Below are 461,373 nucleotides of genomic sequence, written 5' to 3'. Positions count from 1 at the left end.
TACGCATGGTCACCATCTAACAAACGTGCCCATAAATTAATTTTATTCGCTTTACTCCAACCTGTCCCCTCGTCACCACGATGGTTTAAAGTAACTTTAGCAGCCTCAAGCCATTCCGGTGTATTGTGATTAATCATACTTCCTGGATATAGCGCAACTAACTGGGATATATGCCTATGCGTTTCGCCAGGGTCATCTATATCATCCTTCCACTCTTGCACCTGACCGTATCTACCAATTTGAATTGGCGGGAATAATTTATCCCTTTTCGCCTTTAACTCATCCCGAAATACATTATCAACCTGTAAAACTTCACTCGCTTCAATTACATTAGAGAACAGCTCATATACTAACTGTTGGTCAAAGGCACATCCATTAGAAATTCCACCAAGCTCTGGAGACCAGCACGGAGAAACAACTAACTTCTTATTTTGATCTTCGACTAAAAACTTATTATGAAACTCTGCCGCTTCTTTCAGTATCGGATAAATCTTTTCTTGTAAGTATTGTTTATCATCCGTAAACTTGTAATGCTCCCAAAGGTTTTGACCAATAAAGGCATTCGCACTAGGTGCCCAGCCCCAGCCTAATCCCCATCCAGGCGCAGTAAATCCAAATGGATTATTCATCGTGTTAACGGTCCACCCGCCGCCTGTAACACCAAAATGTTTTTCTGCTGAAACCCTTCCCAGTTCTCTCAATGAATCAACATAATCCATTAATGGCTCAGCTGTTTCAGACAGATTTGTCACTTCTGCAGGCCAATAATTCATTTGCAAATTAATATTAAAATGATAATCACTTTCCCACGGTGGTGTGTTCGAATTATTCCATACTCCCTGCAGATTTGCAGGAAGCGTTCCTGGTCTTGAAGAAGAAATAAGCAAATATCTTCCATATTGGAAGAATAGTTCTTCTAAATACTTACTGTTTTCTTTACTGTAGGATGCTAGTAGTTCATTTGTTGGAACGGATGGTTGTTCCCCTCCTAAATTTAAAGAAACACGATTAAATAAAGAGTAATAGTCTTTTATATGTGTATATTTTAAAACCTCATAACTCTTGTTAGAAATAGCAGACATGATTTTTTCAACTTTTTGATGTGGATCTTCCCCTTTATAAGTAGGATATTTATTTTCATAATCAGTAGCTGCAGTCATAATAATTGTTAAGCTATCTGCATTTGCTACTTTAATTTTTCCATTCTCTGCTGTTAATGTCCCGCCCTCATTTAGTACTTTAAATTCCGATTCATATTTCATTCCATTATTCGCTATTTGTCCTTTTATCGTAATTTTGTTATCTTTGGACGTTACTTGCCCTCCTTGTGCACTCGTTGGTCTAACATCTAATGAAAGCTGTTTCGCTTCACTAGCAGTTAAACGCATGACCATAACGCGATCAGGATAACTTGCAAAATATTCCCTATTATATTGAACACCTTTATAGTTATAGGACACCGTAGAAATTCCCTCATTTAAATTTAATTCCCTGCGATAATTAGAAAATGAAGACGCATCTGGCATATTAAAATCTAAATATATGTCCCCAAAATTTTGATAGGAACCAAAGCCTTTTTGAAGTCCTGTGAGAAATTGCGTAGATTCCCTTTCTGCTCCTGATTTATCACCTTTTGATAACTTTTCTCTAATGCTACCTAAGTGACTCGCTGCCCCATCACGATTCCCGTACGTATACTCACTCGTACTGCTTGGTCCACCAGTCCAAAGCGTTTTTTCATTAAACTGAATACGTTCTTGCTGGACTCCGCCAAAGACCATTCCACCCATATAGCCATTACCGATTGGCAATGCTTGTTTTTCCCAATCTTTTGCTGGCTCGTTGTACCAAAGTGATAGTTTCTTTCCCTCTGGCTTTGGAGTTTCAATCGTAATAGGTGATGTTGCCTTTGCTTTACTAAACTCTCCAGTGCCTCCTAAAGAAAATAATAAAGTACTAAAAAGCAATCCCCCTGTTAATACGTTTCTCAGTTTCAAATTTCCATCCCCTTTTGAAAAGCGAATGTAAAATGTCCCCTTCTGCACATTGACTTCTTCTATTCTCTCTTTGAAATTCGCTATTCTTTTATATGGAAGTATAAGAGGCAAAAAACATTTTCCACTTATACTTCTTTTGAAATACCTTTTCACAAACGTAATAGTTATCTCGTAAATGCTGCTGTTACACCACCATCAACTGTAATCATACATCCCGTTGTTTTATCTGCCTTTGAGGAGGCAAAGAAAGCAATCGATTCAGCAATATCCCTCGAATAAATATTAACTAATAATGTTGTACGTTTACGGTAATGCTCCTCTAATTGATCCGGTTCGATACCATATGCTGCGGCACGTTCTTCGCGCCACTTTGAACCCCAAATAGCTGACCCTTGCAACACCGCATCGGGAAGAACTGAATTTACGCGAATACCATACTCACCACCTTCAGCTGCAATACATCTCGCTAAATGCGTTTCGAGTGCTTTTACAGAACTGTATGCCGAAGCATTTTTTCCGGCATACACAGAATTTTTCGAGCCGACAAATACCATATTCCCACCAATGCCTTGCTGTTTCATTTGCTTGAACGCTTCACGCGCCACTAAAAAGTAGCCTGTTCCAAGTACGTTCATATTTAAATTCCATTCTTGAAGCGTTGTTTCATCGAATGGACTAGACGTCGCAAGTCCTGCATTATTCACGATACTATCAACGCCTCCGTAAGTAAGAGCTGCCTGCTCAAATGCCGCCTTCACTTCTTCTTCTTTTGTTACATCCATTTTCACAGCAGTGGCACGACCTTCGCCATACTTCTCATTCATTTCAGCCGCAACTTTTTCTGCTCCTTCAAAGTTCAAATCAGCAAGCACGACATGCGCACCTTCTGAAACGAGGCAGCGTCCTGTTTCACTTCCAATTCCGCCAGCACCACCTGTAATAAAAACAACTTTGCGAGAAAATTCCGCTTCAGCCGGTGCTAACGATAATTTATATAACTCTAACGGCCAATACTCAACATTGTAAGATTCATTTTCGTTTAAAGAAACGAAACGTCCAAGTGTTGTAGCACCCTTCATTACCGAAATTGCCCTATGATACAGCGCACCACTTACTTTTGACATCGCCACATTTTTACCGGTATTCACCATACCGATACCAGGAATTAAAATAACGCGAGGTGCAGATTCAAACATTTTGTCGCCTTCATATTTGTTACGTTCAAAGTAAGCTTTATACTCATCTTTAAAGTTTTCAACACCAGATTTAATACTCTCTATTAATCCGTCCACGTTTTTTGTTTGCGGATCCCAATCAATATAAAGAGGACTGCGCTTTGTATGAACTAAATGATCAGGACAAGCTGCTCCAACTTGCGAAAGCTCTCTTGCATTGTAGCTGTTCACAAATTGAAGTACTTCATCTGTATCGTCATAGGATAATAACATTTTCTTTTCGTCGCTAACTGCTCCGCGAATAATCGGCATTACTTTTGCAAGAATGCTTCTACGCTCTTCTACTGAAAGGGCATCGTATTTTTGACCTCCAAATATAGTACTTTCATTCACTCGCGCATTCATATATTGTTCTGCCTCATTAATAACTGCAATTGTTCTTTCATAACTTTCCTTCGCCGTATCTCCCCAAACGACTAGGCCATGTTTTTCCATTAACACAAGTTCAGCATTTGGATTATTTTTCACACCTTCTGCAATCATTTTAGATAACGTAAATCCAGGACGCACATACGGAACCCAAACGAAACGATTGCCGTAAATCTCCTCCGCAATTTGTCTTCCATTATGTGCGCAGCAAAGACTAATAATGGCATCTGGATGTGTATGATCCACATGTTTAAAAGGTAAGAAAGCATGTAATAATGTTTCGATAGATGCACGTGGATGCTTACTGTCAATCATACAATGAGCTAAATACTCTACCATTTCTTCATCTGACATTTCTTCCCGCTCCATTAATAAACGAATGTCTTCCATTCTTAAACCCGTAAAATTTTGTGCTTTCATCGTTGCTAAATCTGATCCACTTCCCTTAACCCACATCACCTCTATATCACGGCCGCGGAAATCTTTTTCAAATGTCTTTACCGATGTGTTTCCGCCTCCCCAATTACATACAGCACGGTCTGTTCCAATTAAATTTGAACGATACACTAATTCGTCTACTCCTTGTGATAATTGTGATGCCTTTGTTTCATTCCATAAACTGTTAACCATCTTTTTACCCCCATTGTTTTTTATTGTTCTATTATTTCGGACACGAAAATAGTGTGTATCCGTATGTTTAAGAGTTTCCTATTACTTATGATTCTTGTAAGCACTACAAATCTTACACTTTCATTCCAATGCGAAAAAATATGCTCTATAGTAACCCCCCGACATATGATCAGGGGGACTTTTTACATTAATGATATAATGGACCAAAGTTTTGGCAGGCACGGTAATCTGCTGCTTCTGGATCTTTTGTACCGAACATACCCCATGCACTCGGTCTGAATATGTTCTCCTCCTTGACGTTATGCATATTAACAGGGATTCGGAGCATGGAAGCAAGAGTAATTAAATCACTGCCAATATGACCGTAACTTATTACACAGTGGTTGGCACCCCAATTGTTCATTACTGTGTAAACATCTTGAAAGGCACCTTCTCCTGTTATATTTGGCACAAACCAAGTTGTTGGCCAAGTTGGATCGGTTCTCCCATCCAATATGTCGTGAATCTCTTCTGGTATTTCAACCGTATAGCCTTCTGCAATTTGTAAAACAGGTCCTAATCCTTTAACAAGGTTGAGACGAGCTGCTGTTACAGGCATATTTCCTTTTGTTAAGAAATCGCTCGAGAATCCACCCCCGCGGAAATATCCTGTTGAAGCTGGTCGCCAGGAAGTAGCTGCCAAACATTTTTGAGCTTCTTCCTCTGTAATGTCCCAAAATGGTTTTATAGCAGGCTTTCCATCTTTCGTTTGTTGTCCTGTCCCGTCAAGTGCAGCCGAACCGGAGTTAATCATATGAATAAATCCATTTGCCGCCAATCCTTCAGGTTTATGTCCTGTCACGCGTTCTACTGCCTCTGGGCTCCAATACGTTCTTACATCTGCAAAAACTTGAGCTGTATTTGTTAATAAATGACCAAATAGCATCGTAACTCCATTTAAACTATCATTTTCAGTCGCCATAATGTATGGCGGGCGAATTCCGTTCCAATCAAAGGAAGAATTTAAAATCGTCTCCATAAAATCTCCATTCGGGAAATGATCCGTCCATTGACGCTGGCCTTGAAAACCAGCAGAAATCGCGTTATGTCCTAGCGCTTCTTCACCAGAGCCAAGTTCCTCTAGTTTCGGATTTCCAACCATGAGATCTCTTGCAATTAACGTCATTTTAACGCTAGTTTCCCAGTCTTTATTCTTTTGCTCCCTCGATCGTTGCATTTCTTCCGAATTATTATCTGGACCTTCTGGGCAATACTCTTTCACCCAATTTAAAGCCTTTTCATATTCTTCCTTATCATAAATTTCCTCATCTATCCTTCTAACAAATTCAGACATGTCAATATATTCATTTCTCATTCCTAAATAATCTTGGAAAAACTCAGGGTTAACGGTACTACCGGCAATCCCCATAGATACAGATCCCATCGAAAGATACGATTTTCCTTTTAAAGTAGCAACGACAAGACCAGACTTTGCAAATTGAAGTAATTTTTCCTGCACATCTTCAGGAATAGATGTATCACTTAAATCTTGCACATCTTTCCCGTATATGCCGAAAGCTGGAATACCCTTTTGATTATGGGCAGCTAGGACAGCTGCAAGATACACTGCCCCTGGACGTTCTGTTCCATTAAATCCCCATACTGCTTTTGGAATGTCTGGATTCATATCCATCGTTTCAGAACCATAACACCAGCATGGTGTAACAGTAATAGAAACACCAACTCCCTCTACCGCAAATTTTTCAGCCGCTTTGGCCGCTTCCGCCACACCGCCAATACATGTATCAGCGATGACACATTCTACTGCCTCGCCATTGTAATGACGCAAGTTTTCAGTTATTAAGTTTGCTACCGATTTTGCAAGATTCATCGTCATATCTTCAAGGGATTCACGTACACCATTTCTTCTGCCATCAATCGTTGGTCTAATTCCGATTTTCGGTAATGTATTGTAAAATCTATTATGAACTGTTTTCATTTTAAAGCTCCCTTCTTACTACACTATTATCGATTATTTCAATAAAACGGCCGTATGCTTCCTGCCATTCTAATTGGTTTTGAGGTTGATAATGTTTAACAGGAAACGAGTTTTCAACAATCTCTCTACCTTCCTTTAAATCCTTTATTTTCCCTAGCGCAATCCATTGCGATAATGAATTTCCAATCGCACTCGCTTCAACTGGTCCCGCTACAACTGGGCGGTTAGTCGCATTTGCGGTAAATTGACAAAAAAGATCATTTTGAATGCCACCGCCGCCCATATGGATGACTTCTATTGACTTACCAGTTAACACTTCCAGCTTCTCTAACACCCATCTGTACTTGAATGAAAGACTCTCCAAAATACAGCGGAGGAAACTCCCTTCCGTTTCAGGCGACTGTTGACCACTCTTTATACAGAAATCTCGGATTTGTTTTAGCATATTTTCCGGATTGAAGAAAGAAGGATCGTCTGGGTCTATAAAATGTGCAAATGGCTTTGTATTTCGAATCAACGTTGCTTCTTCTTCGTAAGTAAAAAGCTTGCCTTCTTTTGCCCAAGTCCCCCTACATTCTTGAATGAGCCATAACCCCATAATATTTTTAAGTAGCCGAAACTCGCCATCTGCCGTTCCTTCATTTGTAAAGCCCCATTCCAAAGCCTGTTCATTAATGACTGGATCCTTCACTTGAACTCCCATTAAGATCCATGTACCACAACTCATAAACACAGAATATTCTGACTTAATAGGCAGTGCGGCAAGAGCACAGGCTGTATCATGTCCTGCACCAGCAATAACTTTAACAGGCTTCATGCCAAATTCGTTATGAATGGAAGAAAGTGTCGGACCGAGAGTTGTTCCTGGCATCACAATATTTCCCATGATTTCTTTAGGTAGCTTTAACTTAGTCATAAGGGCGGTATCCCAATTACGCTCATGAATGTGAAATAATGATGTCGTTGTACTAATCGTATATTCATTCGCCTTTTCGCCGGAAAATAAATAACTCAATAAGTTTGGTGTTAATAATAGAGTTTTTGCCTTTTCTATCAAATCTGGGTTATTCTTTTTTATCGTATAAAGCTGGCAAATCGTATTAATTGCTGCTGGCGTGACCCCCGTTCGAGAGAACAAAACATCCCTCGGAATGACTTCCGTGATTTCTTTTAAACTATCATTTGTATGCGGATCTCTATAAGAATAAGGATTGCTAAGCAATTCCCCTGTTGCAGAAAGAAGTCCGAAATCAACGCCCCACGTATCAATAGATAAACTTTCGATCGACTTATGACCGTTTTGAATACTTTTCCCTATTCCATTCTTCATTTCTTGGAAGATCCTTAAAATATCCCAATAATAATGACCAGTTGCGTAAATAGGGCGATTGGAGAACCGGTGAACTTCTTCAAGATAAAGGCGTTTCCCATCAAATCCACTTACCATTAAACGCCCATTAGATGCACCTAAATCAAAAGCCCAAACTTTTTCCATTCCTTCACACCCCTCGGAAACACTTCAATTACTCCGCATCTTTTAGTAGTTGTAATCTATATTTCTCAGAAGATAGATTTCTTAATTCGTGACATTCTTCCTCTGTCAAAATTCTTGGCACGCCCACAGTCGATGCAATTGTATATACTTTGGCCGCTTCTTCTAGAATTTGCATGAGAAAATATGCTTCTTTCATTGTTTTACCAACCGTAAGTACCCCGTGATTCCTCATTACGACTACATCATTTTCTTCAATCACATTTGATACAGCGTTAGCCAATACTTCTGTAGTCGGTATCATATATTCAAGATAAGATACGCTTTTGATCATTGCTGGAAAATCTGGGAATAGACTTGGAATGGTATGACCCGTACATGATACACCTACCGAATAACTTGGATGAGCATGTAAAACAGCTGTTATATCAGGACGTTTACGAAAACATTCCAGATGCATTAATATTTCAGAAGATGGTTTTAAATCATCCAATATCTCACCAGTTTCAATATTGACACGTACCCACTCGTGGTCTTCTATCTCTTGCAAATCAAAACCGCTAGGAGAGATATACATCATATTCTCGTCTCTCATACTTAAATTTCCACCTGCTCCTACTACAAGACCCGTTTGGACAATCTTATTTGCATATAATTTCAAATCATTTATTACACTCGGCAATGGTATGCACCTCAATTTCTCTTTTATTTGCACCGCTAGTTTCGATTTAAATTTTATTGATATAGAACTTCCTTAATTTTGGGATCATCAATGTTCTTTTTATCGTACCAATAGAAACCAGTGTCAATTGTTTTGGATACTTGTTTCCCATCTAGGTTCTCAACAGCTGCTTTAACAGTTTCATAACCAATTCCAATTGGATTTTGCGTAATCGCACCTGCCATTACTCCGCTCTTAATCGCATCAATTTGTAGTTTTCCAGAGTCAAAACCAACTACTACTACACTCTTTTTGTTCAATTCTTTAACAGCATTTACTACCCCAATCGCAGACCCTTCATTTGTACCGAAAATACCTTTTACATTTGGGTGTGCTTGCATAATTGCCTTAGCAGCGTCAGTCGATTTTAATTGATCGCCGCTACCATACTGGATATCAACAAGTTTGATGTTTGGATACTTTGATTTGATTGTATTTACAAAACCATCTCGGCGTTCAACACCTGTTTTACTTGTCTGGTCGTGAGCAACTACTGCTACTTCTCCTTTTTCACCAATTAATCCAGCCATTTTCTCAGCTGCAAGAGCTGCCGCTGCTTTATTATCTGTTGCCGCTGTTGCTACGGGTATATCTCCCTCAACACCTGAGTCAAACGCAACAACAGGAATTTTTTTGTTTTTTGCTTGTTCTAACAAAGGAAGAGCTGCCTTAGAGTCTAATGCCGCAAAACCAATCGCATCTGGTTTTTTATCAAGTGTGCTACGGAGCATTTCAACTTGTTTATCAACTTGCGCTTCCGTTTCAGGACCTACAAATGTAATAGTCACCTTATATTCATCTGCTGCTTGCTCAGCCCCTTTTTTAACTGCCTGCCAAAACTGATGTTGGAAACCTTTTGAAATAATCGCAACATAGCGCTTGCCGTCATCCCTTGCAGGAGCATTACTATCCTTACTTCCCGTGCTTGCATTGTTTGAAGAACACGCTCCCATAAACATTGAGATTGCGAGAATTGACGATAAAACGATGCCCTTTTTTGCTTTCTTCATCCAAAACTCCCCCTATATATTGTTTTATTTTAAAAACAGTATCGTAGTTAATTCTTTGCTTTTTTGTTTCGTAGCACATCTGCGTAAACTGCTAATAAGATAACCGCCCCAACAACTACTGTTTGCCACTCTTGCGGTACGGAAAGGATTTGAAGACCATTTGTTAACACACTCATAATCAATGCACCGATAACCGTACCAAGAATTGTTCCTTTACCACCACTTAAAGAAGTTCCTCCGATAACGACTGCTGCAATTGCTTCCAATTCATATCCCGCTCCTAAAGCTGGCTGGGCAGAATTTAGACGAGATGCCATTATAATCCCTGCAACACCAGTAAAAACACCTGCAAGCATATAGATAATGATTTTCCACTTATCAACATTCACTCCAGAAAGCCTAGTTGCTTCTTCATTGCTTCCTAGTGCAAATGTATACCTTCCGATGATCGTTTTATTTAAAATTAAACTTGCAAAAATAGCCATTCCAAAAAAGATGAAAACAGCATTCGGAATAGCAAAGCCGGGGATAATAGAACCCATCGCAATTTTGTTAAAGCTTGGTATAGAAGTGAAATAAATTGGAGTGGCTTTCGAAATAACAAGTGCCAATCCTTTCGCGATCATCATCATCGCTAACGTTGCAATAAATGGGGGAATCTTCAACTTTGCAATTGCAGCTCCAGAAATTAACCCTACTACGGCACCTATTAAAATACCTCCGAGTACAGCTACCCAAACTGGTAAACCTAAGTTGACAGCAAATACACCTGTCATAACCGAAGACAAGGTTAGTACGGTTCCACAGGATAAATCAATTCCACTTGTAACGATAATCATCGTTGCCCCTAAAGCAAGGATGCCTGTAACAGCTGTCGATAGAAAGATTCCGATAATGTTATCAAATTGTAGAAAATTAGCTGAAGCAATTGAAAAAATGACAACAAGTACAATTAAACTTGCAAATGCTAGAAGCTGCTGAAGCGCATTTGAATTTATCCTTTTCCTCATCTTCCCTTCAACTGGAAGTTCGACTACCTTTTGTATTTCCATTTTTGTTCACTCCTTTATCATCCGTTACTATTCATTACATCATTCGTTTTGTTGCAAGAGTCATAATCGCTTCTTGCGATGCTTTTTCATCATTTTTCAATTCTCCTGTTATTTTGCCTTCACACATGACAATGACACGATGACTGATTCTTAAAATTTCAGGAAGTTCCGAAGAAATCAGAATAATAGATTTTCCTTGCTGTGCTAAATCATGTAGTAACTTATAAATTTCATCTTTTGCGCCGATATCAATACCACGAGTAGGCTCATCAAAAATTAAGATATCTGAATCTCTAGTCAACCACTTGCCTATAACTACTTTTTGTTGATTCCCTCCTGAAAGATTTTTTACTAATTGATTACCGGATGGTGTTTTTATTCGTAATCTTTGAATGAGTTCTTCAGATTGTTGTTCCACCTTAGATACACGCATCCAGCCAAAAGGATTTACATAATCTTTCATCGATGCCATTGCAATATTTGTTTTTACATCCATCCCAACTAGAAGTCCAAACTGTTTTCGATCTTCAGACAAATAGCCAATTCCATGTTGTACTGCATCATAAGGATTTTTAATATTCTGTCTTTTTTCTCTAATAAAAATCTCCCCTGAATCTAATGGGTCTGCCCCAAATATGGCACGGGCTACCTCTGTTCTTCCAGCTCCCATCAATCCAGCAAAGCCAACGATTTCCCCTTTATACAGTTCAAAGCTTACATCCTTTATCACGTTCCCTCTCTTTAAATTTTTCACTTCAAACACTTTTTCTCTCGTTCTCTCTTTCATTTCTGGTTTTTGATTGTTATCAATTTTTCTTCCAACCATCATGGAGATAATTTGTTCAATCGTTGCATCCTTCGTGTTCATCGTTCCTACGTATGTACCGTCTCGCATAATCGATACGCGATCTGTAATTTTCTTTAGCTCTTCCATCCGGTGCGATATATATACAATTCCCACACCATCTTGTCGTAATTTCCGAATCATAACAAATAATGCATCGATTTCAGTATCCGTTAAAGCTGCGGTTGGCTCATCCATAATCAATACTTTTGAATCAAAAGAAAGAGCTTTAGCGATTTCCACCATTTGTTGTTTCGCAACTGTTAAATTGCCTACCAATTCTCTTGGGTCTAGATGAATGTTTAACCTTTCAAATAGTTTTTTTGCCTTGTTATTGAGTTCTTTTTCATCCAAAAAAAGATTAAATAGCCCTTTAGGTTCTCTTCCAATAAAAATATTTTGGGCAACTGTTAAATGCGGAGCCAAATTAAGTTCCTGATGAATAATGCTGATTCCAAGTCTTTGTGCTACTTTTGTATCCGGAACCTCTATTTCTTTTCCTTCGTACGCAATCGTTCCAGCATCTCTTTGATAGATCCCTGTTAAAATTTTCATTAATGTAGATTTTCCAGCTCCATTCTCACCCAACAGTGCGTGAACTTCGCCTTTTTCTAATTCAAATCGCACATTAGAAAGCGCTTGCACTCCAGGGAATGATTTACTAATTCCCTCCATCTTCAGTAGCAATTCACTCATCCTATCACCTACTACCCTATCAAATTTTTAATGAAATAATATATTAGTTTCATCATGCGTTAATCCGTAACCACGCCCTTTTTCAAAATCATATTGGCATAGAGAGCACTTTCACTCGTTGCAACAATTGCATACGCCTTCTTTGCCCTCTCATAAAATGCAAAGCGGTCAATCATCTCAAAACCATCAAAATGAGTATCATATTTTTTAATTGCTGCATCATACGTTTCCCAAATGGAGGGGGATACATGATCCCCCTTTACAACCTTCATTAATGAAACGGAATGATCGCTATACGTATCGAGTGGAAAAAATTTTAAAATCGCCTGTAATACTTCAAGAACCCCATGACCTTCACATCGAATGAGCTTCGTCCCGCAAGAGGCAGCAGGGAAATTGCCATCCGCTAAAACAATCTCATCCCCATGCCCCATTTCTAAAAGAACTTTCATTAAATCCGGACTAATTATTTTCGGTATTCCTTTTAGCATTTCTATCTCCCTTCCGATTTTTAACTTAACGAAAATACGTATCAACTACTTACACTTTGTGCATCTATTAATAACTTCGGTGTAAATATTTCATGAAAGGGACCTTCTTCATTATTTAAACGTTTCAGTAATATATCACCTACCCTTTCTCCCATTTCATATGGTTTGTGAGCGACTGATATAATCCCAGGCGCTCGTAATAATTGTGCTGCTTCCACATCACCAAAAGAAGCAATCACGATGTCCTCTGGTACAGAGTAACCCCTCCTCGTTAATTCAAGAAGAACACCAAATGCCATTTCATTGTTCAAAGATAGAATAGCTGACGGTTTCTCAGTGAAATTCAGAAAATAATCAACTGCTTTCATACCACCTTCTCTTGTGAAAGTGCTATTAAACGTATAGTTTTCATCTTCTTGAATCCCAAACTCTTCCAAAGCTTTCTGAAATCCTTCATAGCGCTCTTTACCTGTACTAACGTTTAACAGTCCATTTACAAGACCAATCGATCGATGCCCCTGTTGTAAAAGATAGCTCGTTAATGTATAAGCACTTTCAAAATTACTTTCTACAACCGAATCTAATTTTGAATCTCCAATTTCAACAGTCCGATCAACTAAAACGATTGGTACACCAGCCTGATGAATACTTCTTACTCTTTCTTCACAACCTCCAGCAGTCGCCAACACAATCGCATCTACCCGTTGTTCCACTAGTAGCTGCAACAATTTATCCTCTTTTTTAGGATTTTCATGACTGCTACAAAAAATAAGGTTATAGCCCTTTTGCTGCACAATATCTTCAATCGCCTTTGAAATTGTCATGTAATAATGATTTGTGATATCCGGAATCACAACACCAATCGTGTATGTTTTATCTTGCTTTAAACTTCTAGCAATCGCATTTGGTTGATAATTAAGCTTTTTCACAGCTAAAAAAACACGATCTTTAATGTCGTCACTTACAAATCCACTTTCGTTTAACACTCGAGATACTGTAGCTGTAGACACATTCGCTTCCATTGCAACATCTTTAATTGTAGACTTTGCCATTTCATCACTCTTTCTTAGTTTTCAAGAAATCGTTTACTTCAGTTTTGTTTAAACCCTTATTTCATCCATGTAAACGATTACTTAGTAGTTTACATGGATAATAATAATTTAATTTTCAGAATATTTCAAGGCTTTTTATAAACATTTTTTTCTCAAAAAATTCACCTATACATCAGATAACCTGAAAAACGTGAATGGAGTCGTTTTTTTCGTGATTAAATCCACGTTTATTACACATTCTACTGCCGTCATACCGTTCTATTTTGAAGTTTCATAGTACATAAAAAAGAGCCTACTCGATTGAGTTGACTCTTTCCTTTATTTACTCCCCTGTTTCAGAGAATCGCTTTATACGTTCACCAATTTCATCACGAACCCGCTGAAACTCAGACCATTCTTTTCCTGCTGGATCATCAAATCCCCAATGAACACGATTCACATCCGGCGGAGTAGATGGACAAACAGAATCCGCATGACTACAAAGCGTAACGACTAAATCAGCACGATTTAAAATGTTTGCATCAATTATATCTGATGTTTGATTTGTTATGTCGATATTTACTTCGTTCATTGCTTTAATGGCATTTGGATTCACTCCATGTGCTTCGATTCCCGCAGAATACACATTCCACTTATCCCCTAAATATTGTTTCCCCCATGCTTCTGCCATTTGGCTTCTGCATGAATTTCCTGTACATAAGAAATAGATTGTCTTTTTATTTTCCATGTTGTTTTCCGCCTTTGTTTTTAAATTATACTGGTTGATCATTAAAATATTTACGCTTAAACCAAAAAGCGACGTTTACAAGTGCAATCATGACAGGGACTTCAACTAACGGTCCGATCACAGCTGCGAACGCTGCGCCTGAATGAATACCAAACACACCAACTGCTACAGCAATCGCTAACTCAAAGTTATTACTACCTGCTGTAAATGCTAACGTTGTAGTCACCGGATAGTTTGCACCAATTTTTTTTCCCATAAAGAAAGAAACGAAAAACATTACAATAAAATAGATTAATAACGGAACCGCTATTCTTACTACATCTAGTGGCACGCTAACAATCATCTCTCCTTTTAAAGAGAACATAACGATGATTGTAAATAGCAATGCAAGTAGTGTAAGTGGACTAATCTTCGGTATAAACACCTTTTCATACCACTCTCTTCCTTTTAACTTAACGAGTACAAAGCGTGTCAACATACCTGCTATAAAAGGAATTCCTAAATAGATACATACTGATTTCGCTACTTCTATCATTGTAATATCGACAATAGCCCCTTCAATCCCTAACCATTCTGGAATGACTGTTACAAATACGTATGCATAAACCGAGAAAAAGAGCATTTGGAATACCGAATTAAAAGCGACTAAACCTGCCGCATACTCTTTATCTCCATCGGCAAGATCGTTCCAAACAATTACCATTGCAATGCAACGTGCTAATCCAATCATAATGAGACCGACCATGTATTCTGGTTTATCAGGAAGAAAAATAATTGCTAACACAAACATAAGTACCGGACCAATAATCCAGTTTTGTACTAAAGATAAAACTAACACTTTAACATCTTTAAATACTCGGCCCATTTCCTCATAGCGAACTTTCGCTAATGGTGGATACATCATGACAATTAAACCAACAGCAAGTGGAATAGACGTCGTTCCAACTTGTAATGTATTCAGTCCGTCTACTACACTAGGGAATACAAACCCTAAACCAATCCCAACAGCCATCGCTAGAAAAATCCATAGTGTTAAATATCGGTCTAGAAAAGATAAGCGTTTCATTTTATTTTCCATCTCCTATTAACAACAAGAATTTTTAGCTACCTCATTTGCAGTCGTGCAACATGATGACTCTTCAATTTTGTGAACATCACTATGTGCTTTCGTATAAAAGAATTCCCACTCATTCCCATCAGGGTCTGTTACCCAAAACTTATCTTGTACTGCATAGCAACAAGTCGTATCCATCTCATCACGCGCAAAGAAACCTTCTTTTTCTAATCTTTCTTTATGTAATGTAATTTCTTCAGCTGTATCCACTTGGAAACCGAAATGATTTACCTGATTTCCCTTCACTTCATCTCGTACGTTCAGCGTAAAATTAAGTCCTGGCGTCTCTAATAAAAATTTTGCATAATCCGTTTTCACCTTAACTGGCGATACACCAAATACCATTTCGTAAAACTCAATAGACTTCTCTAAATTCGTAACATTTATACCAACGTGAACATATCTCATACCTTATTCCTCCTCTTTACATATCATTAATCAATTTTTTTTGATTAATAGCGCAAAATTTTAACAGCAGCTACCTTTTCCTGTTTTTCTAAAGATACAGCACAATTCTTCTGATAATAAATTATTCACTTCCGCATCATTTAAATCATAATAACTCCACGTACCTTTTGTTTCTTTTACAATCAAACCTGCATCTAATAAAATCTTTAAATGATAGGACAACTTAGATTGTGTCATTTCAAAAATCTCTGTTAAATCACATACACACGTTTGGCCTCTCTGACAAAGTTCATACATGATTTCTAAACGCTTTTGATCCGCTAATGCTTTGAATTTTTTCTCATAGAGCTGGAAATTTTGTGCCACTGTAGTTCACTCTCCCTTCATCAATTTTTTTTGATATTTATAGTATATAGGCTGGTGAGTTCTTTATGCAACTAATATATCAATTTTTTTCGATTAATATAACCTCCTCTTCTTTCACATCTTATAGAGAATACATCTGTAGTCTCTTCCAAATACATCATTATATTTCAATATAATTACATAACAGAAAAAATAGTACCTTATCCTTACTATGGTTCTCGTAAATAGGATAACGTACTATTTTTATACGAAATAAGAAGTATCAACTCTAACCGAAGACTCTTTGAAACACCTTCTCATTTCTCTATTGCTTTAACATAAGACACTGTTATGGAACTACATTTAGATTTTCAAACAACCATAATACTACTTCTTCATCTGGTGAAGTAGTATTTATCATCAATCTTAATATCATACTTTCCAATTGTAAGGCTTTCCTCTCAAACATTATCCTTCCTTCATATCTGTAAGGAGGTCATTTTTCCATGCAATTGTATGCACATAAGAATCTTTAACTCTAAACATACCTAGTGTGTAAAAAATATTGTATTTATCTTTGCTTATGAACTCTATGTCCAATTTATTAAAGTGACTACCGATATGAAAAGCAAGAAAGTACTCATGCCAATCTGAATAGGAGCTTTGAGCAAGTTTTGCCGCTTGTATCATATAATGTTCCGCTTCTTTTTTAGATAAATAACCTAATCTTTTACCAATTCGACTTAAACAAATACACCATGCATAATCAAATGCAGCAATCCCAGCATCAGGTAACATGTGCAATGAGTAATTCACAACGTACATTTTTTCATCATTTGATTGTCTTGGAAGTAATAGTTTTCGCTGTGCTTCTGAAAGAGGGGTTAATTGATTGTACATCGTTTGAAATTCTTGGCGTGATCCTTCTGTTAATAACCACTCAATCATTTCTTTCAATTGTGCTGGTTCGTTACAATCAAATTTTTGTAATTGTTTCTTCAAAAACTTTTTCCCAAGTATACGGTCTCTTATAAATGTAAATTCATATTTTGTAAAATAATGAATAAGAAAATAAGTACCCATACATATAGTAGACATGCTTCGTAAATATTGTTTTACCTGTTTTTTCTTTCTTGAAACGAACACCTAAGCTCCTCCTTACATTTTGATTTTCAGTCTATAAAACTTCCACGCTTCCCAAACAACCGGAAGAAGAAGGATATATTTGAAAGGTAATCGCGTAATAATAGCAAGAATAAAAAATAAAATATACACCCAAGTACGTCTTAAAAACATGCCACTATACATCAATATCCAACCAAATACATAAGCCATTGTAACCTCTGGTTTATTTGGTTTCTTTCCGCTTTGTGCCAAAAACGAATTGAAATATGATAGAAACTCAACATGGTTCCTATCTATTTGAAAAGCATCCTGCACTATTTTTTCAGCTTTCTCTATTTCTCCCGCTTTTTCTAAGCATTTTGTCATCATGAACATCGCATCCATATGCTCTGGGTAGACAGAAAGAAGATGTTCACAATCTTTGATAGCATCGTGAAATTGCCCAAGATTATGCTGAATACGGGCACGATATAATAATGCATCTGGGTCGTCTTTATCAATCAACAGAATATTGCTAAATGCTTGTAATGCCTTCTCCTTATTGTCTATACGTAAATAATAAATACCTTGCATACGTAATAATTCAGGGTCCCTTTGATACATTGCAAACGCACGATCCAGTTCTTCTTTTACATCTTCTAATTCATTCGCTATCAGTTTCCTTTGTATTTCTTCTCGTATATAGAAATACAACTCAAAATCTAAATCAGCAGTTTTTTCAAAAATATCATAACGCATTTCTTTTTCGCCGCTAATTCTTTCTAATAAAAATTGAATTGTATTTTCTCCATATTCATTTACTAAATCATTTCTTTGCTCGCTGAATCGAAATACTTGATCGATTAATTCCCAAATCGAATGTGGGAAGTGATAATGATATAAGAAAAATTCAATTAACTGATCTTGTAGTGCTGCTGCATATTGAACGTCCCATATCACATCTGAACGCAATATTTCCTCCCAATTCCCCTGCTCTATCCGTGCAAAGAAATTATCATAAAGCGTCTCAACACTTTCCATGAATGTATAGACTGGATGCTCAGTAATTGTAGTAGTAGCAATTTCCGCATCACTGTCAGTCCATGGAGAAAATACATGTTCCCTATCAAGAGCATTCATATCATCTATTTGAATCGACGGCTTATCTTTCATATTTTTCGCACTTTTCACTGCCTCGTCAAACGCTTCTCTTAATTTTTGATATCCTTCTGGATCATCTTCTGGATGATGTATTTTCAGGAGTTTTGCATAAGCTTTTTTAATGACTGAAATATTGTCAGTAGGTTCAATCTCCAATGTATTCCAAATACTCATTAGCGATTTGCCCACCTTTCCATACTTTCAATATGTTCTTTTAATATACTGGAAGCTTCTTTAATCTTTTTATCATTTTGCGTTGTAAGCACGCTCTCAAATTGTTGCAGTAATATAGAAATCTTTTTGCGTTCATCACCAAGTAACTCTTCATAAAGCCTTTCGCACTTTGCAAGAAGAAGTCGATTTTCTTCTCTATCTCTCGGATGAATTTTAATATGTCTTAACTCTAAAAGTCTCTTTTCTATTTCTGCATCTGTAAGATTTCCAGCGTTTTGCTGTATGATCGTTCTTTTCTTTTCTCCAGTTGATGTACTTATTACCTCAACTTCAAGAATGCCATTAATGTCGTATGTATAACGAATATCAACCGACTCATTTCCAGCAGGAGCAGGAGGAATCTTAATTTTGAGCTCACCCAGTTTTAAATTATTTACTACCTTACGGTTTTCTCCTTGATATACATCAATAGTTATAAATTGTTGTTTATCCTTTACTGTATAGAGTCGCTCCACCTTACTTACAGGAATTGGTGTATTTCTCTCTATAATAGGGAAGAAGTACCCAGACTCTGACTTACCATCTCCAAATTCTTGAACAACACTTGTTCCTAAAGAATATGGACAGACATCGGTTAAAATCACTTCTTCTAAAGCCTTATTTCGTTCTTTTAAGGCAACTTGAATTGCAGCACCTAAAGCAACTGTTTCATCTGGATTTATATTTGCATAAGGCATACGCCCAAACATTTTAGAAATAACAGATTTCACAAGAGGCATACGAGTCGCTCCACCAATTAAAATGACAGCGTCTAAATCATTCGGGTTTAACGAAGCATCACGAAGAGCACGTTCAATCGGATAACGAAGACGTAACAGTAGCGGCGTTACAATCTTTTCGAATTCACCCCTATTTATACTTGTTTCATATGTTTGATTATGAATCACAACATTCATAGTTGCAGTTGACTCATTACACAAAGCAAGCTTACAGCGTTCTGCTTGTGTATAAATTAATGATAATGTTTTTGAATCAAGCGACTCTGGATCCAGTTGATGGGATTCTAAGAAGAAGGTCATTAAACTTTTCGTGAAATCTTCACCACCAAGATAATTATCACCCGCAATAGATTTTACATCCATTATCCCTTCAAACAATTCCAAAATGGAAACATCAAAAGTTCCTCCACCTAAATCAAATACGAGAAATTTTGTTTCTGATTGTTCTTGGTATAAGCCATAAGCAATTGCCGCAGCTGTCGGTTCACTAATGAGGCGTTCTACTGTTAATCCTGCTATTTCCGCTGCACGTTTCGTTGACTTTCTCTGCGTATCATTGAAATAGGCAGGGACACTAATTACAGCACCGGTAACCTCTTCATTTAAATACGCTTCTGCGTCTTGTTTTAAAGATTTAATAACAAAAGATGATAACTCTTCAGATGAAAAAGTATATGTACCCAGCTCATATTTTTTCTCTGTTCCTATAAAACGTTTAAAAGTTGCTGCTGTTAGTTGTGGATGAGTAATTAGTCGCTCTTTCGCAATACGCCCAACTAAAATTTCCCCCGTTTCATCAACGCTAACTACCGATGGTGTGAGAAATTCACCTAAAACATTTGGAATAAGTGTTGCACCATCTTCCGACCATGTTGCTACTAAACTATTAGTTGTCCCTAAATCAATTCCAATTATCGCCATACTAATCCCCTCTCTTTTTACTATATTTTACTATACCATTATAAATAGGAAAAGTATGTAATAAACTAATAATATCAAACATTCAGAATATAGAAACTCTATTTCAATCTAGTTAAATGAAATACTTCGTTAAGTTATAATAAGTATGCTCCAATCTTATCCCATTCTTTTTTGAAGAGAATTTTTCGTTCTCATATTGGTTGCCCGCTAATAGTGAAAATCTCTCCTTCGTAAGGGCACTAAAAAAGAACATTGAAAAGTCAATGTTCTTTTTTAGTATGCTTCTGTTTATTAACTACACTATTCTTCAAATAAAGTGAAACTTTAATCAGTGGGGGGGCTTCATCCCCCACTGATTATCAGCCTCACCAATCGGGCTTTTATGGGAAGAACAATTCTTGTTATGTTAAATGGCTTACGATTATAAAAAATTATTAAATTAATTAAACATACTAGTTTTACTGGAAAACACATAGCTATTGTTAAGAGAAAAAGGAGTGGAACATCCACTCCTTTCAATCACCTACCCCTGATTCCTCTGGGCCTCTCTAAACTCCTCCTTCACCTTCTCTAACAGCCCTTCTTCCGTAATTAATCGATACGCCGTATTTGCTAATGCTTTTGCGGATGTAATTAATGCTTTGTCTCCTAATTCTGAACGTGCTGCTTCTCTAAATTCATTCGTATGTGCAATTAAGTCATCTGGGCCGATTTTAATGTACGGATGAATGGTCGGTACGACTTGGCTTACGTTTCCTGCATCTGTTGAGCCGATGCCAAATCTTTCTTTCCGATTTACGTCTTCACCTTGTAATTCTAGTTCTTCGGCTACGACTTCATTAAATGTTTTTGTTACGAGTAGTTCATCGATTTCATTTTGGAATTGATGGATTTTCACTTTTGCGCCTGTTGCTAACGCTGCTCCCTGAGCAATATTTTTTACTTTTTCTGTTACTTCCGCACATCTTTTTCGCGTCGCTGCACGGATGAAGAATCTTGCTGCGGCGTAGTCAGGAATAATGTTAGGTGCTTTTCCGCCCTCTGTAATAACACCATGAATCTTCACATCTGACGGAAGTTGTTGGCGAAGTGCGTTAATACTGTTGTACAGCTGAATCACCGCATCTAATGCGTTAATTCCTTCTTCAGGTGAAGCTGCAGCATGAGCTGTTTTTCCGTAAAAATGAAAATCAAGTGGATCGACTGCTAGTGAAGGACTCGTTGTCGCTGTTTTCCCACTCGGATGAATCATAAGCGCCGCATCAATGTTTTTAAATAAACCCGCCTTTACATAACTCGATTTTGCGCTACCGTTCGGTCCTCCTTCTTCAGCTGGTGTTCCAAACACGACAACTTCTCCCCCAATTTCTTCAAGCGTTTCTGATAATGCAATTGCTGCCGCAACGCTAATTGTGCCGATTAAGTTGTGACCACACGCATGGCCTAGTCCTGGCAAAGCGTCATACTCCGCTAAAAATGCGATTGCTGGTCCTTGTTTTCCAGAGCTTTTTCGCGCGATAAATCCCGTTTCATGTCCAGCTATATTGTGCTGCAGCTGAAATCCTGCACTCCCTAGCAATAAACTCAACGTTCTTGATGCGTAAAACTCTTGGTTACCAATCTCCGGATTCGCATGAATATCGTGACTTGTTTCTATGTACTTTTCCTTATTTCTTTCAATACTCTCTTCAATTGTTTTTCTTTGTGACGTTACTCCTGTCGCTCCCATTTTTCTTCCCCCTTATATTTTCACATAAAAAAGCCTCTTTCTAAAAGATAGAAAGAGGCTTCTGCATATACAGTCAAAATGAGCTTCTTTCTTATCTTTCAAGTTACCTTGCTGGAATTGGCACAGTATTCATAACGAATCCGCTGCCGAGGTATCATAGGGCCAGTCCCTCCACCTCTCGTGATAAGAATTTTCATAAAATTATATTAAATTACATTCATTCTAAGTTCATTTTAAATAAAAGTCAAGGAATTCCTATCCGAATTTACCGGATATCTAAAAATCCTTTTAATACACCAATTGTCTCAGGTGCTTGCAGTCTCGCACATACGTACGGGAATTCCGTACTACCTTCAAACATCATTTGAGATGTGAGTGGTGCGCCTGCCCAAAAGATTTCATCATCGATTACGATAAACGGGAATGCTTTATTTTGCCTTTGTAACTTTACATTTTTCAGTGGAACTGGTCCATCACTATACACTGTTATTTGCGCATTTGTACGCATTAATGCTTGCCATACTCGCTTATCCACTTGCTTTGTGCTTGGAAGTGAAATAATAATCTTTCGTTTTGCAGCTAAAATATCTTTCAATAAACCTTTTGGCTCTTCAAGATTCATTTCCATAAACCAGCGTAAACGTTTCGAAATTTTCCGCTCCCATAATTGTCTTGATGTCGTACGATCATACACATCTCCGTGACGTTCTATATGAGCTGTTAATTGTGATAACGCTTGTTTTCTCGAAAGGTTTTTACGCATATAATGACAATCTGATAGTTGAATGAACTTCCGATACGATAAACTTAACTAAATCTATACAATTCAATCAAATTTACACAAGTTAGTGCTTCATCGTGTTCTCGCAACCCCAAAGGGACGAGGGGTATAACACTCCACACGAGGCAGTATCGTTACCTCCTATTATCAAGCATTTATTTTACCCATCTTGATAAATTTATCGCAGCATTTACATCCCTATCATGATGGCTATTGCATGAAGCACAACACCACTCACGTATTTTTAAACTCCACTGTCCTTCTGGTTGAACTGAATGGTCGTATTTTACGCCGCAACATGAGCAAATCTTGCTTGAGGCGAACCATTTATCAGCTTTTTCATACGCAATGCCGTACTTCTCGCACTTGTATGACAAACATTGAAAAAAGAAGTTTAATTTTTGAAAGGAAAGTGCCTTCGATAGTTTTTTGTTTTTTAACAGGTTTGAGATAGGTAAGTCTTCCACAACAATCCTCATTGGTTTGGTTTTCACCAATTTAGCTGTTGCTTGATGGATATGGTTATTTCGGATATTCGTAATTTTCCTAGATAACCGCAGGTGTTCAGCTTTCGCTTTTTCATATCCGGCAGATTGAATTTTTACACCTTTTTTAAATCTCCTAGACATATCTCTTTGTGCTGACTTTTTCCTTTTCAAAAGCTTTTTAACCTTGGCATCTTTGTTTATATTTCGTTCTTTCATACCATTAGAAGCCACAAACAGCTCTTTTAAACCAACATCCACACCAATCGACTCATTGGTTAGTTCTTGGGATTCAAAATCTTCTTGGAATCCTACACTAATCCACCAGTGACGACCATCAAATGTAACTCTTGGATTGGATGGTTTTTTATTTCTTGGTAGTTGTTGGCTTGTTTTCACTTCCCCAATGGACTGAATATGAACGACTTTCTTTCCTATAACCAGTCTTTCATAATTGGCATAAAATCCTTGGATTACATCTTTTTTGGATTTATAAGAAGTGTGATAACCATTTTTGTACTTTTTGAACGAATTTTTTCTCGCCATATCAAAATCTTTTGAAGCCTGTTTGGGCACTTGTGCATTAATGCCTTTTAACCACTCATATCTCTTTCGCTTCTTGATCTTTGTAAATCGTTTCTGTAAAGCTAACTGTGAAACAGATTTTCCAAATAGCTTATAGTATCTATCACTCATTCTTTTACAATAGTTATAAGCAAACCTTGCAGCATCAGCATGGTTTCTCAGCACTTTTTCTTGTTCAGGCGTTGGAATCAGTCTAACTTTCTTCGCCAATATCATCAGAATGTAACTCCTTTAATGAAAGATTTGTTCTTCTGAATCGTAGCGTGTTCCACCAGTATTCTTCTAAGACTACTGGGATACAAACCTGTTAATTCCGATACTTGACTAACTCGTAAAAATTCCATTATTATTCTTACCTCATTGAATCTAACATAGCACGTATGTTCTGTATTTTCAAGGAAGTTTGATAGATTTAATTAAGTTTATCTCGTTCAACTAAGGGCGCAATTCCTTAGCCAGTTCTCTTATGAACTTCTCATGTTTTCACATGAGCGCAGACTATATGTTTATCTCTTTAGAGATAGAGGATTTTTCCATCACCATAGGCTTGTGATGTACTCTCGCCAGTTATACGAGATAGTCGTTGAACGTTCATCTTATCACTTTTGACTTAGATGATTCGAGGCGGAAGACCCATTGTTCTAGTGTTTAGGATTTAACCTTGCACCATCTGATTGATTTTTTCTGCTTTCGCGACATTCACGCTCGCTATTTCTAGCCACGTTGTAGTTCAATCAGCTTTAGGGATTGCCCGCAGTTAACCCTCACTACTAGCCAATCACTTGACTAGCAGGGCTTACTGATATATTTAATTAACTTTCGTTATAATTGGTTAAATAAATCGTAACAGTTAGTTACCCTCTCGCTCTCGTCACTGCTACATTGACGAGGCGATGGTTTTTATGGTCAAAGAATAACACGCCTGGTCGTTCTTGCGGATAACTATCCACTGTATCAAAAATCATCATATCTCTTTCAGAACCTTGGAACTTATGAACCGTTGCTGCTAAAACAGGTATGTGACGATACTTCGTTTTTTGCAACATTTCTCTCATACACGTTGATAAAAAGCGGGATTGTGCCCTGTAAGGTGTAACAACACCGATCGATTGAACACCGTCTAACAGTCCGATTAACATCATTTGCATCGCTACTAAACCAGACATAATATTAAAACGAGAACCTGAAGCAGCGTCTTTTAACGAAAAGGCGCCCATTAGACTCGTATCAAATAAAACACTCGCCTCATTTGCGAATGGTTGCAATTGCGCAAGTTCTTTACGGTCTGAAACAGACGGATGATCGTATACTCTATTTTTATAAATAAACGAGTTTGTAAACTTAGATATATCCGCATGCATACGTCTTTGTTCCTGCAGCATAAACAGGTTCGGGTGTGCTTCTGATTTATTAACAGACTCAACAATCCCGGCATGGTAAAACATATCTTCCCCAAGCCATTTTCGAACGAGTTCATGGTTCGCCATCGCAATTGGAGGTAACTGTAAAAAATCACCACATACGACGATGCGTTTTCCAAGTGAAGCAGCTAATGCAATTTGCGGAACATATGCCATACTTACTTCATCTACAACAACTAAATCAAATGTACGCTCATAAATCAATGAATCAATGGCACATTTCGATAAAGTTGCGCCGATTACTTTCGCATTTTCAATGTATTCTTTTTCTACTTCTTTAATTTTCGCTTTTTGCTTTCGAAGATCACTTTCAATCTCTTGTATACGCTTCTTATCAGCAGACGTCGCTTTATATGATAAAATCTTTTCACGAAGCTCTTGGCGTGTTTCTTCTAAATAGAGTCTTTCTTCTCCCCAAGATCCATTCGTCGTTTCAACTAACTTCGATGCAAGTAACGTTTCATGATTTCGTATATGTTCATGCTGGCTATAACCGTAACGAACAATTTCGCCAGGGGTCCATTTCTTTTTCTTTTCAATTTGCTTCGTTACTTCGCTCATTAATACGTCTACTGCCGCATTACTATGAGCTAATACAAGTACCGATTTTCCTTTTTGATAATGCGCCGAAATAATACGTGATAAGTTGTAAGACTTTCCTGTTCCCGGTGGTCCCCATACGTACGTTGTTGGATTGTAAAACGAACGATACGCCAATTCATTTTTCGGATTTTTCATCTTCTCAATATGTTTCGGACTACTCGTCCCGTCAACAAGACGCTTTATACGATTACGTTTTAACTTATCTTTACGTGCCTCTTTTAATCGCTCTTGCAGCTGCTCTAACAATTGCCACGGTTCACTATATAAAACCGCTTCTCTTATTTCGCCTTGTATATAATCATTTAATTTCAATTCTATTTCTAATCCATGTACAGATAATACTTCCCCTGTCGCTTCCTCACCATCGAACTCAATTCGAATCGGTGAACCTTCAGGTAAGCTTACTTCCGAAATAAGCTGAAATACGTATACTGTACTTTCATAATCTGTATATAAAAAACGACCGTTTATGATAGAAATTTTACTACCACCTATCGTTTTCCAATGTTTAATTTCATACGCTAATGCATAATGCCACTCTTTCATCGTTTCCGATAATGAAGGAGTTTGAGTATGTGTATTCATCGTATAATCTCCTTCCTTCTCCCCAAACATACTTTCTCACTATACCATATAACACGCTAAAATTTGTAAGGTTTTTATCTTGCTTATTTTCTTAATTTTCAATAACATATTGTATATAATTTTCAGAAAGAAGGAATCTACATGCCAGTTAGAAGAATTGAACACGTCGGACTTATGGTTGCAAACCTAGAAACATCTATCGCATTTTATGAAGAAGTAGTTGGCTTACAACTCATTAAACGTATGGGACACCCGAATCCAGACTTAAAACTCGCTTTTTTAGGTGTAGAAGAATCAAAGGAAACGATACTGGAACTCATTGAAGGCTACAACTCTTCTCTTCCGGCAGAAGGAAAAGTACATCACATTTGCTTTAAAGTGGATTCATTAGAGGATGAAATTGAAAGAATACAAAAACACGGCGTAACCTTCCTACTAGGAGAGGAAATTGAAACATTACCAGATGGAACACGTTACATATTCTTCGCTGGTCCTGATGGAGAGTGGATTGAGTTTTTTGAGACGGAGAGATAAAGTGAAACTTTAATCAGCCCACAAATAGCAGGATAAATAACTTTATGATCAACATGAGGGGTAGAAACTAATGAATACAGTTTTTATTATCGTTTTTTGGATACTTATACTATTTCCACTTCTTTATATAATCCTGATAAAGAAGTGGAATATAAAAGTAGTTGCTTTATTTGTGGGAAGGATTCTATTAAGCATTCTCTATTTCATAAATGGAATGGTGTTAGAACTGCAACGAAATTGGGTAGATCCCCCTATGAAACAGAATGGGATTTCTTTGTAAAGTTTTTACTAAATGGGAAAACTGATACACTTATACACTTGTTACTTCTAATTATTATCATTACTTTGGATCTATTCATTACATTTTATTATATTAATAAAAAGAAATAGGATATTCTCTCCTATTTCTTTTTTTATGAGTAGCGCCATATCGCTATCAAACTAAGGTTTATGCTGCCCCTAAACAATAATTTTTTACAGTTTTACTCTGGGGATGTCAATTTTACTATTTTTTAGGTATTTATTTTTACTAGCTTGATGGACATGGGGTTGATTTATTTTCTTAAGTTGATAGGCATGTGGTGCTATCCCATTGCTATTAAGCTAAGAATTTAAGTGTACTATCATTTAAGGGAATACTTAAGATACAAATAAAATATCTTTTCCATATCGTACTGTTTTATTGAAGTCTATTCCGAGTTATAGCTAGTTCAATGCGACTGTAAATTCGGAGTTCGGTGCGCCAGCAAATACAACCGTTCCGTTCTCTGGTAGTTTCACTTTGTTATTATTACTAACAACGCTAAAATTGACGCATACTCCATTCTCATCATACACCGCGAATGAACTTCCTGATGGCAACTCCACATTCATCGTTTTCCCTGCTGCCTCTTGCGGAATCGTAAACCATTTCGCATGCCCGTTTTTTTGCAGTGTAACTTTCGATAATTGACCTGCATCAAGGGATTTTACGTTAGATTCACTGACGTATAAAAAGCTGGCCATCTCCATATATTCATTATCATTCTCTGTATAGAAATGAGCTTCCGTCGTATCCCGCCCATACATCACAGGAATCTGAATTTGATGCGTCGCCGTATTCGGACCTGTAATTTTTTTGCCGTCCCAATACCCATCCTTGGTTGTAATTTGTGTGTTAAGAGGTATTAGTTGTCCTAGATAATTTATAGAGTTAAATTTTTCGTTAACAAGGTAGAACTTTCCGCCCTCGCGCTTCGCCCATGCAGCAGCTGTTTTCTTCGGCAACACATTGTTTTCTAATTTTTGGGCTAAATATTGAGTCAGCACAGTTTGCCCCAATCCCGGCGATAATTCATATGTGCTCTCTCTCAAATAAACTTTTCCATTCTTCTCAGTAACGAAGTTAAGCTTGGAAGTACCCTTCTCATTTATAAAGCTTCCATCCGCCGTATATACATATTTTTCTTCCGGTTTAGTTGGTAAAAACAGTTCTCCCTTCTTCGTAATTTCTATTTTGAAATGGCTGCGGCTATTTCCATAAAAACCCGCTTTTTTTACCACGTCTTGAGGCACTTTAGCCTTGACTGGTTTGCCGAAGGATTTATCTGGTTTTATATCCTTAATTGTCCCTTTCTCTTTAAGCCTGGCTAGCAGTAATTTGTTTGCTAACAGTTGATTTGTCATGCTGGTGCCGCCGGAGGACAATACAGCTGCTGCCATCTTCTGTTCCGGAAGCACGACCAATGTAGCATGTTGTAGTATCGTATCCCCACCCTTAGTCAACGCTTTTATCCCATATTCACTGAATGGGTATAGTTTCACACTATCCCAGCCAAGACCATAGTTGAACATATTTCCGCTATCTCCCGGCCATATTCCTTTTTTATATTCTTCTTGTTCCATCGCCTTGACCGCTTTATTAGAGAGAATTTCTTTTCCCTGTCCCATAAATATTTGTGAGAATCGCACCACATCTTCTGCAGTAGAAGAGATTCCTCCCGTACCAATCACATTCACCATTTCACTTGGAAGCTGTCCCTGGTATGTCGGAGAATACAGTCCAGCCCGCTTTTCGTCTTCCCATTTGTCTTGCGATGTTATCGTATGATTCAATTCTAATGGCTCTGTAAACTTTTGATGTAAAAATTTAGTAAAACTCATACCACTAACTCTTTCTACCAAGATCTCAGCCAGTGTAAAACCGTCATTACAGTATACTGAGAACTCACCTGGGTCTGCCTTCAAGTTTTGGTTGGACAATTGTTGCAACAAGATATCATGGGCATAAGCATCATTATCTTTAAATGAAAATGCATTATTGAACGTCGAACCTTGCAAACCCGAGGAGTGATTCAACAGCATACGCGGTGTAATACGCTTATATCGTTTATCTTTCATTTTGAAATCAGGAATATAGCGGGCAACAGGAGCATCCAAATCAACTTTTCCTTCGTCTACTAGTTTCATAACAGCAGCAGCCGTATATACTTTACTGGTTGAACCAATTCCGTATAGAGTATCTTTGGTTAGTGGTTCTTTCCCTTCTATGTCGTTCTTACCTGTCTGCCCTGACAAAATAAGTTTACCATTATCAATCAGCGCATACTGTACGCTAGTCGTCTCATAGGACTTCGTGAGCAGTGCAGCATTCTCTGCAGCAATCTTCTCCAAATCTTTGCTAGCAACTTCTTGGCTAGATACAACCGGAGTCTTACTGCTAGAAGACGCTATCGCTCCTGTTGGTAGGCTCATCATTAGAGCTAAGGTAGCGGCTAACACCCCAGATAATTTATTTTCCATAAAAAATGCCTCCTTAGATAAATGATCAATTTCATCTTTTATTTGTTCAATTACAAACATCACATAAACTACTATTCTGGTTTTATCCATACTGTCGTAACAAACGGTAAACCTCTCTTTTTCACATGTACGTTAGTACCATAAATGATTTTTTATTTAGAATGCGCTTATTACTAGTTTGGTTTTCGTATAAATAAATCCTATTTATCCTCCCTCTTTTGTGCTTCTCTATATTTGTATCCTACACAATAAAAATTTCTTTTTTCTTATGCATTTCTTACAATTTCCTTACGTTCAAATCACTTCTATAATTAGGTAGGTTTTATTTTAAAATCTCCAGGATAATAAATGCTTATATAATCCCACGATTTCATAGAAGATGGATTCATAACCCTGCGCCAAATCATCATGCGCATCTCTGCTATTTCCTTGGATTCCCCCTTCAACCTTTACAACAGTTCTAGCCGGCATCAACACTTCTTCACGTTCTTATAAGATAGTAATAACTAATCAACTCCTTACCTGAAAATAAATGAATATAGAAAAAGAGAGATAAGGTTAAAATACCTTTATCTCTCTTTTTCTCTCGCAAATTTTGCGAAGGATTTTTTTGTGTGAGTCCCCTCACCATCAATTTAAGAGTAAAAAAGAAGGGGATTATCCCCTCCTTTTTAAGCTTGCTCCGACTGTCGGAATTATTTAATATACCCACGATTCAGTTCCGTTAACTTTTCATTAATGTTAAAAATTCTTACTCTAATATCTTTAACACCAGCTGCTTCAAGTCTGTTCTTGTGCATTTCAGCGTATGTTTCAGCATCTTGTTTTTCTTCAAATACATAAATGCCTCCAGCTTCTTTTGTTTCTTCATTCTCTGTCCATATTTTCCAGTGGAATCCTTCTTCTTCATTAATACTTTTTGCTAAATCCAAAAATGCTTTTTCCATTTCTTCACCAAAAGGACCTTCAAACGGAAAATCAGCCTGTAATAAATATGCCATTTTCACTCACCCCTATTTTCAATATTTTTCAATTCGAATGCAGGTAATATCTTAAATGAGTACGGTTGTTATTCCTGCACTCAATTGAAATTTCACCTGTATTTTCACAATCCCTGCCAAAGTTGATTGTGGTTCAATTATTTTATCCAGGGAAAGCCTGTGTTCAATTAAAGTATTTATTAATGTGGCAACAGTTCTATGATAAATAACCACACTATCGTCAACAAACCAGTTGTGTACTCTGATTCCTTCTTCTTGATAATTATCTAATGCCCCCTGTGATTTATTACCATCCTCAGTTGTTATCCAATGGTTGCTTCCTTTGCGAGGTGTTGCTATTGTGTGTTCGGTTGAAAAGATAGCACAATTTTAATTATGATTTTGTTTTAAACAATCCGTTCTGAGACACTACTCTTCTGCTAAAATAGCGTAATAATATTCATCCCACCATTCATTTCCATGGGGTATACACTTCCTGAAATATCCTTCTCTTCTCATTCCAATTTTCTCCATCAATCGGTATGATGGGGTATTTTGTGGCTGGCATGTAGCTATAATTCTATGTAATTTCATTTCCTTAAACCCATATTTTAATGTAGCTTGTGCTGCTTCAGAAGCATATCCTTTATTGAAATATTTAGGATTGAATACCCACCCAATCTCATAAGTATGCTCACCAAAATATTTATGAAAAACAATATGACCAATCAAAATATTTTCATCTACCAGTATTACAGGAAAGTTCTCTGCATTTTCACCCATATTTCTATTTACAAAGTTTCTCGTGTCTTCTTCAGTAAAAACCCCTTCAGGTATGTATTTCATAACATTGCTATCTGATGTATACTCATGGACAGCTTGCCAATCTTTGAACTCAAAATTTCGTATTAATAATCTTTCTGCTCTTATAAACATTTACTGTTCTCCTCTCAAAAAATCGTTTCTTTATTTCAAATCCACATTCAACCCTTAAACTAAAAAGAACTTGTAGGAATCCCTGCAAGTTCTTTGTTGTGTATATAAAGCATAAAGATTATTGCATTTTGAATCAACATGTACGTCCCTTTTATTTAAAAGTAAGAAAACCCTATATTCAATAAAAAATACAGGGTATTTATAAATCAGTTTATTTTGTTCAAAGTTATACTTAGTCGAAAGAAATTCGTGAATGAAATATTACTTATCTAATTAAGAAGAATTTAGATTCCGGCCCAAACATCTTTTCCATATCGCCCTTCATCTTGCACACGATCCAACCAATTCCTTGCTTCTTGTTCACTGACTTCATGAATTTCTTGATATGCTTGACAAAGGGTGTCTTCTACATCAGGAGCCATTTTACTTCCATCACCACATATATAAAGATGAGCTCCATTATCTAATAACGAAATTAAATTGATTCTATCTTGTTTTATTACATGCTGTACATATGTTTTAGGATATCCTTCTAGGCGAGAAAAAGCTGTATGTAAAGAGATTAATCCATCTCTTTCATCATTTTCTAGTTCTGTACGATAAAGATAATCCTTTTCAGGATGACGACAACCAAAGTATAGATGCGCTTCTCCTAAGTTCATACCTTTTTGCTTTTGAACACGACGTGCTTGTAAGAATCCACGGAATGGTGCAATTCCAGTACCTGGTCCAACCATGATAATTGGTGTTTCTGGATTTTCAGGTAATTGAAAGTTTGATTGTGGCGTTCGAATGAAACAAATAATCTCATCTTTATTATGACGCTGAGCTAAATAATTAGAAGCGACTCCTTCATATGTCCCTTCCCCGCTCCATGCAGGCGCATTTACAACACCAACCGTAATGCTGATACGATCCTGTGCAATGAGTGGAGAGCTTGAAATTGAATAGTAACGCGGTTTGAGCGCCGGAAGAAGTTCTAAAAAACGTTCAAATCGGATTTCACAAGCCTCATACTTTTCAAGAAGATCCAACATTGAAATACGTTTCTTTAATATTTGTTCTTGATAAACTCCGTCTTCCAATAATGATTCCAATTCCTTTTTATGAGGAGGGCATACTGTGAATGTCACCATTTCTCGTATTTGTGCTCGAGTGGCTGCTTCTTGAACTTCGACACTATAACTAAGAAGGTCATATAAACGAACAGGACTGTCTAAAGGTATGTGATTTACACTGCGCCCACTTGCGCTTAATATGACTTGATCCTTCCCGTTTAATCCAAAGCGTTCTAAAATTCGGTTGACATTTTTCTCACTATTAATTGGTAGCACCCCAAGGTGATCTCCTTCTTTATACGTTGCACCTTCTGGCAAGGATATCTCAATATGTCGCGTGCTTCTTTCACTGCTAGATGATTGAAGTTCACGATTTTCCAATATAGATGCATAAACTGCTTCATATGTTCGCGCAAGAGGAGATCCTCCAAGACGGCTGACAAATTGCAGACTCAAAGTACTGCGTTCTTTCTCCATGTTTTTGTTAAGTTCCAATCCAAATGCCTTCATTGCATCAGACCACATACTCTGTTTCCATTGCTCGAGCTGTTCCTCGAAATCACCACTTGCATCCGCTTCTCCGCGTGTAGAAAATCTTGTTGCTCCTTTTTGAGCCATTTGCTCATCAATGTATCTTGGTATTCGCTGATAGGTACTAGCCCAATTATGGTCTCCACAACCAAAAACTGCGTATTGAACACCTTTTAGCTCATCCGGTTTTAATTCTTCCAACCATTGCACAAACTGTCCTGCATTACTTGGCGGTTTTCCATTATAAGAAGAAGTTACAATAAGAACCGCTCCTTCTTTTGGCAAACTTCCAATTCGATCGTTAAGAGCTGCCACTTCCGTTTGAACACCTTCTAAACTAGCTGTATCTGCTAGCTCTCTTGCAATACCTTCTGCTACCCCTGTATCCGAGCCATACAGAACAAGAAGCGAAAGATTATCGGCTCCAATAATAGAAGGAGTCTTCTGAACTTGCTGCTTGATTTCATGGTTTTTCAGTTTCTCCTCTACAGGCGCAAGAACAGTAGTATGGCTAATATTTTGATTTCGAGGTACAATCCTAATTTTAAAATCACCAGGCTTTAGCGTTAATGTTTGTTTTACGTCCAGCTGATAGTCTTCATAATCGATGAATTCAAAATGTTGAAGAAGCATTCCCATTACGAGTGTCGCTTCATGAAGTGCAAACTGCATACCGATACATGCTCGTTGACCATTTCCAAATGGCTTATAAGCATGATGAGGAACCTTATCCAGATCTTCAAATCGTTCGGGTTGGAATTCTTCCACATTGTCTCCCCACGCGTCTTTATCCCTATGTAGCTGTGGAATAAGGACAGAAATACGATCTTCTCCTTTCTTAATTGGATATTTCCCACCAATCACTGTATCTTCTTTTGCATAGAGACTGAATGCTGGAGCAGTAGGCCATAGACGTAGCGATTCATTTAAAATCATCCGGATATACTTAAGTTTCATAACTTGTTGATATGTTGGAGTAGGATCTGTCAAAACACGGTCTACTTCTTCATAGGCTTTTTTCAATTTATCTGGATTCTTTAATAAAAAATAGATTGCAAAAGATAACAATCCACTTGTTGTCTCATGTCCAGCTATTAAGAAGGTAATAATTTGGAAACGAATATTTTCATCATCTAATTTTTCACCAGTTTCCGGATCTTGCACATGTAACATACGGGAAAGTAAATCATTTTCTTCCTGATTCCCACTACTTTTACGTTCAGCAATAATATTATCTACTAAAGAAAACATGGATTGAATATCATGTTGAAATTGACGTTTCGTTCTCCACATGAGTTTATCTTCTATATCCAGCCGCTGCAATTGGTGCATTGCCTCATCTAGAGCACGGGTCATGCTAGTAATAAAAGGATGAGGGATCTCGCGATAAAAGCTATTAAATCGGTAATTAAAACCACATAGACCAATTGTATCTAATGTAAGGCGAGTCATATCCTCTGGAACATCTACGTTTTCATTCGGATTCAGTCTTGCCCATTTTTGAACGAGTTGTACGGCAATATCGACCATCATGGCATGGTAATCTTTCATTGCCCGTTGGCTGAATGTAGGCATCAAAATATTATGAGCTTTTTTCCAGTTAGGCTCTTGAGTCTCACTTGTAAATAATCCGTCTCCAGCAAAGGCACGAACTTTCGCTAAAGCACCGTCTATACTTTTATCAAATCTTGTTTCGTCACAGACTTCTGCTACCAGTTCATGTCCAGAAATGACAATGATCGTATCACTTAAAGTTTGAATTTGAAAAATGGGACCATACTCTTCCGCTATCTTGATAAAGGATAAGGTCGGTTTATCTTTATCGATTAATGGGAGGTTCCCCAGCGGTCCATATGTTTTCGGCTGAGGAATGGCAGATACTTTTTTATCCATTATAAAAACACCCTTTCAAAAAAACATGAAATAAAATATCCCAGTCAATAAAAAGAACATAGCAATGAATCGCCTGGGATAAAGATATGTAATTGATTACCTTATTTTATCTTTTCCCTAACTATTCACGATTATGATATTGCTTATAAGGTTGGTAATCTAAGTTGTTTGTTGCTATTAGATTTATAACTTGCAGAAAAAATACGAAATTAAAATGAAACGTATTATTATAATGTTTATCAGAAATTGAAAACTAAAGATTGTAGTATTTGGAAAGCCAATAATTTCTAATGAAAAAAGATCTGATATGAAGATCAGATCCTTTTTTCACTATGTGTAATTATTTCACTGTTTCTTTCAATTCTTTTCCCATTTTAATTATCAGCTTCTGAGCAGCAAAAAACTCGTAGAAATCATTATGTAGAGTTTATTTCACTCTACCGATTTAACCTCTCGACTGCTTCCGGGCTTGTATCTACACGTTTAACGAAAAAAACTAATAGTAGTGCAACAACATTCATGCCAAGCGCTACATAGAATGAATATTGAATTCCGGATAATAAAGCCTTCTGAGTTACTATTACCTTCGTAGCTTCTGTGAAGGTTGTTGGATCTAATTCAGACATTAGACTTTCAGCTTTTGTTTTTGTTACAGAATTCATAATTGTAACAAGAATAGCAGTACCAATTGAACCGGACACTTGTTGAGCTGTATTATTAACAGCTGTACCGTGCGGATTTAAGCGAGTTGGCAATTGATTAAGACCATTTGTCATAAGTGGCATCATCACCATCGCCATCCCAAACATCCGTAGCGTATAAATAAGAATAATATGTGTGTGGCTAGAGTCGATTTGCAGGTTTGCCAGCATATAAGTTGAAACGGCTGTAATGGAAAGTCCCACTATACCAAGAATCCGAGGGCCATATTTATCGAATAGTTTACCTGTAATTGGTGACATAACTCCCATTATTACCGCACCTGGAAGCATCATCAGCCCAGAGCTCAGCGGTGAAATACCGCGGACATTTTGTACATAAGCTGGTGTTAAAATCATACCCGAAAACATGGCTACTGCGTTGACAATTGCAATTACAGACGCAAGTGCAAACATTGGGTACTTGTAAACACGTAAATCCAATAACGGTTCATTCATTTTTAATTGACGGATAATGAAAGCAATTAGGGCAATAGCGCCTACGATTAAGGTTGTTAAGACAACTTTATTCGTCCAACCATTGGAGCTTGCAGAACTGAATCCATATAACAGACCGCCAAAACCGACAGAAGATAATAGTAATGAGAGATAATCCAGTTTTGCATTTTTGTTTTGTCTCATGACATTCTCCGATTTCCAAATCCCTAACAGTAAGCTTATGATTGCTAACGGTAAAATCATTTCAAAAAGCAAGCGCCAGTCATAATACTCTACAATATAACCCGATAGTGTCGGTCCAATTGCTGGGGCTGTAATCATAACTAATCCAAAAATCCCCATTGCTGTTCCCCTTTTTTCTCTTGGAAAGCTTACTAGCATAATATTCATTAACAAAGGTCCCATGACTGAAGAACCTGCTGCTTGAATCATCCGGCCAGTAAGTAATAAACCGAAGTTCGGTGCTACAGCCGCTAAGGCCGTACCAAGAATAAAAATCAACATGGATGTAATAAATAAACTCCTATTGGAGAAGCGGGTTATTAAAAATGCTGATGCCGGAATTAATATCCCACTTACAAGCATATATCCTGTAGAAAGCCACTGAATCGTTGAATAATCTTTAATGTCTAAATCCTTCATTATTGATGGCAAAGCTACATTTAAAAGCGAGTTATTTAGAAATGAAACAAATGCCCCAATAAAAAGGATTACAAGCATTACATATGGTGGTTTTCTTTTATGTAATGTTTCACTCATATATTTATTTGCCCCTTCATTATAAATTCCATTGATTAATTTCAATCATTTACATATCTGCACAAGAATACATTACCCTTGCAGTATTTTGCCATACTCTTCGAATGGATATTCTCTTTTTCGCAATTCTACTTGCCCAACTTAACATTTTAAAATTTTTTTTATTGATTAAACCTTTATAAGCGCGTTTGTTAACCGAAATTAAATTAGCCTGAATTTTGAGGTGAAGTTATCTTATTGCCCACAAATAGCAGGATAACTCAACAAGACAAGACCACAGCTATTCCTTTAAATACAGGCTTGTAAATCTAGTTATGTAACCATCCATAAAAAGGAATATTACATAGGCTAAGTCTAACATTACATTTTTACAGTAAGGGGAATAAGCTTATGCACCAATATCGGTATTTGAATTCAAAAGGAAATCAGGAGTATTATAATCACCAAAATTCAATGTCATCATTATATGTACAGCCCCAAATAGCTACAGCTGAGGGAATGAATGATTTGAAGATTCCTGAGAATTGGAGTTATCGCTTCTATCCAGTTGGTTCGGATTCACCAGCCAATTATACAGCTTTCCATCCTCAGTCCCCTCCCTTCTCTTTGGATCAGCCAATCCATTATGCAGAGATGATGCCCCAAGGACATCCCGCTAATTGGCCTCCATTCCCAGGCCATGCAGGTAATTTTCAAAAACCTCCCTTACCCTGGGCTCAACCATTCAACCATACAGGGATGTTCGCACAAGGTCATCTTGCCGCCTTACTCTCACCGCCAGCTAAGGCTTTTAAATTTAATAGCAATAACTGGGGTATTTTCGGAAACTCTCCAGGATGGGGAGGGCAGATAAGTCCCATGGGATGGGGGAATAACGGCGGTTACGGTCAGCCAGGAATGCTTGGAAACTTACTTACAGTAGGAAAAGGCACTATGAATGGAATTGGAATGCTTAGTAGTCTAATGGGTATGGGGAAGTTCTTTTTTTAGTGGATTAGAACGAGAGGATAGGTCCATATCTCAAACATGCCCATCAGTGTATTGATTATATGGTTCCAGTACTCCCTCCAAGTTCGGTTCCTCTTATGTCAAATTATAAAAACATCTATTGCCTTGTATGTGATAACTTGATACAGGTATGGTGGCATCAACAAAACACTACAAAAAACCGGTTCCTTTACGAAAGAACCGGTTTTTGTAGTTCTTATTTCTTTGAAAAGTAGTCAAATCTTTTTTTCATTATTTAACACTTTGAACACGGCCAATTTGTCCATCTTGTAGTCGAACTTTAATGCCGTATGTATGTGTTTCACTATGTGTCAAAATGTCTTTTACAACGCCACTTACAGTTTTACTATAATCATTATCCAATTGAATAACTACATGCGAACCAACTGAAATTTGTGATCTTGTTGGTTTCCCACCTGTTGCTTGTGTTGGTTTTTCTTGTTTTTGTGTTCTCTCCTGTTGTGTAGACTGCTGTTGCTGAGCTTTCTTTTCTTCTTGCTTACGTTTTTCTTCTTCTACTTTTTGCTGCTCTTCTTGTTTACGTTTTTCTTCTTCTACTCTTTGCTGCTCTTCTTGTTTACGTTTTTCTTCTTCTACTCTTTGTTGCTCTTCTTGTTTACGTTTTTCTTCTTCTGCTCTTTGTTGCTCTTCTTGTTTACGCTTCTCTTCTTCTACTCTTTGTTGCTCTTCTTGTTTACCTTTTTCTTCCTCTACTACTTTTTTGTCTTCATCCACTTTTTGCTCATCTGGTGCGCCCTTTAATTTTTCTTCATTACCTTTACAAGCCCTTAAAGCAATTACACATAAACTCATAAGTGCAAATAATAATAATTTCTTTGACATTTAAAAATCCTCCTATATATACATTACAAATTAATAACTTTCATAGCATAACAAAAACACAATCCTTTCTTTGTCAAAATTTGTCGTATATATTTATTTTCTACTAAGACACTGACACTACAATAAAAATGGAGATTATTATATCGATTCGTGCAAAAAATACGCTCGCCTGCTAGTCAAGTAAACTTAATTCATGAAAACCTTCATCTATTTAGTGAAACCATTGAAAAAACATTAATAATCCCAAATATTTTAATTAACATAATCTATCACTTACAAGCAATAGAAAAGGATCTTTCAATTGAAGATCCTTTTCTATTGCTCATTTAACTAAAAAAATTGGTTAACTACATAACGCTCTTCTAACTTTCCTTGCGAAGCTTAGCGGATCATCAACGTCTTCAATATTAACGTAAATTAAATTTGGATCATCACATAACCACTCATTGTGTATAGACGAAACAATTATCCCTTGTTTAATAATAGTAGCAACAAATCCATTGACTTCTTTTTGTAAGAGCGCTACCCGGCCTAGACATAATGCCCGTCCAGTTTTATTATCTCTTGATTCGAATGAGAAGGAACTTGTTACTCTAAAACGTTTTCCTAAGATTGTTGCTCTTATTTCATCCCGATTTATTGTTGCTACACATTTTCCACCGGCAAACCCTTCTTGGCCACCGATAATTCTTGCAAACTGTTGACAAATTAATTCATCATTACACGCCATACCTTTCATCATCCCCCCTTTTACTGTTAAGTTATGAATGAATACAAAGGTCTGAAACGGTAATGAATCTATTCTATTACAAAAAAGATTTTCAGAACCTAACGAAGTCTATTATATAGTGAGACATTTTTAGAAAGCATAAAAAATACACCCTAAGGTGCCATCCTACGACTTGAAAATCCTATCTATGTATGAAAAAAATTTAGAAAAGGCCAATACAAAAGAGAAAGTTCTAACTGTAATGTATAGAGTGCTTACGATATTAAGAATCCCCGTTATATTACTTTCTGATCAGTCTCGTTAAAGCCATCCCAAGAAATCCAACACCCATTCCTATGAGCCATCCAGTTTGGGCATTACCTAACATAGATCCCACTCCTCCGCCAAGAAACATGCAACCAACGAATACTAATCCTCCAATTCCCCAATTCGGCCGTTCCATAGTTCATTCACATCCTTTCAGTAAAATATATGCTATTTGCTACCTCAACTTTCTTGCATAGGATGGTTATTTATTTTGCGTAGTTTTAGTACTTTCAGGGAATTCATAAGATGTAGAGAATGAGCCATTTAAATAAATGGCAGAAGGATGATTTGATTATTTATATTACAATACCTTAAGAGCTATGGAACAAATTCTTCAACTAATCAACTAATAGAAGCCTGGAGATTTTCCACAATCAGTAGCTCGTCGCTATCAAACTAAAATTTCATTTGAGGGAAGAATATATTTGTTTACATGATAGCAATGGGATTCCTCCAGTATTTCGAACAAAAACCACACTAAGCACATTTTCATACAAAAAAGCCGATTTTTGTCCCACTAAGGATAAACCGGCTCATTGTAATTGACCTTGAAGGATTCGTTATATAAATTCGTCATTTTCATCAAAAAACATAGCTCTAGCTAATACACTTTTATCCGGTTTTTGGTTAATAGACACATGTGATTTAAATTATCCTTTGTTATATAGACCAGTCATCTGCCACATTTCTTTTTACATATATTTTTTAAAAGAAGGTTTCCATTCTGATAAATCCTTATAAACAAACGTTATGTTGTTACATATTTCCTCTGCAACTTCGTACATATGTTTTATATCATTAGCCGTAAATAATATAGACCCTTTGCGTTGCGTGCTATCTACAATAGTTGGTATGGTGTCGCCCTCTTTTACTACTACATCAATTAATACGACCTCGGATATGTTAGTTAATCCTTTATACTTGATTTCTTTTAAGCAACCTGGTTTTGGAATCAAGCTTAAAGACATAGCTTGACATTTTGAAGGTAGACATCTAAATTCATCTATAGTCTCAGTAGCTAGCGTATCATAATAGTATCCAAATTGAGATATGCCAGTTGTTAGTTCCACCATATTCCAGATGTTGCCACCACCTATTCTAACTTGAGACTCTATAATTATTGGTTTATTGTGTTTGTCTATCTTTATTTCTGTATGAGTAATGCCATTTTCCATTTGCATATCGTCCAAAAATAACATTACTTTCTCCATAATGAATTGTTTTTGAGATTCATCTATAGGTGCCGGCATAATCGTATAGTTTATTATAAATGTATCTTCTTTACATACTTCAGCTGATATAGCAAGTATAGAATGTTTTTTGTTATAAGAAACGGTTTCAACCGTATAAACTACATCCCCTTCAATATACTCTTCCACTAAAACAGGTAGTTGAATACCATTTTCTTTAATAAACACCCCTACGTCATCTCTCGAGTCTAGCTTATATACTCCTTTACCCCCTGCCCCAATCGGCAGCTTTATTATAACACTATCTTTTTTATTCAAAAATTCATTAATGTCTTCAGTGTTATTACAAACTATCGAATCTATTGAAAAGTCTTTACCTGCTAGCATTTCACGCATCATGTCTTTATTGCGAGTTATCATATTAGCATTGTAAGAAGGCCCTTGAACATTAAAAATCTTTGCAATTACGCAAGCTGTATCTAATGCTATTTCGTTAAAAGATACGACCACCTGAAAGGGTTTCTCTTTAAATAATTCTTCAGCATAGTATATAGATAAGGGTATGTTTGTTATATCTAATTCTTTTTTATAGAAACATTTTTCTAAGATAACTCCATCAAAATATATGTGTTTAGCGTAAGATCCTATATACGAAACAGTATACCCACTATCTAATGCATCTTGTATAGGTTTTGTCCATCCCCCTATAAATAAAATGTGTGGTTTATTTTCTATGTCATTTCCTTTTAATACCTTATACATCATAATCATCCCCTCTCAAATGAACTCGTATATTCAATGTCAGTTCCTTTTGATACGCCTCGTCTTAACAACGCCACTAAACACAATGTTGTTCCGAAACCTCCTATAAATAACGTAGTTTGAAGCCCGAATATAGAAATTAAAAATGCACTAGTAAAACTTCCCAATGCCCAGGCTCCCCAATTAAGCGTGCGCTGTACAGCATTTACTCGACCCAGCATGTGATTTGGTGAGGCAAGTTGTCGTATAGTTGCAGCGTAAGGGCCAAATACACCTTCTCCCATACCATGTATGATACTTGCGGCTACTATACCGTAAACTGTTCCCGTATATCCCATTATTGGTATAAAAGCCAAACCGGTAACTGATACAGTAGCGCTATAAATAAGCATTTTTGTATTATTAATTTGTTGACTTTTTTTCATGAGAACCGTATTACCTATTAAAAATCCGACCGCTGCTGAACCTACAACAAACCCTATTTCAATTTCAGATAGACCCATTACCTTATAAAGGAATATTACTAAAATACTATTTAATATGTATTTAAAAAAACCGTAAACAGCACCACATGTCACAATTGGCTCTAATACAGGGTGTTTTTTGAAATATATCAAACCCTCATATATGTTTTCGTATATGGATTTTATATTTACGTCTTTTAAAGAACCCTCTGTATGCGGTTTAAACTTTGAAATATATAATACAAACATAAAACAAACAAAATACGTTACTGCGTCAACAGTAAACGATCCTGTTAATCCGACTAGAGTAATGACGATTCCAGCTAGCATAGGACCAATTACTATAGAAAGAGACTCCGAAAGTGCTAGTTGAGCATTTGCTTTTTTTAAGTTGTCTTTATCTGTTACTATTTCCGGTAAGAAAGAAGGAATGGCAATGTTGTAAAACGTGGTGAATATTCCATTTAAAAACATGATAAATACCAGTAAAGGGAACGTTATTATATTTGTTACAGTCAGTATGAATACTGATAAAAACAATATTCCTTGACATATACTACAAATTAGCAAGACATTTTTCCTATGGAAAATGTCTATTAAAGCACCGGCTACTAACCCGAAAATTAGATAAGGGACGAATATAACCCCACGAAGTATAGCAGCATTTGCTTCACTTGTTTGTAACACCTCTAATGCAAAAAGTGGCAAAGCTACTATTGTAAACTGAGTACCTAATAAACTTATAGACTGTCCTAGCCAAAGCTTGTGAAAATTAAAATGTTTGCTATCTTTCATAATATCCCCCCGTTAAATCCATCTTTTTAAATGATCAACTTTACGATATAAGTCAGAGCCGGCAACTCCTATCTTTCAACTAATATCTGTACCACATAAAAATTCGAAACCTAATATAAAATCGATTCTAGTTTCAAAATGAAGACTAGATGTTTAAAAATCTTCTAGCTAATGAAAAGCTCATCTTCCGAAAGATACTTCCGCATTTGTTTATAAACCAATTGGTATACTGATGGAATTCACTTGTAAGAATCTAATTGTTAATTAGTTTGTTTCGAATTCATTTCCCAATCGTATGTCACTTTGCATCACCTCCAGCATCAGTATAACCTTGAAGGCACGCTATTGTACGCATTTTGGAATGTAACCGCAAGATAACGAAGCTACGATGACGAAATAAATGGATTTAACCTTGTCATTGGAGGACATATTTACATGACAATTGATTAAAATAGATCATGCACTATGAAATAAATTTTTAGATAAACCAAAATAACATGCAAAAAGCCCCTTCAAAATTTGAAGGAGCTTTTTAATATATAGAAATTAGCTTAAATCAAAGATAACATCTCTTGAAGGGGGCATTTTTTATTATTCATGTTTATTGGGGAGCCTTCGTTTGAAGCAACTTTAACCCCATACCAATAAAAATCAGTCCTGTTACTTTATTTAGAATCATTCCTACCTTTTGATTTCCTCTTAATTTTTTTGTGACATAGGAAGAGAAATAAGCAACAAATAAACACCACAATAGTCCCGTTACTGTAAAAGTAATTCCTAAAATGATAAAAGGTATAGGACCTGAAGCCTTTGTATCTATAAACTGCGGCAGAAATGCAATAAAGAATAAAGAGACTTTTGGGTTCGTAAGACTTGTTAAGAGTCCTTGTAAATATATCTTTCTTTTGATTTACAACCGATAAAACTGATGTGGTATACCATTCGTATCACGGAGCCAAAACTCACTATTGAATAAGTAAAGCCCCAGAAATCCAAAGATCTCTGGGGCTTCCTTATATATTTAGCTCTTTTTGCTTTTTGTTTTGTTTATGTCTATACAGCAATTTTCGACTTATTAGTGAAATCACTAATAAGATTAGTATCAATCCGAACAATTGCATAAATGATAAATCAAAATATTTAGCACCTGTAACGATTAAAAGTGTAGAAATCGTGCCTTTTACAACGAAAAAAATAATAACCCATAATCCGCCTTTTTTCCAATTCATTTTCTTTTACCCTTTCCTACTTTTAAATTCTTGAAAAAATTAGTGATAGTTTTTGAATGTGACACCTTAATAAAAATCTATTATATTAGTAAACTTTTTCACGAAAATCATATCTATTTACATACGACGATTCCATAATAAATGAAAATGATATTCAGTGTCAATTTTATTGACTATTTAAATACCTATCATCTCCATCTCTTTTCAATTTGTTTCTTATAGGCAATGAACTCTTGTCTTCAAATAAAAACACCTCCATTACATTTGCACACTTAGTATGCGAATGCAAGAGGTGTTTTTTCCATGTACCATCAGATGCTTTATTTATTCGTTTAAGTTCTTAATACGTAGCTATTTTCTAGTACACAATAACTGGATCATATGTGTTCAAACTATCATATACAGTTTTTGCAACGTTAGGGAGAAGATTTACACACCCGCCTGATCCTCCTGTTAAATAAGCATTACTTCCCCAGTCTTTTCGCCAGCCGGCATCGTGGAATCCTTGACCGCTATTTGTGAATGGAACCCAGTAATCTACTTTCACTGCATAATCAGCTTTCCCTACTGCGCTACCTCTTAGCGTATATGGTGTTCGTTTGTATAGAACGTACCACACACCTGGTGATGTATCTTCACCTGTGCTATGTTTACCCGTTACTACATTTGTTGTGAGGACTAATTTACCCTCTTTGTAAATCCAAATTTGTTGATCTGCAATTGAAACTTCTGCATATGTGTCTCCGATGCCATTATTCAATGTTGTTTTATAACCGATTCCTTCCTTCTCCCAACCATTTCCGTGAATATTAGAAGCAGAAAGTGATTTTTCGCCTTTCTCAAAGGCTTGTTGAACTTGTTTTGTCTCTTTTTCAACATCTAGTGCCCAGCCGTATCCTTGACCTTTTACTGAAATGACCGAACCAGAATGTGTTTTAAAAGCGAAGTCTTTATGTAATGTAGATTTAGCCTTATTAATTTCAGCAACCTTATTCTTAATTTCGCTCGCATCGATTGTCACCTTCATATCTTTTGACATAGAGGCATTTTGAATTAAATCTTTCGCTTTTAACGAATACACTTCATCCTGCACTTTATAATCAACAGACTGCGTAAGAAGATTTTGTAATGCTTTCTCTTCTTTTTTAATAATCGGATCGTCTTCTTTAATAGGCTGTATGTATGCAGACTTTAGATGAATTTCACTTTTATGCTTCTGTTTATCATAATCTTTTAGTAAACTCTCAACGTTATACTGTTTTCCATCAACACTCTTCGAAATTACAATTTTTCCTTGTTCAAGCTTCGCCATAGCATCTTGAGGTGCTTTTAATTTTTCATTCATGGAAACAAGCTTTTCTTCTACAAGTTTTTTCATCGTTTCACTACGATACTGATCCGCTTCTTTCGATAACAATGAATACTCTTTTTCCTTTGAAGAAGGGAAAAATGTCCACTGGCTTTTTAATAGTTTCTTAACTTGCGGCAAATCTTTTTCCGTCAGTTCCGTCTTTGTCTCTTTTTCATCTAAAATTTGTTGTTGATCAATATAAACATTGTTTGCTAATCCAGATGTTTTTAATTTCTGTATTGCCTGATCAGCGCTTAAACCACCGACTTTTGTATCATTAATCGTAACATTAGAATTGAAGTGAGTTGCCTGATAATAGCTCATTCCCCCAAGGAGAAGTGCAAGTACTCCGCCACCTGCTGCGATAAGCTTCCAATTTGTAAAACGTTTTTTGGATCTTACCCGTTTTTTCTCAACTTCTTCAACAGATTCATTTACTGTATTGTTGTTCATCAATCTTTCCCCCGTATACATTAACGTCAATTGATTTTAAACCAAAACCATTGAATAGTGTACCTTATTTTCCCTGAAATTTCATTGTTTTAACCAGATTTTATCTCATTTAATCTATTAAAGTTAGATTTTTTAATAAAAAGATATATAAAGATGGTAAATAACGCGAAAAAGGACCACATCAATCAAGTTATTATGGGACCCATCGCATTTTGAAGAATGAAACTCTATAAACATTTTAACCTAGTAAAGTAATTTTTAGAAGGTCCAAGTTAGAGACAGGCAGCATAGAATATCTCTTATTTATGAAAAATATCCACAAAAAATGACCTACATGTAGACTCTTTTTTGTGAATATTTTAATGCCGCATATTTTATTAATTTAAATGCAAACCATGCTTCCTGCTTGTCACCAGGTTTCACAACGTTTACTATCAGCCTAACTAATTTCACCTTATAATCTTTATCATCAACAATTTCAAGATCCTTTAAACTATTATATATGTTTGTACCACGCTTTATTGATACGTTTAATCTTTACAGGTGTTGAATTTTTAGACTCATCCTTTGTTGTAACCTTATTATTAGAACATCCTGCAATAGCGAGACAGCATGTAGCCAATAAAACTAATACTATTAATTTCTTCAAATAGCCACTCCTATATAAGGGAAATATTATATTAAGAAAATTAAACATAACATCGAATCTCTATAAAAACAATATATTTCCTAGTTTTATTATCCGTTGGTAGATTAAAGCACACCTCAAGGAGCATGAATCCAATGTCTAATTTCCATTTTATCCGATTCTCAATGTTTATTCCAACATAAAAAGATAGCTATTATTGTTGAAAACTAATTATCTCTCAAAATGAAAAATATGAACTGAATTCCTATAACCCAATATACGTTTATTCAGCTAACTTTTCCCCTGTAACAATCCGAAACAAAGTAGCTGCATTTTTTTCTTCTAATTGAGCGTACCGATTACCACCCGAGATGATTTCTACTTTATCCTTATTAGGGCTTATCCAAATTTGATACAACACAGCTTTCGCCTCTATTTTCGGATTTTTAAATTGAAAAACAAAATGATAATCAGCTGGACGAGACATTTCCACTTTTTTATTTTCAAAAGTAGTATCCTTTAATATTTTCTTTACTTGCATCACTTCATTATTATCTGTCACTACCTTAAAATCTTCATATTCATTATCACCAATATTTTTTTGCACTTCGATTCTTTGCTCTTCATTTTCTAGTCCAGTTGAACATCCGGTTATTATGAATATACAGATACTAATCATAACTAGAGGCCAATTTCTAACTTTCATATTAATACCCTCTTTTCAATACAAAATATTTTAATTTGTAAAATAAAGGTAATTAATTTAAACTTAAAAATATAAATAATAAAGAGAAAGGAGTATCGTTCCATGCAGTTAAAAACATAAACTTGGAAAAGTTATACGTTTCTTCTTGTAAGTATATTCATTACTATTAATCTCTTTCTCTTCACACCTATTTTAGACCGAGTTGGAGTAGAATATATCGTGCCTTTCGCCTACTTCATATTATCTTCCGCTGTCATAGCGATCCTATTAGCGGTGATCTCTTTTTGTAGCCGAGCTGAGAAAAAAAATTTTAGCCATTATCGGGTTATGTTTTACTCTATTTAACACAGCGATCATTTTATTTTTCCTTTGGTTTGGTTACCATTTCACTTAAGTGAAATAAAAATAAATCCCATAAGCCACAAATAAAATTAGTAAAATAGAAATGCTGAGTACCGTGTATATAATCCATTTTAAGCTTGAACTCATATACGCCCTCCTCTCACCTTCTAATAATTCCATTATATAACAAAAAAGCATTGGATACCCAATGCTTTTTACACTTACGCAAATAAAGACGTATTCGCATATAAAGCTGGTGAACCACCTGAATGTACGAATAAAATGTTGTCTTCTTTTTTAAATGTACCTTTTCTAATTAAGTCGATTAGTCCCGCTACTGCTTTACCTGTATACACTGGATCCAGTAAAATACCTTCTGTTTTCGCAAGTAATTGCACTGCTTCCACCATTTTCGGCGTTGGTAACGCATAACCTGGTCCTACATATTCATCAAAGCATGTAACAGCTTCGCGCGGGATAAAGTTTGGAATACCAACGTGAGCTGACGTTTCATCTACAAGTTTTGCTACTTTCTCTTCTTGCTCTGCTTTTCCTCTACTTACGTTAATTCCGATTACTGGAATGTTACTTTGTGTTCCAGCAAAACCAGTAATTAAACCAGCATGCATACCGCCGCTACCACTTACGCAAACGACTGAACTGAAATCAATTCCTTGGTCAAATGATTGCGCCATAATTTCTTGCGCACAAGCAACGTACCCCATTGCGCCAGTAGGATTTGATCCACCGACCGGAATTACATATGGTGTACTACCTTTTTCACTAACTTCTTTCGCGACTTTATGCATCTCTTCCATAAGATCTGCTCCGTTCGGTACAACAATGACATTTTCAGCACCTAGTAAATGATATAAGAAATAGTTTCCGTTAAAATCTGGCTTCTCTTCTGGCTCAAGCCCTTCTTCTAATACAAGAATACATTTCATTTTTTCTTTTACCGCAGCTGCAAGTGTTAGGCGGCAATGATTTGATTGAATGCCGCCAGCTGTAATTAACGTATCTGCACCCTTTGCCTGCGCATCCGCAACTAGAAACTCTAACTTTCTCGTCTTATTACCACCAGCGGTTAAACCAAGTAAATCATCTCGTTTAAAATAAATAGTCGGCCCGCCAAGTGCCTCAGAAAAATTGTTTAATTTCTCAATTGGTGTATATGATTCTGTATATTTTTTTCTCGGGAATTTAGCTAAATTCATGAATAACGCTCCTTTGTACTTCTTTCACAATATATGTAACGATACTATTATTACATGTAAAAATGATGAAGTCATCTTTCTGGGATAAAAATGTGTTGGAATTCGGCTTTGGCAAATGGAATTGCATTAAAGGTTTTATCTTCAATACGGTACATGAAATTATAATAATGATTTTAACCATATTACGGTACATGAAATTTATATCGACGATTTTTCAAATATATCGTTCATAACTTGAAATATATCAACGATTTTTTCAATATATCGACGATTCGACATAAGATATCGATTTATCGACAAAAACTGACAACGAAAAAGGACCCACTCGATAAAAAGTAGGCCCTCTTCCAATCATTTATTTGCCGAAAAACGAAGTAGCTGTGTTAATCCTGGTTCTAAATTCATTTCGCCTTTATGGCGTACGTATACGATTTTGTCCCCGTCAAATTTGGGTGGGTTTCCTGGATTATAAGTATGCCACTCGTCCGTTCCTTCTATAGCGTACTCCATGTATTCTGTTGCACCGACGATTACGTTTTTACTATCATCTGCCGTTACATTTGGTGCCATTTGTGCAATTTTCGAATCACTAATTAATAATTTCTTTATTTCCTTATCACGTTTGTAATCGTAAGCTGTCACCATTACATCGCTGCCATATGCTTTCACTTGCAACCCTTGTTTGAATGAATAACCATCAGGAGCAGTCTTCTCTCCTCCATTTGGTCCAGCCGACATCCAGCCCGTTTCAATACCACCCGTATTTACAACTGTAAATCCTTTTTTATCTCCGCCTGCAATTTTCTTTTTACCAGCCCAATCCGGTAAATTTAAATCCCAGTGCGTGTGGCTCGTGAAGAAAACAACTTGCGGGTAATCTTTTAATATATCGTACAATTTATCCACGTTTAAATAGTCATTTAAATATGGTGACTGTCTTGATCCAGACACAGTATCAGGTAAAACGTGATGAGAAAAAATGAAAATCGGCTTGTTTTTATCTTTTTGACTATATTCTTCTAAATTTTGTTTTAACCAACCTAATTGTTCATCACTCATAAATACTTCATCCCACATTTTTGAATCGTGGTATTTCATATATTTTTCAGTTCCTAAAAATAGAAGCGGATAACCGTCTAATTCTTTTTTATGATATACCTTTTCTTGTCCACTAAATTTCAGATAGCGGTTAAATAGCGTTTCTTCTGTTACACCATTTGGCCATGTACTTTGAGATAACTTCCCATCAGCTGTCCATTTTCCAGCGTAAAACTCATGATTCCCAACAGTTGACCATACATTCTCTGGATGCTTATTTTTGTTTAGCACACGCTTTACATCATCATATTGTGACTGCTGTCCAGTTGGTGTTATATCCCCATTCATAATAAGCGCTCTAGAAAGTGGCGTCACTTTGTTCATATCTTTTAATACATGATCAAAATCTCCTAAATCCCCTTGAATGTCACTAATAACGTTAAAAGTTGTAGCCGATTTTCGAACTTGCTCTTTCCCTTCCGCATATGCTGAAAATGTCGGTAATAATGCCGTCATAACCACTAACGAAGCAACTGTCTTTTTCATACAAATTCTCCCCCTAATAATAAAATGTACAAACTGACATGTTCTGCTTTCTCTTAGGTGCTTGTCCAATTCACATTATAGGGAGGCATTGTAAAGATAGATGGAGTTAAAAGTTAAGTGTTTTTTAAGAGATTTTGTCGTTTTTTGCAAACCACAATTAGCGATTCACGCCAATCTAGCTTTCTAGCCTTAAACATTACATACATGTAAATTTTGATATTAAATTTTTTCGTTTCATCCGTTGTTTTTTATTACTTTTAATTTTCGGGAAAAATCCACTAATTAATAATGTTATAATCCATACCATTATTAGAATAAAATTTATTGTATTACCGGAATTCAAGCTGAAAACTCTCCACAAATCGGCAGCACAAAAAACGAGAATAGCAGTAATAATAAGTATAAATGTCCTAACTACTAATCCGATGTAGGATTTCTTCACTTGCTTAAAAATGAAACTTCTTCTACCTTTGTACAATCTAACTATAAATAGCAGCAAATATAAACCAAGTGTGGCTCCAATAACAATTGATATAATGGAATTACTTTTTCTCTGCTCAGCTAGAGCGACGTAACTTTCAGGTAATTTTCCCGTTTCATATTCAATCCATGCGTGGTAAATATCCTGTCGTAAGTCTATACCACCATCACCATTTGTAAGTATTACCAATCCATCCTTTGTATTAGGAATGAAACCATAAAAAGAATGCCAGCCTCGATTGTCACCAGAATGATAAAGTAATTTCCATTGATTAGATAGTTTTTTTTCAAATATACCTAAACCATTCTCCCCTAATACCGGCTTTTGCATTTCTTCAACACGTTCACTTTTGATGACACCATTCCCTTTATTATGTGCACCCATGCTTGCAAGTATCAATGTCATCATATCCGTAACATTTGTCTTAAGACCTGCAGCAGCCTGTTCGGTAAATTGGTAACTAGCGAGCTCCTCTCCAAAATATCCATAGACTTTCGAAAGATTAGGATTTTCAGGACGTTGTAAGAATGAGCTTGATTTCATTCCTAAAGGATTCATAATTTGTTCTTCCATATAACGAGTAAACGGTATTCCGGTAACCTCTTCAATTACAAGTTGTAAAATTGTATATCCGCCACCAGAGTAAATTGTTTCTGAACCTGGTTTATTGGTAACCTCCACTGATTCATTAAGCCATCCTTTTCCAGATAGAGACTCCTGGATAGAATCAAGATGTTTCCCTGGTGCAACCCCAAGGTATCCTTTATGTGCAGACAGCCCTGCTGTATGACTTAATAATCTTCTGATCGTGACTTCATTATTATTAAACTCTGAATTAGGTAATTTCCATTTTGTCAGATATTTTCCAACGGGATCATCTAGTGATAAACGACCTTCATCTACAAGATGCAAGATTCCCCAAGCTGTAAGACTTTTAGATATGGAACCAGCCTGAAACAAAGTATCATCACTCACCGCTTTTTTTGTCTTTTTATCTACATAACCGTAGTTAAGTGTATAAGCAATACGCCCCTCATGTACAATTCCTATTGCAACCCCTGGTACATTATAATTCCCCTGCCATTTTGGTACCTGTTCATCTAGCTTTTTTTTGAAATCCTCTATACTCCTATCAGTCAACGTGCCCGATTCTGCCCTCACCACATTTGTAAACCATGCTTCATTCGTAATCAATATGCAAATGATTAAACATAAAATGCTTTTGCATATTATCGATGCTTGTTGTCTATTCTTCATTTGTCCTACCCCTTTTTCAGAATATTCTATCCATCAATCAGAGTATCCCATTCCAATATCCCGTTCTATCGATTTTTATTACTTAACCTTACAAAATTGTAATAAAAACCAAAGTAATACATACTTAAAGGGTTTACTGATTTTTTATCCGAGGACAATGAAATTCATCAACAAGATAGACATGAGGTTATATTTATGGTTTCAGTTAATGCCCCTAAAATACTAGTTCGGTTAATCAATTGGATATATTCTACACTACAAATATTCATTTTATAAAAAGAAGAACCCACACATTTTGATTAAAATGTGTGGGTTCTTTTGGCTTCCTTAAATTTTCATGAAAAAGATTGATTATTTTATGTAGCTTACTAAAAAAATTTTGTTCAATTAACTAACAGAACAAGATTAAACACTTAACTCGTATTAGTAATTTTTACTGTTTCTGTTGATAAATATAAAAATACTGCCTAACACACTTAATGAAAGTGCAAAATATAACAACAAATCAGGTAGAAATTGCAAAGGAATAATATCAATTAATTGTAAAACAATAATGGCAAGGATACCTAAATATAAAATATTGTACAAAGCATTATTTGTTTTATATAGAATTTCTCTTCCTCTTTCGTCATTTGCTTCATCACTTGATTGAAATTTTATTACATACATCTTACTTATCACTATTAAACCAAATAACAAAATTTTTAACAACAACATATGTATCACTCCTCTAGATAATCAAATACGTCGGTTAACGGCTTTTCAAATGCATTTGCGATTTTAAAGGCAAGAATTAGAGAAGGGTTATATTTATTCTTTTCAAGAGTAGCGATAGTTTGACGACTAACTCCCACTCTTGTTGCCAGTTCTTCTTGGGTCCAACCTTTTTCTGCTCGATAAACTACAATTTTATTATGCAACAATAGCAACACCTCTTTAGATAATTGTAATTTATTTTTTACAAATTGTAAATTATTTCTTACAATGTATTTTAAAAATTAAAAATCCTCATAAAAAAAGACATAAAGATTTCTCCCCATGCCTACTAATCTTTTACTTCTTTACTGTATGTACATAATGCGCTGTTTCAAAAACTTAATAAAGTGAGACTTTAATCAGTGGGGGTTTTCTTCATCCCCACTGATTATTAGTCGAACCAATCGGACTTTTATGGGCAGTTGATCCCCCACCTAACTTCTTTGCTTTCGCTGCATTTTGAGGTGGGGGTCTTACTGCCCATTAAAGCGGGATAAAAAAGAGAACTACCCTTCAAGCACTTCTCTCTTTTATCCAAACGATACATATAAAATAAATTATTAAAAATATACTATATAAACTCCACAACGTAGGTATTGCAGCTACACTTAAATAAAAAGTTTCAGGTAACAAGCAATCATAAAAGTCTTTTTGCTTAAAAGCGATGTTTTTTTGCCATCGGTTCTATATATGTATTTAATATCCACATTAATACTTTCCATACCTTTTGTTGGCTAGGTGGGAGATGAGCGTTATATACATAACTGTATTCAATTTGCTGTGTTGCACCACGATTTCGTTTGAACTCTCCAGCCCCAGCACTACAATGACAAATTAAATCTTTTTCGATAGAATCCCTTGTAATAAGTAGGGAAAGTATACGGTATAAACCTTGTTGCTGGTCAGAGTTTGTATGATAACCAAGGATCGGTGTTGTCATAACTCCATCCCTAATAAAATAAGCAATGACACCATCAATTGTATTCCCTTTTTTTATGGCCTTTATCTCAAATAAACGATGCTGAAGAGCATTCCATAAATAAGCGGGTGTAAACATTGGGTTATGGGCGGAATATTTTTCAATATATAGTTGGTTGTATAGCAGGGAAATTTGTAAAATATCATCTTTTGTTAATTCTTCATTCGTAATGATTTCATAATTGCTTTTCTCTAATAAACTTTTATCATTTAATAAGTCTTTTCGTTTTTTTCGATTCATTTTTTTATAATGTTTCGGATCAAATAAGTATATAGAACGAGACATGATTTTATTGTAACCTACTGTAGAAAGTGCTTCTGTCATTGCAGGATATAATTTGTTATTTAAAGAGCGAAATAGAATGGTATGCTCCGGAAATTTCTCAACTAATAATTTCGTTATTTGTTCGATTTGTTGTTCGTTGATAGAGTGATAAAGATTTGTTGAAAGCATCCAATTATTTACGACAATTACTTTATTTATATTCGTTCGTCTTAGCCAATTTCCCATAAGATGAATCGGATAGGTTAATAACTTCTCTAGCCATGGTTTTTTCAACTCCCATAGCTCTTCTAACGCATACGATATGTAATGTGTATAAGGAGAACATACATATGAATTTTCGAACTCTGCGTTATTAAGAGTGACTGGTAAGATGAGATCATCAATTTCTAATAGAAAGAGCTGCGTGTTCACATTTTCAATAAATGCTGTAACGCCCTTTTGAAAAAGAGGCAAGAAACTATCTCGTACATACGCTCCATCTTTTTTAGATTCCCAATCAATGCTATGCAAAGAATGAACATCATGTAACTGAATCATTTATGTTCACCACGCCTTACAAAACTTTCTATTCTTTTTAATTTTTTATCATATACTTGAATATCGTAATGTGAAAAGAAAAAATGTGGTATCGCACACTTTTTAGTAGACCACAGTGCATGTAACTCTTGCATTACCTTTGATTGACATAATTCGAGATTTTCAGGTAGTGCTTTAAGTTTCATTTCAATTTTGTCTACGCTATGTTGTATTACTTTAAATTCTTGAATGTCACTAGATGCAAACAAAATTGCTCTTCTAATGAAATCTGGAAAAATAAATATTTCGCTATGATCCACTTCACTTATTCCAATAAATATATCGTCACATCGACCGTCAATTCGTTCTAATGCTAAGAAAGGTGAGCCACAGCTGCACGGCGTTTTTTTCTCAATTAATATGTCATTGAGACGATAGCGTATAATCGGCTGTGTTTTCCTCATGAAATCAGTAATAATGGGAACGAATATCCCTTTCTCTTGATCTAAGTATTCTTTTTCAATATGAACGAGGTCTTCATTCATGTGTAATGTCCCCTGCTTACAGGTGGTAGCAAGAAAACCTTCTGTACATTGGTAAACTTGGTGTACTGTCTGCTTGAAAGTTGCAGAAATAAAGTCTCTATCAATATCTTCAAGCACTTCTGCTACAGAGATAATTTTCTTAGGACAAATTGTAATTAGTCCTTCTTGCTGCCAGTAAGCAATTTTCCGTAACATAGACGGAGGTGCAATTAAAATAGATGGCTTTACTTCATTTAATCGCGTGATATGCTGTTGAAACGAATCTAGTAAATCAAAAAAATAAAATGAGATTCGCTTATTTTTTGTCGCTTCGTATAAATTGCTATTTGCACGTAAGAAAAAAGCAATCGTGTGTTTATGTAGAATGCTAGAAGGAAGCACCTTTCCAATAATCGAGCCAGCCCACAACGTTTGTTCTTGCTCGGAAACGAGAAAAACCCCACGATTCCCGCTCGTGCCTGATGATAAACCGACAGTTATATTCCGAATGGTTGGTGAGAAATTCCGGGTCTTCTCTGCTTCAAATGCTATATGAAACGCTTCTTCCTTTGAAATATGGACTGTATTTAATGTATCAAAATGGTCCATCATTACTTCTTTATCAATAATCGGGAGTGCAGACAAATTTCCCTTTTGAATTTCATGTAAAAACGGCTTATATAACTGGCGATAAAAAGGCGACGCCTCTATCGTGAACAAAAGTTGTTTTTCTATTTGTTGTTTATGAAACTGTTCCAATTGTTTGCGATTTGAAAATCTCAAGCCATATTTTGTTTTCAAGTATTGCTTGAGAATCCGTAGTTTATTCATAGTACACCCCTGCTTTAATTTTATCCCATGTATGTTCACAATGAGTCGGTACAATTTCAATCTCAGGTGATGTTTTTGATAAATGGTGTAACTTCTCAATATTCTTTCGGTAAGACTTTGGATGGCTCGTTAAAAGGTTTGCAACCTTACTAGGAAAGACAAGGTTTTGATACGTTTTACTTAGCCACACTGCGTCTGCACAAAGAAAGACAATTTTATTACTCTGCAAATGGACAAATATACCAAATTGACCAGTTGCATGTCCTGTTAAGTCAACAGCAAATAATGAGCCATCATCAAATACATCATACCCCTCTTTAAACTTTCCATATGTAGAAGGTAAGTTAAGGGATGGAGTTTGATCAATGAATGACATCCTCTGCTCTAAATCCATCGGCAGTGTATCTTTTAGACACCCTTTTAATAGAGCACCAAATTTACTTCTCTTTTTAATATCCTCATAAGCTTTTGCGAAGGTTAATATTTTCGCTTTTGGAAAATCGGGTAAACCAGCTGTATGATCGCCATGAAAATGAGAAAGAATAATATATTTAATTTCTTCTGGCTGAATACCATCAAGAAGAAGTTGCTGTTTAATAGATTGCTCTTCCGTAAAATGAACAGGCGTCAGTTTTGCATATACAGAGTAAGGGAATTTTTTTGTCGCTTCTTTAAAGTGTCCTGCATATCCAGTATCAAATAAAATATATCCTAATTCTGGATGCTGGAGTAATCCTACTGTTGCCGGAAAACAAATTTGTTTCCAACTGCCCTTGGAGTATGCGATTTTTTCTGGATGTGTGCAATATCCTGTATCATATAGCTTTAAAGATTTGATTTTCATTGTATTTTCCACCAGTCTACAAATTTTGTAATTCCTTCTTCTATACTGACCTTTGGAGCATATCCTAGTTCTTCCTTAGCTTTATCAATACTTAACGTCTGGCTTTTTGAAAGGACGCTAACAGTATATTTTGTGAGAATAGGTTCTTTTCCGAATAAAATAGTTTTTGAGATCCCTTCTAATATAGCCGCTAGTGTAAAAGCAGTTTTGTAGGAAATTTTTTTATATCGTACTTCCTTATCAAGGCGCTTCATTACATTTTCTATGACCTCATATAAATTGATACGTTCGTCATTTGTTATATTGTACTTTTGCCCTAATGTATGTTTTGGCGAATGCATACAAAGAAGTAAAGCATCTACAACATTCTCAACATACGTAATATCAACAAGAACATTTTCTGTACCAATTCTCGGTAAAGCCCCTTTTTCACATACTTTAATAAGACGTGGAAGAATCGCGTTATCTCCTGGTCCGAATAAAGCGCGCGGGCGTATTGTGATAACTGGTAAACCATGCGCGAAAGCGTGATCAATAGCTTGTTCAGCCATGTACTTCGTTTTTGCATAATGATTTACAAACGTATCAGGAAGTTTCGCATTTTCTACTACATTTTGTCGCTCATCATAATAGAAATAAATACTTGGTGTTGATACGTGGATAAGGCGTTTTATACCGTACTTTTGACTTCCCTCGATAATATGTTTCGTTCCTAACACATTCGCATTATAAAAATCTTCATATTTGCCCCAAGGGGAAGAAAGTGCGCCACTATGAAAGATATAATCTTTATCTTTACAAACTTGTAGCACACGATCCCTGTCTTCAAGAGGACAATGAACAAACTCAATTCCATTTTGTTCTAATACCTTACCAATTGTTTTATTTCTCCCTGTTGCCGTTACTTCATAGCCCATATTTTTCAGTCGAAAGGCGAGTTTTTGTCCTAGAAAGCCCGTTCCACCAGTTACTAGCATTTTCATAAATCTTCACCATCCCACGATATGTCATATGTTGTTTGCTCTAAAATAGTCCGTTCATATTTATAACTTTCACGCCATAATTTGTATATGCTAAAAAACTGATAAAAAAATGGTTTCCAATCATTGTGACGATAAACGATATCTGGATAAGAGCATAGAACTTTTAACCATCGTTTACGTTTTTGTTTACTTTTTAAATAAGGAAATCCATATAGAAGCATCGCTAACCGAATTGCACACTCTGAATTTTGTTTTGGAATGAATGAATTGTTTACTTTTTCATTAAAAAAAGCGGGCAATATTTCCTCATCGAATAAATGTAATCCACTTGTAGTACGTGGATTACATTCAATTGGAATCGCATCTCCATTCTCTGTAACGATAAAATCAAAGGCAATTTGTCCTGAGAAATTTAACTCTTTTACAATATGCGTAACAAACTGATCAATTTTAGGATGATTCATATGCTGAAACGCAATGGTAGCACCTAAGCCTGCCGTGAATTCCGTTTTATACGTAGAGTGAGCTAACACTTCCCCAGATTGTGCAATACTATAGGAACAATGCTGCGTCCCTTGTATAAACTCTTGCATAATATAATTTGGCTTACGTATCATGCTTTCTTTTAGAGCAGCCTCTTTTGTAATAAATTCCACTTTATCAGAAAACCGGGAGTAAATCGGCTTTAATACAAATGGAGTATGAGCTGGTGTTTTGTGCATCATTGACCTTATCGCTTCTTCATTACTTATTCTGCATGTCGCAGGTACTTGCCACCCTAAATTTGCTACGAACTGAATAAATTCCCACTTATTATGCAGTAATGAAAGTTTTTGAAAATCATCTACTAATACATGACAAAATACACTTAACTCCTCTCTATATTTAGATATATAAAATACTTCTTCACAAGTAGGAATAAGCAAATCTACATTGTGACGTTGAATAATGGACAGTAGCGCACGAATACTTTCATTTGTTTTCCACTTTGGAGATGGGATTTCATAAAAGTAATCCGTACTTTTTGAAACTTTACTTAACGGATAAGGAATACTATCTGCAATAATAACGGTATGTCCAGCGTTATGAAACAGTCTGCATAAATGCAAAGTTGCTGGTGCACGTGCCCCTGTAAGTAATACTGTTTTCTTAGTATTCAAGAAGGATGCCCCCGATAGAAAGTCCAGCAGAAGTACCTAATAATAATATTTTATTTCCGCGTTGCACTTTCTTTTGCTTAATCGCTTCGAAAAGAGCGACTGGAATAGATGCGGAAATCATATTACCGTAGTCTTCAAAAATGGTCATAAAACGTTCTTCATCTACCCCTAATTTTTTACGAATAAGTCTCATAGCTGGTCCACTTGCTTGATGAGGAACAATTAAATCAATATCGGCTAGAGAATAACCAGTATCCATAAGGAGCTTGTCGATAAACTTCATTAAATACTTAGAAGATAGTTTAAAAATGGCTCTTCCATTCATATCGAACAAGAAGTCTTCTTTTCGTTCCTCACTATACTCCCTAGGATGAATCATCGTTCCACCGCCACGGATTTCTGATAAATGCGCACCAGAGCTATATGTTTCCATATGGGAAGCAATAATAGAAGATGCATGATCGCCTTTTGTTATGACAACAGCTGCCGCACCGTCACCGAATAAAATACTACTTTCATTTTGTCCCCAATTTAATCCAACAGAAGAAATTTCAGAAGAAATAATAACAACATTTTTGTATCTCCCACATGCCATTGCGTACGAAATTGTATCAAGTGCTGTTATGAAACTTAGACATGTTGAATTGATATCAAAACATGGAATACCAGAATGCTGTAGCCCGAGCTGTTCTTGAATAAGTGATGCAGTAGAAGGAATCGCCTGTTGAATCGTTCCGCTTCCGCAAATAATACAATCGATATCATCCCATGTTAACTTCGCATCTTCTACAGCTTTTTTTGCAGCTTCCGCCCCCATATAAGAAGACGTTTCTCCATCAACAAAATATCTTGTTTTCACCCCAGCTTTTTTTAACGTCCAGCCTTCTGGTACGTCTAGCACGCGATCTATTTCAGAAGAATCTACTTTTCGTTTTGGAAGATATGTACCAATTCCTTTTATACTAATATATCTTTTCATTTTCTATCGCCTCTTAATCTTTTTATAAGTTCAAAAATTCCGTCATATATAACTACTGTTGTGGATACATACAGATTCTTTTGTGGAATTCTGCTATCCCATTATGTACATCTAACTCTATTTTTCTTCAACAAAGAGCCAGTTCTCTACTTGAGAACTGGCTCTTTTTGCATGAGAATTCTTCAAATACATAATCTAGAAAAAACTTTTATATCAATTTAATTATATTATAACAATTATCCGAAAATAATTAATAGTATTTTTTGTAAATAAAAGTGAATATGTGGTATAAACTTATGTGTGATACTAGTTTATTGAGCAGCAAATATAAATATATGGAGCGCATATACATGTCATTTTAACATCTTCTATTTTCTCTTTTGTTTCCAAAAAAGTTATTGAATTTACCTAAAATGCCTAAATCAACAGTTTTACTCCAGTAGCCTTCACCATCTTTATCGATTAGTATCATAATATCCTCCATTCAGCTTTGTTCGTTGCATAAGAAAAAGTGACTCTTTCTTAATAAGAATCACTTCCATTATTATATAACTTGTCCCTCATTAATCCTCAATTTCAATTCCAGCTTGTTTAAATGGTTCTAATACTTTTGGGTAACACATTGAAATATATTCCACTGTTTTTAGATTTTTTAAATTTTGAAATCCTTCAACAGATATTACATCAAATAAACTGTCTTCACCATCCCAATCTGGCTTTAAAATATGATAAATTTCATTTCCTCCATCAAAGCAAAGGGATTCAATCTTTTCCAAATCACTTGTTTCCAAAATTAATTCTTCTAAAAAATCTCTAATTTCAACAATTGGTCCAGCTCCTGAATGCCATTCGAAATTATTCGTATACTTATCTATTAAGTCTTTCAATTCTTTTAGAAATAGTGGCTCTTTATCTAATAAAGCTTCAATTACTACTAATTTAAAATTAAAATCTTGAAACATTTCAGTCTTTCCCATTTTAAATTCCTCCAATGCTATAACATCCTTATCCAAATTATTACAAGTAAAACATATCCAATTGCAACTTCTTTATTTCTTTCAATATCACATTAAAAAGGGATATGCTTAATTGCATGTCCACAATCGAGAAAAGATACATTATACATATTTTCTTACTACTTATATTCTTTATATACTTACCTTCGCTTCTCTAGCATCCTGTTTCTTAATTAAGTCTAAGTAAAAATGCGAGACAGTTGTGTTGTAATAAGGGGAAATGAATATGAATGATAGATTAAATGTAAACAGGCCTATAAATGCAGTTAATAAAAACCAACCAATAAAAGATAACCAAAGAACAAATAACTTGAACTTATGTCCTTTCATTATTCTTTTACTCTCCCTTAATGCTTCACTTGCTGTATAATCCGGATTCTCTATTAAAATATAATATGCCATTGAATAAGAAAAATATTTAATAATACCTGGAACAATTAATAACAGACTCCATAAAAATAGAAAAATAGCCTGCAATACTCCTAATTTCATTGATCTAAACAAATTGTTCTTTCTAAACCCTACAAATACATCGTCCACCTTAGCATCTTCATTTTTACCTAAGCGTAAGGTGAAAACAGAATACCCATAATTAAAGATACCTTGTATGACACTGTAAATAAAAAAACAAATCAGTCCTATAAAAAAATAACTTAGAATAAGTAAAACTAGTGCTGTTGGATCTACTTGCAGCTGCCCACCAATTGAATAAATAAAGAAAACATCCAAACCAATTACCCCAATAAACAGGCCAAATATTAAATATATAAAACTAGCGATTGCTGATGCACTTAAAGTTGGTACAAAATAGTATAACGCCGATCCCCCTATACTTACTCCCCATTTCCCATCTAACGAATTAAGTGCTGCTTTCTTTAAATTTCTTATCAAACTTACATCCTCCCTTTTTCCATATTTTATCCAATAGAAATTTTACAATTAAAAGAACTTGTAGCAAGCCCCACTACAAGTTCTTTTAGCTAAACATTTTAGTTTATCCAAACAGAATATAATTTCTAAAATATGGTTTATTAAAATCATTATATAACATAATTGTGAATTTTTGTTGAATATTCTGTTTCTTTATATAATTACCCCCCACATTCTTCCTGATATTCATTTAGATGTAGTAACTCATGTAGCAATATACCTATCATTATCTTTTTCAATAAATCCCATCCTTTTGTTTTCCACAAAAAAAGACACAGAGATTTCTCCCCATGCCTACTAATTCCTTACCTCTTCACCGTATGCACATAATGCACCGTCTCAAAAGCTTTTAAATAATCGTTTCGTCCTTCAAAATAGAATGCATTTATATCTTCTGGTGATAAATGCTCATAAATAAGTAAACCCGCCTTCTCTAACAGTGCTTCCATTTCGGCGTAAGAATAACATGATTTCATCGGTTCTCCGCCTACTGCAGCCATTTTCACCATGTTTTCAACTCGGTTAGACAACCCTTTTTCCGTAAATAAGTTTTCATCTGGATAATCGAAAACGATAGAGCTCCCTTCTGGAACCATCGCAAATAGACATTCTATTAAACTAGAAAGTTCCTCTTTCGTTAAATAATACGACACACCTAAAAGGCTAAAGAAAGTCTTTTTATTTTCAAATCCTTCACTCCGTAACTGTTCATAGGAAAATCCTTTCGTAAAATCCATGGAAACAAAATGAAGGTGATTTGGAACTTCAAGTCCCGCTTCTTCTATTCTTTCCTTCTTAAACTGCTGCGTAGAAGGATGATCCACTTCAAATACTTCTATTTTATTTTCTAATTCTCGGTGTCTAAAACTGAATGTATCTAATCCCGCACCGAGTATAACGTATTGTTTCGCTCCCAGCGTAATCTCGTGTAGTAATACTCTTTCACAATATGCCGCACGCGCTAAAGGTGTTGGTGATAATTGAACTTGCGTAATCCACTTTAATATTTCTTTCGGATTATCTTGAAACTGCTCTGCAATGTCTGTATTGAAAAAATGTATTCCTTGAACCATGTTCGTTTCAATGTCGTTACGTTCTTTTGGAGAAATGAACTCTTTAGCTACATAATCATCAAAGATTTTCGGACTATCAAATTCACTATGATATGCCCTGCTGAAAGCTGATACTAACGACGTTACACTTGCTTCACCTTGTTTCACGCACATACACTCTCCTTCATTTTCACAACAAAAATAGGGTTCCCCTGGCCAGGAGAACCCTATTATACACTTTATTTTCACATTGGTAAATTATAGCATAAATAAGTTTTTTTGTCAAGTTTCCAGCCTACTATCACTTCGGCACTTTGTATATTCTCTGGCAGGAAAATATTCAATCTACATTGAATATTCCAGACTATAACAACACACATGGAGGCCAATATGAAACGATTCGTCATTATTACAGTAGGAAAAACGCACAGCGGAAAAACTACATTTGCAGAAGCTTTAGAAAAAGAGTTACCCCACTCTTTCGTTATGGATCAAGATAACCAAGCTGAATTTATTAATAAACATTATGAAAAATTACAACCAGCTGAAGGCGCTAATACATTTAAGCACGGTCTTTCTAAATTCATTGTTGATTATGCGAAAGAACATACAAATTTACACCTTATTATTAGTAACTCCAATCGCAGTAAAAATGGAAGGTTATATTTACTAAACGAATTATTTCCACAAAATGAATATGTACGCATACTCGTTCACTTTGAAATTCCAGATGATGTACTTTACGAAAGAGTGGCTCGAAGCACACGAAGTACGAATATTTTTAGAGGTAGTTATTCTAGTTTCAAAGAAGTACTCGATCGGCAACAAACTGAATCACTTCACGAAGATGTTGTAGATCCTATAGAAAACGAGGCTGATTATTTGTTTGTTATCCGCAATAATAAAGATGTAAACTTTACTATTGAAGAAATTGTTCATCTAGCTAAAGATTTGTTCCCTACTCCAAAATAAGAGACTATAAGAATTACATAATCATAGATTATTATGCAAATCCTTCCTCTAAGCACCTAACATAGTATATAATGATAAGATAATCTACTTCTATATGCTCATTTTTACACAAAACAGTTCATGCATATGAAAGAAAAGAGGTACAAAATATGAAAACAAAACAAACAATCGCTGCGTCTACACTAGCTTTAGCAATGATTGCTGGCGCAAACTCTGCTCATGCGGAAGTAACTGATTCTACTCCTCAGCAAAGTACGGGAGATCGATTAGCTGAAATTAAGCAACATAAACAAGAGTTAGATGCGAAATTGCAGCAACACAAAGAAAACGTGGATCAAACATTAAATGAACTTAACAAAGTTAAGGAAAATGTTGATACAAAAGTGAATGAATTACATGAACGCAAACAAGTTGCTGATGAAAAAATTAATGAGATTAAACAACATAAACAAGAATTAGATGCAAAACTTCAGCAAGACAAACAAATCGCCGAAGATAAAATCGCTGAAATAAAAGAGCATAAAAAACAAGTAGAAGATAAAGTTGCTGAAGTGAAAGAGCATAAGCAAAATATCGATAATAAGGTTAATGAGATTAAAGAACATAAACAAACTGTCGATGAAAAAGTGAATGAAATGAAGCAACATAAAGAGAACATCGATCAAAAGGTTAATGAACTTAAGGAAGTTAAAAAACAAGTAGATGAAAAATTAGCTGAGTTAAAGAAAGCAAAACAAACTGCTGAGGACAAACTTGCTGAGCTAAAAGAAAACAAGCCGAATACTGGTAAAACGTTAGAGGAACTTAAGAAAATTAAAGGCAATTTAGATAGCCTTTCTGCTAACTTAGAACTAGCGAAACAAGATGTAAAAAATAAACTAGCTGAATTACAAAAAGCTAGAGAAGATTTACTAAATAAAATTAACGAAATTAAACAAACGAAACAAACTGTTTCAGACGATTTAACAAAGAAAAAACAAGACTTAGATATTAAAATCAACGACTTTAAACATACTGAGAAAAAAATTGAGGACAAATTAGCTGAGGTACATACTACGAAGCAAAATGTAGATAACAAAATTAATGAAGTATCTCAATCAAAACAAACAGAAACAAAGACTGGTACTACAAATGTAAACAATAACGCTAGAGAACTTCCTAACGCTGGTAGTGAGCAATCAAACAATATGGCTTTAGGTATGTTATCTGTATTAGGCGGCGTTTTATTAGTCACACGCAATAAAATTAAAACGTTATTCTCAAAATAAAGCCATTATACTTATTAGAAACAATTATACAAAGGCCAACCGCATGTACGGTTGGCCCTTTTTCTTTATATTAATTTTCCATCTCTTAGCGTCAATATACGATCACATACATCAAGCATTCTTTCATCATGTGTAATCATAATGGCTGCTTTTTGGCTCTCTTTCACTTCACGTTTCATCATTTCAACAACTTCACGTGCACGTTTTGAGTCTAAGCTTGCCGTTGGCTCATCTGCTAATATTAAATCTGGGTTGTTCATGAATGCACGAGCGATTGCTACCCTTTGTTTTTCCCCACCAGATAATTGATTTGGATAGTGATTTTTTCTTTCGCCTAACCCAAATGCCGCTAATAAATGATCCGCGCGCTTCTCTGAGTCTTGTTTGTTTTCTTTTTTAAGCTTTGCAATGTAAAGTAATTGTTCTTTTACATTTAAATATGGAACGAGATTTGCGAACTGGAAAATGAAGCCGATTTTTTTCAAACGAATATCTGTCATTTCCTTTTCCGATAACTTCGTAATATTTTGCTCACGAATGTAAATATCTCCTTTTGACGGTGATAATAAAGCACCCGCGATTGATAATAATGTACTTTTCCCTGATCCAGAAGGGCCAACAATTCCGATAAACTCTCCAGCTTTCACATCAAGCGACATCGGATGAAGGGCTGTTACTTCCGTATTCCCTTCTCCGTACACTTTACTTACTTTGTCTAATTTTAATAATGAAGTCATTACATCCCGCCTCCAATTGCTTCTAATGCATCAACTTTTAATACTTGGTATAACGAAATAAGTGTTCCTAAAATACTAATAACGATAAAGATTGCTGCATATTGTACAATCATCGGCGTTGTTAATAAGAATGGCATTCCCGCTGGTAAAATCTGTTCTAATCCTTGTACAAGAACAATACTGATTACCATCGCAACGACTGATAAGAATAACGCCTGTACGACTAAACTATTTGCTAAATACGAGTTCTTCGTACCAATTGCTTTTAATACGCCTAATTGCTGTGTTTTTTGTAGTGTAATAACGTAGAAGAATACACCGATTAATAACGCAGCGATAACAAGTAAGAACGCAATGATCATCGTTAATGTTCCTTGCTCTTCTTTAAATCCTGGAATGCTTTGCAGTACTTCTTTTTTGTCGATAACATGTGCATTTTTAATTTCTTTATCTGTATTCAGCGCAATTGCACTATAATCTTTTTGGTTTGGTTGTGAAATAGCGCCCCATACGTCTTCATTTACATAAACGACTGGTGTATGGCTAAACATTTGATCTTTCGTAAATCCAACGATTGTAAATTCTTTCTTTGAAACAGGGTCGATAATTGTATCTCCAATATCGATTCCTTTTTCTTTAATTGATTCATCAGCAACCATTTCATTGTTTGCTGTACCTAATTTCTCACCTTTTACAATGTTCGGTTCTAAAAATGAATCACGTTCACTTGAGAAAATCGCAACATCCACTTTTTTCGAACTATCTTTCTTTTCATACGTTGAAACTTTCACGCGAAACGGAACTGCCTCTTTCTCGCCTACTTGATTTACTACGTTATCTACATCGTCTTTCTTAATTTGTGAACGAAGTAATTTATTTTCCGCATCATCTGCTAAAACGAACTTATTTGCCTCCATATTTTGAATCGATGAAGCATTATCATATGATAATCCATTTGCTAATCCTGAAATCACAAGGACTAAAAATGATAATAACACCATAATCAATCCGATTAATCCGTATCTTAATTTTGATTGTTTTAATTCACGCAGAGCTAAAAACATTTCGCTCGCTCCTTCCTCTTTCTTTCTATGCACTTATCATAAAAAAGAAATATGAACGGAATATGAACAGAAGATTACAGAGAGCAAAACTTAATTTTCAGAAAGTATTGAAAATAATCAAAATCCTTGATACAATTCAGTCAAATAATATTGACCGAGTAATTTTATTCAAGGAGTTGATCATTTTGAAGCCCATGTTCACACTAACTACTTATAGCCAACTAAAAGCAATGAGCGATCCACTACGTGTCGAAATGATGATGCGTCTATGTGAACGTCCTTATACAGGACAACTACTATCTGAAAAATTCGGCATTTCAAGGGCGAAAATTCATTATCATTTAAAAGAATTAGAGAAAAATGGCTTTATAGAAATCGTATATACAGAAGAAAAAAATGGCATCGTTCAAAAATTTTATCAATCTGTCGCTAGAGGCTTTACCCCTGCTGCCGAACTATTACCTCATTTAGAAATAGTAAGTGAATCAGGTCGCCAAATCTTTTTACAAATGACGGAAAGAACGAAAAGTCATATTCTTGCTGCACCCGAAGAAGCTTTTACATTAAGAAAAGAAAGTGAAGACCCGGCTGAGTGGAATTACGTTTCATCTTGCTGGGAGTTTGATGCTACGCCAGAACAATTTCAAGTGTGGGTGAAAAAATTTCATCAATTGATGGCTGAATTAAATGAAATCGCAAAAGACGCGGATAAAGATCCAAATAGTAAATCTTATTACATTTCTACTACTGCACTTCAAATCGCAGAGAGAACAATGCAGCAATTTGTTAAAGAAGAAGAAAAATCGTAATACGATTTTTTTTTACATAAACGGTCAAATTTATTTTACCGAATAAATTTCTTATAAAGGAGTAGATTAAATGGACATATTGAAAAACCGGAATTTCCTCTTATTATTTTTAGGGAGAATTTTTACAAACATAGGAGATAGCTTGTACTACGTAGCAGCAATGTGGCTCGTATATAAGCTAAGTGGTAATCCTTTTTATTCTGGATTGGCTGGTTTCCTTACGTTACTACCTTCTGCATTACAATTTCTTACCGGCCCATTCGTTGATAGATGGCCAATTAAAAACACCCTCGTCATCACACAAGTTTTGCAATGCATTCTTATATTAATCATTCCTATTACACACTACTTCGACCTATTAACAGTCCAACTACTACTCATCATCATGCCCATCGTAGCCTTTATCGAACAATTCGCCTATCCTGCACAGTCAAAAGCTTTACCACTTCTACTGCATAAAACACAATTATTAAAAGGAAACTCTCTCTTCTCATTTGCGTATCAAGGCATTGATTTAATTTGTACGACGCTTTCTGGAATATTAGTAGCACTATTTGGCGCAATCACTTTATATGTAATTGACTCTTTCACATTCGCGATTACTGCCCTTTTGTTCTTTTCATTGAAAATACCAAAGCAAACCGAAACAGGTACAACACTTTCAACTAAACAATATTTCTCTGATTTAAAAGAAGGTTTTTCAATCGTCTTCCGTTCCTTAATGGGCGTATTCTTAATCGGTTCCGTTGTCGCTAATTTTTCAATTGGTATGACGATGGCCATACTCCCTTCTTTCGCTGATTCTTTAGGGGGCGTGAAATCATATGGCTTCTTCTTAGCTGCTATATCATCTGGTAGTCTCATCGGTGCATTATTCAGTTCATGGGTTGGTAAACGTAATGTTGGCCGCACTTCTATTATTGGCTTTGCGACTGGCGCTACCTTTTGGTTTCTCTCTACAATCGTACCGTTTCAATGGCTATCTATTCTCTTATTCGGCCTAGCTTGGATTCCAATTGGTGCAACCAACATATTATTTGCGACAATTAGCCAAATTGTAATTCCAAATCAATATATTGGCCGCATCAATTCAGTCATGCGAAGTATGAGCACAATTGCTATGCCGATCGGTTCTTTAATTGGCGGATACACTGCAAATGTATTTAGTAGCCAACTCATTTTCGCGCTCGCTAGCATCGGGATTTTATTTATTTCTCTCGTATGGCTACTTCATCCGAAATTACGAGCATTGCCGAAAGCTGATGAGATTACAGCGGATACTTTTGGGGTGCAGTTTAAGGAAGAGCACGGGAAAGGTGCGGCTTTATAGCAAGCAAACATAACCCCGTTCTAAATTTGGGACGGGGTTAAAAATATAATAATAAAGTGGTTTGAATATCTAAATTTTATTCAACAAAAGCACCAACCTAAAACGGCAGTTAACGCTTTGATGGCCAAGCCCCCTGCATTTTCCTTAATTGAATAATTTGTCCTGTATGATAAGCATCATGAAGCATGATATCCAATAAATTCCCCTCTAGTGAATTTTGCTCAAGTTCTCTTTCGGAAATTGCACTTAATACCTGTCTTAAATTATGTTGAGCATCTTCAGAACGTTCAACGACTTTCTTCCATTCCATATCATCATTAGATTGCTTAGTAAGATAAAAGGTGTCATTTCCGTCAAGATTATGTATCCATTCACGGCCTTCCAAGTTTGCAGCAAGCCTCTCTTTGTAATAAATGAGATGATTAACGTTCTCCCAAATGGTATTCGTTTCCTCCCCAGATGGTTTCCACATAGCCTGTTCGGCTGTAAGTCCTTCTATAGCATGTTTAAACGGTGCATACCAACTCTCTTTATCGAATGTTGAATCTAGTGTGTTTAATAACAAGTCAATTCGTTTCAAAGTAATTTCCTCCCTAAATAGCTAAAGTTTCAATAAAATCCTTATAACTCTGTAGAGATTCTACATTTTCAAATAAACTTCCTCCTAATCTTATTCTACAAACAAGTCCAATTATGGATTAGGATTACTCACATCTTTAAAACAACTCTTTTCACTTTACACATAGACTAACGAACAAAAAAGAGGCCGTTCCGAAACAGCCTCTTTCATCTATTTAGGAAGCTCCACCCGAACAGTCGTCCCTTCCCCTTTCGTGCTATATACCGAAACGGTCCCTTTATGCAGTTCAACAATCTTCTGCACAATCGACAATCCTAAACCGCTACCTTCTACGTTTCTTGCCCTTGCTGTATCCACCTTGTAAAAACGATCAAAAATACGATCCATTTCTTCTTTTTCCATACCGATTCCGTTGTCTGATATAGAAATTATAACGCTAGACTCTAACTCTTCCACGAAAAACTCAATCGTTCCACCATCGTTTGAAAACTTAATACTATTCGTGAAAATGTTACTCCATACTTGATGAAGTAAGTTTTCATCGCCTTTTATGACGATATCCGGCACATCAAATTCAACGGCGATATCTTTTTCACGCCATTTCCATTCAAGCATAAAAATGACGTCTTTAATTTGCTTTTGTAAATTGAATTCTTTTATTTGTAACACTTTCTCTTCTTTATCTAATGAAGCTAGTGTAAGTAACTGTTTACATAAACTAGACATTCGCTTACTTTCGCCCTCAATAATTTCTAAGTAATGGTTTCTTTCTTCCACGCTCATCTTTTCTGTTTGTAATGTCTTCGAAAAACCTTGTATGGAAGAAAGTGGCGACTGGAATTCATGTGAAACGTTCGAAACGAATTCTTGTCTCATTTCATCTAGTTCTTTAATACTTTTCGTCATCTTTTGGAAGCTTGTAGATAACGTTCCTATTTCATCTTTTCGTTTTACGTCTAATTCAATTTTATATTCCCCACTCGCAATTTTTTGCGTAGCCTTCGTAAATTTACGAATCGGACGAACGATGTAACCTGCTGCAATCGCTATAAAGATAATGCTTAATAGTACGATAAACCCAAGTAATACCGCTAAGAAAATTCGCATCTCGCCAAATTGGTTCTGAATATCGGGACGAATAAATAAAGCGTACTGTTTATCACCGTGCTTTACCGGTACACCGACACTATTTATTAATTCATTATCGAAAAAACCGGTAATAAATAGGCGAGTCGGATAAGTGGAAACACCATTAAACGTTTCGCCATTCAATACTTTACGGACGGTATCATCACTTATTGTCGTCTTACGAAACGCATTACCGATACGCTTTCCATTCTTTTGATCATCGACAATATAAATTTCATATCCTAATTTTGCGATAGAATGTAAATATGCCTCTTGATTTCCTTCACTTTGCTTTTCATATAATGACTTAACTTCTTCCGCATACGTTAAAATCTTCTCACTGTTATACGGTTTTAACTTCACTTGATAATATACGTTCGTCAATAAAAAGCCGATAATACTACTAAGTAGCATAATACCGACTGTCATAAATACAAATCTAGAATATAGTGATTTCATCTTATTTCAGCTCCAACTTATAACCGAGTCCGCGCACTGTCGTAATTTGAAAATCATCCGTTCGTTTTGAGAAACGATCTCGGAGCCTTTTCACATGAACATCAACTGTTCGTTCATCCCCTTCAAAATCCATTCCCCATACTAACTCAATTAACTCTTCTCTTGAAAATGTTCTTCCAGGATAACTAGCAAGCTGTGATAATAATTCAAATTCCTTCAGCGGTAGTAAAATCGTTTGACCGTTACATTTTACTTCAACACCTTTACGATCAATTGTCGTTCCGTGAAGTGTAATCATGTCAGCACTCAGCATTTGATAACGGCGTAATAAAGCTTTCATACGGAAAATGACTTCAGCTGGTTCAAATGGTTTTACAATATAATCGTCCGTACCAGAAATGAATCCTTTTTCTTTATCAACTAACTGATCTTTCGCCGTTAATAAAATAACAGGAATATCATGATACCTACGAATTTCTTCACATAACGTATAGCCATCAACGAACGGCATCATAATGTCTACGATCGCAAGATGAATATTTTCCTTCTCTAATACTTCTTGCGCTACCTTTCCATCTTCTGCCTCAAAAACTTTAAACCCCTCTTTTTGTAAATGGTAATGCAATAACTCTCTAATATGCTTATCATCATCAGCTAATAAAATATGTATCATCTTCATTAAACCCTCTCTCGTTCATCCTTCTACATCACTACATTAAGAAACAATTGGTTTTTTTGCAAGAAAAAGAAAAGGATTCCTTAGAAGATACGTTTCTTATCATTGTGGTCAGCTGCTTTATTTTTCTTATAATTTAATGATGTACTCTGGTGTACGAATAAGTGATCTATTACTTTTTTAGTAAGTGGCATAAATAAATTCAGTAATAGCCCACCTAAACAAACAGTTAATATAGTTCCAACACCAATTGGTCCATGTAAAATCGTTGCCATTATTAAGAATATAAGGTAAATAAATGTTCGTGATATAAAGATATTCGTTCTCGTTAATTCTTGTATGATTAATGTTAATCGGTCAATTGGAATGGGAGCAAAATTTGTCTGTAAATATATTGCAGTTCCTAATCCTGTAATAACTAATCCGATTCCAAAATAAATCATTTTACTGTACCATATTTCAGGTGTAATTAAATTGCGTAATAAAAATAGCCACACATCAATACCAATGCCCGTTATGAATGCTGTTAACAACCCTAGTACCTCTGGTCTTTGTCTTTTTAATATCGAATTACAACATATTAATAATAAAGCTATTATTATTTCCCAGCTTCCCACAGTAAGCCCCACATTTAAAGAAAGTCCTACTAAAAGTGCATCAAAAGGTGAAGTGCCAAGATCTGATTGTATTGTGAAAGAAATACCAAGGGTTAATATTAAAATTCCTAATACATAAAAAACATACTTCATTTTAATCAGCCTCTTTATCGTCATTTTTGTTGCATTTACAATAAAAATATTTTATATTAAATGTAACTTCAAATTGTTGCATTTGCAATAAAAATAATAAGATAAGGAGTTCATTATGAAAGACATTCTTCGTGAAATTGGCATGATTGCAAGGGCATTAGATTCTATTAGTAATATAGAATTCAAAGAATATGAGCTTACAAAAGGTCAGTATTTGTACCTTGTGCGAATATGTGAAAACTCAGGAATCATTCAAGAAAAGCTATCTGAGATGATAAAAGTAGATCGTACAACCGCAGCCCGTGCCATCAAAAAGCTTGAAATCAATGGATTTATCGAAAAGAAAGAAGATGTATCTAACAAAAAAATCAAAAAACTTTTCCCAACAGAAAAAGGAAAAAATGTCTATCCTTTTATTAAGAGAGAAAATGATTATTCCAATACTGTTGCATTAGAAGGATTTTCGGAAACAGAAGCGGAAACTATTTCTAACCTTCTTCAAAGAGTAAGAAAAAATATAGAAAAAGATTGGGAATTTGTAAAAAAGGGAAATAAGAGAAATTATTGATTATATAAAGGAGCTAACTATTCAAATGACTACACATATAGAAAAGTGCACCCTTGAAGATATACACAGACTTCAAGAAATTAGTTATGAAACATTTAATGAGACTTTTAAACATCAGAATTCACCCGAAAATATGCATCATTATTTGGAAAAGGCATTTAACTTAAAACAATTAGAAAAAGAATTATCCAATATCTCTTCTCAATTCTTTTTTGTCTACTTCAACGATGCAATTGCTGGGTATCTGAAGATCAATACTGATGATGCTCAGTCTGAAGAAATGGGCGATGAATCACTTGAAGTCGAGAGAATTTATATAAAGAGCTCCTTTCAAAAACATGGTCTTGGCAAATATCTACTAAATAACGCTATGGAAATTGCAATAGCAAATAATAAAAAGAATATTTGGCTAGGCGTATGGGAAAAAAATGAAAATGCTATTGCTTTTTATAAAAAATTAGGGTTTGTACAAGCTGGCTCTCACTCCTTTTATATGGGAGATGACGAACAAGTTGACCTTATAATGATTAAAACACTCATATAACTTTTTTGAGAGGTGGGCTACTATGTATATTCCAAAATATTTTAAAGTCACAAATGTTGATGAAATTTGGGAGTTTGTTCAAAAAAACTCTTTTGGAACAATCGTCACAACAAAAAAAGAGAAACCAATCGCAACTCATTTACCTTTTGGGTTAACTAAACAAGGTGATGATTATTTTATTACTGGACATATGGCTTATGGGAACCCCCAGTGGAGAACATTTGAAACCTGTGAGGATGTTCTTGTAATGTTTCAGGGACCGCACTCTTATATCTCTTCTTCTTGGTATGAAAATGAAGAAGTTCCAACATGGAATTATCAAGCTGTCCATATATATGGTAAAGCAAGTATTTTAAATAAAGAGGAATTAATAGATGAATTAACAACAATGCTGCAAAAATATGAAGAGCATCGTGAAAATCCAGTATTATGGGATAAACTTTCCCCTACTCTCTTAGAAAATGAACTGAAAGGTATAGTTGGATTTAAGATTAAGGTGGGAGACATCCAGGCTGCATATAAATTAAGCCAAAATCGAAATGAGACGGATTATATTAACATTATTGAGAAATTGTACGATGAAGAAAATCCAGATGCAAAACAAATGGCGGAACTCATGGGGAGTAGATTAAAAAATCACATATAATCCATTGTTATTCAACTCTCACATTTCAAAATTAAAGAACAGACTGGAACGTTCTATAGGCAGTTTTCTTTAAAATGTAAAAGTTCGAACTGAAAGTGAATGGTGTTTAATAAAAAAGAATCTATTTTGAAAAAAGACTATTCAAAATAGATTCTCACGTTTCAGTATTAAGATTATTTTAACCAAAAACAACTTTTAAGCCTTCGAAATATCAACAAATCCTTCTCCGAATACGTCACGAACATCATGTATAGCAATGAACGCAGCCGGATCTGTAGTTTGAACAATTCGCTTTAGCTTCACTACTTCTTGCTTATTAATAACAACATAAAGAATGTCCTTCGGCGTTTTCGTGTAATAACCATGACCTGAATACACAGTAACCCCTCTGCCCATTAACGAAGTCACCTTCCCGGCAATTTCATCCGGATTATCGGAAATAATCGTAATGGCCTTTTTCGGATTTAATCCTTCAATTACAAATTCCATTACTTTCGTTCCTACATATAACATAATAATTGTCAGCATCAGTTTTTCTGCACCAATGATGAAATAAGATGAAAACGCAACGATTAAATCGAAGAACAGTAGACCATAGCTAATGCTCCATCCTAAATATTTATGCGTCATCCGTGCTAAGATGGTAGTACCTGCTGTCGTTCCACCAACGCGAATAATAAGACCAATCCCGCACCCGATAAATATTCCACCAAAAATAGCATTTACGAGCATTTCATCAGAAGCAATCGTCCATCCTTCTGTTAAATGAAGAAATAGCGAGTTCGTAACTACAGCGATAATCGTATAAATCGTTGTGATTTTATTTAAAAATTTATAACCGACTATTAACAAAATCGCATTTAAAATTAAATTGACTAAACCTGGTGACCACTCAAATAAGTAGTACGTAATAATCGTGATACCTGTTACTCCGCCCTCACCAAACTCATTCGGAATAACAAATAAATTGACACCTAAAGCAAAAAGGAATGCACCAATAATAATAAAAATAATGTCTGTCGTTCTTTTTTTCATATAGTACCTCACTTCTTATGCAAATATTTCTTCAGATATAAACTCTCACCATTATATCGTGGAATATTCAAATCGAACAGTGGTTTATTTTTATTTTCATATAGGATGATAAATCAACTTTATCCTATATCTACATGTAATTTAAAAAGGGTAACAACTGTATTTATTATGTACTACAAGTAAAGTTTTGATTTCATATGCTATTTACGCTGAAAAGTGAATAGGAACACTCTCAATCGCACAAACTTCGAATACAAAACAAATAGGCGAAGCTATAGGATAGGCTTCGCATCAAGCGTGTGCTCACAGAGGTTTATATTCATAAATTTACTTATCTTTCTCCATATATTCTTTAATCTTTCGTTCTTCCCACTCTTTTCCGAATATCCCAAATGGAAAAGTTGTTAGACCATGTATAACGATACCGATCCCCCAACCTCCAAGTGGATATAAAAACCATAATTTACTTGAATCAGAGCTTATATTTATGAAAAAAAGCATTAAGTTCACTAGTATATAGACCGTTAAATGAATGTAAAACGCTTTTAAGTTCTCCACCCTTTTTTTAGCTCGTAAATAATTCTCATCTCGCTCCATATGTAAACACCTCTTTCATCATTGTATTTTTTAAATTCGCTCCGATTTAAACATCATATTCTAGTCAGGAATCCCTTATTCTCAAAAAATACAAAACAAAAAAGTACCTAGCAAATAGTCATGTGTATGACCATTTGCTAGGTACTGCATAATCCGTTTATTATTTACAGGAGTCTAATTAAGACCAAATCCAAACATCATCATTATTCACAGCGTTGTTCTTTACCTCATAAACCTTTTCGATATGATCCGTTGTGTTCCAATTAATAGAACTGCCACCCCAGCCTACATACCTCATATCAATTTTCACTTTCTCACCCGCTTTAAACACTTGCCCCTTTGTCAAGAAAACATCAATAATAACTTTCTTCCCGTTTAGCGATGGATACTCAACTACGACATATTTAGTAGCACCGTCTCCCTCATCTTTCATCGTTCCTACTTTTGATACTTCTCCAATTACATAATCAGGTGAGCCATCTTCTTTCATGTGCATGCCTAACTTGTTTGTTGTATTTTCAATTGCAGTTGCAACCATATATTCTGTAAAATTACGCATCATAGATCCAGTAGCTTTTACTTCATCTCCTACTTTCACATTTGAAAATGAATCTATATATACACTAACAGGTTCTTCGTATTGCTTAGATTTAACAACAATTACACCGTTATCTACTTCTACTACTCGTCCTTCTAATGTTGAGAAATTAGATTCTATAGAAGCTGCACTCGCTTTTGTTACTTCTAGTCCTGGTACATTCGTTCCTGATAATGCTGCGATTCCTAAAGCACCTGCTAAAATTATTTTTTTCATACCCATTATGAAACATCTCCATTCATGATGATTTTATTTTTGATTGGATACGACCAACATGTAACTATTATAGTTACAGGTCGTGTGAAATAGCAACCCTCTTTCTTATGCAATGTTGCATACTGTAATTTTTAAATATACAGCAAGAGGAATAAATTCTCGAATTATAATAGTTAATTCAAAGCTAAAATAACCTTATGGGCACGGTATAAAGAAATTAAGAACTACTTTCGATCCTAAGGTTAACCAATAGCTTTATAAAAACTCAATCAAATTCTATTCAACTAGTTGAAAACTGAACCATGTCGAATTTTATTTTCATAAAATTCAAATTCTAAGGAGGTTTTACAAAATATTACACAGAATTATTCGTATATCGTAATATAATTGGTAATTTTTTACGATTCATTTCATTTTATCTACCACGTTTAGACAAAATGAAAAAACATAACAAAAGGAGAGATATAGATTGAAAAGAAAAATTAGTACAGCTGTTGTAGGGTTATCAGTGTTTAGCTTTGGTCTTTTTGGTGTAAATATTGGGGATGGCGGCGTTGTAAAAGCTGAGCACGGTGAAACTTTTGCTCCGAAATTAGAAAGCCATGGAGACCACGGCGGGGCTCCTGCTTATGATCATGGAAGACCTCCTATTTCATCATATAATAAAGGGGATACCTGGGCTCCGAAACAAGAGACACATGCTGATTTAAGCTCGAAATTGGATTCACATGCTGATACTTGGGCTCCTGCTTTCAATATTGGCGATACTCCTGCTCCGAAACTTGAGGGGCACGAACATTTCCCTGCTCCAAAACTAGAAGCTCACGGTGAAACTATTTAACACACCCCCCTAGCTATATAACTAGGGGGTTATCTTTTCATCCTATTGACATCCCATGCATACTTTCTCAACTTTTATTTTAGCACTGTGCATGTGACGTCATTTTCTTAAGATTCTATAGTCACTTGTGTTCCCTTTCCCCCAAAAAACATAGAAAACACTATAAAAACACAAGGATTGACAGGTTTTACAAGCTCTAAAAAATTCAGAATATTATTTATCAATAAAAATTCCATATAATTACTTTTTATTGTGTTACCATTATAGTTACAATTATATAGAAAAATATACAAGGGGGCTAATATGAACATTTCATTAAAGGGACATACATATACAACAAAACATTTAGAAGCTTGGTACCATGCAATCTTAACGCATAACGTTAAGGAAGCACAAATTCAGTTTCAAGAAGCTAAAAAAGAACATGAAGAAATGTTTTTGAAAGAAACAGAAACATTTCCACTTTATCATTTATATTACGCATTACTTCAGTTCCGACATACAGCTCTGACAGATGGACTATCAATCACGAAAAATAGTTTTCAAATCATAGAAGACCAAGAAAAACCAGAAGATAAACATTTATCTTATCTATATCATTATTATAAAGCGATGCATTTAACAGCTATCAATAAGTATCAGGAAGCAGGCGAATATTTCTTAAAAGCACAGGCACTCTTATCCGGACACACTCAAATTGAACATGCTGATTTCTATTACCGATTTGCAACTTATCATTACCATCAACAACAACCAAGTTTTGCGATTGTAAATGCTTCTAAAGCATTAGAAATTTTCGAATCGCAACACGGATGTGAAAGAAATATTTCTTCCTGTTTAAGTGTACTTGGTGCTTCTTATGTAGACGTAGGACATTTTGAACAAGCTGAAGAAAGTTATAACAAAGCATTAGATATTCTTCAAAAATTAAATGAGGAATCATTACAACTTTTTGTGCGTGGTAATTTAGGACTATTATACGCAAGTCAAAATCTATCTGAAGAAGCAATCCGTCACTTGACGCAAGTCGTCGAAAAAATCCCATCTCACTACAAAGCTATATTCTTACTTGCACAAGAACATGAAAAATTAGGACTTATAGACAAAGCAAACCACTACATTAAGATAGGGAAACAACTTATTTCTGAACTTGGTAATGAAGAGTATAAACATCATTTTGCTATATTAGAAGTTTTCACGAACCAGAATGAATTAGATCAAATTGAACCGATTGTTTTAAAAGGAATTGAATACTTCAATAGAGAATCCTTATATAGTTACGTTTCTGAATATCTTGAAAAACTAGCTCTTGCGTTTTATAACAAACAACAACATGAGAAAGCAAGTTTATACTTCTTTAATAGTACAGTAGCAAAAAAATCAAATGAAAGAGGGTTAAAGAAATGAAAAAAACAATTGGTAAAATCGCTATAGGTATTGCTTTTACGGGTATTGCTGCATTTGGCTTAAACGCAGGTTTCACAAATCAAGCTGGACATGCTCACTTCCCTTCTCCACCTGCTCCTTCTTTTTCTGAGGGACATACTGGCGGCGCTCCTGCATTAAACATCGGCGACACTGGTGGCGCCCCTGCTAATTCTGAGCATGGTACAGGTATTTAAGTTACCAAAATTGAGATTTATTTAGTTTTCAATTTCCATATCTATTCGGAAACCATTTAATATAGCAAATATTATGTATACGCATGATTTCTATTGTGATACACTCTACCCGAGAGAAATCTCCAATACATATGTGGTTTTCAAGTCTAAAAAATACACCTAGTAATTAGGTGTATTTTTATTTTACCTCTCTATCTAATAATTAAAGAATACTCCCCTAAAAATCCCAACAAAAAAACCGAAGAAACTACCTATACTTCGGACACTTAAAGTACCACGAACATTGCGATTTTTAGTGACACTCCGTATCCAACCTCACTTTCATCCCATGCCTAAAGGCGATAGCTCTCTTGCTCAGGAAAAGCTGTAACCTCTCCATTCATGATGATTTTATTTTTCGGATTGAATACGACCAACTTATAATCATTACAGTTACAGATTGTAGAAAATAGCAACCATCGTTCTTATGCAATCTTGCATACTGTAACTTTTAAATATATTCAACACGAATGCTAAATTCTTGAATCACAGCAGGTAAACAGATTGATGATGAAGAAAATAATGTGATGCATCATATTTTTCAAAGCTACATGTATAGTCGTAGTCTATTACATTATGTAGGAGCGGAGTTAATATGTTAAAGAAACCAAACAGATTACAGCCAGGTGATATCGTGGCAACAGTAAGTCCTTCATGGGGAGGCGCAGGCGATTCTGAGATAAGATGGCGTTATGAACAAGGAGTAAAGAGATTAGAAGAAGTTTTCGGTCTTACGGTTGTTCCCATGCCGAATAGTTTAAAAGGTAGCGAATTCATTTATAACAACCCACAAGCTCGTGCGGAAGATTTAATGACAGCATTTCAAGATACGCGCGTGAAAGCAATTATTGCGAATATTGGCGGTCAAGATAGCATTCGCCTACTTCCCTATATAGATTTTAATGCAATACGTGAAAATCCGAAAATTTTTATGGGATACTCTGACGTTACCATTTCACATTTATTTTGTCATAAAGCAGGAATTTCCTCCTTTTACGGTCCAGCAATTTTGACCGACTTTGCCGAAAATGTAGAGATGGATCCATATACGGTTGAAATGGTAAATCGAACTCTCTTTTCCAATGAAATGATTGGCGAAATTCAACCAGCGCCTGAATGGACGAGTGAGCGTTTAGAATGGATAGAGGTAAATAAAGATACAAGGCGTACGATGCAGCAAAACAATGGATATGAGTTACTTCAAGGCTCTACTACTGTACAAGGACGTTTAATTGGTGGCTGTATAGAAGTATTAGAATTTACAAAAGGAACGGAGCTTTGGCCTGAGAGCAAACATTGGGAGGATAGTATTCTCTTCTTTGAAACTTCTGAAGATCATCCAGAACCAAGTTATATAAAGTATTGGTTACGAAATTATGCAGCGCAAGGCATTCTCCAAAAAGCAAAAGGCATCATTTTTGGTAAACCAAAAGACGAAATGTATTATGAAGAATATAAACACGAAATACTGCAAGTAATGAAAGAACATAACTTAGAAGATTTGCCGATTCTTTATAATTTAAATTTCGGCCATACTGAACCGAAGTTTATTTTACCTTACGGTGCGATGGCAGAAATTGATTGTGAAAATGTATCTTTTTCTATTTTAGAGAGTGGCGTGGAATGAAGTGTAACTTTAATCAGGGGGTCCATTCACATCGCTATCAAGCTAACATTTTGAAGTACTCCCAAAACAAAAATTTATTCTTTTCATAGGTAACCAAGGACATTTAGTTTATTTTTTTCGTTTTAGGGAACAATTAATTTCTTAAGTTGATAGCGATGTGGCGCTATCTCAAAATATAAAAATCTCCTTCAAAAAAGAAAGGCGCCTATACACCTTTCTTTTTTAACTCACTTGTACTCTCTTCAGCATCCAAAATCCCTTCGGAATCACTTTAATACATCATTGTACGGACCTAATTGCTTTTTAGAAAAGTAATGGATTGTCTCCTTACTTTTCAGTAACATATTTCCTTTTATAATTTTAAAAAATGATATTATAGTTTTTCAATTCTCATATAAAGTCTATTGACTGTATATATCTTTCTCTATATTCTTTAACAACATTTCCAACCTATCCCTAGTAACTTGATTAAAATGTGGATTTAATTCCTTTATTATGAATTCAAGTAACTCATAGCTTATGTATTCACCCAATTCCAGTGAATATTGTTCAGCCAAAAAAGACTTTAATTTTTTAGAGATATCAATCTTATCCTTTTTACTAATTTTTATCTCCATTCGATAACAAACCCCTCTTAGATTAATCTGAAAAGCTAATTAAAATAACTTTTTATTACCTGCGAACTGGTCACTGTTGCATATCATTTTTATATTTGAAGTATCTCTGTTTTATATATTACACAGCACAATATATAAAACAAAGCCCAAATACAGAATTTTTAACTTTATCAACTTTTTTAGGAATTCCAAATAAAATTAACTTTTTCATATTATTAAATTTTTTCTATAAATTTTTCATACCTTCTACCTTTTTGGCACTTTCGTTACCGTAAGTTGCAATTTTCCTCATTTTTAAAATAATACAACCTAGACTCAATGCAAAAAGTGAAATGAATAATATAACTGTAATCTTTTCACTTTTAAATTTTAGAGTAAATGAGGAAAGGGATGCTCCTCCCTTTTCATTATTTTGAAGAGAAAAATTTAGAAATTTTGTACGTCCAAACATGTACCAAACAAATAGTGTAAAAATAAAGAATAGTAATATCCCATAAAGAATAAAATACCATTCATAAAATTTTATAATATAATTAACTAGTAACGGAAACCCTAGCGCCCCAACCCCAAACCATACTTCGAGAATGCTAAATTTAGCAGCACTATTCCTTTCTGCTGAAATAATAAAGGAACCCATCGTAGTTTCTAACAAACCTGCTCCATAGCCTAATACAAAGCAAATAACAGTTAAATATGCCCATTCTTTAATATATATAAAACCTCCTAGAACGATGGATATTACTAAAATACCTAATGTTATTGTTTTAAAATAATGATACTTTCTTACTAGTATGGGTGAACTTAGAACACCAAATAAAAACCCGTAAATTGAAAAAATATTAAAACACCTAATTGATCAGGGGTTCTTCCATAATATTGTATGAATGAAGGAATTAAACTACCTATGCAAACATGTATTATTCCTACAATAAAATAAAACAAGCAACCATATCTAGTCCTTTATCCGGACAAAAAAATCGATCCAGTCAAAACTTTAAAATTGATAGTTTACCTGTAGGTACCAAAGAATTGAAATGGGTTATTGTACCTTCAGAAAAAGATCATCCTTCTACTATCTCTTTCAATGTAATGATTGATGTTCCCCTAGGTACTGATTCTATTCGTTGGAAAAATATTTCACATGAATTTAGGACTGAAGCTTACACAAATACCAAATATTATATCGCAAGTCCAATTGGTGCCACTAACAAATTCACTGTGCAAATTTATGCTATTACAAATTAGAAAATAAAGAATCCCAATGGAGTACCATTGGGATTCTTTTTCGATTTCATTTCGTAAACAATAGATGGAGATTAAATTTATTTGCAAATCATTTAAACCATTTGAGAATTTATATTTTGAACGGCCGTTTATTTCCAAAGAAAAATTCAAAAATATTAACTACATTTTCCTGCTTATCATTTACTCAAAACTGGCTTCCAAAGCGATAGGGCAAAAATCCAATTTGTGTCACCATTGCCTTGATAACCTTGAACTGCTTCATACACTTTCCCCTCATATACTACTCTATCACCTTTAGTATATGCTTTTCTCGCATCCCATTTTTCATATGTGGAATCCTCTGCCTTTGTTGTTACATCCAATACATCACTTCTACTAGATTCATTTCCAGCTAAATCAACCGCTGTTACTACATATTTATACGATGTATTAGCCTTCAATTCCTTATCCATAAAGTTAGACTCTTTATTTTAATACTAGTAGAATCATTTCGTTCATAGAGACTATCTTCAATTAATATTAAAAGCTACTTTCTGGTTGCTGTTGTCCATCTTCACCTATACAGTTAGTTTGTAAGAACCCTCCTCTTAAGGAAGGCCCTATCTTTTATCAGAAGTAGAATTCAATTTAATGCTTAGGGCAAACATTTTATCGCAGACACTATCAAAGGTACATTGCATCATTTAACAAATATTTTAATCCTACCGCTAGACTTACAATAAGTATAGACAAATATCAATTTCCGCACCAATACTATTGATAAAACCAATAGTATGTTGATCAAAACATAAAGAAGGGACTTCATTATTTTCTATTTTTACAACAACAGATAATTTGCATTTTAGATTATGTTTACTTTGCATATTAATTATTTCATTTTTTTTATGTTCCAATATGGAAATTAACTTTTTTACAACCTCTTCTGCATTAAGAGATTCTTCATACCCTGTTTCAATACTCCAGTTTGTTTCTTCCCGAATAAATAACGAATTACCTCTAATAAAGTCACCTTTTTTATAAGTCATCGTTGGTTCTAAATTAAATTGTTTAGTTAGCTCTTCTGGATTAAATATTTCTCCGAAAATGGCTAGTTCTACATTTATTAATGTACTCAAATTATTTAACACATCCCTATTAATATTTGAAGTAAAGGATAATAAATTTTATCCTTTACTTCATACTTATAATTCATTATAACTAAAAATCTAAAGTCATTTTTTCACAAATGACTTTAGATTTTTTTATTTTATAAATGAATCAGTTGGTATCGGAGTTCCTTTTCCACCTTTTAGGTAAATCCAAAGTCTTCCTGTTTTCTTATCCACATAGATATCATATTTTGAAATACTAACACTTCTACCCAAGTAGTCTCTTTTTAATTCGTGAGCATCAATACCTTTTCTTTTAAGGAATTTATCATCAACCTTATTTATACTCTTGGGAACCTGTTTCATTGCTGAAGTTACTGCTTGTTTTCCATACTTTTTTATTGCATATTGTATACCATATCTAGCCACAGCCGCTACTACTACAGGCCAAATAGAAGCACTTGCTTTTAGGGTATTAACTTCATATTCTTTTCCTGTTTCTTGATCAACGAATGTAGCTATAAAGTCATTTCCTTCAACTTCTTGTACATAAACATCAAAGTTTTGTTGGGTTTCTTCACCATTTTCATCAACCGTCTTACCGAATACAGTAATTCCCCCTGTTTCAAGGTTCATGTCGATATCTGTTGAAACTGATAAATCTGTTGTGTCTAAAGTTGTATTAACTACGACCTTTTCGTCTGTTTCTTTTTCTATATTAATCTTTAATTCATTTGAAACTTCAATTCCTAATTCTTTATTTACTTCAGATTCCACTTTACTTACATCAACGGAAGTTACTTTATCTTGTATTCCTGTATCTGCTTTTACATATTGTATATTAGGAAGTAAAGTAAGTAACATAGAAAACACTAATATTTTAACAATTACGTTTTTCATTAATCGATCTCCTCTTTCAATCTATCATTATTAATCCAGAACCATATTCAGAATCATATCCTTTTTCACCTAGATCTTTAGTTTTATCATTTAAATAAGATTTAATATTCTGACTATTGAAAATTATATCTTTTTGTGCTAATAGGACTGCTACAGTACCCGTAACATACGCAGTAGCAAAAGAGGTACCACTATAATATGAATAGTCACCTTTATTATCAGTAGTTAAGATATTTATTCCGGGAGCTGCATAATCTATTTTCCCTTTTGCAGATACACCAGATCGTTTTAAATTTTCTTTTATTGCTGAAACAGATATTACATTTTCATATTTAGCTGGATAATCAACTGATAATCCTAATGTATTTCCTGAAGCTGCAACAATTATGATTCCCTTGTCTAATGCTTCATCTATAGCTTCTTTTAATTTCGGATTATCTGATTGTACACCGAAACTAATATTCATTATTTGCACATTTTCTTGAATGCACCATTGTATACCTTTAATTAATGTATCAATATCTGCTAAACCTTTGTCATCGAGAACTTTAACGTCATAAATCTCTGCATTAGGGGATATTCCAGTGAGACCTAAATCATCATCATGGGCGGCTATGATTCCAGCAACTGCAGTCCCATGTCCATAATTATCAACATTTTCGTTTCCTGGATTAATAGCATTATAATCTTTTACAATTTTTCCTTTTAAATCTTGATGATTTTTATTAATCCCACTATCCAATATTGCTACTTTGACTTTAGGTAATGACTTATAGTCATTAATCTTAGTCTCATCAGAATATATTGCTTTAAATCCCCAATTCTTTTGTTTAGTAATCTTTGCTTCGTCGCTCTTCTCTTTTTTAGATGCGGGTTTGCTGTTTGAGCTAAAACAAGAACATAAAAAAAAGAGACAAATTATACTGATGGAACAAACTTTTTTTATAAACATCACTCCTTTATCTTGTATGTCCCAAAATATTTTTTCTCCTAAAATGAAAGGGCATACATTTTGTAGTAAAGTTAAAGTTCTTATGACCCTTTAAATACTAAGGTCAATAGAAATTAATAACAAGCCTATTATTCTCCTTCTTTTTTTTGTATAATCAATATGAATAATCGGAATATTACACCTCGTTTAATATCGTTTAATTTAAATATAAAGTTTTTAATTATTTGTAAATGTACTATTTTCATATAGTCTTTAACATCAGAATTAATGAGAAATTTGCAACTATATATTATGCAACCTTTATTTTCCGACCATTTATGATGTGCTAAAAACCGAGTTTAATTTAACCTATTCCCCGAAAGAATTCTCCTTCCTCAAGGAACGCGAAATGAGTAAGTGGGAGATACAATGGCTTCGGACATGTGATGAAATAAAGCCATTTTAGTTGTCCGCCATACATGGAGTACCGGCCCATTCCCATCAACCTAAGAAAACAAATGTGGGATACTTCAAAATATTAGCTTGATGCACATGGATCAGCACCCTAATAGGCTTGGATTAAAATCATAACAACCAGCTAAAAAAAGATTGCTGTAATAGAAGTTATGCATATAATCAAAAAAGGACAAACTATCCCAGATGAATAGTTTGTCCAAAACCAGAATCTCTTTGGTTTAAAACTATATAATTTAGTTCCGCTAGGAATCTTTCATTCTCATTTCATATCCTATCATTTTTGCATCAGAACTAACTACAGTAAATTAGAATAATGACTTAATACTTGCTAGAACAGTAAGTATCCCTATAACAATTACAAATACATTACTCATTTTCCCTCTGTATTTTGCTAGTACTGGTACTTTACGAATCGCATACATCGGTAATAGACATAAGATAGCAGCGACTAACGGACCGCTAAGAGCATCAATGATTCCAAGAATACTTGGATTTGTATAAGCGACATACCAGCATGTTAGTACAACAAAAGTAAGAATCATTGTCTTAACTGTTTTTTCTCCTATATCTTTCCCACGTTTTTTACCAGACTTGATAATCATGTCACGCATTACCTCATACGCTCCTATATAATGGCCAAGGAAAGATTTTGTAATAGCCACAAACGCAATGATAGGAGCTGCAATCGTGATTACTGGCGAATTAAGCTCATTAGCAAGATATGATAGGATTGACAAGTTCTGTTCTTTTGCTACCTTAAGATCATCTGGAGTCAAACTTAAAGTACTGCTCCAAACAAAAAACATAACAACAGCGAATGTCATAATATAACAAACTTTTTGTATTTGAGCACACTTGGCATCAGTAGCGTCTATTCCATACGTAGCTCTCTGTTTCATAACAAATGACGAAATCATAGGAGAATGATTAAACGAGAATACTATGATTGGTAGTATCATCCAAATCGTTCCAAAATACCCTGTTCCAGTTGAAGCAGTAGAAACACTTGAAAAACTTAACATTGAAGTATTCCATTGTGGAATTAAAGATATTGCAATAAAAAGTAGAGAAGCAATGAAAGGATATACTAGCATGCTCATTATCTTTACAGTAATATCCTGACCAAAATTTAGTATAGTGATAAGACCGAGTACTAATACAAGTGATAAAATAGCCCTTGGAGGCTCCGGCATGTGCAATTGGTGTACAATAAAACTACTTGCCGTATTTGTAAGTGCGACCGAGTACATCAGCACGATCGTATAAATGGAGACGAAATATACGATGTTAAAAATGATACTTGCTTTATTTCCGAAATATTCTCTTATTGTACCTGTAATCCCCTCATCGGCAGAATTCGAAGCGTAAATCATTTTAGCAAGCGCCCTATGTGAGTAGTACATAACTGGATATGCAAGTATAGTAATTAACAGCAATGATAATAAACCACCTGAACCTGCATTAATCGGTAAAAAGAGTACCCCTGCTCCAATTGCTGTTCCAAAAAGGCTCAATGCCCAGGTAGTATCCTGTTTATGCCATTTTTTAGGGTCTAGGTATTTTTCATTTTTTACTGCCGTATTATCAGCTTGAAATTCTATGTTTTTTGCAGTATTCCCATTCATATATTAATTCCTCCTTGTTTCCTATTCTTACGTCTTTATTTAAGGTATAGGAATATAGATCGTTCTTTTTGTTTATAAAGTGCGCCACATCGTATATCCTTCTTTTAAGTTGATCAGACTCAAAAAATTAACGAAGCATCAACCTGACGAGTTTGTTACCACTTACAAAATGTTTCAATTATATAGTAGGATATTTTATTGATAATTCCCCCAATATCCAGAAATCCTTAAGCGAACAATAGAGAATAGATTGTTAACCTTTTCACAATATAGACATTAACTGTTCATTGATTTGATTGTTTCTCCCCAAATATTTTATTTTTAATGGCAATCCCTGTAGGTGTAGCCGCAATTCCACCTAAACCTGTCTCTCTTAATTCGCGAGGAATCTGTCTTCCAACTCTATACATCGCTTCAATAACTTCGTCAGCATTGATGATATTGTTTACGCCGGCTAATGCGATGTCCGCTGCTGCTAAAGCATTTGTCGCTCCAATGGCGTTTCTCTTTACACAAGGAATTTCTACCAAACCAGCGACCGGATCACAAACTAAACCGAGTAAATTTTGTAATGCAATCGAAAAAGCTTCAGAAGATTGCTGTGGCGTTCCACCTGCAGCTTCTACCGCAGCTGCAGCCGCCATTGCTGAGGCACTGCCTACTTCAGCTTGACATCCTCCATACGCTCCTGAAATACAAGCGTTGTTTGCTACTATCGTTCCAAATAACGCTGATGTGAATAGAAAATGTATCATATCTTCATGACTTAACTGCAACGTATCCTTAATACTAAATAGGACTCCCGGAATCGTCCCACTCGCACCCGCTGTTGGAGTTGCACAAATAGCTCCTAATGCAGCATTTACTTCATTAACACCGATAGCACTTTGAATCCCTAACACCATCAAATCTCCAGAAAGAGTTTTCCTATTTTCTCGATAGTTTTTAATTTTAACTGCATCACCTCCGGTTAAACCGGTTGGAGAAAATACACCGTCGCCCTCGATACTTTTATTTATAGCATTTTGCATAGTCGCTAAATTTTGTTCCATTTTACTCCAAACTTCTTCATAAGAAGTTTTAGTTTGTTCGATTTCCTGTTCAATTGCTAATTCATAAATTGTCTTTTGACTTTTATTAGCTGCATCCACAATTTCTTTTATGGCCATATACATATTTTTTCTCTCCTTAATGTAACTAAAGAATAATAAGATTAGCTATATTGCTTAAATTCCCTAACTCCTTCTGAGCATTACCAGGCAATAGCGAATCCAAAGCGAATGCATATAAATATTTTGTTTTATCTTTCAAACTATGAAAGTTGTTAATTTCAACATCATATTGTTTAAAGATCCTGCGTAAGACAAATTCAAAGTCAGCTCTTTCTGAAATTGCAATAACAACTGGCAATGGCCCCTGCAGTTCTAAGCTAAATCCGTCAATTTCAACATGTTTGACTTCGATCAATCCACCACCGACTGAAATACCCATCGTTCTAATACTTCGACTGTCATCCTCTACATATACATCTGCCGTATTTGGATGACCGGCAGGACTATCACCTGATTTTTCAATAAAAGTAATGTCAATCCCTTTAGATTCTGCTATTTTAATAGCATCTGGCACTTTGCTGTCGTCGGCAGCAAAGCCTAATATACCAGCAATTATTGCAAAATCAGTTCCGTGACCTTTATGGGTTTCAGCAAATGATTCATAATACGTTACCACAACTTTTTTTGGAAGACCTTGAAATAATTTATTAGCAACTGTTCCAATAGACAAAGCACCTGCAGTATGTGAACTTGAAGGACCTATCATTATGGGCCCAATCACATCAAAACAACTTTTGTATTTAACAACCTTTTTTTCTTTAATAGATGCTACATTTATGTTCATATAAGCACCCCCATGGTTTATTATTTTTAATTGCTGTTGAATCTAAGTTATTAGCATAATCAATTCAAAATAAGACCCTTTTTGATAGCGCTTTCTTTCTTGAGTTGAATAAACTTTCCTTTTGTTCCACAACCCTCCATATAGTAATCATATCAGTATGTAAAATTTTAGAAACTTACTGGCAAGTTCTTTAGAATTTTCGAACCAAAACGAGGTTTGATATTTTCGCTAAAGGTCATATATTATCTCTCGACGCCCTCATTATAACTTGTATATTTATGAGTTCAATCTTTTTTTATTTTTAGAAAGATTGAATAGGCAGAATTTTGAATGGGTAATAAATTTCACTTAGTATGTAGCAATTATGTTCTTTGTTTGAAGCTGTATTAGTTAATAGCAAAGTAAAAATAACACAGAATTACTTTCATTAACACATTGATTATATTGAAAAATCATTATAAAGATACTTATATTGTCCTATGTTGGAACATCTTATTTTGGACGTTAAAGCTGTTGTAATAAATGATTATTGAAGATGGAAAGTAATAAGTTAATAAAATATAAAACCATTTTGTTTAATAATAAAATATCACGAATTTATATGCATTATTCAGAAAAAAAGAACTTTTCTTGATGAATCCTAAAGTACTAATTTATAACTATCCACTACTATAAAATAGGATGTTAACTCTTCTATATAGGTTATATATTATTTATCCCAAACCCCTAATGAAATTGGATATTTAGAAGTGTTATCTTCATAAATAGAAATTTCACTTGCTGTTTTAATAGTTGAATAGATCATTACAATTCAACTACCTTATATATTATTCCCTCATTTATTAATTCTCTCCCCACCTATCGATTTGAGGTAAAATAAGGGGATTATATATAAATAATATCATCATCAACGTGCAATTTATAAAAGCAATAAAAAAAAACAAATTCAAAACACCTTTCTTTAATGGTGAATGAAAGGTGTTTTGAATTTTAAAATATCATATATTATTTAGAATGATATACTAGCGAAAGAGATGCACTTACTTCTTCTGTGCCGGCAGATATCTCTTCTGTTAATGCAGAAACTTCTTGAATTTGACTTATTATTTTATCTAAATCTCTCATAATAGATGAGAATGTTAGATCCACTTTGTAGGCCGCTTCTTTTCCTTCTTCTACCGCAACTACTGCAAACGGTTCGCAAGGTTATTAAGTGCGAGTCGTTCAAACTTAGTGAGTTACCTCTTTTAAAATAGTAGAAATACTATCCTCTAACATTTCCAATCCTTTACTTAATCCTTCTAAGTCTATTGTTAAAGAAGGTAACAACTTAATAACTTCATCATTAGGTCCAGATGTTTCAATAATTAGACCATTTTCAAATGCAAATGAGCAAATCTTTTTAGCTATTCCAAAAGTATTACACGCTATGCCCTGCATAAAGCCTCTCCCTCGTACTTCTCCTTGAAGTTGGGGGTATTTCAAACAAATCTCATTAAGAAAGCTAGTGATTTTTTCACTTTTCCATTTTAAAGCATTAATAAACTCTATATCTTTCCAATAACTCAATGCTTCTGTAGCTGCTAAAAATGCTAGATTATTCCCTCGAAACGTTCCATTATGTTCTCCTGGTTCCCACTTATCATATTCCGGTTTAATTAGTGTAATAGCCATCGGAAGGCCAATGCCACTTATAGATTTTGACAAACAAATTATGTCTGGTTTAATGCTCGCAGGTTCAAAGCTAAAAAATGTCCCCGTACGTCCGCACCCTGCTTGAATATCATCGACAATCAATAATATATTATATTTTTTACACAGTCTGTCAATTCCCTTTAACCATTGGGAACTAGCCGTATTTAAACCACCCTCACCTTGAACTGTTTCTAGAATAATTGCAGCAGGTAAATCCACTCCACTTCCACTATCGCCTAATACTTTTTCTAAATAGGATAAAGAATTAAGGGAATCTAAATAATTTTCATACGGCATGATAATACTATTATTTAGTGGTACTCCAGCACCCCTTCTCTTAAAATGATTACTCGTTATCGAAAGTGATCCTAAACTCATTCCATGAAAAGCATTTGAAAAACTTATGATATTTGTTCGTCCAGTCACTTTTCGAGCAATTTTCAGTGCACTTTCAACAGAATTTGTACCTGTTGGACCAGGAAACATAATTTTATAGTTTAAATCACGTGGTTCCAAAATAATTTTGTTAAAGTGCTTTAAAAAATTCACTTTAGCACTTGTTCCCATATCAAGACTATGAATAATACCATCTTCTAAAAGATAATCTATTAATACCTGTTTCATTTTATCATCATTATGTCCATAATTAAGAGCACCAGCACCTGAGAAAAAGTCAATATACTCTTTTCCATCTACATCCCATAATTTATATCCTTTAGACTTAGTGAAGATCGTTGGAAAGCTTCTGCTATAACTTCGAACTTGGGATTCTAGTTCATTAAATATATCCATTTTTGAACTAACTACCATAAAAGAGCACCTCCTAATTTTTCGTTTTTACTATACTCACAAAGAATAATGAAAAGTTATATAATTGCTATTGTAAATTTATACCGAATGCATATCTTTATAGCGATGAGCTGCTATTGCTGCTTGACCAAGAGAGATTCCCCCATCATTGGTAGGTACTTGTTTGTGCATGTAAACCTCGAATTTACAAGCCTTAAGTGACTTATAGGTTTCTACAAGTAAAAACTTATTTAAAAATACTCCCCCACTAAGAACTAGTTTATTAATCCCTGTTTCTTGACGAATTTGTTTACAGGTTTCTGTAATCATTTGAACCATTGTATAATGAAAACGATAGCTCAATTCACCCTTGGTATACTTATCTTTAAGTATCAAAGATACCAACTCTTTAAACATAGGTTTTATATCGATTTTTCTAATTCCATTCGAAGCAACTATTTCATATGATAATAAAGGATTGGAAGAATTATTGATATCAATCGCTTGCTCCAACTCAATAGCAGCCTGTCCTTCATATTGGACTGTTTCACGGACACCCAATAGTGCTGAAACAGCATCGAAAAGCCTTCCCATACTTGAAGTAAGAGGAGAATTAATTCCTTTTTGAATCATTTTTATAAGTACATCTAGTTCAAAACTATTTCGCTCTGAAATTATCTTTATTGGTAATTCTTTGACTTGTTCACCATATATTTGCGTCAATATTCCTAAAGCAATTCTATACGGTTCTTTAACAGCTTTATCACCGCCTGGCAGCTGAAAGTAATCGATATATGCCGCTCTTTGATAATTAAGAAAATCACCGATTAAAAACTCTCCACCCCAAATATTCCCATCATCACCATAACCCGTACCATCTAAAATAACTCCTAAAACAGGACCATCTAATTGATTATCAACCATACAAGAAGCCATGTGGGCATGATGATGCTGAACCTGTACAACTGGTAAAACTTTTTGATCAAATGCATATTTTGTACTATAAAAATCAGGATGAAGATCACTTGCAATTACAGAAGGACTAATTTCAAAGATTTTTTGTAAGTGAGCTATAGTATTTTTAAACGATTCATAAATTTTATAGTTTTTTAAATCACCAATATGATGACTAATAAAAGCTTTTTCGTCTTTAGTTAGGCAAATCGTATTCTTTAATTCTGCTCCTAAAGCAAGTACATTAGTTGATCCTTCTTTAAAATCAATTGGGTTTGGTACATAACCTCTAGCGCGACGAATTATTTGTAGTTTTATTACTTCATCATCTAAATCAATCCCCCTAACAATAGAGTCATCTACTCTAGTGAATATCTCCCTATTGTGTACTAAATAATAATCTGCAATTCCCTTTAGCTGCTCAATTGCATCTCCATCTTTATATACAATAGGTTCATCAGAAACATTGGCGCTCGTAGCTATTAATGCAATAAAATTCCCTCTTAATATAAGATGATGAAGTGGTGTATAGGCTAACATTACCCCATAATTATTATTATTTGGTGCAACATCTAAAGAAATAAACTCATTATCCTTTTTGTTCAATAACACAATTGGTCGTTCTTTAGAAACTAATAAAGTTTCTTCATTTTTTGTTATTTCAGCAAAATTTTTCACATCATCTAATTGAGATGACATTAAAGCAAAAGGTTTTTCATCCCGTTTTTTTCTTTTTCTTAATTCTTTTACAGCTTCATGATTCATTGGATCTACAACTAAGTGGTATCCACCTAACCCTTTAATAGCTAGGATTTTCCCCTTTTTCAACAAATCAATTGTTTTTTCTATTGGATTATCAGTGGAGACATTTGTACCATCTGTTGTTTTCAATTGAACTTGTGGTCCACATTTCCAGCAAGCATTTGGTTGGGCATGGAATCTCCGATCCAATATGTCTTTGTATTCTTTATCACACTCTTTGCACATAGGAAATTTGGCCATTGTAGTATATGGTCTATCATAAGGAATATCTTTTATTATTGAATATCTAGGTCCACAATTTGTACAATTAATAAATGGATAACGAAACCTTCTATTCGTTGGATCAAATAATTCGTCTAAACATTCATTACATACATAAGTATCAGGAGATATTAAAGTTTGCCTACTACTATGTTTTTGGCTACTCAAAATATCAAAAGAGCTATAACGATTGTTGGATTCTTGTTCCTCTATTAATTTAACCTCTTGCACATAAGCCAATTCTGGGGAATTAAATTCAATATCATGAATAAAATGCGTAATATTATTTTGTTCCCCTTCTACTTCTATAAGCACTCCATTTGAATCATTTAACACCCATCCGTTTAGATGATACTTTTTTGCTATCCTATATACGAAAGGTCTAAAACCAACACCTTGCACAATGCCTTTAACTTGATACTTTTTTATAAACATATTTATTACTTTTTTCATAAATTGTCTCCTAACATAATCGAGGTAATTCTGCCCCATATAATAACTCAATGAGTTTCAATTCACCTGATTTTGCTTCCATGAGCACTTGTCTTTCTTTTGTTTGATTAACTTTACCAATTACCGCAGCTTCTTTACCATATTTAGTATTTTTTAATACCCTCACGACTTCCTCACTTACCTCTGGAGACACAAACATACAAACATTGCCCTCATTAGCTAGATACATTGGATTAACACCTAACATGTCGGCAGCCATAATAGTTTCTGCTAACATAGGAATATCTCTTTCTTGTATTTTTATTCCAGTATTAATTGTTTCTGAGACTTCATTTAAAACTGTACCTAGCCCGCCTCTTGTAATATCTCGCATACAATGTATAGAATCACCAAAAAGATTTTTCAACTCTGATATCATATGATTTAATGGTGCACAATCACTATTTATTCTCTGTTCAAACCCTAATCCTTCTCTGATAGAAAGGATATGTATACTATGGTTTCCTAGTTGTCCTGTTATAATGATATCGTCACCTTCTTGAATAGAGTTTACCGAAAACGGTGATACATCTCCTTCAAAAACTCCTATTCCAGTTGTATTAATAAAGATTTTGTCTACTTCACCTTTTTTAACAACTTTTGTATCACCAGCAACAATATACACTCCAGCTTCTTTCGCGGTCTCTCTTATAGAATCTAATATTTCTTCCAAATCTTTAATTGGAAAACCCTCTTCTAGTACTAATGCCAATGATAGATAAAGTGGTTTTGCACCACTAACCGCTAAATCATTAACCGTTCCACAAACTGCTACTTTACCTATATTCCCTTCACCAAAAAAGATAGGATCAATAACAAAAGAGTCTGTTGTCATCGCCAATCTTCTACTACTTACCTCAAGAATGGCACTATCCTCCATTTTTCCAAGGTGAACATCTTCTAGTTTTGCAGTAATAATTGAACTAATTAAATCCTGACTCAATAGTCCTCCTGTTCCATGGTCTAAAATTATATTTTCTAAATCTTTAGTTAATTTCATTTATTAAAACTCCTTTTCATTTTTATTTTTATTTTTGAAAAATAATATCACTTGCTACATAGAACAAGTGATATTACAACGTATTTACTTACGGAATTGCAACTCCATCAAAAGAAATATCTTCATTTTTAGAAATTGAATTGCAGATTTCCTCGATACTCATAATCTTTGCACAATATGAACCTAACCATTTTAAAGCTCGTTCCTTATCTTCAGCCTTTGCTGAAACAACTGCATCTTCTGGTACGATTACATTATAACCACGGAAAAATCCATCCGCTGCAGTTGTTTGGACACAAATTTGAGTTTGCATACCCGTAATAATAATTGTATCTACTCCTAATTTTTTTAAGGTTTCATCAAGATTTGTCTCAAAAAAGCCACTATCCTTATTTTTCTCCATAATAATATCTTTTTCATGAAGAAACTCAGGTAAGATTTCTGCACCTTTAGATCCCTTTGTGACTGGTAAAAAATCACCATATCGTTCAGCTTTCGGATCATCTTCTAAGTTAATTAACTGCAGGTGAATAATAGAAACATCATTTTCTCTCATAGTATCTAAGAAAGACACCATTTTAGGCGTAAACGCCTCCACAGCTGCAATTCTATCCTCATTTTTATTAACCAAATCGTACTGTAAATCATTTGTGAGCACTGCATATTTCATAATAATCCTACCTCCAATTAACTAAGAATTTAATTTTTCTAAAATACAATGTTCATTATTCCACCAGTAGTAAGAATATGTCAAATATTATTTTTTATCTAAATTTTCTAAATAATTTTCTGAAAATTAATACCTAATAGGACTCTATTTCCTATTAGGTATTAATTTAACGCTTTTTATTTTGAATAATCACTCATATGTAATTAAAGTTTTTCACTCTCTGTAAAAAATGATTTATGTTCTACTGGAGAAGAAAGCACTATTAAGGTTGTAGGCTTTCCATACTCTAAGCACAAATTAATATAGTCTTCGAGTGTATGTACAGATTCCGTGACTACCTTTGTTAGATAACTATACATACCGGCAATCCGGTGACATTCAACCACATCTGAATGTTCCATTGCAAACTTTTTATATTTATTGCAATCCCTTGGTTCCATCAAAACAAACGCAGTAATATGTTTTTTTAATTCTTTCGGATTAACAATCGTGCGATAACTTATAATTACCTCTTGTTCTTCTAGTCTTCTAACTCGCTCTGTAACAGAAGGAGAACTCAAACCTACCAGTTTTCCTATTTCAACCATACTTAAACGTGCATTTTCCTGAAGATGAGAAAGAATCTTTAAATCTGTATCATCCATTGCTTGGCCTCCCCTTGATTAATTAAGAAAACATTTAATAATTCTTAAATTCTTTAAGAAAATTATAATTAATACATAAATTATAGCATGTTATCTTTTTTTTAAACTTTATATAATTAATATCAATTAACGAAAGAGAGGCTGAGAATCTTGACACAACAATCATTGAAACGTTCAATTACTTGGGTACAGGGGACCGCATTAACCATCGGAGCTGTGTTAGGTTGTGGAATCCTTATTTTACCTTCAATTACTGCAAATAGCGCTGGACCAGCTTCAATTTTATCTTGGGTTATCATGTCTATATTAGCTTTTCCTATTGTAGCGACTCTAGCGCGTCTTGCTAAAATGATTCCCAGTGCTGGAGGAATTACAGCTTATGTTCAAATGGCATTTAATGCAAATACAAGTGCCATCCTAGGCTGGATTATGTTAGGTTCTATTCCTATTGGAGTACCTATTATTGCTTTAACAGGTGCCCATTATATTGGATATGTTTTTCCAATAAGCAATCTTAGTGTTATAGGAATTGCAGCATTAATTTTAATTACCTCTTTACTCTTACATATAAAAGGGATCGAGCTATCATCAAAAGTTAGTGTGTTTGTAATTTGTATTATTTCACTTTTAATAGTTGTCGCTGTTATCGTTTCTATACCATATGTAAAATTAAGTTCTTTTACACCATTTGTACCAAACGGGTGGTCTTCTGTTGGCGCTTCTTCTGTAATTATCTTTTTCTCATTTGTAGGGTGGGAAATGATAACCCCATTAGCTGAAGAATTTAAAAGGCCCGCTAAGGATATTTCGATTAGTTTATTTTTAGGAGCAATTTGTATCTCCATTATGTACATTGCAATATCTTTTGTAACAATAGGGACCCACTCATATGGTGATAAGGATCAGATAGCTTCCCTTAGTATTCTAATATCAAAAGGATTAGGACCGATAGGTACATATATAACAACTATTTTAGCAATTTTCATTTCGTTTAGTGCTGTACATGCTAACATTGCAGGTTTTTCAAGAATGATTTACGCTCAAGCTAGAGAAGGACATTTCCCTTCCTTCTTTGCTAAGTTACACTCTCAATTTCAAACTCCAACTAGGGTATTACTAGTTCTAGGAGGCATTTTTAGTTGTATTTTAATTTTTTATGGTATGGCACGACCAAATTTAGAAATGCTTCTTAAAGGTCCTAGTGTAATATTTATTACTTCATATATTTTTACAATGCTAGCTGCTCTTAAATTATTAAAAGTGCGTGATATAGGTTGGTGGATGGCCTTCCTATCTCTAATTATATGTATTATTGTATACTCATTTAGTGGTTGGGCTATTTTCTATCCAGTTATCTTATCAGTTATTGGTTGGATTTATATAGTTATGAATAAGAAGTATAGTACTATAACCAATCATTCAATAAATACATCAAATGAAAATTAGGTTCTACTCCTATAAACTAATACCACAACTTATATACTGTTATTAACACTATCCAAGTTGGAAGAAGTACAGTTTCAGCTGACTTATAACTAGGTCAAAGTAATTTAATAAAATATGAATGATTAATAGAATTTATTTTTCAACTTTCAAATAACAACCCTTTTTTATAACGTATCTCTGCAAAGAAATGTTATAAAAAAGGGTGATTGATTATGTGCAGACCCTCTTTCACCTTACTTCACATATACATAAGCTTCATTTGCAATTACAAAGTAGGTTTTATCCTTATTGTTGTGTATTTTAACAGTATAAATATAGGTTCTCGTGCAGCTTTTTTAAACTATAATAAACTCCGAAAAACCAACTAAGGAGCATAATAGATAAGATATGTTAAAGAAAAGTAGTTTGAAAAAGATAATATGTCTGAAATTCTAAAGGAACGTGGTATTCCAATTTATCCAACAATCATTATGCACTAAGTTCGTAAATATGAAAATTTTATCCGTTATTTTTGAAAAACAACAAAGCAAAAATACCTTTTTATCTTTATACTCAACATATTCTTTCCCCTCCACTACCGCTACCACTGCAAATTCATCATTTAAAACCAATGAACCCACATGTTTGCATTAACCACTCCACCTATAGTGATATATTTTATGCTACCTAGCCTTATCTCCCCTTCATAACTTCTTTTTCAAGTTGATTCCTACATGTAAACATCGCAATAATCTTTGTGCGATTTTTTTCATCAGGCTCAAATTGTTCGATGGTCACGTCACAACGAATGGTTACTATTAATTGGTGACTTTCTATTAAATGAAAATCGCCTCTTATAGAGCGCAGTTTTACTTATATTCATTCTTATGCAAATTCTGAAGCATATTCTTCGTATGTCTTTAATGTATTAAGCAATCGAGCTGATTCAATCATGATTTCGTTCGATGAATCAGTTACACAAATGACAATAAATCGATTATCATTTCTGTCTCCAAACAATCCTTCTAATTCAAGTTCCATTAACACATTTAACGTTTCTTTCAACAGTGTATGTACTCGTATGTTAAAGTCATCTTCGACGATATTATGATATTTCTTAATAATTTTGTTCACTTCATCAAACATTCCAAAATCGTCCCATTCGCTCCACTCAATAGCTCCGTATCTATAATAATTGTATAAAGGGTCCGATTTATTAACTTTGATTAGTCTTTCTTCATTAGCCACTGGTCCAATGCTATTGACACAATCGTTTGTTAATATGGAGTACCCATATATTGTGTCAACACCGCATCTTGTTAAAAGTTCGTTATAATGACAACGAATTGCATTTTTCAATTCAACATAAAAACTTTTTTGCAGCTGTATTTTCATCGTATTTGCTCCGTTTTTTTGTAGCGACCTGTTGTTACATATTTCAATCTTAACATTAAAATCAACATTAAACGTTTACTGAGCCAAAATAAGAAAAACCGAAACTAAAAATCATTTCGGTTTTCCAAACTAAAGAAGTCTATTTACTTTAACGAATGTACAAACAACCCACTGCGTAGCTTCGGTTCAAACCACGTTGATTTTGGCGGCATAACTTCTCCGGCGTCTGCGATTGCTAATAAAGATTCCATTGATGTCGGATATAGTGAGAACGCCGCTTTATACTCGCCGTTATTTACAAGACGTTCTAGTTCTTCTAATCCGCGGATTCCTCCGACAAAATCAATGCGTGAATCAGATCGCGGATCATGTATTTCAAGTACTTGGCTTAATAAATGATCTTGCAGAATAGATACATCTAAACCTTTCACAAGATCATTCGCATCAAACGTTTCCTCTTTCACTGTGAGCTTATACCACTTCTCGTTTACATACATGCCAAATGTTTTTGGTTCATTTGGTTTATACGGAGAAATAGATGCTTCTTCTACATAGAAGTATTGCTTGATTTGCTTTAAAAGCTGTTCTTCTGATAAACCATTTAAGTCTTTCACAACTCGGTTATAATCCCAAATAGATAATTCATCATGAGGGAATAAAACTGATAGGAAGAAATTAAACTCTTCTTCTCCTGTATAATTCGGATATTGTTCTCTTCGCATGAGCCCTACTTTTGCGGCTGACGCGGAGCGGTGGTGTCCGTCTGCAATGTACAAGTTAGGGATATCTTCAAATAAGTTTACTAAACTTGTAATTACTTCTTCATCAGCTATTTTCCAAGCAACATGCCTAACGCCGTCTTCTGCTGTAAATATATAGATTGGTGCATGTTCTTCTTTCCAGCTTGCGATGAAACGTTTCACTTCTTCTTTTGTACGATACGTTAAAAAGATAGGACCTGTATTTGCGTCACACACATCTACGTGACGAATACGATCTAGTTCTTTTTCATGACGCGTTCTTTCATGTTTTTTAATTGTATCATCTTCATACTCATCAATAGACGTACAAACGACAAGGCCTGACTGCGTTCTTCCTTGCATCGTCAGTTCATAAATGTATAGTGCTGGCTCTTCGTCTTGTATGAACACTTCTTCTCGTATAAAACGATTTAAATTTTCACCCGCTTTTTCATATACGCGATCATCGTACGGTGAAAGCGCTGGGTCTAAATCAATTTCTGCTTTATCAACGTGTAAGAAAGAAAATGGATTTCCTTTTACAACTTCTCTTGCCTCTTCACTATTTAAAACATCATACGGTAAAGCCGCAACTTGTGCTGCTTTTTCTTCTACTGGACGAATGGCCCGAAACGGTCGGATTTTTGCCAATTCCCTCTCTCCTTTACACAATCATTCGAACGGCTACAACACCTGTAATTTTGCTTATATTTTCCACAATGTTCTCTTTTATTATATCATCAATTCCGTTATCAATATCAATCATTGTGTACGCCCAAGAATGTTTACTACGATTAATCATATCGGCAATATTAATATGATGTTCTGCTAAACATCCTGTAATTTGTCCTACCATGTTCGGAACGTTTTGATGCATGATTGTAATACGTTTCTTTCCGATATACGGCAATTCTACGTTTGGATAGTTGACTGAATTACGAATATTTCCTGTCTCTAAATATTCACGTAATTGACGCGCTGCCATGATCGCACAATTTTCTTCTGATTCAGATGTAGATGCACCAAGGTGTGGCGTCGCAGTTACATTTTTCATCTTTATTACATTTTCATTCGGAAAGTCCGTTACGTAATGTGCAATAACATCTTCTTCTAACGCTTTTTGAAGAACCTTTTCATCTACAAGTTCTCCTCTAGAAAAATTGAATAAACGCATTCCTTTTTTCATTTTCTCTATAGCGTGTTCACCAATAATCCCCTTCGTTTGATTCGTAAGAGGAATATGAAGGGTAATATAATCACACGTTGCAAAAATTTCATCTAAACTAAATGCTCTTTGCACATGTGTAGAAAGGCGCCATGCTGTTTCAACTGAAATGTAAGGATCGTATCCGACAACATCCATCCCTAAAGCTAACGCATCGTTCGCAACTAAAGCACCGATTGCGCCAAGGCCGATAACCCCTAGACGTTTCCCTGCAATTTCAGATCCAACAAATTGTTTCTTTCCAGATTCAACAAGCTGCGGTACTTCTTCCCCTTCTAAATTTTTCGTCCAGCTTACTCCGTTAATAATGTTACGTGAAGACATAATAAGACTTGCGATAATGAGTTCCTTTACTGCATTAGCATTCGCTCCTGGTGTATTAAATACTACAATCCCTTTTTCTGTACATCGCTCGACAGGAATATTATTTACACCTGCACCAGCTCTTGCAATTGCCTTTAAGTCTTTTGAAAAATCTTCTTGATGTAAAGAATAACTGCGAAGTAAAATGCCGTCTGGGTGGTCCATTCTCTCCCCTACTTCATAGCGCTCTCCGCTAAGCACTTGCAAACCTTTTTCTGCAATTTGATTTAACGTTTGAACACGAAACATATCCCCATCTCCCTATCTATTCTCAAGCTCAAATTCCTTCATATAATTTACTAATTGCTGTACGCCTTCTGCTGGCATCGCATTATAAATACTAGCGCGCATACCACCGACTGATCGATGCCCTTTTAGCGTAACAAGGCCGCGCTCTTTCGCTTTTTGTAAAAACTCATTGTTCAGCTCTTCTGACGGCGTTGTAAACGGAATGTTCATAAGTGATCGATACGTAGGATCAACTGGTGAAGTAAACAATTTTGATTCATCTAAGAAATTATAAAGAAGTGAAGATTTCATTTTATTTTGTTCTTCAATCGCAGATACCCCGCCTTGCTCTTTCAGCCACTCTAGTACAAGTTTCGTTACGTAAATACTAAAGGACGGCGGTGTATTATATAAGGAGTTATTTTTACTGTAAGTTTCATAGTTTAACATCGTAGGACAAGAGCAATCTGCTCCCCCAATTAAATCTCTTTTTATAATTGCAATCGTTAAGCCTGCTGGCCCTAAATTCTTTTGCGCTCCCGCATATATAAGACCAAACTTCGAAACATCATATCGTTCTGATAAAATATTTGAGGACATATCCGCAACGAGCGGTACTTTATCTACATGTGGAATGTCCACATACTTCGTTCCCTCAATTGTATTGTTCGTTGTAATATGTACATAATCTAGTTTTTCATCGCCTAGTAAACCATCCAGTTTAGGAATTGTAGTAAACTTCTCATTTTCAGAAGAAGCAATCACTTGCACTTCTCCTACTTTTTCAGCTTCTTGCATCGCCTTTTTAGACCATGAGCCAGTCAATATATATCCTGCTTTTTTATACGTATTCATTACATTCAACGGTATCATAGAAAATTGTAATGACGCACCGCCTTGTAAAAACAATACTTCATACTCATCAGGAATGTTCATTAATTCACGAAGCAAGCTACTCGCTTCCTCTATAATACTTTGAAAATAAGAAGATCGATGACTCATTTCCATAATAGACATGCCTGTCCCGTTATAATTTACAAGCTCCTTTTGCACTTTCTCTAAAACTGGCAAAGGGAGTATAGATGGTCCTGCTGAAAAATTATACACTCTTTCCATCACCCAGATGACCTCCCTATTTCTCATTTTGATATTTTTTAAACTTTCTGAATTATAACCTACAATACAAGACACGGTCAATTTCTTTTCTAGTATTACGGCGCAAGAAGCAATGGAATCGCTTGCAAGTACCAATATATTTTTTATAAAGTGAACAAAAAACACAACAACATTCAAAACGTATACTGCTCTCCTTTCAAATTTGATAAGTTCTTCTCTTATTTATTTTACTTTTTACACATAAAAAAGAGCGAATCTACATTCGCTCTTTCCCACATATTTACGGTCCAAAGCTTATCATCCAACCTAACATATATCCAAATACAGTAAAAAGTAGCATAAAAACAAATAAACTACATGCCCACAATGCATATTTTCGACTTTTTCTTTTTGTGATCATGCCTACGACTGAACATAACAATCCAACTCCAACTATTTCCCGAAAACCTTCGCCTATAAATGTTTCTTGACTAAGCAATGTAATGTTCAAATACAATAACGCTAGAAAGGCAATCATTAATGAAATAGTCCCCATCCATGTTTCCTGTTTATAACTATGATTCTTTCTTTTTTTTAAGAATGCCAATTCCATAATCTCGCTTCACCTACTTTCAAGTTTCTAACTTTTTCATGACTCATCAATTTTTCAACTTCACCTTTAGGGCCAGTTACAACTGCCCCGTATATTTTTATCCCATTTTTTTCAAGAAAAGAAATACGCTTTGACAACTCTAATGTTTTCGCTCTAGATAGCTTCACCGCTAAATTTTCATGCTTCTGTAATGACTTTAGCACACCAATAAATTGTTCCTCATGAGGTGAATCACTTACAAAAGGACCACCTATACTTGAAATCATATCTGCTGGAAAACCAATCGGAGCAACATACATACCCTCATCATTCTTTTGCTTCTCCTCTAATCCTGTATTAACGGCATACCAGACGATATCAATAGTAGGAAACATATTCGTTACCTCTTGTACACTTAATAATTCTCTAAAAGATACAAATGCTTCTACAACAGATTCTTGCGGAAGACCTTTTAATACCTGCGCTTCATCGCTACTATTATAAGACGTATTATAATTATTAGGATGAGACAACACCTCATTATCTATATATGGGACTTCTGGAATTTTTTCATCTGTTGTATATTCGCGGCTTACTTTCGCCACTTTACTTAATAAATAATATGTTTTCTCTTCGCCTATTCGAATATCTTTCTTTCCTACCCTTTTATACAAATCAAAATTCAATTGTAAACTAAGCGGTAACAATGTTTGCTCCATGTCTCTTTCTTTCATAAATACATTTGGTTCCGTTACACTTATCGTTTGTTGTACTACATTCCGCATCTCCATTGCGTTTGTAGGTGCAAATACATAGTATAAGAGCGTAGATATATATATAATAGGTTGAATCAGTAATAAAAAAGTAAATACAATCAAAACGTTCGTAATACGCGCTCTTTTTTTTCCTATTTTCAACACTTGCTCCTGTTTTCCATCAGGAAGAGATGCAGGCCTTTGATGAAGAGCTTCTTGCAACAAGTCTTGATAATCTTCTTGTTCAGAATGAGGTTTATCATTTGTCATTTTGACTCTTTTCCTCCTTTAACAATTGTTTTAATTTCTTTCTCCCGCGAAATATGTGACTTTTATACGTGTTTAACTTTAAATCTAATACAGAAGCACCCTCTTCGTACGTTAATTGATGTACATCACATAATAAAACAGCTTGTGCCTCTACCACAGGTAAAGTATGAATAATCTGAATTAATTTTCCATAACTATTTTTTGCGACTACATACTCTTCTGTAGATTCAACTGCTTGTATTGTCTCTAATTCCTCCGTTCCTACAAAAGACACTTTTCTCTCTTTCCTAACAAAATCAATAAACGTATGATACGCCACTTTAAAAAGCCATGATTTTACCTTTTGGTTTTCATAGTCTTCTAGATAAAGATACGCCCGATAAAAAGTCTCCTGCATCAAGTCCTCCGCTACATGATGGCTACGAGAAAGGGAAAATAAATACCTGTACACATCGTTTATATAAACCTTATATATTTCTTCAATTTCCATCCCCCTCCTCCTTTCATATATAACACGAATAAGCGCGTTAAAAAGTTGCATTATTTTTCCTTTTTATTTATAAAAAAGAAATAACATTTGAATAACTATTTACAATTATAAACAAAATACAAGATGTTATAACTATAAATTCCCAAAAAACTCCACATGTAGTATGTATGGAGATTATTTACAAATTGTAGGTAGGGAATATTTGATGCTTACTTTATAAACACACAAAAAAAGTGCTAAGTACATAATCGTACTTAACACTCTAGTAATAAAAGAATAATAGCTAATTGTTCGTAAAGAACCGATCAAAAATTTGATAAATAGCCGAAAGACCAATGAGCCAATAAATAGTGTCCACAAGCGCCGGCATAGAACCAAACCATTTCTCAACTACATTGTAATCTAACGCTACAAATAACCAATTCAAACCGCCAAGAATCACCAAAATTACTGTAAGGTAAGACAAAAATTTCATGATGATTGCCCCCTAGGTGATAAGATGGTGAAAGGCCTTTCACTAGAAATATATGTAGTGAACCTCAAAACTTGCCTATTTTATAAAAATTATTTTCGGTACCAGTCATTAATAACTGCTGCCGTTTCTTGACTATGTATTTGATATGCATGCGTACTATTATGAGAACCAATAAACCAAATTGAAAAACCTTTAAAATACGGTTTCGGTTCTAATACATCACGGTAAGCGCGCCATCCGTTTAATTGTATGTCTTTTGAAAATACATTAGAAACATCTGGATTCCACGGATTTTGTAAGCCCAATTCACGCGCTGGAACGTTAAATCCACCAAAGTAAACTGGCTTTCCTGTTGCTTTATGTAATTGTTCTAGTTGTTGAACGACATTTTGTCCACGATTATATACTGTAGTCGCAAATAAATTTTGTCTTACCTCTTCATACGATGGATTTCTTTTCCCTGAAACTTCAAACCAACTATCGATACTAACAATATCCACCTTTTTTAAATACGGACGATTGATTTTCTCTACAAACTTCGCTTCATAAGAAAGATCCCAGCTTGCTGTTAACCACCAATTCATTTGATACAAAACATTTCCTTTATACTGCTGGCGAACAAAATCAATCGTATCGCTCCAGTATCCTTCTGCATATTCCATATTTACAAAATTAGAAGCAATCTTAAGCCCATACACATTGTATTTACTTGTAATCGAGTTAAAGATGTCTTGCAAAATAACCGTTTTCCAATTCCAGAAGAAATCATTAATATTACTCGGATTCCATTCCGTTTCCCCAATATTTCCTTGCTGCATATATGGGAACGGTTCCACAATAACTTGAATATTACGCTTTGATAATTCTCGAATTAAAAGAATAGCCTGTTGCTTTTGCGCTTGATTAATTACCATGTTCGTAGAAGTCACGTTCGGAATATCTACTTGAATTGGTACATTTACTGTATTTAAATTTAAACGCTCTACATCAGCTAACACTTTTGCCACATTTCCAACTTCCCATACCGTTACATTTCCTGATTTGATTTTCCCAGATTGAACAGTATTTACATCGGCCTGTACATTTCCTTGAAAATAAAAAGAAAACAGCATAATAAACACTCCTAAAAAACTTATTAAACTCTTATTTTTCTTCACAACTTCCCCCCTATAATTTTTGGCATTCTTGCTTATTCTATACAATGTTTCACATATATTCCACAAGAATATTTAATGAAATTTCAACAATAAAAATGCTATTCACCCTTTATCCATATCTTATTCAGACTAACCTCCTAAAAATAGTAAGGTAGATAAAAAAGGAGCGTATTTCCGCTCCTTTTTTATCTTTTTACAATTGAAGTTATTTAATTTTTTCTGATACCCTAACCGAATCTATTTTTTCGTATAATTAAATTTTTATACTTAGAAATGTATCAAAAATTTTTTATCTATATTCGCTTTTTGTTTGTATTACTATTACATTTACTTCATTATTCGAGACATAATTATTGCAGTTATCAAGATAATAATAGCGGTTATCAAGCCAGATTCTCCAATCCAAATCTCAGTTTGATATCCTGTACTTGCACGTGCGAAAGGTCCTTGAATAATGGCATTCCAAGTAGTATGGATGATAACCGAAGGCCAAACGCTACCTGTGATAAGTCGTAAATAAGCCGTAATATAACTGAATGGTACAATACAAAAATAGATGCCAAGTACTGAAAAAACGACAGATGGTCCCTCTACATATAAACCAGCCATAACAATTGGAACATGCCACGTTGCCCAAATCAATCCACTAATAAGGATAGGCCGTGAAAACTCTGCATCAACGAGCCTTGTGAGCATATAACCTCGCCAACCCATTTCTTCTCCCAAAACTGGGATTAAGTTAAGCAAACTTCCGAAAATACCGCTCAATACTACTAGATAAATGAAACTGAATGGTGCCGTTACATACTGAAGCCCAAGTAAATTGTAGATCGGTTCTAACATACCACCTTCGGGATGCTGAAACCCTGCAATTCCGCTCAACCAGGCGATAGAATAAGTAATTCCACAAATAATCATAGGTATTAGCAGAGCAAGACCAATCCCCTTCCATATCTTTAAGTTACCGAGACTAAAAGATACATCTTTAAATCCTTCTTTCAGTATTATGCGAGTCAAAATAGAAGAAAATGCTGGAGTAAACATATATACCACAATAAGCGGCATACTTTTCGTAATTATTACTACTACATTTAGAATAATAGAAGTAATGATTAAGATACTCAAAAAGAGTTGAAGTCCTATTTTAGCACGTTGGATTTTATCTTTATTATAGAACGATTTTGCGTGTAATATCATTGTAATCCGCCCTTTCCCTTTCATTCACTTGTTTATCGAATGTACTTTTTTCATTTCAAAAGACACAACTTAGAATAAAAATATTTTGGTATACAGATCATTCATCGTTAAAATCCCTCCCAAACTTATAATCTAGTCTTACTTGCGACTCATCAATGGAATTATTATTTATAAGTTGTCATAGCCGGTAGTACAAAAGTGTAATGATTATTCTATGACTTGTGTCAATTAACCTTATGACAATATGTAACTAGAAAATATGATATGAGCTAGCTAACAATTGAATTAAGGCAATTGATTCGTGCAAGTACATGAATCAATCTTGCTTTTACAAATAATTCAATTGAGGTGGAGAAAATGAATAAGAAAAGAATCATTGCAATGGTTAGTACAGCTTTATTAGTCACAGGATGTGTGGAAGTAGGAAACGCTCAAACAGTAGCAGTCGAAAATTCAGGTCAATCAATCCAAAAAAATATAGTTAAATCAATACAATCACAGGCTTACCCGTTAAAAACGATAGACCCATCAAAATCATTTGAGGATTTAAAACCACTTAAGAAAATGATTGGGAACGCACAATATGTAGGATTAGGAGAGAATACTCATGGAAGCTCTGAAATTTTCACTATGAAGTTTCGCCTTGTGAAATATTTGGTTACTGAGATGGGTTTTACAAATTTCACAATGGAAGAAGATTGGGGAAATGGCTTAAAGCTAAATGAATATATCCAAACAGGAAAAGGAAACCCTAGGGATTTTTTAAACTTGTTATATCCTACTGATGAAATTTTAGCCATGATTGAGTGGATGAAAGATTATAATGCTAATCCATCCAATACAAAAAAGATCCAATTTATCGGGCTCGACTTAAAGGAGTTGGACCAAGGTTGTTTTAATAAAGTAATTGATTATGTAAAACTGCATCGACCAGATTTGTTGGCAGAAGTAGAAGAAAATTATAAAGAATTGTCGGCTTTTCATGGAAGTACAAAGGAATATATGGACCTTGCTCCTGAAATAAAAGAAAAGTTCAAAGCAAACGCTGAGAGAGTAGCTCGATTACTAAAAGATGAGAATGGGCAAGCCAACACAGAAATAGTTTCATCCGAGTACATCTGGGCGAAAGCAACGGCAATTGCAATAGAGAAATTTACCACAATGCTAATTCCTAACGACTATCCAAGTATGTTAAAGCTGCATGAGCAATACTTGACCGATCATGCAATGTGGGCACAAGAGACATTAGGTGGTAAAACGATGGTATGGGGACACAATATTCATATAGCTAAAGGAATTATCGATGAGGAATTATACCCTTATGTTGCGGGGCAATTTTTGAAGGAACGTTTAGACAATAATTATGTCACAATTGGTAGTACAACTACGGAGGGAAATTTCACCTTATACAATGACACCGGAGATAAGATTATAACGAATCCGATTCCACAAGATATAAATAGTTTCAATTATACCCTAGGAAAAGTACCATATAAAATGTTTTTATTGGATAACCGTCACCTTAAAGGACCAGCAGATAAATGGGTTAAAGCAAAACGACCATTACTAAGTATAGGGGCACGACTCTTACCGAACGACTCGGCATACTTTAATAAGTCATTGCTTGAGCAATTTGATATTATTTTTCACATTCGAAAAACAAGTCCATCTCATATTAAATAAAAGTATAAAACAATCCCGTTCTTGCAGATGTAAGAACGGGATTGTTTTATGGAGATTCATATAAGCACCTTTTTTAACTAGAAGTAGGTTACTCTCCCCTTTTTTGCATCATTTAAAAATATCATATGACATTTTTACACTAGTGAGAATGACAAAAAAAGCAGTACAATTCGGTTATTACATAGATAGGAGCGAGAACTTTATGAAATCAAGATTCATCCAGAATGGTTATTTTTTATTGCTAACTTTCGTTACAGGATTGTTTTATTTTTGTTTTTATCTAATAGCTCTGCTATTTAGCTTCACCCTTTCATTTACGGTAGTTGGGATTCCACTAGTTATACGCGTACTACAGACTACCACACCCTTTGTCCAATTCGAGCGCATACAGACAAAAATTTATACAGATATTTCAACAGACTCTTACGATAGAAGTATAACAATGGATACATCGAACTGGGCTCAAGTGAAATTAGTGCTTACAGATCGTCACACTTGGTCTGCTGTCTTTTGGTTAATGCAGAAATTAGTGATTGGCATTTTCAGTCTCATTAGTGCAATCATTTTTTATGTAATGCCACTTATGTTGCTGTTGGCACCACTACTGTATCAATACATCGAAATGAATATTATATTCATACAAATAGATACTTTTGCTAAGTCACTCTTTGTAATGTTTATGGGTATAGTATTTACCGCCATAAGTATTAGAATAGTAGATTGTTTAACAAAGAGAATTGGAGGCTATACACGTAGCATGATTCGGCAACTAAATCGATAGAAGTTTGTCCTCTGTGAGAGGATTGCAGCGTAAAATTAAAAAGTATAACAATGTATGAAGGATTAATTTATAATATAGGAAGTAAAAAGGTAGGCTACTTAGGGGGTAAATAACTTGTTAGATATGGTTAAGTATTGGTTTTGGTACGATTGGATTATGTTAGGAGTCCGTATACTTGTTAGTGTCTCTATCGCCATAACCACATTAGATTTTCAGGATAGTTTAACATTGCCACTTTGGATTATTATTCTTTGGGAAATTATTGCTTTCTCTGTTCCATGGGTAGCCTTACTATTCAATTATAAATATTATTTGTTCACAGACATACTGCTATATGGTGGACTATGTATATATTTAACCTCATTATTTCCGGAAGCTTACAACACATTTCTTATATCGGTGTTTCTAATTGCTGCGAATAGTAAACATTTATCCTATTATTGGACAGCTCCAATAACAGTTTTTATAACAACTGGAATTTTCTATGCGGTTGCGCCAAGTAATAACTATTGGATTATGGTTACCTACTATGGACTTGCTTACGTAATGGGCTTTGCTTTCCATTTATTAATCGTCAATCATAAGCAAAATGAAGCGATTCGTAAACAAAACGCGGTACTTGAGCAATATATGTCTCAGATTGAACGTATTACACTGGCCGAGGAACGGAACAGACTGTCGAGCGAGCTTCATGATACAGTTGGTCACGCTTATACTTCTATTATTATGGGGATGGAAACGTTGCGTACCGAACTTGCTACTGAAATGGGGATACAGAGGCTAGATTCTCTGCTTGAAATGGGACGGAAAAGCATCGAGGACGTGAGAGGTTACCTACATCAAATGGATTCTCCGTGTCAATCGCCTTCCTTAATTCAATCTCTCCAAAATCTTGGAGCCGAATTTCAAGAGCACGCTCAGGTTAATGTAAGTTTTAGGACATTCGGAGAGGAATATCAACTATCTCGGCAAGCGAAGATCGCATTCATTCGTTGCTTACAAGAGTCCCTTACGAATGCAGTACGTCATGGTCAGGGGACTGAAATTATAGTTTCATTGCAATTTGACGAACAATATACGAGGTTAGAAGTTCAAGATAATGGAAAAGGAAATGTAGAATGGCAAGAAGGCTTCGGTATGAATGCGATGAAAGAACGGGCAATGAACTTGCAAGGTCATTTGTCCGTATATACAAAACCAGAGGAAGGAATGCTTGTTACTTGTACCATACCGCGACAAACTGAAATAAAAGATGGACTTATTCGTTTATTAATTGTAGACGATCAGCCATTTGTCCGGGAAAGTTTGAAGACACTACTCGATAGATATGAAGATTTAAATGTAGTCGGTTTGGCTGAGGATGGCAATCAAGCCATCGATTTGTGTGGACGCCTTCAACCTCATGTTATACTTATGGATTTAGATATGCAGCACATGGATGGAGTCGAAGCAACCAAAAAGATTAAGCAACAATGGCCACATATCCGCGTATTGATTTTCACAACGTTTCAGGATACCAAACAGGCGTTGGAATCACTTCGCAACGGTGCGGATGGTTTTTTACTCAAATCTATTGAAACGTTGGAGCTAGCTAATACGATCCGACTTATTCACAAAGGTGGGACACTGATTGATCAGGGGATGTCTCACAAAATATTTGAGAAGTTTGATGAGCCAAAAGAGACATCACAATCAAAAGCAATCGCTTATGAGCTAACAGCTAGGGAGATAGAAATATTGAAACTAGTAGCAAAAGGACTTCGATACACTACCATAGCATCCAGATTATATTTATCGAGTGGTACGGTCAGAAATTATGCTTCCACTGCTTATACAAAGCTGGGAGTCCGTAACAAAGAAGAAGCTGTTCAAAAGGCTCTAGAAATTGGAATTATTGAATAACAAAATGTTTTGCGGTGTATAAAAATGAGCAACAAAGAAAAAGAATGCTTTGTGTGGTTTGCTTTGTAACAGAGTAAATAAAGCTCCTTATCGTATAAGTAAATGTTAAAACACTTACTGTTTTGGAATAATAAAATTATTTAATCTTATTCTCTAAAATACAAAAGCCTACTATCAATTTAACTGATAGTAGGCTTTTAAAATTATTTAAGGACTGGGTTATGTTCTAATTTAACATTTTTCATCAGTGGAAATATGATCACTTCGGCTCTAAATTTAACACTTTTCCCTCTATCCCCTCCGTATTCAATGTAGTCGTATGATACGTGCCATTTACCCAATCATCTATTTGATCATGATACCAATCACTTCTAAAATGTCCTGATTGTCCTGGCCCTACAATATGATAACCGTTTGACATATCTTTCGTATCAATGACGAATCGCCAAGAAGCTCCGTGATTGACGATACCGTTATCGCCGTAGCTCGCTGCTTGAACAGTAACTTGGCTTCCACCAATTGGAACTGGTTTTTCGCGATTAAATGCAAGTAATGCTAACATACTAGATGATTTGGAGATTGGATGTGTAAAAGCAAGTTGATGGTAATCGCCCCACTTCCACTCCGTAACATCTGGTCCATATTCCTTCTGTAATTTCTTCATTACATTCTCGTACGATGTATGCACAACTTTTGTGAAGCCTCCGTACTTCATAAACCAAGCGCTCTTCTCTCCTGCTACTTCTTTTCGAATTAATTCATCAACAACTTGTGCCTTTCCTTCAAATAACTCCATCACATCTTTCGGTATTTCTTTTGAAAATAACGTATTTGAAATCTCTTTCATTAATAGATGGAATATTAACGGTGCCGATTCATCTTTACTATCGTAAAAATTCCACTTCGTTAATTGTTTTACGCCCTCTTTCTCTACTTCATTTAAAGATGCTTTATTTAACTCTTTTAAAAATATAGGAGCAAACTCTTTCCCATATAAATTTTTTTGATCCATCTGTAACTCTTCTAAATCTTTCACCGTATACTTTTCCTTCTCTTGTAAAAACTCTTGAATACGCATTTGCCTATATGGCTGTGCCCACGTATTACTAATATGGTACGGATAATGATCATCAACAATTTTATTATTCGCAGTAGAAATAAACCCTTGTTTTGGATTGATTACTTTTGGAAGTTGATCATATGGGATATACCCTTCCCATTCATATTCATCTGTCCATCCTGGCACTGGTAGACTACCATCACCTTTTTTACGCACTGGTATATTTCCATTTGCTTTATAAGCAATTGTGCCATCATTTGATGCAAATACAAAGTTTTGAGTTGGTGTATGAAAATCTTGAAGAGCCGTTTCAAACTCATTCCAGTCTTTCGCCTGATTCATATTTAATACAGCCTTTAATTCAGCGGAAGGCTCCAAAGCAGTCCACTTTAAAGCAAATACTGTTTTCGTTTTCTCTTTCCCTTTATCCGCAAACTCTGAAATGACTGGACCGTGCCTCGTAACCGTAACATTATACGGTATTGTCTTTCCGCCTTTTACTTTAATAGATTCATCCAGAACAGTCGCTTTTTCCCATTTATCGTTATATAGAAATTCGTTTTCATTATTAGGATTTCGCTTTTCAATATATAAATCTTGTACATCAGGACCGGTATTCGTAACGCCCCATGCTATTTTGTCATTGTGCCCTAATATAACACCTGGTACTCCAGCGAAAATAACGCCACTCACATTCAAATCTTTCATTTCAAGTTTTGATTGATACCAAATAGAAGGCGTGGCAAGAGATAAATGAGGATCATCCGCTAACATCGGCTTACCAGACGCACTCTTCTCACCGCTTATGACCCAGTTATTACTACCATTAAACTCTGGCGGAATAATCGTTTTTGCAAAACTTTGTGCTACGTCTACATTTGTATTTTTTAGTTCAGCTAGCAATCTAGGCGCATCTTTCGGATATGTAGGAAATAACTCATTTGCTTGCTCTTTCGGCAGATTTTTCAGCGCCCAATATCGAAATGCCTGTCCGTGCCAATGTCCCCCTAAATCAAACGCCATATACTTTCCAATCGTTAACGTATCCACAATGGACCATTCAGCAGGTTCATAGCCTAATATAGTAAACTCAACTGGCAATTTCTTTTCCTCTTTTGCCTCGCGTATAAAGGCATTCACCCCATCAGCAAATGACTGCAGAGCATATTTCGCTTCTCCATCATATTGATTAACAGACGCTTCGGCTGCTCGCCGTAAACCGAGCGTTCGAAACAACTTATCTCGATCAATAGCTGCTTCCCCAACAACTTCGCTTAACATCCCAGAAGCTTGCCTTCTACTTAAATCCATTTGAAATAACCGATCTTGTGCTTGTACATACCCTTGCGAAAAATATAAATCATGTGCGTTTTCCGCTTTAATATGCGGTACACCTTTACTATCTCGCTTTATCGTAACAGCACGTTGTAAATCCTCTAGCTTTATCGTTCCATCTATCTTTGGCACAGATCTAAGCGTATATATGTTCAAAAAAATCGCTGTACATATAACTAACAAAAGGACGATACTACTAGACCAAATAAAAATTCTCTTACCACGAGTTCGTTTCTTTTTTATAACAACTTCCATATAACCCCCTCCTTCCTCAAACTATTCGCTTTTATTTACGGAAGAACCTTTTAGAAAAGCTGAAAAACCCCTTCATTTTCCTACAAATGAAGGGGAATTTTTATCGTTTGTTACGCCAGCTTTCATTATGACCAAGATTTGAATCGGTCGCTAATTGTACATCATATAATATTTCACTAAAGAAATACTTATCTACTTCTTTTGGCACAATGCGTCTTTCATCATCAATTTCATCGTATTCATATGAACCACGATTCACTGTACCTGCTTTATAAAATTCAATGTCATACACACATATATCTTCTTCGTCTTCATAGCCAACTGGTGCTCCGCTAAATGACAGTTGTGCCCCTAATCCAGTGCGAGTATCTTCTTTATAAAACGTATAATACACACCGCCATCTTGAACTGATCCGCGAATCCATCCAAGTTTCGTCATCTTACCGAATAACGAGCGACCATTCAATAAAATACCACCAAATCTCTCAACAGTAACCTTATCATCTTCCTCTACTACAAACACAGGACGTTCAATTTGTAGAAATGGCTGGACAATTTTCGAATGTTCCAGTTGCTCTTTCCACATTTCCTTTTCCGTTTCGGATAATTCTAACGGATGAATGAAACCAATCACGGTTCCAGACGAAAATTCATGATTCTCTCCTATCATTGAATAAAACGTACCATCCTCCGCATAACGGAACATTTTCAGTAACTTCCCTTCTGTATATTCACCCCAAATAAGTGAAGTTACAAATTGCTTCATAATTGGATTCTCTAGAAATACCGACTTCCAGGAGTAATATGACCAATAGCGCTTTCTTGATAGAGCAGCTTCCAAACGTTGTTTCTGCATGGAAAGAGCACTTCGAAGCTCTTTCTTTAAAGTGGATACCTCTCTCTTAGCTAATTCAGCTTTTTCTATATCATCTTTTGCATTCGGCTTTGGAAGTGACTTCATACGTTTCCCTTCTTCTGTCTCTAATTCAATTTTTGACTCTGCAGTTAATATGGCCGTAAAACATCTATTCCCAAAATCAATCTCTTTCTCACCACGTATATTGAAACCAAGATTTGGTACCAGTTGATCTTCCAGCTCCTCTTCCGTTATACCACGTGTTTTTGCAGCGAGACTTAGTGCTTCTTTTGCCGCATTACGCACTTGTTTATGTTTATATTTAAAGGCCATTGCATGAATAGACATAAGTGCAAGCTTAGATGAGGACAAGCCTAAAGCCCGAACAGCATCAGCTGCAATTTTCCCTCGCATATCGAGCACCCATTCATCAATTTGCTTTTTCAGTATACCGACCATTTTGTCATCACTATATATTCCATATAACGAAAGAATACCGCGTTTCTTCACATCTGCATCTTGAGAAATCCATGTTTGATATATTTCTTGCACACATTCTTTCAAGTCCTGTTCATTTAAAGTACTCCCAATCGCTTCAGCTGCCTCTTTCTTCTCGATAACAGAATCTGAAATGTACTGCTGCAAATAAGCTAATGGAATTGTAGCATCGGCAATTTCATTAGAATGACGAAGACGGATTTGTGGTTCATCCCCAATCAATTGCATAAGTGAATTTCTTTTTTGTTCCGTTACGATACGTCCACAAAGTTCTTCTATACTTTCTGAGTTTCTCTCCGTTTCAAGTAACGGAGCAAACTTCTCAACAAAAGAGGCATTCTTCTTATCTTGCAAAGCTTCCTGTACAAGTTCTGTATATTTTTCAATCTTATACTCTATAAGCAGTTTCATCACATTTTCACGAACAATTTTCTTTTTATTATGAAGTTCCAGCGCTACATCCTCTGCAGCTTCTACATCTCTTGAAAGAAGTTTAACTACAGACTCACGCATTTTTTTAGATGAATCCCCTAAAGTTTTAATTAAAATGGGACGCATTTTAATCATATTATCCTTTGCTAACACTTCTAAAATATATGCTTTGGCAACAGCAGAATACTCATCAAACCGTTCAATTATGTACGCTTGTTCTTTTACAATGACATGAACAAGCGCTTCCTTCGCCTCATTTCTCTCTTCACTGTAGCATGCAGCTTGTTCAACTGCATAGGCAATCAACTTTTCCTTACTTAACCCATACGAAAGAAGTTCTTCTAATACTTGTTTCGGTTCTATCCCTCTGACAGAGCATTCGTAAAGAAGTTCGTATAAATTAACACTATATTCATCTCCGAATTGTAGTGTAAGTACAGCTTCCCTTTTTGCTACATCATCTATATCCCAAAGGAGTGCAACCTCTAACACCGGCATACCCCAATACATACTTCTATATTTCGGACTTTTAAGTATGTGCTTCATATCCTCAAGTGACACTTTCCCTAGTAAATAATTACAATATGTATCACGTATTGTAGACAATTTAATTTGCAAAGCAGCAACAAAAAATTCTTCTCGCATTTTTCCTCTATTTAGCTCATGTCCTTTTTCAGCTAACGTTCGCGCGATAATAAGATAATTCATTTTACTTACATATTGCAAAGTGCGTTGAACAAATTCCGGATTTTCTTCCAACATGAAGCAAAGCAATTCATATTCATACGTCTTACAAAAGTCTTCACTATTCAAATTATGTTGCCTTAGGCGGTGCGCAAAAAACCTTTCCTCAGCTATCCAAAACTGTTTACAAAAACTTTGAATTTCTTCATACGTTTTCTTATTTACACTACCTGTTCTTTTGTAGTTTTGAGGCTGGCCAAGAGCATGACACATATAGCGCGTAGCATAATTCATAAACCCCCACACGTTTTTCTTTGCTAATATTTCCACATATCGCCTCGCAACGTTTGAATACTTATGAACATGAAATAACAGTCGCCAAATATAGTCCGGTAAATTTCCACCTAAAAATAATTCCCTATCACTTTCACCTTTTATATATCTTTCAGTTGCTTCAATCTTTTCTTTTTCCCCATTCAAATTCAAAATAAATTCAGCATGTTCTTTTAATCTCTCTTCCAATAAAGAGCTATACGTATGGAACCTCTCATAATCTACTTCAAACATTACGAGAAGTAGTGATAGTTGTTGCTTATTGAGTAAAGTATGTAATTGTCTCTCTATATAGTTCGGATCCTCTTTTGTCAACTCTTTTAGAAAACTATACGCCTCATTCACATAACTAGAGATATTAGTTAAATATTTACATGCAATTACTACAAGTTGATCCAATGGAAGTGTACTTTTTTCTAAATAAACCTTCATATTAGAAAAATCCACATATTTAAACCTTATTATAAGAACATTTAACAACTGCTCCCCTAATAAATAATAGAATAATCGTAAGAAAGCTGGATCTTGCTTATGCACTTTTCTAAAATCATTTATAAATCGCTCAGCAAAATCGCCTCTTCTTTGATCTCGAAGTGTCGTTAATTGAATATCTTTCAAAATCTCTTCTTCTTTTGTTTGTAAATATAGCAGTGATAATTGTTCCTGTTCTTCTGTCATATGAATATATTGAAACAGCTGAGCTGTATTTGTAGTCAAACTTTGTTCCCCCGCATCTTTTTATCTATTATGAAAACACCCTTATTTAATGGTAGTATAGCATAAAACTCACCAAAACGAACATACATTCTATATTAAATTAATGTAAATTAAAACACACTACTCAAAACACTTCTCCTTCTCTCTAAACTACCCATTACACACTTCTCTCCAACATATTCGCTACACCAATTCCTCAAAATCCCCTTCACATAAGCAAACGTTCGCTTATTCTGTTCAAATGCAATTTTAAGTGCCTCTAATACTCTTTCTCCTGAAACTTTTCGTATCCACTTCTTCAATTCCTTCACGACATATGGGGATAAACTACTTATATTTTGTTCGTAAAATTTGTAAACTTCACTATGTTGAGTATCCTCTTCCACTTCCATATCTTCTATTTCTTCAACAACTTCTTGTAAACTACTAGTATCCTCTTCCTCTGGCATACCAAAATACTGCAATAACAATGGAATCTTCCATTCTTCTTCCAGACATGTACGTAAAAACATATGTATAAATTCTTTATTTTTAACAGCCTTTAACTCACGTAACACACATTTTTCTACATTCGTATTTAAAATAGGATTATAGTGTAGCCAATTTATTATATATAACTCTTTCGTTTCCGCATCGTATAAAATCTTTCCGTATTCAACAAACCTATTTAATAACTTCTCAACAGTCTCCATATTGTAGCCTGTTTCAAGTTCTGCCACACGCTTCGGTAATACGTAAATTCCACATTGCTTCGTTTTCGTACTAGTTAACAAATATATGTAAAAATAACGCTCCTCTGGCGTTAAATCTAATATGAATTCATCTTGCCAAAAGTTCACCTGCACATTACGGTACACAGCCATATGTTTTCCTCCTCCTTTTATTTTTAAAAAGGCAGAATTCAATCCTTCAATATACATATAGGAATAAAGGGTTTGTTTTGGCATTTGAATTCCAAATTTTTTTAACTACTACAACGCCGGTTTTATTTTTTCGCGCTTTTTTGTTCTTGTAGTTGTTTTTGTTTTGTTTTGTTTTTTCTTAGTGATTTATTACTTGGTAGGTGCTTATAAGGGGCATGGAAGGGGCTTGGAAGGGGCTTCATAGGAGCTAAAAAAAAGAGCTGTTCCAATTTTTCATGTTGGATAGCTCCTTTACCATTCTTTCTATTTTTGACTTGCATCTAACATCTTCACTAAAAAGGCAGCTGCTTCACCACGATTTGCTGTCCCTTTAGGATTAAACTCATTATTTCCAACACCAGTAACTACTTTTAAGCTATATAATCGTTGAACAGGCTGTTTATATGTGATCAAATGTTTATCCCTAAATGGCAATGCAACTAATTCACCTGTAACACCGTTATACTGTAATGCGTTGTCAATCATGATCGATGCTTCTTCACGTGTGATAGATGCATTAGGATCAAAAATCCCGCCGCCACGACCGTTAATAATTCCCGCACTTGCACTACGTTTAATACCGCTATGAAGTGATGGATGCGCTTTGTTAATATCTACAAATGACTTATTTCCTTCCGGTAGCTTGAGAGCATTTGAGATTAATGTTGCAAACTCAGCTCTCGTAACATTACGATAAGGCGCAAATACACCATTTCCTTCACCGTTCATAATTCCTAGGCTGTTCAGCTTACGAATGTTCCCTTCAAACCATCCACCTGTAATATCATCTTTTGGTTTTTGTACTTCTTTATGTGGCACATTATAGTTTATCTTAATCCAACTTGGGTTATAGAAAATCCACTCATCGTTACCTACTTTATACCAACCATTTTTAACTGCTAACACTTTGTAACGATCTCCGTTTGAAGCTTTACGAACGATATGATGCTCAAGTCCCGAACCACTACGTACGTTTATACCATCACCATTCACTACAAGCTCCATATTAGGTTCAGCTGGATTATATTCATTTGAATCAAATAGCTCATTTCTTTCTTGTAAAGGCGAATCAATTTGTGCGTTAACATTTGCATACCATTGAATACCTTGTACGAAGCCAGTCCAATTCCCACGAGAAATTAAAATATCAGGACAGTTTTTCCCGCTCCATTGTTGATGCCTATAAATGTGGTCCGCACTAATACCTTCTTTGTTCATTAAATAACCTGCAAGTCGTTTTGCATTCTCTAGCGCTTTATTGTAATCTCCATCTTGGTTAACCGCAATCTCGATACCGATTGATTCTCTATTTCCGGAACCATCGCCATCACCTGCATGCCAACCGTTTTCGTTTGTTGGTAAGTGTTGATAAATTTGTTTATCATCTACAGTAAAATGCCAAGAAGCTGTTCGGAACGTACCTTCCGTTGCTTGTTTATACAAATATTTCGCATGATTTTCAGCATTTGCACCACGAGCTGTGTTTGCAGTCTCATGAATTGTAATGTACCGTGCTTTCATCGGATTTGCAGGGCGAATATCAGGATTTCCAGCTGGAACAATCCACTCTACAAACGGGACACCTGCAAGTGTTCCATATTTCTTTGTAGTCACCGATGCACTATACTGAATAGCTTTTGGCTTTTCAACTGGCTTCATTTCACGAGTAGAGCCATCATTTCGTCCGTCTACATGTTCAAATGCCTTTTCAATGTTTGAAATAGCTTCATCTTCTGCTACTTGACCTTTTTTCGCTTCTTTCATTTTATGTAACTCTTCTGTTTCATCATGTTTATGTTTATATTCTTCTAGAAGAATTTCCTCGTTCTCTGATACTTCTGCTTCATTAATTTGCATGTGATCTGGAGTTTCTAGATTGAAATTAGAATAACGTAATACGTTCGTTCTACGCTCTCCTTGTGCAATACTAAGCTGGTCAGTATGAGATTTATTTATCTCTTCTGCTGATATTGATAAAGGTGCACTCCCTAAAATTACTAGACTTGTTGATAGTGCGATTACTCGTTTTTTCATATTCATTGCTGTAATCGATACCTACACTGTTCGTGTAAATATCTCAACCTCCCTTTATTTTCTCATTCGTGAAAGACTATGAATCTACTATGTATAAAAATATGGTTATTCCGCCTTTTCATTTTATCCCCAGCAGGCGAATGATAGTTTCTAGAAAATCCCTTAACAGACATTATTTTATAACCAATTGCAATCGCCGTCAAAAGCACTTCTTCCCTTACACACCACTACTTCTCAAAAATAGATTCGGATACCTTTTACTGATTTTCTTCAACAAGAAGGATCTTTATAATTTTTCATAACTATCAAGTATCTATTAAATAAATCCTGTTTCTTTGTACTTGTTCTCTTTAAAAATATTAACATTTTTACATTCTTACGATTTTATAGACGAAGAAACTCTCTACCACGTAAAAGATACTTGGGAAAACTATTTCAAATTAAAAGAAGTTATTGATAATAGCTATAATTTTTGGAAAGGCAACTTACAAAAAAGATAATTAATAAAGTCGATTTCTTATCTCCATAAGGAATCGACTTTATTAATAGTAAATTTAAATATTTTTTCATTTTAGCTTCTATTACAAATTCCCTTTAACGTTTTCGACAATCTCGTTTATCGTATTTCGATCAAACTTATCACTAATTTCGTATGGCTCACGATCTCCTACTAATTGTACGCCTACGATATCATTACGGTCCTTACCATATTGTACTTCAATAATCGATCCACGCTCTATTTGTTTCCAAACAAGACCTGCTTCATCCTTGTTATCTAAAACGATACAGTCCTCAATATTTTCATCAATCCCAATTAACTTATTATCATCCATATATCCAACCTCGTATTGTTGACGTTCTTTCGCTTTTCCGCTTACTACTATATCTTTGCTTCCATACGAGTAATCCGTATAGTCCTTTTTCTCTGATTGTATCGCTTTCGGTTCTTTTTCTTCAGTTTTTTCAGTATTTCCACACCCCACAATCATACTAATTGGCATAACTACAGTTAATACTACTCTAGTAAATTTCTTTATCATTTATAACCAACCTCACATGTTTCACTTTACATTTATCCTCTTACCAAATAATAACATAATAATACCGAGAAAGAGCCAAAGATACAGTGAAACTTTAATCAGTAGTTTTTCATCCTAAAAATCTAGACTTTCAAAATCACTATCTGTACTATCGACAAATTATAGAAAGTAGACATCCTGCTCACATAAGATTTAAAATTAGAAAGTATGGAAAACATGATAAAAAATATAGGCTAGTTGTTCGCAATTAAAATGGTTTTTACATGAAGAAAGGAAGTGCACAACTTTGGATTTTAAAACAGTTATGCAAGAGCTTGAGTCCCTAGGCAAAGAAAGAACGAAAAAAATATACATATCTAACGGTGCGCACGAGCCAGTTTTCGGCGTAGCTACAGGTGCTATGAAACCAATCGCAAAAAAAATAAAAATAAACCAAGAGTTAGCAGAAGAACTTTATGCCACAGGCAACTACGATGCTATGTATTTTGCAGGCATTATTGCGGACCCGAAAGCTATGAGTGAGTCTGATTTTGATCGATGGATAGACGGAGCGTATTTTTATATGTTGTCTGATTATGTGGTCGCAGTCACTTTATCAGAATCAAATATTGCACAAGATGTTGCTGATAAATGGATTGCAAGTGGGGACGAGCTACAAATGTCTGCAGGCTGGAGTTGCTACTGCTGGCTTTTAGGAAATCGCAAAGACGATGAGTTTTCTGAAAGCAAAATTTCCGATATGCTTGAAATGGTGAAAAAGACAATCCATGATTCGCCAGAACGAACTAAATCCGCTATGAATAATTTTCTAAACACGGTAGCAATTTCATACGTGCCACTACATGAAAAGGCAGTCGAGATTGCAAAAGAAGTTGGTATAGTTGAAGTAAAACGTGATAATAAAAAAAGCAGTTTGCTAAATGCTGCAGAAAGTATTCAGAAAGAACTTGATAGAGGAAGACTTGGTTTCAAGCGTAAATATGTAAGGTGTTAGATGATTAAAAGGGTGTCAATCTAAGTAAGATTGACACCCTTTTTTAATGAGAAAAATGAATGAATTCCCCCTGCACACCTTATCCTTTAAACATTTCTTCATTCAATTTATAAACCCTATCTCTTTTCTCATCACTTTTGACAAAAATAAGCTTTCCTTCTTTAACAAATCCTTCTAATAGTAAGCATACTTCTCCATATGCTTTCGGCTTATTCGTTGTGAATCTTTCATCTGATATTTTTCCAGCTCGTATTAATTGTTCACACAGCTCAAGTGCACTTATTTCTTCAGAATCCATTAATTCCAATATATCTCTTTGCAATGGTGATAAAGGTACTGGTATTTCAGCTACCTCCACCTTTTCTTTCACGTTTTCTTCTTCAAATAAATCTTCAAATGAAATTTGATTCATTACTTCTTTTCCTTTCTAACGATTGATTTGTATAAAGCGTAGTTATTGTTATGTAGTACGTACCTTAATACATACATGTCAAACTCATGTACATCGTTTCATATAGTATATTTCGATTATACCAAATATACGTTCTGTTTTCTATCGTAGAATGGAAAACAGAACATTTTAACTGTATGTATCATCATTAAATAACGCTGAATATCAATTATCCACATTTTTGGTTATATTATCAAAATTCCATCCACATTACGGAAATAAATGACAAATAATTATAACTTACATGTTACAATTACGATGCATGCATTTAGTTGTATTAAATGCATGCATCGTAATGAGTATATTTAATAAAGTTAAATGAAACTGGGGAGGCTTGCGCAAATGGGCAAGAAAACAAGCAAAGCTAAAAAATTTTTCGGATTCGTAATCACCGCAGCACTAGCAACTACAACGGTGGTAGGCACAGCTAATGCACAAACAACTACGAATAGCTATAAGATAGCTGCCAATGAGAACATTGTATTTACAGATGTACCGAAAGACCACTGGTCAAAAGATGCTATTGATTACTTAGCGGCAGCAGGGATTTATAAGGGATATGGAAATGGCAAATTTGGTTTTGGGGACAACATCACTAGAGGACAGGTAGCTTCTTTAGTCAATCGACATTTAGGTTTAAAAGTAGACGATAAACAAGGAAATATGTTTAGTGATATTGCAAATCATATGTTTGAAAAAGATATTAAAGCCATTGCGCAAGCTGGAATTATGACAGGTGATGGAACAGGTACATTCCGTCCAGATGATGTATTAACTCGATATGAGATGGCAGTAATATTACAAAAAGCATTTCATTTAGAATCAAAAGAACAAGGGAAATTTAAAGACGTACCAAAAGGTCATTGGGCTTATGAAGCTGTAAATACACTGCGTAGTAACCGTATAGCACAAGGTGACGAAGCAGGTAATTTTAACGGAAATACATTTGTGAAGCGTGAGCAGTATGCACAATTTTTCTATAATGCAATAGCAAAAAACAGAGATTATAATTTCAACATCAATTCAAAAGAAGAACTGAAACAAATGTTAACAACAGCTTTAGAGAATGGGACGTTTGGTCCATTTACATTAAATTCATTGGGTAAAGATCTATCTGATGTAAAAAAAGAATATGGAGTGCCTGATGTTTTGAAAAAAGCACCATGTACAGAATGTGATGCACCTAATATAGCGGTATACGGCGATTATAATATTGATATGTACCCTTGGGACGCTAGATATATATGGGTGAAAATGGATATTTCTATCGATGAATTAAAAGAGTGGTTTGGTGAGCCCGATTTAATCGGAGAGGATATGACTAGCGAAGGCTTTATATATAATCGAGGAAGCTATTCTCTTTATTTCAGCTTCTCTGATGGTTATATTCAACGCGCTGAAATATCTAAACGTGAAGATCGTTAATAAGTTACAAACAATAAAAAAATCCTTCAAGAACATGTCTTTTCTTGAGGGATTTTTTTGTCTCTATCTATTTAACATAATACAAAGCTATAAAACTCCTACTGATTAAAGTTTCACTTTATTCTTCTTGGTGCTCCGCTTCCCATTCACTTAAATACGTTGCATATTCTAATTCATCTGGATTATCATGTAACATAGAAATAAACTCTAATTTATTTCCATCACAATCTAGAAAATATACGCTTGCAGCTGGCATCCACCTTTGGACAATTGGCTCTTCATTTCCTTTCCCCTGACTCCCTACTACCTCTATTCCACGATTTTCTAACCATAATTTAGAAATCTTTAAAAACGCTACATCTACACGAAAGGCGAAGTGTTTCGTCTCAAAATCTTCATTACTATGTACTTCCCATAATCCAAGCATTTGTTCTTTATTTTCTCCTACCCATAAGAAAGCACCCCGCCTTTTCGATAGTTTTTTTGCTAATGTTAAACCTAACTTATTTTGATAGAAATCTATCGCCTTTTCTAAATTTCTTACATGTAAATGCGTTTCATATATGCTTTGTATCATTATGATTCCTCTCCCCTACATTCCAATTTTTTGAAAACATTTTGTTTTTATCATACAAATAAATACATTTGAAATCATCCTACTTTTGTATAATTCCCCCTTACTACAAAGGTATATATCTAGCATTATCATTTATATCCCAACACCAAATTTCAATCAAAAACACATTTACCTTCTAGCAAATACATTCTTAAATTTTTATAATGTAATAAGAGTGACATCTTAACAATAGAGGAGGAACCATTCTGGATAAAACCAAAGTTATGGCTTATTTTAGTATAACGGGTGATATATTCCCTGTTGAAGCAATTACCGACGCCCTAAATATCGAACCTACAAGAACTTATAAAAAAGGTGATATTGTCGCAAGACGTGATAATCCGAATCTTGTATCCACCAAAACCCTATATAGAAAAGAAACTAATTGGGCTTTAAGCACTGGCTATCAAGAATCATACGATATAAATAATCAGTTGTATGTTATTCTAAAATCACTTGAAGAGAAAACAGAACCATTAAAACAGCTTAAGAAAAAATATGATTTAGAATTTCTATTTATGGTAGTCATTCAAATTGAGAATAACGAATCACCCGCAATGTATTTACAAAAAGATATACTTGATTTCACTAGTTCGATTCAAGCAGAAATTCATTTTGATCTAAATATTTATTAAAAACAAAAATGCTATTGATATTGGAATCAATAGCGTTTTTTTATATGACTAGATGTGTGAATTATTTTGTGAGAACAAAACAGATTCATTTTTCATTTCATTCTCAAAAACTGCATAGAGAATTCGCTCATTTTGATTCGCTTCCATTTTTGAACTCCACCTCGTTTGCACACTGAATTTTGAATTAACAAAAATCCAAAGCTAGTGTAACTGCTCTTCCAGGAAGATTTAACGTTACGATTACGCATTTTCTATACAAAAAAATATAACTATTTATAGTATGCTTTATGATATTATTATTTTCTTCCAAATGACAAAATTGATGACGTACGGATTAACCAGCACTCGGCGTATTTACCTATTTCCCTTTGCAAAATTTTAGCTTCTTATAGTTTTAGCTCTATAATCCATACCCGAACAACTAACTTCATCCTCTCTAGAAAATATCCATTCATTCTATTCAATTCCTAATCTACCTATTCCTTCATTACTCAGTAACAAAACAAGCCACCCAATTCATTTGAATTGGGTGGCTCTATACTATAAAGAGAATTTGCTATTTGTATTACTTCAATTTCCCTTCAAAAACAATCTTCCTACCGCACGGTTCCACTACTGTTTTGCCGTCTTTCTTCACTTCATGAAAGATTGGCTCTTCCATGCGGCGAGACGGTGCGTAACCTTCTTGTTCCATACGTGCTAAGCAGTCTGTAATTGTTTCATTTTCGAGTACTTCAAATTTCTTTTTATTAGGTTGTTTTGTCATGCCCTAACCTACTTTCTATTTTTCTTGATGCGAATTGATTCTTCATGTAGATCATATATAACATTGCGAGAATTCCTATTATAATCATAACCGCAATAAAAAAGCTTGTATACTGTATTTTTTCTATAAATACGCCTCCTAATACAGGTCCCAGTATACTTCCTAAACTAAAGGCGATTCCAGATAATATATTACCTGCTGGCAATAAGTGTCTCGGTAATAAATCTGTCATAAATCCAAGTCCTAACGAAAAGCACGATCCAATGACCATACCCGCTAACAACATGCAGGCAAAGACGATCCAGTAATATTGATCAAATACGGCTGCAAGTAAGAAAATACCCGTACTTATGCTGAACGTCCACGTTAAAATACGGTCCCTTCCGTATTTGTCACTTAATATACCGAGCGGAATTTGTGTAATAATGCCCCCAACTGCAAATGCTGGTAATAAGAAGGATACTTCTGAAACGGACCATCCTTTTCGAAGCGCGTATACTGGTAAATTACTGTTTAACATTGCTTCCAGTACACCATATGCAAGTGGTCCCAGCAGTGCAATCCATCCTAATCCAACAACTTGTTTATAACGAGAAAATGATGATTCACTCTTCACTTCTCTTTCATCTTGCGCCGGGAATGCATTTTTTGTTGGTAATAATAACAGCCAACCTATTAAACAAAGTATAGTAGATATAATAAATGGCGTTGCAAGACCGTACTGCACAGTGCTTGCTAAATACGGACCGACGGCAAAACCAATTCCGAAGAACACACCATATATCGATACTTGTCTACCTATTTTACTCGGATCCGATGTTGTCGTAATCCATGTTTGTGTTCCGACATGAAGCATATGATCTCCGACTCCAACTAGAAATCTAAGGATAAACCATACCCAAAACGAAAATGTTTGTGTAAAAAAGAATAATGAAATAATAACGAGAAACCCACCAATCACAATAATTGGCTTCATTCCAAATTTTTGCATCGGTTTTTCAAGAAACGGCGAGATCACTAATATCCCAATATATAGTGCCGTCGCATGAATACCGTTAATACTTGAACTAACCCCTTCTTGTTCAAAAATCATTGCAATGGCCGGTAAAAGCATACCTTGTGATAAGCCCGAGATTGCTACAATCCCAACCATAATCCAAAAAGTAAAACGCATTGACATTCCCTTTCCCTCTCCTTCTCACGCTTTCCACTTTTCATTATAAACTGTTTCTGCAAATGCGTGTACGAATATTCGCAATAAAAAAGAAGCTAAAAGAATGAATCTTTTAGCTTCTTATCCTTCCCAAACTTGTGCTTTCACATTGTTATGGAATTGCTTGAAATACGGATTTTTATAAAATGCAGTTCCATATACGTGTTGCTGTGCGCTAACGATTGGTTGTTGCGGATATTGCACTTGTAACGGAACTACAGCTGGTGAAATCTGCATATACAGCGGAGCTATCATCAATTTTGTATATACATGATGATTATATGGTGAATGCGCAATTAAGAGCGGATGATGCATAGATAATCTCCCCTTTTACATACAATGTTATAGCATATGCAATACCTTTCATTTCGGGGATTATTTCTGTTCTAACCAATCCTCTACATGCTTTATAAATACGTCTAAACAATCAATAAACGGTGAATGACCGCAATCTTCTAATAATTGCAATTCAGCATTCGGCAAATGTTTTGCTAACTCCTCACCCACTACTTGCGGTACGACATAATCTCTGTCACCTTGTATGACAAGCGTCGGAGCTTTAATACGATGAATTTGCTTATTTCCCTCTACAACCCCGTTATGTTCATCCGAAATATTAAATGTAATGAGCGCATAATTCACATCTACAAAATTACGTTGCGTTAACATATCGTCTAAATACTTTTCATAACGATCTGGTTCAGGTTGATTATGTGTATATATTAATAGATTCCATACTGTTCGGTAATATAATTTATTCATATTTTTTATCGCATCTAGCACTGGAGCAATTTGTACAGGATCTTGTGCAACCTCTTCCTTCGTCTTTACTAAACTTGATACGATTGGCTGCCCGTTTATATCTTTTTTAAAAATCGGATATCCCTTCATGCCCACCGATTCTACTAAAATTAACTTTTCGACAAACGTTGGATGATTCGCTGTAAATTGCATCGCAACACCACCGCCCATTGACCAGCCCATTAATGAAAATTTCTCTAGTTTTAATTGATCAATAAATAGTTTTACATCTTCTGCAAAATCTTGTATTGAATCTATCGCTTTATTATATGTTGATTGACCAAATCCTCTTAAATCAAGAGCGTAAATATGGTATTGATCTTGCAGCTTTTCAATGACTAAATCCCAATGTTGTGACGATGTCATGTTTCCGTGAATGAGTACAAGAATTTCTGCATTTTGCCTTCCAACTTCCTGATACGCAATCGTTTCTCCGTTCGATAGTGAAACAAACTCCATTGTTGCAGGCTTAATCATCACAAGTTCCCCCATTCTTTTTAATAGAAAGAAAATTCTTTACTTAATTAAAGAATAACATGCAGAATGTATGTTCTCAACAAAAAAGCGATACGAAATTTTTACATAAATCAACATGTCTATTACTAGACAATTATAATAAAAAAGTATATAGTTAGCTAGGTAACTAATTTGAAAGGATCAACATACATGGACGAAAAACAACATTTTTTTCACATTGTCAGCCAGACTTCTCGCAAGTTTACGAAAAAATTTAATGAACGCGTATCTCCCACTGGGTTATTTAGTGCGCAATGGGCTGTAATTTTCCGTATTAATCAAACTGGTTCTTGTACGCAAACAGAATTATGTCAGTATTTAAATGTTGAATCACCAACGATGACTCGTACGTTAACACGTATGGAAACGATGGGATGGATTATTCGTACTGAAGGAAAAGATCGCCGTGAGAAGCTCATTTCTTTATCAGAAACAGCGATAAAAATGATTCCGGTATGGCAAGAAGAAGTTGATACTTTCGAAGAAAAGACGCTAGAAGGTATTAACGAAGATGATTTACATCAAGCATTTCAAGTGTTACAACAAATTATTAAAAACTTAGATTAAATTGGAGGGATGACGATGCAAAGTGAAAAACTTTGGACGAAGGATTTCCTCGGAACTTGTTTTAGTAGTCTATTTCTCTTCTTAACATTTTATATGCTTATGACTACTTTACCCGTCTATGTAATAGACGGCCTAAAAGGAAAACCTGAGGAAATTGGTTTAGTTGCAACTGTTTTTCTTATTTCATCTGTTTTATGTAGACCATTTACAGGAAAATGGCTTGATGAATTAGGGAGAAAGAAAATTTTATTTATTTCACTTTCATTATTTTTAGCTGCTACCGTTATGTATTTCGGTGCACAAAGTTTATTTTTATTACTTGCCCTTCGCTTCTTACATGGTATTGGGTTCGGTATGGCAACAACTGCAACTGGTACGATTGTCACAGATGTTGCGCCAGCTCATAGAAGAGGCGAAGCGCTTGCCTATTTCGGCGTATTTATGAGTCTGCCAATGGTAATTGGTCCTTTTTTAGGTTTAACAATTATTTCTCATTTTTCATTCACTGTACTATTTATCGTTTGTTCCGTATTTTCATTGCTTGCATTTTTATTAGGACTACTTGTAAATATTCCGCATGAAGTACCAGTGAGCAAACAAAAACGAGAAAAAATGAAATGGAAAGACTTACTTGAACCTGCTTCTATTCCGATTGCTCTGACAGGATTTGTTTTAGCCTTTTCTTATAGTGGTATTTTATCCTTTATTCCTATTTATGCGAAAGAGCTCGGTTTAGGAGAAGTTGCTAGTTACTTCTTTGTTTTATACGCACTTGTTGTTGTCATTTCTCGTCCATTTACAGGAAAGATTTTTGATCGCTTCGGTGAAAATGTACTTGTTTACCCAGCTATCATTATTTTCACAATTGGTATGTTCATTTTAAGCCAAGCGCAAACTTCATTTTGGTTCCTTGGCGCAGGTATGTTAATCGGTTTAGGTTATGGAACATTAATTCCAAGTTTCCAAACGATTGCGATTTCTGCTGCAGCAAACCATCGCCGTGGTTCTGCGACAGCTACGTACTTCTCATTCTTTGATAGTGGTCTCGGTTTTGGATCATTCATTTTAGGTATCGTCGCAGCGCAATCAAGTTACCATAATATGTATTTCATCGCAGCTATTATCGTTGCGTTCACTTTACTTCTTTATTATGGATTACACGGACGAAAACAAAAATTCAAGAAACAACATACAGACGGAAAAGTTTCCGCTTAACATGAATAAGGAAAGTAAACTTCCCCGTTTACTTTCCTTATTTTGTATTTCTTTCAATTGAAGCGTATACTTATAATAGAAAAAACAAGGAGGGACCGATATGAAACTTAAAAAATCTCCCCTACTCTTACTCATAATCACATTCATATTTGTAATTACAGGGCTCGGTTTTACATACTTCAAACATAATAAAACAATCCCATCGAAAAATAACGTGACGAAAAAAAATTGGCTAGATGATCCGTACTTACGCTGGTCGTACACGCATATGAAAGAATTCACTTTAATTAACGAGGTAAATAATAACCCTAATCAAATTTCCCACTTCCCTACTGCATTGCAAAACTTAGACGATTTTGCTGTGGAGCGTAGATTTGGAAATACAACTCCTCTAAAAAAACTTTTAGACGATAACAAAACGGATGCTTTCGTCGTTGTACATAATGGACAACTTGTATATGAACGTTATTTCAATGGATATAAAGAAAGTGAGCCTCATGGTATGGCATCGTTAGCAAAAGTATTTACCGGGGCAATTATACAATCTCTCGCTGAAGAAAACCGTATTGACTTAGAAAAAACAGCTGACACATATATAAAAGAATTAAAAAATACACCGTTTGGTAAAGCCTCGCTTCAGCAATTATTGGATATGCAAGTTTCTGTAGAATATCCTACTCACGGATATGAACATCCAGCGTTAGAAAATCAAGATGCACAATTATACTTAGCGAGCAATATTTTACCTCGAGATAAAAATTACGACGGCCCGATGAAAATTTATGATATGTTACGAGAAGCAGAAGAAACTGCACCGCCTGGTTCCGATTTTTCTTACGATAACGGATCAGCAGAAACACTCGCTTGGGTGATTCGAACGATCACAGGTAAATCATTAGCTAAAAATGTTAGCGAGCGCATATGGTCTCAAATTGGTATGGAAGAAAACGCGTATTACGTAACAGATGAAACAAAAGTTGAACAAGCTAGTGCTGGTTTAAATGCAACTGCTAGAGATATGGCTAGATTCGGGCAATTACTATTAAACAACGGGGAATATAACGCAAAACAAATTCTCCCTTCTTCTATTACTGAAGATATAAAAAATGTCCAAGAAGGTGAACTTGCAGTTGGCCCTGGCGCTTCCATTTCTTATCATAATCAATGGTGGATTCCGCACAATGAACAAGGTGCTTTCGAAGTGTTAGGTAGTTACGGACAAACACTTTACATCGATCCGAAAGCGAATATGGTAATTGTCCACTTCTCTTCTAACGCTACGCCAAGTAATGAAATCCATTCCGTTTACTCCAATATGTATATTGATATTGCACATCATTTAGAGAAGCTTCCACAGTAGTGGAAGCTTTTTCTTATTGCTTTTTTATTTTATTCTAGTAACGTACTAACCTTCATATCGAAAATTATTTTGAATTCTGCTGTATGATTAGCGAAAAAACTAATTTTGAATCTGAAATGCTGTAGCATCTAGAATTCGAATGTGCTTAAAGATCCTGTCTTTCCATGAATTCTTTTCTCATGTTAGTCTCATACGATCCACACTCTCTCCACACACTTTTTAAAAATAAGCATGGGTAAACTAATAAATATAAATTAGGTATCCACCAAGACATATCAAAATCTAAACGGATTGTCCAAAATGCTAGCGCTTGTAATCCTGAACAAAAAGTTAAAATTAATGATAAGAACGCAAAGTGACTCCAAATATGTTTTTGTTTAGAATGTAAATACAAACTTAGAAATCCCGTTAACGAGATTAACAAATCCAAGGGTAAAAAAGACCAGTTCCATGCTACTAAAATAGGATCTTGGTAATCTTTAAACAAATATTCTTGCGGAATCATATGAAAAATTGTTATGAGCCAATATACAACAAACCCAAAATCAGTAATAAGGAAAAAATACTTTAATCGATTCAATGTATACGTTCCTCCACCATTTCTTTTTTCTTCGCTTCATGTGCCGTACTATTAAAATTTAATATTACGACTCCAACTAAAATAAAAAGAATTGCTAGTATCTTAATTATATTGATACTTTCTCCAAAATAAATAAAACCAATTGTTGTAATCGTTACAATTCCCATACCTGACCATACCGCATATGCTACGGACATTTCCATCCCCTTTAATGCAAATGACAGAAATGCAAAACTTACTACATAAAATACAAAAATAAGAATGCTTGGTACAAGTTTCGTTAATCCATCAGATAGTTTCATTGCAGTTGTACCTGCTACCTCAAATAAAATTGCGAAGCATAAATAAATCCACTGCATTATTCTCCCACCTTCTATTTCGGATTAGAAATTCCGTATAGTAACATATCCATAATCGATTCAAGCATACTTCCCAATGTATAATCACTCTTTTCAATAAACATAGGATCATATATGCGATTCAGTGCCCCCAAGTAGACTTCAATAAAAAACGGAATTTGAATTTTTCTTATGCTTCCTTCTCTCATTCCCTCTTCTATTAAACTAATTACAGTAGACCACCCTTCACGTAAAAACTGATCTAATTTTAACCATTGGTAATAATGATGTTTTTTTAGTTCTACTAATAAACGTGCATCCATGAATGTAAATTGTTGTGGAATGCAAATTAAGATGAGTCTTATTTTTTCAACTATTTGTAACATATCATCTTCAGCGATATTTTTTTCCTTTTCTTGAATACTTTCTATTACATTACGAATAACTTCATCCACTATTTCATCTTTTGAAGAAAAGTGCTCATAGATTGTCCTCTTACTGACAGCTAATTGTTTTGCTAAATCATTAATTGTAAATGTAAACCCCTTCGTTTGAATTTGATGAATTGTTTCTGTTACTATTCTTTGCTTCATAATCCGCCCCCTGAACCTTTGGTACCAATTTGGTTTTTTTAGTACCATTTCATTTTACAATATTTAACACAATCTATCCAACTAATTTTTATAATTTTCTAACGTTTAACTTAAAATAAGTTAAACGTTAGAGAGATGAGGAGCATTCTTGCATATTCAACAATCCAGTGAATAATTAGATAACACTCATACATGAAGCTTTAAATAAAGTTAAATGCAGCTCTATAAGGCTATGTTGGTATATGTTCTTTTTTAGCTTGATGGGGAGAAACCCCGATCTACTTTCACCTAAGTAAAAAAGCACCCTATAAACAGGGCGCTTTTCTCCAACCTAATGACTAATAGTAGAAGTTGGATATAATGTTGTTCCTCCAATTGAAACCTTTATTTCATTTGTTAATGGAACATTTTGTTCATTAATAATTGTTCTCCACCATTCCCATGCAAGACCTGTACATTCTCTTGCTACAATTTTTATATTTTTTGAATTTGGCGGAAGAGGGATTACCGTAGAGTAATGAGCTGTTTTGTCTTTTCCACTACCTTCCCATATTTTATGTGTTAGTACTTCTTTCCCATTTTGATCAAATGTAAATTCATCCCAAGATACATCAAATTGAGCAACGTAAGCACCGTAATGATCAAGTGTCATTTTAGCACTTGAATACTCTGTCGTTGTCGTCTCGATATAATCTGTATTGTTATGAACAGCAGCAGTTGCATTATCTTTTAAGAAAGTGCTTGTATAAGAAATTGGGTATGCTGGATTTTTAAAACTTAATTCAGCATTATCTTTAATAATATTTCGAATTTCATTGAAATCTTTTGTAACAACCTTGTTATGCTCTTTCGCATCTCCGCCTAATACGACAGCAGTAAAGGTACTTTCTTCAAAAATATCTTTGTACTGTCCACTCGTTTCGACACTGTTATTCTTAAGTAAAGCTTTAAAAGCAGCTTGTACATCTTTACTCTTAGATGTTGTTTCTAATTTTACATAAACCGTTCTGCCATAAGCTACATTTGAGACCATAACAGGTGGAGCTGAATTACTTACTCCTTTACGAGTTAGCTCATCAAAAGTAACACTATTATCAAATAGATCGGATGGATTGTTAGGTAGTTCAGCACTTACGGTATAGAATATTTGCTTATATGCCGCCACCATCACTTTTTTCTCTCCATTTGCAACTGCATTAAAATCAATGTTCAGACTGTTATCAAGATATTTCGCATTAACATTAAGAGCACTTGCGATTTGCGATTTACTATAAACCATAGATTCTGTATACTGCATTCTTGCAGGTAACGTATGTGTTGTGGAATACTTTTCATTCCAAGTAGATACTAAATCATCTACTGCTCCAGCTACATTACCATATGTCGGATTTTGGACAGTGATGGTATTTTCTTTTCTCATACCAGGTAAGTCTATACTAATATTCAAAGGCTTTCTCTTAGCCACTAATAAACTCGGTTGATTGTCTGCAAAAGCTTTATTGGCAAGTTGTACAGCTCCTGGATACGTGCGATTTACTACAGAATCAATAATCGAAATATCGACTGGTGACGTTGTAAGTGATTTTTTCTCACGTTCCACTACTACAAATTTACCATTTGAATTGATACTTTCTTTCGGAACAAAACTCTCTACTTTATCACCATTTACAGCTAAAACCTCTTGATTATTATATGTAAGGTTTGCTATACCAGTATCAATGCTACTAGCATTTTTAGCTATATCAGTTGCACGACCGGCTTGTGTTTCTGCGAAAGAAATAGATGAATAATTAAGAGTGGATAGACTAACTAATAAACATGCAAGGAACTTTCTTCTTTTGGTATTTTTCTTAACATTCAGAAAAATCACCCCGTTCTTTTTTAGTAAGATATAATAATAATGATTGATACATGATAGCTAACGAATAAACTTACATAAACGCTTTTAAAAGTTCTTGAACTAACGGAATTACTCCACCTAAAAATTTTAAAACTGCCATTGCGATTTCCATATTACTTCCTCCTCTTTGCTGTATTAAAATGTGTTGTATATTTATGCTTTCATTATAATAAGCTTTTACATTTGCATCAATTCATTTTTATATGCAATATTTCATATTAGGGAAAAAGCAACTTTTTCTGTCAGGGTGATGATGCTACTACTCTTCTTGAACATATTTCAATCCCTCTAAAAATATCAGAATTTTCTATTTTTAAAAGGTTATGTACAAAACAACCTCGAATAATTGTAATACATATACATAAGGAGGTTGATCTATTTTGTTTCGTTCTTTTACAAATGGTTGCGTCGCCTTAGTGCAACGTTTCTTGCCAGAGCCGTTTATTTTATCATGTTTATTAACTGTTTTTGTTATTTTCTTCGGCATGTTTGCAACGCACCAAACACCTGTGGAAATGATTAATCACTGGGGGAATGGAATTTGGGGGCTTCTCGCCTTTTCTATGCAAATGGCACTTGTACTCGTGACAGGATCTGCTTTAGCAAACGCTCCTCTCATTAAAAAAGGATTAACGAAAGCTGCAAGACTACCGAAAACGAATGGACAAGGTATTATTGCCATTTCAATCGTAAGTTTACTAGGGGCGTACATAAACTGGGGCTTTGGTATTGTTGTATCTGTTTTATATGCAAAGGAAGTAGCAAGGCAACTTGAAGGATTAGATTATAGGTTAGCCATTGCCTCTTCTTACTCTGGATTTCTCATTTGGCATGCGGGGCTTTCTGCTTCTATTCCTCTTACGTTAGCAACCGGCGGTGAAACGTTAATGAAAACGACAGCAGGAAGTATAAAAGAAGCGATTCCAATAACAGAAACGTTATTCTCACCATACGCTCTCGTGCCAGTTATTATTTTTCTCGTTACGATGCCTCTCATTAATAAAGCGATGCATCCAGATGAAAAACATACGATAACGGTAGATCCTAGCGTATTCCATGAAGAAGCTGCCGCTCAAGAAGTAGGAAACAATACGTTCGCTGAGAAAATGGAAAATAGCATCATTATTACACTTTGCGTTGGATTGTTAGGTCTCATTTATATTTTCAATTACTTTTATACGAAAGGTTTTAACCTTACGCTAGACATCGTTATTTTTATGTTATTAATTGCTGGACTTATTTTCCACCGCACTCCGATTCAATATATTCGTGCTTTTTCAGACTCTACGAAAAGTGCTTCTGGTATTTTGCTTCAGTTTCCATTTTATGCAGGAATTATGGGCATGATGATTGGAGCAAATAGTGAAGGACTTTCACTTGGAGGAGCTATTTCAAATTTCTTTATTAGCATTTCAAACGAAACGACTTTCCCACTCTTTACTTTTTTAAGTGCTGGCATCGTTAATATTTTCGTTCCATCTGGTGGCGGTCAATGGGCTGTGCAAGCGCCCATTATGATTCCAGCTGGTGCTGAACTTGGTGTACCTGCTGCAAAAACAGCAATGGCCATTGCGTGGGGCGATGCTTGGACGAATTTAATTCAACCTTTCTGGGCATTACCGGCATTGGCAATAGCTGGTTTAGGCGCTCGTGATATTATGGGATTTTGCGTCGTGAACTTACTATATGCAGGATTTATCATAAGTCTATGTTTCTTATTTATTTAAACGAAAAGCTAGTTTTATACTAGCTTTTTTATATAATAAATCTCTTATTTCCCACGCAATTTATAATCGTTTCCCACCTATTCTCCGTAAGATGTAATGACTCAAATGCAAAAAAATCTTCGCAAATTTTTCCGATTAGGTGTGGATGTTCCCTCAAAAAATTCCACTGTAACACTTTAGGAAGAAAATATGTTTCATATTCTTTACTTCCCATTATTACCTCATCAACTTCTCTTTCACAAATTCCTCTTATTAAATAATCATTTCTTAATTGTTTTTGAATTTGTTCAAACGTTTCGCTACATTTTTTCAATTGAAGTAAACATGTAATATACGTTCGCAAAAGTTCGTTGTCATCCCCGCAACACTTTATAATACGTTCCATTTCATTCATAGTGTACGAGCCTTTTCTTCTATTTGTAATAACCACTTTTCCCGCTTCTCTCGTTTACTCGTTTTTACAGATTGAAATACTGACCGTTTTATATCGCGAATGCCGCAAAAACGTAAAACACCTCTCTTCATTATAATCCAATCTGCTGATCGATATAGTAATGCGACGTACCATAACGGTGAGTCTAACGTATTAATTACCCATGCCTTCTTACCTTTCAATAAGCCTTTCGGCAGGGCCCCTTCATATTTATAAGCAAATCCAGCTACGAAAATGCGATCAATAAATCCTTTTAAAATAGCAGGCATCCCCCACCACCATATTGGATATATAAAGAGTAGCGTATCCGCTTCTTCCACCAACGTTCTATACCGAGCTGTTTCTTCTTCATTTACTAAATCACGTCTTTTCTTCTCTTCATTAAAGACAAGGACGGGATCAAATTGCTCTTTATATAAATCAAGTACTGTAACCGAATGATTAGTTTCTTGCAATCCTTTTTGCACATGCTCTAAAATCGCCGCGTTAAAGCTTGAAGGACTAGGATGAGCGTATACAATTAGTACATTCACTACAAAACAACTCCCTCTATAAGTTAAATTTTCCCCTTCTTTAACATCTTCTCTACAATTTGTACGTTTTTTGAACTTTGTAACAAGCGATGTAGTACCGTTAGTAACTCTTCCTTTTCTAAACCTTTCAGTTTCTCTTTCACCTTACTCTCACCAGCATCTTGAATATCATAAACAACTGCCGCCATATGCTTGCAAAGATTCTCATACGGACACTCGCAGCTACTTTCTGTAAAATCTTCAAGATCAATAATCACTTCATAGTTTCCTGCATTTCCAGTAACGAAAGCAAATATTTTCTTGTCTTGTATTTCAACATCTTCTACATGTCCATCTTCATAATATTCATAACCTTTATCCATAATGTACTTAGGAATCCACTTCGTTATATCATGTAATAAGTAAGCGTACATCATAGCACCTCTTCCTTTAATTCCCTTTTGACTTCTAGAGCCACTGCATGTTATTCTAATAACTGTCAAATAGCAAGTCTATATGACAAAAACGACTGACACCTATTCGGCGAAGGTGTCTCTTTTCATTTGCAGCCGATATGAATTGCCTCTTTCAGGCACATTCAATTTTTGACACTACACACTCAACACCATTCCCTGTATCAGGCTGCTTAAGCAGTCTTTTACTCTACATACTTCAAAAAAAAGAGAGCTTAGCTCCCTTTTCTCGCCTTATAAAATACCCCTTTTTCAGCATAGAGATATTCATCAGCTAATGTAATTTTCCCATCCAGTTTCAGTTCATCTAATAATCTTGATAAATAAAATTGATGTAACATCTTTTTCGTGAATTTTCCTTCATGATGCGAAACGATATGTTCTTGAATATCTAACAATGATATTGGCTTATCTTGCTCTATCATATATTCATAAACTGTACTACGCAGTTTGACGTATTTTTCGAGTGTCACAGTACTTCGCAACCCCTTTCTTCTTAATATAAATTTTCGTAATCGGTTTTTTTGCAATAAAAAAACCTCTCCGATAAGAAGAAGTTACGTATATATCTTCGTCTTATCTCCCAGAACAAATTTGTTCTGCTGGAATTAGCACCTGCATCGCGGTTGCTGGGTTTCATCGGGCCAGTCCCTCCACCTCTCTGGATAAGAAAATATTCACTTAATTCTTACTATACGTAATTTCATTTTAATTGTCAAACAAATATAACGAATTATATTTTCTTCTTTACTGTTCATACTATACATATATGAGTATGCAAGGAGGATTATGAAATGCATCAAAATGCTCGCGGATATGTACAAGATTCTTTTCAATCGTTACAAGAAGCAAAACATTGTTTAGAAGAAGCACTACAGACTGTTGAAAAAGATTTTAATCGCGCTCGTATTGAGCAATCTCTTTATGCGATCGAACAAGCTATTCAACGCTGCGATTACACCGTTCACATTTTAGAACAAGAGTGAAAAAACTTCCCATCATAAGGTGGGAAGTTTTTTCAAATGGCATACGTCATAATTATTGCCGTTATGATAAAAAAATATACAGAAAAATGCTCCTTACAATATGTAAGAAGCATGAAAGAGGCAAACGAATATGTAAGTCGCGACCCTACCTTATATGAGTATGCCTTTCTATGCCGTGTTATGCTTATCTAATATGCCGTACTTCTTTTTAAATCTTGTAAGAATCGTAATCCAAGACGTACTAAATAGTAGTAAGAACACAACATTCGAAATCGCATGGCTCAAATCGAAATAAAAACTTGCGATATAATACGAAATGGCTGTTTCCCAGGTCGCCTCTCGTATAAAACCGAGAAGCCCCCAGAAATTCATAATCCAGCCAAATAAAAATCCAACAAACAATCCGTATAGCAGTCTTCCCCATAGCTTTTTCATTAAAAATGTATTACGTAATAATCCAGCTATAAAACCAATCATACCCCATGAAAACATTTGCCACGGCGTCCACGGACCTTGTCCTAAAAAAATGTTAGATACGATAGCCGCTGTTGCACCAATCATAAAACCAGTTTCACTTCCGAACACGATTGCAGAAACAATAATGACAAAAGAAGTCGGTTGTACACTTGGTAAAATAGAAAATGGTACACGGCTCACTGCTGCAATTGCTGCTAACACAGCAACGAGAACAATTTCACGTGAAACAAACGCCTTCCTTTCAAAACGGATATAGAAAGGTAACATAATAACAACTAATAAAAACAAACTACTTAACATGTAATAACCGTCCATGATAAGTGTAGTAAAAAGTAATGTGCCTATTATCACTGCAAAAATACATACTATGAATGCAACATATCGTTTGGACACGCTTCGTACACATCCTCCCACGTTAATGCATATGGCAATTCTTTTCGAATAAATCGATTGATAGAGGTTGTATAAAAGAAGTTGCCACTAAAAAATTCTTTCGGTGCATCATTCATAATGACTGCTCCATCAAATAACATCATGCATTGATCCACGTATTTCGCTGCAAACTCAATATCATGCGTTGCCATTACAATTGTTGTCCCTTCTTTTTGCAGTTTCCTAAATAACTCTCCTACTCTTTCTTTCTTCCACGGATCTAGTCCTTTTGTCGGTTCATCCAGTAATAATAAAGTCGGCTTTGACAATAACGTCGTACATAATGCAAGTAATTGTTGCTCTCCCCCGCTACAATCATGCGGATGGCGTTCTTTAAGTGCATATAGCCAAAACTTTTTAAGCTGCTGTTCTGCTATTTCTTTTCCTTGTTCTCCGTATAATTCACGCGCTCGTTCATACACCTCGTCCCACACTGTATCAAATGTAAAATGATAATATGGATGCTGCGATACATACCCGATCCTTTTAAATCGTTCTTTCGAATCAATTTTATGTATCACTTTCCCATTCCACTTTACTTTCCCTCTTCTCGCTTTTTGTAACCCTGCTAAAATCGTTAACAGTGTAGACTTACCTGTCCCATTCTTTCCAACGAGAGCTACCCATTTTCCTTTTTCAATCGATACTGTTAAATCTCGTAAAATGAGCGGACTACTCTTTTCATATTGGAACGAAATATGCTCTGCACTTAAAATGACTTCTTGTTTTTCCCTTTGTACTATTGGCTCATTTACATATGATATCGCTGAAAAATCATTCATTTTCATTTGTGCTTCTCGCACTGTAAATGGTATATCTTTCGCATTCCACTCTAAAAACAATCTTGGAATTTGTGGAATAAATGGACGAAATCCTTCTACTTCCCACATGTTCGCTATAACCCTTTTCGGACTACCATCATACACGATTCGGCCGTTATTCATACAAATAACGCGCGTAGCAAGTGGTATTACCTCATCTAAACGATGTTCACTTAAAACGATCGTAATGCCAAGTTCTTCATTAATACGCTTTAACAACCCTAAAAACTCTTTCGCAGCAATTGGATCTAACTGCGCAGTTGGTTCATCTAATAATAGTAACTTCGGTTGCATAACTAATACCGCAGCTAAATTGACAAGTTGCTTCTGCCCGCCAGATAACGTATGAACAGATTGGTGCAATAAATCTTGGAATCCTAAGAAGCTAATAAGCTCGGCTATTCGTTTTTGAATAATGTGAGATGGTAATCCGATATTTTCTAAAGAAAATGCTAATTCTTGAATGACCGTATCCATTACGAGCTGATTTTCTGGATTTTGAAATACCATGCCAATTTCTTGGGCAGATAACAAGTCCGGTACATTTTCTAATAAAGTACCATCATAATATGTATCCCCAGTACGCTTACCAATTGGAAGTAATTCTTTTTTAAAATGTTTTAATAAAGTCGTCTTCCCGGATCCTGATCCTCCAGCAAGTGCAATAAACTCTCCTTTTTGAACAGAAAGAGAAATATGCTGCAACGCTTTTTCGTGTTCATCAGCATATACAAATGATAAATTGTTTATTTCTGCATGCGCCACCATATCCATTCCCGTCCTTCCATTATAATTGGTAAACTAATAAACATCGTAGATACGACAAACATCATCCCATCGTATTGCTGAAATAGAATCGATTCAACTTTCGGATAAATGATTAACTTCCCTCCGCCATACGTACTACATATAATAGCAGCTATAAATAGAATACTTAAATAACTGAGCGTATACCAATCGCGTCTTTCCATTCTATACCGAATATAAGTCGTACGTTTCGTTACACCAAATCCACGAGCTTGCATAGAATCTGCCGTTTGTAATGCATCTTCTAATGAACAAATTAATAATACTTGCAATAATTGCATACCATTTTTCACGCGTTCCATAATGGAACCTGCATCTACTTGTACACCTTTCGTTTTTTGGGCGAGTGTTATTTTCTGTAATCTTCTCATAAACAAAGGAACAAATCTCACTGTAATCATCGTTAACAATGCTACTTTCGGTGAAATTCTAGAAAACAAATATAAAAATTTATGACTTGAAATAATATCATTGTACGAAGCAAACGTAAACATAATCGCAACTAGTAATAATCCCATTACTAGTCCAAACATAATTGCCTCAAGTTTAATACGACTATCACCTAACCAAAATAACGTAGTTCGACCTCTATGCGTGAATAACGAATTAAATAAAATGACCATAAAAAAGAATATAATTGTGCTTGGTAACATCTTTCTTATCTTTTCGCTATTCCCTTGCATCAAATTGATTATAACGATTAATAGTATTGCTCCAATTAAAAAAAGAGGATGAAGACACATCATACATAGTATCATCACCCCGATATAATAGAAAAAATTCACAAAAGGATGTAAAGAAGAAAAACTTATTTTCATAGTCCTTTACCGAATGCCTTTCTTATTTTAATACAAACACCCACTCGATTGTATCGCCTGGTTTTACTGTAACTACACCTGCACTATGGTTTGGAAACGCACCGTTCACACGATATTTCCATCCACTAGTAGCAGTAACATCTTTTTCATATAAATCATTAATCCCTTTTACGTAAACATCGCCTTTAGATCCACTTGCATCCACATCTAAACCTGTACGCTGCAATACTTTATAAACAGTATCTCCGTCTTGTACATCCATCTTTTTTGCACCTAATAAGTAACCTTCATTACCTTTTACTGAGATAGTGACTTGTTTTGCTTGTGGTTTAGGTGGTTCTGGTTTTATATCTACTTTTGGTGGTACTGGCTTTGGAACAGTCTGAGTCGGTATCGTTTTCTCCTCTTTATTCGGATCAACTTTTTGCTCCTGTTTCGGTGTTTCTTTCGGCTGATTTACAACCTTCGCTTCTTCTTTTACTTCTGGTGCTTTCGGTTGTTGCTCTTGTTGTTTCTCTTCTTGTGCTTTTTGCTGTTCTGGTTGCTTAGCAGCAGTCTGTTCCTGAGGTTTTTCTTCCTTCTTTACTTCCGGTTGTGCCTGCGGCTTTTCTTCTTTCGGTTTCGCTTCTACTTTTTGTTCTTGTTTCTCTTTCTGTTCTTCTTGCTTATTTTGTTCCTGTTCATCTTGTTTTTCCTCCGGTTTTTCTTCCGGTTTCGCTTCATCTTTTTTATCTTCTTGTTTTGCTACTTCTTCTTGCTTTGGTTCTACTTTCTTCTCAGGCTTTACAGCTGCCTCTTCACATCCGGCAAGTAGTCCGAGTGAAAGCAGTAAAGAAATAAACCATTTCATCTTACTCATGTTGTCTCTCACCTTTCATAATAAAATTAGGAGCAAATGATTGCTCCTAATTTTTGTTAAGCTGCTTTACGTCTCCATAATACATATGCAGAAGCAATACATAATACACCCATACCTACTTCTGTCGCTGCACTATGAGAAGATGCTCCTGTTTTTGGTAGTGTGCTACCATTTCCGGATTTTTTATTTTTAACCGGTTCGTTATCAACAACAACTTTTAAATTGTCATCTTTTGTTTCTTGTTGCACTTGTTTTTGTTCTTCTGGTTGTTCAGTAACTTCTTTTTCTACTACAACATTTTCTGAATCTACATTTGGTTTCTTATCGATTTCAATAACAGATTCCGTTGACCAGTCATAAATCGATTTTCCAAGATCTTTAAACTGAAGTAAAGCTAATAATGCTTGCTCTGTTGCCATTCCGCTACCGGTTTGATCGCCTGGTAACCATTTAAATTCACCATTTGGAAGTTGATATGACAATAGATTTTGCACTGCCTTATGAAGACGGTTTTGATCTACATCTTTCACAAGGGATAATCCAATAATAGCTTGCGCAGCACTATTAGAATTCTCTTGTCCATCAGCAGAGAAACCACCATTTTCTAGTTGCTGATTATATAAGTATGCAACAGCCTTTTGCACAGCTGGTTTCACATCTTCTCGCTCTTGATAAGGAGCTAATGCTGATAAAACCATACCTGTTACATCAACGCTACTAGCACTATCTTTACTGCTTGCGCTATCGTAAGTCCAGCCGCCATCTGTATGTTGCGCGTTTAAAAGTGCATCTACTAAAGCAACTCGATTCCATTTTGAATCTACTGGAATTTCATATTTTTTCGTATCAAATGCAAGTAAAGCAAATGTATAACCTGTAACAGAATTCACTTTATCTGATTCGTACAATTTTTGAACTAAATTATGTTCGCCTACCATTTTTGGGTCTGCATTCATTGCATTCATCATAATAATCGTTCTAGCTAAATCTGTCGCTAAAAAACGGTTAATGCGCTTTTCTACTTTTTCAGTTACAGCCTTAACATAATTTAATTTCGCCTCGATTGGAACATTCTTTCCAGAACGAGAAAGACCTAAAGCTACCCAATCGCTTTCAATTCCATCTTGTAACATCTTTTCAGATGTTTTAGAGATTGCGTCATTTACTTGTACTGCTGGAACTTGAATGTTTTCTTGCTTTGGTTGTTCTGGTTTTTCTTGTTTTGGATCATCCGTCTTCGGTTCTTCTGGCTTTTCTTGTTTTGGATCATCCGTTTTTGGTTCTTCTGGCTTTTCTTGTTTTGGATCATCCGTCTTTGGTTCTTCTGGCTTTTCTTGTTTCGGATCATCTGTTTTTGGTTCTTCTGGTTTTTCTTGTTTTGGATCATCTGTCTTTGGCTCTTCTACCGTTTTACAAGTACCAAATTTATCTAATGTTTGTTGTAATGTTTCTTGGCTCATATTGCTCCAGTCTGAAACAAAGCGGAAAACAACAACATCTCCAGATTTTAATTTATAACTATCCGCTCCAACTTCTGCAGATTTATCATTTACATCATACAGCCAGCCACTTGTAGCCCCGGCTATTAGCCCATCAATGCCTTTTACATACGTTCCAAACGACATCGTTTCAGCTTCTACTTTGTCCCCCATGACTTTTTGCAGCAAGCTTAACGCTGTTTCCCCATCTTTAATTTGCTCTTCTTTCGGACATAACATAATACCCTTTTGTGATTCACCAACAATTGCAAGTTTTGCTGTATTTCCTTCAGCAAACGTAATATGTACTGTATTTGCAAAAGAAACAAATACAAGTGTAACTGCCATTATCGACGTAAGCAGCCATTTTTTTAACATTGCCATCCCAAAATTTCCTCCCTTACTACTATTCACACAAAAAAAGGCCCTTCAAGGGCGTGCAATTGACACTCTTTTTTTGTAAGTGTCGAACAAACTGTGCAACACCTCCTACCCGCATCATTCGCGGCTATATTTGTATAGGAAAAATAATTTTGTTCATGAACGTATCATTGTGATAACATTCACTTTTCTAGGCACAACTTACTTCCATTTAAGTTATCGTAAAACGATAAACCTATACATTCTGTAAATTATAAATTTCTGTATTATTTTACTATTGACATAGAATTTTGTCCATGCTTTATCGGATTTATTTTCTAAGAATAGTAACTTACTAACCTTTAACGATGCAAACTTTTTTCACTAATAATGACGCCATCTTCATCCACATACACATAATCATTCGGCTTCCATTCTACTCCTCCAAATTGCAATGAAATATTTCGTTCTCCTTTCCCTTCTTTTACACTTCTATTCGGCATTGTTCCTAACGCTAAAATACCTATATTAACATTCTTTAGTTCACTAGAATCACGAACATATCCATTCACAATAATTCCTGCTAGCTTTCTTTCTTCTGCAATAGCTGCCAAATTATCACCGAGTAACGCACAATTCGTAGATGCGCCGCCATCAACAACTAATACCATTCCTTCTGGTAATGTTTGCAACCCTTCCTTCACTAGTACATTATCATCCTTCACTTTTACAGTTGCAATTTTCCCGTGAAATTGTTCTTTCTTCCCAAAAGACCGAAAAGATTGGCGACATATTTGCAATTCCTTTTCAAACTCATCACATAGATCCGTAGTTTTCCACATCTTTTTCCCTCTTTTCCTTCTACTTTCTATTTAACATATTCTTGGATTCTTTTCGTTTCCCTGTCTAATGTTGCAATAATTTGTATGTGCGGGAAAGGACAGAAAAACTATTGCCTTAAGAAGCCACCTTTATTATAATCTATTTCACAGATAAATTTCAGAATATTTAAAATTAACCAAGTGAAAAAGGAGGGATTTTATGCAATTACAAACTGAGGTGAAAAAACAACCTAGTAAACGAAAGTTTAAAATGCCTGACGCGTACGTACTACTATTTTTTATTGCTTTACTTTGTGCAATAGCTACTTATTTCGTTCCTGCTGGAGAATTTAAAAGAGTTACTAACGGGACTGTTACAACGACAATACCAGGAAGTTACCATTCTGTTCCGCAATCACCGGTAGGGTTTGTTTCTTTTTTTACCGCTATTGAAAAAGGAATGACACTTGCTGCTCCAATCATCTTTTTAATTTTATTTACAGGTGGCGCTATTGCCATTCTTGAAAAAACAGGTGCTCTAGACGGTTTAATCTATCATGTTATTAATAAATTTCGTAATCAGCAATTCCTTTTCATTTGTATAGTCGCCGCACTCTTTTCTATTCTCGGAACGACTGGCATTATCGTTAACTCAGTTATCGGCTTTATCCCCATCGGCATCATCGTTGCACGCACATTGAAATGGGACGCTATCGTTGGCGTAGCAATTATTTATTTAGGCACTTATGCTGGTTTTAATGCTACTATTTTATCTCCCTCACCTTTAGGTATTTCACAAAAAATCGCAGAACTTCCGATGTTTTCGGGAATTGGTTTACGTACAGCAATTTATATCTCTTTTTTACTTGCTACGATTATCTATATTAATTGGTACGTAAAACGCTTAAAAAAATCGAATAAAGGAAGCATACTCGGAGATAACTGGTTTCCAAGTAATGCTCTTTCAAGTGAGAAAGAAATAGAAAAAACTGAAGTTCCTTGGACAATACGTCACAAATTAATTTTACTCGTTTCAGCTTTATCATTAATTGTATTTTTAATAGGCGCTTTCCGCCTACATTGGACAGACGCAGAAATGACCGCTACCTTTATTTTCATCGCCATTACAGCGGGAATAATAGGTGGTATGAAAGCAAACGATATCGCTTCTACTTTTCTAACAGGCTGCCAAAATCTCATATACGGTGCTTTGATCGTCGGAATGGCTCGTTGTATTTCAGTCATTTTAGAACAAGGCAAATTGCTTGATACAATTGTTAATCAACTCGCACAGTCTCTCGAAGGACAAAGCCCTGTATTTGGCGTTATCGGTATGTATGTAAGTAGTGCTGCATTACATTTCCTCATTTCATCCGGTACAGGTGAATCTGTTATTTTCATTCCGATATTAGCTCCGTTAGCTGATTTCATGCACATTACACGCCAAGTTACAGTACAAGCTGTTATGCTCGGCGAAGGTGTAGTGAACTGCCTCAATCCAACTTCCGGTGTTTTAATGGGCGTTCTCGCAGCGAGCGGCATTTCTTACGGAAAATGGATTCGTTTTATGGCCCCTCTTGCATTTATTTGGTTTATCATTGGACTTATTTTTCTTATTGTTGGGGTTAATATTGAGTGGGGACCGTATTAAAAGATTCGTATTATACTTAACTTGATAAAATATCTATCCTATTTTCCTCTCCAATTCTATAAAAATCACTTATTCTAGTATAGATATAAAAAGGGATTAATCATAATGATCAATCCCTTTTCTCAAAGTAAAATATCTTTAATTATTTTAGTTCCAAATTTTATTTACCCATTCCGGATGATCAATGAAAGGATTACGATTATGTTGATATTTCGTAAAAATCACTTCATTACGCTTTCTCTCTAAATCATCGACCGGGTCTTGTTCATTCCATTTTAGTAAAACGGATAGTTTTCCCATGTATGGGTCTTTATTGTTATTCACCTTTTCATTTAGTTCTAAGTCTATTTCACCGTTGTCTCCCTCGTAACGAACTGCCATGTAAAATAGCATTCTAGCGATATCTCCTTTTACACTATCACGAGGTTCCCAAGAATCACTATCATATTTACATTCTGTCGCTTCCGAATGATTCACGCCACCATTATCAAAATCCAGATTTCCACGTGAACTATTTACAGATACATCCGTCGCTCTTAAATGATGCAAATCTGTTCCAGGTCCTGCAGTCGTTCCAAAATCACCATGTGATTTTGCCCAAACATGCTCTCGATTCCAGTTATCAACTCCTGAACCATTCGTAAGTTTCCCTTGCGAACGCCCCGTATATAAGAGTATCACATTATTTTTATTATTCGGATCTTCATCAGTATCTCTAAGCGCTTCCCAAACCGCACTGTATGATAACTTTGTATGATTATCAATAATATTATGAAGTTCCTTCTTTAATTCTAAACCAGTCTTTCCTATTGCATTATTATAATATGTATCGTCATAGCTTTTTACAGTAATCTCTTGTGGTGATGCAGAAGCTACTTCACCGTGTATAGTATCTGTGAATGATAGAGATGCAGAACCTAAAATAAAAAATGAAGATAGTGTAACCATAGCAATTTTTGTATTTCGAAACTTCATATACCCATTTCCCCTTTAAAATATAATTTGAAGCTATTAACTAAAACGTGCTTTTTAACCCCCGAAAGCTTTTAGAAGCCCATACCCCTTTTCTTTTTATTTAATACAAAACTTTATTGAGTCTGTATCATTTCCACACTTTTGACTTTTCTAATTTTCACAAGGAGTATTCCTCTTTAGCAAAGAACGTTAAAATATTCTTTACAATTTAAAAGTAGTTTAATGTTAACTTATAAACTTCCATTTATTTATGCAATAATGCATATTCGATAAATACTTCAAAAAACATTTTGAATAAAAAGCATTCAAAGAAAACCATGCAACAAAAAAGATAGAGTTTAGGACAGAAATAATAAAAATCAAGATGATAGCTCGACTTTTCCTTTTTCCATAACTGTCTTTATTTTTTGTGTAAAATCTTTCTTTCTCTGAATAATACGTACAAAAATAGATTGGGTACCATGTAGGCACCAATCTATTTTAATTAAAGAAACTGTGTCAATTCTGAGTTCACAACACGTTGTGCAGTAATGATAACACTTTCAGCTGTTAGCCCATAAACACTATATAGTCCACCAGGTTGATTAGGAACAATTTGAACTTCATATTCAAATGCTTGTCCAAAAGCAGGATGAACTAAACTTAGAGTTGCAAAAGTAGAAGCATTAGAATTCACATTGAAGTTTACCTGTTCAATCAACACTAATGAACCGTCAAGTCTAAAAACTCTAGCTACTCCAGTAAGCGGACCCGCAGTACGGTTAAGGATTTTCACCCTAACTCTATTTGCATTAGCAGGTTGATTTCCTACGTTTTCAATTGGTCCTGTAGTAAGAGCCAAATAACATCACCTCCATTATATTATTATGATATTCAACGATGCATATTGATGTTATAGTTTAATTACCCAATTTATTTTAAATAAAAAAGCTTGTTTCTTATATTTTTTATAAGAAACAAGCTTTTCTTTTTCAACTACCATGCCTAAGACAAGTTTATCCGTCTCGAAAAAATTTACAGTTACTTGACGTTTATGCTGGGACAGAACTACTACTATTTACTTTGCATTGAATCTATATATTTTTTAACTACTTCATATACATATTCTTGATTTGCCGCTGCTGTGTTTGGATTGTATTTTCCTCCGTTTGTTTTATTGTTAGATAACACTCGAATTCCTAAAAATGGTACGTCATACGCTTTTGCGATTTGCGCTGCAGCAGCGCCTTCCATTTCTTCTAGAGATGTACCGTATTTTGTATGGAACCACTTAATTCTATCCACTTCATTATTCCAAACATCTGCTGAACCAATCGTACCTTCAACTACTTTACCCTTTGTATATTTATCTTTTACTGCATGAGCTGCTGCAAGTAAATCCTTATCTCCTTCGTAGTATCGAATTTTCTCAGCATTTGGATCTTCCCCTGCACTTCCTTCAGAAGCCATTAAATCCATAGATATCCATTTTGTCGGCTCAATTCCTTGATTCTCATCCATATTTGTTGTTTTTAATGAACCTATATTTGCAACTTGTTTTCCTAAAACAATATCAAATACATTTAAATTTGGATCATGTCCACCTGATGTTCCTTGGTTAATAATCGCCTGAGGCTTATATTTTTCAATAGCTACTGCTGTAGCGGCTGCTGTATTTTCCATTCCTTTACCTGTTTTCGCTACGATTACAGGATAATTGTCGACAGTTCCTTTATAAAATACGAAAGTTCCAGACTTTTCTTCTTTGACATTTTTTAACCTTTTTGCAAACTTTTCAGCTTCTATCGGCATTGGGCCTTGAATTAAGATTGGTTTTTGATTGCTTTTTGCCTCAACTTGTTTCGGACTCGCATTACATCCCGCAAGTATCGAGAATGACAATGCAACAGTAGTTACTAGGACAGCACATTTTTTCAACGTATTCTTCTTCATAAATAATCTCCTTTTTCTCTTGTTGTTTTCTATACTCGATGCTTTTGGTCAAAACAAAAAAGTTCTAGAAATTGTAGAAGAATCTCTACTTTCTAGAACTACGGTAGTCAAAGTTAATTAAGCACATGCAAAATTATAAATCGGTAGCCCACATTACATAGAGCGACCGAATACTTTAACCCGTAGTCCAGTTCTTTCATTGGGAACTAGGTAGAAACGCTCGGACCATATTACCGAGTATATACGAGTGATGATGTGTAAAATTATTATATTGGTAATATATCAAACTTTTAGTGCACACGCAATCTAAATATGAACATTTTAAGAAAAAATAACAAAAACGTTCGTTTTTTATATACAAAAACGATGATAACATTCATTTTATAGCGGATAATACCACCAAAAAAACTTACATTCAAAAATACTAAACTAATGTGAAGATTCCCATGCCCCTCAAAGGTATCCCGCATTGGATTTTAAACCTGACTTTTTAGAGAAATGAATAGTCAAGATATGTATTTACTTTTGGTTTCAGATAATTGTTTTGTATTATTTATTATGAAATGAACAAATAAGGCGATTAAAGGAAAAGCTGCTCCAATGAGTAAAGTTACTTCACTATTAAATTTATAGTATGTATAACTTCCAATCCATGAACCAAAGGCTCCTCCCAAAAAGAAAATAGTCATATATAATCCATTCAGTCTATTTCTTATCTCGGGATTCAAACTAAAGATAACTTTTTGACCTAATAATAAATTTCCTGCTACACCAATATCGATGCAAATGCCTGAGATAAGTATTAATATCATACTAAATAGTGAATGATCTTGAACAAAAAATAATAGTATGATTGATAATAATACTAGCGCCATTGATACATTAGTCATTGTAAAAATATAACCTTTATCTGCTATTTTACCAATAATAGGAGTTAATAAAGCTCCAGCTATTGCAACAAATCCAAACAATGCAATTTCATTATTTGAGAAATGTAATGGCTCTGACCTTAATAAAATAGGAATAACTGTCCAATAAAGACTAAATGTTGCGAATAAGCATGCGTGATAAAAAGCTCTTTGTTGTAACGAAGAAGTATGTAGTAGTAGTTTTACCATAGAAGCTATTAAGTTTGGATATCGCATGTTACTAGTCGATATCACTTCATAGTTGGGTAAAAATTTTATAATTAACAGTAAGACAACAACTAAGATTATTAATGAAACAAGGAATACCATTCTCCAGCCGAACCAGTCAGCTATTCCGATAGATAATGGGCGAGCAATCATAATCCCAATCAATAAACCACTCATTACTTTCCCCACATATTTACCCGTCTCTTCAATAGGCACAATCCTCATTGTTAGCGGAACTAACATTTGAGCCGCACAGGCTCCAATGCCAATTATAGTTGTTAATAGTAAAAAAATAATTCCATTTGTCGAAATTAGCGTACCAATTAAAGAAAAAATAGTTATCCCGATAAGAATCCCTATTATCTTCTTACTTTTAAATAAATCTGCCATTGGTACGATAAAAAACAATCCCAATCCATACCCAATTTGCGTCAAAGTAGTAAGCAATCCAGATAAATCAGAAGAGATATCCAAATCCTTTGCAATGAATTGTACAATTGGTTGTGCATAATAAATATTTGCAGCAAGTGAGCCACAACTAATTGCTAAAATAAAAATTAGAAAATTTGTCTTGTTATTCAAATTTACCATTCCTCTCTGTTTTTCGGAACGTTCATTCCAAAAAAATTTAAAAAAGAAAGACTATAGGTCTGCAATAGTCTTATCCACTAGACGATAGGCTAAATTTTTCTCTTTTTTATATTTGGACATTATATTCAAGCTATGGTTTAAACTTAATAAAGAATATACAACTAGTTCCGTATCAGCCTCTTGTGAAATTTCCCCTCTCCTTTTTCCTTCTTCGATAACTTGCTTAAATACGTTTTCAAGTTCATTAAAATCATTTATGAGTATTTCTTCTATGGCAGGATCAATTTGTCCAATAAGCAGTGAAGAATTTGTTATCATACAACCTTTTGGAATATCATCTGAATAACATTTTTCAATATGTTGATAAAAAAAGGATGTAAGTGATGCTTTCGTGTTTATACCAGTAAAAAGTAAATTTCTCTTTTGAGAGCCATAGTTTTTATAATGTTCCAAAACCAGTTTAAATAGTGCATCCTTATCTCCAAAACTATCGTAGAGAGTAGAGCGACTTATACCCATCGTTTCAATAAGATCTGATATATATGTAGCATCATAACCTTTCTCCCAAAATAAATGCATAGCTTTATTTAAAACATGTTCTTTGTTAAAACTAATCTTTCTACCCATTTAAAAACACCCCCTATCATATAATTTAATATATTCTTTCTGGAACGATAAGTCCACAAAAATATTTCGAAATCAAGTCTTTCTAAAGAGTTATATAAATTTATTAATAAAAAATCAAAAGCACTTGAAGTTGACGTTGGGTCATTTTATATACTGTTAAGTAGCTACTATTTAGCAATTTCATTAAAGAAATTAGAAAAATAGGAGGTTTTTAGATGAAACAAAGCGATATTATTATTTATGGATGTGTCATTATAGGTGCAGGTATCGGACTAACATTGGATCATGCATTTCCTGGTGTATTAATTGGATTAGGATCAGGTTACTTACTTAAAAATCTTTTTAGTAAAGAAGAGTAAATATGGTATGAGGAAAATAATCGTTAACGATAAAATCTTAACGTTCAGAAAGGTAGGTTTATCAGTTGATACACATAAATAAAGTTGGAGAACTGACAGGCGTTACAGTACGGACACTACGTTATTACGATAAAATTGGATTATTAAAACCAGCATCAAAAACAGAAGGTGGCCATCGTTTATATACAAATGAAGAAATAAAAAAACTACAGCAAGTTCAATTTTTAAAAAAAGTTGGATTTCCGTTGCAAGAGATTAAAAATATGCTCGACTTCAATGAATGGGATTGGTCGGATAGTTTACAAAGTCAATTATCTTACGTAATAAAAGAGCAGGAACATTTAAAGAAAATAGAATTATCCTTACGGGAATTGATAAATGGAATTGCGCTAGAAGGAGAAGAAAGCTGGATTGCGATTCAGAAGATTATGCAATTATCCAGCAAAGATAAAGATATACAACAATATTATCGCGAATCTGTATTTAAAGAAAAAGAAATAAAGCTATTGGAAAAGGTTCCTAAAATGGCAAGTAACTGTTCTGATTCACTCGAATGGATTGCTCTCATCGGTCAGTTAAAGCATTATATGAAGGATGGCCCAAAAGCAACGAAAGTTCAAAATATCATAGGACGAATGGAGGAAAAACGCTTAGAAGAATTTGAAGGTGAGGATGAATTTCTAAATAAGCTTTGGGAGATAAGGATGTCTCCCGAACAATCAGAGAAACTTAGTTTATATCCAATCGATCAAGATGTGCTTCAGTTTATAAACGAGGCATATGCCATTTTTATGACTAAAAAAAATAATCCTGAGCCGAAATAAGGGGGAAAGCATAATGGGTACAGAGCAACTTCTCCTAATAGGCGGATTAGCTATATTAGACACGCTAAGCCCTACTACAATAGGAGTAACAATATATCTACTTTTAACAGATAAAGAGAATCTTACGAAACGTTTATTCGTTTATTTATTGACCGTAGCAGGATGTTATTTTGCTGTTGGCGTTTCACTCATGTTAGGATTAGATTTTTTGTTTAAATTTATTTCTGGCTTATTTCAAAATCGAATCGTAAGCTGGTTGTTATTTATTATTGGCGTCATATTATTCATCGCAAGCTTTTATATTCCACCTAAGAAAAATTCAGAGATCCCTTCACCAAAAACAAAAAGTATTTTTTCAATGATTGCACTAGGATTCACTACTACATTAATTGAAGCGGGTACTGCATTTCCTTATTTTGCGGCAATTGGTATACTGACTACTTCTAATCTATCATGGGTAGAATGGTCTTCTATTTTAGCCGGATACAACTTTATTATGGTATTGCCCTCTCTCTTGCTGTTTCTCTTCTATCTCCTGTTTGGTCAGTGGATGCAAAAACCTCTCGAGAGGCTCCGAATGAAAATCGCTAATCATTCAGGATCAGCTCTGTCATGGATTATGTGTATAGTTGGCTTCCTCTTAATATTAAATAGCCTGGATTATTTATAGAACCTACAATCAGGGGAATATGTTTGAAACTACAGAAGTACTTACACCTACCATTCCCCCACACCAGTCCGTCTTTTACAGGCAGTTACTCTCCCTTCCATCTTCCTCATATTCACCTAATTTTGATGTAAGAGTCCTACTACCGGGGATAAAATATGATTCCAGCCAATTCACAATTATTTCTTCCAACTCTGGATGAAGTGGCTTTCTTGCCCCTTCTTCATAATTCTTTTTAAACTCTAATGTTTTAAACTCACCTTCAAAAACTTTCAAACTATGATCCATATTTTTTATTACATGTACTTCAGAATCACCCTTTACATACTCACCAATTCGCTTCGCTTTTTCAGGATCAGCCTGAATATCTTTATCACCAGCAATCGCTAGCACTGGACATGTTACTTGCTGTAAATCTTTATAAATATCATGCTGAAAATGCTCTCTAAACCACTTTGCGTTCATCGGTTTAAACCCAACTTTAATCGTATCTTTTTCTGTGTTCATCATTTTCTCTTTTATTTTTCCCATCTGCTTTTCTCCACGTTTTTCCACTTTGAGAAGACGCATTAACTTTCCTTTTATTCCTTTCTGCTCTTTTAGTTCTTTATATGCAATTTCTCTTTGTCTTTTCGTAGCCTCTTCTAATGATTCCGCAGCTCCTGTAAGAAGGATAAGCCCATTAACTGGTGTTCTTGCGTTTACTACAGTTGCCAACATACATCCTTCACTATGACCAGCCAAAATGATATTTTCTGGATCAACAAATGGTTGTTCTTTTAAATACGTAATCGTAGACTCTATATCACTAACTAAATCCCACATTCCAGTCTTCAGAAATTCTCCGTCACTCTTTCCTACTCCGCGCTTATCAAAGCGGAGCGTCACTACACCCAGCCCCGCTATTACATGCGCTAAATCTTTATATATGTTCGCCTCAAGCTTTAGCGGTACGATCGTTCCATCACGATCAATCTCTCCAGATCCCGCGATAATGACAACAGCCGCATACTTCCCATCAGCTTTTGGCTTTGTAATCGTACCTTGCAACGTAAATTCACTATTTATCGCTACTTCATATTCATCGAAGGTCATTATATTAGTCCTCCTTCTATTCAGTTATATCTAATTTGAATTTCAAACTCGCTATTATATTTTTGTACTCTCTTTCATCTTTCATCGGAGTGAAAACTGGATTCTCTGCAATACTTTGTAACATGCTTCGCTTTATAATCTCTTCATTTCTAACTGTTTTAGCGCCGAGTGGAAATTCTGCAAACCATCCATCAATCGCATCAAAATAAGAATCTCCATGTAAGTGTAGACTATTTACTGTGAAGCTTGCCGCACAAACTGCTACATATTTACGTAACATTTCTAATGCCTTTTCAAAATTCCCTTGCATACAATATACTTGTGCAGCAGCATAGTATACTTTTAAAGTCATATTGGGATGTAATGTTTCTATTTCATATATATCTATTAACATAAAAGCTCTATTTAAAATTACCTCTACCTTTTCAGCGCTTGAGGCATTTACTACTACATAATTCGGTATTGTCGCAACAAGTTGTATTAAATGTTGATACATACTAATTTGCATTATTTCATTTGCTTTTTCATTATTTCCAAGCATTTGATACGCCTGTGCAATTAAATCCTCCTCTGGAACGTTAGGACGTATCGTTTCGCCAAGCAATTGCAATACTTCATTCGCTTTATTGAGTATAAGATAGCAAGTCGCTTGAAACGATACCGCCTCTTTCACAAGAGAAACATCGTTACTTTCTTCTTGCACTCTGCTAAAGAGATGCATTGCCTCTTCTAACATTTCAATTCTTTTATCCGTATCCTCTGTTAACATATGGTGATTAATAAAAAGTAGTCCCATTTGAAGTAATAACGGAAAACAAGAATAATATTTTTTGATGATTCCTCTGCACTCTATCATTACTTCATCAAACGGTCTTTCACTAAAAGCTTCCGCTAGTCTATGATATAAATTCCTAATACCTTCCGGTTCCATTTGCGGTGTATAACAGATTAGTTCATCTATACTTACATTAAAGTACGATGCTAACAGTGGTAAAAATGTAATATCCGGATAACTCTGCCCTGTCTCCCACTTAGAAACAGATGCCTTCGTAATACCGATATAAGCCGCTAACTCTTCCTGTGTAATTCCCTTTTCTTTTCTCTTATCCGCAATTATTTTATGAATGTTTATCTCCTTCACACCATCACCTCATACTTTTATTATATGTTCTTTTTTCACACAAAATATAGATTTAAAGTCGACTTTCGTTAACAAAATCAACTGTTAGGAAACATCTCTCTAAAATGAAAGGCAGGAACATATTTGATATGCTCCTGCCTTTTTATTGTGGGGTACTGATACTAGCCATCTAGTTAAGATTTTGAAGCGCTTCAAAATCAAAAATTTCATCTCACCACAGTTTTCTATGGGAATCCAGTGAACGGCTTATTTACATAATTATCGTTATTGGAAGTTATTTTAAACTTCTCCTGATTGGAGAGATTCAATTCTTTTCTAAAAAGGCATCCACTTATTCGTTATGTGTTTTATACTTGTTTTCCTTGCTCTTGTAAACTTCCAAAAAGCTAAAAATAGTATGAGGAACGGTATTCCTTGAATGAAGAGAAATCCTCCTAAAAAATAAAGTACACGACTAACTAGAGGAGGAGCTGTTGCCGAATCACCCGCAACATAAGCTCCATAATTAGCCACCACACCTGCATAATCAGCTATCCCGCCTATAAAAAAAGCCACTGGACTTATGAGTAGGTTTATCCCTAAACAGACTATTATCAATGATAGGTTTTTAGCCTTAATTTTTGATGAACTAGACAAGAAAAATAAGAATATTGCAGTGCCGAATATAAGAAACAGTAATACATAATAAATTCCCATAATATCCCTCCAAGACTTTAATTGTACCATCAATAAGGGCAATTTTGGATGAATATGATATTCGTATATAGTTAACATAACGTCCTATTATCAGTAGCAAGGATAAAGGAGAAATCCGACTCTCACAAGGGAACCTCCTTTTTTCGATCTATGGATCTATGCATTTTTTATACATTCCTATTGTGGCGCGGTTTTAGGTTTCTCGTTATTTACTGGATTAGCAAAAAAACTGTATAAAATCTTGCATGCTCTTAGCATAGTTTTTTTCAAACATACTGGCATTTCTTAAACTTTCATTAAAACACTCTCCCTTCCTTTGTCTATCTTTGTGAGTAACTCTTCTTGTTTATTTAAAGTCCTCCCCCCAAAGCCAAACAAATGATTCAGTTTATCCAGTATGTAAATAAAAAGGACAATTAGCCCCATAATGGACTAACTATCCTATAAATTATTATCTAAATTAAATAAAATTAGAACTTCTTTTCCTATGTATCATTATTTCGTTATCTCACCAAACTGCGCTCTCGTCACTTTCGCCAAGTCATCCACTTTAAGTTCAATTTGCATACCTATTTTCCCACCACTTACAATGATTGTTTCAAGTGATTGAGCACTCGCATCAATACATGTAGAAAATAACTTCTTCATTCCGACTGGTGAACAACCACCGCGAATGTATCCTGACACTTTCGTAATATCTTTTACAGGAATCATTTCAATTTTCTTTTCACTTACTGCTTTTGCGGCAGCTTTTAAATTTAGTTCCTCATCCACCGGAATAATAAACACATGATAATTTTTACTATTCCCTTGAGCGATTAACGTTTTATATACTTCTCTCACTTCTCGTCCAATTTTCTCGGCTACTGATACGCCATCAATTTTCCCATCGTCTGGATCATATGACATCATCGAATATTCAATTTTTTCTTTATCTAATATTCGCATCGCATTTGTTTTATCTTTTTTCATAACGTTCTCCTTAAAAGGTTATTTCATATTATTAAGTTTTATTATACACCCTTTTCCATTTCTCCTACATAACTTCACGTATTTTTCAAAACTAAAAATATTGATAATTCAAAAATCATCTGATATAATTTGGAAAAACTTATGTTAAGGAGAGATTTGTCATGCGAAATGTTAATACTTCTTTCCAACTTCATCATCATACGTAACGCCGTGTATCCGAAGAAAAATTTTTCTTCGTGGGTACAGGGCTTTTCCTGTTGACCCACGAAGCGTTCATAAAGCTATGTGGGTATTTTTATACCTGCATAGCTTTTTTTAATTTAAAAAAGGAGTGATTAAGATGGAAATGAGAAATGTAAAAGGAACGAAAGACTATTTACCAGAGGAACAAGTACTACGAAATAAAATTAAAAGAGCGTGCGAAGACACGTTTGAACGATACGGATGTAAACCGTTAGAAACACCAACGTTAAATATGTATGAGCTTATGTCTTACAAGTACGGCGGTGGTGAGGAAATATTAAAAGAAATGTATACACTTCAAGATCAAGGAAAACGCGATCTTGCCTTACGTTACGATTTGACAATTCCATTCGCAAAAGTCGTTGCAATGAATCCGAACATCCGCCTCCCTTTTAAACGGTATGAAATTGGAAAAGTATTTCGAGATGGGCCAATTAAACAAGGAAGATTTCGTGAGTTTATACAATGTGACGTTGATATAGTCGGTGTAGAATCTGTCATGGCAGAAGCGGAACTTATGAGCATGGCGTTTGAACTGTTCCGAACGTTAAACTTAGAAGTAACGATCCAATATAATAACCGAAAATTGTTAAACGGTATTCTCGAATCTATTAACATCCCTACTGAACGAACGAGTGACGTCATTTTATCATTAGACAAAATCGAAAAGATTGGGATAGATGGTGTACGAAAAGATGTATTAGAGCGCGGAATTTCTGAAGAAATGGCTGATACGATATGTAATACTGTTTTATCTTGTCTAAAGCTTACAATTGCTGACTTTAAAGAAACTTTCAATACTCCACTCGTTGCCGAAGGAGTAAACGAATTACAACAATTACAGCAATATTTAATCGCTCTCGGAATAAATGAAAATGCTATATTTAATCCGTTTTTAGCACGAGGACTTACAATGTACACAGGTACCGTGTATGAAATCTTTTTAAAAGATGGATCGATTACATCCAGCATCGGTAGCGGCGGTCGATACGATAATATTATCGGAGCATTCCGTGGTGATAACATGAGCTATCCAACAGTAGGCATTTCATTCGGTTTAGACGTTATTTATACAGCACTATCGCAGAAAGAAACACTATCATCTACAGCGGATGTTTTTATCATCCCACTCGGAACAGAGTTACAATGCTTGCAAATTGCTCAGCAATTACGTTCTACCACTTCCTTAAAAATCGAACTTGAACTAGCAGGACGCAAATTAAAACGTGCTCTGAATTATGCCAATAAAGAGAATATCCCTTATGTGCTTATTATTGGGGAAGAAGAACTTAGTACAGAAACCGCTATGCTACGGAATATGAAGGAAGGTAGTGAGGTGAAGGTTTCACTTTCTTCTTTAAGTAATTATTTGTAATACGAACCACCCTCGTTTGGGTGGTTTTTCTATTTTATAGATAACCAATAATTAGTTAACATAAAAAAATTATATTCTACTAAAATCTACAAATATATAATATCCAATCACCTATTATTTTTGGTAATATATAGATATTGATTATTTTAGGAGGATTCACTTTGAAAACCTACATCCAAGCACTAAAGTGGACTACAGGGATCTATCATCTTTTATTACTTCCTTGTTATTATTTATTTCTAAGTCACGTTAACCTATATGGGATACCTCTACTTCTATTGATTGTGTTACATATCACTACTATTTTATTAGCTAAAAAAGGAGACATGAATACGTACCCTCATTATATCGGCATTATCGTTACTCTAGTTGCCTTCTTTCCTTATATAGTAATCGTTCTACATATTATAGCAGCCATTTTCCTTTTATTAGATGCGGCTTCTATGAATGCAAAAGAAGTGTATGATTCATAACAGGATAAAATGAAACTTTAATCAGTAGAGTTTTGAAGTCAGTTAGCAAATTGCAAAATTTACATAATAACGTTATTGCTAACACCCAAAAAGGATTTACTTTTTAAGTAAATCCTTTTTCAAATTCCCCTCCTTACTCCAGACCAATAAAAGAATATTCTGTTTAATTTTATAAATTTCTAAATATTTATAAAATATTCAAGTTAACATACATTTTAGTTATGTAAAAAACTAAGTGTAAAGGAGATGAATTCATGCTAAAAAAATTGATAGTAGGTGCAGTAGTAGCCATTTCATCATTAACTGTAGGGTTAGGATTAGTATCAGCTAGTACCGAAAAGGATTATTCGATTCCCTCTTTTGAATATGTAACTGTAGATGAAAAAACTGTCGATGCGTTTAACAAATTTGGTGCTCCGTCAAAGGAAGACGTAAAAATAACGTTAGTTCTACCGAAACAAAATCAAAATGGAGAATGGTTATCTTATGGATTTTCGAGCAAAGAAAGTTTAGAGTCTTTTATTAAAAAAGATAAACAAAGGTTGAATCATACAATCACTCCCCTTGGGGTTGGCGGCAGCGGACCTAATAGTACAGACTTCTATGAACATGCAAATAAAGGTGGCGAGTATTTTTCTCTTAGTAGTGGTTTTAAAAATTTGCCTCCTAGTTGGCAAAATAGAATTTCTTCTGTAAGTACAGCGTCCCCTACTGCTAGCTATTCAACAACGCTATGGGAACGTACTTCAACTGAAGGATATGGAAAAGGTGTTGTTTTTAAACATGCTGATTGGTATGGTAAAACTGCAAACTTGGCTGCCATTCCAACTTCAGCAGTTGAAGTTAAAAAGTAAAAATACAGAAATAAAAGGTGTCTTCACATATGGAAAACACCTTTTATTTCTACAACTCTTACCTATTATTTTTTGTATTTCTACTCTCCAAAACTTTCTCCATATTATGAGTCGCCCACTCCATCATTAATAGAATCATTGGACGAAGCGATTCACCAAGCTCCGTTAGCGAATATTCTACTTTTGGAGGTACTTCACGGTACACTTCACGATGTATAATACCATCTGCTTCGAGTTCCCTCAGCTGCAGTGTTAACATTCTTTGCGTGATATTAGGTTTTAATCTTTTTAATTCATTAAACCTCTTTGTACCATCTAATAAATGATACAAAATAACCCCTTTCCATTTCCCACCAATAACCTCAACCATAGCTTCAACTGGACAAGAATATTTATTTAGAAATGGGTAATTCACATTATTTTCGTTTGAACAATCCATAATAAATCCCTTCCCTTAACATTAGTATCTTTTTTGATACTATACCACATAAATGTGCGTACTTGTGTCTATGTTACTTTAAAAATATAATTTACTTACAAAATAAATAAATGGAAAGAGGAACTTTTATGACAAATACAAACCAATTTACAAAAGAAAAAATTATGGAGGCTTTTCATTTCAGACATGCATGTAAAGAGTTCGATCCTATGCAAAAAATTTCAGAAGAGGATTTTAATTTCATTTTAGAAACAGGCAGATTATCTCCTTCTTCTTTCGGATATGAACCTTGGAAATTTGTTATCGTACAAAATAAAGAAGTAAGAGAAAAACTACAACCATATTCATGGGGTGCTGGTGGGCAACTTGCAACAGCTAGCCACTTTGTCATTGTTCTTTCAAGAAATATTAAAGATATGCATTATGATGCGGAGTATATTAAACATATGATGAACGATATTATTGAATTACCTGAAGACACACAAAAAATTAGATATGAATTCTTCAAAAAGTTCCAGGAATCAGATTTTAACTTATTACAATCCGACCGTGCTGTATTTGATTGGGCATCTAAGCAAACTTATATTGCTTTAGGTAATATGATGACGAGCGCAGCTCAAATCGGTATTGATTCTTGTCCAATAGAAGGATTTGATAAAGAGAAAGTAGATTCTTTACTTCGTCAAGAAGGCATTATCAATGGAGATAACTTTGAAGTATCTGTTATGGTTGCCTTTGGTTACCGTAAAGAAGAGCCAAAACGTGATAAAACAAGACAGACTATGGATGAAATTGTTGAATGGATTGAATAAGATAACATGCGCTCCTTATAGCTGTATACTCATACGAAAAAAGTAGAATTTCATTTCTCTTATGTATGAAATTGGTTTTTCATGGAAAGATATATTAGTATGTATGCAGTTGAAACACTCTATTTATTAGAGTTGGACAGGAGGAGAATGAATATGTCTGATATTGAAGTTGGCGAAGTGTTTACTCTTAGTGATGAGAATAACGAAGAGCAAGAAGTAGAAGTACTTGGAGCGATGGATGTCGAAGGCGCAGAATATATTGCCGTTGCCTTTGTGGAGGATATCCAAACAGAAACTGAGGAAGACATTGATATTTTCTTTTTAAAAGTAGAAGAAGATAATGAATTCTCATACATTGAGAATGATGAAGAGTTTGAAAAAGTATCTGCTGCGTTTGAAAAGATTTTGGATGAGCAAGAGCAAGAAGAATAGGAATGAAACAGACGAGGGCGGATGCATATCCGCCCTCGTCTGTTTCATCACTCATCCAAAGACTTATGTAGCAATTCCAGTACATCTTTCATCACAAAAGGAACGTCTTTTTTCACATGCTCAGCGAATTCAGAAACGAGACGTAATGTTTTTACACTTTCAATCGGATGCTCGCCTGACGCACTTTCGGCAGAAAGCATAACAGCATTCGTTCCGTCGAGCACAGCTTGAAACACATCGGTCACCTCAGCCCTTGTTGGAATAGAATGCTCTACCATGGATTGCAGCATTTGTGTCGCTGTAATAACATATGTATTCGTTCGATTACATTCCCGAATCATCATTTTCTGCAAAAGCGGGATAAACTGGAACGGCAACTCTACTCCTAAATCGCCCCTTGCAATCATAATTCCATCTGCTTCTTTACATATATCTTGAAAATTTTCAATCGCTTCCATCGTTTCTATTTTGGCAATTAAATTAGGTGATGTTTCTTTATACTGTTGTATGAAATCTCGTATTTCTTTTATATGGCTAGGTTTTCTTACGAAAGAACATGCGATAAAATCAACACCCTCTTCTAAAAGAAACTGAATGTCTTTTTTATCTTTCTCTGTAATAGCTGGTAAACGAACGATTGCGCCTGGTAAGTTCACCCCTTTATGAGATGAGATATTACCACCTGCTTTGACCTTTGTTTCTATTTTATCCGTACTTACCTTCTCAACGATTAACTCAACTTCACCATCATTCATTAAAATTCTACTTCCGACTTTCACATCATTCGCGATCCCTTCATAATCAACACTTGCTTCCGTACTACTCCCTGTAACTGGTTGCGTATGTAAAATAAAAGAACCTCCTGCCTGAAGCGTAATTTGTTCTCCTTTTATTTCACCTAACCTTATTTTAGGACCTTGTACATCGCCTAAAATTTTAATAGAATCGTCTAACGATTTGACTAAACGAATAATATCTTTATGACTTTCATGCGTGCCATGTGATAAATTTAGCCGAACAATTTTCATACCATTGCTTATTAACTGCGCTAACGTTTCTTTCTTATTGCTTGCTGGCCCAATTGTACAAATTCGATCGATTGTCATTTTTATCACCATCCTTTTTCGTTAGGATTCCCATAAACTTTCATTACACTCTCAACATAAAAAAGCCTACTCCCACAAGTAGGCTTTTGAAACTACGAAAGTTTCGTTAATAACTGATTTAAATCTTTTTTCGTTTTCGTCGTTAATGACTTCATTTTAGTAATATCTATCTTTTCTTTCTCCGCTCCTACAATTAACGGATACATACTTTGTCCAATTGTTTTAGATTCAGCTGGGTGTGATGTTTCTAACTCTTTCTCAATTACATCCCACTTTGCATTAATTTGTTTTCCAAGTTTATTTACTGTTTCTAATTTCGGATTAGCAGCTAATTGCTTGTCTAAGCTATCAATTAATGCAGCAACTTCTTTTACATTTGTTTTCACCGCTACGTTTTTCTTCGGATCTTTCGTTGTTTTTCCGTCTGAGTTTGTACTTGTACTTTGATCTGTTGTTTTCCCGCTAGTCGTTTGATCATTCGTCTTTCCTGTCGTCTCTTTTTCTTTTGTTTTTACATTCTCATTTTGAGTTGACGTTTTACCGTTACTTTCTGTTCCTGATGATTCTTTCGTATTTTTTGCATCTTTATCTGTTTTTTCATTTGAAGAAGTATTTGTTTCTTTTTCAGTATCTTTCGTTGTTTTTGACGCTTCATCTGCACTTGTCGTTTTTGATTCTCCTTCATTTTGCGCTGTTACTTGCTCTTTCTTTTCTGTTTCTTTATCTGCTGACGGACTACAAGCTGCCATAGTAAGCATTGTACCAATTGTTATCGATGCGATAGCGACCTTTTTCATTTTCATATAAATCCCCCTATGTTTACGTAATTTATCCTCCCCTTTACGATTCGATTTCCCCTTAAAAAATCCCTTTTCATACGAATTATCATTTTTCCGACAGTAATCTTCATAATAATACGTACAAAAACCGATAAAACAATTTAAATATTCGAGTTTCTTCTACTTCATTTTTCTTCTCTTTACTAAAAGAAAAAGAGTATATTGTCATATAAAGAATTACGATCCTCATATGACGATATACTCTTCTATCAAATTTTTCTCTTTCTTGACATTTTATTTATACAAAAAAATAAAATTTTCTTTCGTTTTTTTGTTTCTCAACAATTGTTAACATAATATATTTATGAGTAACCACCATTCGAATGAATAATTTGCCCTGTAATCCATTTTGCTTCTTCACTGACTAAAAAAGAAATTAAGCGTGCTGCATCCACCGGTTCTCCTACTTTACCTTGTGGAAACTTCCATACTAAATGATGATTCAGCTCCTCTGTAATCCATCCTGTATTCGTTGGTCCTGGATCAACAGCATTCACTGTAATCCCCTTCTCCATCGCAACTGGTGCTACTGATTTTGTAAATGCTTCAATTGCTCCTTTCGTCGCTACGTATGCTAGTTCATCAGGCATTGGCCCGAGTGACTGCCCTGAAGTAAGATTAATAATACTGCCACTCGCCTTGCTTGCATAATGTTTTATAAATAATGAACTTAATAACATAGTAGCGCGAACATTTACTGTATAATGTTTATCTAACTGCTCTACATTTAATTCTTCGATTCTCGTATGAGTAGCATACGCTGCATTATTAATTAAAATAGATGGATCACCTAACCGTTCTGATACCATATAAAACAAACGGTTTGGCGAATATGACTGCGATAAATTGATTTCTGCCATTTCACAGCGAACACCTAAACTTTCAATCTCCTCTTTCAACAAAAAGGGCTCTTTTTCATGCATTCCCCACGGCATCGCTTTATCATACTGAGACCAGTACGTGAAAAAAATGTCTATTCCTTTTTGAGCAAGCACCTTGCATACAGCTGCACCAATTCCATTCAGACGAGTTGCCCCTGTTACAATTGCTATTTTCTTCACCTTTTCTCCTCCACCTATGGATAAATCCTCTGCACGAATACAGAGGATCTATCTTTTTATTCAATATTTGACAATATACGTTCTGCACCTAATTTTAAAATTTTAATAAAGATATAATTTACAATTGTAAACATTACAAATAAAACGATAAACATAACCCACAGTCCCACTTGAAGGAAGAAGTATAATAGACTTACTCCCGCTACAATAACTAAAGCTATTAAAATATTAGCTAAAAAATTCCACAAAGTTGTATAGCGACTCTTAAATAATTTCTGCTCTGTATCCCAATGTATATCTGCAGTTTGTGCATCCCAGCGTGTGCCGATTAAATTAATTAACAATAAACCGTTCGCACTTAATAAGAACCAAAGAACCATAAATACTGGAGAAATTCCCGCTACAACTGCCATCGTAATACCGAACACTGCTAAAATAATTACATTAATTAACCAAGCAGTGATCGCTTTCGCAAAAAAGATATCCGAAGCTTTTACTGGTAAATAACGATTCACAAACCAAGAGCTTCCATCACGTGAGAATGAAGTTGTTGCGATGACGTTACTTCCCATTAAAAATAGAGAGGCACAAAGGCCAACACCAATTGCAAGTCCTGCTGATTTTGGATTATCAATATATCCCATGATCCATTTTAAATTCCCATCTTGCACGAATAAAATGAAGAACAACATAATCGGCATAACGAAAGTTTGTACGATACAATTTAAGAAAAATTGTGGTGTACGGAATAACGTTTTAAATTCTTTTTTCACATATGCTTTCAAATGTGAACTTTGTACCGTAGATTTCTGTAAGCCTTCTGCTGAAATGACTTCTTTTTTTGCTGTACTCGTTGAAAGTCCAATAACCCCTTTTAAATATGTACGCTCTGCAATGTAATAAAACAACACAAAAAATACAAATGAAATAACTGCAAAGATTATTACGTATAAAGGACCCTTCCAATTTGCATTTTCTACTAATGCTACTGCTCCAAAATATGTAGTTGGAAAATAGTTTGTCATTTGTACTAAAAGAGAAGATTGGTTGTTTGCAAGGTAATCCGCAATTGCATCTTCAGAAAACGAACTTTTATTTTTCCACTGCAAAAATACGTTAATTCCTACAATAAATAGTATACTTACGATTCCAATAAATATATTTCCTCGGTCTTTATTTTTCCCTATATTTGTATACCTCATAATAACTGTCATGAGTAATGAAGCTAATACTAACGGCACAATTGGGAAGAGTAAGTAAATGAAAATCATATATATGTAATATGTAATAAATGCGCCACTTTTTAAACCGTATGTAATGAAGATTGGTAATAAAATAAATGAACTCATTACATATTGTGTAATTAATACGGTTAAAAATTTGGCTGAAATAATTTGCGCTGGTTTTAACGGTAATGGTAATAACATTTCAATGTCATTGCTGTAGTAAAATACAGTTAAAATGTTCGTAATACTCATTAAAAATACCCATATACTCGCAATCGCAAGTCCCATTGCGATAATCATTCCTGGATCTTGCCCTAAATGTATCATTCCCTCATACATTGCATGCGTGATAGAACCAAACAGTAAAAATCCGACAAATAAAATAGCCGCAAATGAAAATACATACGCCCATCGCTTCTTCTTATCTGTTATAAAATCTGCATAATTTAATTTCAATAATACTTTCGTTAACGTCCAAATTTTACTCATTGCCCGTCATCTCCAAGAACATTTTTTCAAGTGATTCATTGGATTTAAAATGATCTCTCATTTCATCTAAATTCCCTTTGAACTGCAAATTCCCCTTATTAATAATCGCGACGCGGTCACATAATTTTTCTGCCACTTCTAATACGTGTGTAGAGAAGAATACAATCTTTCCTTTATCCGCATGTTCTCTCATCATTTCTTTTAAAATATATGCAGATTTCGGATCCAGCCCCGTTAACGGTTCATCTAAAATCCATACATCTGGCTCATGCACGAGCACACCAATAATAACAATCTTTTGTCTCATACCGTGCGAGTAACTTTGTATTTGATCCGATAACGCATTGTAAAGATCAAATTTCTTCGCTAAAGACTCGATTCGTTCTTGGCGTACTTCTTTCGGCACTTCATACATATCTGCCATAAAGTTTAAATATTCAATTCCCTTTAATCGTAAAAACATATCTGGACTATCTGGGACATAACCAAACGTCCTTTTCGCTTCCATCGGATTTTTCATAATATCTATACCATTAATCGTAATCGTCCCTTTGTCCACCCCATGGATACCAGTAATCATCTTAATTGTCGTTGATTTACCGGCACCATTCGGTCCTAAAAATCCAAAGATTTCTCCGCTAGGCACAGATAAACTTAAATCTTTTACTGCATAGGTAGAACCATTATAACTTTTTGACACATTCGTAATCTCAATCATTCCATCCAATCCTTTCCTTAATTACCAAATAACTATATCAACATTATAGCATACTTCTATTTTCAGATTTTTGTATTTTTCAGTTTTTTAACCTTTAAAATAAATATACAAACCTAATCCAACGATTAAAACGACAGCTAGTATAATATAAATCATCGTAAGCCTTCTAATATTCCCCTTTGTCGCTTTACTATAATTTGCATCACCATTTCGCCCAATTAACACCGTCGCGACTACAGTAATCACTACAAGTAATACAACGACCATGATCCAAGTTAGCATACCTTCCTCCCCCTCCTTACAACCATTTTACAATATTATCCTCTTTATTTCGCAGTATATTTCCTCTTTTTACTATTATTATGAAGTAAACTGGAAAACTATTATTACCATTTCTATCCATATGCGATATATTTATAACGTAACGTGATTTATTTCTAACATTGAAAGGAGAATCTATCATGAAAACAACTTGGATAAAATATTTAGGGTTTCTCGGTTTCTTCGGTTTCCTCGGCTTTTTTTATGAAAAAGGATTGTTTACTATGTTTTGTTTCTTCTCCTTTTTCACAACGTATAGAACGGTTCAACACGATGAACTATTTGAACAAATCGTCAATAAATCGTGCCGTAATGCTTTTATCGTTACATTACTAACTACTGCTATCATTCTGTTTATTGAAATGTTATTTCCAAACCCAGTACTACAAGAGATTGATATCGCCCTTATTTTCAGCACACTCATTCTTACGTTCGGGTTCTCTATGTTCTTTTACGATAAACCTGTTGACGAAATGGAAGATGCACCATGGCGTTCGTAACGAAAATAAAAGAATATCGCGCTAAATTGAACATGACACAAGAAGATTTAGCAAAGAGCGTTGGTGTACGTCGTGAAACAATTAGCCACCTTGAAAAAGGAAAATACAACCCTTCCTTGCAGCTTGCTCACGATATAGCGAAGGCACTTCAAAGTACGATTGATGAGATTTTTATTTTTGAGGATGAATAAAGTGAAACTTTAATCAGTGGGGGTTTTCTTCTCCCCACTGATTATTAGTTGAACCAATCGGACTTTTATTGGCAGCCCGACCCCCACCTAAATTCTTTGCTTTCGCTGCATTTTGAGGTGGGGGGCTTACTGCCCATTAAAGTGGGATAAAAAATACCGGCATTCTTTTCACAAAGAATACCGGTATTTTTCATTTATACAACTATCACCCATACAAAACCGCATGAAATACGCCCAACAGTAAATATTGGTCTTCTATATAATCTTCATCGTATACATTCATCTCGATGTGATACATATCTTCCTCAAGACGAATATTCCAATCTGCGATTACATAGCCCTTTCGTAATAACTTTCCCATCCCAAAAGTAGTTTTATGAACAACAAATTCTTCCGCCTTATATGTAAAGGTAAATAAGAAATTTGCATCTAATAACTTTCCGTCACATACAAGTATTTCATGCTCTACATCATGATTATCTTTGTACGTTACTAAAATCCTTCTTTGGCGCTGCCTACTTACATCCTTTGCAACAACGCGAATATTGTCCTTACTATCCTTTATTTCATAAATGATATTACTACCGACTTTCGGAATAAAGTCTAGCACTTTCATCAACGTATTTTTATAATAGCCCCGTACTGCGCCTACTCTTTCGCTTTCATTATAAACCTCTATTGACGTCGTATCCGCCTTACTATCACATAATCGTTTGTAAGAAAGCTGCATCATTCGCTCTCCTCTTAAGTACTGATCAAACGTCACAGGATATTCTATTGCACGCAGTTCTTTATTTAACTCATATAAATAGCGTTGAACACTCTCCACTAATGTTGTAGTAGAGATACTCTCCGGAAGCTCAAATTGTTGCCAGCTGGAAGAAACTCTCCACTGATTGTCCTCTTCATAAGAGAAACTAAGAATGATCTCTTCACGGTCAGGCGTTTCATAATTCATATGTACGTTCTGCCCGTGTTGCACTTGCTCCATCCACTGTCCTAAATAAATGCCGAGCTCTGCGACTTTCATGCATGACTTCTGAAAAAGTGTGCTGTCACCTACGCGAATCGTTACATCCCCTTCGATATAGCCCTTTGAATAGGCATCATACCGTGGTTCATCCTTTTGCGGGATATTCTTGTCTAACTCAAATAAAAACGTTAACATCCTTCACTCACCTCTAGTTGTTACACCGATCGTACCTATAAAATGAACGCAACTCAAATTATATCGACGATTTTTCCAATATATCTACCGTAACTTAAAATATATCAACGATTTTTTCGATATATCGACGATTCGACAAAGAATATCGACTTATCAACAAATATCGACACGATTAAAATGAAACTACCTTTTCTTCCGCCACTTCTACAAGTTCTAAAATTTGCAGCAGGCTCTCCACTTCATAAGTCGGCTTAACACTTGCCTTATTCTCTTTCAAACTCGGATTATACCAACACGTATCAATGCCGTAATCTTCTCCGCCTCTCATATCAGAAGTGAGCGAATCTCCAACCATTAGTACACTTGATTTATCTGTAATCCCAAACTTTTCAAAAGCATAATCAAAAATCTCACGTGCTGGTTTTTGATGACCAACCTCTTCTGAAATAATAATATGATCAAAGAAATTACATAAAGGCGAATTTCCGATTCTAGATTGTTGCACTTTCGTATATCCATTCGTAATAATACCTAACTTGCAATCTTGTAGATTCTCACATAATTGCACTGCACCTTCTATAAGATGTACTTCTTTCCCTAAGTTTTCAAGGTATACATCGCTAAATTGCTGCGCATCTACTTCTATATTATGAAGGGCAAATAATTGTCTAAATCGATCTACCGCTAATTCACTTAACGTAATCATTTTATTTTCTAAATCTCTCCATAATCCATTACTAATCTCTTTATAACTTGCAAGATAATCAGTATACCCTGTAGGCATACCGAACTGTACAAACGCATTATGTAATGCGTGTTTTTCCGTTTCAGGAAAATCTAATAATGTATCGTCTACGTCGAATAATATAACTTTGTATTTCATGATGTTCTCCTCAATTCCTATATTCTCATAGCCTAATTATAACAACAATAGTAAAAGGAGGCTAATCCAATTAGCCTCCTCACTTCTTATTTATCCTCTAGCAATAACTCTTTCATTTCTTCTAACGACTCTTTCGTAAAGCCAAGTGCTTTTTCAGCATACGCTTCAACTGAACCGTATTGCTTTTTTAATTCATCAATCGCAGCTTGTAAATACTCAGTGCGTGCTTCAAACATCGCACCCAATATCGCTCTACTCTCATCGTTTTGTAATTTCGCACCTAAAAAGGCCATCATTTTTTCATTTAACTTTTCACGGAAACCATTACTTAATAAATAATCTTCCATTACTGTTTTCTCTGGTACACCTAGTAAAAGTAATAATAATGCTGATCCAAATCCAGTACGGTCTTTTCCAGCTGTACAATGGTTTACTAACGGTAAGTTTTCCGGGTTTTGCGCTAAGTTTAAGAAGCTCACGAATGCTTCATTACCACTTACGAAATCTTGATTCATTTTCACAAGGTACTCACCTGGTTTCCCTAACATAGAAAGGTCACCAACTTGGAAAAATTCATTTATATTTAAGTCTTTCGCCAAGTCTTGCATAACTGGTAAGCACACTTGACGAGCTCCTGTAATCTCAGGGTTTGGCTTATGCTTCACTTCAAAGTCTGTACGGTAATCGCAAATTAACTTTAAGCCAGACTTTTGTAAATAGTCGATATCCCCCTCTGTTAATCCTGCTAATTCTTCAGATCGGTACAATTTGCCCCATTTTACTTTACGGCCTTCAAGCGTTTCATATCCTCCCATATCACGGAAGTTAAACGCGCCTTGTAATGGCAATCTACGCTCAGCTACTGTTACTGCTTGTCCATTACTACCTACTAGTCTAAAATATGGACGCTCATTTTCGCTCGGATTTTCAATTGTATATGATGATTCTCCATTTACCGTTGCAAGTAATTCTCCATTTTCTTCAATATGATCTGGTGAAGTACTCCAATAAATACAAACTTCTTCTATATGATTTTCCCACTTTATTTGTAACGTATTATCTTCATTTCTTTCTACAGTCGCTTGTAACCAATGTCTTTGCTGCCCCATTCTTTCACCAACGCTTTCTCATATAATCGAATCTTTCTTTATTGTATTATAAGAATATCTATTTTGTCGTTCTCATTTTTCTTTTTATCTTACAAACAGGCAAAAAGTTCTTTTACTTGTTCAAAATTTGTACATGGATTACCGCGAAATACGTATGCGATTTGTTCATTCCCTAAATCTTCGTATACAACTGTTCCGCGATCAGAGTGTGAATAAAACTCTAACCCGTTTATAATTTGTTTTGGGCCATAGTTCATTATCCATGAAGAAACAGGGTAATACGCTTTGCTTTTATGCCGACAAACCCAAAGTGCGTATAGTTTATTATCTTCGTCCCAATATACATACTGCATTTCATCATTTCCGAAACCGACCGATTCGAGTTTCCAACTTAGCTTTTCATGAATTGACAATTTTACATAGGATACGTCATCTGGAGCATTCCACTCTCTACATCTTTCCTATCTCACCCATTTCACTTCTCTTCGCTTGAAAGCTTAATAAGTGAAATGGTGTATGTAATATCGTTTTCGCAAACTCCATATGTACCGGTTGTAATTCAAATAGAAATCGTTCCATTTCGTCTTGGTTTACATATCCATGATCAACTGAAATTTCAACTTGTGTTTTCCATATAGATGTAACGTAACTTTCTTTTCCTTTATAATTTATACCTTTCCAATACACAAGCCCTTTATATTGAAAACAATCTCCTTTTGCTTGAGAAATACAGCTATCCGGAAATACTGGTTCCATTATATCGAGAAAAAATTCCTTTACTCGAAACATTCCAGTTGGAGTAACAACCTGAAACCAAAAAGCCCCCCACTTTTCACCTTCATAACGTTCTGAAACTTTTTCAACATTCCAGCCTTCTAACAATACATTTGGATACAATAACACGAATGAATGCATGGATTGCTTTAACATATATAGTCCCCTCCCGCTATACGAGTTCGAGAGTATACATCATTCATCCTCCTAAAACTTTCTCAGATATCTCTCAGTTGAACTAAGCAGCTGACATCCATTCTCTTCAAAAACATCCTTCATCCACTCATTTTGTACATTTGCCTCACCGATATAATAAGATGCACCTATTTCTTTTAAAACAAACATTGCCCCTGTAAAGAATGCTGCTTCATACCCTTTATTTCTCATATTTGGAGCGACTGCGAAATACATGAGTTTTCCTTCTTCTAACGTCCCCTTTTCAATATGCGGGATTACAATTCCTATCAGCTCTTCACCTACACTCGCTGTTAAACAATGTTCTTTCCATTGCTCACCAATTTCTTGTAGCATCATATTTACAAATTGATTATAAGTGACTTGTTCTTCTGTCATCTCACTCCAAAGAGAATAAAAAGCATCTTCTCCTACTTCTTCAATCAACTTAAAATCAATTTCACTTTCTACATCTTCTACTTTATATAGATCCTTAAACACAATGATGTTTTCAGTAACATATTCAAACGAATACGTTTCAAAACATTTTTTATACATATTATAATTGGGGCTTTTCGAAGAAATCTCAAAATGTAAGTTTTCTATTCCCTCTTCTTCAGCCTCAGCAACGCAATATTGCATGATTTCCTTTAATTGCTCTTCTGTAAAAATCTCTGCATTATTTTCTTTTATCATGATAGAAGAAGCATTTCTTCTTATTTTAAAATGTTTTTCTAACTGTTCTATAGTCGTCATATACTTCCCTCATCTATGTCATACTTGAATTTCTACTTGTTCTCCTTGCATGAGCAGGATTGTCCTTGAATATATAGAATACTAGAAAACATCGCATCTTTAAAGTGCGGAGGAGGTTCTCCATTGGATATTACAGCGCTGCAACAACAGTTAGAGCTTATACAACAAAATGACTATACGCAACTGCGACATATAGATATAAATGAATTAACGCTCCATATGCTTCAGTATATCGGAACGACTGATAGTTACGTTCGTTACCAGCTTATATATAAATGTTTTGTGCATTTTATTCATCATGAATTCCTTATGGATGATCAACTGAAATTACTGTTGCAAACTTGTTTAAGTGATGAATATTTATATTGTGACATTTACTCCCCGCATTCAGATGGGGTTTTCACACGTTCTTACACTGTTTCGTTAATTGCGTTAATACTCCAATTCGCTAACTCGCACTATTTTTTTACAGAGGAGGACATTGAAGAAATAAAAAACAAACTCATTACATACACAAACTTAGAAACAGATTTTCGAGGTTATATTGAAAATAAAGGATGGGCTCATTGTCTTGCTCACGTATCTGATGCCTTTACTGAAATTGTCCACAATTCTTATACGACCTTTGAATGGTATGAAGAATTAATTCATTGCTTATTAAATAAAATCTTCATTCCATCTGACCTTTTTCATAATAACGAAGATGAACGAATTGTTACGCCATTACTAGCAATGCTGTATCATGACTTCCCGCAAGACGAGTTAATTTCTATTATTCAAAAAAAAATAAAAAGGCTTCCCCAAATTAGAAAACGCCTTTCGTTAAATGAATATTGTATTTTATGCGCCAACATTAAAACCTTTTTACGCACATTATTTTTCAGAACGAAAGATGACCATAACTTAGCTTTTACAGCACGTAAAACAGAAAGAATGTTAAAAGAACTTCCTAATTATTATTAGCTATAAGGAGAACAACTATGGGTTATATCGAAGACATGAGAAATTTAGTAGGAAATCATCCACTGATTTTAATAGGTTCACACGCTATAATAGTAAATGAGAAAAACGAAATATTATTGCAGCTCCGTACAGACTTCAACCGCTGGGGCATCATTGGCGGCGCCTTAGAATATAACGAAACGTTAGAAGACGCTTTAAAACGAGAAGTATATGAAGAAACTGGACTTATTATTAAAAATTCAGAACTATTCCGTACATATTCCGGACCAGATTTCTTTCAAATCTACCCAAACGGCGATCAAGTACACGGTGTACTCGTTGTTTATATTTGCCGAGAATTTCACGGTGAGCTTGTATGTGATCAAACAGAATCAAAAGAATTACGTTTCTTTCCGCTTGATGAATTACCTAGTACTCTTCATCCAGTTATTGAGGGGATTCTTCACGATTTTCATCACTCCAATTAAAGATAAAAATAAAACAACCTCATTTCTCGTCATGATAATGCGAAATGAGGTTGTTCATGTTAGATCGTTATTTCAATCTGATTTCCTTCAGGGTCACTTACTACACTTTCATAGTAACCATCACCTGTAGTACGCGGGCCATTTAACACAGCGTATCCTGCTTCTCTTAATGTATTCGTTAATTCGTTCACTTTTTCTTCACTACCTACAGAAAAAGCAATATGCGCATATCCTATTGTTTCTATTTGTAATGCATCATCTATCCCTACCTGCTTCATAAGTTCTAGACGCGCACCACCTTCAAAAGTTATAAAATAAGATTTAAATTGCTTTTTCGGATTATGATATAAGCTATTTTCTTCACCATTAAAATATTGTTTATAAAAATCACGCATTCCTACTAAATCATTCACCCAAATTGCTACATGTTCAATTTTCATAATTGGCACCTTTTCTTTTATGTTATTCAACTGACAATTGGATGCTTCATTGCCAGGACATTTAATTTTCTTTATTCGTTCTCGTAATCATAAGATCAAGTCCTAGACTTTTTAATCCATATAAATAATCTTCTTTCCAATTACTCACTGTTATTTTCGGAATATGTTCCGCCGGAATGTACTGCGGACAAGTTTTTACAATTTGATCTATAACAAATTGATTTACTTCATCATCACAGAAGATAAAGGCATGAGGGTTAATAATAGCTATACATGTAGCTATTAAACGAGTAATAGCATCTATATTATATTCCTCTGGATTATTCGAATCTTCACTTCTCAAAGCTTGTAAGAAATTTTTATTATCATACTGCGGTACGAAAGATATCTCTCCTGAGAAAAACGTACTCCCTCGTACGACATCTCCATTTACCATAATCCCCGCACCTGGTCCATTTTGACCTGAATACAAATATACAAGAGAGGAGTTTTCATTATTTCCAGTATTTTTATGATAGCCGAGTACTGCGGCATTCATATCATTTTCTATTACTACTGGTATAGAAAACTGTTCCTCCAAATGACTTTTCAAATTAAAATTTTGGAACTTTTCATATCCAGGAATATAAAAAATACGACCATTATCAACCGAACCAGGCACACCAATTGATATAGAGCTTATTTTCGGGAATGTAGCGATAAGACCTTCAATATGTTTAGATAATACATTTACGCCCGTATCAATTAACATACTTGAAGTACTTCCTTGTTCTTTTACTTCCCCTAAACAGTTGAAAATTGTATAGTTTGTTTCATTTTTTTCTAAAAATATTGCTAAACCTAACATATATTCTGGATTATATTCATATCGTTTCGCTCTTCTTCCACCACTTGAATCATCTAAACCAGCTAAAGTGACTTCACCGTCTTGTTTCATTTTTTCTATAAATTTACTTATCGTTGGAAAACTAATTTCTAATGTATTACTAAGCTCAACTTTCGTTGCACTACCTCGCTCTAGAAGAACTGTACGAATGCCGCGAAGGATTGTCTCTTTAATCGATTTTTGAGTAACAAATTGTTCACTCAAATCGCTCACCACCTTAATCAACATACTTATTAAATCCTTTTAATAAGTTGCGTTGACAATATATCATACATCATTTTCTAAAGCAATAAAGATGATATATTTCCGCTGCATGCACTCTCTGTTTCGCTTCATGTGTTCATACAATTCCAGATAACAGAGCAAATAATAAAACAGCTAGCAAAGCATTACATATTCCGAATGCTTCCCCTAGTATACTTAAAAATTGTGTATAACCTATGATAGAAACTTACAGCAAACGAAAAAATCGGCAAAACAAATAAGAAAAAGAGCGTTTCAAGAAGTAAGTAATGTCTTCGTACGATTTTCCGCACTATTTTTCTTTATATGAAACACCTTTCACATTTTCTATACGATACGACATCAGTTTATTCATGTACTCATAAAAAACGATTTCTATAAGTCTATCGTTTTAATAACTTTAGCTGGATTACCACCAACAACTACATTATTAGGTACATCTTTTGTCACAACTGCTCCTGAAGCAATTACAGCGTTGTCTCCAATTGAAACACCAGGGTTAATAATAGCGCCCCCGCCAACCCAAACGTTGTTACCTATTTTTACTGGTTTTCCATATTCTTTACCAGAGTTTCGTTCTACTGGATGTAAAGGGTGCGTAGCAGTGTAAATGTGAACACCAGGTGCAAACATACAATAATCACCGATTCGAACTTCACAAACGTCTAAAATCACACAGTTGAAATTTGCGAAAAAGCTCTTTCCAACATGAATATTGTAGCCGTAATCACAACGAAAATCAGGATTAATTTGAGCTTTCCCATCAGCTGAAGAACCTAAAAGCTGATTTAATAATGTAAAACGTTGTTCATCCCCTGTCTCCATCGCCTCGTTATAAAGACGTGTTAAACGTTTTGCCTCCACCCTATCAGCTACTAATTCTTCGTCATCTGCAATATACATTTCTCCCGCTAACATCTTTTCTTTTTCTGTTTTCATAGAATCATCTCCTTCGTAATCAAATGAACCCCACTTATTAAACCTCTTTAATAAGTGACTTTAATTATACTTATTAAACAAGTTTAATAAGTAACCCTATAGTAGCATACTTTTTCATATATGCAACTAATAAGTTTCAAAAAGAAATGCGAACTACTTACTTCACCTAATGATATTACTCGGTGGCATTTAACTAATATAATGCACTATACATTTATGAATGAGCACACCAATATACAAATCAATTGTTAATAAAAAAAGAGATTGACCCAAAAGTAACTGAATAGCTACTTGGGTTAACCTCTTTTATTTATTATCCCTATTTAACTCTTGTACAATATCCCTTTTTCCTATTCTATTAGCAAAAGGGATAAAAATAATAAGGACTATTCCAAACATCCCCGCTATTACCGTAACGATAAGTTTGAAATCAAAAAATAAAGATGTACGATCTATTATACTTACCATATAGGTTAATAATGCTCCTATAACAGCCCCTAGTACGATTCCAATAAGTACATATAAATTAACTTGCGTCAAAATAATTTGTACAATCCCTTTTTTCTTAACTGTTATTGCTCGTAAAATAGCAAACTCTTTTCTTTTAGATTGAATATTATTTATAAGTGTATTACATACCCCTAATGTTACACTAAACAAAATTACTACAATAACAACGATGAAAATGGACCACCTTTGCTGAAACATTAAATTAGATTGTTTTAATGATTGAGTATAACTACTTATTTTTAATTGTGGATATTGACTTTTCACTTTCTTTAATTGCTCCAACGTCTCTCTCTCATTATTTGAACTAATAAATGCACGCTCAAAAACTGTATAACCTTGTTTATATGTTACATTACTCCAATCCATGAGTACCGAAGGAGAATTCGGTAGCTCGTTAACAATTAATCCAACTTCTACCTTACCAGTCGGTCTAACCTTTTGTTCCTGTTCTGAAAATAGACCCAATTGAACGATATCCCCTACATGAAGTTTATATCGCCCCGCTAACTCTTCTGTAACAATTATACTATTTTCTAAATTTGCAGGTACTTCTGGCAGTAACCCTTGCTTTTCCATTTCCTTTACATCACCTAAATTATAGTCAAAAGTAATATATTTTTCACCTTGCTTTAATTCTGCCAGTGAGTTCGTACTAATCGTACTAGCTCCTTTTACACTACTTATTTCTTTAAATATATTTTGTATATGAGTTGAGGAAATTGTTGAATCATTATTCAAACGATTTTCCACAACAATATGTGTTGGAAATTCTCGTTGTAAATATCTTTCATTATTTTTTTGCATTGTTTTAAATATAGTGGACCCGAAGACAACTATCACCATCATTGTACTTATCATTAAGATAACAAATGTATTTTTTCTTACTTGCGGAATTACATTTTTAATAGCAACAAATGTATTCCTTCCAAATATTTTTTTCATTATAGGTAGACATGCTATTAATATTGAAGAGAGATAAGTCGGAAATAAAATATATACTCCTAAAACGAGAAATATAGCTCCTATTAATATCACTATTGCCTGCGTATCTCCCGTATTTGCTACAAACCCACCTAAAGCAGTTAAAAAGATGCTACTCATTAAAAGGAATTTCCCCATAATACTGCGTGTTTTTTTATTAGAAAAGTCGGATTCTTCATTTTCGCGCATAAGCTTTACTGGCAATATTTTCGAACTTCTGTATGAAGGATATATCATAAACAATTCAATGAAAAAGATACTACAAATCACTGTTACAATTGCTATTTCATAGTCAAAACTTATTGAATTAATTTGAAAAGCAAATACATGCTCTAGCCAACTTTGTAAAAAACGGTTACTTATTACAGCTAGTAGCAAACCAAATATTCCACCAAAGAAATTAATTACACTACATTGAATAAATATAACTTTAAACAGTTGTTTCGTTGTTGCACCCATTGATCGCATAATAGCAAATTGACTTTTATATTTATATAAAAACACTTCAAAATTAGACACCAACAATAACGCAGTAATAATAAGTGTTAATGTAGATAAAACGATTATAAAAGTATGTAATGATGCTAAATTACTTTTTAAAAACTCGTCTTCCTCCGCAATATCGATTCTTAATGCTTTGTCTATTTTATGAATTTGATTAGATAATGCTAGTACATCAGCATTATCTTTTGCTTTTATTAACACATAAGTAGCTTCATTGTGTTTACCCGTTTTTTCATATACGTGCTGTTTCACCGCACCTTCAGATAAAATAAGTATATCTGGAGCTGAACCTCCAGCTTCTATATCAGGCAACACTTCTTTTACTACATATGATTTATTTTCGATTACAATCTTTTCCCCAACTTTTACTTGTAAAGTTTCTGCTAATCCATCATTTAATGTTACTTCTTCATTTGATAGATTTTTAGAAAAGTGATATCGACTTTTAGATAATGAATCGTTTTGAACACCTACTGTATAAATAGCTGTATTCAATTTATTTACTTGCAAATGATTTACTAATACTTTTGACATGTATTCAACATTTTCTTGTTCCTTAATATTTTGCAGTAAAGATTTATCCATCAATTTATTTTGATCAGGATTATATCCCACAGATAAATCCATATCTCCGTATACATTTTTCACTTCATTTATAACAGACTGTTTCGCATGACTCGAAAATACAATCATCGTAACAATTAGAGAAACAGCCAACATAACGCTAACGATAGAAGAAATAGCAGTGAATTTATTCGTCTTAAAAAAGCGTAAACTTAATCCTCGTACTGATTTTATCATTTTGATTTCTCCATTAATTTTTTGAATTTATCTAAAATAATATTCATATCATTTACTCCATGAGAACACGTATAATCATCAACAACTTCTCCATTATGAAAGAAGAGAACCCGATCTGCATACGTAGCAATGTGGGGATCATGAGTAACAAGAATCATACTTTGATTAAATTTTTGTTTCATATCGACTAGTACTCGTAAAATATCATTAGACGTATTGAAATCTAAATTTCCAGTAGGTTCATCTGCAAGAACAATTGGAGGAGATGTTATTAACGCCCTACCAATTGCAACACGTTGTTGTTGTCCACCAGAAAGCTGCACTGGTCGATGATTTTTCCAATTTACTAAACCTAGAACATCTAATATTTTATTTGTTTTTTCTCGTATCTCCTCTTCTGAATCAGCTGATAATATGAGGGGTAACGCAATATTTTCTTCTACAGATAAATCCTTTAATAAATGAAATGACTGGAATATAAATCCTATGTTATCCCTTCTGTACTCTGTCGCATACGGTTCAATGAACATATTTTCAGGAACTTCACCATTTACATAGATAACCCCCTCATCAGGCTTATCTAGAGCACCAAGAATATTTAGTAATGTACTCTTTCCAGATCCACTCGTTCCCATTATGGCAATGAGTTCTCCTTTATTTAACTCCAAAGATACATTTTGTAAGGCTCTAACATTTGTATCTACACTCTCATATGTCTTACTTAAACCTTGAACTGCTAACACAACTTCACTCATCATTATTCACCTCAACATTATTAAGTTTTATGCCCTCCACCAAATTAACCTGAATTAAAATTTTTTCTTTTAGATTACTAGGTGGTACAATTTCTGTTCCTATTTGAATGAGCAACATTTTTAATTCGAGAATTGTAACCATTTTTATCCCTCCTCACTCTATATTGGTAACAAATTGAAATTCCGTTCGGTTTTTTTGTAAAAAAATAAGGGAACGCTCAGCGCTCCCTCTCAAATCCAATCCGTTTTTTAATTTCCGCTAAATTCACCTTCGCGATCTCTCTTGCCTTCTCAGCACCTTTTTCCAACGCTTCATATAATAAATTCGGTTCATTCATATACATAGCATATTTCTCACGTGGCCCAGCTAATTCACGGTCTACAACGCGGAATAACTCTTTTTTCACATCGCCCCATCCGATTCCAGTCTCATATTTTTCACGTAACGACTGCCTTTCATCCTCTGTCGCAAATTCTTTATAAATCGTAAATAACGTTTCTAGTTCTTTCGGTTCATTTGGAAGTGAAGAATCTGTTTTGATTTTAAATATTAACTTTCGTAGTTTTTCTTGCTCCGCAAATAATGGGATTACATTCCCATAACTTTTACTCATCTTTCTTCCATCAAGACCAGGTAAGATTGCACCTTCTTCTTGTATAACATACTCTGGAAGTTTAAATGTCGTGCCGAATGTATGATTAAAATACGTCGCAATATCGCGCGCGATTTCAATATGCTGAATTTGATCTTTTCCGACAGGTACATGCGTAGCTTGAAATAGTAATATGTCAGCCGCCATTAATATTGGATACGTATATAACCCCATATTCACTCCGGCATCGACCTCTAAACCCGCTTCTTTATTTTGCTCTACCTTCGCTTTATACGCATGAGCACGGTTCATAAGCCCTTTCGGAGTTAGGCAAGCTAATATCCAAGCTAATTCTAGAATCTCTGGTACTTCTGTTTGCCGATAAAAAATAACATCTTCCCCAAGTCCAAGTGATAACCAAGTAGCTGCTACCTCTTTCGTGTAACTACTGAACTGACTCGGATTATGCACAGCATTTAACGCATGATAATCCGCTATAAAATACAATGCTTTTCCTTCCTTCTTCTTTGACATTTGCAACGCAGGTTTAATTGCACCAATATAATTTCCTAAATGCGGATAACCCGTCGGCTTAATTCCTGTTAACATTATTTTGTCACTCATCCTAACTCCTCCTTTCTCAAAACAAAAGAGCCCCTCATCCTTAAAAAAGGACGAGAGACTCCCGCGGTACCACCTTAATTAGCTATCTTTATAGCTCACTTCACACTTCAATAACGGGAAGTAACCGTCTTTACCTACTCATTTCAGTTAGAAGCTCCAGAGCCCATTCCATATTCATTCCTTGCTGATTCCCACCACACATCAGCTCTCTGAAAAGTTTCGAATATGTACTATTCTCTTTCATCGCTTTTCGTTATTTTTTTACAGTTTATCACATTTTCCCTCCATGCAAAACTAAATATTCAAACTTTTTAACATTTTAATAATAATCATTACCAATTTATTCCGCACAATATATAATCGATATGTACAGAAGCAATTTGTAATACAAAAAAAGAGGTGATGTCATGAGTTGGTTTACTAAAAAGAACGATGAAAAGATTGATGAGTTTAAAAACGATGATACAACGCAAGGTGATACTTTAGGAGTAATTATACATTTTACACCTGTCGCTATATATTTATACACTTGCGATGAGTACATAGAAACGTTTGAAGGTGCGCTCACTTTTGAAAATGAGAACGGAAATCAAGTAGAAATCGGAGGTACTTTTATTTCTCTTGAAGTGGATGCTAATTTTCGCATGGACGATTTAATCTTTGATTATAAACTAAAGGAAAGCAATCTACCTATTGTTGAATTAAAAGCTTACGCATAAGATTAATTTGTCTACTATAGAAAGAGCAAAAAAGCTAGAACAGTAATATCTGTTCTAGCTTTTTTCACGTATTCAACTTAACAAATCGATAACCGTGCGTCACTAACACTTTTAATATCGCATACCCTGGAATTGCTAAAATAATCCCCATAATTCCAAATAAATTTCCGGCAGTTAAAATAATAAAGATGATAGTAATCGGATGAATATCTAACTTTTTCCCCATAACTTGCGGAGAAATAAATTTGCCTTCTGCTAATTGTACGACCATCATTACGATAATTACCTTTAAAACCATTGCTGGCGAGTCAATAAATGCGATAATTAAAGCTGGTGTAATTGCAATGATCGGGCCTACGTACGGAACGATATTTACAATCATCGCTAAAATAGCGAGTAGTACCGCATATTTAATACCGATAATAAGGTAACCAATTAATAGCATAATACCGATAAATAAGCTAACGATAATTTGCCCTCTAATATACGAGCTAATCGCATAATGCATATCATCTAGTATTCTCATTGCTGCTGGTCGTCTTTGTTCTGAAATAAACTTTAAAAAATGATTCGGTAATTGCTCACCATCTTTTAAAAGGTAGAACAATATAAACGGAACCATTACAAACGTTAAAACGACCTCTGTAACAGTACTTAAAAATCCAGTTACATTTCCTGTTACTGATGATAACGACTTCGTAAAATCAACGGTGTAATCTTTTACCATACTCGCTACATCAATATTTAAATTCTCTTGAATTTTTCCTAGTAAATTACTTTCTCCAAATCTACGTGCTGCTCGTTCGATTTCATGCCCGAAATACGGTAAGTTATCTATTAACGCATCGATTTGATCTTTAATAATAGGAATAACCGTTAAAACTAAAAACACAAATAATCCAATTACTATTAAGTATATCGAGGCTATCGATACAATTCTTGAAACACCTTTCTTTTCAAGAAGTGAAACGAATGGATGCAAAATATAAAATAGTACGCCCGCTAATAATACGGGGAAGAAAATTGTCTTTAAAAAGACGATAAATGGTGTAAAAACAAATGATATTTTTGTTAGTAATAAAATATTAATGAACAATAGTGCAAACCCAAGTAACACTGCTAAATAATTGTGTTCTCTAAAAAACTTTTTCAGCTTATCCCTTTTTCTTATATTTATTTTCTCCAACGAAACCACCTCTTCGAATGATGAAAAGCCCTTATCCAGGGCTTTTCATCATAATCTATATATCTATTTCTTTGCAGCTTTCACTACAAATGATACAATAAAAATTAACACAATTGCTCCTAATAATGCTGGCACGACATGAATCCCACCAAAAGATGGTCCAAAAGATCCAAATAATTTACTGCCTAACGAAGCACCTAATAAACCCGTAATAATATTTCCGAATATACCGCCCGGAAAATTTTTACCCGTTATAGAACTAGCAATTGCACCTATAATAGCACCAACTATTAATGTGATAATCCATCCCATTTCTAGTCCTCCATTTCTATTATAGTGTATTTCTTTTTCATACTAAATAATTATGTAACTACTATAATTATTATATCCAAAAAAGAAAAATCTTGTCAAATCTATGAAAATAAAGTATACAAGGAGGCTTTCCCCTATGATTCAAAAATTAATACCAACTTCTCACAAAACCGCTGCTTCTATTTTAAATATTCAAATACCCGCTTATGAAATCGAAGCAAAATATATAAATAGTACAGCTATCCCTCGCCTTTATGATACTGTACCCGATATTCAATCATGTGATGAAATTTTCTATGGCTATTTTTATGAAGATACACTTGCCGGGTTCATCTCTTTTAAAATTGAAAAAGACGAAGTTGATATTCATCGTTTAGTAGTATCCCCTGATCATTTTCATAAGGGAATTGCTACAAAATTACTGCTTTATGTATTTGACATGTTCTCCCCTTCCAAAACATATATTGTACAAACAGGAAAAGAAAATACACCTGCTCTGTCTTTATATAAAAAACATGGCTTTATTGAAGTAAAGAATATCATATTACCCGATGGAGTGGTTTTAACTTCACTTAAAAAATCAGAAAACAACAAATAGTTTGACTCATCGATTTATTTATGTTATCTTTTACTTTATAAAACCTTTTGCTGAGTCCAAAATTTGGAGCGGGGGAACCATTTTTGTAGCTTTGCTACTTGGGGCGAATCTTATTTAAGTAGGGAAACTCTCACTTCCCGAGTCCGACAGCTAACCTCGTAAGCGTAATGGGAGAGGAAGGTGCTTTTTGCCTATGTTACACATTTTGCCTCCTTAATAATAAATATGGGATCGATACCAAATATTTGCCTATATTTATAGAAAAGGAGAAATGTATAATGTTACGTTTATCTGATCACGCAATCAAAATGATGGAGCAAAGACTTCGACTCGAACAACATCGCACATACCAAGCAAATAAAGTTGTCGATAACTTACATCACAAATACTTCTTTCAACATATTTTTCAACCGAAAAGATAAAGAAACCATACGTATAGTATAATGTAATACAAAAAGCTTTGCGATTCTAAATCGCAAAGCTTTTTGTATTACTATTAAAAATAATTTTCCATTAACTTATTCATCCAATCTGGCACACGAGCATTTTCTCTTGTATCAAAAGCAGCAATATATGGTTTTATATCTAAAATTGCCGTTCGATCATTAGCGTCTAATCCTTGCACAGTCATAACGTTATTATCAATTGATAATATTTCAACAGTAGTAATTCCAATAGGGTTTGGGCGATGCTTTGTCCGCTGAGCAAAACATCCCTTTTCATCAAAATCACTTAATCCCCTTGGCTTTCTAGCCCACAAATGTTTGTTTTCTTCTTGAAAATCATTCATATAAAAAATAACAATTGCATGAGAATAATCCTCAAGACCTGCTAATCCTCCAATATACTCTGGATATATTTTGATGTTTGAAATAATACTCCCCCAATTACAATACACTTTCTCATCTATAGAAGATTGTACTTCACCAATCTTCACCATACTCACATGAACCATTTTCCTCCCCCTTCATATAACACTACCTACTTTCTCGCCTTCACAATAAAAGTAGTTGGCACCATCCTAGCTTTATATAAAGAATAATACTTCGTAGAAGGTTCAGCTATTTCTTCAGCAAATGTACTAGCTGGTTCAGGCTCTTCAATCCTCTCAATTGTAAATCCCGCTCTATTTAACTCATTTATGTATGTACTCATTTTTCTTTTATATAATGTTGCTTGTACATCCTCCCCTTTAAATGTTTCAAACGTAATAGGAGTTTCTTCATGATAAGACGAACTTAAAGCAATCTCCTCTGTTCCATACATTAAGTTTGAATATACGGGATGCTCCCAGCTAAAAACAAAGCTTCCTCCTGGCTTTACATACGAATAAATCAATTCCAACGTTTTTCTTAAATCCGAAGTCCAACCTAATGCGTAAATGGAATATACAATATCAAAATACCCTTTCGGAATATCTCCTTCTTCTTCCATTGCTCCGCATACTAGCTTTGGATTCCAACTCTTTAACGTTTCATTCGCTGTTTTAATTTGTTCACTGGAAAGATCAAGACCCCATAACTCTTCCGCCCCATGCTCTGCCATATATTGCAGCGAATGCCCACTTCCACAACCAATATCAAGAACCTTTTTATTTCTAATTGAATCGAACAAATGAATCTCCTCTTCAGACGCTGTATACGGACCATATTTCGGCAAACAATCTACTTGAAAGAAATAAGGTGCAACTGTGTCCCAACACTTTTTATTTAAAGCTAACATTTGTGTACCCTTCATATTCTACATTCCCCCACTCCATTTTCTTCCCCTAATTTAAATTACACATTATAACCCGATCTTCCTTTTCTTTTCGCTCGATAATTTTTCACTTTCGCAATCGTACCGCACGCTCTTCCTCCTTCTTCTCCAGCATACATACCGCACCATCTTTTACTTCCATTTCGTGAATTGTCATAAAATACCCAGCGGCAATCTGGACATGCTTTTAACCTCCCCCATAAATTTTCTTGAACTGCTATTAAAACAATGCTTAATACTTTTGTATATACAGTTTCTTCGTGTATTGGTTCATACGTAATACCTTTCATATCTTCCATTACATGTACATGAAATGGATATTTCTCTAACCACTTTTGCAATGATCCTTCACCTTCAATTGCCGCCCGAATATCTTCTCGAAAACTTTTTAATTCCTCTATCGTATGAAATGGAAACTCTTCATGAAAATATTCTTTCATAAAAAGCTTTATATCCTCTTCTGTTTGTAGCAAGTCAATTGGCTCTCTCGTATCGTTTGGTATTTTCCATGTATTTAAAAATTCCCGAATATATTCTAGTTCATGTGGTGCATTTTGATTCAATTCCATCCACCTTCTTCTTAAAATTTACTTTTTTCTGACTTTATGTATAATTATAATATAAAATAGTTAACCATTAAATTATTTTGATGGTTACATAATTAGGGGGATTTCTATGAAAAGTTTCTCAACACCGATACGTTTCATGCTTATTTCTTCATTTTTTATGTCTTTTGGTTATTTTGCAGTATACGCATTTTTAGCTATTTATCTATTAAGCTTTCTTCATTTTTCAACTTTTCAAGTCGGAACAGTGTTGACAGTTATAATAATTACATCACGGGTTATCCCTTTATTCTCAGGTTTAATTGCTGACAAAATAGGCTATATCATTATGATGATAGCCGGATTATTTTTAAGAGGAATCGGATTTATCGCTTTAGGAATATGCTCTGATTTCTATACAGTTTCTATTTCTTCTGCACTTATTGGCTTCGGAACTGCATTTTACGAACCTGCTGCGCGCGCTATATTTGGCTCACAGCCAGCTCATTTGCGAAAAAATTTATTTACATATTTAAACCTTAGCTTTAATTGCGGTGCAATAATCGGACCAATTGCAGGAGGGTTCTTACTCTTACTCAATCCAATCTATGCTTTCTCTCTAACAGGATCTCTTATGCTGGTATTTGCTTTAATCTTTTACTTACTTAAAAACCACTTCCAAGTCACTACTGAAAGTACGTCTATTGCATTAGGAATACAGACTATCTTACAAAACAAGTCTTTCCTTCTATTTTCATTTATCATGATCTTCTTCTATATTATGTTTACTCAGCTTACTGTCGCACTTCCACTTCATATGAAAAGCATTAGTAATAGCAATCAGCTTGCTACATTAGTCATTACGATAAATGCAATAACAGGCGTCATATTTATGGTGTTATTCCGAAAACTCTTTCACAAATACAACACGCTGTCGATTATTAAATACGGTATTTTATTCATGGGCATTTCCTTTTTACTCATCCCTTTATTCCAGCACCCATATTGGCTATTTATTTGTGTAATTTTATTTACAATCGGTGAAACACTCGTATTACCTAACGCTGATATCGCTATTGCAAATTACAGTAATGAATCCTATACAGCTACTTACTTCGGATTTTATCAACTATCACTCGCATTTGGTTTTATCATCGGTAATTATACCGGTACATCTTTTACAGCCAATTTAAGCGGAATGTATACACCATGGCTTATTTTCGGTGGAATAGGACTTATTGGTTTTATTTCATTACATATTTTAAATATGAAAAAGGATTTCCTAAAGAAGATATATACCTACTGTAAAAATACTAATTTACGGCAATAAGTAAACTTTCAATCCCCCTTAAATTGGATATACAACCTGTTATTATTTTACATATTATGGTACAATCGAAAGGAATCCTCACTAAACGTTTACATAAAACACTAGCAGTCTAGCAATGCCAAAATCAAAAATCATTTGAAGTTGGGGGATGTTATGAAAAAGAAATTAATGGTTCTGCTATTCACCGCAATCATATTATCTGGATGTTCAACTATAGTAGAACATTCTTTAGAAACCGGAAACGGCAGTATGGAATTATTAACACCAACGATTACAACAAAAGATAATGAATTAGAAATTAAGACTGAAGGCATTGATGAAAATAAAGTAACTTTTATTTATGTTGCCAATACAAAAGTATTCGAACAAAAAATAAAGAATGGTGAACCTTACAAGCTTGATATTACAGGTATCAAGGATGCTCATCGGACAGACTACAAACCACGAGTTCAACTTTTACAGAATGAAGATGATGATAAAGATGGCGAAATGGTAACCTTTAAACAGGTTAGATATACAGTTAATAACAACTAATTTTATAGTCTTTTCATTATAAATGTAACGAACGAAAATATACTTTTAACAGTGGAGAAATGTAAGGGGTGTTAACATGAAAAAACGATGGATTTCTTGGTGGATTGGTAACCTATTTTGGATTATCGTTTTTGGAATATGGGCCGCTATTATTTGGCTACGAGATGTTGATGGTGCTGGTATTATTCAAACACCTGAAATTAAATCCATATCACTTATCGTTTTATTAATCGCGTTTATCATACCGGTATTTTTTCAAGTTATATGGCTAATTATTAATTTGAGGATGAGTAGAAAAAATAACTTTACGACTTAGTCTTTTAATTAACTAATAAACACTATTTATAAAAAAAGAGAGGAATCTATATCAAAATAGATTCCTCTCTTTTACATTTGGACTTATACTGCGCTTTTAAAGCACCACTACTCCTCTTTTTTACGATGCGTGTTCATCTTTCTTCTTCATTAACGCTCTTTTCTTCATCGCCTTCGTTAAATATCCACCTTTAAATGAACGGATTTCATAAGAAGACATAAAGGCTTTCGGTGCAATTTCATTAATAATTTCTAACAGTTCTTTTTCTCTAGAACGCTTTGCAACGATATCTAAGCGATAACGTATCGAATTAATACCTTCGCCTTCAAATACAGTAACGCCAAATCCAGAGTGACGTAATTCATCTACTAATTCATTACAACGGTCTAGTAAACTAACTTGATACGTAATATAACCAATTGCTAATTTATTCTCTATATAACCGCCTAATAACAGTCCCGCACTAAAGCCAATGACATAGGCAACGATGTTCATCCAATTTGATAAATCTTGAAACACAATACCTAAACTGACAATGTAAATAGCTCCTTCTAACAATCCTACGCCAGCAGCGGATCTTGTTTGATTCTTTACAAGCAAAATCGTACGAATTGTTAAAATGGGAACGTAAATAATTTGAAGCACAAAAATAAGTAGCGCTTGTAACATTGGTATCCACCTCTTTCAAAAAGTCTTTTGTCATGATAACATACATAACCTTTAGAAATCGATGGGTTTTTAAATTTTTTTTTATTATTTTTCATACTATTGAAAAACGCAAAAAAGAAGCGTATTATATTTGTCGTTAATTTGGTTACTTGTATCATTTCACTAAAATAAAAAGGAACCCCATTAGGTCCCTCTCATCATAGCTCTATGTTTTTCGAAGTATGTTCCCTTTTCTTCTCTTCTTCTTTCACTACCTGCATATTTGCATAAGCTAAATTCGCAATCATTAAAAAGTGACCACCTAAAATGCCTGTACCGAATGCCCACATTTCCATTTCATGTTCAATTTCATACATGATGATAGCTCCTAAAATGGCAGCTGCAAATCGGTTTAGAACTCCTAATCCTGGAGCCTTTTCCTTCATTACAATACTTTTCCCGAGTTTCTCTACTCTGCGAGCTAATAACCAAAGGCAATATGCACTTACAGCTAATCCGATACCAAACCCTGTTACTTGTTTTCCAAACGGAGTAATCGTCCACATAAGTAGTAAACCACTAAAGATCACATACAATTGTAATCGATATACGCGTAAGGCTGCTTGAATCAAAATATCCGCTCCTAAGTTCTCATTTTTTGTACTTTAGAAGAAAAGCAGCAACTTACACAGTTGCTGCTTTCTCTTCTTCTTGTTCCTCTTCCATCTTACGAATTTCAACACGTTTAATTTGGTAAGCGTCTTTTTCTAACACTTTAAATTCATAACCTTCCGCCTCAACGTGTTGTCCTTCTTCGATTTCATGATTTTGCATCATAATCCATCCACCGATTGTATCCACATCATCTTCTTCAATGTGTAATCCAAATAAATCTTTCACTTCTGAGATAAGCACTTTTCCATCAACAATGATATGTTGCTCGTTCACATGTTGAATTGGTGGTGCTTCATCTTCATCATATTCATCACGAATTTCGCCGACGATTTCCTCCAAGATATCTTCAAGCGTTACAATTCCAGCTGTTCCTCCGTACTCATCATATAAAACAGCCATCGGAATTCGCTTCTTCTGCATTTGAAGTAGTAAATCGTGAATTGGAGTCGTTTCCATCACTTCAATAATCGGACGCATATACGAGCGAATTGATGATAAATCTTTTTGATCCTCGGTCATATATCGAATAAAGAAATCTTTTACGTTGACCATACCGATAATATCATCTTTATCTTCTCCAAAAATCGGATAACGTGTGTATCGCTCATTTTGGATTACTTTCATGTGTTCTTCTACTGAATCTTCCAGATAGAAACCAATGATTTCTGTTCGCGGTACCATAATCTCTTTTGCAATACGATTATCAAATTCAAAAATGTTATTTACATACTTGTATTCAGCCTGATTAATTTCGCCACTTTCATAGCTATCTGAAAGGATAAGGCGTAATTCTTCCTCTGTATGAGCTACTTCATGTTCTGAAGCTGGTTTTAAACCGAATAAGCCAGTTACAACACGCGCTGAACCGTTCAATACCCAAATAAATGGATACATCACTTTATAGAACATCATTAATGGACCCGCCAATAATAACGTTACCCTTTCAGCCTTTTGAATTGCCATCGTTTTTGGAGCTAATTCTCCTACTACAACGTGTAAATACGTCATAATCATAAAAGCAAGACCAAATGTTAATACTGATGAAATAGAAGGATTTAAGTTCCATTTCTCAAATAACGGGTGTAATAACTTTTCAATTGTCGGTTCACCTAACCAACCTAATCCCATAGCTGTAACTGTAATACCTAATTGACAAGCAGATAAATATTCATCTAAATTTGTTGTTACTTTTTTCGCTGCTAAAGCACCGCGTTTTCCTTCTGCAACAAGCTGATCAATACGACTTGAACGTACTTTTACAATCGCAAACTCAGCTGCTACGAAAAATCCAGTAAATGCGATTAAAATCGCAACCATGACTAAATTAAATATTTCCAATGAATCCCCTTAGTTAAAAAACTAAGGTGTCCACCTCCTGTATACTATAATGTTTTCTTATTTGTTTCTTAGAAAACATAGCCCGATACAAAAATTAAAGAGGTCGGATTTCACTTTTTCTATAGTAATAGAGCAAGTGTCTGTATTAAAGCTGTCGTTTGACCTGATAAAGATTTCGATATTTTTTCACGTTGTGAATCAGTCAATCCATCTAAAAGCGGCTTTAACTCTGTTAACTCTGCTTCTAATCGATGAATATGGTCTGTCACTTCATTCACTTGTTTCGAAACGTGTTCATTGATACCGAGCAGCTTCTTCTTCTCCTCGATTTTCTCTTTAATCTCACAAAGCGGCATATGCATTTCTTTGCACTTCTCAATAAATTGTAATGTTTCAAATGCTGTTTCGTCGTAATAGCGATAATTAGATTGAGATCGCTCCGCTTTTAAGATACCTAGATTCGTATAATAATCAATCGTTCGTTTCGACACGTGAGCCATGAGAGCCAACTGTCCGATTCGATACACCTTCCCAACGATCTTCCCCCCTTGTTTATATTACTAACATCATACAACACATAAACTGTACAGTCAAACGTGACGGTTTACTATTCATAATTTATACAAAATTCCAAGATCCGCCCTATTATTATTCCATACAAGTAATCTACACTTATACAAGAAAATTACTAAACTATTACTTCATCACCACATTGTCTGCAACTTTTAACCTTTCTTATTAAAAAACATATCCTATTAATAATGATTGCTTGTATAGGAGATGATTAACATGAGAAAGACACTCATTTCTCATTTTTATAATGAAGAATACCTACTTCCATGGTGGCTTATGCATCACACGAAAATATTCGATCACGGTATTTTAATTAATAGAGGTTCTACAGATCGTTCAGTTGAAATTTGCAAATTATTTGCTCCCCACTGGGAAGTACGAGATTCAAGATTCCTTGAATTCGATCCCACTAATACTGACATTGAAGTAATGGAAATTGAAAGAGAAGTTTCAGGTTGGAAGATGGTATTAAATACTACAGAATTTCTTTGTTGTAATAATGTAGAAGAATTTTTCTCATCACTTCATACGTTAGGCCAAAATATGTATGCGATTAGAATGATTGTCATGATTGACAAGCATGATTACAATTATTCAAAACTAAGATACTCCATTCCTTTAGTAGAACAACGATATCACGGGCTCTTTCCTTATAAACCAGAAATCGGCTGTGCCTGGAGATTTATACACAACCATCTTGATGGTGCATATTTACCAGGCAGACATTTTACTCGGCACCAACCTATCGTTTATAACTCTCCTTCATTCATTTTCAAATTTTATTTTAGCCCTTGGAACGAACATACAAAGGCAAGAAAATTACAAATTACACCCACCCTTTCAAAAAAGGGCGTTCGAATGGGACTTCAAAAACAATATGGTCGGTCCTCTGAAGAACTCGAAGCTCGATTTTTAATATTAACTAATGCAACACAGGATCTACGTAATCACCCTGAGTATCAACAATTATTCCCTAAATTTAAACCTTAATATTTCTCACATCATCATGCTCCACACATTTTTACGCACTTAGTCAAAAACAAAACCATTTGCATACAAATATGAATACTGTATATATTATATTTTTTATTTTAGGAGGAAAAAATGAAAGCTGTTATTCTTGCTGGTGGATACGGGACAAGGATTGGGGAAGAAACACATTTAAAACCGAAACCTATGATTGAAATTGGAACAAAACCTATTTTATGGCACATTATGAGTTTGTATAGCCATTACGGTATTACTGAATTTATTATTTGTTTAGGCTATAAAGGATATGCAATTAAAGAATTCTTTCTAAATTACAACTTACACATGTCCGATTTCACAATACATTTAAAGGATAATACAATTACTAGCCATTCTCATCGTGTAGAACCGTGGAAAGTTACACTAATCGATACTGGTGTAAATACAGAAACGGGAGGACGAGTGAAAAAGATTCAAAATTTTGTTGGAAACGAACCTTTCTGCCTCACTTATGGCGATGGATTAAGTAACGTAAATATAAAAGAACTTATTGCATTTCATAAAAAACATGGAAAAATGGCAACTGTTACCGCCGTACAACCTCCTGGTAGATTCGGTTCTCTCATATTAGATAAACAGTCTGTAACATCTTTTCAAGAGAAGCCACTCGGGGATGGCGGATGGGTTAACGGTGGATTTTTCGTTTTAAACCCTGAAGTTTTCAATTACATTAGTGGAGATAAGTCTGTTTTTGAAACAGACACTTTAGTTCAGTTAGTAAACAAAAACGAACTATCAGCATATCAACATACTGGTTTTTGGCATCCGATGGATACATTGCGCGATAAAAATAAATTAGTCGAGCTATGGGAAAGTAATAACGCTCCGTGGAAGGTTTGGTAATATGGCTTCTTCATCTTTTTGGAATAAGAAAAAAGTATTTATTACGGGACATACTGGATTTAAAGGCTCTTGGCTCACCCTTTTCTTAACTTCTTTAGGTGCAGAAGTAGTTGGCTTTTCTTCTCATCCCCCATCGATTCCTAATCTTTTTGAACAATGTAACGTAGCAAAAGAGTGCATAACAATTAAAGGCGACATTACAGATTACGATTCTTTATTACACGCCCTAAAACATCATAACCCTGACATACTATTTCATTTAGCTGCCCAGCCAATCGTCACCACTTCATATAAAAATCCTATCGAAACATTTAAAACGAATGTTTTAGGAACTGTCCACGTATTAGAGGCGGCAAAACATATAGAAAGTATACGTGGCATCATTAATGTTACAAGTGATAAATGTTATGAAAATAACGGAAGCGGTAACCGGGCATTCGTGGAAAGTGACCGGCTAGGCGGTTTCGACCCTTATAGCGCTAGTAAGGCTTGCGCTGAACTAGTGGCAACATCCTTTCAAAAGTCATTCTTCCGCACTAATACACAGAAACTCGCCTCAGTAAGAGCAGGTAACGTCATCGGTGGTGGTGATTGGGCAGAAGACCGATTATTCCCAGATGTCATTCGTGCATATTTACAAGATGGTACATTAACGATTAGAAACAAAAACGCTATTCGCCCGTGGCAACACGTATTAGATCCTTTACACGGCTATATCCTTTTAGCTGAAAAACTTTGGACAGACGCTGAATATGCAGAAGCATGGAATTTCGGCCCGTTGAACGAACCTAACAGAACCGTTCATGATGTCATTCAATCTGTAATAAAATTATGGAATAAACAACTAACAATCACTTCCCCCTCTACAAACACTCCTTATGAATCGCCTGTTTTAACACTCGACAGTACAAAAGCAGTAAACAAACTCGGCTGGACTCCTAAGTTATCAACAGATAAGGCTATCGCTTGGACTGTTGATTGGTACAAAAAATATGCATCTGGTGAAAATATCGAATCTTTCACGCGACAACAAATCGATGCATTCAAAAATTTATAAGGGGGCTATAAAATGGAACAGAAAAAATGCCGTTTTTGCCACTCATTACTCACAAACACTTTTTTAGATTTAGGTGTTTCTCCTCTCGCTAACTCATTTGTTTCTCCAGAAAACTCATATAAAATGGAACCATTTTATCCATTGCACACATTTGTTTGTCACTCTTGTTTACTCGTACAATTAGATGAATTTGAATCTCCACACAATATTTTTCATGACTATTTATACTTTAGCTCTTACTCATCAAGCTGGCTACTGCATGCTAAACAATATGTAGAAATGGCGATTAAGCGCTTCCACTTAAAGAAACATTCAAAGGTTGTTGAAATCGCGAGTAACGACGGGTACTTATTACAATATTTTCAAAAAGAACATATCGAAACGTTAGGAATTGAACCAGCAAAAAATGTAGCAGAAATCGCTATCCAAAAAGGAATTCCTACTGAAGTGAATTTTTTCAGCAACGACTTAGCAAAAAAATTACCGCAAGCAGATTTAATCATCGCTAATAACGTATTAGCACACGTTCCGAACTTACATGATTTTGTGGCAGGTTTAAAAACGTTATTAAAACAAGACGGAACAATAACAATTGAATTCCCGCACTTATTAAATCTCATATCCTTTAAACAGTTTGATACGATCTACCATGAACACTTCTCCTATTTCTCACTTATAAGCCTGCAAAAAGTTTTAGCTCACCATCATTTACAAATTGTCGATGTAGAAGAACTTGCAACGCACGGTGGTTCCTTACGTATTTTTGTAAAACATCTTAGTGACGAATCAACTATCCATTCTAGTGTTACAAAATTAATCCAAAAAGAAGTAGATCACGGGCTAAATACATTAGATTGTTATCTCCTTTTTTCTAAACGCATCGAACAATTGAAAATAAGTATTTTACAGTTTTTTATAGAAGCGAAAGCTTTAAACAAACAAATTATCGGTTACGGTGCCCCAGCTAAAGGAAACACCCTTTTAAATTATTGCGGGATAGGAAAAGAATTTCTAGCTTATACAGTAGATAAAAACCCTCATAAACAAAATCTCCTACTACCAGGAACACGCATTCCAATAAAATCTCCAGAAGAAATTAAGCGTACAAAACCTGATTACATTCTCATACTCCCTTGGAATTTGAAAGATGAAATTATGAAAGAATGCTCTTTCATTCGTGAATGGGGCGGCAAATTTTTAGTAACAATACCAGAAGTTGAGGTAATTGAGCCATGAAAAAAATCCTTGTAACAGGCGGTAGCGGATGGATTGGTAAATATGTTGTACATTCTCTTATTCAAAAGGGCTATGAAGTGCACGCCACTTACAATACAAATAGGCCTTCCCATCTTTCTTGCCATTGGCATAAAGTCAACTTACTTTGCGATGAAGAAGTAAAAAAACTCATTTACGACATGAAGCCTAGTCATCTCATTCATTTAGCTTGGGAAGCAGTGCCTCCAGCGTGTTATGTATCCATTCATAATTACTATTGGCTTACATCCAGCATCTCATTGATTCAACACTTCACAACATGCGGCGGAAAGCGAGTCGTTGTTGCCGGCACCGGCGCAGAGTATGAATGGTTTAACGGCGTACTATTTGAAGATTCACCGCTTCTTTCCTATAAAACACCGTATTCATTATGTAAAAACGCACTACACTCCTGGCTACAAACGTACGCTGAGCAATCAGGCCTCAGCATGTGTTGGGGCCGTATTTTTCATATGTATGGCCCTCACGAACAGGGGAATCGGCTCGTTTCTAACATTATCACTTCTTTATTAAAAAATGAGGAAGCACTATGTACACATGGAAAACAATCAAGAGATTTCCTCCATGTGAGCGACGTCGCTCATGCTCTCGTAACGATATTAGAACACGACGTTACAGGCACAATCAATATCGCTTCTGGTCAATCTGTACAAATTAAAGAATTAGCATCTATCATTGGGACAAAGATAGGAAAAGAGCATTTAATTAAACTGGGTGCAATCCCTTTCTCTAAAGATGAACCTTTATTTGTCGGCGTTCATGTAGAGCGTTTAAAAACTGAAGTAAACTGGAAACCGACATACGATCTAAATACAGGAATCGAAGAAACAATTTCATGGTGGGAATCATTTATACAAAAGCATAACGGTACGCATCACTAAAACGTAAATCCTTCGTCCCTCTTGCTAATTCCTTATACCATTCTTCTAATCTTTCCGGCGTAATAATATGGTGTGTACCCATCCCCCGATCCTTACTAGCTTCAGAAAGGGTCGGACCAATTTGTAATTTCCTCTTTCTCATCGCATCGTTCCATGGGCTAAACCCAAACCATAATATACAAGCAAGAGGCGGATAAATCATAGATTCATGCGCAGATAAATGTCTTCCAACCGTATAACTTCCGTGTTCATGATTATGAATAAATCTACCTCTTCTCCATAACGGCCATTCTTCTGGTAAATAACCGTGAAATCGCTGCTTCATTAAAGGTATACCAAAGTTAAGTTCCGGATAATTGTAGTTAGGATCATCGACCATAACAAGCCCTTCCAGCCAATACATCCTTCCTCCCAATTCATGAAGTGAATTCCAAAATTGATTTTTATCTTGCACACAAAGAAACTCGGTCGTATTTAAAATCATTTTCCATCCCTTTACTTCTTGTTCCACCCTCATTACTTCATGATCTGTCGCTAATGCATCAAATTCTGGATTTGCAGAATCTCGTACTTCCCAGTGCGGCGCGAACTTTTTACAAATTTCAACGGAACGATCTGTTGAACCTTTATTAATTAAAATGCCATGATCAAACAGTTTCGTATGATGAGCAAGCCACCACGGTAATAAATACTCTTCGTTATAAAAATGAGAAATAACGGTTGTAGTTATAATAATCTCCTCTTTCTCTATTAATCTATTTTTCATCCTACAACCAATATACTCATAAACTAAAAATATGTTTCCTATATTAATAACCAAATAGTATTACTAATATTTTTGTAAGTTTTCCTTCGGTACCCAGCCATCCTCACCACCTGTTTTTTCACACCAAACCCAGCCATTCAATTCTTCTAATCCAATCAATCTTTCTCCAATACTTACATTTAATTCTTTGGCAGTATATTGTTTCGTAATGATTCCTACATCAGTTGTATTTTTCATTATAATTTGCTCCGGAACCCATCCTTTCCGGTCATATTTCTCTTCGTGACAAAACATCCAGTTTTCCCAATTTTCAGGACCATCGTAACTCTCTATCATTTTCACTACATCCCCCTCTTCTAAGCGAATTGGATCAGGATAATTGCTCACATGTGATTTTATCACGATATATTTCATAACAACCTCCAATAATCAGAAAATTAAGTTATAATATCATTATAACTTAAGAAGGAGGAATACACATGTACTACAACACTTCATTCGAAAACGATCAACCAGTAGGCCGTCTATAAACTAAGACGGGCATTCATATAACACGTGCACTATGCCTCGTCTTAGGGACTCATCATACCCTAAAAATAGACGGAGGTACTTTACATGAGACAAACAATTTTAGGAGCTATATGCTTATCGCTAGCAGCTAGTATATGGGGCGGTATGTATGTTGTTAGCAAATATGTACTCGACTTTATTCCACCACTAACACTCGTTTGGCTACGCTTTATCATTGCTTTTGTTGTTTTATATATGATTTTAAAAACAGCTGAGAAAAAACAAAAGAAAACAGTAACCATTCACAAAAAAGATTGGCTCCTATTCGCTTGGATTGGATTTATCGGATATTTCATTTCGATCACTTGTCAATTTATCGGAACAAAATTATCCGACGCTCATACAGGATCTTTAGTAACATCAGCTACACCTGCATTTATGGTTATATTTGCAACGATCATTTTAAAAGAAAAACTAACCGCTCGTAGATTACTATCTACCATCATAGCGACAATCGGTGTCATTATCGTAATCGGATGGGATATTGAAATTGGCTCCTATTTTATCGGTACAATCATATTAGTTGGGGCAGCTATTACGTGGGCTTTACTATCTATTTATGTAAAAATTGCTTCAGCTCAATTTTCATCTTTAGTGATTACAACGTACGCTATATTCTTTTCACTCTTTTTTATTACACCTTTTATGGTATGGGAATTTCAATCAAACCCTATTGAACATATGAACATGTATGTGGTATTAGGCGTACTTTATTTAGGAATCGTCTCAACAGCAGGTGCCTTTTTCCTTTGGAATAAAGGATTAGAATTAATGGACGCTAGTATCGGTTCCTTATTTTTCTTCTTTCAGCCTATCGTTGGGTCATTACTTGGTTGGCTCTTATTAAATGAAACATTAAATAGTAACTTTTTTATTGGCGGTATTCTTATTATATGTAGTGTTTTTATTACTACTTTTGAAAAGAAATAAAAAACAGGCAGAGATACTTAATCTCTGCCTGTTCGTATAATTGGATCTTGGTCGTGAAAACCAATACAAATCGGTATATTCCTTTGCACTTCACTACACACATTCATAAAACTACATACCGTTCTAGCAATTAAATACAAATTTATACCCATTGCCTTTTCATTTATATCAAAGCCATTCTTAGCATATACATCTGCTAATTCTATAGACTTCGGTCCTTCAACCTCATATGTCCATTCAGAAGCCCAATCATCATCCTCTTCTTCCAGCGAAAAATACTCTTCACAAATATAAAAATGACTATCCCATTCATTACCAAGATCATATTCAAAATAAATTGCTTTTGCCTCTTCACTAGTAGCGATTTGTATAGCTTCATCCAATGCTAGTCGAATACTTTCCTCATATGCTCCTAAATGAATTGCTTTAATTCTCTCTGCATAACCCTTAGACGCTAACATGCAACAAATATCATAATACTTCCCTTCTATTTGCTCTACTGCTAACGAAAAAACATCTTCTTGCATCTCTTCTAAATACTGAAATATATCCACACTAATTACTCCTCATTCTTTACGCACCCCAATGCGACGGACGGGACAATAATTTCGGTAATTTCGTATGTTTGTCCCCTCTCGCCGCATTAACTTGAACTTGCGTCAGAAAAATACTATTTGTAAAATCAGTCCCGCGAATATCTGCATCTCGTAAATCTGCTCCGATAAGATCTGCTCCTCTTAAATTTGCTCCATTTAAGTTAGCCGCAATTAAGTAAGCTCCTCTTAAATTCGCTCCTTGCAAATCTTTCTTCTTCAAATTTGCTCCCATAAGATCTGCTCCGCGGTGAATGATTCGTTTCTTACGCGCAGTATTCATTTCCTTCCAAACTAGCTCACTCGTTTCTAAAAGTAAAATATTCACTTCTGCACGATGTAATGGGATATTTACTTTCATTAACTCGTCCGCATGTAAATTCGAAAGTCGCTCCGTCTCTTCAATTGCTTTACTTAATTCTTTATGGATTGATTGTGCCGCCTTCAATAAAATAGCCTCATTTAAATACCAAAGCATTTCATGTAGCTGATGCATAACTGGAAAAGCATCATACATTTTTCTCGCATGCTTCGCATCTTTCCGCCAATCTACCCCGTTAAATGTAACTTGAGAAATTTTCTGCCCAGCGCCAAAACATTCAAATACTGTACAACCTTTATAACCTTTTCCACGAAGATTTTTATGTATACTACATTTAAAATCTGATTGTAAATTGGCACATGGTTTCCCGCCATCTTTATTCACTGCAAAATCTACTGACGCTGCGAACGGTAATGCCACGCAACATAAACCGAAGCATTTTTCGCAGTTTGCTTTTAAATGATCGTTATGATTAGTCAAAATGTATACCCCCTGTTGTCTTTTGACTATTTCATAATATTCCAACCTTATTAAATAATCAATTTAAAAATAAACGAGCTTCTTTCATTTCAAATCATAACTTTATCATTCGATTTCCTTTCAATTGAAAAAGACAACTTCTATCCGATGAATTATAATTAAATTATAAATATTCTAACTAAAAGGAGACCTACTATGGCACTACAAATGAAAACGAACTGTCAAATTTGCGATCAATCATTGGAACAAGATTCTGAAGCATACATTTGCGTATATGAATGTACATTTTGCGCACCATGTACAGAAGAAAGACATAACGTTTGCCCAAACTGCGGCGGCGAGTTAGTACGCAGACCGAAAAAGAAACAATAAAAGCAAAGCGATATCGCTTTGCTTTTTTTAGGCATATGAAATTATATCAACGATTTTTCAAATATATCGAACACAACTTCAATTATATCAACGATTATTTTAATATATCGACGTTTCGACAAAGAATATCGACTTACCGACAAATAACGACATCTCTATACCCATTCAGATTCAACACAACTTAAACATTCAAAAACTTCACACAAACAGGCTCCGGCACAACAACATCAGATTGTAAAAGAGTTAGCTTCCCTGTCGTTTCATCTCTTGAAAATAGCACAAGATTATGCGACTTTTCATTTGAAGCAACAAGAAACTTTTCAGTAGGATCTAATACAAAGTCTCTTGGCCAATTTCCTTCTGTAGATGTATGTGCAACAAATGTAAGCTCACCTGAATTTTCATCTACGCTGAAAACAGCAATACTATTATGGCCGCGATTACCTGCATATACAAAGCGGCCATCAGAAGAAATATGAATCGCACTTCCTTGATTATTTTCATCAAATGCTCCAGGAACGGTAGAAATATACTGTAATTCTGTAAATGTTCCTTCTGCTGGATTATATGTTAACACAATAACCTCTGAACTAAGCTCCGTCATCACATACGCATATTTTCCATTCGGATGAAATGTAATATGTCTCGGACCACTTCCTGGATTTACAGACAAGCTATTCACTTCTTGTAATGCACTATTTTTTATTTCATACGTAATTATTTTATCAATCCCTAAATCAACACCCACTGCATACTTTTCATCAGGAGTATATCCCGCATAATGTGCATGTGGTTTTTCTTGTCTTTCTTTGTTCGGACCTGAACCTTCATGTGCCATAATAGATGTGGCAGGATTTACAGTTCCATCTTCTTCATTCACTTCAAAAGACTCGATCGTTCCTTTATGGTAATTCGCTGTAACTACCGTACGATTTCTACTATCAACACTCACATGACAAGGAGAAGCCCCTTCCACTACTTGTCTGTTTTGTTCCGTTAGCTCTCCCGTTTTACTATCAATCGAATAAGCAGCTACACCGCCAGATTCGCCTTCCTTAACAACAGAGTAGAGATATTCATTATTTCGATTAATCGTTACATATGTAGGGTTATCCAACTTGGCCGCAAGTGTTACATTACTAATTTTCTTTGCTTCCGTGTCTAACGTAAACTTATATATTCCTTCACTATTTTCTTTCGTGTATGTTCCAACATATCCAATAAACTCTTTGTTATCCGTCATTTTCATAACCCTCTCTCCCTAAATTTTTTATTCATCATACTTCTTAACATATTTTATGTTGAAAGAGTATCCTAAAAAATTGGAGTACTTCTTTATACGTTACCATATTTCTCTGCTAAATAGCCTTTAAACCCACTTTTTTTGATACGCTGTTATACTTTCATATTCTTCTTCCAATTGACGGGACAGACGAATATAAATTGGTGTTAAATCTTTATATTTTTCCACACTTTCCATGTTTGGTTCATGGTGGAAATTCGCACCTACCATTTCAGAAACTACATGTAACGTATCTACTTCACCTAAACTATATAAACCGAGGATTGCAGCTCCTAAGCAAGAGCTTTCGAAACTTTCCGGAACATATACATCTTGATGAAAAATATCCGCCATCATCTGTCTCCAAAGTTCCGATCTTGCAAAACCACCTGTCGCTTGAATTTTTTTCGGTTCACCAATTAGCTCTTTTAAAGCAAGAAGAACGGTGTATAAATTATAAATTACTCCTTCTAACACAGCACGGATAAGATGTTCTTTCTTATGATGCAATCCAAGTCCAAAGAAAGATCCTCGCGCATTTGCATTCCATAAAGGAGCTCTTTCTCCTGCTAAATACGGGTGAAATAATAAACCGTCGGACCCCGGACTCACTTTTGCTGCTATTTCAGTAAGCACTTCATATGGATCTTTTCCTAAACGTTTCGCAAGCTCAATCTCTGAAGTGCCTAATTGATCACGAGCCCACCTGAAAATCATACCACCGTTATTAACCGGTCCACCAATTACCCAATGGTCTTCAGTTAAGGCGTAACAAAAAATTCTACCTTTTGGATCTGTTACAGGACGATTTGTTACAGCACGTATTGCACCGCTTGTACCAATTGTAACAGCCACAACACCAGGATCTATTGCATTTACACCTAAGTTAGATAGTACACCGTCACTCGCTCCTACTATAAAAGGAGTAGAAACAAGTACATTCATCTCTTTTGCAAGTTCTTCATCTAACCCTATTAAGCTGTGCGTCGTTGGAACAAGTTTAGAAAGCTTTTCATCTGTAATGCCCGCTACATGTAAAGCCTCTTCATCCCATTTTAAAGATTTCAAATTGAACATTCCTGTCGCTGATGCTATAGAGTAATCAATTACATACTCCTTATATAACTTATAAAAAACATACTCTTTAATAGAAATAAATTTATAACTTTTTGCGAACAATTCTGCCTGCTCATTCTGTAACCAAACTAATTTCGAAAGTGGTGACATCGGATGAATTGGTGTCCCAGTACGCAAATAAATTTCATGACCATTCATATCATTCTTTATTTTCTCTGCCCAGCTTGCACTTCTATTATCTGCCCAAGTGATACATCTCGTTAACGGTTTTCCCTTCTCATCTACAGCAATGATACTATGCATTGCCGAACTAAAAGAAACACAAAGAATATCATTCGGCTGTACACTACTTGATCGTACAGTTTCTTTAATCGTATGTATTACTGCATGAAAAATTTCTTCTGGGTCTTGTTCTGCTGTTTCAGGTGTAGGATAATATAAAGGATATTCTATTCCATGACTTGCAATAACAGATCCATCAATAGAAAATAGAACTGATTTTGTACTAGTTGTCCCAATGTCTACACCAATCATATATTTTGTGTCCACCATTTCTTCCTCCTAACAAAAAATTGCTACAGTATACCACCATAAAAATACATTCCTTTTATCTATTGATAACGTTGTATGCTGCATTTATCTAAATAGAAACAACCCTATTTTAAACAAACATATCGAGTAGTAAAACGCCTCCAAAAGCGATAAATGAAAGTAATGTTTCTAATACTGTCCATGTTTTAAATGTTTCTTTCACTGTTAAACCTAAGTATTCTTTTACCATCCAGAACCCAGCATCGTTTACGTGTGAAAACATTAATGCTCCTGCACCTGTTGCAATGACGAGCAATTCTAAATTCACACCTGCCGCATTTTCGACGATTGGTGAAACGATGCCCGCTGCTGTTGTTAAAGCGACTGTCGCTGACCCTGTCGCAATTCGAATTAATCCAGCTACCATAAACGCTAATACAATTGGAGATAGAGCTAAATGCTCAGACATTTGAGCAATAGCATTCCCTACGCCACTATCGATAAGAATTTGCTTAAATCCGCCGCCAGCACCAATAATCGCAACAATTGAACCAATTGGTAATAAGCTATCTTCTGTTACCTTCTTAATCGCCTTTTTATCGATACCTTGACGAAATCCAAGAAAATAAAACGCTGCAAAACATGCAATCAATAATGCAATGATAGGACTACCAATTAATGTGACAATCTTCATCAAAGTAGTAGAAAGTGGAACATAAGGAGCTGCTGCAGCTAAAACCATTAACAGAACAGGTAACAATATAACTAAAAATGAAACTCCTATTCCTGGTAATTTCGTTGATTTTGTATTTACACGTATCAATTCTGGCTCATTTTCAGGAATTACACGTTTGTGAATCCATTGAGCGAATATAGGACCTGCAATAATCGCTGCAAAAAATGTAATAATGAGTGAATACAATAGTACCTTCCCAAGGTTCGCTTTATAAATACCAATTGCAACGATTGCCCCTGGATGCGGAGGAACAAGGCCGTGTACGACAGATAACCCAGCAATTGCTGGTAATGCTATCAATAAAATATTTTGTTTCGTTGTTTTATGAATTGAAATTACTAATGGTAGTAATATTAAAATGCCTACTTCAAAAAACACTGGAATTCCAATAATAAAACCTGCAATTAACATCGCCCATGGTAAGTTTTTTATCCCAAAAGATTTAATAAAAAACTCTGCCACTTGCATTCCAGCACCTGACTCTGCCATCATTTTCCCTAATATTGTACCTAGTACTAAAATACCTACTAAATGTCCGAGAACACTTCCGACTCCCGTTTCATAAGCACTCACTATTTTATCCATTGGCATTCCAGACATAATTGCTAAAAACAAACTTGCAATCGTTAAACTAATAAACGCATGCCATCTCCACCACGATACCCCTAAAATAACAATTACAATTGATAATAATGTAATCATTAAAAGGTACATATTCATACGCAATTCCACCCCTTTATGTAAACCCTTTCAAATTTCTATATAATTAAAAGAACCTATATAGTTCTTTCTTGAGTAAGAATTTATATATCGAAATACAACTTATCTTCACAACATAATAATTTATATAAAAAGAATCTCCCTTACCAGAGATACATGTTACCTACTCTCTCTGATAAGGGGATTTCTCTTTCATAATTGTAATGTTATTGTGATAAACGCTACGCGTAAGCAAATTTTCCTTCTTCAAAAGTGAATGACACTTTCTTCTCTTGCTGTTTTCACATAGTAAGACTACAAACTCGGGATCCAGTTTAAACGATGAAGTTACTTAGGATTTGTCCTCTCATAAAAAGCAATTTTCAGCAAGCCCTCTCACTTTTATGCATTATAATTTAGGAGCTTTCGCCCAATCCGCAGCAAACTTCTCAATACCTTGATCTGTTAATGGGTGCATAGCAAGTTGTTCAATTACTTTATAAGGAATTGTTGCAATGTGAGCACCTGCCATCGCTACACGAGTTACATGATCTGGATGTCTAACAGAAGCCGCAATAATTTGTGTATCTAATTGGTGAACATCGAATAATTCAGCAATTTTAGCAACTAATAATACGCCATCTTCAGAAATATCATCTAAACGTCCTAAAAATGGAGAAACATACGTTGCACCTGCCCTAGCAGCTAAAAGAGCTTGATTCACAGTGAAAATAAGGGTAACGTTCGTTTTCACACCTTTTTCAGTAAGATAGCGACAAGCTTCTAATCCCGCTAGCGTCATCGGAAGTTTTATTGTAACTTTCTCATCGCCGCCGTTAATCTTAATCAGCTCTTCTGCTTGAGCAATCATTTCTTCAGCTGTCACAGCATCTGGAGTTACTTCTGCCGAAACAGATTCAACTTTAGGCACTGCCTGACAAATTTCTGCAATACGGTCTTCAAACTTAATGCCCTCTTTTGCTACTAAAGAAGGATTCGTTGTAACACCAGCTAAAACTCCAAGTTTATATGCTTTTTTTATGTCCTCAAGATTTGCAGTATCAATAAAAAACTTCATAATCTATTCCCTCCATTTTTTAAACGTCAATGAGTTAAATTTTTAAGATATTTATTTCTTTTCTACTGCATGTCCGCCAAATTCATTGCGCAGAGCTGCTACTACTTTTCCTGTAAATGTATCATTGTCTAATGAGCGGTAGCGCATTAATAGAGACATTGCGATAACAGGAGTTGCTGTTTGAAGGTCTAATGCTGTTTCTACTGTCCATTTTCCTTCACCAGAAGAATGCATAACACCCTTAATTTCATCTAATTTTGCATCTTTAGAAAATGCATTTTCTGTTAATTCCATTAACCAAGAGCGAATGACTGAACCATTGTTCCATACTCTTGATACTTTTTCATAATCGTAGTCAAATTCACTTTTCTCTAGAATCTCAAATCCTTCACCAATAGCAGCCATCATGCCGTATTCAATTCCATTGTGAACCATTTTTAAGAAGTGACCACTACCAGCTTTTCCAGCATATAAGTATCCATTTTCTACAGCAGTATCACGGAAGATAGGTTCAACGATATCCCAAGCTTCTTGATCTCCTCCGATCATATAACAAGCACCATTACGAGCGCCTTCCATTCCGCCAGAAGTTCCTGCATCCATAAAGTGAATGCCATCTTTCTTTAATTGTTCATATCGGCGGATAGACTCTTTATAATGTGAATTACCCGCTTCAATTAAAATATCTCCTTTTGATAAGAGTGGTGTAACCTCATCAATAACAGAATCAACAACAGCGTGTGGTACCATTACCCAAAGAATTCTTGGTGATTGTAATGACTGAACAAGTTCACTTAAACTAGATGTACCTGTAGCCCCGTACTCTTTCATTTCTTCCACTGCACTTGCATTTAAATCAAATGCTGCTACTTCATGTTTATGATCCATTAAATTTTTCCCTAAATTTAATCCCATTTTACCTAACCCAATTAATCCTACTTGCATAATATAATTCCTCCTCAAATTATCTTTTATTAAAAATTCATATCACTACAATCTGGAATACCTTTCAGCACTGAAATGTTAGTATGTACAGAAAGGTATTCACAGTCATAGCTTAAGAATTCAACACATTTTTTGTAATTTGAACAACATTTTCTGTCGTAAATCCAAATAGATTCATGACTTCAGCTCCAGTTCCTGAAGCTCCAAATGTTTCAATTGATAGTACTTTTCCTTCTTGTCCTACATAACGTTCCCAACCGAGAGATACACCCATCTCAAGAGATACTCGTTTCGTTACAGAAGACGGAAGAACCGATTCTTTATATTCATTCGATTGACGATCGAATAACTCCCAGCTTGGCATTGCAACGATACGAACAGAGACATTGTCTTCTTCTAGTTTCGCTTTTGCACTAGCAGCCAAGGCTACTTCAGAACCTGTCGCAATTAAAATCACATCTGGATTTTCATTTGTTTGCGTTAATACGTAAGCTCCTTTAGAAAGATTCTCTATGTTCGCTTTCGTTTCATGAAACACCGGTAAATTTTGACGGCTCAGTACTAAAACGACTGGACCATCCGTTTGCTGTAATGCATAAGCCCACGCACTCGCTGTTTCATTTGCATCTGACGGGCGGATAACTGTTAAACCAGGAATTGCCCGAAGAGCTGCCAAATGTTCGATTGGTTCATGCGTTGGACCATCTTCTCCTACAGCAATCGAATCATGTGTAAATACGTACGTAACAGGTAACTTTTGCAATGCAGCCAGTCGAATCGATGGACGAAGGTAATCGTTAAATACAAAGAATGTACTTACGAACGGCTTTACTCCTCCATGAAGTGCCAGTCCATTCGCTGCCGCGCCCATTGCATGTTCACGTACACCGAAGTATATATTTCGGCCAGCATACGATTCTACTGCATACACTGCTTCACCTTTTATATCTGTCATCGTAGAATGAGAAAGATCCGCACTTCCACCGAAAATAGAAGGAATCGATTTCACATAATGATTAATAGCTTCCCCACTTGCAACACGAGTGGAAATCGTTTTTTCAGTATCAAAGGATAGAATGTCTTTCGCTTCGATTAAAACCTCACCTGTAATCGCTTTTTCTAATTCATCTGCTAGTGCTGGATTCGACTCTCTATATACGTTGAACTGTTCATTCCACTTGTTCTCTTTTTCAATACCTTTTTGTTTCAATTCATTAAAATGAGCTGTTACTTCTTCAGGTACAAAGAAGTCTTCCTTATAATGCCAACCATACGCTTGTTTTGTCGCTGTCGCTTCTTCTAATCCAAGCGGGTTACCATGTGCTTTGTTCGTTCCAGCAACTTTTGGACTTCCGTAACCTATAATCGTTCTAATTTCTATAAGAGTAGGTTGGTCCGTATTGTCTTTCGCTAATTGAATCGCTTTTGTAATCGCATCAACATCGTTTCCATCCTCAACTCTTACATATTGCCAATGTGCAGATTCTACCCTTTTCTGCATATCTTCAGAGAAAGCAATGTTTAATTCACCATCAAGTGAAATTTCATTTGAATCATACAGCACAATTAACTTGCCAAGTTTCATATGTCCTGCCATTGACATCGCTTCATAAGCGACACCTTCCATTAAATCACCGTCTCCAACTAAAGCGTACGTATTGTGATCTATAATAGAGTGACCATCCTTATTAAACTTCGCTGCTAAATGAGCTTCTGCCATTGCCATTCCGACAGCATTTGCAATGCCTTGTCCTAACGGGCCTGTAGTCGCTTCAACTCCAGAAGTGTGACCAAACTCAGGATGTCCTGGTGTTTTACTATTTAACTTTCTAAAACTTTTCAAGTCATCAATTGAAACGTCATATCCAGCTAAATGAAGTAGGCTATATAATAAGCTTGATCCATGTCCAGCCGATAAAACGAATCGATCACGGTTAAACCATTTTGGATGATTCGGATTGTGATTTAAATGATTCGCCCATAATGCATAAGCCATCGGTGCTGCGCCCATCGGAAGACCTGGATGACCTGAATTTGCCGCATTAATAGCATCAATCGATAACGTACGAAGTGTATTCACTGCTAATTGATTTATGTTTTGTGTCATAATAATCGTCCCCCTAAATGCTTTCATGAAAGAAAGTACTTATTTTTCCGTTTCTTGATCTAACCACCATTTAAATCCACTTTCTCGTAATAACTCATGAGATGCATCTGGACCATATGAACCAGACTCATATTCATGAAGTGGTAATAAATTTTCCTCGAATGCTTCAAGAATTGGTTGTACCCATTCCCATGACAATTCAACTTCTCTCCAATGTGCAAAGAATGTAGCGTCTCCACTCACAGCATCATGAATGAGTCTTTCATACGCTTCAGGCACTCCCACATCTGCTTGCTCGCAAGTAAAGTTAATACGCATCGGTTCAATTTCTCCATTTTTCAATGGATTTTTACTATTTAACTGTAGTGAAACATTCTCACCTGGGCTAATTTCAATTATTAATAAGTTAGGTTCTGCATTTGGATTATTATCTTGATATTGCTGTTTTAACGTATTTTTAAATTCGATTACAATACGAGTAGACTTTTCTTTCATTCGTTTACCTGTTCGTATATAGAAGGGAACGCCAGTCCAAAACGGATTATCGATCCACAATCGAGCAGCAACAAATGTGTCTATGTTAGAAGAAGGATTTACTCCTGGCTCCTCTTTATATGCTACAACTTGCTCGCCTTTTATCTCTCCTGAAGCGTATTGTCCGCGAATGATATGGTTTTGAACGTCTTCTTTTTTCACTTTACGAAGCGTCTCCATTACCTTTCGCTTTTCCTCTCGAATTTCACATGCATTAACCTTTTCCGGCAGATTCATAGCAGTCATCATTAATATTTGTAACATATGATTTTGAACCATATCTCGAATGGCTCCTGCCTGATCATAATATCCTGCTCTTTCTTCAACCCCAACTGTTTCACTCGCTGTAATTTGTACATTCGCTATATGTTCTTTATTCCAAATCGATTGGAGAACAGGATTTGCAAACTCTAGTGCTTCAAGGTTTTGAATCATCGGCTTACCTAAGTAATGATCAATACGGTATATCTCGTCTTCTTCAAACGTGCGACTAAGCTTATCATTCAGCTCACGAGCAGATTTGAGATCGTGCCCAAACGGTTTCTCAATCATTAGGCGTTTCCACCCATCCGTTTTATCAAGTCCGCTTTCCTTAATATTTAAAGCAATTGTCTCGAAAAATTCAGGAGCAACGGAAAGATAGAACATTCTATTCCCTTTTATATGTAGTTCTTCTTCCCTTTCACGAACGACTTGCAATAATCTCTCATAGTCTTCCGGCTTACTCACATCTAATGGACAATAGCGAAAATTATCTAAAAAACCTTCAAGTTCTAGAGTACCTTCTTCTCTATGACGGGAAAATGTCTCTATTGATTCTTTTATTCTCCCTTGAAAATCTACATGAGATACTTGACGTCTTCCAAGCCCGATAACAGATATTTGCTTTGGAAGCTTTTGATCTCTATATAAGTTATATAGTGCGGGGTAAATTTTTCGTTTCGCTAAGTCCCCTGTCGCTCCAAATAAAACAAAGGTCATTGATTCCAATTTCAGTCCCCCTCTTGTTGTATAGTCCTGGTCAATATTTTAAAAATGAATTGTACAGAAGCTCATGTTTTATAAAAAACAAAGAGTTCGCAAATTCCAATTCTTTTTATACCTTTCGCTTTCTAATTGTCCCCAATATTAATAGTGGCAATTCAAAGCATTTCTACCACATCTTACTTACCTACCGTTACTTAAATAAAATAACCTAATTATTAAAAGTAATTAAGTTATTTTATATCTATCATATTAACCACATAGATTATCATCGTCAAGTAAAGTGTCTCGAATCAAAGATTTCCCACTCCGTACTATCTTTTCGTACTTGTTTATTTATTAGAACTATCTTCATCACATAAAATGAATAATAAAAAGGCAAAACCGAACAAGAATATGTTCGATTTTGCCTTTTTATTATTGCTTCAATTGATTTTTAACCGCTCTTATAACCAATTCATGATCTTCTTCTGGTGGTAATCCTGAAACGGTTATCATTCCAATAACCCCTACGTTTTTTATTCTGATAGGAAAACATCCACCAAATGCAGCGTATTCCGAAGTATCTAAAAGATATTTTTCATTATAGGAGACTTCAGTTATTTCACTTTGTATTTGCATATAATACGAGCTACGATCATGCAGGGAAACGACTCGTTTTTTACGCTCAATCCATTTCGTATTTTCCTCATTTGTCCCCGTCATCTTAAAATGAAATAATTGTACACCATTTTTCGTTATATCAACAGCAATCAATTTTCCCTCTTGCTTCGCTGTTTCAACAATAAATAAACCTAACTGCAAAGCATCTTCATTTGTAAAAGAGGAAAATTGAAGTGTTTCCTCCTCTTTTAAAATTTGTTTACTTATTTCATTCAAATTTGAAGTACTCATATCTTTATCCCCCTTACTCACTTTATGCCACATGGATATTTTTCAATTTATGTGACTCTATCCTGCGACCTTTCAATATTACTAGTACTCTCTTCCTCTTGGTGCTAATAAGAATTATATTTAACGCATTCAAAATGTATGTCCCTTAAAATGCTGCTATACGCACTAAACATTTCGTATAGAGACATCAACAACATTACAAGCTAAAAAAACCAATTGCTTAAGCAACTGGTTCGCTAAAATTTTCATATGGGATATTCATTCAACCAAAGGAATGCTTGTCTATAATCATCAAAAAACTTTACGGATTCTTTCGTATTGGATTGTTGTAAATAATTCATGATCTCGCCTTCTTCAAAGAGAAAAGCAATTGCCTTACTGTGATTCAAAATCGTTTCATTAAAAAACTTCTCTTTCCATACTTTTTGAACAGAAAAATGATCTGGTATGTAGCCTTTTCTATCTACCAACAATTTGTATTTCCGTCCCTCGGAAATGAATTGCTGACAAACTTGCTCGAAACCATTAAACCATTCATAAACATCATCTGTTTTAATCTTGCCGATAAGACGAGTAACAATTATATCTCCCGAAACTGTTGTTCTAATATTCAGTTTACTCAACCTAAAATCATCTCCCTTAGCTACAATTATGCAGAAATATCTCATAAAATCAACAAGATAAACTGTAACGCATTAAAAAGGGACAGACCCTCCCAACCGAGAAGCCTGTCCCAAAATCGTTCTATTTTTCATTCAAACTAATAATCGTGAATTAGAATAATGATTTAATACTTGCTAAAACAGTAAGTACACCTACAATAATAACAAATACGTTACTCATTTTCCCTTTGTATTTAGCTAGTACTGGTACTTTTTGAATCGCATACATCGGTAATAGACATAAGATAGCAGCAACTAATGGACCACTTAAAGAATCAATAAGTCCAAGAATACTTGGATTTGTGTAAGCAACAAACCAGCATGATAATACAACAAAAGTAAGAACGATTGTCTTAATTGTTTTTTCTTCAATTACTTTTCCACGTGATTGACCGAACTTAATAATCATGTCACGCATTACTTCAAATGCTCCGATATAATGGCCAAGGAAAGATTTTGTAATAGCCACAAAAGCAATGATTGGAGCGGCAATCGTAATTACAGGTGAATTAAGTTCATTCGCTAGATATGAAAGGATTGATAAGTTTTGCTCTTTTGCCATTTTTAAATCCTCTGGAGTTAAGCTCAGTGCACTACTCCAAACAAAGAACATAACTACAACGAATGTCATGATGTAACAAACTTTTTGTATTTGTGCACATTTCGCATCAGTAGCTTCGATTCCATACGTAGCTCTCTGTTTCACAACAAATGATGAAATCATAGGTGAATGATTAAATGAGAATACGATGATTGGTAGAATCATTAATATCGTTCCAAAATATCCTGTTCCTGTTGAAGCAGTAGAAACAGCTGAAAAGCTAAGCATTGACGTATTCCACTGTGGAATTAAAGATATTGCGATAAATAGTAGAGAAGCTATGAAAGGATACACTAGCATACTCATGACTTTTACAGTAATATCTTGACCAAAATTAAGTATAGCGATAAGACCAAGAACTAATACAAGTGATAAAATAGCCCTTGGAGGTTCTGGCATGTGCAATTGATGCACGATAAAACTACTTGCAGTGTTTGTAAGCGCAACCGAATACATTAGTACGATTGTATAAATTGAACCGAAATATACGATGTTAAAAATGATACTCGCTTTATTTCCAAAATACTCTCTAATTGTACCTGTGATCCCCTCATCAGCAGAATTAGAAGCGTATATCATTTTAGCAAGTGCCCTATGTGAGTAATACATAACTGGATATGCAAGCAATGTAATTAGTAGTAACGATAATAATCCACCTGAACCTGCATTAATCGGTAAAAAGAGCACCCCTGCTCCAATTGCAGTTCCAAATAGACTGAGTGCCCATGTAGTATCCTGCTTATGCCACTTTTTCGGATCTGCATATTGCTCATTTTTTCGTGCGGTATTTTCAGCTTGAACTTCTATTTTCTTTGCAGTATTCCCGTTCATATAATAACTCCCCCTTTTATCTATTCCTGCGGCTCTCTTTATAGCTAACGAATATTTTTCTTTTTCGGAAAATGAATGCCTTACAAGTTGCCCCACATTGTATGTCCTTCATCAAAATGAATCCAAATTAAAACATTCGCTAGATAGCGTCCTAATATAATTGTTAGCGTTAACAAAAAAGTTTACTCGTACTATCCGCTCCTTATATAAAGACCACTTAAGAGAACAATATAGAATAGATTTCATAAATACGTTGCAACATTTCTAATAACAGTGTATTACTTTAATGGTTTCTCTGAATTACTTGTAACAGTAATTTTAGTTAAACCGGCCTCTCTTCATTTATGAGGCATTTCTTTCTCAATTCTATACATCACTTTCATAGCTTCGGCAGCATTTATGGTATTGATTACACAAGCCACTGAAGCACTTTACATACATTTCGCCTCTAACCACACACCTTTCTTACTTATAATCGCATTTTTTATATTTTCTCCAGAGATAATAAAATTTCTCTCGACGCCCTCATTATAACGTGTATATTTATAAAATTAATATTTTTATATTTTCAGAAATATTTAGCGAGCAAAATTTTATATGGATAATATTTTACAGTTCGTACACAACCCTTGTTCCTATCGCTTAAAACTGAATGAATTAGCATAAAACACAGTCATATATTATTTATCCAATTTACTCATTATAAAGATACTTATATTCTCCTTTATCAAAAAAATTCATTTTAATTAAAAAAGATATTCCAATAAATAATTAACGTGGTTAAAAAGAAATATCTTTTTGAATGTACAAAGAAATTTTCAGGATATATATTATCACTATTGCATTCATATACATTTTTAGGAAAAATACTTTTTTAATTCATAGCAATAAGAGGACCGTTAACATTTTACAAAAACCTACGCTACACGAAAAAATAAAATGAGCTGCCCCTATCAGGCAGCTCATTGACATAATTATCGTGATGAGGAGTGGACAAACAAATCAATGCACCGTCATCTTAATTCGAGTTTTTTTAATCCTTCTTCAGAAATATCTCTATGTTTGTAATGAATCGTTTTTACATCATTTCCTTTTACACGAAAAGTAATTGTGTCCTCTCCATAAGGAGGATTGTGTGCACCCTCAAAGGTTTGAATTTGAACAGTTACATAGAAAATAGAGTTTACTTCATATTTTTTTATTTCAAGTATTTTTTCAGAACCTCGATCCCATAGTTTTAGTTCCTTATAATAGTTTTCAACTTCTTTACTTATCGGTTCTAATAAGAGATTCATGACTACTTCTTTTAAAAACTGTTTTGGTACAGGTATTCTGTTAATTTTCTTTCTTTTCACATCTATAATTTTCCAAAAATCACCGCTCTTTTCAACGGTATAAAGAACATTCGTACCATCGGCTTTCCAAAGATGAAAATAACCTTTATTTCCCTTAATATATAATCGTGGTTCATCAATCCACTCACCTTCTGTTTGGACTATCCCTAGAAACAGTTGAGTAAGTGGTGTTATCTTATAACCTAATTGATTAAAATCACCAAACGAATAAATTTCATAACCGGTTAAATCTATATCAAAGCCTTTATTTTTTACAATTGCTTGAGTGGGAATACAGGGTAATAAAAAACTCAGAAAACATATGATGCTAATTATTTTTATTTTCATACAACCAATCACCTCTTTTATTAAAATGCAACAAAAGAGATGATATTATTGGTTATTGCACGATTCAACCTATTAAAAGCAAATCATGTAATCTCTAAAACCTCTCGTTAACTAGCTCTTTTATCGAGTTTAATTTTGAAGAAAGCTCGATAAACCATTCTTCGTCTCCTGTTAATAATGCAAGGTCTATAAGATAAAGGATTTGCTCCTTATTGATTACCTTTGATTCAGGGAGTTTGTTAACATGTTTACTAAAGAGTAAAATCGCTTCGTTTTTTGTGTACTTGTCGTCGCGTTTCACAATGCTAACTGTAACTACATCTTCCACTTCATCAAGTGATACAATGTAACCAACTATAAATTCGCCCTCATTTGATATTCCACGAACCCAATCTCCCACTTTTAAAACATGATTATTATTTGACAACATACTTTTTCACCTTCTTGTCAATATTTTTTGTAACGATAAACAAGGAATAAAAACGAAATCAAACTGTAATATTTTCCATTACATTTAAATAGTAAGAACTTACGGCTCTATATAACAAGTAAGCCGCTTAACGTTCTTGATTGATAAGATCAACAACTTCTTTCATTGTATAGTTCTTTAAGTATTCACCTAGATGTTCTTCCGCACCTAAGAAAATAGCGAAAAGAACTTTTCGCATGTTTGAACCTACAATACACTGATTATTTGACTCAGGACACTTAGGCTGCAACGCACCTTCAGATGTTATCTGATATATATGCCAAAGGTTAACTTCACTTAAATCTCGAGCAAAAATAAAACCGCCACCAGTCCCTTCTTTCGATTGTATAAACTTATGTTTTTTTAACAAACTTAGCACTTTGCGAATGCGTACTGGGTGAACACCTGCACTTTCTGAAATAGCGTTACTTGTTGACATCCGGTCTGGCTGTAAAGCTAAATAAGTTAAACTGTGTATAGCCAAGGTAAAGTCGCTGCTCATTATTTTCCTCCTACGATCCAAAAAAATTATTTCTCCTATATTCACATATTGTAGCTATAAACATTTCAGATAGATTAGCCAAACGTTAAAATATATAAGAACCACTCTTAGCATAAAGAAATAGATTCCATAACTTCATTTAGCTTTTTAAGTTACAATACATTTAAAGACTCCATTGTTTCTTCACTTGTTCTTCTGCCAACTGTTTAATTTTTTTCCACACTGTATCTTTGCTTACAATAACATTTGTTTGATAATTTCTATCGTTATAATTAACTGTAACACATACTTCAATCATCTTCTGCTTCCTCCTTTCAAAAAACTTTTCTTAAAAAATATTACTTATTAATTAGCCAACTTTTGCAGTTCAATATTTAAAAATGTTCGGACGCTACGTGGTAAAAATTTGCGAATTTCTTCTTCGTTAAAACCAATCTGTAATCTTTTCTCATCCAGCATAATTGGACGACGCAACATTAGCGGATGCTCAATGATTAATGTATAAAATTCATTCAGCGAAAGTTCATCTATATTTATATTTAAGTCTTGAAAAGTTTTGGATCTAGTTGAAATAATTTCAGTAGCACCCTCTTCCGTTAAACGAAGAATGGATTTAAGTTCATCCACTGTCATAGAGTTGGATACGATATTTTTTTCAGTATAATCAATTTGATTCTCCTCCAGCCATGCTTTTGCTTTTCGACATGAACTACAGCTTGCTGTTGTATATAAAACCACCATATTTCACTCACTCCTTTAATGTTTTTTATGAAATGCACATTTTAAATATCGGTTATCGAAATGTATTAAAAAAAATTACAGTTTAGAATCAAATTCACGTAATGTTAGTTATTCAGCAATGTTTTATTTATCTCTATTATTCATTTCTTTTAAAATGCTTCTTCTATACATTTGTTGAAACTACATTTTACAGACGATGACAACTCACTTCTAAAAATCTTACTGTAATTTTAAACCTTACAGTTCAATTAATCAAATGTTAAGTCTTGGAGTAATTAATCATTTTTTTATGTGAATTTCCCCCATAGCGTTATTGAAGACACAAAAATAGGTTAAGGCAATACGTGCCCCAACCTATTTTTTATGCCTCTTTATAACTTTTTGCAGTAATAACTGTTTCAAATTCAAAGGTTTCTGGCAGGTGATCAGCATAAGAGTATTCAAAAGTTCGTCCATCCGTTAAATAGGCCACCTGCTCCACTCTCATTAGAAAATCTTGATTTGTTAAGTTCATAAACTGCTTTTCCCTATCATCTGGGCGAATTCCTTTGACTCTAACAACAGATGTTCCCACTTTAAGACCTAGTTTATTTTGAATGTATGAGTAGATCGACTCCTCTAAAACCGAAGCTTCAACACCTGGAATGACCGAAATAGGCATCCATGTATGCTCCATAATCGTTGGGATACTGTGAATGATACGAAGGCGAATGATTTTATATACGAAATCCCCTACTGAAATGCCCAATTTTTCAGCAATGATTTCCTCAGCTCCGACAATCGTAAACTCGATAATTTTACTTTCTACCTCGCTGCCATAAACAGCTTTCGTACCTGTTAAAGTTTGAATCATTCGTGCCTTTTCCTGTTGACGCCAATCTTGAACGACTGTTCCACTTCCGCGCCGACGGATGATGTATCCGTCTCTAACTAACAGATCCAGCGCTTTTTTTATTGTCAGGACTGAAACGCCAAATTCTTCAGCAAGTATAGGACTACTTGGAATTTTTTCGTTGATTTTATATTCGCCATCTAAAATTTGCTGTTTCATTTTTTGATAAATGCCGAGGTATTTTACTTGTGTTGATCCGCTTGCCATTTCCATACCTCCTTTATGCTGTATTCCCTCTTCTATTCATTCAAATGTAAAGCCTCCAGTTTGTAAACTGAAGGTGATGGCGCAGCGAATCCATTTTCTAAAATTTCAATATTCGTTATTGCTTCTTCGTCTTTCACAAGCTTTGGTGCACCATTTACAATTGTTTCATACGCTGCATCATAGAAACGACCGTAATCACCAAGCGGCGTTTTAATTTGTTTTTCAATCCAATCACCGTTTGCATTGCGATATTTAGCAACCCCATAGTACATCGGCGAATCTTCACCAAATCCTGCACTCTCAGGCATAATACCCGCTTTCAGATCATTTTCCTGCTGGTCTTCACCATATTTAATAAACGATCCATTTGTCCCATGAACGATAAAACGCGGATAATCTTTCGCTACAACATGGTTCGTTTTTAGTTTAATTTTCAGCTTATTTCCGTAATGTAGACCAACATCAAAATAATTATCAACCGCACCTTCCACTTCATTATTACGAATATCGTATGTCACCGTATCTGGACGGCCAAATAGTGAAATCATACGGTCCATCGTATGAATACCTAAACTATAAAATGAGCCTTCTTCTTTTGGAGCTTCATGAGTGATTGAACCAGGACGGAAATAATCAATATGTGATTCAATCTCGACAATATCACCAAGGAATCCTTGTTCCACAACTTGCTTCACTGCTAAAAAATCACCATCAAAACGACGGTTTTGGTAAGGCATAACTACTACACCTTTCTCTCGTCCTAAAGCTAACAATTCTTTCGCATGTTCTACTGTATCGCAAAATGGTTTTTCAACGATAACTGATTTTCCCGCAAGTATAACTTTTTTCGCGAATTCATAATGCGTATGTGCGGGCGTACATACCGTCACTACTTGAATTTCTTTATCATTCAATAATTCATCCAAATCAGTAGTAAAACTAACACCTTTTTCCTCATATGGAGCTGCTAATTCTTCATTTATTTGACGTACAAAAATCGTTTTTATTTTTATATTATTACGTGTGTTTACATAAGGTAAGTGATAGCGGTTAGCTGACTTTCCAAATCCAATAAAGCCCATTGTTAATGTCATGTTCTTCAACTTCCTTGCTCATAAATTTTCGTTTCTATATTTATTATATAGTTTAGTTATAAAAAGTATATAGTTTTCGATTTATAAATTATATATTAAATAAAAAAATTCAGGTTAAAAAGGAGCATAACAAATATGGCACACACTACTACATCTATGGAAATTTTCGGTTCACCTGAACAAGTATGGCAATTAATTGGAGGATTCAACTCCCTTCCAGACTGGTTACCTTATATACCTAGCAGTAAATTAACTGAAGGCGGTCGTGTACGTCACCTAGCTAATCCAGATGGTGATACGATTATAGAACGTTTAGAAGTATTCAATGATAAGGAACGGTACTACACGTATTCAATCATGAATTCACCATTCCCAGTCACTAATTATGAGTCCACAATCCGGGTTAAAGAAGGTGTTGAAAGTAAAACATCATTAGTAGAGTGGTTTGGTACGTTCACTCCTGTTGAGGTTAGTGATGAAGAGGCAATAAATCTGTTTCATGGTATTTACAGTGATGGACTGAAAGCATTGCAACAAGCATTTTTAGATTGAACTACTAAAAAACAACGAAAAGCAAAGCGATATCGCTTTGCTTTTTTATAAAATCCCTTTTAACTTTTCACCAATCAACTTCGATACATACTCATAGCCTTCTATCCCAAAGTGCAAACCATCTTTTTCATCATTTTCTACAAACCTTTTATAATCACGTTCTTGAATCATTTCAGCATACAAATTTAGAAAGTGACTTCCCGTTTCTTTCGCCACTTTCTCTACCACGTCTGCATACTGACCGAGCACTTTATTTGTTCTATTGTGCTGTCTTTCCTCATCAACTGGCGCGGGACTAATAAGCAGTACTTTATCTGACGAAATCCGCTTCACAATCTTCTCTAAGTTTTCTTTATATACTTGTAATGATTCTTGTGAAAAAGAAACTGCATCATTCGTGCCAAGAAAAACTGTTACGAAATCTGGTTTATGTGATAATACATCTTCTTCAATTCTATGTAACGCATCGAACGTATTATCACCCGGAACCCCCGCATTTACCACCTTCCAATTCGGAAACATCTCTTGCAAACGCGGTGTTAACCTCGGCGTTCCATCAAAAAACGTTTCATCAGCTGTAATACTATCACCGAAGCATACTAACGTATTCATAAAGTCTAACTCTCCTTTTACGTATGAAATAACTTTCCTTCTACCGCCTTCATATATCTTTCAGCAGAACGTTCCACTGCCTCATTTGCATTTTCTTTTACTACACGATGAAAAGCGTTGTATAAACGATTAAATTGTAACGGCTTTACTCGATTCACCATTTCTTCCACTTTTCTCGCTGGTAATGGAATTAAGTTTGGATAGCTGTACATAAAGCTTACCCATCGCTCATCTGCTACAACTTGTATAATATCGCCTGTTAACAAAATTCCTTTTCCGTCATTACCTTCTTCCCAATGTAAGACAGATCCTCCTTTAAAATGACCACCTAAACGATGAATGACCAATCCATCCGCTAATTGTAAAGACTCACCAGACCAATAAATAATACGACTACTCGGGCGCATCACCCACTCTTTATCATCTTCATGTATGTAAATTGGTACATCAAATGTCTCTGCCCATTCTACTTGCGTTGAATAATAATGAGGATGAGACAATGCAATCGCATCTAATCCGCCAAGCTCTTTTATTTTCGTAATTGTCATTTCATCTAAATAAGTAATGCAGTCCCACAGTAAACGATATGACTCTGTTTTCACTACATATGCCGTTTGACCGATCGCAAACCCTGGTTTTGTCGTAATACTATAAAGCTCATTTTCCTCTTCGATTATTTCATTTTTATATGTATCACCTGTTTGTAAGCTTTCTAGCGTCGTCCAAGACTGTCCTTTCGGATTCACATATTGCCTTTCTTCATCACAAATATGACAACTCACCGGTTCTTCTACACTCGCTGCATACTGCACACCACACGTTGTACAAACATAATTTTTCATGATCATTTCCCCTATCCCTATATTTTTATTAAGCTGATTTTTTATTTTCAATTAATAAAATGATAATGGAATTACAGTAAATCCTTTTCCGTCTCTGAAACGTTCATTTCACGATCCCCCAAAAATATTTGTGCTATAAAGCAGCTTCAACCTCATCCATCCAATAACGCCAAGCTGCTAAATAACCTTCTAAATCTTTCGGGTGGTGCCGTAAACACGTATCTATACGCAAATATAATCCTATAACTATTTCTTCATATAAATCACGGTCTTTTCTATGAAATACACACTGCTTCATCGCATAATGAATCGTTTCTTTTGTTAAATCTTCCGGGGTGGAACAAAACGCATAAATTAAATCGTATATAGGATCTCCTAACACTGGCAAGGGATCAATTACACCGTGCAGCTTATTCTCTTGAAATATAAAGTTATGAAATCCAAGATCACCATGTAATAAAAATGGCTGCTCTACTCCAGCGTCCCTATTTGCTAACTTAAGAACCGTTCTATACTCTTCTTCACTTATGTAACGTTTTACATTTTCATGAGTTTCCATCACATTTGTCGTTAAAAATTCATTCCAAGATTGAACCGGATTTTCTTTCCATCCCCAGCCATCTACATCTGAAACTCTTTCATACTTATTAATAACTTCTTTTACAAGTGTACGAAGCGTAATTCGTTTATCCCCTTGTTCACAAGAAGTACTACCTTCAAGAAAAGAATACACAATATACTTATGGAAAGGTTCATTATACAAAAGCTTCGAAAACAACGTATTCCCCTCATAAAAAGAAAGAAAATTAGCTTCTTCACGTATTATTTCCGCTTCATTCAGCTTTACAACATATTCTTCATCCAGCAAATACACTGTACTTGTCGTTCCTCCGTTTAACACTTTTATGCTATTTGGATCATGTGAAATCACTTTCTCCTTAACTAGTTGTGCAGCGATTACTGAAATGTCCATTCCCTCACCCTTTAATCCCGAAAATTCCATCAATTCAAAAGACAACTTTACTATTATTTGACAAACACAAAGGAATTCCTCCTAAAAATCTTAATATAACAAAAAAACATTTACTTTTATATTTCAAAAATAAGGAAATACTAACAAAAACGTTACATACATATAGGAGGACAATATGAAACCTGAATTTTTAAAAGCTGTACATGATGCCATTGGAAATGTTGAACACATTCATATAGAAGAAAGCGGTGCTGACAGCTTACTTATCCATCATGATGATGCACAGCAGTTACAACAAGTCGCTAAAACGTTAGAAAACAACAATTTCCGCTCTGCTTTAAGAACAACTGGCGATGCTTCGTATATTGAAGTATTGAACAGATAATGAAAGTCCGGATGTATGCCGGGCTTTCTTTTTTATATTGAAACTTCAAACTCTTTCACATACACCGCTGTTCCAGCAATATCTATTTGTAACTTCTCATTTTCTTCATCTTTCGTTACATATACCGTTACACGACCATCTTTATTTATTTCCTGTCCTTGTTCAACAATTAACTCCATTTCATGGTCAAAATCTTTTTCCAAATACATCGCATAATACGCCCCCATTACACCTGAAGCTGTTCCTGTCACTGGATCTTCTATCGTTCCAGCATAAGCCGATGAGAAATGACGTCCATGCATTTGTGCCTGTTCATCATAAGTTTCTAGACAAATTGGGTGAATAGAAGCATTAGGTATTTCTTTTAATACTGATGGAAATGCAGCATTATTAGGGTTCATTCTCTCACACGCATCTAGATTTTTAATCGGTACAATTACAGTCCAATTACCAGTACTTCCATATACAATCGGTAAACTTACATCTAAATCATTTACTTCTAAACCGATACTATGAGCTAATTCTTCTTTTGAACCTGTAAATTCTTTAAACTGAGGTGCTGCCTGCCTCATTTTAATAAAGGTTTCTCCATTTTCATTTACACCTATTTGTATCGGTAAAATCCCAGCCTTCGTTTCAATCGTAAGGTTACTTTTCTCTTCTAATAAACCTTTTTCGCGCAAGGCATATAGCGTCCCTACTGTCCCATGACCACATAAATCCATTTCAAAACCAGGTGTAAAGTAGCGCATTCTTATATCTCCTACTTCTGAGGAAAGAACAAAAGTTGTTTCATTATATCCAACTTTTTCAGCAATAATTTGCATTTCCTCTTCCGTTAATCCATCTGCCTCTAATACAATACCTGCTGGATTCCCCATATTCGGTTTATTCGTAAATGCGTCATAATGAAATACATTTATAGTCTTCATTTTCTTTTCCCCTAACCCTCATTAAAAATTTTATAATAAAGCTCTATCTCCGTTTTCAACGAACAATGATTTCTCCAAAATATCCTCTGCATCTTTTCATTCGATGTATGCGTGCTTCCGATGTAATAAGTAGCCCCCATTTCCTTTAACATATGCAACGATTGAAGGTGCAACCGAGAAGCAATTCCTTTCCCGCGATAATAAGGCATTACCCCAAAGTAAAATAATCGTCCTTCACTTTCTGTTCCAGTTTCTATATGGGGTATAGACATACCAATCGGCTCATTTTTATCATAAAAAACAATACATGACTTTTCCCAGCCCTTACCTAACTCTGTTTGCACTGAATAAAAATGCTCATCGATAGTTAAAATTGAAGTTTGATTCCCTGAACCCGACATACATTGTTCCCAAATATATTTAAAATCTTTTTCCGATAACGTTCCTTCTGCTATTGATCGATATGTATATTGTCTTTCAAGCTCTTCTACATTGTTCAATTCTCTACATACTTCTATCTTTGCAGCATACAAAGAAAAACCGGCATCAAGTAACACTTTTGCGCTTGAGTTATAACTACTAAACCTTTTGTTTAATACAATACTCGCTCTTTTTAACTCCCAGTTAAAACAAACCTCTTCAAATCTACTTATCTTTTCTTTATATGTTTGTACGTTATACAAAACGTCTTCTTCGATCTCTTCAATCGTTACTGCATTTGGTAAGCCATTTAATACTTTTTTAGAAGGGCCAAACAGATTCTGAATGATTGCAAGATCGTATATCACCACTTTAATTCACCTACACCCGGCTCAATAAACTTCCCTGAAACATCCTCATTTGAATCTATTACCCAATCATATATATTTTGCGCTCCTTCAGCCGGAGTCATATTCGCATCAAAAGCACCAATGTCAGTCTTTAATTTTCCAGGGTGAATGGCAGTTACACGAATTCCTTTATCTTCAAATTCTTGTTGCAGACAAAGCGTTAACATATTTTGTGCAGCTTTAGCAATTCGATAGGAATAGGAAAACTGACCTTGCGAAAACTCTTTGTTCGCCATTTTATGTAATGAACCTAATCGAGAGGACACATTTATTATTCTCGGATGATCCGATTTCTCTAAAGCTACATATGTACCTTTTACAGCTCGAATTACACCTAAACAATGAATATTAAATACATCCGTTAACTCTTCTGAATTCGTATGTAAAACTTCAGTCTCCTTTCCAGTAATGCCAGCGTTATTTATAACTAGATCCAAATACCCTGTATATTCCGCAAGCTGGTTCTTAATTTGCTCCGTACTCTCATCAAGTGATAAGTCTGCCAATATAGGAAAACATCTACAACTAAACATTTGCTTCAATTGTGTTACCGCAACCTCAGTTCTAACTAACGGATAAACAATATGCCCATTTTCATGAAATACTTTTACCAACTGTAATCCTAATCCACGATTTCCACCTGTAATAAACACTCTCATATATTCATCTCCTTATTTTTAAAATAAATAAGAAAATCCACCCACTTACCATTCTCTAATGAAAATGCCTCTCTCTTACATTCAAATGAAAAACCCGCTCTTTCCGCAAGACGAACGGATGGCTCATTATCAACACGTATATGTAATTCAATTCTATGAAAATGAAGACGATTAAAAAATAACGGTAACGCAGCTTTTACACTTTCTGCCCCATATCCATTTTTCCAATATTGATTATGAATAGAGTAGCCCATCATTGCCCACTGATAATCCATACGTAAAATCTTTATAAGTTCTAGCTTTCCAATATTAGCCCCGTCTTCTTTACGAAAAATTCCTAATACATACATTTCATCTCGATGTGCTGCTTCATCAAAACCTCTTATCCATTCCGTGAACCATTCTTTCGTTGATGATGCCATAACTTGATAACCATCGTCATATGTATACTGCGATGGTAACCTCTTATGAAATCCATCTAACCAATTTTCATAATCATCATTTTGGAACGGACGAATCATAAGTCTCTCTGTCTCTACCTGTAATAGCGGAAGCTTCATTTACATCTCTTCCCTTAATTAATATTTGAATATTCTTTATTATCTTACACAAAATACAAAATCTAGTAAATTATTATGTTCTTGATAAACAAGATTCTATTAAAATACAAAAGGAAACCCTGTTCTGAAGGGTTTCCTTTTGTCATCACACTACCAAACTTATCTGTGATTTAAAACCTTGTATTCTGTCTTTAATATTCCATACACATCAACATCTTCATATGTATTTAATAAAAGTCTATTTTGTCTCAATGTGCCTTCTTTACGTAAGCCCGATTTCTCTAACACCTTAATCGATGATCGGTTTCTAGAAATGGCAGATGCCCAAATTTTATTTAAACCTAATTCGATAAAGCCAAATTGAATCATCCTGTTTACAGCCTCAGTTGCAAAACCCTTTCCCCAATAATTCTTACCAATCCAATAACCAAGTTCACCTCTATTGTTACCCTTATCAATTCTTAATGTAATTGTACCTACAATTTCTCTTGATTCTTTAGAGACAATTCCTAAAGGATATTCGATTCCTTTCCTTATAAGTTCTGGTTGCATATCAACCCAATCTTGCGCGAACTCCAATTTATATGGGTGCGGAAGCCCAAGAATATTAGCTAATTCCTTATCATTAGCCAATTCTCTAATTCTACATACATCATCATTGGTAAAAGGTTCTATACATAAATGCTCAGTTTCTAATTTTATAGCCATTATTTCTCCCCCTTGTACTGAAATCAATTAACTTCCTTTAATTTCAATATTATACTAAAAAACACAAAAATTTTTAAACATTCACAATACCCATCAACAGAATCATAAACAAAAATCCAGTTATGCTTTATACATAACTGGATTCCTCATCACCTAATCGTTTTTTATTTTACAAGTACACCTTCTCTTAATTCCCTCTTCAACACTTTCCCTAAAGCATTTTTCGGTAATTTGTCCATAAATACAACTTCTGGTATTTTATAACTTGCTAGCTTTTCTTTACAATGCTGTATAATTTCTTCTTCCGTTAAAGATGTTTGCATATCTTTTACAATATACGCAGTCGGAACCTCTCCCCAAAAGTCATCTGGAACTCCAACTACTGCAACTTCTAAAACACCACGTATTTCATGAATAACATCTTCTACTTGATCTGGATAGACGTTATCACCACCGCGTATGATAACGTCTTTATATCTTCCCATAATATGCAGGAATCCATCGTCATCTATCATGCCAGCATCGCCCATGTTAAACCAATTATCTTTTACTACTTTCTTTGTCGCCTTTTCATTATTCCAATACCCTTTAAACATATATGGACTTCTTACATGAATCTCCCCAACTTCATTTGTTGTTAGTTCATGTCCTGTTTCTGGATGAACAATTTTCACCTCTACATGTTTCAAGGTTTTCCCTACAGAAGACATCTTTTCTTTCCCCATCATTGGATGCCATGAAGTTACAACCCAACCTTCTGTACTACCATAGCCTTGCACCATATATATTCCTTTTTCCATATATTTTTGGATGAGTGTTTCTGGCACTTTTGTTCCACCGCTTTGTGCTACTTTAAAAGTTGAAATGTTTCGTTCCTTTTTATTTAGTTCATCAAGCATATAACTATAAACAGCTGGGAATGCAAGCATCGTCGTAATTTTCTCTTCTTCAATCTTATCCCAAATAAGAGTAGGATTCGAATCAGCTAAGAAAATCATCGTAACACCGTGATAAATGCAATTTAAAATAGAAAGCACGCCACTCATATGGAACAATGGATGCACGGATAAAAAGCGTTCTCCTGCCGGAATTTCTCTTTGTCCTGCAATCTCTGCAAAATAATGATGTAAGTTTTTATGTCCAATTACACATGCTTTTGCTTGTCCAGTCGTTCCTGAAGTAAATAAGTAAATTGCATCATCATCTTCATGAACTTCTACGTTCGGCTCTGTACTTGGCTGTTCTTGTAATGTTAATTCAAATGAACCAAAGCCTTCTTTTGTCGTTTGAATTACATAAGGAATTTCTTTAACAGCATCAATCTTTAAAGCTTCATGGAATTCTTCATCAATAACTAACACTTTTAATTTTGCTTCTTTTACAATCGTTTTTAATTCATACGCAGTAAGCTGATGGTTTAGCGGAATACATACAGCCCCAATTTTTAAACTTGCCATCATAACGCTTGGAAACGGATGATTATTTTTGCATAATATTCCAATACGATCTCCTCTTTGTACACCGCTTTGTAACAAATAGTGTGCAAGCTGATTTACTCGTTCATTGTACTGCTGAAACGAATACCTTTCCCCTCCCCCTACAAGCGCTTCCAAATTTGGTGATTGCATTGCTCTTTTTTGTAATAATTTTTGCATCGTTCTCAAGTAAAACTCCCCTTTATATATGTTAGGTTTTTTATTTTACCAGATTAATTATTAATTTACTAAAGATTACACTTAGTGAATATAATTTTTATAAAAATAGCCATCTACTTAACAAGTAAATGGCTATTCCCTCTTATATATTAGAATACTCCTTATTCATCACATATCGTACATACTCCGGTGCGCTTTTATCAATCTCTTCATCACTTAATTTATATTCAGCACCGTATAAATAAAACGAAGGTATAAATTTCATATCTGTATATAAGCATGTAGCTTGAAATGGTTTTGTTAACTCATCCATCGTGATCCCACTATTTTCATAGTCTTTTTCTAATCCACCTATCGAAATAGCTACACCAAATTCTTTCCCCTTCACTTTATCTCCTTTTGATCCGTAAGCAAATCCATATGTTAATACATCGTCAAACCATTTTTTTAATAATGGTGGTGAGCTGTACCAGTATAGCGGAAATTGAAATATATATCGGTCGTGTTCTACTAACAACTTTTGTTCCTCTTCCACATTAAACTCCCAATTCGGTGCCGCTTTATATAATTCATGCACCGTAATTTCATCCGAATATTTCTCAAGTTCTTCAATCCATCTTTTATTAATTTTTGATTTTTCAATATCAGGATGTGCTACAATTACAAGTGTTTTCATCATCTTCCATCCCCTTTATAAATTATTCAACCCTTTACGTATTAGTATGAATGAGTCACATATAATTGAAAAGTACGTACTTTAAAGTGCTATAGGAACCTTAAAGTACCTGTGGAGGTGTTATATGAATCAAAATGATGACTGCCCAATTGCAACGACACTCGATGTAATCGGCGGAAAATGGAAAGTTCATATTTTATGTGTGTTAATGGATGGAAAAATGCGAACAAATGAAATCCGGCGAGAAATCCCAAACATTGCGCAAAAAGTTCTGACTCAACAACTTCGGCAACTGGAGGCTGATGGGATTATCCATCGTACTGTATATCAAGAAGTACCACCAAAGGTTGAGTACACAATAAGCGAATACGGGAAATCTTTAATGCAAATTATGAATGAACTATTTGAGTGGGGAAAAGATCATCAAATGAAAAGATTACATGACTAAAAAAACTACCAACTTATTTACATACTGGTGGGAACGGCACATCACTATCAAGCTAACAAAAAGACCTTAATAAAAAACTTTCATGTTTATAGTCCATTTAAGAATTAGCTTGATAGTGATACGGCAAGACCCAAATAAAGAAGTATATGAAACAAATTAACAACAACGCACGGCTGATGTTAATAAGAAAATTATAGTCGCTGAATGTCTTTCTTACTTCATTTTGAAGTTTAAACAATTATCCATTAAGCCAAGCTTAATAATATCGCTTTTGTACGATTATCCGTTACTTCATAATAAATTTCTAACCCTTTTCGAGTACCTGTAACGACTTTAGTAGCTTTTAGTTTAGATAAATGTTGACTAATTGTACTTTGAGGCATTTGTAACATTTCATACATTGTCGTTACGTTAATAGGACCTTTTGCAACCATTATTTTTACTAATGATAAACGGACAGGATGTGCTAATACCTTCAATACTTCAGTGATTTCTTCATACATTTCTTTCATATTTTTTCTCCCCTTTTACATAAATATTAATGATATCCATATATATAATTCGAAAAGATATACGATTTTGTGTCCGTCATTTTAAAAAATTTAAAAAATCTTTTCAGATGGAAAGAATCCCTCCTCTGTTCAATATTCTATAAAGTGAAACTTTAATCAGTGGGGGTTTTCTTCATCCCCCACTGATTATTAGTTGAACCAATCGGGCTTTTATGGGCAGTTGATCCCCACTTTACTTCTTTGCTTTCGCTGAATTTTGAGGTAGGGGTCTTACTGCCCATTAAAGCGGGATACATTTTTCTTTTACTCGATATTATATGGTAAGAACTTTCCTTACTGCGACCCTCTTCCATTGTTTTCTTGCTTATGTCCACTATTCCCTTGAGAACCTCTTCCATTATTCTCTTGCTGATTCCCATTATTCCCTTGCGATCCTCTTCCGTTGTTTCCTTCCTGATTCCCATTATTCCCTTGGGACCCTCTCCCATTGTTTCCTTCCTGATTCCCATTATTCCCTTGCGATCCTCTTCCGTTGTTTCCTTCCTGATTCCCATTATTCCCTTGCGATCCTCTTCCGTTGTTTCCTTCCTGATTCCCATTATTTCCTTGGGACCCTCTTCCGTTGTTCTCTTGCTGGTGCCCATTATTCCCTTGCGATCCTCTTCCGTTGTTCTCTTGCTGGTGCCCATTATTTCCTTGGGACCCTCTTCCATTGTTTCCTTCCTGATTCCCATTATTTCCTTGGGACCCTCTTCCGTTGTTTCCTTCCTGATTCCCATTATTTCCTTGGGACCCTCTTCCGTTGTTCTCTTGCTGGTGCCCATTATTTCCTTGGGACTCTCTTCCATTGTTCTCTTGCTGGTGCCCAGTATTCCCTTGCGATCCTCTTCCGTTGTTTCCTTGCTGCAATTCTCTTCCGTTGTTCTCCTGTTGATTTCTATTATTTTCTTTTATTTGCTTCGGTTGTTGTGCCTTAGATTGCTGTTGTTCTATATACTCTCCCTTCTCGTTGCTTTCTTCTTTTACAGGAGATGCGTCCGATGATACATCAGAAGATGACTTTTGCTGTTCTTGATGAGACGGCGGTGCAGGTGGGGTAAGCAACTTTTTCTTCTCATTTTCTTGTTTTATATAAACACCCGTTCCAACTCCTGCTTTCTTGGCATCCTCCCGTATTTGCATCGTACTGCTTTGATATTCGACTGTAATATGTTTGAACTCATATTCTTTCTTTAATTCCAGCATAGCCTTTTCCAACTGTGGTTCTAACGACTTGTCCTTTGCAATAGCTGTTAGCATAACTTGCTTATCATTCGTTAAATATTTATCCTCTTGACTTTGCTTTATAATAGTGCGTATCACATCTTGCAGATGCTTATTTTCCCACCGTTTCATTTCTTTTAAAATACGCCTTCCGTCATCATTACAAGCCCGCAAATCTATAACACGAAGATCCTTCGTAACGCTCGCCTCTAAACTTGGATTTATATCAACTGAGACGTAAGCAAACACCTTTTCTTCTGGTTGATTGTAGAAAAATAACAGCCCACATAGAAAACAAGCAGCAAGTAATGATGCCGGTTTTAAGAAATAAGGGATTGAAAAACGAGATGCTCTTTGTTCTTGTTCTTCAAACGAGATTTCCTCTCCAATCATGCAAGAATCTCCTTTTCTTTTACACGTAATAAACTCTCCATTTGGTGTTAAAACAACTACGCTATGCTTTTTTATATCCATCACAATTCCTTTATTCATCATGCTTTTCTCCTCTTATGTAATCAAGAATATATGTATAGTTGTTTGCAAAAATAATACACATTGCAATAATGTATTTTCTATGTCTTTCCAACGTTTTACGACTTACCCTCACACGTGGTTCAATACGTTTAAGCGGTAACTTTTTCTTTCGGAACAGCTCCTCCATCATTTCCTCTTCCTTTATAATCATCTTTACAATTTCTATTAAGTGCTCTCGGGTGTCACGGTGCTTAGGAGATTCTTTCGCAAGCTCTGAAAATGTGATTTTAAACTCAGCTAACACACTTTGAAAATGAAGAATTTCCTCCTTACGGTTACTATTGTCCATCTCTTTCATATACTCCGTAAGCGATACTTGCATTTCTAACATTTCCTCTTGCTCATCTTCTTTTAAAAAGACACGGTTATGCTTAGACTCCTTGCGTATATAGTCAATTACATCTCTTTTTATAAGAAGATCAGCAAACGCTAGAAAAGATTTCCCTTTTTTATATGAATACTGTTCAATTGCTTCGTTAAACGCAAACAATCCAATACTATATTCATCATCCTGTTCTGTAATATATCGGCGGCAGACAGACGAAATTGATTTTCTAATAAACGGCTGATACTGAACGATAAAGGCTTCCTTATCTTCTCCGTTGTTTTGTATGTTACATACGATATCTTCTATTTTCGGTTTTCTTAAGATCTTCATTACTAAACTTAACACTGGTGATCTCTCAGCCTCCTTCTGCTTTAAATAGAAAAATGGTCACTAAACAAGCGACCATTTAACCACATTTTGGTAGTGCTTTTCTTTGGTCTTTTCTTCTTGCTGTTGGTTATATTTTTCAAGTCTAACTTTCCCCAACGTTTTCTCTCGGTACTAAAGTTAATCCTATATTTTAAGGTACTTTCTTATTTTCTACCGTTCGTTTTGCTTATTCTTTTTCTATTTTATAGGCAATCCTTAAATAACTCTTCTCTATATCATTGGTAATTTCATCCTTTAATTTTGGATGCTCAACTTAATCTAGTAATTTTTATTAATACTTCAATATTCTTTCATAATCATTTTTCTTCTATCTTATTTTTCCACTATATATATTCGGAGGAATACATCGTTTTATGGGGGTCAAAAAATATTTTTTATAAAAAATAGATATTTATTTCAAAAATAAAAAACATTAATTTGAAGAAGAGCTAATCAAATTGATGTTTTTTTGTAGTATCTATTAAATTAAGTTGTGCTCTCATTATATATTAGACAATCAGCTGTTCTCACTATTTCCTATCGCTTTTCTCAAGCATTACCTTTCTTGATTATCATAATATGTCTTATCTGCATATTTTCTATCATTTCCTTTTAGATAAGCTAAGATTACTTTTGGATTTTTAAGTAAAGCCCAGTCTCCATATGTATCAAATCTCCTGCATGAAGTTATCATTCCATTTTTAATGGTACCGAATTTCTTATTATTTCGCTTTCCCCATTCTTTTAACCGTTTCGCAAAATCTGCATCTTCTGCCATCAGCATGTTTTCATTAAATCCGTTAATTGCCATGAAATCTTTTTTATAGCACCAAAAAATCCCTACAGATATAGCTCCGTACTTAAAAAGTAAGGGGATTATTATTAACATTGCGGACAGAAATATTCCTAAAGATATTCTTTCAAACTTCCCATTTACCCCACCACCAATGTATTTACCTGAAGCTAAATATATATCTACATTAGACAACATAGACTCTGTCATTATGGTATCAGCGTCTATAGTAACGATTATTTCTCCACTAGCTATTTCAGCCCCTGCATTTCGAATTTTAGATAAGTTTTTATCATTATTTTTTAATGTAATACAATGATAAGATTTTGCTATTTCCTCTGTTTTATCGGTGCAACGATTTAAAACAACTATAATTTCTGTTTGTCCTTTATATACCTCTGATGCCTTTACAATTGAATCTAAACATTTTCCAATGTATTTTTCTTCATTATGTGCAGGAATTATAATAGAAAATTTCACATCTTTTTTCAAATTACCTCCTGAAGGTTCGTTTGTCTCAGTCATAATATCCCCCTTATTTCATAAGATAAATATCTGTTATACATAACGTATATTAAAAATTATTAAGTTATATTATTAAAAAAGTAATTAAAATAATATGGACATCAAAAAGGCCAACAATGCAAAATTGTTAGCCTCTACTTTTCATATTCGTACCCTTTACTTCCTAACAACCGGAATCCACATTTCACCAAACACTAAACCATTTCTTTTTCCCATCTCAACCGTTGTATTTGGCCCACCAACATAGGCAAAATCTTTTGCGGAAAAGCTACTAGGACTCATTTCAGAAACCCAGCAAGATGACCTTGTTCTTTTAAATCAACTTTTGCTTTTTGAAGGGACTAATCCTCATAACCCTGATCTACTTGAGCTTTCTGACCTTCCTCACCCTATGTTAGAAAAACTCATTCAAATCCTTCTTTTGGATAGACATTTATTGATTACTGTCAAAGAAGAAATCAAGTCTTATCCAATTTACCTATTACACCTTTATAAAGAAAAAAGCTATTGGATGATTGAAGGATTTGACTTAAAAGAAAAAAAGAAGCTGATGTTTCCTGTCGATGACCTCATCAATATCGAACCGTACACGCCCAAAAAGAGGTTACATAAGAAACAGATTTTAGAAAGACTGAGTAAGAAGGACGAAGCAATTAACCTTGTATTTGAACTTGGTCCGAAAGCAATTGCACAGTTCAAAAAGTACCACCCTTTCAAAGTTTCAATATCTTATACAAATCCTTACCAATCTACAGCTATTTTAAAAACATTTATCGATGTTCACAATTCCGATGAAGTGACAGAGATGACAAATTGGCTGCTTTTCCTAGGTAAAGATATTACAATTAGGGAAATGCCTGAAGAAGTATTAAAAGATTTACAAGAGCGGTTATGCTTATACACTCCATAAGAAGTGACTAGTTAAACCTTAAAATATTGAGTTTAACTAATCACTTCTTATGGAGGCTTCTATGAATAATACAACAAAAAAGGTGTGAACTAGCTTTTAGTTCACACCTTTTTATATTAGAATTTACTATACACATACATTAAATTGCTTGTTTAAGATTTGAATGTGGATTTGGTCCATACTTATTCTCACCTTCGTCACTTTCAATGATACAAAACACAAGTAGAACCGCTCCTCCAAATGGCACCAAATTTAATAGCTGCCACCATCCTGTTTTTCCACTATCATGTAATCGACGAGCTTCCACTGCCAGAGTAGGAACGATAAAAATTGCTATATATAGCAAAGTAATATTGGCTCTTAAATAGAAGACAGACGGAGAATATGAGGCAAAATATATTAATGACCAAAACGTAACCTTATTAACTAAAGTAAAAATCCAGTACTCCTTTCTCGTTGCTCTCCCACTAAATTTTGCATAGTTTTTGAGAGCATATAAATACCATTTCATTTGAATCTCTCCCTTTTCCATCCCCTAAACAATTAATTTATACATTATATACCTATAAGTATAAATATAGCATAAAACAACTATAACCTCTATATCCACACAGAATATTCTGTTTATTTTCGAGTTATTTTGGTTAAGCGTTACATACCATATTTCATGGCATTTGTATTCAATTCATTATTTTCCTATTTACTTTAAAACTACTAAAATTAAGCGAAGTATGAATGTATTATTAAAGCACGGAAAATCTTCCCGTGCTTTTTCAAAAAATATATTATTCCAGATGATTTCATTTACTTACCCTAACTGACGTTTAAATGCTTTACTAGCGAAAAAGTAAGAAATGATCATGATAGCTACGCACCAAGTGAGTGCAATCCATATATCGTTGCCAACAGTCCCTTCATATAAAAGGGCACGAATCGCATTCACGATTGAAGTGACAGGCTGATTCTCTGCAAACGCACGAACAATTTTTGGCATCGTTTCAGTAGGTACGAAGGCCGAACTAATAAACGGAAGAAAAACGAGTGGGTACGAATATGCTGTCGCCCCTTCCATAGACTTCGCTTTCAGCCCTGGAATGATAGCTAGCCATGTTAGTGCTAACGTAAACATTCCTAGTATCCCAGCTACTGCAAGCCAATCTAGCATATTCGCACTGGAACGAAAGCCCATTAAGAGTGCAACAAGAATAACCACCACGATAGTAAGCACATTAGCAACAAGAGAGGTTAAAACGTGTGCCCACAATATCGATGAGCGCTTAATAGGCATCGTAATAAAACGTGCCATCAGCCCACTCTTTACATCCGTAAATAGTCGCACGGAAGTGTAAGCTACACCGGATGCGATAGCCATTAGCAAAATTCCCGGCAATAAATAATTAACGTAGTTATCCGTTCCTGTCTTTATTGCGCCGCCAAACACGTAGACAAATAATAGCATCATCATAATCGGTGTAATCGCTACTGTAATAATTGTATCCGGACTACGCATAATATTACACATTAAGCGCCCTAGTAATACCCCTGTTTTGCTTTTCATTTACATCTCCCCCTTTTTACCGATAATCGCAAGGAAAATTTCTTCCAATGTCGGCTGCTTCTCGATATACTCCACTTTAGCTGGTGGGAACATCTCTTTCAGTTCAGTAAGAGTACCTGTCGTAATAATTTTTCCACCATGCAAGATCGCGATACGGTCCGCCAGTTGTTCTGCTTCCTCCAAGTATTGAGTTGTGAGCAAGATCGTTGTGCCGCTACCAGCAAGTTCCTTCACCGTATCCCAAACTTCAATCCGAGCTTCCGGATCAAGCCCAGTCGTTGGTTCGTCAAGAAAAATAACTGCTGGCGCCCCGATCAAACTCATCGCGATATCAAGCCGGCGCTTCATCCCGCCTGAATACTGATCTGCCCTTTGGTTGGCCGCATCTGTCAGGCTAAATCTGTCAAGCAAATTGTCAGCAACTTGAGCAGGATTGGAAACACCACGTAACCTAGCAATCATTACTAAGTTTTCTCTCCCAGTTAACATGCCGTCTAAAGCTGCGAACTGTCCTGTCAAACTGATACTTTGACGAACATGATCTGGTTGGCGCTTAATATCAAATCCGCAAATACTTCCTTCACCGCCATCTTGTTTCAGTAGCGTCGAAAGGATGTTGACCATTGTCGTCTTTCCCGCTCCATTTGAGCCTAGCAGCGCGAAAATTTCTCCACGCTGCACCTCAAAATCCACTCCCTTTAAGACTTCTTTATCTCTAAAAGCTTTTTTTAACCCTTTTACAGAAATCGCTGCATTGCTCATACTTTTCCCCCTTATAAAAATTGATTACCTTCACCCTCTATTTAGTATCACTGATAACCTGTATTACTTAGTAGTGGTTTAAAAATATAACTGAATAGCGATGGCGGTAGTTCACATTTATAACCAGCTAATCAGTCGGTATTACTTATTGCATTTATTTTTTTCTCAATTTCTTCATAATACTTTCATTTAAATCTTCACGATACTTAGAGACATACGTTTTAGCGTTTGCCACTAGTTCATCAGCAAAGGATGCCACATCTTCCCCAGTAATGTCTAGCACTTGTCTGCCTTCCGCTGCACCGGCTTCAAACAAATCGATTAATTCATACTGTATGTGCAGCATATCCATCCCGTTACCGGCTGAAAAATTCCACATGTAGTTTTGAATCTTCTTAAACACAAACTGATAGTCCTCTGGCAATGCTGCAACACGTGCCATCATCATTTTGTACTCTTTTTTATCACCAATTAATTTTTTGAACATTTCCAACATCTTATTTTCCTCCTTTTTTATAAAGCAGACAAGAAACTCTCCAAATATGAGCCGGAACATTTTATATTATGAAGCTAGTTTGACTTCAAGACGTTAATTTTTGACGATACAAAATCCCATTTTTTCCAAAACAATTCAAGTTCCTGACGTCCAGCTTCATTTAATGAATAAAACTTACGAGGCGGTCCCATATCTGATGGTTTCTTTTCAATATTCACAAGCTTTTTCTTTTCCAATCGTACAAGGATTGTATAAACCGTCCCTTCTACGACTTCGGTAAACCCAAGATCATTCAGGTGGCGAGTAATCTCATAGCCATACGTTTCACGGCGGCTAATGATTTCCAGCACACACCCTTCCAGTGAACCTTTCAGCATTTCAGTTAAATTTTCCATATTCTGATCCTCCTTTACCCCCTATTCTGTCTGACTTATATTCAGTATCACAGAGTACTAAGGCGAATTTTTTACTGAGTAGTTTTTTTGAATTCATACTATTTAGTATCACTTACTACTCCTACATTGTATGACTAAGTAGCGATAGATGTCAACTAATTTTCAAATTTTTTCTAAAATCCGCAATTACCTATTGTCTACTGAAAATATTTTGAGAAACAACACTACTCAGTATCACCTATTACAACTACATTGTATGACTGAGTAGTTGTAAATGTCAACTCGATTTTTATATTTTTCTAAAATCAACTATTACCTACCCCGCCAAGAAAAGAAAATACCCCAATACAAAAATTCTACATTTTTGTATTGGGGCACTATAGGTTAGCTCTTCTTCTTAATAAGACAGATTATCCTTTTGTTACGATAACATCATTTGCATATCTTCCGCTGCATTTGTAATCAATTTCAAACCGAATGTTTCTTGAGAAAAAAGGATATGATATCAATCACAATAATATATAAGAATTTGTGACAGTTCCTATTGTTAACATAATATTCTTACTGTATCCTGACATTCATACTTGCACATGATTTATTTGCATCATATATCGGTGCACTTTTAAGGAATACAAATATCCTATTCATCTAACATTTCACAAATTTTTCCTTACTGATGGTACAATTAAAGTTATGGAGGGACAATATGATGGTATATATGATGTTTTATTACGAAATACTGTTTCTTATACTCGGTATTGCAGTATTTCTGTTTATTATGGCCGGGTCACGAAAAATTAGAAATAAAAATCTTTCATTCGTATTGATCGCTTTAGGGATAAATATACTTGCAAGTCCAGTAGCATTTTTTATAGGAGTGATGGCGACAGATTCTCCGTATAGTACGAGACTAGATTTCTGGAAAGGATTTTTCTTTATTCAAGGAATACCTCTTTTCTTACTACTTATAGCTTTCGTTTGGTGGCTTATTCGCCCGCCAAAAGTAATAGTTCAAACGAGTATTGAAAAAGACCTTGAACAAAATAGTAAAAGCACTAAGAAAAAAAGGACACGAGGTCGTCCAATTACTGCCTTACGTATTGTAATTCCAATTATTTTAGTAGTAGGCTGTTTGTCTTACATTTTGTATTTACAGGACATTACACTTAAAAAAAGTCATTCTCCAAATAATAAAAATACGATTAAAGTAGTGAAAATAGATTCAGACTCTTCTCATGGTTCCTCTCCCGTCAGAATTAAATACGGCTTATGGGAACATTTTGACATAAGTATTGCAAATGAGGGAGAACGTCTCGATTCCTCAAACGTTTTCGTAGATTGGAAAAACGATTATGAAGCAACGATAACACTACGAGGAAAAGAATCCGTACCTGAAGTTGTGGAATTTAATGTATCAAATAAATCCAATGGTCCTGTTTTTAAGAAGGTACAAAAAGTGGTTAGTTCCTTTACCTTTCAAAAAAGTGAATCTCCAAATTTAATAAATATTATCGAGCTTAGAGAAACAATAAAATCAAAAGGACCAAGTCCCAGTTCCACTGTAAGAATCTATTATGGGAAAAGAGGTAGCATTTTAGAAAAATATAAAGAGGTCACTCTTAAGGAAATGTATACGACAGATAACTTTAATATCAATTGGAGAAACGATGAACAAGTACAGGTAGAAGTATTAGAGGAAAATGTAGTAACAGCTACCATCGTGATTGATTTGTCAAAATGAATTTACTGTGTTCTATCCGGCACACGAGAGATACATAGCATTTACAAATGAATAGATTTACAGACATGATGAACCGCCCCTTTCTTTACAATACATTTACATTATCTTAACATTGTTTACATTATTTATATGCTATATTTATATAGAATCTACTTAATAAATTTCATGTACATTGTTATCTTTATAATCTCTGATTTAATTGATAAGAGATTATGTTATATTTTTATACCAGGGGTGAATGAGGATGACTGAAACTTTAAAAACACTTATAATGCTTGATGCTACTTACGTTGTTATTGCAATTATGACGGTACTGGTATTTGTATACTTGGAATTAAAATCTCAGTAACATATGCAGGCTTCGCATTTAAATATAGTTAGAATAAAACGAGGAGAAATTTGTTTCTCCTCGCTTTTTTTATTTCAACAAATCCAATGTATGTAGAAGTAAATCTCTATCCCCTACTCCCCCATGACCAGGCACTACTGAATTGATGTTTCCATATCGCTTCAGCACATTCTCAATCGATATAGACCATTCATTTACATAGGCATCTGCAACGTTTCCTAAATCTTTCGCGGACGCAGATTTCACTAAACAGCCTCCAACTAACATGTTGTATTGTGGTAACCATACGACAATATTATCTTCTGTATGTCCCTTCCCTGGATAAAATGTTTCTACTTTCATATTTCCAAACTTCAAATTTGTAATGCTTTGTAAGTCTCCAAGTGGTTCCTCATATCCATTTTTCTTTGCTAATTCCGCAGTTAACGCTGTACTATGCGCTTTAATACCTCTTTCTTTCAACGTTTTTATTCCACCAATTCGATCAGCGTGCGCATGTGTAATAATAACATCCGTTACGCGCTTCTTAAATTTCTTTTCTACCATCTCTATTAATTCCTTCGTTAACTTATCATCCCAAGAAGAATCGACAAGTACTAACCCTTTAGAAGTAGTAAGAACTAGGCCGTTCGAAGGAACTGCTTCCCCGTTAAAATAACCTAACTCCGTATGAACCCATACATTTTTGTTTAACTGAGAAATTGAAATAGTTCCTGTCTCGTTTTTTATTACTTTTTGCTCTAGCTTTTGTTCCGCTTTCACAGAAGAAATTGTACTAACAAATTGAGTTGTTCCTAGTAAACTAACACATACCCCTACTTTTAATAATGTATTCTTTTTCATTTTCTCCACCCTTTCTTTCAAACGAAATAGTTATTACCTATAATAGACAATTTATCTCAAATGTTTGTTCCATCTTTTCTTACATATTTTTCATACGATTAATAAAAAGCGCACAAAATTTTGTGCGCTTTTTAACTTCCCTTTTACCATTCACGTTTTTTATTTATCATCATTTTTTCTTCAAACGCCTTCTCCAAATCAATTTCTAACTTGTTTGCTAAATCACATACATTCCAAATTACATCAAACATTTCTAAACCGATTTCTCTTTTTGCATCTTGTATTTTATCGCGCTTTAATATAACTTCCGCTAATTCCCCTAATTCCGCCATTGCATACATTGTACGCTCTTCAATTGTTGTATCTTGAAATCCTTTTTCTTCACTGAAATTTGATACATATCTCTGGAAGTCCACAATATTCATACTTAATCTCCCTTCTCCGTTTTTCTCTTACACTTAAAATCAATAATATATTTTGTTAAATTATAACATTCATACTATACTTTATTTATAGTCCTTTAACGGAGGTGTTTTCAATGACTCTCTTCGCTTCCCCATCATTATTCATACTAGCAATCATTTCATTTGCACTAGCTTATTTCATCGGAGTAAAACAATACACTTGGCTCTTATCAGGATTCAATGAACGCCGTGTACCAGAAAAAGATAAATTATCAAAAATAGTTGGTCTTTATAATTTAACTGCCGGTGTTATCGCCACAATTGGTAGTGTCTTCTCTACTCCTAATGTCAAAATCTTAGTTCCTATCATTATAATTGGCCACGTTATCATCGCTGCTTATGTAAACACACGTATGGTGCATTGAAAAAAGATCACCCAAATGGATGATCTTTTTATAATTTATCAACATATTGCTTCGCTTCTAGTAAAGAAAACCCAAAAGCCTCTCTTACTCTCTTAACTGCTGTAACTGTTTTTCCTTCTTCCATAAGCTGACGTAATTCTTTATTAATTTCAGGTTCTCTATCTATAATTCCCATTTCTTTCGTAATTAACTGTAGTCTATCTTCCATCCTCTTTAAACGCGCATCCGTTTTCTTTTCGATTTTATTTAATTTTTCAACGATATAAATAAACCCAAAGATCGCTATCGGTATGATCATCCAAAACTCCATGACTATCCCTCCTCATTAGCTTTCATTTGTTTTATTTCACTAACTTATGTAAATTTTACCATGATAAACATTTAATGTATAATAGTATTATACAACATTGTTGATAAACCTTTTATTTCAGGGGGACACTTTATGAAAAGATTTTTAAATACGCTACTACAATTTGTAGTTCTTTCAATTGCACTACATGTATTATTTGATATCGTTGGCTGGCTTGTTTTCAAAGCGCCAATTCAAAACAAACAAATCATTATTTCCTTACTAACAACCTCATGGCTTATGTACATGTACCGAGACAAATTTTTTAAAACATTCACTTCAAATTAACGAAAAAACTTCATCGATAAAAGATGAAGTTTTTTCTTTTTCTCCCCATTTACTACTGTATAATAGAACTAACATTCTGTCTTTTTAAGAAAGGAGTCACTATGAACTTAAAAAGTAGCAATATATACGAGAAAATGAACCAATATTCCGTTGCAGGTTTAAGCCTTGCCGTTATACGTGATGGTAAACTAGATGAAACAACTGTATTCGGAACACTTGAAACTGGAACAAATAAAACTGTCACTACGAATTCTATATTCAATTCTTGCTCAATTAGTAAATTCATCACTACAATGCTCGTACTAACGTTATTAGAACAAGAAATTGTGCATTTAGATGAAGACGTAAATGATAGACTCACATCTTGGAATATTCCTACCAATCTATTTACCTCACAGAAAAAAGTCACGTTGCGAAATTTATTAAGTCACCAATCTGGAATCATTGATCCTCCTAATAGCTTTGAACATTATACACTAGCTCAAGGGCAACCAAGCATGTCTAAACTCCTTGCCGGTAAAACATCCTATTGCTCCGTACCGATAGAAATAACTTATAAACCGGAAAGTGAATTTCACTACTCTGATGCAAACTTTTGTATTATCGAACTACTACTTGAAGATATAACTGGAAAATCATTTAACCTTTTACTAGAAGAATATATATTTCAACCACTGCAAATGAAGAATAGTACCATCTTCTCTCCTGAAGACATAGATAAAACCGATGCTTTTGCTTGCGGACATAATAAAGATGGCACCGTTACAAATGAGAAGTATCCATTTTATCCATTCACAGCTGCTTCAGGTATTTGGACAACACCAACTGACTTATCAACTTTATTAATTGAAATTATTCATTCCTTACAAGGAAAGGGTAAACTAAAACTTTCTCAAAAAACAGTTCAAGATATGATTTCTCCTCAAGGTTGCTCAAAATGGACTGGACTAGGTGTTTTTCTAGATGATTCTAACGAAGACTTACAAATATATTCACTTGGATGGGGCGTTGGATTTCAATGTATGATGGTAAGCTACCCATACCGAGGGAATGGCGCTATTATAATGACGAACGCTGACTTAGGTGTTCATCAAATGGAAGGGATTATTGGTAAGGTTATCGAAGGGTTAGATTTAATATAAGTAGTTCCATTAAAATGTATATTATCCTTAAAAAGGAATAGGGAGCCCACTATTCCTTTTCTAAATTTGTATAATAAATTATTTTCTCCTCAATTTTCCTTAAATGTTTTTGCAATTGCTCCATATGATCTAAAACATTTTCTTTATGATTTTCTAGCAATATCCGCCTTTCTGTAGCAGTAATATCTCCCATAACACGAAGATTTGAAAACTCTATCATTTCCTGTATGGACATCCCCGTTTCTCTTAATCTAATAAGAAATTCAATCCACGCTAAATCTACCTCACAATATACACGATACCCTGATTCATTACGCTTAATATTTTTAAGTAAGCCTATTTTCTCATAATAACGTAATGTATGCGTACTTAAATTTGTTAATTCTGCTATTTGTTGAATAGTATACATTTTATCCATATCTCAATTATACACTTGTAAAAAATTTCAACAAATTTTTTAAAACCCCATTGCTTTAGAGCGCACTCAAAGGTATACACTTCATTTATAAACATTAAATCTTAAAACAGGAGATGAAACTATGAACAATGAAAGATACGAAAATGGTTGGGACACATTAAAAAATATCGATGGAAACGCTGGGACACAGGTTATTGAATCCTTACAAGATATCGCTCCTGATCTCGGAAAATATATAGTAGAGTTTGCATTTGGTGATATTTATTCCAGAGGTACATTAGATTTAAAACAAAGACAACTTGTAACAATTTCTTCTTTAACATCACAAGGTGGATGTGAACCACAACTTACTGTTCATATTAACGCCGCTTTAAATGTAGGCTTATCAACTAATGAAATTGTTGAATCTATTATTCACTGTGTTCCTTATACGGGATTTCCACGTGCCTTAAATGCTATTTTTGTCGCAAAACAAGTCTTTCAGAGTAGAAATCTGCAAGTAAATTAAAAAACAAGCTGGTACACCCAGCTTGTTCTTTTTATATAACATTTTTCGCAACAATTTTTATATGTTCCGGTGCGATAATCTCCGTTATACTTTCTTGGAAATCTTCCCGCAACATTTCTTCAATATGTTCCAGCTGCACTTCAACATGTGTGCATTCTAAAGTATGTATATTTAATAATGCATAATGATCTTTTTTCTTAATTACTAAATATTGATTTTCCTCTGTTACAAGTACAGAACCTAATCGTACTCCTAGTAGACGTTGATCATCAAACTTCATAATTATTTCTCCCTCCTTCAGATAGATGTGATTACATTAATGCAATCACATTTATGGAAATACGTATCCTATAGACTATATCATAATTTACTAAAATATAAATATCATTATTTTTTTAATAAAAATTCCTGTTTTTTCATATATTTCGATACAAAAAACTTTCTCAACATAAAATTAGAATTTTCAGTTTTTATTCTTTTAAAAATCTATTATAATAAAGTTAATAAATGTTTGACCTCTCCTAATTCATGTACATATGGATGATCAGTAGTCGCTGCTACTGATCTATTTTTTTGATTTCAGAAAGTAAATACGCCGCATCCTTTCCTACACCACAAATAAGTGCAGAACCTCTTTGAGACTGCCATGGCAAGCCGATATAATACAATCCTCCTACTGGACTTATCCCCTTTACATGATTGGGAAGTCCATTCTCATTCACTGCCTTTTCAATTTCAATCCATTTATAATTCTGAATAAAACCTGTTGACCATATAATGCTTTCTGCACTATATGTTTCACCGTTCTGAAACATAATGTTATTTTCTGATGCACTTACTACTTTTTTCTGTAGTTGTATTGATCCATTACGAATGAGTTCCTTACCTTCAAATCCAAAAATTGGATCCTTTCTCTTTTGAAACCATTTCCCCCTCTTTGTATTTACTTCGGCGTACAATAAACCCAATTTTTCTAACCAATTGAAAATACTTTTTCTAAAAAGATGTAACGGTAAATACGTTAAAGGATGACTAATAGACATTGTAACTTCATGAGTCTTTGCAAGTTCTACTGCAATTTGCATTCCTGAATTCCCGCCACCTACTACTAGTACTTTTCCCTTAGGAATTTGTGATGGTGATTTATATTGTGATGAATGTATTTGAAAAACATGTGATGATAGATTTGCTGAAACTGAGGGAATAAACGGTTGCTGAAAACCACCTGATGCGATAATAACTTTTTTCGATTGTAAAATTTCTGTAGAAGTGTGTAATTTAAATATTTCTTTCTCTTTCCTTATTTTTAAAACTTCCGTTTGCAATTGTACTGGTAGTTGAAAATACTGTGCATATTCTTCTAAATACATTGCAATTTCATTTTTATGTGGAAATTTATTCTTCCCTCCTTTTAATATCATCCCTGGTAAACTACTATATTTCCTTGGTGTAAAGAGCTGTAAAGAATCATATCTATTTCTCCATGAATCACCAATTCGGTTTCCTGCTTCGAGTAGTAAAAAATTATATCCTTCTTGCTTCAAGTAATATCCCATTGTTAATCCAGCTTGACCCGCTCCAATAATAATTAGGTCTTTCATTCTAATCCCTCCTCTTCTTAAATATATGAATAATTGTTCATATATTCATACGTTTCCATAATGATAACATTTTATTTTTATATAATTCAATATGTACTCAAAATAAAAAGAGCAGTTTACCATCAAGTAAACTCCCCTTCATTCTACCTTCCCAGTCTTTAGCGCTTGTGCCCAGTCATATCTTTCCTGTTGAATGGCTAATCCAGCAGCTTCTTCCCAATTATAAGGAACTGAAATTTGTTCAATTATCCATTCTCCTAAAACCTCTTCTATCACTACATATTTTGCATGCGGAGTTCCTGATTCCATTTTATGTATAACAGGTAACTCATCTTTGTATGCTGGAAGTCCTACACTCCCTGGATTTATAACGATTTTTCCGTTTGCTAAATACACAACTCTAGGAATGTGCGTATGACCGCATACTATTATTTTTTGCTCAATATTTTGGAGTTGATCCATTATATTTTTTTCATTCTTTAATATCGCACCATTTTCATTCATCTCTTCTAACAAATACACTTCATCTGAAATTGGCGTACCATGACAACATAACATATCTTCTATAGTAAATTGTGAAGGTTGTTGTTGTAACCAATCTATATGATTTTTTGTTAATTGATTTTGGACAAAAGTTAGTGTAGCCGACTGCTCTTGTATAGGTTCCCAAAGCATGCGATCACAGTTTCCCTTAATATGTACCATCTTGTTCTTCATTAATATTTCAATGGTTCCTAAAGGATCTAATGGCCCATACACGCTATCCCCTAAATTTATTATCATTTCGGCCTTACGACGTGCAATATCTTTTAATACTGCTTGTAAAGCGTGACTATTTCCGTGAATGTCTGAAATTATAGCTATTTTTCGCTCCATTGTTATCCCCTATTTCATAAATTTTTTCTAAACCAGTTCCTCATAAAATATAATTCTATTTGAAAACGGATCAATCACAGTTAATTCAATTGTACCCCAAGATGTTTTTTCTATATTTGGCTTCGAATAAGCATATTCTTGACTTAATAATACAGAATGATAATCCTTTACATCATCTACTTTGATCCGAATCGCACCACCTGGTGAGGCATCACCATGATGTTCTGATAAATGTATCACAGCATCCTGTAACGAAATTTGCATATATAATGGCATATGCTCCTCATATCGATGTTCCCAATCCAGTTTAAATCCTAAAAAACCTAAGTAAAATAGCTTTGCTTTTTCAATATCAAAAATTCTAAATATAGGTGTTATCATTTATACTCTCCTCCTATTTATAAACATCTGCTGCCAATTCTCTCAAAACATCCACATTCACTACTTCAAAGCAACCATTGTTTTTCTTTATAATCTCTTTATCACAAAAGATATTCAACGTTCGTAATAAGTGTCGATAACTCGTTCCTAACAATTCCGCTGTTTCCGTTAAATTCCCACTAAATACAATTCTATTTCCGTGCTGTACTGCCCGTTCTCCTGCTGCTAACATGTAACTCGCAAGTCTATTTTCAAGCGGATACAATAAATTAATTGTACTATTTTTTGAGAGTCGATTTAACTTATGTGCTAACGATCCACAAATACATCTTAAAAATTTCGCATCATGAAATAGCTGATTTCTCACTTTTCCTAATGGTAAACCAACACAATATGAATCTGCCATTACTTGTACATTTGAAGTAATCCTTTGGGAATGAATTAACTCCACATCTCCAAGTAACTGCAAACTATCATAAAAACACAGTAATACGGATTTCCCGTTACTTAATGTGTTAAACGCTTTCGCTTTTCCTTCTACAAAGAAATATAAATAGTCTATCTCTTCATTTTCTCTACAAATAAACTCATTCTTCTTAAAAAATATAAGTTCCATGTATGGTTTCATATCATTAGTAAAAAATGAATCAATGTTATTTTGTTTCATATACTCTGCTAGTTTAATTGAATTACATATTTTCTTCATAGTCCCCCGCCTTTACAACTCATCCCCATTGTAATCAAAATTTTCTTCTTCCACTATGACATATGTCATAGTAATACACAATTTCAGCATGATACAGTCATTACAAATATGAAATATAAAGGGGATATTACATTGTATAACTTTCTTTCTGTCTTTATTGGTGTGCTCATCGCCGTTATGCTTCCATTGAATGGGATTTTATCTGAGTTAATTGGCAAGTATACAGCAAGTGTTGTCATTCACTTTGTCGGTTTAATTGCAGTTATTTGCGTTTTAATCATAAACAAACATAAAATCCATTTTGATAAAAGTATTCCACTTTTTTTATATAGCGCTGGAGCGATTGGAGTATTCACTGTTCTTTTTAATAATATAAGTTTCTCCGTCCTTGGTGCCTCTATTACGATCGCATTAAGTTTACTCGGTCAATCCATTGCTTCCATCGTTATTGATCATTTCGGTTTATTAGGAATGAAAGTTGCAAAGTTTGAAAAGAAAAAACTAATTGGATTATGTTTCATCTCTTCTGGAATTATAATCATGACAATTTATTAATGGGGGCAAGAAAATGTTATATATTACGATAGCTATTTTAGCTGGTGTTTCTATCGTTGTTGCTAGAATTATTAACGCGAATTTAGCAAAGAAAATTGGAAATTGGGAAGGCACGTTTTTTAATTATATTACTGGCTTATTTTTCTCTATGTTATTTTTAATGTTCAGTTCAGATTCATTGTATATTCCAATGCATACGTTACAATCCATACCTATCGCTGTATATTTAGGCGGATTAGTAGGCGTTATCGTTATTTCATTATCGAACTATATTACTCCTAAAATATCAGCATTTTATTTAACGTTACTTATCTTTATCGGACAGTTATTTGCAGGGACTATCATTGACTTCTTCCTAACAAATGAACTCTCAACCGGAAAGATTATCGGCGGTGTTTTTGTATTAATTGGGCTTACTTACAATTTACTCGTTGATCGCCCCCTTAAAACTGTTAAGAATAGCCACGTTCAACTATAATACTTTACGCTTACCTATCATATATTAATAGAAAAGCTCTTCATACGAAGTAATAGAGAGGAGAATATTCTATTAAGAAAATTATTTTACTGCTTTGTAGCACATTGATTATTTGTGGAATCGTATGGTTTATAAACTCTGGAAAATCTATTCAAGATCTCTATACAGCAAATAAGCCCAAGAAAAAAGCTACTATTATTTCAACTCAAAGGGATCCAAATGAGCCCCCTGTCTTTTTAGGAAAACAGGAAATAAAAGATATACATGTCGAATCCATTAAAACAAAAAAGGATATCTTCCTCACAAAAACAGATGAATTAAAAACGTTTATTAATAGTATGGATACCGCAAAAAAAGGAAAATTAACATTAGATGAAGAAGGATCAGATTTAATAGATTGTGATATGTGGATTACTTTTGAGGATGGAACTTATAAAAAATATTTCATATGGGTAGTTGATCATCACAATAACGAAGTGATGATTGCTCAGCAAGATACTCCTGATGATGTAAACCTAACGTACTATCAACTAAATGAAGATAGTTCCAAAAAAGTTTATAACTTATTTAAAAAAATTATTTAAACGAAAAAGTCATGAGCACGTGAGCTCATGACTTTTTGCACTATACATATTCAGGAAACACTTTACAATCCTTTTCCTGTTCTATATCATGTCCAAAGAAAATAATTGGTTTCTCTTTTGTCACAACTTCTTTTAAACGTTTAATTGAAGATAAAGCTAATTCCGAATCAAATCCCGCAAACGGCACTTCATCTTCAAAATTCTCTTTCGTATAAGATGCATCAATCGTTAATAATACAGGACCGTTTTTTTCCGTCTCAATTAATAATGACTGATGTCCTGGAGAATGTCCTGGTGTATACAATAACCGAACACCAGGTACCACTTCATAATCACCTTCAATAATTTTGTAGTTTAAATTTGGCAGTATACACTCTTTCAAATATTCCTCTCTATACTGTGCCGCCTCATATTCAGCACGCTGTATAATGATTGGCGTATTCAAAAAAGCACCATTTCCTCCTGCATGATCAAAATGCAAGTGCGAACTAATAATATATAGGAGATCATCTGGCTCATACCCTGCACGTTTTAAAATAGTTACAATTCTATCTTCTTCAGTCATTTTCGGTAAAATCTGTCCTTCTGCAAATGTACCGTTAAAAAGCCCTTCATTATTAACTGCACTTTCTGGCATACCTGTGTCTACTAAAATAGGACCTTCTTCCGTCTCCAAAAGATAACACCAAACCGGCAAGTTTAATAGTTTTCCCGGTGTTAACGCACTGTTAACAGACGAATGATCCAACATACAACGACCTGCTGGGATGAAATAAAGTTTCTTTACTGTCATTATGTATCCACCTTTACATTTAGTTTTAGATAAAGTAACACAGTTAAAAATTCTTCTTTTTAGAAATAAACTCCTTCCACACTTTCATACCAGCATAAATAAAAAAGAGTGTACTTTTTTACATAATGACACTCCACCTACTATAATAAAAGAGTAAATGACTCTTACTTTAATGGAGGGAATACAAATGAAAGCAATTGGTTTACATGAATACTTACCTATTGAAGAAGAAAACAGTTTAATTGATCTAGAAGTTGAAAAACCTGTTGCCACAGGAAGAGATATACTCGTTAAAATTAACGCTATTTCCGTTAACCCCGTTGATACAAAAGTCCGCTCCCCGAAAGATAAAAAAGAAGATGTAGCGAAAATACTTGGCTGGGATGCTAGTGGTGTTGTCGTGCAAACTGGCGAAAGTTGTACGTTATTTAAAGAAGGCGATGAAGTGTTTTACGCTGGAAGCATTACGAGACAAGGTACATATAGTGAATACCACCTCGTTGATGAAAGAATCGTTGGTAAAAAACCTAAAACGTTAAGTGATGCTGAATCTGCAGCACTTCCGTTAACAGCTATTACAGCTTGGGAAGGTTTATTCGAACGTTTAGGTATTGATTATAATAAGAAAGATACGAACTCCTTTAAAAACATTTTAATTATAGGCGGTGCTGGTGGTGTAGGTTCAATTGCCATTCAACTTGCAAAATGGGCCGGGCTAAATGTTATCACAACTGCATCCCGCAATGAAACGATACACTGGGTTGAAAAATTCGGTGCCGATTATATTATTAACCATCACCAACCTTTACAAGAACAAATATTAGAGTTTGGGCTAAAAGATGTAGATTATATTTTCTGCCTAAACAATACAGATCAACATTGGCAAGCAATATGTGACCTCATTAAACCACAAGGAAAAATTTGCTCTATCGTAGAAAATGAACACCCTCTTGAGATGGGCATTTTAAAAAGTAAAAGTGCTACACTCGTTTGGGAATTTATGTTCACAAAAGCGATGTATGAAACTGGAGACATGATTACGCAGCACGAACTATTAAATAAAGTAAGCGAACTACTAGATGAAGGCATTTTAAAGACTACTTTAAATGAAACATTCACACCAATTAACGCTGAAAATGTAAAAAAAGCACATGCACTACTTGAAAGTGGACGCACCATTGGGAAAATCGTTTTAGAGAAGTTTTAATAATAAAAAGTCCGATTTCCAAATGAGAAATCGGACTTTTTTACTATCTTTATTTACTTGAAATCTCTTGATCATTTGGAACATCTAACGGAGGTCGTTTCCCTATTCCGAAAGCATAGAAACTAATTGTTACGATAGCTAAGAAAACAATACCTACAACTAGTGAAATACGCGTATCATCGTTAAACCACATTCCGATTAATACCATAATTAAAAAGGCAATCGTCAAATAGTTTGTAACAGGAGCAAATGGCATTTTGAACGGATGATCTTTCATCTCTGCCCCTTTTTCTTTTCTAAAATTAATTTGACTAATTAAAATGACAAACCATGGTACCATACCAGGAAGTACACTCGCACTATATACATATACGAATAAATTTTTCGGTGCGATATAACTTAATACAACACCAATCGCTAAACCGATAATTACGCCAACTGTTCCGAATAAAGGCACACCATTTCCAGAAAGTTTCGTAAAATATTTCGGTGCTTGTCCATTTACACCTAACGTATATAGCATACGACCAGCACTATAAATACCACTATTACAACCAGACATTGCTGCTGTAATAACAACGAAGTTAATAAGTCCAGCTGCTGCCGTAATACCAACCTTCGCAAAAGTTGCTACGAACGGACTACCAATTGTACTTAATTGATCCCACGGATACACAGTTACAATAACGAAAATAGCACCGATGTAAAAAATTAAAATACGCCAAATTGTACTTTGAATCGCTCTTGTAAGTGTCTTCTTCGGATCCTTCGCTTCACCAGCAGTAATACCGATTAATTCTACACCTTGATATGCTCCAACTACAAGTGATAAAGCAAAGAAGAATCCTGAGAAACCACCTGTAAAGAAACCGCCATTTGACCAAAGATTTGATATACCAATCGCTTCTCCGCCGTTACCAATTCCAAAGAAAATAAGTCCAAATCCCGCAATAATCATTAATAGAATCGTAACAATTTTAATCATCGCAAACCAAAATTCAAATTCACCAAATGACTTAACAGAAATTAAGTTAGCTGCGCCAAGAATAACCATTGCAATTACACCTGGTATCCAAGCTGGTAAGTCAGGGAACCAATATTGCATATACGCCCCAACCGCGATAATCTCTGACATCCCAACGATAACCCACTGGAACCAGTTACTCCACGCAGTCATATAACCAGCTAACGGGTGAATATACTTATGACCGAACGTTGCAAATGACCCTGTACTTGGCTCCATATACAACATTTCTCCCATGGCACGCATGATGAAGAAGATAAAAATACCTGCAATTGCATAAGCAAGCATAACCGACGGACCTGTCCATTTAATCGTGCTGGCTGACCCCATAAACAAACCAACACCAATTGTTCCGCCTAAAGCAATCATTTGAATATGCCGTGCTTCTAAACCTCTTTTCAATTCTTTGTTTGCCACTTCACTTCCCCCCTCTTAGATGATTCATAGCCGCATTTTAAAACAAGATGCTTTCCCCTAATTCTTTTCGGCCTTGAAAATGATGAAGCAAACGTCATTTTACACTAGCTTTAAAGCTATCCTAAAATCGTTTTTATTGCTTCTTATAAAATTCTCAAAACCTTTCATCTTCCAATATTCTATAAATCTTCAAATTACTTACCTTATATTAATTCATTAATCTGAAAAATTCAATTATTTTTTCAATAAATTAATATGCATGATTACGTTTGAATTTCAACTGAATTAACAATAAAATACATCTATTCAATATGATTCCGGTATAAATATTATTACAGTATAAATAACCGAGGAGAGCATTTTCCCTCGGTTTCACATCTCATGTACTTCAATCATTATAGTTGATAACGTAATTTCCCACGCATCCGATTCATATACCAACCAGAAATTTAATATATTAATAAACTACTAACTTCTTTAATCTAATTTTGAGGCAGGAATCTTACTACCTCAAAACAGCGGGATAAAATATAAAAGAGTCTCATTTTTAATGAGACTCTTTTACCATTACATATTTAAATCGTTTTTGAAGTTTGTTTACCTAAAATAAACACTTTAGTAAAGACCATCATGATAACGACTATAGCCAGAAAATAAAGTGGCATCACGAGTAACGAGCCCGTATGCAGCTGACTCATCCCCAAAATTGTCATCGTTACAATTACATAGTACCCTAAGCTAAATAAAGCTCCGGCTGTACCAATAACATCTTGAAAATCTACTAATGCTAAACTTAAACAGTTAGGTAGCGCTACTCCGATTCCTAATAGCAATATAAACATCGCTATTAAAAATACAACCATATATATTACATTCGGATTTGATCCCACAAACGTAATAACAGATAAAAGGATAGCTCCTCCTGTCATTACGAGGCAACCGATATATATAATTTTCTCTGGCTTATAAATAGCAAGTAAACGTTTTGAAACTTTCGCTCCAATAATAGAAGCAGACGCAACAACAATCCCTAAAAATCCATACATACTAGGCGATAACTGAAAGTATTCAATAAAGATAAACGGCGCTTCTGCATAGTAGCTAAATAAAACACCATTCGCTCCTCCAATTAATAACCCGTATGTTACTACTTTCGGATTTGTAATTAACCTCTTCAAGACTGAAAACACATTTATTTTATTCGTCACTGAGCCCGTTTTTGTTTCCGGAAGAGAAACAAACGTATACAGAAAAATACCGACACTCATAACTACTAAACTTAAAAATACGATTTTAAATCCAAACATTTGATCAAGAAAGCCACCAATTAACGGTCCTATCGCTGGTGTAAAAGCAATAACTGCCGAAATTTGAGCAAACATAACGTGGCGCTTATGCCCTTCTACACTTTCACGTAGAATCGTTTGTGTCACAACAGAGCCAGCACTTGCTCCAAACGCTTGGATAAAACGACTTAGCAATAAAACTTCAATGGAATTTGCAATAAAGCATAAGAAACTTCCAGCGCCATATACGACAATTCCAAATAACATTGCCGGGCGACGGCCAATAATATCCGATAACCATCCAATAAAAAATACACCTAAAGCAAATCCAGCAAAATACACACTAAGTGTTAACTGCACCTCATTATTACTTACATGTAACGCCTTTGAAATATCAGGTAAAGACGGTGTGTAAATCGTTTCACTAATTTGCGGAAATGCGACAAGAATAATCATTAACAAAAGTGATGGTACTGAGACTTTTTTCATTTTTCATACCCTCCTATAACTTTGAAAATCTCAGAAATAAAAAGACTTTCCTAAGCTACGGAACAGGAGGGGCCATTATAGAAATTCGATCATAAAACAACAAAGAAAACACCTCAATTACGTATGTTAATACTTATAGGAGGGTAATATTAACATTGATTTTTTAAATATACTTTTTCAATTATATTACATATTGTATTTCTTTTTCTAGTGCTCAGCCTTGGAGGATTGTTAAAAAGATAACTTGATGCAGTCACCTTTTTATGGAATAATTAGAAATAGTTTGAATTCATAAGTTTAATTATTAAACGATAGACTAGCATATTTTAATGTCACAAGCTTACAAACAGGAGGACTTTCGTAATGATTGAAATTTTCAGGACAATATTAAACTTCCTAATCTCTCTATTCTCAGGAGAATTACCAATTGTATATTATGTATGGATTATTACCCTATTCCTGATTCAAATAATCCAATCTACTCTGAACTACAACTTCTTTAACAAGAAAGACAATTTCAGCACTTATATATCGGAAGGATTACTTGCTTTTATTATTTTATTGTTTGGAGGAATATTAGTATCTAAGTTACTTGCTTACATAATAGACGACCCTACTATTAGTATGACGAATGTAACACATTATTTTGTTTCTCTTATCATATTAACTATATTTGTCTTAATAACCTGCGTTAAAGACTTTATAGAGACATCTATAAAGAATAAAAATATATCTCTTTTTAGCTTTTTAGTAATTTCCTTAATAACAAGTATACTTTCATTCAAGTTTTTATCACCTTTAATTGAAGGTTCTTTTTCTCTTTCTAAATCTTTTATAACTACTTTAATCATTCTAGTAACCGTATCCATTCCTCTATTAATTTCTTTAGAGGAAAAATATGCAAGTGAAGAGGAAACGGAAAATTTTTAGCTTCTCATTTACATAAAAGAAAGAGGGAGCTCCCCTCTTTCTTTTATATCGTTCTATTTCACAAGACTAAATCATTCCTTTTAATATCAATCCTAAAACTGACATTATTATCGCGCTAATAATAATTCGCAAAATCCAAGTTGTGTTTGTACTTATTTTTTCTAATTGCTTATTGATTGTTGCTATGTCTTTCTCATTAATAGTAGTACGCGTTTCTAAATTTCGAATGTCTCTCATAATTTCTTTTTGCTCCGCCTTGAGACTGTCAATTTTAGCGTAAACATCTTCCATATATTCACACCCTCTATTCATCTTAATAGAAAAATCTATATATATTATGAGACAACCCTCTTACCTGTGAATACATTGCGTATATCCGCGTACCAAATTATTTGTACAATCTAATTGAATTACTCACATGTTTCCATTCTTCTATTTATAAATTAGCGTTAAGATACATTAAAATTTTAAAAGGAATCCCTTGTTTATTTAACAACAAACAAGGTGCAATCCAACATTCTGAAACACCTACGATAATTTCTATTGTTTTCATATTTACAACTCAATATAATCAGTATGATTTTCTGAAAAAGTCACTTTTTGAACTGCTTAAAGTATACTAATATGAATACGAAATAGCTGTATTGATAAACTCTCTAGAACAATAAATATACTGGCTGACACGGATCTATATCCGATATTTTTTCCAGTAACATGAATGTTTATTTCTGATAAATGCGTTTGTATATCATTGTTTTCAAAAATTTCATCCTCAACCTTTACAATATCTGCTTCACAATCTACTTCTTTAAAAGTTTTCAATAATTTTGTTTCCAATAAACTACAATCAAAATTCTCATCTTTTATTACGGCAAATTTAACCTTCATATCGATTTCCCCATTTTTAACAAACCAAAATCATTAAATCAATATAAATATATATTATTCTATTAAATAATTCAAAATATACGCTTCTTATATACATTATTAAAAATCAGTTCTAAAGAATTAAATGCAAAAAGAAATTACATATACAAATCCCCTATTTCAACTGAACTTTGTGTAATAATGCATATTTCAAATACATTATTACCTTTCACTCATATTTTTATCATTGAGTTTTTATTCACAAATTCGTAACACATATATATGAGTTATTATGCTAAAATTAGTTTATTCACAAGAAGAAGTTATTCTTAATAAATCAATCATTTTTAATACCCTGTTTAAAGCCTTGCCCCCCTGCAAGGCTTTTTCCTATTTAACTAGAGTAGTAGTTTTCGTTATGCATCTCTCCCCTTTGTTCCTTACCCTACAAATAATACTGAATGTTTATTTTACTTTTTCAACCTCCTTACTTGCTCTGTTTGAGAGCTCTTTACCAAATATTCAATCTAATGATAAAATTGACCAAATTAATATTTTCGTCCATAACTGTATCAAAAAGTACACTAAAGAAAAAATAGCACTCTCACGATTAAGTAAACGCGAGCTTTTTTCTTCTATCTACTTACTATTTTAGGTTAATAGTTTAGTAACAAGATTTAAAAATTCGACTTAAATTCATTAATGAATGGAGAGGTTTATATGAAATTAAAAGACAAAGTAGCAATCATAACTGGTGGTGCAAGTGGAATTGGCGAATCTACTGTTCGTCTTTTTATCGAAGAAGGTGCAAAAGTAGTTATTGCTGACTTTTCTGAACGTGGAAAAGAACTATCAGATGAATTGAATGCACATGGATATAATACGTTATTTATTAAAACCGATGTAACAAAAGAGGCAGATATTAAACAGCTAATTCATGAGACAGTAAGTACATACGGTAAATTAGATATTATGTATGCCAATGCCGGCGTTGCTGATGATGCACCGGCAAACGAATTATCCTATGAAAAGTGGAAAAGAACTATTGATATTAATTTGTCTGGGGTATTCCTTTCTGATAAATATTCGATTGAACAATTTCTTAAACAAGGTACAGGTGGTGTCATCATTAACGCTGGTTCGATTCATAGTTTTGTTTCATTACCTACCCCAACAGCATACTCCTCTGCAAAAGGTGGTGTGAAACTATTAACTCAAAATTTATGTACTGCCTACGCTAAATATGGAATACGTATTAACGCGGTGTGCCCTGGTTATATTGACACCCCTTTACTAGGTAGTGTTAATCCTCAACAGAAAGAATATTTAGCTTCACTTCATCCACAAGGCAGACTTGGAACACCAGAAGAAGTCGCTAAAGCTGTCTTATTTTTAGCAAGTGATGATGCTAGTTTTGTTAACGGCACAACACTTCTTGTTGATGGAGGCTATACTGCACGTTAATTTAAAGATTTTGAAGCACCCTAAAAAATATATAGTCTTCAACAAGAAAAAGCACCGTCACAAATGACGGTGCTTTTTCTATGTAAGAGCTACTAGAAGATTTCCTTCTAGCCTACTCCCATTTATAAGTCCAAAATTGTTCAAGTTGCAGCCATTTTAATGTTGCTGCATCTTTGTTTTTAATTTTTGCATGTGTCTCTTCAAGCATCGCTTCTGTTTGCGAACGGTGCGCACCTAGTGCAGCTAATTTATGCTCGAATACTTCACTAATATTGTTTACAACATCTGGCTCACCGAGTACAGCTTCACGATTTTTCGTAATCGCAACCGCATGAATAACTGGACGTTCTTCTTTTGACATACGTGATACGGCGCGAACGACAGCGCGGCCAAATGCATCATGATCTGGATGTACGCCGTGCTCTGGATAAAATGTAATAATTCGAGATGGATTTACTTCTTGAATGATTGCTTCAATTTTGTCTGCAACGAAATCAACATCTTCAAATTCTAACGTTTTATCATGGAAACCAAGCATTCTTAAATCTTTGATTCCCATCGCTTCACATGCATCTTTTAATTCTTTTTCACGGATATTTGGAATCGTTTCACGGTTAGCAAACACGTTTTTCCCCATGTTACGTCCCATTTGTCCTAGCGTACCGCACGCATACGTTACAGGTACTCCTTGATCTGTTAATAAGCGAATTGTTCCTCCCGCCGCAAATGCTTCGTCATCTGGATGCGGAAATACAACAAGTACATGTCTCTCCATAAGTTTCCCTCCTTCTTACTTAAATGGCGTTAAGCTTAACTCAAGTGCAACTGCTAAGCGACCTTGATTATCGTGCCCTGCAAGTAATAAACGCTCTTTATCGTCTACTTCCCAGTGCGTAATACCTTCTGCATATACCCAGCCATGATCCATCTTTAGACCAACTCGGTATGGGTTTGTTCCAGTAATCTTTCCGCGCTCAAAGCGAATAATTGCATTTCGAATGAATGCACCAACCGTCATCATCTTTTCATTAAAGTGTGACGCATACGCTCCGTTCGTTGTTTCTAAATGAATATATACATCTTTATTTACAAAACGTTCAATTTCATTTTGAATAAGAGAACTATCTTTTACTATTTCCATCGGAATTCACCTCTTTAAACCATTTTACGCAAAAATAATGTAAATTGCTATCTCTATATTAGAGGACAACGCCCACTTTTCCTAATAATTTGCACTGTGTTTCTTTATTTTTTTATATCATATGTAAAATCATCATTTTTTCCTTCACTTTGTTAAATAGTTTTCTTTCTTTTTTGAATTTGCTACAATATATTTTATCCCGTATGAATACAGCGAGATACATTTTGACAATTAAATACATACTTTAAAGAAGGTGACATGATTGGAACAATCAGCACATGAAGTAGCAAATTGGCAATATTATTTTGCAATTGCCGTATTTTTAGTCACGTACGGATTTATTATTTCTGAGAAATTGAATCGTGCTGTAATCGCACTATTCGGTGCTGCTATTATGATTATTTTTGGAGTTGTTGAATTACATACTGCTTTCACATCTCATATTCAATGGGAAACGATTACCCTTTTAATTGGGATGATGATTCTCGTACATATTACGAGTCAATCAGGCGTTTTTGAATTTGTGGCCATTAAAGCAGCAAAAGCAGCTGGCGGAAAACCAATCCGCATTTTATTATTGCTATCCTTATTAACTGCTGTCGGATCAGCATTTTTGGACAACGTAACAACCGTATTATTAATCGTACCTGTTACGCTATCCATTACACGTATTTTAAAAGTTAATCCTGTTCCTTATTTGATCTCAGAAGTATTATTTTCAAATATAGGCGGAACAGCAACATTAATCGGTGATCCACCTAATATTATGATCGGATCAGCAAATAAGCATTTAGATTTTAATGCCTTTTTACTTAACTTAGCTCCTATTGTAATTATTATTTCTATCGTGACACTTGGCATTATTTACTTCATGTATCGTAACAAACTAAAGACAACACCTGAGCAAATCGAAAAATTAATGGCATTAAATGAAAAAGATTATATTAAAGATCAAAGCCTCCTTTTAAAATCCATTTCGATTTTAGGCCTAACTATTTTAGGCTTTGTACTTCATTCGATTATTCATGTAGATGCTGCAGTTATCGCGATGACAGGTGCTACACTTCTTATGTTAATCGGTGTGAAAGAACATGATATTGAAGATGTATTTGCACACGTTGAATGGGTAACCATTTTCTTCTTCGCCGGACTATTCGTTCTCGTTGGTGGTTTAATTGATATCGGACTTATTTCTTCACTCGCAAAAGAAGTAATTGACGTCACAAATGGCGATATCGGTTTCGCCGCTGTACTTATTTTATGGGTATCAGGTATCGCCTCTGCAACAATTGACAATATCCCATTTGTCGCAACGATGATACCACTTATTCAAGACTTAGCTACAGGACTCGGACTATCTGTTGATTCTCCGCAAATCGAAGTACTATGGTGGGCACTATCACTTGGGGCCTGCTTAGGAGGAAACGGAACGTTAATCGGAGCATCAGCAAACGTAGTCGTTGCTGGTATTGCAAAACGTGAAGGACATGCCTTCTCTTATATGGACTTCTTAAAAATTGGTTTGCCGTTAACAATCATTGCATTACTATTATCACATGCTTATATATATTTACGTTATTTAATGTAAAAGTTGTAGTGCGTGAAATTATATCGACGATTTTTAAAATATATCAACGATTTTCTAAGTATATCGACGATTCGACAGAGAATATCGACTTACCGACAAATAACGACAACGAAAAAGGTATGCAGCGCTAAACTGCATACCTTTTTTCGTTCACCAAAATATACCGATAATTGCTAATCCGCCTAAAATCATACCACCAATTTGTCCAACGATTGTTGGTGATAGTTGAACACCTTTCCTCACTTCAACAACCGGTCTTTCGTGCCTTAGTTGCTGCACTTCGCTTTGAAGTTGATGTACACTTCCGTGTAATTCTTTAATTAGTTCCTTCAATTCAGCGACCTCTTCATTTACTGGTTTTGCTTTTTCTAAATTCATTTTGCATGACTCCTTATAAATTCAATCAGTACACTGTAAATTTTCGCCAATTACCATTATATCTCCTGCATACTACATATATAATTTCGAATGTACTTTCTAACCTTGTAGCTCTATCCATTCATCCCGCAATATCCCCATAATGATACGATCAAAACACTTCCCATCTCTTTGAACCGCTTCTCTCATACAGCCTTCCATTTGAAAACCCATCTTTTTATACAATGCAATGGCAGGTTTATTATACGAAATAACATCGAGACCGATGCGGTGTAAATTCAATTCATAGAAAGCATACTTTAAAATAAGATGGATTGCTTCTCTTCCATATCCCTTCCCTCTATCATTTGCATCTCCTATACCAATTGCTAATAACCCCGTTCTGTTATTCCACTCTATGCCATGAATTGCAACAAAACCAATTAAACGATCTTCTTGAACTGTCCTCAACATGAAAGATACACTATTCGATCTTCGTCCCTTTAATAGCCCATCACTTGCTATTTCTTGTAACGATTGTGGAAATGCTACATCTGTATCGACATTTCTTAAATACTCACTATCCTCTTGCCACATAGCCATTACTTCAGCATCTGCTTCTCTCATAGCTGTTAATTTAATCGTTTTATTTTGAAAAAGATTCATTGTCATTTCAAACTCCCCCTTTTTAATAACGGGGATAATTATTAGCCTATCTATCCCCTTGTTCCATAAACTGCTTTATAAACGGGATACTTACAATAAGCGCTGACATTGGCACATCTCCTCTGCATTAAATTACGTTCATTGTATAATTTTTTATTTATTCTAACAATAAAAAGACCCTCAAAATTTAGAGGATCTTCCGAACAACGAATCGATATTATTTCGTAAACATTTTCTCAGCTTCATCCATTGCCATTTTGTTTCCTAAAGCAGAATAATCAAGCCATGGTTGGTCATTGATAATGTATACGTGCTTGCCTTTAACAGCTTTTAAATCTTTCCAAATTGGTGTTTCTTGAAGTTGTTTAAATGCAGCTTTTGCCTTATCGTCTCTATTTACAACAACGAAAATAGCATCTGCATCAAAGTCAGGTAATACTTCTTGTGAAATGACTTCGAAAGGACGGTTTCCATCGATTTTCTCTACACCATTTGCAGGTTGTAATCCTAAGTCTTGGAATAAAATTGGTCCCATCGGTCTTTTCGTACTAAATACACGTAATTCTTTTGCAGTAACGCGAATTGCCATTACTTTTTCATTATTACCTAGCTCTTTATCTATTAAACCTTTTACTCGTTTTGATTGCTCCTCGTAATCTTGAATATATTGATCCGCTTCTTTCTCACGGTTTACAAGTTTACCAACTTGTTTTAAATGGTCTCTCCACGTACCTTCATCTAAATTGAAAGTATGCGTTTTTGCAATTTTTTCGTATTTCGCTACATCTTTACCCGCATATTTTTCATCCACATAAATGTCAGTAGGCTTTAATTGAAGTAATGCTTCCATATTCGGATCAGTTACAACACCAAGTTTTTTCGTATCTTTCAGTTGTTCTTTTGCATGTGGTAAGAAATCTTTTAAATCTCCACCAATTACAGAACCTACTGGTGTAACTCCTAATGCAAGTAAATCATTTGTTAAATGAATAGACATTGAAGCAATTTTTGGGTCATTACTTTTTTCCGTTTTTTTCGTTGTTTCTTCATTAGATTTCGTTTGACCACATGCTGCTAATAATAAAATACACATGATGCTAAATAAAATAGTAAGTTTCTTTTTCATATGTTCTCCTCTTTGAAGTATTTATTTTGTTTTTGTAAGTAAATAAAGAAAATACGGTGCTCCTAATGTGGCCACTACTACACCAGCCGGAATAGAGTTTGGCTCAAATATAGAACGGCCTATCGTATCTGCTAGTACTAAAATAATCATTCCGATAATGCCAGCTAAAGGAAGAAAGTGTTGATATGTAGTACCTACTAACTTCCTTGCGATATGCGGAGCAACTAAACCGATAAAACCAATTCCTCCTGCCATCGATACACTTGCGCAAGATAATCCAACCGCTGTAGCTAAAAGTAATAACCGTTCTTTTTGAACAGAAACACCAAGTCCTGCTGCTACACTATCACCTAGTGACAATGCATTTAACGTTTTAGATTTTAGCCACGCATAAGGGGTTAGTATGACTATCCAAGGTAATAATGCAAAGACATGAATCCAATCCCTTCCCCACACGTTACCAACTAGCCATCTAGAAGCGAATGTATATGTCTCATCATTTAACTTGAGAGAGAAAAATAACGAAATTGCACTAAAGCCAGCTGAAACGGCAATACCAACGAGAATAAGTCTAATGGGAAGTAAACCTTTTGACCGATCACTCGCAAGTAAAATAATAAGAAATGCAGCTAATACTCCTCCGCCAAATGTAAATAACGGTATTAAAATCGATGCATTCTCATTAATAGAATGAAAGAAAGTAACAAATATAATTAGCCCGAAAGATGCACCTGCATGCAGTCCAAGAATACCAGGATCGGCCAACGCATTCCTTGATAACCCTTGCAAAATCGCACCGGAAATTCCAAGGCCAATACCAGCTAACATTGTAATTATAATTCTTGGCATACGATAATCGTATAGCACGGTTGCACTCTCAAAATCACCATGACCGAAAAGCGTTTGAATTACTTTGAGCGGTGCAATGCTAAGTGTCCCCGTATTTAAGCTAAGCAAAATGACAGCGATACTAATACAACCAAATATTGTAGTTACAGTAACGGCTCTCGTTTTATCTGTGTTTAAAATCTTCTTCACTTACAACTCCCTCCCAACTTTACGTGCTATATAGAGGAAGAACGGAACTCCAACAAGAGCCACCATAATTCCTATTGCAAGTTCTTTAGGAGGATTTACTGTTCTTGCCCCTAAGTCAGCTAAAACTAATAACATGGCTCCTAAAAATGCTGACATAGGAATAATGAGTCGATAATTCACACCAACTAATTTTCTAGCAATATGCGGGATAACTAGTCCTACAAATCCAATAGAGCCAACAGCTGAAACAGATACACCTGCAAGAATGACTACTATAATCATCCCTAGTATTCTCGTTCGGTTCGTTTTTACTCCTAAATTCGTAGCGACGTCATCCCCCATTGATATGAGTGAAATAGACCGCCCTATCACTGTTGCAAAAAGAATTGTTATGAGAATAATAGGAACTAAAAATTTCAAGTGTTCCCACTTAACCCCTGCAACACCACCAGCGTACCAAAAAGCTAAATCTTGACTTAAGTCATAATAAATCGCGACACCTGAACTTAACGAATGTAAAAGCGCAGCCATAACTGCCCCAGCGATTGTTAATCTCATCGGTGTTAATCCGCCTGATGTTGCTGATCCGATAATAAAAATGAGCACTGTACTTAAGACCGCTCCAATAAAGGAGACAATCATTAAATAGGAATACGGCATATGCGGGAAAAAGGCAAAACTAAGTGCTACTACAAACATCGCACCTGCATTTATGCCAAGCACACCTGCATCCGCTAAAGGATTTCGTGTTACTCCCTGCATAACAGCTCCAGCCACTGCAAAAGCCGCTCCTACAACTGCTGCACCAATTACCCTTGGGAGTCTTAATTCATAAATAATTTGGTGCTGCGTTAATTTCGGATTATAATCAAAAACCGCTGTCCATACGGTTTGTAAATGGATATCCTTTGCACCAAATGCAACTGCTAAAAATATAGAGCCGATTAAAGATAAAATTGTTAAGCTCATGAAACATATGAACTTAATATGTAGCCAGCGATTATTGCCAGCATATACAGCAGGCTTATGTAACATGTTTCATTTCATCCTTTATATTCAGTTGTTTTTTATAATTATTTTTTATTTGTAATTATTATTGATAATAATTATCATTTTCATTTAGATATTATATCGCCACTTTTTTTAAATAGCAAACTATTTTTTTACTTTGTTAAATATTAAAATACTTATTACAATTCCCTTCCAAAACTTACAAATACACGCAAAATAGAATACTAGCTTATTTTTAAAAGTGTAGTATACTTAATCATTATTTTGAGTTTTCAAATAAAAATATCCAAGGTGATGCAATGTTATATATAAAACAACTACTCTATTTTACTTATGAACAAGCATTATCCTGCTTATTCCCAGTCGTTATTTTCTTAACACTAGCCCTTTCAAAAATCTTTTCGATCCCAGGGTTATATCGCTACGATTTCATACTCATCGTATGCCTTCTTATGCAGTGGGTTATGTACAAGACTGGCCTTGAGACGAAAGACGAATTAAAAGTAATTACTGTCTTCCACCTCATCGGCCTTTTACTAGAAATATATAAAGTTCATTTCGGTTCATGGAGTTATCCGGAAGAGGCATATTCAAAGGTTTTTGGTGTTCCACTTTACAGCGGCTTTATGTATGCAAGTGTTGCAAGTTACATATGCCAAGCGTGGAGAAGATTGCATTTGCAAATGCATCATTGGCCGAAAGCTATTTTTGTAATACCTCTAGGAGCAATGATTTACTTCAATTTTTTCACACATCATTTTCTATACGATTTTAGATGGTTCTTAACTTTACTTCTATTCATCGTTTTCTTTCGGACATTTGTGGAATTTTCATTACGAGGCGTTACATATAAAATGCCGCTCGTTCTCTCCTTTTTTCTTATCGGATTCTTTATTTGGATTGCAGAAAACATCGCAACATTTTTCGGTGCATGGCAATATCCAAATCAACGGGAAGCGTGGGATCTCGTCCACTTTAGTAAAATTAGCTCATGGTTTTTACTCGTTGTTATTAGCATTATGATTGTTACACAACTCAAACATTTGAAAGAGTCGAAAAGATAATACTGATTATGTAAAAACAGTTAGCCCATCACTCATTAGAGGGTGATGGGCTTTTTTTAGTAATATTTTTTAAACCGTCCTTATCAAAGGAGTTATAATTTACAATAGCATAAGCAGTTGCACATTATGAACTACTACTAGCTGAAGAAGTTGCTGCAGATGAAGCGGCAATCGTTGCCATCATAGCTGCTTGTTGTGCTTGGATAAGGACTTCTATCATAGTTTGTAAACCTGTGTTGGTAGCTTTACTTTCCTCACCTTTCTGACTTACGAACAGTTGAATAGCAATAAGAATATTCGTATCTGTATGCCAACGGAATAATTTCTCTCCCTGCAATTTTTCAATCAACGCTTTAATAGAATGAATCTCTTTTTCTCCATCCTCAAGTAACGCTAATAGCCCGATTGCTGGGTAATGCATCTGTTTCACTTTTACCTTTTCTTGCTTTAACAAATTCCATATGTTTGTGCATGTTGCAACTAATATTTCTTCCCTGACATCCTTCTTTAGTGAAAGAATATGGCTTAGAAATTGGAGGTCATTCCCTTTGCGCAAGCCAGCTTTTGCTAGTTTCTGATAAAGACGCTCCACTCGGTCCATAAGTGTTTCTACATGCTCTGATTGTCCTGCTAATAAAACGGAGAGCGGATAATCATTTGTACCTGTTAGGAAAAGATGATCCTCTTTCATACGTTTATATACTTGCATCGAACGCTGAATATGCGTGCCATGATGCTCATTATCTTCTGTTAAAAGTACAGCTGCTGCAAGATAAGTAAATATACTGCGGCTAAAACCACCAGCGACCAATTGTTCATATAAGTCTAAAAACTCTCGAAAAGCTTTCTTATAATTTGTAAAGTGAATATCTAATGTTGCGGCCACTACAAAGCGATGATAAGACTTTAAGTATGAAAACATCCCTACCTCATTCTTAATATAACTACTAATTTCTAAAAAACGTCCGAGATCAAGCAATTTATCACTACTTGCATACATAGCAGCAATCATCATTCCTGTTCGAGGATCACTCGTTTTCCATTTTAGTTCTCCCTTTAACTGTGAATATGTATGTATATATTGCTCCAGCTTTTGTTCTAATGTAATCATAGTATTCACCCCTATTTCTAGTTCTTCTCTTTTATTATACGTATATTCCATATTTAGGAATACCTTATTTCATAATCACATCTTAAAAATTAGAAGGTTTCTTGTCCTTCTTCATCAGTAGCACGATGATCCCCCCTAATCCTTCAAGAAGTTATACAAAAAAGGTAGATAATAATTTATCTACCTTTTTTGTATATATTATTTAACATTACACCTGTATTGCTTGTTATATGCAATTAAGACTAAAGAGCTTTAATAATACGTTCCATCGCCTTCATCTGACCAATATGATCTGCTTCATGATAAAGCATCATACCGTATAGCTCACCAACTGTTTCTAGTCCTAAGAATGGCTCTGGCAGTTTATTTTCAAATGCTTCTGCTGGCATTTCGTTAATACGTTTTGCTTGTTCTTTTAATTGAGCCGTTAACACTTCTAACGATGGTCCTTCTGTCGTCCATTTAGATGGTCTTGATCCATATCCAAACATACTTGGATACTCCGTTGGTAATTGTTTAAATTCTTTTCCAAACATGAAAACTTCTGCTACCGTTAACACATGACCGATATGCCAGCGAATTGTATTATTAAAACCCTCTGGCTGTGTATCTACAGTTTTATCGTCTAGCTTCTCCATAAATTTAAGCAATTCCCCACGCGTTATTTCAAATTGTTTTAAGCCAACTAGTCTATTCATTTAATCGTTCTCCTTCTTCATGTACCATTTATCATGAACTAAGAATGTTCATTTTATTAAAGTTTCACCTTGTTTAATCTATCAGAAACAATGAAGAAATACATCTAATATGCTTAGTAAAAATATTTAAAAGGTTCACCCCTAATAAATATAGAATTACTTACTACACGGTTAGTTTAGTAAATAATAGAGGAGTGTCAATTACATGTTACATGTTTTAAAACAGCAATATCATCTTATTAGTGCTACAAGAGAAACTCTATTTTCGTTTTTGGAAGAAATCCCACTGGAAAAATTACATAGCACTGTTCCGAATTTCGGGAGCGGTAGCATTATAAAGACACATATTCATGTAGCCGATTGCTACCGATACTGGCTTGGATCATTCGCATTCAAGCAAAAACGGGCAGATTTTTCATTTGCTAGCGATTATGAAATTGAGCATGCAGATGTCACGAAAGTCCGTGCTAGATTTAAGTTAGTAGATGAAACTGTACAACGTTTTTTAGATGAATACAACGACCGGTGGCTCGAAAATATTGCAAATAAAGTGAAATGGCAAAAAGAACCTTGGAGTACAACTCCTCTATGGCTTTTAACTCATACGGAGACGCATGAGTTTCATCATAAAGGACAAATTGTATCCATGGCTCGTCACCTTGGATACAATCCTCCTGATACAGATCTTATTTAATTCGATCATTAAAAAACTTGTTGATACATTTTGTCGTGTATAAAACTTTTATCATTTGTTTTAGGTATACCATACTATTATAAAATTCATGTAACATTAAAGTAAGGCTCATACTTTTCAAGCAATTCAAAAACATTTTTTCTTCCATGTAGATCAAAAATATTTATTTACTCTATCACCAACCTTAAGGAGAACATTATAATGAGATTAGAGAGTGAAAGAATTTATTTAAGGCCTCTTTGTCAGCTAGATGCTCCTATTATTTTAGAAAGTACAATGGATGATGAAATAAGATATATGACTGGAACTAAGTCCACTTTTTCATTGGAACAAATTACGAAACATATAGATCATATAAATAATGATTCAAGTCGCTATGATTTCGCTATTTGTTTAAAAAGCACTGAGGAAATGATTGGAGAGTTGTCGGTTTTAGATATCGATGAGGAGAACAAAAGAGCAGGATTCAGAATATCAATGCTTTCCATAGCATTAACAGGACAAGGTTATGGAACTGAAGCTATTAAAATCGTTTTAAGATTTGTTTTTGAACAACTATCATTAAATCGTTTACAGTTAGAAGTATTTAGCCATAATTTACGTGGAATTAAAGCTTATGAAAAAGTTGGTTTTGTAAAAGAAGGGACCTTACGTCAATCTTTATTTTATAACGATACATACTCAGATGAAATTATTATGGCCATACTTAAAAGCGATTATATAGAGAAACCTTTGTAAAGAAATATACTTAATCTATTAAACAATTTTAAAGAACCTTACCACAATAAAATGTAGTAAGGCTCTTTCTTTTTTATATCAAATAACAGCTCTTAACACATTTATAATCGTATTAATACCAAATCGTCTCAGCATAATTATATGCATCGCTATTCGGAATAGCATGTTTCCCCTGCGCTTGCGCTTTTCTTGGATCTAAATCATATACCATCGGCGTATAGCATGATGTTTGCCCTTTATTTACAACACCATTTCCTCCAGCACTTCCGCAAGTATATGCCTTTCCATCGGTTTTTCTGACGACCCTTGCATCAGCTTCGTTATTATAAACCGCTGGACGAGTTACAGTAACCTTTGCCCACGCTGTTTTACACGTCGTGCTAAATTTTAATTCCACATATGAATTAGAATCAATCCACTTCTTTTCTTTCGTTACTGCTGATTGATCACAGCTATTGTAGTAAGGGCTTTTTCCATCATATGAATGGTCTTCTGCAAATGCTTTATCATTATTCGTCGTACTAAACATACTAGTTACAACGAGCAATGCCAGACAAAGACATGCGCTTACCTTTTTAAAAAGCTTCATAGAATTCCACTCCTTTATTAATAACGTCCAGTTTTCCCGTAGCCATTATTAATCGTTACCGCTTCAGCATCAGCTGTATAACCAAAATCAGCAGTTAAATCAAATACCATTCCTGTATAGGTGCTCGTTTGACCCGTTTTAATTGCTCCATTACCACTATTAGAGTCTACTGATTTTTGGAATACACCATTTTTATATTTATTAATAACAGCGTAAGCATATACTCCTCCAGAAACAGAAGGTGCTGGTTGATCTAAAACAAGCTTAGACCATGCCGCGTGACATTTATTACTGTAACGTAAATACACTGTTCCTACTTTTTTACTACCTTCATACACCGCTGTAGACTTTGCATTAAATCCATCTGCATCACATGTTGTACTGCCTCCGTATACTTTCGTTGTTGCTGGATTTTTCCCGTCATAATAACTACTCAGATCGGTAGCTGCAAATGTACTTCCTTGAAAACTAAATAATACCCCTACACTCGCTACACTTAACACACATACTTTCATTAACTTTTTAAACATTGTAAATCTCCTCCCTCAAAATAAGTACGTATATCTATCCCCTATGTACGCCCCTCCTTTCGTGCTGCCTAGAGGCATCTTACAGAAACGAATAAAAGTTGTAAATTCCCTTACGATTATTGGAATATACGAAGAAATTTACTTATCCTTTTAAGAAAAAAAGTTGAGAAATACACATTTTATAACATCCTTTATTTCAACCATAAAAGAACCGATACTTGTTACATGCAAGCATCGGTCCTTTTATACAAAATTTCCATTTTTTCTTTTATATAAAATAAATATTTCTCCACTTAGTCTGTTGTAAAAAACTCCCTCGTTACATCAATAAATTGCTGCAGTGGCACTGTAATCCATTTGTCTTTATGCCAAGCAATTTGTGTGAAAATTGGATTGATAGTATTGTCTAGGTGTAACTCTTTTATCGTTCCCTCTCGTATATCTTTTTCTACTACTATCGCTGGCAAAACTGCTACACCTAAATCTGCAATCACACATTGTTTAATTGCCTCTACACTAACGAACTCAATCTTATTTACTGGATACACATCTTGACTGCGAAATAACTCTTCAAATAAAATTCGATATGAGCACCCTAGCTCTGTTAATAAAAGTGGTTCCTTCTCTAAATCTTTTATAGAAACGGAAGTTTGCTGAAGTAAATGATGCCCTGGAGCAGCTACTACTTTTAATTCTTCTTTCATAAGCGGCTCCACATGTAAAGCATCTTCTGTTTTACATTCGTCCAAAATAAATGCAAGATCGACTTTTCCCTCCATCAATTGTTCCTTCGCATCTTTATTGGAATGTGCTGGTTTAAATATAAGTTTTATTTGAGGAAATTGCGCTTTAAACCTCTTTAATATAGAAGGAAGTCTATATGTACATTGGCTCTCTTGCGCACCGATTATTAACGTACCTGCTATTTCCTCATCATCTTTCACAGCCACCTTCGCTTCGTTACTAAGTGCAATCATCTTGTCGGCATATAGTTGAAACTTTCTGCCCGCTTCAGTTAAGAAAAGGCGTTTTCCTAATCTTTCAAATAACGGCGTACCTAGCTCAGCTTCTAACGTTTTAATTTGCGCTGTCACGCTCGATTGAGCAAAGTTTAATTTCTTCGCAGTTTGTGTAAAGTTCAAAGTATCTGCCGCTACTTTAAATGTAATTAATTGTTTTATCTCCATTTATCATCCCTCTTTTCAATCGATATTTCCGATTGATTCCATCGAAATAATCCTCTTTGTCTATTGATATTTATATTGTATGATAAAGAGCATCGACAAACAATATAATGGAGGTATTCCATATGAAAGCACTTTGTTTCGAACAGTTTGGAAATCCGGATGTACTACAATATAAAGTACTAAATGATCCAATCATAAATCCAAATGAAATTCTTGTCCGCACGAAAGCAATCGGTTTAAATTTCGCCGATATTTATAGACGCCGCGGTGATTATCATCTCGCTGGCAACCCACCTTATATATTAGGTTATGAAGGCGCTGGTATTGTTGAAAAAGTAGGAGCTGACGTTACGAATATTAATCCTGGAGACCGCATTGCATTTGCTGACGTACCATTTGCAAATGCAGAATTAGTTGCCGTTCCATCAGAAAAAGCAATCCCGCTTCCGGATTCTATTTCTTTTGAAACAGCCGCTTCTGTCTTATTACAAGGTCTAACGGCACATTATTTAACGAAAGATAGCTATCAAATAAAACAAGGTGATACAGCTTTAGTCCATGCCGCAGCTGGTGGTGTTGGACAGCTTCTTATTCAAATCATTAAACTACTAGGCGGAAAGGTAATCGGCCTCACGTCAGCAAAAGAAAAAGCACAAATAGCTACATTAGCTGGTGCTGATCACGTATTTTTATATACGGAAGCATGGCTTGCGAAAGTACTTGAAATAACAAATAGCGATGGAGTAAATGTCGTATATGAATCAGTAGGTTCTACATTAGAGGAAAGTTTTAACGCTACTAAAATTAGTGGCACTGTCGTATTTTACGGAATGGCCGGTGGTAATCCTGCGCCTGTTGATCCGCGTATGCTTATGGATACTTCAAAAACTTTAACTGGCGGAGACCTTTGGAATGTGCTTACTACTTTTGAAGAACGAAAAAAACGCTCTACTCAATTATTTGATTGGATCGCAAGTGGAAAATTAAACATTGCGATCCCTACTACATTCTCTTTACAAGACGGTGCCCGTGCTCATGAATTGTTAGAGAGCAGAAAAAGTACAGGGAAGATTTTATTGATCCCATAATCGTTCCAATAATAAAGGAAGCTAGAATGTATTTCTTTGCTTCCTTTTTTAAAGTTATTTATGTTCAATTGTAAAGTGATAATAAAGTTATTTAATTCTGATCTAAAAATATAAGAGCCTGGCTACAAATCATATTGTAGTAAGGCTCTTTAAAGTTGTTTAATTTCTAACCATTTAAATGTGCTTGTAGACAAAAATTAATAATAAAGTTGTTTAAATCTTGTTCAACTAAAGCACCCGTTAGTTTAATAAGAAAAAATTATCTATTATTATTAAAGTGGCCCACCTTCAAAACCAATAGGCCATCCATCGTTTTTAAATTTTACTTTATACTGAAACTCAAAGTGACCATCATAAATAAAAGCTAAACTAAACCCAGAAAATATATAATCGTCAAAATTAACCATCTTTCCAAAAAATATTGTGGATAGATAGTAGTTCTTCATTTCTTGATTAGGGAAGAATTTCTGTAAATATTTTAATGCACAGCTTATATGTAGATGGAGTTCATCGAATGTTTTTTCTGCCATTTCGATAATCTCCATATCGGGATTTTCATTATTCCCCTGAATAATAATCTCCACATCTTCCCATTCTCCGATATTAATACTATAAAACCACCGTTTTTGAATGAGATACTTCTCATTTTCGTATACAGGGGGATTAACTAGGTTTAATTTTTTTACCTCATCTTTAGTTAACGGTTTATCAAGAATAAGCTTTTTATGCAAAATTTCTTTGATATTAGAGACAATATATTTAGATTTGTTTAATTCTAAAGAGTCCATTTTCCACCTCATAAATTATAAAATAAAGTAAATTCCCCCTTAAGTATATCATCATCCTTATTCAACTATCCTGCACCGTTAATTCAATAAGAATTAAACAACTTTATTATTTTCAAAGGACTTTATTGTAAATTAAACAACTTTATTATCTCTTAACATCAATCTCGCTTCTTTTCAATAACCCTGTTATTTATATTTTTTCTCTACGCTTCTCTTTCTAGGCCCCTCATTTTTAAGTTTATATAATAAACGAATCTAAATATTAAAGGAAAGAACACTCCCCCTGATATCAACGATCCAATAAATATAGTATCAATAAAAGAAAGAATCCCAAATAATAGTATTCCAAAAAAATAAAATACAACTGCACTCCAATAAATAAAACGCGGAAACTTAGTTTGGAACGAATCACCTTTTTCACACGGTTTTCCAAATAACAAATGAACGAATTTAATCAACATAATCACTTCTCCATATAATTGTTAATATTCTTTTCTTCTTAGAACTGAACATAAATCACATACCATGTGCCACCCATGTTCACACATTCCTTACTTTGTTTTATCCCGCTTTAATGGGCAGTAAGACCCCCACCTCAAAATACAGCGAAAGCAAAGAAGTTAGGGGGGATCAACTGCCCATAAAAGTCCGATTGGTTCAACTTTATTTCTCGTATACTTACTTTAGATTCCGAGATAAAATGTAAGGTTAATGTCCCTCCAATACACTGCAAACTAATTTGTTGTTCCTACTCTCTAATTATACCATTACAATAATTTTCATAGTTCATTTTTAACAGAATATTCCGATTCAAATTAATAAATGATATATTAAAAAATAAGGAAAGGAAGCTAGATTTCTCTACCTTCCTTTCCTTATTTTTATATTTCCACACTTTCTTTTCCTTTTGCAACATAACTCATATCTCCAACCGACTCGACTGTATATGTTCCATCTTGATATACAATCTTCGTTACACTAGCATTTTCCACTCCAAGTTTTGTTTTACTACTGTCTAACATTTCTATTAAGGTAGTAATCAACAACCCATGAACAACAACTAAAACGTTACCGCCACCATCTTTAGCAGCTTCTTCACTAATTTTATCTATCTCTGCTTTTATACGAGTAGAAAATAATTCCCAATCTTCCGCCTGTTTCGTAGGGTCTGCTGCTCTAATAAGATTAATTACTTCTTGAATAGAAAACTTCATAAGTTCTTCTGGTGATGCAACGCCCGCAGCTTTTCCAACCACATCCCACATATTTTCAAGCTTTTCACCTTCAAAAATACCGAAATTTAATTCTCTTAAATTTTTCCTTTGTTCAAGTTTCAATTTTGATTGCTCACTATATTTTAATACTAAATTAGCAGTTTCAATCGCTCGGCCGCTATCACTACTATACGCATTCATAAAATGAACATCTTTTAATCCCATTCCTAAATTCGTGGCAACTTCCACACCTTTTTCTACTAACGGAGAGTCTGCCCAACCTTGCGCGCGATGGTTCGTATTTAATATTGTTTTACCGTGTCTTGTAACATATAACGTAACTACATTCTCATTGCTATCTGTTTCTCGCTTCTTCATTCAATTCTCTCCCTTTACATTTCTATATCAATTTTACCACCTTAATTATTCATTGAGCAAAATATATGTAAGTAGCTTCACTTAATAAAAAACGCTACCTTTCTGTATATCCCTACAAAAAGATAGCATCTTTTATGATTATATTTTTTAACCGATACTCTTACTCAACAAAAGCATTCGAATATTGCACAACTCCTTCTATACCTTGCAGAGCGTTCTCACTTAGCTCAACCGCCATAAACGCTTCATCTGGCACTTCAAATGGTGCTTTTATATTCCACTCACTTGCTTTCTTAAAACCAAATTTCGGATAGTACTCTGGATGTCCTAATACTACAACTGATCCGTATCCAAGTTCTTTCGCTTTTTCTAACGCAGCTACAATAAGTTTTCCGCCAATCCCTTTTTTCTGATGGCCCGTAGCAACTGATACTGGTGCAAGTGCTAATGATTCTACAGAAGCTTCATCCTTTTCTATCGTAATTTTCGATAACATAATATGCCCGACTATTTCTTCGTCTACCGCAACGATAGATAACTCAGGAACAAACGCGTCACACTCTCTAATACGCTTTACAAGTTCATGTTCCTTTTTATCACTAAATTCTTCATGTAAAAATGCTTGTTGTACAACTTCTTCCGTTTTTCGATAATCGGTTTGTCGTTCTTGTCTAATCGTTACCATTTTAACTTATCCTCTATTTTTTCTTATTTCTTTTTGGATTTTACGAAGTGCTTTTTTCGATCCACGCTCAATGTCGTGTTGCATTTTTCTTTCTTTATAATCGACAAATAGTGTATTTAAATCGTATCCCTCTGGATATAATTCTTTTGCTGCTACTTCTAAAGTAATGCGTTTTACATTTACTTCAACAAATTCGCCGTTATAATATACAACAACATTATAGAAATTATCTATTTCCTTATAGATAATACCAAAATCATCGTAATCTAATAAATTTACACGATCACCGATTTTGTACTCGTAATGGTTTTCTCTTTTTTCTTGCACAAATTTCGGTTTTCTAATTTTACTTTCATTCACTTTTTCTAGAGCATATTCTTTATTTTCCATATACGCTTTCGCTCTTTGCAGTACATGTTCTCTTACATTCATTTTGTTCGCAATCCAAAGTGCATTACTTTCACCTGATTTACCGATCACTAATTTATAAAGCGGTTCTAGTGTCTCACTATTAAATTGCATCGCTGCGTTCATGAAATCATCATGCATTTCTGAGAAGCGTTTAATTTCACCGTAATGCGTACTCGCAACTGTAATACATCCAGCAAGATAAAACTCCTCTAAAATAGAAATTGCAAGTGCTGCTCCTTCATTCGGTTCAGTCCCGCTTCCTATTTCATCAAATAATAGCAACGTATTATTATTTGACATCCTCATAATCTCAGATAAATTTTTCATATGTGATGAAAATGTACTTAGTGCATTTTCAATACTTTGATTATCACCAATATCTACAAATACATTTTCGAAAATAGCAATTTCTGTTTCTTTATCTCCGGCAATATGCAAACCTGACATTGTCGCTAATGTTAACAATCCAATCGTCTTTAACACAATTGTCTTCCCGCCCGCATTCGGCCCTGTAATAATTAAACTACGATAGTTTTGACCGATTTCAAAGTGTAATGGTACTACTTTTCCACTTAAAAGCGGATGCTTACAATTTACTAAATGAACATAGCCATGATCATTTAACTTCGGCTCTATTCCATCAATCGATTTACTAAACTTCGCTTTCGCAAACACCATATCATACTGACTAATCAATTCCATATTAATTTTGATATGATAAATATTTTCTACTACCATTCCTGATAAAGTCGCTAAAATTTGATATTCTTCTATCGCTTCTTCTGCTTTCAAACTTGCGAGTTCCACATTTAACTTTGTAACCGTATGTGGTTCTATAAACACAGTAGAACCTTTAGCGGAAGCTTCAACTATACTCCCCGCAACTTGATTTTTATAAGAAGATTTAATCGGAATCGTGTACCTATCGTCCTTCTTACTAATAAAGAATTCTTGAATATACTTCTTATTTGCACTACTATTTAAAAACTTCGTTAAACGTTCTTTTATTTTCCCATCTACCGAATCAATGTTATTTCGAATTCGTTTTAACTCTTTACTAGCGGCAGAATCAATACTATTACCTTTTATTGAAAAATTAATTTCCTCTTCAATACTTTTAAATTCAGTCATTGAATTTGCATAAGAAGCTAATACTGGCGCAAAAAATTCTTTATCTAACATAAACTTTTTAATCTTTCTACATCCACGTAAAAAGTCTGAAACACTTACTAATTCTTCTGGATCTAAAATCATCCCTTTTTCTAATTTTTGAATTGTACTAGCAATATTTGAAATACCGAAAAAAGGCACATGCCCTTCTGCATCTAATATAGCTCGTGCTTCTGTCGTTTCATTTAATCGATTCCTTACTACTTTTATACTCGTACTCGGCTCTAATTTATTTATTAATTCTTTTCCTAATCCACTTACACAATAAGATTTCACTATATCCTTTAATTCGTTATATTGTAACTTTTCAAAAGTCATCGTATTCATTTTGTTTCTCCTCACTATGATTGATTTCTATCATAAATGAAGATACCTACTCATTAGATTCCAATGAGTTCTACATTATTCAATTACCATTCTTAAACATTAAAAATATACACAAAAAAGCTGCGGGGATACCGCAGCTTTTACATTTACAAGGCATGAGTAATAACATATGGGGAAATAAACCATAAAAAAACGGATGGCAATCCCCTTATTACACGCTTTATAAAGTATTGTAGGTATCTTCATAGGTATCGAAATAAATCCATGACAAAATTAGGGGTATGGTATACATAAAAATCCCCTGTTCTTATCCGATTTATTTCATTCAATTTTTCCTATTTAGTACCTACCGCACTCACAAAAAGCACCTCTCATTAATTTATATTATAGTCATTGAAATCTAATTTACTGAAATCATCATACTATATGTTTCGTGAGAAGTAAAGGTGTCAGACTATTCCCTTGCAGATTGTAAAGCCTTCATATAATCAGCCTTTTTCTCAAGTGTCTTTTTCGCCTCTTCAGCCGTTACTATATAATCTACCGCAATATGTTGTAATACGTCCTTATTACCATTTGGCAGCTGAACTGTTATATCATCCACACTACTCTTACTATTTTCAATCGTTTTATTGAATTCCTGAATACTTCTCGCAACTTCCGCTAATGTTTCCATATGTGCCCGGTTGTCTAAATCCAAAAAGATATTACTTCTGAAAACCGCCGTAACATAATGCTTCGGATGTTTCTTCGCTATTTTTTTCTCTGCATCCTTACCGAAAACAGTGTCCCCTGTTTGCATTTTCTCGAAAGTAAGTATAGTATTATTCCCTTTTTCTTCATAATCTGTATTGAATCTTTCTCGTAAATCATTCGCTTCTTTTTTTATTTTATAGTTATCATTATTTATCTTTGGAGAGGTTCGTCCATCGAAATACATTTGAAATTGCAAATATGGTTCATCTACTTGCTGTACATAAGCTATTCGTATATCTGGTCCTAAAAAATCCTTACCTTGACTAGGTATTTCAATTCGATCTAGTTTCACAGAAATACCATGCTCCGATTTTGTATAACTTTGTGCTTTTTGTTCAATTTCCTCATCCGATATATCACATGATGTTAATAGTAATAAACTAAACATTATGCTATATTTCATTATTGTTCTTTTCATATTGCCTCTCCTTTTGCTACTACTTCCTATACAAAAATGTCCTTATGGATTTTAAATTACGATTTATATAAAAAACTTCTTCTAATAATCATAAGTATAACAAAATTTTTAATTACATTTTACACTCATGGTGTAATTTTACACTATATTCATTTTATCGTAAAGCAAATATAATATCTATTTAAATCACATTAAAAACATACTAATATTTAGTTCTATAGTAATCACAGTAAGGAGATACTCTTCAAGTACGAATAAGAGAAAACACGGGTGACATCATTTATTCCAATGCATTTCTTATTGTTTCAAAAGTCGACTATTTCCTTTATTAAAATAAAGATTTAGGAATGATAACAATATAAAAAGAAGAGGAAAACTTATATTTCAGTCTACCTCTTCTTTTCTATCAACAATTCACTGCTGAACATATATGGAAACTGATCCTCCACTTACATGGAACTGTCCCCATCCGTCCTTATTAATTGTTACAGTATTTGTTTGATTACCTGTAATATCGTACCATACTTCCCCTGCATTATTCTTTCCAACATCCATCCACTTTGATCCTCCTGGTCCATCAGAGATTAATGTTGCTAAACCAGAATTAGCATGTACACTATCACCTTCTCTTGTCCAGCCAATCACATCTGGATGGTCTAAATAATCACGCTGCGTACCATATGCAAAGTTTTTTCGTGCTGTCAAAATCGGATCAATTTTATCTTTTAACGCTGGAATTTCATAACTACTATTTCCACTTGTCCCATAGTAATCACCATAAAAAACGGAAGGATAGCCCTCTGCACGAGTTAAAATAAATGCATATGCTAACGGTTTAAACCACGGACTTACTACAGATTCCAATGATTGTCCAGGCTGAGAATCATGATTCTCAACGAGAGTTACTGCGAGTGCAGGATGATTTTGCATTACTGTTCCATTTAAAATGTTTCTCATATCATAATTACCATTTCCTTTTGAAGCATAATGAAAATTATAATGCAGTGGTGCATCAAATACAGATTGATTATAATTGACCTTCGCTAAATAATTATTTAAAGTCTGGATATCATTTTGCCAATATTCAGCCACCGTAAACATTTCTTTTCCCGTTTGCTGCCTGACATGATTTACCCAATCGCGTAAATATTCATGATCAATATGTTTAACAGCATCTAAACGAAACCCATCTAAATTTAATTCATTCGCATACCACGTCCCCCAATTTTTCATCTCATTCGCAACATCTGGATGATCAAAATCAAGGTCTGCATACATCAAATAATCATAGTTTCCATTCTCGCTAGACACTTCCCAGTCCCATGCTTTACCTATCCCCCTAAATTTATAAATTCGATTTAATTTCCTTCCTTCATCCCAATCCGTTCCGTCAAAATGATACCATTTCCATTTGAAGTTAGAATACGTATCTCCACGCCCAGGAAAGTTAAACCCTGTCCATGCATTAATTTCATAATCACCTGATACCTCAATATTTCGATTGTTACGGTCTACTTCAACAGCTGTTACAGTTTCAGTATAATCCGCTCCACCTTTATGATTCATAACTACATCACCGTATACATCGATGTTTTGCTTATGTAAAGCTTCAATTGCAGATTTCAATTGTGCTTTCGTCCCATATTTCGTCCGCACTGTTCCCTTTTGATTAAATTCACCCAAATCATATAAATCATATGCTCCATATCCTACGTCATTTTGCGTAGTTCCTTTATATGCAGGCGGTATCCAAACAGATGTAATTCCCTTTTGAGCTAAATTTTCAGCATCCGAATGCAAGCGGTTCCAATGATTCCCATCATTTGGAGCATACCACTCAAAATACTGCATTAACGTTCCATTGTTAACCGTATCTGCATACGCTTTACTCCCCCCATATATACTAGGTAAAAACATAACAACTGACAATCCGACTATTGTTATTCTTTTAAACATCTGTACTCCACCCCCTCCTAAGAAAACGTTTGCATAGTTTATCAGAATTATTATAATATTCGTCCCTCTGTTAGTAAAGTATCAATCTCTCACTCTTCCACATTATTTTGAATCCAACTTCAAATATTCAACGTAGTTTTCATTTCACATCCCATTCAAGATTGTTTACAATTTATCTATAAAAGCATAACGGAGGGATTTCTATGACCGACTTTCAAAAACAATTTTTTGCAAGATTAAATATAGAAGAAAAACACAAAGTTTCATTTGAAGATTTGCCTAATATTATGTACGCAATGGCACAAACTGTCCCTTTTGAAAACTTAAATATTCTCGAAAACAACTTTACGCAAATATCTAAAGACAATCTGAAAGAAAAAATTTTAGTAAACAACCGTGGCGGTCTTTGTTATGAACTCAATCCTACTATGTATTACTTCCTTAAAGACGCTGGATTTGATGTTCATCTCGTTTCAGGAACAGTGTATAACGCTGCAAATTCTATATGGGCCGTTGATTCTGGCCATATCGCAACCGTTTTAAAACATCATAATGAGCTTTATCTAATTGAAGTTGGATTCGGATCATACTTACCACTTGCACCAATCCCTTTCTCAGGTGAAGTCGTTCAATCCGTTACAGGAGATTATCGTATTCGTAAGGAAATGACCGAAAAAGGAAACTACATGTTAGAGATGCGTAAAAACAATGAGTTTTTGGATCAATCTTCTACTGATGATTGGACGTTAGGCTATGCATTTTATATAGAAGAAGTGGATGAAGAAAAAGCAAATGCAGCACAAAAAATTATTGTTGAACATGAGGGCTCACCATTTAACAAAGTACCTCTTATTGTAAAACTAACTGAAGATGGGCATGCATCTTTAACGAAGGATAGTCTCACAATAGCGAAAAACGGTAAAAAAACGAAAGAAAAAGTTACAAATGGGCAATATAAAAATCTTTTACATTCAAAATTCGGAATTACATTATAATTTTTCAAGCCTTGCCATTTTAGCAAGGCTTTTCAATTTTCAGCAGGGATTTTTTGCAATTTGTTGTATTTCATAGTTATATAGGAATATAACTACATATTTAGAAAGGAAATGATTATGACAGAACTTAAAGATCGACTACAAGTAGCTGATAAAGAAAAATGGGATTTAACGGATATTTACGATACCATTGAAGATTGGGAAAGCGATTTTCATAAAATTGAAGTATTAACGAAAGAATTACACGAGTTTAATGGAAATATTCACGATGGCAATAGTTTATTAGCCTATTTAACAAAGAGTGAAGAAATTTCTAGCATAATAACTTTAATGTTCGCTTATGCACGATTACAATCTGATCTTGATACACGCGATACTGACGCTCAATCTCTTGTCGATAAAGTAACACAATTACAAGTGAAAGTAAGTGGAGCTAAATCTTTCTTTTCTCCATTCTTACTTAGCGTAGATGAAAACACATTACATACTTACATAGAAGAAGCTGAAGGCTTACAATATTATAAAGAAGATTTATTTGAATTATACCGTTATAAGAAACACGTATTAAATAAGGACCAAGAAGAGATTTTATCACAAATGGGCGAAGCACTCTCCTCTCCGCAGCATACATATGGCATGCTAAATAATGCAGATATACTATTTGGTGAAGTGACTACTAATGATGGAGAAAAAGTTACTTTAACACGAGGAATGTATGCAAAGTTAATAGAAGATGAGAACCGCGAAAAACGTAAAGAAGCCTATAAAGCTTACTACAAACCATACGTTCAATTAAAGAATTCTATCGCTTCTACTTTATCTGCAGCTATTAAAAATAATGTTACTGTTTCAAAGCTTAGAAACTATCCATCAGCTTTAGAAAAATCATTATTTGGCGATATGGTTCCGAAAGAAGTATACGAAAACCTAATTGATACAACGAAAAAAAATATTCATTCTTTACATATTTATAATAAACTTCGAAAAGAAAAATTAAATGTAGATGAACTACGCCAATACGATTTAAGTGTTGATTTAGTATCTGGTGTAAAACAAGACATTCCATACGATAGAGCGTTTGACATCATGATTGAATCACTAGCTCCTTTAGGTGAAGAATATATTGAAACATTAAAAAGCTTTAAAGATAAACGTTATATTGACGTAAGAGAAACACCTGGAAAACGTTCTGGTGCTTATAACTTTGGTGTATACGGCGTTCATCCTTTCATTCTTTTAAATCATCACGATGATTTAAATAGCCTTTTCACTCTTACTCATGAATGTGGGCACGGTATGCATACGCACTATTCACACGGATACCAACCAAGAATTTCTGCACACTATACTATTTTCGTCGCAGAAGTCGCTTCTACAGTAAATGAAGTGCTATTAATTCATCATTTATTAAAAGAAGCAAAAGATGCTGATGTACGTAACCATTTAGTAAATCACTTCATCGACAAATTTAAAGGCACTTTCTTTACACAAATCATGTTCGCTGAGTTTGAAAAAATCACACATGAAATGGCACAGCAAGGTAAACCATTAAATGCCCAAACCTTTAGCGAGGTTTACGAAAACTTGTTTAGAGAATATAATGGCGACTCCCTCGTATTTGACGAAGAAGTAAAATACGGATGGGCTAGAATACCACATTTCTATCGTCCATTTTACGTGTACAAATATGCAACTGGATTCGCTTCTGCAATCCAAATTGCCGATAAGTTATTGAGCGGCGATCCAAATGCTCAAAAACATTATATTGAATTCCTTAAAGGCGGAAGTTCAGACTACCCATTAAACTTATTGAAAAAAGCTGGTGTTGATTTAACTACGCCAGAACCGATTGAAAGTGCATTAAATCGTTTTAGTGAACTTGTTGAAGAATTTTCAGCATTATAAAAAGCATGCAGAGTATATACTCTGCATGCTTTTTTCATTTCGGTTACTTTATACTAAATGTTGCTGCGTTACGCAATGAATCATGCCACCATACGCAAACAGTTCATTTACATAAATACCGACAATTCTTCTTCCCGGAAACTGTCCTTCAATAATTTGAAGCCCTAACTTATCATGGTCATCGCCGTATATAGGAACCAATACAACTTCATTTCCAATATAGAAATTCAAATATGAGCCCTTACAGTCTGCTTCTTTTACCATTTTTCTTGTCACCGGTACTGGTATGAGCTGAAATGGTTTTCCATCTATATTTCTTGCTTGTCTCAATTCTTGATAATGCTTTTCGTACGCCTCCAAAAGGTAAGATTCACTCTCCCCGAAAGGATCATATTCATAAAGAATTGTATTTCCATTTACAAAACGTGCTGCACCATCAATATGGTAATCCGTATCTTCATCATAATTATCCTCACCGCGAATGCCCGTTATCCATATAAAATTCGTTACTCCCAAATACTTCGTTAACTCTATTTCAATCTCTTCCTGACTTAATGTAGGATTTCGGTTTTCATTTATAATAGAAGTTTTTGCCGCCATTAAGGTGCCATTTCCGTTTATCTCTATTCCCCCGCCCTCTAAACAGACACTAGCTTTAACTTTTGGGATGCTATACATTTCACTTATTTTCGCCGGAATCAAAGCATCCTTTTTATACGGATATTTCTCCCCCCAGCCATTAAATATCCAGTGTATTAAGCAGAGATTACCTTCCTTTTCCTTTACAAAGATCGGTCCATTATCTCGTATCCAAACATCATCCGTTTCTTCAATTAAAAATTCAATTTTATCCATATCCACTTTCGCTTCCATTAACTTCGATTGCACATGTACTTTTTCTTCTTCATCAAATACCACAATATGAACAGTTTCTCCGTAATGAAGCTCCTTTGCCATCGTTACCCAAATATCATCTAGCTTAGCTCTGTACCCTTCACCTCTATGAGCTTTATCATGAGGCCATTGGAGCCATGTCCCCTCATGTTCCTCCCACTCAGCAGACATATAAAATAAACTTTTTTTCATACGTGTTCACCCCTTCTTCCAATGTAAGTTCAGTCTAAACTTTGACATCGTGTTAAGGTCAACAGGAATATATTCATTTACTTTTAAAAACTTTATAAGGTGATTCTTCACTTCTCCTTGTGATACACTATTTCTCCTTGTAAAACCGTCACCAAAACTTTCGCATTCGGAATCTTATCGACACTCATTTTAGTAATATCGTCATCTAGTAATACCATATCAGCCGATTTCCCTACTTCAATCGAACCCGTGATGTTATCAAGGCCTAATGCTTTAGCTGGCTTAATTGTATAGGCATCAATAGCTGCGTATACATCAGACAAACCCTTGTCATCAATGCTTAATGCATTCGAAATCGTCACAAGTGGATTCAGTTCGTTTACATCCCAATCACTACTAAGTGATACATTCGCACCAGTTTTCCAAATTCGTCCTAACGGCATAATTCGTTTCATTTGCTGATCTGTAAAATACGTACTTGCCCAGCTTTGTTTAGGATCTTCTGCAAAATCATGCCCTACTTGGAAATCAGCGCTAATACCTAATTTAGCAAAACGATTTATATCACTATCTTCTACCATTTCCACGTGCGTAAGCGTATATGGCTGTTTTGCACCTTCTTTTTTCGCCGCTTCAATCGCATTTAAACTCTCTCTTACTCCGCCATCTCCAATTGTGTGAATGAGTGCACCGTAACCAATTTTGTTAAGCTCAGTTAACCACCATTTCATCTTTTCTTCTGGAATATAGTTCAAGCCATACGGGGTTCCTTTAAACCACTCAAATTTATATTTTTCTAGTGTTTTAGCTGTACTGTTAATGCTAATTCCATCACTATACATTTTCACTTGATTAATAAGCATTCGAGATGATACATCATCACGCTTAATTTTTTTGAAATACTCCATTTGTTCTGCTTCATTTAAATTCGGATATACCCATGGACGAAGTACTACTCGCGTTGTTAACCTTTTTTCATCATTTACTTTATTCCAAACATCTAACCAGCCTCGTTTCCAATACAGACGACCATCACCAACTGTAGTTATACCATTCTTCGCAACTTCATCTAAACCGTCTAACAAACCGTCGTAATTCTTTTCAAAAAGTTTTGGCTGAGAATTCCATGCTTTTTCCATCACAATATCTCCAGCTGTATCATAAAGAATACCAAAAGCTTCTCTTGTCTCTGGATCCCGAATGATTCTTCCACCCTGCGGATCTTTCGTATCTTTATTTATCCCAGCTAACTCGAGTGCTTTTGAGTTAACCCATACAGAATGAGAGGTTCTTTCCATAATTAATACTGGATTATTAGGAAATAACTCATCAAGAACTTGTAATGGCGTTTGTTGTTCTGCTTTTTCGTCCATATCTTTTAATAGCTCTTCCAAACTAAATCCTGTTCCACTTACCCATTCGCCATCTTTCACATCTTTTTTACAATCCTTTAAATACGAGCGTTGTTTTTGCAGCGAAGCATCTGGTGAGACACTACAATTCCCTGCTGCTGGTGATTTCGCTTCAAAAATATGATTATGGTTGTCCACAAAACCAGGAAGAATAAAACGTCCTTGTAAATCCACCACTTTCGTATCTTCATTTATAAATCTTTCTACATCTTTGTTTGAACCAACAAATGTAATTTTTCCTTCTTTAACGGCTACAGCCTCTACAATGTCTTGTTTGCCATTTGAAGTATAGATTGTCCCATTTTTAAACACTACATTTTTAGGTAACTCCTTAGGTAAAACAAAACTACCATTCTCACCTTCTCCTGCTCCAGGAGTACACGCTGATACCCATGTCATACTTAGAATCAGACAAATCATCATGATTGTTCTTTTCATATTCTTTCTCCTTTTTATTATGATGAATTACTTACATAAATAGAATAAGGATTGACATAATGTTAATGTCAATCCTTATCTTCAGTCTATTTTCATCACTAAAAAACAAATTTGCGTTACATACTCCTCTACTAAACAATCACATTCAGGTCCCTTTACGTAGACCTCATATGGCGAATCCTCTATTACATAACCATTTCTTTCAATCCATTTTTCTAATGCTATATAAGCGTAACCTATATAGTCATAACTTCCATAATGCATAGTAGTAACGATTTGATGCGGATTTAGTTTTTTTATTTCATATTCTTGTACTACATCTTTATTGTTCCCTTGCATTACCGGAATTCTTAATTCAATATCACTCTTATTTGGAATATACTCTTCATCATAAAAGACTGTAGAGGGCGAACCGACTATTTGAAATTTACTCTTTTGTACGTTTTCATATAAATCATAAAAATAATCATCCATATCATCTATATCTATTTGTAACCTTTGAGCAATTACTGTTATTTCGTTTCTCATTCCAATTAATATATCGTAATTTCTATGGCAAGCAGTATTTAAAGCATGATTCATATTTACCATTTCATTCATTTCTGAAATAACCTGTAAATTTTGTTTTACTTCATGAGATAACTCTATAATTTGCGCTTGCATATGTTTAATAAATGAATCTTGATCTGACGACTGAAGAATGATTTTAATTTTCGGTAGAGGGAATTTATACTCCCTTAACTTTTTTATTTTCAACGCTATTTCTAACTGCCCTTGCTCATAATATCTATACCCATTTTCTGGGTTCACATATGCTGGTTTTAATATATTCTCTTTGTCATAATGCCTTAGCATCCGTGTACTCATTTTACAAATCCGCGAAAACTCAGTAATTGTATACATATACTTACCCCTTGAATACATTTTCTTATATGCTTATTTTAAAACCAATCAAAAATCTTCCTAACTGAAAAATCTTCATTCTGATTGTTCAATCTTTTCATTTTTGAAGGTAACAAACGATGAGGACAATACCACGTTAAACAATTTATTGCGCCTCCCATTGTTGATATTTCTCCTACATGAATTTGAATAGCTTGTTTCTCCGTATGCTGTTGAATATATCGTAACACTTCCCGATCTTTAGCTAATCCAAACTTAGGCACGTAAATCGTATCACATGTTTCTAACATATTTATATACAACCCTTTTGCCGATGCTATTTCTTGATCATATTGTCCCTTTTCTGTATATGACGATGGAACAACTATAAATTTAGCTTCTGGCATTTGCTCTTGAATAATCTCTTGAACATTATATCTAAATTCATGATCCCCTAAAAAATCACTAATAAACATCGTATGTTCATCAATAAATTTAACCATTCCGTCTGCATGTGCAAGTACGTCCCCTTCTTCAGCAGGAATAATAATAACGCGGCTCACATCCAAATCCCATTCCAGTTGCTCTATAATTTCTTCTTCCGTCCAATCATAATTATCATCAAATATGCGTTCCGTTAATATAACAGTATCTTTTTTATTCCAAATAAGATTTCCACCGTCTAATATCAATGGAGATTTCACATATTCAAAGTCGTTCTTTTTCAACCATTTATTAAATTGTTGATCTAAATATCGCGATTGATCTTTCGGTAAGTAATTTGGTTGATATTTAAATTTAACTAAATGATTTGTGACAACTGGCGCAACATCCCTTAGCCAAATATCATCATACTCAAAAAAGCTTGTATGAAAGTCTTGCTCTTCAACAGATAAAGATATAAGTTGATCAGTAAATGCTTTATTTTCATTTAAATATTCATTAAAATAAATCAGGTCTTCATAAAAAGGACGATAATATTCATTTGATTTATCTGGTATTGCAGTAAAAATAATTCCATTATGTTTTTGTTCCATAATATTTACCTCGCTTTTTAATAATGGTTGAATAACTAATTTCACTGTGCCTACTACTTCCCTTTTCATAACAATTTTCGAGACGTGCACATTTCATGAATGGATTATAGCATGGAGAAATATTATATATTTATATAAAAAATATATACCCGTGGTTGAGCGGAAAATTGACTCTTGACAGGGTTTTAAACTATAGCATTTCATGACAACATTAAATATTTCATTCTTATACACAATTAATGATTAGATAATTTTTTTATCACGATTCAAATCAGTTACTTCTAATAATTTATTTTGATTATATAAATTCACTAAATGTGTTTCTACTCCTATGCAAATTCCTTCTAACGGAAGGTCATTTGGATCTTGACCAAAAGGATCTTCAATTTCAACGCCTATCGCTTCAATACCAATAAACGCAAAACTAATAAACATAGTTGCAAGTACTGTAACCCAGCCAAGACTATCAACAAGACCAATCGGTAAAGTCCCGCAAAATATGAGCAATAAAATTTTTATATGCGCAAAATAGGCAAAAGGAATAGGTGTCGTTTTGATACGATCACATCCCCCCACAGCCGTAAGCATATTATTCAAATCCGTTTCCATATTAATTATTGCATTTGGATGAATTTGACCCATTTTCAAACCTTTTGATAATATAGCTTTTAACATAAGAACGATACTAATCGGTAAATGCATAGATTGCTCCAACATTTCCTTCTCCTTTTCAGAACAAACATTTAATAATTCTTTTATTTCAGATAAATCTTTTTCGTCTCTCAAATGTCCTTTCGCTATCTTCGGAAAAGCAATTAATAAATGTAAAAATTTCAGTTGTTCCTGATCCATCTTTTCCCCCTCAGAATCCCAATAACATAAAAAACTAACTGCTAAATTTCTACTACAAGCACCAATTGTGCCAAACAACTTTCTACCTTCCCAATATCTATCATAGGCAGTGTTAGTACGAAAAACTAATAGTAAACCTAAGGAGCCTCCAACAATGACCCAAGGGGTTTGATTCATTTTTATTGTTGCATAATAATAATGAATTACAGTTACTACCGTTGAAACACATATATATAATAAAATTTGTGGGAAAATATCTCTTATTACCGTTCCCTTTAATGTAAATATTTGATGTAAACTATTTTGATTATTGTAATGCACCATATTTACAAAAACCTCTTCTCTTATTAACTTTTTATTTTTTTAATCACGAGAGTATACAATTAAATAGTAGAATCATAAACCCTATCATGACGAAACTCGTTAAAATTATTTCTTTCAATACCGTTACTCCTTTTTGCTCAAAAGATATAACTCTTTTTAAATATAAACAACAAACATTCACTCTTCTAAATCACGACGCATTATTTTAGAATTTGCAATGAATAAAGCACTAATTAGTACAAGAATCGCGCAGGCATATAACAATGAATCTATCGGACTATCGTGATCTATAATAATGAGACGAACGATAGCTGTTATACCTATATAAATGAAATATCGTAATGGGAAATGAAAATTCATTTGAAAATACTTTATAATCATTACAATAAATTCAAAATATAAAAAGAATACGACGATACTATCAATTAAATGATAACTAGTTTCTTCACCATTTAATTTCAGTTCTTGTATAAATTGAATGACCTCTTTCATAAGAAACACACTTAATACAACCCCTAAACAAATCAAAGCTACATTTAAAATGTACTGTAGAACGATAGGGAAAAACGAAAATACTATTTTTGAGTTCTTTAACACAAACATCTTTCTCCTTTTTTACATAAAACGAAAAGCGAATACACACTACAATTCTTTTATCATTATATTTAATTTTATTGTTACGAATAATTAGGAATGACAAAATAGGTAAAGTTAGGATTTCACCTATTTTGTCTCAAAAGCAACATAACGAAATTCCAATCTATTACTTCAATGCAATCGGTTGTTGTTGTGTCACACAATGAATCATACCGCCATTTTTATAAAGCTCTCTCACATCAATACCGACTACTTTACGATCTGGATATAATTTCTGAATCGTATCGTTTGCGATTTTATCATTCGGATCATTATAATTAGGCACCAATACTACTGTATTCCCAATATAATAATTAATATATGACCCCTTATAATCGAGAGCTTTTCCATTTTCTAAAATAACTTTATTTTTACTAAGAGGTAAGTATTCATACTTATATTTCTGTCCTGATGCATTTTTTGCATCTAACAATTTATCCATATCTTTATTAGATAAACCCCATTCGGCTAGGTCATCTTCTTTCATCGTTACAATGGTAGATTTATTATGGAATTTAGCAAACCCATCAATATGAAAGTCCGTAATATCTAAATTGGGCACTCCGTCTAACCAAATAAAGTTTGTCACACCCAGGTCACTTATATATTTTTCAATTTCCTTTTCTGATAAATCCGGATTTCTATTTTTATTTGTTACCGCACTTCGAGTTAATAAAGCCGTCCCATTGCTGTCTAATTCAATTGCACCGCCTTCAAGGACAAATTTCCCCCAATCAATTCTTTCAATTCCTGCTTGTTTACTCACATTTTCACGTATACGAGCATCATTTTTGTACGGCGTTTTCTTTCCCCACCCATTAAATGCCGGGTCTAATATTTTCAAATTTTTATTATTGTCATAAACAAAGATTGGTCCACTATCCCGTGCCCATACATCATCAGTAGGAGCGATAAAGAAATCAATTTTATCCATATTCAGTCCTTTATCTATTAAAAGTTTATTGATTCGCTCTTTCTCCTCCTCGTCATATGCAACAATGTGGACTTTTTCCCCCTCAGTTAAAGCACTTGCCATCTTAACCCAAATCGGTTCAACTTCCTGCTTATACTCTTCACCATATGTGTATTCATGAGGCCATTGCAGCCATGTACCTTCATGTTTATCTTTTTCATCTGGCATCATATATTTTCCGACGGTTTTCTGTATCTCTACTTTTTCTCCTTCTTTCCCCTTAGCATTTTCATTGTTCCCCTCAAAAGAGCATCCACTAACAATCGCTGTAGATAGTGTAGCTATTAAACAAAACTTTATTGCTTTTTTCATTTTTCTAACCTCCTGTTCGTTACTTCAATAATGTAAAGCTTCACATAGTGTGAAGCTCAAGCTTTTTTACCGATGTAAAATTTACCAATTATTTTTCCGCATAAATTCATTACGTATATATGAACTTCACACAGCAACTTTCCTATATTTAACATCCATATCATTTAACTTCCTATACAAAATTATTCTAATATTCCCCTTTCATCATTACTTCTTCAGCAAACTTAACATCTCCAAACAAAAAAATCGGTATTGATAAATACATATCAATACCGATTTTCAAATTATTATTTTCCTTCTATTAAATCATTCGCCATTTTCCTAAACTCTTGATTAAATGCATCATTCATACCATTTTGAACGTTAGAGAATAATATGACAAACGTTTTTTTATCCCAGTTAAAATTATTAAAAGTATTCCACCCCGCTAATACGCCGTGATTATGATAATAATCTGGATACGTATAGAAACTAAATCCATATCTTCTTGCAGGTGATGCCGTAAACATATCTAATACACTTTGTTTAGATAACAGCTTTCCATCCATTATTGCCTCATCTAATCTTTTCATATCTTCAACAGTTGTATACATTTCACCACACCCATACAACCAGTTCATTTTTAAGCGGGGTGCAGCTATTAATTCATTATCTTTTCTCGTATAACCTTCTGCTAAAAAAATATCTTCTGGGAGAGTCGCCCCCATTCCAGATTCATGCATGCCAGCAGAAGTAAAAATATTTTCTTTGACGTATTCAGCGAGCGGTTTATTCGTAATTTTTTCTATAATATATGCAAGCACCATATAATTATAGTCTGTATATTTCCAGCCTGTCCCTGCAGGAAACTGCAATTTTTGCGCTCCAATCCACGTTACTAACTTTAAACGTGACCCTGCATCCACCCTACCTTGTCCTTGATCTGGCAAGCCAGATGTGTGTGTTAATAGATTTCGTAGCGTAATGTTTTTATCTGCTGGAAACGATGGAATATATTTATTTACATTGTCTTCAATGTTTAATTTCCCTTTTTCTTTTAGCTGCATAATAGATATTGCAACGACCGTTTTCGTAATAGAACCAATACGATATTTCGTTCTTGGCGTTGTTACTACTTTATCTTTCACATTTGCATACCCATAACCTTTTCGTAAAATCACATGATCTTTACTAGCTACAAGAACGCTCCCATTAAATCCTTTATCTTTTAAATATTGATCTAGTTTTCCAGCTACAGCTTCATAGCGTTTTTTCTCAGTTGCATCAACTTCTTGCATATCGTCCTTTTGCTTACTATTTACATTAGAAAATGCCTTTATATCATATTTCTTACCTTTATTTGCATGTATTAGTGCAACGACACTTCCACAAAAAATAGCAAAAATAAAGAAAACGATTAACCATTTCTTTAACATAATAGGAACCCTCTTTTATATAGTTTCACTTAACGTACATCCATTCTGTTCTATATCTTTTCATTTTCAAATATTTTATAATACTACCTATTATTCACCTAAATGAACTAGATTCCTTTTTCTCATATTCAGTTTTTAGCTACTCTCTATTGTATTTCTTTCTTGCAAAATTTCCACCTTACAATCGGATGCACCCTACTATAATTTCAACATCTTATGTAACATTTGTTACACATGATAAGAAACGGAGTTGTTACGATGAAAAATACTGACAAACGCAATCGCTTAAATGATAGGATGTTTCATTACAGGGTAACAAAAAATAACATAGTTTTAATTGAATATTACATAAAATAGATTATTATATTAAAAGGAAATGACGCTGACAAATTTTTATACAAAATAAATCATGCACATAATGATACAGAAAAACAACTCATTATGGCTAAAGTAACAGGCAATTTCGAAAGAGGAAATGAGCATAACTGAAAACGAATCTCATTTACATTTTAATTATACAACATATAAAAAAGAAATGTCGCTCATTCGGCATTTCTTTAGACTTTCTTCATAAAAAATTTACATTGCTAACTTTCTTTTATTTTTTGTTTTTTCTATATAAACTGACTGCTGAGATACATAGTAATACTACTATACACAACCACGCATACGTATACCCTTTCTTATCTACAATATAACCAAATAAAATAGGTGCAACAATAATAGCAATTTGATTGAATGTAAGTGCCAAACTAACTGTTATCCCAACAGAATCTTCCCTCGCCAACTCAGCAACTTCGGCTATAAAAAGACTAAACCATCCAATTGAAAAGAATCCTAACAATGCACTTACACCACACAATACTCCACTCGTTACTGTATGTATACTTATTACTAACAATAGAACCAAACCGATAGAAGCACAGACAGTTATAAATAAAGGTATGCGCCGATTTCCCTTATAAAACACATCACTAATAGCTGCTAATACAACACGGCCAATCATTCCAGAAAAGAACATAACTGAAAATACTGTTCCGGCTACAATAGATGTAATGGATTGTTCCCTTACTAAAAATTTCATGAAGTGTCCAACTAACACCATTTGCAATGAAATCATGCAAATACCCGTTATATATATTGGATACAACTCTTTTTTACATATCACTACTTTTAGCTGTGTCCAAAAAGAAACTTTAATATGTTCTTTCCTTGCTTCCGCCTGAACATATGGCTCTTTATAAAACACAAAAAATAATAGCCCTCCAATAATACAAATGCATGCAATACTATTTATCGCGTAAGTCATATTATATTGTATTGTTAGAAACGGGATTAGCACTCCCGCTAACGTGCCACCAATCGGTATACCAGCTTGCCTTATTCCCATCGCTAACCCACGATTTTCTTTTGGGAACCATTTTAAAATCACCTTACTTCCTCCTGGCTGGGAAACACTATAAAACATGCCCATTAATAAAAGTACAAATAATAACCCATTAAATCCACTTACTATATTAGTCAGTAAAAGCGAACTCCCTAGCAAAAATGAACTGATAGAAATTAATATTTTTTCATTATATTGATCAAGTAGCCGACCGACAAAAAGCATGCAAAATAACGGCCCAACATTTACAACACTTACTAATAATCCACTCTCCATATTCGTAAGTGCATATTCTTCTTTCCAAAATAAAGCGAAAACCCCGACACCATACGTTATAAGTGTCGCTGTTGTTTGAGCAATCGTCGCAACAATTAACATAACCCATTTATAAGTACGATTCACCCTTTCTTCAATCAACATAATAATCCCTCCCGCTTCCATTGTATGAAAGTTCTGATATCATATAAAATAAAGATTCATCATATAATCCATCAAAAAAATTGATACCTTTTCGGAGGGATGATACGTGGACATAAAAGATTTAACTGTTTTTTACGAAGTCGCGAAGGAAAATAATATTTCTCACGCAGCGAAAAATTTGAACTACGTACAATCAGGCGTAACAATGCGTATGAAACAACTAGAAAATGAATTAGGCGTGCCTTTATTTTACCGTAATGGAAAAGGTGTAACTTTAACTTCTAACGGTGAGATTTTATTAACGTACGCCAAACAAATTATCCACTTAATGGATCAATCTATAAAAGCGGTTCAAAGTAATGGAACTGATCCTAAAGGCACTTTGACAATCGGATGTACAGAATCTACAACTGCGGTAAGGCTCCCCTCTATATTAACGGCCTACTATGAGAAATACCCAAAAGTCGATTTAATTTTAGAAACAAATACGACTGAACAACTAATTAAGCTTGTATTCGAGCGAAAACTAGACGGAGCGTTTATAGCTGGCTCTACTCAGCATGCTGAACTCCATACAACTGTATTTCATGAAGAAGAATTGGTTCTTATTAGTAAAAAACCTTTGTCCTCTCTTACAGACATAGAAGATATGAATTTACTTGCTTTTAGTCACGGGTGCTATTATAGAAGTTTATTAGAAGACTGGCTTCAAGAAGAAGACATCTCGCCTAAACGAGTTTTAGAATTCGGGACAATCGAAGCTATACTTGCATGTGTAAAATCAAGTATGGGCGTAGCGATTATGATGAAATCAATTTTAAAGGGGCATGAACATGACGTATCATTCAATCCTTTACCCAATAGCTTCAAAAAAGTTCCTACTACTTTCATTACTAGAAACGATATATTTCGCTCAGCTGCATTACAAAAATTTATGGAGATGACTCACAATGCATGAAAAGAAAATACGTGGTATGAAACGAAAAACAAACACTATGATTAAGCGCATTGAGGAACATACAAAAACGTTCCCTTCTACTTTCTATAACGATGAATATTGGTATATGCCTTTACCAGTTCCTCAAGCTTTTATCGAGTCTCATAAAATACCTAGAAAAGTAAAACGATTATGTATCCAAACCTTAATAGATCGAGTGAATCATTTAATAAAAATAAAACCGAGTGATACACATACATATCGAGTTGTTACTTTAATTTCTATAGAGAATTTATGGGAATCGCAAATTATCGTATTCAAAAACGATGACTATTTTCATAACTTTTTCAATAGAAATAATGAATTTCAAAAATGGATTTCTCTTTCAAATGAAATTGATTTTTGGAAAACATGGGGAATTTCAATTTGTCCTACTGCCCAAATTTTACACTTTCAAGAAGTCATTTATGATGAAGATGCAATCGATAAAAAAGAGATTTGGTTTATTGGAGAGTTATCTTAAAAGGGGTACTTTCAAATGAAAAGCTTCCCTTTTTTCACTTAATGAAATCGCTATATAATGAATTTATTATTTACTATATCGGAGGTTTTCAAATGGTAATACCTAAATATCCTGATGTCCCTACTCTTACGAAAAAACAAATCGATCAAATTACAGAAATCGTTTTTCTAAAAGAAATAACAACACAAAAATGTGATGCTATTTTCGTTTTCGGCGGTTCTCATCCCGGCAATTGGCAAGCTCCTCTAGAAGCTTACCGACAAGGTTTAGGAAATCAAATTATCGTTACAGGTGGTACTAGTTTGCATGGTATGAAACATCCGAGCTGGAATTACGGGGATTTGTCAGATGCAGAAGTAATTGTAACTAAATTAATTGAACATGGCGTACCAAAAGATGCTATCATATTCGAGAAAAACTCCCTCCATTCTATCGCTAATGTAATAGAAGCGAAAAAGATTTTTGATTTTACAAAGATTAATCGCCTACTATTTGTTTGCAAAAGCTTAGGCGCTGGTCGGCAATACAGAGTATTAAAAAAACATTTACCTAAAACTATTACTTGTATCCCATATACATTTGATACAAGTTTCGATGGTGAGTTTATAATTAATAGATATAATTGGATGGAAAATGAGAAAAGCCGCTCTATGATTTTTGGAGAATACTTGAGAAATATTTGCTACGGTAGAAAAGGCGGCATTGAGCCACCTGAAAATGAGGTTGAAGGTTTAGAAGAATATGTATCCTACTACTATAATCTAGCATAATAGAAAAAGGTATACCAAAACCTCGGTATACCTTTTCTCCTATTTATTTTTCTTTTAACACACTATGTAATCGATCAGGATAATTTGTAAACATTCCTGTAGCACCCCATTTCATTAACAATCTCATATCTGGTTTCTCATTAATTGTATAAGGATGAATTAGCAGTCCATTATTTCTAGCCATTTTCATATATGACTCATCAATAATTAGTTCTCCGTTATCATTACGTAAGTTTGGTCCAATACCAACTGCATACTTTTTAATTTCTTGAAAATCTTCATTTGTTACACGTTTCGGTTCATGTGTAATGCCAGACCATTCAACAATTTCATTGTTTTCATTTGGATAATACCAAAGTAGTTGAACTAACGGAATGTTTTTATTCATACTATGAATCTTTGTTAAACTGTCTTTACTAAATGATTGAATCATAACACGACTAGAAGACATGTTTTGACCTACTAAATTATATTTATGTAACAACGCTAACAATTTCTCTTCCATTCCTGGATACACATCTGGTGATTTTGTTTCAATGTAATACTTCATGCTTCTTCCGTACTTTTGGAAAATTTCTTCAAGAGTCGGAACCTTTTGACCAACGTACTCTTGCTTAGCCTTTTCTGGATAAGCTTTATTGAACCAAGATCCTGCATCTAAGCTTTTTATTTCACTTAATGTTTTATCTCGTACTTCACCTGTTCCATTTGTCGTGCGGTCAACTGCTGTATCATGCATTGCAATCAACTGGCCGTCCTTAGTTAACTGAATATCTAATTCCAAATAATCCGCTTTCATTTTTTTCACAAGATCATAAGAAGCAAAAGTATGCTCAGGTGCATGTCCACTTGCTCCGCGATGTGCAATATTTAAAAACTTATTCGTATTCCATTCATGCTTCCCTTCTGCTTTCGCATGAACAGCTCCCCCAGCAAAGATACTTCCCGTCATAAAGAAGATAACTAACACGCTAATAATTTTTCTCATCCTTCTAATCCTTCCTACGCTGCAAATTTCAACAAGTTAATGAGATTTACACGAAATAGAAGATATACTTTCATCATTTTTATAAGTTTATATTAAAATTCCAATCTTACAAATATAATTCCCCTATGTTATTACTATACTATTTATTTTCCATATCCCCCCTATTCACATGTAACCTCCTATTGATTACAGTTCATCAATAAAAAAAGCCATAAATTATTTAAAGGACACTTCTGTATCCCTAAATAAATTTATGGCTTATCTCACATATCTCCGGCCTCGATTAACTTGTCGAAATTAATCATACCAAACCTATTAATATTTGTGAATATTATTTAAATAGATATTTTCTATACTAAAGCAAACGGCGGCATTAACTGCGGACCCTTTCCCATACGTGCCAACACCCAATCATTGTAATACCACATTTCCGTTTGACGACGACTCATCATATAATCCCAGCGTATTTCACGCTCAAATTCGATGATTTGTCCGTCGCCTCCAATTGTCACCCAGTTAAAACTCCCATTATCATGCATCATTTTCACCCATAAAACAGGAAAAGTAACAATTTCTCCTTCACCTTTATACTGTCTCGTTTGTTTTTCTATACGAATTAAAGTTAAACCACTTGCATATTGTTGATCAACCTTTTCCATTACATCCATTGCTATTTGTTCAGCATCATCTTTACGAGGCAGTTTATTTGAGTATACCGGCATCATATTCGTATAACTTAATAAACACTTATCATTTTGAGTAGTAATGGTTGTAATATGAGCACCGCCATAATGTAACAACTCTTCCGCCTGATAGCGCTTGATGAAAACTTGTACACCGTCACGTAATTCTTCATGCTCCCGTACTAACTTTACACACTTCGGAAGTGGTAATAACATTGACACTTCTTTACTACAATTTTGAAAAGTATTATATTGATTCGCCATTTAACATCTCTCCCTTATATATAATTCTTCTGGAACATGTGTAAGAAATTCCGTTAGCTCCCCCGCATAATATACATATAATTCATGCATCGCCCTCGTACATGCTGTGTAAAATAAATTGCGTTCAGACTCCCTATAATAACTTTCATGAGAAGCATCAAATATAATAACAGCGTCAAACTCTATCCCTTTCGCCAAATAAGCAGGAATAACAACAACGCCTTTCTCATAAGTTGTATTCTCTTTTTTCATAAGATGGACGTGTAATGTATTCCCTATTAACTCCATCACTTTCATACATTCTTCATTTGTTTTACAAATAACTGCAATCGTTTTATGTTCTTTTTCTTCTAACTCTTTCACCTTAAAAATCATATTTTTTACATGCTCTCGTTCATCACTTACTTTTATATAAACGGGCTTCTTACCATCCCTGTTAAAAGCTTCAATATCATTTCCATTTGGAATCATACACTTTGTAAATTCAATGATTGGTTTTGTCGATCGATAACTCCGGTTAAGCTGGACTGTTTCTACTTTACGATTTGCAAATAATGCGGAGATAAAATTGTTCTCTCTATTGTAATCATGAGAGAAAATATTTTGATTGAGATCACCAAGTAATGTCCATTTCGCCTTCGGAAATAGTCGTTTTAGAAATGCTAATTGAAAGGATGTATAATCCTGCACTTCATCGATAAATACAAATTTCACAAGATGATTCGTTTTAAAACCTTCAAGTAATTCTTTTAAAAACAAATACGGCGTAACATCTTCATTTGCTAGCTGTTTATCCTTCAAACGCTTCACTGTCTGCTTACATATATCTTCCCAGCAATCTGGTACGAAAATATCTGTCTGCTTACTTTCAAATAACTGCTCAAAAATTGCAGGATGATTTACAAAAGCAAATTTTTTCACCTTTCTACGTAGCGAACGAAAATGTTTCTTCACTACATATTTCGTTAATAACTCATGTTCTTTCTCATAATAATCAAATTGATTATCTTTCTCTATTTTTTCATATATGCGATTGTAATCTTCTTTATTTAAATACTGAACTTCTCGTTCCACCCAATCTTTTTTCGCTTCTATCTTTTCAAAATCATTTAACTTCCGAAGAACCCATTCCATTGTAAGTTGCATTCGATTCGGTATAGCAATAGACATGTCTAGACTATAAAAATAATCACATATGGATTTTGCTTTTATAAGTACTTCACTTTTACATGTAACATCATGAAAGTGTAAACCTTTTTCCCCTAGACTTTTCGCGTATTTCTCAAGTAGTCCCATAAATTCAACCGAGGATTTATATTGAATTCCCTTCACTCTAGTTTCATACGTACTTTCATGCTTCTTCGTTAATACGTATTCTAACTGCGCAAATGAATTTTCTACAGTAAAGCTTTTTCCAATCACATGTTCCACATACGCTTGAAAAGTCGTTTGTTGCATATTCTCTTCCCCAAGCTCTGGCAAAACGTTTGCAATATAACTATTGAACAACTCATTCGGAGAAAACAGTAACATTTGATCCGCATGAACCGTGCCGCGGTAATGATACAATAAATAAGCAACGCGCTGCAGTGCCGCTGAAGTTTTCCCGCTCCCAGCAGTTCCTTGCACAATTAACACATCACTTTTATCGTTTCGAATAATTTGATTTTGTTCTCTTTGTATTGTCGTTACAATGCTTTTCATTTGTTCACTTGCATTTCGTCCCAGTGCTTCTTGTAATAATTCATCACCTATCGTCACACCTGTATCAAACATACTTTGAATCGTTCCGTTTCGAATCATGTATTGACGTTTTAAAAGCAAATCACCTGAAATCGTACCTATTGGCGCTTTATACTGTGCCCTGCCTAAAGTGTAATCATAATAAAGACTCGAAATAGGTGCTCGCCAATCATATACTAAAAACTCATCATTTTCTTTATCATAAAAAGAGCCGATACCGATATACATTTCATCGGCATCCGCTTCATCATCTTCTTTAAAATCAATCCGGCCAAAATACGGCGTTTCTTTTATTTTCGTTAAAAGGTTATATTCATTTTTCATATGACGATGTGTATGTTCTCTTTCAGCGAGAAGCTCTGCCTCTTGCCTAATACTCGCCGCCGTTTCAACCGCTTCTTTAATATTATCTATATTTACTTTTACATCTTCCCAAAAGTTTTTCCTAATACCAACAATTTCAGACTTCACCGATCCAACTCGGCCATCAAGCTCTTTCAGTTCTTCATCTACTTTTTCAATGACTATATTTACACGTTTTTTCTCTTCTTTATAATGATTCATATAATCTCCCCTTCTCATACTGTTTGAAATCCTTATATGATACGTAACTTTTTACTTTCGAAAAATGCCACAGGCAACAATTTCCCATGACTTTTGGAACTCTTCGTTTATCCTCTCTTCTTTCCATCTCTCAGAAAAGGCAGGATGATAAAACACTGAAAGTAACCGAAATAGCGTATGCGCTAAAAACAAACTATCTTGTTTTTCAATCTCATTGCGCTCTATTCCGCGATTTATCACATTCTCCAGTTGTCCAACTAATCTTTCTTCATGCTTTTGAATTACCTTATTCTTTTGCTGCACTAATGAACTATTCAATGTAAATAACTCTTCGTTTTCCAGCAACTCTTTCTTTTTAAGCTGAAATAAACGAAAGAACCACTCTTGTAAAATGCTTTCCGTCTCTCCATCTTTTCCTGCAATTTTCTCAAGCTGATCCGAGTATTTGAACAGCCACCTTTCTAAAATAGCATCGCGCAGCGTTGCCTTACTCCGAAAATAAGAATATAAAGCTGCATGACTAACATCAAGTGACTTCGCAATACTAACAAGTGTCGTTCTGCTCCATCCATATTTCATTAACTCTTTTTCCGCTGCATCTAAAACAATATTTTTCGTTAACGCCTTATCTGTCATTTTTCTCACCGTCCATTTTATTTACATAACAATATCATTCCAATAACAACTTACATTTTTTATTTTTTGTAAGCTAAGTGCAAAAAAATACTATTTCAATTAGGTTATAAGATTAACACATCCTCTTTCAACTTACAATATTTTTATTTTGTAAGTTGAAAGCATAATAGAAGAATTGCCTTATATAAGACAATTCTTCCTCGTTACTTAAAAATTACATAATAAATGATTCATTACTTCATTAAGTACTGCATCTGGATTTGCTACCTCTTTTTCCAAACGCCATCCTATAAAACCATCTGGTCTAATTAATACAGCTCCGCCATTCTCTATCCCATATAATTCACGAAAAACATTTTCTTGAGCAATAAAGTCTCCACTTCCCCCTACTCGATACAGTTTAATATTTATTCCTAATTTAGATGAAACATCAAATACAGCTTCAGCCCAAGAGCTATTGTCTACTCCAGTAAGTAATACAAAATTGTTACCAAATAAGTCTAATATAGAAGCTTCTTTCCCTTTATACATCCCCCAAAAGTGCGGTGCTCGTGTTCCAGGTCTTCCGTTCAACTCTACGCTATCCATTCTATTTGGAATGATTGAGTCATCTATAATCGCCGCTGAACAATACTGATATCCAACTGTAACAGCTAAACCGTCCATATTATTCAAACTGCCTTCCTCTCTATTCGCAGCACGAAACAGTAAACTACTCGCATAATCTGTCGTTAATTTTGCAACAGGATATCTCTCTTCATGATATGTTTCTTACAATTTTGGTTTTGCCTTGCCTTTTATAACAGCCGCTAATTTCCAAGCTAGATTGTGCGCATCTTGTATTCCTGTATTGGAACCAAACCCTCCAGTTGGCGGCATAATATGTGCAGAATCGCCAACTAAAAAAACGCGATTATCTTGAAATTTTGTAGCAGTACTTTCAGTCGCTTCCCACGGTAAAACACTTACTATTTCTGACTCAATATTTGTACTTCCAATTGCGGTTTGAATAATTTGTTTACAACGTTCTATAGTGAAATCCTCTGGTCTCTCTCCTTTTAATGGATCATAGGATACATGGTAAATCCATCTTCTTTCGTTATCGACTGGAATGAGTGCACCAAGAACTTCTGGATGAAGTACCCTAGAAAAACCAAATGCATCTCCTTGTATAAATTCGCTTAAATCAGCTTCAAAATAAATATTCATATAATAGCCACCGATTGTACCTCGTCCCTCCGTACTTATCCCTAGCTGCTCACGTATTTTACTTTTCGCTCCATCCGCTGCAATTACATAGTCACAATGTATGACACTTTCTTTTTCTGTTTCACGATTTCTAATCGTTGTTTTTACCCCGTTTTCATTTTGTTCATAAGAAACTAATTCATGATAAAAAGATAATTCTCCGCCTAATGTTCTCGCTTCTTGTAACATCATCTTTTCTAAAGTAATTTGATAACAAGCAGTTTGTTTTGATGGACTAATCTCTTCTATTTTCTGAAGTAACTTTTCATCATTTTCATACTGATTCGCCCTCATTTGTGCCAATTCTTCCTGATTCGCCTCAGCTATTGTATGAACCGCTATTCTTCCTCGGCAATTTTCTAACGCTTTACCCGCTGATCTAATTCTTTGTTCTAAACCTAATTCTCGAAATAACTCCATCGTACGAAAAGTAATTCCACCCGCTTTTGGATGAATTGCAGTAGACGGATGCCTTTCAATAAGTAAGTACTTAATGTTATGTTTTGCAAGGAATAACGCAGATGCTAATCCTGATAATCCCCCTCCAACAATTAAAACTGGTACATCATTCGATTTCATATATTTATCCTCCACATCATTGTTCTGAGCTCAGTGACATAAATATAATCAAAAAAACAACAAAAATATAGACTTATATTTCATTTTAAAGTATCATATAGATAGATTACGCCCCAAATTACTTTTACTCTTTCATATATCTATAATCCACTTGTATTATGTATGTATGAAAGAGTAAAACGAAACAACTCACTTTAAAATAATAAAAACATGATAAGCGGTCGTAACCCTAAAAATTATCCAGGGTTACGACCGCTTAATTTTTTGTTCAATGGCTTAACTATCCTCATCTAGAAACAACGTATTATTAAATCATTTTCTATTTTAAAACTTTATCCATTCCAATATGTAATTCTTTTCTACCCCCTTTATCATTTTCAACATAAAAAATTCATTCGTCTCGATTTTCTTTCCCAATATTGCAGTTCATACAACAATCATGTAGCATTACGGTATCGAAATAATGGTCCATCATCTTAAACCTTTCGACTAATTTTTGGAGGTAAAGTGATTGAAATGAATAAACAAGAACAATTAAATGTTATAAAAAAAGATTTTATTGATTCTCAAAAAGTATTATTGGCAATTGGCGATGAAACACGTCAAGCTATTTTGTTAGTTCTCATGGAAACGGAATGTCAAACCGGATTACGTGTAGGAGAAATTACGAAACAAACACACCTTTCTCGACCAGCGGTATCACATCACCTTAGAATTTTACGAGAAGCCGGTATTATTTTAATGCGAAAAGAAGGTACAAAAAACTTTTATTATATTGATATACGTACAAAATTAAGTTTATTAAAAAATCTTGTATTAGATATTGAAAAGCTATTGCACAACTTTTATCCCACTTTAACGGGCAGTAAGACCCCACCTCAAAATTCAGCGAAAGCAAATAATTTAGATAGGGGATCAACTGCCCATAAAAGTCCGATAGGTGAGGGCTGATAATCAGTGGGGGATGAAGCCCCCCACAGTTTCATTTTATTGAAATTTGGAGGTATAAGAAATGAAAGCGATGATAATTGATAAATACGGAAAAGTCCCAATGCATATGACAGAGGTACCTACTCCTGAAATAAATGAGTATGAAGTGCTCGCAGAAATTCATGCAGCTAGCATTAACCCAATTGATTTTAAAATACGCGATGGAAAGGTAAAAATGTTACTGAAATATGAAATGCCTCTAATCCTTGGGAATGACTTTTCCGGTGTCATTACGAAGGTTGGATCAAAAGTAACTCGTTTTAAAGTCGGTGATGAAATATATGCTCGTCCAAGAAAAAATAAGATTGGTACTTTCGCGGAATATATAGCCATTCATGAAGATGATATAGCCTTAAAACCGAAAAATTTAAGTTTTGAGGAAGCTGCTTCAATTCCACTCGTTGGCTTAACATCCTATCAAGCTTTACATGACATTATGCACTTACAAAAAGGTCAAAAGATTTTAATTCACGCTGGATCTGGTGGTGTTGGTACTTTCGCAATTCAGTTAGCAAAAATAATGGGTGCTACTGTTACAACGACTGCTAGTGAAGCTGGTGCGAATTTAGTCAAGTCTCTTGGTGCAGATGAAATTATTAATTACAAAACAGAAAAATTTGAAGAAATACTAACAAATTATGATGCAGTATTTGATACAATTGGCGGTACAACACTTGAAAAATCATTCAACATTATAAAAAGCGGTGGCAACATTGTTTCCGTTTCAGGTACGCCGAATGCTCGATTCGGTAAAGAATTCGGTTCAGGATTTTTCAAAACTTTCTTATTTTCATTAGCAAGCAAAAAACTTACTGCACTTGAAAAGAAGCATAATGCTCAATATTCATTTTTATTTATGAAGCCAAGCGGGGATCAACTACGCACTATTGCAAACTATATTGAAGCTGGCAAAATCAAACCTGTAATCGATCGCGTTTTCCCTTTTGAGGATGCTCAAAAAGCAATGGAATATTCAGAGGCTGGCAGAGCAAAAGGAAAAATAATCGTAAAAATTAAGTAATAATAAAAACTTCATTTTTTAAAATGGAGTTTTTATATTTGCTGTTAAATAGACATAGTGTACTGAAGTCCTTACAATAGATTGCAAGGGGAAATATCATATTATACTTTTAGCTAATTTTACAAAGAATACATACGTACAAATACATAATAAAAAAATAAACAAGGAGGAGATAAAATGACTAAAAATAATGAAGCAGGTTGGAATTTAGACAATAGTTATGCTACTTTGCCACATTCATTTTATACAGAAATCCCCCCTACTCCCGTAAGTTCACCGGAGTTAGTTAAGCTAAACCATTCACTTGCAATATCTCTTGGCTTTAATCCCGAAGAACTGAAGAAAGAAACCGAAATTGCGATTTTCGCCGGTAATGCACTACCAGAAGGAGCTCATCCATTAGCTCAAGCGTATGCTGGTCATCAATTTGGACATTTTAATATGTTAGGCGACGGTCGTGCTCTTTTAATTGGTGAACAAATTACTCCTTCAGGTAAACGTTTTGACATTCAGCTGAAAGGTTCTGGCCCTACTCCGTATTCACGCCGCGGTGATGGTCGTGCTGCACTTGGTCCGATGCTACGTGAATATATTATTAGCGAAGCAATGTATGCACTTGATATCCCAACTACCCGCAGTTTAGCAGTTGTCACAACAGGCGAGCCAACCTATCGTGAAACAAAGTTACCTGGAGCAATTTTAACTAGAGTCGCAAGCAGCCATATACGCGTCGGTACATTTCAATATGCTGCAGCTCGCGGCTCAATCGAGGATCTTCAATCGTTAGCTGACTATACAATAAAAAGACATTACCCAGAAATTGAAGATCATGAAAACCGATATACTGCATTGCTACAAGAAGTCATCAAAAAACAAGCCAGCCTCATCGCTAAATGGCAACTTGTTGGATTTATTCACGGCGTAATGAATACTGACAATATAACGATTAGCGGTGAAACGATTGATTACGGCCCTTGTGCATTTATGGACCATTACGACCAAGGAACTGTATTTAGCTCTATTGATACACAAGGCCGCTACGCATATGGAAACCAACCATATATGGCCGCATGGGACCTCGCGCGATTAGCAGAATCTTTAATACCAATTCTGCATGAAGATGAAGAAGAAGCATTAAAAATTGCTCAAGACGAAATTTCAAAATTTAGCGTACAGTATGAAAACCTGTGGTTCCTTGGAATGAAAAAGAAATTAGGACTATTTAGCAACGAAGAACAAGATCATTCACTTATTGAGCAACTTTTAAAAATGATGGAGAAATATAAAGCGGATTACACTAATACATTCCGTTCATTAACTCTTAATACGTTAGAAAATACCCCTCTATTCGATAGTTCTGAATTTAAAGAATGGTACAAACTGTGGCAATCTCGATTAGAAAGACAAGAAGAATTGCAAGAAAATGCCTACGAAATGATGAAAAATAATAACCCATCCATCATTCCAAGAAACCACCGTGTAGAAGAAGCATTAGAAGCAGCTGTTACAAATGGCGACTATAGCGTAATGGAGAAGCTTCTTGAGGCTCTAGCAAATCCTTATGCGTATGCTACAGAGCAAGAAGAATACTGCGTTCCACCTGCGCCTACGAATCGTCCTTATCGTACTTTTTGTGGGACTTGATTGTTTAATATGTAAAAAGGTGTGTTCATACAAATTGTGTGAACACACCTTTTTTATATCCTCACCTCTCAACTAGAACTTTAAAATGCCTCTTCACCAATTCCTTTCTTTACTCCAAAACAAAAACATCACTATTCCAATTGGCTTACTAAAATATTTGTTAAACAAATATTGAGAAATAAAAATCATATTTCTAAATATTGTTATTTTTGATACTATATTTTATAAGAATATTCAAAAAGTGAGGGGATTTCATGAACGTTCAACTACAAGGTAATGAACAAGTTACAAAATTATTTAATGACTGGTATTTAGCTATGCTAAAACAAGATGTGTCCCAAGCGACAAACTTAAAGCATGAAATTGAGGAAAAGAAACTAAACTTCGAGGAAGATGAAAATTTAGCATTATATCATTCCTTACTAGAGTTTCGACATAAAGTTTTGACAGATAGTTTAAGTATTTCAAAAGATAGCTTTGATAAAATAGATTCTTACGTAATCTCATCCAATCATCCACTGTCTTACTACTATCATTTTTTTAAAGGCATTTATGCAACTTTAACCACAGACTATAACTTAGCTAGCGAACATTATGAACAGGCTAAGTTATTATTAGTAAATAACACTGATAATCTAGAGCATGCTGAATTTTATTATCGAATGGCGATTTTCCATTATCACTTTTACCAACCAATTGAATCTATTGAATATGCAACTAAGGCTAAAGAGATTTTCGATAAACAAACTGGCTTTGAAGTTAAAGTTGGATTATGTAAAAATACATTAGGTGCCTCATTTGTATATTTAAAACAATATGAACAAGCGGAAGAGCAATATAATTCAGCAATACATCTTTTACAAAAATCTGATGAAAAAGAATTAATTTTAAGTGTACGTAATAATTTGGGTTGGTTATATGCCAGTCAAAACCTCTCCACACTCGCAATCCGTCACCTATCAGAAGTGACCGAAAAGAAACCAACACATTTCAAGGCTCTCTTCTTGCAAGCAAGAGAACACTCTAAACTAGATGAAACAAGTATCGCTGAAGGATTAATCCAAAAAGGGTTAAAAATTTGTACGGAATTAAATAATGAAGAATATATATATCATTTTAAAATTCTAAACGAACTAAATAATAATGTTAGTTCTGAAGAATTAGAAACAATTATCCTTAAAGGAATTACGTTTTTCGACAAAGAATTATTATATAACTACACTCAAGAATACTCAGAAAAATTAGCTGTTAAATTTTATAGTGAAAATAATCACATTAAGGCAAGTGAATATTTTCATAAAGCGTTACAAGCAAAAGAAAAAACGTTTGAGAAAGGGGCATTGAAATGATTAAAAAAATTAGCTCTGTTTTTTTAGGACTATCTGTTTTCGGTATTTTGGCTACTGGTATTCATAATTCATTTACATACCAAGCGGGTCATGCTGATCTTCCTGCACCACAAAGACCTGACCTTGTTCAATCCGTTGACGTAAGTAAAGACTATAACTCAACAATAGCTGAAAAAACACTTTAGAAAACGAAAGACCTTCATTAAGAAGGTCTTTTTTAATAAGCTTATTTAGAATATTTCCCTTTCATATAGGCTTTATTTTCTCATCAACTCCGCAATCCCCTTACTCCCCTCACTATCAACTTTCTCAAGTTCCTCCACAACTAATTTCCGTCTCCCCACAGAATGATTTTGACTTAGCTTTGCTTTTCCTTCTATTTTACTAATCTTAATTTTAAAACCAATTATCCCCTTACTTAATCCCGCCATATAATTCGGATCTACATCATCAAATGAGTAGGCACTCTGTGGATCTTCATATGTATGTACTAACTCTTGAAGAGAATCTATTAATTCCTGTTCTTCTTCAACAATTTCTAATTCACCCTATACATGCACTGCAACGTAATTCCATGTTGGTACTGCATTGTTTGTTTCATACCATGACGGCGATATGTAACTGTGTGGCCCTTGGAATATAGCGAGTACTTGTTGATTCCCACTATCTTTCCACTGTTCATTCGGCCGTGCGAAATGACCATGTAACGTGAGTGTTTCCCTATTTAACAACAACGGCAAATGTGTTGCATATGGTTCCCGTTATGTTGAGAAAATAATGTCGCAAAGCTATTTTGTTCAATTATTTCGTACTTCATCTCTTCATCTTGTATTGCAAAGTATTTTGGTATATACATAAACTCCCTCTTTTCCACTCTTTTATTTCTCATTATATTTAAGTCTCGTTTCATTCAATAGGGCCAGTTTGTATTTCTTTTACAATAGCAGCTTTCTATCCAAAAAGAACAGGCGGCATATACTCCATGCCGCCTTAGTTTATTTCTTCTAATATATTTGTAATAAATTTCGTCTTACCTTCACTGTAGCTCGTTCTACTTTTTGATTCTCTTGCTAACTCGTCCTTTAAACGACCATATTCACCAGCAACATCTTCATGTTCACGAAGGTAATCCCGAAACGCTATATGTTTTCTTAACTCTTCACTATTTTTATCACAAACATATAAATGATGTTCCATCCAAACTGTACTTTCTTCACTCCACGGAACGAAAGCATCCTTTCTGCCAAACGCCTCTCTCCCTTTGTAACTCCATTCTGCCTGATGATAGTATCCTATCGTTTCAAGTTTTTTTACTATTTCAGGAAAGATTTCATAATCTTCTATTACAATATCAATATCTAATATTGGTTTTGCTGCAAGCCCTTTAATAGATGTACTCCCAACATGTTCAATGGATAAAATGCTGTCTTCCATTACATCGTTAATGAGAGTTTGTAGCTTATTAAATTCACTTTCCCATTTGATGTTATATTCTTCGATAGTAATTCTTTGTTTCAATGTATCCCTCTCCTCAAAAGCAACTATAACCTCTGAATATGAGTATCCTTAAAATCTGTCTCATATTTCAATCCATATCCAAACATTCGATCCATTCCAATATGTGCTGTCCATATTAAACCAATCATTATAACCGTATCTACCTTAAAATAGACTCCTATGATAGCTATTACTATCGATATAATATATGTGTGACATATATTATAAATTTTAGCCCCAACATGATTATTTATACCATACGCTAACATTGATAAATCCGGAGCTAAAAGGAACAGAAAAAATATTATCCAACTAAATTCATATACTGAATACGCATAAATCGCAGCTATGAAAACAACTATCCCTTCAAAATGTACAATACGTTTTTGCATTCTTTATCATTCCTATTTTTCTATATTTACCGATAAAGTTTCATCACTGAAAGTATCCTTTGCATTTTTTGACCAGATGGTTGCTAATATTGGTCCTGCAATGTTATGCCATACTGCAGCTAATACACTTGGGAGTGCGGCAGCTGGTCCAAAATGTGCTGTTGCTAGCGCAACACCTAGGCCTGAATTTTGCATTCCTACTTCTATTGAAATAGCTCTTCTTGTCCCTTCATCTAGTCCAAGTACGAATGCTGTTATATATCCGAGTAAAAAACCAAATGCATTATGAAGCATAACTGCGATAAAGATAAGAAGTCCTGAAGAAGTAATGCTACTTACATTTGCTGAAACTACCGCTGAAACAATAATGATAATTGCTAAAACTGATATGAAAGGGATAACGGTCATTCCTTTCGTAACAGTTTTCGGGAAAAACTTCTTCACTACTAATCCTAAAATAATAGGTATGATAATGACTTGTACGATAGAAAGAAACATAGACATAGGATTAACCGGCATCCATTGTCCTGCAAGCAATAGTAAAATAAGAGGTGTAGCAATTGGTGCTAGTAACGTTGATAATGATGTCATTGCAATAGACAACGCTAAGTTCCCTTTTGCTAAATAAACCATAACATTTGATGCAGTGCCACCCGGTACTGAACCGAGTAACACTAATCCAGCTGCTAATTCGGCTGGCAGATTCATAACGTAGGCTAGTACGTATGCGACAAGTGGCATAATAATAAACTGAGCACATACACCGATAATAACTGGCAATGGTTTTGTAGCAATGATTTTAAAATCAACAGCCTTTAACGTTAATCCCATCCCAAACATAACAACCCCAAGTAAAATCGTTATGTAACTAGTTAACCCTAGAAATGGAGCAGGAATAAAATACGCAATAGCTGCAATACAAATAACCCAAAATGCAAAATACTTTCCAGCTATATTACTTATCGCTTCTAGTACTTTCACCCAATCAGCCCCTATCCTTTAACTGAAAAACTTTATTCGGATTCAAAATATTTTGCGGGTCAAGAGCTTTCTTTATTTTCTCCATTACGAGTAATGCCGCCCCATGTTCTTCTTCTTGATACTTCCGCTTTCCGATTCCAACGCCATGTTCTCCCGTACACGTTCCCCCTCGTTTAAGAGCATATAAAACGATACTTTCATTTATTTCGTCTGCCTTTTCCACTTCTTCTTTATCGTTAGGATCAACCATTAAAAGCACATGGAAATTCCCATCTCCTACATGACCAAGAATACCACCAACAAGACCAACCTTATCTAATGTCTCTCTCGCATGTTGAATTGCCCCAGCCAATTCTGAAATTGGTACACATACGTCTGTACTCATAAGCTTTTTACCAGGATAGCTATGGACGTAAGCGTATGCTAGATTATGCCGCGCATCCCATAATTTATTTCTCGCTGCCGTTTCCGTTTCAAAAGCAACTTCTTTACATTTATGATCAAAAACAATTTCTTTCGTAAACTCAATATCTTGCTTTAGCCCTGCTTCATTACCATGAAACTCTAAAAACAGCGTAGGCCCTTCTCTGTAACTTGTTTCACTATAATGATTGACTTGTTTCATAGATAGTTCATCAACGAGTTCAATTCTCGCAATCGGAATACCCGCTTGTAATATGTTAATAACAGCTTCTACTGCATCATTTATAGCCGGAAACGATGCTCTCGCGGCCATAACATGTTCTGGTATACCGTATACTTTTAGTGTTAATTCCGTAAAACATCCAAGCGTCCCTTCTGACCCTACGAAAACACCGTTTAAATGGTAACCTGATGATGACTTCGCCGCTAAATTCCCAGTATGTATTACTTCTCCATCAGCAAGAACGACTTCTAAATCACGAACTTGATCACGCATTACTCCATACTTAACCGCTGTCGTTCCGCTTGCATTTGTAGCAGCCATTCCACCTAACGTTGCATCTGCTCCTGGATCCACACTAAAAAACAATCCATACTTTTTCAATTCTTTATTAAGCTGAGAGCGAGTCACTCCTGGTTGTACTCTCACTAGAAAATCTTTCTCTCTTATTTCAAGAATTTTGTTCATTAACGAAAAATCAACTGTAATCCCTTTTTCATAAGGAATTACGTGTCCCTCTAAACTGGACCCTACTCCAAACGGAACGACAGCTGTTCCGTGCTGACTCGCTACTTTCATTATCGCGCTAACTTCTTCGGTCGTTTTCGGAAAAACTACTACATCAGGTAAACTACTAGCATGATAAGATTCATCTTTACTATGTAACTCTCTTACTGTCGTATTCACAACTACTCGATCGCCGGGAAGTACACCCTTTAATTCATTTACTAAACGCTCTACTGTTACCTCCATCGTACACTCTCCTACTTTCTATAAATTAGAATTACAAAATATGTTAAGTGTTTTATACATAATAATCCGAAAAATTAAATAATTCAAGTTTTACATAAATGAAATTCGTTTCCTACTATCCAATAAACAAAAAGAACTTGCAATTAATTGAATATAGATTAAATAGTATAATAAAATAAAACCAGACCTTATATTTAGAGTTTTTGAGTTTGATTATATATAATCAAACTTTTTGTTTGTATGGGGTAGCACAAATAAAACGCGAATTTCGTACGCTAAGGATATCCAATATAAAAAATCCCAATCTCTCAGTGATATACATAAGAAATTGGGATTTAATTATTTAACAATTGCACTCAACTGTTAAATAATATCTATTTTTTCATACGCTTTACAAACCTATAACCTGTTATCTCGTAACCAAGGAATTTATATAGTTCGTGTGCCTTTATCCTCTGTTCACTTTTTCCACTTAGAAGATAAATAAAATTAGAATCCCTTTTCAAAGACCATTCTTCCACATATTTAATCAATGCTTTCGCAATACCTTGACCACGATATTCTTTCTTTGTAACTAGCGATGTTATTTGAATCTTTTCATCATTGTTTGTGTACGTTGTATGAATTGTTATTCCTATCATCCCTACTAAGTTATTATCATTTATTGCAACAAAGGTGTAGTAATTTGGATTGGATTCGATACGTTGCATTCTTACTTTCATTTCATCTAATGAACTGGGATAACCTAAATCTGGCATTAAATCTGTAAATTGTTTGATGTCATCAGAATTATATTTTCTTATCTCCACTAAGGAACCCCCCACATTTTTTCTCTAATTATGTCATCTTTAATATTACAATATTTGGCTTAACATACAGAATCCGCGTTATGTTGGTGTACCCCATGCCCATCACCTTAAGAATTTAGAACTTCCCTAAAAAATTATGAGTTTTTTGTTACAAGTTATCACAAAATTTTCGTTTTTTTGGTAGTTTTATTTTCTTAGCTTGATTGCGATGAGCGGCACCCCATAAAGGCCCCTAATACATAATTGATGTTCTGCCATTTGTAGAAAACAATTCACTTATACCATTTTAACAAGAAGAAATATCTCGTCCATGTTGTAATATTGGCTTACGTTAAGCTTGTGAAAAAAACATATTCATGTATAATACAATTGATGTATGATACATTAGTTGTAGGAGGGGGACCTTTTTGAAAAGAGAAGATGCCTTAAAACTAAGAACAGATATTAAGAAAATGATTGTAATAACTGGGGTTTTTGAATCTCAAAATTTGCCCAATGGACCATTTGAAAAACCTTTACCAACTTCTCAAATGATGGCGTTAGAAGAACTAGAGGTGGAAAAATTAACAGTTTGGCAACTATCCAATAAACTTAGATTAGAGACTTCAACTGTAAGTAGATTGGTAGATAAGTTAGTAAAAAAGGGGCTTATTTATCGTGAAGTAAATGAAAAAAATAGAAGAGAACTTTTTCTGCACCTCACAGAAAAAGGTCACATAACTGTTAATTGCTTAAGAGAGCAATCCATTACATTTTATCAAAGTATTCTCAATAATTTATCAGAGTCAGAACAAAAAATAGTTGTGGATGGTTTTGAATTATTTATTGATTCTATTTCTAAGTCTTTTGATTAGAATGAGGTAAATCATAACATTTGGAGGATAAAATGAGTTTGCATTTTGAACGTCCTATTATTGAATTAAAAGAGAAATTTGATGAATTAAAGAAAATTATGAAAGAAAATAATGTAGATTTATCTTCAGAAATTCATGAATTAGAAAAACGTTTAAATAAAATGCAAGATAAAATTTATTCTAATATTACACCTTTTCAACGAGTTCAAATTGCAAGGCTACGTAACCGGCCCACGACATTGGACTATATACCTTTATTGTTTACAAACTTTCTCGAACTTCATGGTGATCGATTATATGGTGATGATAAAGCAATGATAGGTGGTATTGCAAAATTTAAAGGAATGCCCGTTACGGTTATTGGTCATCAAAGAGGTAGAAATACAAAGGAAAGTATAGAAAGAAATTTTGGAATGGCACATCCAGAAGGTTATAGAAAAGCGCTAAGACTTATGAAACAAGCTGATAAATTTAATCGCCCTATTATTACATTTATTGATACAATAGGCGCCTATCCAGGGATAGGGTCTGAAGAACGTGGAATTTCTGAAGCGATAGCTCGAAATCTATTTGAAATGACTACACTTAAAGTGCCAATTGTTTGTATTGTAATTGGAGAGGCATCAAGTGGTGGGGCTCTTGGCATTAGTGTCGGTAACCATATCCATATGTTAGAGTATTCATGGTACTCGGTAATTTCGCCAGAAGGAGCAGCATCTATCCTATGGAAGGACGCTAAGTATGCTCCAGAAGCTGCTGAACATATGAAAATTTCAGCAAAAGATTTAAAACATTTAGGAATTATTGATGAAATCATCCCTGAAATTAAAGGTGGAGCACAAAATGATATAAAATCACAGGCAAAAATGATTGAATCTGTAATCGAATCATCTCTAAAAAAATTGATACCATTATCCTCGGAAGAGCTTATACAACAGCGATATGAAAAGTATAGACAAATAGAGAATTATAAATGAAAGTATTTAAAGTCCATATTACATTTCGGAGGATTCTCGCGAAAAAAATTCTAAATATTTTGTAAGCAACCTCTTAAACCGGGATATGCTGACACTATTACTCTACAAAAGATGTGTGATCGGTATGGAAAAGGAAAATTTGTTCAAATGGAAGCATTATCACATGCCCATCAACTTAAGAAATTGATTGTTCCCCAAAACGAAAAAATGAGCTAAATTCTCATAAATAACTGTAAAAAGGTGAAAATTTCGGTATGGGGGTATCTCAAAACTTAGGTTGATGGCAATGTGGCGTGACCCCTGTATGTAAAAATACATCCATTAAATCAATCTTTTTTGAGATAATGGATGTATTTTTTTATTTTTCATTTACCTACATTTTGATTATTATATTACATATAATACCGTAGATATTTAAATGTAACTACAATAAAAAAGGCACTACATCATTAAAATGTAATACCTTTTTAGTAGTTTGCTTATAAATATTTTACCCTAGATAACAATTATGGCAAGTTCTTTTCTATAAAGTGAAACTTTAATCAGTAGGAGTTTCATCCCCCACTGATTATTAGTTGAACCAATCGGGCTTTTACGGGCAGTCCGACCCCTACCTAACTTCTTTGCTTTCGTTGAAATATGAGATGGGGGTCTTACTGCCCGTTAATGCGGGATAAAACTATATTTTAAACGACTTCTTTATTAACAACATAAACCAAATTAAAGTAACTGCCATCAACGAATGAGAAAAACCAACAATATAAGTTAACCCTTTAAAGTCCGCTCCATTTAACTGAAGAAGCCCTCTTGCTGCTAGCGAACCTAACATTAAAATTAATGCGATATTATGTACAACAAACCACTTATTAAAACTTTTCGCTTCATGAAACGCGAATACTTTTGCTAATCCTAAAGCAATTAAAAAGAAGAAAAAGCCGAGTACAAGTGTATGTGTATGTAAAAGGTTTAACAAAGTAGATCCTACAATCCCTTTATACTTTCCATACTCCCTAGCGAAAATCCCTGATAATAAACCGATAATCAAATACGTAAACGATGCATTATATAATTTCTTCATTATGTACCTCCTTGAGTAGAATGTGTAGTGTGTCATATTTAGTAATAATGATAGTTATATAGTAAAAACTCCTAGTCACCTAGGAGTCATTGTATAAGCATCTCACTCTTTACAATCAATTCTAATTATAAAATATCCCTTTATACAAAACAAACGAACTTTATGTGAACAATCAGGACTCTATTAAAATATGTTGCGATTTTGTATTACACAATCCATACTAATGATTATAAATGTTAAAGGTGGTGCATTGGATTGATAGTTCTTGAAACTGAACGCCTCGTTCTTCGCTGGTTTGATATAAAAGATGCTCCATTTATTCTTAAATTAGTAAACGATCCTGCATGGATTCAGTATATCGGTGATAAAAGGATTAAAAACTTAGAAGATGCAAAAAAATACATCTTAAACGGACCCATCGATATGTATAATAAAATGGGCTTTGGCCTTTACTTAGTAGAACGAAAAGAAGATTTCACTTCACTTGGTATGTGCGGTCTTATTAAAAGAGATTCATTAGAAGATGTTGATATTGGCTTTGCCTTTTTAGAAGAATTTCGTTCAAAAGGATATGGCTACGAGTCAGCCTCTGCTGTAATCGAATACGGAGTACAAAAACTAGGACTGAAACGAATTGTAGCAATTACTACTATTGATAACATCCATTCAGGAAAGCTTTTAGAAAAAGTAGGATTGAAGTTCGAAGAGATCATTTCGGACTCAGGGGAAGATTTAAAATTATTCGGGTATAACGTGTAAAAAAGATTTTGAAAGAAAAACCCTTGATTTGTCTACGCTAAGCAGAAAATCAAGGGCTTCATTTATGTTCTAAAGGGGCGTAATGATTGAATAGAATGGGAACTGTTAATATCGAATTTATATTGACCTAAGAAATTTATATGCTCAATCGCTCGGGATAAATATACGGTATTCCAAATGCTAATTGCATTTATAATAAAATTTACTGCACTGGCACGCTGTAATTGGTCTTGCAGTGCACGCTCTCGAAGTTCACCATGTTTTCCAAAGAAAATAGCTCTTGCTAAGGCATTCATTGCTTCTCCTTTATTTAATCCCTTTTGAATGCGCCGGCGTAACGTTTCACTAGAAATATAGTCTAAAATAAATAAAGTTTTTTCAACTCGTCCCATTTCTCTTATCGCTTTTGCAAGACTATTCTGCCTAGAATACGAACCAATCTTCCCCATAATAAGAGACGCAGACGCTGTTCCTTCCCGAACGGAATGTGCTAACCTTAACACATCATCGTAATTCTCTTGAATGATTTTTTATGAATCCTTCCGCGTAACAATTTCTCCATATCAGGATATTGTTCAGGCTTTTCAAATGTGTAGAGTTTCGAGTCCAAAATATCTCTTAATCTTGGGGCAAAGCGATACCCTAGCAAATGAGTAAAACCGAATACTTGATCTATGCTGTATCAGTATAATGCTCTTCAATATGTAAATCTGTTTCGTGATGTAGTAAACCATCAATGACATGAACGGCATCCCTAGCATTCGTATTAATCACTTTTGTATAAAAGCTAGAGAATTGATCACTCACAAAGCGATAAAGTGAAACTTTACCTGTTCCGTGATGTGGATTTTCGTCTGCATGTAAAGATGAAACCCAAATTTGCATGCGCATCCCATCTGAAGACGAAGTGGTACCATCTCCCCAATAAGAAGCTAATTCTAGTTGGTGCTGGTAATTTACTAATGTTGCTTGTGCCTTATTCATTGAATCTTCACCACTCGTTTTTTATCGGACTTCTTTTTACTGTACTTTTATTTTCTTTATGAGTTATTAGAAAAATAATTGTCTATATAAGTCTTTATTTTTTCAAATTCCTTTTCCATAAATAAGATTGCTGGTACTTCAATTATTGGAAGATTATTTTCATTATCAAAAGGTGGACACGGTTTGGGAACTACCAAATAGTCAACTGAGTTTTTATCCCTAATATAATTAATCGAAACATCATAATACTTAGAAAAATATTCCTTCAAATCATCCTGATTCCTTAAAAATGGTAGAGAAAATATTGAACCATAATTTATACCAGCGTCGACAATTAATACAAAGCATATTTTTTTCATGATACACCCTCCTCGTATAATAAGTTTTAAGTTAATAACTGTTCCTTGAAAATTAAATAGTTTTTATCTTCAAGAGCTACATCAAAAAAATGATGTATGGGTAAAATTTAGTCTTGGATATCAGGGGATCCCACAGATAATGGAAGTACAGCGATGAATCCATCGGGAATATGCTTACTCCTCCTGTAGTTCGAGCACGTTAAAAGACTGTGACCCAGACCAAAATGCACTGCATACGCACAAGCTGTATCGGTTTCCTTCACTTACCTCTCTAGTGGTGGGAGGGCAGCTTAGGTGAAGGCAATCATTGAATACTCATACGCGAGGTTGTGGCTATGTTTTGGACTCTAGGGAGATCCCACAGTATCCAAGCTCATTCCAAATACTATTCAAAGAAAGGAGGTCCTTTCTTTGAGATTATTCGTAGCTATTGATGTAAGCTCTGAAAAACTTGATGTATGTTTTCTTGACAGTCATGACACTTGTTTTCGTAATCCGAAATTAGCTTTAGCTTCTAGAAGAAACTATATGGCTAGCTCATATCCTATCGGTATCTTGAGTGTTGATTTTACATGGAACGACTTTACTTAGGCGAAAAAGCTAAACTTTTTTACGGATCTAATCGGCTTTATATTTGAGAGATATTGTCTTATCGTGTTTTTCATGACATTTAGTTGGTGGCCCCGTGGTGTAATTAGAAAAAGGTAACACTGATAAAAACAGGTTTCCTTTTTCTTTATATTCAATTAAATTATATCATTATTTTACATAAATTTACAGACTTTGTTTTTTTATTTTATTGGTAAACTTATGCTTAGCGTATAATTTACGCGTTTCGTCGGCAGGACCCCTTATATGGAATCTTGTACAATACCGTATTGAAATTAAATATGCCTAAATGGACTGCACATATGGTAGCTACGATACTTTCCCTTGGTAGTACCTATCAAGCTTTTGTAAATTTTATTTAATTTTTTGTATAACACGCAACAAAAAGGTCGCCACTCACGGCGACCTTTTTACTATTTCACTTCTACCGTATAATTCCCTGTTCCCCCGCTATACTGATACACATGTAAGTAATACTTTCCTGGATACGTGTAGTAACTTCCTACTAACTTATTCCCTTCTTGCTGTGCATACGTAACATAATTATTTAAATCTGCTTCCGAATAAAGAACCCAGTTCATTCCGATATTATTTTCATTCGTTACGTTAATTTGAAGGTTTTTAGCAGTATCCACATTAATTTCAAAGAAATCACTCGTATCGCCATTTCCTAAACTAGCACGTAAAATTTGATTTAGCTGCAGTTTATTTGCTGTTTGAAATGAGTTATTCGGCTCTTTTTCCACACTGTTATCTTCTTTCTTTTGAACCGTTACATTCGTTGTAGCAGTATTCGTTAATCCTTTGTCATCTGTTACTGTTAATTTCGCTGTATATGTTCCTTCTTTTGTATACACGTGAGTCGGATTTTGCTCATCACTTACTGCTCCATCGCCAAACTCCCATTTATACGAAATGATTTTCCCATCTTCATCTTTTGATCCATCGCTTTTAAACGAAATTGCTTCATTTACCTTTCCGCTATATGGACCATTTATAACCGCAACTGGCGCTTTATTCACAGCACCTTCTTCTGTATTAATACCATGGAATACAACATCATACTCAAATTGTCCTGCTGCATTCACACGATAGTTTACGAAGTATGCTGTTACTGTTTTATAGCCTGTCCATTCTTTCGCACTTAAACGTTTTAACGTATCATTCACGTTTTGTGTAATTGTCTTCCAGTCTTCATATTCTCCTTTTGCAGTAGTACCTGTGTATGTTCCTTGTAGTGTAAATGTATGAAAGAACTGTGATTTATTTTTCTTAACTGATACATTATTTAATTTTGCTTCTGCTGTAATTTCTGCCGCAATATCTGAAACTGGTTTCGGTGCGTGAGTTGCTAAATAATCATCTGATACTAACGGAACATTATATTTCTCACGGTTATCTACTAACATTTGCATATAATCTTGATATTCTTTATTTAAATTCGCATCTTTACTTAAAGCAGAGCGGTATGCATCATATGCTGTTACATCATTTTTCCTAATAAGATCATGAATTTTGTCAAACATATCATATCTCTTATTGTACATGTACGATTGTAAAGCGAAGGAATAATTATAGAAATCCCACGTTCCATATTTTGCGTTTAACGTTCTCTCTGCTGTATAACGTTCTGCTGGATTTGAAGATATTCCTCCTATAATGCTCTTTCTCGGTACAACATTATCTGTTCTCGTTGCCCCTGCAAAAAACTCCGCATTCCCTTCTTCAAACCAAGATAATCTCTCATTCTCATACATCTTCCCTTGTCCCCAAAGTCCTGGCACTTCATATCTACCTTGTAAGTAATGTGTGAACTCATGTCGGAACAATTCTTCTAAACTATAAATACTTTCTTCTGGCGTACGTTCATAAGTAAAGAACGTACCTGTTCCTTCTATATAAAGACCGCCGTTATTCGTTTCATATCCGTATAATTGACGGTTAAATTGATATTCAGATGGGCTATTATAAATAACCATTGTTAATACATCATCAGGATTGCCTTTTTCTAACGGCTGGTCACTTTCAACCGTACGATGGAATTGTGCCTTCACTTCTTTTGCCGCCCAATATAGACGTTTTACTTTTTCTTCTGTCACCTTATCTCCAGCTTTTAACACAATTGCTCCATCATCGAACGTATACGTTTTCGGTAAATATTTTTTCTTACCATCTTCTCTTATTTGATCTAGATCAACCACTTTACCATTCGCATCTTTCCCGCCATAATTCGTCGCAATTTGCTCAGCAGCTACGAAATATTGCTCTCCTAAATACGGATACATTTTCATTGCGTCCGTTACAACTTGCAACCCTTTCGTTCCTGTACTATGGAACGTACCAAGTCTACCTGTATAATAAATACCATTATTAATTAACCAACCATTTTTCGCTGTCACCGTTCCAATTAAGGCAAAACGACTTAATTCATTAATATAGCTATCAATTTTTTGATACCACATTGTATCTTTCGGTGCTTTTCTCGTATCGTATAAATACGATTGAATATCGTAATCAACACCTTGCATAATATCGTAAATCGCATTTCCAGCTGATAGATTGTCTACCAATGTAGAAAAATTATCGTTATATTGTTTAAAAATCTTTGCAGCTGATGTTATCGTTTCCACATCACTCGAAGCATTTCCTATTAATTTTCCGTATGATGAGACAACTCTATTTTGTTCTAACGTACCGAGTTTGAAATTCGGGTTATTCGCAATCGTTTTTAATGCAGGTAAGCATTTATCATGATAGCTTCGATCATTTAGTTTACTTAATTCTGTATGATAAAATCCTAGATAAAACCCTGAGCGTAATACCTCTACTAAAGTCTCAATCCCTTTTGAATCATCCTTCGTATAAGCTTGTCCTTGCTGCTTCAATTTATCAATAATTGCCTGCATTCTACTATCATTTTGATAGAATGCAAGACTATCCTTATTAAACTGAAATAGCCCAGTAATTTGCTCCCAATCAATTGTTACAAGTAAATCCACTAACTGCTGATTGCTCAATTGATTTAATTCAGCAATTGTATACGTTTTCGCTGCGGTTAATTGTTTACTTTTCTTTTTTACTTCAGGCGGTCTTTGTGACAAATCAGCAAATTGTAGCCTTTTCTCAAAAGACTTATTTTCCAACACTTTTGATGAATGAGCTAATTCTTGCACTGGTAATTGTACACCAACCGGCTCCATTTTGAGCACATTCCGATATGAAACTTGCTCTCCCTTTGTACCTTCTGCCAATGCGCCCCCTTGAAAACTCCCTAACATGAAACTAGCAAAGCTTACCCCTACTAACACTTTTTTTGAATAGCCTTTCATGCTCTCCCCTACCTTACATTTTTAGTGTACCGCACCATTATTTTACTATTTTTACTTTTTATACTGTATTGAGAAAAAATAAGGTAACGTTCACACATGTATCCATACCATGCAAAATTAACACTTGACTTTATGTGCGTTTTATATCAAAAAAAGATAGATGATAGCGTAATTCCCGCTACATCTATCCTCGTTTTCAGCGCTATGATTTTAACTTTATGAATGTAACTTCCGGTAATGTTTGCATATGCTGAATAAACTCATTCTTTTCTTCTGGCGATATATTTTTCAGTTGCATCCCTACCTTATAAACAGTTTCTATACCTTGCTGTGAAGCTTCCACTTCATATGAAAGTATTGGAATGCCTTTCACTTGTAGTGTTTCTAATATTTGTTGTACTGCTTCATGTTTATTTATACACATTTGCACCGTTATATTTTGTGGAAATAAAAATTGCACCTTAAAAATACGACTTACAATCTCTAAACCAATTAAAACGAGAATCGTCGCTCCAATTCCTACTACATACATGCCAGCCCCAATTGTTAATCCAATTCCTGCTGTGGCCCATAAACCAGCTGCTGTCGTTAATCCTTTCACCGCCTGCTTTTGAATAATAATTGTCCCTGCACCTAAAAAGCCTACACCACTAACAACTTGTGCTGCAATACGGCTTGGATCAAGTGCCATATGTTCTTCATTCATAATATCTGAAAAAGCATATTTCGAAACGACCATTATTAATGCACTCCCTACCGCTACTAGGAAATGTGTTTTTAATCCCGCCTCTTTTGATCGAATTTCCCTTTCAATACCGATTATTGCCCCTAACAAACCCGCAACACCAATTCGTATAATGAAATCAAAATTTGCACTCACGAGCCCTTCCCCCTTTCATTCATTATAGATAGATAAAACAAAAATTATCACACACATCCATGTATCGATATGAAGGAATTTCACTAAAATACACTTAATACCTAGGTCGTTTTATGTTAATATTTTAAATATTAACATAAAATAAATAACTTCCAATTTTAAACATCCACTCATTTTCTTGAAAAAACAAAGGTGGATTACATGAAATGAGGTTGAGAAAGTTTGGAAAACGCTTTCATTTTTTGTTGTAATTTTTTATACATTCTACATAAATAAAGGAGCTTGCTAACAATGAACGTCTCTTTGCTTACACCTACTACCGATTTACAAGACGAATACTTAGATTTTTATAACGAATGGAAAGATAGCGGTGAAACGATGATTCCGTGGGTTATTACAAAAGACCCTTCTAACTTCCCCGCTATGGTACAAGAACTACTAGATGCCCATAACGGAATAAATCTTCCTGAATCTTGGGTACCAGATTCTACGTATTGGCTCGTTACAGATCATAATAGAATTGTAGGCGCTGTTAATATACGTCATAGTTTAACCGAACATTTATTTAACGCTGGCGGTCATATCGGTTATGGCATTCGCCCTTCTGAAAGAAGAAAAGGTTATGCTACGAAGTTATTAGAATTATCTCTAGAAAAAACGAAGGAATTAAACATCGAGAAAGTACTTGTTGTTTGTGACGAAGTGAATACAGCTTCTGAAAAAACAATTTTACATAACGGTGGACTTCGTGATGATGATTTCACTGAGGAAGATGGGAATGTAGTAAGAAGGTTTTGGATTGAGCTATGAAGAAGTCCACCAATAAACATACTCTTGTTATAGAGAAGTATAGTAGAAGTAATGAGCTACAAGTAAAACAACTATTAAAATCCTTTCCTTTCAATCCGTGTGCTACCTGGACTACGTATCAAAAAGAAATCGGAAGGTAATTATACACCTTCCGACTTCTTTTATGCTGTTTCTATTTCAAACTGTACTGTAATACCACTAGGGTCTACTACAGTAAATCCATTTAAAATCTCATTTATTCCATGTTGTTTTTCTATTAATCTTTCTTTCACTTCATCTAACGCTTCTTTATGCGGCAGTACTATCGTATACACTTTTAATCCAGTTGCATGTGCCGGTGGGTGCGGATTATTTACTCCGTTCCACGTATTTGCGCCTATATGGTGATGATATCCTCCTGCAGAAATGAATAAGCAGTCATCTTCGCGTTGCTGTACTTCAAAGCCTACTGTATCTACATAAAATTCATATGACTCCTCTACATCGGCTATCCGTAAATGCACGTGTCCAACGACAGTATTAGCAGGTAATCCATCAAATTCATAATCAACAAGCGTTGCTAGTTCTTTTAAATCAAGCGGGGTACTTCCTCCTGGCCCTTCTCCCCATTGATCGCGCGGACGATCCGCATATATTTCAATACCATTTCCCTCTAAGTCTTGTAAATAAAACGCTTCGCTATACGTATGATCACTCGCACTATTAAACCTTGAAATTGGTAAAATTTCATTTGAATATGTATAACGTCCCTCTTGCTCAGCTGGACTATCAATTACATTCTTATTACGAATCACACCAAATAATGCCGAAGCAAACGCCTCACGAGTCGGAACTAAAAAGGCTACATGATATATACCAGTCGTACGCGGCTCTTGCAGTAACCCGTCCTCTAACTTTTCAAGAACAAGTAACGTGTTCTTTCCACCTTTTCCAGATAAATACGCTTTATTCCCCTCTTGCTTAATTACTTCTAAACCTACAACATTCTCGTAAAAAGCAATTTGACGTTCTAAATCTAACACCTTAAATTCAACATGACCAATACGTGTTTTTGGATGAATTTGTACCATGAGTAACTTCCTCCCCAGTTTCCTTTTATTTTTATATAAGTTGATGGACAATAGCCACATTCAACGAACATACTTTAATTTTGTTTTTTTGTAGCATCAACTTTCAGCCATTTTGTTGATATTTCGCTTAATGTCCCATCTTGTTCTAATTCTTTCAATGTTTTATTTATATCTTCTAACTTTTCGCTCTTTTTAGCAAATGGAAATGCAATCTCTCCCCATTTAAGTGGACCAAATCCTACTTTCACATTATCTAAATCGGCCTTTTTAATTGTTGTTTCTACTTGCACTTTATCATTATAGTAAGCATCTACACGACCAAGTCCTACTTCATTCAATTCTGCTGTTGGATCTTCTGAGAACGTTTTAATTGTAAAAGCATTATTTTTATTTAAAGCTTTTAATTCTTGTTCCCCGGCTGTACCAAGCCCCACACCTACAGTCTTTCCTTTTAGATCTTCTATCGATTTAATTGTATTATTATCTTTCTTCACCGCGAAAACAGATCCTGAATAAACATATGGAATTGAAAAGTCATATTTCTTTTTTCTTTCCGGAGAAACCGATAATTCATTTGCAATTGTATCAATACGACCCGAGTCTAATAAACCGAATAATCCTTCAAAATCAGAAACGTTCCATTCAACTTTATATCCAGCTTTTTTAGCAGCCGCTTCAATAATTTCAGCATCAAAACCTTTTACTTTCTCACCCTCTTTAAAAATAAATGGACTACGACCTGCAGACGTCCCAACTTTCACTACTTTTTCATCTGTTTTTTTGCTCGCTGTATCTGAACCACAAGCAGATAAAAGCCCAACCGATACTGTTAATGCTAATGTTAGTAATAATGATGATTTCCTCATAATTTTTCCTCCTAAATAACGAAATGATTGCCTTCTTCTGAAGCATTCAATTGTCGTAAAAACTTTTTCGTACGCTCATTTTGTGGATTCCGAAAAATTTCTTCTGGCGTTCCCTGCTCTACAATAATGCCATCAGCCATAAATATAATACGGTCCGCTACTTCTTTCGCGAAATTCATTTCATGTGTGACAATAACCATCGTTATATGCTGCCTTGCCAAATCCTTAATGACTTGCAATACCTCGTTCACTAATTCTGGATCAAGTGCAGAAGTCGGTTCATCAAACAATAATACAGCGGGATTTAAAGCCATTGCCCTAGCAATACCTATTCTTTGTTGTTGCCCACCTGATAACATCGTTGGGTAGAAATTTTCTTTTTCAGCTAAACCTACTTGTTTTAATATTTCTTTTGCTATTCTTTTTGCTTCTTCTTCACTTTTTTTCTGCACAACTGTTAATGGCGTTGTAATATTTTGCAATGCTGTTTTATTTTTAAATAAATTATAATTTTGAAAAACCATCGCTGTTTTTTGGCGTAATTTTATTATTTCCTTTTTATAAAGCTTCTTCACATGAATCTCTAAATCTTCAATTCTAATACTTCCATCCTCTGGTTGTTCTAATAAATTTAAACATCTTAATAGTGTCGATTTACCTGAACCAGAAGGTCCAATAATGACTACCACTTCTCCTTTATTTACAGTAAGTGAGATTCCTTTTAGTACTTCATTACTTTTATAAGATTTATACAAATCACTTATCTCAATCACACATATCACCTCATCCTTGTTACAAATACGGTGCATCCAGTTTCTTTTCTAACTTTTTCTGTCCCCAGCTAATTACGATTGTAATAATCCAATATACAATTGCTACCGCTAAGTAACTTTCCATATAACGATACGATTGTGCCGCTAACATTTTCGCTTGCGCTAAAATTTCAGCCACCCCAAGTGCAAAAGATAACGAAGATTCTTTTAACAATCCAACAAAATTATTTCCAAGTGACGGTACTGCAACCCGAATAGCTTGCGGAAAGATAATCTGTCGCATAGCTTGCGCCTTTGTCATTCCAACTGATAAACAAGCATCCATTTGTCCCGATTCGACAGCATTTAATGAACCCCGAATAATTTCTGACAAATACGCTGCATTATTTAAACTGAGACCAATTAAAGTCGCTTGCATCGCTGTAAGTACTGTAAAGGTTGGGAATATTTGCGGCAATCCGAAATACAACACGAACAATTGAACTAATAAAGGTGTTCCTCTAAAGAAAGATATATATACTCTTGCAATAGAATATAGAAATTTCGTTTTGTTTTTCGTTATGATCGCCAAACCTATCCCTATAACAAAAGAAATAATCATTGAAACTACAGTAATTCCTAAAGTTATGTATACATACTTAAATAATTGCGGAAAACTTTCTAAAAAATACGTTACATCAAACTTCACTCTATCCCCCCTCTCTAAATAAAAAACTCTTCTTACACATATAAGAAGAGTTGAATGTTAATCCATTTCCCCTCATCTTCCAAACGCTTCATACGTTTGCTGGACTTAGCACAGTACTTTTATAGCCTGTTGCTGAGATTTCATCGGGCCAGTCCCTCCATCTCTCTTAATAAGAAAACTAATAAATTTTTCCATTTATTTAGTTGTTATTATGAAGAATACAGTTAATAACTAATAATGTCAATAGGAAAACTAAGAATTAAATTCGATAAAGTGAAACTTTAATCAGTGGGGGGTTCTTCATCCCCCACTGATTATTAGTTGAACCAATCGGGCTTTTATGGGCAGTTGATCCCCCATCTAACTTCTTTGTTTTCGCTGAATTTTGAGGTGGGGGGTCTTACTGCCCATTAAAGCGGGATAAATTCCCAAACATCTTGTTCCTCACATTCACCTAGTCTTGAAATGTATCACTAATACTGGATAATCTAGAAAAAGCCATTATTTCTATTGTTAATAGAAATAATGGCTTTTTCTAGATTATGATTCTTATCGCATTTTATGTACTTCAGCAACTAACTTTCCACCCTGAATGCCCATATAAAGTTTCACAGGTGCATCATTCGTGTTTTCAAATACTAAGTCTAAGTATGGATATGCAATCGTAGCATCTCTTCCTTGTGGAACATAACCTACCGTTTTAGAATGTGTCGTTCTCTCTACCATTTTCAAACCAGCTTGATCTGCTGCATTGTATAATGTTGATGATGTTTGACAAACACCACCGCCATATCCATCTACTAACTTACCATCTACAATTTCTTTTCCTAATTGATATCCTTTATCCGGTGTTGTATCACCAATTAATGCATTGAAAGAGAAACTGTCCCCTTTTGCTAATACAACTCCATTTATGCTCGCTGCTGACAAACGAATATTTTCAATACGTCCACCTGTTGAGCCACCTAAATTCGTTTCATATCTACCAATTACCGTGCCACTTCCTTGTGCATCACTTAATGTTGCAGTAGGCTTTTTCTCAACAATAGGTAACTGATATGAAGAATCCCACATACCTACGTTTAATAATTTATTTACTAATTCTTTTTCCATTAATTCATAAGAAGGTTTTCCTTCTTGCCAACTTCCATCAGGTCCTAGACGTGAAGGGACCATCTTTTTGTCAACATTTTTCCCAACTTCCCTAGCAACCTTCTCAACTGATGTTTTAAATTTCGCTTCATCTTCAAAATAACCTAGACTCGACAAATCTAGCTTTTTCACTTCCGTACCTGTACGACCATCTACTAAACTAATAGAATCCTGTACTTCTGCTTTAGCCTCTACCGTGTGGCCACCAATATCACTTACTAATGCAACATCACTTACTTTTGTACCACAGCCACTCACTACAGCTACACATAAAACCCCAACTAATATACCCTTTACTTTACGGAACAATATACTCTCCCCTTTTCCCCAATACTACTTTTATGTATTATTTCATTTTTATGTATGTTTTGTTACAATCATTTTACAATATATTTATAAATTGTTACAAGTTATTTTTTACTCTATATAAATTACTCTTTTCTTTTCCAAATGTCTATACATATTTACATAAAAGTTTGAGTTTGATAGAATTGTAACTTTTATGTAACCCCTCCCTATTATCCAGTATATACCATAAAACGAACGAAATACAAATGTAACACTCCATATTCGTATTTATAAAAAAACATCCTGTGAATATAAATAGGTATTTGCCGTGCCACACTCCGCTTTTACACATACATTATGGTGAATTAACCTATTTTAAAGAAATGGAGGATGTTTTTATGTACCCCTACAATCCATACGATCCATATAACCAAACTGGTTATCAACCTCAATATGATTTACAAGCACAATACCAACAATATATAGATCCAGTAGAACAAGTTAATCCATATGATCAAACTCGACAATTCCAACTTCCAATCTCTTTTCCTGGTGCTGGAAACCGTCAATTAGAAAGACGAGTAAATGAGCTTGAACAAAGAGTACGTCAATTAGAAAACACGGTTGAGCGTCATACACGTAGATTAAACCGCTTAAACCAACGTTTACGTACAGTAGAAAACAGACTGAACATTCCATTTTCAGCATTAGAAGACGGATTTTAATTTTGAAAATAAAAAATATATGAAGGAAGGGGGCTTCCCCTTCCTTATATAAATTGACGAAAGTTTTTTCCATCTCTATACTGATAAGAGTTAATGAAATGAAACAAGGTGATAAATATGGATTTTGAAATAAATTATCTTTCCTTTTATGTTGTACAAGTAGAAGGAAAAGGTGAAGCTGTTGATAAACGCTACAAACATTTTCAAACATTAGACGCTGAAGAGTATGAAGATAGCTCCTTAAAAGAATTTTTGAATGGAGAATTATTAAAAATTTCAAAGCGAAAAGTAGAACGTCATGCGAAAACAGAACAAGCTCCGACAAAGATCGGTCGCTTTATTGTAGAAGAAGGGCACGAACTTGATTCAAACCCTCATTACAACTTATTTAATCGCATCCGCTTTGCAGAAACGAAGGAAAACTTCAAAGATATGAGCGAACCTCTCGTTTATACATATCTTGACACAAGTGCTGTGCGCGGTGGTGTATTTTTAATTGCGCAAGCAAAACTACGCAAATACTTTGATGATCCATTCGTCTTCGTTATGAAATGTGACTTCGAGCCAAAAGTCGCTTCTATTTCCGATGAATCCACACTAATTCGTAACGTTGAAATGGCCATCACAACAAAAAATATGAAATCTATCCAATATCCGTACATGCCCGAAGAAGGTATGGTCGAAGTGGGCGAGCTAAAAATTCACCAAGCATCACACGCCCGTTACTTTGAAGACTTCTTAAAATTCGTCGAATACGAACGCTCTATGCCTGAAATTATGAAAACACAAGTAATGGACATGGTATACGACCAAATTGAAGATGTATTTGAAGAAGGTACGGAAGAGCGCGAACAATTCGACCAAGCGATGGAAGTATGGGCTGCCAGTCCGAAACGCGAAATTATGGAACAATTTTCAACCGAAGAAGTAATGGAAGCTACCGCTCAAATCGTCGAGCACGCTCCTGAAGTGGAATTAAAGCTAAAAGCAGATCATATCTCTGTAAAGGCCCTGCTTGCTGATTTCGGAGATCAAATACATATCGCAAAGGTAAATGACCGATACGTACTAATGATCGAAGCTGATACACTTACATTTGAGAAAGGCTTCTCTCCAATTGAGTTTCTGAAGCCAGACGAGTTGCAAGACGTAATTGAGCGAATTGAGAATAAGCAGCAGTATTCTTATGATCCGAACGGGATTGAATAAATTCTTCTATATACCTATTTTTACGGAGCACTATTAACAAACGATCTTTTATTTAGGGCATATTTGAAAGTTATGTAAAAAACCGATTCTACTGAGAATCGGTTTTTCTGCTTTATAATAAAATATGCTTATTTTTGATCCAAGAGGACATTTGTTACAGAATCAAGTAGATTGCTTCTTTATTACACAAGCGTATTTCCAATAGAAGGTCTTACTTCAATATTTCTAGTTGAACAAGTCCTTCTATACATTTTTTATGTTTTCTTTTTAGTCACTATGTATGTTGTTCAAGTGAAAATTTCACTTCACTACCTCAAATTTATTGTAATCGTAGAAAGATAATTGAAAACGATATTCTGGATGCTCTCTCACCCAATCGTAGGCTTCTTCTAAAACTTCCATTTTATTTTGCAAGTCATTCAATTCACTACATTCATCCTTTTTTTGTTTGCACAGAGGACAAAATCCATTCACTATTTCGGCACTCATCGCCCTAATCGTTTTACTTTCTAAGTCAACTACTAAACGAAGAAGAAAAGAATGCTCTTCTTTTGTAGTCACCGTCATTTCAGCAATCCCATCCTCATTCCAAAAGACTCCGTTTAATTCCATCTGTACGTTGACGTCTTTAATATCTAAGTCTATCACTATCACACCTCCCTTGTATAAAACTCATCTTTTACTCTTCGATTTTAATCTTTAATACACCACGCTTTAAAGATATATTAAGCTTTTTCCAATTCTTCTTCTTTGCTATGAAAGGAAGTGTAATTACCGCTAATAGCGTGGTAAATATTATCCCAAAAACTAAAACTGTTACAATGTTAAAGATTGCTTCCATTCAACTTTACCCTCTTTCATTTCTATGGGCTCTAATTTTATGAATATATTAAAAAATTTCTTACCACACCTTAAATTTCAAAGTAGCACAACAAATCAATTCCTATTTATATGAATACTTTATTCATCCATCAATACAATGACAGTAAATTTATGTAGCTAGAAATAGAGAAGAATGTCATTTAACCTCTGCATTCTTCTCCATCTCAGCCAAATACCTAATCTGCCTTTCCGCTTTTCTAACCGCCGTACGAAAATGCTTTTTTAGAAGTTCTACTGTAGGTTCACTTATATAATATCTTTCCGTAATACTTTCCCACGTGTCACTACTTTCAAATGTACTCCAAACGAAAGGACGCTCAGTATTTTTTCTCATTTCTTTAAATACCCATTTTCGCATCTTTTTTTTCGCTTTTTCTGTTAGTTTTCCGTTCTCTACAAGTTCAAGCTCTCCATGTCTTTTGTAACGTTTATAAATATCTCTCTCGCTATATACTTTAAGAAGTATTTTGGCTGTATTCTCAGCATCTGCTAAAGCTCTATGCTGTTTTCCTTCCCATGTTAAACCGAGCTGTTCTACTGCGAATTGTAAACTTGGTGTATGCTCAAATAATTCTTCATACGCTTGGAAAACAAATTTCTGTAAATCAAATTTGCTCTCTTTTTCCATAGAGGGACATTCTACACCATGCAACGTACAATCATGAGATAGAAAGCGATAATCTTCTCTTCCCCATGAAACAAATATAGAATCCTCTCCGATAAACTGAATAAATTTCTCTATAATTTGCGGGAATTTCTCTACACTCATTAAATCTTTCTTTGTAATCCCTGTTAATTTTGTCGTATGACGAGTAAGCCTAGCGCCCGGTTTTACTAATTCCGAAAATTCTCCAATTATCTTCATTGTACTCGCTTCTATTTTTACAGCCCCAATATCAACTATCTCTGACGGATCGTCTGATTTATACGGCCTGAAATTTCTCTCTATATCAAACACAATAAAATGTGTAGCGTTTTCCAATTTATTTACCTCTTTCTACATTCCTTTTCACACACATACTTTATTTTCAGTATTTATTTATTCATACACTTTATGCATGTAATACCTCGTCTAAAAAGCAAAAATTCAATCTCATGATGCTATGTCCATAGGAGGCTATTCAATAAAAATGCAAAAAAAAAGAAGGGCAAGCCCTTCTTTTTTCCACAATTACTTCTTGTTAACGTTTGTAGCTTGAGGTCCACGGTTACCTTGTTCTACTTCGAAAGTAACTTCTTGACCTTCTTCTAAAGTTTTGAAGCCTTCGCCTTGGATAGCTGAGAAATGTACGAATACGTCTTCTCCGCCTTCAACTTCGATGAATCCGAAACCTTTTTCTGAGTTAAACCATTTTACTTTACCGTTTTGCATGAAAAAAATCCTCCTACAATGTACCTATATGTACATATTCATTTTCAACCACTTTACAAAAATAAGTCAGACATTAAAAAAACTGCAACTCTGAGGAGATTTAACATTGCTATCCTCCTCGGAAGTTACAGCTCATTTAAATCTCTATATTATTAAAAGTAAAATGGTTTAAATATAATATATCATATCAATATAATAAAAGCAAAGTTTTTTTTACTATACAACTTTTTTCTTCCATTGCATTGCTTTTGATTCACCTGATCCAGCTACAACATAGCCTTCTTTTTCATTCACGATGCGCCAGCCATGCCCTTTAACAGAGTCACATACTGTAACAATTCCTTCTTCTAGAAGTACACGACAAACAGTACTAATCCCCGCCTTATTTTGCGTTGACGTTGTATATAGCACATGCTGATCTACACTTAAGTCTAAATAGCTACTTGCTTTTTGCTCACTTTGACATGTGTGCCAATATATTTTTTCACTCTCTATACTTTCATCTATTTTACAAAAAGAAATATTACCGCTAATCCCCTTGCACGACCCACTGGCTGCTACTAAATAAGAATTGTGTAAAGTCAACGCTGAAATCATCTGATTCATTACGATTTTAATCCTCTTTAATTTACGTGTCTCCAAATTAAAGAGCCAAACACCACCATATTTAGCATGTATTTTCGTACCAATAAATAAGTAATGTTTATATAAAAACAACGATCGAATAGATGGTGCCCCGCCACCATACTCAAGAAATGGATGAATGGTTTCCCATGTCGAACCAAAATCATTTGAATGATACAACGTTTTATCTCCATGAGCAATGACAGTTCCTTGTACATTACTACACACATTCCAACTCGTTGCCTTTGTTGGAAAACGTTGAACCGTCCAATTCTCCCCACCATTCATACTACGAATAAAAATTCCTTCGTCACCTACACCATACACTACATTTTCTTCGCTATGTAAATCCCTAATTCGTTTTTGAAAACCATGTAAAATTTGTTTCCATTCTCCGTCTTGTTCAATAAATAAACCATTATATGTAGTAGCTAACATAAGCTTTCCATCTCTTAACTTTGTAATAGCGGTCGCACTTAACATTGTCTCCACGTTGACACTCCCATTCTTAGAACTTCTCAGCAAATGCAATTGCAAAATTACTGCATTTTTCCACATCCTCTTCATCTTCTGGAGCTAGTTCGATTTTCAATCCTTCTTGTACAAGCTCTGCACCGCGCTCTACAAGTCTTTCTTCAAATATCGTTACCGCTTCACAAAATAGTTCATACGCCGTATCACCTGATCCGAATACCGCTGCTTTCTTCCCTGATAAATCTATATTTTCTAAGTCATCATGGAAATCTTCCGCTTCAAATGGTAATTCCCCATCTCCCCACGTATAAGACCCTAAAATGATTCCATCATAAGCTAATAATTCTTCAGCATCCATGCCTTCCATTTCTTGCAATACTACTTCATGATCAAAGGCATCTAAACTAACTTTAATTAAATCAGCAATACTCTCTGTATTTCCTGACATACTCGCATAAGCTATTAAAATTTTCGCCACTTCGGCATCCCCCTCTTACAATAAATGATTCTCATTCTCATTATATTAATAATGAGAATCAATTTCAATTATATTTTTTATTTTTATTTCTTCCATATAAAAAAGCACAGATGACTATACAATCATCTGTGCTTTTTTATTACTTTTTAAAAATACCAAACGGCTTTCCAACTGGTAAAACAACTTTTCCGAAGTGTGTATTTAACACTGCTGCTGCTGAACCATAGAAAGATAATAATGAAATAAGAATTTCAGAATATGCTGCTAAATTATGCATTGCATGCGGCATAACACCTAAAGTACTTAATGAAAGACCAATAAATAAGAAATCAATAAGGACGAAAATCATAAATAATACTTTATGTGTTTCCATTGCACCAATTGTCATAAAGATTGTGAAAATCAAATATCCGATAAAGGCTACACCAAGCTGTTTTGAATCTGCAGCTTGTGCTAATTTTTCGCCAAATACTCCAAGTTGAATTAACCAAGTCATTCCAACGCCTAGCCAAAATAGGCCATACGCACCAAATGCTGTTGTACCGAATGTATTGTTATGCTTTGCATCGTGAATGCACGCAAAGATTTGTGCAAATCCTCCTAAAAAGATTGCCCACGGTAATACGAGTGAAACGCCATCTGTTAAGCCTAACTTTTGAGATGATGCTACAAGTGTTACCATCGCTAATCCAAATAGACCAATTCCAGATGGATCTGCTGTTGTCATTTTCACATGATGTGTAGTTGTTTGATTGCTCATATAAACCTCCTGATTATAAACATACTCGAATACAATACTTAAATCAGAAGACTATGTCAATGGTTTTTTTTGTATGTTGTCAGACCTTACTTTTTATAATGATTGAATATACTTCCGACCACTTCATACGGTTTTATATTCACTTTTTCCAACTCATATATCGGCAACCATAACGGAATATAAATCCCTCTATCTTTCAGTTCGAATTCTTCAGCTTTACCACTTCCAAAAACTCCACCTATAATATCGGCATTAAAATAATACTCCGTACTCTTATACTCCACCTTTGCAATTAAATGCTCCACTTTTATATGTACCCCTAATTCTTCAAAAATTTCTCGCCTTGTTGCTTCTTCAGGTGTTTCTCCTTCTTCGATTCCTCCGCCTGGAAAAACATAGTACGTTTCATCTTCTCGAATACGTTTTATAAGAGCTATTTTTCCTTTCTGCACAATGATAGCCGCGCCGCGATTTCTTATCATTTTATTACCTTAATACCGATCGCAACTGTTCCCCACTTTTTTTCTTGTTCTTTCGTATATATTTTGTATGTACTTTCTAACATTTCCTCTAAACTATCATTTTCACAATCCAATAATTTTTTATCAATTTGTTCGTACATTTCTTGAAAGTTTTCGTATCGTTTTATTTCCGTTACTTTGACAGTAATCGTTTCCTCTGTCGTAAGGTTCGTAAATACAATATGATCGCCTTGTTTTATGAGTTGACGTTTTTTATCGTATAAGCGCACTTCATACACTTTTTTTCCTAATTTAATTGACTGAAAAGGTTTATTATATAATCCCATTTCATATCTCATACATTCCACTCCCACTTATTCATTTTACCTATTAACACTGGTCACCTTACTACACCTTGCATATAATATTCCACGCTTATTTCTTGATTGAGAAAGAAGGTTGAGGAATCATGTTATATTTAAATCAAAAACCTGAATATAGTAAGTATGATATCGGTGATTATACTTATAGTAAAGTAGGTCCAACTATTTTTTCTTGGAATGATGAAACGAAATTAAAAATAGGTAAGTTTTGTTCATTAGGAGAAGACGTTGTTTTCATACTTGGCGGAGAACATCGCGCGGACTGGATAACGACTTATCCATTTAACGCTCTTTTCAGCGAAGGAGCCCATATTACTGGTCATCCCTCTTCAAAAGGTGATATCGTAGTCGGTAATGATGTATGGATTGGTTATCAATCCTGCATTTTATCTGGTGTTACAATTGGTAACGGTGCCATTATTGGCGCAAAGAGTGTTGTTACAAAGGATGTACCGCCATATGCAATTGTAGCTGGTAATCCTGCAAAATTTGTTCGATATCGTTTCCCGCAAGAAACAATTAACAAACTAGAAAATCTCGCATGGTGGGACTGGGATATTTCTGTTATAAAAGAAGCTATTCCATTTCTACTCTCCGACAAAATCGATGAATTTTTCATCTCGCCCGAAAAAGAATCTACATGATTCATACAGAAAGAGCATCCTTCTCTTACAGGATGCTCTTTCTGCATTTATTTTTTCTTTATTTGCAAGTGATCACACAGAGAACATTGAAAAGGAATTTTCCCTAAACAATTAAGATTCGTTTCGCAAATTTGTTCTATCGTTGGAACGAACGGAATGACGACCATATTACTTTCTACTATTTGTGTAACAGGTGGCAATACTGTACCTACTTGATGTTCGAAACGAATACTCGCTTGATTAATATAATTTCCTGAACCACTTGGTGCGCTCTGCACTACTACTTGGAACGAAACGGTTCGCGCTTGACCAGGATTTAAACTTCCTATAAGAAATCCTGATACTGGGTTTACATTTGGCACTGACGTATTATCAACCGTTACAGTTCCAAGGACAAATTGAACACTACTATCTAACATATCTTGAAAACGAATGTTTTGTATTGCTGTATCCCCCGTATTTGTAATAACTGTCGTAAACCTAATAACATCTCCAATCGTTGCTGCCTGTAAATCTGCTGTTTTTACGACTGTCGTTGAGACATTTTGAGAAATAAACGGGATAACAACTGTATTGCTATCACCTTCAACTAATACTGGCGGCTCATTCGGGTTTACAATTGCAAACCCATTTGCTATAGCAGTATTTGTAACTAAATTGTTTATTTGTCCTCCTGTTATTACAACTTGGAAATTAATAATTGCCGCATCATTTGGCTGAAAATCACCTAACGGGATACCAGTATTCGGATTGGCAAATGGGAGAGGTACATCATTTACCGTTACCGTGCCATTTATAAATAACGTATTCGGATCAATGATATCTGTTAAAATAATATTCGTCACAGGAACTGTACTGTCATTTATAACGGCGATTCCGTAAGTGATAACATCTCCTACCATCGCTACTTCAAAGTTTGCTCCTTTTGCAACAAATAAGATTGCAGTATTTACCGTTACTATAACTGTATTGCTCGTGTCCATCACTGTAACTGGCGGCTCTCCTGGTACTAAAATATATTCTGCCAACGCCCCTGCAACGTTCACTATTGTACCACCATCTGGAAAACTTGTAATCGTAGCTTTATATGTTACAAGTGCGGTCTCACCAACTGGAATATCTGGTATCGTAAATCCGAGCTGCGGATTTAACCCCGGCTGTGAAACTCCATTTATCGTTACACTATTTGCGACGAAATCGGCTTCTGGAGATAGCACATCTATAAATTGAACATTCATTGCATCAGCAGTACCAGTATTTAATATACGAACCGTATACGTTACCGTTTCTCCTACTCCAACAACTGAATGATCTACTTCTTTTAGCATATCTAAGCTGCCTCTATTTACTGGCGTAACCGTCGTATTACTTGAATTCGTAATTGTAAACGGAGGTTCTCCTGGAATCAATTCGAAATCACCCGTTACTCTCGCTGTATTCATAATGCTACTAGAAGGTGGAACCGCGATTACATTTACTTCAAATGTAATTAATACGCTATCTCCTACTGCAAGATTCGGTAATGAAAAGCCTACAAATGGATCTAAGCCTACTTGCGGAATTCCATTTATTTGTACACTTCCAGGAACGAATTCTAAACTAGGTGATGGGACGTCAACAAACTGAACATTCGTCGCTGTTACCGTTCCCGTATTTGTAACTTGCACACTATACGTTAACGTATCTCCTACTCGCGTTGCTTGTTTATTTACTGTTTTTATTACATTGAAGCGCCCTCTATTCACCCTTGTTATTGTCGTATTACTTGGCTGATTTACTATAACTGGTGGCTCTCCTGGCACTAAAGTAAAGCTTCCTGTTATATTTGCAACGTTCGTAATTGTTCCTGATGACGGTATGCTTGTAACTGTCGCTTGAAACGTCACTATAACTGTTTCACCAACTGAGATATCTCCAACTCCAAATCCAGTAATCGGATTTAAGTTTGGTTGCGGGGCTCCATTTATCGTTACACTATTTGCTACAAATGACGCACCTGTTGAAATGGTATCAATAAACTGAACATTGTTAGCTGTTACTGTTCCTGTATTCGTTATTTGTACTGTATACGTCAATATATCTCCCACTAGAGTAGCGGCTCTATTTACTTGTTTAATAACATTAAAGCGTCCTCTATTTACAGTTGTGAGTGTTGTATTACTTGGCTGATTTACTATAACTGGTGGTTCTCCTGGTACTAAAATAAAGCTTCCAGTAACATTTGCCGTATTGGCAATTGTTCCGTTTGACGGAACGCTAACAACTGTTACTTGGAATGTGACTTCTACACTTTCACCTGGATTTATATCTGGAAGCGTGAACCCATTATTCGGATTGAACCCAGGTTGTAACACACCGTTTATCGTTACACTGTTCGGTACGAATGTTATAGAGGAAGGTAATACATCACTATATTGAACATTCGTTGCTATCACGGTTCCCGTATTTTGAACTACTGTTGTATATGTGATTGTATCGCCTACCGCAACAACCGGCTGACTTACTGATTTTAATACATTTAAACCAGGCTCATTGATTTCTGTTAATGTCGTGTTACTTGTCGTTGTCTCAGTAATAGGCGGCTCTGTCTCACTTACAGCAAATGTAGCCGTAACGTCCACAAAGTTAACAACTGTTCCACCTTGAGGTATGCTCGTTACCATCTCTCGGTATGTGACAAGTACAGAATCACCTACAGGTATATCTGGAACTGTAAAGCCTATGAATGGGTCTAGTCCAGGTTCTGGTATTCCATTTATACTCACACTTCCTGGAACAAATGCTACACCACTCGTACTAGAATCAAGAAATTGAACATTCGTTGCCGGTACTGTTCCAAAGTTAGAAATTAGTACATCATAGGTTAATATTTCTCCAACCGTCGCTGCCTCTTTATCTACTATTTTCACTGGAGAAATTGAAGCTATATTAATTGTCGTAACGACTAAATTCGTTAATATCGTTTGCGTAATCGGTGGCTCCTGCGGATTTGGTTGTGAAGTAAACGTAACGTCAGCATCATTTAATATGACTTCATTATCTGGAATTTCCGTAATGGTCACTTGGAACGTTACAGAAATACTCGCACCAGTATTTAATAACGGAGTAACTGTAAAGCCTATTTCTGGATTTAATCCAGGTTGCTGTATTCCACCTATCGTTACACTGTTGTCAACAAACGTCGTCCCTTCTGGAATGACATCCTGGAAGAGTACGTCTGTAACAGGGATAATTCCTACATTCGTTATTAACACTGTATACGTTAATACATCTCCAACAGCTCCAGCGGCAACATTTACTGTTTTTGTTGCTGTCACTTCGCCAGGAGGAGGTAATGGTATTGTAACTACCGTTGTATTACTTGAATTCGTTGTTGTTACAGGTGGTTGTAAAGGATTTAATAAGAAAGTGGCTGTAGCAGATGCTGTATTTAATACTGCTCCGCGTGTAGACGGTGCAACTACCGTAACTTGGAACGTTACTGTCAATGATGTTCCAGCTGCAATATTAGGAAGCAGGAAACCTACATTTGGGTCAAATCCAGGTTGTGGCGTTCCATTTATCGTCACACTATTTGCTACAAATGTTGTTTCTAGAGCAATTGGATCAATGAAAGAGACATTCGTTGCTGTTACTGTGCCGTTATTTCGAATGACAACAGAATACGTGTAAGTTTCTCCAAGTGCTGCTTGTTGTACAGATGAAGATTTTTGTATATTTAACTGTGCTGTATTTACTTGTGTCACTACAAAATTACTAGTCGTAGTAGTTGTTATAGGAGGACCTGCTGGATTAATAAGGAAACTTGCGGTAACGTTTGATTGGTTTCTTATATTTCCACCACTCGGAACACTTGTCACTGTCACTTGGAACGTAATTGTAGCAGTTTGCCCCACCGGAATATTGGTAACAGGAAAACCCGCTATAGGATTCGCACCTTGCTGAACGACTCCATTGATCGTTACACTATTCGCTACAAATGTAGCTCCAGATGGGATTGGATCTTGAAAAATAATATTCGTTGCAGGAACAGTTCCTGTATTTTGAATAAGAATCGTATACGTTAACGTATCTCCTACTCCCGCTTGTGTTGTATTTACACTCTTCATTACATTAAGCGATCCCACATTCACTCGCGTCACAACAATATTACTAATCGTTACAATTGTAATTGGTGGCTGGAGAGGACTGACTTGGAAATCCGCAGTTACATTCGCATTATTCGGAAGAACTCTATTTGGTGGTTCACTTGTGATTGTCACTTGAAAAGTAACTGTTACTGTCCCTCCTACTGGAATATTAGCAAGCGGAAATCCAGAGGTCGGATCTAAACCCGATTGCGGGGCTCCGTTTATTGTTACACTATTCGCTACAAAAGTGGTTCCAACTGGAATCGGATCAAGGAATGATACATTTGTCGCTGCTACTGTTCCACTATTTTGTATAAGAACTGTATACGTTAACGTATCTCCTACACCAGCTTCAGTAGCACTTACACTTTTCATTACATTTAATCCTGAAGAATTCACGACCGTCATAACAGTATTACTTGGTACTGTTACAGTAATTGGTGGCTCTGTTGGATTCAGAAGGAAATCTCCAATGACATTCGCATTATTTACAACATTATTTCCTTGGGGAATTTCATCAATTAATACTTCAAACGTAACAATTACATTCGCGCCAGTAGGCAAATCATTTAACGGGAATCCAAGTTCTGGATCTGCACCTTCTTGTAAAATACCATTAACAAATACACTGTTTTCAATAAATAATGTTCCTTGTGGAATTGAATCTTGGAAAAATACATTTGTAGCTGGTACACTACCTGCATTTATAATTTCGATTGTATATACTAAAATATCTCCTACGGTTGCCACATCCGTATTCACTGCTTTCACAACTTCAAAATTCCCTGATTGTACAGTTGTATTCACTAGGTTACTCGGAATAGTAATCGTAACTGGTGGTTCACTCGGATTCACTTGAAAACTTGCTGTGACATTCGCGCGGTTTAAAATATCTTCATCTCCTGGATCCTGTACAATTACTACTTCAAATGTGACTACAACCGTTTGAGCCGCAGGAATATTTGGAAGAGAAAATCCTGTATTCGGATTCAATCCACTTTGTGGTACTCCATTAATTGTTACAGAATTTGCAACGAAAGAAACAGCGGAAGAAATAGTGTCTTGGAATAACACATTTGTTAGGGGAACGTTTCCTGTATTTTGAACGGCAATCGTATATGTTAAAGTATCTCCTACTGCTGCTTGCGTTGTATTCACTTCTTTTATTACATTTAAACCGCCTGTATTAATTTGTGTTACCACTGTATTCGTCATTCTATTAATTGTAACTGGTGGCTGATTCGGATTAACAACAAAATCAGCAGATATACTCCCCCGATTCGCAATCGTACCTCCCGATGGTGTAGATGTAACTCGCACTTGAAATGTAACAGTCCTACTTCCGCCAGGAGATATATTAGCTACTGTAAACCCAGTCGCTGGATTTGCCCCAGGTTGTGAAACCCCGTCCACAGTCACACTATTTGCGATAAAAGTCGTTCCAACTGGAATCGGATCTTGAAAAATAACATTTGTCGCAAGTACATTTCCGATATTCTCAATAGTAATAGTGTACGTAAGAACGTCATTCACTGTCGCAAAAGCTCTATCTACTGTTTTTCTCGTTCTTATATCAGCTATATTAATAGTAGTCACTACAGTATTACTTGTCGCTTGCCCTGAAACTGGTTGTTGACCAGGCACTGGGGTAAAGGTAAAGGTTGCACTCGCACGGTTCGGAATTGGATTGACAAGAGGATTAGATGTTACTCGAACTTGAAAGCGCACTACAGTCGTTTGTGAAGCATTAATACTTCCTAGATTAATACTACTTGCTGGATTCGCTCCTGGACGCGCTACTCCATTCACTGTAACACTATTTGGAACAAATGTTGTGCCAGCCGGGATGCTATCAACAAAAATCACATTGTTTGCAGCAACATTTCCATTATTTGTGACATTAACTGTGTACGTTAATACATCATTAAGTGTCGCAGTCTGTAGATCTACAGATTTTTGCATACTTATAGTTGCTTGGTTCACTGTCGTTTGTACAGTATTTGAAGAAGACATACTAGTAATAAGTGGACTACCGACGAAAGGACGGAATTGATACGATACCATTGCACGATTTAAAATAGGATTTGGATTCGGGAATGATGTTATTCGAACTTGAAATGTAACGATTCTTTGAGCATTATTTGGTATCGTTCCTAAATTAATTCCACTAGTTGGATTTGCACTTGGTTGTGTTACTCCACCTACCGTTACACTACCAGCTATAAATGTTGTGCCGTTCGGAATACTATCTTGTAATACAACGTTGTCCGCACTTCCTGTTCCTGTATTCGGAACTGTAATCGTATAAGTGAGAATATCCCCTATACCTGCAACTGCTTTATCAACAGATTTGGCAGGATTTATAATCGGCCCCGTCGCATCAATTTGAACACCAAAACCAGCCGCTGCATAACCATCACCATTTGTAACGAACCGAACGGTTGCTGACGTTTGATTATTTACTAATGATGATGAAGCATCTACGTTTGTAATATCCCATCCTTGTCTTCGAACAGCCAAAGCTACCCCTAACGGCTGGTTTAAATCTCCAAATGTACCGCTCGTATCTAAATTTCCGCTGTCATTACAAATTTGAGACTGGAAGAAATTATTTGCAGGGTTTCTCGGCCCGAATAATGCAACTGTAGCATTTGGGTTTGGTCCAAAGCGAAGTTGATCTCCAGAAATGTTGGAATCTCCCTCTTGAGCAGTTACAAGTACCCTTCCTGTTACAGCTCCTGTAGCTGGCGTAGCAAATCCTGAAATAGTAGCATCAACTGGTGGTGATGAAGCATCAATAATTTCTTGACCTGCATATACTGACAAATTTCGAAGTGGTAAACTTGCATTTTGATACACAACCTCAAGCGTCCATCCCGCTGAACGGCTAATTGTTGGGTCAGCTGAAGTTCTTGCAGCTGGCACAGCACCCGTTGTATACGTGCCTGCCCCACCTGCACTAACAAGATTCGTTACATTGGCAGAGCGAGCATAATAAAACTGGTTTCCTACTGAACCTTGCTGCGCAGTAGCAGGATCTGGCGTAACAGAAAACGTTCCTGCTGGCGTTGTAAATGTAATGTTATCATTTAAAAATGGTAAAACATCTTCCGTATCAGTCCGGAAAGTACCAGCCCAAACTAATTCTGCATATAACACACTGCTTCCTGCTGGAAGATTTAAAATTGCACTTGAAGAATTCAATTGCCACTCATCTGTTGTCCCTGCTGGGAATCCTGGTACTTGCAGCGCTGTATTTACTGTCGTAAACACAGCAAGTGTACCAAAAATATTACCTGGTGCAGGTGATGTAGGGCTAAGTCCCAGCGTATTCCCAGTAAACGTGACGGCACCAGGTACTGTTGTCGTAAAACGATTTATAAAAGGCACACAATCATCTCATTTCAATTATAGTAAAAAGTGCTCTATACTATAAAATGTAGACAAACTATACAATGTACGTTGTCCAACAAAATTCCGCACATATGAGAGGAGTTTATAAAACTATGCGCTACGTTATCATAACAGGAACTTCACAAGGTTTAGGTGAGGCTATTGCCACACAATTGTTAGAAAAGAATACAACTGTCATCTCTATTTCTAGAAGAGAAAATAAAGAGCTTACGAAACTCGCAGAACAATATAATAGCAATTGTGTTTTCCACTCCTTAGATCTTCAAGATGTACATAATTTAGAAACGAGCTTTAACAAAATCATTTCATCTATTCAAGAAGACACTGTATCATCTATTCATTTAATTAATAACGCTGGTACACTCGCACCAATGAAACCAATAGAAAAAGCTGAAAGTGAAATGCTCATTACGAACGTTCACATTAATTTACTTGCGCCGATGATCCTCACCTCCACTTTCATGAAACATACGGAAGAATGGAAAGTAGATAAACGTGTGATAAACATTTCATCTGGTGCAGGAAAAAATCCTTACTTCGGATGGGGCGCTTATTGTACAACGAAAGCTGGCGTAAATATGTTTACACAGTGCGTAGCAACCGAAGAAGCAGAAAAAGAATATCCAGTAAAAATCGTCGCTTTTGCACCTGGTGTTGTTGATACAAATATGCAAGCACAAATTCGGGAAACAAATAAAGAAGACTTCACAAACTTAGACCGCTTCATTACATTAAAAGAAGAAGGAAAGCTATTATCACCCGAATATGTTGCGAAAGCTATTCGGAATTTATTAGAAACCGAAGACTTCCCTCAAGGTGAGGTTATTAGAATTGATGAATAACAAAAAGGCGTGCTAAAATAGCACGCCTTTTTGTTCTACTTCTCTAAAAATATAAGCACAGCCTCCGCAATTTGCTCATAACCAATTTCTTGATAAATTTTATTCGATGTCGGATTTGCCAGGTCCGTATATAATGTCGTTGTTTTGTAACCTTCATCTAACATACGTTGACTAAGTGCCGCTACACAATTAGATGCGTATCCCTTTTCCCTTGCTTCAGTCGGCGTATATACGAAATTAACTGTTATATTATTTTTAGTTGGACGTGTTTTTGCTGCTACAGAAACAAGTTTTCCGTCTACTTCTAGACCAAATAAACGATGATTGGTAATTAATGTATGTGCAGTTTGTTTTGCTTCCTCTTTCGTAGTAGGAAGATTCACATCTTCGCAAAATTGATATATCCACTCTTCTATTAATGTTAATTCATCACTACTTACTTCTCGAAAAAACCCATCCTTGCCCGGTTTCTTCTTCACTTCTTTCAACTCATATACCCCTTGCTCCATTACAACATTCGTTTTCTTATTTTCTAACACCGCAATCTCTTCTGCTAAGTGCTGTACAACTTTCTTATCACCAATTAATCCAGGAATATCCGGATATATTTTCGTTAACTCTTTTGCAAGCTCCTTGATAGCTACTCCCGAAATTTCAGAAGTTGCAACAATAATTTGTTTCTTCTCTTCTGTTTGAAGAAATACAACTGCAATTTCTTCTCCTTGTTTCGCTATCCCCATAAATATCGGTTGGTGGACCATTTGTAATACGCCTAATATGAGATTATTTTCCTGTTCATTCTTTTCTAGAAATGGTGTAACCTCTTCTTTAAAATTAACAATCTCTTCATATACATGCAATTGAATCATCGACAATCTCTTCTCTCTATTTATAGTTTTATTAAGGTATTGGCGCTTAATTCACTAAATTCCTCTTTTACGATTCAATAATATTTGAAGCTAACGTATTCAAATCATTTTCAGCTTGTAAAATTCTCTGTTTTTCCTTTTCAAATACCTCTTCTTCTTGTCGAAATGACTCTTTTCGATTGTTAATCATGCGCTCCATTTCTTTTTTACTCGGCCCACCGTATACATTTCTTTTTTGTATAAAAGCTTCTGGCGATATAATTTCTTTCCACTCTTTTTCTAATAAAGTTATATTAAATTTTTCTTGTAAGTACATATTCACATCTTTCACATGTAATTCATGAAGCTCCTTTTTCTGCTCCAATGACATATTTGCAATAGTACTTGCTGCATGATGCGCATGCCGAAATGGAATTTCATAGTTTTTTGTTAAAGCATCTGCGAAATCAGTTATCGTAATTGCATGTTTATAGGAACGATTTTTCAACGTTTCTTCCTCTACCTTCATCGTTCGAATAACTGCATTCATAATAGAAAAAACACGAATAGTCTTTTCAATCCCTTTATATAAATACGGCTGCAAGTCATCCTCTGTATCAACAATATCACCAAATGGTGTATTATGAATCATTTGAAATACTGTAAATGCTTCTCCTAAAGCACTACTCGTAATTGCACGGGCGTGTTCAATGGAAACTGGATTTCGCTTTTGCGGCATAATACTACTAATTTGCACATATGGCTTCGCTACAGTAATACCATCATATTCTTTCGTCGCTAATAGTAAGAGGTCATGGATCCATCTGCTCGTATTCGTCATCATTACCATAAGTAATGAGCTAACTTCTAATAAATAATCCGCTCCAGCAACAGCATCATATGAGTTCTCAATTACATTTGTAAACCCAAGTAAATCGGCAACTCGCTCTCGTTTAATTTGGAAACTTGTTGTAGAAAGTGCAGCGGCTCCCATTGGCGACTGATTTAAAAGTTTGTACGTTTTTTTCATGCGTTCTAAATCTCTCTGCATCGTATCATAAATCGCTAACGTATAATGACCAAATGTCGTTGGCTGTGCTGGTTGTGTATGTGTATAAGCTGGCATAATCGTTTCCTTATGATCAGAAGCAAGTTGCAGCATACTTTCCTGCAATAACAAATGATGTTCCATTAATCGTAATACATACCGTCTTAAACTCATGCGATACATCGTTACACCCATATCATTTCTACTTCTACCAATATGCATATTACTTACAAAATCGCTTTTTGCTTCTTGAGAAATTAAATGTTCCACTAAAAAAAAGAGATCTTCATGCTGCTCTGTATAAAGCAATTGCTCTTCTGGCATTCCCTCTACCTTTTTTAATGCGTATAATATAACTTTAGCTTCTTCCTTTTTCATTAAATTTTCTTCCATCAGCATCGTAATATGCGCTTTATGCACTTGAAACATATCTTTCAATAAGTAATTTCTTTGAAAATTAAATACATGTTGTAATACATTATCCACATATGTTTTCCCAGGGAAATCAGCGCCTTCACTCTTTATAAACTCTTCTTTACTTTGTTTCATCACCTTTTCCCCTTTCACCTAAGTATTACTACCCATCATACCCAGATATAGCAAAAAAGTGCTTGTACATAAATTGAAACTTTAATCAGCCCTCACCAATCGGGCTTTTACGGGCAGCCCGCCCCCCATCTAACTTCTTTGCTTTCGCTGAATTTTGAGGTGGGGATCTTACTCCCCATTAAAGCGGGATAAAAATAAACTCGGTGCTCTCTGCACCGAGTTTACTTAATAAAAGTCGCATCATACTTATCACTTTGCAACACTTGGAAATGTAAGTTTGCTAAATGTTTCCGTATTTCTGCACTGTCGTCCTCATTTAAATTATTTGCTAAGAACACTATTTCTGTACAGTTCCCGCGTTTATCCATTGCATAAACTGCTTTTGTAACTGTCCATGGCGTATAACCATTTTTTTGCCCTGCATGTCTAAATGTTTTACGATATTTCTTAGCGCTCATATCTGTTTCAACGATATTTGCCCATACTTTTTCTTCAGCTTCTGTTAGGCCACCTTTATGATTCGCCTTTTGAAGCAGTACCATATAATCGTTTGCAGAAGCAGCTGGTAATCGATCTGACCAAATTTTATCGTAACGTTCCTCTAAATAAAGAGGAATTTCCTTCTGTAATAATGGCCCCTTCTTTTTTAAGCGTTCATGAATAATCATTGCATATTCACGATATTGCTCTTGAGACATTTCTTTTAACTTTTTCTCTATTTTATATTTCGGAACATGTAATTCTTTATGCAAATATCCTGGAATGTATAAAGATGAAACGATTGGAAATAGCGGCTGATGTGCTGGAAGCGATAAACTTTGTAAATTCCGATTAATATTATCTAATCCTAACACTTCCATTAAATATTCAGCATTCGCATTCGAACTAAACTTAACCATTCCTTTTGCCACTTCTTCTAAAGAAACCGCTCCTTCAGTTATCTTGCCTGTCTTCTCCAAATATCTTTGCCATCTATCTTGTGCACCACCATCTGTATTCGGTACATAATACCGATTCACGTCATTAATGGAAACAAAACTAGACGAATCAATTTTCCCTTCCGTAACTTGTTTCGTATATTCAAGCGCCACAATTAATTTCATTGTACTAGCAACTGGCAATACAACGTTAGGATTGACAGAATAAACAACTTTATCATTTCTCTTTACTAGAAGCGCACTATTTTTTTCATCTTTATGTTCTTCAATAAAGGATGCGATATACTGTGCATCATCATTATTTGAACTCCACACTTTTTTCACTAAAAAGTTACCCGATATTAGCAAAACGAAAATACCCACAATCACTGCGCATACTATAGTTTTTTTCAAATAAAATTCCTCTCCTATTGTGTAACTCTTCTCTATCTATCTCTTACAAACAAAATAATGGAGATGATTATTTTAGTAATCATCTCCATTATTTTAACTTGTATTCTCCCATTATGTCTACGTCATAATTTTAACGAAATCTTCGAGGAATTTTTTATAATGTAACGACCAACCAATTCGCACCCAATTCTTTAATGCTTTTGAGTCAGGTTGAGGCCGGAAATCAGCAATACTCTCTCCTTTTGCAATTCCAACTGTATCTACATCGACTCGGCGATATACATAATCCAAAAGGGACGGATTTGCCGCAACCATCATTGTAACGACGTCATGTACTGGACTACCTGTTATTTTCGGGTTTAACTTTTTATATGCTTTATAATAATACGTAAATATCGGCTCGATCAACTTATTGAAACTCGTTTTAGAGTGTTTTGTAATATATTTTACCATTTCCGGCGTAATAATAGCTTCAGATGTAACGTTAAGTGGCACTAATGTCACATTCTTAGCATTTTGCATAACTAATTGTGACGCAATGGGATCACCATGAAAATTCGCCTCTGCGACTGGTGTCACATTTCCAGGCATTAAAAAAGCACCGCCCATTATATAATATTCTTTCACAAACTTCATCATCGGCTTTTCTAAAATAAATGCTGTCGCTAGTGTCGTTGACCTACCTGCATCAACTATAATTAATTCTCCTTTATACTTTTCAAGAATATCAAAAAAAGCACAAAAAGGTTTTATATTTGGTGAAAAAGTTTTTGGAGGTTTAATTGGTCCTAAACCGTCTGCCCCATGAATTTCTGGATAATACGTTGTAACATCTCCGGATAAAGGGATTTTTGCACCATTAATAACAGGTATATCCTCTCGCCCTGCCATTTGCAATAAATATGCTGCATTACTCGTTGCCTTTTCCTGCGTTACATTTCCATATCCCGTTACAACACCAACAATATCAATATCAGGATGCATAATTCCATACATGATGGCTAAAGAGTCATCAATTCCCGGGTCTCCCAAAAATAACACTTTTTTCATCGACCTCAACTCCATCCCCTCAATTGTTATTAATTTATGAATAGCCATAGACATACAGAATAAAAAGAACAAAATTATACGAAAAAACGTAGTCCTATAAGGACTACGCTCTTCATCTAGCCTATACTATGCTTCTTCACAACACTCATACTTCCAACAATATAAGCGATAAACGCAAAACAAATCGGGAAGACAACTGTATGTATACCGAACGGATTCGGATAGAAAAGATGGATGCACATATATGAGCTTACTCCAACTAAAATGGAGGCAAGCGCTCCTGTTGCATTCCCTTTTCTCCAATATAACCCTAATACGATCGGCCAAATGAATGCTGCTTCTAATCCACCGAAAGAAAATAAATTTAACCATATTAAAAAATCTGGTGGTTTAATTGCTGCTGCATAAACGAGCAGCCCTACGATAGCAGTAATCCATAAACTTCCTTTTCTAATCGTACTATCTGCTGCATCTTTATTTATGTAATTTACGTATATATCTTTAATGATAGATGAACTTACAAGTAGCAATAACGAGTTTACTGTAGACATAATGGCTGCCATTGGTGCAGCTAAGAAAACCCCAGCTAGCCACGGTGGCAACACTTCCATCGCGAGTAGCGGCATTACTTTATCTGGTACTGTTATACCTGGAAGTACGACTCGTGCGAACACACCCGTTAAATGCATACCAATCATAATGGTACCCACAACAATCGTCCCAATTATTAACGCTTGATGCATCGCTTTTGAATTTTTATAAGACATGGCACGCACACTAATTTGCGGTAAACCAACAACGCCAATTCCAATTAAAATCCAAAATGATGTCACGTATGATTTTGTTAAACTACCATCTGCTCCGAATGGTGTAATTAAATTCGGATTGATTTGAACAAGTTCCTGCATAATCTTTTCAATTCCACCACCGGCAACGACAGTAGCTATTAAAATGATTGTCGTCCCAACTAACATAATGATACCTAATAACGTATCTGATAAAGCAACTGCACGAAATCCACCAATTAATACGTACACAAGTACAGAAAAAGTAAATAAAAATAGTGCTGTTGTATAAGAAAGACCCGTTAGCGACTCAATTAATCGGCCACCACCCACCCACTGAGCTACTGTTGCTGAAAATAAAAAGATAATAATACATAACGCAGAAAGTATGACAACTGCTTTATTATTGTATCTTCCCTTTAAATAATCGATAAGAGTAATAGCTTCCATCTTCCTAGCAATAATGGCAAACTTTTTACCTATAACTGTTAAAACGATATACCCTGTTACAACTTGAATCGCAGATAACAATACCCATCCAAGCCCCATATTGTATGCTATACCAGGGCCACCAATAAAGCTACTAGCACTACCGTACGTAGCAATCATTGTCATTGCTAATAATAAACCACCGAGCTCACGCCCACCTAAAAAATATTCTTGCAAAAACTTATTATGGGCAGTCGCTTGTACACGTCTTGAAGCATATACACCAATTAAAAATACAACGATAAACGAAATTATCATTGGAATGATTACATACCAATTCATCTATTATTCCTCACTTTTTTCTTCCTCATCGAGTGAAATATCTTGAAATACAAAACGAACAACTAAACTAAGTAAAATAACCATAACGATAAAACCAACGATACAGCTATAAAAAAACCATGCTGGAAAACCAAATACATATGTATATTCACTTGGATTTTTACTACCAAGCCCATAAGCAAATCCGTACCATATTATAAAATTGATAATAGCAAGTCCAAGACCAATTAACGCTTCTCTATGGGCGATTCGAAAGCGTGGATCATCATGATAATTCTTCATTTTTCTCCCTCCTCTCACGATGTATTATTGTACCATTGTTCTTCTAGTTTTTCCTACTAGAAAGCAAAAACAAGCAGGATTTTTTATAATCACATAGAAGACTTTCTTACATTACATATTTTTTACAATTGTAACACAAATGAAATTTGAATTTTCAGTATTTGTTAATTATGATTTTAATTAGAGGCTTTCCATCTAGTTTCCACATCCTTGATTTCGGAATAAACGCCGTCTCGTACTGCGTTTACATTATATTTTCAAGGGGGTTATACAATGAGTCAACTAGCTGTAAATCTTCATGAAAAGGTAGAAAAGTTTCTTCAAGGTACAAAAAAGTTATATGTGAATGGATCTTTCATTGAAAGCGCTTCCGGTAAAACGTTTAACACACCTAACCCAGCAACTGGCGAAACACTTGCCGTCGTTTCTGAAGCTGGTCGCGAAGATATTCATAAAGCTGTCGTTGCAGCTCGCATGGCTTTTGACGAAGGTCCTTGGTCTCGCATGAGCACTGCTGAGCGAAGCCGGCTTATGTACAAGTTAGCTGATCTAATGGAAGAACATAAAGAAGAGCTTGCACAGCTTGAAACGTTAGATAACGGAAAGCCAATCCGTGAAACAATGGCAGCAGACATACCACTCGCAATTGAACATATGCGCTATTATGCCGGCTGGGCGACGAAAATCGTTGGTCAAACAATCCCTGTTTCCGGTGATTACTTTAACTATACACGCCATGAAGCTGTTGGTGTCGTTGGTCAAATTATCCCTTGGAACTTCCCGCTTCTTATGGCAATGTGGAAAATGGGAGCAGCGCTTGCTACAGGATGTACAATCGTTTTAAAACCTGCAGAACAAACTCCACTATCTGCCTTATACTTAGCTGAATTAATTGAAGAAGCTGGATTCCCGAAAGGTGTTATTAATATCGTTCCTGGATTCGGTGAATCAGCTGGACAAGCTCTTGTTAATCATCCACTCGTTGATAAAATTGCATTTACTGGTTCTACTCCAGTCGGTAAGCAAATTATGCGCCAAGCATCTGAAACATTAAAGCGCGTTACACTTGAGTTAGGCGGTAAATCACCAAATATCATCCTGCCAGATGCTGATTTATCTCGCGCGATTCCTGGTGCACTTTCTGGTGTTATGTTTAACCAAGGACAAGTATGCTCTGCTGGATCACGTTTATTTGTTCCGAAGAAAATGTATGATAATGTCATGGCTGACCTTGTCCTTTACTCTAAAAAATTAAATCAAGGTGCTGGCTTAAGTCCAGAAACTACAATCGGTCCTCTCGTTTCCGAAGAACAACAAAAACGTGTAATGGGCTACATCGAAAAAGGGATTGAAGAAGGTGCTGAAGTACTTTGCGGAGGAAGTAATCCATTCGATCAGGGCTACTTCGTTTCTCCTACAGTATTCGCTGACGTAAATGATGAAATGACGATTGCAAAAGAAGAAATTTTCGGTCCAGTTATTTCTGCAATACCGTTTAACGATATTGATGAAGTAATTGAACGTGCAAATAAATCACAATTTGGCTTAGCAGCTGGTGTGTGGACAGAAAATGTTAAAACAGCACACTACGTTGCAAGTAAAGTACGTGCTGGTACAGTATGGGTAAACTGTTATAACGTCTTTGATGCAGCATCTCCATTTGGAGGATTTAAACAATCCGGTCTTGGTCGTGAAATGGGATCTTACGCATTAAATAACTATACAGAAGTGAAGAGCGTTTGGCTTAACTTAAATTAATGAGAAAGAACCTGACCTATCCGGTCAGGTTCTTTCATTATGTATGTCTTTAAACTTGCAGTCCTCCGCTCACATTCAATACTTCTCCTGTAATATAGGATGCGTATTCTGATGCTAAAAAGGCTGCTGCGTTCGCAATATCTTCTGGCGTTCCAATTCTACCAACTGGAATCGCGCCAACCATCTTTTCTTTCACTTTATCTGGTATCGTTTTTGTCATATCTGTATCCATAAATCCTGGACAAATCGCATTACACGTAATACCAAAATTCCCAACTTCTTTCGCTGCCGTTTTCGTTAAACCTACAACGCCTGCCTTCGTAGCTGCATAGTTTGCTTGACCTATGTTTCCTTCTCTACTAATTGAAGATATATTAATAATACGTCCATACCCTTGTTGTCTCATGTAAAGGAGAGCTGGTTGCATACAATAAAAAACACCAGTTAAGTTCACTTGTAATACTTGTTCCCAAGCAGACTTCTCCATTTTATGTAACATTGCATCTCTTGTAATTCCAGCATTGTTCACCAAAATATGTAATGTACCGAATTTTTGAACCGCATATTCAATTAACGACTTCGCTTCATTTTGATTACTCACATCACATCGATATGAGCACACTTCATATCCTTCGTCCGATAACTCACGTGTCGTTTTTTGTAGCTTCTCTTCATTTACGTCGCTAATTAATACTTTCGCCCCTAGCTTTGCATACACCCTTGCAATCTCTTTTCCAATTCCCTGTGCAGCTCCTGTTACAACAGCTGTTTTCCCATTTAAAAACTCCATTCCTATCCCCCATTTCTATTACTTATACTGTATATTTCGGCTTTTTACTTTCCAATTCCTCTTTGTATAAAAAAGTCTATTTGTGTCAAACTAACTTTGCAACGTCGCATAAAGTGAAACTTTAATCAGTGGGGGGTTTTCTTCCCTCCACTGATTATTAGTTGAACCAATCGGACTTTTATGGGCAGTTGATCCCCCACCTAACTTCTTTGCTTTCGCTGAATTTTGAGGTGGGGTCTTACTGCCCATTAAAGCGGGATAAAGTGCAAGGAGATTGTGTCGAATGAACAAAAAAAATTTCAAACAAAACAAAGCTACTGATGGCATTGATGTAGAGTTCTCTCGTGAACTTGCTGACCACAATGACTTAGAAGCAAACGCACGTGCAAATGCCGCTGATGCACGTCAAAAACGCCAGTCAACTGAAAAATAAGGAAAGCACAACCTTATTCTTTTCAACAGGGACCTACTACCCAACAAAATAAACCGAGAGATATCTCTCGGTTTATTTTCTATATTTTTTTATATAGTGTGCCAAAGTAAGTAGTGGATATATATGAGCATAGCTATGGTAACGAATATAAAACCCTCCTGGTAAACCTGTTCCAGTAGGATATTTTTCATTCACATAAGGATTCGCAAGCAAATATGAAATACCTTTTCGAATAACTGGCGTCTCTATATCATAGTAAGAAATGAGAGCATCTAACGCCCATGCTGTTTGGGATGGTGTACTAAATGGTAAAGTAACGAACCTTTTCTCCACACTACTGTGGCATGATTCTCCCCATCCACCATCTTCATGCTGTATATGTTCAAGCCATAAAGCTGCTCGTTTTAATGATGGATTACTAGATGGAATTCCGAATGATCGTAATCCTGTCATAACAGCCCACGTACCATATATATAACAAATCCCCCATTTCCCATACCATGACCCATTCTCCTCTTGTACATTCATTAACCAATTTATCGCACTTTGTTTTTGTTTCTCAGGTAATGCATTTTGCGCATATGTCCCGAAAAACTCTAACACCCTCCCTGTAATATCTGGTGTAGAAGGATCTGTAATCATATCGCTTGCATTTTCGATTGGTAAATTTGCTAATATATTGCTCGTCACACCTTTTTCAAAAGCTCCCCACCCCCCATCATTATTTTGTAATCCTTTAACCCAATTAATCCCTTTCTGCCAAGCATTATCTACCTTTTCATTTCCTCTACTTCTTGCCAACACTCTTAGTACAGCTGTTGTATCGTCAACATCTGGAACTGTCGTATTTACATCTGAAAAACCCCAACCACCTGGAGTAAGCAACGGAGCATGTACGCTCCAATCAGCTTTTTTTGTATGCTGTTTTTTTAATAAATATGCTGTTGCATTTTGAAGCATTTTATTATCTTTCGAAACGTGGGCCTCTTGTAACGCATAGCTGAGTAAAGCTGTATCCCATACTGTTGAAGGAGAGTTTTGCAAGTGACTCCCTCTTTCCATCTTCCATATATAAGATGTTATCCCAGCTATAGCCTTTTGAATCAGTGATGATTGAGGAGAATGCCCTAACGCAAGTAAAGCATAAATCATATAAAACGAGGCAGTTGCGTAACTATATAACGTTCCATTTTCATCAATACGCTCTTTCATGAAACGTTCGACTTCCTCATATCCTTTATGATGTAACGAAAGTGGGTACGAGATAATTTGTTTTACATCACTTAATAACGTTTGAAACAACAGAGACCGATCCTCCCGAAACCATTCTCCGCCCCCGCCCGCAATGTGATTTAAATTTGGCAATAACTTTTTCCCTACTCGAAATCTTTTATTTAAACACACCATCATCGGAATTAAATGGATACGTGCTGAGCTACTCAATTCAAATATACTGAGGGGGGAATCATTCTGTAGAAACATAATTGGTGTTGGTAAATAAAAGAGTGAAGGATATTCATATTCTCCATGAATTGCTAATAAAAACTTCGTCATAAAATGAGCACGCGCCACGCCTCCGCGTTCCTTAATAAAATTTTCTGCTCGCTTCATGTTCGCATCTTCTTTTGTATATTTTTTCGAAGCAAGTAAGGCAGCATAAGATTGAATGGTAGCTGATAAATTACCTCCCACTTCATCTTCATACAATTTCCACGTTCCTTCATTTGTTTGAAGTGATGCTAACCTTTTTACAAACGGTTCTATCTCTTTATCTCTACCTAATAATTTTAATAAAAAAATCATATGGCAATCTGTTAATGGAGCTCCTTCAAAACAAAATCGCCACGTACCATCTTGCCGTTGCATCGTTTGAAGTGCAGTTGCTCTTCTCGCTATTTCTTCATACACTTTTTCATATAATAACAAGTTATTCACCCACCTTTCGAAATCCGTATAACGATATTCAAGAAGGTCGCTGAATATGTATGAATACAAAGAAAAGCAGAACATATAAAGTGAAACTTTAATCAGTGGGGGGTTCTTCATCCCCCACTGATTATCAGCCCTCACCAATCGGACTTTTATGGGCAGTTGCCCCCACCTAACTTCTTTGCTTTCGCTGAACTTTGAGGTGGGGGTCTTACTGCCCATTAAAGTCGGATAAAATGCTCTGCTCATAAACAATATCCTACTCCGACAATAATCCCTAATAAAGCACCAACTACTACTTCATACGGCGTATGCCCGACAAGCTCATTTAATTTCTTATATTCTGTTTGTCTACCGTGAAAAAACTCATTCAATATTTTCGCCTGTTTACTTACTGCCAGCCTTACTCCTGAAGCGTCATACATAACTATAATGGCAAAAATAGCAGCAATTGCAAATAAAGTACTTTCCACACCTTCCACAGCGCCAACACCTGTCGCCAGTGCTGTAACAGTTGAAGCATGAGAACTTGGCATCCCACCTGAAGCGAAAAACTTTGCAAAATCAAATTCACCCGTTTTGAATAATTTAAAGACTACTTTCGTTAATTGTGCTAAAAACCATGAAATTACAGCGGCCATAAGCGGATCGTTATGTAAAATTGTTTCCACGTTCTCAGCTCCCTACTAGCTATAATGGAAATCCTATAGTATCAGTATAAAGAAAAATGCGTAGAAAATACTACGCATTACGATACTTTTGCTGATTTATTTTTTATAAATTTCGGTTGTTTCTGCACTAAGAACTTTGTTTTCGCTACCGAGAATACAAATAATGCAACCCATATACAGAAAAATGCAATCATATGAGTAGATGTGAAATGTTCACCAAATACGAATACACCTAAAATTAAACTAATTGTTGGCGCAATATATTGTAAAAAACCTACCATATAAAGTGGAATAAGTTGGGCTCCTTTTGCAAAATAAAAAAGTGGTAACGCTGTAACAATGCCCGCTCCTATTAATAGTAATGTCGATAACATTGAGATAGAGCCAAATGAGCCAAAACCATGTACTCCTGTCATTACTAGATAAATAATTGCAAACGGCGTCACTAACATCGTTTCCATCGTAAGTCCAATTGTCGCATCATAGTTTAACAATTTTTTCGTTAATCCATATAAGCCAAATGAAAGGGCAAGTGATAAAGAAACCCATGGAATAGCACCGAAACGTACTGTTAAAATGATAACTCCTACTCCAGCTAAACCAACTGCAACGTATTGCCAAAAGTTTAACTTTTCCTTTAAAACGACTGTACCAAGTAAAATACTAATAAGCGGATTAATATAATAGCCAAGACTTGCTTCAATGACATGATTATGATTAACGGCCCATATGTAGACAAACCAGTTTCCACTAATCAAGACTGAAGCTATTGTTAATGACATTAATAATTTAGGTCGTTTAAAAAGATTCACGAACTCCCCAATAAACTGACGAAATCTCTTCGTAACACCTAATACTAGTAACATAAACACGAACGCCCAAACGATGCGGTGTGCTAATATTTCATCTGCAGGGACTTCCTCAACCCATTTCCAATAGATTGGTAGTATTCCCCACATCATATACGCACCAGCCGCATATATAATCCCTTTTTTTTGCTGTGCTGATTGACTCCCCATCTTCCTTTTTCTCCTCTTCTCATTTTTTCTCCATTATACGGTTTTACATGCTCACTTTACCAATAATCAATCTGCATTTCTTTCGACATTTCTCATACAACGAATAATAAACATACCGTTATTACAACAAGTAACGGTATGCCGAAAACAAATTTCTTTTTATGAGTTTTATGATGAAACATATACATACCGATCCAAGCTCCAACTGCTCCCCCAGCTGTTGCTGATAAAAACAACGTACTTTCTGGCGTTCTCCACTGTTTCTTCTTCGCTTTTCGTTTATCAAGCCCCATAAGGCTAAAAGCTATAACGTTAATAATAAGAAAATAAATCCATTTCATCGCTTTCTCTCCCTATGAAAAATTCGCTTAATGGTAACATGAAAAAACGATGAAAACAACTGAAGAACGCTTTTTATTGATTAGTTACCTTCATATTTACATAGCCAATTAAACAGAAAGATGTTATGGGCAAAATCTTATATTTCATTCCCTTCACCCACTACCTTAGCATCGAAAAAACTTCTCTCAATCTCTTTTTCATCAAAATGAAGAACTACGATTAGCCCCACATATAAAGAAACGAAATTTAGAAACCATTCCTCATTATCATCTTTCTTAGCTAAACATTTAAATATCTCTTGAAATTGCATACGCTCGTCTACAGCAATAATCGGTCGCACGCCAAAATATTTCAATACAAGATGTAGGTTTAGCTGCACGGATAATGATAAAATATACTTTAATAGCTCCGTATAATGAGCAACATTTTTTTGACTATATAACTTCACAAGCTCTTGATGTAAAGTAGAAATCGATAATTCTTCTTTAGTCACTTTTGTTGCGTCTATCATTTCAATCATCTTTTTCATATCCATTACATTTACCCCTCCTGTTACAAAACAAAAGCCAAAGTGTATTTATTTTATAATCAGCAATAATTGAGTATTTCTCGCCTCTCTTTCTTCTTCACTTACTAAGTCATACTTTTTTAAAAGGTGAAATACAGCATTTAACATTTCTTGTGAGTGATTACCTTGTAAAAAATTTTTTAACCCTTTAAAAATCTCTTCAGTTAAAAAACTCTTTTGACTTTCAAGTTTATTCATTACATCTTCAATAGAATGATCGATATTACACGCCATAAAAACCCCTCCTCTATCCTTTATAAATAATATCTTCTGCTAACGATGTAAACACTTCTCCAACAAGAGAATCTTCATCATATACAGATGAACCGCTATTTTCTTCACGTTTTGCAAAAGGTACTTGTGCGATTACTTCTGTTTGCAATTGTTCTGCTAACATTTCGCCACCGCCTTTTCCAAACAGATAATTTTTCAATCCATCTTGTTCTTCATAATAAGCCATGTTTTCCACAATACCTAAAATCTCGTGTTTCGTATGTTTTGCCATTACGCCTACTCTAGATGCTACGAATGAAGCAACATTATGTGGTGTTGTAACAATAATTTCTTTCGCCTGCGGAATCATTGCTGCAACATCAATGGCAACATCTCCTGTACCAGGTGGTAAATCAAGAAGTAAATAATCTAATTCTCCCCAGTGCGTATTCGCAAGGAAGTTTTGAATCCATTTATTTAACATCGGTCCGCGCCACATAACCGGATTATTTCCTTCTGTAAAAAATCCCATCGACATGATTTTAACACCGTGACTAATAACTGGAATTGCTGTTTGATCAATCATCGTTGGTTTTTGATGCGTTTCCATCATAGCTGGAATGCTAAAACCATATATATCTGCATCTAATATCCCCACTTTTTTGCCCATACGAGCTAAAGCCGTTGCAAGATTAATTGTTACAGTTGATTTTCCGACTCCACCTTTTCCGCTCGTTACAGTAATAAATCGTACTCCTGAATCAGGACGAAGCATGCTCGGCATACCAGTTTCTGTTCTACTATTTTTCTTTAACTTTTCTGTTAGCGCAGCTCGTTCTTCTTGTGTCATAGAACCAAACGTCAAATCTACTTTAGATGCACCAATTGCCTGCAGAGACTCTTCTACATCTTGTTGAATTTTTGCTTTTAACGGACAACCTTGAATCGTTAGCACTACTTCAAGTTTAACCTCTGTTCCATTCATTTGTATATTTCTAACCATGTTTAACTCTACAATACTTTTGTGTAATTCTGGATCCTCTACATGTTTTAACGCATTCATTATTTGTTCTTGAGTAATCATAGAACTCATCCCTTCTCGTATTCTAATTTATCCGACTTTAACTAATAATCAGTGTGGGATGAAGAAACCCCCCACTGATTAAAGTTTCACTTTATATACAACATCTTCTTGTCGTTGCAAGAAACACTTATTATCCACCACTAACAGGCGGGATGAATGCGACGATATCTTCAGCTTGTATCATCTCGTCATTCGTTACAAACTCTTCATTAACAGCCACCATCACTTTATCAAACGATTGTAAGCTATAATTTGCTTTGAGCCATTCTTTTAATTGTTGCACTGTCATTTCTTGTTTTTCTGAAATTACGAATCGATCTAATCCGACTTCCTCACGCAAATTTGCAAACAGTAAAATTGTAATCATTTTCTCATTCTTCCTTCTTCGGTTTTCCTGCTGGATATGGTGTATTTTCAAGTTGATCTCCAATCCACATCGTCCCATCTTCCCAAAATTCTTTTTTCCATATTGGGACGATTCGCTTTATACGTTCAATTGCGTATTCATTCGCTTCATAAGCTACTTTGCGATGCGGTGATGAAACTGCAATGACTACCGCAATATCCATTATTTCTAGCCGGCCTACTCGGTGAGTAATTGCTACTTTTGCATCCGGCCATCTTTCACTAATTTCTTCACCAATTCTCATAAATTGCTTTACTGCCATCGGTTTATATGCTTCATACTCTAAATGTAGCGTTCGTTTTCCTTTTGTTAATTCTCTCACTGTACCAATAAAAGTTGTAATCGCACCTGCCTCTCTTCTTGCAACTTTATTCGTTACTTCTTCAACTACAATCGGTATATCAACAATCTCAAATAGCACTTGTCCCATTGGAACCACCTCTCACTTTGCGAAATGTCCAAGGCCATTCACTACCTTCGTTATCTTCCAATAAAAGAACATCCACAAACATATCTTTTTTATATCCTCTTGTCCCACCTGGTAATACGATAAAAACATTCGATTCTGCTAATGAAGAGACCGAACTAGATTTATCAAATCCTGAAGGACAAGCAATTAACTGACCTTCGTTATATGTCAGTTTCGCTCGTACAAATCTTGTAAATGGATTTGGCTTTAGAAAGTCTTCTCCTAATAACGCTTTTTCTCTCTTTAAATGTGCTTTTTCACTAAACATATACGTCCGAATACAAGGTCTTACAAATAATTCAAACCCTACGTAACAAGCAGATGGATTTCCTGATAAACCAAATAATAACTTGCCATTTAATTGTGCTACAGTCGTAACACTTCCTGGCCTCATTGCAATTTTATTGAAAAGAACAGATGCACCTAACTTTTCATATATAGCTGGTAAATAATCGTAATCCCCTACTGATACACCGCCTGTTGTAATGAGCATATCTACTTGGCCAAGCGCTTCTTTTACAGCTTTGAAACATGTATGAAAATCATCGCTAAACTTCCCAAAATATTTTACTCTTCCGCCCGCTCTTCGAATTTGAGACAATATCATATACGTATTACTGTTTCGGATTTTCCCTGGTTGTAATGAATCGTTTACGTCCAGTAATTCACTTCCAGTCGCTAATAGTCCAATTACAGGCTTTCTAGCCACCGGTACCTCGCTATACCCAAACGTAGCAAGAAGAGCTGAAATACCTGGATGAATGTATGACCCTTTCTTTGCAAGAACCGTGCCTTTACGAGCATCTTCACCTTGAAAAGAAATATTGTCGCCCGTTTTGAATGATCGCTTCACTTCCATATATTTGTTGCCATCCTCCTCATATTGACGAGTTAGCTCTAACATAACAACCGCATCACACCCATTCGGAATTTGCGCTCCTGTCATAATTCGAACTGCTTGAAATGGACCTACTTTCTCATCGAATAGCGATCCTGCACCGATTTCACCCACTACTTCAAATACAATTGGCGTTTCATAACTTGCTAAATCCGTATCTTTTGCTCTAATAGCAAATCCGTCATACGGCGAACGATTAAATGACGGCACATCATGGTCAGCTACTAAATCCTCTGCTAATATACGTCCATAAGCTAATTCAATAGGTAGTAGCTCCTTTAATCCTTTATGAGCAAATCCCATTACTTTACGAACAGCTTCTTCAACCGTAATTGGCACTCTTCTTTCCATTATTGACAACCCTTTCTATTAACCGAATACACGATAATATAATTGTTTCGCTTTCGAAATATCATTTGTACCATGAATGAAAACGCGACCATCTCGAAAAATAACAACGCGGTACTCATCTATTTGGCAAGATAGTAAATACGGATTCCGATCTACTTTCCCCACTTTTTTTAATACTTTTTCTATATCATCAAAATGGTTTTTTCTATTGTCTACTGGTCTAATTTGAACTGTATTTCTTCCACATAAAGCAGCTACCTTCGTTTGATTTTCGTATGATAAATAAGGATAAATGCGATTCAAACCGCACGAAGAGCAATTGTCTGTCTTGATTTTCCCTAGTTTTATAAAATGGTTTTGATTACTCCATATATCAAATATGAAAAATGTTTTTCTAATTGCTGCAAAATCTTCTACTAAAATTTTGAGTGCTTCCGCCACTTGATATGCTGCGACGATTTGTACAGTCGGGCTAATAATTCCAGCTGTATCACACGTCACACCTGTAACTGGAACGTTTTTCAGCACACAATGTAAACACGGTGTCTCTTGCGGAATAATTGTATAACACATACCGTACGAGCCAACGCAAGAACCATATACCCACGGGATATTATGTTTTTGTGATAAGTCATTTATTATAAATCGAATATCGAAATTATCTGTTGCATCAATGATTACATCGACATTTTCTAATAGCCCTTCCAAGTTTTCTACACATGCATCCATTACGAAAGCATGTATTTGTACTTCCGAATTAAGTTTTTCTAGCCGATTTTTAGCAGCAATTGCTTTTGGCAATTTCTCTCTTGCATCTTGTTCAGAGTACAATTGTTGCCTTTGTAAATTACCCCATTCAACGTAATCGCGATCTATAATCGTCAACTTTCCAATACCTGCACGTACGAAACTTTCGGCACTTGCACTTCCTAATGCGCCTACTCCTACAATTAACACATGTTTATTTCGAATTTTTTCTTGCCCTCTACTCCCAATTGGTTTAAACAAATGTTGTCGTGAATACCGCTCAGCCATTACATACCCTTCCTCTCACGAACTCTATTTCATATTTGAATGTTGTTTTTGATAACAAGCAAAGTACGCAAATCCAACAAAACCAGCTCCGCCAATTACATTTCCGATAAAGACAGGAACAAAATTTTTAGCAAGATCCATCCATGTCAGATGACCTGCAAAAATAACTGCTGAGATGACAAACATATTTGCTACCACTTGCTGAAATCCAATCACTACAAATGCCATAATTGGAATCCAAATTCCGATTATTTTTCCGACAAAATCACTCGTCCCATAAGCGAGCCAAAGCGCCAAACAAACGAGCCAATTACACCCAATTGCTAAAATTAAAGTTCTCCCAAATGATTCATGTAACTTTCCTTCTGCTATCGCTACTGTTTTATTTAAATAATCTCCCTCTGTTAATCCGCCAAGATGCCCGAAACAATACGCTACGAAAATAGCTCCTACAAAATTCATGAAAGTAATCCAAATCCAGTTATTTAGCACACTAACCAATGTAATTTTCTTTGCATATAGCGCCATAGATAGTGACATCATATTTCCGGTAATTAATTCTCCTCCTGCTAATACGACGAGCATGAGTCCAACAGGAAAAACCGCTCCTCCTAAAACATTCACTAAACTCCCCCAGCGCTCAGGCAAATTACCTAAAACGCGAATGTTAAGTAAAAAACCTAGCGAAATAAACGCTCCTCCTAAAAAACCGAGAATAAGCATTGCTGGCAAGGTCTGACTTACTTTTTGAACACCGGCCTCAATTACAAGCTCAGCAATTTGTTCCGGTTTATGAAATGCCATTACTAATTCCTCCATTTTCTCCAAATAAAAAAGCAGCTTCAAAAAACCTCCTCAAAATAAAGGTTTTTGAATGCTGCTTAATTTCTCTGCACATCTTTTACAGAGAGATCAATCATCACTTTTACTATAAAATAGAAAATCTACAAACGTTGCACATCTTCCATTTTGTATATACTGCATCATAGTCTCACGCTTATATATCAACCACCAATATGTGACATTTCAATTTTAGGTGCTCTTTTTTTACTTGTATGACTTAAGCGTTCATCTGAATAACGATCTTCTCGTTTGTTCCATATATCGCGTACGACATCTGTTATTTCCTCGTCAGTGTATTCAGATCGAAGCAGTTCTCTCAAATCATTTCCTTTAGAAGCGAACAAACAAGTATATAACTTTCCTTCTGCAGAAATACGGGCTCTCGTACATGAGGAGCAGAAGGAGTCTGTTACTGATGAAATAATACCTAGTTCTTCATCACTTCCAATATAACGATAGCGAGTCGCAACCTCTCCTGCATAATTCGCTTCTATTCGTTCTAATGGCATAACTTGATGAATCGTATCTACTATTTCTTGTTTAGAGACAACCTCTTTTAAATCCCAACCGTTATAATTTCCAACGTCCATATACTCAATAAAACGAAGAATATGTTTATTTCCCTTAAAGTATTGTGCCATCTGCAAGATGTCCTGTTCGTTTTTCCCCTTTTGAACGACCATGTTTATTTTAATTTTCATACCGACTTCAGCTGCAGCTTGTATTCCTTCCAGAACCCTTTGTACTTTGCTTCTATTACCATTCAAATAGAAAAATCGCTCTTCTTCTAAGGAATCTAAACTAACTGTCACACGTGATAAACCCGCCTTATATAAATCAGGAGCAAACTTTTTAAGTAACGATCCATTAGTTGTTAAACCGATATCCTCCACACCATCTATTTTATTCAGGCGCTCGATAAGCTGCGGAAGACCTCTTCGAAGTAACGGTTCTCCGCCTGTAATCCGTAATTTTCTAACACCTAAAGAAACGAAAATACGTGTTATCCTTTCAATTTCATCAAAAGATAAAATTTTATCATTAGACAAAAACGAGTAATCAGGACCAAATATTTCTTCTGGCATACAATATCGACAGCGAAAATTACAGCGGTCAGTAACTGAAATACGTAAATCCTTTAAAGGACGTTGTAGTTTGTCTAATGTGACAGATTTCATATTTATTGCCTCGCTTTTACTTATTTTATATTTAAAACACGCTCCGGATGCGTATATACATTTAAGGATTGATTCCGAATAAATCCTATCGTAGTAATACCTAGTTCTTCAGCTAACTGCAAAGCCAACTCAGTTGGAGCTGATTTTGACAGTATAATTTCACAACCAATTTTTGCAACCTTCAATAGTATTTCCGAAGAAATACGACCACTAAAAACAATGATTTTATCTCTTATAGAAATATTATTTTTTAAGCAATAACCGTAAATTTTATCTAACGCATTATGTCTACCGATATCCATTCGACTTAAAATAATACCATTCACATTGCACAAAGATGCATTATGAACGCCACCTGTATGATGAAATGTCTCTGCAGATTGCTGCATTTCTTTCATTAATCGAAAACAGTCTTCTGCAGTAACCTGTACATGAACGCCATTCATTTTCTTTGCGCTTAATGCATCATTTGCAAAAACAAACCCTTGTCTACTCATACCACAGCATGAAGTAATATAACGTTTATTTTGCATTTGTTCGTAATACGGATTTACTTTTGCCGTCGTGACATGTACAAATCCTTCTTTCTCTTGTACCCATATGTCATCAATATCTTCATACTTCCGAATAATTCCTTCAGATGCTAAAAAGCCTATTACCATATCTTCTATATATTCTGGAGTACTAACCATTGTAACAAACTCCTGTCCGTTCATTTTAATCGTGACTGGAAACTCTGTTACAATGCTGTCCTCTATATATTTAAACGCCCCTTGTTCATAACGAAAGATTTCTCTTTCTACCTGTATCGGTTTCACGATCAGTATCCTTCTCTCACGTTATATTTTTATCAAAAACAAATACCGAAACTGCAATATCTTCTTCTACTTTCATATCTGAAAACAAATTCACCAATTTCGCTCCAACAAGTTCCTCCAAATGTTCACGGGAATTCGCAGCATACACTTCTTGAATCATTTTCGTTCTAGCCATATGAACCATTTCCGCACCGTCCATCGTACTTGAAATGAATTTTTCAGTAGGCGTTAAGTTTCCGTAAAGAGTCGCAATCGCCATATTTTCAGCAAAAACAGTATGAATTCGTTCTGGCCCTTTTCCGAAAAGTTCCTTTCGAAGTTTTCGTATCATATCATTAAATTCATGTACTTTTTTTGACATACCATTATACCTCCCAAAAGCCTCATTTTACTTTATTATATATTTTACCAAAATGAGCCTTCCGCCCAAACTATTTCGTACAAACATTTGGGCGAAAAGATTCACTTCGTGAAGGTTACTCGTCTTTTAACCCTTTACCCATACCTTTTAAGAAATGAAGCCCAAACCCGATAGCACGGTTAATGTCTGGATCTTTCAATACTTTCATAAGATCGAATACCCCTACTTTTTTATTACTCTCTAGATGTTCATTACCTTCTTCTAGCCCTACTAATAAGCTACCTATAAGCTTTTTCGTAAGTTCCGGATCAAGTTCTGTTAAAGCACCCGCAGCCCCCATCATATTATTAATTAAATTTGTAACCGGCTCACGAGTCACTTGGCCAAGAACAATCTTTGCGATTGGTTCTTTCGCCTTTAGCATAGAATTTGCAGCTTCTAACATGCCAATATCATTCAATTCCCCTACTATGTTAAACATTTGATTTAGAGCGTCTTCATTATTAGCTAGAAGCTCTTTTAAATCATCTAATTTTTTCTGTTTTATTTCTTCCTCAGTTAATTCTTGTTTTTGAATCATTTTTATAGGTGCAGCCATATTTTTCTCCTCCTACTTATCCGTTAAATGCACATACCCTGGACGTGCCCACTTACGATGTACCTCAATGCCAGCTTGAGGGTGACGTTTTTTATTACGCGGATTCGCTTTTGGCATCGGATTTTCGCCATCAACTTCTAGCACTTCCATACGCACTTTCGTCTGTTTATAAGCAGGTGTGTTCGTACGCGTATCAACGGCAGGACCTGTTAAGAAATTAATTGCTGTTTCATTATCTGTAGAGTTCATCGGTAAATATAACTCATTCGCTTTTACACGGTCTGTTACAAGTGCACGTAATTTTAACGCTCCAAACGGAGAGACAAGACGGACTAATGAACCAGTTTTTACTCCACGTTCTTTTGCAAGTGCTGGAGAAACTTCAACGAAAACGCCAGGCACTTTCGTTTGAATACCTGTTGATTTATTTGTCATATTCCCTTCATGGAAGTGCTCAAGCATACGACCATTATTAATATGAAGGTCGAACTCAGCCGGGAATTCAGCTGGGCGCACCCAGTCAGCAATCGCAAAACGAGCTTTTTTATCTGGGAAGTTAAATCCATCTTGGAAAAGAAGCGGTGTATTCGTTCCATCAAAACTTCCCCAATGGAAACTATTCCATCCTTCCAATACTTCATAGTTTGCTTGTGAAAATAGTGGTGATAAACTTGCCATTTCAGCAAAAATTTCACTTGGATGACTATAACTCCAGTTTGCACCTAATTTATTCGCAACTTCCTGCACGATCCACCAGTCTGGCTTCGCATCTCCAAGCGTAGGAAGAACTTGATATAGTCTTTGAACACGACGCTCTGTATTAGTGAAAGTACCTTCTTTTTCAAGAGATGGCGCTGCTGGTAATACAACATCTGCATATTGAGCCGTTTTAGATAAGAAAACATCTTGCACAACGAAGAAATCAAGGCTTGATAACACTTCATGTACATGGTTCGCATTAGAGTCTACAAGAGCCATATCCTCTCCGACAAGATACATAGCTTTCATTTTCCCTTTATCAATTGCGTGAAGCATTTCAATATTATTCAGACCTGGTTCACTATTAATTTTCACTCCGTAAGCCATTTCAAATTTCGCACGTTCCATATCGTTAGTAACGTGCTGATATCCAGGAAGCCATCCTGGTAAAGTACCCATATCACAAGCACCTTGTACGTTATTATGACCTCGAAGTGGATATGCACCAGCACCTGGACGACGATAATTACCTGTTGCAAGTAGTAAGTTTGAAATCGCGGCGGAAGTATCAGATCCACCTGTATTTTGCGTTACACCCATTCCCCAAAGGATACATGTACCATCTGCATCACGAATCATTTCAGCCATTTGAATCAGTGTTTCTTGCGAAATACCAGTCATTTCTTCTGCATATTCAAGTGTATATTCTGTAAGGCTCTCTTTGAAGTCTTCAAAGAAATTTACATCCTCATCAATAAATCGTTGATCGTGCCAGCCTTGATCAATCATATATTTCGTAACAGCCATTAACCATACTTGATCTGTTCCTTGTTTTGGACTAATAAAAACATCTGAACGCTCTGCCATTTCTGTTTTACGAAGATCAGCCACAATTAATTTTTGTCCGTGTAATTTATGTGCACGTTTAATACGTGTAGCTAAAACAGGATGACCTTCTGTCGGATTACACCCTACAATAATAACAAGACCAGATTGTGCAATATCTTTAATCGTTCCAGCATCTCCGCCCATACCAATTGTACGGAATAATCCGTCTGTCGCTGGTGATTGACAATAACGTGAGCAGTTATCAATATTATTCGTTTCAAATACTTGTCGAGCTAATTTTTGAATCACATAATTGTCTTCATTCGTAATTTTAGATGAAGAAATAAAACCGATAGCATCTTTACCGTACTCTTCTTTAATCGCTCCTAATTTACTTGCAACTACATTCAATGCTTCTTCCCATGTAGATTCAACAAACGTTCCATTTTTACGAATTAAAGGTTTCGTAATTCGTTCTTTAGAATTTACGAAGTCCCAACCAAATTTTCCTTTTACACAAGTAGAAATTGCATTAACTGGCGCATCAGAAGAAGGTTGTACTTTAAGAATTTTACGTCCTTTCGTCCACACTTCAAATGAACACCCTACACCACAAAATGTACATACTGTTTTCGTTTTCTTCGTACGAGTATCACGCATGGCCGCTTCCACTTCTGATACCGCAAAAATACCGCTATATCCAGGCTCAACTTCTTTAATTAAATCTACCATTGGTTCAAGAATATCTGGTTTTAATCCCGTCATAAATCCAGCTTCACCGAGCATCGTTTTTTCCATTAAAGCGTTACAAGGGCAAATCGTTACACATTGACCACAGCTCACGCATGAAGAATCATTAATATTTACTCCTTCATCCCAAATCACTCGTGGTCGCTCAGCTTCCCAGTCTATCGATAACGTTTCATTTACTTGTAAGTTTTGACACACCTCAACGCATTGACCACATGCAATACATTGATTAGGGTCATAGCGATAAAACGGATGCGTCATATCAACTTCACTTACATCTACTTTCGGTTCATAAGGATATTTTTGATGTTCGATTTCCATTAATTCTGCTGTATTATGCAGTTTACAGTTCCCATTGTTGTTGTCACATACTGTACAGTATAATAAATGATTTTCTAATAACCGATCCATCGCCTCTGTTTGTGCTTCTTTCGCACGAGTAGAGTTCCGTTCAATGTTCATACCTTCTGTCGCTACTGTCGAACAAGAGCGCATTAACTTTCCGTCAACTTCTACAATACAAGTGTCACATGTTTGAATAGGATCTACTTCTGGCACGTAACAAATTTGCGGATGTTCAATCCCGTTCTCGTTCATAACACCCAATATCGTTGAACCGGGCTCCGCTGTATACTTTTTTCCGTCAATTGTAATATGAACCATGTTGTTATTCATGGTCTTTCCCCCTTTTTGAGAATAAAAAAACTCCACCACGAAAATATACGCACCACATTTCGGCACGTTATTATCATGGTGGAGTAGTTTATTAGCACATCTTGCTAAAATACCAATCCATTTATTCATAAATAAAACGATAGATTCATAACAGGTCATATCACGATTCCATCTTTAACACTATAATTATAGCGTTAAAGTTAAAAATATACAATATAAAATTTAAACTACGCATATGTCAGCTTGGAACTATCCATAATAACCCATATAAAGTGAAACTTTAATCAGCCCTCACCAATCGGGATAAAACATAACAAGGAGTAAGCAAACAAATGGGGTCTTTTAATAAATGGATTCGTGGTGAAAAATCTTTTTCTACCCAAGAGCAAGCTGATCACACATTAAATAAACTTATCTCTTCTTCCCTTTCCCTTAATTTAAAGCACTTGTCCAAACTGTTTAGCGGTATTCCAGAATTAATAACACGCACTTTTCCATTAAAAAACGGACAGGAAGCTTCACTTATATATATGGAAGGACTTGTAGACAAAACTGTTATTAACGTAAACATTCTTCGTCCTCTCTTATTTAAAGAGTGGAATGAAGACGATTTTTGGGAAGCCTCTGTTTCTATCGGAAATATTAAAAAAGTTCAACAGTGGACAGACATTGAACAATCTCTTTTACACGGCAAAAGTATTTTATTTATAAACGGGCAACTATCCGCTTTAGAGCTTGATACGCAAGCGGCACCAAAAAGGAGCATTGAAGAGCCTACAACAGAAAGCGCCATAAAAAGCTCACACGAAGGATTTAATGAAGTGGCAAGCGACAGCCTTGCACTTATTCGTCGATATATTCCAAATCGCGAATTGAAAGTAAAGGAATTCACTGTTGGTGAACGAGCTACTTCAAAAGTTTTTTTGCTGTACTTAGCAGACATTGCAAATGAAGATGTTGTACAAGAGATGGCCTGCCGCATCGAATCAATCAAAGTAGATGCCATTCTTACTACCGGAGAATTAGAAGGATTTGTTGAAGATAATTCCTATACTCTCTTTCCGCAATTATCGATAACTGAGCGCCCTGACACAACAGCACATCATATTCTAGATGGGCGAATTGCTGTTGTTGTAGATCGTTCACCAGGCGTATTAATAGGACCCATGACCTTTTCAGCTTTTTTTCAGACGATAGATGATTACAGCTTCAGACCAATGATTCCATCTTTTATACGATTACTTCGTTTCACTGGATTATTTATTGCAATTTTTGCTCCTGCTCTTTATATTGCTATGATTTCCTTTCATTATGAAGTGATTCCACTTAAATTATTGTTAACGATTGGAGAATCTCGAGCTAAAATTCCTTTTCCTCCTATATTAGAAGCACTTTTGATGGAATTAGTACTTGAAATGCTCCGCGAAGCTGCAGTTCGGCTTCCTGGTCCTGTTGGACAAACCATCGGCGTCGTAGGAGGGATTGTCATTGGACAAGCTGCAGTTCAAGCAGGAATAGTAAGTAATGTCATGGTTATCGTTGTATCTATTACTGCAGTCGCTTCTTTCATCATCCCTAACTTAGAAATGTCTGCAGGAATTCGACTTCTTCGATTCCCAATGATGATAATTGCCTCTTTATTTGGTGTCATTGGCATTATGGTTGGGATGGCAATCATTATTATTCATATACTTTCTATGGAATCTCTCGGTGTTCCTTATGGTAGTCCTTTTTCTCCGTTATTTGCTTCGGATTTAAAAGATATTCTTATACGTTTACCATGGAAAATAATGAAGAAGCGCCCACTATCCCTTAACTTAAAACAAGAGAATCGACAACGCGATATAGAAGGAACGGAGGAAGATAAGTGACAAAGCGTGCAAAGAGGGCGATTAGTTTATTTCAATACATTTTAACGATTAGTGGTGTTCAAGTAGGATTCGGTGTACTTACACTGCCACGTGAAGTTGCACAAGGGGCGAATACAGATGGCTGGATGTCTATTATTATTGGATGCGCTATCACTACTTTAGTCAGTCTATCTATTGTAAAAATCATGGAAAAGCATCCTGGATATACTTTACTCGATGTGCTAACTCGTTATCTTGGGAAATGGCTAGGAAGAGTAGTAATGATTTTTTGGATTTTATATGCTGTCCTTGCAGCTATTTCCTTAATTTTTTCCCTCTTATACGTTATTCACATTTGGATTTTACCTAGAACTCCAATGTTTTTAATTATGATTTTACTATCTATTCCCATGCTTATGCTCGCATGTAAAGGCGTTCTTATTATAAGTCGCTACGCTGTTTTCACTGTGTTTTTCACACTGTGGATGCCTTTGCTATTGTTTATCCCTCTTAAAGATGGGCATTGGATATACCTCCTCCCTCTTCTTAAAGAGGGCTGGATACCAGTTTTAAACACCGTAAAATCAACTATTATTGCATTTCTTGGATTTGAGTTTGCATTTGTCCTTTATCCTTATTTGAATAACAAATCCTCTGCTAAAAAAGGGATTGTTATCGCAAATTTAATTACCCTATTCCTTTATCTTCAAGTCACGTTCGTTTCTTTCGTTTATTTTAGTCCAGATGGTATAACAAAGTTTTTATGGCCCACCCTTTCTCTTGTTACACCATTTCACTTTTCGTTTCTTGAACGGTTTGAAATTATCTTTTTATCTTTTTATCTCTTCATTATTTTTGATTCTTGCATTCCTTACATATTTACTGCTTCAGATGGAATCAATCAATTACTTAACAAAAAAGGGAGTTCCTTACCTATTTGGTTTTTATTATTCGGGTGTATTGTTGTCTTATTCTTTTATATCCCTTCCTCTTACCAAATAAGTGCTTTGCGAGACTTTTGGGGAACTGCCAGTTATTTTATCGTTTTTCTATTTCCAGTCGTATTTCTCTTATACATGACACTTTATCAGCATTGGAAAAGGAGAAGAGTTTAAATGAGGCGCTTTATTCATTTCACTATACTTTACTTTCTCATAACCTTCTTAACAGGATGTGGAGATCGACTCGACTTAGAAAAACAATCAATTTCATTAATTTACGGCTTTGACGCAAAAGCAAAAGGAAAATTAATTGTGTACCACGTAAATCCTATTTTTAATGAAGACGTAGAAAAAAAGTACGAAACACATGAAGCGAAAGTACGTACACCTCGAGAAGCAAAAGCAACGTTTAATAGTTCAAGTGGCGGTTTAGTATCTACAGAAAAGTTACAGCTTATTTTATTTAGCACAAATTTTTTAAAACAAGAAGGGGCTATGCCTTACCTTGATGTTTGGTATCGTGATCCTAAAAACACTGGAAACATGCGTATGGTTGCAGTAGACGGTCCAATTTCTTCAGTTATATATAATAACTTTAAAGACAAGCCTGCCCTTCCCGAGTATTTAACAGATTTAATTAATACGAACAAACTGTACAATAGGACCGTTTTTACGACATTCCATGAATTTCACAGGCAAACGTTTAATAAAGGTATAACACCTGCTATTTCAGAAATAAAAAAAGGTAAAAAAGATGTTATCGTTACCGGTTCCGCGCTATTAACTTCTCGCGGAATTTATAAAATGTCATTAAATCGTTATGAAAGCGCCCTTCTTCTTTTGTTACAAAAGAAAGCGAATACACCGGTTTCGCTTACATTGAAAATCCCTTCTACTTCAGTTGAAAGTAATAGTGATTTAAAAGATACCGATGGCGGCGATTTCGTAACAATAAATGTTCTTAGCATGAATCGTGATATCCATACAGACTATAGCGATAACCGCTTCAAATTTAACGTTAAAATGGATTTAAAAATTGCTGTATCTGAACTTACATTCAATATGGATATAGACAAAGATAGAAAGAAATTAACTTCTCTTATTACAAAACAACTAAACAAAGATTTGAACGATTTAATCCACAACATTCAAAAACAGCAGCTTGATCCATTCGGATTTGGTGATTATGCGAGAGCGTTTCAATATGAAGAATGGAAAAAAGTTGAAGACGATTGGCCGAGTGCCTTTTCAAAAGCTAACGTAAAAGTAGCACCTACCATTAAAATTTTAGAAAATGGGATTATTAAATAGCAAAAACACGCTACTTGTTCTTATACGTTTAAAGAACAAGTAGCGTGTTATCATTTTTATTTTGAAGCTTCTTATACAGTTACACTTCTGTTTCTGGTTCTTCGTTTTCCACTTCTTCCAATCTTTGCTGCTCTGCAATTTCAGCTGAAATCATTCCATAATAAATTTCTGGATACAATCCAAATATTTGATATACACTTCCTAAAAACGGCATCGGAATCCCTCTTTTCTAAAGTTGTATTGCCACTTTTAAGGATTCCCTTTTCATTCATTATACATTCGTTTTTGGCGTTTCTTCTTCATCATGAACGCTTAATAAATTTTGCCACTTTTTATAAGGCGCACTATTTGGATCTACATATCCTTTCGCGTACGAACGATCCCACAATTGTTTAATAAACATCTCTTTCTCTTTCTTGGCAACCATATCAGCACCTGTACCGTAATAGTTTTGGAAATATAACTCAATTTCATCAAGGAACAGCCTTAATAATTCATCAGAAGTTTCTTCTAACGTTGGATCATATTTCGCTTCACGGTCATACATTAAAATCATATCTAAAATATTATGGACATGCTCTTTACGTAGCCATCTAATATCTTGAGCACCTAATACAAATGGATGCGTATATAAATGTCCACCTTGTATCATCGCCTTTTCTTGTTCTTCTTCAAATCTGGACAAGATGTTTTCATAAATAAATGGGTTATGAAGCAATGCTCTGTGTAATTTATAACTTTCGCTTGAAATATTTTTCCCCATCGACTGAATTAAGAAGCTACGTCCAACACCATTATATTGATACACGAACTGACCATCAACAGCAACTAAACTTATCCAGCGATACATGTACGCGTATAGAAGAGCTCGATTACATTTATCATAATCTAACTTCGTTTGCGTTGCATTTAAGTCTGGCATGAATGCTGGTAAGTGCCAATACTTATCTAAATGCGGTGTTAAACTAGATTTTTTACTATTCAACTTGTTTACACGGCGATAGTACGACTGAAAATAATCACCTTTATCATTCATAAATCCATTTGCAATATGTCCAGAAGAAAGCTTAGGAAAGTCTTGTAGTGATAAACCGTAATGTGCACGATAACAAATGACTTCAAATGGCGAGAAAGCTTCATTTACTGTATCTTTTTCTTTAAACATTTCTTGCATTAATTCCTCTTGCAGTTCTTTCTTTAAAGATGGATGTATGCCCCAATATTGTAATTCCCTATGATGAGAAACTTTCGGCACGAATGGACTTGCTAAATGGAACAAGTCTTCAATTTTTTCACGAACATATTCATCACGATCACGATTCTTATAATCCGCCTCTTTTCGTAATGCCTCAACGATATTCAGCTCTAATTTATCGCGATAGCGTATTTGTAATTCATCATAGCAATAGCTTAGTATGTGCTCACGATAAAAGTCTTCTACCTTTTTCGATTGAATTTCTTCTGTTTTCGCATCCCGGCAATATTCCCCGTATAAGCTCATATAAATTTCTGCTGATATATCTTTCGGTAATACACCTAAATTTAAATGTTGTTGCATATCTTGCCATATCTTTTCTTGTAACTTCTCTTCCGCTAATACGTATACATTCGTTGGGTTTGTTTTCCCTTCAAATTCTTTGCTTCGTTTTTGAATTTCGAACAATAAATTTTCACGTGTTTCATGTAAATTATCAAAAAACCTTTCCCAATATTGAATCATTTTATTAACTGCTTGATATAGCGATTGATAAACGAGTTCTAATAGCATTTCTTTACGGTATTCGTTTAATTTGTGTACGTACTGCGTTACAATATCTTCAAATTCCTTTTTAAATAAACGCTGCTGATTATTAATCATTTTTCCGAACCAACCTTGTTGTTGCGCAATTTCTACTCGGCGTACAGCTGTTACCGTTCCATCAATGTTACTCACATTAAATTTCTTATCGTAATTTTGAATTAAATTACGCTTTTGTTCATTATTTTCATGTAGTCGATTCATTTTTTCCACTAACTGCTTTCGAATTTCATACAACATAAAACGAGCTGCTACTGGATGAACTGGATCTGTTTTCTTTAAAAACCATGTATTTAATTGATATGACTGGCCTTCAGAGCCACTCGGTGAAAAACGGTCTGATTCAATCATGTCATATAAAAGTGTCGTTACATGTTCATGTACACGGCTCGGAATCGCATACGCATATAAACGAACCGCATGATCGACCCTTGCTACTTCACCTTTCATTTGTTCCATCATTTTCAGCTTGGCAGCCGAAATTTTACACTCATGCTGCAGACGATTTAATTCCTCGTCTTTTTGCACCGTACGCTGTACATAACTTTCTACAGCTTCTAAAAACAGTTTAGATTTCGCAACTCCAACCTTACCGCCTTCTGCTCCTTCACGCGTTTCATTGTACATTTGTCTATAGAAAATATGAGCCTGCTCTGGACGAGTAGCAAGATGTTCTAAATCTTCTAAATAACTTTTCCCGCGCTCTGGCTTTTCACGTTGCATACCACGTTTTACATCTTGGTCATACCTTTGTTTCTTCTCTTGAAACAGTTGATCTAAATGAAGCCACGATTCATCTAAACCTTGCACAGCCCATTTTAAAGCACAATATTTTAACACGTGCTCATACGGATAAATAATCTTTGCCGTTCCTGCCCCGCAATATCGCCCTTTCCCGCTTGATTCTGCTAATTGCTGAATTTGATTATCTTCCTGTGCAAAATGGTTTGCAGACATCGGACTAAATAACTGTAAATAAATCGTATTTGCCATTTGCTCCATATAATCTGATAAATTGTGCAGATGGTGTCCATGTAAATTTTCGTAATCGTATAAGAAACAATAATTGTACGGTAAATGATGTTGTTTAATTGTATGATTCGTTCTTCCGTCTTCATCTACTTGATCCGGTCGATACTCTAATTCAATCGTAACCCCGCCGCGTTTTGATAATTCTCCAGTAGAGCCGAGCGTAATAGCATGTAATTCTTTTAACGAGGCATATCCATTTGCTTGCACCGTTTCAAACTCTTTCGCACTAACCGTTCTCGTCTTCACTAACACATCCGGCATTAGAAATGCACCGCGTATTAAAATGTTGTGATGCTGCAGTTTTTTCCGAAGCATTTCACGTAAATATAATGCAATTTGTAGAAACATTCCTGAACCTGTTCCGCCCGCTAGTGATGTTACGATAATGACACGCACTCCATATTCTGTTTGATCGCTCGTAACCGGAAAAATTTTCTCAATTTCTTGCCAAAAGGACGTGAGTTTATCTTCTTTCATCGCAGCACGTAGCGCTAAACGGGAAATAACGCGTAACTGTCCTGCCCCTTCTGTCAGTGGTTTATCAAGTATAGTCGGGTCCATTGGAAACCATTCTGGAATCGTTGGATCTCCTGCAATATACTCCCTAGGCGTTTTGCTCGAACTCGTTTGCGTCTTAAACTTTCGAATATGATCAAATTTACTCAATGTATTCACATCTGTATCAAATACGTGCATTGCTACTTTTTTTCGGCGCTCCTCAGGCAGCCTTTCATATATTTGATGTGTCACAGTACTACCGATTCCACCTAAACCAATTAATATCGTTGGAACTTGTAACGTCATGTGAACCACCTTCCTATTCTTGCTTGTTTGAAAAGAGAGGGAAAGATACTATTGTCCTCTTCTCTCCACCTACTATTCACACTCGTATTTGTAAATCTCCTTACCATATCCTCTATCAATTACTAAAAGTTCATTTGGATATAGTGTCTTATGTTCCATTCCAACCTCATCCTCTGTTATAAACATCCCATCAATAATCATTCCTACTACTTGTGACTCTTTCGCTACAAATATCGATTTTGATCCTTTCTTCGCTATAAATGTAACGGATTGTACAGTCTTCCTTTCCGCTCTAAACGGAATACCAAAATAATGTTTCCACCATTTATTTTTAAGTAATTCTGGCTCAGATTGATATAACCAATCTTTCGCTACCTCTTGATCCCATTCGTAATACAATAGCGCTTTACGGTGAAATCTCGGACGGACAATCCATCCTAAAACGATTATTCCTACTATTAACAGTAATAAAGTGATAGGAATAACAAACTTAAAAATAAGCGCATACTTTTCATAAAACGGTGCATCTTGAATATGAAGTTTTATGTTTTTCTTTACTTCTTGTAACTTTGAATCCTGTACTACGATGGTAGCTTCTACGGTGCCGGTATCTGTAAAATTGAACGTGTCGGAGTAATGAGGTCGAGGATAAATATAAATTTGATTACCATGTTGTTTTATTTCATAGTTGATGGATTGTTTAGATGTGACACCAGTAGATTTTAATAGTTTTTTTACAGCCTCTTCTGTAATCGGCTTATCATCTAACTGTGGTTGTATAATAAATGGTTTACTACTCTCTAAATTCGTTACTTTTTCTTCATAATCTTTCGTGACAGTTCGAAGAGATAATGCAGGCTTTTTCGTTGTTTCGATTTTAAATTCTTTCGTCTGTCTGTAAAATCCTTTTATGTTCATATGAACTTTCCCGCGTACTAATCCTTTAGTAAGCTTCGTTGCGTAATAAAATACATGTCTTTTATCGTCCCACTTCATCGCATATTGCTTTCCGTCTATTTCTACTTCTGCCTGAAAGTAAGAAGACTGAACTGGCAACTCAGTAGGTTTTGCTTCAATAACAGCTGTCACACCTTCATACATTTCCTCAACATTTTTTCTATCCTTATCCTCTTTGTCATAAGTAGAAACAGTATAATTAAGCGCCGGTTCGACTAGTACTTGTAACCCTTCTTTCTCAATATCTCGGTCCACTTCTATCGTATACGTTCCTGGTTTAATAACTTCTTCATTTTCCGTACTGATATGAACTATATTTCCGAACAATTTCGCTTCACCTGGTGCATGTATGGAAAAAGAAGATTGTAATTGTAATGGTTTAGAAATTTGTGTGACCTGATAATTAGACAAAGAAGGCGATTGTCGCACAAGCGTCATACGCTTTAATGGAAATGGTGTTGTAATCTCTACTTTCTTTCCTACCACTTTCGTTTTCACAATCGATTCAACAGATGAGAACGGATCACGATTTGCAACTAATGCCGCCACTTGATTGACGCTTTTTACAATACCATCCTCTCCACTAGATGGCATCGTAACTCCATTTATCTCTTTTTTCCATATTTCTTTAAACGTATTTAGTTGTGCCTTTTCTTGCTGTCCTAAATCCTCTTCCATCGTAATTAAAATTGGATGTAACGATATCTTTTTTGCATCCATTTCTTTCTTAAACTGTGCTAACTTTTGTGTAATTTGTTCTTTTCCGCCAATCTTATCTTTCTCTAAATCATTAAATGCCCCGTCAGTTAAGACAATAAGCCAAAATTCACGTTTCCCATCTATATCTGCTTCCTTTTTTATAGATTGCATCGCTGTTTCTACTGCGCTAAACGGAGTATTTAAATACGTTTTCCACGCTCCAATTCCCTCAATTTCCGTTTGTCTCTTATCCTTCGTTAACGAAATGTTTAATGGATCATTCGGCTTGCTCATTGGAACGTAAGAAAATGTATCTTTTTCATCTAATAGCGCAACTAAACTTTGCAAAGCATAATTGGCATATTTCCAGCGATCGTTATTTCTCATGCTGCCCGAATCATCATATACAAGTGAAACGACCCTTTCCTTTGCCTCCTCTCCTTTTGCAAAAGTCCAAAAAGGATGTAACCATATAAATAGAAACAACATGAATGTGGCACAAATTCGAATTTTCATGATGAGGCTTCGCCACCTTTGTAGACAAATTCCTATGTTTAAATTTATGAGAGGATACAAGATATATGACTTGTATTTTAGGACAACGAACACAGCATAACTTTATTATGTAAACAGTTATAAAAGCTGAATATGATTCCTTCTAGCGTTTTCTATCCGATACTATAAGTAAAAAAGCCTGTTTAAGCTCTACACTTAAAACAGACTTTTCCTACTTTTTATTTTAAAAACACATAACAAAAAGTTTGATTTTTGACTTAACACATCACTTCTATTGTAAATCCACCAGGTGCTTCCACGTAAAACGTATACGCATGTGCACGTTTAGGAGCCTCAACCAAAAATCCATCTTCCTTCAATCTTTGATTTATCTTATTTACTTGTTCTTCACTTTCTTGTGGAAATCCTACATGAAATGTTTTTGGATAATGTACGTCTTTTCCTTTCATTAACGTTAATATAAACCCATCATTATCACGCATAACTGCAAAGCCATTTCCCCTTGTTCCGCTACAAGTTAAACCAAAATACTTTTCTAAAAACTCTCTCGCGGCTAGTACATCTGAAACTGTTAGATTAAGATGTTTAATTTTCAAATCATCACCATCTTTCTTAATTTTCTAATATTTTATCATACAAATAAAAAACACGCCTTTCACAGCGTGTTTTATTTCTTCACATACACTTCCACAATCGGATTATCTTTATGATCCGCATGCAAGCGTATATTCTCTTCACTTGTACGATAAACGCTAGCTAATAACATAATCGTTAACACATTAGGAGTTTTTGCATCACTCCCATATTTCCTTTCCAGCGCTTCCTTATATTCAAAATCCAAATCTCCTTGCACATATGTATACACTTCAAAACCATCTTCTAAATTGCAAACTACTGTATCAATAATATCTGCCCCTACTTGCTTCTTCATTTCCTCTCGCAATGCTTCAATAAATTCTTCCCACGGTACTTCGTATGTCTGAAACTGATTTGTAGATTTCATGCCTTTTCCTCCTTATATATCCTCTTCCTATATTTCCCCTTTCCTATAACAATTATGATAGTTAGGACATTCGTACAAGCCGCACTTGTCCCCTTTACATATCGTATTACTGTAATGGGGAAGGAGGAATGAATATGCATAGACAAAAATGTTATGATACGTGCCAACGTTATTTCGGTAAAGTCGTTCGCATTGAAGATCGTGATGGTCGCATTCATTTAGGCAAAATAATTGATGTGACGAAAAACTCTGTATGGATTGAACCAGTGCAACAGCACTCATCTTTTGATTCAGGATTCGGATACTATGATGCATATGCAAACGGTGGTTGCGATCTTTGCGGCGGCATTAGCAGATGCGATAGTTGTGGATTTGGATGCGGTGGTGGATTCAGCAGCTGTGGATGTGGCGGCCGTGGTTGCGGTAGTTGTGGTGGCGGTAGCTGGGGCGGCGGCGGTTGCGGCTGGGGTGTTGAACTCGGATTTGGTTTTATCTTCGGAATTACATTAGCTGCATTATTTTTCATTTAACATAAGTAAAGAGTTGACTATCTTTAGCCAACTCTTTTTCTTTATTTTTCACATATAAAAATACGATGCCCTAAAATGTTTTGGTACATAAGCCTTATATTTTCATGTTGCACCCATGCCTCATATAACTCATTCGGAATAAATTGTGATACATTCCATTCCGGCTCTTCTATATAAGCAGAGATTGTTTCTGCAATTGTACCACCGCCAGCAATAGTAACCCGCTTAAAATTTGCTTTCTGAAATAATTGTACCCACTCACTCTCAGTTAATAGCTCTTTCATCCCGTATAATTGAGCGATTTTCTCTTCCTCACCCTTATCAATATGCCTATCAATAATCATTTCAATGACAACAAGCTTACCATCTTTCTGTAGTACACGATAGCATTCCGAAATAACCCTTTCTTTCTCTGTAAAAGCAAGTATCGATTCTCCGAGTACCAATTCAAATGAGTCATGCAAACAAGGTAATTGCTCTGCCTTTCCTTCAATTAATTGAATGTCTATTCCTTCAAACGACCACCTATCTTTCGCCTTTTGAATCATAATTTCATTCTTTTCCACCGCTGTTACTTTATATCCAAAATTCCTCGCCATATATGCTGCGGTTTTTCCCGTGCCACAACCTATCTCTAGGACATTCGCCCCATGTCTAAGAGGGAGTTGTGCTAACAATTGTTTTGTTAATGTAAAACCACCAGGATGAGCACTCCCTATTCCGTAATAAGCTAGGAAATCGATGTATGTGTTTCGTTTCATGGGATTCTCCTTTAAATTTTCTATAATACATATATTCATCCTGAAAAAAATAGTGCACAGAAAAAAAGCATTTTCAAGTGCCATACCGCAACTTGAAAATGCTTTTTTTTTACTATTTCTCTTCTACATACGCCCATTTGAAACTATATTCTGGACTAATATTATGTTTCACAATTCCCTTTACATTCGGTTTCATAACATATGATTTAGCACTTTGATATAAAGGTACAAGTGCTACATCTTCCTCAAGTAACAATTTCTCTGCCTTCCCTAGCTCCGTCCAACGTTTTTTTGCATCAGCCATCCATTCTGTCTTACTTTTAGTAATAATGTCATCATATTTTGAATTTGAATAGCTCATCTGGTTCTGAGAGTTTTTCGTTTCAAACATATCAAGGTACGTCATTGGATCCGCATAATCTGGATTCCAGCCACCATATGAAAAATCATAATCTTGATCTGATTCTAATTTTAGTTTTTGCTTAAATGGTTGCAGTTTAATATTTACTGTCACACCTTTTAAATTCTTTTCAACTTGATCTTTTACATACTCCCCAACTTTTTTCGCATTACCAGTATCATAATTCAGCAGTTCAATTGTTACTTGATCTTTTCCAAGTTCTTTTTTCGCTTCTTCCCAAGCTGCTGCTGCCTTTTTGGAGTCTTGTTTTAAACCATTCTTGAACGTTTCTGCGAAATCTTTACCGTCTGGTCCACTTGCTAAACCTTTTGGTACTAAGTAATCCACTGGTTTTGAACCATCATTTAAAATGACATTCGTTAAAGCTTTCTTATCAATTGATAAGGCAATTGCTTCACGTAGTTTTTTACTCTTTAACGGTGTATCTTGCCCACCGCGTTTTTGATTGAGGCGTAAGTAAAACGTACTTGTTTCCGAATATGCGCCAAACTCTTCTTTATTATTTCTATACTTATCAACAAATTCTCCTGATAAAAGTGCGAAATCAATTGCACCTGTATCAAATAAGTTTACTCTTGTAGCTACTTCTTTTACTACACTATAGTTGATTTCATCTAGTTTTACAGTCTTCTTATCCCAATACTGATCATTTTTCTTTAATTTCCAGCCTTGCTCATGTTTCCAATCAGTAAGCACAAATGGACCATTATACAGTGTTGTATCAGACTCTAAACCGAATTTATTTCCTTTTTCTTTTACGAACTTTTCATTTAATGGATAGTATGACGCAAATGCCATTAAGTTCAAGAAATATGGTACAGGTCTTTCTAGTTCCACTTCAAGTGTATAATCATCTACCGCTTTTACACCTAATGTAGAAACTTCTGCTTTCCCTTGATTAATCGCTTCTGCATTTTTAAGATAGTAAGCGATAAATGCATATTCAGCAGCTGTTTTGGGATCTACTAGACGTTGCCATGCAAATACGAAATCTTTCGCTGTTACAGCATCACCGTTTGACCATTTTGCATCTTTCCGTAATTTAAATGTATATTTTTTACCATCCTCGCTTTTTGTGCTAGATTCCGCTACAGCTGGGATTGGCTTATTATCTTTATCAAGGCGATATAAACCTTCCATTGTATTCCCTAAAATTTGTGAGCCAAGTGTATCTGTATTTTTGGAAGTATCCATCGTCGGAATTTCATTCGTTTCTGTACGATTTAGCACTTGCTTTGCCGCATATTTAATATCAGACTTCTTCTCTTCTCCACCATTATTAGATGTCGTTGTCGTTTTCTTCTCCCCACCAGAAGATCCAGAACACGCTGTTAACGCCATACTCATCGCTAAAACTGGTGCTACAACCGCCGTAAACTTTTTCATCTTTTTCTTCATTTTTGTACCCTCCCCAATTATATGTACGAAACTAACTTTGAGAGATTTCTATTTTAAATTATCTGAAAATTATTACTAATTACTATTCTACTAATTTTCCTTGGATTGTAAAGTATTTTTATAAATATTCATAATAATTAATTTATTTACTTCAATAACAATCTATTACTACTATACGAATTCTCCCCCATCTACTATATGTAAGTACCACTTTTCTTATTCTTCTCTATTTATTTAAATTTAATTGAATAGTAAAAGAGCGTTTAAAAAAATAAATAATATATTTTTTAAACGCTCTTTTTCTTATTTCCCTTCCGTTACATACGCCCACTTAAAGCTATATTCCGGACTGATGTTATGTTTCACAATTCCTTTTACATTCGGTTTCATTACATACGCTCTTCCTGTTTGATATAAAGGAACTAGTCCAGCATCTTCTTCAAGGAATAATTTTTCTGCTTTCCCTAACGTTTCCCAACGTTTCTTCGCATCACCCATTAATTCATTACCTGCTTTTTGTACCATTTCATCGTATTTTGCATTTGAATAACTCATTTGGTTATATGGGCTCTTCGATTCAAACATATCAATAAATGTCATTGGATCCGCATAGTCTGGACTCCAACCTGCATAAGAAATTTCATAATCTTGTGCAGTCTCTAATTTTAATTTTTGTTTGAACGGCTGAATTTTTGTATTAATCGTTACACCTTTTAAATTTTTCTCAATTTGATCTTTAACATAATCAGCAATCTTTTTCGCAGTTCCATCATCATAACTTAGTAATTCAATTGTAACTTGATCTTTTCCAAGTTCTTTTTTCGCTGCTTCCCACGCTGCTGCACCTTTTTTCGGATCATATTTCAGACCATTTTTAAATGTATCTTGGTAATCTTTACCGTCTGGTCCTGTCGCAAGTCCTTTTGGTACTAATTGATCTGTTGCTTTTGAACCATTATTTAAAATAACGTTTGCCAGTCCTTTTTTATCAACCGATAATGCAATTGCTTCACGAAGCTTTTTGCTCTTTAACGGCGTATCTTGTCCGTTACGCTTTTGATTTAAACGTAAGAAGAATGTACTTGATTCTGCATACTCGCCATATTCTTCTTTGTTCGATTTGTATTTATCTACAAACTCTCCTGATAGTAGTGTGAAATCAATTGACCCTGTATCATATAAGTTTACTTTCGTCGCAACTTCTTTCACTACACTATAGTTAATTTCTTCTAATTTTACAGTCTTCTTATCCCAATACTTATCATTTTTCTTTAGTTGCCATCCTTGTTCATGTTTCCATGAAGACATCACGAACGGCCCGTTATACACCGTTGTATCTGCTTCTAAACCGTACTTATCGCCTTTTTCTTTTACGAATTTTTCATTTAACGGATAGTATGACGGGAATGCTAGTAAATTCAAGAAATATGGTACTGGCTTTTCCAATTCTACCTCTAGTGTATAATCATCTACTGCTTTTGCCCCCAAATCTGTTAGAGGTTTTTCACCTTTATTAATTGCTTCTGCGTTTTTAATATAGTAAGCAATAAATGCGTATTCTGACGCTGTATTTTTATCAAGTAAGCGCTGCCATGCAAATACGAAATCTTTCGCTGTTACAGGATCACCATTCGACCATTTTGCATCTTTACGTAATTTAAATGTATATTTTTTGCCATCCTCGCTTTTCGTACTAGATTCTGCAGCAGCTGGGATTGGCTTATTATCTTTATCAAGACGATATAATCCTTCCATCGTGTTCCCTAAAATTTGTGACCCTAACGTATCAGTAGATTTAGACGTATCCATCGTCGGAATTTCTTGATTCTCTGTACGATTTAATACTTGTTTTGCTGCGTATTTAATTTCAGATTTGTTCTCTTCCCCACCACCATTAGACGTCGTAGTTGTTTTCTTCTCCCCACCTGATCCAGAACACGCTGTCAACGCCATACTCATCGCTAAAACTGGCGCTACAACCGCCGTGAACTTTTTCATCTTTTTCTTCATTTTTGTACCCTCCCCAATTATATGTACGAAACTCATTTTGAGAGATTTTCTAATAACTAGTTATCAGAAAATTCTTATTAATTAATATTCTACTAACTTTTCTATTTTTGTAAAGTTATTTTTAAAATATTCTAAAAATTATTTTTTTGTGATAGTAACGAGCACTCTCTACAATTATCACGATACAAGTTCTTTCTTACATCTATCGATTTATTTATATATAATCTCATAATAAAAGAGCATTCCAAAAGTAAATCATCTACTTTTGGAATGCTCTATCATTTTATCTTTCTATTGTAGATAACAAGGTTCTCACTACAAAATAAGCTAAACAACCTATATACATCCACTTAAATATAGCCTCACTGCTTAAAAATTATTTCCCATCTTTTTCAGTCATGTATGCCCACTTGAAGCTATACTCTGGGCTAATGTTATGGTGAACGATGCCTTTTGCATTTGGTTTTTGAACGTATGCATCACCACGTTGATATAAAGGTACAAGTGCTACATCTTGCTCAAGAAGTAATTTCTCAGCTTTTCCTAGCTCTTCCCAACGTTTCTTCGCATCACCCATTAATTCTCCGCCAGCTTTTTTGATCATATCATCATATTTCGGATCAGCGAAGCTCATTTGGTTATGAGAATGATTAGACTGGAACATATCTAAGAATGTCATTGGGTCAGCGTAGTCAGGTCCCCAACCAGCATATGATAAATCATAATCTTGCTCTGTTTCTAATTTCAGTTTTTGTTTGAATGGTTGAAGTTTAATATTAACAGTTACACCTTTTAAGTTTTTCTCAATTTGATCTTTTACATATTCCCCAACTTTTTTCGCATTACCAGTGTCATAGTTTAATAGCTCAATTGTAACTTGGTCTTTTCCAAGCTCTTTTTTCGCTTCATCCCATGCAGCTGCTGCTTTTTTCGCATCTGGTTTAATACCATTTTTAAATGTTTCTTGGAAGTCTTTACCGTCTGGTCCAGTTGCTAATCCTTTTGGTACTAAGAAGTCCGCAGGCTTAGATCCATCATTTAAAATAACATTTGATAAATTCTTTTTATCAATTGATAATGCAATTGCTTCTCGTAATTTTTGGCTCTTTAACGGTGTATCTTGCCCGCCACGTTTTTGGTTCATACGTAAGAAGTAAGTACTTACTTGTGAGTATGTGCCAAACTCTTCTTTATTGTTTCTATACTTATCAACGAATTCACCTGATAATAGCGCGAAATCAATTGCATTTGTATCATATAAGTTTACTCTTGTCGCTACTTCTTTTACTACACTATAGTTAATTTCGTCTAGTTTTACAGTCTTTTTATCCCAATATTGATCGTTTTTCTTTAGTTTCCAGCCTTGCTCATGCTTCCAATCAGTAAGAACGAACGGTCCGTTATATACTGTCGTATCAGACTCTAAACCGAATTTATCCCCTTTTTCTGTTACAAATTTCTCATTTAACGGATAGTACGATGGGAATGCTACTAAGTTTAAGAAATATGGTACTGCTTGTTCTAATTCAACTTCTAGAGTAAGATCGTCTACTGCCTTTACTCCTAGTTCCGTTACAGGCTTTTCCCCTTTATTAACAGCTTCTGCATTTTTAATTGGGAATGCGATAAATGCATACTCAGCAGCTGTTTTTGGATCTAATAGTCGTTGCCAAGCATATACGAAATCTTTCGCTGTTACAGGATCACCATTTGACCATTTTGCATCTTTACGTAATTTGAATGTATATTTTTTACCATCCTCACTCTTCGTGCTTGATTCTGCCGCAGCTGGGATTGGTTTGTTATCTTTATCTAATCGATATAAACCTTCCATCGTGTTCCCTAAAATTTGAGAACCTAATGTATCTGTATTTTTAGAAGTATCCATTGTTGGAATCTCATTTGTTTCAGTACGATTTAGTACTTGTTTCGCTGCTAATTTTTCTTCTGATTTGCTATCTCCACCAGAGCTAGAATTTGTGCTTGTCTTCTTATCTCCACCTGATGTAGAACATGCTGTCAATGCCATACTCATTGCTAAAACTGGTGCTACAACTGCTGTTAGTTTTTTCATTTTTTTCTTTTTCACTTTCTGTACCCTCCCTAATTCTAAACGCTCTCATTTAAGAATTTTCTGATAATTCTGTTTTTCTTTATATATTTATCAGAAGATTCTTATTAACTATTATTCTACTAATTTTTTGAGTTTTGTAAAGTGTTATTATTGAAAATTTTTAAAAAATTATTTTTTTACAGTAATATTCATAAAAATTCCATAATCTTTCGAAACACTATACCTCATTGAATTATATGTACTGATTTAATAGCCTTTATATCCTTCCACTATAAAGAACCTGTAAATTATTGTTAATAAATAATGTATATCATAACAAACCTCTTTTCTACAAAAATAAAAAAGTCAGCTTTGCTGACTTTTTTATCCGACCATTTTCTCTTTTTTCATTTCCTCTATTACTCTCGTATACTTCTCTTCATCAAATTCATTTTCACTTTTTGCAACAACTACAGTCGCAATACCGTTACCAATTAAATTGACAATAGCACGTGCCTCTTACATAAAACGATCTACACCAAGCAATAGTGCTAACCCTTCTAATGGAATAACATTCATCGCAGATAACGTAGATGCTAATACAATAAACCCTCCACCTGTTACTGCTGCTGCACCTTTAGATGTAACTAATAAAATAGCTATTATCGTTAATTGTTGACCTAGTGAAAGATCGACGTGAAAGACTTGAGCTAAAAATATAGTAGCCATCGATAAATAAATGGTCGTTCCATCTAAATTAAAAGAGTATCCCGTCGGAATGACTAAACCTACTACTGGCTTCGAACATCCGAAGTCTTCCATCTTTGTCATCATTCGCGGCAATACTGATTCTGATGATGATGTCCCGAGAACAATGAGTAATTCTTCTTTAATGTGAGCTAAATATTTCCACAAACTAAATTTGTACAGTTTACAAATAAAATTTAAAACAATAAAAACAAATAATGCCATTGTCGCATACACACAAATCATTAATTTACCAAGTGGAATAAGTGTACTTAAACCATATTTGCCAATTGTAAACGCCATCCCGCCGAATGCTCCAATCGGTGCTAATTTCATTACAATTGATAAAATGTTAAAAAATACTTTCGATAATCTTTCAAAAAAATCGATTACCGGTTGTCCATTTTTCCCTAACATCGTTAACCCAGCACCGAATAAAATGGAGAAGAACAGCACTTGTAAAATATCACCTTTTGCAAATGCTTCAAACATGTTAGACGGTACAATATGTAAAAAGAAATCCACCCACTTCATTTCTTGCCCGCTTTGTACATATTGCGAAACATCTCCGCCCTTTAGCTTTGAGGGATCTACTCCATCTCCGGGACGTACAACATTCGCTATGATGATACCAATAATTAAAGCTGCAGTTGTAACAATTTCAAAATATAATAATGCCTTACCACCAACACGACCTACCTTTTTCATACTTCCCATACTTGCAATACCAAGCACAATTGTTAAAAAGATAATCGGTGCAATAACCATTTTAATCATATTGATGAACGTTTCACCAATTGGCTTCATCTCTTGTCCAACACTCGGCCAAATTGCTCCTACTGCAATACCACAAATAATGGCCACAATAACTTGAAATGTTAAATTCTTTATGATTCTCATTTTTGATACTCCCCTGTTTCTTTCATTTCTCCCATACTATTTCAATAATTGCTAATGATATATTCTATGTAATAGCCCCCCTGTTATTTCACTTAAGCTACAACTTTATGTTATACTATTATCTTAAATTTGAAAATAGTATATAACATTTGTATATAAACGACATACTATTTAACGTAATAAAAAAGCAGACATTACATCTGCTTTAATTCTCCTCAATCTGCTTTTCACTTAATCCTAGATGTGTTCTAAGAGTATTGCTCAAACTCTGTAGATCTTTTTTATTAGGATTATAATAATATACACGTTGCCCATTTGGACCATTAGGTAAATATAAATCATCACCAGCTAATTGTATTTTTTCAACTGAACTATTTAAACCGTATTTATAAAAAGATAAAATATCATCCATTACTAAATTTGTTTTAAAATCACCGTCAACCGCCTCAACTATTTTTTCTAGCTTCGTAATCGATCCTACACTTTTTAATTTACTTAAAATCGCTTCCATAACAAGTTGTTGGCGCTGTCCTCTCATTGCATCACTATCAATATGACGCGTTCTTGCTAAGGCAAGTGCCTCTTCCCCTGTTAATTTTTGTAGTCCTTTTTTCAAATGGATCGCGTCAGGTTCATCTTTACTATTTTGCTCCGTAAATTCAACTGGGACATCTACTTCAATCCCATCTAATCCATCAACAATTTTAGTAAATGAATTAAAATTAAACTTTACAAAATAATCAACAGGCACTTGTAATAACTTTTCTACCGCTTCCACTGAAGCTTGCGGCCCTCCATCTTTACCATTTTTAACGAAACCACTTCCATATGCATGCGTTATTTTATCTTTTTTCTTTTCAACCGGAACATATGTGTATGTATCACGTGGTATACTCGTTAATTTCACAGTCTTATCATCTTTATTAAAAGTAGCTAACAGTAGTGCATCTGTATGAAATGCACCATTATACTCCTTTTGTCGTTCTTGATTTTCATCAATTCCCATAATTAAAAGTGAAACATTATTCTTAATCGGTTTTACAGTTTCCTCACGTAAATTTGATTTTTCACCACGTGCTAAATTAACATTTGATTTTTGTACGAGATTAGAAGTTTTCATATATACGTAAGTACCATATCCAAATCCGCAAAATAGTAATATCGCTAACAATACACTTACTATCGTTGTCTTTTTATATTTTCGTTTATTTTTCTGTTCTCTTGAAGAAGAATGATTCTCCATATTGTTTCCTCCGTTTTCTATTCATCCAATATATTTTTCACTTTCTCATAATTAGCGCTTTCCTTTTGAAATGTATTCTCTTTCAATCCTTTGTTTATTTGTATCCATTCTGTTGTAATCGAATATTGAATCATACCTTCGTGGAAACTAAGGAACTTTAGCATAATCCCCGTATTTTTCTCTACAACCATTTCAAATTTCCCTCTTAAATCTTCAGATGTACTTACAGGCATTTCTATATTTATTGTCCCTTCTATTTTGTAGCAATCCAGTCCAAGATACTTCGTTTCTTTATAATTCCAATCTTTATATCGAATTAATAGATCAGCAAATTCGGATTGAATACTATACTTCGCGAATCCTATATATTCATCATCATACCTTTTTTTCTCACCTGATTTTCTCAATAACCTTTCCGTAGGATTTAATTTTAATAGTTCATAGTTTCTTTCTTTCGGGCTCCATTTTGTTTCTTTGTACGTATACTTCTCGTCATCAAACTCTTTTTTCTTGCCCTCGTTATATATAATGGTTCGTTTTTTCACTAGTTTATCTTCTTTCGAAGAGATACCTCTTTGTTGCTCCGTATCAATCGTATATTTGTATGTTGTAGCAATTCTTGACGAACTAGAATATTCCTCAAATTGTCCTGAAATATTATTAAAATGATCAATGGAATCTAGCATTTTTTCATGAATCTTTTCTTTATCTGGATAATTTACATTCGCTTTTATTTCCTCTTCGTTTTCGTAATCAGAAAATGCCTTTTTCTTTACATATTCAAACACTCCGCCGTTTTGAGCAAAAATTTGATCAGAAAACTCCGATATAGACACAATTGAAAGTGCTAGAACAGCAGCACTTATAACCATCATATAAACTCTGTAACCTTTCTTTTTTACCGGAAGACTATGTAGTGTACGATTAATCTTTTCATTTAACTCTGGCGGTACTATAACATTCTCTTCGTTTATTCTCTTTTTTAATTTCTCATCAAATATTTTTTCATTATCCATCCTTTGCACCCCCTATTCCATCTTTAATCGTTTCTGTAGTTGTTCCCTTGCACGTGCCAATCTCGATTTCACTGTTCCTTTTGGTACTTCTAAAAGCTTCGCTATACTCTCTTGATTCATATCTTCATAATAATAAAGCACCGTAACAGCTCTTAACTCTTCATGTAACGATTGAATCGCATTACACAAATCTATATCTTCATACTGATCGCACGCACTCATATTGTAATCATTCTCTTCTGTCACAATTATCTTTTTATACGTTCTAATAATGTTATTACATTCATTCATTAAAATTCGAATTAACCAAGTTTGAAAAAACTCTTCTTTCTTTAATTTTTTTATATTCTCATAGGCTTTTAAAATTGTTGTTTGTATCGCATCCTCTATATTTGTCTCATCACGTAACATAGCCTTTGCAATACGATACATCTTTACTTTTTCTGTATGTATAAGCCTCATAAATGCTTCATGATCACCTTTTTTCGCTAAAGAAACATCGGTTTCTTCTTTTACAATCATTTTATATAAAGGGATTACTTTCACAATTGCTCCTCCTGTTTCATCCTCACTTCAAATTTAACTTTACATGTATTAGACGGATGAGCCTAGAAAAAGGTTCATTTTTTTGAATATTTTCATAAAAAAAGGTAAACATTTTTCATGTTTACCTATACTTAGATGTAATTCTAAGTAAATACCCATCTGGATCCACAATTTTAAATCCTCTCATCTCCCATGGATAAGTTTGAATTTCTTCTTGTATTGTGCACCGATTCTCTTTACAACGTTCATATACTTCTTCAATCCGATTGACAACAATAATTAGTTCAAAGCCATTCCCCTTCATCTCTTTTCGATTGTAAAAATAGTGATTTTCATTCAATCTTGAATCACTAACTAGTAATAAAGAAAACTGGTCGAAATTAAAACGTGCTGCATGCATATTTCGTTTATACAACTTTAAACCAATTACTTCTTCATAGAACAATAATGACTTTTCTATATCATTTACATATAGCTGCACCCGGAATAAATGATCCACTAGTTTCCTCCTCATCAAAAAAAGTCCACTCATATAGTGGACTTTCTACTCTATAACGGTAAATCCCTCTTCCTAAACACAACAATTGCTGCTATAAAAATACAAAGTGCTCCAGCAGTTAAACCTATACTTACTGGCCATATATTATACGTTCCTTCAGCTATTTCTTTCGGACGAAATAGCGTAAACAATGATATATTTCTCATCCACTCTAACTTATCACTTAATTTACCTACCATATCCGTTACGAAAAATAATATTGTTAAACTTGCTGAGTAGCTAAGTGCCTTTCTTTCGTCATTACATATACAAGAAAAGAAAAATGAATAACCACTAACGACTAAAAAGATGAGCCCTCCGACTACGTTTATCTTCAGGAATAATTCTTTATTTAAATTATTATCTTCTAAAAACCATTCTGCACCTACTATACCTGCTACATACGTAACAGCTACAATAATTAGTAGTCCCAATATAAGAATAGACGCTTGCGTGATTGCAATTTTCACCCTAGATACAGGCGTTGCTAGCAAATATGCCATCGCCCCTTTATCTACATGCCGTGCAATTAAATGTGTTGCAACTGTTACGCAAAAAATCGTTAAAATAATAATAAACAATAGACTATAATACTCGCCAGCTAAAAAATCCATTACGTTTTGAATCGGACTTTCCATGCCAACAATTTTTTTCACACTATCAGGCATAGCGCTTATTAATTCATTTAAACCTTTCGCTGATACCATTGAAGGGAAGATCCAAATTAACAACCATAAATATAAAGCTGCACCCGTAGCATAACTTAAAATACTTTTTTGCGCTTCTTTCAAACTAGCTAAAAACAATTGCTTATTCATGCTTTACCCCTTCTTTCTTATCGTAATAATGCATAAATAAATGTTCTAAATCCATTGCTCTCGTTTGAAGTGCCGTTACATTATAGTTTGAAAGTATTTGTAAAACAGTTTGATAGTTTCCTTGTACGATAATCGATGCTTCTCTACCTTTCACCGCTTCAAATTGCAAATTACATTGCGTAAGAGATTCAATCTCTTCTTGCGATGATACGGTTACATCTATTACCTGTCGTCTCATGCTTTGTAAATCATGAATATTTTCAACCGTTACAAGGCGACCATCTTTAATAATCGCTACTCGATCACACGTACGTTCAATTTCAGTAAAAATATGCGACGACATAAGAATTGTTTTTCCTTTTTGCTTTTCCTCTACTATTAAATCTATAAACACTTGCTGCATAAGTGGGTCGAGTCCTGATGTTGGTTCATCTAAAATTAACACTTTCGGATCATGCATAAAAGCCGCAACAATCCCTACTTTTTGCTTCATTCCCTTAGACATTTTTCGAATCGGTGTTTTTACATCAAATTGCAGACGTTCTATTAGTTCATCTCGTCTTTTCGTATCCTTTAAACCACGCATTCCTTGCATTAACTTCAAAAACTCTAATCCGTTCATTCCTTCAATAAAAGAGATTTCTCCTGGTAGATAGCCAACTTCTCTTTGAATTTTCGCTGCTTCATTCCAACAATCCAATCCAAAAATTGTCGCTTTACCATCTGTCGGTTTTATAAACCCCATTAAATTACGAATTGTTGTGGATTTCCCGGCACCATTTGGTCCTAAGTAACCGAATACTTCCCCTTCTTTCACTTCAAATGTAATATGAAACAAACCTTTTCCATTTGAAAATTTTTTTGTGACATTTTGAACTGAAATCATAATTCCACCTCATTTTTTGAAATATTTAATATGTGATATTTCAAAATTATTGTACTCCTCATCTTTCATATTCGCAACAACTTTTTGAAATATTTATATGTCCATATTTCAAAATTATTGTTTTTCATTATTTTTTCTTGTATATTTTAATTGAGGTGATTGCATTGAACGGCTTTGAAAAAGTGAAAGAAAAGAAAAAACGTGCTATTAAAGAGGCAGCCTTCTTATTATTTTCAGAACGCGGATTTAATGAAGTGAAAATAGAACATATTGCAAAAGAAGCAAACGTTTCTCAAGTTACCATTTATAATCATTTCGGAAGTAAAGATGCGTTATTTCGAGAGCTTATACAAGAATTTATTATATCTGAATTTCAATATTATAAAGATCTTGCAGCGGAAAAATTACCTTTTCATGATATGATGCAAAAAATGATTGTAAGAAAAATGAATACTGGTGGGTTATTTCAGCCGGATATGTTACTACAAATGATGCAAAGAGATGAAGAGCTCCGAAAGTTTATTTATAGTTATCAAAACGAAAAAATCTTGCCTTGGTATTTAGAAATATTAGAACAAGCACAGCAAAAAAATGAAATTAACCCTCACCTTACTAAAGAAATGATGTTGCTATACATTCAAATGTTCACTAAATTAGGTGATGATTTCGGAGCACAACTTCTTGAAGGAGATCGTGAAAAACATATACAAGATATCGTTACGATGTTCTTTTATGGACTGTCCGTCCCAGAAAAATAATTGTATCTAAAGAACAAATAAAATCAACAAAAAGCCCTTTGATATTTAAATCTCAAGGGCTTTTTCATGTCAAATAAATGGCTAAAACTAACTTTATCTTAAAGAAGTGAAATGCTGCTTTATAGATAACACCTTATTATAGATTAACTCTTTTAGCATAACAGGCTGAATTGAGATAATCGTTTCACCGAAATTCAGAAAATAGTTCGAGATAAAATCAACTTCTTGTTTATTGAAATAGCCTGTTATAATATAATGTTCATTTTCTTTTTGTATCTTCATGGAAGGATAATTCTCTTTATCAAAAATGTCTTTTCCTCTTTGATTAACAATGACAATAAAATCAATTGCATCAGGTTTTCTGTGAAAAGTAGCAAGATAATTTAATAATTCCTCAAGATTTTTTGGCTTCGTATTACTTGTTTCCACAATAGAAAGAATTTTATCACATCTAATTATTTGAACATTATTTGTCTCAAAATTAAAGATTTTAGCATACCACTGGCCAAATTTAGATTCTATTCGAATAAATTGTGCAATCAAGGCTTTCTCCACATCTTTTTTTAAATATGTTAAATGATAAACTCGCTCAGCAAAAATCCCCTGCAAAATTTCTTTTAAGAACGGACTAAAATTACTATGATTTGTTACTTCAAAAGAAAGCGTTCGTTCCATAATTGCAATATTTTTACGCACATTATCAGGTAAGACATGTTTAAATTTATTTTCAAGCGCAATACTTTCTATATTGAATGGTTTTGTCTTGTATCCATTTAATGTAAGAATTGAAAAGTATAATGCATACATTTCATCCACACTAAAATAAATTGGTGACAACACACTATTTTCTATAATTTTATAACTTCCATTTCTGCCTAGTTCAGAATATATTGGTACACCTATTTCTTCTAATGATTGAATATCTCGCAACGCGGTACTTTTAGAAATATCATATCTAACCATTAAATCTTTTAAATTAAAATATCTTTTATTATTTAAGAAAATAAGCATATCATTTATTCGTTCCGTTTTTTTCATATTTCCCTCCTCGAAAGGTGTCATGTATTGAAACCTTTTTAGTCTATATTATAATTATTAACTAATAAAGGAGTTATAAATTTATGACATTAGAAATAGCTATTTTTCTTTCAATGAATGGGCAAGCAAAGGAGGCAATTCATTTTTATATACGTAATTTAGAAGCCAAAAAGTTAATGGTTGTTACGTATGAAGAACTGGCGAAAAGAGATAGTTCTTTCAAAATTACAAGTGAAAATAAAGATCATATTGCTCACTCTGTTTTACAAATTGGGAATACAAAGCTAATGATAGCAGAAGATACAATGAATCCTAACAAAGGTTATAACGTTGGAAATAACATGTCACTTTGCATTCAAAGCGCTAATTTAGAAGAAATACAAAGATTTTATAATAATTTAATTTCCGATAAGAATGTGAAGGTAATCTCTCCACTAGAAAAAAATGTATTTAGTGAAGCATATGGTATTATTGAAGATCCTTACGGCATCCAAATCCAGTTAATGTATGATAAGCGATTAAACTAAATAATTTGTCATATTCCTAATAAAAAAGACACGAAATTCGTGTCTTTTTTATTTTACAGTGATAACTCTACCCGTTTCATTACTTTCAACCGCTAATTGAATTAGCTTAATTACTTCTAAACCTTCTTGTGCTGTTACAGGTGGTTTCTCACCATTTATAATGCTATCTCTTACACCTTTATAGTACATGTCATAACAGCCAACTTCTGATGGAATACGTACTAACTCTTCTTCTGTTTGTAGAGTAACAAAATTCTCTTCAGCGTCTACTCCATAACCGTTATCGCCTGGCTTCATTCCATTTTTTAATTGTTCTTCCTGTGAATCCATACCGTATTTCACGATAGAACCTTTATCTCCATGCAGTGTAAAATGTGGACCTGCCTTTTTCACATAACTGCTACTACGTAAAATGACACGTTTAACTCCGTAGTGAAGTACTATGTGGAAATAATCATCCACCTCTGCACCTGGTCGTTGTTTGATTAGATCTGCACTTATCGCATTTGGTTTCCCAAATAATGATAATGCTTGGTCAATTAAATGCGATCCTAAATCATATAATATTCCTGATCCTGGTAAGTTCTTTTCTCTCCAGCGATCACGTACATGTGGACGGAAACGATCAAAATGCGCTTCATATGCGTATAGGTTACCTATTCTATTTTCTTCTAATAATTTCTTAATTGTTAAGAAATCATTATCAAAACGACGATTATGATATACACTTAATACGACATTATGCTGCTCTGCTAATGAAATAAGCTCTTCTCCTTCTTCAATTGAAACAACAAATGGTTTCTCTACAACAACATGCTTACCGTTTAATATTGCTTCTTTTACATATGGAAAATGAGTTGTATTTGGTGAAGTAATGACGACTAATTCAATATCAGCTCGCTTCACCAATTCATCAATTGTACTAACGACGTTAGCATTCGGTAATGTTTCTTTTACTACCTCTTCTTTTGAAGATAATACGGCACGAATATCATATTCTTCTATCGTTTGTAATAATGGGATATGAAATGTTGTACTAGAAAATCCAAAACCTACAATCCCTACACCTATTTTTTTCATGTTGCCCCTCCATTTATCCGGCTATTTGCGGACAGTAAGATCCCCACTGATTAGAATTCCACTTTATGAGAACGATTTCATTCAGTTATTATAACAAGATTATTATTATTTACATAATAAATTGCCTAGAAAAAAGCATCTTGCCATTATTCATGGCAAGATGCTTTTTTTATTCCGGTCGTTTTTTCGTCCACGTTTCAATAACTTCACCAGTATCGTTAACATCTAGCACTAAACTACCGTTACTATACCGATCCTTATTTCGATACGCTTTCGGATCAATTTCTTCTACGATATGTTTCTCTGTCTTCATGTAAACTAGTTCATCGTCTCTAACGATTTCAATACCGACAATGCGGTATGGATTACGTTTTAACTCTTTGAAAATAACAAGACCTCGCTTCGCTCTCGTTGATTTCTCAATTTCTGATGCTTTTAGGCGTTTTACGGCACCGCGCTGCGTTACGAGAATAAGTTGATCTTTGTCACCATTTAATGGTTTACCAGAAGCGACATAATCATCTTCTTTTAAATTAATTGCTTTCACACCAGCGGCTCTTACACCGACTGGACTTACTTCATCTTCATGGAAAATAAGTGCATATGCACCGTGTGTAGCAAGAACGATATCACTCGTTCCATCTGTCGCAAATATATCAACAACTTCATCATCTTTTTTCAAGTTTACAGCAACGAACGCTCTTGAGTAACGCTGTACTTTATATTGGTTTAATTCTGTCTTCTTAATCATACCATTCTTTGTTACAAATACGATAAATCGCTTTTCTTCCTCAAAGTTCGGTACGACAGTTGCCCAAATAATGGTTTCATCCCGGTCGAGTGAAACGATATTAGCAACGTGCTGACCTAAATCTTTCCAACGAATATCTGGCATTTCGTATACTGGCAAATATATATAGTTTCCTTTATTCGTAAATAAGAGGACTGTCTCTGTCGTATTCGTATCGAATCGTTCAAGTAAGATGTCACCCTCTTTCATACCGAAGTCTTTGCCGTTTGAGGCATTATGTGAGCGCCATCCAGTACGTTTCACATATCCTTCTTTCGTTACAGTAACGATGACATCTTCTTGTGGGATCATCACTTCTACATCGATTTTAATTTCCTCGATTTGATCTTCAATAATTGCACGTCGATCATCACTATATGTTTTCTTAACTCTCTTTAAATCTGTTTTAATTACTTGAAGTAATCTTTTTTCACTTTGTAAAATTGCCTGTAACTCAATAATTTTCTTATTAAGCTCATCTGCCTCTTGTTGTAGTGCTGTAATATCTGTATTCGTTAAACGATATAATTGCAAGGATACAATTGCTTCCGCTTGCGCTTCTGTAAATCCAAATTTCGCACTTAAATTATCTTTTGCATTACGCTTATCTTTTGAAGCTCGAATCGTTTCAATAACTTGGTCTAAAATCGATAATGCTTTCTTTAAACCTTCTACAATATGTTGACGATTTTCTGCTTTTCTTAATTCATATTGTGAACGTCTCGTAACAACTTCTTTTTGATGCCCAATATATGCATCTAAAATTTTCGGTAATGTCATAAGCGTTGGACGACGATTATTAATCGCTACCATATTAAAGTTATATGGTATTTGCAAATCTGTATTTTTATATAAATAATTTAAAATACCTTCAGAATTTGCTTCTTTTTTTAATTCTACGACAATACGAAGACCTGTACGATCTGTCTCATCACGCACTTCAGCAATGCCATCTAATTTTTTATCTAGACGTAACTCATCCATTTTCTTAACAAGGTTTGCTTTATTTACTTCGTATGGAATTTCAGTAATTACGATTTGCTGTTTCCCACCACGAACCGTTTCAACTTCTGCTTTCCCGCGAATAATAATTTTACCTTTACCTGTTTCATACGCCTTTTTAATACCATCAATCCCTTGAATAATACCACCTGTTGGGAAATCAGGTCCTTTCATAACTGTTAATAAATCATCAACAGTACTATTCGGTTTATCAATACGCATCATTGTAGCGTCAATAACTTCTCCAAGATGATGCGGAGGAATTTCTGTTGCATAACCAGCGGAAATCCCTGTAGATCCGTTCACTAATAAGTTCGGGAACGCTGCTGGTAAAACAACCGGTTCTTCACTCGTATCATCAAAGTTGGATACGAATTCTACTGTTTCTTTATCAAGATCACGTAATAACTCAGATGCAATTGGTGATAATCGGGCTTCCGTATAACGCATTGCTGCTGCTGGATCCCCGTCAACACTACCGTTATTACCATGCATCTCAACTAAAACATTACGTACTTTCCAAGTTTGGCTTAAACGTACCATCGCCTCATATACAGAGGAATCACCATGCGGATGATAATTACCAATAACGTTACCAACTGTTTTAGCTGACTTACGGAATGCTTTATCGTGTACGTTTCCTTCTACATACATAGAATATAAAATACGTCTTTGTACTGGTTTTAAGCCATCACGAGCATCTGGAAGCGCGCGATCTTGAATAATATATTTACTATAACGTGCAAAGCGATCACCTAACACGTCTTCAAGCGGGAGGTCATGAAACTTCTCTGCTTGCATGTTATTCCACCTCCGTCTCCATAATCATTTCATTTTCTAAAATATTTCCTTCTTCTTGCATACCAAACTGTACATTGCGCTCAATCCATTTACGACGCGGTTCTACTTTATCACCCATTAATGTTGTAACTCGGCGCTCTGCCCTCGCTGCATCATCAATTTTCACGCGAATTAATGTACGCGTTTCAGGATTCATCGTTGTTTCCCATAATTGATCCGCATTCATTTCGCCAAGTCCTTTATAACGCTGTAACATGTAACCTTTTCCAACTTTTTTCGTTACTTCATCTAATTCATCATCTGACCATGCATATTCAATTACTTCACTTTTTCCTTTTCCTTTACTTACTTTGTATAAAGGAGGAAGTGCGATAAACACTTTACCAGCTTCAATAAGTGGTTTCATATATCTGTAGAAGAATGTTAATAACAATACTTGAATATGCGCCCCGTCTGTATCAGCATCGGTCATAATGACAACTTTATCGTAGTTAATATCTTCCACATCGAATTCATTGCCTACACCGCCGCCAATTGCATAAATGATTGTATTAATCTCTTCATTTTTGAAGATATCAGCAAGCTTTGCTTTTTCTGTATTAATTACTTTACCACGCAATGGTAATACCGCTTGGAAACGTCGATCTCGTCCTTGTTTCGCAGAACCACCGGCAGAGTCACCCTCTACTAGGTACAGTTCATTTTTCTGCGGGTTACGTGATTGTGCGGGTGTTAACTTACCACTTAATGTACCTTCTGACTTCTTTTTCTTTTTACCAGTACGCGCTTCCTCTCTCGCTTTACGAGCGGCTTCACGCGCTTGTGCTGCTTTAATTGCTTTTCTCACAAGAAGTGTAGCTACGTCCGGGTTTTCTTCTAAAAAGTAAGCTAAATGCTCTGATACAATGGCATCAATTGAAGACCGAGCTTCACTTGTACCTAGTTTCCCCTTCGTTTGTCCTTCAAACTGAAGTACTTCTTCTGGTACACGTACAGAAACGATAGCCGCTACACCTTCACGAATATCTGTACCTTCTAAGTTTTTATCTTTTTCTTTTAATAGCGAAACTTTACGAGCATACTCATTAAACACACGTGTCATTGCTGTCTTAAATCCAGCTTCATGTGTTCCACCATCTTTTGTACGTACGTTATTTACAAACGATAGAATATTTTCTGAGTAGCCATCGTTAAATTGAAATGCTAGCTCTGCCTCAATTCCATTTTGTTCACCAGAGAAATATACAACTGGATGAATCGAATCTTTCTCTTCGTTTAAGTATGAAACGAAAGCTTCAATTCCTGTTTCATAATGAAACACATCTTCTAAATCATTTCGTTCATCTTTTATTGAGATTTTCATCCCTTTTAATAAAAATGCAGATTCGCGTAATCTTTCACATAAAGTTTCATAGTTATAATTTGTTGTACTGAAAATTGTTGTATCTGGTTTAAAATGCATTGTCGTACCAGATTCTTTTGTCTTTCCGATTTTTTCAAGCGTCGTTACAGGAACACCACCATTTTCAAAGCGTTGTTCATAAATATTTCCGTCACGCTTAATCGTTACGACTAACCATTCTGATAAGGCGTTTACAACTGATGCCCCAACACCGTGTAAACCACCGCTTGTTTTATAGCCACCTTGACCAAACTTACCGCCTGCATGAAGTACAGTTAAAATAACTTCAGGTGTCGGTTTCCCAAGTTTATGCATTCCCGTAGGCATTCCTCGCCCTTTATCAATAACGCTAATACTATTATCTTTATGTATTACGACAGAAATTTCGTCGCCAAATCCCGCTAACGCTTCATCAACGGAGTTATCTACTATTTCGTATACTAAATGATGCAATCCACGGCTGTCCGTGCTCCCGATATACATACCCGGGCGTTTTCGAACGGCTTCAAGTCCTTCTAACACTTGAATCGCATCTTCATTATATTGGAACTGATGCTTCGCCAAACTCCTTGCCCCTTTCCTAATCCAAAATCAGAACATATGTTTCTATTATAGAATAACGCCTCGACTATAGTTTTGGCAAGTTATCTTATCTCTTTTATATACCATTTTCAATAGAAAAATCCTTGTTTTTTCACAAGGATTCCTCTAGGCTACTATTTCAGAAAAATAATCGTTTGTCAACGAGAAATGGATATGTATGCCAAGATTACATATTCCAAACCTTTATTATGATCCAAATGATCAAGATCCAAAACGGGAGTACAAGTAACAATCCCCAAAAACAGCCTTTAAAAAATCTCATGATGAACACCTCGTTCATCGGCCCTACTTATCTATAATAAGGGCTGAAGCAATCTTTCTAACTTTACAATCTATACTATTTTGTCATTGCATGTTCTACTTTTATGCAACGATCCATTATTACAGTATAGTCTTTTTCTTTTAAAAGTTGATATGTATCTTCATCTTGTACTCCTAATTGTGCCCAAAAAACATCTGCATCAATCTCCACAAATTCTTTTGCAACATCCATTAAAAATTCTGAACGGCGGAATACATTTACAATGTCAACATGTTCCTTAATATCTTTTAGTGAAGCAACTGATTTCTCTCCTAGCACCTCATCTACTGTTGGGTTTACTGGAATAATGCGGTATCCAGCATCTTGCATTGCTTTTGAAACCATATACGATGTACGTTCTGGCTTATCCGATAAACCAACAACCGCAATTGTTTTGCTTTTCTTTAATACTTCACCAATTTCCGTACGAGTTGGGTTTTCAATCATCATAATTAATCCCTCCTATTCCTTTAGTATAGCCGATAAAGAAAGTCTCTTTCAACATGAAAGAGACTTTCTTTTATTCCGATTATTGATTCTTTGTAGCTGAGTTATCTGCTAAAGTAGCTGTTTTCGTCATTTTTTGACCGTTACGATAGAATGTAACTTCTACTTTCTCACCTACTTTTTTCTTTTCATATAAATATTTACGGAATTGAAGTGAGTTTTCTACTTTTTGATTATCTAATGCTACTACAATATCATATTGCTCTAAACCAGCTTTTTCTGCCGGTGATATTGGGTAAATTTTACCTAATACAACGCCATTTGTTACTTCTTTTGGCACTTTTAATTGATTTACTGCATAAGCTTGCACATCTTCTAATGAAACGACACCTACTCCAAGAGCTGGACGTTTCACTACGCCGTCTTTTTCAAGTGATTCAATAACTGGCTTTGCGATATTAATTGGAATAGCAAATCCAATTCCTTCAACTTCTTGTTGTGCAATTTTACTTGAATTAATCCCAATTATTTCACCATTTTGGTTAAATAATGCACCCCCACTATTACCTGGGTTAATTGCTGCATCTGTTTGAATAACTTGAGCATTCCAATCCGCGCGTTTATCGCCATCGATATCTACTGGAATTTCACGTTCTTTACTACTAATAATACCTTCCGTTACACTTCCATCAAACCCTAGTGGATTACCGATTGCAATTGCTTTTTCACCCGCACGGATTTTACTTGAATCACCTAAAGTGGCAACTTTATTTACGTTAGATCCATCAATTTCTACAACAGCTAAATCTAACCAAGGATCTTTCCCTACAAGTTTTGCATCTACTTTTTTGCCATCACTTAATTTTACAGCAAGTTTATTTGCTCCATCTACTACATGGTTGTTTGTTACAATATACGCTTTATTTCCTGCTTTTTTATAAATAACACCGGATCCTGAACCAGCTTGCTGTTCTTGACCTGTCGGTTGCATTGCAAATGGATCAATACTTTGTTGCATATTAATAACACCTACAACAACATCTTTCGCACCTTCAATCATACCAGGTAAATCCGTTTCATTTTTTGCCTTATTGACAACAGGAACTACAGTACCTTCAACTTTTGAATCCGAACTGAATGATGATACAGCCGCTCCATTATTTTGAGCCCATGGCATATATGGTGCCGCAAAACTAATTGTGACAGCCCCAACTACAGCTCCGACTAAACCTGTGAAAAAATAACCTTTTTTACTGCCTGATTTTCTCACTTCTCTCGTTTCACTATGCTCTTCATTTAAATTTGGTCCGTCGTAATATCCCATGTTTACTTCCCCTCTCTGGTGAATTCGTATTTTCAGTATAGTCACGTTTTGTGTCCTTCTTGTGAACTCATCGTGAAATCCAATTAAAAAAATACTCTTATCTAACATTGTAGACAAGAAATGTATTTTTTGTACATTCTACCTGCCAAAGAGGATATAAAATCGACATTTCCCTAGGCTAAAGTACACAATCCGTTACAATTATTCTTCAAACTTATAACCAACTCGAATAACAGTACCAATATGCTTCGCTTTATCTCCTAGCTTATTTCGTAGTTTTTTAATATGAGTATCAACCGTTCGGTCATCACCGTAATAGTCATATCCCCACAACTGATCTAATAAATGTTGACGTGACAACACAATTCCTTTGTTCTCCATTAAATAAACAAGAAGTTCAAATTCTTTATGTGTCAATATAATTTCTTCTCCATCTACTAAAACGGTTCTAGATAGACGATTCACTTCTATTCCAGCTAGAGACATAGCATTTTCTTCTGCTACTCCTACCACGCCATCCGCACGTTTTAATAATGTCTTCGCGCGAGCTACTAACACTTTCGGGCTGAAAGGTTTTGTTACATACTCATCCGCACCTAATTCGAACCCTAGTAATGTATCATCTTCATCCGAACGTGCTGTTAGCATAATAATTGGTACTGCTGATTCTTTTCTAATTCGTCTACAAACAGACCATCCATCTATTTCTGGTAACATAATATCTAACATAATTAAATCAATTTCATGCTCTGCAAATAATTCTAGCGCTTTTTTTCCGTCTTCTGCTTCGATCACTTCAAAGCCTTCGTTACGAAAGTAATCACTAACAATTTCACGTAATCTTCTTTCATCTTCAACAAGTAATACTGTTTTATTCATATCATCTATCCCGCCTTTTTACTCTTTCAATCGAATAATACGTTGATTGGAGCTTCCGCGAAATGGAAGTGTTAAATCTTTTTTCTCGATTTCAAATCTTCCATCGACTAAAACATCCCCATAATGTAACAACTCTATCATATCATTATTTTGAGAACTCTGTATCTCTTCTAACGTATAACCTGTATACATCCATAGATTTTTTTTCAAATCTTTTACAGATTTTGCCACTTTTTTCACTTCAGCAGCTTGAAAAAACGGATCCCCACCTGAAAATGTTACATCAGTTAATGGATTACTTGCAATCTCTTTCACAATTTCTTCTACTGTCATTTCAGTTCCATTACAAATATTCCACGATTTCGGATTATGGCAACCGAAACAACGATGCGGACAGCCCGCAAAAAACACGACTGTCCGCAATCCTTCTCCATCTACTACACTATCATGAATGATGTTCATCACTTTCATTTATGCTTCACCCGATCCATCTCTTCACTACGTTTCGCACTATTCCACTTCGACATATCTCCTACAAGATAACCTGTTATGCGGCGAATTCTTTCTATATTGGCCTCATCTTCATTTCCGCAGCTTGGACATTCATTTCCGATAACTCCGTGATAATTGCAGCACTTACAACGGTCAACAGGATGATTAATTGAACCGTATCCAACACCATTCTCTGCCATCGCTTGCACAATTTGTTTTAACGCCTTCTTGTTATGCATAGCTGCTCCGTCTAGTTCAATATACGTAATGTGCCCCCCGTTACATAGAGCATGGAAAGGTCCTTCTAAACGAATTTTATTTATCGCTTGCATGTTATAGTAAACTGGGATATGGAATGAATTCGTATAATAATTATGGTTCGTTATACCGCTAATCACGCCAAATTCTTCCCTATCCTTTTTCACAAACTTCCCTGATAACCCTTCTGCAGGAGTTGCAATGACTGAGAAATTCAGTTCATGTTCTTCTGTCGCTTTATCCATTCTATCTCTCATAAAGGAAATAATTTCATATCCGAGTTTCCATGATTCTTCATCTTCTCCGTGATGCTTTCCTGTTAAAGCTACTAAACACTCCGCAAGACCGATAAAACCAAGACTTAACGTCCCTTGCTTTAAAATCGATGCTACAGAATCTTCAGGCTGTAACTTTTCTCCACCGCGCCACACGCCCTGTGAATATAAAAATCGAAAATCTCTTGCTCGCTTCGTACATTGATACTCAAATCTCTCTAATAATTGCTGGATTCCTACATCTAAGTAATAATTTAACGCTTCAAAAAACGCTTCTTGTGAACCACTAATGAGTGCTAATTTCACTAAGTTAATGGACGTAAATGATAAATTCCCTCTTCCAATCGCCGTTTCTTCTCCATGTATGTTAGACATAACACGAGTACGACATCCCATGTAACATACTTCACTTTCCGGTCTTCCATCATAATGCACAGCATTAAATGGCGCATCTAAAAATGAAAAGTTAGGGAATAATCGTTCAGCCGTTGTCTCTAACGCTAATTCAAATAAATCATAGTTCGGATCGCATTCTTCAAAATTCACACCTTTTTTCATTTTAAAAATTTGAATAGGAAAAATTGGTGTTTCCCCTTTACCAAGACCAGCTTGTGTCGCTTTTAAAAGTTGTTTAATTAAAAGTCTTCCTTCTTTCGATGTGTCTGTTCCATAATTAATAGAAATAAACGGTACTTGCCCCCCGCCCCTACTATGCATACTATTTGAATTATGAATGAAAGCTTCACAAGCCTGATACGTATCATTTTCTGTTTCTTTCCACGCAAATTCTTCTATTTGTTCTTTCGTAAGCGGATATGACTGTAATCGTTTCTTATGTCTCTCTACTGTTTTTCTCACATATGGAGCTAAATCGACATCAAAGAGTGCAAACGATTGACCACCATGCTGCATATTTTGATTCGCTTGAAAAATAATAGATGAAAGAGCTAATGCACTTTTAATGTCTTGCGGTTGTCTCATATGTCCATGTCCGGTATGAAAACCGTTCGCAAGCATTTGCGCTAACGGAATTTGTGAACAAGTTGTCGTTCCTGTCGCATAAAAATCTAAATCATGTGGATATAATATATTTTCATTTATCGCTTTTTTCACTTGATCTGACAATAAATTTTCAACAGCGTAATATTTCGCACTCTCAGATGCGAACGTTCCTATTACTCCCATCGGAGAGCGGCCATCTACATTTGCATTTTCTTGCATTAAATCTTGTTCATTTCCGTGGACTATTGTCTTAAACACTTTCATTAATTCTTCTTCTCCACGTGTATTATTTTGTAACATTTATAACCCTCCACCAATATGTTGTTGTCTTTTGATTAAAATGTTACTACATATAGTCTTAGTGTTTCTGTGAGAAATGTAACATTACTGTGAAATTTTTTTCACGAAATAATGAATTTTTCATTTACAAAAAAGAAATGTGCTCTTTACAAATGTATGGTACAATATACGGGAAAAACTCTTTTTACCCTTTATCAACACATTTGAATAAAGGAGACTGAACTTATGGTTACTACATATCTTTTATTTATCGTTGCCTACTTACTTGGCTCGATTCCATTTGCACTAGTCGTTGGAAAGATTGGTTATGGAATTGACATTCGTGAGCACGGAAGCGGTAATTTAGGCGGAACAAATACATTCCGCACACTAGGGAAAAAAGCAGGTTTTATCGTTACAATTGCTGACATTTTAAAAGGTACATTAGCAACGAGTCTACCGATTATTTTCGCGTTAGACGTTCATCCACTATGGTTCGGATTAGCAGCTGTTCTTGGACATGTGTATCCGATTTTCGCGAAGTTCCGTGGTGGTAAAGCAGTTGCAACTTCTGCTGGCGTGCTATTATGCTACTCACCAGTTGTTTTTGCAATATTAGCTGTTGTCTTTTTCAGCCTTTTATTTACAACAAGATACGTATCACTTTCTTCTATGGTAACAGCTGTTGTTGCCGTTATTGCATCAATTGTTAGCGGGGATAAAATCTTCATTATTGCGATGTGTTTATTAGCAGGTATGGTTATTTATAAACACCGTGCAAATATTGGACGAATTATAAATAAAACTGAACCGAAAGCAAACTTTTCAAAAAAGCAAAAATAAGATCGTAACCCACATAACGCAAAAAGAAAACGTGAAGCATATTAATAGCGTCTTTTTGCGTTATTTTTTATACTAAAGAAAAAGCAACATAATTTGGAGGAACTATACATGAATCTTTCCGTAACAAAAGAAGCAGCACAATGGTATAAAAACGAATTAAACTTACAATCGGGTGAAACACTGCGCCTTTTCGTACAATACGGCGGGTGCAGTACTGTGCAAAAAGGACTCTCTTTAGGTATTCGTAAAGATGATCCTGCACATCCTGCTGTACAAACTCAAGAAGAAGGTATTAACTTCTTTATTGAAGGCGATGATGAGTGGTTCTTCGATGGACATAATTTATCTGTTACATTTAACGACGGTGATGATTTCCCGCAATTTAATTATGAAAAATAAAAAAAACGTGGCATCTGCCACGCTTTTTTATTTTTTCTTAATTTCCTCATATTTCGCATACCACTCTGGATATAACTTTTTAAATGATACGGGCCTGAACCCTTCTTTTTTCGCACAAATATTTGTCGTACTTGCAGTAATACAAAGTTCACCTTCACCATTATATATTTCATAACCATATACAACGCGAAGCGGGCTCACAGTGTCCACCCACGTTTTCACAATTGCTTTTTCACCGTAACGCATCGCTTTACGATATGAAATTTGCAAGTCTAACACAGGAGAAATAATTCCCTCTTTCTCCATTTCAACATATGAAAACCCTAAATCTTGTATAAGTTTCGTGCGACCTAATTCAAGCCACACCAAATAGTTTGAATGGTAAACAACACCCATTTGATCTGTTTCCGCATAACGGATTTCAACTTCATGTTCTGCTACAAACATATGTATATTCGCCTTCTTTCACTTCTGCTACCTTGCATACATTTAATCATAATACAGCGGAATCAAAAATAAAATAAAAACAGTGAATCTTTTCCCGAAAGGAGCAAGCACATGATTCAAATTGTAACGGTTCGTAGCGGTGATAGCGTATATAGCTTGGCATCAAAATATGGATCAACACCTGACGAGATAGTAAAAGACAATGGATTAAATCCAGCTGAAACACTCGTTGTTGGTCAGGCTCTGATCGTGAATACGAAAGGGAATAATTATTATGTACAGCCTGGCGATAGCCTATATCGAATCTCTCAAACATATAACGTTCCTCTCGCTAGTTTAGCTAAAGTGAATAACTTATCTTTAAAATCCATTCTCCACGTTGGACAGCAATTATATATACCGAAAGGGACGAAACGTGCAGTAGAATCCATCGCTTATTTACAACCTTCCACTATACCTATTAAAGAAAGTTTAGTTAATGCTACACGTGCTATTAATCCATTTTTAACATACTTAGCTTACTTCAGCTTCGAGGCAAAAAGAGATGGTACGTTAAAAGAACCAACTGAAACAGCTAAAATCGCTAATATTGCAACGCAAGGTAATACCATCCCTATGCTCGTTATTACGAACATCGAAAACGGAAATTTCAGTGCCGATCTAACATCCGTTATTTTACGGGACGCAACAATCCAAAACAAATTTATTACAAATATTTTGCAAACTGCTGAGAAGTACGGTATGCGAGATATTCATTTTGATTTTGAGAGTGTTGCACCTGAAGATCGCGAAGCGTATAATCGTTTTTTACGAAATGTGAAAACACGCTTACCTAACGGATACACATTAAGTACAACGCTTGTACCGAAAACAAGTTCCAATCAAAAGGGAAAATTTTTCGAAGCTCACGATTATAAAGCACAAGGACAAATTGTTGATTTCGTCGTCATTATGACATATGACTGGGGATGGCAGGGCGGACCACCGATGGCAATCTCTCCTATCGGTCCTGTAAAAGAAGTACTTCAATACGCAAAATCTCAAATGCCTCCTCAAAAAATTATGATGGGGCAAAATTTATACGGATTCGATTGGAAACTTCCGTTCAAACAAGGGAACCCACCAGCAAAAGCAGTTAGCTCTGTTGCAGCTGTTGCACTTGCTCGTAAATACAATGTTCCTATCCGCTATGATTTCACAGCTCAAGCTCCACATTTCAACTACTTTGACGAAAATGGTGTACAACACGAAGTTTGGTTTGAAGATGCGAGATCTATTCAAAGTAAATTCAATTTAATGAAAGAACAAGGCATTGGCGGTATTAGTTATTGGAAGATTGGCTTGCCATTTCCACAAAATTGGCGTTTACTCGTTGAAAACTTTACAATTACGAAAAAGGGCTGACAAAAGTCAGCCCTTTTTTACTATTAAAAATCCGTCACAAAAAGAAGAATGATGACATTCTCCTTCTTTAACCGTTATCAACAATCGGTTGTTTACCCGTTTGGTCTTGCATTTGCTTTCCTTTATTGCCACCAGCTTTTTTTGATTGTGTTCCAATATGATTCGGTGCAAAGTCTTTTGAATTCTTTTTCGGATTACCCATTACTATCGCCTCCTTAACAGTAGTATCGTACTAGTGTTAAGAATTATTCAGCTTGCTTAAAAAGTTTCATTTCATAACGTTTTTCAATACGCTCTTCAATGCGATCGATTGCATCGCGATCGCTTAATAATTGTTGTTTATTTTCTTTCACAAGCTCGTCAAACGATTTACGGCGACTTCTTCTCATGCTGTTCACCCTCTCTCCTTCGCTTTCTTATTACATAGTATGAGCAAAGGAAAAACTATTTAATCAGATTTGCAAGAAAATTTTATGTTTTAATACTCCTAAAAAAACTCCGTGTACAACAAATCGTACACGGAGTTTTTCATACCATAATATTTAAATACTCTTTTAACTTTTCATCTGCATTCATTTCACTTTGTTTATAGTCACGCAGCGCTCGCAGTACGACATCATACTGTTCTAAAATATAACCTTCTAATTTCAAAACATCCTCTAAGCTATTCAGCATAATTCTCGTATTACCAACTTCACTTTTTAACGCAGGTTCACATTTTAAACTCGTACATATTTCTTTCACATCATCTTCTAATATGTCTGTTAATACGTATTTCTTTCGCCCTTTTACCTTTAATCTCATAACTGGATAAAAAGCTTTTATATCTAAATAGCTTCCTACATTCATGCAACGAATCCATTCAATATCACGTTTATTTCGTACAAGTATCTCTTTTACCGCTTCATATACTGCTGTTTCATCAAGTACTTCCGTATTCGATTTCCCTTTTGCCTCTACTTCAATAGATGCACATTTTTGATAAACAGTTGCACAAGTAATACAATCATCAAATGCATTATGAGAACTTAAACGAATTCCAAGCATTCGCTTTAACGTTTCAAGTTTATGATTAGGCGCGTGCTTCATATATTTCTTTGCTAGAAACACAGTATCAATCACTTTATTTTGTGGTTCCGGTAAACCAAGCATATTCACATTACTTTTCAAAAAGCGCATATCAAAAGATGCATTATGAGCGACAATTACATTTGTATGTAAAAATGCTAAAAATAAAGGTAACACTTCTTCAATCGTCGGTGCATCCGAAACACGATAATTTGTAATACCTGTTAAACTCGTTATTCGGTCCGGAATTGGACGCTCCGGATTCACATAGGAAACAAATTGATCTACTAGTTCATGATTACGATATTTCACTGCTGCCACTTGAATGATCTTATCATTATAAGGATTAAATCCTGTTGTTTCAAAGTCAATTACAACATAATCTAACGGTAAGGATATATTCCCCACTCCAAATACACTCCTTTATCTTTCAACGTTTATATTTCTTTTATCATACCATGCAGTTATCACTACGTGAAAAAGAAAAGGCAGAAATGATTATATTTCATCTCTACCTTTTCACTGTTATTTTAATTTGGCAATCCGTTTCTCCATCTCTTTTTGCGTCATCGGCCCAATAAACTTATCTTGAATGACACCTTTCGTATCTATAAAATACGAAGTTGGGATCGTAATGACTTTATAAGCTGTTGTTACATCAATGTTCTTATCCAATAAAATAGGAAAAGTAATCCCTTTTTCCTTAGCAAAATTACTTACCTTTTCTATCCCCCCGCCTTTTTCTGAAGGCGTATAATTTATTGCTAAAATTTCTACATTTTCTTTATGTTCTTTATAGAAAGCCTCCATATCTGGCATTTCTTGCTGGCAAGGCCCACACCACGTTGCCCAAAAGTTTAAAATCACTTTCTTTCCTTTTAAATCTGATAACTTTACATTCGTTCCATCTAACTTCGTTAATTCAAAGTCTGGCGCACTCTTCCCTATTTCAATACCATTACTTGCAATCATTTCTTTCATAGCAGCTTCACTTTTTGTTTGCTCCCCTTGTACTACCTGATCGTTTTTACCAAACTGTTCATAAGCTGCATATCCCGCTAAACAAAGTAACACTACAATAATCGTAAGCTTCCGCCACATTTTATATCACCCTAACGTATTTATCTTCTTTTAACATATTTATCAAAATACTATATACCTTATTTTAGCTTATACGGACAAGCTTGGAAATATTCACAGTCAAAATAATTAGAATATTCTTATTTAAAGTGCATTTTTTTCCTTTTTATCATATAATTAGAAAAATAAATGCAGTGTTGTTTATTTTCTTATGGACCTATTCACCTTTTTACTTTCGTAGTTATATAAACTTCAACAAAAGGGGGATTTTTTATGAATTCATTCGAAAAAATAACATTATATATTCTTAGTTTTCTTTTATACCCAATCGGTATTATTACATGGATCATTTCACTCTTTAGTAACGATCTTGAAAAAAAGAAAGTAGGACGTATTTGTCTCTACGTTTCTCTAGTCTCATTCGTCCTTTTCTTAATTCTTGGAATTGCAACTTTCCTTATGACAGCTACTTTTAACGTCGATCTGAATCATTCAGAATCTATCGAGTATCAAATAAATGACGCTGAATAAAGATAAGAGCATTGTTCTTATCTTTATTCACATCTCTTAAAAAATGAATGACTATTTATTAATTTTTCAGGACTTCCACATGCTACAATACTTCCTTCTTTCATGATGACAACGCGATTTGCTAGTATTACTTTCTCTACATCATGTGTCGCCACAATTCTCGTGACCTCGCCTCCCAGCCCTTCTATCATATCCCAAACAATTTCTTGATTGCTCGGATCTAATCCGGCAGTCGGTTCATCTAAAATAATAAGATTTGGATTTGAAACAATTGCTCGCAATAATGCAAGGCGTTTTCTTTCTCCTCCTGAAAACTCTTCACCGCTTTTATGTAGTACAGTTTGAAGACCTTCAGATAACCCCCTAACAATCGGCGTTACATTTACAAGTCCAGCATTTTTTTCGAACTCGTTTTCTATCCTCTCTTCCTCGAAATATATATTCTCTTCTACTGTCGTCCGAAAAAAACGAGGTTCTTGCCAAACTGTAGTCAATCGAGCCTCATTTCCATAATAAGCAACGCTACCGTTAGATGGTTTATACAATCCTGTCATTAATTTTAAAAGCGTTGTTTTTCCTGCACCACTTTCTCCCACAATAATAACGAGTTCACCAGGTTTAATTTGCAAATCAATATTATAAATTCTGCATTTCTCTTCATCATTCTCCTGAAATGAAACATTTGTTAACGTCATCCCCATCGCTCTTTCTACATTACTATTTGCCACTCGTTTATCTAAAAAGGAAAAAACTCTATTTGCCGAAGCAATTGCAACTTGTGTCATCATTAATAAATCGCCCACATAACGGACAGGGAAAAAGAGCATTTCAATTGTCGCTAACACTGCAACAAGTGAACCAACTTCTATTTCCCCCTTCATTATTTTTTGCACACCTATAATGAGAACAACGATATATGCTCCTGTTTCCATCACCGTTCCAACTACCCCAATGCAATGTTGCATCATCGTCTTCTTTACTTCTGTTTTATAAGATTGTGCTGTTACTCTCTTAAATAAGCGAATGGCCCATTTTTCTTTTTGTAAACTACGCAAATCTTGTACTCCTTTTACAAACTGTGACACCATCTCTACAACAGTTGACTGATTGTTTTGAGCAATACTTGCAATATTTCTTACCTTTTTCCCCATCAATATCGGAACCGTTGCACTTAAAAATAAAAACGGAGTTACCCACAATATAAACTGTATATCTATATGTTGTAGTGCTATGAACGCACCTACAAATTGCGCAATGGCGTGTATATATTCTATTAATATAGAACCATATAATCTGACCCAGTTTGGAATATCAGACACAACTAACGTCTCTAACTCTCCTTGTTTAATTTTCTCACTCTCTTCAAACGGTAATAAGAAAAAATGACGTAATACATCTATACGCTTCTCTCGTAGTATTCGCTGACTTGCTTTGGAGCTTACATAATCAAATGAAAGATTGTTTATCCACATCAACAAGCGACTTGCTGTAAACAAAGTAATGTAAAGATACGCTCCTTTCAGCTCTCGTTGAATCAGGTTATCTACAATTAGTCCCATGAATAGTGGACGGGAGAGATTTAAAATAGCTGCAAAAAGCCCACTGCATACAGCTGCTATTACTAATATTTTTTCTTTCTGTAACGGTAACAAAATTCTTTTATATTCTTTCATGACGTTTCCTCCATTGTTTATAGTAAAAAGAAAGGGATGAAACCAAATGGTTTCATCCCTTTCCATAAAGTGAAACTTTAATCAGTGGGGGTTTTCTTCATCCCCACTGATTATTAGTTGAACCAATCGGACTTTTATGGACAGTTGATCCCCCACCTAACTTCTTTGCTTTCGCTGCATTTTGAGGTGGGGGTCTTACTGCCCATTAAAGTCGGATAAAATAAGGAAGCTAACAGTTGTTAGCTTCCTTATCGTTCATTTTAATTATTTAGTTCGACACTTTAGACTCTTCGATTTTCTCACGAAGAACCATTTGCAGAATACCACCGTGACGGTAGTAGTCAATTTCTACTTCACTATCGAAACGAGCTACTACTTCAAATTGTTTTTCGTTGCCATCTGCATCAGTTGCAACTACTTTTACAAGATCGCGCGGTCTAACTGTTTTGTCAATTTGAATTTCAAATGACTCGTTACCAACAAGACCTAATGTTTCAGCACTTTCGCCATCTTTAAATTGAAGTGGTAATACGCCCATTAACACTAAGTTACTGCGGTGAATACGCTCGAAGCTTTCTGCGATTACTGCTTTAATACCCAATAAGTTTGTACCTTTTGCAGCCCAGTCACGAGAACTTCCCATACCGTAATCTTTACCTGCAACAACTAGAAGGCCTGTGCCGTCTTCTTTATATTTCATAGCAGCATCATAGATTGATGTTACTTCACCAGTTGGCCAGTATGTTGTATATCCGCCTTCTGTTCCTGGTGCAATTTGGTTTTTAATACGGATGTTCGCGAATGTACCACGCATCATCACTTCATGGTTACCACGACGAGAACCGTAAGAGTTAAAGTCAACTGGTTGTACGCCGTTTTCTAATAAGTAGCGTCCAGCTGGTGTATGCTTACCGATTGAACCTGCTGGTGAAATATGGTCTGTCGTTACAGAGTCACCAAATTTACCAACTACGCGTAAGCCTGATAACGTTTCAACTTCACCTGGCTCTTTAGATAAACCTTCAAAGAATGGTGGATTTTGAATGTATGTTGAATCATTATCCCAAGTATATAAAGCTTCGTTTGAAGTTTGGATTTCATTCCAACGCTCATTGCTATTAAATACTTGTGCATATTCTTTTTTGAACAGTTCAGATGTAACAACGCTTTGAACTACATCTTCAATTTCTTTAGCTGATGGCCAAATATCGTTGAAGTAAACAGCATTGCCATTTGCATCTTTACCGATTTCATCATTTTTCAGGTCAATATCAACAGTACCTGCAAGTGCATATGCCACAACAAGTGGTGGTGATGCTAAGTAGTTCGCTTTTACAAGTGGATGAATACGACCTTCAAAGTTACGGTTACCAGATAAAACAGATGTTACTAATAAGTCGTTTGCTGCGATTGCTTCTTCTAATTCTGGCGCTAATGGACCAGAGTTACCGATACAAGTCGTACAGCCGTAACCAACTGTTTGGAAACCTAATTGATCTAAATATGTTGTTAAACCAGACTTATCTAAGTACTCTGTAACAACTTTAGATCCTGGTGCTAATGATGTTTTTACGTACTCAGGTACTACAAGTCCTTTTTCAATTGCTTTTTTCGCAACTAAACCTGCTCCAATTAATACGTATGGGTTTGATGTATTTGTACAGCTTGTAATTGCAGCGATTGCAATTGCACCTGTTTTCATCGTTACTTCTTTATCTTCTAATGTAACCTTCACTTCTTTATCGAACTCTTGCTCATTAAATCCAAGTCCTTGTGTTCCAACTGGTGCTACAACAGCTTTGTGGAACGCATCTTTCATATCTGAAAGTGGAATTAAATCTTGTGGGCGTTTCGGTCCAGAAAGGTTAGATTCAATTGTATTTAAATCAATTTCAACAAGATCAGTGTAAATTGGATCTTTGCTGTCTGCTGTATAGAATAAACCGTTTGCTTTACAGTATTCTTCAACAACTCGAATTTGCTCTTCATCTCTTCCTGTTAAACGTAAGTATTCTAATGAAATATCATCGATTGGGAAGAATCCACAAGTTGCGCCGTATTCTGGTGCCATGTTTGAAATTGTTGCACGGTCAGCTAAAGGCATGCTCTTTAGTCCATTACCGAAGAACTCAACGAATTTACCAACTACACCTTTTTGACGTAATACTTGCGTTACTTTTAATGCAACGTCAGTTGCTGTAGTACCACTTGGAAGTGTACCAGTTAATTTCACACCGATTACTTCAGGTACTGGGAAGTATGAAGGCTGTCCAAGCATTCCTGCTTCTGCTTCAATACCACCAACGCCCCAACCAAGAACGCCGATACCGTTAATCATTGTTGTATGTGAGTCTGTTCCAACTAATGAATCTGGGTATGCAATTAAGTCACCTTCAGCATTTTTCACAGCGTGAACAACTGGTGCTAAATATTCAAGGTTTACTTGGTGTACAATACCTGTAGCTGGTGGAACTGCACGATAGTTATCAAATGATTTTTGTGCCCAGCTTAAAAATTTATAACGTTCTTCATTACGTTTAAACTCTAAGTCCATGTTGAATGCAAGCGCGTCTGCCGTACCCGCTCTATCAACCTGTACAGAGTGATCAATTACAAGGTCTACAGTAATTTCCGGATTAATTTTATCAGGATCCCCACCCATGTCTGCCATTGCTTTACGAAGCGAAGCCAAATCAACAACAGCTGGAACACCAGTGAAATCTTGTAAAATTACACGAGATGGTTTAAATGGAACATCGATATCTTGCACATCTTTCGTTCCCCATTTCGCTAAATTTGTAACATGCTCTTCTGTAATTACACGTCCGTCTACTTGACGAAGTACTGATTCAAGTAAAACTTTCACGGAATATGGTAATTGAGATACGTTGCCAACCCCTGCGTTTTCAAGCGCTTTCAAATCATAATAATGATACGTTTTTCCATCTACTTCAAAAGTTGCGCGTGATTGAAATGGATTATGTTTGACCATTATGTTTCCCCCCTGTTAAACGTGACTAAGTTGTCTGAATATAAAATGTAGACAAACTTTTCAATACCTTACGATAATATCTTATTACAACTTTCTAAATAAGTAAATAATAAGAAACTTATAGATTATCATAAGTTTTCTTTATGTTTCTAAATTTGAATAGTGTTCATGCTCCTTATGAATACTATTACCATAAAGTAAAGTGCTCTATTAGCGCTTTACTTACAGTTCATACATACTATGAACTGCTCATCATTCAACTTACAAAAAAAGTTATAGAGGTGAAATAAAATGGGTAAAAGAAAAGCAAATCATACTATTTCAGGAATGAATGCGGCATCTGCACAAGGACAAGGTGCTGGTTATAACGAAGAGTTTGCAAATGAAAACTTAACTCCTGCAGAACGACAAAATAATAAGAAACGTAAAAAGAACCAGTAACGAAAAATCCCAAAAGGAACATTCACCTTTTGGGATTTTTTCTAATGTTTATAACGTAACAATTCCGAAACCTTTACGAATCGATAGCCTTGCTTTTGAAGCTCCGGTAAAATTTTTGCTAGCGCTGCTACTGTTTGACTACGATCATTTCCTCCATCATGTAACAATACAATATCTCCACTTTTAGCATTTTTCACTACATGATTTACAATGGATTCAACACCTGGATTTGCCCAATCACGTGGGTCTTGGTGCCATGACCATAGTACAGTTTGATACCCAGCTTCTTTCGCTGTTTTAAATACAGCATCGTTAATATATCCACCAGGTGGACGGAATAACAAAGGTTCTTTTACCCATTTTTCAAAATATTTCTTTCCATCTAAAATATCTTTTTTTAATTTTTCATCTGATGAACTATTCGCATATAAATGATTCATCGTATGATTTCCAATTTCATGTCCCTCTTTCAACACTTGTTTTACTAAATATGGATTGCGCTGCACTCGAAATCCGATCATAAAAAATGTTGCTTCCGCTTTATATTGACGTAATAAATGTAAAACTTGTGTTGTATAAGTTGGATCTGGTCCATCATCAAATGTAATGGCAATAATCTTTTCATTATTAGGTACTTCCCACGTTACATAGCCAGTTGGTTCTAGCTCTTTTCTGAGCAACATTTTCGCTTCCACTTTTTCCACTTGAAATATATGTACTGCGCATAGTAAAGAAAAAATTACTAAAAAAACTTTCTGTTTTAGCATAATATTCATTAAAGTAAGAGGTTGTCGAATACCAACAATCTCATTTACTTTTCTAATTGATCTACATTTCGCATAATGTTTTGGAGATTATTTTCATATTGCTCAAGTTGTGGGCGTTGTGTTTCCGAAGCTACTTCTAGTGCATTTTGAATCTGTTCATATGCTTCCTGAACCTCTTGGCGTAATTCTTTTAAATCATGACCGTAGTTTGGATCATTTTTCACAATGTTGTTAAATGCATTTTCTGCTTGTGTAACGCCTTGCTGCGCTGCTTGAAAAGCTTGTTGCTTATCTTTATGATATGGCATTATACAATCCCCTTTCCATAATAGTTAGTCCCACTTATCTTTACCTTTTTTTCTAAAAACATTCTCGTATAAATTTGCAAACTTCTCTCATTCTAAAAAGAAAGAGGAGGTGTCACAAACAATGGGCAAAAACAATCGTGAAGCGAAAGAAAAAAAAGGACAACCCGAACCATTAAGCGGATCTCATAAAGTAAAAAACCGTAACCATTCACGCCAAAAACATCATGCACATCATGATATGTAAAATAAAAAATGCACACTAGCTACCTTTTCCACATACAATGTTTATATTTTTCCATTTATTCTTCACCCCTACTTCATTCATGCATAACATAGTATGAATTGAGATTTTACGGAGGGTGTCTTACATGGGCAAGAAAAAGAAGGATTGTCTTTTTCATGTTGATGGTTTCGAAGAATGGATGGATCAGTTTTGTTCTGATTCTTGTAGCAACTTTAGTTTCCCAAATCAAATTCATATTGACCTTTGTGAAACGGAACAAGAATACATTTTGGAAACAGATGTACCAAATGTAAAAGAACAAAATGTAGTCATTAAAAAGATGAAGACAGGCCTAAACATTTGCATACTTCATAAAAATATTTCTTTGCAGAGAATCATTCCTTTACCCGATAATATTATTTATAAGAAGATGCTAGCCTGCTTAGAGAATGGATATTTAGCCATTCATATTTCCAAAAATGAAGTTGCTCATAAACATGAGGAAAAAGTTCTTTTTCAAATTGAGAATTAAAATAAAGTGAAACTTTAATCAATGGGAGTTTTACTGCCCGCAAATAGCGGGATGAATACAAAAGTAAGCCCCAGTCGTCTACTGGGGCTTATTTTATTTCGCATGTACTTCCATATTAGAATTTCCATCATATCTTTTTTTCAATAAACTTTTCGTAACTAACAGCACTGGAAACGCTACAGTTGAAAATATAGCTAGTGCTGAAAATACTACAAACCCATTTTGGTACCCGTAATAATCGAGAAGTACGCCCCCAAACCACGGACCAATTACTGCTCCAATTCCCGAAAATCCCATCGCCCCGAAGTATGTTCCTTTTAGATGCGCAACAGCAATATCATCAATAAATACATCCGTCATCGAAAACATTAAGACTTCTCCAATTGTAAAAATAATTGTACAAACGGCAGCACCTAGCATGGATTCTACTATTCCAAAGCCAAATAATCCTCCACTCACAAATAAAGTTCCAAACATAATTGATGTTAACGGTGTATACTTTTTACACATTTGAATAACAGGGTATTGAATAATCACTACAACAACTGCATTTAAAGCGAGCATATATGAGAATAGCTTCACTCCATCCTGGAATATATGTGCATTTGCAAAATATTGAGATACTGTCGTCGTCAAATGTGAAAAACCACAATTACTCAAAATAATACCGACTAAAGCAACTAAAAATACTATATCTTTTCGCAATATACGCATTGCATTTAGCACTGTAACAGGTTTTTCTGTACTCACTTTCTTTTTTTCCATTGGATACTTCTTAAATTGGAACGCTAGTATAGCTGTATATAGAATATATACCCCAGCCGCTACTAAAAAAGGAATTGTTGATTTTGCACTTCCAATCTGTAGTCCAACAATTGGTCCAATTGCAACTCCAACATTTATTGCACCATATCGCAAGTTATAGACGAGTAACCGATACTCAGGCTTTGTTAAATCTGATAATAACGCTCTTGATGTTGGCTCAAAAAACGACCTACATAATCCATTTAAAGCGTTTAATAAAAAGAAACTTAAAACATGATCTGCAAGTGAAAAACCTATAAACACAAACATCCAAACAATCATGGACCAGAGCATAATCATTTTCCGGCCAAATCGATCTGATAAATTCCCTCCGATAAAACTAGCAAAAACACCAACAAGTGCACTCGTTCCAATAATAGCACCAGTCATTCCAGCTGATACACCTTTAACAGTCGTTAAATAAATCGCTAAAAAAGGGATACTCATTGACGTGGCGAACCTCGCAAATAAAGTCCCTATTATAATTGTCATTCCTAACGGATGAATATTTTGTAACTTCCCCTTCATCTTAAAAACCTACTCTCCCTGTTATCACATAAAAAAAGAAAGCAAAGGATCTGCTCTCTTTTCCCTTTTTATACTTGAGTTGTTGATACCCGAGCTGTTCTCGTTATATCCATATCTATGCCATATGTAAACTGTAATTCTTTACAAACATCTTTAATTAAAATTGCTACATTATACTTTTCATTAAATTGTAAAACGATGTTTTCTACTTCTTCATATGTATACTTATATTCTCCTGTAATAACACTTTTTAGATCAAAGCATTCATTTATACAAAGTTGCACAAGCAGCTGGTCATATTTCTCGATTACATCTTCTTTCTTCCACAGTACCTCTTTTACATATAACCGATCAAACTTCACACTTTCTCGATTACAATCCGTTAAAATCCGGGTCATTTCATTTAATTCTCGATACAATTCAGAAATATTTTTGCTTAAACTAAGCAGTTTATCTACGCCATTTTCATATAACATATTCATTCCACCCCCGCATTTTCTTTTTCTTATTATAGCAAGAAAATTCTAAAAAAAGTTTCTTTCTTCTGAAATATTAGGAAACTAATTTCGATTGCTTTACAATGAAACTAGTGAACACGAAAGGGGAAAGAAAATTGGAGCAAAAATTATATTACACTGACGCTTATAAACAAGACTTTACTACAAAAGTTATAAAGCAAGATTATGATAAAGACGGTAACTTATACGTTGTTTTAAACGAAACGGCATTTTATCCGACAGGCGGCGGACAACCACATGACACTGGAACTTTAAATGGTATTGCTGTACTCGATGTTGAAGAAGTCAATGAAGAAATCCGCCACTTCATTACAGAACAATTACATACAGAAGAAGTAGAAGGTAAAATTAATTGGGAGCGTCGTTTTGATCATATGCAACAACATGCAGCTCAACACATTTTATCTGCTGCTTTTTGGGATCATTTTAACATACCTACGATTGGATTCCATCTTGGTAGAGAAACGGTAACAATTGATTTAGAAACAGAAAATCTGCATACAGAAACAGTTGAAAAAGCAGTACAAATTGCAAACAATATAGTTTTTGAAAACCATCCAATCCGTATAGAGTGGATGAACTTAGAAGAAGCGAAAACGTTACCCCTTCGTAAAGAACCGATTATGACTGAAAATATACGCGTTGTTATGATCGAAAACTTTGATTATAACGGCTGTGGCGGAACACACCCGAAACGTACTGGTGAAGTAGGTCCTATTCAAGTTCTTAGCTGGGAACGCAATAAAGGTGGCATACGACTAACGTTTATCGCTGGCTGGCGCACACTAAAACTTGTGGGGCAACAGCAACAAATTATGAAGGATGTTTCCAAACAATTAAGCAGTAGCGAAAGTGATATTCCAGCAAAAGTAGCACAACTGCTTGCTTCTCAAAAAGAAAACGAAAAAACAATACAAACAATGACTGAAAAATTATTATATGCAGAGGCAAATGAACTACTTCAACACCCTGCCGAAATACATGCTGGCATACTTATTTCTAAAATTTTTACAAATCGTTCTATGCAAGAAGTCGCAAAGCTTTCTGCTATTATTACAGAACAACAAGAGCACGCCATTGCATACTTTGTCATTGAAAATGATGACAAACTACAATGCATCCTCGCTTGCGGAAAAACAGTCACGCTCGATATGAATGCTCTTTTAAAAGAGGCACTTCCTACAATCGAAGGAAAAGGCGGCGGAAATAAAAAGAGTGCACGCGGCGGCGGAAAAGCGGTTATGACTGGGGATGAGTTTTTAAATCAACTTGTTTCTTCTTTACAGTCAGCAGTGTAAAAAATGTTTATGAAGGATAGCTAACGGCTATCCTTCCACTATATTTACAGGCCTACATTTTGTTTCAAGCCTTGATAACTCCCTGCATTTGCAAACCCTTCATTTACTAATTTTATAAAAGTTTCCGAAAAACCATAATGACTTAATTCGTTAATCGGTACCATTTGCACATCATGAATTGGATTATGATCAAACTCATTAGAAGGTAGCGTAATTTCTCCTTCAATCCTTTCAAGCAGAAACGTAATATGTAATAAAGATGGACTAGCATCTGGTTTATCACAAACATAGAGTAGCTTCTTAATTTTAACTTCTAACCCTGTTTCTTCTCTCATTTCTCGAATCACCGCTACTTCTAACGTTTCACCATTCTCCACCCTTCCCCCAGGTAAAGACCAATTGCGATTAGCTACTTTTTGGTTTACTAGCAATAACTTTTCATCTTCAATTAAAATTCCAGTTACACGAACTTGCATTACATTTTCCATATATAATCTCCTCTTCCCTTTATATTTACAAATTAATCCTTCCACAAAAAGAACATATGTTTTATAATTAAAGAAAATTATGGAAGAAAGAAGTTGTTACATTCATGCGTCCACCTTTAACAAAGTTTATATCACTTGAAGATTTCCAAAACTATTATTGGTTAAAAGCAGAACTCCAAACATTTTGTCGTGAGCATGGTTTACCAGCTAGTGGCTCTAAGATTGAAATAACCGAGCGTATCTCCCATTATTTACATACTGGTAAAATATTAAAAAACAGCTCTGGTCCAAAAGCGAGGAAAACTTCCCTCTCTTACAAAGACCTTTCTCTTCAAACAATTATTACTAACAATCACCGCTGTAGCGAAGATGTTCGTGCTTTTTTCAAAAAAAAAATCGGAGCAAACTTCCGCTTTACAGTAGCTCTTCAAAAATTTTTTAAAGAGAACGTTGGCAAAACATATGAAGACGCGATAACGTTTTGGTATGAAGAGAACGAACGAAAAAAAGATCCTACTTATAAAACAACTATCAGCTCGCAGTTTGAATACAATCGCTTTACTCGCGACTTTTTCGAAGATCCAAATAACAAAGGGAAATCAAAAGCTGATGCAATCGCTGCTTGGAATGAAATAAAAGCAAAACCTGGTAGCAATGCTTATGTTCCTCAAAAAGTAGAGAACTAGTTCCTTGCTAGTCTTCTACTTTCTCAAATAATAGTGCAAGCCCTATTCCGCCCCCTATTCCTAACGTCACAATTCCATATTTCATACGCTCTCGTTTCGCCTGATAAAACAAGCGTGTTACAAGCATAGCACCAGATGCACCGTACGGATGACCGAGCGCAATTGCACCACCATTTACATTTAATTTTTCATACGGAATTTGTAACTCTTTTGCACAAGCTACAACTTTTGAAGCAAATGCTTCATTTATTTCAAAATAATCGGTATCCTCTACTTTCATATTCATTTCGTTTAGTAATTTGTTCACCGCAAATATTGGACCAGTCCCCGGAAGGTTGGGATCTACTCCAACTACAGCACTGCGAACAAAACGAAGAACAGGCTTGTATCCTAATTTTCGAGCTTGCCGCTCTTCCATTACAAGAACGGCACATGCCCCATCATTTACACCACATGAATTCCCTGCCGTTACTGTACCATTTTGTAAAAATGCAGGTTTTGTTCTTTTAATCATTCGTTCATAATTCATTTCTAGCTTTATAGATTCATCTAATAATCCATTAAAAGACATTATTTCATCATGTATATATCCTTTTTCTAATGCTTGCAGTGTTCGTTTGTAACTGAGGCAAGCATACTCGTCTTGCATTTCTCTCGTGATGTTATAACGTTCTGCAACATATTCAGCCGCTACTCCCATATCAGGATCACCTATTGTTTCTGGTGAAAATCGTGCTCTATTTTGAAAAGGTGACGTACTTGTACTCTCTACTCCTCCTGCAATATAACAATTACCTGCTCCGCCTTGAATAAAATGACATGCGGTGCGAATCGCTTCCAATCCGGCACCACATTGCCGATCAATTGTTACTCCCGGGATATGATAACCAAGTCCTGCTTCTAAAGCAGATAATCTCGCAATATTCCCTCCTGGTCCCACAACATTCCCTAATATAACATCGTCTATTTCTCTCTCAATCCCTTTACTTAAAAACGTAAGAAGCGGCGTTACTAATTGCTGAACTTCATAATCTTTCAACATCCCATTCTTTTTACCAATAGGTGTCCTTTTCGCTTCTACAATAACCGCTCTATTCATATAACTCCTCCCGGTTTCCAATCATATTTTTTGCTGCAATACGAGCGATTTTCCCGCTGTATGTATACGGTATTTCATCTACAAAATGCCATTCTTTCGGTATTTTAAACGAGGATAATCGTTGTAAGCAAAAACTTATTAATTGTTGCCTCGTAGCACTTCCTTTTACGATCGCGACAGGCTTTTCACCCCAATAACTATTTTTTACACCAACTACAACTATTTCATCAACAGCTGGATGTTCATGTAATACACTTTCTATTTCTTCTGGAAAAATATTAATTCCTCCAAATAAAATCATATTCTTTTCTCTACCCACAATATATATAAAGCCTTCTTCATCTTCATGGCCTACATCTCGCACTGTCATCCAGCCATCTGCATTCAATTCTGGAACTAAAATCCCATTTAATATGTAACCCATAAAAAACTGATCACTTTTCACATAAACAGTTCCTACCTCACCTTTCGGCACTTCTTCACCTGCTCCATTACATATTCGAACTTGCACATTGTGACAAGGTTTTCCTACTGAATTTGGCCTTCTTTCATTTTCTTCATCGACTAATGATGTTACAAAACTAAGTTCAGATGCACCATAAAATTCATATTTTTTTGCATAAGGAAATATACTCTTTATTTTTTCTTTCGCCTCAGCTTCCCATTTCGCTCCTGACGAAATAATTTTCAATTTATTTTCTATTACTCTTTTTTCTTTATATAAAGATTCTAGCATTGTTGGAACTGTATACATGACCGAAATATGTTCCATTTCTAACTTATCCAGTACTTGATTTGGAATAAACTTTCTCATAATATACACCGTTTGCCCTATATATAATGCACTTATTGCCCCATATAAGAAAAGAGAATGAACGAGCGTTCCAGCTATTAAAATAGAATCTTCCTTTTTCATATGAAAGTCATGTACATTACAATCAAAGCTATGAATCCACGATTGTTGTGCACGTAAAAATGCTTTTGCCTTTCCAGTCGATCCTGATGTAAATCCCATATAGAACGGAGCATTTTGTATATTTTCTACAGGATAATATGCAGGCAGATCGTTCTCTATCATTCTTTTCCATTCATCAATTTCAATTACTCTTCCTTCCCCTCCCGATATATCATTCAACTTATATCGTTCCGTCACAATCATATCCGGATTACTGATTACTAGTCTTTCCTTTAGCTCATCCTTTTTCCATTTTATATCTAATGGCACACAAACCCATCCGGCCATAGCAGCACCTGCAAATAGTTGTAAAAACTCGATACGATTTTCTAATACAATTGCTATCGTTTTATTCTTTGACTTTTTTTCATCCAACCAGTTTGCTACTTTACACACTGACTCAAACCACTCTTTATATGTTAAAACTCGATCATTTTCCTTTATTGCTATTTTATTCGGTTGTACAGAGACATGCTTTTTATATTCTTTTGTAATCCCCATATGAGACGTCCTTTCTCTTAAAAATAATAAAAAGAAACACGCAATGAACGTGTTTCTTCTCTTTTTTATCCCGCATTTGTATATTTCCCACTCTTTAAAGCAGGCGTAATAATATGTTTCAATGAACGATGTAATTTTGTTACAAGAACTGCTGCAATAATTGCTTTTATACAATCCCCTGGTAAGAACACAGCACTTACTTTCATCGTTTCCCATATAGAAACATCCATTAAGAAAGCTTGTACAGTGATACCAAACACATAAACTACGAAAATACCACCAATTATATTAATGCATAATACTTTTATTATAGAAACTTCATGTAAACGCTCAATTAAATAACCAATGACAAACGCTCCAACAATATAACCAAGTAAATATCCTGCACTTGGCCCAACAAATACACCAAAGCCACCACGTCCACCAGCAAGTAATGGTGCTCCAACTCCTACTATAAGTAAGAAAACAAGTTGACTTAATGCACCAAGACGTGATCCTAACAGTCCACCAGCAAGCATAACACCAAGTGATTGTAATGTAATTGGAACTGGTGTAATAGAAAGAGCAATTGGAGGAATTAATCCTAACACTCCCATAATAGAACTAAATAAAGCGACGAAAACTAAGTTTTTTGTATTCATATTTGCTTCTCCTATTTGTAAACTAAAAACGATTTTCAGATAACATATTATAAAAGTTATATTATATTTCTACCTAGAGTTTGTCAACTTGTTTTTATAATAGGTTTACAAATATGAATTCCATTATTTCCCTTTATGCAAGTGCTCAAGTTCTTTCCGAAGCGCTTGTTTTAAAAACTTCCCAACAGATGTTTTCGGTATTTCGTCCATAAATACAATATCGTCTGGCAACCACCACTTTGCAAACTGCGGTTTTAAAAACGCATATATTTCTTCTTTTGTTACTGTACTATTTTTCTTTTGAACAACGCAGGCAACTGGTCGCTCTTGCCACTGCGGATGAGGAACGGCAACGACAGCTGCTTCAAATATAGCATCATGTGCCATTAAAGCATTTTCAAGGTCAACTGAAGAAATCCACTCGCCTCCGCTTTTAATAACATCTTTCGTACGGTCAACAATTTTCACGCAACCTTCCTCATCGACTGTGACAACATCTCCTGTATATAACCATCCATCACGAAAACCTTCGACAGTACGCTCATCGTTATAATAGCTTTCAGCGATCCATGGTGCTCGTAAACAAAGTTCTCCCATCTCTGTACCATCCCACTTCACTTCACCATTTGTACCGACTACTTTCATCTCTACACCAGGTACAAGATACCCTTGTTTTGATCGAATTTCTAATTGCTCTTCATACGATAATTCTGTTTCATAACTTTTTAAACGCGCAAGTGTTACGAGTGGGCTCGTTTCCGTCATACCATATGCATGGATGAAAGGAACATTATGTTTCTGTTCAAATGCTTTAATAACACTTTTCGGTGCAGCTGCACCACCACATAGTATTCTCGTCATACTAGATAAATCGTAACTATTATTTTCTAACTCTTGTAATACACCAAGCCAAATTGTCGGCACACCAGCAGCTAACGTCACTTTTTCAGATTGGATCATTTCTAATAAAATTTTTGGCGTAAACATCGGTCCTGGAAGAACTTGTTTTGATCCAAACCACGTAGCAGCGAAAGGAAGTCCCCAAGCATTCACATGGAACATCGGTACAATCGCCATTGCTGCATCACTTTCCGATAAAGCAGCTGTATCCGCTAAACCAAGTGCCATACAATGCAATACAGTACTACGATGCGTATATACAACACCTTTTGGATTTCCTGTAGTCGCCGACGTATAACACATACCAGCAGGTGTGTTTTCATCAATATCTTTTACAAATTGGAAATTTGGATCGCCTTCTTCTAATAGCTTTTCATAATAATATACAGGTTCTAGCGTAGTATTTGGAAGTTCATCTTTATCAGTCATAATAATGTAAGCTTGTACAGCTGATAGTTGTGATTGAATATTTTCAACGAGCGGTACGAGATCTTCATCTATAAGTAGAATGCGATCTTCTGCGTGCTGAATAATATATGAAATATGTTGAGGGGATAAACGAATATTAATTGTGTGCAAAACAGAAGCAATACCTGGAATAGCAAAATACGCTTCCACATGTCGATGATGATTCCACGCTAACGTTCCTATACGCTCGCCTTCCTTAATTCCTAACTTTTTTAACGCACTGGAAAGCCTTCTCGTCCTTTCACCTAACTGCTTATACGTTAACGTCGTAATTGTATCATGTGTCCGTGAAACAATTTCTTTCTTTGAAAACAATTTTTCTGCTCTTTCCATCATAGAACTAATTGTTAGCGGTACATTCATCATCATATTGGTTATATCCCCCTTTAAAGCGTTTTTATTTTTCGTTTATTATAACAGACTCTCGTAAATAATTACGATATTTTTCTGTATTTTCTGAATTATTTCTTTGGAAATAATTCAGAAAATACTAAGAAAAAATATACTAAAATTCCTTCTTACGATATATAAATACCGAAATAACAAAAGAAAAGATATATATGATAACGCCAAATATTGTATATAGAATTGAAACGTATACAGATAAATTTAAATTTGATATTGGAAATTGTTCTATTAAATAGCCAATTACACTTTGTAATCCAAAATAAATAACAAGTCCCCCACATGCGCCTCCAATTGTAATAGCATCAGATTTTTCTGCTCCAAAAATATAGAGGAGTGGATAGGCTATTGCTCCGGCATTAAGGATGATGAACGTCCCTAAAGAAACACTCTTAAATATATCATCATCAATTGGCGTATCTGAAACTGAAGCATGTACGTAAAATATGCTATACGATAATAAAGTACCAATAATTACAACTATAAAATAGAAAAGGTAGTGACTTTGCACAATGTTATTTCTAGTAATCGGTAAAGTAAGTACATATTTTTCATAACCCGACTTACTCTCATACTTAATAACTTCAAGTGCAGGAATTGCAGCAAATAAGATAATGAATATAGCAATTAAACGGTACATTGAAGCATTACCAAAATAAAAAACAAATCCCGATCCTAATATCGCTATCCCCATGAACGTAAAGAAAGTTCGATACACTAGATAATAGTTTGTCAATAATAAACCTTTCATTTATTTTTCACTCCTTGTTAATAAAACACTTATTTCTTCTATCGAAATGGTTCTATGAGCAATCCCATTTGGTAGTTTATGCACATCTGATACAAGTACATTGAAATAAGAACCATTATTCCTTTTCACCACAACTATATCTTTGTTGATTAAAGTTAGTTGTTCCTCATCAACATCTACAATGGCATAATTGTCTAAAACCTTATCCTTTTCTTCATTCAATAAAATTTCTCCATCTTTTATCACAATAAGGTGACTAGCTATTTTTTCTACATCACTCATAATATGTGAAGAAAGTAATATACCACCATTACTTTTATTCACAAAACTTTTTAATTCCTCTAACACCTGCTCCCTAGATGAAGGATCAAGACCTCCCGTCGCTTCATCTAGAATTAATAATTTGGCATTATGTGATAATGCAACAGCTATAGATAGTTTCATCGACATTCCACGGGAAAACCTACCTACTTTTTCATAAATAGGTAAAGAGAAAGAATGAACTAATCGGTAAAAACTTTCTCTATCCCAAGAGTCAAACATCTTTTCAAAAACCTTATTTAGTTGTTTTATTGTAAGATGAGCCGGGAGATTCATAGCATCAAATACGACTCCAATCTTCCCCTTATTCTTGGCATCTTTATTTATATTTTCTTTACCAAATATTTTGACTGTACCACTATCTTTAGAAATTAATTGTAGTACTGTTTTAAAAGTTGTTGATTTCCCTGCCCCATTGTCACCAATGAATCCAACAATTGATCCAGACGGCACATTGAAAGAAACATCTCTTAAAACAACTTTGTTTCCAAATGATTTACTTAAATTTTCAATTTCTAGAAGATTTGACATCATTACACTCCTATCTTAACTTTTCATAAAAGTATGTTTTTTCCTATTAAAAATTATCCACTTTTTCTCTCACTTTCTTTTTCAGTTTAAAAATAAGACGATTACTATATTCTTTATTTTCTACTAAAATTCGATACACCTCTAATACTCCTAACACACGAACAAAAAGATAGACTCCAATTGCAATAAGTACAACACAGTAAGGGTAATACTGCACTAATTCTCCTGAAGTGATATGCTTTTTCTCAAACACAAACGGTATTGCGCCTGCGGCTATAAAACAAAATCCAATGATCATTACTGCTGCATACTTTTTCTTAATAACCGCATATCTTTTTGTCAATTCTTTTAGAAAGTTTTGATCAAATAATAGTTCTTCTTTTTTCAATACATTGTATCGACTCTCTTCTATCGTTGCAGGTACCATCATTGCTCCAATTCCAAGAACAGCAATAATAATGACAAGGAATGTCGACATTGTTGCATTTTCTTTAAATAATAAATACGGTATTGTCGATAAAATGAGCAAACTAAATCCTAACGCAATATATTTAGAAATTTTTTGTCCATACACTACATACCCTTCTGCCATTTCCTGACTTACGTAATATCCATCTACATTTTCATTACTTTGCTCAGCAGTTTCCTTTAATAAATAATCAAGTGATACTTCAAATACATTTCCAATCATTATTAACTTTTCAGTTTCAGGAAAACCTTGACCGTTTTCCCATTTACTAACCGCTTGCCTTGTTGTGTTTAATTTCTCGGCTAATGCTTCTTGAGAAAGACCTTTTTCTTTTCTTAATTTAAAAAGCTTCTCACCAAATCCCATATGTGTGTCCCCCTTTGTTTTCTTACCTAAATTGTATGTAAACATTGCACTTATCTCTATCTTCCTGTGGTTGCACTTTGTCAACTTACGGTTGCGATTGTGTTATATAGCGGTTTTATATACGATTTAGCTATTTTTCTTCTAAGATTGTGGCGTTAATAAATCACCCTCTCCTAATAACTAATTATAACAATTAAAGGTAATTTTTGTTATAAAAAATAAAAACTCCCTTATTCATTTAAAGGAGTTTTCGATATGAAATATTCCAAGAAGGGCTAATTTTCTTTCTCATATTAATTCACAATTTCTTCTATACATTTTTGCATGTTGTGCAACGATTAATAAGCATCCCACACAGTATATGTTGTCATCTCTTTATATAAGGCGTATTCATATATATGTAAAATATTACTCCTATTAATTTCTCTAATAAAACCACTTCTCAATAATCATAACGGCTTCTGCTTAAACTTTTCATAATGTCGTACTTTTAATAAAAGGACATTCCCGCAATCTGTACAAATATAAGCATCTACTGGTGAAGATGTGAACATCGTCTCCTTTTTCCGTATTTGTGCATAACCGACAAACTCACCTTCTCCTATATTTTGAGAACCACAATTAGAGCATGTCTGCACGTCTTTCTGTTTCATGAGAGCACCACCTTTAATCTATTTCTACTCCCTTCGACAGTTCACTTCCATTTCCCTTCCAAAAAACCTCTTATTCTCTTACATTTCAACAGGAATCTCAGAACAAACATCGTATATGTACTATGAAATATATTTATTGACGGAGGAACTTTATGAGTACAATTATGACGTTTAATACAGCTCAAGAAATTGAAAACGCAGAAATACATATGCTCTCTTCTAGATTAACGCTATTACAAGCAATAAACGAAAATCCAATGCAAGTACAAATGACAAAGTTCGGTAGTGCCACTGCTTTTTCATCAAAAGTAATTGCTGGTCCGGCTTTTAATACGGTAAAAGGTATTACATTTACAAATACAGATGAGTTAGATGAAATTATCTCTTATTATCAATCACTACAAATCCCTTGTCGTTTTGAAATTACACCCGCTCAAGGTATAGCTGAACTATTTCATTACTTATCTGAAAAAGGTTTTTATCAATCTAGCTTCCATACCGCTTTATATAGTATACCGAGAGAAGATCCATCCCTTCTTCCTTCTAACATTTCAGTACGCCAACTAAAAGAAAATGAATTTCATATTTTTGCAGACATATATGTGCGTGGATTTAACATGCCATCCTTTACAAAAGATGGTGTGCGCCAAAATAACGAAATTCTTTATAATAAACCAGGATGGCATTTTTTCATAGCCGAAGTTCAAAATACTCCTGCAGGCATTGGTGTTCTGTACATAAATAATGGGATTGCTTCATTAGCTGCTTCTGCTACTTTGCCAGAATTTCAGCGTAAAGGCTGTCATACTGCCTTAATTCAAAAACGAATTGAGACAGCTATTGAATCCAATTGTCATTTAATAGTCGGACAAGCAAAATTCGGTAGCAGCAGTCAAAATAATATGGAACGTGCCCATATGAAAATTGCTTATACAAAATCAATATGGACTGCAAAAGACATATAATTAACATTCCTTCTCCTTCCATTACAATCTTATACATTCTATGACAATTCCTTTTCTATACCATTAATCATTTGAATATTCAAACTGTATTTGTTACGCTATTATTAGATACATCATTCAACTTGCAATATGAAAAGAGAACTCTAATCAAACTACAAGGAGGAGAAATGTATGACTAAACATGATCATGGTTTAAAAGAAAAAGTAGAAGGTGCTATTGATAAAGTAAAAGGCGAAGTAAAAGAAGTTGTCGGGAAAGTAACTGACAATAAAAAATTACAAGCTGAAGGAAAATGGGATAAAGTAAAAGGCACTGCTAAAGATACGGTTGGCAATGTGAAAGAAAAAGTACATGAATATAAAGAGCATAAATAATAAAAACACGTTAGATGTATTTTCATCTAACGTGTTTTACTTTATATACATAATGAACCACATAACATATGATATATTTTTATTTCTCTATACTTTTTGTAAGTGGCTCTTTAAAGGCATTTCTATTCCATACAACAAAAACAATAAGAGAAATAATAAAGAATACAACAAGACATATACCCAAATAATCAAAATTAACTACCTGTATGAGATTCCAAAACGGTCCCTGTAAATTATAGCTTTCAATAAGCAAAGATAATAGTTGATATCCCCCTATTAAAAAAGCCGTTATAACAGATATTAAGGTAATTAATACATTATACGAATTTCTTATTCGATTATTTTCCATTGCCCACTTATAATTCGTATTCATGAATGTACTATCTAATGTATCCATCAATGACATTCCTGCAGCAAATAAAATGGGGAAAGCAAATATACTTACAAGTGGAATAGATTGACTTGTTGCAGTTACTGTAGAAAGAGCAATTAATCCAATTTCACTTGCTGTATCAAAACCGAGCCCAAATAAAAAACCGATCATATACAATTGCTTCTGACTATTAATAAAACTAAATAAACGTTGTGCGAAACGATATATAAACCCTAAGTTTTCTGGTTGCGTATCTTCTTGGCTCCGTAACACTTTAATAAGATACAACAGATTGGTAAGACCGATAATAATAAGGAATGTGCTAGAAACGATTGTACCAATAATACCGCCTATAGTAGAAAAACTCTCCATTCCATGTTTTGCCGTTTTTCCAATTAAAGCAATTAATACAATCATCACAAATACTACTGTAGAGTGTCCTAATGAGAAGTAAAATCCCACCCCCTGTGAGTTTTTACCTTTTTCAATTAATTTCCGAACAGTATTATCAATTGCGACAATATGATCACTATCAAACGCATGACGCAATCCTAAAGAATATGCAATAATAGCCATTCCAATTATGCTATTACCTTTATACAGTGCTGGTAATAATAAGAGAATCCCAAGCACATGAAGAAATATAATAATAACAAAAAATTTAGTTGCCTTCTTCAGTTCACTTTTCCACATAGTTACTAGCCCTTTCTACTTTAAATTGAATACTTTTGAAAACGAAAAGTGCCATAATAAAAACTACGATCGTTATAATAGTCGCTAAAATAATTACAAAATTATTTAACACATCTGTATGATTTGTAAGTGTTAACAGAGCTGGTACTGTTGCAGTAATCCAAGATTCAACGAAGCATACAATTCCTACATAAATATGAATCTTCTTTTTCAACCCATCTTGCAGGAAAAATAAAAACCAAAGGAATGCCCAAAAGAACCAAATTATTGTACTTTGTAGGCCTCCACTCTCATGTAATTGATTCACTATTCCCATAACCGTTGCAATGATAGCAACCCAAAGAGAATAGTAACCTACACCTGAAGAATCAAGTTTTAGTATATTTGTAAGACCAACATATAAATAAGTAAAACCAAATAAAAAGATAGTTCCATTAGATAGGATAGTCCACTCATCGGATTGACTTCCTGTAAATAATAAATATAATGGTGTCAAAGTTTGTAGTGCCCCTACAAATAAATTAAAGTACCCTACACTTTTGCTATCAATGAGTTTAAAAGCTGCTAGTGAATTCATAAATAGAACTGCACCAACAAATAATAATCCCACATTAGTCATAGTATCCCCTTCTCCTACTTAATATTTTCGATAGGATGTTAATTCTTCATGCAGACAATTTTCTCTAACAAAACGATGACACTGAAAAAATATAGACTCCATATCCTCTGTATTATGACTAAGTATGCGTATGACAAAGCCTTTACATGTCGTAGAAGCTATTCCAATCTTCATATTGTTAGTGTTAGAAAACGATGTTTTTAATGCTGCAATTAAGTCATTTGTAACGTTCTCATTAATAACTATGAAAGTACCATAATGGGAATATTGATTTAATATTCCCATTTGATCTAATGACTCTTTAAAAGGGTTTAGCAATAAATGATCATATACTACAAGTTTATTTTCCATATATATTTTTGTTAGCGAATCAAAATATTGGTATGTGAACTTCTCCATATTCGGCGACCAGCCAGGCGTAACTGAATCACATAAAATCAATGTAGAATTATTTTGCATATATATATTTGTTTTTTGCTTATATGCTGCGTCCTTGTACATAATTAACGGGTCTGGTAGATATTCCATAGCAGCATTCTGACCAATATAAAAATTCAATTCTTGCAAAGCATAACTATTTGGAGTCTTGTAAACTTTCGTTGCGGATTGGCTTGTTATATATGTTTTCGCATCTTTACCAACATTTATATTTATAGAATAGAAATCTCCTTTTAAATAGCCTCCACCAGAATTCATAATATAGTAATATGCTCTACCATACTTGTCCAAATATATCGGCTGCGTTACTTTTAAGGCATCTTTATGATAAACCTTAATAGGTACGGTTTTATCTCTCTTTTCCATCACATCAATGTTTAAGACACCTGTAGGAGATTTCATTTTTTCAATCCTTCTAACATAATGTTTTGTCGCATCCAATTTATTAATTCTTGTAAACCTTCCTCATCCTTCAAATTTGTAAAAAAGTATGGTTTATTATGTCGGTAATGTTTTGTATCCTGCTCCATAACTCCAAGATCTGCCCCTACATAAGGTGCCAAATCCGTTTTATTAATTACAAATACATCAGATTTAATCATTCCTTGCCCACCTTTCCGTGGAATCTTTTCTCCCTGCGCCACATCAATAATATAAATTGAAAAATCCACTAGCTCCGGACTAAATGTGGCAGCTAAATTATCACCCCCACTTTCAATAAAAATAATATCTAAATTATTATGTCTAATCATGAGTTCTTCAATTGCTTCAAAATTCATAGAAGCGTCCTCTCGAATTGCTGTATGTGGACACCCTCCTGTCTCTACACCAATAATTCTATCTTCTGGTAAAACACCTGTTTTCAATAAAATCTTTGCATCTTCTTTCGTATAAATATCGTTTGTAATTGCTGCAATTTCATAATCTGTATTTAGATGTTTTGTTAACTTTTCAACTAACATTGTTTTCCCAGCACCTACCGGGCCACCGATACCAATTTTAATAGGCTTTATCATTTTATTTTTCCTCCCTATGACATGAAGACCCTTACATTTACATCTTCATGTTGCATTTGATTTATTTCGAATTCAGGATCATTCAATCCAAAATCATCTAATGAAAGTATTTGAATTCTATCAATAGATTCACAGATTAATCCATGACATTCTTGTAATAGTTTTTGACCGTCTGTTTGTCCAAGAGGAATGGCTCTCACACCGTTTTGAATTATACTTCCAACACTTGAGTATAAGAAAACTAAGAGGGTTTCTTCTATTGTCATTTTCAATTCCGCTCCTAATATTCCATATACGATACTCGGATGACCTTGTAATTTATTACCTATAATATTTTCTTTATATATATTTAAATTTACAAATGAAAACAATTCACACAATAATTTAGAAGTACTTTTACTAATCATTCTATTTGCTTTTCTACATTCAAAAGGCAATGTTTGTGCTGTTATTAAATCATCTAAAAATATAATTTGTTCTCCCTCATTATTCTTAATTGCTTCGTAAGTATATTTGCAAATTAAGCCGTCCGTGTATGTTAATTGCACTTTTATATATCGATTCATCCATTTGAAAAATCCGGCTTTATTTGTAACTTGTCCCTCTTGAATAAACGTTTCTAATCCAAAAGAGTGACTAAAACTTCCTGTTGGGAAGTTAGAATCACTAATTTGGAGTAGGTTAAGTAGGTTAAATATGTTTGTGTGAAGCATGCTTGAACGGTTTTGGTAATACTCTATTTTCTTTTTGATAAGGAACACCTTCCTTTTTAAGTAAATCTTCTACTAAGTAGTCATTCGCCAAAATCATGCACCCTTCATCGAATTGTGCTGGTAAATGTCTATTGCCTAAGTTATGAGCAATAATTCCCATTTCTTTTATTGATGTTGGAGTAATTACAATTACTTCTTCTGGTAATACTTCAATATATACAATTCGATTTTCATCTTCATATAAAATATCACCGTTCTTTAATGTTTCTCCACTACCTAAAGACACCCCAATTTCAAAACCAGATTCTGAATATAGTTTCTGAACCCTCTTCAGTAAAAGCTCACTAGAAATCAATATTTTATCAAGATGCTTTTTTGTATTTGAAAAATCATCCATATTGCATACGTTGTTATTAATTTTTTCAATAATCATTTTATCTCCCCCGTTATATCAAAATAAAAAATATCTTTGAGCCATAGGTAGTACATCTACTGCTTCACACGTGATTACTTTTCCATCAACTTTAACTTCATATGTCTGCGGATCCACTTCAATTTCTGGTGTTGCATTATTTAGCTTCATATCTTGCTTCGAAATCTCTCTCGTATTTTTAACAGGTAATACAACTTTATTTAAACCTAATTTGTCTTTAATATTATTCTCATAAGCTACTTTCGATACAAATGTAATCGAACTGGACTGTACTGCTTTTCCATATGCACCAAACATCTTTTTTTCATAATATGGTTGTGGTGTAGGAATCGAAGCATTCTCGTCTCCCATTAATGCCATCACCACCATCCCGTTTTTCAAAACCATATCTGGCTTAACACCAAAAAATTGCGGATCCCATATTACAAGGTCAGCGTACTTTCCTACTTCAATAGAGCCGACATATTCTGAAATCCCATGTGTAATAGCTGGATTAATTGTATACTTCGCTATATAGCGTTGAATTCTATTATTATCGTTATATTCTTTATCTCCCTCTAAACTACCAATCTGCTTTTTCATTTTATCGGCGGTTTGCCAATTGCGAATAATAACCTCTCCAACCCTTCCCATCGCCTGTGAGTCAGAGCTAATCATGCTGAAAACCCCTAAATCTTGCAAAATATCCTCTGCCGCAATTGTTTCTTTTCGAATTCTTGAATCTGCAAACATTACATCTTCTGGAATATTGGCTTTTAAATGATGACATACCATAAGCATATCTAAATGTTCATCCAGCGTATTCACTGTATATGGCAAGGTCGGGTTCGTTGAAGATGGTAAAATACTATTTAGTGCAGCAATCTTTATAATATCTGGTGCATGCCCACCTCCAGCCCCTTCAGTATGGTACGTATGAATAACACGATTATCAATAGCTTTTATCGTTTCTTCCACAAAACCACATTCATTTAACGTATCGGTATGAATAGCGACTTGAATATCATATTTATCAGCAATCTGTAACGAGTGATTAATTGCGGAAGAAGTCGCTCCCCAATCTTCATGAATTTTCAATCCGATAGCCCCTGCAAATATTTGTTCTTCCAAGGCAGGTAGACTTGAACTATTTCCTTTCCCTAAAAATCCAAGGTTTATTGGAAAAGCTTCTGCTGCTTCTAGCATTTTTCTTAAGTTCCAAGATCCAGGTGTTATTGTAGTTGCCTTAGTCCCTTCTGCCGGTCCTGTTCCCCCACCAATTAAAGTTGTTATACCTGAAGCTAATGCTGTATCAATTTGTTGTGGGGATATGAAATGTACATGTGTATCGATACCTCCAGCTGTAACGATTTTTCGCTCACCAGAAATTACTTCCGTCGATGTTCCAATGATGATATCAATATTATCCATAACCGAAGGATTACCACTCTTACCAATTGCTGAAATTTTCCCATCTTTTATACCAATATCCGCTTTATATATTCCCGTATAATCAATAATAATTGCATTCGTAATAACAACATCCACAACCCCCTGTTCCCTTGTAAGTTGTGAATTTTGTCCCATACCATCCCTAATTGATTTTCCTCCGCCAAAGACAGCTTCATCACCATATACAGTGGCATTTCGCTCAATGTGTGCGAATAATTGTGTATCCGCTAAACGAATAGAATCTCCTGTAGTTGGACCGTATAAATCAGCATATTGTTTACGTGACATCTTAAAACTCATGCTATCTCCCTCTTTTTGTGTAAGATTGAATATCGCCATCCACTTTATTTTTAAATCCATACACTTTTTGTTCCCCGGAATATGGAACTAATTCAATCGTTTTTTCATCTCCAGGTTCAAATCTTACAGCTGTACCCGCTGGAATATTTAAGTGTTGTCCAATTACTACACTACGATCGAATTTTAATGCCTCATTCACTTCATAAAAATGGTAATGAGATCCAATTTGAATAGGTCTATCTCCCTGATTTAACACCTTAACTTTCGTTACTTTTTTATCTCCATTACATACTATGTCTTCTTTCGCAAGAATATATTGCCCTGGAATCATAACATTCACTTCCTTTAATGAATTGGTTGATGAATAGTTACTAATTTTGTTCCATCAGGAAAAGTTGCCTCGACTTGAATATCTGATATCATGTCTGCAATACCATCCATAACATCTTCAGCACTTAAAATATTTTTTCCAAGCTCCATTAATTCCGCCACATTTTTACCATCTCTTGCTCCTTCCAAAATTTCATACGTAATAATAGCGATACTTTCTGGATAGTTTAACTTAAGCCCCCTCTCCTTTCGTCGATAAGCTAAATCAGCCGCAACAACTACTAGCAGTTTATCAATTTCTCTTGGCGTTAATCTCATTACACTCTCCCTTTCTGAAGTATTTTAAAACTAAGAATATTCTAAAAACAAAAGGTGTATTTTCAATGTCCTTCCCGTGTTTTCTCCATGTTTTTTCTATCAATCAAATAAAAAAAAGACTAGAATTTCTAGTCTTTTTTATTTCCCTTCATTCTTCTCTAACACATACAAATCTTCTTCAATATTAGATAATTTCTCTATTACAAGCTTTCTAGCATCTCCAATTGCTTGATTGTATGCAAATGGTCCTACTAATTTAAGCATTTCTTCTATTAAACGCTCTGCTTGGAAGCGTCCAATTTCATCTAAATCTTCTTCAACGAAAAATTGCTGAATTTGTGCTACTAGCTCTTCTTTTTTATCATTTGGTATTTTTATATTCATCATCATTTGTTACTCCTCTATATTTATGATAGTACGTTTCTTAACTCTACCATAGAAAAACGCTTTCCAGGACAAGTTTTTGTAACTCCTTCTAGCTCTCTATGACCGAGTACATTCTCTTTCTCTATAGCAAACTGCTTCATAAATATTTTACATAAAGAATATACTGCATTCATTTGTGCAGGGGTTGGATCATATTTATCAAAATTACCCGTCATACATATTCCAATTGTATCCCTATTATTATCTTTCGCATGTGCTCCAATATGTAAACCTCGTCCTTCAACTATGGTTCCATCTTCTTCAATAAAATAATTGTAACCAATCCCGCTCCATCCTCTTACTTTTTGATGAAATTCATGTGTTTGATATACATCCCATCCATCTTCGGATGTATGGTGGATAATCAGTTTATTCACTTTTTCTAAAGGAACTAATTCATCTTGAAATGTTAAATTAACACATTTAATTTCCATTTGAACATCCTCCCTTAAAAATCAATCATCATCATTGTTTTATCATCTGGTCTTATTCTCTTTTCTCCTTCTAGCTTTTCGATAATTGCTACATATTCACTTATACTATTCTTTCTTATATATGCAACAGCTTGTTCGAGCGACCAATCTGGGTGGAATAATCCATCTGAACAAATAAAAATTCCGCTCACTTCATCTATATGTAATTCACCATGCTGTAAATAATGTATCGCTTCTTTCATTCCGTTTGCAACGGAATACCCGCCCTGCATATTTGCAAGATAACGATTATATTTTAACTGTTCTCGCACATCTTGAAAAACATGTTCTTCTAGTACAGATAACCCTTGTTTACGATCTTCTTCTCTCTTCTTTTTTGCTCGTTTGCTAATTCCTTCAACTGTGTCTTTCGTTAATACTTGTATTGTTCCATTTCGAAGTATTGCGACAATCATACAGTCCCCTAACTGTGCGTATTCAATTTTCTCTCCACCTATTTGAACTGCCGCAATACATGTGCACCACAAATGCTCTTTTTTTCTCGTATCTACCTTATATTCCAACATTTCCCTTTGCAATGCTTCATTTGCTTTTGCAACTGCAACTGGTAAACTATGATTTTCACGTAATGAAGCAAAATAACTTGCAAATAAATGCGAAGCGATGTATGCTCCATTATGTCCCTGTTCATCACGAAATGGGACGAGTGGTGTTGCACCGTCACATACACCATACATCTTTTTTTCTTCATTACAAAAATAAGAATCCTCACATTCTTGCTTCAACGGGCTTTTCTGTTGATATGTTTTTATCTTCACAACTGTATCCCCTTTCAAATGATAAAATACTCAAATTCTTTTGATTAATCAAATTTCCCGAAATAAACTGTTTTTACCCAAAACTTTCAATATCATATATAATCTTGAAATAATATGAATTTTTTAGTGAAGGACGGGAAAGAGATGGTCAGATTTCTTGGTGTTATTATTGGTTCTATTATTATTGCGATTGCCTTTAATCTTTTCCTTATCCCCCACAAAATTTTAAGTAGTGGAATTGGCGGAATTGCTATTATTTTAGGGATTGTAACTCCTGTAAACACAGGTATTATTAACTTTGTATTAAACTTACCTATCCTTATTTTAGGATACATAGGTCTTGGAAAAAAAGTAATTTTTAACACGATTATCTCTGTTATTGTATTATCTGTTGCATTATACTATGTTCCAGTGAAAGTCGTCGCAACAGATCCGCTTTTATCATCTATCTTTGGTGGTGTCATTGCCGGAGCTGGTATCGGTCTTGTTTTTAACTGTAATGGATCAACTGGTGGATTTGATATTATCGGTATGTTGTTGTCTCGCAAAAGAGACATTAAACTTGGTGGATTCCTTATTATTTTAAATGCAGTCGTTGTTATTATTGCAGGATTCTTCTTCACTTGGGATGTTGCTCTTACAAGCTTACTTTCCATTTATGTAACTGGTAAAGTTATCGATGCTATTCATACGAAACATCGAAAGGTTACACTTATGATTGTAACAAATGAAGCAGAAAAAATGAAAAAACAACTTCTTTCAACTGTTGTACGTGGAATTACATTACTTGATGGCGAAGGTGCTTATTCTAGCGAAAAGAAACGTGTACTTATGACCGTTGTTTCTCGAGAAGAATTAGCAAGTATGAAATTAACAATTTCTGAAATTGACCCTCATGCATTCGTTAACATTACCGAAACGGTTGAAGTATTAGGATTGTTTAGAAAAGGTTAAAAAACTAGGTGGATTTCCACCTAGTTTTTATTTTCCATAAATTCAATTCGATTTCCGAACGGATCTGATACGTAAAATCTAATTACATCTGGACGTGCATGGTCATCTATTACTTCCATACCTTGCTTTATTAACTCTTGTTTAAATTCATCAATTTTTAAAACATAAAAAGCTGGATGCGCCTTTTTTGCTGGATTGAAGTTTTGCTCAACTCCGATATGAATCTCTTGATTTCCACACTTAAACCAACATCCACCACGCTTCTTTAATTCCTCTGGCTTCGGGATTTCCTCCATACCTATTTTTTTACCATAAAATTCTCGTGCTTCTTCTTCACACCCTACAGGCGCAGCTACTTGTACATGATCGATCCCTTGAATATAATTTCTCATTTTCTCTCCTCCTCTTCTACCCTAATGTTATAAGGAAAACCTACTCCTGTAACTTACAAATAATTTATAAAATAATATAAGCCCCCCTTATTATCACCTTGCACTCACTTTGCAAAAATAAAGAAAACAAAATTTATTCTATAACTTCCATTTTTTATAGAAATACACATTACATCTATATTATAGTTATGAATAGACAAATCTTTTTAGATGCTATTTGTACGGAGGAACTATTATGAGTCGTAAAAAATATTCATCAACTGAAAGAAAACGTCATCCGAACATTTCTAGACGTTTACGCAACCATATACAAGATTGTTCATTAACAGAAATGTACGCATCTCTGTTCGAACACAACCCTGATGGTATTATTTCATTAAATTTAGAGGGAATTATTATACACACTAATCCTTCTGCTGAAAGAATACTAGGTTACACTTCTTCAGAATTAGAGCGGAAAAGCATTACCTCTATTTTAGAAGCTCATATTTCTGAGCAAGTATTACAAAATATAAAGAATACGGAAGCGGATAATCAACAAGAGTATATTTTATCTATTTATCATAAAGATGGATTCTTATTAGACGTCGTGACAAAACTAGTTCCTATTTTTGTCCAAAATCGTCTAACTGGCGTATATGCCATTATGAAGCCTCTTGAAAAATCAGAAAGAATTGAGAAAAAGCTGAAAGAAAGTGAAAAGAGGTTACGTACATTAGTCAACTCCATGCCTGCGTTTGTTATATTTAAAGATCATGAAGGGCGCTGGCTTGAAGCAAATGACTACGCACTTTCTTGCTTCAATTTCCATCATGTACCTTACCACGGAAAAAAAGATAGTGAACTCATTCAATATAATGAAGCGTACCGAGAAGCTTTTTTACATTGTGAAGAAGTCGATGAATTAGCATGGCAACAAAGACAAATTCTTCATGGTGAAGAATTTATTATTCATAGAGATGATTTCGACCTAATCTTAAGTATATCGAAAGTTCCTCTCTATCACCCTGACGGCTCCCGTAAAGGTCTTATCGTAATGGGAAGAGATATTACTGAGCTAAAGGAAACGGAAAAGTTATTACGAAAATCTGAAAAGCTGGCAGTAGTCGGACAACTGACAGCTGGAATTGCTCATGAAATTCGAAATCCACTCACTTCTCTAAAAGGTTTTCTAACATTGCTACTCCCTGAAATAAATGAGGAGCAGAAGTGGTATATCGATGTTATGTTAAGTGAAATTTCACAGATGGAATCTATCACGAGTCAATTTATGGCGATGTCTAAACCACAAGTATTAGCAATCCAAACTTGTAACATACAAACTTTAATTGAAGAGGTAGTTACATTTATTTTACCAACCGCAATTATGCATAGCGTTCATATCATTATGGATCATTTTGATTACGTATATGACATTCAATGTGACGGTAACCAATTAAAACAAGTTTTTATAAATATATTAAAAAATGCGATTGAAGCAATGCCAAATGGCGGAAATATTTTCATCCAAACAAAACCATTAGAGGGTAATTTCATCTTAATACGGATTATCGATGAAGGTTGCGGTATCCCAGAAGAGCGTATCTCCCGTTTAGGCGAACCGTTTTATAGTTTAAAAGAAAAAGGCACAGGGCTAGGATTAATGATGTGTTACAAAATAATTGAAGAACATCATGGTAAATTACACATTTCAAGTGAATTAAATAAAGGTACGGTCGTCGATATTCACCTACCACTTTCTTCACCCCACCTTGCAATCCAGTCTTAAATAATAAAAGAAGCATCTGCTAACGATTAGCAGATGCTTCTTTTATTATTTATACTTATAGAACTGTTTTTCCATACCATTCTTTTGCTTTTTCTACTTCACCCATCGTTAATTGATGTCCTCTATTTTCCCAATGCATTGTTACATTAGCGTTTGCATTTTCTAATAGTAGCTTCAATTCCTCTGACTCAGAAGATGAACAAATTGGATCATTTGTCCCAGCAGCAATAAACACGGATTTCCCAGCTAAATTAGGCAATTGTGTTCCTCTTCTAGGCACCATTGGGTGATGAAGCACAGCACCTTTTAACGCATTTTCGTAATGGAATAATAAGCTTGCCGCAATGTTTGCTCCATTTGAATACCCGATAGCTACAATGTTATTTCTATCAAATTCATATGCTTTTGCAGCTTCATCTAAAAACTCATTTAATTCCTTCGTACGGAAAATCAAATCTTCTTCATCAAAAATGCCTTCTGCCAATCTACGGAAGAAACGTGGCATGCCATTTTCTAATACATTTCCTCTAACACTTAATACAGATGCTTCCGGATCAACTATTTCTGCAAGTGGTAATAAATCTAATTCGTTTCCTCCTGTACCATGAAGTAATAACAACACTGGTTTTGACGTATCTTTTCCTTTTTGAAAAACATGTTTCATCATAATCCTTTTCCCCTTTCAATCACTTTAATCTAAATGTCTCACTTCAAACGGCAAAAGCGTTTGTTCAATCTGTTTTCTATGCTGTTCATATTGTTCCGGTAATTTTAATTCCTCACCCATCGTCTCTAACGATTCATCATGAGCGAAACCAGGAGGATCTGTTGCAATTTCAAATAAAATTTCACCATGTTCTCTAAAATAAATTGCGTTAAAATAATTACGATCTTGTACAGGAGTTACGTGGTATCCAAAACGGGACACATGCTCTTTCCAGTCTAGCTGATCAGCATCGTCACTCGCTCTCCAAGCAATATGATGCACTGTACCAACGCCCATTTGGCCACGACCGATTGTTGATAACCTCAAGTCGATAATATTTCCAATCTTAGCAGAAGAACGGAATCGAACAAATTCGCCTTCTTCTCCAATTTTCTCAAGACCCATAATATGTTCTAACAGTTCAGCAGTTTTTTGAGGCTGTGCCGATAATAGAACCGCACCACCAAATCCTTTAATTGCTACTTCTGGCGTAACTTCTCCAAAAGTCCAATTATTTAATTCACCCTCTTCTCTTTCTACTAATTCTATATGCAAACCATGTGGATCATCAAATTCTAAATACTGCTCTCCAAATCGAGTCATTTTTGTATATGAAACATCGAATTTTTCTAATCTATTCTCCCAAAACTCCATTGCACCTTTTGGTACAACATAAGAAGTGATCCCTACTTGACCGTCACCAATAACTCCTTGACGAGCACCTGCCCATGGGAAAAACGTAATAATTGTTCCAGGCTTTCCTCCTTCATTACCAAAATAAAGATGGTACGTACCCGGATCATCAAAATTTACTGTTTGTTTCACTAAACGTAAACCTAATACACCAGCATAAAAATCTACATTTTCTTGTGGATGTCCTACAATTGCTGTAATGTGATGTATCCCCATTGTTTTCTTTTCCATTTCGTCCACTCCTTTTTAATTCATTATAAAAATTGCTTTACATTAAAATTCATTATTCATTTTGTCCATACTAGAAAGTAAAATCCGTCATGATAATTTTATCTCGAATTCGAGATATTAATTATAAAATTACACATTAACGTTTAACTTATCGAAATTATCTCGATTTCAAGATAGTCTCCAAAAAACATTTACTCACTTTAATACCATAATCAGTGGGGGTTTTACTGCCCATTAAAGTGGGATAAAACGTGATTTAGAATATCATTTACCTCAAACTTAACACTTATTATAAGTTACTTACTTTTCTTTGTCAACAAGTTACTTATTTCATTTAAAATGAAAAGGGAGTAAACGCTATTCACCGTTTACTCCCTTTTCAAATCATTTCGTTTCTTCTTCCAGCACTGCTTCCATCTCATTAAATTCAAGATGAATTGCTTTAACTGGTTCTTTCGTTACTAAACTTACAACAATCACAGCTAATAAGCTACAGAAGAATCCAGGTACCATTTCATACATAGTCGCTTTTAAACTTGGAATTTGTACCCAAGTAATTACAACTACTGCACCAACAATCATCCCAGCAAGAACGCCCCATTTGTTCGTTCTTTTCCAATATAAACTTAATAAAATGGCAGGTCCGAATGCTGAACCAAATCCTGCCCAAGCATAACCGACGAGTGTTAAAATTGTATCACTTGGATGATACGCTAAAACAACTGCGATCATAGCTACTACTAAAACTGACAGTCTACCGATAAATACAAGTTCTTTATCACTTGCGTTACGACGGAAAAATGTTTTATAGAAATCTTCCGTTACTGCACTTGAAATAACAAGTAATTGCGAGGAAATACTACTCATTATAGAAGCTAATATAGCTGACAATAAAAACCCGGTAATGTACGGATGGAATAAAATGTTTGAGAATGTTACAAAGACCATTTCTGGGTCTTGTAATGTCCCATTATTTTTAGCATAGTAGGCGATACCAACCAAGCCAGTAAGCATTGCACCTATAATGGAAATCGCCATCCAACCGATACCGATTCTACGAGAAGTTTTCAAATCTTTAATAGAGGTAATTGCCATAAAGCGGACAATAATATGTGGTTGACCAAAATACCCAAGACCCCATGCTAAAAAGGAAATAATACCAAGAATTGTGGTCCCTTTAAACATATCTAAATGCGATGCATCAACTTGCTTAATCGTATTGTATGTCTCTGTTATACCACCGACATCTGTAAAAGCAACAATTGGTACTAATACGAGAGCAATAAACATAATACACCCTTGCACAAAGTCGGTCCAACTTACTGCTAAAAAACCACCGAATAGTGTATAAGCAACTACGACACCGACAGTTACAAATAAACCAATTTTATAATCAAGGTTGAAAGAATTTTCAAACAAACGTCCACCTGATACTAAACCAGCCGACGCATAAAATGTGAAAAATACTAAAATGACGATAGCGGAGACAAAACGAAGTATTTTCGTACGATCTTTAAATCGATTCTCTAAAAAGTCTGGAATCGTAATTGAATCATTAGCCACTTCTGTATACGTTCGCAAACGCGGGGCAAGAATTAAATAGTTTGCATAAGCACCTATTAATAAACCTATCGCAATCCACACACTTGATAACCCTGTCGCATACATCGCACCAGGTAATCCCATTAGCATCCAACCACTCATGTCAGAAGCACCAGCTGATAAAGCTGTAACTGCTGGACCGAGTCCCCTTCCGCCTAACATATAATCTGATAAATCGGATGTCTTCTTATAAGACCAATAACCGATATACAACATACCTGCCATATAAATAGCAAGCGAAACCATAATCTCAATCTTCACCAAATCTCTCCCTTAGTTACATAAGCCATTCAAAATTTCGAAAAATGACTTTTTCTATTTTCTTGTTTTCGCTTATGGTTCCCTACCTTAACAAACATTTTTTGTTCTTTCAAGTGAACAGGTGTTTTTTACTGCATGTGAAAACCTTCATAAACGCCTTTATCCCAGTGGATTACCCGGGTTTCAAAATAAATTAAAGTAAAAATATTCAGAAAATAAAAAGACATTTTTTCACACCTTATTTTCATTCGTTTATTAGTTGAATTTTAAAAGAAAAAAGCCATACAAATGTATGACTTTTAGTCTATTAAACATAGCTTATCTTCTATTTACTAGTAGGAAACAATTCTGAAAGAGGAACTATCCGCCCCACCTCATCTTTAAACACAATATGCTCTCTCGTTAAATGACGCGGGCTCTTTACCCCCGCTGCTGCCGCAAGTGAGAACAAACTATATCTCATACTAACAACATAATTCATTACGCGCCATTTCTTCTCATACGGATCTAACGCTTTTTGATAATGAGGATTCGTCGTCGCCACACCAGACGGACATTGCCCCGAATTACATTGGAGCGCCATAATACAGCCACTTGCCATCATAAACCCACGTGCTGAATTTATAGCATCTGCACCAATAGCTAAAGCAATTGCCACTTTATCTGGTGTAATTAATTTCCCCGAGGCAAACACTTTGAATTTGTCCCGAACGCCATAATGATTCGCTGTATCAATACATGTCAGTAACGCTGGAATAAGCGGCATCCCCATACTATCTGCCATCGATTTATACGTCGCACCTGATCCACCTTCTGAACCATCTATTGTAATGAAATCTGGATAGATGTTTAACTCTTTCATCGATTTGAATAAATCTTCCAACGGCTCCTGCTGTCCAATTACAATTTTCATACCGACAGGTTTACCGCCGTTTTCTTGCAACTGCTGAATAAAATAAAGTGTATCTGCTGCATTATTTAAAAATGAAAATCGATTCGGTGAATTAATCGTTTCTCCTTCTCGTACATTTCGAACAGAAGCAATTTTCTCATTTACTTTTTGTCCCTCTAGATGACCGCCACGTATTTTAGCCCCTTGCCCAAATTTCAATTCGAATGCTTTAATATTTCTTTCTTTTGCTTTCTCCATAAATTTCTCCATTGAAAACTTACCATCCTCATCACGGTAACCAAATAATCCTGGACCAATTTGCGCAACGATATTTGCACCTGTATGTAAATGTTCTGGTATTACACCACCTTCTCCCGTATTAATCCACGAACCGCCAGCCATCTTCGCGCCAAACCCACTCGCTAAAATATAATTTTCGCCAATCGCACCGTAAGAAGTTGCCGATGCTCCAAACATGCCATACAGTTTCCATGGATATTTACGATTTTCACCGACGATAACCGCATCATCTTCTTCATATAACCAAAGATTCGTTGTATCCGCTGTCAATTTTTCTCTTCGTGAAAATAACCCTTCTTTATGAATCACATACTTTTTTCCTTCACGTTCTTGCGCTACATTCACACTTAATTCTTCTGTTAATATCGGAAATAATGTATTAGCAATATAGTAACCAGATGTATCAAAATCTCGTTTTGATCCAAAGCCAAGTATTTCAGAACGGTACTTTGCTAAAAACATTACACTTTGAAAATCATAACGTGAAAAAGGCTTTCCATCCGTATCATGATCAAACCAATATTGTCTAAATTCCGGTCCTATCTTTTCAAGTAAATAACGCATCCTTCCTAAGTATGGATGTAGCTTTAATATAGAATGATGCGTCCGTTTTTTAATAAAAAATGTAATAATAAAAAAAATGATTAATAGTAGCATTAATAAGAGCAATATACTAATAATAACGAGTAGCGTTTCACTCATCCCGCTTCCTCCTATGAAAATCCATAATAAAAGGAGAACACTCGATGTGTTCTCCTTTTATCTTTATTCAAACTAATGTAGCAAGATGCTCTTTCGCATCATATTCAACTAAACTTTCAGCATTTTTAATTCGATGAACAAAATCTGGATTAGCAATTAAAGGTCTTCCAAATGCCGCTACATCAATTATTCCTTCTTGCAACGCTTCTTCAGCCTCTTTCGGATTTAAATTCCCTACTCCTACGATCGTACCATCCCAATATTTTCTTACTAATTGATGAAAATTCTTTCCGTCAGCAATAACTGCCGTATAATTCATCGTTGAAGGGTGAATCATCGTTAATCCAACTTCTTTGAACATATTTACAAACGTTTCAATTGCAAGCTCAGGGTTTTCCCACATATAAGTAGGATTATCACCTTTGAAAGCAGAGAAACGAAGAAGTGTTTTATTAGCTCCAACAGCTTCTATTACAGCCGCCGTTACTTCTTTCATAAACGTTAACCTCTCCTTTAAGTCTCCGCCGTATTTATCAGTACGCTTATTTGCAAACTCATAAGTAAATTGATCAATTAAATATCCATGTGCACCGTGAATTTCTACTCCATCAAACCCAGCTTCGATTGCATTCTTCGCAGCTTGTGCGTATTGACCGATCACTGCTTGTATTTCTTCTAACGTCATTGCTTCTGGCGTATCAAATGGTTTACGAAAACGGGGAACATTTCCCTCTGCAGCGATAGCAGACGGTGCTTGCGGCATTTGTCCACCAATTATCTCGTGATGACTCATACGGCCAACATGCCATATTTGAGCAATAATCGTTCCGCCTTCTTTATGTACTGCTTCTGTAACAGGCTTCCACGAGTCGATTTGTTCTTGTGTATAAATCCCTGGTACTCCCGGATTACCTTTTGCTCTTGGGCTAATGACGATTCCTTCTGTAATAATTAATCCAACTCCATCAGCTGCACGCTTTCTATAGTACTCAACTACATCAGTACCAACTACTCCCGTTTCATGATTTGCGAAACATCTCGTCATCGGTGCCATTGCTATGCGATTACGAAGAGACCAAGATCCAATTTGAATCGGATTAAACAACTTTGTTTCTTCAATATTTTCAAAAGATCCCCCAGCGTTTATATTTGTTCCTTCATAAATACTTGCTGCTTTATTATTTGAACTTGTCATTTTTCTTCCCCCTAAAAAATTCTTACTATAATCGCATCATACTTACTTTTAGATAGTAACGTCAATTTATACGCCTTTACCATCGAACATTCGAATATTAAAAAATAGAATGATACAAATAAAAAAAAGGTTTCCTAGGCAGGAAACCTTTTTGAATTGACCATATATGGCTAACAATTCGTTTATCTCTTTTATATAAAGAAAATAAACAATTATTATCTCTTCACATATAAAAAATTCCTTAGCAGCAGAAGTGAGAGTGGTTCAGTATTCTTCTAAAAATAATAACTTATAAACCTAAAACAATGAAAGCCCTACCTCTCTTTCATCCTTACGGCTCCTCGTCCGTGCCAGTGTGAATCAGGATTGCAAAAATCAAGTAACTATTCTATCGAAGTGTGTAATTAAACTTCGAAAATTCATAAAGAATTAAAAAATAAAAATGGAGTTGATTGTAGTAATAACAAAAGAGGTTAATGCTCTAAAAGTGGTTTGAAAGAGTTGAATGTCTTTGAAATGATTAATTTTCTATAATTATGTTCCCAAAAAATTCAAAACCTTTTTTGGGATCTAATACATTATTTGTAATGAATCTTAACAAAAGCTTTTTATTTGACTTTCTGTGATACCTTCAATTAATCCCAGTTCACTAATCAAAAATTCGTGTGCATTATCTAACATTTTCTTTTCGCTTGCATTAAGGGCTTTTTCTTTCTGCATACGTAATAAATCACGTACAACTTCAGCACCTTCTTGTATTTTACCCGTCTTTATTTTATCAGTGTTCAATTTATACCTTTGTTTCCACGTAAGTAATCTATCAGATTCTCCATGTTGAAAAACATCCAATATGTGTGCTATCGCCGTTATATCCGTGACTGGCCGTATATTTGAGCTCAATATTCTCCCTGCAGGAATCATTAATTCCATATTACTACCCGACATTTTTATAACATAATACTGTTGTTTTTCTCCTGCGATTTCCTTCTCTTCTATGGCCTTAATTATACCTGCTCCGTGCATTGGATAAACAATGTTATCGCCAATTTGAAACAAATAATCCACCTCCATATATGGTAACCTTCTCAATCTTATCACACAATTACTTTTTTAGCAAATTTTTTATTTTATCATAAAATTATTTTTCATGTCAATCCTTTCGAACTAAGAAAATAAATTCGTAAAACATCACTAAAAACCCGCAATCTTATTAACTTTTCCACCCATATATACATTCTAATTTCACCTTCTCTTTTTACATAAAAACACATTACTACTTATAAGTAGTAATGTGTTTTTTATACGGAATCGTTAAACATTCCCTATTAATTTCACGCCTATATACTAACCTGCTTACGGACTGTCTCTCTCGCTAAAAGAAAACTCATAATCACTTGCGCAGCTACTCGGCTCGTCATATCTCTGAAATCAAGGGTTGGATCAATTTCTACAATATCCATCCCTTGAACGAGAGGTTCTTTGCCAAGAAATTCAATCGCATCTAGTAAAGTCGCGCTATCCATTCCGCCAGGACCAATCGCTGGACAACCTGGCGCAAATGCTTGATCTAGTACATCCATATCAAGAGAAATATAAATAGAAGTCACGCCTTGCTTTCTTAATACTTCAATACTTTCCGTCATAATATCTTTTATTTCTCGCTCTCGTACATCTTTCATTGTATACACTGTCACGCCATGTTCTTTTGCATATTCATGGTACGCTCGTGCATTTGAAAAATTACGAATACCTATTTGAACGAGTTGTTTTCCTGCAATGACACCATTTTCTAGTAAACTACGGAACGGTGTACCATTTGACGGACCACCATCTTCTAAATTGCGCAAATCATGATGGGCATCAAATTGAATAATACCGACCTTCCCTTTACTATTTGCAAATCCTGTTATACTCGGAAAACTAATCGAGTGATCCCCACCAAGAACGATTGGTATCATGTTCGGATTTACTTTCGTTACGTGACCAACTGTTTTCGCAATTCGGTTATGACTTTCTTTCATATCCGTCACATGCATCGTAATATCGCCGCAATCATATAAGACACTTTCTTTCATATCATGTTCTTCTGTAATTGCGTACGTGCTATATGCATCTAACATCGCACGAATTGTTTTTGGAGCAAAACTTGCTCCTGAATGACTAATAGACGGTTTAGAAAGGGGCGCTCCAATTAAGGCCGCACCGAATATTTCCACGCCTTCCTCCCAATCTTTAATCATTTCACTCCATTTTGTCACTTCACGATCGATAAACTTGGCATTTTTCTTTAAATAGTGGCCGTGCTCCACGATTGTTCACCTCTTGTATATGCGATATTACCATTCTTCCATACTGTATTTACATGACTTACGCCGTAATGATACGGTACGTAAGCATAATTGTAAGCATCCCATAGCACTAGATCTGCCTTGCGACCTACTCTAATTTTCCCAGCTACATCGCCACGATTAATTGCGTAAGAAGAGTTAACTGTTACGGCATTCCAAACTTCTTCTGGTGTCATTTTCAACTTCAGCATTGCGATGCTCATAATAAGCTGAATGTTTTCCGTTGGACAGCTGCCCGGATTAAAGTCTGTAGCTAACGCAACTGCAACACCTTCATCAATCATTTTTCGGCCGCGTGCAAAGCTTTCTTTATTTAAATAGAAAGTTGTTCCTGGTAATAAAGTCGCTACTGTATTAGAGTTTGCAAGCATTTCAATTCCTTTATCAGAAGCACCAACTAAATGGTCCGCTGATGCTGCACCAATTTCAGCCGCTGCTTCTGCACCACCAAGAGGGTCGATTTCATCTGCATGAATTTTCACATCAAATCCAAGCTCTTTCGCTTTTAATAAAAACTCTTTTGACTCTTCAACAGAGAACACACCTGTTTCACAGAAAATATCAACGAATTCCGCTAATTGCTTCTCTTTCATTTCTGGTAATAAATCTAACATCCATTGTAAAAATTCTTTCGATCTACCTTTATACTCTTTTGGAACTGCATGAGCACCTAAAAATGTGGAAACTAAATCAATTGGATGCTCTTTTTGTAATTGTGCCGTTGCCTCTAATTGCTTCCATTCCGTCTCATCATCTAATCCGTAACCACTCTTCGCTTCTACAGTTGTAACTCCGAAAGATAGCATCCGGTCTAAATGGAATTTCGCCTTTTGAACAAGCTCTTCTTTCGACGATTGTTTCGTTGCATTTACAGTTGAAAGAATACCTCCGCCTTGTTCTAAAATTTCTAAGTATGGAACTCCTTGTAATTTTAGCGCGATTTCATTTTCACGAGATCCACCAAATACAAGGTGGGTATGCGGATCAACAAGACCAGGAGAAACCATTTTCCCGCCACAATCAATAACTTCTTTCGCCTGAAGTCCTTTTGCTTCTTCCGCTGTTCCAACGAAAGTGATTACACTATTTTCAATTCCAACCGCACCGTTTTCGATAACAGGAAGCGTGTTCATTGCTTCCCGTCTTAACAAGCCATCTTCTTGATCCATTGT

Annotated in this window: 448 protein-coding genes, 21 pseudogenes, 5 riboswitches and 1 other annotated feature (2 of these 475 running past the window's edge); of the genes and pseudogenes, 115 read left to right on the top strand and 354 right to left on the bottom strand. The window is 35.0% G+C overall.

The genetic code is table 11. The annotated features are described in order from the left end of the window. From ACTFRS_RS02620 to ACTFRS_RS02520, 21 genes and pseudogenes are all read right to left on the bottom strand, one after another. Positions 1–1,997 carry the 5' portion of a glycosyl hydrolase family 95 catalytic domain-containing protein gene (locus ACTFRS_RS02620; RefSeq protein WP_440024340.1) on the bottom strand. 1,474 nt of this gene lie to the left of the window's left edge, so only the first 1,997 of its 3,471 coding nucleotides appear in the window; the start codon lies at positions 1,995–1,997; the stop codon falls past the left edge of the window. A gap of 164 nt (positions 1,998–2,161) precedes the next feature. Next, on the bottom strand, positions 2,162–4,231 hold the full coding sequence (locus ACTFRS_RS02615; protein ID WP_439194853.1) for a bifunctional aldolase/short-chain dehydrogenase: 2,070 nt from the start codon (positions 4,229–4,231) through the stop codon (positions 2,162–2,164). Positions 4,232–4,418: 187 nt separating this feature from the next. After that, on the bottom strand, positions 4,419–6,209 hold the full coding sequence (locus tag ACTFRS_RS02610; RefSeq protein WP_440024343.1) for an L-fucose isomerase: 1,791 nt from the start codon (positions 6,207–6,209) through the stop codon (positions 4,419–4,421). A gap of 1 nt (position 6,210) precedes the next feature. Continuing rightward, on the bottom strand, positions 6,211–7,704 hold the full coding sequence (locus ACTFRS_RS02605; protein ID WP_440024345.1) for a rhamnulokinase: 1,494 nt from the start codon (positions 7,702–7,704) through the stop codon (positions 6,211–6,213). Positions 7,705–7,732: 28 nt separating this feature from the next. Next, positions 7,733–8,383, bottom strand: a complete 651-nt coding sequence (locus tag ACTFRS_RS02600) for a class II aldolase/adducin family protein (protein WP_439194856.1) — start codon at positions 8,381–8,383, stop codon at positions 7,733–7,735. A gap of 53 nt (positions 8,384–8,436) precedes the next feature. Beyond that, on the bottom strand, positions 8,437–9,432 hold the full coding sequence (locus ACTFRS_RS02595; RefSeq protein WP_139866047.1) for an ABC transporter substrate-binding protein: 996 nt from the start codon (positions 9,430–9,432) through the stop codon (positions 8,437–8,439). A 47-nt stretch (positions 9,433–9,479) separates the two neighbouring features. After that, positions 9,480–10,484 carry an ABC transporter permease gene (locus tag ACTFRS_RS02590; RefSeq protein ID WP_205689045.1) on the bottom strand — a complete coding sequence of 335 codons (1,005 nt, stop codon included), beginning with the start codon at positions 10,482–10,484 and terminating at the stop codon, positions 9,480–9,482. A 34-nt stretch (positions 10,485–10,518) separates the two neighbouring features. After that, complete coding sequence (locus ACTFRS_RS02585; RefSeq protein WP_440024347.1) at positions 10,519–12,024, bottom strand: sugar ABC transporter ATP-binding protein; 1,506 nt, start codon at positions 12,022–12,024, stop codon at positions 10,519–10,521. Between the two features lie 59 nt (positions 12,025–12,083). Continuing rightward, positions 12,084–12,515, bottom strand: coding sequence for an L-fucose mutarotase (gene fucU, locus ACTFRS_RS02580; protein WP_139866049.1), 432 nt, complete (start codon positions 12,513–12,515; stop codon positions 12,084–12,086). A 41-nt stretch (positions 12,516–12,556) separates the two neighbouring features. Next, positions 12,557–13,567: a LacI family DNA-binding transcriptional regulator gene (locus tag ACTFRS_RS02575; protein WP_139866051.1), complete on the bottom strand. Its 1,011-nt coding sequence runs from the start codon at positions 13,565–13,567 to the stop codon at positions 12,557–12,559. A gap of 322 nt (positions 13,568–13,889) precedes the next feature. Then, entirely contained in the window at positions 13,890–14,294 is a 405-nt protein-coding gene (gene arsC / locus ACTFRS_RS02570; RefSeq protein WP_071728034.1) for an arsenate reductase (thioredoxin), read from the bottom strand. Between the two features lie 25 nt (positions 14,295–14,319). Then, positions 14,320–15,360 carry an ACR3 family arsenite efflux transporter gene (gene arsB / locus ACTFRS_RS02565; protein WP_139866053.1) on the bottom strand — a complete coding sequence of 347 codons (1,041 nt, stop codon included), beginning with the start codon at positions 15,358–15,360 and terminating at the stop codon, positions 14,320–14,322. Positions 15,361–15,378: 18 nt separating this feature from the next. Next, positions 15,379–15,816, bottom strand: a complete 438-nt coding sequence (locus ACTFRS_RS02560) for an ArsI/CadI family heavy metal resistance metalloenzyme (RefSeq protein ID WP_139866055.1) — start codon at positions 15,814–15,816, stop codon at positions 15,379–15,381. 60 nt (positions 15,817–15,876) lie between these two features. Further along, a complete protein-coding gene (gene arsR, locus ACTFRS_RS02555) occupies positions 15,877–16,182 on the bottom strand; it encodes an arsenical resistance operon transcriptional regulator ArsR (RefSeq protein ID WP_000068188.1) in 306 nt (101 codons plus the stop codon). A gap of 447 nt (positions 16,183–16,629) precedes the next feature. Continuing rightward, positions 16,630–17,307, bottom strand: a complete 678-nt coding sequence (locus ACTFRS_RS02550) for a DUF1266 domain-containing protein (RefSeq protein ID WP_139866056.1) — start codon at positions 17,305–17,307, stop codon at positions 16,630–16,632. A gap of 12 nt (positions 17,308–17,319) precedes the next feature. After that, positions 17,320–18,600 (bottom strand): J domain-containing protein, encoded by a 1,281-nt coding sequence (locus ACTFRS_RS02545; RefSeq protein ID WP_139866057.1) that lies wholly within the window; start codon positions 18,598–18,600, stop codon positions 17,320–17,322. After that, the gene (hscC, locus tag ACTFRS_RS02540; protein ID WP_139866059.1) at positions 18,600–20,300 is read right to left on the bottom strand and encodes a molecular chaperone HscC; all 1,701 of its coding nucleotides are present in this window, start codon (positions 20,298–20,300) and stop codon (positions 18,600–18,602) included. The genes ACTFRS_RS02545 and hscC overlap by 1 nt, the downstream gene beginning before the upstream one ends. A gap of 523 nt (positions 20,301–20,823) precedes the next feature. Continuing rightward, positions 20,824–22,029 carry a M20 family metallopeptidase gene (locus ACTFRS_RS02535; RefSeq protein ID WP_139866060.1) on the bottom strand — a complete coding sequence of 402 codons (1,206 nt, stop codon included), beginning with the start codon at positions 22,027–22,029 and terminating at the stop codon, positions 20,824–20,826. Between the two features lie 88 nt (positions 22,030–22,117). After that, a riboswitch (SAM riboswitch) is annotated at positions 22,118–22,219 on the bottom strand. A gap of 75 nt (positions 22,220–22,294) precedes the next feature. Next, a pseudogene (locus tag ACTFRS_RS02530) lies at positions 22,295–22,822 on the bottom strand (AAA domain-containing protein); the annotation flags it as partial. 143 nt (positions 22,823–22,965) lie between these two features. Next, a complete protein-coding gene (locus tag ACTFRS_RS02525; protein ID WP_139866061.1) occupies positions 22,966–24,096 on the bottom strand; it encodes an RNA-guided endonuclease InsQ/TnpB family protein in 1,131 nt (376 codons plus the stop codon). Between the two features lie 641 nt (positions 24,097–24,737). Further along, a pseudogene (locus tag ACTFRS_RS02520) lies at positions 24,738–26,519 on the bottom strand (DEAD/DEAH box helicase); the annotation flags it as partial. A gap of 111 nt (positions 26,520–26,630) precedes the next feature. Here ACTFRS_RS02520 and ACTFRS_RS02515 point away from each other — a divergent pair. Together ACTFRS_RS02515 and ACTFRS_RS02510 are read left to right on the top strand one after the other, a co-directional pair. Continuing rightward, positions 26,631–27,023: a VOC family protein gene (locus tag ACTFRS_RS02515; RefSeq protein ID WP_001145272.1), complete on the top strand. Its 393-nt coding sequence runs from the start codon at positions 26,631–26,633 to the stop codon at positions 27,021–27,023. Between the two features lie 70 nt (positions 27,024–27,093). Then, a pseudogene (locus tag ACTFRS_RS02510) lies at positions 27,094–27,413 on the top strand (hypothetical protein). Positions 27,414–27,728: 315 nt separating this feature from the next. On the opposite strand, the gene ACTFRS_RS02505 reads toward ACTFRS_RS02510, so the two are convergent. The 6 genes and pseudogenes from ACTFRS_RS02505 to ACTFRS_RS02480 all read right to left on the bottom strand — a co-directional run bounded on the left by ACTFRS_RS02505 (position 27,729) and on the right by ACTFRS_RS02480 (position 37,118). Continuing rightward, positions 27,729–29,804, bottom strand: coding sequence for a serine hydrolase domain-containing protein (locus ACTFRS_RS02505; protein WP_440024352.1), 2,076 nt, complete (start codon positions 29,802–29,804; stop codon positions 27,729–27,731). 695 nt (positions 29,805–30,499) lie between these two features. Next, complete coding sequence (locus tag ACTFRS_RS02500) at positions 30,500–30,805, bottom strand: monooxygenase (protein WP_440024354.1); 306 nt, start codon at positions 30,803–30,805, stop codon at positions 30,500–30,502. Positions 30,806–30,904: 99 nt separating this feature from the next. Beyond that, a pseudogene (locus ACTFRS_RS02495) lies at positions 30,905–31,165 on the bottom strand (SAM-dependent methyltransferase); the annotation flags it as partial. Positions 31,166–31,213: 48 nt separating this feature from the next. Next, positions 31,214–31,720 carry a GNAT family N-acetyltransferase gene (locus tag ACTFRS_RS02490; RefSeq protein WP_139866064.1) on the bottom strand — a complete coding sequence of 169 codons (507 nt, stop codon included), beginning with the start codon at positions 31,718–31,720 and terminating at the stop codon, positions 31,214–31,216. A 284-nt stretch (positions 31,721–32,004) separates the two neighbouring features. Then, positions 32,005–35,202, bottom strand: a complete 3,198-nt coding sequence (gene cypD, locus ACTFRS_RS02485; protein WP_242293812.1) for a bifunctional P-450/NADPH--P450 reductase — start codon at positions 35,200–35,202, stop codon at positions 32,005–32,007. Between the two features lie 437 nt (positions 35,203–35,639). Then, positions 35,640–37,118, bottom strand: a complete 1,479-nt coding sequence (locus ACTFRS_RS02480; protein ID WP_440024356.1) for a DHA2 family efflux MFS transporter permease subunit — start codon at positions 37,116–37,118, stop codon at positions 35,640–35,642. 390 nt (positions 37,119–37,508) lie between these two features. Between ACTFRS_RS02480 and ACTFRS_RS02475 the strand changes: the two genes are divergently transcribed. Further along, the gene (locus ACTFRS_RS02475; protein WP_139866067.1) at positions 37,509–38,108 is read left to right on the top strand and encodes a hypothetical protein; all 600 of its coding nucleotides are present in this window, start codon (positions 37,509–37,511) and stop codon (positions 38,106–38,108) included. Positions 38,109–38,357: 249 nt separating this feature from the next. On the opposite strand, the gene ACTFRS_RS02470 is transcribed toward ACTFRS_RS02475, so the two are convergent. The 9 genes and pseudogenes from ACTFRS_RS02470 to ACTFRS_RS02430 all read right to left on the bottom strand — a co-directional run bounded on the left by ACTFRS_RS02470 (position 38,358) and on the right by ACTFRS_RS02430 (position 47,583). Continuing rightward, on the bottom strand, positions 38,358–38,969 hold the full coding sequence (locus ACTFRS_RS02470) for a YwbE family protein (RefSeq protein ID WP_440024358.1): 612 nt from the start codon (positions 38,967–38,969) through the stop codon (positions 38,358–38,360). A 343-nt stretch (positions 38,970–39,312) separates the two neighbouring features. Then, positions 39,313–39,699 (bottom strand): DUF1259 domain-containing protein, encoded by a 387-nt coding sequence (locus ACTFRS_RS02465; protein WP_116733364.1) that lies wholly within the window; start codon positions 39,697–39,699, stop codon positions 39,313–39,315. 280 nt (positions 39,700–39,979) lie between these two features. Then, positions 39,980–40,141 carry a hypothetical protein gene (locus ACTFRS_RS02460; RefSeq protein WP_033691926.1) on the bottom strand — a complete coding sequence of 54 codons (162 nt, stop codon included), beginning with the start codon at positions 40,139–40,141 and terminating at the stop codon, positions 39,980–39,982. Between the two features lie 556 nt (positions 40,142–40,697). Beyond that, on the bottom strand, positions 40,698–41,957 hold the full coding sequence (locus tag ACTFRS_RS02455) for an ATP-grasp domain-containing protein (protein WP_440024361.1): 1,260 nt from the start codon (positions 41,955–41,957) through the stop codon (positions 40,698–40,700). Between the two features lie 5 nt (positions 41,958–41,962). Continuing rightward, positions 41,963–43,216: an MFS transporter gene (locus tag ACTFRS_RS02450; RefSeq protein WP_440024363.1), complete on the bottom strand. Its 1,254-nt coding sequence runs from the start codon at positions 43,214–43,216 to the stop codon at positions 41,963–41,965. A gap of 601 nt (positions 43,217–43,817) precedes the next feature. Further along, positions 43,818–44,120: pseudogene (locus tag ACTFRS_RS02445) on the bottom strand (LysE family translocator); the annotation flags it as partial. 109 nt (positions 44,121–44,229) lie between these two features. Further along, positions 44,230–44,445 (bottom strand): hypothetical protein, encoded by a 216-nt coding sequence (locus tag ACTFRS_RS02440; protein ID WP_318160580.1) that lies wholly within the window; start codon positions 44,443–44,445, stop codon positions 44,230–44,232. Between the two features lie 358 nt (positions 44,446–44,803). Then, on the bottom strand, positions 44,804–46,249 hold the full coding sequence (locus ACTFRS_RS02435; RefSeq protein WP_440024365.1) for a L,D-transpeptidase family protein: 1,446 nt from the start codon (positions 46,247–46,249) through the stop codon (positions 44,804–44,806). Between the two features lie 911 nt (positions 46,250–47,160). Beyond that, positions 47,161–47,583: a hypothetical protein gene (locus ACTFRS_RS02430; RefSeq protein ID WP_139866080.1), complete on the bottom strand. Its 423-nt coding sequence runs from the start codon at positions 47,581–47,583 to the stop codon at positions 47,161–47,163. A gap of 153 nt (positions 47,584–47,736) precedes the next feature. On the opposite strand from ACTFRS_RS02430, the pseudogene ACTFRS_RS02425 reads away from it, so the two are divergent. Further along, a pseudogene (locus tag ACTFRS_RS02425) lies at positions 47,737–47,977 on the top strand (hypothetical protein). Positions 47,978–48,146: 169 nt separating this feature from the next. Here the strand turns inward: ACTFRS_RS02425 and ACTFRS_RS02420 are convergent. The 14 genes from ACTFRS_RS02420 to ACTFRS_RS02355 all read right to left on the bottom strand — a co-directional run bounded on the left by ACTFRS_RS02420 (position 48,147) and on the right by ACTFRS_RS02355 (position 63,493). Continuing rightward, complete coding sequence (locus ACTFRS_RS02420) at positions 48,147–49,142, bottom strand: D-cysteine desulfhydrase (RefSeq protein ID WP_440024367.1); 996 nt, start codon at positions 49,140–49,142, stop codon at positions 48,147–48,149. A gap of 351 nt (positions 49,143–49,493) precedes the next feature. Continuing rightward, the gene (locus tag ACTFRS_RS02415; protein WP_242294530.1) at positions 49,494–50,726 is read right to left on the bottom strand and encodes a DUF4073 domain-containing protein; all 1,233 of its coding nucleotides are present in this window, start codon (positions 50,724–50,726) and stop codon (positions 49,494–49,496) included. A 196-nt stretch (positions 50,727–50,922) separates the two neighbouring features. After that, positions 50,923–52,464 carry a serine hydrolase domain-containing protein gene (locus tag ACTFRS_RS02410; protein ID WP_242294529.1) on the bottom strand — a complete coding sequence of 514 codons (1,542 nt, stop codon included), beginning with the start codon at positions 52,462–52,464 and terminating at the stop codon, positions 50,923–50,925. A 423-nt stretch (positions 52,465–52,887) separates the two neighbouring features. Continuing rightward, positions 52,888–53,181, bottom strand: coding sequence for a hypothetical protein (locus ACTFRS_RS02405; RefSeq protein WP_000925447.1), 294 nt, complete (start codon positions 53,179–53,181; stop codon positions 52,888–52,890). A gap of 5 nt (positions 53,182–53,186) precedes the next feature. After that, entirely contained in the window at positions 53,187–53,387 is a 201-nt protein-coding gene (locus ACTFRS_RS02400; protein WP_139365247.1) for a helix-turn-helix transcriptional regulator, read from the bottom strand. A 488-nt stretch (positions 53,388–53,875) separates the two neighbouring features. Continuing rightward, positions 53,876–55,021, bottom strand: coding sequence for a hypothetical protein (locus ACTFRS_RS02395; protein ID WP_242294528.1), 1,146 nt, complete (start codon positions 55,019–55,021; stop codon positions 53,876–53,878). After that, on the bottom strand, positions 55,018–56,355 hold the full coding sequence (locus tag ACTFRS_RS02390) for a F390 synthetase-related protein (RefSeq protein WP_242294527.1): 1,338 nt from the start codon (positions 56,353–56,355) through the stop codon (positions 55,018–55,020). Before ACTFRS_RS02390 ends, ACTFRS_RS02395 begins: the two co-directional genes overlap by 4 nt. Next, positions 56,348–57,199 carry an MBL fold metallo-hydrolase gene (locus tag ACTFRS_RS02385; protein WP_139866087.1) on the bottom strand — a complete coding sequence of 284 codons (852 nt, stop codon included), beginning with the start codon at positions 57,197–57,199 and terminating at the stop codon, positions 56,348–56,350. The genes ACTFRS_RS02390 and ACTFRS_RS02385 overlap by 8 nt, the downstream gene beginning before the upstream one ends. Beyond that, positions 57,196–58,182 (bottom strand): NAD-dependent epimerase/dehydratase family protein, encoded by a 987-nt coding sequence (locus tag ACTFRS_RS02380; protein WP_139866088.1) that lies wholly within the window; start codon positions 58,180–58,182, stop codon positions 57,196–57,198. The genes ACTFRS_RS02385 and ACTFRS_RS02380 overlap by 4 nt, the downstream gene beginning before the upstream one ends. Then, on the bottom strand, positions 58,179–59,342 hold the full coding sequence (locus tag ACTFRS_RS02375; RefSeq protein WP_242294526.1) for an ATP-grasp domain-containing protein: 1,164 nt from the start codon (positions 59,340–59,342) through the stop codon (positions 58,179–58,181). The genes ACTFRS_RS02380 and ACTFRS_RS02375 overlap by 4 nt, the downstream gene beginning before the upstream one ends. Continuing rightward, on the bottom strand, positions 59,332–60,321 hold the full coding sequence (locus ACTFRS_RS02370) for a beta-ketoacyl-ACP synthase III (RefSeq protein WP_139866090.1): 990 nt from the start codon (positions 60,319–60,321) through the stop codon (positions 59,332–59,334). The genes ACTFRS_RS02375 and ACTFRS_RS02370 overlap by 11 nt, the downstream gene beginning before the upstream one ends. A gap of 563 nt (positions 60,322–60,884) precedes the next feature. Continuing rightward, positions 60,885–61,298 carry a DUF6892 domain-containing protein gene (locus ACTFRS_RS02365; RefSeq protein ID WP_242294525.1) on the bottom strand — a complete coding sequence of 138 codons (414 nt, stop codon included), beginning with the start codon at positions 61,296–61,298 and terminating at the stop codon, positions 60,885–60,887. Between the two features lie 171 nt (positions 61,299–61,469). After that, the gene (locus ACTFRS_RS02360) at positions 61,470–62,228 is read right to left on the bottom strand and encodes a DUF975 family protein (protein WP_242294524.1); all 759 of its coding nucleotides are present in this window, start codon (positions 62,226–62,228) and stop codon (positions 61,470–61,472) included. 344 nt (positions 62,229–62,572) lie between these two features. After that, the gene (locus ACTFRS_RS02355; protein WP_242294523.1) at positions 62,573–63,493 is read right to left on the bottom strand and encodes a class I SAM-dependent methyltransferase; all 921 of its coding nucleotides are present in this window, start codon (positions 63,491–63,493) and stop codon (positions 62,573–62,575) included. A 204-nt stretch (positions 63,494–63,697) separates the two neighbouring features. On the opposite strand from ACTFRS_RS02355, the gene ACTFRS_RS02350 reads away from it, so the two are divergent. Continuing rightward, complete coding sequence (locus ACTFRS_RS02350) at positions 63,698–64,291, top strand: ATP-binding protein (protein WP_242294522.1); 594 nt, start codon at positions 63,698–63,700, stop codon at positions 64,289–64,291. 149 nt (positions 64,292–64,440) lie between these two features. Beyond that, positions 64,441–65,559: an LPXTG cell wall anchor domain-containing protein gene (locus ACTFRS_RS02345; RefSeq protein WP_440024373.1), complete on the top strand. Its 1,119-nt coding sequence runs from the start codon at positions 64,441–64,443 to the stop codon at positions 65,557–65,559. Positions 65,560–65,624: 65 nt separating this feature from the next. On the opposite strand, the gene ACTFRS_RS02340 is transcribed toward ACTFRS_RS02345, so the two are convergent. Beyond that, entirely contained in the window at positions 65,625–66,296 is a 672-nt protein-coding gene (locus tag ACTFRS_RS02340; RefSeq protein ID WP_000202601.1) for an ABC transporter ATP-binding protein, read from the bottom strand. Beyond that, positions 66,296–67,360, bottom strand: a complete 1,065-nt coding sequence (locus tag ACTFRS_RS02335; protein WP_139866094.1) for an ABC transporter permease — start codon at positions 67,358–67,360, stop codon at positions 66,296–66,298. The genes ACTFRS_RS02340 and ACTFRS_RS02335 overlap by 1 nt, the downstream gene beginning before the upstream one ends. A gap of 185 nt (positions 67,361–67,545) precedes the next feature. On the opposite strand from ACTFRS_RS02335, the gene ACTFRS_RS02330 reads away from it, so the two are divergent. Then, positions 67,546–68,169, top strand: coding sequence for an ArsR/SmtB family transcription factor (locus ACTFRS_RS02330; protein ID WP_000803751.1), 624 nt, complete (start codon positions 67,546–67,548; stop codon positions 68,167–68,169). A 70-nt stretch (positions 68,170–68,239) separates the two neighbouring features. Then, positions 68,240–69,499, top strand: a complete 1,260-nt coding sequence (locus tag ACTFRS_RS02325; protein ID WP_440024375.1) for an MFS transporter — start codon at positions 68,240–68,242, stop codon at positions 69,497–69,499. A 109-nt stretch (positions 69,500–69,608) separates the two neighbouring features. Here the strand turns inward: ACTFRS_RS02325 and ACTFRS_RS02320 are convergent, their stop codons facing one another. From ACTFRS_RS02320 to ACTFRS_RS02305, 4 genes are all read right to left on the bottom strand, one after another. Continuing rightward, entirely contained in the window at positions 69,609–70,079 is a 471-nt protein-coding gene (locus tag ACTFRS_RS02320; protein WP_318160571.1) for a DinB family protein, read from the bottom strand. Positions 70,080–70,289: 210 nt separating this feature from the next. Continuing rightward, a complete protein-coding gene (locus ACTFRS_RS02315) occupies positions 70,290–71,666 on the bottom strand; it encodes a sensor histidine kinase (protein WP_318160570.1) in 1,377 nt (458 codons plus the stop codon). 1 nt (position 71,667) lies between these two features. Further along, positions 71,668–72,345 carry a response regulator transcription factor gene (locus ACTFRS_RS02310; RefSeq protein WP_318160569.1) on the bottom strand — a complete coding sequence of 226 codons (678 nt, stop codon included), beginning with the start codon at positions 72,343–72,345 and terminating at the stop codon, positions 71,668–71,670. An 80-nt stretch (positions 72,346–72,425) separates the two neighbouring features. Continuing rightward, positions 72,426–73,091, bottom strand: coding sequence for a YczE/YyaS/YitT family protein (locus ACTFRS_RS02305; protein WP_318160568.1), 666 nt, complete (start codon positions 73,089–73,091; stop codon positions 72,426–72,428). 115 nt (positions 73,092–73,206) lie between these two features. Between ACTFRS_RS02305 and ACTFRS_RS02300 the strand changes: the two genes are divergently transcribed. From ACTFRS_RS02300 to paiB, 3 genes are read left to right on the top strand one after another with little or no spacing between them, the layout of a single operon-like run. Further along, positions 73,207–73,659 carry a MarR family winged helix-turn-helix transcriptional regulator gene (locus ACTFRS_RS02300; RefSeq protein WP_440024378.1) on the top strand — a complete coding sequence of 151 codons (453 nt, stop codon included), beginning with the start codon at positions 73,207–73,209 and terminating at the stop codon, positions 73,657–73,659. Positions 73,660–73,684: 25 nt separating this feature from the next. After that, entirely contained in the window at positions 73,685–74,203 is a 519-nt protein-coding gene (locus ACTFRS_RS02295) for a GNAT family N-acetyltransferase (RefSeq protein WP_270709642.1), read from the top strand. 22 nt (positions 74,204–74,225) lie between these two features. Beyond that, a complete protein-coding gene (gene paiB, locus ACTFRS_RS02290; protein WP_318160566.1) occupies positions 74,226–74,849 on the top strand; it encodes a protease synthase/sporulation negative transcriptional regulator PaiB in 624 nt (207 codons plus the stop codon). Between the two features lie 195 nt (positions 74,850–75,044). Here the strand turns inward: paiB and ACTFRS_RS02285 are convergent, their stop codons facing one another. From ACTFRS_RS02285 to ACTFRS_RS02275, 3 genes are all read right to left on the bottom strand, one after another. Beyond that, positions 75,045–75,884, bottom strand: coding sequence for a YitT family protein (locus ACTFRS_RS02285; protein ID WP_016717994.1), 840 nt, complete (start codon positions 75,882–75,884; stop codon positions 75,045–75,047). 327 nt (positions 75,885–76,211) lie between these two features. Then, positions 76,212–76,481: a 2TM domain-containing protein gene (locus ACTFRS_RS02280; RefSeq protein ID WP_000438994.1), complete on the bottom strand. Its 270-nt coding sequence runs from the start codon at positions 76,479–76,481 to the stop codon at positions 76,212–76,214. 178 nt (positions 76,482–76,659) lie between these two features. After that, complete coding sequence (locus tag ACTFRS_RS02275; RefSeq protein ID WP_242294518.1) at positions 76,660–77,301, bottom strand: hypothetical protein; 642 nt, start codon at positions 77,299–77,301, stop codon at positions 76,660–76,662. Positions 77,302–77,764: 463 nt separating this feature from the next. Between ACTFRS_RS02275 and ACTFRS_RS02270 the strand changes: the two genes are divergently transcribed. The 4 genes from ACTFRS_RS02270 to ACTFRS_RS02255 all read left to right on the top strand — a co-directional run bounded on the left by ACTFRS_RS02270 (position 77,765) and on the right by ACTFRS_RS02255 (position 81,424). After that, entirely contained in the window at positions 77,765–78,136 is a 372-nt protein-coding gene (locus ACTFRS_RS02270) for a hypothetical protein (RefSeq protein ID WP_318160565.1), read from the top strand. Positions 78,137–78,439: 303 nt separating this feature from the next. Further along, a complete protein-coding gene (locus ACTFRS_RS02265; RefSeq protein WP_440024379.1) occupies positions 78,440–79,543 on the top strand; it encodes a tetratricopeptide repeat protein in 1,104 nt (367 codons plus the stop codon). After that, the gene (locus ACTFRS_RS02260; protein ID WP_242294981.1) at positions 79,540–79,758 is read left to right on the top strand and encodes a hypothetical protein; all 219 of its coding nucleotides are present in this window, start codon (positions 79,540–79,542) and stop codon (positions 79,756–79,758) included. Before ACTFRS_RS02265 ends, ACTFRS_RS02260 begins: the two co-directional genes overlap by 4 nt. Before the next feature lie 634 nt (positions 79,759–80,392). Next, positions 80,393–81,424 (top strand): S66 family peptidase, encoded by a 1,032-nt coding sequence (locus tag ACTFRS_RS02255; protein ID WP_242294980.1) that lies wholly within the window; start codon positions 80,393–80,395, stop codon positions 81,422–81,424. 266 nt (positions 81,425–81,690) lie between these two features. Here the strand turns inward: ACTFRS_RS02255 and ACTFRS_RS02250 are convergent. The 3 genes and pseudogenes from ACTFRS_RS02250 to ACTFRS_RS02240 all read right to left on the bottom strand — a co-directional run. Continuing rightward, positions 81,691–81,789: pseudogene (locus ACTFRS_RS02250) on the bottom strand (HXXEE domain-containing protein); the annotation flags it as partial. Between the two features lie 36 nt (positions 81,790–81,825). Continuing rightward, entirely contained in the window at positions 81,826–82,041 is a 216-nt protein-coding gene (locus ACTFRS_RS02245; RefSeq protein WP_000403244.1) for a DUF2164 family protein, read from the bottom strand. Between the two features lie 319 nt (positions 82,042–82,360). Continuing rightward, positions 82,361–82,947, bottom strand: a pseudogene (locus tag ACTFRS_RS02240) (MFS transporter); the annotation flags it as partial. Between the two features lie 36 nt (positions 82,948–82,983). Between ACTFRS_RS02240 and ACTFRS_RS02235 the strand changes: the two are divergent. Further along, positions 82,984–83,286, top strand: a pseudogene (locus tag ACTFRS_RS02235) (hypothetical protein); the annotation flags it as partial. Positions 83,287–83,462: 176 nt separating this feature from the next. On the opposite strand, the pseudogene ACTFRS_RS02230 reads toward ACTFRS_RS02235, so the two are convergent. The 13 genes and pseudogenes from ACTFRS_RS02230 to ACTFRS_RS02170 form a co-directional block, all read right to left on the bottom strand. Next, positions 83,463–83,747 (bottom strand): annotated as a pseudogene (locus ACTFRS_RS02230) (carbohydrate-binding protein); the annotation flags it as partial. A 252-nt stretch (positions 83,748–83,999) separates the two neighbouring features. Next, positions 84,000–84,401, bottom strand: a complete 402-nt coding sequence (locus ACTFRS_RS02225; protein ID WP_000105602.1) for a DUF4279 domain-containing protein — start codon at positions 84,399–84,401, stop codon at positions 84,000–84,002. A 126-nt stretch (positions 84,402–84,527) separates the two neighbouring features. After that, entirely contained in the window at positions 84,528–85,274 is a 747-nt protein-coding gene (locus ACTFRS_RS02220) for an SAR2788 family putative toxin (RefSeq protein ID WP_000800054.1), read from the bottom strand. Between the two features lie 16 nt (positions 85,275–85,290). After that, positions 85,291–86,226 carry a S8 family peptidase gene (locus ACTFRS_RS02215; RefSeq protein WP_193387741.1) on the bottom strand — a complete coding sequence of 312 codons (936 nt, stop codon included), beginning with the start codon at positions 86,224–86,226 and terminating at the stop codon, positions 85,291–85,293. A gap of 761 nt (positions 86,227–86,987) precedes the next feature. Next, a complete protein-coding gene (locus tag ACTFRS_RS02210) occupies positions 86,988–88,307 on the bottom strand; it encodes an aromatic amino acid transport family protein (protein ID WP_048555381.1) in 1,320 nt (439 codons plus the stop codon). 284 nt (positions 88,308–88,591) lie between these two features. Continuing rightward, positions 88,592–89,482, bottom strand: coding sequence for an L-serine ammonia-lyase, iron-sulfur-dependent, subunit alpha (gene sdaAA, locus ACTFRS_RS02205; RefSeq protein ID WP_000281785.1), 891 nt, complete (start codon positions 89,480–89,482; stop codon positions 88,592–88,594). A gap of 22 nt (positions 89,483–89,504) precedes the next feature. Then, complete coding sequence (gene sdaAB, locus ACTFRS_RS02200) at positions 89,505–90,203, bottom strand: L-serine ammonia-lyase, iron-sulfur-dependent subunit beta (RefSeq protein ID WP_001024894.1); 699 nt, start codon at positions 90,201–90,203, stop codon at positions 89,505–89,507. Between the two features lie 1,005 nt (positions 90,204–91,208). Then, positions 91,209–91,352 carry a hypothetical protein gene (locus ACTFRS_RS02195; RefSeq protein ID WP_000366276.1) on the bottom strand — a complete coding sequence of 48 codons (144 nt, stop codon included), beginning with the start codon at positions 91,350–91,352 and terminating at the stop codon, positions 91,209–91,211. An 81-nt stretch (positions 91,353–91,433) separates the two neighbouring features. Then, complete coding sequence (ectB, locus tag ACTFRS_RS02190) at positions 91,434–92,708, bottom strand: diaminobutyrate--2-oxoglutarate transaminase (protein WP_048555388.1); 1,275 nt, start codon at positions 92,706–92,708, stop codon at positions 91,434–91,436. Positions 92,709–92,786: 78 nt separating this feature from the next. Then, positions 92,787–95,117, bottom strand: coding sequence for a carbamoyltransferase HypF (hypF, locus tag ACTFRS_RS02185; protein WP_000755927.1), 2,331 nt, complete (start codon positions 95,115–95,117; stop codon positions 92,787–92,789). Between the two features lie 10 nt (positions 95,118–95,127). Next, positions 95,128–96,156: a hydrogenase expression/formation protein HypE gene (hypE, locus tag ACTFRS_RS02180; RefSeq protein WP_000778913.1), complete on the bottom strand. Its 1,029-nt coding sequence runs from the start codon at positions 96,154–96,156 to the stop codon at positions 95,128–95,130. Between the two features lie 88 nt (positions 96,157–96,244). After that, positions 96,245–96,826, bottom strand: a complete 582-nt coding sequence (locus tag ACTFRS_RS02175; protein WP_000872526.1) for an isochorismatase family cysteine hydrolase — start codon at positions 96,824–96,826, stop codon at positions 96,245–96,247. 203 nt (positions 96,827–97,029) lie between these two features. After that, on the bottom strand, positions 97,030–97,470 hold the full coding sequence (locus ACTFRS_RS02170) for an Lrp/AsnC family transcriptional regulator (RefSeq protein ID WP_000342842.1): 441 nt from the start codon (positions 97,468–97,470) through the stop codon (positions 97,030–97,032). Positions 97,471–97,620: 150 nt separating this feature from the next. On the opposite strand from ACTFRS_RS02170, the gene ACTFRS_RS02165 reads away from it, so the two are divergent. Continuing rightward, complete coding sequence (locus tag ACTFRS_RS02165) at positions 97,621–98,916, top strand: APC family permease (protein WP_000193978.1); 1,296 nt, start codon at positions 97,621–97,623, stop codon at positions 98,914–98,916. A 672-nt stretch (positions 98,917–99,588) separates the two neighbouring features. Here the strand turns inward: ACTFRS_RS02165 and ACTFRS_RS02160 are convergent. The 11 genes and pseudogenes from ACTFRS_RS02160 to ACTFRS_RS02110 all read right to left on the bottom strand — a co-directional run. Continuing rightward, positions 99,589–99,708, bottom strand: a pseudogene (locus ACTFRS_RS02160) (enoyl-CoA hydratase); the annotation flags it as partial. Positions 99,709–99,780: 72 nt separating this feature from the next. Beyond that, positions 99,781–100,290, bottom strand: coding sequence for a DUF4303 domain-containing protein (locus ACTFRS_RS02155; RefSeq protein ID WP_139866105.1), 510 nt, complete (start codon positions 100,288–100,290; stop codon positions 99,781–99,783). Positions 100,291–100,433: 143 nt separating this feature from the next. Further along, positions 100,434–101,681 (bottom strand): DUF1015 domain-containing protein, encoded by a 1,248-nt coding sequence (locus ACTFRS_RS02150; RefSeq protein ID WP_139866106.1) that lies wholly within the window; start codon positions 101,679–101,681, stop codon positions 100,434–100,436. Positions 101,682–101,694: 13 nt separating this feature from the next. Beyond that, entirely contained in the window at positions 101,695–102,867 is a 1,173-nt protein-coding gene (locus tag ACTFRS_RS02145; protein WP_139866107.1) for a 3-phosphoglycerate dehydrogenase family protein, read from the bottom strand. Between the two features lie 12 nt (positions 102,868–102,879). Next, the gene (gene serC, locus ACTFRS_RS02140) at positions 102,880–103,962 is read right to left on the bottom strand and encodes a 3-phosphoserine/phosphohydroxythreonine transaminase (protein WP_242293969.1); all 1,083 of its coding nucleotides are present in this window, start codon (positions 103,960–103,962) and stop codon (positions 102,880–102,882) included. A 280-nt stretch (positions 103,963–104,242) separates the two neighbouring features. Beyond that, on the bottom strand, positions 104,243–104,554 hold the full coding sequence (locus tag ACTFRS_RS02135) for a hypothetical protein (protein ID WP_139866109.1): 312 nt from the start codon (positions 104,552–104,554) through the stop codon (positions 104,243–104,245). Then, complete coding sequence (locus tag ACTFRS_RS02130) at positions 104,536–105,558, bottom strand: anti-sigma factor (RefSeq protein ID WP_139866110.1); 1,023 nt, start codon at positions 105,556–105,558, stop codon at positions 104,536–104,538. The genes ACTFRS_RS02135 and ACTFRS_RS02130 overlap by 19 nt, the downstream gene beginning before the upstream one ends. Continuing rightward, entirely contained in the window at positions 105,548–106,048 is a 501-nt protein-coding gene (locus tag ACTFRS_RS02125) for a sigma-70 family RNA polymerase sigma factor (RefSeq protein ID WP_139866111.1), read from the bottom strand. The genes ACTFRS_RS02130 and ACTFRS_RS02125 overlap by 11 nt, the downstream gene beginning before the upstream one ends. Positions 106,049–106,331: 283 nt before the next feature. Then, positions 106,332–106,523: a DUF378 domain-containing protein gene (locus ACTFRS_RS02120; RefSeq protein WP_062822221.1), complete on the bottom strand. Its 192-nt coding sequence runs from the start codon at positions 106,521–106,523 to the stop codon at positions 106,332–106,334. Positions 106,524–106,612: 89 nt separating this feature from the next. Next, the gene (locus tag ACTFRS_RS02115; RefSeq protein WP_242293968.1) at positions 106,613–107,680 is read right to left on the bottom strand and encodes a glycoside hydrolase family 113; all 1,068 of its coding nucleotides are present in this window, start codon (positions 107,678–107,680) and stop codon (positions 106,613–106,615) included. Between the two features lie 327 nt (positions 107,681–108,007). Then, the gene (locus ACTFRS_RS02110; protein WP_440024388.1) at positions 108,008–108,877 is read right to left on the bottom strand and encodes a CPBP family glutamic-type intramembrane protease; all 870 of its coding nucleotides are present in this window, start codon (positions 108,875–108,877) and stop codon (positions 108,008–108,010) included. Positions 108,878–109,234: 357 nt separating this feature from the next. On the opposite strand from ACTFRS_RS02110, the gene ACTFRS_RS02105 reads away from it, so the two are divergent. The 3 genes from ACTFRS_RS02105 (at position 109,235) to ACTFRS_RS02095 (ending at position 113,243) form a co-directional block, all read left to right on the top strand. Beyond that, positions 109,235–110,560: an erythromycin esterase family protein gene (locus ACTFRS_RS02105; protein ID WP_242293967.1), complete on the top strand. Its 1,326-nt coding sequence runs from the start codon at positions 109,235–109,237 to the stop codon at positions 110,558–110,560. Between the two features lie 202 nt (positions 110,561–110,762). After that, positions 110,763–111,341, top strand: a complete 579-nt coding sequence (locus ACTFRS_RS02100) for a sensor domain-containing protein (RefSeq protein WP_242293966.1) — start codon at positions 110,763–110,765, stop codon at positions 111,339–111,341. 114 nt (positions 111,342–111,455) lie between these two features. Beyond that, positions 111,456–113,243 carry a helix-turn-helix transcriptional regulator gene (locus ACTFRS_RS02095; protein ID WP_139866116.1) on the top strand — a complete coding sequence of 596 codons (1,788 nt, stop codon included), beginning with the start codon at positions 111,456–111,458 and terminating at the stop codon, positions 113,241–113,243. Positions 113,244–113,502: 259 nt separating this feature from the next. On the opposite strand, the gene ACTFRS_RS02090 is transcribed toward ACTFRS_RS02095, so the two are convergent. The 6 genes from ACTFRS_RS02090 to ACTFRS_RS02065 all read right to left on the bottom strand — a co-directional run bounded on the left by ACTFRS_RS02090 (position 113,503) and on the right by ACTFRS_RS02065 (position 123,389). Then, positions 113,503–115,893 carry a penicillin acylase family protein gene (locus ACTFRS_RS02090; protein ID WP_242293964.1) on the bottom strand — a complete coding sequence of 797 codons (2,391 nt, stop codon included), beginning with the start codon at positions 115,891–115,893 and terminating at the stop codon, positions 113,503–113,505. A 100-nt stretch (positions 115,894–115,993) separates the two neighbouring features. Next, a complete protein-coding gene (locus ACTFRS_RS02085; RefSeq protein WP_242293963.1) occupies positions 115,994–119,413 on the bottom strand; it encodes a DUF4132 domain-containing protein in 3,420 nt (1,139 codons plus the stop codon). A 110-nt stretch (positions 119,414–119,523) separates the two neighbouring features. Beyond that, positions 119,524–120,276 (bottom strand): DnaD domain-containing protein, encoded by a 753-nt coding sequence (locus ACTFRS_RS02080; RefSeq protein WP_242293962.1) that lies wholly within the window; start codon positions 120,274–120,276, stop codon positions 119,524–119,526. Between the two features lie 122 nt (positions 120,277–120,398). After that, a complete protein-coding gene (locus ACTFRS_RS02075; protein WP_242293961.1) occupies positions 120,399–120,596 on the bottom strand; it encodes a hypothetical protein in 198 nt (65 codons plus the stop codon). Beyond that, on the bottom strand, positions 120,580–122,355 hold the full coding sequence (locus ACTFRS_RS02070; RefSeq protein WP_242293960.1) for an S-layer homology domain-containing protein: 1,776 nt from the start codon (positions 122,353–122,355) through the stop codon (positions 120,580–120,582). The genes ACTFRS_RS02075 and ACTFRS_RS02070 overlap by 17 nt, the downstream gene beginning before the upstream one ends. A 575-nt stretch (positions 122,356–122,930) precedes the next feature. Next, positions 122,931–123,389 (bottom strand): hypothetical protein, encoded by a 459-nt coding sequence (locus ACTFRS_RS02065; protein WP_242293959.1) that lies wholly within the window; start codon positions 123,387–123,389, stop codon positions 122,931–122,933. 286 nt (positions 123,390–123,675) lie between these two features. Here ACTFRS_RS02065 and ACTFRS_RS02060 point away from each other — a divergent pair, with 286 nt between their 5' ends. Beyond that, positions 123,676–124,383 (top strand): DNA alkylation repair protein, encoded by a 708-nt coding sequence (locus ACTFRS_RS02060; protein ID WP_242293958.1) that lies wholly within the window; start codon positions 123,676–123,678, stop codon positions 124,381–124,383. Between the two features lie 79 nt (positions 124,384–124,462). Here ACTFRS_RS02060 and ACTFRS_RS02055 read toward each other — a convergent pair whose 3' ends face one another. After that, positions 124,463–124,795 carry a DUF3895 domain-containing protein gene (locus tag ACTFRS_RS02055; protein ID WP_048555417.1) on the bottom strand — a complete coding sequence of 111 codons (333 nt, stop codon included), beginning with the start codon at positions 124,793–124,795 and terminating at the stop codon, positions 124,463–124,465. Between the two features lie 381 nt (positions 124,796–125,176). Between ACTFRS_RS02055 and ACTFRS_RS02050 the strand changes: the two genes are divergently transcribed. Further along, positions 125,177–126,259: an S-layer homology domain-containing protein gene (locus tag ACTFRS_RS02050; RefSeq protein ID WP_242293957.1), complete on the top strand. Its 1,083-nt coding sequence runs from the start codon at positions 125,177–125,179 to the stop codon at positions 126,257–126,259. A 118-nt stretch (positions 126,260–126,377) separates the two neighbouring features. On the opposite strand, the gene ACTFRS_RS02045 is transcribed toward ACTFRS_RS02050, so the two are convergent. Further along, complete coding sequence (locus tag ACTFRS_RS02045) at positions 126,378–126,836, bottom strand: VOC family protein (RefSeq protein ID WP_242293956.1); 459 nt, start codon at positions 126,834–126,836, stop codon at positions 126,378–126,380. Positions 126,837–127,099: 263 nt separating this feature from the next. Here ACTFRS_RS02045 and ACTFRS_RS02040 point away from each other — a divergent pair, with 263 nt between their 5' ends. Continuing rightward, positions 127,100–127,510 carry a DUF4279 domain-containing protein gene (locus ACTFRS_RS02040; RefSeq protein ID WP_242293955.1) on the top strand — a complete coding sequence of 137 codons (411 nt, stop codon included), beginning with the start codon at positions 127,100–127,102 and terminating at the stop codon, positions 127,508–127,510. A gap of 565 nt (positions 127,511–128,075) precedes the next feature. On the opposite strand, the gene ACTFRS_RS02035 is transcribed toward ACTFRS_RS02040, so the two are convergent. From ACTFRS_RS02035 to phaZ, 4 genes are all read right to left on the bottom strand, one after another. Next, positions 128,076–128,276 carry an NETI motif-containing protein gene (locus ACTFRS_RS02035; protein ID WP_000166303.1) on the bottom strand — a complete coding sequence of 67 codons (201 nt, stop codon included), beginning with the start codon at positions 128,274–128,276 and terminating at the stop codon, positions 128,076–128,078. Then, complete coding sequence (locus ACTFRS_RS02030; protein WP_139866123.1) at positions 128,260–129,456, bottom strand: MFS transporter; 1,197 nt, start codon at positions 129,454–129,456, stop codon at positions 128,260–128,262. The genes ACTFRS_RS02035 and ACTFRS_RS02030 overlap by 17 nt, the downstream gene beginning before the upstream one ends. Before the next feature lie 114 nt (positions 129,457–129,570). Continuing rightward, entirely contained in the window at positions 129,571–129,804 is a 234-nt protein-coding gene (locus ACTFRS_RS02025; RefSeq protein ID WP_139866124.1) for a hypothetical protein, read from the bottom strand. Positions 129,805–129,864: 60 nt separating this feature from the next. After that, the gene (gene phaZ / locus ACTFRS_RS02020; protein ID WP_139866125.1) at positions 129,865–130,782 is read right to left on the bottom strand and encodes an intracellular short-chain-length polyhydroxyalkanoate depolymerase; all 918 of its coding nucleotides are present in this window, start codon (positions 130,780–130,782) and stop codon (positions 129,865–129,867) included. A gap of 174 nt (positions 130,783–130,956) precedes the next feature. Between phaZ and ACTFRS_RS02015 the strand changes: the two genes are divergently transcribed. The 3 genes from ACTFRS_RS02015 to ACTFRS_RS02005 all read left to right on the top strand — a co-directional run bounded on the left by ACTFRS_RS02015 (position 130,957) and on the right by ACTFRS_RS02005 (position 133,948). After that, positions 130,957–131,373, top strand: a complete 417-nt coding sequence (locus tag ACTFRS_RS02015) for a MarR family winged helix-turn-helix transcriptional regulator (protein WP_000343680.1) — start codon at positions 130,957–130,959, stop codon at positions 131,371–131,373. Between the two features lie 15 nt (positions 131,374–131,388). Then, entirely contained in the window at positions 131,389–132,588 is a 1,200-nt protein-coding gene (locus ACTFRS_RS02010; RefSeq protein WP_087954899.1) for an MFS transporter, read from the top strand. A gap of 100 nt (positions 132,589–132,688) precedes the next feature. Then, complete coding sequence (locus tag ACTFRS_RS02005; RefSeq protein WP_139866126.1) at positions 132,689–133,948, top strand: serine hydrolase domain-containing protein; 1,260 nt, start codon at positions 132,689–132,691, stop codon at positions 133,946–133,948. Between the two features lie 145 nt (positions 133,949–134,093). On the opposite strand, the gene ACTFRS_RS02000 is transcribed toward ACTFRS_RS02005, so the two are convergent. The 4 genes from ACTFRS_RS02000 to alo form a co-directional block, all read right to left on the bottom strand. Then, positions 134,094–134,528: a YvaD family protein gene (locus tag ACTFRS_RS02000; RefSeq protein ID WP_139866127.1), complete on the bottom strand. Its 435-nt coding sequence runs from the start codon at positions 134,526–134,528 to the stop codon at positions 134,094–134,096. Beyond that, complete coding sequence (locus tag ACTFRS_RS01995; RefSeq protein WP_001198602.1) at positions 134,525–134,887, bottom strand: DMT family transporter; 363 nt, start codon at positions 134,885–134,887, stop codon at positions 134,525–134,527. The genes ACTFRS_RS02000 and ACTFRS_RS01995 overlap by 4 nt, the downstream gene beginning before the upstream one ends. Positions 134,888–134,901: 14 nt before the next feature. Beyond that, positions 134,902–135,459 carry a TetR/AcrR family transcriptional regulator gene (locus ACTFRS_RS01990; protein WP_139866128.1) on the bottom strand — a complete coding sequence of 186 codons (558 nt, stop codon included), beginning with the start codon at positions 135,457–135,459 and terminating at the stop codon, positions 134,902–134,904. A gap of 331 nt (positions 135,460–135,790) precedes the next feature. Further along, positions 135,791–137,329: an anthrolysin O/cereolysin O family cholesterol-dependent cytolysin Alo gene (alo, locus tag ACTFRS_RS01985; RefSeq protein ID WP_242293954.1), complete on the bottom strand. Its 1,539-nt coding sequence runs from the start codon at positions 137,327–137,329 to the stop codon at positions 135,791–135,793. 410 nt (positions 137,330–137,739) lie between these two features. On the opposite strand from alo, the gene ACTFRS_RS01980 reads away from it, so the two are divergent. Next, positions 137,740–139,086 (top strand): short-chain fatty acid transporter, encoded by a 1,347-nt coding sequence (locus ACTFRS_RS01980; protein WP_000490025.1) that lies wholly within the window; start codon positions 137,740–137,742, stop codon positions 139,084–139,086. A gap of 28 nt (positions 139,087–139,114) precedes the next feature. On the opposite strand, the gene ACTFRS_RS01975 is transcribed toward ACTFRS_RS01980, so the two are convergent. From ACTFRS_RS01975 to ACTFRS_RS01960, 4 genes are all read right to left on the bottom strand, one after another. Next, positions 139,115–139,480: a group-specific protein gene (locus tag ACTFRS_RS01975; RefSeq protein ID WP_242293953.1), complete on the bottom strand. Its 366-nt coding sequence runs from the start codon at positions 139,478–139,480 to the stop codon at positions 139,115–139,117. Then, positions 139,477–140,052, bottom strand: coding sequence for an NAD(P)H-dependent oxidoreductase (locus ACTFRS_RS01970; protein WP_242293952.1), 576 nt, complete (start codon positions 140,050–140,052; stop codon positions 139,477–139,479). The genes ACTFRS_RS01975 and ACTFRS_RS01970 overlap by 4 nt, the downstream gene beginning before the upstream one ends. A gap of 23 nt (positions 140,053–140,075) precedes the next feature. Continuing rightward, positions 140,076–140,465, bottom strand: coding sequence for an SWIM zinc finger family protein (locus ACTFRS_RS01965; RefSeq protein WP_242293951.1), 390 nt, complete (start codon positions 140,463–140,465; stop codon positions 140,076–140,078). Positions 140,466–140,719: 254 nt separating this feature from the next. Continuing rightward, the gene (locus ACTFRS_RS01960; protein ID WP_000171475.1) at positions 140,720–140,977 is read right to left on the bottom strand and encodes a hypothetical protein; all 258 of its coding nucleotides are present in this window, start codon (positions 140,975–140,977) and stop codon (positions 140,720–140,722) included. Positions 140,978–141,077: 100 nt separating this feature from the next. Beyond that, positions 141,078–141,176, bottom strand: a riboswitch (SAM riboswitch). A 122-nt stretch (positions 141,177–141,298) separates the two neighbouring features. On the opposite strand from ACTFRS_RS01960, the gene ACTFRS_RS01955 reads away from it, so the two are divergent. Next, positions 141,299–141,490 (top strand): hypothetical protein, encoded by a 192-nt coding sequence (locus tag ACTFRS_RS01955; protein WP_000554030.1) that lies wholly within the window; start codon positions 141,299–141,301, stop codon positions 141,488–141,490. A gap of 168 nt (positions 141,491–141,658) precedes the next feature. On the opposite strand, the gene ACTFRS_RS01950 is transcribed toward ACTFRS_RS01955, so the two are convergent. The 6 genes from ACTFRS_RS01950 to rraA all read right to left on the bottom strand — a co-directional run bounded on the left by ACTFRS_RS01950 (position 141,659) and on the right by rraA (position 148,384). Beyond that, positions 141,659–142,360 (bottom strand): ECF transporter S component, encoded by a 702-nt coding sequence (locus ACTFRS_RS01950; RefSeq protein ID WP_139866134.1) that lies wholly within the window; start codon positions 142,358–142,360, stop codon positions 141,659–141,661. Then, positions 142,333–143,994, bottom strand: a complete 1,662-nt coding sequence (locus ACTFRS_RS01945; protein ID WP_000367694.1) for an ABC transporter ATP-binding protein — start codon at positions 143,992–143,994, stop codon at positions 142,333–142,335. Before ACTFRS_RS01945 ends, ACTFRS_RS01950 begins: the two co-directional genes overlap by 28 nt. Further along, on the bottom strand, positions 143,967–144,845 hold the full coding sequence (locus ACTFRS_RS01940) for an energy-coupling factor transporter transmembrane component T (RefSeq protein WP_242293949.1): 879 nt from the start codon (positions 144,843–144,845) through the stop codon (positions 143,967–143,969). Before ACTFRS_RS01940 ends, ACTFRS_RS01945 begins: the two co-directional genes overlap by 28 nt. A gap of 22 nt (positions 144,846–144,867) precedes the next feature. After that, on the bottom strand, positions 144,868–145,704 hold the full coding sequence (locus ACTFRS_RS01935; RefSeq protein ID WP_139866137.1) for a DUF4430 domain-containing protein: 837 nt from the start codon (positions 145,702–145,704) through the stop codon (positions 144,868–144,870). Between the two features lie 56 nt (positions 145,705–145,760). Next, entirely contained in the window at positions 145,761–147,566 is a 1,806-nt protein-coding gene (locus ACTFRS_RS01930) for a DUF4430 domain-containing protein (protein ID WP_440024398.1), read from the bottom strand. A 338-nt stretch (positions 147,567–147,904) separates the two neighbouring features. After that, positions 147,905–148,384: a ribonuclease E activity regulator RraA gene (rraA, locus tag ACTFRS_RS01925; protein WP_242294548.1), complete on the bottom strand. Its 480-nt coding sequence runs from the start codon at positions 148,382–148,384 to the stop codon at positions 147,905–147,907. Between the two features lie 199 nt (positions 148,385–148,583). Here rraA and ACTFRS_RS01920 point away from each other — a divergent pair, with 199 nt between their 5' ends. Then, the gene (locus ACTFRS_RS01920; RefSeq protein ID WP_139866140.1) at positions 148,584–150,014 is read left to right on the top strand and encodes a YfcC family protein; all 1,431 of its coding nucleotides are present in this window, start codon (positions 148,584–148,586) and stop codon (positions 150,012–150,014) included. Positions 150,015–150,161: 147 nt separating this feature from the next. On the opposite strand, the gene ACTFRS_RS01915 is transcribed toward ACTFRS_RS01920, so the two are convergent. The 5 genes from ACTFRS_RS01915 to ACTFRS_RS01895 form a co-directional block, all read right to left on the bottom strand. Then, on the bottom strand, positions 150,162–150,989 hold the full coding sequence (locus ACTFRS_RS01915) for an endonuclease I family protein (RefSeq protein WP_000672191.1): 828 nt from the start codon (positions 150,987–150,989) through the stop codon (positions 150,162–150,164). Between the two features lie 484 nt (positions 150,990–151,473). After that, on the bottom strand, positions 151,474–151,830 hold the full coding sequence (locus ACTFRS_RS01910) for a hypothetical protein (protein WP_001968922.1): 357 nt from the start codon (positions 151,828–151,830) through the stop codon (positions 151,474–151,476). A gap of 212 nt (positions 151,831–152,042) precedes the next feature. After that, the gene (locus tag ACTFRS_RS01905; RefSeq protein ID WP_139866141.1) at positions 152,043–152,921 is read right to left on the bottom strand and encodes a 5'-methylthioadenosine/S-adenosylhomocysteine nucleosidase; all 879 of its coding nucleotides are present in this window, start codon (positions 152,919–152,921) and stop codon (positions 152,043–152,045) included. 163 nt (positions 152,922–153,084) lie between these two features. Then, a riboswitch (purine riboswitch) is annotated at positions 153,085–153,188 on the bottom strand. A gap of 239 nt (positions 153,189–153,427) precedes the next feature. Further along, positions 153,428–154,648 (bottom strand): MFS transporter, encoded by a 1,221-nt coding sequence (locus tag ACTFRS_RS01900; protein ID WP_242294547.1) that lies wholly within the window; start codon positions 154,646–154,648, stop codon positions 153,428–153,430. Positions 154,649–154,699: 51 nt separating this feature from the next. After that, on the bottom strand, positions 154,700–155,275 hold the full coding sequence (locus ACTFRS_RS01895; protein ID WP_001968931.1) for a TetR/AcrR family transcriptional regulator: 576 nt from the start codon (positions 155,273–155,275) through the stop codon (positions 154,700–154,702). A gap of 215 nt (positions 155,276–155,490) precedes the next feature. On the opposite strand from ACTFRS_RS01895, the gene ACTFRS_RS01890 reads away from it, so the two are divergent. The 3 genes from ACTFRS_RS01890 (at position 155,491) to ACTFRS_RS01880 (ending at position 157,128) form a co-directional block, all read left to right on the top strand. Further along, positions 155,491–155,634 carry a hypothetical protein gene (locus ACTFRS_RS01890; protein ID WP_167496955.1) on the top strand — a complete coding sequence of 48 codons (144 nt, stop codon included), beginning with the start codon at positions 155,491–155,493 and terminating at the stop codon, positions 155,632–155,634. A gap of 65 nt (positions 155,635–155,699) precedes the next feature. Next, positions 155,700–156,458: a MerR family transcriptional regulator gene (locus ACTFRS_RS01885; protein ID WP_139866143.1), complete on the top strand. Its 759-nt coding sequence runs from the start codon at positions 155,700–155,702 to the stop codon at positions 156,456–156,458. A 13-nt stretch (positions 156,459–156,471) separates the two neighbouring features. Then, positions 156,472–157,128, top strand: coding sequence for a GAP family protein (locus tag ACTFRS_RS01880; protein ID WP_318160557.1), 657 nt, complete (start codon positions 156,472–156,474; stop codon positions 157,126–157,128). Positions 157,129–157,203: 75 nt separating this feature from the next. On the opposite strand, the gene ACTFRS_RS01875 is transcribed toward ACTFRS_RS01880, so the two are convergent. The 4 genes from ACTFRS_RS01875 to ybaK form a co-directional block, all read right to left on the bottom strand. After that, on the bottom strand, positions 157,204–158,220 hold the full coding sequence (locus ACTFRS_RS01875; RefSeq protein ID WP_242294544.1) for an alpha/beta hydrolase family protein: 1,017 nt from the start codon (positions 158,218–158,220) through the stop codon (positions 157,204–157,206). A gap of 16 nt (positions 158,221–158,236) precedes the next feature. Further along, positions 158,237–159,361, bottom strand: a complete 1,125-nt coding sequence (locus ACTFRS_RS01870) for a helix-turn-helix domain-containing protein (RefSeq protein WP_242294543.1) — start codon at positions 159,359–159,361, stop codon at positions 158,237–158,239. Positions 159,362–159,676: 315 nt separating this feature from the next. Then, the gene (locus ACTFRS_RS01865; RefSeq protein WP_242294542.1) at positions 159,677–160,057 is read right to left on the bottom strand and encodes a hypothetical protein; all 381 of its coding nucleotides are present in this window, start codon (positions 160,055–160,057) and stop codon (positions 159,677–159,679) included. Between the two features lie 495 nt (positions 160,058–160,552). Continuing rightward, complete coding sequence (gene ybaK / locus ACTFRS_RS01860) at positions 160,553–161,029, bottom strand: Cys-tRNA(Pro) deacylase (RefSeq protein ID WP_242294541.1); 477 nt, start codon at positions 161,027–161,029, stop codon at positions 160,553–160,555. Positions 161,030–161,369: 340 nt separating this feature from the next. Here ybaK and ACTFRS_RS01855 point away from each other — a divergent pair, with 340 nt between their 5' ends. From ACTFRS_RS01855 to ACTFRS_RS01845, 3 genes are all read left to right on the top strand, one after another. Beyond that, a complete protein-coding gene (locus tag ACTFRS_RS01855) occupies positions 161,370–162,647 on the top strand; it encodes a histidine--tRNA ligase (protein WP_440024405.1) in 1,278 nt (425 codons plus the stop codon). A 161-nt stretch (positions 162,648–162,808) separates the two neighbouring features. Further along, positions 162,809–163,120: a hypothetical protein gene (locus ACTFRS_RS01850; RefSeq protein WP_318160555.1), complete on the top strand. Its 312-nt coding sequence runs from the start codon at positions 162,809–162,811 to the stop codon at positions 163,118–163,120. 254 nt (positions 163,121–163,374) lie between these two features. Beyond that, the gene (locus tag ACTFRS_RS01845; RefSeq protein ID WP_139866150.1) at positions 163,375–163,974 is read left to right on the top strand and encodes a hypothetical protein; all 600 of its coding nucleotides are present in this window, start codon (positions 163,375–163,377) and stop codon (positions 163,972–163,974) included. Between the two features lie 58 nt (positions 163,975–164,032). Here ACTFRS_RS01845 and ACTFRS_RS01840 read toward each other — a convergent pair whose 3' ends face one another. Continuing rightward, complete coding sequence (locus tag ACTFRS_RS01840) at positions 164,033–164,413, bottom strand: winged helix-turn-helix transcriptional regulator (protein WP_000340662.1); 381 nt, start codon at positions 164,411–164,413, stop codon at positions 164,033–164,035. A gap of 128 nt (positions 164,414–164,541) precedes the next feature. Here ACTFRS_RS01840 and ACTFRS_RS01835 point away from each other — a divergent pair, with 128 nt between their 5' ends. Further along, the gene (locus ACTFRS_RS01835; protein ID WP_139866152.1) at positions 164,542–165,225 is read left to right on the top strand and encodes an NAD(P)H-dependent oxidoreductase; all 684 of its coding nucleotides are present in this window, start codon (positions 164,542–164,544) and stop codon (positions 165,223–165,225) included. A gap of 147 nt (positions 165,226–165,372) precedes the next feature. Further along, entirely contained in the window at positions 165,373–165,657 is a 285-nt protein-coding gene (locus ACTFRS_RS01830) for a DUF1292 domain-containing protein (protein ID WP_073569360.1), read from the top strand. Between the two features lie 47 nt (positions 165,658–165,704). Here the strand turns inward: ACTFRS_RS01830 and ACTFRS_RS01825 are convergent, their stop codons facing one another. The 6 genes from ACTFRS_RS01825 to ACTFRS_RS01800 all read right to left on the bottom strand — a co-directional run bounded on the left by ACTFRS_RS01825 (position 165,705) and on the right by ACTFRS_RS01800 (position 171,378). Continuing rightward, positions 165,705–166,763 carry a pyruvate kinase gene (locus tag ACTFRS_RS01825; protein ID WP_242294535.1) on the bottom strand — a complete coding sequence of 353 codons (1,059 nt, stop codon included), beginning with the start codon at positions 166,761–166,763 and terminating at the stop codon, positions 165,705–165,707. 92 nt (positions 166,764–166,855) lie between these two features. Beyond that, positions 166,856–167,566: a hypothetical protein gene (locus ACTFRS_RS01820; protein WP_113741955.1), complete on the bottom strand. Its 711-nt coding sequence runs from the start codon at positions 167,564–167,566 to the stop codon at positions 166,856–166,858. Positions 167,567–167,904: 338 nt separating this feature from the next. Then, positions 167,905–168,663, bottom strand: coding sequence for an SDR family oxidoreductase (locus ACTFRS_RS01815; protein ID WP_242294534.1), 759 nt, complete (start codon positions 168,661–168,663; stop codon positions 167,905–167,907). A 56-nt stretch (positions 168,664–168,719) separates the two neighbouring features. Further along, complete coding sequence (locus tag ACTFRS_RS01810; RefSeq protein ID WP_139866155.1) at positions 168,720–170,378, bottom strand: putative ABC transporter permease subunit; 1,659 nt, start codon at positions 170,376–170,378, stop codon at positions 168,720–168,722. Then, positions 170,371–171,096, bottom strand: coding sequence for an ABC transporter ATP-binding protein (locus tag ACTFRS_RS01805; RefSeq protein WP_000570195.1), 726 nt, complete (start codon positions 171,094–171,096; stop codon positions 170,371–170,373). Before ACTFRS_RS01805 ends, ACTFRS_RS01810 begins: the two co-directional genes overlap by 8 nt. An 87-nt stretch (positions 171,097–171,183) precedes the next feature. Beyond that, positions 171,184–171,378: a hypothetical protein gene (locus ACTFRS_RS01800; RefSeq protein WP_000958870.1), complete on the bottom strand. Its 195-nt coding sequence runs from the start codon at positions 171,376–171,378 to the stop codon at positions 171,184–171,186. 179 nt (positions 171,379–171,557) lie between these two features. Between ACTFRS_RS01800 and ACTFRS_RS01795 the strand changes: the two genes are divergently transcribed. Further along, entirely contained in the window at positions 171,558–171,917 is a 360-nt protein-coding gene (locus ACTFRS_RS01795; RefSeq protein ID WP_016718075.1) for a DUF3796 domain-containing protein, read from the top strand. Next, complete coding sequence (locus ACTFRS_RS01790; protein WP_242294532.1) at positions 171,905–172,108, top strand: helix-turn-helix transcriptional regulator; 204 nt, start codon at positions 171,905–171,907, stop codon at positions 172,106–172,108. The genes ACTFRS_RS01795 and ACTFRS_RS01790 overlap by 13 nt, the downstream gene beginning before the upstream one ends. A gap of 205 nt (positions 172,109–172,313) precedes the next feature. Here the strand turns inward: ACTFRS_RS01790 and ACTFRS_RS01785 are convergent, their stop codons facing one another. From ACTFRS_RS01785 to ACTFRS_RS01765, 5 genes and pseudogenes are all read right to left on the bottom strand, one after another. After that, complete coding sequence (locus ACTFRS_RS01785; RefSeq protein ID WP_242294531.1) at positions 172,314–173,276, bottom strand: tubby C-terminal domain-like protein; 963 nt, start codon at positions 173,274–173,276, stop codon at positions 172,314–172,316. Positions 173,277–173,448: 172 nt separating this feature from the next. Then, positions 173,449–174,159, bottom strand: coding sequence for a YjjG family noncanonical pyrimidine nucleotidase (locus ACTFRS_RS01780; protein WP_318160554.1), 711 nt, complete (start codon positions 174,157–174,159; stop codon positions 173,449–173,451). 86 nt (positions 174,160–174,245) lie between these two features. Then, entirely contained in the window at positions 174,246–175,268 is a 1,023-nt protein-coding gene (locus tag ACTFRS_RS01775) for a tyrosine-protein phosphatase (RefSeq protein ID WP_318160553.1), read from the bottom strand. Between the two features lie 89 nt (positions 175,269–175,357). After that, positions 175,358–176,198: pseudogene (locus ACTFRS_RS01770) on the bottom strand (hypothetical protein). 51 nt (positions 176,199–176,249) lie between these two features. After that, positions 176,250–176,972, bottom strand: coding sequence for a GNAT family N-acetyltransferase (locus tag ACTFRS_RS01765; protein ID WP_318160552.1), 723 nt, complete (start codon positions 176,970–176,972; stop codon positions 176,250–176,252). Between the two features lie 123 nt (positions 176,973–177,095). On the opposite strand from ACTFRS_RS01765, the gene ACTFRS_RS01760 reads away from it, so the two are divergent. Then, positions 177,096–177,935, top strand: coding sequence for a DUF2785 domain-containing protein (locus ACTFRS_RS01760; protein ID WP_139866162.1), 840 nt, complete (start codon positions 177,096–177,098; stop codon positions 177,933–177,935). 17 nt (positions 177,936–177,952) lie between these two features. Beyond that, on the top strand, positions 177,953–178,402 hold the full coding sequence (locus ACTFRS_RS01755; RefSeq protein WP_440024413.1) for an NUDIX hydrolase: 450 nt from the start codon (positions 177,953–177,955) through the stop codon (positions 178,400–178,402). A 59-nt stretch (positions 178,403–178,461) separates the two neighbouring features. Here the strand turns inward: ACTFRS_RS01755 and ACTFRS_RS01750 are convergent, their stop codons facing one another. The 8 genes and pseudogenes from ACTFRS_RS01750 to ACTFRS_RS01715 all read right to left on the bottom strand — a co-directional run bounded on the left by ACTFRS_RS01750 (position 178,462) and on the right by ACTFRS_RS01715 (position 185,678). Continuing rightward, positions 178,462–178,842, bottom strand: a complete 381-nt coding sequence (locus ACTFRS_RS01750) for a VOC family protein (RefSeq protein WP_139866165.1) — start codon at positions 178,840–178,842, stop codon at positions 178,462–178,464. A 61-nt stretch (positions 178,843–178,903) separates the two neighbouring features. Then, positions 178,904–179,932: an ROK family transcriptional regulator gene (locus tag ACTFRS_RS01745; protein WP_242294912.1), complete on the bottom strand. Its 1,029-nt coding sequence runs from the start codon at positions 179,930–179,932 to the stop codon at positions 178,904–178,906. A gap of 136 nt (positions 179,933–180,068) precedes the next feature. Continuing rightward, positions 180,069–180,179: pseudogene (locus tag ACTFRS_RS01740) on the bottom strand (MFS transporter); the annotation flags it as partial. A gap of 167 nt (positions 180,180–180,346) precedes the next feature. Further along, complete coding sequence (locus ACTFRS_RS01735) at positions 180,347–180,910, bottom strand: maltose acetyltransferase domain-containing protein (protein WP_242294918.1); 564 nt, start codon at positions 180,908–180,910, stop codon at positions 180,347–180,349. A gap of 306 nt (positions 180,911–181,216) precedes the next feature. Then, positions 181,217–183,706 carry an FtsX-like permease family protein gene (locus ACTFRS_RS01730; RefSeq protein WP_242294779.1) on the bottom strand — a complete coding sequence of 830 codons (2,490 nt, stop codon included), beginning with the start codon at positions 183,704–183,706 and terminating at the stop codon, positions 181,217–181,219. Beyond that, entirely contained in the window at positions 183,703–184,461 is a 759-nt protein-coding gene (locus ACTFRS_RS01725) for an ABC transporter ATP-binding protein (protein ID WP_139866168.1), read from the bottom strand. Before ACTFRS_RS01725 ends, ACTFRS_RS01730 begins: the two co-directional genes overlap by 4 nt. Beyond that, on the bottom strand, positions 184,454–184,603 hold the full coding sequence (locus ACTFRS_RS01720) for a hypothetical protein (RefSeq protein ID WP_242294778.1): 150 nt from the start codon (positions 184,601–184,603) through the stop codon (positions 184,454–184,456). Before ACTFRS_RS01720 ends, ACTFRS_RS01725 begins: the two co-directional genes overlap by 8 nt. A gap of 76 nt (positions 184,604–184,679) precedes the next feature. Next, positions 184,680–185,678: a tryptophan--tRNA ligase gene (locus ACTFRS_RS01715; RefSeq protein WP_242294777.1), complete on the bottom strand. Its 999-nt coding sequence runs from the start codon at positions 185,676–185,678 to the stop codon at positions 184,680–184,682. Positions 185,679–185,721: 43 nt separating this feature from the next. Next, positions 185,722–185,931 (bottom strand) — a binding site (T-box leader). Positions 185,932–186,085: 154 nt separating this feature from the next. On the opposite strand from ACTFRS_RS01715, the gene ACTFRS_RS01710 reads away from it, so the two are divergent. Beyond that, positions 186,086–186,397, top strand: coding sequence for a hypothetical protein (locus ACTFRS_RS01710; RefSeq protein ID WP_000118346.1), 312 nt, complete (start codon positions 186,086–186,088; stop codon positions 186,395–186,397). 64 nt (positions 186,398–186,461) lie between these two features. Here ACTFRS_RS01710 and ACTFRS_RS01705 read toward each other — a convergent pair whose 3' ends face one another. Both ACTFRS_RS01705 and ACTFRS_RS01700 read right to left on the bottom strand, forming a co-directional pair. Then, positions 186,462–187,583 (bottom strand): AI-2E family transporter, encoded by a 1,122-nt coding sequence (locus ACTFRS_RS01705; protein ID WP_139866170.1) that lies wholly within the window; start codon positions 187,581–187,583, stop codon positions 186,462–186,464. A 63-nt stretch (positions 187,584–187,646) separates the two neighbouring features. After that, a complete protein-coding gene (locus tag ACTFRS_RS01700; RefSeq protein WP_087954853.1) occupies positions 187,647–187,895 on the bottom strand; it encodes a GlsB/YeaQ/YmgE family stress response membrane protein in 249 nt (82 codons plus the stop codon). A 136-nt stretch (positions 187,896–188,031) separates the two neighbouring features. On the opposite strand from ACTFRS_RS01700, the gene ACTFRS_RS01695 reads away from it, so the two are divergent. Together ACTFRS_RS01695 and ACTFRS_RS01690 are read left to right on the top strand one after the other, a co-directional pair. Then, the gene (locus ACTFRS_RS01695) at positions 188,032–188,493 is read left to right on the top strand and encodes a GNAT family N-acetyltransferase (RefSeq protein ID WP_139866171.1); all 462 of its coding nucleotides are present in this window, start codon (positions 188,032–188,034) and stop codon (positions 188,491–188,493) included. Positions 188,494–188,531: 38 nt separating this feature from the next. Further along, positions 188,532–188,674, top strand: a riboswitch (cyclic di-AMP (ydaO/yuaA leader). Between the two features lie 97 nt (positions 188,675–188,771). Beyond that, the gene (locus ACTFRS_RS01690; RefSeq protein ID WP_000945246.1) at positions 188,772–188,915 is read left to right on the top strand and encodes a hypothetical protein; all 144 of its coding nucleotides are present in this window, start codon (positions 188,772–188,774) and stop codon (positions 188,913–188,915) included. Positions 188,916–188,989: 74 nt separating this feature from the next. On the opposite strand, the gene tsaA is transcribed toward ACTFRS_RS01690, so the two are convergent. From tsaA to ACTFRS_RS01675, 3 genes are read right to left on the bottom strand one after another with little or no spacing between them, the layout of a single operon-like run. Then, positions 188,990–189,448 carry a tRNA (N6-threonylcarbamoyladenosine(37)-N6)-methyltransferase TrmO gene (gene tsaA / locus ACTFRS_RS01685; protein ID WP_000233801.1) on the bottom strand — a complete coding sequence of 153 codons (459 nt, stop codon included), beginning with the start codon at positions 189,446–189,448 and terminating at the stop codon, positions 188,990–188,992. A gap of 26 nt (positions 189,449–189,474) precedes the next feature. Continuing rightward, positions 189,475–190,230 carry a class I SAM-dependent methyltransferase gene (locus ACTFRS_RS01680; protein ID WP_440024418.1) on the bottom strand — a complete coding sequence of 252 codons (756 nt, stop codon included), beginning with the start codon at positions 190,228–190,230 and terminating at the stop codon, positions 189,475–189,477. A gap of 41 nt (positions 190,231–190,271) precedes the next feature. Further along, positions 190,272–190,814: a CGNR zinc finger domain-containing protein gene (locus ACTFRS_RS01675; protein WP_139866174.1), complete on the bottom strand. Its 543-nt coding sequence runs from the start codon at positions 190,812–190,814 to the stop codon at positions 190,272–190,274. Positions 190,815–190,926: 112 nt separating this feature from the next. On the opposite strand from ACTFRS_RS01675, the gene ACTFRS_RS01670 reads away from it, so the two are divergent. The 3 genes from ACTFRS_RS01670 to ACTFRS_RS01660 all read left to right on the top strand — a co-directional run bounded on the left by ACTFRS_RS01670 (position 190,927) and on the right by ACTFRS_RS01660 (position 192,976). Continuing rightward, entirely contained in the window at positions 190,927–192,126 is a 1,200-nt protein-coding gene (locus ACTFRS_RS01670; protein WP_440024420.1) for an MDR family MFS transporter, read from the top strand. A gap of 153 nt (positions 192,127–192,279) precedes the next feature. Further along, on the top strand, positions 192,280–192,660 hold the full coding sequence (locus ACTFRS_RS01665; protein WP_139866176.1) for a hypothetical protein: 381 nt from the start codon (positions 192,280–192,282) through the stop codon (positions 192,658–192,660). Positions 192,661–192,736: 76 nt separating this feature from the next. Beyond that, on the top strand, positions 192,737–192,976 hold the full coding sequence (locus tag ACTFRS_RS01660; protein WP_139866177.1) for a DUF3923 family protein: 240 nt from the start codon (positions 192,737–192,739) through the stop codon (positions 192,974–192,976). Positions 192,977–193,096: 120 nt separating this feature from the next. On the opposite strand, the gene ACTFRS_RS01655 is transcribed toward ACTFRS_RS01660, so the two are convergent. From ACTFRS_RS01655 to ACTFRS_RS01640, 4 genes are all read right to left on the bottom strand, one after another. Continuing rightward, the gene (locus ACTFRS_RS01655) at positions 193,097–193,645 is read right to left on the bottom strand and encodes a DUF2179 domain-containing protein (protein ID WP_000938438.1); all 549 of its coding nucleotides are present in this window, start codon (positions 193,643–193,645) and stop codon (positions 193,097–193,099) included. A 197-nt stretch (positions 193,646–193,842) separates the two neighbouring features. Further along, positions 193,843–194,256: an ATP synthase subunit I gene (locus ACTFRS_RS01650; protein ID WP_139866178.1), complete on the bottom strand. Its 414-nt coding sequence runs from the start codon at positions 194,254–194,256 to the stop codon at positions 193,843–193,845. A 52-nt stretch (positions 194,257–194,308) separates the two neighbouring features. Beyond that, on the bottom strand, positions 194,309–195,637 hold the full coding sequence (locus ACTFRS_RS01645; protein WP_000402269.1) for a hemolysin family protein: 1,329 nt from the start codon (positions 195,635–195,637) through the stop codon (positions 194,309–194,311). A 119-nt stretch (positions 195,638–195,756) separates the two neighbouring features. Further along, positions 195,757–196,164: a MerR family transcriptional regulator gene (locus ACTFRS_RS01640; RefSeq protein WP_000285637.1), complete on the bottom strand. Its 408-nt coding sequence runs from the start codon at positions 196,162–196,164 to the stop codon at positions 195,757–195,759. Between the two features lie 262 nt (positions 196,165–196,426). Here ACTFRS_RS01640 and ACTFRS_RS01635 point away from each other — a divergent pair, with 262 nt between their 5' ends. The 5 genes from ACTFRS_RS01635 to ACTFRS_RS01615 all read left to right on the top strand — a co-directional run bounded on the left by ACTFRS_RS01635 (position 196,427) and on the right by ACTFRS_RS01615 (position 201,295). After that, the gene (locus ACTFRS_RS01635; protein WP_139866179.1) at positions 196,427–197,200 is read left to right on the top strand and encodes a glycosyltransferase family 2 protein; all 774 of its coding nucleotides are present in this window, start codon (positions 196,427–196,429) and stop codon (positions 197,198–197,200) included. Positions 197,201–197,314: 114 nt separating this feature from the next. Next, positions 197,315–198,082 (top strand): glucose-1-phosphate cytidylyltransferase, encoded by a 768-nt coding sequence (gene rfbF / locus ACTFRS_RS01630; protein ID WP_139866180.1) that lies wholly within the window; start codon positions 197,315–197,317, stop codon positions 198,080–198,082. 1 nt (position 198,083) lies between these two features. Then, a complete protein-coding gene (gene rfbG / locus ACTFRS_RS01625; protein ID WP_139866181.1) occupies positions 198,084–199,139 on the top strand; it encodes a CDP-glucose 4,6-dehydratase in 1,056 nt (351 codons plus the stop codon). A gap of 12 nt (positions 199,140–199,151) precedes the next feature. After that, positions 199,152–200,375 (top strand): class I SAM-dependent methyltransferase, encoded by a 1,224-nt coding sequence (locus ACTFRS_RS01620; protein ID WP_242294964.1) that lies wholly within the window; start codon positions 199,152–199,154, stop codon positions 200,373–200,375. Further along, positions 200,372–201,295 (top strand): NAD-dependent epimerase/dehydratase family protein, encoded by a 924-nt coding sequence (locus tag ACTFRS_RS01615; RefSeq protein WP_440024423.1) that lies wholly within the window; start codon positions 200,372–200,374, stop codon positions 201,293–201,295. The genes ACTFRS_RS01620 and ACTFRS_RS01615 overlap by 4 nt, the downstream gene beginning before the upstream one ends. Here the strand turns inward: ACTFRS_RS01615 and ACTFRS_RS01610 are convergent. Both ACTFRS_RS01610 and ACTFRS_RS01605 read right to left on the bottom strand, forming a co-directional pair. Continuing rightward, positions 201,264–202,061 carry a glycosyltransferase family 2 protein gene (locus tag ACTFRS_RS01610; protein ID WP_139866184.1) on the bottom strand — a complete coding sequence of 266 codons (798 nt, stop codon included), beginning with the start codon at positions 202,059–202,061 and terminating at the stop codon, positions 201,264–201,266. The genes ACTFRS_RS01615 and ACTFRS_RS01610 overlap by 32 nt on opposite strands. Positions 202,062–202,124: 63 nt before the next feature. Further along, entirely contained in the window at positions 202,125–202,475 is a 351-nt protein-coding gene (locus tag ACTFRS_RS01605) for an SH3 domain-containing protein (protein ID WP_000875278.1), read from the bottom strand. Between the two features lie 201 nt (positions 202,476–202,676). Here ACTFRS_RS01605 and ACTFRS_RS01600 point away from each other — a divergent pair, with 201 nt between their 5' ends. Beyond that, a complete protein-coding gene (locus ACTFRS_RS01600; RefSeq protein ID WP_242294962.1) occupies positions 202,677–203,561 on the top strand; it encodes a DMT family transporter in 885 nt (294 codons plus the stop codon). A 17-nt stretch (positions 203,562–203,578) separates the two neighbouring features. On the opposite strand, the gene ACTFRS_RS01595 is transcribed toward ACTFRS_RS01600, so the two are convergent. After that, positions 203,579–204,115 (bottom strand): hypothetical protein, encoded by a 537-nt coding sequence (locus tag ACTFRS_RS01595; protein WP_242294961.1) that lies wholly within the window; start codon positions 204,113–204,115, stop codon positions 203,579–203,581. A 19-nt stretch (positions 204,116–204,134) separates the two neighbouring features. Further along, entirely contained in the window at positions 204,135–204,956 is an 822-nt protein-coding gene (locus ACTFRS_RS01590; RefSeq protein WP_139866187.1) for a pentapeptide repeat-containing protein, read from the bottom strand. 195 nt (positions 204,957–205,151) lie between these two features. On the opposite strand from ACTFRS_RS01590, the gene ACTFRS_RS01585 reads away from it, so the two are divergent. Beyond that, entirely contained in the window at positions 205,152–205,328 is a 177-nt protein-coding gene (locus ACTFRS_RS01585; protein ID WP_001207874.1) for a DUF1272 domain-containing protein, read from the top strand. Between the two features lie 181 nt (positions 205,329–205,509). On the opposite strand, the gene ACTFRS_RS01580 is transcribed toward ACTFRS_RS01585, so the two are convergent. The 17 genes from ACTFRS_RS01580 to ACTFRS_RS01500 all read right to left on the bottom strand — a co-directional run bounded on the left by ACTFRS_RS01580 (position 205,510) and on the right by ACTFRS_RS01500 (position 223,876). Then, a complete protein-coding gene (locus tag ACTFRS_RS01580) occupies positions 205,510–206,571 on the bottom strand; it encodes a lactonase family protein (RefSeq protein ID WP_440024617.1) in 1,062 nt (353 codons plus the stop codon). Between the two features lie 126 nt (positions 206,572–206,697). Then, complete coding sequence (gntK, locus tag ACTFRS_RS01575) at positions 206,698–208,239, bottom strand: gluconokinase (protein ID WP_440024426.1); 1,542 nt, start codon at positions 208,237–208,239, stop codon at positions 206,698–206,700. A 109-nt stretch (positions 208,240–208,348) separates the two neighbouring features. Continuing rightward, positions 208,349–209,674 carry a gluconate permease GntP gene (gene gntP / locus ACTFRS_RS01570; protein ID WP_440024428.1) on the bottom strand — a complete coding sequence of 442 codons (1,326 nt, stop codon included), beginning with the start codon at positions 209,672–209,674 and terminating at the stop codon, positions 208,349–208,351. A gap of 388 nt (positions 209,675–210,062) precedes the next feature. Continuing rightward, on the bottom strand, positions 210,063–210,731 hold the full coding sequence (gene fsa / locus ACTFRS_RS01565) for a fructose-6-phosphate aldolase (protein ID WP_000667676.1): 669 nt from the start codon (positions 210,729–210,731) through the stop codon (positions 210,063–210,065). 51 nt (positions 210,732–210,782) lie between these two features. Continuing rightward, positions 210,783–211,676 (bottom strand): phosphogluconate dehydrogenase (NAD(+)-dependent, decarboxylating), encoded by an 894-nt coding sequence (gene gnd / locus ACTFRS_RS01560; protein WP_001195912.1) that lies wholly within the window; start codon positions 211,674–211,676, stop codon positions 210,783–210,785. Between the two features lie 112 nt (positions 211,677–211,788). Beyond that, a complete protein-coding gene (gene tkt, locus ACTFRS_RS01555; protein WP_431084748.1) occupies positions 211,789–213,783 on the bottom strand; it encodes a transketolase in 1,995 nt (664 codons plus the stop codon). Positions 213,784–213,822: 39 nt separating this feature from the next. Then, positions 213,823–215,307, bottom strand: a complete 1,485-nt coding sequence (gene zwf / locus ACTFRS_RS01550) for a glucose-6-phosphate dehydrogenase (protein WP_139866192.1) — start codon at positions 215,305–215,307, stop codon at positions 213,823–213,825. Between the two features lie 411 nt (positions 215,308–215,718). Then, positions 215,719–216,228, bottom strand: a complete 510-nt coding sequence (locus ACTFRS_RS01545) for a heme-degrading domain-containing protein (RefSeq protein ID WP_440024430.1) — start codon at positions 216,226–216,228, stop codon at positions 215,719–215,721. A 212-nt stretch (positions 216,229–216,440) separates the two neighbouring features. Then, on the bottom strand, positions 216,441–216,863 hold the full coding sequence (locus ACTFRS_RS01540) for an STAS/SEC14 domain-containing protein (RefSeq protein ID WP_440024432.1): 423 nt from the start codon (positions 216,861–216,863) through the stop codon (positions 216,441–216,443). Positions 216,864–216,969: 106 nt separating this feature from the next. Next, positions 216,970–218,289, bottom strand: coding sequence for an aromatic amino acid transport family protein (locus ACTFRS_RS01535; RefSeq protein ID WP_001014187.1), 1,320 nt, complete (start codon positions 218,287–218,289; stop codon positions 216,970–216,972). 1,013 nt (positions 218,290–219,302) lie between these two features. Beyond that, positions 219,303–219,971 (bottom strand): DUF3888 domain-containing protein, encoded by a 669-nt coding sequence (locus ACTFRS_RS01530; protein ID WP_440024434.1) that lies wholly within the window; start codon positions 219,969–219,971, stop codon positions 219,303–219,305. Positions 219,972–220,065: 94 nt separating this feature from the next. Beyond that, positions 220,066–220,401: an IDEAL domain-containing protein gene (locus tag ACTFRS_RS01525; RefSeq protein WP_000950600.1), complete on the bottom strand. Its 336-nt coding sequence runs from the start codon at positions 220,399–220,401 to the stop codon at positions 220,066–220,068. 127 nt (positions 220,402–220,528) lie between these two features. Beyond that, complete coding sequence (gene saiR, locus ACTFRS_RS01520) at positions 220,529–220,942, bottom strand: Rrf2-family transcriptional regulator SaiR (protein WP_000093222.1); 414 nt, start codon at positions 220,940–220,942, stop codon at positions 220,529–220,531. Positions 220,943–221,105: 163 nt separating this feature from the next. Beyond that, positions 221,106–221,240 (bottom strand): BA3454 family stress response protein, encoded by a 135-nt coding sequence (locus ACTFRS_RS01515; RefSeq protein ID WP_000573534.1) that lies wholly within the window; start codon positions 221,238–221,240, stop codon positions 221,106–221,108. 47 nt (positions 221,241–221,287) lie between these two features. Continuing rightward, the gene (gene spxA, locus ACTFRS_RS01510) at positions 221,288–221,683 is read right to left on the bottom strand and encodes a transcriptional regulator SpxA (protein WP_000261188.1); all 396 of its coding nucleotides are present in this window, start codon (positions 221,681–221,683) and stop codon (positions 221,288–221,290) included. Between the two features lie 361 nt (positions 221,684–222,044). Beyond that, entirely contained in the window at positions 222,045–222,782 is a 738-nt protein-coding gene (locus tag ACTFRS_RS01505) for a GntR family transcriptional regulator (RefSeq protein WP_139866198.1), read from the bottom strand. Between the two features lie 32 nt (positions 222,783–222,814). Beyond that, entirely contained in the window at positions 222,815–223,876 is a 1,062-nt protein-coding gene (locus tag ACTFRS_RS01500; RefSeq protein ID WP_000176632.1) for an oxidoreductase, read from the bottom strand. A 135-nt stretch (positions 223,877–224,011) separates the two neighbouring features. Here ACTFRS_RS01500 and ACTFRS_RS01495 point away from each other — a divergent pair, with 135 nt between their 5' ends. Next, entirely contained in the window at positions 224,012–224,428 is a 417-nt protein-coding gene (locus ACTFRS_RS01495) for an SRPBCC family protein (RefSeq protein WP_229135914.1), read from the top strand. Positions 224,429–224,473: 45 nt separating this feature from the next. On the opposite strand, the gene ACTFRS_RS01490 is transcribed toward ACTFRS_RS01495, so the two are convergent. The 3 genes from ACTFRS_RS01490 to ACTFRS_RS01480 form a co-directional block, all read right to left on the bottom strand. After that, the gene (locus ACTFRS_RS01490) at positions 224,474–225,040 is read right to left on the bottom strand and encodes an SGNH/GDSL hydrolase family protein (RefSeq protein ID WP_229135915.1); all 567 of its coding nucleotides are present in this window, start codon (positions 225,038–225,040) and stop codon (positions 224,474–224,476) included. 17 nt (positions 225,041–225,057) lie between these two features. After that, on the bottom strand, positions 225,058–225,882 hold the full coding sequence (locus tag ACTFRS_RS01485; RefSeq protein ID WP_074567533.1) for an MBL fold metallo-hydrolase: 825 nt from the start codon (positions 225,880–225,882) through the stop codon (positions 225,058–225,060). A 133-nt stretch (positions 225,883–226,015) separates the two neighbouring features. Continuing rightward, positions 226,016–226,855, bottom strand: coding sequence for an aminoglycoside phosphotransferase family protein (locus ACTFRS_RS01480; protein ID WP_242294504.1), 840 nt, complete (start codon positions 226,853–226,855; stop codon positions 226,016–226,018). A gap of 175 nt (positions 226,856–227,030) precedes the next feature. Here ACTFRS_RS01480 and ACTFRS_RS01475 point away from each other — a divergent pair, with 175 nt between their 5' ends. Continuing rightward, positions 227,031–227,240 (top strand): hypothetical protein, encoded by a 210-nt coding sequence (locus tag ACTFRS_RS01475; RefSeq protein WP_000801653.1) that lies wholly within the window; start codon positions 227,031–227,033, stop codon positions 227,238–227,240. Between the two features lie 32 nt (positions 227,241–227,272). Here the strand turns inward: ACTFRS_RS01475 and ACTFRS_RS01470 are convergent, their stop codons facing one another. The 7 genes from ACTFRS_RS01470 to ACTFRS_RS01440 all read right to left on the bottom strand — a co-directional run bounded on the left by ACTFRS_RS01470 (position 227,273) and on the right by ACTFRS_RS01440 (position 233,260). Next, positions 227,273–228,172: a PhzF family phenazine biosynthesis isomerase gene (locus ACTFRS_RS01470; RefSeq protein WP_440024438.1), complete on the bottom strand. Its 900-nt coding sequence runs from the start codon at positions 228,170–228,172 to the stop codon at positions 227,273–227,275. A gap of 11 nt (positions 228,173–228,183) precedes the next feature. Further along, positions 228,184–228,960, bottom strand: coding sequence for a GNAT family N-acetyltransferase (locus tag ACTFRS_RS01465; RefSeq protein ID WP_139866390.1), 777 nt, complete (start codon positions 228,958–228,960; stop codon positions 228,184–228,186). Next, positions 228,957–229,661 carry an SDR family NAD(P)-dependent oxidoreductase gene (locus tag ACTFRS_RS01460; protein ID WP_001263473.1) on the bottom strand — a complete coding sequence of 235 codons (705 nt, stop codon included), beginning with the start codon at positions 229,659–229,661 and terminating at the stop codon, positions 228,957–228,959. The genes ACTFRS_RS01465 and ACTFRS_RS01460 overlap by 4 nt, the downstream gene beginning before the upstream one ends. Beyond that, entirely contained in the window at positions 229,658–230,221 is a 564-nt protein-coding gene (locus tag ACTFRS_RS01455) for a GNAT family N-acetyltransferase (RefSeq protein WP_139866204.1), read from the bottom strand. Before ACTFRS_RS01455 ends, ACTFRS_RS01460 begins: the two co-directional genes overlap by 4 nt. Positions 230,222–230,380: 159 nt before the next feature. Continuing rightward, complete coding sequence (locus ACTFRS_RS01450) at positions 230,381–230,929, bottom strand: GNAT family N-acetyltransferase (RefSeq protein ID WP_139866205.1); 549 nt, start codon at positions 230,927–230,929, stop codon at positions 230,381–230,383. A gap of 164 nt (positions 230,930–231,093) precedes the next feature. Continuing rightward, positions 231,094–232,593: a class I adenylate-forming enzyme family protein gene (locus tag ACTFRS_RS01445; RefSeq protein ID WP_440024441.1), complete on the bottom strand. Its 1,500-nt coding sequence runs from the start codon at positions 232,591–232,593 to the stop codon at positions 231,094–231,096. A gap of 133 nt (positions 232,594–232,726) precedes the next feature. Continuing rightward, complete coding sequence (locus ACTFRS_RS01440) at positions 232,727–233,260, bottom strand: NAD(P)H-dependent oxidoreductase (RefSeq protein ID WP_029141166.1); 534 nt, start codon at positions 233,258–233,260, stop codon at positions 232,727–232,729. 124 nt (positions 233,261–233,384) lie between these two features. Between ACTFRS_RS01440 and ACTFRS_RS01435 the strand changes: the two genes are divergently transcribed. Next, positions 233,385–233,708: a winged helix-turn-helix transcriptional regulator gene (locus ACTFRS_RS01435; RefSeq protein WP_139866207.1), complete on the top strand. Its 324-nt coding sequence runs from the start codon at positions 233,385–233,387 to the stop codon at positions 233,706–233,708. 245 nt (positions 233,709–233,953) lie between these two features. Here ACTFRS_RS01435 and ACTFRS_RS01430 read toward each other — a convergent pair whose 3' ends face one another. From ACTFRS_RS01430 to ACTFRS_RS01410, 5 genes and pseudogenes are all read right to left on the bottom strand, one after another. Then, a complete protein-coding gene (locus ACTFRS_RS01430) occupies positions 233,954–234,220 on the bottom strand; it encodes an ArsR/SmtB family transcription factor (protein WP_000661864.1) in 267 nt (88 codons plus the stop codon). 333 nt (positions 234,221–234,553) lie between these two features. Then, positions 234,554–235,975, bottom strand: a complete 1,422-nt coding sequence (locus ACTFRS_RS01425; protein WP_440024444.1) for an anti-sigma-I factor RsgI family protein — start codon at positions 235,973–235,975, stop codon at positions 234,554–234,556. Further along, complete coding sequence (gene sigI / locus ACTFRS_RS01420; RefSeq protein WP_000950303.1) at positions 235,968–236,690, bottom strand: RNA polymerase sigma factor SigI; 723 nt, start codon at positions 236,688–236,690, stop codon at positions 235,968–235,970. Before sigI ends, ACTFRS_RS01425 begins: the two co-directional genes overlap by 8 nt. 580 nt (positions 236,691–237,270) lie before the next feature. Next, entirely contained in the window at positions 237,271–238,032 is a 762-nt protein-coding gene (locus ACTFRS_RS01415; RefSeq protein WP_139866210.1) for a glycosyltransferase, read from the bottom strand. A 156-nt stretch (positions 238,033–238,188) separates the two neighbouring features. Further along, positions 238,189–238,293 (bottom strand): annotated as a pseudogene (locus tag ACTFRS_RS01410) (transcriptional regulator); the annotation flags it as partial. Here ACTFRS_RS01410 and ACTFRS_RS01405 point away from each other — a divergent pair. Continuing rightward, positions 238,283–238,942, top strand: a pseudogene (locus ACTFRS_RS01405) (helix-turn-helix transcriptional regulator); the annotation flags it as partial. The pseudogenes ACTFRS_RS01410 and ACTFRS_RS01405 sit on opposite strands and share 11 nt — an antisense overlap. Before the next feature lie 139 nt (positions 238,943–239,081). Here ACTFRS_RS01405 and ACTFRS_RS01400 read toward each other — a convergent pair. The 5 genes from ACTFRS_RS01400 to ACTFRS_RS01380 all read right to left on the bottom strand — a co-directional run bounded on the left by ACTFRS_RS01400 (position 239,082) and on the right by ACTFRS_RS01380 (position 242,153). Next, positions 239,082–239,453 carry a DUF805 domain-containing protein gene (locus ACTFRS_RS01400; RefSeq protein ID WP_097908020.1) on the bottom strand — a complete coding sequence of 124 codons (372 nt, stop codon included), beginning with the start codon at positions 239,451–239,453 and terminating at the stop codon, positions 239,082–239,084. 297 nt (positions 239,454–239,750) lie between these two features. Next, on the bottom strand, positions 239,751–240,500 hold the full coding sequence (locus ACTFRS_RS01395; RefSeq protein ID WP_242294333.1) for an ABC transporter permease: 750 nt from the start codon (positions 240,498–240,500) through the stop codon (positions 239,751–239,753). Next, positions 240,501–241,262, bottom strand: coding sequence for an ABC transporter ATP-binding protein (locus ACTFRS_RS01390; protein ID WP_139866213.1), 762 nt, complete (start codon positions 241,260–241,262; stop codon positions 240,501–240,503). A gap of 154 nt (positions 241,263–241,416) precedes the next feature. Beyond that, positions 241,417–241,758 carry a DUF1048 domain-containing protein gene (locus tag ACTFRS_RS01385; RefSeq protein ID WP_000891984.1) on the bottom strand — a complete coding sequence of 114 codons (342 nt, stop codon included), beginning with the start codon at positions 241,756–241,758 and terminating at the stop codon, positions 241,417–241,419. 74 nt (positions 241,759–241,832) lie between these two features. After that, a complete protein-coding gene (locus tag ACTFRS_RS01380; RefSeq protein WP_000429483.1) occupies positions 241,833–242,153 on the bottom strand; it encodes a PadR family transcriptional regulator in 321 nt (106 codons plus the stop codon). 709 nt (positions 242,154–242,862) lie between these two features. On the opposite strand from ACTFRS_RS01380, the gene ACTFRS_RS01375 reads away from it, so the two are divergent. Beyond that, positions 242,863–243,894: a hypothetical protein gene (locus ACTFRS_RS01375; RefSeq protein WP_440024620.1), complete on the top strand. Its 1,032-nt coding sequence runs from the start codon at positions 242,863–242,865 to the stop codon at positions 243,892–243,894. 418 nt (positions 243,895–244,312) lie between these two features. Here ACTFRS_RS01375 and bla2 read toward each other — a convergent pair whose 3' ends face one another. Together bla2 and ACTFRS_RS01365 are read right to left on the bottom strand one after the other, a co-directional pair. Then, positions 244,313–245,086, bottom strand: coding sequence for a BcII family subclass B1 metallo-beta-lactamase (gene bla2 / locus ACTFRS_RS01370; RefSeq protein ID WP_242294331.1), 774 nt, complete (start codon positions 245,084–245,086; stop codon positions 244,313–244,315). A gap of 143 nt (positions 245,087–245,229) precedes the next feature. After that, the gene (locus ACTFRS_RS01365) at positions 245,230–245,511 is read right to left on the bottom strand and encodes a MazG nucleotide pyrophosphohydrolase domain-containing protein (protein WP_242294330.1); all 282 of its coding nucleotides are present in this window, start codon (positions 245,509–245,511) and stop codon (positions 245,230–245,232) included. 113 nt (positions 245,512–245,624) lie between these two features. On the opposite strand from ACTFRS_RS01365, the gene ACTFRS_RS01360 reads away from it, so the two are divergent. Further along, complete coding sequence (locus tag ACTFRS_RS01360; RefSeq protein WP_139866216.1) at positions 245,625–245,915, top strand: DUF3784 domain-containing protein; 291 nt, start codon at positions 245,625–245,627, stop codon at positions 245,913–245,915. Positions 245,916–245,943: 28 nt separating this feature from the next. Here the strand turns inward: ACTFRS_RS01360 and ACTFRS_RS01355 are convergent, their stop codons facing one another. After that, positions 245,944–246,225 carry a hypothetical protein gene (locus ACTFRS_RS01355; RefSeq protein ID WP_000397699.1) on the bottom strand — a complete coding sequence of 94 codons (282 nt, stop codon included), beginning with the start codon at positions 246,223–246,225 and terminating at the stop codon, positions 245,944–245,946. Between the two features lie 132 nt (positions 246,226–246,357). Between ACTFRS_RS01355 and ACTFRS_RS01350 the strand changes: the two genes are divergently transcribed. Together ACTFRS_RS01350 and ACTFRS_RS01345 are read left to right on the top strand one after the other, a co-directional pair. Further along, on the top strand, positions 246,358–246,552 hold the full coding sequence (locus ACTFRS_RS01350; protein WP_049113605.1) for a hypothetical protein: 195 nt from the start codon (positions 246,358–246,360) through the stop codon (positions 246,550–246,552). A gap of 101 nt (positions 246,553–246,653) precedes the next feature. Further along, positions 246,654–247,694 carry a serine hydrolase domain-containing protein gene (locus tag ACTFRS_RS01345; RefSeq protein WP_139866218.1) on the top strand — a complete coding sequence of 347 codons (1,041 nt, stop codon included), beginning with the start codon at positions 246,654–246,656 and terminating at the stop codon, positions 247,692–247,694. Between the two features lie 49 nt (positions 247,695–247,743). On the opposite strand, the gene ACTFRS_RS01340 is transcribed toward ACTFRS_RS01345, so the two are convergent. After that, complete coding sequence (locus ACTFRS_RS01340) at positions 247,744–248,112, bottom strand: MerR family transcriptional regulator (protein WP_088106638.1); 369 nt, start codon at positions 248,110–248,112, stop codon at positions 247,744–247,746. A 121-nt stretch (positions 248,113–248,233) separates the two neighbouring features. Between ACTFRS_RS01340 and ACTFRS_RS01335 the strand changes: the two genes are divergently transcribed. Continuing rightward, on the top strand, positions 248,234–248,620 hold the full coding sequence (locus ACTFRS_RS01335) for a carboxymuconolactone decarboxylase family protein (protein ID WP_001058541.1): 387 nt from the start codon (positions 248,234–248,236) through the stop codon (positions 248,618–248,620). A gap of 31 nt (positions 248,621–248,651) precedes the next feature. Here the strand turns inward: ACTFRS_RS01335 and ACTFRS_RS01330 are convergent, their stop codons facing one another. From ACTFRS_RS01330 to ACTFRS_RS01310, 5 genes are all read right to left on the bottom strand, one after another. Beyond that, entirely contained in the window at positions 248,652–248,900 is a 249-nt protein-coding gene (locus ACTFRS_RS01330; RefSeq protein WP_001969234.1) for a hypothetical protein, read from the bottom strand. A 277-nt stretch (positions 248,901–249,177) separates the two neighbouring features. After that, on the bottom strand, positions 249,178–250,221 hold the full coding sequence (locus ACTFRS_RS01325) for a flavin-containing monooxygenase (RefSeq protein WP_242294329.1): 1,044 nt from the start codon (positions 250,219–250,221) through the stop codon (positions 249,178–249,180). Positions 250,222–250,359: 138 nt separating this feature from the next. Continuing rightward, complete coding sequence (locus ACTFRS_RS01320; RefSeq protein ID WP_242294328.1) at positions 250,360–251,097, bottom strand: metallophosphoesterase family protein; 738 nt, start codon at positions 251,095–251,097, stop codon at positions 250,360–250,362. Positions 251,098–251,124: 27 nt separating this feature from the next. Beyond that, positions 251,125–251,478 carry a glyoxalase superfamily protein gene (locus ACTFRS_RS01315; protein WP_139866221.1) on the bottom strand — a complete coding sequence of 118 codons (354 nt, stop codon included), beginning with the start codon at positions 251,476–251,478 and terminating at the stop codon, positions 251,125–251,127. 13 nt (positions 251,479–251,491) lie between these two features. Continuing rightward, positions 251,492–252,184, bottom strand: a complete 693-nt coding sequence (locus ACTFRS_RS01310) for a cyclic nucleotide-binding domain-containing protein (protein ID WP_001969245.1) — start codon at positions 252,182–252,184, stop codon at positions 251,492–251,494. 108 nt (positions 252,185–252,292) lie between these two features. Between ACTFRS_RS01310 and ACTFRS_RS01305 the strand changes: the two genes are divergently transcribed. The 3 genes from ACTFRS_RS01305 to ACTFRS_RS01295 all read left to right on the top strand — a co-directional run bounded on the left by ACTFRS_RS01305 (position 252,293) and on the right by ACTFRS_RS01295 (position 253,801). Next, positions 252,293–252,739, top strand: coding sequence for a DMT family transporter (locus ACTFRS_RS01305; protein WP_041184689.1), 447 nt, complete (start codon positions 252,293–252,295; stop codon positions 252,737–252,739). A 13-nt stretch (positions 252,740–252,752) separates the two neighbouring features. Further along, the gene (locus ACTFRS_RS01300) at positions 252,753–253,217 is read left to right on the top strand and encodes a DMT family transporter (RefSeq protein ID WP_139866224.1); all 465 of its coding nucleotides are present in this window, start codon (positions 252,753–252,755) and stop codon (positions 253,215–253,217) included. A gap of 89 nt (positions 253,218–253,306) precedes the next feature. After that, positions 253,307–253,801, top strand: a complete 495-nt coding sequence (locus ACTFRS_RS01295) for a hypothetical protein (protein WP_242294337.1) — start codon at positions 253,307–253,309, stop codon at positions 253,799–253,801. A gap of 40 nt (positions 253,802–253,841) precedes the next feature. Here the strand turns inward: ACTFRS_RS01295 and aiiA are convergent, their stop codons facing one another. Next, on the bottom strand, positions 253,842–254,594 hold the full coding sequence (gene aiiA, locus ACTFRS_RS01290) for a quorum-quenching N-acyl homoserine lactonase AiiA (protein WP_000216576.1): 753 nt from the start codon (positions 254,592–254,594) through the stop codon (positions 253,842–253,844). Positions 254,595–254,781: 187 nt separating this feature from the next. Here aiiA and ACTFRS_RS01285 point away from each other — a divergent pair, with 187 nt between their 5' ends. Then, positions 254,782–255,801: a zinc-binding alcohol dehydrogenase family protein gene (locus ACTFRS_RS01285; RefSeq protein WP_000643760.1), complete on the top strand. Its 1,020-nt coding sequence runs from the start codon at positions 254,782–254,784 to the stop codon at positions 255,799–255,801. A gap of 49 nt (positions 255,802–255,850) precedes the next feature. Here the strand turns inward: ACTFRS_RS01285 and ACTFRS_RS01280 are convergent, their stop codons facing one another. Together ACTFRS_RS01280 and ACTFRS_RS01275 are read right to left on the bottom strand one after the other, a co-directional pair. Continuing rightward, positions 255,851–257,242 carry an amino acid permease gene (locus ACTFRS_RS01280; RefSeq protein ID WP_139866226.1) on the bottom strand — a complete coding sequence of 464 codons (1,392 nt, stop codon included), beginning with the start codon at positions 257,240–257,242 and terminating at the stop codon, positions 255,851–255,853. Positions 257,243–257,817: 575 nt separating this feature from the next. Then, the gene (locus ACTFRS_RS01275) at positions 257,818–259,017 is read right to left on the bottom strand and encodes a multidrug effflux MFS transporter (protein ID WP_440024452.1); all 1,200 of its coding nucleotides are present in this window, start codon (positions 259,015–259,017) and stop codon (positions 257,818–257,820) included. A gap of 363 nt (positions 259,018–259,380) precedes the next feature. On the opposite strand from ACTFRS_RS01275, the gene ACTFRS_RS01270 reads away from it, so the two are divergent. Next, entirely contained in the window at positions 259,381–259,947 is a 567-nt protein-coding gene (locus tag ACTFRS_RS01270) for a DUF5823 family protein (RefSeq protein WP_440024453.1), read from the top strand. A gap of 66 nt (positions 259,948–260,013) precedes the next feature. On the opposite strand, the gene ACTFRS_RS01265 is transcribed toward ACTFRS_RS01270, so the two are convergent. Beyond that, complete coding sequence (locus ACTFRS_RS01265) at positions 260,014–260,238, bottom strand: hemolysin XhlA family protein (RefSeq protein ID WP_000390462.1); 225 nt, start codon at positions 260,236–260,238, stop codon at positions 260,014–260,016. 318 nt (positions 260,239–260,556) lie between these two features. Next, complete coding sequence (locus ACTFRS_RS01260) at positions 260,557–260,835, bottom strand: hypothetical protein (RefSeq protein ID WP_071679909.1); 279 nt, start codon at positions 260,833–260,835, stop codon at positions 260,557–260,559. A gap of 699 nt (positions 260,836–261,534) precedes the next feature. Here ACTFRS_RS01260 and ACTFRS_RS01255 point away from each other — a divergent pair. Further along, a complete protein-coding gene (locus ACTFRS_RS01255; RefSeq protein ID WP_087954758.1) occupies positions 261,535–262,278 on the top strand; it encodes an SDR family NAD(P)-dependent oxidoreductase in 744 nt (247 codons plus the stop codon). A gap of 112 nt (positions 262,279–262,390) precedes the next feature. On the opposite strand, the gene bshB2 is transcribed toward ACTFRS_RS01255, so the two are convergent. Then, a complete protein-coding gene (gene bshB2, locus ACTFRS_RS01250; protein ID WP_000439461.1) occupies positions 262,391–263,053 on the bottom strand; it encodes a bacillithiol biosynthesis deacetylase BshB2 in 663 nt (220 codons plus the stop codon). A 15-nt stretch (positions 263,054–263,068) separates the two neighbouring features. Next, positions 263,069–263,419, bottom strand: coding sequence for a YojF family protein (locus tag ACTFRS_RS01245; protein ID WP_000407039.1), 351 nt, complete (start codon positions 263,417–263,419; stop codon positions 263,069–263,071). 262 nt (positions 263,420–263,681) lie between these two features. Here ACTFRS_RS01245 and ACTFRS_RS01240 point away from each other — a divergent pair, with 262 nt between their 5' ends. Further along, positions 263,682–265,007, top strand: coding sequence for an ArsB/NhaD family transporter (locus tag ACTFRS_RS01240; protein WP_016718134.1), 1,326 nt, complete (start codon positions 263,682–263,684; stop codon positions 265,005–265,007). Positions 265,008–265,157: 150 nt separating this feature from the next. On the opposite strand, the gene ACTFRS_RS01235 is transcribed toward ACTFRS_RS01240, so the two are convergent. From ACTFRS_RS01235 to ACTFRS_RS01215, 5 genes are all read right to left on the bottom strand, one after another. Then, on the bottom strand, positions 265,158–265,385 hold the full coding sequence (locus ACTFRS_RS01235) for a hypothetical protein (RefSeq protein ID WP_001047304.1): 228 nt from the start codon (positions 265,383–265,385) through the stop codon (positions 265,158–265,160). A gap of 99 nt (positions 265,386–265,484) precedes the next feature. Beyond that, a complete protein-coding gene (locus ACTFRS_RS01230; protein ID WP_440024455.1) occupies positions 265,485–266,036 on the bottom strand; it encodes a GNAT family N-acetyltransferase in 552 nt (183 codons plus the stop codon). A gap of 211 nt (positions 266,037–266,247) precedes the next feature. Further along, positions 266,248–267,156: an iron-hydroxamate ABC transporter substrate-binding protein gene (locus ACTFRS_RS01225; protein ID WP_139866232.1), complete on the bottom strand. Its 909-nt coding sequence runs from the start codon at positions 267,154–267,156 to the stop codon at positions 266,248–266,250. A gap of 21 nt (positions 267,157–267,177) precedes the next feature. Beyond that, complete coding sequence (locus tag ACTFRS_RS01220) at positions 267,178–268,194, bottom strand: FecCD family ABC transporter permease (RefSeq protein WP_139866233.1); 1,017 nt, start codon at positions 268,192–268,194, stop codon at positions 267,178–267,180. Then, entirely contained in the window at positions 268,195–269,229 is a 1,035-nt protein-coding gene (locus tag ACTFRS_RS01215) for a FecCD family ABC transporter permease (RefSeq protein WP_062821220.1), read from the bottom strand. It abuts the gene before it with no gap. A 275-nt stretch (positions 269,230–269,504) separates the two neighbouring features. Between ACTFRS_RS01215 and ACTFRS_RS01210 the strand changes: the two genes are divergently transcribed. Next, complete coding sequence (locus ACTFRS_RS01210) at positions 269,505–270,269, top strand: DUF817 domain-containing protein (protein WP_062821221.1); 765 nt, start codon at positions 269,505–269,507, stop codon at positions 270,267–270,269. 124 nt (positions 270,270–270,393) lie between these two features. Here the strand turns inward: ACTFRS_RS01210 and ACTFRS_RS01205 are convergent, their stop codons facing one another. Further along, a complete protein-coding gene (locus tag ACTFRS_RS01205) occupies positions 270,394–271,431 on the bottom strand; it encodes a DUF4003 domain-containing protein (RefSeq protein ID WP_318160509.1) in 1,038 nt (345 codons plus the stop codon). A 191-nt stretch (positions 271,432–271,622) separates the two neighbouring features. Beyond that, positions 271,623–272,078, bottom strand: a complete 456-nt coding sequence (locus tag ACTFRS_RS01200) for a DinB family protein (RefSeq protein WP_440024458.1) — start codon at positions 272,076–272,078, stop codon at positions 271,623–271,625. A 205-nt stretch (positions 272,079–272,283) separates the two neighbouring features. Here ACTFRS_RS01200 and ACTFRS_RS01195 point away from each other — a divergent pair, with 205 nt between their 5' ends. Together ACTFRS_RS01195 and ACTFRS_RS01190 are read left to right on the top strand one after the other, a co-directional pair. Further along, positions 272,284–272,772, top strand: coding sequence for a DinB family protein (locus tag ACTFRS_RS01195; RefSeq protein WP_318160508.1), 489 nt, complete (start codon positions 272,284–272,286; stop codon positions 272,770–272,772). 201 nt (positions 272,773–272,973) lie between these two features. Beyond that, the gene (locus ACTFRS_RS01190; protein WP_318160507.1) at positions 272,974–273,510 is read left to right on the top strand and encodes a GNAT family N-acetyltransferase; all 537 of its coding nucleotides are present in this window, start codon (positions 272,974–272,976) and stop codon (positions 273,508–273,510) included. A gap of 112 nt (positions 273,511–273,622) precedes the next feature. Here the strand turns inward: ACTFRS_RS01190 and ACTFRS_RS01185 are convergent, their stop codons facing one another. The 3 genes from ACTFRS_RS01185 to ACTFRS_RS01175 all read right to left on the bottom strand — a co-directional run bounded on the left by ACTFRS_RS01185 (position 273,623) and on the right by ACTFRS_RS01175 (position 275,816). Continuing rightward, a complete protein-coding gene (locus ACTFRS_RS01185; protein ID WP_242294131.1) occupies positions 273,623–274,099 on the bottom strand; it encodes a DUF2690 domain-containing protein in 477 nt (158 codons plus the stop codon). A gap of 17 nt (positions 274,100–274,116) precedes the next feature. Further along, a complete protein-coding gene (locus ACTFRS_RS01180) occupies positions 274,117–274,629 on the bottom strand; it encodes a DUF2690 domain-containing protein (RefSeq protein WP_000473757.1) in 513 nt (170 codons plus the stop codon). Between the two features lie 293 nt (positions 274,630–274,922). After that, positions 274,923–275,816: a LysR family transcriptional regulator gene (locus ACTFRS_RS01175; RefSeq protein WP_440024461.1), complete on the bottom strand. Its 894-nt coding sequence runs from the start codon at positions 275,814–275,816 to the stop codon at positions 274,923–274,925. A gap of 122 nt (positions 275,817–275,938) precedes the next feature. Here ACTFRS_RS01175 and ACTFRS_RS01170 point away from each other — a divergent pair, with 122 nt between their 5' ends. After that, positions 275,939–276,904, top strand: coding sequence for a quinone oxidoreductase family protein (locus tag ACTFRS_RS01170; protein ID WP_440024463.1), 966 nt, complete (start codon positions 275,939–275,941; stop codon positions 276,902–276,904). Positions 276,905–277,176: 272 nt separating this feature from the next. On the opposite strand, the gene ACTFRS_RS01165 is transcribed toward ACTFRS_RS01170, so the two are convergent. From ACTFRS_RS01165 to amyS, 7 genes are all read right to left on the bottom strand, one after another. Next, on the bottom strand, positions 277,177–277,692 hold the full coding sequence (locus ACTFRS_RS01165) for a hypothetical protein (protein ID WP_048525709.1): 516 nt from the start codon (positions 277,690–277,692) through the stop codon (positions 277,177–277,179). Between the two features lie 203 nt (positions 277,693–277,895). Then, entirely contained in the window at positions 277,896–278,153 is a 258-nt protein-coding gene (locus tag ACTFRS_RS01160) for a hypothetical protein (protein WP_139866241.1), read from the bottom strand. A 420-nt stretch (positions 278,154–278,573) separates the two neighbouring features. Beyond that, the gene (locus ACTFRS_RS01155; RefSeq protein WP_139866242.1) at positions 278,574–279,284 is read right to left on the bottom strand and encodes a histidine phosphatase family protein; all 711 of its coding nucleotides are present in this window, start codon (positions 279,282–279,284) and stop codon (positions 278,574–278,576) included. A gap of 160 nt (positions 279,285–279,444) precedes the next feature. Next, on the bottom strand, positions 279,445–279,969 hold the full coding sequence (locus ACTFRS_RS01150; RefSeq protein WP_134197723.1) for a GNAT family N-acetyltransferase: 525 nt from the start codon (positions 279,967–279,969) through the stop codon (positions 279,445–279,447). A gap of 6 nt (positions 279,970–279,975) precedes the next feature. After that, the gene (locus ACTFRS_RS01145) at positions 279,976–281,877 is read right to left on the bottom strand and encodes an endonuclease MutS2 (RefSeq protein WP_139866243.1); all 1,902 of its coding nucleotides are present in this window, start codon (positions 281,875–281,877) and stop codon (positions 279,976–279,978) included. Positions 281,878–282,331: 454 nt separating this feature from the next. Beyond that, the gene (locus tag ACTFRS_RS01140) at positions 282,332–283,051 is read right to left on the bottom strand and encodes a hypothetical protein (protein WP_139866244.1); all 720 of its coding nucleotides are present in this window, start codon (positions 283,049–283,051) and stop codon (positions 282,332–282,334) included. A gap of 414 nt (positions 283,052–283,465) precedes the next feature. Further along, a complete protein-coding gene (gene amyS / locus ACTFRS_RS01135; protein ID WP_318160499.1) occupies positions 283,466–285,007 on the bottom strand; it encodes an alpha-amylase in 1,542 nt (513 codons plus the stop codon). 203 nt (positions 285,008–285,210) lie between these two features. On the opposite strand from amyS, the gene ACTFRS_RS01130 reads away from it, so the two are divergent. Further along, positions 285,211–286,002 carry an arylamine N-acetyltransferase family protein gene (locus ACTFRS_RS01130; RefSeq protein ID WP_242294123.1) on the top strand — a complete coding sequence of 264 codons (792 nt, stop codon included), beginning with the start codon at positions 285,211–285,213 and terminating at the stop codon, positions 286,000–286,002. Positions 286,003–286,119: 117 nt separating this feature from the next. Continuing rightward, the gene (gene pepF, locus ACTFRS_RS01125) at positions 286,120–287,907 is read left to right on the top strand and encodes an oligoendopeptidase F (RefSeq protein WP_139866247.1); all 1,788 of its coding nucleotides are present in this window, start codon (positions 286,120–286,122) and stop codon (positions 287,905–287,907) included. A gap of 48 nt (positions 287,908–287,955) precedes the next feature. On the opposite strand, the gene ACTFRS_RS01120 is transcribed toward pepF, so the two are convergent. The 8 genes from ACTFRS_RS01120 to ACTFRS_RS01085 all read right to left on the bottom strand — a co-directional run bounded on the left by ACTFRS_RS01120 (position 287,956) and on the right by ACTFRS_RS01085 (position 297,274). Next, positions 287,956–288,993: an agmatine deiminase family protein gene (locus tag ACTFRS_RS01120; RefSeq protein WP_440024467.1), complete on the bottom strand. Its 1,038-nt coding sequence runs from the start codon at positions 288,991–288,993 to the stop codon at positions 287,956–287,958. A 107-nt stretch (positions 288,994–289,100) separates the two neighbouring features. After that, the gene (locus ACTFRS_RS01115) at positions 289,101–290,843 is read right to left on the bottom strand and encodes an amidohydrolase (protein ID WP_139866249.1); all 1,743 of its coding nucleotides are present in this window, start codon (positions 290,841–290,843) and stop codon (positions 289,101–289,103) included. 81 nt (positions 290,844–290,924) lie between these two features. Further along, on the bottom strand, positions 290,925–291,746 hold the full coding sequence (locus ACTFRS_RS01110) for a MerR family transcriptional regulator (protein WP_097851419.1): 822 nt from the start codon (positions 291,744–291,746) through the stop codon (positions 290,925–290,927). 38 nt (positions 291,747–291,784) lie between these two features. After that, positions 291,785–292,762: an agmatine deiminase family protein gene (locus ACTFRS_RS01105; RefSeq protein WP_139866250.1), complete on the bottom strand. Its 978-nt coding sequence runs from the start codon at positions 292,760–292,762 to the stop codon at positions 291,785–291,787. A gap of 243 nt (positions 292,763–293,005) precedes the next feature. Next, positions 293,006–293,938: a bestrophin family protein gene (locus ACTFRS_RS01100; RefSeq protein WP_139866251.1), complete on the bottom strand. Its 933-nt coding sequence runs from the start codon at positions 293,936–293,938 to the stop codon at positions 293,006–293,008. A 177-nt stretch (positions 293,939–294,115) separates the two neighbouring features. Continuing rightward, a complete protein-coding gene (gene psiE / locus ACTFRS_RS01095; RefSeq protein ID WP_139866252.1) occupies positions 294,116–294,535 on the bottom strand; it encodes a phosphate-starvation-inducible protein PsiE in 420 nt (139 codons plus the stop codon). Positions 294,536–294,701: 166 nt separating this feature from the next. Then, complete coding sequence (locus ACTFRS_RS01090) at positions 294,702–295,859, bottom strand: agmatine deiminase family protein (RefSeq protein WP_440024469.1); 1,158 nt, start codon at positions 295,857–295,859, stop codon at positions 294,702–294,704. A gap of 287 nt (positions 295,860–296,146) precedes the next feature. Further along, the gene (locus ACTFRS_RS01085) at positions 296,147–297,274 is read right to left on the bottom strand and encodes a serine hydrolase domain-containing protein (RefSeq protein WP_139866254.1); all 1,128 of its coding nucleotides are present in this window, start codon (positions 297,272–297,274) and stop codon (positions 296,147–296,149) included. A gap of 258 nt (positions 297,275–297,532) precedes the next feature. On the opposite strand from ACTFRS_RS01085, the pseudogene ACTFRS_RS01080 reads away from it, so the two are divergent. Beyond that, positions 297,533–297,763, top strand: a pseudogene (locus ACTFRS_RS01080) (hypothetical protein). A gap of 109 nt (positions 297,764–297,872) precedes the next feature. Here ACTFRS_RS01080 and ACTFRS_RS01075 read toward each other — a convergent pair. Next, complete coding sequence (locus ACTFRS_RS01075) at positions 297,873–299,081, bottom strand: MFS transporter (protein ID WP_440024471.1); 1,209 nt, start codon at positions 299,079–299,081, stop codon at positions 297,873–297,875. A 106-nt stretch (positions 299,082–299,187) separates the two neighbouring features. On the opposite strand from ACTFRS_RS01075, the gene ACTFRS_RS01070 reads away from it, so the two are divergent. From ACTFRS_RS01070 to ACTFRS_RS01060, 3 genes are all read left to right on the top strand, one after another. After that, entirely contained in the window at positions 299,188–300,039 is an 852-nt protein-coding gene (locus ACTFRS_RS01070; protein WP_000351705.1) for a LysR family transcriptional regulator, read from the top strand. After that, positions 300,032–300,541, top strand: a complete 510-nt coding sequence (locus ACTFRS_RS01065; RefSeq protein WP_440024473.1) for a DUF3916 domain-containing protein — start codon at positions 300,032–300,034, stop codon at positions 300,539–300,541. The genes ACTFRS_RS01070 and ACTFRS_RS01065 overlap by 8 nt, the downstream gene beginning before the upstream one ends. A gap of 92 nt (positions 300,542–300,633) precedes the next feature. Next, complete coding sequence (locus ACTFRS_RS01060) at positions 300,634–301,311, top strand: YdcF family protein (RefSeq protein WP_440024475.1); 678 nt, start codon at positions 300,634–300,636, stop codon at positions 301,309–301,311. Positions 301,312–301,354: 43 nt separating this feature from the next. Here ACTFRS_RS01060 and ACTFRS_RS01055 read toward each other — a convergent pair whose 3' ends face one another. The 5 genes and pseudogenes from ACTFRS_RS01055 to ACTFRS_RS01035 all read right to left on the bottom strand — a co-directional run bounded on the left by ACTFRS_RS01055 (position 301,355) and on the right by ACTFRS_RS01035 (position 308,016). Beyond that, on the bottom strand, positions 301,355–302,299 hold the full coding sequence (locus ACTFRS_RS01055; RefSeq protein WP_016718163.1) for a glycerophosphodiester phosphodiesterase: 945 nt from the start codon (positions 302,297–302,299) through the stop codon (positions 301,355–301,357). Between the two features lie 350 nt (positions 302,300–302,649). Further along, positions 302,650–303,246 (bottom strand): hypothetical protein, encoded by a 597-nt coding sequence (locus ACTFRS_RS01050; RefSeq protein WP_440024477.1) that lies wholly within the window; start codon positions 303,244–303,246, stop codon positions 302,650–302,652. After that, positions 303,247–305,553, bottom strand: a complete 2,307-nt coding sequence (gene helD, locus ACTFRS_RS01045; RefSeq protein ID WP_440024478.1) for an RNA polymerase recycling motor HelD — start codon at positions 305,551–305,553, stop codon at positions 303,247–303,249. It abuts the gene before it with no gap. Positions 305,554–305,604: 51 nt separating this feature from the next. Beyond that, complete coding sequence (locus tag ACTFRS_RS01040) at positions 305,605–306,189, bottom strand: TetR family transcriptional regulator (RefSeq protein ID WP_440024480.1); 585 nt, start codon at positions 306,187–306,189, stop codon at positions 305,605–305,607. Positions 306,190–306,396: 207 nt separating this feature from the next. Beyond that, positions 306,397–308,016, bottom strand: a pseudogene (locus ACTFRS_RS01035) (FAD-dependent oxidoreductase). 507 nt (positions 308,017–308,523) lie between these two features. On the opposite strand from ACTFRS_RS01035, the pseudogene ACTFRS_RS01030 reads away from it, so the two are divergent. From ACTFRS_RS01030 to ACTFRS_RS01010, 5 genes and pseudogenes are all read left to right on the top strand, one after another. Then, positions 308,524–308,865: pseudogene (locus ACTFRS_RS01030) on the top strand (ArsR/SmtB family transcription factor); the annotation flags it as partial. A 163-nt stretch (positions 308,866–309,028) separates the two neighbouring features. Then, positions 309,029–310,027 carry an NADP-dependent oxidoreductase gene (locus ACTFRS_RS01025; protein WP_139866262.1) on the top strand — a complete coding sequence of 333 codons (999 nt, stop codon included), beginning with the start codon at positions 309,029–309,031 and terminating at the stop codon, positions 310,025–310,027. Between the two features lie 177 nt (positions 310,028–310,204). Then, complete coding sequence (locus ACTFRS_RS01020) at positions 310,205–311,671, top strand: protein adenylyltransferase SelO (RefSeq protein ID WP_440024482.1); 1,467 nt, start codon at positions 310,205–310,207, stop codon at positions 311,669–311,671. Positions 311,672–311,925: 254 nt separating this feature from the next. Further along, positions 311,926–313,020: a RapH N-terminal domain-containing protein gene (locus ACTFRS_RS01015; protein ID WP_014893568.1), complete on the top strand. Its 1,095-nt coding sequence runs from the start codon at positions 311,926–311,928 to the stop codon at positions 313,018–313,020. After that, on the top strand, positions 313,017–313,205 hold the full coding sequence (locus ACTFRS_RS01010) for a Phr family secreted Rap phosphatase inhibitor (protein ID WP_014893567.1): 189 nt from the start codon (positions 313,017–313,019) through the stop codon (positions 313,203–313,205). The genes ACTFRS_RS01015 and ACTFRS_RS01010 overlap by 4 nt, the downstream gene beginning before the upstream one ends. Before the next feature lie 72 nt (positions 313,206–313,277). On the opposite strand, the pseudogene ACTFRS_RS01005 reads toward ACTFRS_RS01010, so the two are convergent. The 6 genes and pseudogenes from ACTFRS_RS01005 to ACTFRS_RS00980 all read right to left on the bottom strand — a co-directional run bounded on the left by ACTFRS_RS01005 (position 313,278) and on the right by ACTFRS_RS00980 (position 318,095). Beyond that, positions 313,278–313,876: pseudogene (locus ACTFRS_RS01005) on the bottom strand (FMN-binding negative transcriptional regulator). Positions 313,877–314,010: 134 nt separating this feature from the next. Continuing rightward, a complete protein-coding gene (locus ACTFRS_RS01000; RefSeq protein ID WP_440024484.1) occupies positions 314,011–314,538 on the bottom strand; it encodes a GrpB family protein in 528 nt (175 codons plus the stop codon). Between the two features lie 23 nt (positions 314,539–314,561). Beyond that, positions 314,562–314,909, bottom strand: a complete 348-nt coding sequence (locus ACTFRS_RS00995; RefSeq protein WP_440024486.1) for a DUF4260 domain-containing protein — start codon at positions 314,907–314,909, stop codon at positions 314,562–314,564. Positions 314,910–314,921: 12 nt separating this feature from the next. Beyond that, complete coding sequence (locus tag ACTFRS_RS00990; protein WP_242294107.1) at positions 314,922–315,890, bottom strand: bile acid:sodium symporter family protein; 969 nt, start codon at positions 315,888–315,890, stop codon at positions 314,922–314,924. A 4-nt stretch (positions 315,891–315,894) separates the two neighbouring features. Then, the gene (locus ACTFRS_RS00985) at positions 315,895–317,286 is read right to left on the bottom strand and encodes an FAD-binding oxidoreductase (RefSeq protein ID WP_440024488.1); all 1,392 of its coding nucleotides are present in this window, start codon (positions 317,284–317,286) and stop codon (positions 315,895–315,897) included. A gap of 374 nt (positions 317,287–317,660) precedes the next feature. Next, positions 317,661–318,095, bottom strand: a complete 435-nt coding sequence (locus ACTFRS_RS00980; protein WP_440024490.1) for a GNAT family N-acetyltransferase — start codon at positions 318,093–318,095, stop codon at positions 317,661–317,663. A 407-nt stretch (positions 318,096–318,502) separates the two neighbouring features. On the opposite strand from ACTFRS_RS00980, the gene ACTFRS_RS00975 reads away from it, so the two are divergent. After that, positions 318,503–318,949, top strand: coding sequence for a MarR family winged helix-turn-helix transcriptional regulator (locus tag ACTFRS_RS00975; protein ID WP_000817666.1), 447 nt, complete (start codon positions 318,503–318,505; stop codon positions 318,947–318,949). A 32-nt stretch (positions 318,950–318,981) separates the two neighbouring features. Then, positions 318,982–319,926 (top strand): acetyl-CoA carboxylase carboxyltransferase subunit alpha, encoded by a 945-nt coding sequence (locus ACTFRS_RS00970; protein WP_000052087.1) that lies wholly within the window; start codon positions 318,982–318,984, stop codon positions 319,924–319,926. A gap of 679 nt (positions 319,927–320,605) precedes the next feature. Here ACTFRS_RS00970 and ACTFRS_RS00965 read toward each other — a convergent pair. Beyond that, the gene (locus tag ACTFRS_RS00965; RefSeq protein ID WP_000737904.1) at positions 320,606–321,004 is read right to left on the bottom strand and encodes a DUF2871 family protein; all 399 of its coding nucleotides are present in this window, start codon (positions 321,002–321,004) and stop codon (positions 320,606–320,608) included. A 255-nt stretch (positions 321,005–321,259) separates the two neighbouring features. Here ACTFRS_RS00965 and ACTFRS_RS00960 point away from each other — a divergent pair, with 255 nt between their 5' ends. Next, entirely contained in the window at positions 321,260–321,763 is a 504-nt protein-coding gene (locus ACTFRS_RS00960) for a GNAT family N-acetyltransferase (protein ID WP_229130998.1), read from the top strand. 62 nt (positions 321,764–321,825) lie between these two features. On the opposite strand, the pseudogene ACTFRS_RS00955 reads toward ACTFRS_RS00960, so the two are convergent. Together ACTFRS_RS00955 and ACTFRS_RS00950 are read right to left on the bottom strand one after the other, a co-directional pair. Beyond that, positions 321,826–322,756: pseudogene (locus ACTFRS_RS00955) on the bottom strand (transposase); the annotation flags it as partial. 47 nt (positions 322,757–322,803) lie between these two features. Next, positions 322,804–323,106, bottom strand: coding sequence for a hypothetical protein (locus ACTFRS_RS00950; protein WP_016718179.1), 303 nt, complete (start codon positions 323,104–323,106; stop codon positions 322,804–322,806). Between the two features lie 411 nt (positions 323,107–323,517). Here ACTFRS_RS00950 and ACTFRS_RS00945 point away from each other — a divergent pair, with 411 nt between their 5' ends. Further along, on the top strand, positions 323,518–323,697 hold the full coding sequence (locus tag ACTFRS_RS00945; protein ID WP_001236331.1) for a hypothetical protein: 180 nt from the start codon (positions 323,518–323,520) through the stop codon (positions 323,695–323,697). 431 nt (positions 323,698–324,128) lie between these two features. Here ACTFRS_RS00945 and colA read toward each other — a convergent pair whose 3' ends face one another. Continuing rightward, positions 324,129–327,044: a collagenase ColA gene (gene colA, locus ACTFRS_RS00940; RefSeq protein ID WP_000679538.1), complete on the bottom strand. Its 2,916-nt coding sequence runs from the start codon at positions 327,042–327,044 to the stop codon at positions 324,129–324,131. Positions 327,045–327,246: 202 nt separating this feature from the next. Continuing rightward, complete coding sequence (locus ACTFRS_RS00935; protein ID WP_001275622.1) at positions 327,247–327,924, bottom strand: MgtC/SapB family protein; 678 nt, start codon at positions 327,922–327,924, stop codon at positions 327,247–327,249. A 291-nt stretch (positions 327,925–328,215) separates the two neighbouring features. On the opposite strand from ACTFRS_RS00935, the gene ACTFRS_RS00930 reads away from it, so the two are divergent. After that, positions 328,216–328,734, top strand: coding sequence for a GNAT family N-acetyltransferase (locus ACTFRS_RS00930; protein ID WP_001103108.1), 519 nt, complete (start codon positions 328,216–328,218; stop codon positions 328,732–328,734). Between the two features lie 161 nt (positions 328,735–328,895). Here the strand turns inward: ACTFRS_RS00930 and ACTFRS_RS00925 are convergent, their stop codons facing one another. The 5 genes from ACTFRS_RS00925 to ACTFRS_RS00905 all read right to left on the bottom strand — a co-directional run bounded on the left by ACTFRS_RS00925 (position 328,896) and on the right by ACTFRS_RS00905 (position 333,592). Next, entirely contained in the window at positions 328,896–329,804 is a 909-nt protein-coding gene (locus tag ACTFRS_RS00925; protein ID WP_139866271.1) for a VOC family protein, read from the bottom strand. Between the two features lie 74 nt (positions 329,805–329,878). Next, positions 329,879–330,670, bottom strand: coding sequence for an amino acid ABC transporter substrate-binding protein (locus ACTFRS_RS00920; protein ID WP_318160477.1), 792 nt, complete (start codon positions 330,668–330,670; stop codon positions 329,879–329,881). A gap of 11 nt (positions 330,671–330,681) precedes the next feature. Then, positions 330,682–331,443 carry an amino acid ABC transporter ATP-binding protein gene (locus ACTFRS_RS00915; protein WP_000570172.1) on the bottom strand — a complete coding sequence of 254 codons (762 nt, stop codon included), beginning with the start codon at positions 331,441–331,443 and terminating at the stop codon, positions 330,682–330,684. 19 nt (positions 331,444–331,462) lie between these two features. Continuing rightward, positions 331,463–332,131, bottom strand: a complete 669-nt coding sequence (locus tag ACTFRS_RS00910; RefSeq protein WP_000667175.1) for an amino acid ABC transporter permease — start codon at positions 332,129–332,131, stop codon at positions 331,463–331,465. 69 nt (positions 332,132–332,200) lie between these two features. Further along, positions 332,201–332,307, bottom strand: a riboswitch (SAM riboswitch). 373 nt (positions 332,308–332,680) lie between these two features. Further along, the gene (locus tag ACTFRS_RS00905) at positions 332,681–333,592 is read right to left on the bottom strand and encodes a VanW family protein (protein WP_139866274.1); all 912 of its coding nucleotides are present in this window, start codon (positions 333,590–333,592) and stop codon (positions 332,681–332,683) included. A 362-nt stretch (positions 333,593–333,954) separates the two neighbouring features. On the opposite strand from ACTFRS_RS00905, the gene ACTFRS_RS00900 reads away from it, so the two are divergent. Further along, positions 333,955–334,296 (top strand): hypothetical protein, encoded by a 342-nt coding sequence (locus ACTFRS_RS00900; protein ID WP_001997954.1) that lies wholly within the window; start codon positions 333,955–333,957, stop codon positions 334,294–334,296. A 117-nt stretch (positions 334,297–334,413) separates the two neighbouring features. After that, positions 334,414–335,505, top strand: a complete 1,092-nt coding sequence (locus tag ACTFRS_RS00895) for a DUF3900 domain-containing protein (protein WP_000345047.1) — start codon at positions 334,414–334,416, stop codon at positions 335,503–335,505. Positions 335,506–335,805: 300 nt separating this feature from the next. Here ACTFRS_RS00895 and ACTFRS_RS00890 read toward each other — a convergent pair whose 3' ends face one another. From ACTFRS_RS00890 to ACTFRS_RS00850, 9 genes are all read right to left on the bottom strand, one after another. After that, positions 335,806–336,153 (bottom strand): hypothetical protein, encoded by a 348-nt coding sequence (locus tag ACTFRS_RS00890; RefSeq protein WP_139866275.1) that lies wholly within the window; start codon positions 336,151–336,153, stop codon positions 335,806–335,808. 31 nt (positions 336,154–336,184) lie between these two features. Beyond that, a complete protein-coding gene (locus tag ACTFRS_RS00885; protein ID WP_000387289.1) occupies positions 336,185–336,346 on the bottom strand; it encodes a hypothetical protein in 162 nt (53 codons plus the stop codon). A gap of 177 nt (positions 336,347–336,523) precedes the next feature. Further along, positions 336,524–337,369, bottom strand: coding sequence for an exonuclease (locus ACTFRS_RS00880; protein ID WP_139866276.1), 846 nt, complete (start codon positions 337,367–337,369; stop codon positions 336,524–336,526). Between the two features lie 189 nt (positions 337,370–337,558). After that, a complete protein-coding gene (cspB, locus tag ACTFRS_RS00875) occupies positions 337,559–337,759 on the bottom strand; it encodes a cold shock-like protein CspB (protein ID WP_001179150.1) in 201 nt (66 codons plus the stop codon). Positions 337,760–337,975: 216 nt separating this feature from the next. Further along, positions 337,976–338,875 carry a WD40/YVTN/BNR-like repeat-containing protein gene (locus tag ACTFRS_RS00870; RefSeq protein ID WP_242293543.1) on the bottom strand — a complete coding sequence of 300 codons (900 nt, stop codon included), beginning with the start codon at positions 338,873–338,875 and terminating at the stop codon, positions 337,976–337,978. A 16-nt stretch (positions 338,876–338,891) separates the two neighbouring features. Next, positions 338,892–339,335 carry a flavodoxin gene (locus ACTFRS_RS00865; protein WP_001062754.1) on the bottom strand — a complete coding sequence of 148 codons (444 nt, stop codon included), beginning with the start codon at positions 339,333–339,335 and terminating at the stop codon, positions 338,892–338,894. A gap of 139 nt (positions 339,336–339,474) precedes the next feature. Then, positions 339,475–340,095, bottom strand: coding sequence for an acetate uptake transporter (locus ACTFRS_RS00860; RefSeq protein ID WP_000070935.1), 621 nt, complete (start codon positions 340,093–340,095; stop codon positions 339,475–339,477). Positions 340,096–340,181: 86 nt separating this feature from the next. Further along, positions 340,182–340,577 carry an NUDIX hydrolase gene (locus tag ACTFRS_RS00855; RefSeq protein WP_318160475.1) on the bottom strand — a complete coding sequence of 132 codons (396 nt, stop codon included), beginning with the start codon at positions 340,575–340,577 and terminating at the stop codon, positions 340,182–340,184. Then, entirely contained in the window at positions 340,574–340,915 is a 342-nt protein-coding gene (locus ACTFRS_RS00850; RefSeq protein ID WP_139866279.1) for an ASCH domain-containing protein, read from the bottom strand. Before ACTFRS_RS00850 ends, ACTFRS_RS00855 begins: the two co-directional genes overlap by 4 nt. Before the next feature lie 110 nt (positions 340,916–341,025). Here ACTFRS_RS00850 and ACTFRS_RS00845 point away from each other — a divergent pair, with 110 nt between their 5' ends. Further along, positions 341,026–341,583, top strand: coding sequence for a CatB-related O-acetyltransferase (locus ACTFRS_RS00845; RefSeq protein ID WP_318160474.1), 558 nt, complete (start codon positions 341,026–341,028; stop codon positions 341,581–341,583). A 47-nt stretch (positions 341,584–341,630) separates the two neighbouring features. On the opposite strand, the gene ACTFRS_RS00840 is transcribed toward ACTFRS_RS00845, so the two are convergent. Then, complete coding sequence (locus ACTFRS_RS00840) at positions 341,631–349,103, bottom strand: DUF7507 domain-containing protein (protein WP_318160473.1); 7,473 nt, start codon at positions 349,101–349,103, stop codon at positions 341,631–341,633. A gap of 116 nt (positions 349,104–349,219) precedes the next feature. Between ACTFRS_RS00840 and ACTFRS_RS00835 the strand changes: the two genes are divergently transcribed. Next, a complete protein-coding gene (locus ACTFRS_RS00835; RefSeq protein ID WP_440024499.1) occupies positions 349,220–349,969 on the top strand; it encodes a (S)-benzoin forming benzil reductase in 750 nt (249 codons plus the stop codon). 35 nt (positions 349,970–350,004) lie between these two features. On the opposite strand, the gene ACTFRS_RS00830 is transcribed toward ACTFRS_RS00835, so the two are convergent. The 6 genes from ACTFRS_RS00830 to ACTFRS_RS00805 form a co-directional block, all read right to left on the bottom strand. Next, positions 350,005–350,838, bottom strand: coding sequence for a GNAT family N-acetyltransferase (locus ACTFRS_RS00830; protein WP_440024501.1), 834 nt, complete (start codon positions 350,836–350,838; stop codon positions 350,005–350,007). A gap of 67 nt (positions 350,839–350,905) precedes the next feature. Then, positions 350,906–352,414, bottom strand: a complete 1,509-nt coding sequence (gene argH, locus ACTFRS_RS00825) for an argininosuccinate lyase (RefSeq protein ID WP_318160470.1) — start codon at positions 352,412–352,414, stop codon at positions 350,906–350,908. A 221-nt stretch (positions 352,415–352,635) separates the two neighbouring features. Continuing rightward, positions 352,636–353,745 (bottom strand): serine hydrolase, encoded by a 1,110-nt coding sequence (locus tag ACTFRS_RS00820; protein WP_000751370.1) that lies wholly within the window; start codon positions 353,743–353,745, stop codon positions 352,636–352,638. A gap of 117 nt (positions 353,746–353,862) precedes the next feature. After that, entirely contained in the window at positions 353,863–354,795 is a 933-nt protein-coding gene (locus ACTFRS_RS00815) for a nucleoside hydrolase (protein WP_242293538.1), read from the bottom strand. A 116-nt stretch (positions 354,796–354,911) separates the two neighbouring features. Continuing rightward, positions 354,912–356,351 (bottom strand): sodium/pantothenate symporter, encoded by a 1,440-nt coding sequence (panF, locus tag ACTFRS_RS00810; RefSeq protein ID WP_242293537.1) that lies wholly within the window; start codon positions 356,349–356,351, stop codon positions 354,912–354,914. A gap of 3 nt (positions 356,352–356,354) precedes the next feature. Next, the gene (locus tag ACTFRS_RS00805) at positions 356,355–356,633 is read right to left on the bottom strand and encodes a YhdT family protein (protein ID WP_000800722.1); all 279 of its coding nucleotides are present in this window, start codon (positions 356,631–356,633) and stop codon (positions 356,355–356,357) included. A 273-nt stretch (positions 356,634–356,906) separates the two neighbouring features. On the opposite strand from ACTFRS_RS00805, the gene dhaS reads away from it, so the two are divergent. Continuing rightward, positions 356,907–358,391: an aldehyde dehydrogenase DhaS gene (dhaS, locus tag ACTFRS_RS00800; protein ID WP_042514765.1), complete on the top strand. Its 1,485-nt coding sequence runs from the start codon at positions 356,907–356,909 to the stop codon at positions 358,389–358,391. Between the two features lie 49 nt (positions 358,392–358,440). Here dhaS and fabG read toward each other — a convergent pair whose 3' ends face one another. Further along, the gene (gene fabG / locus ACTFRS_RS00795) at positions 358,441–359,181 is read right to left on the bottom strand and encodes a 3-oxoacyl-ACP reductase FabG (RefSeq protein ID WP_000395028.1); all 741 of its coding nucleotides are present in this window, start codon (positions 359,179–359,181) and stop codon (positions 358,441–358,443) included. Positions 359,182–359,464: 283 nt separating this feature from the next. Between fabG and ACTFRS_RS00790 the strand changes: the two genes are divergently transcribed. Then, entirely contained in the window at positions 359,465–359,614 is a 150-nt protein-coding gene (locus ACTFRS_RS00790) for a YfhD family protein (protein WP_001035808.1), read from the top strand. A 72-nt stretch (positions 359,615–359,686) separates the two neighbouring features. On the opposite strand, the gene ACTFRS_RS00785 is transcribed toward ACTFRS_RS00790, so the two are convergent. The 17 genes from ACTFRS_RS00785 to fdhF all read right to left on the bottom strand — a co-directional run bounded on the left by ACTFRS_RS00785 (position 359,687) and on the right by fdhF (position 375,349). Next, positions 359,687–361,540: a terpene cyclase/mutase family protein gene (locus tag ACTFRS_RS00785; protein ID WP_242293536.1), complete on the bottom strand. Its 1,854-nt coding sequence runs from the start codon at positions 361,538–361,540 to the stop codon at positions 359,687–359,689. Between the two features lie 248 nt (positions 361,541–361,788). Further along, positions 361,789–362,214, bottom strand: a complete 426-nt coding sequence (locus ACTFRS_RS00780; RefSeq protein ID WP_242293535.1) for a divergent PAP2 family protein — start codon at positions 362,212–362,214, stop codon at positions 361,789–361,791. Positions 362,215–362,291: 77 nt separating this feature from the next. After that, positions 362,292–363,233, bottom strand: coding sequence for an EamA family transporter RarD (gene rarD / locus ACTFRS_RS00775; protein ID WP_440024506.1), 942 nt, complete (start codon positions 363,231–363,233; stop codon positions 362,292–362,294). A gap of 92 nt (positions 363,234–363,325) precedes the next feature. After that, positions 363,326–363,574, bottom strand: coding sequence for a DUF1294 domain-containing protein (locus ACTFRS_RS00770; RefSeq protein WP_000871352.1), 249 nt, complete (start codon positions 363,572–363,574; stop codon positions 363,326–363,328). A gap of 137 nt (positions 363,575–363,711) precedes the next feature. Next, entirely contained in the window at positions 363,712–364,110 is a 399-nt protein-coding gene (locus tag ACTFRS_RS00765) for a hypothetical protein (protein ID WP_139866289.1), read from the bottom strand. A gap of 42 nt (positions 364,111–364,152) precedes the next feature. Beyond that, positions 364,153–364,377: a hypothetical protein gene (locus ACTFRS_RS00760; RefSeq protein WP_440024508.1), complete on the bottom strand. Its 225-nt coding sequence runs from the start codon at positions 364,375–364,377 to the stop codon at positions 364,153–364,155. 13 nt (positions 364,378–364,390) lie between these two features. After that, positions 364,391–365,440, bottom strand: coding sequence for a P-loop NTPase (locus ACTFRS_RS00755; protein WP_242293533.1), 1,050 nt, complete (start codon positions 365,438–365,440; stop codon positions 364,391–364,393). 130 nt (positions 365,441–365,570) lie between these two features. After that, positions 365,571–365,807, bottom strand: coding sequence for a molybdopterin converting factor subunit 1 (gene moaD, locus ACTFRS_RS00750; RefSeq protein WP_440024510.1), 237 nt, complete (start codon positions 365,805–365,807; stop codon positions 365,571–365,573). A gap of 4 nt (positions 365,808–365,811) precedes the next feature. Next, positions 365,812–366,276 (bottom strand): molybdopterin synthase catalytic subunit MoaE, encoded by a 465-nt coding sequence (gene moaE / locus ACTFRS_RS00745; protein ID WP_242293532.1) that lies wholly within the window; start codon positions 366,274–366,276, stop codon positions 365,812–365,814. Continuing rightward, complete coding sequence (gene moeA, locus ACTFRS_RS00740; protein ID WP_440024512.1) at positions 366,257–367,564, bottom strand: molybdopterin molybdotransferase MoeA; 1,308 nt, start codon at positions 367,562–367,564, stop codon at positions 366,257–366,259. Before moeA ends, moaE begins: the two co-directional genes overlap by 20 nt. 18 nt (positions 367,565–367,582) lie before the next feature. Then, on the bottom strand, positions 367,583–368,599 hold the full coding sequence (locus ACTFRS_RS00735) for a molybdopterin-synthase adenylyltransferase MoeB (protein ID WP_440024513.1): 1,017 nt from the start codon (positions 368,597–368,599) through the stop codon (positions 367,583–367,585). Between the two features lie 24 nt (positions 368,600–368,623). After that, positions 368,624–369,403 (bottom strand): formate/nitrite transporter family protein, encoded by a 780-nt coding sequence (locus ACTFRS_RS00730; RefSeq protein ID WP_000864003.1) that lies wholly within the window; start codon positions 369,401–369,403, stop codon positions 368,624–368,626. Positions 369,404–369,603: 200 nt separating this feature from the next. Further along, complete coding sequence (gene moaA, locus ACTFRS_RS00725; protein WP_318160467.1) at positions 369,604–370,620, bottom strand: GTP 3',8-cyclase MoaA; 1,017 nt, start codon at positions 370,618–370,620, stop codon at positions 369,604–369,606. 20 nt (positions 370,621–370,640) lie between these two features. Then, positions 370,641–371,438: a formate dehydrogenase accessory sulfurtransferase FdhD gene (gene fdhD / locus ACTFRS_RS00720; protein ID WP_139866297.1), complete on the bottom strand. Its 798-nt coding sequence runs from the start codon at positions 371,436–371,438 to the stop codon at positions 370,641–370,643. Positions 371,439–371,454: 16 nt separating this feature from the next. Beyond that, the gene (locus tag ACTFRS_RS00715) at positions 371,455–371,799 is read right to left on the bottom strand and encodes a DUF2294 domain-containing protein (protein ID WP_000039582.1); all 345 of its coding nucleotides are present in this window, start codon (positions 371,797–371,799) and stop codon (positions 371,455–371,457) included. Between the two features lie 115 nt (positions 371,800–371,914). After that, positions 371,915–372,397 (bottom strand): DUF1641 domain-containing protein, encoded by a 483-nt coding sequence (locus ACTFRS_RS00710; protein ID WP_000729887.1) that lies wholly within the window; start codon positions 372,395–372,397, stop codon positions 371,915–371,917. Positions 372,398–372,409: 12 nt separating this feature from the next. Then, the gene (gene fdhF / locus ACTFRS_RS00705; RefSeq protein WP_440024515.1) at positions 372,410–375,349 is read right to left on the bottom strand and encodes a formate dehydrogenase subunit alpha; all 2,940 of its coding nucleotides are present in this window, start codon (positions 375,347–375,349) and stop codon (positions 372,410–372,412) included. 332 nt (positions 375,350–375,681) lie between these two features. Here fdhF and gerSA point away from each other — a divergent pair, with 332 nt between their 5' ends. The 3 genes from gerSA to gerSC are packed head-to-tail and all read left to right on the top strand — an operon-like array spanning position 375,682 to position 379,451. Continuing rightward, positions 375,682–377,220: a spore germination protein GerSA gene (gene gerSA, locus ACTFRS_RS00700; RefSeq protein ID WP_139866299.1), complete on the top strand. Its 1,539-nt coding sequence runs from the start codon at positions 375,682–375,684 to the stop codon at positions 377,218–377,220. Beyond that, positions 377,217–378,314 carry an endospore germination permease gene (locus tag ACTFRS_RS00695; protein WP_139866300.1) on the top strand — a complete coding sequence of 366 codons (1,098 nt, stop codon included), beginning with the start codon at positions 377,217–377,219 and terminating at the stop codon, positions 378,312–378,314. Before gerSA ends, ACTFRS_RS00695 begins: the two co-directional genes overlap by 4 nt. After that, on the top strand, positions 378,315–379,451 hold the full coding sequence (gene gerSC, locus ACTFRS_RS00690; protein ID WP_139866301.1) for a spore germination protein GerSC: 1,137 nt from the start codon (positions 378,315–378,317) through the stop codon (positions 379,449–379,451). A 79-nt stretch (positions 379,452–379,530) separates the two neighbouring features. Here the strand turns inward: gerSC and ACTFRS_RS00685 are convergent, their stop codons facing one another. The 5 genes from ACTFRS_RS00685 to ACTFRS_RS00665 form a co-directional block, all read right to left on the bottom strand. Then, positions 379,531–379,665 carry a hypothetical protein gene (locus tag ACTFRS_RS00685; RefSeq protein WP_044793378.1) on the bottom strand — a complete coding sequence of 45 codons (135 nt, stop codon included), beginning with the start codon at positions 379,663–379,665 and terminating at the stop codon, positions 379,531–379,533. Positions 379,666–379,722: 57 nt separating this feature from the next. Beyond that, the gene (locus ACTFRS_RS00680; RefSeq protein WP_139866302.1) at positions 379,723–383,085 is read right to left on the bottom strand and encodes a tubulin-like doman-containing protein; all 3,363 of its coding nucleotides are present in this window, start codon (positions 383,083–383,085) and stop codon (positions 379,723–379,725) included. Between the two features lie 72 nt (positions 383,086–383,157). Continuing rightward, entirely contained in the window at positions 383,158–385,257 is a 2,100-nt protein-coding gene (locus tag ACTFRS_RS00675; RefSeq protein ID WP_440024519.1) for a vWA domain-containing protein, read from the bottom strand. A gap of 257 nt (positions 385,258–385,514) precedes the next feature. Beyond that, the gene (locus ACTFRS_RS00670) at positions 385,515–385,853 is read right to left on the bottom strand and encodes a VOC family protein (RefSeq protein WP_139866304.1); all 339 of its coding nucleotides are present in this window, start codon (positions 385,851–385,853) and stop codon (positions 385,515–385,517) included. Between the two features lie 71 nt (positions 385,854–385,924). Continuing rightward, positions 385,925–386,260, bottom strand: a complete 336-nt coding sequence (locus ACTFRS_RS00665) for a hypothetical protein (protein WP_440024521.1) — start codon at positions 386,258–386,260, stop codon at positions 385,925–385,927. Positions 386,261–386,394: 134 nt separating this feature from the next. Between ACTFRS_RS00665 and ACTFRS_RS00660 the strand changes: the two genes are divergently transcribed. Beyond that, the gene (locus tag ACTFRS_RS00660; RefSeq protein WP_139866306.1) at positions 386,395–386,790 is read left to right on the top strand and encodes a hypothetical protein; all 396 of its coding nucleotides are present in this window, start codon (positions 386,395–386,397) and stop codon (positions 386,788–386,790) included. 41 nt (positions 386,791–386,831) lie between these two features. Here ACTFRS_RS00660 and ACTFRS_RS00655 read toward each other — a convergent pair whose 3' ends face one another. The 11 genes and pseudogenes from ACTFRS_RS00655 to ACTFRS_RS00605 form a co-directional block, all read right to left on the bottom strand. Further along, positions 386,832–387,551, bottom strand: coding sequence for a class I SAM-dependent methyltransferase (locus ACTFRS_RS00655; protein WP_139866307.1), 720 nt, complete (start codon positions 387,549–387,551; stop codon positions 386,832–386,834). A gap of 112 nt (positions 387,552–387,663) precedes the next feature. Beyond that, entirely contained in the window at positions 387,664–389,370 is a 1,707-nt protein-coding gene (locus ACTFRS_RS00650) for a peptide ABC transporter substrate-binding protein (protein ID WP_139866308.1), read from the bottom strand. Between the two features lie 303 nt (positions 389,371–389,673). Beyond that, positions 389,674–391,380, bottom strand: coding sequence for a peptide ABC transporter substrate-binding protein (locus ACTFRS_RS00645; RefSeq protein WP_000728454.1), 1,707 nt, complete (start codon positions 391,378–391,380; stop codon positions 389,674–389,676). Positions 391,381–391,756: 376 nt separating this feature from the next. Then, a complete protein-coding gene (locus tag ACTFRS_RS00640; protein ID WP_139302844.1) occupies positions 391,757–393,469 on the bottom strand; it encodes a peptide ABC transporter substrate-binding protein in 1,713 nt (570 codons plus the stop codon). 348 nt (positions 393,470–393,817) lie between these two features. After that, a pseudogene (locus ACTFRS_RS00635) lies at positions 393,818–395,080 on the bottom strand (dicarboxylate/amino acid:cation symporter). Between the two features lie 205 nt (positions 395,081–395,285). Continuing rightward, entirely contained in the window at positions 395,286–396,323 is a 1,038-nt protein-coding gene (locus tag ACTFRS_RS00630; RefSeq protein WP_139866310.1) for an LCP family protein, read from the bottom strand. Positions 396,324–396,340: 17 nt separating this feature from the next. Beyond that, positions 396,341–397,339, bottom strand: coding sequence for an anti-sigma factor (locus ACTFRS_RS00625; protein ID WP_139866311.1), 999 nt, complete (start codon positions 397,337–397,339; stop codon positions 396,341–396,343). A 12-nt stretch (positions 397,340–397,351) separates the two neighbouring features. Next, complete coding sequence (locus ACTFRS_RS00620; protein ID WP_000864742.1) at positions 397,352–397,885, bottom strand: sigma-70 family RNA polymerase sigma factor; 534 nt, start codon at positions 397,883–397,885, stop codon at positions 397,352–397,354. 121 nt (positions 397,886–398,006) lie between these two features. Then, complete coding sequence (locus tag ACTFRS_RS00615) at positions 398,007–398,384, bottom strand: VOC family protein (RefSeq protein ID WP_242294576.1); 378 nt, start codon at positions 398,382–398,384, stop codon at positions 398,007–398,009. A 50-nt stretch (positions 398,385–398,434) separates the two neighbouring features. Further along, the gene (locus ACTFRS_RS00610) at positions 398,435–399,241 is read right to left on the bottom strand and encodes an ABC transporter permease subunit (protein WP_440024526.1); all 807 of its coding nucleotides are present in this window, start codon (positions 399,239–399,241) and stop codon (positions 398,435–398,437) included. Beyond that, entirely contained in the window at positions 399,234–400,127 is an 894-nt protein-coding gene (locus tag ACTFRS_RS00605) for an ABC transporter ATP-binding protein (RefSeq protein WP_440024528.1), read from the bottom strand. The genes ACTFRS_RS00610 and ACTFRS_RS00605 overlap by 8 nt, the downstream gene beginning before the upstream one ends. A 155-nt stretch (positions 400,128–400,282) precedes the next feature. Here ACTFRS_RS00605 and ACTFRS_RS00600 point away from each other — a divergent pair, with 155 nt between their 5' ends. After that, positions 400,283–400,885 carry a TetR/AcrR family transcriptional regulator gene (locus tag ACTFRS_RS00600; protein WP_223290765.1) on the top strand — a complete coding sequence of 201 codons (603 nt, stop codon included), beginning with the start codon at positions 400,283–400,285 and terminating at the stop codon, positions 400,883–400,885. Positions 400,886–400,978: 93 nt separating this feature from the next. Here the strand turns inward: ACTFRS_RS00600 and ACTFRS_RS00595 are convergent, their stop codons facing one another. Next, a complete protein-coding gene (locus tag ACTFRS_RS00595; RefSeq protein WP_139866317.1) occupies positions 400,979–401,947 on the bottom strand; it encodes a helix-turn-helix transcriptional regulator in 969 nt (322 codons plus the stop codon). Positions 401,948–402,006: 59 nt separating this feature from the next. Between ACTFRS_RS00595 and ACTFRS_RS00590 the strand changes: the two genes are divergently transcribed. Continuing rightward, positions 402,007–402,450 carry a VOC family protein gene (locus ACTFRS_RS00590; protein WP_139866318.1) on the top strand — a complete coding sequence of 148 codons (444 nt, stop codon included), beginning with the start codon at positions 402,007–402,009 and terminating at the stop codon, positions 402,448–402,450. 48 nt (positions 402,451–402,498) lie between these two features. Here the strand turns inward: ACTFRS_RS00590 and ACTFRS_RS00585 are convergent, their stop codons facing one another. The 8 genes from ACTFRS_RS00585 to ACTFRS_RS00550 all read right to left on the bottom strand — a co-directional run bounded on the left by ACTFRS_RS00585 (position 402,499) and on the right by ACTFRS_RS00550 (position 413,406). Next, the gene (locus ACTFRS_RS00585; protein ID WP_139866319.1) at positions 402,499–403,530 is read right to left on the bottom strand and encodes an oxidoreductase; all 1,032 of its coding nucleotides are present in this window, start codon (positions 403,528–403,530) and stop codon (positions 402,499–402,501) included. 169 nt (positions 403,531–403,699) lie between these two features. After that, complete coding sequence (parC, locus tag ACTFRS_RS00580; RefSeq protein ID WP_001147477.1) at positions 403,700–406,123, bottom strand: DNA topoisomerase IV subunit A; 2,424 nt, start codon at positions 406,121–406,123, stop codon at positions 403,700–403,702. Position 406,124: 1 nt separating this feature from the next. After that, the gene (gene parE, locus ACTFRS_RS00575) at positions 406,125–408,089 is read right to left on the bottom strand and encodes a DNA topoisomerase IV subunit B (protein WP_001062200.1); all 1,965 of its coding nucleotides are present in this window, start codon (positions 408,087–408,089) and stop codon (positions 406,125–406,127) included. A 376-nt stretch (positions 408,090–408,465) separates the two neighbouring features. Continuing rightward, entirely contained in the window at positions 408,466–408,879 is a 414-nt protein-coding gene (locus ACTFRS_RS00570) for a CoA-binding protein (protein ID WP_139866320.1), read from the bottom strand. Between the two features lie 79 nt (positions 408,880–408,958). Then, a complete protein-coding gene (locus ACTFRS_RS00565; protein WP_098671291.1) occupies positions 408,959–410,200 on the bottom strand; it encodes a S1C family serine protease in 1,242 nt (413 codons plus the stop codon). 201 nt (positions 410,201–410,401) lie between these two features. Continuing rightward, positions 410,402–411,079, bottom strand: coding sequence for a response regulator transcription factor (locus tag ACTFRS_RS00560; protein WP_001044683.1), 678 nt, complete (start codon positions 411,077–411,079; stop codon positions 410,402–410,404). A gap of 18 nt (positions 411,080–411,097) precedes the next feature. Continuing rightward, on the bottom strand, positions 411,098–411,550 hold the full coding sequence (nrdG, locus tag ACTFRS_RS00555) for an anaerobic ribonucleoside-triphosphate reductase activating protein (RefSeq protein WP_070806674.1): 453 nt from the start codon (positions 411,548–411,550) through the stop codon (positions 411,098–411,100). Further along, positions 411,547–413,406, bottom strand: a complete 1,860-nt coding sequence (locus ACTFRS_RS00550; protein ID WP_440024532.1) for an anaerobic ribonucleoside triphosphate reductase — start codon at positions 413,404–413,406, stop codon at positions 411,547–411,549. Before ACTFRS_RS00550 ends, nrdG begins: the two co-directional genes overlap by 4 nt. 225 nt (positions 413,407–413,631) lie before the next feature. Here ACTFRS_RS00550 and plsY point away from each other — a divergent pair, with 225 nt between their 5' ends. After that, positions 413,632–414,228 (top strand): glycerol-3-phosphate 1-O-acyltransferase PlsY, encoded by a 597-nt coding sequence (gene plsY / locus ACTFRS_RS00545; protein ID WP_000258966.1) that lies wholly within the window; start codon positions 413,632–413,634, stop codon positions 414,226–414,228. Positions 414,229–414,336: 108 nt separating this feature from the next. Further along, a complete protein-coding gene (locus ACTFRS_RS00540; protein WP_001054449.1) occupies positions 414,337–414,627 on the top strand; it encodes a HesB/YadR/YfhF family protein in 291 nt (96 codons plus the stop codon). Between the two features lie 27 nt (positions 414,628–414,654). Here the strand turns inward: ACTFRS_RS00540 and ACTFRS_RS00535 are convergent, their stop codons facing one another. Continuing rightward, positions 414,655–415,074, bottom strand: a complete 420-nt coding sequence (locus ACTFRS_RS00535; RefSeq protein WP_000495816.1) for an acyl-CoA thioesterase — start codon at positions 415,072–415,074, stop codon at positions 414,655–414,657. Between the two features lie 111 nt (positions 415,075–415,185). On the opposite strand from ACTFRS_RS00535, the gene ACTFRS_RS00530 reads away from it, so the two are divergent. Beyond that, positions 415,186–416,478 carry a glycosyl hydrolase family 18 protein gene (locus tag ACTFRS_RS00530; RefSeq protein WP_000614837.1) on the top strand — a complete coding sequence of 431 codons (1,293 nt, stop codon included), beginning with the start codon at positions 415,186–415,188 and terminating at the stop codon, positions 416,476–416,478. A 67-nt stretch (positions 416,479–416,545) separates the two neighbouring features. Here ACTFRS_RS00530 and sspN read toward each other — a convergent pair whose 3' ends face one another. The 4 genes from sspN to ACTFRS_RS00510 form a co-directional block, all read right to left on the bottom strand. Then, positions 416,546–416,680 carry an acid-soluble spore protein SspN gene (gene sspN / locus ACTFRS_RS00525; RefSeq protein ID WP_000527987.1) on the bottom strand — a complete coding sequence of 45 codons (135 nt, stop codon included), beginning with the start codon at positions 416,678–416,680 and terminating at the stop codon, positions 416,546–416,548. A 43-nt stretch (positions 416,681–416,723) separates the two neighbouring features. Beyond that, the gene (locus ACTFRS_RS00520) at positions 416,724–416,867 is read right to left on the bottom strand and encodes an FbpB family small basic protein (RefSeq protein ID WP_001254697.1); all 144 of its coding nucleotides are present in this window, start codon (positions 416,865–416,867) and stop codon (positions 416,724–416,726) included. Between the two features lie 139 nt (positions 416,868–417,006). Continuing rightward, positions 417,007–417,954, bottom strand: a complete 948-nt coding sequence (locus ACTFRS_RS00515; protein ID WP_318160459.1) for a 3'-5' exonuclease — start codon at positions 417,952–417,954, stop codon at positions 417,007–417,009. A 117-nt stretch (positions 417,955–418,071) separates the two neighbouring features. Next, a complete protein-coding gene (locus tag ACTFRS_RS00510; protein ID WP_139866323.1) occupies positions 418,072–418,647 on the bottom strand; it encodes a TlpA family protein disulfide reductase in 576 nt (191 codons plus the stop codon). A 252-nt stretch (positions 418,648–418,899) separates the two neighbouring features. Here ACTFRS_RS00510 and ACTFRS_RS00505 point away from each other — a divergent pair, with 252 nt between their 5' ends. After that, a complete protein-coding gene (locus ACTFRS_RS00505; protein ID WP_001083879.1) occupies positions 418,900–419,157 on the top strand; it encodes a hypothetical protein in 258 nt (85 codons plus the stop codon). Between the two features lie 23 nt (positions 419,158–419,180). On the opposite strand, the gene ACTFRS_RS00500 is transcribed toward ACTFRS_RS00505, so the two are convergent. Next, positions 419,181–420,830: an ABC transporter ATP-binding protein gene (locus tag ACTFRS_RS00500; protein ID WP_242293784.1), complete on the bottom strand. Its 1,650-nt coding sequence runs from the start codon at positions 420,828–420,830 to the stop codon at positions 419,181–419,183. A 268-nt stretch (positions 420,831–421,098) separates the two neighbouring features. Continuing rightward, a complete protein-coding gene (gene acnA, locus ACTFRS_RS00495; protein ID WP_242293783.1) occupies positions 421,099–423,822 on the bottom strand; it encodes an aconitate hydratase AcnA in 2,724 nt (907 codons plus the stop codon). A 291-nt stretch (positions 423,823–424,113) separates the two neighbouring features. Between acnA and sspO the strand changes: the two genes are divergently transcribed. Next, the gene (gene sspO / locus ACTFRS_RS00490; protein WP_000518052.1) at positions 424,114–424,263 is read left to right on the top strand and encodes an acid-soluble spore protein SspO; all 150 of its coding nucleotides are present in this window, start codon (positions 424,114–424,116) and stop codon (positions 424,261–424,263) included. 41 nt (positions 424,264–424,304) lie between these two features. Here sspO and pdaB read toward each other — a convergent pair whose 3' ends face one another. Both pdaB and ACTFRS_RS00480 read right to left on the bottom strand, forming a co-directional pair. Then, the gene (gene pdaB / locus ACTFRS_RS00485; RefSeq protein WP_123805654.1) at positions 424,305–425,030 is read right to left on the bottom strand and encodes a polysaccharide deacetylase family sporulation protein PdaB; all 726 of its coding nucleotides are present in this window, start codon (positions 425,028–425,030) and stop codon (positions 424,305–424,307) included. 44 nt (positions 425,031–425,074) lie between these two features. Then, entirely contained in the window at positions 425,075–425,338 is a 264-nt protein-coding gene (locus ACTFRS_RS00480) for a hypothetical protein (RefSeq protein ID WP_001146295.1), read from the bottom strand. Between the two features lie 121 nt (positions 425,339–425,459). Between ACTFRS_RS00480 and ACTFRS_RS00475 the strand changes: the two genes are divergently transcribed. Both ACTFRS_RS00475 and ACTFRS_RS00470 read left to right on the top strand, forming a co-directional pair. Beyond that, positions 425,460–425,582 carry a small acid-soluble spore protein P gene (locus ACTFRS_RS00475; protein ID WP_000517649.1) on the top strand — a complete coding sequence of 41 codons (123 nt, stop codon included), beginning with the start codon at positions 425,460–425,462 and terminating at the stop codon, positions 425,580–425,582. 124 nt (positions 425,583–425,706) lie between these two features. Further along, positions 425,707–426,093 carry an Hsp20/alpha crystallin family protein gene (locus ACTFRS_RS00470; protein WP_000516732.1) on the top strand — a complete coding sequence of 129 codons (387 nt, stop codon included), beginning with the start codon at positions 425,707–425,709 and terminating at the stop codon, positions 426,091–426,093. A 93-nt stretch (positions 426,094–426,186) separates the two neighbouring features. Here ACTFRS_RS00470 and ACTFRS_RS00465 read toward each other — a convergent pair whose 3' ends face one another. Beyond that, positions 426,187–427,425, bottom strand: a complete 1,239-nt coding sequence (locus ACTFRS_RS00465; protein ID WP_139866326.1) for an MDR family MFS transporter — start codon at positions 427,423–427,425, stop codon at positions 426,187–426,189. A 68-nt stretch (positions 427,426–427,493) separates the two neighbouring features. Continuing rightward, entirely contained in the window at positions 427,494–427,901 is a 408-nt protein-coding gene (locus ACTFRS_RS00460; RefSeq protein WP_016718225.1) for a hypothetical protein, read from the bottom strand. A gap of 137 nt (positions 427,902–428,038) precedes the next feature. Here ACTFRS_RS00460 and ACTFRS_RS00455 point away from each other — a divergent pair, with 137 nt between their 5' ends. After that, positions 428,039–429,241 (top strand): alanyl-tRNA editing protein, encoded by a 1,203-nt coding sequence (locus tag ACTFRS_RS00455; RefSeq protein WP_167496957.1) that lies wholly within the window; start codon positions 428,039–428,041, stop codon positions 429,239–429,241. 44 nt (positions 429,242–429,285) lie between these two features. On the opposite strand, the gene ACTFRS_RS00450 is transcribed toward ACTFRS_RS00455, so the two are convergent. Beyond that, positions 429,286–429,729 (bottom strand): NUDIX domain-containing protein, encoded by a 444-nt coding sequence (locus tag ACTFRS_RS00450; protein WP_139866328.1) that lies wholly within the window; start codon positions 429,727–429,729, stop codon positions 429,286–429,288. A gap of 104 nt (positions 429,730–429,833) precedes the next feature. On the opposite strand from ACTFRS_RS00450, the gene ACTFRS_RS00445 reads away from it, so the two are divergent. Further along, positions 429,834–430,415 (top strand): DUF6434 domain-containing protein, encoded by a 582-nt coding sequence (locus tag ACTFRS_RS00445; RefSeq protein WP_139866329.1) that lies wholly within the window; start codon positions 429,834–429,836, stop codon positions 430,413–430,415. Positions 430,416–430,422: 7 nt separating this feature from the next. Here the strand turns inward: ACTFRS_RS00445 and ACTFRS_RS00440 are convergent, their stop codons facing one another. The 8 genes from ACTFRS_RS00440 to ACTFRS_RS00405 all read right to left on the bottom strand — a co-directional run bounded on the left by ACTFRS_RS00440 (position 430,423) and on the right by ACTFRS_RS00405 (position 438,475). Further along, entirely contained in the window at positions 430,423–431,514 is a 1,092-nt protein-coding gene (locus ACTFRS_RS00440; RefSeq protein WP_139866330.1) for an acetyl-CoA C-acyltransferase, read from the bottom strand. Then, positions 431,507–432,970: an acyl-CoA synthetase gene (locus tag ACTFRS_RS00435; protein ID WP_139866331.1), complete on the bottom strand. Its 1,464-nt coding sequence runs from the start codon at positions 432,968–432,970 to the stop codon at positions 431,507–431,509. Before ACTFRS_RS00435 ends, ACTFRS_RS00440 begins: the two co-directional genes overlap by 8 nt. A 65-nt stretch (positions 432,971–433,035) precedes the next feature. Beyond that, the gene (locus ACTFRS_RS00430) at positions 433,036–433,611 is read right to left on the bottom strand and encodes a biotin transporter BioY (protein WP_440024539.1); all 576 of its coding nucleotides are present in this window, start codon (positions 433,609–433,611) and stop codon (positions 433,036–433,038) included. A 123-nt stretch (positions 433,612–433,734) separates the two neighbouring features. Then, the gene (locus ACTFRS_RS00425; RefSeq protein ID WP_139866333.1) at positions 433,735–435,348 is read right to left on the bottom strand and encodes a long-chain fatty acid--CoA ligase; all 1,614 of its coding nucleotides are present in this window, start codon (positions 435,346–435,348) and stop codon (positions 433,735–433,737) included. A 136-nt stretch (positions 435,349–435,484) separates the two neighbouring features. Beyond that, positions 435,485–436,135, bottom strand: a complete 651-nt coding sequence (locus ACTFRS_RS00420; RefSeq protein ID WP_139866334.1) for an ABC-2 transporter permease — start codon at positions 436,133–436,135, stop codon at positions 435,485–435,487. Further along, positions 436,136–436,987: an ABC transporter ATP-binding protein gene (locus ACTFRS_RS00415; RefSeq protein ID WP_139866335.1), complete on the bottom strand. Its 852-nt coding sequence runs from the start codon at positions 436,985–436,987 to the stop codon at positions 436,136–436,138. Between the two features lie 46 nt (positions 436,988–437,033). Then, positions 437,034–437,822, bottom strand: coding sequence for a helix-turn-helix domain-containing protein (locus ACTFRS_RS00410; protein ID WP_139866336.1), 789 nt, complete (start codon positions 437,820–437,822; stop codon positions 437,034–437,036). Positions 437,823–438,271: 449 nt separating this feature from the next. Continuing rightward, a complete protein-coding gene (locus ACTFRS_RS00405) occupies positions 438,272–438,475 on the bottom strand; it encodes a hypothetical protein (protein ID WP_000810212.1) in 204 nt (67 codons plus the stop codon). A gap of 152 nt (positions 438,476–438,627) precedes the next feature. Between ACTFRS_RS00405 and ACTFRS_RS00400 the strand changes: the two genes are divergently transcribed. Further along, entirely contained in the window at positions 438,628–439,440 is an 813-nt protein-coding gene (locus ACTFRS_RS00400) for a GNAT family N-acetyltransferase (RefSeq protein WP_139866337.1), read from the top strand. Between the two features lie 171 nt (positions 439,441–439,611). Next, the gene (locus tag ACTFRS_RS00395) at positions 439,612–439,815 is read left to right on the top strand and encodes a CsbD family protein (protein WP_000160408.1); all 204 of its coding nucleotides are present in this window, start codon (positions 439,612–439,614) and stop codon (positions 439,813–439,815) included. A gap of 79 nt (positions 439,816–439,894) precedes the next feature. Here the strand turns inward: ACTFRS_RS00395 and ACTFRS_RS00390 are convergent, their stop codons facing one another. From ACTFRS_RS00390 to ACTFRS_RS00335, 12 genes are all read right to left on the bottom strand, one after another. Continuing rightward, positions 439,895–440,881: a HoxN/HupN/NixA family nickel/cobalt transporter gene (locus ACTFRS_RS00390; protein WP_139866338.1), complete on the bottom strand. Its 987-nt coding sequence runs from the start codon at positions 440,879–440,881 to the stop codon at positions 439,895–439,897. After that, positions 440,868–441,500: an AmiS/UreI family transporter gene (locus ACTFRS_RS00385; protein WP_000185992.1), complete on the bottom strand. Its 633-nt coding sequence runs from the start codon at positions 441,498–441,500 to the stop codon at positions 440,868–440,870. Before ACTFRS_RS00385 ends, ACTFRS_RS00390 begins: the two co-directional genes overlap by 14 nt. 18 nt (positions 441,501–441,518) lie before the next feature. Further along, a complete protein-coding gene (locus ACTFRS_RS00380; RefSeq protein ID WP_000841917.1) occupies positions 441,519–442,340 on the bottom strand; it encodes an urease accessory protein UreD in 822 nt (273 codons plus the stop codon). Further along, positions 442,337–442,954, bottom strand: a complete 618-nt coding sequence (ureG, locus tag ACTFRS_RS00375) for an urease accessory protein UreG (protein ID WP_000594924.1) — start codon at positions 442,952–442,954, stop codon at positions 442,337–442,339. Before ureG ends, ACTFRS_RS00380 begins: the two co-directional genes overlap by 4 nt. Before the next feature lie 14 nt (positions 442,955–442,968). Then, positions 442,969–443,667 (bottom strand): urease accessory protein UreF, encoded by a 699-nt coding sequence (locus ACTFRS_RS00370; protein WP_139866339.1) that lies wholly within the window; start codon positions 443,665–443,667, stop codon positions 442,969–442,971. Next, entirely contained in the window at positions 443,645–444,100 is a 456-nt protein-coding gene (locus ACTFRS_RS00365; RefSeq protein WP_000582801.1) for an urease accessory protein UreE, read from the bottom strand. The genes ACTFRS_RS00370 and ACTFRS_RS00365 overlap by 23 nt, the downstream gene beginning before the upstream one ends. Positions 444,101–444,118: 18 nt before the next feature. Continuing rightward, positions 444,119–445,831 (bottom strand): urease subunit alpha, encoded by a 1,713-nt coding sequence (ureC, locus tag ACTFRS_RS00360; RefSeq protein ID WP_139866340.1) that lies wholly within the window; start codon positions 445,829–445,831, stop codon positions 444,119–444,121. Between the two features lies 1 nt (position 445,832). After that, the gene (locus ACTFRS_RS00355; RefSeq protein WP_000612159.1) at positions 445,833–446,162 is read right to left on the bottom strand and encodes an urease subunit beta; all 330 of its coding nucleotides are present in this window, start codon (positions 446,160–446,162) and stop codon (positions 445,833–445,835) included. Between the two features lie 14 nt (positions 446,163–446,176). Beyond that, a complete protein-coding gene (locus ACTFRS_RS00350; protein ID WP_001241327.1) occupies positions 446,177–446,479 on the bottom strand; it encodes an urease subunit gamma in 303 nt (100 codons plus the stop codon). A 138-nt stretch (positions 446,480–446,617) separates the two neighbouring features. Continuing rightward, on the bottom strand, positions 446,618–446,869 hold the full coding sequence (locus tag ACTFRS_RS00345) for a DUF2164 domain-containing protein (protein ID WP_139866341.1): 252 nt from the start codon (positions 446,867–446,869) through the stop codon (positions 446,618–446,620). 17 nt (positions 446,870–446,886) lie between these two features. Beyond that, complete coding sequence (locus ACTFRS_RS00340) at positions 446,887–447,339, bottom strand: peptidoglycan recognition protein family protein (RefSeq protein WP_062821818.1); 453 nt, start codon at positions 447,337–447,339, stop codon at positions 446,887–446,889. Positions 447,340–447,353: 14 nt separating this feature from the next. Next, positions 447,354–448,175, bottom strand: a complete 822-nt coding sequence (locus ACTFRS_RS00335; protein ID WP_440024548.1) for a protein phosphatase 2C domain-containing protein — start codon at positions 448,173–448,175, stop codon at positions 447,354–447,356. A 126-nt stretch (positions 448,176–448,301) separates the two neighbouring features. On the opposite strand from ACTFRS_RS00335, the gene ACTFRS_RS00330 reads away from it, so the two are divergent. Then, positions 448,302–449,111 carry a YitT family protein gene (locus ACTFRS_RS00330; RefSeq protein ID WP_087967243.1) on the top strand — a complete coding sequence of 270 codons (810 nt, stop codon included), beginning with the start codon at positions 448,302–448,304 and terminating at the stop codon, positions 449,109–449,111. 20 nt (positions 449,112–449,131) lie between these two features. Here the strand turns inward: ACTFRS_RS00330 and ACTFRS_RS00325 are convergent, their stop codons facing one another. Beyond that, a complete protein-coding gene (locus ACTFRS_RS00325; protein WP_139866343.1) occupies positions 449,132–449,503 on the bottom strand; it encodes a VOC family protein in 372 nt (123 codons plus the stop codon). Positions 449,504–449,738: 235 nt separating this feature from the next. Between ACTFRS_RS00325 and ACTFRS_RS00320 the strand changes: the two genes are divergently transcribed. Then, positions 449,739–451,271 carry a BA3702 family sensor histidine kinase gene (locus tag ACTFRS_RS00320; RefSeq protein ID WP_242293770.1) on the top strand — a complete coding sequence of 511 codons (1,533 nt, stop codon included), beginning with the start codon at positions 449,739–449,741 and terminating at the stop codon, positions 451,269–451,271. A gap of 55 nt (positions 451,272–451,326) precedes the next feature. Here ACTFRS_RS00320 and ACTFRS_RS00315 read toward each other — a convergent pair whose 3' ends face one another. The 8 genes from ACTFRS_RS00315 to hutI form a co-directional block, all read right to left on the bottom strand. Beyond that, positions 451,327–451,938, bottom strand: coding sequence for an alpha/beta hydrolase (locus ACTFRS_RS00315; protein WP_139866344.1), 612 nt, complete (start codon positions 451,936–451,938; stop codon positions 451,327–451,329). 24 nt (positions 451,939–451,962) lie between these two features. Continuing rightward, positions 451,963–452,901, bottom strand: a complete 939-nt coding sequence (locus ACTFRS_RS00310; protein ID WP_242268605.1) for a ring-cleaving dioxygenase — start codon at positions 452,899–452,901, stop codon at positions 451,963–451,965. A gap of 384 nt (positions 452,902–453,285) precedes the next feature. Then, on the bottom strand, positions 453,286–454,764 hold the full coding sequence (putP, locus tag ACTFRS_RS00305; protein WP_242293769.1) for a sodium/proline symporter PutP: 1,479 nt from the start codon (positions 454,762–454,764) through the stop codon (positions 453,286–453,288). A gap of 325 nt (positions 454,765–455,089) precedes the next feature. Further along, positions 455,090–456,658 (bottom strand): FMN-binding glutamate synthase family protein, encoded by a 1,569-nt coding sequence (locus ACTFRS_RS00300; protein WP_000005191.1) that lies wholly within the window; start codon positions 456,656–456,658, stop codon positions 455,090–455,092. A 67-nt stretch (positions 456,659–456,725) separates the two neighbouring features. Continuing rightward, complete coding sequence (locus ACTFRS_RS00295) at positions 456,726–457,853, bottom strand: alkene reductase (protein ID WP_000204411.1); 1,128 nt, start codon at positions 457,851–457,853, stop codon at positions 456,726–456,728. Positions 457,854–458,447: 594 nt separating this feature from the next. Further along, positions 458,448–458,909 (bottom strand): CarD family transcriptional regulator, encoded by a 462-nt coding sequence (locus ACTFRS_RS00290; RefSeq protein WP_205689052.1) that lies wholly within the window; start codon positions 458,907–458,909, stop codon positions 458,448–458,450. Positions 458,910–459,190: 281 nt separating this feature from the next. After that, positions 459,191–460,162: a formimidoylglutamase gene (gene hutG, locus ACTFRS_RS00285; RefSeq protein WP_139866349.1), complete on the bottom strand. Its 972-nt coding sequence runs from the start codon at positions 460,160–460,162 to the stop codon at positions 459,191–459,193. Further along, positions 460,141–461,373, bottom strand: partial view of an imidazolonepropionase gene (hutI, locus tag ACTFRS_RS00280; protein WP_139866350.1) — the 3' portion only. 39 nt of this gene lie beyond the right edge of the window; 1,233 of the gene's 1,272 nt are visible here — the last part of the coding sequence; its start codon lies off the right edge, out of view; its stop codon occupies positions 460,141–460,143. Before hutI ends, hutG begins: the two co-directional genes overlap by 22 nt.

The sequence above is a fragment of the Bacillus cereus group sp. MYBK139-1 genome, from assembly GCF_051916915.1.
GTDB classification, from domain to species: domain Bacteria; phylum Bacillota; class Bacilli; order Bacillales; family Bacillaceae_G; genus Bacillus_A; species Bacillus_A pacificus.
The sequence above is the reverse complement of the archived record's forward strand: the minus strand, read 5'-3'. Positions and strand labels throughout refer to the sequence as shown.

Bases quoted from the DNA above. Each gene is read 5' to 3' on its own strand.
- ACTFRS_RS02615 (WP_439194853.1), bottom strand. From the start codon at position 4,231: ATGGTTAACAGTTTATGGAATGAAACAAAGGCATCACAATTATCACAA.
- ACTFRS_RS02610 (WP_440024343.1), bottom strand. From the start codon at position 6,209: ATGAAAACAGTTCATAATAGATTTTACAATACATTACCGAAAATCGGA.
- ACTFRS_RS02605 (WP_440024345.1), bottom strand. From the start codon at position 7,704: ATGGAAAAAGTTTGGGCTTTTGATTTAGGTGCATCTAATGGGCGTTTA.
- ACTFRS_RS02595 (WP_139866047.1), bottom strand. From the start codon at position 9,432: ATGAAGAAAGCAAAAAAGGGCATCGTTTTATCGTCAATTCTCGCAATC.
- ACTFRS_RS02590 (WP_205689045.1), bottom strand. From the start codon at position 10,484: ATGGAAATACAAAAGGTAGTCGAACTTCCAGTTGAAGGGAAGATGAGG.
- ACTFRS_RS02585 (WP_440024347.1), bottom strand. From the start codon at position 12,024: ATGAGTGAATTGCTACTGAAGATGGAGGGAATTAGTAAATCATTCCCT.
- fucU (WP_139866049.1), bottom strand. From the start codon at position 12,515: ATGCTAAAAGGAATACCGAAAATAATTAGTCCGGATTTAATGAAAGTT.
- ACTFRS_RS02575 (WP_139866051.1), bottom strand. From the start codon at position 13,567: ATGGCAAAGTCTACAATTAAAGATGTTGCAATGGAAGCGAATGTGTCT.
- arsC (WP_071728034.1), bottom strand. From the start codon at position 14,294: ATGGAAAATAAAAAGACAATCTATTTCTTATGTACAGGAAATTCATGC.
- arsB (WP_139866053.1), bottom strand. From the start codon at position 15,360: ATGAAACGCTTATCTTTTCTAGACCGATATTTAACACTATGGATTTTT.
- ACTFRS_RS02560 (WP_139866055.1), bottom strand. From the start codon at position 15,816: ATGAGATATGTTCACGTTGGTATAAATGTTACGAATTTAGAGAAGTCT.
- ACTFRS_RS02545 (WP_139866057.1), bottom strand. From the start codon at position 18,600: ATGAGTATTTGGAATACATTGGAGATTGAACCTACTGACAATATTTCA.
- hscC (WP_139866059.1), bottom strand. From the start codon at position 20,300: ATGGCGATAATTGGAATTGATTTAGGGACAACTAATAGTTTAGTAGCA.
- ACTFRS_RS02535 (WP_139866060.1), bottom strand. From the start codon at position 22,029: ATGGGAGCGACAGGAGTAACGTCACAAAGAAAAACAATTGAAGAGAGT.
- ACTFRS_RS02525 (WP_139866061.1), bottom strand. From the start codon at position 24,096: ATGATATTGGCGAAGAAAGTTAGACTGATTCCAACGCCTGAACAAGAA.
- ACTFRS_RS02515 (WP_001145272.1), top strand. From the start codon at position 26,631: ATGCCAGTTAGAAGAATTGAACACGTCGGACTTATGGTTGCAAACCTA.
- ACTFRS_RS02505 (WP_440024352.1), bottom strand. From the start codon at position 29,804: ATGGAAAATAAATTATCTGGGGTGTTAGCCGCTACCTTAGCTCTAATG.
- ACTFRS_RS02500 (WP_440024354.1), bottom strand. From the start codon at position 30,805: ATGGCATATTTATTACAGGCTGATTTTCCGTTTGAAGGTCCTTTTGGT.
- ACTFRS_RS02490 (WP_139866064.1), bottom strand. From the start codon at position 31,720: ATGTTTATAAGAGCAGAAAGATTATTAATACGAAATTTTGAGTTCAAA.
- cypD (WP_242293812.1), bottom strand. From the start codon at position 35,202: ATGGATAAAAAAGTATCTGCCATTCCTCAGCCGAAAACATATGGACCG.
- ACTFRS_RS02480 (WP_440024356.1), bottom strand. From the start codon at position 37,118: ATGAGTGAAACATTACATAAAAGAAAACCACCATATGTAATGCTTGTA.
- ACTFRS_RS02475 (WP_139866067.1), top strand. From the start codon at position 37,509: ATGCACCAATATCGGTATTTGAATTCAAAAGGAAATCAGGAGTATTAT.
- ACTFRS_RS02470 (WP_440024358.1), bottom strand. From the start codon at position 38,969: ATGTCAAAGAAATTATTATTATTTGCACTTATGAGTTTATGTGTAATT.
- ACTFRS_RS02465 (WP_116733364.1), bottom strand. From the start codon at position 39,699: ATGGCGTGTAATGATGAATTAATTTGTCAACAGTTTGCAAGAATTATC.
- ACTFRS_RS02460 (WP_033691926.1), bottom strand. From the start codon at position 40,141: ATGGAACGGCCGAATTGGGGAATTGGAGGATTAGTATTCGTTGGTTGC.
- ACTFRS_RS02455 (WP_440024361.1), bottom strand. From the start codon at position 41,957: ATGTATAAGGTATTAAAAGGAAATGACATAGAAAATAAACCACACATT.
- ACTFRS_RS02450 (WP_440024363.1), bottom strand. From the start codon at position 43,216: ATGAAAGATAGCAAACATTTTAATTTTCACAAGCTTTGGCTAGGACAG.
- ACTFRS_RS02440 (WP_318160580.1), bottom strand. From the start codon at position 44,445: ATGAATTGGAAAAAAGGCGGATTATGGGTTATTATTTTTTTCGTTGTA.
- ACTFRS_RS02435 (WP_440024365.1), bottom strand. From the start codon at position 46,249: ATGAACAACAATACAGTAAATGAATCTGTTGAAGAAGTTGAGAAAAAA.
- ACTFRS_RS02430 (WP_139866080.1), bottom strand. From the start codon at position 47,583: ATGAAAGTTAGAAATTGGCCTCTAGTTATGATTAGTATCTGTATATTC.
- ACTFRS_RS02420 (WP_440024367.1), bottom strand. From the start codon at position 49,142: ATGAATTTAGCTAAATTCCCGAGAAAAAAATATACAGAATCATATACA.
- ACTFRS_RS02415 (WP_242294530.1), bottom strand. From the start codon at position 50,726: ATGAAAAAGACAGTTGCTTCGTTAGTGGTTATGACGGCATTATTACCG.
- ACTFRS_RS02410 (WP_242294529.1), bottom strand. From the start codon at position 52,464: ATGAAGAATAGACAACAAGCATCGATAATATGCAAAAGCATTTTATGT.
- ACTFRS_RS02405 (WP_000925447.1), bottom strand. From the start codon at position 53,181: ATGTTGTTGTTAAAAATTTTGTTATTTGGTTTAATAGTGATAAGTAAG.
- ACTFRS_RS02395 (WP_242294528.1), bottom strand. From the start codon at position 55,021: ATGATTCAGTTACATGATGTTCATTCTTTGCATAGCATTGATTGGGAA.
- ACTFRS_RS02390 (WP_242294527.1), bottom strand. From the start codon at position 56,355: ATGAATAAACTACGGATTCTCAAGCAATACTTGAAAACAAAATATGGC.
- ACTFRS_RS02385 (WP_139866087.1), bottom strand. From the start codon at position 57,199: ATGAAAATCAAATCTTTAAAGCTATATGATACAGGATATTGCACACAT.
- ACTFRS_RS02380 (WP_139866088.1), bottom strand. From the start codon at position 58,182: ATGAAAATGCTAGTAACTGGTGGAACGGGCTTTCTAGGACAAAAACTC.
- ACTFRS_RS02370 (WP_139866090.1), bottom strand. From the start codon at position 60,321: ATGAAAAGATATATTAGTATAAAAGGAATTGGTACATATCTTCCAAAA.
- ACTFRS_RS02365 (WP_242294525.1), bottom strand. From the start codon at position 61,298: ATGGGAAAGACTGAAATGTTTCAAGATTTTAATTTTAAATTAGTAGTA.
- ACTFRS_RS02355 (WP_242294523.1), bottom strand. From the start codon at position 63,493: ATGTGCGTGAAACAAGGTGAAGCAAGTGTAACGTCGTTAGTATCAGCT.
- ACTFRS_RS02350 (WP_242294522.1), top strand. From the start codon at position 63,698: ATGGAGGCCAATATGAAACGATTCGTCATTATTACAGTAGGAAAAACG.
- ACTFRS_RS02345 (WP_440024373.1), top strand. From the start codon at position 64,441: ATGAAAACAAAACAAACAATCGCTGCGTCTACACTAGCTTTAGCAATG.
- ACTFRS_RS02340 (WP_000202601.1), bottom strand. From the start codon at position 66,296: ATGACTTCATTATTAAAATTAGACAAAGTAAGTAAAGTGTACGGAGAA.
- ACTFRS_RS02335 (WP_139866094.1), bottom strand. From the start codon at position 67,360: ATGTTTTTAGCTCTGCGTGAATTAAAACAATCAAAATTAAGATACGGA.
- ACTFRS_RS02325 (WP_440024375.1), top strand. From the start codon at position 68,240: ATGGACATATTGAAAAACCGGAATTTCCTCTTATTATTTTTAGGGAGA.
- ACTFRS_RS02315 (WP_318160570.1), bottom strand. From the start codon at position 71,666: ATGAAATCACTATATTCTAGATTTGTATTTATGACAGTCGGTATTATG.
- ACTFRS_RS02310 (WP_318160569.1), bottom strand. From the start codon at position 72,345: ATGAAGATGATACATATTTTATTAGCTGATGATGATAAGCATATTAGA.
- ACTFRS_RS02305 (WP_318160568.1), bottom strand. From the start codon at position 73,091: ATGAAGTATGTTTTTTATGTATTAGGAATTTTAATATTAACCCTTGGT.
- ACTFRS_RS02300 (WP_440024378.1), top strand. From the start codon at position 73,207: ATGAAAGACATTCTTCGTGAAATTGGCATGATTGCAAGGGCATTAGAT.
- ACTFRS_RS02295 (WP_270709642.1), top strand. From the start codon at position 73,685: ATGACTACACATATAGAAAAGTGCACCCTTGAAGATATACACAGACTT.
- paiB (WP_318160566.1), top strand. From the start codon at position 74,226: ATGTATATTCCAAAATATTTTAAAGTCACAAATGTTGATGAAATTTGG.
- ACTFRS_RS02285 (WP_016717994.1), bottom strand. From the start codon at position 75,884: ATGAAAAAAAGAACGACAGACATTATTTTTATTATTATTGGTGCATTC.
- ACTFRS_RS02280 (WP_000438994.1), bottom strand. From the start codon at position 76,481: ATGGAGCGAGATGAGAATTATTTACGAGCTAAAAAAAGGGTGGAGAAC.
- ACTFRS_RS02275 (WP_242294518.1), bottom strand. From the start codon at position 77,301: ATGGGTATGAAAAAAATAATTTTAGCAGGTGCTTTAGGAATCGCAGCA.
- ACTFRS_RS02265 (WP_440024379.1), top strand. From the start codon at position 78,440: ATGAACATTTCATTAAAGGGACATACATATACAACAAAACATTTAGAA.
- ACTFRS_RS02260 (WP_242294981.1), top strand. From the start codon at position 79,540: ATGAAAAAAACAATTGGTAAAATCGCTATAGGTATTGCTTTTACGGGT.
- ACTFRS_RS02255 (WP_242294980.1), top strand. From the start codon at position 80,393: ATGTTAAAGAAACCAAACAGATTACAGCCAGGTGATATCGTGGCAACA.
- ACTFRS_RS02245 (WP_000403244.1), bottom strand. From the start codon at position 82,041: ATGGAGATAAAAATTAGTAAAAAGGATAAGATTGATATCTCTAAAAAA.
- ACTFRS_RS02220 (WP_000800054.1), bottom strand. From the start codon at position 85,274: ATGAAAAACGTAATTGTTAAAATATTAGTGTTTTCTATGTTACTTACT.
- ACTFRS_RS02215 (WP_193387741.1), bottom strand. From the start codon at position 86,226: ATGTTTATAAAAAAAGTTTGTTCCATCAGTATAATTTGTCTCTTTTTT.
- ACTFRS_RS02210 (WP_048555381.1), bottom strand. From the start codon at position 88,307: ATGAATGGGAATACTGCAAAAAACATAGAATTTCAAGCTGATAATACG.
- sdaAA (WP_000281785.1), bottom strand. From the start codon at position 89,482: ATGTATATGGCCATAAAAGAAATTGTGGATGCAGCTAATAAAAGTCAA.
- sdaAB (WP_001024894.1), bottom strand. From the start codon at position 90,203: ATGAACATAAATGTAGCATCTATTAAAGAAAAAAAGGTTGTTAAATAC.
- ectB (WP_048555388.1), bottom strand. From the start codon at position 92,708: ATGGTAGTTAGTTCAAAAATGGATATATTTAATGAACTAGAATCCCAA.
- hypF (WP_000755927.1), bottom strand. From the start codon at position 95,117: ATGAAAAAAGTAATAAATATGTTTATAAAAAAGTATCAAGTTAAAGGC.
- hypE (WP_000778913.1), bottom strand. From the start codon at position 96,156: ATGAAATTAACTAAAGATTTAGAAAATATAATTTTAGACCATGGAACA.
- ACTFRS_RS02175 (WP_000872526.1), bottom strand. From the start codon at position 96,826: ATGAAATATGCAGTGCTCACAAATGATTTACAGTACGATTTGGTTAAT.
- ACTFRS_RS02170 (WP_000342842.1), bottom strand. From the start codon at position 97,470: ATGGATGATACAGATTTAAAGATTCTTTCTCATCTTCAGGAAAATGCA.
- ACTFRS_RS02155 (WP_139866105.1), bottom strand. From the start codon at position 100,290: ATGAAAATACAGCTGCAAAAAAGTTTTTATGTTGAATTGAAAAATGCA.
- ACTFRS_RS02145 (WP_139866107.1), bottom strand. From the start codon at position 102,867: ATGTTTCGTGTTCAAACGTTAAATCAAATTGCAGAAAAAGGTTTGCAA.
- serC (WP_242293969.1), bottom strand. From the start codon at position 103,962: ATGGAAAGAGTGTATAATTTTTCAGCAGGACCATCTATACTCCCTTTG.
- ACTFRS_RS02135 (WP_139866109.1), bottom strand. From the start codon at position 104,554: ATGGAATTGGCATTCTTAAAAAAAAGAAAGAATCATAGTTATAAACAG.
- ACTFRS_RS02130 (WP_139866110.1), bottom strand. From the start codon at position 105,558: ATGACAAATGATAAACCTCATTCTGAACAAGAAGATTATCAAGACTTG.
- ACTFRS_RS02125 (WP_139866111.1), bottom strand. From the start codon at position 106,048: ATGGAAATTGAAGAAATATATAAGGTTTATATAAACGATGTGTACAGG.
- ACTFRS_RS02120 (WP_062822221.1), bottom strand. From the start codon at position 106,523: ATGAAATTTTTGTCTTACCTTACAGTAATTTTGGTGATTCTTGGCGGT.
- ACTFRS_RS02110 (WP_440024388.1), bottom strand. From the start codon at position 108,877: ATGATATTACACGCAAAATCGTTCTATAATAAAGATAAAATCCAACGT.
- ACTFRS_RS02105 (WP_242293967.1), top strand. From the start codon at position 109,235: ATGAATAAGAAAAGAATCATTGCAATGGTTAGTACAGCTTTATTAGTC.
- ACTFRS_RS02100 (WP_242293966.1), top strand. From the start codon at position 110,763: ATGAAATCAAGATTCATCCAGAATGGTTATTTTTTATTGCTAACTTTC.
- ACTFRS_RS02090 (WP_242293964.1), bottom strand. From the start codon at position 115,893: ATGGAAGTTGTTATAAAAAAGAAACGAACTCGTGGTAAGAGAATTTTT.
- ACTFRS_RS02080 (WP_242293962.1), bottom strand. From the start codon at position 120,276: ATGGCTGTGTACCGTAATGTGCAGGTGAACTTTTGGCAAGATGAATTC.
- ACTFRS_RS02075 (WP_242293961.1), bottom strand. From the start codon at position 120,596: ATGCAAGTCAAAAATAGAAAGAATGGTAAAGGAGCTATCCAACATGAA.
- ACTFRS_RS02070 (WP_242293960.1), bottom strand. From the start codon at position 122,355: ATGAATATGAAAAAACGAGTAATCGCACTATCAACAAGTCTAGTAATT.
- ACTFRS_RS02065 (WP_242293959.1), bottom strand. From the start codon at position 123,389: ATGATAAAGAAATTTACTAGAGTAGTATTAACTGTAGTTATGCCAATT.
- ACTFRS_RS02055 (WP_048555417.1), bottom strand. From the start codon at position 124,795: ATGAATCAAATTTCATTTGAAGATTTATTTGAAGAAGAAAACGTGAAA.
- ACTFRS_RS02050 (WP_242293957.1), top strand. From the start codon at position 125,177: ATGGGCAAGAAAACAAGCAAAGCTAAAAAATTTTTCGGATTCGTAATC.
- ACTFRS_RS02045 (WP_242293956.1), bottom strand. From the start codon at position 126,836: ATGATACAAAGCATATATGAAACGCATTTACATGTAAGAAATTTAGAA.
- ACTFRS_RS02040 (WP_242293955.1), top strand. From the start codon at position 127,100: ATGGCTTATTTTAGTATAACGGGTGATATATTCCCTGTTGAAGCAATT.
- ACTFRS_RS02035 (WP_000166303.1), bottom strand. From the start codon at position 128,276: ATGACAAAACAACCTAATAAAAAGAAATTTGAAGTACTCGAAAATGAA.
- ACTFRS_RS02030 (WP_139866123.1), bottom strand. From the start codon at position 129,456: ATGTCAATGCGTTTTACTTTTTGGATTATGGTTGGGATTGTAGCAATC.
- ACTFRS_RS02025 (WP_139866124.1), bottom strand. From the start codon at position 129,804: ATGCATCATCCGCTCTTAATTGCGCATTCACCATATAATCATCATGTA.
- phaZ (WP_139866125.1), bottom strand. From the start codon at position 130,782: ATGGGGGAACTTGTGATGATTAAGCCTGCAACAATGGAGTTTGTTTCA.
- ACTFRS_RS02015 (WP_000343680.1), top strand. From the start codon at position 130,957: ATGGACGAAAAACAACATTTTTTTCACATTGTCAGCCAGACTTCTCGC.
- ACTFRS_RS02010 (WP_087954899.1), top strand. From the start codon at position 131,389: ATGCAAAGTGAAAAACTTTGGACGAAGGATTTCCTCGGAACTTGTTTT.
- ACTFRS_RS02005 (WP_139866126.1), top strand. From the start codon at position 132,689: ATGAAACTTAAAAAATCTCCCCTACTCTTACTCATAATCACATTCATA.
- ACTFRS_RS01995 (WP_001198602.1), bottom strand. From the start codon at position 134,887: ATGCAGTGGATTTATTTATGCTTCGCAATTTTATTTGAGGTAGCAGGT.
- ACTFRS_RS01990 (WP_139866128.1), bottom strand. From the start codon at position 135,459: ATGAAGCAAAGAATAGTAACAGAAACAATTCATCAAATTCAAACGAAG.
- ACTFRS_RS01975 (WP_242293953.1), bottom strand. From the start codon at position 139,480: ATGAATGAAATGGAACGTATTATAAAGTGTTGCGGGGATGACAACGAA.
- ACTFRS_RS01965 (WP_242293951.1), bottom strand. From the start codon at position 140,465: ATGTACGCTTACTTATTACATGATATAACGAAGTGGATTCCTAAGTAC.
- ACTFRS_RS01955 (WP_000554030.1), top strand. From the start codon at position 141,299: ATGCATCAAAATGCTCGCGGATATGTACAAGATTCTTTTCAATCGTTA.
- ACTFRS_RS01945 (WP_000367694.1), bottom strand. From the start codon at position 143,994: ATGGATATGGTGGCGCATGCAGAAATAAACAATTTATCATTTGTATAT.
- ACTFRS_RS01940 (WP_242293949.1), bottom strand. From the start codon at position 144,845: ATGAAAATAAGTTTTTCTTCTTTACATCCTTTTGTGAATTTTTTCTAT.
- ACTFRS_RS01935 (WP_139866137.1), bottom strand. From the start codon at position 145,704: ATGAGTAAGATGAAATGGTTTATTTCTTTACTGCTTTCACTCGGACTA.
- ACTFRS_RS01930 (WP_440024398.1), bottom strand. From the start codon at position 147,566: ATGGCAATGTTAAAAAAATGGCTGCTTACGTCGATAATGGCAGTTACA.
- rraA (WP_242294548.1), bottom strand. From the start codon at position 148,384: ATGTGGAAAACTACGGATCTATGTGATGAGTTTGAAAAGGAATTGCAA.
- ACTFRS_RS01920 (WP_139866140.1), top strand. From the start codon at position 148,584: ATGCAATTACAAACTGAGGTGAAAAAACAACCTAGTAAACGAAAGTTT.
- ACTFRS_RS01915 (WP_000672191.1), bottom strand. From the start codon at position 150,989: ATGAAGTTTCGAAATACAAAAATTGCTATGGTTACACTATCTTCATTT.
- ACTFRS_RS01905 (WP_139866141.1), bottom strand. From the start codon at position 152,921: ATGAAGAAGAATACGTTGAAAAAATGTGCTGTCCTAGTAACTACTGTT.
- ACTFRS_RS01900 (WP_242294547.1), bottom strand. From the start codon at position 154,648: ATGGTAAATTTGAATAACAAGACAAATTTTCTAATTTTTATTTTAGCA.
- ACTFRS_RS01895 (WP_001968931.1), bottom strand. From the start codon at position 155,275: ATGGGTAGAAAGATTAGTTTTAACAAAGAACATGTTTTAAATAAAGCT.
- ACTFRS_RS01890 (WP_167496955.1), top strand. From the start codon at position 155,491: ATGAAACAAAGCGATATTATTATTTATGGATGTGTCATTATAGGTGCA.
- ACTFRS_RS01880 (WP_318160557.1), top strand. From the start codon at position 156,472: ATGGGTACAGAGCAACTTCTCCTAATAGGCGGATTAGCTATATTAGAC.
- ACTFRS_RS01875 (WP_242294544.1), bottom strand. From the start codon at position 158,220: ATGACCTTCGATGAATATGAAGTAGCGATAAATAGTGAATTTACGTTG.
- ACTFRS_RS01865 (WP_242294542.1), bottom strand. From the start codon at position 160,057: ATGGGAATTTATTATGTATTACTGTTTCTTATATTCGGCACTGCAATA.
- ybaK (WP_242294541.1), bottom strand. From the start codon at position 161,029: ATGAAAAAAGATAAAACAAATGCGATGCGAATATTAGATAAAGAAAAA.
- ACTFRS_RS01855 (WP_440024405.1), top strand. From the start codon at position 161,370: ATGGAAATGAGAAATGTAAAAGGAACGAAAGACTATTTACCAGAGGAA.
- ACTFRS_RS01845 (WP_139866150.1), top strand. From the start codon at position 163,375: ATGCTAAAAAAATTGATAGTAGGTGCAGTAGTAGCCATTTCATCATTA.
- ACTFRS_RS01840 (WP_000340662.1), bottom strand. From the start codon at position 164,413: ATGGATTGTTCAAACGAAAATAATGTGAATTACCCATTTCTAAATAAA.
- ACTFRS_RS01835 (WP_139866152.1), top strand. From the start codon at position 164,542: ATGACAAATACAAACCAATTTACAAAAGAAAAAATTATGGAGGCTTTT.
- ACTFRS_RS01830 (WP_073569360.1), top strand. From the start codon at position 165,373: ATGAATATGTCTGATATTGAAGTTGGCGAAGTGTTTACTCTTAGTGAT.
- ACTFRS_RS01825 (WP_242294535.1), bottom strand. From the start codon at position 166,763: ATGACAATCGATCGAATTTGTACAATTGGGCCAGCAAGCAATAAGAAA.
- ACTFRS_RS01820 (WP_113741955.1), bottom strand. From the start codon at position 167,566: ATGAAAATGAAAAAGGTCGCTATCGCATCGATAACAATTGGTACAATG.
- ACTFRS_RS01810 (WP_139866155.1), bottom strand. From the start codon at position 170,378: ATGAGTAAAATTTGGACGTTAACGAAAGTATTATTGAAATTAAATTAT.
- ACTFRS_RS01805 (WP_000570195.1), bottom strand. From the start codon at position 171,096: ATGATTGAGATTACGAATGTGTCAAAAAGTTATAATGGTTCTACCTAT.
- ACTFRS_RS01800 (WP_000958870.1), bottom strand. From the start codon at position 171,378: ATGCTAACTTGGATCATGGTCGTTGTATTACTTGTAGTGATTACTGTA.
- ACTFRS_RS01795 (WP_016718075.1), top strand. From the start codon at position 171,558: ATGAAAACAACTTGGATAAAATATTTAGGGTTTCTCGGTTTCTTCGGT.
- ACTFRS_RS01790 (WP_242294532.1), top strand. From the start codon at position 171,905: ATGGCGTTCGTAACGAAAATAAAAGAATATCGCGCTAAATTGAACATG.
- ACTFRS_RS01785 (WP_242294531.1), bottom strand. From the start codon at position 173,276: ATGTTAACGTTTTTATTTGAGTTAGACAAGAATATCCCGCAAAAGGAT.
- ACTFRS_RS01780 (WP_318160554.1), bottom strand. From the start codon at position 174,159: ATGAAATACAAAGTTATATTATTCGACGTAGACGATACATTATTAGAT.
- ACTFRS_RS01775 (WP_318160553.1), bottom strand. From the start codon at position 175,268: ATGGGGCAGCAAAGACATTGGTTACAAGCGACTGTAGAAAGAAATGAA.
- ACTFRS_RS01765 (WP_318160552.1), bottom strand. From the start codon at position 176,972: ATGACGACTATAGAACAGTTAGAAAAACATTTTAAAATAAGAAGAAAT.
- ACTFRS_RS01755 (WP_440024413.1), top strand. From the start codon at position 177,953: ATGGGTTATATCGAAGACATGAGAAATTTAGTAGGAAATCATCCACTG.
- ACTFRS_RS01750 (WP_139866165.1), bottom strand. From the start codon at position 178,842: ATGAAAATTGAACATGTAGCAATTTGGGTGAATGATTTAGTAGGAATG.
- ACTFRS_RS01735 (WP_242294918.1), bottom strand. From the start codon at position 180,910: ATGAAAACAGAAAAAGAAAAGATGTTAGCGGGAGAAATGTATATTGCA.
- ACTFRS_RS01730 (WP_242294779.1), bottom strand. From the start codon at position 183,706: ATGATAAAATCAGTACGAGGATTAAGTTTACGCTTTTTTAAGACGAAT.
- ACTFRS_RS01725 (WP_139866168.1), bottom strand. From the start codon at position 184,461: ATGAGTGAAGTTGTGTTAGCAGTTCAAGGTTTAAGTAAGACATATGAG.
- ACTFRS_RS01720 (WP_242294778.1), bottom strand. From the start codon at position 184,603: ATGGTTACAATTCTCGAATTAAAAATGTTGCTCATTCAAATAGGAACA.
- ACTFRS_RS01715 (WP_242294777.1), bottom strand. From the start codon at position 185,678: ATGAGTGACAAAATAATGTTAACAGGAATTAAGCCGACGGGTTATCCG.
- ACTFRS_RS01710 (WP_000118346.1), top strand. From the start codon at position 186,086: ATGAGTTGGTTTACTAAAAAGAACGATGAAAAGATTGATGAGTTTAAA.
- ACTFRS_RS01700 (WP_087954853.1), bottom strand. From the start codon at position 187,895: ATGGGATGGATTATCACATTAATAGTTGGTGCTATTATAGGTGCAATT.
- ACTFRS_RS01695 (WP_139866171.1), top strand. From the start codon at position 188,032: ATGATTCAAAAATTAATACCAACTTCTCACAAAACCGCTGCTTCTATT.
- ACTFRS_RS01690 (WP_000945246.1), top strand. From the start codon at position 188,772: ATGTTACGTTTATCTGATCACGCAATCAAAATGATGGAGCAAAGACTT.
- tsaA (WP_000233801.1), bottom strand. From the start codon at position 189,448: ATGGTTCATGTGAGTATGGTGAAGATTGGTGAAGTACAATCTTCTATA.
- ACTFRS_RS01680 (WP_440024418.1), bottom strand. From the start codon at position 190,230: ATGAAGGGTACACAAATGTTAGCTTTAAATAAAAAGTGTTGGGACACA.
- ACTFRS_RS01670 (WP_440024420.1), top strand. From the start codon at position 190,927: ATGAAAAGTTTCTCAACACCGATACGTTTCATGCTTATTTCTTCATTT.
- ACTFRS_RS01665 (WP_139866176.1), top strand. From the start codon at position 192,280: ATGAAAAAGAAATTAATGGTTCTGCTATTCACCGCAATCATATTATCT.
- ACTFRS_RS01660 (WP_139866177.1), top strand. From the start codon at position 192,737: ATGAAAAAACGATGGATTTCTTGGTGGATTGGTAACCTATTTTGGATT.
- ACTFRS_RS01655 (WP_000938438.1), bottom strand. From the start codon at position 193,645: ATGTTACAAGCGCTACTTATTTTTGTGCTTCAAATTATTTACGTTCCC.
- ACTFRS_RS01635 (WP_139866179.1), top strand. From the start codon at position 196,427: ATGAGAAAGACACTCATTTCTCATTTTTATAATGAAGAATACCTACTT.
- rfbF (WP_139866180.1), top strand. From the start codon at position 197,315: ATGAAAGCTGTTATTCTTGCTGGTGGATACGGGACAAGGATTGGGGAA.
- rfbG (WP_139866181.1), top strand. From the start codon at position 198,084: ATGGCTTCTTCATCTTTTTGGAATAAGAAAAAAGTATTTATTACGGGA.
- ACTFRS_RS01620 (WP_242294964.1), top strand. From the start codon at position 199,152: ATGGAACAGAAAAAATGCCGTTTTTGCCACTCATTACTCACAAACACT.
- ACTFRS_RS01615 (WP_440024423.1), top strand. From the start codon at position 200,372: ATGAAAAAAATCCTTGTAACAGGCGGTAGCGGATGGATTGGTAAATAT.
- ACTFRS_RS01610 (WP_139866184.1), bottom strand. From the start codon at position 202,061: ATGAAAAATAGATTAATAGAGAAAGAGGAGATTATTATAACTACAACC.
- ACTFRS_RS01605 (WP_000875278.1), bottom strand. From the start codon at position 202,475: ATGAAATATATCGTGATAAAATCACATGTGAGCAATTATCCTGATCCA.
- ACTFRS_RS01600 (WP_242294962.1), top strand. From the start codon at position 202,677: ATGAGACAAACAATTTTAGGAGCTATATGCTTATCGCTAGCAGCTAGT.
- ACTFRS_RS01585 (WP_001207874.1), top strand. From the start codon at position 205,152: ATGGCACTACAAATGAAAACGAACTGTCAAATTTGCGATCAATCATTG.
- ACTFRS_RS01580 (WP_440024617.1), bottom strand. From the start codon at position 206,571: ATGACGGATAACAAAGAGTTTATTGGATATGTTGGAACATACACGAAA.
- gntK (WP_440024426.1), bottom strand. From the start codon at position 208,239: ATGGTGGACACAAAATATATGATTGGTGTAGACATTGGGACAACTAGT.
- gntP (WP_440024428.1), bottom strand. From the start codon at position 209,674: ATGAATATGTACCTTTTAATGATTACATTATTATCAATTGTAATTGTT.
- fsa (WP_000667676.1), bottom strand. From the start codon at position 210,731: ATGAAGTTTTTTATTGATACTGCAAATCTTGAGGACATAAAAAAAGCA.
- gnd (WP_001195912.1), bottom strand. From the start codon at position 211,676: ATGCAAGTAGGATTAATTGGGTTAGGTAAAATGGGATTAAATTTAGGG.
- tkt (WP_431084748.1), bottom strand. From the start codon at position 213,783: ATGACACAAAACATAAATCAATTAGCAGTGAATACACTTCGTACGTTA.
- ACTFRS_RS01545 (WP_440024430.1), bottom strand. From the start codon at position 216,228: ATGTGGCATAAAGTGAGTAAGGGGGATAAAGATATGAGTACTTCAAAT.
- ACTFRS_RS01540 (WP_440024432.1), bottom strand. From the start codon at position 216,863: ATGAGATATTTCTGCATAATTGTAGCTAAGGGAGATGATTTTAGGTTG.
- ACTFRS_RS01535 (WP_001014187.1), bottom strand. From the start codon at position 218,289: ATGAACGGGAATACTGCAAAGAAAATAGAAGTTCAAGCTGAAAATACC.
- ACTFRS_RS01530 (WP_440024434.1), bottom strand. From the start codon at position 219,971: ATGAAAATAAAAATAATTAGCATCATATGTTTTCTGAGTTTTTTATTA.
- ACTFRS_RS01525 (WP_000950600.1), bottom strand. From the start codon at position 220,401: ATGTTGTCAAATAATAATCATGTTTTAAAAGTGGGAGATTGGGTTCGT.
- saiR (WP_000093222.1), bottom strand. From the start codon at position 220,942: ATGAGCAGCGACTTTACCTTGGCTATACACAGTTTAACTTATTTAGCT.
- ACTFRS_RS01515 (WP_000573534.1), bottom strand. From the start codon at position 221,240: ATGATTGAAGTATGTGTTACAGTTAATTATAACGATAGAAATTATCAA.
- spxA (WP_000261188.1), bottom strand. From the start codon at position 221,683: ATGGTGGTTTTATATACAACAGCAAGCTGTAGTTCATGTCGAAAAGCA.
- ACTFRS_RS01505 (WP_139866198.1), bottom strand. From the start codon at position 222,782: ATGGCAAGCGGATCAACACAAGTAAAATACCTCGGCATTTATCAAAAA.
- ACTFRS_RS01500 (WP_000176632.1), bottom strand. From the start codon at position 223,876: ATGACATTAACAATGGGCTTTATTGGATTTGGAAAGTCAGCTAACCGC.
- ACTFRS_RS01495 (WP_229135914.1), top strand. From the start codon at position 224,012: ATGGCACACACTACTACATCTATGGAAATTTTCGGTTCACCTGAACAA.
- ACTFRS_RS01490 (WP_229135915.1), bottom strand. From the start codon at position 225,040: ATGAATACGTTAGTATGCTTCGGTGATAGTATTACAGCTGATGAAACG.
- ACTFRS_RS01485 (WP_074567533.1), bottom strand. From the start codon at position 225,882: ATGAAAAATTATGTTTGTACAACGTGTGGTGTGCAGTATGCAGCGAGT.
- ACTFRS_RS01480 (WP_242294504.1), bottom strand. From the start codon at position 226,855: ATGGACATTTCAGTAATCGCTGCACAACTAGTTAAGGAGAAAGTGATT.
- ACTFRS_RS01475 (WP_000801653.1), top strand. From the start codon at position 227,031: ATGAAACCTGAATTTTTAAAAGCTGTACATGATGCCATTGGAAATGTT.
- ACTFRS_RS01470 (WP_440024438.1), bottom strand. From the start codon at position 228,172: ATGAAGACTATAAATGTATTTCATTATGACGCATTTACGAATAAACCG.
- ACTFRS_RS01460 (WP_001263473.1), bottom strand. From the start codon at position 229,661: ATGAGAGTGTTTATTACAGGTGGAAATCGTGGATTAGGATTACAGTTG.
- ACTFRS_RS01455 (WP_139866204.1), bottom strand. From the start codon at position 230,221: ATGAAGCTTCCGCTATTACAGGTAGAGACAGAGAGACTTATGATTCGT.
- ACTFRS_RS01450 (WP_139866205.1), bottom strand. From the start codon at position 230,929: ATGGCTATAAAATTAGAAACTGAGCATTTATGTATAGAACCTTTTACC.
- ACTFRS_RS01440 (WP_029141166.1), bottom strand. From the start codon at position 233,260: ATGAAAACACTTGTAATTGTAGCACATCCTGATATTGAAAAATCAAAA.
- ACTFRS_RS01435 (WP_139866207.1), top strand. From the start codon at position 233,385: ATGAATCAAAATGATGACTGCCCAATTGCAACGACACTCGATGTAATC.
- ACTFRS_RS01430 (WP_000661864.1), bottom strand. From the start codon at position 234,220: ATGAAAGAAATGTATGAAGAAATCACTGAAGTATTGAAGGTATTAGCA.
- ACTFRS_RS01425 (WP_440024444.1), bottom strand. From the start codon at position 235,975: ATGAATAAAGGAATTGTGATGGATATAAAAAAGCATAGCGTAGTTGTT.
- ACTFRS_RS01415 (WP_139866210.1), bottom strand. From the start codon at position 238,032: ATGACTGAGACAAACGAACCTTCAGGAGGTAATTTGAAAAAAGATGTG.
- ACTFRS_RS01400 (WP_097908020.1), bottom strand. From the start codon at position 239,453: ATGAAATGGTATTTATATGCTCTCAAAAACTATGCAAAATTTAGTGGG.
- ACTFRS_RS01395 (WP_242294333.1), bottom strand. From the start codon at position 240,500: ATGAAAAGCAAAACAGGGGTATTACTAGGGCGCTTAATGTGTAATATT.
- ACTFRS_RS01390 (WP_139866213.1), bottom strand. From the start codon at position 241,262: ATGAGCAATGCAGCGATTTCTGTAAAAGGGTTAAAAAAAGCTTTTAGA.
- ACTFRS_RS01385 (WP_000891984.1), bottom strand. From the start codon at position 241,758: ATGTTGGAAATGTTCAAAAAATTAATTGGTGATAAAAAAGAGTACAAA.
- ACTFRS_RS01380 (WP_000429483.1), bottom strand. From the start codon at position 242,153: ATGGAAAATTTAACTGAAATGCTGAAAGGTTCACTGGAAGGGTGTGTG.
- ACTFRS_RS01375 (WP_440024620.1), top strand. From the start codon at position 242,863: ATGGTATATATGATGTTTTATTACGAAATACTGTTTCTTATACTCGGT.
- bla2 (WP_242294331.1), bottom strand. From the start codon at position 245,086: ATGAAAAAGAATACATTATTAAAAGTAGGGGTATGTGTTAGTTTACTA.
- ACTFRS_RS01365 (WP_242294330.1), bottom strand. From the start codon at position 245,511: ATGAATATTGTGGACTTCCAGAGATATGTATCAAATTTCAGTGAAGAA.
- ACTFRS_RS01360 (WP_139866216.1), top strand. From the start codon at position 245,625: ATGACTCTCTTCGCTTCCCCATCATTATTCATACTAGCAATCATTTCA.
- ACTFRS_RS01355 (WP_000397699.1), bottom strand. From the start codon at position 246,225: ATGGAGTTTTGGATGATCATACCGATAGCGATCTTTGGGTTTATTTAT.
- ACTFRS_RS01350 (WP_049113605.1), top strand. From the start codon at position 246,358: ATGAAAAGATTTTTAAATACGCTACTACAATTTGTAGTTCTTTCAATT.
- ACTFRS_RS01345 (WP_139866218.1), top strand. From the start codon at position 246,654: ATGAACTTAAAAAGTAGCAATATATACGAGAAAATGAACCAATATTCC.
- ACTFRS_RS01340 (WP_088106638.1), bottom strand. From the start codon at position 248,112: ATGGATAAAATGTATACTATTCAACAAATAGCAGAATTAACAAATTTA.
- ACTFRS_RS01335 (WP_001058541.1), top strand. From the start codon at position 248,234: ATGAACAATGAAAGATACGAAAATGGTTGGGACACATTAAAAAATATC.
- ACTFRS_RS01330 (WP_001969234.1), bottom strand. From the start codon at position 248,900: ATGAAGTTTGATGATCAACGTCTACTAGGAGTACGATTAGGTTCTGTA.
- ACTFRS_RS01325 (WP_242294329.1), bottom strand. From the start codon at position 250,221: ATGAAAGACCTAATTATTATTGGAGCGGGTCAAGCTGGATTAACAATG.
- ACTFRS_RS01320 (WP_242294328.1), bottom strand. From the start codon at position 251,097: ATGGAGCGAAAAATAGCTATAATTTCAGACATTCACGGAAATAGTCAC.
- ACTFRS_RS01315 (WP_139866221.1), bottom strand. From the start codon at position 251,478: ATGATAACACCTATATTTAGAATTTTTGATATTGAAAAAGCAAAGCTA.
- ACTFRS_RS01310 (WP_001969245.1), bottom strand. From the start codon at position 252,184: ATGAAGAAAATATGTAATTCAATTAAACTAGCAGAGTATATGAAACAA.
- ACTFRS_RS01305 (WP_041184689.1), top strand. From the start codon at position 252,293: ATGAAATATAAAGGGGATATTACATTGTATAACTTTCTTTCTGTCTTT.
- ACTFRS_RS01300 (WP_139866224.1), top strand. From the start codon at position 252,753: ATGTTATATATTACGATAGCTATTTTAGCTGGTGTTTCTATCGTTGTT.
- aiiA (WP_000216576.1), bottom strand. From the start codon at position 254,594: ATGACAGTAAAGAAACTTTATTTCATCCCAGCAGGTCGTTGTATGTTG.
- ACTFRS_RS01285 (WP_000643760.1), top strand. From the start codon at position 254,782: ATGAAAGCAATTGGTTTACATGAATACTTACCTATTGAAGAAGAAAAC.
- ACTFRS_RS01275 (WP_440024452.1), bottom strand. From the start codon at position 259,017: ATGAAAAAAGTCTCAGTACCATCACTTTTGTTAATGATTATTCTTGTC.
- ACTFRS_RS01270 (WP_440024453.1), top strand. From the start codon at position 259,381: ATGATTGAAATTTTCAGGACAATATTAAACTTCCTAATCTCTCTATTC.
- ACTFRS_RS01265 (WP_000390462.1), bottom strand. From the start codon at position 260,238: ATGGAAGATGTTTACGCTAAAATTGACAGTCTCAAGGCGGAGCAAAAA.
- ACTFRS_RS01260 (WP_071679909.1), bottom strand. From the start codon at position 260,835: ATGAAGGTTAAATTTGCCGTAATAAAAGATGAGAATTTTGATTGTAGT.
- ACTFRS_RS01255 (WP_087954758.1), top strand. From the start codon at position 261,535: ATGAAATTAAAAGACAAAGTAGCAATCATAACTGGTGGTGCAAGTGGA.
- bshB2 (WP_000439461.1), bottom strand. From the start codon at position 263,053: ATGGAGAGACATGTACTTGTTGTATTTCCGCATCCAGATGACGAAGCA.
- ACTFRS_RS01245 (WP_000407039.1), bottom strand. From the start codon at position 263,419: ATGGAAATAGTAAAAGATAGTTCTCTTATTCAAAATGAAATTGAACGT.
- ACTFRS_RS01235 (WP_001047304.1), bottom strand. From the start codon at position 265,385: ATGAATTTAGAAAAAGCAAAACCAGTAAATGAAGAGGTCGCTGAATTG.
- ACTFRS_RS01230 (WP_440024455.1), bottom strand. From the start codon at position 266,036: ATGACAATGAATCTTTTTCAAAATAAAACGATTAAATTAACAGCTATG.
- ACTFRS_RS01225 (WP_139866232.1), bottom strand. From the start codon at position 267,156: ATGAAAAAGAAACTTACTATTTTATTTAGCATCATGTGTATTTTATTA.
- ACTFRS_RS01215 (WP_062821220.1), bottom strand. From the start codon at position 269,229: ATGTTACATAAGCCTGCTGTATATGCTGGCAATAATCGCTGGCTACAT.
- ACTFRS_RS01210 (WP_062821221.1), top strand. From the start codon at position 269,505: ATGTTATATATAAAACAACTACTCTATTTTACTTATGAACAAGCATTA.
- ACTFRS_RS01205 (WP_318160509.1), bottom strand. From the start codon at position 271,431: ATGGAATATACGTATAATAAAAGAGAAGAACTAGAAATAGGGGTGAAT.
- ACTFRS_RS01200 (WP_440024458.1), bottom strand. From the start codon at position 272,078: ATGAATAGACTAGTTGGCTTAAAACAATTTGAAATAACGCGTGGGGAA.
- ACTFRS_RS01195 (WP_318160508.1), top strand. From the start codon at position 272,284: ATGTTACATGTTTTAAAACAGCAATATCATCTTATTAGTGCTACAAGA.
- ACTFRS_RS01190 (WP_318160507.1), top strand. From the start codon at position 272,974: ATGAGATTAGAGAGTGAAAGAATTTATTTAAGGCCTCTTTGTCAGCTA.
- ACTFRS_RS01185 (WP_242294131.1), bottom strand. From the start codon at position 274,099: ATGAAGCTTTTTAAAAAGGTAAGCGCATGTCTTTGTCTGGCATTGCTC.
- ACTFRS_RS01180 (WP_000473757.1), bottom strand. From the start codon at position 274,629: ATGTTTAAAAAGTTAATGAAAGTATGTGTGTTAAGTGTAGCGAGTGTA.
- ACTFRS_RS01175 (WP_440024461.1), bottom strand. From the start codon at position 275,816: ATGGAGATAAAACAATTAATTACATTTAAAGTAGCGGCAGATACTTTG.
- ACTFRS_RS01170 (WP_440024463.1), top strand. From the start codon at position 275,939: ATGAAAGCACTTTGTTTCGAACAGTTTGGAAATCCGGATGTACTACAA.
- ACTFRS_RS01165 (WP_048525709.1), bottom strand. From the start codon at position 277,692: ATGGACTCTTTAGAATTAAACAAATCTAAATATATTGTCTCTAATATC.
- ACTFRS_RS01160 (WP_139866241.1), bottom strand. From the start codon at position 278,153: ATGTTGATTAAATTCGTTCATTTGTTATTTGGAAAACCGTGTGAAAAA.
- ACTFRS_RS01155 (WP_139866242.1), bottom strand. From the start codon at position 279,284: ATGAAGAAGCGAGAAACAGATAGCAATGAGAATGTAGTTACGTTATAT.
- ACTFRS_RS01150 (WP_134197723.1), bottom strand. From the start codon at position 279,969: ATGGTAACGATTAGACAAGAACGACAAACCGATTATCGAAAAACGGAA.
- ACTFRS_RS01145 (WP_139866243.1), bottom strand. From the start codon at position 281,877: ATGAATACGATGACTTTTGAAAAGTTACAATATAACGAATTAAAGGAT.
- ACTFRS_RS01140 (WP_139866244.1), bottom strand. From the start codon at position 283,051: ATGAAAAGAACAATAATGAAATATAGCATAATGTTTAGTTTATTACTA.
- amyS (WP_318160499.1), bottom strand. From the start codon at position 285,007: ATGTTTAAAAGAATAACAATAGTCGGATTGTCAGTTGTTATGTTTTTA.
- ACTFRS_RS01130 (WP_242294123.1), top strand. From the start codon at position 285,211: ATGACCGACTTTCAAAAACAATTTTTTGCAAGATTAAATATAGAAGAA.
- pepF (WP_139866247.1), top strand. From the start codon at position 286,120: ATGACAGAACTTAAAGATCGACTACAAGTAGCTGATAAAGAAAAATGG.
- ACTFRS_RS01120 (WP_440024467.1), bottom strand. From the start codon at position 288,993: ATGAAAAAAAGTTTATTTTATATGTCTGCTGAGTGGGAGGAACATGAG.
- ACTFRS_RS01115 (WP_139866249.1), bottom strand. From the start codon at position 290,843: ATGAAAAGAACAATCATGATGATTTGTCTGATTCTAAGTATGACATGG.
- ACTFRS_RS01110 (WP_097851419.1), bottom strand. From the start codon at position 291,746: ATGTATACAATTACTGAGTTTTCGCGGATTTGTAAAATGAGTACACGG.
- ACTFRS_RS01105 (WP_139866250.1), bottom strand. From the start codon at position 292,762: ATGGAACAAAAACATAATGGAATTATTTTTACTGCAATACCAGATAAA.
- ACTFRS_RS01100 (WP_139866251.1), bottom strand. From the start codon at position 293,938: ATGGTGCATTACAATAATCAAAATAGTTTACATCAAATATTTACATTA.
- ACTFRS_RS01090 (WP_440024469.1), bottom strand. From the start codon at position 295,859: ATGAAAAAAGCAATAAAGTTTTGTTTAATAGCTACACTATCTACAGCG.
- ACTFRS_RS01085 (WP_139866254.1), bottom strand. From the start codon at position 297,274: ATGTTAAAGAAATGGTTAATCGTTTTCTTTATTTTTGCTATTTTTTGT.
- ACTFRS_RS01075 (WP_440024471.1), bottom strand. From the start codon at position 299,081: ATGTTGATTGAAGAAAGGGTGAATCGTACTTATAAATGGGTTATGTTA.
- ACTFRS_RS01065 (WP_440024473.1), top strand. From the start codon at position 300,032: ATGCATGAAAAGAAAATACGTGGTATGAAACGAAAAACAAACACTATG.
- ACTFRS_RS01060 (WP_440024475.1), top strand. From the start codon at position 300,634: ATGGTAATACCTAAATATCCTGATGTCCCTACTCTTACGAAAAAACAA.
- ACTFRS_RS01055 (WP_016718163.1), bottom strand. From the start codon at position 302,299: ATGAGAAAAATTATTAGCGTGTTAGTTATCTTCTTTATGACGGGAAGT.
- ACTFRS_RS01050 (WP_440024477.1), bottom strand. From the start codon at position 303,246: ATGGCGAATCAATATAATACTTTTCAAAATTGTAGTAAAGAAGTGTCA.
- helD (WP_440024478.1), bottom strand. From the start codon at position 305,553: ATGAATCATTATAAAGAAGAGAAAAAACGTGTAAATATAGTCATTGAA.
- ACTFRS_RS01040 (WP_440024480.1), bottom strand. From the start codon at position 306,189: ATGACAGATAAGGCGTTAACGAAAAATATTGTTTTAGATGCAGCGGAA.
- ACTFRS_RS01025 (WP_139866262.1), top strand. From the start codon at position 309,029: ATGAAAGCGATGATAATTGATAAATACGGAAAAGTCCCAATGCATATG.
- ACTFRS_RS01020 (WP_440024482.1), top strand. From the start codon at position 310,205: ATGACTAAAAATAATGAAGCAGGTTGGAATTTAGACAATAGTTATGCT.
- ACTFRS_RS01015 (WP_014893568.1), top strand. From the start codon at position 311,926: ATGAACGTTCAACTACAAGGTAATGAACAAGTTACAAAATTATTTAAT.
- ACTFRS_RS01010 (WP_014893567.1), top strand. From the start codon at position 313,017: ATGATTAAAAAAATTAGCTCTGTTTTTTTAGGACTATCTGTTTTCGGT.
- ACTFRS_RS00995 (WP_440024486.1), bottom strand. From the start codon at position 314,909: ATGCAAAAACGTATTGTACATTTTGAAGGGATAGTTGTTTTCATAGCT.
- ACTFRS_RS00985 (WP_440024488.1), bottom strand. From the start codon at position 317,286: ATGGAGGTAACAGTAGAGCGTTTAGTAAATGAATTAAAGGGTGTACTT.
- ACTFRS_RS00970 (WP_000052087.1), top strand. From the start codon at position 318,982: ATGAGTTTGCATTTTGAACGTCCTATTATTGAATTAAAAGAGAAATTT.
- ACTFRS_RS00965 (WP_000737904.1), bottom strand. From the start codon at position 321,004: ATGAAGAAATTATATAATGCATCGTTTACGTATTTGATTATCGGTTTA.
- ACTFRS_RS00950 (WP_016718179.1), bottom strand. From the start codon at position 323,106: ATGAAAAAAATATGCTTTGTATTAATTGTCGACGCTGGTATAAATTAT.
- colA (WP_000679538.1), bottom strand. From the start codon at position 327,044: ATGAAAGGCTATTCAAAAAAAGTGTTAGTAGGGGTAAGCTTTGCTAGT.
- ACTFRS_RS00930 (WP_001103108.1), top strand. From the start codon at position 328,216: ATGAACGTCTCTTTGCTTACACCTACTACCGATTTACAAGACGAATAC.
- ACTFRS_RS00925 (WP_139866271.1), bottom strand. From the start codon at position 329,804: ATGGTACAAATTCATCCAAAAACACGTATTGGTCATGTTGAATTTAAG.
- ACTFRS_RS00920 (WP_318160477.1), bottom strand. From the start codon at position 330,670: ATGAGGAAATCATCATTATTACTAACATTAGCATTAACAGTATCGGTT.
- ACTFRS_RS00900 (WP_001997954.1), top strand. From the start codon at position 333,955: ATGGAGGATGTTTTTATGTACCCCTACAATCCATACGATCCATATAAC.
- ACTFRS_RS00895 (WP_000345047.1), top strand. From the start codon at position 334,414: ATGGATTTTGAAATAAATTATCTTTCCTTTTATGTTGTACAAGTAGAA.
- ACTFRS_RS00885 (WP_000387289.1), bottom strand. From the start codon at position 336,346: ATGGAAGCAATCTTTAACATTGTAACAGTTTTAGTTTTTGGGATAATA.
- cspB (WP_001179150.1), bottom strand. From the start codon at position 337,759: ATGCAAAACGGTAAAGTAAAATGGTTTAACTCAGAAAAAGGTTTCGGA.
- ACTFRS_RS00860 (WP_000070935.1), bottom strand. From the start codon at position 340,095: ATGAGCAATCAAACAACTACACATCATGTGAAAATGACAACAGCAGAT.
- ACTFRS_RS00855 (WP_318160475.1), bottom strand. From the start codon at position 340,577: ATGATAAGAAATCGCGGCGCGGCTATCATTGTGCAGAAAGGAAAAATA.
- ACTFRS_RS00850 (WP_139866279.1), bottom strand. From the start codon at position 340,915: ATGAGATATGAAATGGGATTATATAATAAACCTTTTCAGTCAATTAAA.
- ACTFRS_RS00845 (WP_318160474.1), top strand. From the start codon at position 341,026: ATGTTATATTTAAATCAAAAACCTGAATATAGTAAGTATGATATCGGT.
- ACTFRS_RS00835 (WP_440024499.1), top strand. From the start codon at position 349,220: ATGCGCTACGTTATCATAACAGGAACTTCACAAGGTTTAGGTGAGGCT.
- ACTFRS_RS00830 (WP_440024501.1), bottom strand. From the start codon at position 350,838: ATGATTCAATTGCATGTATATGAAGAGATTGTTAATTTTAAAGAAGAG.
- argH (WP_318160470.1), bottom strand. From the start codon at position 352,414: ATGAAACAAAGTAAAGAAGAGTTTATAAAGAGTGAAGGCGCTGATTTC.
- ACTFRS_RS00815 (WP_242293538.1), bottom strand. From the start codon at position 354,795: ATGAAAAAAGTGTTATTTTTGGGAGACCCGGGAATTGATGACTCTTTA.
- panF (WP_242293537.1), bottom strand. From the start codon at position 356,351: ATGAATTGGTATGTAATCATTCCAATGATAATTTCGTTTATCGTTGTA.
- ACTFRS_RS00805 (WP_000800722.1), bottom strand. From the start codon at position 356,633: ATGAAGAATTATCATGATGATCCACGCTTTCGAATCGCCCATAGAGAA.
- dhaS (WP_042514765.1), top strand. From the start codon at position 356,907: ATGAGTCAACTAGCTGTAAATCTTCATGAAAAGGTAGAAAAGTTTCTT.
- fabG (WP_000395028.1), bottom strand. From the start codon at position 359,181: ATGGAGTTTTTAAATGGGAAAACAGCTGTTGTAACAGGAGCTGCACAG.
- ACTFRS_RS00790 (WP_001035808.1), top strand. From the start codon at position 359,465: ATGAACAAAAAAAATTTCAAACAAAACAAAGCTACTGATGGCATTGAT.
- rarD (WP_440024506.1), bottom strand. From the start codon at position 363,233: ATGGGGAGTCAATCAGCACAGCAAAAAAAAGGGATTATATATGCGGCT.
- ACTFRS_RS00770 (WP_000871352.1), bottom strand. From the start codon at position 363,574: ATGAAATGGATTTATTTTCTTATTATTAACGTTATAGCTTTTAGCCTT.
- ACTFRS_RS00765 (WP_139866289.1), bottom strand. From the start codon at position 364,110: ATGGATATGAAAAAGATGATTGAAATGATAGACGCAACAAAAGTGACT.
- ACTFRS_RS00760 (WP_440024508.1), bottom strand. From the start codon at position 364,377: ATGGCGTGTAATATCGATCATTCTATTGAAGATGTAATGAATAAACTT.
- ACTFRS_RS00755 (WP_242293533.1), bottom strand. From the start codon at position 365,440: ATGATTACTCAAGAACAAATAATGAATGCGTTAAAACATGTAGAGGAT.
- moaD (WP_440024510.1), bottom strand. From the start codon at position 365,807: ATGATTACAATTTTACTGTTTGCAAATTTGCGTGAGGAAGTCGGATTA.
- moaE (WP_242293532.1), bottom strand. From the start codon at position 366,276: ATGGGACAAGTGCTATTTGAGATTGTTGATATACCGATTGTAGTTGAA.
- moeA (WP_440024512.1), bottom strand. From the start codon at position 367,564: ATGGAAAGAAGAGTGCCAATTACGGTTGAAGAAGCTGTTCGTAAAGTA.
- ACTFRS_RS00735 (WP_440024513.1), bottom strand. From the start codon at position 368,599: ATGGCTGAGCGGTATTCACGACAACATTTGTTTAAACCAATTGGGAGT.
- ACTFRS_RS00730 (WP_000864003.1), bottom strand. From the start codon at position 369,403: ATGGCATTTCATAAACCGGAACAAATTGCTGAGCTTGTAATTGAGGCC.
- moaA (WP_318160467.1), bottom strand. From the start codon at position 370,620: ATGAAATCTGTCACATTAGACAAACTACAACGTCCTTTAAAGGATTTA.
- ACTFRS_RS00715 (WP_000039582.1), bottom strand. From the start codon at position 371,799: ATGTCAAAAAAAGTACATGAATTTAATGATATGATACGAAAACTTCGA.
- ACTFRS_RS00710 (WP_000729887.1), bottom strand. From the start codon at position 372,397: ATGGCTGCACCTATAAAAATGATTCAAAAACAAGAATTAACTGAGGAA.
- fdhF (WP_440024515.1), bottom strand. From the start codon at position 375,349: ATGAATAACAACATGGTTCATATTACAATTGACGGAAAAAAGTATACA.
- gerSA (WP_139866299.1), top strand. From the start codon at position 375,682: ATGGGGTCTTTTAATAAATGGATTCGTGGTGAAAAATCTTTTTCTACC.
- gerSC (WP_139866301.1), top strand. From the start codon at position 378,315: ATGAGGCGCTTTATTCATTTCACTATACTTTACTTTCTCATAACCTTC.
- ACTFRS_RS00685 (WP_044793378.1), bottom strand. From the start codon at position 379,665: ATGCCGTTTTTAGGAAGTGTATATCAAATATTTGGATTGTATCCAGAA.
- ACTFRS_RS00680 (WP_139866302.1), bottom strand. From the start codon at position 383,085: ATGACGTTACAAGTTCCAACGATATTAATTGGTTTAGGTGGAATCGGT.
- ACTFRS_RS00675 (WP_440024519.1), bottom strand. From the start codon at position 385,257: ATGAAAATTCGAATTTGTGCCACATTCATGTTGTTTCTATTTATATGG.
- ACTFRS_RS00665 (WP_440024521.1), bottom strand. From the start codon at position 386,260: ATGAAATCTACAAATCAGTTTCAGACATACGAAGTACCGTGGGAAGAA.
- ACTFRS_RS00660 (WP_139866306.1), top strand. From the start codon at position 386,395: ATGCATAGACAAAAATGTTATGATACGTGCCAACGTTATTTCGGTAAA.
- ACTFRS_RS00655 (WP_139866307.1), bottom strand. From the start codon at position 387,551: ATGAAACGAAACACATACATCGATTTCCTAGCTTATTACGGAATAGGG.
- ACTFRS_RS00650 (WP_139866308.1), bottom strand. From the start codon at position 389,370: ATGAAGAAAAAGATGAAAAAGTTTACGGCGGTTGTAGCACCAGTTTTA.
- ACTFRS_RS00645 (WP_000728454.1), bottom strand. From the start codon at position 391,380: ATGAAGAAAAAGATGAAAAAGTTCACGGCGGTTGTAGCGCCAGTTTTA.
- ACTFRS_RS00630 (WP_139866310.1), bottom strand. From the start codon at position 396,323: ATGGAGAATCATTCTTCTTCAAGAGAACAGAAAAATAAACGAAAATAT.
- ACTFRS_RS00625 (WP_139866311.1), bottom strand. From the start codon at position 397,339: ATGGATAATGAAAAAATATTTGATGAGAAATTAAAAAAGAGAATAAAC.
- ACTFRS_RS00610 (WP_440024526.1), bottom strand. From the start codon at position 399,241: ATGAATAAGCAATTGTTTTTAGCTAGTTTGAAAGAAGCGCAAAAAAGT.
- ACTFRS_RS00605 (WP_440024528.1), bottom strand. From the start codon at position 400,127: ATGATTTCAGTTCAAAATGTCACAAAAAAATTTTCAAATGGAAAAGGT.
- ACTFRS_RS00595 (WP_139866317.1), bottom strand. From the start codon at position 401,947: ATGACACCTTTCGAGGAGGGAAATATGAAAAAAACGGAACGAATAAAT.
- ACTFRS_RS00590 (WP_139866318.1), top strand. From the start codon at position 402,007: ATGACATTAGAAATAGCTATTTTTCTTTCAATGAATGGGCAAGCAAAG.
- ACTFRS_RS00585 (WP_139866319.1), bottom strand. From the start codon at position 403,530: ATGAAAAAAATAGGTGTAGGGATTGTAGGTTTTGGATTTTCTAGTACA.
- parC (WP_001147477.1), bottom strand. From the start codon at position 406,123: ATGCAAGCAGAGAAGTTTCATGACCTCCCGCTTGAAGACGTGTTAGGT.
- ACTFRS_RS00570 (WP_139866320.1), bottom strand. From the start codon at position 408,879: ATGATGATTGAAAACCCAACTCGTACGGAAATTGGTGAAGTATTAAAG.
- ACTFRS_RS00565 (WP_098671291.1), bottom strand. From the start codon at position 410,200: ATGGGATATTACGACGGACCAAATTTAAATGAAGAGCATAGTGAAACG.
- ACTFRS_RS00560 (WP_001044683.1), bottom strand. From the start codon at position 411,079: ATGAATAAAACAGTATTACTTGTTGAAGATGAAAGAAGATTACGTGAA.
- nrdG (WP_070806674.1), bottom strand. From the start codon at position 411,550: ATGAAAGTGATGAACATCATTCATGATAGTGTAGTAGATGGAGAAGGA.
- ACTFRS_RS00550 (WP_440024532.1), bottom strand. From the start codon at position 413,406: ATGTTACAAAATAATACACGTGGAGAAGAAGAATTAATGAAAGTGTTT.
- plsY (WP_000258966.1), top strand. From the start codon at position 413,632: ATGGTTACTACATATCTTTTATTTATCGTTGCCTACTTACTTGGCTCG.
- ACTFRS_RS00540 (WP_001054449.1), top strand. From the start codon at position 414,337: ATGAATCTTTCCGTAACAAAAGAAGCAGCACAATGGTATAAAAACGAA.
- ACTFRS_RS00535 (WP_000495816.1), bottom strand. From the start codon at position 415,074: ATGTTTGTAGCAGAACATGAAGTTGAAATCCGTTATGCGGAAACAGAT.
- ACTFRS_RS00530 (WP_000614837.1), top strand. From the start codon at position 415,186: ATGATTCAAATTGTAACGGTTCGTAGCGGTGATAGCGTATATAGCTTG.
- sspN (WP_000527987.1), bottom strand. From the start codon at position 416,680: ATGGGTAATCCGAAAAAGAATTCAAAAGACTTTGCACCGAATCATATT.
- ACTFRS_RS00520 (WP_001254697.1), bottom strand. From the start codon at position 416,867: ATGAGAAGAAGTCGCCGTAAATCGTTTGACGAGCTTGTGAAAGAAAAT.
- ACTFRS_RS00510 (WP_139866323.1), bottom strand. From the start codon at position 418,647: ATGTGGCGGAAGCTTACGATTATTGTAGTGTTACTTTGTTTAGCGGGA.
- ACTFRS_RS00505 (WP_001083879.1), top strand. From the start codon at position 418,900: ATGAATTCATTCGAAAAAATAACATTATATATTCTTAGTTTTCTTTTA.
- ACTFRS_RS00500 (WP_242293784.1), bottom strand. From the start codon at position 420,830: ATGAAAGAATATAAAAGAATTTTGTTACCGTTACAGAAAGAAAAAATA.
- acnA (WP_242293783.1), bottom strand. From the start codon at position 423,822: ATGGTCAAACATAATCCATTTCAATCACGCGCAACTTTTGAAGTAGAT.
- sspO (WP_000518052.1), top strand. From the start codon at position 424,114: ATGGGTAAAAGAAAAGCAAATCATACTATTTCAGGAATGAATGCGGCA.
- pdaB (WP_123805654.1), bottom strand. From the start codon at position 425,030: ATGCTAAAACAGAAAGTTTTTTTAGTAATTTTTTCTTTACTATGCGCA.
- ACTFRS_RS00480 (WP_001146295.1), bottom strand. From the start codon at position 425,338: ATGCCATATCATAAAGATAAGCAACAAGCTTTTCAAGCAGCGCAGCAA.
- ACTFRS_RS00475 (WP_000517649.1), top strand. From the start codon at position 425,460: ATGGGCAAAAACAATCGTGAAGCGAAAGAAAAAAAAGGACAACCCGAA.
- ACTFRS_RS00470 (WP_000516732.1), top strand. From the start codon at position 425,707: ATGGGCAAGAAAAAGAAGGATTGTCTTTTTCATGTTGATGGTTTCGAA.
- ACTFRS_RS00465 (WP_139866326.1), bottom strand. From the start codon at position 427,425: ATGAAGGGGAAGTTACAAAATATTCATCCGTTAGGAATGACAATTATA.
- ACTFRS_RS00460 (WP_016718225.1), bottom strand. From the start codon at position 427,901: ATGTTATATGAAAATGGCGTAGATAAACTGCTTAGTTTAAGCAAAAAT.
- ACTFRS_RS00450 (WP_139866328.1), bottom strand. From the start codon at position 429,729: ATGGAAAATGTAATGCAAGTTCGTGTAACTGGAATTTTAATTGAAGAT.
- ACTFRS_RS00445 (WP_139866329.1), top strand. From the start codon at position 429,834: ATGCGTCCACCTTTAACAAAGTTTATATCACTTGAAGATTTCCAAAAC.
- ACTFRS_RS00440 (WP_139866330.1), bottom strand. From the start codon at position 431,514: ATGAATAGAGCGGTTATTGTAGAAGCGAAAAGGACACCTATTGGTAAA.
- ACTFRS_RS00435 (WP_139866331.1), bottom strand. From the start codon at position 432,970: ATGGGGATTACAAAAGAATATAAAAAGCATGTCTCTGTACAACCGAAT.
- ACTFRS_RS00430 (WP_440024539.1), bottom strand. From the start codon at position 433,611: ATGAATACAAAAAACTTAGTTTTCGTCGCTTTATTTAGTTCTATTATG.
- ACTFRS_RS00425 (WP_139866333.1), bottom strand. From the start codon at position 435,348: ATGATGATGAATGTACCGCTAACAATTAGTTCTATGATGGAAAGAGCA.
- ACTFRS_RS00420 (WP_139866334.1), bottom strand. From the start codon at position 436,135: ATGAAAGGTTTATTATTGACAAACTATTATCTAGTGTATCGAACTTTC.
- ACTFRS_RS00415 (WP_139866335.1), bottom strand. From the start codon at position 436,987: ATGTCAAATCTTCTAGAAATTGAAAATTTAAGTAAATCATTTGGAAAC.
- ACTFRS_RS00410 (WP_139866336.1), bottom strand. From the start codon at position 437,822: ATGGGATTTGGTGAGAAGCTTTTTAAATTAAGAAAAGAAAAAGGTCTT.
- ACTFRS_RS00405 (WP_000810212.1), bottom strand. From the start codon at position 438,475: ATGAAACAGAAAGACGTGCAGACATGCTCTAATTGTGGTTCTCAAAAT.
- ACTFRS_RS00400 (WP_139866337.1), top strand. From the start codon at position 438,628: ATGAGTACAATTATGACGTTTAATACAGCTCAAGAAATTGAAAACGCA.
- ACTFRS_RS00395 (WP_000160408.1), top strand. From the start codon at position 439,612: ATGACTAAACATGATCATGGTTTAAAAGAAAAAGTAGAAGGTGCTATT.
- ACTFRS_RS00390 (WP_139866338.1), bottom strand. From the start codon at position 440,881: ATGTGGAAAAGTGAACTGAAGAAGGCAACTAAATTTTTTGTTATTATT.
- ACTFRS_RS00385 (WP_000185992.1), bottom strand. From the start codon at position 441,500: ATGACTAATGTGGGATTATTATTTGTTGGTGCAGTTCTATTTATGAAT.
- ACTFRS_RS00380 (WP_000841917.1), bottom strand. From the start codon at position 442,340: ATGAAATCTCCTACAGGTGTCTTAAACATTGATGTGATGGAAAAGAGA.
- ureG (WP_000594924.1), bottom strand. From the start codon at position 442,954: ATGATAAAGCCTATTAAAATTGGTATCGGTGGCCCGGTAGGTGCTGGG.
- ACTFRS_RS00370 (WP_139866339.1), bottom strand. From the start codon at position 443,667: ATGCTTCACACAAACATATTTAACCTACTTAACCTACTCCAAATTAGT.
- ACTFRS_RS00365 (WP_000582801.1), bottom strand. From the start codon at position 444,100: ATGATTATTGAAAAAATTAATAACAACGTATGCAATATGGATGATTTT.
- ureC (WP_139866340.1), bottom strand. From the start codon at position 445,831: ATGAGTTTTAAGATGTCACGTAAACAATATGCTGATTTATACGGTCCA.
- ACTFRS_RS00355 (WP_000612159.1), bottom strand. From the start codon at position 446,162: ATGATTCCAGGGCAATATATTCTTGCGAAAGAAGACATAGTATGTAAT.
- ACTFRS_RS00350 (WP_001241327.1), bottom strand. From the start codon at position 446,479: ATGAGATTAACGCCAAGAGAAATTGATAAACTGCTAGTAGTTGTTGCG.
- ACTFRS_RS00345 (WP_139866341.1), bottom strand. From the start codon at position 446,869: ATGATGATGAATATAAAAATACCAAATGATAAAAAAGAAGAGCTAGTA.
- ACTFRS_RS00340 (WP_062821818.1), bottom strand. From the start codon at position 447,339: ATGGAAATTAAATGTGTTAATTTAACATTTCAAGATGAATTAGTTCCT.
- ACTFRS_RS00330 (WP_087967243.1), top strand. From the start codon at position 448,302: ATGGTCAGATTTCTTGGTGTTATTATTGGTTCTATTATTATTGCGATT.
- ACTFRS_RS00325 (WP_139866343.1), bottom strand. From the start codon at position 449,503: ATGAGAAATTATATTCAAGGGATCGATCATGTACAAGTAGCTGCGCCT.
- ACTFRS_RS00320 (WP_242293770.1), top strand. From the start codon at position 449,739: ATGAGTCGTAAAAAATATTCATCAACTGAAAGAAAACGTCATCCGAAC.
- ACTFRS_RS00315 (WP_139866344.1), bottom strand. From the start codon at position 451,938: ATGATGAAACATGTTTTTCAAAAAGGAAAAGATACGTCAAAACCAGTG.
- ACTFRS_RS00310 (WP_242268605.1), bottom strand. From the start codon at position 452,901: ATGGAAAAGAAAACAATGGGGATACATCACATTACAGCAATTGTAGGA.
- ACTFRS_RS00300 (WP_000005191.1), bottom strand. From the start codon at position 456,658: ATGAGTGAAACGCTACTCGTTATTATTAGTATATTGCTCTTATTAATG.
- ACTFRS_RS00295 (WP_000204411.1), bottom strand. From the start codon at position 457,853: ATGACAAGTTCAAATAATAAAGCAGCAAGTATTTATGAAGGAACAAAT.